This window comes from Paenibacillus sp. FSL L8-0435, assembly GCF_037965655.1.
Lineage (GTDB): Bacteria > Bacillota > Bacilli > Paenibacillales > Paenibacillaceae > Paenibacillus.
Genome location: NZ_CP150185.1, coordinates 6689387 through 7094360 on the forward strand (window position 1 = coordinate 6689387; position 404974 = coordinate 7094360).

At 45.9% G+C, this 404974-nt stretch carries 330 protein-coding genes, 1 tRNA gene and 4 pseudogenes (1 of these 335 only partly in view); 91 read left to right on the forward strand and 244 right to left on the reverse strand.

Annotated elements, in window-relative coordinates; all coding sequences use genetic code 11:
- From NST33_RS29565 to lspA, 17 genes are all read right to left on the reverse strand, one after another.
- A protein-coding gene (locus NST33_RS29565; RefSeq protein ID WP_339306093.1) for an Rpn family recombination-promoting nuclease/putative transposase crosses the window boundary here: on the reverse strand, positions 1–127 show its 5' end (the start). The gene continues 803 nt to the left of window position 1, outside the view; only the first 127 of its 930 coding nucleotides appear in the window; it begins with the start codon at positions 125–127; its stop codon lies off the left edge, out of view.
- A 195-nt stretch (positions 128–322) separates the two neighbouring features.
- Entirely contained in the window at positions 323–970 is a 648-nt protein-coding gene (locus NST33_RS29570) for a winged helix-turn-helix transcriptional regulator (protein ID WP_221819786.1), read from the reverse strand.
- A gap of 12 nt (positions 971–982) precedes the next feature.
- Positions 983–1870, reverse strand: coding sequence for a rhodanese-related sulfurtransferase (locus NST33_RS29575; RefSeq protein ID WP_221819787.1), 888 nt, complete (start codon positions 1868–1870; stop codon positions 983–985).
- 239 nt (positions 1871–2109) lie between these two features.
- Complete coding sequence (locus NST33_RS29580; protein WP_221819789.1) at positions 2110–3216, reverse strand: hypothetical protein; 1107 nt, start codon at positions 3214–3216, stop codon at positions 2110–2112.
- Between the two features lie 60 nt (positions 3217–3276).
- Positions 3277–4782: a HAMP domain-containing sensor histidine kinase gene (locus NST33_RS29585; protein WP_339306096.1), complete on the reverse strand. Its 1506-nt coding sequence runs from the start codon at positions 4780–4782 to the stop codon at positions 3277–3279.
- Entirely contained in the window at positions 4779–5489 is a 711-nt protein-coding gene (locus tag NST33_RS29590; protein WP_339306098.1) for a response regulator transcription factor, read from the reverse strand. Before NST33_RS29590 ends, NST33_RS29585 begins: the two co-directional genes overlap by 4 nt.
- Before the next feature lie 252 nt (positions 5490–5741).
- Entirely contained in the window at positions 5742–6638 is an 897-nt protein-coding gene (locus NST33_RS29595; RefSeq protein ID WP_260632659.1) for an AraC family transcriptional regulator, read from the reverse strand.
- 235 nt (positions 6639–6873) lie between these two features.
- Positions 6874–8283, reverse strand: coding sequence for an MATE family efflux transporter (locus tag NST33_RS29600; protein ID WP_221819799.1), 1410 nt, complete (start codon positions 8281–8283; stop codon positions 6874–6876).
- Between the two features lie 237 nt (positions 8284–8520).
- Positions 8521–9384, reverse strand: a complete 864-nt coding sequence (locus tag NST33_RS29605) for a carbohydrate ABC transporter permease (RefSeq protein ID WP_211084711.1) — start codon at positions 9382–9384, stop codon at positions 8521–8523.
- Between the two features lie 194 nt (positions 9385–9578).
- The gene (locus NST33_RS29610; RefSeq protein ID WP_036606643.1) at positions 9579–10460 is read right to left on the reverse strand and encodes a sugar ABC transporter permease; all 882 of its coding nucleotides are present in this window, start codon (positions 10458–10460) and stop codon (positions 9579–9581) included.
- A 38-nt stretch (positions 10461–10498) separates the two neighbouring features.
- A complete protein-coding gene (locus NST33_RS29615) occupies positions 10499–11818 on the reverse strand; it encodes an extracellular solute-binding protein (protein WP_036671596.1) in 1320 nt (439 codons plus the stop codon).
- Between the two features lie 114 nt (positions 11819–11932).
- Positions 11933–12727 carry a response regulator gene (locus NST33_RS29620; protein WP_221819803.1) on the reverse strand — a complete coding sequence of 265 codons (795 nt, stop codon included), beginning with the start codon at positions 12725–12727 and terminating at the stop codon, positions 11933–11935.
- Positions 12717–14480, reverse strand: coding sequence for a sensor histidine kinase (locus tag NST33_RS29625; protein ID WP_221819806.1), 1764 nt, complete (start codon positions 14478–14480; stop codon positions 12717–12719). The genes NST33_RS29620 and NST33_RS29625 overlap by 11 nt, the downstream gene beginning before the upstream one ends.
- 567 nt (positions 14481–15047) lie before the next feature.
- Positions 15048–15875 carry a carbohydrate ABC transporter permease gene (locus NST33_RS29630; RefSeq protein ID WP_036606635.1) on the reverse strand — a complete coding sequence of 276 codons (828 nt, stop codon included), beginning with the start codon at positions 15873–15875 and terminating at the stop codon, positions 15048–15050.
- The gene (locus NST33_RS29635; RefSeq protein ID WP_036606633.1) at positions 15875–16741 is read right to left on the reverse strand and encodes a sugar ABC transporter permease; all 867 of its coding nucleotides are present in this window, start codon (positions 16739–16741) and stop codon (positions 15875–15877) included. The genes NST33_RS29630 and NST33_RS29635 overlap by 1 nt, the downstream gene beginning before the upstream one ends.
- A 24-nt stretch (positions 16742–16765) precedes the next feature.
- The gene (locus NST33_RS29640; protein ID WP_339306102.1) at positions 16766–18004 is read right to left on the reverse strand and encodes an extracellular solute-binding protein; all 1239 of its coding nucleotides are present in this window, start codon (positions 18002–18004) and stop codon (positions 16766–16768) included.
- A 448-nt stretch (positions 18005–18452) separates the two neighbouring features.
- Entirely contained in the window at positions 18453–18944 is a 492-nt protein-coding gene (lspA, locus tag NST33_RS29645) for a signal peptidase II (protein WP_221819808.1), read from the reverse strand.
- Between the two features lie 237 nt (positions 18945–19181).
- On the opposite strand from lspA, the gene NST33_RS29650 reads away from it, so the two are divergent.
- The gene (locus NST33_RS29650) at positions 19182–19649 is read left to right on the forward strand and encodes a heme-degrading domain-containing protein (protein ID WP_339306104.1); all 468 of its coding nucleotides are present in this window, start codon (positions 19182–19184) and stop codon (positions 19647–19649) included.
- Positions 19650–19718: 69 nt separating this feature from the next.
- On the opposite strand, the gene NST33_RS29655 is transcribed toward NST33_RS29650, so the two are convergent.
- From NST33_RS29655 to NST33_RS29710, 12 genes are all read right to left on the reverse strand, one after another.
- Entirely contained in the window at positions 19719–20696 is a 978-nt protein-coding gene (locus NST33_RS29655; protein WP_339306106.1) for a permease prefix domain 1-containing protein, read from the reverse strand.
- 6 nt (positions 20697–20702) lie between these two features.
- Positions 20703–21032 carry a PadR family transcriptional regulator gene (locus NST33_RS29660; RefSeq protein WP_017691704.1) on the reverse strand — a complete coding sequence of 110 codons (330 nt, stop codon included), beginning with the start codon at positions 21030–21032 and terminating at the stop codon, positions 20703–20705.
- 159 nt (positions 21033–21191) lie between these two features.
- Positions 21192–22139 (reverse strand): nucleoside hydrolase, encoded by a 948-nt coding sequence (locus tag NST33_RS29665; RefSeq protein ID WP_339306108.1) that lies wholly within the window; start codon positions 22137–22139, stop codon positions 21192–21194.
- A 58-nt stretch (positions 22140–22197) separates the two neighbouring features.
- Positions 22198–22602 (reverse strand): DUF350 domain-containing protein, encoded by a 405-nt coding sequence (locus NST33_RS29670; RefSeq protein WP_017691702.1) that lies wholly within the window; start codon positions 22600–22602, stop codon positions 22198–22200.
- Positions 22584–23987 (reverse strand): glutathionylspermidine synthase family protein, encoded by a 1404-nt coding sequence (locus NST33_RS29675; RefSeq protein ID WP_339306110.1) that lies wholly within the window; start codon positions 23985–23987, stop codon positions 22584–22586. Before NST33_RS29675 ends, NST33_RS29670 begins: the two co-directional genes overlap by 19 nt.
- A 4-nt stretch (positions 23988–23991) precedes the next feature.
- Positions 23992–24276 carry a hypothetical protein gene (locus NST33_RS29680; RefSeq protein WP_036671603.1) on the reverse strand — a complete coding sequence of 95 codons (285 nt, stop codon included), beginning with the start codon at positions 24274–24276 and terminating at the stop codon, positions 23992–23994.
- Positions 24276–24743 (reverse strand): hypothetical protein, encoded by a 468-nt coding sequence (locus tag NST33_RS29685; protein WP_339306112.1) that lies wholly within the window; start codon positions 24741–24743, stop codon positions 24276–24278. Before NST33_RS29685 ends, NST33_RS29680 begins: the two co-directional genes overlap by 1 nt.
- A gap of 392 nt (positions 24744–25135) precedes the next feature.
- Positions 25136–27217, reverse strand: a complete 2082-nt coding sequence (locus NST33_RS29690; RefSeq protein WP_339306114.1) for an ABC-F family ATP-binding cassette domain-containing protein — start codon at positions 27215–27217, stop codon at positions 25136–25138.
- A gap of 98 nt (positions 27218–27315) precedes the next feature.
- Entirely contained in the window at positions 27316–27477 is a 162-nt protein-coding gene (locus tag NST33_RS29695) for a hypothetical protein (RefSeq protein WP_017691697.1), read from the reverse strand.
- Between the two features lie 111 nt (positions 27478–27588).
- The gene (locus tag NST33_RS29700) at positions 27589–27873 is read right to left on the reverse strand and encodes a hypothetical protein (protein ID WP_076216814.1); all 285 of its coding nucleotides are present in this window, start codon (positions 27871–27873) and stop codon (positions 27589–27591) included.
- Between the two features lie 53 nt (positions 27874–27926).
- Positions 27927–28925, reverse strand: coding sequence for a glycosyltransferase (locus tag NST33_RS29705; RefSeq protein WP_221819830.1), 999 nt, complete (start codon positions 28923–28925; stop codon positions 27927–27929).
- An 18-nt stretch (positions 28926–28943) separates the two neighbouring features.
- The gene (locus tag NST33_RS29710; RefSeq protein WP_221819832.1) at positions 28944–29927 is read right to left on the reverse strand and encodes an aminoglycoside phosphotransferase family protein; all 984 of its coding nucleotides are present in this window, start codon (positions 29925–29927) and stop codon (positions 28944–28946) included.
- 160 nt (positions 29928–30087) lie between these two features.
- Between NST33_RS29710 and NST33_RS29715 the strand changes: the two genes are divergently transcribed.
- Together NST33_RS29715 and NST33_RS29720 are read left to right on the forward strand one after the other, a co-directional pair.
- On the forward strand, positions 30088–30678 hold the full coding sequence (locus NST33_RS29715) for a TetR/AcrR family transcriptional regulator (protein ID WP_036671691.1): 591 nt from the start codon (positions 30088–30090) through the stop codon (positions 30676–30678).
- Positions 30679–30984: 306 nt separating this feature from the next.
- The gene (locus NST33_RS29720; RefSeq protein ID WP_221819833.1) at positions 30985–31563 is read left to right on the forward strand and encodes an NAD(P)H-dependent oxidoreductase; all 579 of its coding nucleotides are present in this window, start codon (positions 30985–30987) and stop codon (positions 31561–31563) included.
- Positions 31564–31680: 117 nt separating this feature from the next.
- On the opposite strand, the gene nikE is transcribed toward NST33_RS29720, so the two are convergent.
- From nikE to nikA (NST33_RS29745), 5 genes are all read right to left on the reverse strand, one after another.
- Entirely contained in the window at positions 31681–32481 is an 801-nt protein-coding gene (nikE, locus tag NST33_RS29725; protein WP_339306117.1) for a nickel import ATP-binding protein NikE, read from the reverse strand.
- Between the two features lie 162 nt (positions 32482–32643).
- On the reverse strand, positions 32644–33450 hold the full coding sequence (locus NST33_RS29730; RefSeq protein WP_339306119.1) for an ABC transporter ATP-binding protein: 807 nt from the start codon (positions 33448–33450) through the stop codon (positions 32644–32646).
- 39 nt (positions 33451–33489) lie between these two features.
- Positions 33490–34320: a nickel ABC transporter permease subunit NikC gene (gene nikC / locus NST33_RS29735; protein WP_339306121.1), complete on the reverse strand. Its 831-nt coding sequence runs from the start codon at positions 34318–34320 to the stop codon at positions 33490–33492.
- Complete coding sequence (gene nikB, locus NST33_RS29740; protein WP_221819845.1) at positions 34317–35261, reverse strand: nickel ABC transporter permease subunit NikB; 945 nt, start codon at positions 35259–35261, stop codon at positions 34317–34319. Before nikB (NST33_RS29740) ends, nikC (NST33_RS29735) begins: the two co-directional genes overlap by 4 nt.
- 76 nt (positions 35262–35337) lie before the next feature.
- Positions 35338–36972 (reverse strand): nickel ABC transporter substrate-binding protein, encoded by a 1635-nt coding sequence (gene nikA, locus NST33_RS29745; RefSeq protein WP_221819851.1) that lies wholly within the window; start codon positions 36970–36972, stop codon positions 35338–35340.
- A 334-nt stretch (positions 36973–37306) separates the two neighbouring features.
- Between nikA (NST33_RS29745) and NST33_RS29750 the strand changes: the two genes are divergently transcribed.
- From NST33_RS29750 to NST33_RS29765, 4 genes are all read left to right on the forward strand, one after another.
- Positions 37307–37717 (forward strand): hypothetical protein, encoded by a 411-nt coding sequence (locus NST33_RS29750; RefSeq protein WP_339306124.1) that lies wholly within the window; start codon positions 37307–37309, stop codon positions 37715–37717.
- An 82-nt stretch (positions 37718–37799) separates the two neighbouring features.
- The gene (locus NST33_RS29755) at positions 37800–38837 is read left to right on the forward strand and encodes a hypothetical protein (protein WP_339306125.1); all 1038 of its coding nucleotides are present in this window, start codon (positions 37800–37802) and stop codon (positions 38835–38837) included.
- 31 nt (positions 38838–38868) lie between these two features.
- On the forward strand, positions 38869–40161 hold the full coding sequence (locus tag NST33_RS29760) for an ABC transporter (RefSeq protein ID WP_339306127.1): 1293 nt from the start codon (positions 38869–38871) through the stop codon (positions 40159–40161).
- Entirely contained in the window at positions 40158–40826 is a 669-nt protein-coding gene (locus NST33_RS29765; RefSeq protein WP_339306129.1) for an ABC transporter ATP-binding protein, read from the forward strand. The genes NST33_RS29760 and NST33_RS29765 overlap by 4 nt, the downstream gene beginning before the upstream one ends.
- A 293-nt stretch (positions 40827–41119) precedes the next feature.
- On the opposite strand, the gene NST33_RS29770 is transcribed toward NST33_RS29765, so the two are convergent.
- The 4 genes from NST33_RS29770 to NST33_RS29785 form a co-directional block, all read right to left on the reverse strand.
- The gene (locus tag NST33_RS29770; RefSeq protein ID WP_339306131.1) at positions 41120–42157 is read right to left on the reverse strand and encodes a glycoside hydrolase family 130 protein; all 1038 of its coding nucleotides are present in this window, start codon (positions 42155–42157) and stop codon (positions 41120–41122) included.
- 21 nt (positions 42158–42178) lie between these two features.
- Positions 42179–43012, reverse strand: coding sequence for a carbohydrate ABC transporter permease (locus NST33_RS29775; protein ID WP_339306133.1), 834 nt, complete (start codon positions 43010–43012; stop codon positions 42179–42181).
- Between the two features lie 2 nt (positions 43013–43014).
- A complete protein-coding gene (locus NST33_RS29780) occupies positions 43015–43902 on the reverse strand; it encodes a sugar ABC transporter permease (protein ID WP_237177918.1) in 888 nt (295 codons plus the stop codon).
- Between the two features lie 196 nt (positions 43903–44098).
- Positions 44099–45412, reverse strand: a complete 1314-nt coding sequence (locus NST33_RS29785; protein WP_339306136.1) for an extracellular solute-binding protein — start codon at positions 45410–45412, stop codon at positions 44099–44101.
- Between the two features lie 413 nt (positions 45413–45825).
- Here NST33_RS29785 and NST33_RS29790 point away from each other — a divergent pair, with 413 nt between their 5' ends.
- From NST33_RS29790 to NST33_RS29800, 3 genes are all read left to right on the forward strand, one after another.
- Entirely contained in the window at positions 45826–47016 is a 1191-nt protein-coding gene (locus NST33_RS29790; RefSeq protein WP_339306138.1) for an AGE family epimerase/isomerase, read from the forward strand.
- A complete protein-coding gene (locus NST33_RS29795; protein WP_221819864.1) occupies positions 47013–48197 on the forward strand; it encodes a glycosidase in 1185 nt (394 codons plus the stop codon). The genes NST33_RS29790 and NST33_RS29795 overlap by 4 nt, the downstream gene beginning before the upstream one ends.
- Before the next feature lie 140 nt (positions 48198–48337).
- Positions 48338–49414 carry a substrate-binding domain-containing protein gene (locus NST33_RS29800; protein WP_076212186.1) on the forward strand — a complete coding sequence of 359 codons (1077 nt, stop codon included), beginning with the start codon at positions 48338–48340 and terminating at the stop codon, positions 49412–49414.
- Positions 49415–49489: 75 nt separating this feature from the next.
- Here NST33_RS29800 and NST33_RS29805 read toward each other — a convergent pair whose 3' ends face one another.
- From NST33_RS29805 to NST33_RS29815, 3 genes are all read right to left on the reverse strand, one after another.
- Entirely contained in the window at positions 49490–49984 is a 495-nt protein-coding gene (locus NST33_RS29805; RefSeq protein WP_339306141.1) for a hypothetical protein, read from the reverse strand.
- A 507-nt stretch (positions 49985–50491) separates the two neighbouring features.
- Positions 50492–51919 carry a hypothetical protein gene (locus NST33_RS29810; protein WP_339306143.1) on the reverse strand — a complete coding sequence of 476 codons (1428 nt, stop codon included), beginning with the start codon at positions 51917–51919 and terminating at the stop codon, positions 50492–50494.
- 289 nt (positions 51920–52208) lie between these two features.
- Positions 52209–52724 carry a DUF2179 domain-containing protein gene (locus NST33_RS29815; RefSeq protein ID WP_036606590.1) on the reverse strand — a complete coding sequence of 172 codons (516 nt, stop codon included), beginning with the start codon at positions 52722–52724 and terminating at the stop codon, positions 52209–52211.
- A 256-nt stretch (positions 52725–52980) separates the two neighbouring features.
- Between NST33_RS29815 and NST33_RS29820 the strand changes: the two genes are divergently transcribed.
- Positions 52981–54285 carry a Glu/Leu/Phe/Val dehydrogenase dimerization domain-containing protein gene (locus tag NST33_RS29820; protein WP_339306145.1) on the forward strand — a complete coding sequence of 435 codons (1305 nt, stop codon included), beginning with the start codon at positions 52981–52983 and terminating at the stop codon, positions 54283–54285.
- A 506-nt stretch (positions 54286–54791) separates the two neighbouring features.
- Here NST33_RS29820 and NST33_RS29825 read toward each other — a convergent pair.
- The 10 genes from NST33_RS29825 to NST33_RS29870 all read right to left on the reverse strand — a co-directional run bounded on the left by NST33_RS29825 (position 54792) and on the right by NST33_RS29870 (position 65895).
- Positions 54792–56459 (reverse strand): hypothetical protein, encoded by a 1668-nt coding sequence (locus NST33_RS29825; protein WP_221819885.1) that lies wholly within the window; start codon positions 56457–56459, stop codon positions 54792–54794.
- Position 56460: 1 nt separating this feature from the next.
- Positions 56461–57246: an ABC transporter ATP-binding protein gene (locus NST33_RS29830; RefSeq protein ID WP_047840868.1), complete on the reverse strand. Its 786-nt coding sequence runs from the start codon at positions 57244–57246 to the stop codon at positions 56461–56463.
- A 235-nt stretch (positions 57247–57481) separates the two neighbouring features.
- Positions 57482–58990 (reverse strand): RICIN domain-containing protein, encoded by a 1509-nt coding sequence (locus NST33_RS29835; RefSeq protein WP_339306147.1) that lies wholly within the window; start codon positions 58988–58990, stop codon positions 57482–57484.
- Positions 58991–59351: 361 nt separating this feature from the next.
- On the reverse strand, positions 59352–59981 hold the full coding sequence (locus NST33_RS29840) for a PepSY domain-containing protein (RefSeq protein WP_339306149.1): 630 nt from the start codon (positions 59979–59981) through the stop codon (positions 59352–59354).
- 236 nt (positions 59982–60217) lie between these two features.
- Positions 60218–61018, reverse strand: coding sequence for a PepSY domain-containing protein (locus tag NST33_RS29845; protein WP_339306151.1), 801 nt, complete (start codon positions 61016–61018; stop codon positions 60218–60220).
- Positions 61019–61096: 78 nt separating this feature from the next.
- Complete coding sequence (locus tag NST33_RS29850; protein WP_339306153.1) at positions 61097–62473, reverse strand: ATP-binding protein; 1377 nt, start codon at positions 62471–62473, stop codon at positions 61097–61099.
- Positions 62470–63225, reverse strand: coding sequence for a response regulator transcription factor (locus NST33_RS29855; protein ID WP_221819896.1), 756 nt, complete (start codon positions 63223–63225; stop codon positions 62470–62472). The genes NST33_RS29850 and NST33_RS29855 overlap by 4 nt, the downstream gene beginning before the upstream one ends.
- Before the next feature lie 55 nt (positions 63226–63280).
- Positions 63281–63925, reverse strand: a complete 645-nt coding sequence (locus NST33_RS29860) for an SDR family oxidoreductase (protein WP_127550365.1) — start codon at positions 63923–63925, stop codon at positions 63281–63283.
- A 317-nt stretch (positions 63926–64242) separates the two neighbouring features.
- On the reverse strand, positions 64243–65424 hold the full coding sequence (locus tag NST33_RS29865; protein WP_036606574.1) for an NAD(P)/FAD-dependent oxidoreductase: 1182 nt from the start codon (positions 65422–65424) through the stop codon (positions 64243–64245).
- 24 nt (positions 65425–65448) lie between these two features.
- The gene (locus tag NST33_RS29870) at positions 65449–65895 is read right to left on the reverse strand and encodes a DUF1641 domain-containing protein (RefSeq protein ID WP_017691658.1); all 447 of its coding nucleotides are present in this window, start codon (positions 65893–65895) and stop codon (positions 65449–65451) included.
- 685 nt (positions 65896–66580) lie between these two features.
- On the opposite strand from NST33_RS29870, the gene NST33_RS29875 reads away from it, so the two are divergent.
- Positions 66581–66754: a CsbD family protein gene (locus NST33_RS29875; protein WP_017691655.1), complete on the forward strand. Its 174-nt coding sequence runs from the start codon at positions 66581–66583 to the stop codon at positions 66752–66754.
- Between the two features lie 166 nt (positions 66755–66920).
- Here the strand turns inward: NST33_RS29875 and NST33_RS29880 are convergent, their stop codons facing one another.
- Positions 66921–67922, reverse strand: a complete 1002-nt coding sequence (locus NST33_RS29880; protein ID WP_221819898.1) for an NAD-dependent epimerase/dehydratase family protein — start codon at positions 67920–67922, stop codon at positions 66921–66923.
- Between the two features lie 152 nt (positions 67923–68074).
- Here NST33_RS29880 and NST33_RS29885 point away from each other — a divergent pair, with 152 nt between their 5' ends.
- Positions 68075–68593 carry a hypothetical protein gene (locus NST33_RS29885; RefSeq protein ID WP_221819900.1) on the forward strand — a complete coding sequence of 173 codons (519 nt, stop codon included), beginning with the start codon at positions 68075–68077 and terminating at the stop codon, positions 68591–68593.
- 276 nt (positions 68594–68869) lie between these two features.
- Here NST33_RS29885 and NST33_RS29890 read toward each other — a convergent pair whose 3' ends face one another.
- From NST33_RS29890 to NST33_RS29930, 9 genes and pseudogenes are all read right to left on the reverse strand, one after another.
- Entirely contained in the window at positions 68870–69949 is a 1080-nt protein-coding gene (locus NST33_RS29890; protein ID WP_221819905.1) for a DUF1835 domain-containing protein, read from the reverse strand.
- Between the two features lie 67 nt (positions 69950–70016).
- Positions 70017–70652, reverse strand: a complete 636-nt coding sequence (locus NST33_RS29895) for a TVP38/TMEM64 family protein (RefSeq protein WP_260632662.1) — start codon at positions 70650–70652, stop codon at positions 70017–70019.
- 291 nt (positions 70653–70943) lie between these two features.
- Positions 70944–71378: pseudogene (locus tag NST33_RS29900) on the reverse strand (HNH endonuclease); the annotation flags it as partial.
- Positions 71379–72631: 1253 nt separating this feature from the next.
- On the reverse strand, positions 72632–72781 hold the full coding sequence (locus tag NST33_RS29905) for a hypothetical protein (RefSeq protein WP_179087885.1): 150 nt from the start codon (positions 72779–72781) through the stop codon (positions 72632–72634).
- Between the two features lie 186 nt (positions 72782–72967).
- Positions 72968–74143, reverse strand: coding sequence for an acyltransferase (locus NST33_RS29910; RefSeq protein ID WP_339306157.1), 1176 nt, complete (start codon positions 74141–74143; stop codon positions 72968–72970).
- 282 nt (positions 74144–74425) lie between these two features.
- Positions 74426–75772, reverse strand: coding sequence for a deoxyribodipyrimidine photo-lyase (locus tag NST33_RS29915; protein WP_339306161.1), 1347 nt, complete (start codon positions 75770–75772; stop codon positions 74426–74428).
- Between the two features lie 27 nt (positions 75773–75799).
- Positions 75800–76963: a response regulator gene (locus tag NST33_RS29920; protein ID WP_339306164.1), complete on the reverse strand. Its 1164-nt coding sequence runs from the start codon at positions 76961–76963 to the stop codon at positions 75800–75802.
- Positions 76964–77062: 99 nt separating this feature from the next.
- Complete coding sequence (locus tag NST33_RS29925; protein WP_339306165.1) at positions 77063–80158, reverse strand: ATP-binding protein; 3096 nt, start codon at positions 80156–80158, stop codon at positions 77063–77065.
- Positions 80159–80398: 240 nt separating this feature from the next.
- A complete protein-coding gene (locus NST33_RS29930; protein WP_221819922.1) occupies positions 80399–80827 on the reverse strand; it encodes an SRPBCC domain-containing protein in 429 nt (142 codons plus the stop codon).
- 227 nt (positions 80828–81054) lie between these two features.
- Here NST33_RS29930 and NST33_RS29935 point away from each other — a divergent pair, with 227 nt between their 5' ends.
- Positions 81055–81822 (forward strand): class I SAM-dependent methyltransferase, encoded by a 768-nt coding sequence (locus NST33_RS29935; protein ID WP_221819924.1) that lies wholly within the window; start codon positions 81055–81057, stop codon positions 81820–81822.
- A gap of 261 nt (positions 81823–82083) precedes the next feature.
- Here the strand turns inward: NST33_RS29935 and NST33_RS29940 are convergent, their stop codons facing one another.
- Both NST33_RS29940 and NST33_RS29945 read right to left on the reverse strand, forming a co-directional pair.
- Positions 82084–83118, reverse strand: a complete 1035-nt coding sequence (locus NST33_RS29940; protein ID WP_339306168.1) for an NADH:flavin oxidoreductase/NADH oxidase — start codon at positions 83116–83118, stop codon at positions 82084–82086.
- 48 nt (positions 83119–83166) lie between these two features.
- Positions 83167–83358 carry a 2-hydroxymuconate tautomerase family protein gene (locus NST33_RS29945; protein ID WP_017691642.1) on the reverse strand — a complete coding sequence of 64 codons (192 nt, stop codon included), beginning with the start codon at positions 83356–83358 and terminating at the stop codon, positions 83167–83169.
- Positions 83359–83845: 487 nt separating this feature from the next.
- On the opposite strand from NST33_RS29945, the gene pepT reads away from it, so the two are divergent.
- A complete protein-coding gene (gene pepT, locus NST33_RS29950) occupies positions 83846–85084 on the forward strand; it encodes a peptidase T (protein ID WP_339306170.1) in 1239 nt (412 codons plus the stop codon).
- 136 nt (positions 85085–85220) lie between these two features.
- On the opposite strand, the gene NST33_RS29955 is transcribed toward pepT, so the two are convergent.
- A complete protein-coding gene (locus NST33_RS29955; RefSeq protein WP_339306172.1) occupies positions 85221–85913 on the reverse strand; it encodes a cyclic nucleotide-binding domain-containing protein in 693 nt (230 codons plus the stop codon).
- A 285-nt stretch (positions 85914–86198) separates the two neighbouring features.
- Here NST33_RS29955 and NST33_RS29960 point away from each other — a divergent pair, with 285 nt between their 5' ends.
- A complete protein-coding gene (locus tag NST33_RS29960; RefSeq protein ID WP_339180520.1) occupies positions 86199–87038 on the forward strand; it encodes a methyl-accepting chemotaxis protein in 840 nt (279 codons plus the stop codon).
- A gap of 147 nt (positions 87039–87185) precedes the next feature.
- Here NST33_RS29960 and NST33_RS29965 read toward each other — a convergent pair whose 3' ends face one another.
- Positions 87186–88622: an alanine/glycine:cation symporter family protein gene (locus NST33_RS29965; protein WP_339306174.1), complete on the reverse strand. Its 1437-nt coding sequence runs from the start codon at positions 88620–88622 to the stop codon at positions 87186–87188.
- A 327-nt stretch (positions 88623–88949) separates the two neighbouring features.
- On the opposite strand from NST33_RS29965, the gene NST33_RS29970 reads away from it, so the two are divergent.
- Positions 88950–89879, forward strand: a complete 930-nt coding sequence (locus NST33_RS29970; protein ID WP_339308792.1) for a response regulator — start codon at positions 88950–88952, stop codon at positions 89877–89879.
- Positions 89880–90052: 173 nt separating this feature from the next.
- Here the strand turns inward: NST33_RS29970 and NST33_RS29975 are convergent, their stop codons facing one another.
- On the reverse strand, positions 90053–90229 hold the full coding sequence (locus NST33_RS29975) for an aspartyl-phosphate phosphatase Spo0E family protein (protein ID WP_017691636.1): 177 nt from the start codon (positions 90227–90229) through the stop codon (positions 90053–90055).
- A gap of 436 nt (positions 90230–90665) precedes the next feature.
- Here NST33_RS29975 and NST33_RS29980 point away from each other — a divergent pair, with 436 nt between their 5' ends.
- Together NST33_RS29980 and NST33_RS29985 are read left to right on the forward strand one after the other, a co-directional pair.
- Complete coding sequence (locus tag NST33_RS29980) at positions 90666–91289, forward strand: acetate uptake transporter (protein WP_221819949.1); 624 nt, start codon at positions 90666–90668, stop codon at positions 91287–91289.
- A gap of 210 nt (positions 91290–91499) precedes the next feature.
- Positions 91500–92012 (forward strand): acyl-CoA thioesterase, encoded by a 513-nt coding sequence (locus NST33_RS29985; protein ID WP_221820279.1) that lies wholly within the window; start codon positions 91500–91502, stop codon positions 92010–92012.
- A 41-nt stretch (positions 92013–92053) separates the two neighbouring features.
- Here the strand turns inward: NST33_RS29985 and NST33_RS29990 are convergent, their stop codons facing one another.
- Positions 92054–93130, reverse strand: coding sequence for an anthranilate phosphoribosyltransferase (locus tag NST33_RS29990; protein ID WP_339306176.1), 1077 nt, complete (start codon positions 93128–93130; stop codon positions 92054–92056).
- A gap of 18 nt (positions 93131–93148) precedes the next feature.
- On the reverse strand, positions 93149–93742 hold the full coding sequence (locus tag NST33_RS29995; RefSeq protein WP_339306178.1) for an ANTAR domain-containing protein: 594 nt from the start codon (positions 93740–93742) through the stop codon (positions 93149–93151).
- A gap of 590 nt (positions 93743–94332) precedes the next feature.
- Between NST33_RS29995 and nirB the strand changes: the two genes are divergently transcribed.
- Genes nirB through cobA form a run of 4 tightly spaced genes read left to right on the forward strand, consistent with a single transcriptional unit; the run spans position 94333 to position 98794 of the window.
- Positions 94333–96774 carry a nitrite reductase large subunit NirB gene (nirB, locus tag NST33_RS30000; RefSeq protein ID WP_339306180.1) on the forward strand — a complete coding sequence of 814 codons (2442 nt, stop codon included), beginning with the start codon at positions 94333–94335 and terminating at the stop codon, positions 96772–96774.
- A gap of 16 nt (positions 96775–96790) precedes the next feature.
- Positions 96791–97108 carry a nitrite reductase small subunit NirD gene (nirD, locus tag NST33_RS30005; RefSeq protein WP_221819961.1) on the forward strand — a complete coding sequence of 106 codons (318 nt, stop codon included), beginning with the start codon at positions 96791–96793 and terminating at the stop codon, positions 97106–97108.
- A gap of 37 nt (positions 97109–97145) precedes the next feature.
- The gene (locus NST33_RS30010) at positions 97146–98027 is read left to right on the forward strand and encodes a formate/nitrite transporter family protein (protein ID WP_221819962.1); all 882 of its coding nucleotides are present in this window, start codon (positions 97146–97148) and stop codon (positions 98025–98027) included.
- Positions 98024–98794, forward strand: a complete 771-nt coding sequence (gene cobA, locus NST33_RS30015) for a uroporphyrinogen-III C-methyltransferase (protein ID WP_221819963.1) — start codon at positions 98024–98026, stop codon at positions 98792–98794. The genes NST33_RS30010 and cobA overlap by 4 nt, the downstream gene beginning before the upstream one ends.
- 6 nt (positions 98795–98800) lie before the next feature.
- Here cobA and NST33_RS30020 read toward each other — a convergent pair whose 3' ends face one another.
- Complete coding sequence (locus NST33_RS30020) at positions 98801–99439, reverse strand: TetR/AcrR family transcriptional regulator (RefSeq protein ID WP_336763007.1); 639 nt, start codon at positions 99437–99439, stop codon at positions 98801–98803.
- Positions 99440–99634: 195 nt separating this feature from the next.
- Here NST33_RS30020 and NST33_RS30025 point away from each other — a divergent pair, with 195 nt between their 5' ends.
- Positions 99635–100402, forward strand: coding sequence for an SDR family oxidoreductase (locus NST33_RS30025; RefSeq protein WP_017691632.1), 768 nt, complete (start codon positions 99635–99637; stop codon positions 100400–100402).
- A 459-nt stretch (positions 100403–100861) separates the two neighbouring features.
- Here the strand turns inward: NST33_RS30025 and NST33_RS30030 are convergent, their stop codons facing one another.
- The 3 genes from NST33_RS30030 to NST33_RS30040 all read right to left on the reverse strand — a co-directional run bounded on the left by NST33_RS30030 (position 100862) and on the right by NST33_RS30040 (position 103314).
- Positions 100862–101116 (reverse strand): hypothetical protein, encoded by a 255-nt coding sequence (locus NST33_RS30030; RefSeq protein ID WP_047841084.1) that lies wholly within the window; start codon positions 101114–101116, stop codon positions 100862–100864.
- Positions 101117–101287: 171 nt separating this feature from the next.
- The gene (locus tag NST33_RS30035; RefSeq protein WP_339306183.1) at positions 101288–102637 is read right to left on the reverse strand and encodes a HAMP domain-containing sensor histidine kinase; all 1350 of its coding nucleotides are present in this window, start codon (positions 102635–102637) and stop codon (positions 101288–101290) included.
- The gene (locus NST33_RS30040) at positions 102637–103314 is read right to left on the reverse strand and encodes a response regulator transcription factor (RefSeq protein ID WP_047841085.1); all 678 of its coding nucleotides are present in this window, start codon (positions 103312–103314) and stop codon (positions 102637–102639) included. Before NST33_RS30040 ends, NST33_RS30035 begins: the two co-directional genes overlap by 1 nt.
- A 441-nt stretch (positions 103315–103755) precedes the next feature.
- Between NST33_RS30040 and NST33_RS30045 the strand changes: the two genes are divergently transcribed.
- From NST33_RS30045 to NST33_RS30055, 3 genes are read left to right on the forward strand one after another with little or no spacing between them, the layout of a single operon-like run.
- A complete protein-coding gene (locus NST33_RS30045; protein ID WP_221819970.1) occupies positions 103756–104574 on the forward strand; it encodes a polyphosphate polymerase domain-containing protein in 819 nt (272 codons plus the stop codon).
- On the forward strand, positions 104567–105247 hold the full coding sequence (locus NST33_RS30050) for a DUF4956 domain-containing protein (protein WP_221819971.1): 681 nt from the start codon (positions 104567–104569) through the stop codon (positions 105245–105247). Before NST33_RS30045 ends, NST33_RS30050 begins: the two co-directional genes overlap by 8 nt.
- Before the next feature lie 27 nt (positions 105248–105274).
- The gene (locus NST33_RS30055; protein ID WP_221819972.1) at positions 105275–107581 is read left to right on the forward strand and encodes a carbohydrate-binding domain-containing protein; all 2307 of its coding nucleotides are present in this window, start codon (positions 105275–105277) and stop codon (positions 107579–107581) included.
- A gap of 229 nt (positions 107582–107810) precedes the next feature.
- Here the strand turns inward: NST33_RS30055 and NST33_RS30060 are convergent, their stop codons facing one another.
- A complete protein-coding gene (locus NST33_RS30060) occupies positions 107811–108389 on the reverse strand; it encodes a class I SAM-dependent methyltransferase (protein ID WP_221819973.1) in 579 nt (192 codons plus the stop codon).
- A 26-nt stretch (positions 108390–108415) separates the two neighbouring features.
- A complete protein-coding gene (locus NST33_RS30065) occupies positions 108416–109087 on the reverse strand; it encodes an FHA domain-containing protein (protein WP_221819982.1) in 672 nt (223 codons plus the stop codon).
- A gap of 234 nt (positions 109088–109321) precedes the next feature.
- Between NST33_RS30065 and NST33_RS30070 the strand changes: the two genes are divergently transcribed.
- Positions 109322–109477, forward strand: a complete 156-nt coding sequence (locus tag NST33_RS30070; protein ID WP_192135259.1) for a hypothetical protein — start codon at positions 109322–109324, stop codon at positions 109475–109477.
- A 371-nt stretch (positions 109478–109848) separates the two neighbouring features.
- Here the strand turns inward: NST33_RS30070 and NST33_RS30075 are convergent, their stop codons facing one another.
- Both NST33_RS30075 and NST33_RS30080 read right to left on the reverse strand, forming a co-directional pair.
- The gene (locus NST33_RS30075) at positions 109849–112437 is read right to left on the reverse strand and encodes a DUF2339 domain-containing protein (protein ID WP_339306186.1); all 2589 of its coding nucleotides are present in this window, start codon (positions 112435–112437) and stop codon (positions 109849–109851) included.
- A gap of 188 nt (positions 112438–112625) precedes the next feature.
- On the reverse strand, positions 112626–113669 hold the full coding sequence (locus NST33_RS30080; protein ID WP_339306188.1) for an LCP family protein: 1044 nt from the start codon (positions 113667–113669) through the stop codon (positions 112626–112628).
- Positions 113670–113781: 112 nt separating this feature from the next.
- Between NST33_RS30080 and NST33_RS30085 the strand changes: the two genes are divergently transcribed.
- Positions 113782–114756: an aldo/keto reductase gene (locus NST33_RS30085; protein WP_221820280.1), complete on the forward strand. Its 975-nt coding sequence runs from the start codon at positions 113782–113784 to the stop codon at positions 114754–114756.
- Between the two features lie 144 nt (positions 114757–114900).
- On the opposite strand, the gene NST33_RS30090 is transcribed toward NST33_RS30085, so the two are convergent.
- The 3 genes from NST33_RS30090 to NST33_RS30100 form a co-directional block, all read right to left on the reverse strand.
- Positions 114901–115362: a MarR family transcriptional regulator gene (locus NST33_RS30090; RefSeq protein ID WP_221819987.1), complete on the reverse strand. Its 462-nt coding sequence runs from the start codon at positions 115360–115362 to the stop codon at positions 114901–114903.
- Positions 115363–115496: 134 nt separating this feature from the next.
- Entirely contained in the window at positions 115497–116174 is a 678-nt protein-coding gene (locus tag NST33_RS30095; protein WP_017691614.1) for a TIGR00266 family protein, read from the reverse strand.
- Complete coding sequence (locus NST33_RS30100; protein ID WP_017691613.1) at positions 116171–116566, reverse strand: winged helix-turn-helix transcriptional regulator; 396 nt, start codon at positions 116564–116566, stop codon at positions 116171–116173. Before NST33_RS30100 ends, NST33_RS30095 begins: the two co-directional genes overlap by 4 nt.
- 164 nt (positions 116567–116730) lie before the next feature.
- On the opposite strand from NST33_RS30100, the gene NST33_RS30105 reads away from it, so the two are divergent.
- A complete protein-coding gene (locus NST33_RS30105) occupies positions 116731–117945 on the forward strand; it encodes an MFS transporter (RefSeq protein ID WP_339306190.1) in 1215 nt (404 codons plus the stop codon).
- 196 nt (positions 117946–118141) lie between these two features.
- On the forward strand, positions 118142–118999 hold the full coding sequence (locus NST33_RS30110) for an aldo/keto reductase (protein ID WP_338707330.1): 858 nt from the start codon (positions 118142–118144) through the stop codon (positions 118997–118999).
- Between the two features lie 105 nt (positions 119000–119104).
- Here NST33_RS30110 and NST33_RS30115 read toward each other — a convergent pair whose 3' ends face one another.
- Positions 119105–119341: a hypothetical protein gene (locus tag NST33_RS30115; protein WP_221819995.1), complete on the reverse strand. Its 237-nt coding sequence runs from the start codon at positions 119339–119341 to the stop codon at positions 119105–119107.
- 232 nt (positions 119342–119573) lie between these two features.
- Between NST33_RS30115 and NST33_RS30120 the strand changes: the two genes are divergently transcribed.
- The 5 genes from NST33_RS30120 to NST33_RS30140 all read left to right on the forward strand — a co-directional run bounded on the left by NST33_RS30120 (position 119574) and on the right by NST33_RS30140 (position 125134).
- Positions 119574–120284, forward strand: a complete 711-nt coding sequence (locus tag NST33_RS30120; RefSeq protein ID WP_221819997.1) for a response regulator transcription factor — start codon at positions 119574–119576, stop codon at positions 120282–120284.
- Entirely contained in the window at positions 120281–121282 is a 1002-nt protein-coding gene (locus tag NST33_RS30125) for a sensor histidine kinase (RefSeq protein ID WP_221819999.1), read from the forward strand. The genes NST33_RS30120 and NST33_RS30125 overlap by 4 nt, the downstream gene beginning before the upstream one ends.
- A gap of 97 nt (positions 121283–121379) precedes the next feature.
- Positions 121380–122150 carry an ABC transporter ATP-binding protein gene (locus NST33_RS30130; protein ID WP_221820000.1) on the forward strand — a complete coding sequence of 257 codons (771 nt, stop codon included), beginning with the start codon at positions 121380–121382 and terminating at the stop codon, positions 122148–122150.
- Entirely contained in the window at positions 122125–124020 is a 1896-nt protein-coding gene (locus NST33_RS30135; RefSeq protein WP_339306193.1) for an FtsX-like permease family protein, read from the forward strand. Before NST33_RS30130 ends, NST33_RS30135 begins: the two co-directional genes overlap by 26 nt.
- Positions 124021–124537: 517 nt before the next feature.
- Positions 124538–125134 carry an undecaprenyl-diphosphatase gene (locus NST33_RS30140; RefSeq protein ID WP_221820281.1) on the forward strand — a complete coding sequence of 199 codons (597 nt, stop codon included), beginning with the start codon at positions 124538–124540 and terminating at the stop codon, positions 125132–125134.
- A gap of 448 nt (positions 125135–125582) precedes the next feature.
- On the opposite strand, the gene NST33_RS30145 is transcribed toward NST33_RS30140, so the two are convergent.
- From NST33_RS30145 to NST33_RS30165, 5 genes are all read right to left on the reverse strand, one after another.
- Positions 125583–126323, reverse strand: coding sequence for an ABC transporter permease (locus tag NST33_RS30145; RefSeq protein WP_221820002.1), 741 nt, complete (start codon positions 126321–126323; stop codon positions 125583–125585).
- Complete coding sequence (locus tag NST33_RS30150; RefSeq protein WP_221820003.1) at positions 126320–127276, reverse strand: ABC transporter ATP-binding protein; 957 nt, start codon at positions 127274–127276, stop codon at positions 126320–126322. The genes NST33_RS30145 and NST33_RS30150 overlap by 4 nt, the downstream gene beginning before the upstream one ends.
- Before the next feature lie 228 nt (positions 127277–127504).
- Positions 127505–129646: a peptidase domain-containing ABC transporter gene (locus tag NST33_RS30155; RefSeq protein WP_221820004.1), complete on the reverse strand. Its 2142-nt coding sequence runs from the start codon at positions 129644–129646 to the stop codon at positions 127505–127507.
- Between the two features lie 31 nt (positions 129647–129677).
- On the reverse strand, positions 129678–132761 hold the full coding sequence (locus NST33_RS30160) for a type 2 lanthipeptide synthetase LanM family protein (RefSeq protein WP_221820005.1): 3084 nt from the start codon (positions 132759–132761) through the stop codon (positions 129678–129680).
- 233 nt (positions 132762–132994) lie between these two features.
- Positions 132995–133186, reverse strand: a complete 192-nt coding sequence (locus NST33_RS30165) for a hypothetical protein (RefSeq protein ID WP_221820006.1) — start codon at positions 133184–133186, stop codon at positions 132995–132997.
- Positions 133187–133509: 323 nt separating this feature from the next.
- On the opposite strand from NST33_RS30165, the gene NST33_RS30170 reads away from it, so the two are divergent.
- The gene (locus NST33_RS30170) at positions 133510–133791 is read left to right on the forward strand and encodes an HTH domain-containing protein (protein ID WP_221820007.1); all 282 of its coding nucleotides are present in this window, start codon (positions 133510–133512) and stop codon (positions 133789–133791) included.
- A pseudogene (locus NST33_RS30175) lies at positions 133752–133886 on the forward strand (IS3 family transposase); the annotation flags it as partial. The gene NST33_RS30170 and the pseudogene NST33_RS30175, both read left to right, overlap by 40 nt.
- A gap of 240 nt (positions 133887–134126) precedes the next feature.
- Here NST33_RS30175 and NST33_RS30180 read toward each other — a convergent pair.
- The 9 genes from NST33_RS30180 to NST33_RS30220 all read right to left on the reverse strand — a co-directional run bounded on the left by NST33_RS30180 (position 134127) and on the right by NST33_RS30220 (position 146096).
- Positions 134127–136226, reverse strand: coding sequence for a glycosyl hydrolase family 18 protein (locus NST33_RS30180; RefSeq protein WP_221820008.1), 2100 nt, complete (start codon positions 136224–136226; stop codon positions 134127–134129).
- Complete coding sequence (locus tag NST33_RS30185) at positions 136227–137798, reverse strand: glycosyl hydrolase family 18 protein (RefSeq protein WP_260632664.1); 1572 nt, start codon at positions 137796–137798, stop codon at positions 136227–136229.
- Positions 137799–138173: 375 nt separating this feature from the next.
- The gene (locus NST33_RS30190) at positions 138174–139238 is read right to left on the reverse strand and encodes a pectinesterase family protein (protein ID WP_221820009.1); all 1065 of its coding nucleotides are present in this window, start codon (positions 139236–139238) and stop codon (positions 138174–138176) included.
- Positions 139235–140347 carry a glycoside hydrolase family 88 protein gene (locus tag NST33_RS30195; RefSeq protein WP_221820010.1) on the reverse strand — a complete coding sequence of 371 codons (1113 nt, stop codon included), beginning with the start codon at positions 140345–140347 and terminating at the stop codon, positions 139235–139237. Before NST33_RS30195 ends, NST33_RS30190 begins: the two co-directional genes overlap by 4 nt.
- Positions 140348–140433: 86 nt before the next feature.
- On the reverse strand, positions 140434–141402 hold the full coding sequence (locus NST33_RS30200) for a LacI family DNA-binding transcriptional regulator (RefSeq protein ID WP_221820013.1): 969 nt from the start codon (positions 141400–141402) through the stop codon (positions 140434–140436).
- Between the two features lie 39 nt (positions 141403–141441).
- Positions 141442–143037 (reverse strand): extracellular solute-binding protein, encoded by a 1596-nt coding sequence (locus NST33_RS30205; RefSeq protein ID WP_221820015.1) that lies wholly within the window; start codon positions 143035–143037, stop codon positions 141442–141444.
- Between the two features lie 68 nt (positions 143038–143105).
- Positions 143106–143987 (reverse strand): carbohydrate ABC transporter permease, encoded by an 882-nt coding sequence (locus NST33_RS30210; RefSeq protein WP_339180568.1) that lies wholly within the window; start codon positions 143985–143987, stop codon positions 143106–143108.
- 30 nt (positions 143988–144017) lie between these two features.
- A complete protein-coding gene (locus NST33_RS30215) occupies positions 144018–144923 on the reverse strand; it encodes an ABC transporter permease subunit (protein WP_047841090.1) in 906 nt (301 codons plus the stop codon).
- Positions 144924–145292: 369 nt separating this feature from the next.
- A complete protein-coding gene (locus NST33_RS30220; protein ID WP_221820018.1) occupies positions 145293–146096 on the reverse strand; it encodes a helix-turn-helix domain-containing protein in 804 nt (267 codons plus the stop codon).
- A gap of 117 nt (positions 146097–146213) precedes the next feature.
- Between NST33_RS30220 and NST33_RS30225 the strand changes: the two genes are divergently transcribed.
- Both NST33_RS30225 and NST33_RS30230 read left to right on the forward strand, forming a co-directional pair.
- Positions 146214–147437: an MFS transporter gene (locus NST33_RS30225; RefSeq protein WP_221820020.1), complete on the forward strand. Its 1224-nt coding sequence runs from the start codon at positions 146214–146216 to the stop codon at positions 147435–147437.
- Between the two features lie 78 nt (positions 147438–147515).
- Positions 147516–148298 (forward strand): ABC transporter ATP-binding protein, encoded by a 783-nt coding sequence (locus NST33_RS30230; protein ID WP_339306198.1) that lies wholly within the window; start codon positions 147516–147518, stop codon positions 148296–148298.
- Positions 148299–148497: 199 nt separating this feature from the next.
- On the opposite strand, the gene NST33_RS30235 is transcribed toward NST33_RS30230, so the two are convergent.
- From NST33_RS30235 to NST33_RS30255, 5 genes are all read right to left on the reverse strand, one after another.
- Positions 148498–149226 carry a class I SAM-dependent methyltransferase gene (locus NST33_RS30235; protein ID WP_221820024.1) on the reverse strand — a complete coding sequence of 243 codons (729 nt, stop codon included), beginning with the start codon at positions 149224–149226 and terminating at the stop codon, positions 148498–148500.
- Positions 149227–149381: 155 nt separating this feature from the next.
- Positions 149382–150677 (reverse strand): glycosyltransferase, encoded by a 1296-nt coding sequence (locus tag NST33_RS30240; protein ID WP_221820027.1) that lies wholly within the window; start codon positions 150675–150677, stop codon positions 149382–149384.
- 155 nt (positions 150678–150832) lie between these two features.
- A complete protein-coding gene (locus NST33_RS30245; protein WP_221820032.1) occupies positions 150833–151708 on the reverse strand; it encodes a diguanylate cyclase in 876 nt (291 codons plus the stop codon).
- 129 nt (positions 151709–151837) lie between these two features.
- Complete coding sequence (locus NST33_RS30250; RefSeq protein WP_221820034.1) at positions 151838–152947, reverse strand: glycosyl hydrolase family 8; 1110 nt, start codon at positions 152945–152947, stop codon at positions 151838–151840.
- 101 nt (positions 152948–153048) lie between these two features.
- The gene (locus NST33_RS30255; RefSeq protein WP_260632681.1) at positions 153049–153489 is read right to left on the reverse strand and encodes a MarR family transcriptional regulator; all 441 of its coding nucleotides are present in this window, start codon (positions 153487–153489) and stop codon (positions 153049–153051) included.
- A gap of 185 nt (positions 153490–153674) precedes the next feature.
- Here NST33_RS30255 and NST33_RS30260 point away from each other — a divergent pair, with 185 nt between their 5' ends.
- Positions 153675–154115, forward strand: a complete 441-nt coding sequence (locus NST33_RS30260; RefSeq protein ID WP_221820041.1) for a GNAT family N-acetyltransferase — start codon at positions 153675–153677, stop codon at positions 154113–154115.
- 171 nt (positions 154116–154286) lie between these two features.
- Here the strand turns inward: NST33_RS30260 and rlmN are convergent, their stop codons facing one another.
- From rlmN to greA, 3 genes are all read right to left on the reverse strand, one after another.
- Complete coding sequence (rlmN, locus tag NST33_RS30265; RefSeq protein WP_221820042.1) at positions 154287–155381, reverse strand: 23S rRNA (adenine(2503)-C(2))-methyltransferase RlmN; 1095 nt, start codon at positions 155379–155381, stop codon at positions 154287–154289.
- Positions 155382–155558: 177 nt separating this feature from the next.
- Positions 155559–156914 (reverse strand): sodium-dependent transporter, encoded by a 1356-nt coding sequence (locus NST33_RS30270; RefSeq protein WP_221820043.1) that lies wholly within the window; start codon positions 156912–156914, stop codon positions 155559–155561.
- Between the two features lie 283 nt (positions 156915–157197).
- Positions 157198–157674, reverse strand: coding sequence for a transcription elongation factor GreA (gene greA / locus NST33_RS30275; RefSeq protein WP_221820044.1), 477 nt, complete (start codon positions 157672–157674; stop codon positions 157198–157200).
- A gap of 289 nt (positions 157675–157963) precedes the next feature.
- Here greA and NST33_RS30280 point away from each other — a divergent pair, with 289 nt between their 5' ends.
- Positions 157964–158836, forward strand: coding sequence for an arylamine N-acetyltransferase (locus NST33_RS30280; protein WP_221820045.1), 873 nt, complete (start codon positions 157964–157966; stop codon positions 158834–158836).
- Positions 158837–158916: 80 nt separating this feature from the next.
- Positions 158917–159603: a 4'-phosphopantetheinyl transferase superfamily protein gene (locus NST33_RS30285; RefSeq protein WP_221820046.1), complete on the forward strand. Its 687-nt coding sequence runs from the start codon at positions 158917–158919 to the stop codon at positions 159601–159603.
- Between the two features lie 175 nt (positions 159604–159778).
- Here the strand turns inward: NST33_RS30285 and NST33_RS30290 are convergent, their stop codons facing one another.
- Together NST33_RS30290 and NST33_RS30295 are read right to left on the reverse strand one after the other, a co-directional pair.
- Positions 159779–160525 carry a Bax inhibitor-1/YccA family protein gene (locus NST33_RS30290; protein WP_221820284.1) on the reverse strand — a complete coding sequence of 249 codons (747 nt, stop codon included), beginning with the start codon at positions 160523–160525 and terminating at the stop codon, positions 159779–159781.
- A gap of 208 nt (positions 160526–160733) precedes the next feature.
- Positions 160734–161090, reverse strand: a complete 357-nt coding sequence (locus NST33_RS30295) for a nucleotide excision repair endonuclease (protein WP_076213814.1) — start codon at positions 161088–161090, stop codon at positions 160734–160736.
- Between the two features lie 673 nt (positions 161091–161763).
- Between NST33_RS30295 and NST33_RS30300 the strand changes: the two genes are divergently transcribed.
- Genes NST33_RS30300 through NST33_RS30310 form a run of 3 tightly spaced genes read left to right on the forward strand, consistent with a single transcriptional unit; the run spans position 161764 to position 164603 of the window.
- A complete protein-coding gene (locus tag NST33_RS30300) occupies positions 161764–163215 on the forward strand; it encodes a PLP-dependent aminotransferase family protein (RefSeq protein WP_221820047.1) in 1452 nt (483 codons plus the stop codon).
- Positions 163216–163227: 12 nt separating this feature from the next.
- Complete coding sequence (locus NST33_RS30305) at positions 163228–164148, forward strand: D-alanine--D-alanine ligase (protein ID WP_221820048.1); 921 nt, start codon at positions 163228–163230, stop codon at positions 164146–164148.
- On the forward strand, positions 164145–164603 hold the full coding sequence (locus NST33_RS30310) for a GNAT family N-acetyltransferase (RefSeq protein ID WP_260632665.1): 459 nt from the start codon (positions 164145–164147) through the stop codon (positions 164601–164603). The genes NST33_RS30305 and NST33_RS30310 overlap by 4 nt, the downstream gene beginning before the upstream one ends.
- Before the next feature lie 122 nt (positions 164604–164725).
- Here NST33_RS30310 and NST33_RS30315 read toward each other — a convergent pair whose 3' ends face one another.
- From NST33_RS30315 to NST33_RS30325, 3 genes are all read right to left on the reverse strand, one after another.
- Positions 164726–166234 (reverse strand): copper amine oxidase N-terminal domain-containing protein, encoded by a 1509-nt coding sequence (locus NST33_RS30315; RefSeq protein WP_339306202.1) that lies wholly within the window; start codon positions 166232–166234, stop codon positions 164726–164728.
- Positions 166235–166442: 208 nt separating this feature from the next.
- Positions 166443–166571: a hypothetical protein gene (locus NST33_RS30320; protein ID WP_017691584.1), complete on the reverse strand. Its 129-nt coding sequence runs from the start codon at positions 166569–166571 to the stop codon at positions 166443–166445.
- Between the two features lie 136 nt (positions 166572–166707).
- Complete coding sequence (locus NST33_RS30325; protein ID WP_339306204.1) at positions 166708–167175, reverse strand: YfbM family protein; 468 nt, start codon at positions 167173–167175, stop codon at positions 166708–166710.
- A gap of 96 nt (positions 167176–167271) precedes the next feature.
- On the opposite strand from NST33_RS30325, the gene NST33_RS30330 reads away from it, so the two are divergent.
- Positions 167272–167736, forward strand: coding sequence for a DUF4385 domain-containing protein (locus NST33_RS30330; protein WP_221820051.1), 465 nt, complete (start codon positions 167272–167274; stop codon positions 167734–167736).
- Between the two features lie 102 nt (positions 167737–167838).
- Positions 167839–169146 (forward strand): VWA domain-containing protein, encoded by a 1308-nt coding sequence (locus tag NST33_RS30335; protein WP_339306206.1) that lies wholly within the window; start codon positions 167839–167841, stop codon positions 169144–169146.
- Positions 169147–169168: 22 nt separating this feature from the next.
- Here NST33_RS30335 and NST33_RS30340 read toward each other — a convergent pair whose 3' ends face one another.
- Positions 169169–169984 (reverse strand): SDR family oxidoreductase, encoded by an 816-nt coding sequence (locus tag NST33_RS30340; protein ID WP_339306208.1) that lies wholly within the window; start codon positions 169982–169984, stop codon positions 169169–169171.
- Between the two features lie 249 nt (positions 169985–170233).
- Between NST33_RS30340 and NST33_RS30345 the strand changes: the two genes are divergently transcribed.
- Positions 170234–170893 carry a TetR/AcrR family transcriptional regulator gene (locus NST33_RS30345; protein WP_339306210.1) on the forward strand — a complete coding sequence of 220 codons (660 nt, stop codon included), beginning with the start codon at positions 170234–170236 and terminating at the stop codon, positions 170891–170893.
- Positions 170894–171025: 132 nt separating this feature from the next.
- On the opposite strand, the gene NST33_RS30350 is transcribed toward NST33_RS30345, so the two are convergent.
- The 3 genes from NST33_RS30350 to NST33_RS30360 all read right to left on the reverse strand — a co-directional run bounded on the left by NST33_RS30350 (position 171026) and on the right by NST33_RS30360 (position 173528).
- Positions 171026–172087 (reverse strand): LLM class flavin-dependent oxidoreductase, encoded by a 1062-nt coding sequence (locus NST33_RS30350; protein WP_036612299.1) that lies wholly within the window; start codon positions 172085–172087, stop codon positions 171026–171028.
- Between the two features lie 141 nt (positions 172088–172228).
- On the reverse strand, positions 172229–173041 hold the full coding sequence (locus tag NST33_RS30355; protein WP_339306213.1) for a class I SAM-dependent methyltransferase: 813 nt from the start codon (positions 173039–173041) through the stop codon (positions 172229–172231).
- 145 nt (positions 173042–173186) lie between these two features.
- Complete coding sequence (locus tag NST33_RS30360; protein ID WP_169482263.1) at positions 173187–173528, reverse strand: zinc ribbon domain-containing protein YjdM; 342 nt, start codon at positions 173526–173528, stop codon at positions 173187–173189.
- Between the two features lie 236 nt (positions 173529–173764).
- On the opposite strand from NST33_RS30360, the gene NST33_RS30365 reads away from it, so the two are divergent.
- Positions 173765–174916, forward strand: a complete 1152-nt coding sequence (locus NST33_RS30365; protein ID WP_221820056.1) for a VanZ family protein — start codon at positions 173765–173767, stop codon at positions 174914–174916.
- Between the two features lie 176 nt (positions 174917–175092).
- On the opposite strand, the gene NST33_RS30370 is transcribed toward NST33_RS30365, so the two are convergent.
- The 7 genes from NST33_RS30370 to NST33_RS30400 form a co-directional block, all read right to left on the reverse strand.
- The gene (locus NST33_RS30370) at positions 175093–176550 is read right to left on the reverse strand and encodes a carboxylesterase/lipase family protein (RefSeq protein ID WP_339306215.1); all 1458 of its coding nucleotides are present in this window, start codon (positions 176548–176550) and stop codon (positions 175093–175095) included.
- Between the two features lie 280 nt (positions 176551–176830).
- Positions 176831–177925 (reverse strand): metallophosphoesterase family protein, encoded by a 1095-nt coding sequence (locus NST33_RS30375; protein ID WP_339306217.1) that lies wholly within the window; start codon positions 177923–177925, stop codon positions 176831–176833.
- Positions 177925–178263, reverse strand: coding sequence for a multidrug efflux SMR transporter (locus NST33_RS30380; RefSeq protein WP_051447260.1), 339 nt, complete (start codon positions 178261–178263; stop codon positions 177925–177927). Before NST33_RS30380 ends, NST33_RS30375 begins: the two co-directional genes overlap by 1 nt.
- A complete protein-coding gene (locus NST33_RS30385; protein ID WP_339306219.1) occupies positions 178260–179030 on the reverse strand; it encodes an HAD family hydrolase in 771 nt (256 codons plus the stop codon). Before NST33_RS30385 ends, NST33_RS30380 begins: the two co-directional genes overlap by 4 nt.
- Positions 179031–179125: 95 nt before the next feature.
- On the reverse strand, positions 179126–180499 hold the full coding sequence (locus NST33_RS30390) for an ABC transporter substrate-binding protein (protein ID WP_339306221.1): 1374 nt from the start codon (positions 180497–180499) through the stop codon (positions 179126–179128).
- A 241-nt stretch (positions 180500–180740) separates the two neighbouring features.
- Positions 180741–181586: a carbohydrate ABC transporter permease gene (locus NST33_RS30395; protein ID WP_223199815.1), complete on the reverse strand. Its 846-nt coding sequence runs from the start codon at positions 181584–181586 to the stop codon at positions 180741–180743.
- 59 nt (positions 181587–181645) lie between these two features.
- Entirely contained in the window at positions 181646–182521 is an 876-nt protein-coding gene (locus NST33_RS30400) for a sugar ABC transporter permease (RefSeq protein WP_339306223.1), read from the reverse strand.
- 198 nt (positions 182522–182719) lie between these two features.
- Between NST33_RS30400 and NST33_RS30405 the strand changes: the two genes are divergently transcribed.
- Positions 182720–183292, forward strand: coding sequence for a transcriptional regulator (locus NST33_RS30405; RefSeq protein WP_076213761.1), 573 nt, complete (start codon positions 182720–182722; stop codon positions 183290–183292).
- 237 nt (positions 183293–183529) lie between these two features.
- Here the strand turns inward: NST33_RS30405 and NST33_RS30410 are convergent, their stop codons facing one another.
- Positions 183530–187906: a DUF4073 domain-containing protein gene (locus tag NST33_RS30410; RefSeq protein ID WP_339306225.1), complete on the reverse strand. Its 4377-nt coding sequence runs from the start codon at positions 187904–187906 to the stop codon at positions 183530–183532.
- 207 nt (positions 187907–188113) lie between these two features.
- Between NST33_RS30410 and NST33_RS30415 the strand changes: the two genes are divergently transcribed.
- Complete coding sequence (locus NST33_RS30415) at positions 188114–188443, forward strand: hypothetical protein (protein WP_339306227.1); 330 nt, start codon at positions 188114–188116, stop codon at positions 188441–188443.
- A gap of 91 nt (positions 188444–188534) precedes the next feature.
- Here the strand turns inward: NST33_RS30415 and NST33_RS30420 are convergent, their stop codons facing one another.
- Entirely contained in the window at positions 188535–189089 is a 555-nt protein-coding gene (locus NST33_RS30420; protein WP_169482236.1) for a hypothetical protein, read from the reverse strand.
- A gap of 96 nt (positions 189090–189185) precedes the next feature.
- Between NST33_RS30420 and NST33_RS30425 the strand changes: the two genes are divergently transcribed.
- Positions 189186–190103 carry a phosphatidate cytidylyltransferase gene (locus NST33_RS30425; RefSeq protein ID WP_221820064.1) on the forward strand — a complete coding sequence of 306 codons (918 nt, stop codon included), beginning with the start codon at positions 189186–189188 and terminating at the stop codon, positions 190101–190103.
- Between the two features lie 112 nt (positions 190104–190215).
- Here the strand turns inward: NST33_RS30425 and NST33_RS30430 are convergent, their stop codons facing one another.
- Both NST33_RS30430 and NST33_RS30435 read right to left on the reverse strand, forming a co-directional pair.
- Positions 190216–190788: a hypothetical protein gene (locus tag NST33_RS30430; RefSeq protein ID WP_339306229.1), complete on the reverse strand. Its 573-nt coding sequence runs from the start codon at positions 190786–190788 to the stop codon at positions 190216–190218.
- 177 nt (positions 190789–190965) lie between these two features.
- The gene (locus NST33_RS30435) at positions 190966–191343 is read right to left on the reverse strand and encodes a LysM peptidoglycan-binding domain-containing protein (protein ID WP_221820068.1); all 378 of its coding nucleotides are present in this window, start codon (positions 191341–191343) and stop codon (positions 190966–190968) included.
- A 304-nt stretch (positions 191344–191647) separates the two neighbouring features.
- On the opposite strand from NST33_RS30435, the gene NST33_RS30440 reads away from it, so the two are divergent.
- The 3 genes from NST33_RS30440 to NST33_RS30450 all read left to right on the forward strand — a co-directional run bounded on the left by NST33_RS30440 (position 191648) and on the right by NST33_RS30450 (position 194128).
- Positions 191648–192712 carry a trifunctional transcriptional activator/DNA repair protein Ada/methylated-DNA--[protein]-cysteine S-methyltransferase gene (locus NST33_RS30440; RefSeq protein WP_221820069.1) on the forward strand — a complete coding sequence of 355 codons (1065 nt, stop codon included), beginning with the start codon at positions 191648–191650 and terminating at the stop codon, positions 192710–192712.
- A gap of 73 nt (positions 192713–192785) precedes the next feature.
- Entirely contained in the window at positions 192786–193559 is a 774-nt protein-coding gene (locus NST33_RS30445; protein ID WP_221820070.1) for an isocitrate lyase/phosphoenolpyruvate mutase family protein, read from the forward strand.
- A gap of 50 nt (positions 193560–193609) precedes the next feature.
- Positions 193610–194128: a hypothetical protein gene (locus NST33_RS30450; RefSeq protein ID WP_221820071.1), complete on the forward strand. Its 519-nt coding sequence runs from the start codon at positions 193610–193612 to the stop codon at positions 194126–194128.
- A 166-nt stretch (positions 194129–194294) separates the two neighbouring features.
- Here the strand turns inward: NST33_RS30450 and NST33_RS30455 are convergent, their stop codons facing one another.
- From NST33_RS30455 to NST33_RS30485, 7 genes are all read right to left on the reverse strand, one after another.
- Positions 194295–194993 (reverse strand): hypothetical protein, encoded by a 699-nt coding sequence (locus tag NST33_RS30455; RefSeq protein ID WP_221820072.1) that lies wholly within the window; start codon positions 194991–194993, stop codon positions 194295–194297.
- Positions 194990–195865: an ABC transporter ATP-binding protein gene (locus NST33_RS30460; RefSeq protein ID WP_221820074.1), complete on the reverse strand. Its 876-nt coding sequence runs from the start codon at positions 195863–195865 to the stop codon at positions 194990–194992. Before NST33_RS30460 ends, NST33_RS30455 begins: the two co-directional genes overlap by 4 nt.
- A complete protein-coding gene (locus NST33_RS30465; protein WP_036611682.1) occupies positions 195862–196242 on the reverse strand; it encodes a GntR family transcriptional regulator in 381 nt (126 codons plus the stop codon). Before NST33_RS30465 ends, NST33_RS30460 begins: the two co-directional genes overlap by 4 nt.
- Positions 196243–196341: 99 nt before the next feature.
- Positions 196342–196512: an aspartyl-phosphate phosphatase Spo0E family protein gene (locus tag NST33_RS30470; protein WP_017691550.1), complete on the reverse strand. Its 171-nt coding sequence runs from the start codon at positions 196510–196512 to the stop codon at positions 196342–196344.
- Between the two features lie 240 nt (positions 196513–196752).
- On the reverse strand, positions 196753–198135 hold the full coding sequence (locus tag NST33_RS30475; protein ID WP_221820075.1) for a transcriptional regulator: 1383 nt from the start codon (positions 198133–198135) through the stop codon (positions 196753–196755).
- 272 nt (positions 198136–198407) lie between these two features.
- Complete coding sequence (locus tag NST33_RS30480; RefSeq protein WP_076213731.1) at positions 198408–199325, reverse strand: aldo/keto reductase family oxidoreductase; 918 nt, start codon at positions 199323–199325, stop codon at positions 198408–198410.
- A 147-nt stretch (positions 199326–199472) separates the two neighbouring features.
- Complete coding sequence (locus NST33_RS30485) at positions 199473–200363, reverse strand: diacylglycerol kinase family protein (protein ID WP_221820287.1); 891 nt, start codon at positions 200361–200363, stop codon at positions 199473–199475.
- 381 nt (positions 200364–200744) lie between these two features.
- Between NST33_RS30485 and NST33_RS30490 the strand changes: the two genes are divergently transcribed.
- The 3 genes from NST33_RS30490 to NST33_RS30500 all read left to right on the forward strand — a co-directional run bounded on the left by NST33_RS30490 (position 200745) and on the right by NST33_RS30500 (position 205346).
- Entirely contained in the window at positions 200745–202262 is a 1518-nt protein-coding gene (locus NST33_RS30490; RefSeq protein ID WP_221820076.1) for a leucine-rich repeat domain-containing protein, read from the forward strand.
- 272 nt (positions 202263–202534) lie between these two features.
- Positions 202535–203875, forward strand: coding sequence for a glycoside hydrolase family 30 protein (locus tag NST33_RS30495; protein ID WP_221820077.1), 1341 nt, complete (start codon positions 202535–202537; stop codon positions 203873–203875).
- Between the two features lie 310 nt (positions 203876–204185).
- Entirely contained in the window at positions 204186–205346 is a 1161-nt protein-coding gene (locus NST33_RS30500) for an MFS transporter (protein WP_221820078.1), read from the forward strand.
- Between the two features lie 136 nt (positions 205347–205482).
- Here the strand turns inward: NST33_RS30500 and NST33_RS30505 are convergent, their stop codons facing one another.
- Entirely contained in the window at positions 205483–206445 is a 963-nt protein-coding gene (locus tag NST33_RS30505; protein WP_221820079.1) for an endo-1,4-beta-xylanase, read from the reverse strand.
- Positions 206446–206707: 262 nt separating this feature from the next.
- Here NST33_RS30505 and NST33_RS30510 point away from each other — a divergent pair, with 262 nt between their 5' ends.
- Positions 206708–209002: a 5'-nucleotidase C-terminal domain-containing protein gene (locus NST33_RS30510; protein WP_221820080.1), complete on the forward strand. Its 2295-nt coding sequence runs from the start codon at positions 206708–206710 to the stop codon at positions 209000–209002.
- A 171-nt stretch (positions 209003–209173) separates the two neighbouring features.
- Here the strand turns inward: NST33_RS30510 and NST33_RS30515 are convergent, their stop codons facing one another.
- Positions 209174–210112 carry a macrolide 2'-phosphotransferase gene (locus tag NST33_RS30515; RefSeq protein ID WP_221820081.1) on the reverse strand — a complete coding sequence of 313 codons (939 nt, stop codon included), beginning with the start codon at positions 210110–210112 and terminating at the stop codon, positions 209174–209176.
- A gap of 432 nt (positions 210113–210544) precedes the next feature.
- On the opposite strand from NST33_RS30515, the gene NST33_RS30520 reads away from it, so the two are divergent.
- A complete protein-coding gene (locus NST33_RS30520; protein WP_221820087.1) occupies positions 210545–210901 on the forward strand; it encodes a YobA family protein in 357 nt (118 codons plus the stop codon).
- A gap of 233 nt (positions 210902–211134) precedes the next feature.
- Complete coding sequence (locus NST33_RS30525) at positions 211135–212580, forward strand: DEAD/DEAH box helicase (protein WP_076320241.1); 1446 nt, start codon at positions 211135–211137, stop codon at positions 212578–212580.
- A 79-nt stretch (positions 212581–212659) separates the two neighbouring features.
- Here NST33_RS30525 and NST33_RS30530 read toward each other — a convergent pair whose 3' ends face one another.
- Positions 212660–214072 (reverse strand): DKNYY domain-containing protein, encoded by a 1413-nt coding sequence (locus NST33_RS30530; protein WP_221820089.1) that lies wholly within the window; start codon positions 214070–214072, stop codon positions 212660–212662.
- A 245-nt stretch (positions 214073–214317) separates the two neighbouring features.
- Between NST33_RS30530 and NST33_RS30535 the strand changes: the two genes are divergently transcribed.
- Positions 214318–216186 carry an AbfB domain-containing protein gene (locus NST33_RS30535; RefSeq protein WP_221820090.1) on the forward strand — a complete coding sequence of 623 codons (1869 nt, stop codon included), beginning with the start codon at positions 214318–214320 and terminating at the stop codon, positions 216184–216186.
- Positions 216187–216349: 163 nt separating this feature from the next.
- Here NST33_RS30535 and NST33_RS30540 read toward each other — a convergent pair whose 3' ends face one another.
- From NST33_RS30540 to NST33_RS30565, 6 genes are all read right to left on the reverse strand, one after another.
- Positions 216350–216499: a hypothetical protein gene (locus NST33_RS30540; protein WP_221820092.1), complete on the reverse strand. Its 150-nt coding sequence runs from the start codon at positions 216497–216499 to the stop codon at positions 216350–216352.
- Positions 216500–216720: 221 nt separating this feature from the next.
- Positions 216721–223767 (reverse strand): InlB B-repeat-containing protein, encoded by a 7047-nt coding sequence (locus NST33_RS30545; RefSeq protein WP_339306233.1) that lies wholly within the window; start codon positions 223765–223767, stop codon positions 216721–216723.
- A 452-nt stretch (positions 223768–224219) separates the two neighbouring features.
- A complete protein-coding gene (gene minD, locus NST33_RS30550; RefSeq protein WP_221820105.1) occupies positions 224220–225029 on the reverse strand; it encodes a septum site-determining protein MinD in 810 nt (269 codons plus the stop codon).
- A 314-nt stretch (positions 225030–225343) separates the two neighbouring features.
- Entirely contained in the window at positions 225344–226042 is a 699-nt protein-coding gene (locus tag NST33_RS30555; protein WP_221820107.1) for a response regulator transcription factor, read from the reverse strand.
- A gap of 4 nt (positions 226043–226046) precedes the next feature.
- On the reverse strand, positions 226047–228197 hold the full coding sequence (locus NST33_RS30560; protein WP_221820109.1) for an ATP-binding protein: 2151 nt from the start codon (positions 228195–228197) through the stop codon (positions 226047–226049).
- A gap of 266 nt (positions 228198–228463) precedes the next feature.
- Complete coding sequence (locus NST33_RS30565; protein ID WP_221820111.1) at positions 228464–229057, reverse strand: hypothetical protein; 594 nt, start codon at positions 229055–229057, stop codon at positions 228464–228466.
- A 268-nt stretch (positions 229058–229325) separates the two neighbouring features.
- On the opposite strand from NST33_RS30565, the gene NST33_RS30570 reads away from it, so the two are divergent.
- Positions 229326–230186: a GNAT family N-acetyltransferase gene (locus NST33_RS30570; RefSeq protein ID WP_221820113.1), complete on the forward strand. Its 861-nt coding sequence runs from the start codon at positions 229326–229328 to the stop codon at positions 230184–230186.
- 51 nt (positions 230187–230237) lie between these two features.
- On the opposite strand, the gene NST33_RS30575 is transcribed toward NST33_RS30570, so the two are convergent.
- From NST33_RS30575 to NST33_RS30590, 4 genes are all read right to left on the reverse strand, one after another.
- A complete protein-coding gene (locus NST33_RS30575; protein WP_221820115.1) occupies positions 230238–230783 on the reverse strand; it encodes a hypothetical protein in 546 nt (181 codons plus the stop codon).
- A 194-nt stretch (positions 230784–230977) separates the two neighbouring features.
- Positions 230978–231247 (reverse strand): CD3324 family protein, encoded by a 270-nt coding sequence (locus tag NST33_RS30580; protein ID WP_221820118.1) that lies wholly within the window; start codon positions 231245–231247, stop codon positions 230978–230980.
- A gap of 271 nt (positions 231248–231518) precedes the next feature.
- A complete protein-coding gene (locus tag NST33_RS30585) occupies positions 231519–232445 on the reverse strand; it encodes an oxidoreductase (protein ID WP_221820119.1) in 927 nt (308 codons plus the stop codon).
- 60 nt (positions 232446–232505) lie between these two features.
- Positions 232506–233414, reverse strand: a complete 909-nt coding sequence (locus NST33_RS30590; protein ID WP_221820121.1) for a YafY family protein — start codon at positions 233412–233414, stop codon at positions 232506–232508.
- A 69-nt stretch (positions 233415–233483) separates the two neighbouring features.
- Here NST33_RS30590 and NST33_RS30595 point away from each other — a divergent pair, with 69 nt between their 5' ends.
- Positions 233484–234050 carry a dihydrofolate reductase family protein gene (locus tag NST33_RS30595; RefSeq protein WP_221820122.1) on the forward strand — a complete coding sequence of 189 codons (567 nt, stop codon included), beginning with the start codon at positions 233484–233486 and terminating at the stop codon, positions 234048–234050.
- A 117-nt stretch (positions 234051–234167) separates the two neighbouring features.
- Here the strand turns inward: NST33_RS30595 and NST33_RS30600 are convergent, their stop codons facing one another.
- Both NST33_RS30600 and NST33_RS30605 read right to left on the reverse strand, forming a co-directional pair.
- Positions 234168–235292: an SGNH/GDSL hydrolase family protein gene (locus NST33_RS30600; protein ID WP_339306237.1), complete on the reverse strand. Its 1125-nt coding sequence runs from the start codon at positions 235290–235292 to the stop codon at positions 234168–234170.
- Positions 235293–235356: 64 nt separating this feature from the next.
- Positions 235357–235725: a DUF4180 domain-containing protein gene (locus tag NST33_RS30605; RefSeq protein ID WP_339306239.1), complete on the reverse strand. Its 369-nt coding sequence runs from the start codon at positions 235723–235725 to the stop codon at positions 235357–235359.
- Positions 235726–235937: 212 nt separating this feature from the next.
- Between NST33_RS30605 and NST33_RS30610 the strand changes: the two genes are divergently transcribed.
- The gene (locus NST33_RS30610; RefSeq protein WP_339180703.1) at positions 235938–236555 is read left to right on the forward strand and encodes an NUDIX hydrolase; all 618 of its coding nucleotides are present in this window, start codon (positions 235938–235940) and stop codon (positions 236553–236555) included.
- A gap of 108 nt (positions 236556–236663) precedes the next feature.
- On the opposite strand, the gene NST33_RS30615 is transcribed toward NST33_RS30610, so the two are convergent.
- The 4 genes from NST33_RS30615 to NST33_RS30630 form a co-directional block, all read right to left on the reverse strand.
- Positions 236664–237557, reverse strand: a complete 894-nt coding sequence (locus NST33_RS30615) for a response regulator (protein ID WP_339306241.1) — start codon at positions 237555–237557, stop codon at positions 236664–236666.
- Positions 237529–238848, reverse strand: a complete 1320-nt coding sequence (locus NST33_RS30620; RefSeq protein WP_339306243.1) for an ATP-binding protein — start codon at positions 238846–238848, stop codon at positions 237529–237531. Before NST33_RS30620 ends, NST33_RS30615 begins: the two co-directional genes overlap by 29 nt.
- Positions 238849–239016: 168 nt before the next feature.
- Positions 239017–242154, reverse strand: a complete 3138-nt coding sequence (locus NST33_RS30625) for an ATP-binding protein (protein ID WP_339306245.1) — start codon at positions 242152–242154, stop codon at positions 239017–239019.
- A gap of 3 nt (positions 242155–242157) precedes the next feature.
- Positions 242158–243315 carry a response regulator gene (locus NST33_RS30630; protein WP_339306247.1) on the reverse strand — a complete coding sequence of 386 codons (1158 nt, stop codon included), beginning with the start codon at positions 243313–243315 and terminating at the stop codon, positions 242158–242160.
- A gap of 175 nt (positions 243316–243490) precedes the next feature.
- Between NST33_RS30630 and NST33_RS30635 the strand changes: the two genes are divergently transcribed.
- Together NST33_RS30635 and NST33_RS30640 are read left to right on the forward strand one after the other, a co-directional pair.
- On the forward strand, positions 243491–243988 hold the full coding sequence (locus NST33_RS30635) for a DinB family protein (protein WP_339306249.1): 498 nt from the start codon (positions 243491–243493) through the stop codon (positions 243986–243988).
- A gap of 248 nt (positions 243989–244236) precedes the next feature.
- The gene (locus tag NST33_RS30640; protein WP_339306251.1) at positions 244237–245307 is read left to right on the forward strand and encodes an SDR family oxidoreductase; all 1071 of its coding nucleotides are present in this window, start codon (positions 244237–244239) and stop codon (positions 245305–245307) included.
- A 61-nt stretch (positions 245308–245368) separates the two neighbouring features.
- On the opposite strand, the gene NST33_RS30645 is transcribed toward NST33_RS30640, so the two are convergent.
- The 11 genes from NST33_RS30645 to NST33_RS30695 all read right to left on the reverse strand — a co-directional run bounded on the left by NST33_RS30645 (position 245369) and on the right by NST33_RS30695 (position 265023).
- Complete coding sequence (locus NST33_RS30645) at positions 245369–245740, reverse strand: helix-turn-helix domain-containing protein (RefSeq protein ID WP_221820131.1); 372 nt, start codon at positions 245738–245740, stop codon at positions 245369–245371.
- A 31-nt stretch (positions 245741–245771) separates the two neighbouring features.
- Positions 245772–246191, reverse strand: a complete 420-nt coding sequence (locus tag NST33_RS30650) for a MarR family transcriptional regulator (protein WP_076320261.1) — start codon at positions 246189–246191, stop codon at positions 245772–245774.
- Positions 246192–246257: 66 nt separating this feature from the next.
- Positions 246258–246992, reverse strand: a complete 735-nt coding sequence (locus NST33_RS30655) for an SDR family oxidoreductase (RefSeq protein WP_221820132.1) — start codon at positions 246990–246992, stop codon at positions 246258–246260.
- A gap of 326 nt (positions 246993–247318) precedes the next feature.
- Positions 247319–248652, reverse strand: a protein-coding gene (locus NST33_RS30660; RefSeq protein ID WP_339183318.1) for an IS3 family transposase whose coding sequence is annotated in 2 segments (ribosomal slippage) — positions 247319–248250 and positions 248250–248652 — 1335 coding nt in all. Because the reading frame shifts where the segments join, the coding sequence is not laid out codon by codon here.
- A gap of 155 nt (positions 248653–248807) precedes the next feature.
- Complete coding sequence (locus tag NST33_RS30665) at positions 248808–249767, reverse strand: SMI1/KNR4 family protein (RefSeq protein ID WP_221820133.1); 960 nt, start codon at positions 249765–249767, stop codon at positions 248808–248810.
- A 214-nt stretch (positions 249768–249981) separates the two neighbouring features.
- Positions 249982–251607 carry a rhamnogalacturonan lyase B N-terminal domain-containing protein gene (locus tag NST33_RS30670; protein ID WP_221820134.1) on the reverse strand — a complete coding sequence of 542 codons (1626 nt, stop codon included), beginning with the start codon at positions 251605–251607 and terminating at the stop codon, positions 249982–249984.
- A 353-nt stretch (positions 251608–251960) separates the two neighbouring features.
- Positions 251961–252833 (reverse strand): AraC family transcriptional regulator, encoded by an 873-nt coding sequence (locus NST33_RS30675; RefSeq protein ID WP_221820135.1) that lies wholly within the window; start codon positions 252831–252833, stop codon positions 251961–251963.
- Positions 252834–253000: 167 nt separating this feature from the next.
- Entirely contained in the window at positions 253001–255109 is a 2109-nt protein-coding gene (locus NST33_RS30680; protein WP_221820136.1) for a TerD family protein, read from the reverse strand.
- Between the two features lie 339 nt (positions 255110–255448).
- Positions 255449–259630 (reverse strand): S-layer homology domain-containing protein, encoded by a 4182-nt coding sequence (locus tag NST33_RS30685; RefSeq protein WP_339306254.1) that lies wholly within the window; start codon positions 259628–259630, stop codon positions 255449–255451.
- A 277-nt stretch (positions 259631–259907) separates the two neighbouring features.
- Entirely contained in the window at positions 259908–263708 is a 3801-nt protein-coding gene (locus NST33_RS30690) for an S-layer homology domain-containing protein (RefSeq protein WP_339306256.1), read from the reverse strand.
- A gap of 178 nt (positions 263709–263886) precedes the next feature.
- Positions 263887–265023: a response regulator gene (locus NST33_RS30695; protein WP_221820139.1), complete on the reverse strand. Its 1137-nt coding sequence runs from the start codon at positions 265021–265023 to the stop codon at positions 263887–263889.
- A gap of 270 nt (positions 265024–265293) precedes the next feature.
- Here NST33_RS30695 and NST33_RS30700 point away from each other — a divergent pair, with 270 nt between their 5' ends.
- Positions 265294–268290, forward strand: coding sequence for an ATP-binding protein (locus tag NST33_RS30700; RefSeq protein WP_339306258.1), 2997 nt, complete (start codon positions 265294–265296; stop codon positions 268288–268290).
- 246 nt (positions 268291–268536) lie between these two features.
- Here NST33_RS30700 and NST33_RS30705 read toward each other — a convergent pair whose 3' ends face one another.
- From NST33_RS30705 to NST33_RS30740, 8 genes are all read right to left on the reverse strand, one after another.
- A complete protein-coding gene (locus tag NST33_RS30705; RefSeq protein ID WP_036611787.1) occupies positions 268537–270042 on the reverse strand; it encodes a malate:quinone oxidoreductase in 1506 nt (501 codons plus the stop codon).
- Between the two features lie 378 nt (positions 270043–270420).
- Positions 270421–271389: a dipeptide/oligopeptide/nickel ABC transporter ATP-binding protein gene (locus NST33_RS30710; RefSeq protein ID WP_313771428.1), complete on the reverse strand. Its 969-nt coding sequence runs from the start codon at positions 271387–271389 to the stop codon at positions 270421–270423.
- Complete coding sequence (locus NST33_RS30715) at positions 271386–272186, reverse strand: ABC transporter ATP-binding protein (RefSeq protein WP_221820141.1); 801 nt, start codon at positions 272184–272186, stop codon at positions 271386–271388. The genes NST33_RS30710 and NST33_RS30715 overlap by 4 nt, the downstream gene beginning before the upstream one ends.
- Positions 272183–273037: a nickel transporter permease gene (gene nikC, locus NST33_RS30720; RefSeq protein WP_339306261.1), complete on the reverse strand. Its 855-nt coding sequence runs from the start codon at positions 273035–273037 to the stop codon at positions 272183–272185. Before nikC (NST33_RS30720) ends, NST33_RS30715 begins: the two co-directional genes overlap by 4 nt.
- Positions 273034–273981, reverse strand: coding sequence for a nickel ABC transporter permease (nikB, locus tag NST33_RS30725; RefSeq protein ID WP_339306263.1), 948 nt, complete (start codon positions 273979–273981; stop codon positions 273034–273036). Before nikB (NST33_RS30725) ends, nikC (NST33_RS30720) begins: the two co-directional genes overlap by 4 nt.
- Positions 273981–275531: a nickel ABC transporter substrate-binding protein gene (gene nikA / locus NST33_RS30730; RefSeq protein ID WP_221820144.1), complete on the reverse strand. Its 1551-nt coding sequence runs from the start codon at positions 275529–275531 to the stop codon at positions 273981–273983. Before nikA (NST33_RS30730) ends, nikB (NST33_RS30725) begins: the two co-directional genes overlap by 1 nt.
- A gap of 498 nt (positions 275532–276029) precedes the next feature.
- Positions 276030–277187 (reverse strand): WXG100 family type VII secretion target, encoded by a 1158-nt coding sequence (locus NST33_RS30735; RefSeq protein ID WP_221820146.1) that lies wholly within the window; start codon positions 277185–277187, stop codon positions 276030–276032.
- Positions 277188–277372: 185 nt separating this feature from the next.
- The gene (locus NST33_RS30740; protein ID WP_221820148.1) at positions 277373–278176 is read right to left on the reverse strand and encodes a DNA-binding protein; all 804 of its coding nucleotides are present in this window, start codon (positions 278174–278176) and stop codon (positions 277373–277375) included.
- A 164-nt stretch (positions 278177–278340) separates the two neighbouring features.
- Between NST33_RS30740 and NST33_RS30745 the strand changes: the two genes are divergently transcribed.
- Positions 278341–278688 (forward strand): helix-turn-helix transcriptional regulator, encoded by a 348-nt coding sequence (locus NST33_RS30745; RefSeq protein ID WP_221820149.1) that lies wholly within the window; start codon positions 278341–278343, stop codon positions 278686–278688.
- A gap of 77 nt (positions 278689–278765) precedes the next feature.
- Here NST33_RS30745 and NST33_RS30750 read toward each other — a convergent pair whose 3' ends face one another.
- From NST33_RS30750 to NST33_RS30770, 5 genes and pseudogenes are all read right to left on the reverse strand, one after another.
- Positions 278766–280460 (reverse strand): diguanylate cyclase, encoded by a 1695-nt coding sequence (locus tag NST33_RS30750; RefSeq protein ID WP_221820152.1) that lies wholly within the window; start codon positions 280458–280460, stop codon positions 278766–278768.
- Positions 280461–280996: 536 nt separating this feature from the next.
- Positions 280997–281746: pseudogene (locus tag NST33_RS30755) on the reverse strand (AAC(3) family N-acetyltransferase); the annotation flags it as partial.
- 165 nt (positions 281747–281911) lie between these two features.
- Positions 281912–283330, reverse strand: coding sequence for an L-arabinose isomerase (gene araA / locus NST33_RS30760; RefSeq protein WP_221820162.1), 1419 nt, complete (start codon positions 283328–283330; stop codon positions 281912–281914).
- 272 nt (positions 283331–283602) lie between these two features.
- Positions 283603–284298, reverse strand: coding sequence for an L-ribulose-5-phosphate 4-epimerase (locus NST33_RS30765; RefSeq protein ID WP_047840995.1), 696 nt, complete (start codon positions 284296–284298; stop codon positions 283603–283605).
- 1 nt (position 284299) lies between these two features.
- Positions 284300–285916: an FGGY-family carbohydrate kinase gene (locus NST33_RS30770; RefSeq protein ID WP_221820164.1), complete on the reverse strand. Its 1617-nt coding sequence runs from the start codon at positions 285914–285916 to the stop codon at positions 284300–284302.
- A gap of 434 nt (positions 285917–286350) precedes the next feature.
- Here NST33_RS30770 and NST33_RS30775 point away from each other — a divergent pair, with 434 nt between their 5' ends.
- Positions 286351–287442: a GntR family transcriptional regulator gene (locus NST33_RS30775; protein WP_339308797.1), complete on the forward strand. Its 1092-nt coding sequence runs from the start codon at positions 286351–286353 to the stop codon at positions 287440–287442.
- 158 nt (positions 287443–287600) lie between these two features.
- Here NST33_RS30775 and NST33_RS30780 read toward each other — a convergent pair whose 3' ends face one another.
- Both NST33_RS30780 and NST33_RS30785 read right to left on the reverse strand, forming a co-directional pair.
- Positions 287601–288362 (reverse strand): leucine-rich repeat domain-containing protein, encoded by a 762-nt coding sequence (locus tag NST33_RS30780; RefSeq protein ID WP_221820165.1) that lies wholly within the window; start codon positions 288360–288362, stop codon positions 287601–287603.
- Positions 288363–288388: 26 nt separating this feature from the next.
- The gene (locus NST33_RS30785; protein WP_221820167.1) at positions 288389–290332 is read right to left on the reverse strand and encodes a hypothetical protein; all 1944 of its coding nucleotides are present in this window, start codon (positions 290330–290332) and stop codon (positions 288389–288391) included.
- Positions 290333–290623: 291 nt separating this feature from the next.
- Here NST33_RS30785 and NST33_RS30790 point away from each other — a divergent pair, with 291 nt between their 5' ends.
- The 4 genes from NST33_RS30790 to NST33_RS30805 are packed head-to-tail and all read left to right on the forward strand — an operon-like array spanning position 290624 to position 294567.
- The gene (locus NST33_RS30790) at positions 290624–291706 is read left to right on the forward strand and encodes an iron-siderophore ABC transporter substrate-binding protein (protein ID WP_221820169.1); all 1083 of its coding nucleotides are present in this window, start codon (positions 290624–290626) and stop codon (positions 291704–291706) included.
- A complete protein-coding gene (locus tag NST33_RS30795) occupies positions 291699–292739 on the forward strand; it encodes an iron chelate uptake ABC transporter family permease subunit (RefSeq protein ID WP_221820174.1) in 1041 nt (346 codons plus the stop codon). Before NST33_RS30790 ends, NST33_RS30795 begins: the two co-directional genes overlap by 8 nt.
- A complete protein-coding gene (locus tag NST33_RS30800) occupies positions 292736–293767 on the forward strand; it encodes an iron chelate uptake ABC transporter family permease subunit (RefSeq protein WP_221820175.1) in 1032 nt (343 codons plus the stop codon). The genes NST33_RS30795 and NST33_RS30800 overlap by 4 nt, the downstream gene beginning before the upstream one ends.
- Positions 293767–294567, forward strand: coding sequence for an ABC transporter ATP-binding protein (locus NST33_RS30805; protein WP_221820176.1), 801 nt, complete (start codon positions 293767–293769; stop codon positions 294565–294567). Before NST33_RS30800 ends, NST33_RS30805 begins: the two co-directional genes overlap by 1 nt.
- Positions 294568–294627: 60 nt before the next feature.
- Here the strand turns inward: NST33_RS30805 and NST33_RS30810 are convergent, their stop codons facing one another.
- The 5 genes from NST33_RS30810 to NST33_RS30830 form a co-directional block, all read right to left on the reverse strand.
- Positions 294628–295842 (reverse strand): HAMP domain-containing sensor histidine kinase, encoded by a 1215-nt coding sequence (locus NST33_RS30810; protein WP_221820177.1) that lies wholly within the window; start codon positions 295840–295842, stop codon positions 294628–294630.
- 249 nt (positions 295843–296091) lie between these two features.
- On the reverse strand, positions 296092–297231 hold the full coding sequence (locus NST33_RS30815; protein WP_221820178.1) for a 5-methyltetrahydropteroyltriglutamate--homocysteine S-methyltransferase: 1140 nt from the start codon (positions 297229–297231) through the stop codon (positions 296092–296094).
- Positions 297232–297423: 192 nt separating this feature from the next.
- Positions 297424–299277 (reverse strand): hypothetical protein, encoded by a 1854-nt coding sequence (locus NST33_RS30820; protein WP_221820179.1) that lies wholly within the window; start codon positions 299275–299277, stop codon positions 297424–297426.
- 11 nt (positions 299278–299288) lie between these two features.
- Positions 299289–301580: a glycosyltransferase family 2 protein gene (locus NST33_RS30825; RefSeq protein WP_339306271.1), complete on the reverse strand. Its 2292-nt coding sequence runs from the start codon at positions 301578–301580 to the stop codon at positions 299289–299291.
- A complete protein-coding gene (locus tag NST33_RS30830; protein ID WP_221820181.1) occupies positions 301580–302674 on the reverse strand; it encodes a bifunctional glycosyltransferase family 2/GtrA family protein in 1095 nt (364 codons plus the stop codon). Before NST33_RS30830 ends, NST33_RS30825 begins: the two co-directional genes overlap by 1 nt.
- A gap of 377 nt (positions 302675–303051) precedes the next feature.
- Between NST33_RS30830 and NST33_RS30835 the strand changes: the two genes are divergently transcribed.
- Positions 303052–303795 (forward strand): YheC/YheD family protein, encoded by a 744-nt coding sequence (locus tag NST33_RS30835; RefSeq protein WP_339306273.1) that lies wholly within the window; start codon positions 303052–303054, stop codon positions 303793–303795.
- A gap of 84 nt (positions 303796–303879) precedes the next feature.
- Here NST33_RS30835 and NST33_RS30840 read toward each other — a convergent pair whose 3' ends face one another.
- From NST33_RS30840 to NST33_RS30885, 10 genes are all read right to left on the reverse strand, one after another.
- Positions 303880–304221, reverse strand: coding sequence for a hypothetical protein (locus NST33_RS30840; RefSeq protein WP_221820183.1), 342 nt, complete (start codon positions 304219–304221; stop codon positions 303880–303882).
- A gap of 170 nt (positions 304222–304391) precedes the next feature.
- A protein-coding gene (locus tag NST33_RS30845; RefSeq protein WP_339306276.1) for an IS3 family transposase occupies positions 304392–305749 on the reverse strand; the annotation gives its coding sequence in 2 pieces (ribosomal slippage) (positions 304392–305296 and positions 305296–305749; 1359 coding nt in all).
- A 165-nt stretch (positions 305750–305914) separates the two neighbouring features.
- Positions 305915–306475 (reverse strand): DUF4303 domain-containing protein, encoded by a 561-nt coding sequence (locus NST33_RS30850; protein ID WP_339306279.1) that lies wholly within the window; start codon positions 306473–306475, stop codon positions 305915–305917.
- A gap of 28 nt (positions 306476–306503) precedes the next feature.
- Positions 306504–306782, reverse strand: a complete 279-nt coding sequence (locus NST33_RS30855; RefSeq protein WP_221820185.1) for a hypothetical protein — start codon at positions 306780–306782, stop codon at positions 306504–306506.
- A 12-nt stretch (positions 306783–306794) separates the two neighbouring features.
- A complete protein-coding gene (locus NST33_RS30860; protein ID WP_339306281.1) occupies positions 306795–307412 on the reverse strand; it encodes a hypothetical protein in 618 nt (205 codons plus the stop codon).
- A 336-nt stretch (positions 307413–307748) separates the two neighbouring features.
- Positions 307749–308294 carry a 50S ribosomal protein L25 gene (locus NST33_RS30865; protein WP_339306283.1) on the reverse strand — a complete coding sequence of 182 codons (546 nt, stop codon included), beginning with the start codon at positions 308292–308294 and terminating at the stop codon, positions 307749–307751.
- Between the two features lie 375 nt (positions 308295–308669).
- Complete coding sequence (srtB, locus tag NST33_RS30870; protein ID WP_339306285.1) at positions 308670–309446, reverse strand: class B sortase; 777 nt, start codon at positions 309444–309446, stop codon at positions 308670–308672.
- A gap of 22 nt (positions 309447–309468) precedes the next feature.
- The gene (locus NST33_RS30875) at positions 309469–315504 is read right to left on the reverse strand and encodes a carboxypeptidase regulatory-like domain-containing protein (RefSeq protein WP_339306287.1); all 6036 of its coding nucleotides are present in this window, start codon (positions 315502–315504) and stop codon (positions 309469–309471) included.
- Between the two features lie 386 nt (positions 315505–315890).
- Complete coding sequence (locus NST33_RS30880; protein WP_221820190.1) at positions 315891–318014, reverse strand: 5'-nucleotidase C-terminal domain-containing protein; 2124 nt, start codon at positions 318012–318014, stop codon at positions 315891–315893.
- A gap of 364 nt (positions 318015–318378) precedes the next feature.
- A complete protein-coding gene (locus NST33_RS30885) occupies positions 318379–321060 on the reverse strand; it encodes an Ig-like domain-containing protein (RefSeq protein WP_221820191.1) in 2682 nt (893 codons plus the stop codon).
- Positions 321061–321627: 567 nt separating this feature from the next.
- On the opposite strand from NST33_RS30885, the gene NST33_RS30890 reads away from it, so the two are divergent.
- On the forward strand, positions 321628–322254 hold the full coding sequence (locus NST33_RS30890) for a hypothetical protein (RefSeq protein WP_221820192.1): 627 nt from the start codon (positions 321628–321630) through the stop codon (positions 322252–322254).
- 54 nt (positions 322255–322308) lie between these two features.
- Here the strand turns inward: NST33_RS30890 and NST33_RS30895 are convergent, their stop codons facing one another.
- The 4 genes from NST33_RS30895 to NST33_RS30910 all read right to left on the reverse strand — a co-directional run bounded on the left by NST33_RS30895 (position 322309) and on the right by NST33_RS30910 (position 330255).
- On the reverse strand, positions 322309–323424 hold the full coding sequence (locus NST33_RS30895; protein WP_221820193.1) for a response regulator: 1116 nt from the start codon (positions 323422–323424) through the stop codon (positions 322309–322311).
- Positions 323421–325151, reverse strand: coding sequence for an ATP-binding protein (locus tag NST33_RS30900; RefSeq protein WP_221820194.1), 1731 nt, complete (start codon positions 325149–325151; stop codon positions 323421–323423). Before NST33_RS30900 ends, NST33_RS30895 begins: the two co-directional genes overlap by 4 nt.
- A gap of 164 nt (positions 325152–325315) precedes the next feature.
- Positions 325316–328489: an S-layer homology domain-containing protein gene (locus tag NST33_RS30905; RefSeq protein ID WP_339308799.1), complete on the reverse strand. Its 3174-nt coding sequence runs from the start codon at positions 328487–328489 to the stop codon at positions 325316–325318.
- A gap of 401 nt (positions 328490–328890) precedes the next feature.
- Positions 328891–330255, reverse strand: a complete 1365-nt coding sequence (locus NST33_RS30910; protein ID WP_221820196.1) for an extracellular solute-binding protein — start codon at positions 330253–330255, stop codon at positions 328891–328893.
- Between the two features lie 202 nt (positions 330256–330457).
- Between NST33_RS30910 and NST33_RS30915 the strand changes: the two genes are divergently transcribed.
- Entirely contained in the window at positions 330458–331171 is a 714-nt protein-coding gene (locus NST33_RS30915; protein ID WP_221820197.1) for a response regulator transcription factor, read from the forward strand.
- 40 nt (positions 331172–331211) lie between these two features.
- Positions 331212–333098 carry an ATP-binding protein gene (locus NST33_RS30920; RefSeq protein WP_339306291.1) on the forward strand — a complete coding sequence of 629 codons (1887 nt, stop codon included), beginning with the start codon at positions 331212–331214 and terminating at the stop codon, positions 333096–333098.
- A 176-nt stretch (positions 333099–333274) separates the two neighbouring features.
- On the opposite strand, the gene NST33_RS30925 is transcribed toward NST33_RS30920, so the two are convergent.
- Entirely contained in the window at positions 333275–333943 is a 669-nt protein-coding gene (locus NST33_RS30925; RefSeq protein WP_221820199.1) for a DNA alkylation repair protein, read from the reverse strand.
- 217 nt (positions 333944–334160) lie between these two features.
- Here NST33_RS30925 and NST33_RS30930 point away from each other — a divergent pair, with 217 nt between their 5' ends.
- Positions 334161–335135 carry a YndJ family transporter gene (locus NST33_RS30930; RefSeq protein ID WP_339306293.1) on the forward strand — a complete coding sequence of 325 codons (975 nt, stop codon included), beginning with the start codon at positions 334161–334163 and terminating at the stop codon, positions 335133–335135.
- A 91-nt stretch (positions 335136–335226) separates the two neighbouring features.
- Positions 335227–335679, forward strand: a complete 453-nt coding sequence (locus tag NST33_RS30935) for a HEAT repeat domain-containing protein (protein ID WP_339306295.1) — start codon at positions 335227–335229, stop codon at positions 335677–335679.
- 253 nt (positions 335680–335932) lie between these two features.
- Here the strand turns inward: NST33_RS30935 and NST33_RS30940 are convergent, their stop codons facing one another.
- Both NST33_RS30940 and NST33_RS30945 read right to left on the reverse strand, forming a co-directional pair.
- Entirely contained in the window at positions 335933–337423 is a 1491-nt protein-coding gene (locus NST33_RS30940) for an aldehyde dehydrogenase family protein (protein ID WP_339306297.1), read from the reverse strand.
- A 28-nt stretch (positions 337424–337451) separates the two neighbouring features.
- The gene (locus NST33_RS30945) at positions 337452–338537 is read right to left on the reverse strand and encodes a 5-methyltetrahydropteroyltriglutamate--homocysteine S-methyltransferase (RefSeq protein WP_339306299.1); all 1086 of its coding nucleotides are present in this window, start codon (positions 338535–338537) and stop codon (positions 337452–337454) included.
- Between the two features lie 276 nt (positions 338538–338813).
- Here NST33_RS30945 and NST33_RS30950 point away from each other — a divergent pair, with 276 nt between their 5' ends.
- The gene (locus NST33_RS30950) at positions 338814–340838 is read left to right on the forward strand and encodes a right-handed parallel beta-helix repeat-containing protein (RefSeq protein ID WP_339306301.1); all 2025 of its coding nucleotides are present in this window, start codon (positions 338814–338816) and stop codon (positions 340836–340838) included.
- A gap of 323 nt (positions 340839–341161) precedes the next feature.
- Here the strand turns inward: NST33_RS30950 and NST33_RS30955 are convergent, their stop codons facing one another.
- Positions 341162–344410: a hypothetical protein gene (locus tag NST33_RS30955; RefSeq protein ID WP_221820206.1), complete on the reverse strand. Its 3249-nt coding sequence runs from the start codon at positions 344408–344410 to the stop codon at positions 341162–341164.
- Between the two features lie 419 nt (positions 344411–344829).
- On the opposite strand from NST33_RS30955, the gene NST33_RS30960 reads away from it, so the two are divergent.
- From NST33_RS30960 to NST33_RS30970, 3 genes and pseudogenes are all read left to right on the forward strand, one after another.
- Positions 344830–347595 carry a pentapeptide repeat-containing protein gene (locus NST33_RS30960; RefSeq protein WP_221820207.1) on the forward strand — a complete coding sequence of 922 codons (2766 nt, stop codon included), beginning with the start codon at positions 344830–344832 and terminating at the stop codon, positions 347593–347595.
- 383 nt (positions 347596–347978) lie between these two features.
- Positions 347979–349151, forward strand: a complete 1173-nt coding sequence (locus NST33_RS30965) for a PIN-like domain-containing protein (protein WP_221820209.1) — start codon at positions 347979–347981, stop codon at positions 349149–349151.
- Positions 349152–349285: 134 nt separating this feature from the next.
- Positions 349286–349414, forward strand: a pseudogene (locus NST33_RS30970) (transposase); the annotation flags it as partial.
- Positions 349415–349704: 290 nt separating this feature from the next.
- Here NST33_RS30970 and rlmH read toward each other — a convergent pair.
- The 4 genes from rlmH to NST33_RS30990 all read right to left on the reverse strand — a co-directional run bounded on the left by rlmH (position 349705) and on the right by NST33_RS30990 (position 353028).
- Positions 349705–350184, reverse strand: coding sequence for a 23S rRNA (pseudouridine(1915)-N(3))-methyltransferase RlmH (gene rlmH, locus NST33_RS30975; protein WP_017691463.1), 480 nt, complete (start codon positions 350182–350184; stop codon positions 349705–349707).
- Positions 350185–350434: 250 nt separating this feature from the next.
- Positions 350435–350602: a CxxH/CxxC protein gene (locus NST33_RS30980; RefSeq protein WP_017691462.1), complete on the reverse strand. Its 168-nt coding sequence runs from the start codon at positions 350600–350602 to the stop codon at positions 350435–350437.
- A 235-nt stretch (positions 350603–350837) separates the two neighbouring features.
- Positions 350838–351362: a hypothetical protein gene (locus NST33_RS30985; RefSeq protein ID WP_260632668.1), complete on the reverse strand. Its 525-nt coding sequence runs from the start codon at positions 351360–351362 to the stop codon at positions 350838–350840.
- A gap of 388 nt (positions 351363–351750) precedes the next feature.
- Positions 351751–353028: a trypsin-like peptidase domain-containing protein gene (locus tag NST33_RS30990; protein ID WP_221820213.1), complete on the reverse strand. Its 1278-nt coding sequence runs from the start codon at positions 353026–353028 to the stop codon at positions 351751–351753.
- A gap of 724 nt (positions 353029–353752) precedes the next feature.
- On the opposite strand from NST33_RS30990, the gene NST33_RS30995 reads away from it, so the two are divergent.
- The gene (locus NST33_RS30995; RefSeq protein ID WP_036611899.1) at positions 353753–353965 is read left to right on the forward strand and encodes a hypothetical protein; all 213 of its coding nucleotides are present in this window, start codon (positions 353753–353755) and stop codon (positions 353963–353965) included.
- Here NST33_RS30995 and NST33_RS31000 read toward each other — a convergent pair.
- The 27 genes from NST33_RS31000 to rpsF all read right to left on the reverse strand — a co-directional run bounded on the left by NST33_RS31000 (position 353934) and on the right by rpsF (position 384477).
- Entirely contained in the window at positions 353934–354740 is an 807-nt protein-coding gene (locus NST33_RS31000; protein WP_036671861.1) for an MBL fold metallo-hydrolase, read from the reverse strand. The two genes, NST33_RS30995 and NST33_RS31000, sit on opposite strands and share 32 nt — an antisense overlap.
- A gap of 6 nt (positions 354741–354746) precedes the next feature.
- Positions 354747–355490, reverse strand: a complete 744-nt coding sequence (yycI, locus tag NST33_RS31005; protein ID WP_339306305.1) for a two-component system regulatory protein YycI — start codon at positions 355488–355490, stop codon at positions 354747–354749.
- A 272-nt stretch (positions 355491–355762) separates the two neighbouring features.
- A complete protein-coding gene (yycH, locus tag NST33_RS31010; RefSeq protein WP_339306307.1) occupies positions 355763–357043 on the reverse strand; it encodes a two-component system activity regulator YycH in 1281 nt (426 codons plus the stop codon).
- Positions 357027–358877 (reverse strand): cell wall metabolism sensor histidine kinase WalK, encoded by a 1851-nt coding sequence (walK, locus tag NST33_RS31015; RefSeq protein WP_339306309.1) that lies wholly within the window; start codon positions 358875–358877, stop codon positions 357027–357029. Before walK ends, yycH begins: the two co-directional genes overlap by 17 nt.
- Positions 358877–359599 (reverse strand): response regulator YycF, encoded by a 723-nt coding sequence (yycF, locus tag NST33_RS31020; protein ID WP_017691453.1) that lies wholly within the window; start codon positions 359597–359599, stop codon positions 358877–358879. Before yycF ends, walK begins: the two co-directional genes overlap by 1 nt.
- A gap of 476 nt (positions 359600–360075) precedes the next feature.
- The gene (locus NST33_RS31025; protein ID WP_339306311.1) at positions 360076–361608 is read right to left on the reverse strand and encodes a peptidoglycan DD-metalloendopeptidase family protein; all 1533 of its coding nucleotides are present in this window, start codon (positions 361606–361608) and stop codon (positions 360076–360078) included.
- A gap of 470 nt (positions 361609–362078) precedes the next feature.
- Positions 362079–362903, reverse strand: coding sequence for a class I SAM-dependent methyltransferase (locus NST33_RS31030; RefSeq protein WP_339180884.1), 825 nt, complete (start codon positions 362901–362903; stop codon positions 362079–362081).
- 285 nt (positions 362904–363188) lie between these two features.
- Positions 363189–363956: a hypothetical protein gene (locus NST33_RS31035; protein WP_339306313.1), complete on the reverse strand. Its 768-nt coding sequence runs from the start codon at positions 363954–363956 to the stop codon at positions 363189–363191.
- Positions 363957–364177: 221 nt separating this feature from the next.
- Positions 364178–365464 (reverse strand): adenylosuccinate synthase, encoded by a 1287-nt coding sequence (locus NST33_RS31040; RefSeq protein WP_091012210.1) that lies wholly within the window; start codon positions 365462–365464, stop codon positions 364178–364180.
- A 445-nt stretch (positions 365465–365909) separates the two neighbouring features.
- Positions 365910–367271: a replicative DNA helicase gene (gene dnaB, locus NST33_RS31045; RefSeq protein ID WP_036611922.1), complete on the reverse strand. Its 1362-nt coding sequence runs from the start codon at positions 367269–367271 to the stop codon at positions 365910–365912.
- A 1-nt stretch (position 367272) separates the two neighbouring features.
- Positions 367273–367716 carry a 50S ribosomal protein L9 gene (gene rplI, locus NST33_RS31050; protein ID WP_036611925.1) on the reverse strand — a complete coding sequence of 148 codons (444 nt, stop codon included), beginning with the start codon at positions 367714–367716 and terminating at the stop codon, positions 367273–367275.
- Complete coding sequence (locus NST33_RS31055; RefSeq protein ID WP_076216655.1) at positions 367713–369704, reverse strand: DHH family phosphoesterase; 1992 nt, start codon at positions 369702–369704, stop codon at positions 367713–367715. Before NST33_RS31055 ends, rplI begins: the two co-directional genes overlap by 4 nt.
- 11 nt (positions 369705–369715) lie before the next feature.
- Complete coding sequence (locus NST33_RS31060; protein ID WP_036612044.1) at positions 369716–370627, reverse strand: DUF2232 domain-containing protein; 912 nt, start codon at positions 370625–370627, stop codon at positions 369716–369718.
- Positions 370628–370632: 5 nt separating this feature from the next.
- The gene (locus NST33_RS31065; protein ID WP_017691445.1) at positions 370633–370935 is read right to left on the reverse strand and encodes a MazG-like family protein; all 303 of its coding nucleotides are present in this window, start codon (positions 370933–370935) and stop codon (positions 370633–370635) included.
- 264 nt (positions 370936–371199) lie between these two features.
- Entirely contained in the window at positions 371200–371625 is a 426-nt protein-coding gene (locus NST33_RS31070) for a CBS domain-containing protein (protein WP_091035263.1), read from the reverse strand.
- Between the two features lie 184 nt (positions 371626–371809).
- A complete protein-coding gene (locus tag NST33_RS31075; RefSeq protein ID WP_036671869.1) occupies positions 371810–372844 on the reverse strand; it encodes an LCP family protein in 1035 nt (344 codons plus the stop codon).
- 242 nt (positions 372845–373086) lie between these two features.
- On the reverse strand, positions 373087–374673 hold the full coding sequence (locus tag NST33_RS31080; protein WP_221820223.1) for an MFS transporter: 1587 nt from the start codon (positions 374671–374673) through the stop codon (positions 373087–373089).
- Positions 374674–374924: 251 nt separating this feature from the next.
- Positions 374925–375830, reverse strand: coding sequence for a D-alanyl-D-alanine carboxypeptidase family protein (locus tag NST33_RS31085; protein WP_339306316.1), 906 nt, complete (start codon positions 375828–375830; stop codon positions 374925–374927).
- 254 nt (positions 375831–376084) lie between these two features.
- Entirely contained in the window at positions 376085–377911 is a 1827-nt protein-coding gene (locus tag NST33_RS31090) for an oligopeptide ABC transporter substrate-binding protein (RefSeq protein ID WP_221820227.1), read from the reverse strand.
- Between the two features lie 19 nt (positions 377912–377930).
- The gene (locus tag NST33_RS31095) at positions 377931–378836 is read right to left on the reverse strand and encodes an ABC transporter permease (RefSeq protein WP_036611941.1); all 906 of its coding nucleotides are present in this window, start codon (positions 378834–378836) and stop codon (positions 377931–377933) included.
- A gap of 29 nt (positions 378837–378865) precedes the next feature.
- Positions 378866–379828 (reverse strand): oligopeptide ABC transporter permease, encoded by a 963-nt coding sequence (gene opp4B, locus NST33_RS31100; protein WP_221820232.1) that lies wholly within the window; start codon positions 379826–379828, stop codon positions 378866–378868.
- A gap of 7 nt (positions 379829–379835) precedes the next feature.
- Positions 379836–380768: an ATP-binding cassette domain-containing protein gene (locus NST33_RS31105; protein ID WP_260632670.1), complete on the reverse strand. Its 933-nt coding sequence runs from the start codon at positions 380766–380768 to the stop codon at positions 379836–379838.
- A 14-nt stretch (positions 380769–380782) separates the two neighbouring features.
- Positions 380783–381772 carry an ABC transporter ATP-binding protein gene (locus tag NST33_RS31110; protein ID WP_339180906.1) on the reverse strand — a complete coding sequence of 330 codons (990 nt, stop codon included), beginning with the start codon at positions 381770–381772 and terminating at the stop codon, positions 380783–380785.
- A 728-nt stretch (positions 381773–382500) separates the two neighbouring features.
- Positions 382501–383094, reverse strand: coding sequence for a M15 family metallopeptidase (locus NST33_RS31115; RefSeq protein ID WP_339180908.1), 594 nt, complete (start codon positions 383092–383094; stop codon positions 382501–382503).
- A 226-nt stretch (positions 383095–383320) separates the two neighbouring features.
- Positions 383321–383593: a 30S ribosomal protein S18 gene (gene rpsR, locus NST33_RS31120; protein ID WP_017691433.1), complete on the reverse strand. Its 273-nt coding sequence runs from the start codon at positions 383591–383593 to the stop codon at positions 383321–383323.
- A 56-nt stretch (positions 383594–383649) separates the two neighbouring features.
- Entirely contained in the window at positions 383650–384135 is a 486-nt protein-coding gene (gene ssb, locus NST33_RS31125; protein ID WP_017691432.1) for a single-stranded DNA-binding protein, read from the reverse strand.
- A gap of 48 nt (positions 384136–384183) precedes the next feature.
- Positions 384184–384477, reverse strand: coding sequence for a 30S ribosomal protein S6 (gene rpsF, locus NST33_RS31130; RefSeq protein ID WP_036611944.1), 294 nt, complete (start codon positions 384475–384477; stop codon positions 384184–384186).
- A 202-nt stretch (positions 384478–384679) separates the two neighbouring features.
- On the opposite strand from rpsF, the gene NST33_RS31135 reads away from it, so the two are divergent.
- Positions 384680–384874: a YjzC family protein gene (locus NST33_RS31135; RefSeq protein ID WP_221820238.1), complete on the forward strand. Its 195-nt coding sequence runs from the start codon at positions 384680–384682 to the stop codon at positions 384872–384874.
- 440 nt (positions 384875–385314) lie between these two features.
- Here NST33_RS31135 and NST33_RS31140 read toward each other — a convergent pair.
- The 4 genes from NST33_RS31140 to NST33_RS31155 form a co-directional block, all read right to left on the reverse strand.
- Positions 385315–385405 (reverse strand) — tRNA-Ser (locus tag NST33_RS31140).
- Between the two features lie 103 nt (positions 385406–385508).
- Positions 385509–385718 (reverse strand): DUF951 domain-containing protein, encoded by a 210-nt coding sequence (locus NST33_RS31145; RefSeq protein WP_036611950.1) that lies wholly within the window; start codon positions 385716–385718, stop codon positions 385509–385511.
- Entirely contained in the window at positions 385708–386538 is an 831-nt protein-coding gene (locus tag NST33_RS31150) for a mechanosensitive ion channel family protein (protein ID WP_260632692.1), read from the reverse strand. Before NST33_RS31150 ends, NST33_RS31145 begins: the two co-directional genes overlap by 11 nt.
- A gap of 125 nt (positions 386539–386663) precedes the next feature.
- Complete coding sequence (locus NST33_RS31155; protein WP_017691427.1) at positions 386664–386927, reverse strand: DUF3343 domain-containing protein; 264 nt, start codon at positions 386925–386927, stop codon at positions 386664–386666.
- 117 nt (positions 386928–387044) lie between these two features.
- Here NST33_RS31155 and yyaC point away from each other — a divergent pair, with 117 nt between their 5' ends.
- The gene (gene yyaC / locus NST33_RS31160; RefSeq protein WP_036611957.1) at positions 387045–387650 is read left to right on the forward strand and encodes a spore protease YyaC; all 606 of its coding nucleotides are present in this window, start codon (positions 387045–387047) and stop codon (positions 387648–387650) included.
- On the opposite strand, the gene NST33_RS31165 is transcribed toward yyaC, so the two are convergent.
- From NST33_RS31165 to rpmH, 12 genes are all read right to left on the reverse strand, one after another.
- Complete coding sequence (locus NST33_RS31165) at positions 387625–388125, reverse strand: DUF4446 family protein (protein WP_047841029.1); 501 nt, start codon at positions 388123–388125, stop codon at positions 387625–387627. The genes yyaC and NST33_RS31165 overlap by 26 nt on opposite strands.
- 140 nt (positions 388126–388265) lie before the next feature.
- Positions 388266–389420: an aminotransferase class V-fold PLP-dependent enzyme gene (locus tag NST33_RS31170; protein WP_339306319.1), complete on the reverse strand. Its 1155-nt coding sequence runs from the start codon at positions 389418–389420 to the stop codon at positions 388266–388268.
- 161 nt (positions 389421–389581) lie between these two features.
- The gene (locus NST33_RS31175) at positions 389582–390427 is read right to left on the reverse strand and encodes a ParB/RepB/Spo0J family partition protein (protein WP_062836525.1); all 846 of its coding nucleotides are present in this window, start codon (positions 390425–390427) and stop codon (positions 389582–389584) included.
- Positions 390420–391181 (reverse strand): AAA family ATPase, encoded by a 762-nt coding sequence (locus NST33_RS31180; protein ID WP_024629525.1) that lies wholly within the window; start codon positions 391179–391181, stop codon positions 390420–390422. The genes NST33_RS31175 and NST33_RS31180 overlap by 8 nt, the downstream gene beginning before the upstream one ends.
- Before the next feature lie 189 nt (positions 391182–391370).
- Entirely contained in the window at positions 391371–392189 is an 819-nt protein-coding gene (gene noc / locus NST33_RS31185; protein WP_091012196.1) for a nucleoid occlusion protein, read from the reverse strand.
- A 515-nt stretch (positions 392190–392704) separates the two neighbouring features.
- The gene (rsmG, locus tag NST33_RS31190; protein WP_339306321.1) at positions 392705–393427 is read right to left on the reverse strand and encodes a 16S rRNA (guanine(527)-N(7))-methyltransferase RsmG; all 723 of its coding nucleotides are present in this window, start codon (positions 393425–393427) and stop codon (positions 392705–392707) included.
- The gene (gene mnmG, locus NST33_RS31195; RefSeq protein ID WP_339306323.1) at positions 393427–395316 is read right to left on the reverse strand and encodes a tRNA uridine-5-carboxymethylaminomethyl(34) synthesis enzyme MnmG; all 1890 of its coding nucleotides are present in this window, start codon (positions 395314–395316) and stop codon (positions 393427–393429) included. Before mnmG ends, rsmG begins: the two co-directional genes overlap by 1 nt.
- Positions 395317–395538: 222 nt before the next feature.
- Positions 395539–396915, reverse strand: a complete 1377-nt coding sequence (mnmE, locus tag NST33_RS31200; RefSeq protein WP_339306325.1) for a tRNA uridine-5-carboxymethylaminomethyl(34) synthesis GTPase MnmE — start codon at positions 396913–396915, stop codon at positions 395539–395541.
- A gap of 211 nt (positions 396916–397126) precedes the next feature.
- Positions 397127–397828: an RNA-binding cell elongation regulator Jag/EloR gene (jag, locus tag NST33_RS31205; protein WP_339306327.1), complete on the reverse strand. Its 702-nt coding sequence runs from the start codon at positions 397826–397828 to the stop codon at positions 397127–397129.
- Positions 397825–398703, reverse strand: a complete 879-nt coding sequence (locus tag NST33_RS31210) for a YidC/Oxa1 family membrane protein insertase (RefSeq protein WP_036671883.1) — start codon at positions 398701–398703, stop codon at positions 397825–397827. The genes jag and NST33_RS31210 overlap by 4 nt, the downstream gene beginning before the upstream one ends.
- A gap of 75 nt (positions 398704–398778) precedes the next feature.
- Positions 398779–399129, reverse strand: a complete 351-nt coding sequence (gene rnpA / locus NST33_RS31215) for a ribonuclease P protein component (protein ID WP_036611981.1) — start codon at positions 399127–399129, stop codon at positions 398779–398781.
- A gap of 355 nt (positions 399130–399484) precedes the next feature.
- Entirely contained in the window at positions 399485–399619 is a 135-nt protein-coding gene (rpmH, locus tag NST33_RS31220; protein ID WP_017691413.1) for a 50S ribosomal protein L34, read from the reverse strand.
- Between the two features lie 610 nt (positions 399620–400229).
- Here rpmH and NST33_RS31225 point away from each other — a divergent pair.
- The 3 genes from NST33_RS31225 to gntK all read left to right on the forward strand — a co-directional run bounded on the left by NST33_RS31225 (position 400230) and on the right by gntK (position 404090).
- Positions 400230–400904 (forward strand): GntR family transcriptional regulator, encoded by a 675-nt coding sequence (locus tag NST33_RS31225; RefSeq protein WP_339306329.1) that lies wholly within the window; start codon positions 400230–400232, stop codon positions 400902–400904.
- 210 nt (positions 400905–401114) lie between these two features.
- A complete protein-coding gene (locus NST33_RS31230; RefSeq protein WP_339306331.1) occupies positions 401115–402476 on the forward strand; it encodes a gluconate:H+ symporter in 1362 nt (453 codons plus the stop codon).
- 66 nt (positions 402477–402542) lie between these two features.
- Positions 402543–404090, forward strand: a complete 1548-nt coding sequence (gene gntK / locus NST33_RS31235) for a gluconokinase (protein ID WP_221820256.1) — start codon at positions 402543–402545, stop codon at positions 404088–404090.
- Positions 404091–404974: the final 884 nt, after the last annotated feature.

The following is a 404974-nucleotide window of genomic DNA, read 5'->3' on the forward strand; positions in this document are numbered from 1 at the left end:
TCAGTAAAGATTCACCTGCATTTTTGAAGGTATGATTCAGAAAAGACAAAAGAACATCCTTATTCTCTTCACTTCCAAAGATTCGTTTGAACACATAATCGTTCTTGGGATCAAGCAACTCTGTCATTATTATTCACTCCTACGCGCAAAATGGACAGGATATATCTGCTGAAGTATCAGCAGATATAAGGATGCGAACATGCACTGGATGTTAGCTCCATTATAACACGCATCGCCATACGTAAATAGCGTTTATACGTAATTCATTACCAGAAAAAGAGACTATTTCGACGAATCGAAACAATCTCTTTGTATAAACCAGTTAATTCCCCGACGCTTCGCGAATCTCATACTTGCACCTTTTGCCGCCATCGGCGTAACATTCGGTACGCTCTACCTCAGCTTGAAGTAGCGAGCGAAACAGTTCCAACTCACAGCGGCAAGCCTGCTTGTAGACACTCGCGACTTGCACAATCGGGCAGTTCATTTCCGTAATGACGTAGGTTCCATCGTCTTCTCTGGACGCATCCGCCATATATCCGTTGGTATTCTGGATTCGCGCGAGTTCCTCCACCCGTCCGGCCAGATCCTGGCCCTCCATCTGTGGCAATCCGCTGCGAAGCAGTTTGTCCCGGCGACTCTCGAACAATGCATCTACCACACCGCTCCCGGCTGAATCAGACAATTCTTCAAGCAGTTCCAGCGTAAGGGAGGAATATGATTTTGGAAAAAAGCTGTCCCCGCGTACCGTCAATTGGTACACCGAGGACGGGCGTCCGGCCGTAGCCCGGGCCTCCCTAACCTCAATCCATCCGTCCTGCTCCAGTGCCGTCAGATGACGGCGAATGGCCATGCCGGTCAGGCCCAGATCAGCTGTCATTTCCCTCGCGGTCAATGTGCCTTGCTGCTTCAGCATGAACAAAATCCGTTCACGCGTCGTTCGTTCCTCTTCGCGCTTCACGATCAGCACCTGCTCTCCTGCTTATGCGTGTACCGGTGCTGCCTCCCGGCAGGCATCCGAGCAAAAGCGGTTATGCGTCTCTTCGCAATCCTCACAGCTTACATGCTGCAGGTTGCAGGTTGGACAATTAATATATCGGTCATGTGTCGTTCCACAGTGATAACAGCTGGCAATGACAATATCCTCGTCTGTCCGGTTAATCGGTACAGAGATTCGCTCGTCAAATACGTAACACTTGCCATCGAACAGATGGCCTTGTACTTCCGGATCTTTACCGTACGTGACAATACCGCCGTCCAATTGAGCCACGTCCTGGAATCCTTCATTGATCATGAACCCAGTCAGCTTCTCGCAGCGAATGCCGCCAGTGCAATAAGTAATAATTGTTTTGTCCTTCATGTCACCCAGGTTCTCCCGAATCCACTCCGGAAACTCACGGAACGACTCGACATCTGGACGAATGGCCCCGCGGAAGTGACCAATTTCGTATTCATAATCATTGCGACCATCGATAACGATGACATCATCACGTTGCAGATGTTCATGGAACTCTTTCGGTGAGAGGCGTTTGCCGCTAATCACATTTGGATCAAGGTCATCGTCCACGCGGAACGTAACCAACTCTGCTTTGTGACGAACAAAGATCTTTTTGAACGCATGCTCTTCCACATCATCAATCTTGAACACCATGTCGCTGAACAGCGGATTAGCCAGCATATCTTTCATGTACTGTTCCGTCTGTTCTGGCGTTCCGGATACCGTACCGTTAATGCCTTCGGATGCGATCAGAATACGGCCTTTCACACCAAGGTCCTTACAGTATTGCAGATGCTCTTGTGTAAATGTCTCAGGGTCTTCAATCTTCACGAACTTATAATATAAAAGCACGCGGTACGCGCTGTTACACATGTATATCACCTGTTCCTATTCCATGTTGTTATTAGCCGGATCATCCGGCAAGACGACTACGTTGCACCCTTACTGTTAAAAAGAAAATAAACAGCCGCCCGAAACATCGTCTCGAACTGCTGCCTGACATTCGACTTTTATTCCTGCATTCTAGTTTATCGGAAGCGGAATAGCTTAGTCAATATAAATGTATAGAAAGGGATGAAAGATATGGAACATATCTTTCTGCACCATTCACCCTATTCCGAGATCGTAATGACCGAGGTTACAAAGTGATACGATTCATTCTCCAATACCGCCTGCGATAACAGGATTTTATTTCCTTTCGGGCTCCAGGCGAGTGGGTCAGAAGCGCTGTCCATATCCGCCGAGATCTGGAACTGTTCTGCCGACTCCGTGTTGGAGACAAACAGCCCTTTCTCATTATCATTCTCGGAATTGATGGTGTATGCAATCTTGGTATCATCACCCGACCAGCTTGTGCCAAAGATTTGCGTGCCTCTGGCGAGTGTGGCCTTCTCATTGCCTTCCAGATCGGTGAGCACCAGCGCCCGTTTGGTATCCGCTGTTCTTTTCACAATCGCAAGCCTTGTTCCATCATTAGAAGGGATGACCCACTCCACACTTTTCAGCACCTGTTTCACGTCACCCGTCTTCGCATCGTATGCATTCAACTGGCCATCTTCGCCCGTAATATAATAGAGCATATTGCCTGACACCTCGATACTCCGCACATTGAAATTACCCGTCTCCACCAGTACCTTTGTTGTACCGTCCACACTTGCCGAGATCAGATCACCCTTCATATTGGGGAAAACGACATGTTCATTATCCAGCCATGCGCCCTCTTGGATAAATCCATCCTCCTTGCCAGCAGAGGTTGTCTCCCCATTATGCAGGTTCAGGAAGTAGCCTTTGCCCGTATTTTCCTCCGGCTCCCGATAGAATAAGTACTGACCATCCGGTGAAACTAGCGGTGCACCCAGGCTGGCTTCACTTTCCTTGAGCGGCGTGTCTGTGCCTTTCGTCAGATCATACATATATAAGTTATGCGGGTATCTTTCCTGACCTTCAACCGTGACGGGTTTCAAGGACTTGTTCTCTTTGTCGGATACAATCCAATCATCACTAAGCCATGCGATCCCGCGCATATTTGGAAGTTTATCGATTTTCTCCAGCTTAAAGCTCTGGTACACGGACGTGTTGGTATTATCTTTTACTGTAATGTCGGTGCCCGTTTTCCCACCTTGTGCGTTGCCCCCCGGCTCCGTTGTTCCCCCGCATGCCGCTGTCGTTAACAGGGCAATGGCTCCAAACGTGCCCAAAGCTGCTTGTTTCCAATTCATGATGGTCCCCCCTGGTTTCTCTTGCATTAGACCAAGCATACACATCGCATACTTCCAAAGTTATTCAGACTTGTTTCGAACTTGTAAACTTGAATCTGCCAAAGGGAACATGAGCTGGAATGTCACACCTTCCCCATCTTCTGGATCGCCCGGCAGCAGGGTGATTGTACCGCCCTGTTTTTCAACAAACTGCTTCACGAGAGATAGCCCCAGTCCGGTTCCGCCGGTTTTTCTGGCTCTGTCTTTGTTCACGGTGTAAAAGGGTTCAAAAATCTTCTCCTGCGCCTCTGCAGGAATCGGCGTACCCGAGTTATAGATGCGAATGATCGCTTGACGCTCCTGCATCCGCAGTTCACTCTTCACCCGGATCACACCATCCGGAACGTTATATTTGATGGCATTATCCAGCATGTTGATGAAAATATGCATAAGACTCTCCCGGTCGCTGCGGATCACCGCCGGTTCAAGATCCAGTTCCATGTTCAGCGCAAACTTCTCCGCTTTCCCACGCATCCGGCCACAGGCATCCTCCAGCAGAGCGCTGACCTCTACATCTTCGGCCTGGTTCTCGAAGTCATACTTCTCCAGGGCAGATAAATGTAAGACTTTCTCGACCATCTCGTACAACCGCTCCGTTTCTTTGCCAATGTTACTCGTGGCATCATCAAGCAGTTGCGGATCATCCTTATACATGTCGAGCAGCTCCACATAAGCTTTGATCGATGTCAGCGGTGTCTTGAACTCATGGCTGATGTTACCGATGTATTGTTTCTGCTGCTGTTCCAGCGCCTGAAGTTTCTCAATCGCCAGTTGCAGCTTCTGCTGCTCCGCATGCATGGCTGTGATATTTTGCTGAATGGATGTACTCATATAATAGATGCCCTGCCCCAGCTCGCCCAACTCATCCTTGCGCTTTAAAGGAGACTCCGTAATGTAGTTCCCTTCGCGAATGGAATCTGCAGACTTTTTCAGCCGGGTAATCGCGACAGCAAACCGATTGTAGAATAGATACCCCAGAATGAAGCTCAGCGCCACAACCGCAATCCCTGCCCACATGAATAGTTGAAGGATACGGGCATAAAAATCTTGGTAACTCTGGACCGGATACTGTATCCACACCGCACCCATCTGCCCATCCGGACCATCCAATGGTGCAGCGTAGAGCAGGGTGTCCCCTTGTTCATGATAGGCAATTTTATTTTGCAGCGCATAGTCTAACGTTTCCTGAACGAGTTCACTCTCACCGGAGGCGAAGGATGCTCCCACCTGCTGACCTTTCATGTTATAAAGTGCTATTGGCAATCCGGTAGAGTTGGCCAGTTCCTGTGCCAGCCTGCGGCCATTTCGCTGTAAAAAAACGTCCTGATCGAGATGAACGGACTCGGTGTAGTAGGACTGTCGCACATTCAGATTCACCAGCCGTGTCTGCTGTGATAGAATACCTTCAATCTGTGACTGCTGATTGCGTTCAATACCGCGCAGGACCAGTGAACTAAGCACAACCACGGTTAGGATAAGCAAGGCTGCCAGAAAAACACTGAATTTCAGCTTGATGCTGACTCTCATATGGGCCCGCCTGTATCAGGTGCAGATGCTTTGTAGCCAATCCCGTATACGGTCTGCAATTTTTGCTGATCCGTATCTCCAATTTTTTTACGCAAACGTTGGATGTGAATGTCCACGGTCCGTGTCCCACCTGCATATTCCATGCCCCAGACCCGGTCCAGCAGATCGTCTCGTGTGTACACACGCTCGGGATTGGACATGAGAATGGTCAGCAGATCGAACTCTTTTGGTGTCAGATCCAGCTTCTCCTCATTCACGGTCACCGTGCGGTGAGCAACATGAATACGCAGTGTACCATTCACAATGGCCTGATTCTTCGAATCGTCAGGTGGTGGACTGCTTTTCTCGACACGGCGCATGAGTGCTTTCACCCTTGCGAGCAGTTCGCGGATCTCGAATGGTTTGGTCATGTAATCATCGGCACCCATTTCCAGGCCAACGATTTTGTCCACGATATCATTTTTGACCGTCAGCAAAATAATGCCGATATCCTCGCGGTCCTCCAGCCTCCGGCATACCCCGTATCCATCAAGCCTGGGCATCATCACGTCCAGAATCATGACCTGTGGGTGAAACGATGCGACCTTGACCAAGGCCTCTTCGCCGTCACTCGCAGTATCTACTTCATATCCTTCGCGCCGCAGCGCGTAAGCGATGGCACTGACGATACTTGATTCGTCATCTACCACGAGCACTTTTTTATTCATGGGATTCATCCTCTTTATCTATGTCATGAGTTAGTTTATGGGTCTATGTTAGCAAGGTCCTTGCTAATTAGCTATGGATGAGTTTGCAATTTGTATGAAAAGCTTGCATTCTCTCAGCTTGGACTTGGGTCTACTTTCTTTATACCCTAAAGGTAACAAAAAGAGCCAACCCGTGATTGGATCAGCCCTTGATCTATAGATTCCTAATTCATGTTACTGTTTAAGTCAGCCGTTTGGGGCCCCCCTCTAGATTTACTCCTCAAATGACAGATTGAGCGGCTCGTCCGACATCTCGTACTCTGTCTCCATATGTGTCAGCGGTGTGTTCAGATCAACCTCCTCGAAGCGGAAGCTGTCGACCCACACTTTTCCTTTACCGTTCAAAATAACCCCGAATGAAATGACCGCGCTGCCCTCCGGAACATCAAGCACAATACTATACTGATTCCATGGCTGCGTACCCGTAATTGGCCGATCATGCATGTTATCAAATTGAAGTACATCATGGACGTTATTATCCACACGCATCCATAATCCGCAGAACGCATCCACATGCTCGGTCTTCACGAATCCCGATAACTTCATCCGCTTGCCCACATACTTGTCCGCTCTGAACTGTTGCATCATTGTTGCGAACTCGTTAGGCTCCATCGGCGTAACGGCCTTCAAATATCCTGAAGCTTTCCCCTGATGCACTTCGGCTGGATCAATGCCCATCTCATAATTTTGCGGGTGACTTCCCGTTAACATCCAACCTGTAATTGTTGACGTCTGATTCATCTGTAATTCTCCTCCTCTGGTTCTTCCTTCGAATAATTTCAGATCAAACAATTTGCGAAAACGTCCTGGTGGCATGCCATATAATTTGCGGAATGCGCGGGTGAAGGCTTCCTGACTCTCAAAACCACATGCCAGAGCGATGTCCAAAATGCCCGCATCCGTCGATCGGAGGGTCGTGGACGCCAGACTCATCCGGCGATTGCGGATATAATCCACCACGGTCATGCCCACCTCATTACGGAAAATTCGATGGTAGTGATATGGCGACAACAACGCCACGGATGCCACTTCTTCCAGTCCAATCTGCTCATGCAGATGAGTCTCAATATAGAACAAACTTTGCTGAATCATTGCACGATAACGGCTCAACTGAGGTAAAGCCCCCTTCCATATCCTTACTATACGTGAATGATGTAACCGCCGTTTTGATCATTTTTGCTATCTTTATTTCTGCTTACCTCTGCCGGAGATGCAAAAAGAGCCAATCACGGATGGAATCCTTTCCGTAATTGACTCTTCTGGGAAACTGCTGCCCTGTGGCTACTCTAGAGCCACTTCATTGATCTACAACAGGTTCATTTATATCTTTGCACAACATTCTTCGTCAGACAGCCGGTACCGGCTGTGTACCAACCTCTTCGTCATCATGCTCCACCAGTTCATGTTTCTCCCAAGCTCTACTCTTCCAGCGGAAGTACATAATGACCGCGCGGGTCCACTCATCCGCCGCAATGGCAAGCCACACACCCGCGAGCCCCAGATGAAGCTTGAATATGAGCAGGTATCCCAGTGGCAGACTCATGCAAACCATGGAAATCAGACCCATGTATACCGGGAACTTTGCATCCCCTGCCGCACGCAGTGAACCAATGATCACAATATTGCAAGTACGCCCCGTTTCGAGCAAAAGACTGAGTAGAATCACTTGAGCACCCAGCTTGATAATTTCCGGATTATCCGTAAATATGCTCATCAACGGCACACGGAACAGAATAATGATTACATCAATGATAACCGTGGCCAGAAGGGCCCATTTTACACTGTCAAAAACACGTTTGTACGCATCGTCTTTGCGCCGCGCACCCACAAGCCGGCCTACAATGATCGATGTCCCCATACCAATCGCCATGCTGAACAAGTAGATATAGCTGGAGATATTACCTGCATACTGTTTGGTTGCCATAGCTTCTGCGCCCAGATAGGTCACATACAGCGTGAACACGAGCTGGCAGGAATGATATACCATGGATTCCATCGCAGACGGAATGCCAATCCGCAGAATTTTGCCAATAAAATGTTTGGACAACTTGATGTAGTATTCGAAATCCACCCGTACCTCGCTCACACGATACAACAACCAGAAGAAGATCAGCAGGCAGATAAACCGGCTTCCCACCGTGGAGATCGCTGCCCCTTCCACCCCAAGCTTCGGCAGGCCGAAGTGTCCAAAGATCAATGCATAGTTACCAACAACGTGAATCACGTTCATGAATACAGCAACATACATCGTTTCTTTGGTGTAACCATGTGTACGAATCGTCGCAGCCAGCGCATTAATGAGCGCCTGGAGGAAGATCCCGCCACCAACGATATTTATATACGAACGGGCAAAATCATAAATTTCGCCTTGAATGTTCAGGAGTGATAACAAATGTCCTCCGAACAGAAGGAAGATTCCGCTCAGGACCAGACCTACGATAAGATTCAGTGTGATCGCATTACCCGTAACTTGTGCTGCTTCACTTAACTTTTTGGATCCGATATATTGTGCGACTACAATCGCAGCACCATGTCCAATGACTTCCAATACAAGGATAGCGATAGAAATAATCTGATTGGCTGCTCCAACGCCGGAGACCGCATTATCGGACACCGAGCTGAGCATGAGCGTATCCACGCTCCCCATCAACATAAATAAGAAGAGTTCCAGGAAAATAGGCCATGTCAGTCGAATCAGATTCAGATCCTTGGCATCAGAACGAAGAGACTCTTTGGTTGAGGATATTGCTGTCATTTTCTCACCTTTCCCATGTGGGCTTTAATTCTTAGGGTATGTTAGCACAGGTGGTTTGAAAATGCAGCAGTTTTGCGAAAATAGTTGAAAGTTTTTTGCAATTCCATAAATAGGTATTTTCACCGCTTTCATAAAGCCCCGCTTGCGTACGCCTGCCAGAGGTTGTAGAAGACAAAAAAGGTCCTTCCATTACTCGCTTTTAAGCAAGTAATGGAAGGACCTTAGGCCCTCAGCCTTTTAACCTTTAACAGAACCCGCAGCAATGCCCTCCACGATTCGGTTACTCAGGATGAGAAAAGCAATCAGGATCGGCATAATGCTAATCATCAGCGTTGCACCAATGGCTCCCCAATCCGTTGTATATTGACCGATAAAGTTCTGTACCCCAACAGTCAGAGTCTTGTACGAATCTGTACTGATGAACGTATTAACAAAGATGAATTCATTCCAGTTATAGATCATGTTGATGATCGCCGTTGTTGAAATGACCGAAGACGTCATCGGCAGCACAATCCGAAAGAAAATCCGATGCACGGAGCAGCCATCCATCACTGCGGCTTCTTCCACTTCCCGGGGAAGCGCGTAGTAGAATCCAAGTAGAATCATAATGGTAATTGGCATATTAAAAGCAATATAAGACAAGATGACTGACAAAGGATGATCTGTGAGATGAAGCTTCAGGAACAAGCTGAACAGCGGGATCAACGTGGAGTGTACAGGGATCATCAGACCCACCATGAATAGTCCCAGCACCAGCGAACGACCCTTCCAGCGCATACGTGTAATGGCAAAGGTCACCAGACTGGCAAACAGCACGGTAACCACCACCGAGACCACCGTAATCCATACACTGTTGAAGAAGTACAAGCTGATATTTCCCTCTGTCCATACCTTGACATAGTTTTCCCAACGCGGAGTCGCAGGAAGGGAAAAAGGCGCCATGTCGAATACTTCCTGATTATTTTTAAGCGAGAACAACAGCAGCCATACCAAGGGTAAAATTTGCAGCAAAGCTACCAGGGACAAGAGGAAATACAGCAGAACATATCCGAATCTCCTTAACCATGCTGAACCTCGACTTGTCCCCGGGTAAGTTGGCAATCTAACAGCCGTATCCGTCTTCACCGGGATGGACCTCCTTTCATTTCACTAGGGCGTGTCTGGAAACTCCGAAGGTGGCAGATTTTACCGAATTTTCGTTCCAAGCAAGGAACACGTCAAGGGAAAGTGACGCAGCAGGGGGCGAAAAGGCGGTAAAAGATGCACTTCAGCGAGTTTTCAGACACGAACTAGCGTCAGGAATACTGGATCGTATCTTTGGATGCTGTCGCTTTACGAAGCAGCCAGGTAACAAGCAGACAGATCAAGAGCAGGAAGAATCCTACAGCACTGCCGTAACCAAAGTCGAAGCTACGGAACGCCTGACGATACATATAGGAGGCCATCACTTCGCTGGAGCCATTCGGTCCGCCATCGGTCATGACGTAGATGAGGTCAAAATACTTGAGCGAGCCCACCACAGCTAGTACAACGGTCACCTTGATGACTTCAGTAATTAGCGGCAGCTTGATTCGAAAAGCGATCTGCCACGGGCTTGCCCCGTCAATCCGGGCCGCTTCCACCAGAGATTCCGGAATATTTTTGAGGGCCGCATAATAGATCAAAATATAGAAGCCTGCATACTGCCATAGAATCGGTACGAACAGTGCATACAGCACCAGGGATGGCTCCGCCAGCCAGGCTGGCGGATTGCTGAAGCCGATCGCTTCCAGAAAGGTGTTCAGTACACCATTGCTGGGATGATAGATCTTCAGCCATAACTGGGCGATCGCGACCGAAGACAGCAGCATCGGGATCAAATATATTTTGCGGAACAGATTGGCCCCCTTGATCTTGCCTGACAGCACCAAAGCGATCATCAGATAACCGATCAGACTCAGCGCAGAGAACAAAGCAAGCAAAAAAGTATGGTTCGCACTCTGCCAGAATGTCCCGTCTTGAAGCAGTCTGGCGTAATTATCTAATCCAATAAAGGTCATTGCACCGATCCCGTCCCATTGCATCAACCCATAATACCCGGTGAGCACGATCGGGATATAGACCAAGACCAGCAGCAGAAGCAGTGCAGGAAGCACGTACAACGCAGCAACGAGACGGTTGGACATGACTTTGTCCATCACATTATCCTCCCTTCAAGCGTTCAAGCACGTGTACGTCAATTGCCTTTATCAATCGCAGCCTGATGATTCTTCACAAAGTCCTCCGGTGTTACCGCTTTGCCAAACAACGCCTGAATCATGTCCAGATGTGCCTGAGCGGCTGCCGGTTTCATCTGTACGTCTGCAAAGAGCGTGAGACTGCTGGCCTGATTCAATTCGTTCAGCAGGTCGATGTAAAGCTGTGGCAGCTGTACTGCAGCCGTATCCACTTTGGTTGCCGGGATGACGCCTGCTTCAGTTACCGAACTTTCACCCCATTTTTCTACAAAGTATTGCACGAACTTCTGCGCTTCTTCCTTCACTTTGGAGTTCTGGGCCACGAACAGTCCTACGCCTGGACCACCTACCCAGCTGTTAATATCACTCTTGCCATCTTCCATCGTTGGGAATTTGAAAAATCCGATCTTGTCCTTGAATTCCTGCGGGATGTCCGGGTTAGTCGTGAAGTTTGGCAGTTCCCAGGTGCCCATCAGATACATGGCAGCTTTTTCGTTCATGAATTCGGATTTGCCCTCATCGTTAGACAACCCGTTGAAGCCTTTGTTGAAAGCATTCATATCCACCAGTTTTTGTACCTCGGCGGCAGCTTGAGTCAGCGCAGGATCGTCAAACTTGCCAGAGCCATTGATGGCCTTTTCCAGTGCATCTCCACCTAACCGATTCGCCAGATACATATACCAGAGTGAGCCGGTCCAACGGTCTTTATTGCCCAGTGCGATCGGCACCTCACCGTTCTCTGTCAGTGTCTTCAGCACACTCAGGAATTCATCGTACGTTGCTGGCGGCTGCAAGTTATATTTTGCAAAAATGGCTTTGTTATAATAAATGGGAGAGATATTCAACTCAATTGGTAATGCATATGTTTTGCCGTCTATGGCATAAGCTTCTGTTGTTCCGGCTATGAATTTCTCGCCCAGCGAGTCGCTCAGCAGATCATCGACCGGTGCGAACAGGTTCCCCTTTACATAAGGCTCCAGAAATCCGGCAGCCCAAGTTACACCCACATCGGGAAGTTCATTGGATGCCGACAGGATTTTCAATTTGTTCTTATATTGTTCATTCTCCAGCACTTCCTGCTTAATGGTTACATTCGGATGATCCGTTTGATACTGCTTGATGATATCGTTGACTAGTTTGTTTTGCTGTGCGGAGCTGCCTGCTGGCCAGAGGTGCATGAATTTGAGGGTTACTTTCCCATCTGTGCCGTTACTGCCTGTTTCACCCTCTTCATCCGAACTTGAACTGTTACATCCGGATAAAATTACGGCGAGAACCAGCGTCCATGACAGAAGAATGGCCATCGTCTTTTTGCTCATTATTCCAACCCCCTTGGTTTTTTCGGTTAATGTAACCGCTTTAACCAAATTGTAGCACGGGCCTATTGCCTCTATAAGACCAGAACAATTTGGAAAAACTCCACTTTTTTGAGGTTATTTGTTATCTCGTTCAGATAGGGAATGCCGATATTTGCTTGGACTTAGCCCCTCAAGGCTTTTAAATACCGTGATAAAATACTTATCCGTCTGATAACCCACCTGTTCCGCAATCTCTGAGATTGGCATCGTTGTCTGCACAAGCAACTCCTTCGCGCGCTGAATGCGTTTGCGAGTAAGGTATTCACTAAAATTGATGCCGATCTGTTCCTTGAACAATACGCTGAAGTAACTGGAGTTGAGATGGAGTAAATCAGCGATTTCTCGCATGGTCACATGTTCACCCAGATGAGCATCCACATAGGTCAAAGCTTCACTGATCTGGCTATTGAGCCTCTGTTCCCCGCGCTCCTTGGCATCCAGAAGCTTGGGGTCAACCATTTCCTGCATTGTTTGAATGCGTCGCTGTTGTTCGCTGAACTTTAGGGCTTTCTCGACGGTCTGAAGCAACTGTTCCTTATCAATGGGTTTCAACATATACTCCACGACCCCCAGCTTAATAGCCTGCTGGGCGTACTGAAAATCGGCATGCCCCGACATAATCAGGACAACAGGCTTGTTCGAAAAATGTTGAATGGCTTCAATCAGAGACAAGCCAGAGAATTCCGGCATGCGAACATCCGTTATTAACAGATCTGCCGACTTTTTCTTGAGCCATTCCACTGCCTCGACGCCACTTTCTGCAGTCTGAATGTGATTTCGTCCTGCCGACCATCCTTCCAGTGTTTTGCGAATACCCTCTCTTGTACGCGGCTCATCATCCACGATAAGAATCGTTTTGTCATGAATCATATGCACCCTCCGTTCCCATGGGAATCTCAAAGCAAATGACAGTTCCTTGCCCAACCTTACTTGTTATGGAGAGCTTACAACGTTCGCCAAGTTGGCTGCCAAAGTAAAGCTTCAGTCGTCGATGTACGTTGATTAGACCTACACCTGTCCCCTTCTTGGACACAGCCGGTCCGCCATGTAAAGCATGAATGACAGATTGTAACTGTAATTCATCCATACCGGGACCATCATCCCGAACCTCAATGCGAACCAGATTCTTCTCGGTCGAAGCATCCACATGGACGCTTATCTTTCCCGGTCCCAGTTTACTTTCAATCCCATGAAGAATCGCATTTTCGACCAAAGGCTGTATAAGAAGTTTCGGTATTGCGACCTTACGCACCGTATCACTCAGCTGAATCTCCCATTGCATTCTCTCTCCCAACCGCATCTGCATAATTTGAAGATAACGCTCGGCGTGTTCCAGCTCGTCGGCAATCGTAACCCATTCATCCTGTTGCGAACTGGAGATGATGTAGCGAAATAATCGGGACATCGCCACAACCATACGTGCCATCTCCTCGTCTCCCTTCTCCTCAAGGGACCAATAGAACGCCTCCAGGGTGTTGAATAGAAAATGGGGATTAATCTGAGACTGCAACGCCTTCAACTCGGCCCGGGACTGCATGACCTCCTTCTCATGAACCACACGGGTCAATTCATTCTGCCTGTAAACCATCTGGTTATATACGTTGTTAAGTTCATTGATCTCCATCGTAGAGCTAACCATTAGATTAGGTCTCATTGCTCCCGGCTGTGCACTGCGCATGGCCCGCATCAGACGTATGAGCGGACGTGTGATCATTGTGGACAGAAAGAAAGACATGATAAGGAACAGAACAACACCAATCATTCCCGAGACGAGCAGCGCCGTTCTCAGGATGGATACACCTTCCGTTGTCTCCCGCATCGGGGTCAGGACAGCAAGTGTCCATCCCGTTAACTCCGATTTTTGCCGGACGACGATATAGGATTCCTCCCCGTTCTGCACGACTGATCCGCTGTCCAATAAGGCTTTGGGATCGAGATTAATCTCCAGATCGGAAGTCACCACTTCGCCTGCCCCATCCAAGAGCATGATAGAGTCCTGCGAACCATCTGTCCCATTCGAATCATTGAGTTGAAAAAAACTGCGTTGCATCCGCACCACCACATAACCTCCATGTTCGAAAGAATGATCCAGCAGGTTAATCCGCCGAATAGCCAGGAGCACACCCGGATCTTCTGGGTCAGCGCCTGCCCATACCAGTCTGCCTTTTCCTTCATCGGCCAGGCTGATCCAGTTGCGCTCCACTCTGAGATCGAGGGATCGGTCATCCATTGGAAAGATGCGGTTATAACCCGTAGTGTATATCTCCATACTTTGCGCTCCGTTGATGAAAGACTGATAACTGCCTGCAATCTGCAAGAGGGCTTGACGCTGATTAAAGGTCGCCGGGTTGCCTTGCTTCTCATCGCTGAGCAGACGCTGCACGTATGAATCATCCGCCACCTGGGCAGTCAGCGAATTCACTTGTGCAATGATTGCATCCAATCTGCCACTGGCCTGGACGGCGGTTTGGTGAATATGTTTCTCCGCATTGCTTTTCAGCAGAGCAGCTACCCGATCATAGGCCGATATGCCTGCGAGCAATAGAACAACAAGCATCACCATAACAAAACCAATGAAAATCTGATTGCGAAGTGAGTTAAAATGTCCTTTTTTCCCGTGCAACTTCCCCATTCTCCTCTCTTTTTGGCATGTAAAAGAACCCACCATCTTACGCCTGTGTTCTCTTGAAGACTGGGTACAAACGATGCCGGATTTATCTACGTATTCAGTTCTTCTATATAAAATGAACAAAAGAATATTTACACTAGCCACTACGATGACAGAATAACCTTCCAATCGCTGTTATCCCCAGATTTTTTGATTCCCTTTTTAAAGGGGAAAATCCGGTGATAAAGGCGAAGCATATGCTTCCGATGCAGCTTTCTTTCAGAAAGCTATTAGCTCCGCTTTTTCAGGTTATTTCTGCCCTCTCCGTTCTCGTGTAAATGTTTAGTTCATTTATATAGTTAAAGCGCTTGCATAATTGAACCTTAATCTTTTTTCTTCTAGTCTTTGTTTACCGATTAAACTAACGACTAAAAAATAGCATAGTTTTACAGGTTAATCAATCCTCTGAAGCGTTCCCAAACGTTAAATAACAAGGATCAAAAAAAGAGAGGGAACCTTTAAAGTCCGCCTCTCTTTGTTCATATCTCTTCACACATATTCTTTTCTTTGGCCAATCTTCAGTTATTTCACAGACCCTTGGGTAACCCCGTTGATGATCCACTTCTGCGCAAACAGGTAGATGATAATCATCGGCAGCAACGCGAGCAGGTAGGATGCAAACGCAAGGTTAAACTCGGTATTGAACTGTCCTTGGAATACATACTGTACCAGCGGCAGCGTGTATTGTCCCGGATCACTGATAATAATGAGTGGCAGCAGGAAGTCGTTGTACGTGGACAGACAAGTCAGAATACCGACCGTGGCACTGATGGGTGCCATGAGCGGGAAAATGATTTTCCAGAACGTGCCCCAGGTTGTCGCCCCATCCACAAACGCCGCTTCCTCCAGCGCTACCGGAATGGACCGGATGTATCCCACGTACACAAATACGTTAAATGCCAGCCCATATACCGTGTGCAGCAGGATCAGACCTACCAGATTTGTCATCTCCAGCGATGCGGTCAGCTTAACAATCGGCAGCATGATGATCGGAAATGGAATGAACATCGCGCTGACGAAGTAATAGTAGAGCCCTTTGAAAAACTTGCGTTTCTCCATATTCCGCGCAATCGCATAGGCCACCATCGAGTTACTGAGCAACGTCAAGAGCACAGTTGATGCGGTAACAATCGCACTGTTACGGAACGATTGGAAGAAGTTCGTCATGTCGATGGCCCTCGCGAAATTCTCCCAGTGAAGTGTGGTCGGAATGGCAAAGACCGATTGGGCCATCTGTTCCGGATTTTTCAAAGCAATCGTAACGGTCATATACAATGGGAACAGGATAAACAGGGTACCCAGCACAACGAGCAACATAACGAGCCAATTGATTCGTGTACGGCTTCTCATTACAGATCCATCTCCCTTCTTTGCAGGAACCGGATTTGCAGAATTGAAATCACCGCAATAACGATGAAGTAAATAACCGAGTTCGCAGATTGATATGCATATTCGCCGCCTTCAAATCCGCCGGTGTAGATCAGATGGGAGATGGACTGCGTCGCCCGTCCGGGACCACCGTTGGTCAAGGCTACGATTTGGTCGAAGACCATAAGCGAGTTTTTCATTGCCAGCACCATATTAATGGTGAAGAACGGGGCAATAAGCGGGAAGGTAATACTCCAGAATTCACGCCATTTGCCTGCGCCGTCGAGGTTGGATGCCTCGTACAGTGTCGTTGGTATCGTTTGCAGACCAGCCAAATATAGAATCGTATTCAGGGCAACGGATTGCCATACTGCGACAATGACGATACCGATCCAAGCCAGACTCTCGCTACCGAGAATGTTGGTGGATAGCGCATTGATGCCCAGATTTTGTCCCCAGATCGGGAATACGTTGGAGAACAGGTAGTTAAATATGTAACCTACGATCAGTACACTCAGAATATTGGGCAGGAAGTAGATGCCGCGGAAAAAGTTACGGAACTTGATCTTGGCATTCAGCCCAAGTGCAATGAGCAGGCTCAGGATATTGGTCAGGATCGTCACTACGATCGCGAACTTGAACGTAAACCAGTAGGCGTTACCTACATTGTCGTCCTGGAACAAGTTGAAATAGTTTTTGAAGCCAACAAAATCATACTCTTTCCCGAATCCGTTATAATTCGTAAATGAATAATAGATGCCCTGGAGGGCCGGCAGCGTCATAAACACAAAGAACAACACGACTGCCGGAACCGTCATCCAGTAATAAGGTGCGATACGCTTGTTCATATTCCATCCTCCTTCAGACAAGGCTTAACGCCGGTTCGCGACCTTGTCCCATTCTTTGTCGAGTGTATCTAGATAGTTGTCGATGTTTTGATTCTGCAAAAAGGACTGTACGATGGAATTCAGCTGCACGGCAGCCGGGATATAGTGATCGGGAAAGTCAATAACCTTGCCCTGCTCGATATATGGCATCAATTCCTGTACGGCAGGATCATCCTGCTTCACGTCTTCTACCGCAGAGAACAGCGTCTGTTCGTCAATGTATCTTCCGATATTTTCAGGCTCTAACAGAAACGCAATAAACGTCTCCGCCTGCTCGCGATTAGGCGTGTCCGCCGCAATGGTAAACAGGGAGTCGATCCCGTTCACCAGCTTGATCTCGCTTGCATCGTTGCCCGTAGGGAATGGGAAGAAACCAATGTCGACATTTGGGTTCGCTTTGCGGATCTCCGAGATGGCCCAGGTCCCCTGGATGTACATGAAAGCTTCACCGTTAGCAAAGGCACGGTTACCGTCCGAATAGGCTTTACCAAAGTTATCGCCGTGACCATACTTCATGATTTCCAGTTGCTTTTCAGCTACCTCGCGGTATTTCTCTTTGAACGTCCCTTTGTTATCGCGCCGCTCTTGGTAGAAATCAATACCGACCAGATTGGAGGCCAGTGCATTGAAGGGCAGGCTTGTCTGCCAGTCATCCTTGTATGTGAAGTAAAATGGAATCTCACCTGCATCCTTAATCTTTTGGGCGGTCGCAATGAGTTCATCCCACGTCTTTGGCACGTCCAATCCCATGTCCTTAAACAACGTTTTGTTGTACATAATGCCGTTTGCATTAGTCGCGTAAGGAATACCTGTCACTTCGTCCATGCCTGTGAGATCATTCAGCATCTGTATGTAGTTCGGATCAATCGTCTGGAGTAATGAACTATCCGTCAGATCGGTGAAAATATCACTCTGAGCCAGGATCGAATACGTATCCGTTGCCCCCATGGCCATGATATCCGGGATATCATTTTTGACAACACGCGTCTTCAATACCGTCTCCGCATCGGGTGGATTCACCTGTGTCACCTGAATATCGTCATGCTCCGCGTTGAACGTTTTAATTAGTTCATCAAAGGTTGTTTTGGCTTCAGGCTTGTTCTGGAAAAATTCAATCTGCACTTTGCCATTCGCGCTATCTCCACTGGTACAGGAAGATAAAAGTACAGCCATCATTCCACACAGCAACATTGTCCCGAGAGCCTTGGTAAGCGTTGTTCTCATGTTGTACCTCCCTCAGCTTAATAAATTGAACTAATGTGATTTACACAGTGTCACTCCGATTGCAGCACCATCTTCCGATCGTTGTTATCCCCAGATTTTTTTGATTCCCTTCCTCAAAGGGAAAATCCGGTGATAAACACGCACGCTGCGCTTCTTCAGATTGGTTCTGCACTCTCCGTGTCCGTGTATATCTTAGTTTCACTTTATATACGTAAAGATTTACCCATTCAGATGGTGAAATAACCATTTGGTTAATCCTTCCAAACCGACTTCAATCTGAATGAATGATATACGTCTTTATTATTTCTAAAACGGTTTCGATAAAAATGAATCAAGGCAGTTCTTCCCATGACCTGAATCAGGCATAACAAAAAGGACACTGGATGATATCCAATGTCCCTCATTTTTTCAGCTTACGTGTATAACCACCGAAAGCCTTTATTGCATGTTACGAACGCTCAACCTTCGGCAAAGCATTACGTAAACGCTTGGCCCGATAACTCTGAAATGCTCGAATCAACATGCCGATGATGATCATGACCACACCGATGTTAATTGCGACATCAGCGAGATTCAAAATCCCGCGTCCTGACGGAAACACGAGGAAATCCGTTACCCGGGCATAGATAAATCGATCGATCGCATTTCCTAAAGCCCCACCGACCATAAAACCCGCGCCAGCTTGCATCCAGAAACCGCGAATCTCACCTTTACTCCGGTAATACAGCATGCCGGCTATGAACAGAACAGCAATTACACCGAACAGACGCGCATTTCCCTGAAACATGCTGCCCGCCATTCCACTGTTCTCGTAATGCTGTAACTGCATGCCGGAGTTACCCAGTCTCATGACGTCGCCAACTTCCATATACATCCTCACTGCAATCTTGGTTCCCTGATCAACCAAAGTTACCAGCAGTGCTACAAAATAAAACAGCATCGTGCCTCTCCTCCTGCCTACTGAACGACAAATTATTTTAACTTTAAGAGTTTTGTATATTAGGTTCCCTTCACTTTAACACAGCCGATGTAAGGTCTCCAAATGAGCGGTCTTTAACTTGCATAAAAAATCTACTACCCTCGTTCAGACTGCATCGAGAAGGGACTACACCAATCCATGTCGAATGTAGACATCAATCATATATGTAAAGGGGCTGCCTGCAATTTGAACCTAACCATGACAGAGAAATTAAAGGAAATGCAACGGGAAGAAAAGGACTTGGTATTCAGCACATTTGATTCTGAAATGGCGCTTGGACTTGGCCTGCATCTGGTCGAGGAAGCGAAGCGTCGTTCCCAAGCCGTGACCATCGACATTACCCTGAAGGGACATCGTCTCTTTTTGCATGCGATGGAAGGCACTCATCCCGACAACGAGGACTGGATTCGCCGTAAGAACAACGTGGTGAATCATTTCTCCTCCAGCTCTTGGCATACTGCCCTGCGGTTAAGAAGCGAAAACCAGACACTTGAGCAAGACTTCAATCTGCCTTCATCGGACTATGTTCTGGCTGGTGGTGCTTTCCCGCTGATTCTGGAAAATGAGGGACAGGTCGGCACCATTACAGTATCGGGTTTGCCTGATGAGGAAGACCATGATCTGGTCGCGACAGGAATCCGCTCTTTTTTGTTGCAGCAAGGTTAGATTAAATGGAGCAAAAAAAGCCCACCTGATCAATATAGATCTAGTGGGCTTTACTAGCTAAAGCAGTGCTCAGGACGGATTTTTGCTTTTCATAATATGGTACACATTGCTAAAGCTGCCGGAGAGAATGCCTGTAATCGGAAATATGGCCCAATTGATATCCCACCGTTGATATACAAAGCCTGTGAACAAGAAGATGGCTGTCGCCAGCGGCCATACAATCGCTTCCACGGCTCTCACAACCTTTACTTCTTGCTTCTTCTCTACCGTCAACTGGTGCTTCTCCAGCAAGTTCGTGTAAGCCCCCTGAATATTACCGTAATATATAAACAGGAATGCTCCTACCCCAGCCATAACCATAAAGGCAGATACACCATAAGAGGCGTAGTTATCATTGATAGAGGAAGCTGCAAAAATAAACACAGGAGACAGGATGCACAGGCAGACCCCCGTAATGATGGCTATACGATAAGTCAGAGCGAAGCTCTCCCGACTATGCTGAATACTCATTTTAAGTGTATAAGGAAGCTGGAAACCCTTCTCCATATGACTGAAGCGTTCAAGCTTCATGCCACTGTGAATGAACATGCCTACCGCAATGGCAATCAGCACGAACATGCCGATCAGGCCCAGTACAGCCCCCGTTTCCACCGAACGGTTTGCAGCTGAAGTGGCATAGTTTTCAAATAAAGTATCCATGAAAATCAGAAACGCCACACCCGACGCGCACAATAAAACACCCAGCCCGATCCAAAATCCGGCATTTCTTTTTGCAGTGGTATATGCGTAGGCTTCTTCTTCCGTCAGCACAGGTACTGCCTCTTCCGCACTGACTGGTTGAATACCGAGTTCTGCAGTTAGCTCCTCGATATTACCGAATTCTGAGATCACAATACCGATGGCTTCATTCTCCGACTTGCCTTCCCGCTTCAACTCCAGGTACTTATCTTCCATCCCCGAAAGGAGCTCCTGCTTCAGATGCTCCACCTCGGGTGTCTTCGGTAGACCAGCAAACATGTTCTCCAGATACACCATAATTGTCTCCATGTTCCGTCACAACTCCCTGATAAATAGATTAACAACCTCCTGCGTAACCTTCCATTCCTCACACTTTTCTCTGTAATAGTCGAGGCCGGGCGGCGTAATCCGGTAATAGGTACGACGCTTTCCCAAACTATTCTCATCCAGGTAAAACGATTCAATATAACCGTTCTTCTCCAATCGGGTGAAGGCCGAGTATAATGTCGTCTCCTTCATGACGTACTTTTCCTCTGTCAGCTGCCTGATGTTCTTGGAAATCTCGTAGCCGTACGACTCCCCTTCGAGCAGCATGTAGAGGATCAGTGTATCATTGTAGCCACGTATAACGTCACTGCTGATCACAAAAGATACTCCTCCTCATTACTTCATCTGTCGTAGTAGTTGAAGTATAGCACAATTTACTACGACAGGTGAAGTAGTTATTCCAAAAATGGGCAATAAAAAATCCGTACCTGGGATAGGCACGGATTTTCATTTTTTCTGTAGTTAAATTCTTGCGTTTTATTGGATCGCTGAGAGAACGTCCAGCAGCATGGATTTGAACTTGGGCCGATTAATGGCTTCACAGACACGTACATTCGGCTCTTTGCCAAACCGTCCGTTGATATCGACCACGCTATATCCACGTGTCAGTTCTCCCGCCGCTTCCACGTCCACATAATATTGACCCGACTTGGTCATGATGGATTCATCTGCCGCAACAGCCATTAGCAACGTATCGGGATGAGTGGTGCCATTGAGTTTATGTACCGACTTGTTGAACTGCATAACCACTTTGTTGATTGCGGTGAAGAAGTCAGCACCGGATGTACCGAGAGCTGCAATCTCTGCATGATCGTAATCGTCCATCACTGAATATTGCGTGCACATCTCCCAGCCAACCATCGTAATCGGAATGCCTGCATGCAGTACAATTTTCGCTGCTTCCGGGTCTACGTAGAAGTTATACTCCGCCGCCGGTGTGATATTACCCAGTGCATTATTCGTTCCACCCATGATGTACAGATGAGCAATCTCCGGAATAATCGTTGGGTCCTTCTGGATCGCCATCGCAATATTAGTCAAAGGGGCAATCGCCAGAAGTTCAATTTCACCTGGATGTGCATGCACCTTCTCAATGATAAAATCAACCGCATGCCCGCTCTCGGGACGCTGATCTGCCTTCGGGAAATGCGCGCCGCCCATACCATCATCGCCATGCACATCTTCCACTGTGCGGTGCTGAGCTTTACCGTAGGCCATTAGCGGACGCTCGCAACCTTTATACACAGGCACCTTGCCGCCATGTCCAGCAACCTGTACCGTGTACAGGGCATTTTCAACCTCCTGGTCGAATTGTACGTTACCGCCCGTAATGGTGATGCCTTCCACCTGAAAGTGATGCAATGCCGTCAAGATCGCAATCGTATCGTCTCCTGCTGTATCTGTATCGATGATGACTCTTCTCATGATGCCGCGCTCCTTCTTCCGTTCATATAGTACATTCTATAAAACACTATGTCTTATTTTACATCAAAAACGTACCAATGACGATGGAAACGCCGATGATAATCGAACGCAGCAGTTGTGCTACCGCCATATTGCCTCGTGCGATTTCGTCACACACCCGCATTTTTGGAATCAGGAAATCAAATATAATATAGACCAGGCACAGCACAATAATTCCAAACGCCGACCACAGCAGCATATCCAACCACGAATGCGTCGAGAAAGATACCATGCCCACAATAATACACAGTCCCAGCAATTTGCTGCCCATGTACATGCCTGCCGCCTCGTTACCTTTGGCGATTTCCTCACTATCGTTATACCGGGTCAATTTGCTAAAAGCAAAATATCCACATACCAATACCACCAGCAGAATGCCTACACCCACCGCCACATTCACGAGGTTTAATCCCAAGTTTTCCATTCCTTCTTCTCCTCCTCATCATTCATCCGTTCACGAACCGTAGCCGCGCAATAATAGGCCATATCTCCGGTTACTTTCTCCCCGACCCGTGGTAGTATCCCAGCCAAACGCCCACCGATAACAAACACCCCTGTAAGCAGATAGCCGCTGTATGCTCCAGCTTCCGTCTCGATCACAACCTGTTCCATCGGAACCAGCTGCTGATAGATTTTGGGCTGATTTTCGTAATAAGCTGTAATCTCTTCATCCTCGTCCGTTGCCCCAGATGCAAGATTGGATTCCAGCGCCTCGTTAAGAGGATGCTCCATATCCTGCTTTCCAAAGGCATTGTCCGTTCCTTCATCCAGCAAAAGAGTTCCTCTGCCTTCGCGCCCCCAGTAGCTTTTGGCTACATATGATATGGCGTTCAGCTCGAAGGGCTCAGATGAAAAATAGGTGGGTAGCAGATATCGGGAAATCACGTCCATTTCTGCTTCATCAAAGAGGGTAAACCCGCAATATTCCGGGGTTTGCTCGTTACGCTCGTAGAGCGACCAGATTGCCGCCATGAAACCTTTGCTCTGCATCAGCACATGCTGAACGGGATTCATCAGGCCCAGTCGTCCCTCACGTACAAGTTCAAGCAGCGCTGCCCCAATGTCCACCCCTGTCGTCTCATCCCGATCATCGATCAGATACTCCAGCGGATAAAGGCGATACAACAAGTTAATCTCCCGCCCCCGATGGTAAAGCGCCTCTCCCGGAACAATCTCCAGTTCCTCAAGTGGAGCATAGAAAACTTCGTATCCCGCTTCCTGACAACGTCTCATCAGGTATTCCGTATTTGTTCGATCTTCGACATGTTCGCCAAAAGAAGTGAATGTCACCGGACCCTTTAATCCCTGCTCTGTATAGAATTCCAGCCACATCTTGAAACATTCCCGAATACGTGTATCCATCTCAGCAGATGGCGCAGTTAACGCGGCATCCTCAGCAAGACCGACCAGGATATTTTCCAATACAGCAGCCTCCGGTATGCCCGTAGGCGTGTCCGTATTATTTTCAATACACTTCGGCCCAGCTTCTCCAATAATCCAGTCCTGACGAGTAATGCCTCCAGTTACCAACTCCATACGTGCCGCCGGGATAAGCCCCGGATGGATACCGAGCTGATGTTCCAAAAAGGAATCCGGCATATATTGCTGGATAAATCGCATTACTTTACAGTAAATGCCGTCTACCGCCTCGGCTGCAATACGCAGCTCCTGTACCTCCGAGGGAGAATAGACCGTCAATGCAGGCACACAATATTGTTTCCCATACATTCGATGATATGGAATCTGTTGTTCCGTTTCACCCTGAAATACCTCTTCGTGACTTAACGGCAGTTGAACCACTTGCCTCATCCGGTTATCCTCCCGAGCTGCGGAAGAAGCTACCGAAGCCGCTTGATTTGGACTTGGATTTGCTATAGGAGCTGTTACTGTCCTTATTGCTTCGATACGACGACCCACCGTAGTAATAGTGCCCACTGCTGGAATCATATTCACATCCGGTATCATACTCCGGGTCACATTCATCATTGTTGCTACCACAACCGGATAACACGGCAGGAACCGCCAGCATCAGGGAGAAAGCAACCAGCTTTGCTTTTGATCCGGGTTTGGATGCTTGCCCCCGCTCTTGGTCACTCATTACAGATCCACCTCTTTCATATAAAACAACACTTTCTTGCGATCCGCATCCAGCACGGAATACAGGAACTCATACGTCTTGCCACCGCGAACCATGTAATGGTCCAGCAGTTGCTCGGCAAGCTCCATTGTATAGGTGGATGAAGCTGTGAGCTCCAACTCCTGAAACGAACTTCCATTCCAGAGCATATACTCTGCGCTGTACATGGAAGACATTTTGCACATCGCCAGCGCAGCATCCGCAATGGATGCACCGTACTCGTCCGGCATCTGTTGGTCATATGGCGTTACATATACTGCATGTTCCCGCCCATCCTGGCATTCATTGGACAGATGCGCCCAGAGTTTGTTTTTCACCAAGGTGGCATCCACCAGTTTGCGCATGAACAGTTCATCTCGTGTGACTGAAGCCTGTTCCAGCACTCCCGTCTCCGCCTGTCGATCATCCGACCAACTCCGATACGTCAATGAATAATAGATACCGATAACCTCCCTTTTTGCGAGCTCTTAGGTGAGCCGTTTCAATTCATACAAACGTATTTAACGCATCAGAAGGAAAAAAGTTACACTAGTGAATCAATTTCATAGTACCTTTAGCTGCTTCAAATCAAGGCTAGACATAGATCAAAATGGTTTAATTTGTCTATGTCATGTTACAAAACTCCATTTTTAGTGATTTATGAAATTGATTCTATTCACCATGACATGTAATAAAGAACATGTTGGCTACCTTCGTTCTCCGATTAACGAAGCAGGAAATAACATACTGTTTTCTACTTTTGGTACGCAATCCAGTTTAAAAAGGCCGGAGAAGACTCTCCGACCTCGTTTGTTCCATCTTATGCTCATGCCATTCGGACTTATAACTCAGCCCACTGTGCCAATACATCATTATATTCAGCGGACAATTGCTCCCGGTCATTCCAGATTTGTTCCAGTTCAAGCGGATTGTTCTGCACCGTTTCCAGCTGTTGATCCAGCACCTGAATCTGTGCCTCAAGACGAGCCAGGGTCTTCTCCAGCTTCTCCGCAGACAGTATATTGCCGTTGTTACTTCTATGATTCGATGCAGTTGTTGCCGAAGGAACCAACGCCTTACCTGATTCAGTAGAAGCTTTATGATCATGACTTCCACCGGTAGCTACAACAGTGGATCCGTTCATTGTCGAGGTTGCTCCTGGCTTCTTCCCTGATCTGGCAGTCCCGCCGGGCGCGGACGTTAAACCTGACTTCATCTCTGACTTGATGTTCCCACGAGAAGAAACGCCCACGCCTGCTGTAGCCTGAGTTGTCGCCGCCGCACGAGCTTGCATATCAAGCTTCTTCTCACGATACGCCTCATAGTCTCCCAGATAAGCGGTCATCTGACCGTCCTCCAGTTCCCAGACACGGGAAGCGAGGCGATTGACGAAGTACCGATCATGCGAGATGGCAAGTACAGTTCCTTCAAAATCAACCAAGGACTCTTCCAGCGCTTCTCTGGATGCGATATCCAGATGGTTGGTTGGCTCATCGAGCAGCAGTACATTGGGTTTACGTTGCACCAGAAGAGCTAGCCGCAGACGCGTCCATTCCCCGCCAGATAATTGCCCGACAGAGCGGAATACATCCGCTCCATAGAACAAATATCGTGCCAGAATTCCGCGAGCCTCTCCCTCTTCCACGCCTGCTTCTAGACGGAAGTATTCGAGTACATTCAGCTTTGGATTCGTAGGTTCCTCCTGTTGAGCCAGATACCCGACATCCACACGCGCCCCCCACTCCAGCTTGCCCGCATTGGGCTGCTCGTCACCAAGCAACAGCTTGAACAGTGTCGTCTTGCCGGAGCCATTGCGGCCAATGAGTGCAATTTTATCTCCATATTCCAGCAGACCCGAGACCCCGTGCAGGATTTCACGCTCACCATAGCTTTTCTCGACCTGTTCCAATACCGCTACCCGTTTACCCGTTCGATCCGTAGGACGCACATCGAACTCGGCATTTCGGCGCTCCAGTACAGGACGCTTCACCTGTTCCATCCGCTCGATGGCTTTACGCATAGAAGCCGCCCGTCTGAAGAACTTTTCATTCCCACCAACTCGGCCCCACTCCTCTAACTGGCGGATCGTTTCTTTCATTTTTTTGATAACCTTCTGCTGCTCCTTGAACTCCTCGAATTGCTGCAGCAGCCGTTGTTCCTTCACTTTCATATATTCCGTATAACCGCCAGCAGATGTTTCCGCTTCTCCATCCTCCAGCTCCAGTGTTCGATTCACGACCCGATCCAGAAAATAGCGATCATGCGAGATCAGGACAATGGTGCCGGGATATTCTCGTAAAAATCCTTCCAGCCACTCAACCCGCTCCAGATCAAGATGGTTTGTCGGCTCATCCAGCAATAACAGGTCGGGTCTTACGATTAGCTGTGAAGCCAGCACCACCCGAGTCTGCTCCCCACCAGACAGGGAACCAAAGCGCCAACCATAGTGTGCCTTGGCGATATCCAAACCGTCCGCCACCTGATCGATCCGGGCATCCATTTCATATCCACCCTCACGCTCGAACTGGTCTTGCAGTGCCGCGTAGCGTTTCAGCAGGCGCTCCAATTGATTAGGGTCTGCTGCACATGCCGGATCGGACATCTGCTGCTCCATTTCCTTCATTTGCGTGCGACATATCATAAGCTCCTTGAATCCAAGACTCAGTACATCCAGTACGGTATGGTCATCCAATCCTTCTGGAACCTGAGCCACATATCCCATTCGTGTATCTTTCTTGATCATCAATTGCCCTTCATCCGGCTTGTTCAGTCTTGCCATCAGGCGCATAAGTGTGGTCTTGCCGCTTCCGTTGCGGCCAATCAGGGCGACCTTGTCACCTTCCATAATTTCAAACGTAATGCCGTCCAGCACCAGATGTGCTCCGTGGTATTGAGTCAGTTGTTGCGCGCTAATAATCATCATAATAAGGTTCCTCCTATGGTATGGAAGATCCTGACCGCAACACAAAAAGAGCCGCAGGAGGTTAGCTCCGCGGCCCTTCAGAATTCAAGCAATATCGCTTATCGTCCGAATGAGGTCAAGGCAGGCATCTTCTCGCAAATGTTAACTTCCGTATATTCAAAATTGGACAGACTTCTCCCGTTGGTCAGAAAAGTATGAACAATGCCAGCCATAGCAATCGGCAGCTGGCTAATACGGTTGTTAAGCATCTCGTGATTCACCTGTCTTCACCTCCCCTGTCATAATTAATGTCAATATATCACAGACGAATGCATTCCTGCAACCATCCCATCGCCCAATTCATCCTTACTCCACAGTAGCTACTGCTCTGATTAATCCCTGCCCCGTCGCCGAAGCATTACATCCCTGATCGCCACCGTAATAAGTGTTAACATTCCCGAGGTACCCAGTGATGCGCCAAGCAGGGCATATCCGATGCCGTTCCACCCGCCAATATCGATGCTGATCATGATTACAACGGCACCGCCGAGCAAGGCCACACATGGCAATATATATTGTACCCACGTCATTCGGCGTCCTTGCAACCGGTAGATAAGCCATTCAATCAGCAGCTGCACCGCCCACATTCCCAATGTCCACAAGATCAGTACTTCCATAAGGTTCCCCTCCTGTTGCTGGATGGATCAAGCCCTTTGTTACAGACCTTACGTTACTTCAACCAATTTGAGAAAAAGTTCCGGTACCCTTCTTTCATCTTCGTGCGCGAAAAAGCACCAAAAGCATACTCCCGGTTGTCTTCTGACACACTGCGCGGCGCAGCCGCAGCCATGTTCACCAGTTCAAACCAGTTATCCTCGTTGCCTGCAAAGGCATGCGTGGATCGAATGTGACCGTAGCAGGCATGCTCCGGCTTCACGACCATTTTGCCCATCGCCATCGCTTCCGTCAACGGCATCGCAAATGTATCAAAGGCTGAACAGTTCCAATACACCTTGGATGAGTTCATCAACGTAAATATCTCATCCTGCGTGAGCGCAAACTTCAGCTTCACGTTGGAAGGAATGTCGTACTTCTTCATGGTTTCCTTATAGCGTACACCACCAAACACCATATATACTTCCTTGTCCGGGTTCTGCCGAGCATATTCCAGAACTAGATCCGGGCGACGGTTCGCCTCATCCCGACCGATCCAGAGCACCCGATTATGCACAACCTGACTCGGATCATAGTGCCGGTTCGCCAACTCTTCGCTAAAGCCAATCGGGATGACGTTCACGTCATGTACACCGAAATTGCGGCCCAGTTCTGTTTTCAAAAACTCGGTCTGCACAATCGCTTTATCCACCATCGTATAAAATGGCTTCATCATCTCATATCCCGTCAGCGCAGGATCGGGGAAACTGTGCGGGAACAATACACTCTTTGGTAAGAACATCTTCAAAAATGTAAACCCGGATACGGTGTAGATGACATGCTCTATATTTTGGCTATGAATCTGGTCCAGCACGATATCGTAGTTCACCAGGTCACCCTTCTCATGCTCATAACCCGGCAACCAGTCGTATCCGCTGACATGACGCTCCGGCGAGATGAACACAATATCCACGCCCAGCTCCAGACCAATCTGCTTCAGCCGATCCGCAAATACGCGTGGCCCCTGTGCTTCCGTGAATTGAATTTTACGCATAACAAGTCCGACTTTACGCAAGCTTCTCACCCCTCATTTCTATTCCTCACGCATGTGCTTCATGCACTGTTCCAGCGTCGCTGCTGTCTCATACCACTGGTTACGCAACTGTTCCTTCGGCCACACACATTCCTCACTCCTCAGATCACCATCAATCAAACGCAGCATCCAGAGTGAGAATACAATAGCATAGGCATCGTACCATTCTGCTAAAGAAACCCGTTCAATCTGCATGCCCAGGCTCCCCAGTTTGTCCAAATAAACATCCATGACCCGCTCTCGCAATACAGGCGTAACTGTTCTGGGAAACAGCGGATGCGAGAGATCAACTAGGTGATATATATCCCACAGTGGCGTATTCAGATGGGCATGCTCCCAGTCCAAGATGACCAGTCTTCCGTCCACCTCCGCCATGTTACCTGGATGCAGGTCTCCGTGACACAAAACAGTAGGAAGTTCTTCCTCCGCCGTGAGGATCAACCTAGTGATCTTATCCCAATCGGATGCGGATAGCTGCATATCCAATCTGGATAACAGTTCATCGGTAGATTGCCTATGCATTTGCAACTCATCCAACATTGTGCGAATCGACGGTTTCTGCCCCACGCGAGGCAGTTCACTCCAATCCGTAACAGGTAGCGCATGCCACGCCGCCATCTGTACCGCTACACCGAGCATCGTCGCTTCTTGCGAATCATGCACCAGTTGCCCCAGATCCTCGTAGATCATCCAGCTCATTGCTGGAGCAATGGTAAGATCCGACGCTGCAATGAGTTGCGGATAGATTGGAGGTAGACCAGACATCACACGCTTGTACATCCATCGTTCCCGTCCATGCTGCGCAGGATTCGTCAGTGGTTTGAAAATATAACTTTCACCGGTAGGAACAGTGAATCGCTCCACATATCTTCCATTCATTCCTTGATACAACTGTTCGCGGCTTGTTATATATTGATCATTCAGCATTCCTTCGGGCGTCACCCAGCTGTATGCATCCAACTCTTCGTTCACGCTACCCACCATCCATTTCGTTCTTCCTGCTGCTCCGATTATGATTTCTATTCATCATACGTTGCCACTCACAAGCCTGCAAGCTTTGGTCGTAAGCGCTTATTCAGTGTCTCAATTCAGAGTTTCAAAATTGCTTATTGCATTTTGGTTAGTAATCACTTACTATACAATCATGAAGAACAAATCTCATGTGGATAGCAAAAAGAAAGATATCCTACAAGCGGCGATGCGCTTGTTCGCAACCAAAGGCGTTGACGGCATATCCGTCAAAGAGATCGGTGACGCCGCCGGAGTAACCGATGCGGCGATCTACAAACATTTTAAAAACAAAGATGCCGTTGCCCTGGAAGCCTTCACCCAATACTGTGTCGACTATACTGCATTGATTGACGGGTATGTTCGACAGGAAGGTCCCGTGTTGGAACGCTTCAAGCAACTGGTTACCGAGGTTCTCCATCTGCATGATGAAGATCCCTACGGACTGCTGCTGATTTCACAGAATCATGAAATATTCATTGAAGCCGGAAGCAGCGAGGATTACCGTCAGCCATTGGATGCGTTAATGGATCTGATCGATCAGGGAATGATGAGGGGTGAACTGCCTCAGCAGGATTCACGGCTTACAGCCGTGCTGGTGATCGGTGCAATTACACGCATGGCGGTCTCCAGTATGCAAGGTGAACTGCCGGAGTTGCTGGTACCTTATACGGGGGAAACGGTTCACCGACTTGCATCGATGTTGGGGCAGGTACCTCAGGAGTAACGATGGAAATGGGATGAAGCTAGAAATGGAGTAGCGGAGCGTAGGGAAAACGACGTGAGCAACTACGTTGTTTCCGAAGGAAACAACCTTCGTAAGTTCCCGCTTATTTCGGCTGAATCCCATCTTCGATGCTGATGATACCGCTAGGCATGATTTGTAATGCGGACTCTTTGAACAACTTCTAAAAGAGAATCGTCAGCATACCATCAGGATATACGAATGGATTACCGGGTCATACGTGACCTTTTCTTTTTGCACATGAGGTTAGTGTTCATTAACTAAAATAGTCAGGATGTGTCATCTTCCATGAAAAAAATATTAATTATTCAAGGCAATCCCGTCTCACCCAGTTACAACGGCGCAATCGCCGAGGCTTACCGCAAAGGCGCGGTGCAGGCGGGTGCCGACGTCCGCATGATCACCCTGAACGAGTTGGCGTTTAACATGAATCTGGAGGGAGGATATCGTAATAAACTTCCACTTGAACCAGATTTGCTGGAGGCCCAAGAAGCAATCAAGTGGGCCGAGCATCTTGTATGGATATTCCCAATATGGTGGGGAGGACCGCCTGCCCTGCTGAAAGGTTTTGTTGACCGAATCTTCATGCCAGGTTACGCCTTCAAGTATCAAAAAGGAAAACCTTTCCCCGATCAGTTGCTCAAAGGCCGCACTGCTCGCATGATCACCACAATGGATGGTCCGAGCTGGTACTTCAAATGGTTCCAAGGTGAGCCTGCACATAAAATGATGAAAATTTCCACATTTGGACTCACCGGCATCAAACCTGTGCGTATAACAACTGTAGATCAAGTTGGGAAAAAGTCAGATGAACAGAGAAAGAATTGGCTCGATAAGATTGAGCAGCTTGGGCGGAAGATGGGGTAAGACAGAAGATAAAATTGCCTAATTCTAAACAAAAAAGGGATGTCCCCTACGTCATGTTCAAGACGGGACACCCCTTTGTTGCGTTTATTATAATCTAACGAACCTTGCGCACATTATTTACCCAAAAGAAATACGACCCGACGGATGCTCAGGCAAAATAGCTGTAACCAGCTGCTGGACTGCCGGATGATCCGACTGCATTACCGAATCCCCAGCATCACCGCTATAGACAATCCTGCCCTGATCCATCACGGCAATGCGGTCGCAGATCGTCATGGCCGCCCGAATGTCGTGCGTAATAAAGAGATACGACAACCCGTAGGACGCTCTGAGCTCTGCCAATAAGGATAGGATTTGCGTCTGGTGCACCATATCCAGGCTGCTGATCGACTCGTCCAGTACGATTAACTTTGGCTTGAGCGCAATGGCTCGTGCGATGTTGACTCGCTGTAATTGGCCACCGCTGAACTGGTGCGGAAGCTTGTTCCCATCCTCAGGTGTAAGTCCAACCTGCTCAAGCAGTTGTCCGATCACACGAAGTTGTTCCTTTGCCGACAAACGCTCGTAATTAGCCAGCGGCTCCCCAATGATCTGCGCGGCAGTCATGAGTGGATTCACAGCCGAATAACAGTCCTGGAAAACGACCTGCAGATCACGTCGTAATCCCTTAAGCACGGGTTTGCTGGATCGGTAGATATCCTGGCCTTGAAATAAAACCTGACCCTGGCTGGGCTTCTCCAGACCAAGAATGATTTTGCCCAAGGTACTTTTACCTGCCCCACTCGTACCCAGCAGTCCCAGACAAACACCCTTTTCAATCGTAAGCGAGATATCTGCCAGCACAGGAGGACGCGCTCCTGAACGATCCAGCCAATTACGTTTGCCATAGCTATGGCTTACTTCACGTACCTGAAGCATCAGGTCATCCTCCTCTCTTGTACTTGGCAGAAGCAATCTCAGAAGAAGCCGAAATTACACATTACCATGTCCATTCCACCTCTACGACTACCCACTCAAAATACAGTTCATATCCGCTCTACACATACACTCACTGAACGATTCGACTCGTCTGTCATTCGTTTATCGTCCCAAAGACACACTGGGTCTGGCATTTAACAACATCCGTGTATACTCATGCTGCGGATGATCGAACAGTTGGTAGACATCCGCCTGCTCCACAATCCGCCCTTTCTGCATAACCGCGACTTCATCCGCCATTTGCGAGATCACGCCCAGATCGTGGGAGATGAGCAAGATGGATGTGCCATACTCCGTACGTAGCCGCTCCAATTCCTGAAGCACCTTGAACTGATTCACGACATCCAGTGCCGTCGTTGGTTCATCAGCAATGACCAGGGCTGGTCGCAAGCACATCGATATGGCGATCATCACTCGCTGCAACATACCGCCACTCAGTTGGAAGGGATATCGCTTCATCAGTTTAGCTGGTTCGGGCAGGTTCATATCTGCCAACGCAGCAATAGCCCGCTCTCGGGCCGCTACTTTGGACATTCCCGAATGCGTACGCAAAGTTTCAATGAACTGAGATCCAATCGTGTACACGGGGGTAAAAGCATTCATCGGATTCTGCATAATAAATCCGATTTCCTTGCCCCGGATGCGCCGCATCTCCTCACCTGACAACGAGCCAAGCTCCCGTCCATTCAGGCGGATGCTGCCCGACACTTCCATCCTGCGCGGATCAAGCAGATGGAGCAACGCGTTACACGTAACGGTCTTGCCGCTGCCACTCTCACCGACGAGACCAAAGACACGACCTTTTTTTAATTCGAAATCAATGGGCTCCAGTAACGGGACTGAACCCTCCGCTGTTCTTAGATTCACTTGCAGACCACGAACTTCGAGCACCTTCGCTGCATCATCCATCGTTACGTTCACCCCTCATATGCCTTCGATTCCGAACCACTACCTTTTTGCAATGCCATAACGCTCGGATAACGCTTCTCCCATGATGTTGAACGTAATGACTACCAACAGAATCAATGCCCCCGGGTAGATCATCAACTCCGGATGACTGCGAATATAACCCGTTCCTTCATGAATCATGGCGCCCCATTCTGCATTCGGTGGTTGAATACCGAGTCCCAGGAAGGACAACGCAGATATATCCATAATCGCCCAGCCCATCTCCAGCGTGCCCATCACAACGATGGGACGCTGTACGTTGGGAATGATATGTCTGCGGATAATCGTCCACGAAGAGGAGCCGCTAATCCGCGCCGCTGCGATGAAGTTCCGTTCTTTCAGACTAACGACCATGTTCCGGCAGATACGTGCATAGTACACCCACTGTACCATCATGAGTGCCAGAAGCACCTGCATCAGACCTGGACCAAAAATCCCCACAATACCGAGCACCAGCACCAGATTCGGAAACGCCATAATGCCTTCACACAAGCGCATCAACAGACTGTCCACCCAGCCACCAAGGTAACCGGAGATTGATCCTACAATGACACCAATGAGCAAAGAAGACAGAAAGATCAGGGTAGCAAATCCGAGCGACACCCGAGCGCCATACATCAGCCTGGTGAGATTGTCGCGTCCCAGATGATCCGTTCCCAGCCAATGCTCAAGCGATGGACTCGCCAGCTTCTGCAACAGGTTTACCTTCACCGGATCATGAGGAGCAATCCATGGGGCTAATAACGCGATCACGAAGAAAAGCAAGATGATCACCGAGCAGATCTGGATGGCTCTCTGTCCTTTAAATACCGCACGCCATTTGTTTATCAATGTTCTGCCCGTCCTTTCGCTGAAATCCGTGGGTCCATAACGAGCTGCACCAGATCAACGAGCAGATTGCATACGATGAACAGGCATGCCGCCAGGAAGACATAACATTGAATCACGGGAATATCCCGGTTAAATATCGCATCGACGAAATAACGCCCGAACCCAGGCCAGGAAAACACCTGCTCTACAATAATGGTGCCTGTGAGCAGCTTGCCCATACTCATCCCCATCCCCGTAATGAGGGGCGATATGGCGATTTTCAGCACATGCTTGAGCATAATCACTCGTTCGCGAATCCCGCGTGTTCTTGCATACTGTACATATGTCTCCTGCAATTGCTCCAGTACACTGGAACGTAACAATCGGGTGTAGACCGCAATAAGAATCAAGGAAAGTGTAACCGTAGGCAGAACCAGATTCTCCCACGATCCACGTCCCTCCACAGGCAGCCAGTCCAGCTTCACTGAGAAAAAGAAGATCAGCAGGTAACCGAGCCAGAATTGCGGAATAGATGCTCCAAAATAGGAAATCGCCCGGCTGACCATGTCAATCCAGCTATTCTTATACACCGCCGCCAGTACTCCCAAAGGAATACTTACCAAAACCGATAACAACATACTCCAGAAGGCTAGTTCAGCCGTAGCGGGAATCCTTAGTTTCACTTCATCCCATACGGGTTTGTTGGTGAGATACGAAGTGCCAAAGTCGAGCTTGGCAATCTTCTGAATCGTATGCGCATATTGGGTTAATAAAGGCTGATCCAGACCGAACTCATGCCGCTTTTGCGCAAGCAGCTCCGGTGTTGGATAGATATGAGCGGCTGTCAGATAAGCCTCGGCCGGATCAACCGGCGATATATGAATAAGCCCAAAGGTAACGAGTGTAGCGATAAAAACAATAGGAATGATCGCGATCATTCGTTTACCGATATAACTGATCACCAAACGTTCCTCCCTTTTATCAAGCTACATGACCTTTCCAAGGCCTTACCATTTCCAAAATCAAAGTATTTACTACTTATTGATTGCCCAACTCAATGCCTACAAACGGATTTTCATCACGGTTCGCCGGGAAAATAAAGTTGGAGATTTCCTTCTGATATACCGCCGTTTTCTTAACATACGAGATGGGGACAATCGCCGATTGTTCCTGAAGTGTTGTCAGGATGGAGCCATACAGCTCCTGACGTTTCGTCTCATCTGTTGATGATAGTGCGGCATGTACCTGCTCGTCCAGTTCCTTTTTCATCGGCAAGGCACTGAGCGTCTCAGAGATACCAAATCCTGGGCTCGCTACAACGTTAATGAAGGAATGTGGATCATACGGAGCACCATAGTTATACCAGAAATACAGGTCGAAATCATTGGCTTTCAACCGTTTGATCTGTACCGTCAGTTCCAGCCCAGTGAGGTTTACCTTAACCCCAAGCTCGCTCCATTCCGCCTGAATGGTCTCAGCCATCGCTTTCTGAATCGGGTCCGTCTTGTCAAAAATCATTTCGAATTCAAGCTGTTGGCCGTCTTTCTCACGAACGCTACCATTCGCAGGCATCTTCCAACCCGCTTCATCCAATAAAGCTTTGGATTGTTCAACGTTATATTCGATCGGTTTCAGGTCAACATTGGTGTATGGGTAGTTTTTGGATAGTGCCGTATCTGCCGGTTCTTCCAGACCCAGAGTGATGCCTTCCACCATCGCTTTTTTGTTAAATCCTTGCTGGAGCGCCATCCGTACTCTGAGATCAGACAGCTTCGGATTGGAGGAATTCAGCAGCAGATCTCGCGTACCTACCGGATCAGACAGCTGACTCACATATTTATCGTTGTCACGAAGCTGTTGGAACGCATCCAGACTGATCATACCTTCACCATAGATCAGGTCGAGATCACCTTTTTCAAAAGCAAGCACGCGGGTTTCTGCATCAGGGATGATCTTAACCGTAATCTGATCCACCTTCGGTGCGGTTCCCCAATAATTCGGGTTGCGTTTGAAAACAGCATATTCGTCCTGCTTGTAATCAGCCAGCATCCACGGGCCAGTACCCACCGGCTCTTTGATGCCTTGGGAAGTATCTCCGTCATCCGGGAATCCGGCTTCACCCAGGAAGCGGAAAGGACGAACCACCGACAAGTCCTGAAGAACAGGATAATACGGCTCTGTGAGTGTCATGCGGAAAGTCTGATCGTTTACAACCTCCGTCTTGTCGAGCACACCTACAATGCCCAGCCAGCTATGTGTGTCTTTATTTTTCATTACAGCGTCAAAATTCTTTTTCACAATCTCAGCATTAAATGGCGTACCATCTGAGAATTTCACACCTTGGCGAAGCTTGAATGTATATACTTTGCCGTCATCGGAGATCGTCCATGATTCTGCCAGCGCAGGTTCCAGTTTTCCGTCCTTCTGGTAACTGATCAGCGGCTCATAGAGCATGGATTGGGCAAATAATTGCGAAGGATTGTACGTGTGCGGATTCATTGTACCGATATCACGTGGCCATGACATCGTAATCGACTTCGTAGATGTTTGATCCGAAGCAGCAGATGAGGATTCATCTCCACTTCCTGTATTGCTGCAACCCACAATAACGAATAACAACAAGAGCATCGTTGCCAGCGTGAGGGCCGAAGATTTGCGATGTTGTACAGACATGGATGTTGAACCCCTTTTCTCTATTTTATGATAATGATTCTCATATTCATTCATTAAGAATAGGCAGGAGCCCTCCTTTTGTCAACAAAATTCGACATAGTATGTGTTGTTATAAGGGAGGGCTAGTCAAAGAAATCTAGTTCAATATGAAACAGTTTTCTCATTTCGCCAAAAAAAGTGTTAAGCATATATTATAGTACAAAATAATGTAAATTAAGATATTTTACGACATTATTCGCTATTAACATTCCAAATATTTCATTATATAATAATAAATGAGTTTGATTAGCTGGCCAGCTTTCAAATTAATTAATACAGAATAGGGGAAAAGTTCATGAAAATAACAAAAAAAGTAATTAAAGCTCTGGCAGTTACAGCAATATTGGGTTCCATTGCTTCATCTGCTTATGCAGCTAATCCTTTTGGTGTTGGAGGAGGATGGGTAGAAGGTGAAGGTTATTTCACCAACGCCAGTCCAGATAGAGGAATTACAGCACGGACAGTAAAATTATATCCTGATTCCCATGAAGGGTATTCTGAGTATAGTACAACAGATAGTAAATTAAAGCGTGCTGTTGCAAAAACGGTTTGGCCAGGTACTAAACATTACTCTAGAGCTCAGATGGAGTGGATATGGGTTAGAGAAGATAGTGGCAGAGAGTGGGGGACCGGTACAACAAGAGCCAAAACAAATTATGCTAGTATTGACCTCATTTCTAAAACATATTGGGGAACCGAAGAATAGCTTGTATTGAGAGTTTCTTTAGTATTTAATACTTAAACAATAAAGCGGCAAGATTTCTTGAAAAAGAGACTTGCCGCTATTTATGAAAGGTAATGGAATGATGAGTAATCTTTTAAAGAAAATAAATAGAGGTGGGATTTTTCATATTTGTTTGCTTTACTTCTTTCTGAGTATCATGATTGTTTCCATAAGTTATTATGAAGTTAAAAAGAGTGAAATGGATATATTAGGAAGAAGTCTCTATGATGAAAATAGTATCTTTTTTATACCTGATGAATCTATGTTATGGGATTGGCGCGATATAAACATTGAACAGCAGTTTACGTTGTTTAAGGAACTTCAAACAGGCTCAAGAAACATTCGAGCCATATACTTTGATAATCAGACGTATGTACCACCGATGGTAGAAGGCAGATTTTTTCGAAAAGAGGACTTTTACGATAAAGAGAAATTTGCAGTGGTCGGAAAAGAAATTCAGAGATCAGAGCTAAAATATAAAAACGGGAAGTTATATTATATTTATAAAAACGATGAGTTTGAAGTTATCGGAACAATGGGCGCCTCTCATCTAACTGAAATAGATAAAACAATACTACTGTCTATGAACGGATTAAGTAGCGATGAAAATAGAGAAACAGGTATTTTTGTATTGAATGCCTCGGATTTAAGTTCTGTTACCAAAACTAAGATACTGGATGTAAAAGGCGTTAAAGTGCCTATTCACTTGTTTGAACGAGGAGAATATGGAGCACAAAGCTATGCAAATTCAGATATTTATAATGTTATTTTGAAAATTATAGTATTTGTACTAGTTTCGTTTTCTAGCGTTATTTTTACAGTGAGTTGGATCAAGAAGCAGTGGTCCGAGATTCGTGTACTTTGGATTCTAGGGTATCAACCAAGGTACCCATTATTCAGATATGTGATTAAGTATTTTATGATTACGTCATTTACTTATTTTTTAGTAGCCGGCGGTAGTTGTGCTATTCTAAATATTAATCAAGAGTTTTACAATGAATATTTTCTTCATATTTGCTTTGGTTTTCTAGTTATAGTCCTCACCTCTTTTTTTTCCTTGAGAATAACTATGAAAAACTTGAGCAAGAGGCTGATAATGTAGAATCATTTTTATCTTAAGAAAGGATTTTTCTATGTACGAACGAATATACACGGAAGTGTTTGAAAGTATCCGTAAAAATAAAATGGTTACGATTCTAATCATAGTTGAGATCCTCTTCCTGTTTTTTTTAGCTATGGTTGTATTCCTAGGTTTGGATAGCCTTGAAAAAAAATCAAATCAAATCAATCTTCTTGAAGATATGAAAAGCTACAAGCTTTCTGATACATTGCTTGATGGGGATCAATTATCAAGTTTAATGAAACAAGTACATTTTCTTGAAACACTCAAAAAGTTTTATAGTTATCTGGAAAAGGATATAAACGAAAAGTATCTTTATATATTCACTCAACCCATTGAGTTACTCGACTTCACTAAGGCAGAAAAAGAAAAATTCACCCGAGATTATGAAATGGGTTTCGTAAGTGAGCCTTTTGATATTGACGGTGAGGGCCCATATAATGCTATCAAAGCAATACAATTAAATGAGCAGGCGGTAGATATGTTTTCGGTTAGTGCAGTCGATGGTGAGAGTTTCGTAGAAAATGATTATATGGGAAATACGGATGATCGGATACCCGTACTATTAGGTCATGAGTATACAAATTTCTATCATCTAGGAGATACAATACAAGGGCAGTATTTATTTAAGCGATTTAATCTGGTTGTAAAAGGCTTTCTCAATCCCAAATCTCTGATCTTTGACTCTAATGGAACAGAGTTATATTTGGATCGTTATATTGTAATGCCCGCACAACAATTTATATCTGCCCCACAAAGCGAGGAGGATTTCAGTTTTCAACAAAAGCATTATCTCCAACTAATTAACGGCTCAGTATATAGTGCTTCTGGAGATTTTATTGTAAATAAAAAACTAGAGGAAGCTAAAGAAAGGACGGGCTTCGTTGATACTAGATTTTTAGGAGCTAGCGCAATACCTTTTGGTTTTGTTCTATCAGCCCTGAAGGAAAATAAAGTTCTCCTCAGCTTAATAGGAATTATGATAATGTTAATCGTTGTGTTGACAATGTGGATTTTTTTCAAAAATAAATTTGAAGACAACCTCAAAGCGTGGTCAATTCATTTGATATCAGGAGCTGTGCCTAATCAAATATTTCTCTATTATGTAGTTGAGATTGGAATTGTAGTGTTATCACCCGCGTTTATCAGTTTGATACTGTATGCAATGTTTATAGGCCATAATGTGGTTGCCTATCTATTCATTTTGCTGACTCTTTCAGCCATAATCATACTGTCCGTACTTATTCCCTTATATATACGCATCCAAAATGAACAAATGGGTTCTTTGCTAAAAAGAATGGAGTGATCTTATTGATTGAGATTAATGACTTGCATAAATGCTATGGAACTGGAGCCAAAAAGAATGAAGTATTGAGAGGTCTAAGTCTCACTTTAGAAGAGGGCTCAATGACAGCAATTATGGGAAGAAGTGGCTCAGGTAAATCTACGTTACTAAATATAATGGCTGGGTTGGAGAAGGCTGATTCTGGGATATACAAGTATTTGGATCAAGATGTACTATCCAAAACATCCGCTCAGTTTGCTATCTTCCGCAGGAAAGTAATAGGTTTTATTGTACAAAACTATGCGTTAATCGAAGCTAAAAATGTATTTGAAAACGTGGCTTTACCTTTAAGGTACAGTAAAGCACCAAAATCAGTTATAAACAAAAAAGTTAAAGAGACACTGTCATCTTTAGAAATAGAGCATTTATCCGAGGAACCTGTGAATAATCTCTCAGGCGGAGAAATGCAGCGAGTCGCTATTGCGAGAGCACTAGTGCAAGATCCGTCTATTATTTTGGCTGATGAACCGACAGGTTCTCTTGACGAGAAGACAGAGCAATCCATATTAAGCATTTTCAAAGAATTGCACCGAAGAGGCAAGACCATTGTCATTGTCACACATGATTATCAGGTAGCCGATGTCTGCGACAGAATTATCTATATTAAAGAGGGGACTGTTGTGTAGGTTGTTTATTAGTCATATTGTTGTATATAAATAGATCGCGGCTGAATTGGGTTCCAGACGCTTTTTTTATTTTTCCTAAGCGTCAGTAAGAAGGTGGCATCGAAATCATACGGACTAGTGATGCTTTGGTGGTATTCTTTTAACTGTTTCAATAGCATGCTGCCCATCGTCCCCATTCCTATCTGCACATACCTAAACCAAAGAAACGCATATGAGACTAACCCTGAAATTCATCTTCATATACGTCTCCTGGCTTGTTTACTCTTCTCTATACCTTAACTTCATTTATATAACTACAGCTTGCCTTCCTCGTGGTCACCGGCGATGACTTCATCCGTCTCGATCACATAGTTCACGATCTCTTCGATGGTCGTATACGCCACACCCACATACGTGTCGGCAGCGCCGTAATAGATGGCGATACGTCCGGTATCAGCATCATGCAACGTTGCACATGGGAAGATGACGTTATCAACGAAACCTTGTTCTTCATACCATTTTTCCGGTGTCAGCACAAAGTTGGAGGAACGATATTTCACTTTGGAAGGCTCATCCAGATCCAGAATGACCGCACCCATGCTATATACCAATCCGTTACAGGTTCCCGTGACGCCGTGGTAGAACATCAGCCAGCCTTCGGACGTTTCAATCGGAGCAGGACCGCCGCCAATTTTAACCGATTGCCACCAGCCTTGGCCGCCTTTGCTCATCACATGACGGTGCTTGCCCCAATACACAAGATCCGGGCTTTCGCTCAGGAAAATGTCTCCGAATGGCGTATGTCCACTGTCACTTGGTCTGGACAACATTACATAGTTGTCGTTGATTTTGCGTGGAAACAACACGCCATTACGGTTGAACGGCAGCATTGGATTTTCGAGGCGGACAAATGTTTTGAAGTCATCTGTTTTGGCCAGGCCCAGTGCTGCGCCGTAGAAGTCTGTACACCAGATGATGTAATACGTATCCTCGACTTTGACCAAACGTGGGTCGTACGCATAGTTCGGCATAAACGGTTCGCCATTCTCATCTACAAATGCAATACGCTCTTCTTCAATCGTCCACTCCAAACCGTCCTCACTTGCACCCATGTGCAGGTGCGGACGGCCATTAACGGTTTCGGCGCGGAATACCCCAATGAATTTTCCTTCATACGGTACAACGGCACTGTTGAAAATGCGGGCAACGCCTTTGACCGGGTTACGCGGAACCACCGGGTTAGCCGAATGTCTCCATACCGGGCCTTCGATTCCCTCCGGTTTGGCTTCCCACGGCATATTCGGCAAAGCATCCCCAACAATGTGTACGTTTTTTGTTTCAGCAACTGACATTTTCATTTCTCCCTTCGGATTTTATTTAACTGAGCCTTGCGCGAAGCCATTATAGATGTACTTCTGTAACAACAGGAAGATGATCATGGTTGGAATAATGGCGATCATGATGCCGGCACTGATGACTTCCCACTGCGATCCGAACGGCCCCTTGAATTTGAACAAGGCGGTGGATATGACCTGTAGATCGGTCTTTGGCATGTAGAGGAACGGTGTGTAAAAGTCGTTATAGATGTTCACACCCTTCACGATAATGACCGTTACAATGGCCGGTTTCAGCAGAGGCAGAATGATTTTCCAGTAGATCGTAAAGTACGACGCGCCGTCCAGCATGGCGGATTCATCCAGTGCACTTGAGATGGAACCCAGGAATTGCAGGAAAATATAAACCGCGATGATATCTGTACCCAGGTACATCACGATGGCTGCCCAGCGCGTGTTGAACAGGTCGAGCGCATTGATGATTTGGAATGTGGCTACCTGTGTCGTAACACTTGGAATCAGGGTAGCGAGCAGAAATGCCGCGACCATGATCTTCTTACCTTTGAATTTGAAACGATCCAGTACATACGCGATCATGGAACCCGTTAATGTTGCACCTATAATAGAGATTACCAAGATAATAATTGTATTTTTGAAACCAACCAGCATGTTGCCATCCACAAAAGCCTTCGTATAATTCGCAAAGTTCAGCCAGTTGGCTGGCGGGGCAAGCGGACTGCTGGTAGCGTATTCCGCATTGGTTTTGAGAGATGCAAACAGGATAACCACGATGGGTAACAGCGCGATAAACGCCGCAAGCACCAGGGAAGCATATTTAACCACGCTCGCAAGGGTGTATTTGAATTGGTTCACGTTCATTCCTCCCCTTTCATGGTGACGCGCTGAACGAGCGTAACGAGAATAACGATTAAGAGCAGCACCACAGCCATGGCGGATGCCAGTCCCAGCTTGCCATACTTAAACGCCAAATGAACCGTCTGGATTACAAATGTCATACTGCCGTTGGAACCATCAGTCATGATATATGGAATATCGAACGCACTAATTGCGCCGCTAATCGCCAAGATCAGGTTGAGTTGCAGGATGCGTGTAATACTCGGCAGGATGATATGGCGGAATTGCTGCCAGCGATTGGCGCCATCAATATCGGATGCTTCATACACATCCTTCGGAATGGAGGAGATTGCACCCAGGAAAATGATAAAGTTGAAGCCCATGTATCTCCATACCGATGCACCTGCGAGTGACACGTTAATAATATTGGGATTACCGAGCCAGAGCTGCGTGTATTGTCCCAGGCCTACAGCATGCATGAGCATATCGAGTGTACCGTCCGGTTTGAAGAAAAAGAGGAAGATAAAACCGATGGCTACCCCATTCAGCAAATAAGGGAAAAACAATATGCCTTTGAAGAAGTTTTTGCCTCGAACTTTGAAACTCAGAATCGTGGCAAAGTAAAGCGCCAAGCCCATCTGTAAGAACGTAGCCACGAAGTAATACAGGCTAACAATAAATACTTTGAAGTATTCGGGATCTTTGAATATGCGCGTGTAGTTCTCAAAGCCAACATAATCGAACCTTTTGCTGTATCCGTTCCAATCGGTGAAACTGTATTTGAACATGTTGATGACTGGTAAGTATGCAAACGTGAACAGCAACGCCAGCGGAATAATTGAGAAGGCACAGATAATAAATATGCGTTGCGCTGAGTAGCCCCAATTCGAAAGTTTTAAGTACTTCATGCTCTCCACACCTCCAAGCGGTTCTCCCGCCTATATATCGAAAGACTCCCGTCCAATGGAATTCCGGAGGAATAACTGCCGGGGAAAGAGCATGGGTATCATGCTTTCAAATACCACATACTCCATGCTCCATTCAGATATGGATTCCTATATCCCCGCAGTCCATTCATCACCTGATCCACTTACGTTAATCCAATTATTTCGTGAGTTCTGCTCTTGCTTTTACCCACTTGTCGTTCAGATCTTTCATGATGTCGTCATATGATTCCTTGCGGTTCCCAATACCTGCTTCGATAATGCGTTTCTTGAAGTCAGGCTGCCAGAGACCGATTTCGCCTTCGTTATCAATCTTGTCAACCAGCCCTTCTTGACCACCTTTGGCAGGTGTAAGCGTGGAGAATTTCACATCTTTATATTGATCCAAAATCGGTGGCAATTCAGCATTCTTGTCTGCATCCATACCGCCGCCCTGTTCAACTGCGTAGTTCGATTTCGCCAGGAACCAGTCAATCCAGGCTTTGGCAGCAGGTTTGTTCTCACTGTTCACGTTCATGCCGATGTTATAGTCAGCGGAGAGCGGAACCACAACCTCACTTGCATTAGTTGGGAAAGGTAAGAATCCAATATTGTCCGGTGTATCCGTCATCCCTTGGATCTGTGTAATCGCCCAAGAGCCCAGTGCCATCGTAGCAATTTTGCCTTTGGCAAGATCAGCCTTGGAGCTTTCCCAGTCGGTTGTTGTTGGGTCTTTCTCGATTAGACCGTTCTTGGCTGCATCATAGAGCACTTTATATAGTTCATAGTGCGGCTGACCAGGCACAAAGTTCTCATCTGTATTCGGTTGGTCCACGTTAACGTAATCCACACTGCCTGCCACGGTTGGCAGATCCGATTCCCATTGGGTGAGAGCCCAGCCGGATGCATAGTTGGTGTAGAGTGGAACCGCATCTGTATTGTCTTTGACCAGTTGAAGCGCAGCCTGGAATTGCTCCGGTGTTTTGGGAATTTCCATAATGCCAGCGTCTTTGAAGACCTGTTTGTTATAAATGATTCCGGAGAACGTGATCACGGTAGGGATACCGTACACCTGACCATCCACCATGCGTTCTTCAATAGCGGTGTATTTGTCTTTCAATTCATCGTACGTGCCGAGCGGCTCGAAAAAGTCCGGGATATCTGCGATCGGAACACTGGTCGGGATCATCAGTACATCACCATAATCCTTGGTGCTCATACGGATCTTCACTTGTCCTTCGTAGTCGGCCAGAGCCTGAAAGTTAACTTTGACATCGGGATATTCCTTGTTGAATTCTGCTGCGTAGTCTTTGAACACGGTATCCACAATATCTGTCCGTTGCGTCAGAACGGTTATTTCACCTTTGATATCTGCCGGATCTGTACTGATCTCCTCCCCTGCCTGCGAAGATCCACCTCCGGATGAACATGCAGCAAGTAGCGAAGTGATGAGCAGCATCGTCAGCAACATCATCCAACCTTTGTTTTTTCTCAATTGTTTCGACCCCTCTCTTAAGTGAATTAGGTTATCGTTAAGGTTACAAAATAAATTCTATTATGGTAACGCTTACCTGTCAATTCATTTATTTATAACTTAACAAGAGAAATTACGAAGTAATTCGTTGACATCTGTTTTTCAGGGCACTAATATTATTTAATAAAGTTACCGTTAACTTAACTATATATATTGATTAAACATTTACACGAAACGTAGAGGACAGAAAGAACCTGAAGAAGCGGAGCGTTCGCCTTTATCACCGGAATTTCACCTTTGAAAAAGGGAATCAAAAAAAATCTGGGGATAACAGCGATCGGAAGGTTATTCTGTCATCGGAGTGGCCAGTGTAAATATTCTTTAGTCAATTTATATATTAAGATTTATGTAACACGTTGAAGGAGCGCTCACTTATGAATACAAAAACAACCGAACTTCAATCAGAAATTAAGGCGCATTGGGAAAAGCAAATTTTACCCTTCTGGTCCACCCTTAAAGATACAACCCACGGTGGATTCTACGGCTGGGTTGGCAATGATCTTCAGGTGAATCAACAGGCACCCAAAGGCGGAATCGCCACGGCACGACAACTCTGGTCTTTTGCAGCAGCGTATCGGGTTACCGGAAACGAAAGATGGCGCGAGTACGCTGAACATGCATACCGTTTTCTCGCTGACCATGTGATGGATACCGAATATAGCGGTATGTACTGGATGGTAGATTACACAGGGGAAGCACTGGATACGAGCAAACATGTGTATACGCAATCATTCGGCGTGTATTCACTCAGTGAGTACTATCGTGCTACCGGGGATGCCTCTGCATTGGAACTTGCGAAAACGCTTTTCGCTCTAATCGAGGACAAAGGTCTGGATGCCGAACTACCTGCGTACAAGGAACAATTTGATCGCACATGGAAGGAACAGCCCAATGAAATGCTGAGCGAAAATGGGGTTATTGCGGATTACACAATGAATACGCATATCCATGTGCTGGAGGCCTACACCACACTCTATCGCGTGTGGCCGGATCAACAAGTGAAGGCAGCGCTGGAACGCCTGCTCGGGATTCTATATGAGAGGGTGTATGACCAAGACACCAAGTTTCTCGGGGTATTTTTCAATAAACAGTGGGAATCCCTCATCGATCTGCGCTCGTTCGGACATGACATTGAAGCCAGCTGGCTGATCGACGAAGCACTGAAAGTTCTAGGGATGGAACAACATCCGGAGTATGCGGCAATGGTAACGGATATCGCCTATAACATCTCCAATGTAGCCGTGAATGTCGATGGTTCCTTGTTAAATGAACAAGAAGGTGAACATATCGATGAGAAGCGAATTTGGTGGGTTCAAGCCGAGGCGATGGTCGGTTTCTATAACGCGTATCAGCGTACAGGTGATCCAATGTTTCTGGAGAGAGTGGAGCGCTTGTGGACCTATACAAAAGAAAACATCATTGATCAGCGCGCTGGTGGGGAATGGTACTGGTCGGTTGATGGGAACGGCACACCGGATCAGAGCGAAATTGCCGGACCGTGGAAATGCCCGTATCACAATAGCAGATTCTGTATTGAACTAATCGAGAGGATGGGATCAGAATGATACACCCGAAATACAAGGAGTTACTGGAGAAACAGGAGCAGCTGCTTACTCGCCCTAATGAAATCAATTCTTCCTTCTACAACGGCATATATGATCGGTACCAATATCCAGTAATCACTCGCCATCATGTACCGCTGCATTGGAGATTCGATCTGGATGAGACAACGAACCCGCATTTCATGGAACGCCTGGGCATTAACGCAACGCTTAATCCAGGAGCCATCTATTTCAATGGCAAATACGTCATGGTTATTCGTACCGAAGGATTGGATCGCAAATCAATCTTTGCGCTCGCCGAGAGTGACAATGGAATCGACGGGTTCCGTTTCACGGGTAAACCATTGGTCTGGGAAGATATTGATGCGGATGAAACCAATCAATATGATATGCGCCTTGTTCAGCATGAGGATGGTTGGATCTATGGCATCTATTGCTCGGAACGCAAAGACCCGGAGGCTCCTGCATTTGATACATCCAGCGCAGTGGCACAGGCAGGACTGGTTCGTACACGGGATCTTACAAGCTGGGAACGGTTGCCCAACATCACAACGAATTCCCCTCAACAGCGTAATGTCGTATTGCACCCGGAATTCGTGGATGGAAAGTATGCCTTCTACACCCGCCCACAGGACGGATTCATCTCAACAGGCAGCGGCGGCGGAATCGCCTTTGGTCTGTGTGAGGATATCTTGAACCCTGTCATTCATGAAGAGACAATTATCGACGAACGGCAATATCATACGGTATATGAGGTCAAAAACGGACAGGGCCCTGCTCCGCTCAAGACGGATCGTGGCTGGATTCACATTGCTCACGGGGTTCGGAACACTGCAGCAGGCCTGCGTTACGTGTTATACACCTTCGCGACGGATCTGAATGATCCGGCACGTATTATTGCCAAGCCGGGCGGCCACTTCATTGCTCCTTATGACGATGAGCGGGTAGGCGATGTGTCCAATGTTATTTTCTGCAACGGTGCTGTGGTCAATGAGAAGGAAGAAGTCTTTATCTATTACGCTTCCAGTGATACCCGCTGTCATGTGGCAACAACCACGCTGGAAAAATTAGTTGATTATACGTTCAATACACCGGCTGATCCGTATCGTTCCCTGGACTGTGCCAGCCAGCGGGGTCAGCTGATTGAACAGAATGAGAAGCTTTTACAGAAACAATTAACGTAACATCGGTAGAGCGTCCTCTCAGGGAAACCTGCAATGTGCTGAAAATTAGCGAAACAACAGCCAGAATGGCTTTATTCCAAGTGGGTAACGATGTATACTGATATGGATTGTTATTATGTTGGAAGAAAGTGTTCATCATAATGACAGCACATTGTGCCTATACCGGCTTGAAGGAGGCGACCATACTGAAGAACAATATCACCATGCGGGATATCGCCGACAGGCTCGGGGTCAGCAGTGTGACCGTCTCGAAAGCATTGAATGATAAAGATGGCGTGAGTGGCGAATTAAAGGAAAAAATTAAAGTGCTTGCTGTTGAAATGGGCTATCGGTATAATGCCGCTGCCCGTTCGATGAAGGAAGGCTTAACCCATAATATTGGCGTAATTATCCCGGAGCGTTTTACCGGGCCTACGCAGTCGTTCTATGTACGTGTGTTCCAGCGCATCACCAAACATCTGGAGGAACAGGGCTACTACGGCATTCTGCACATTCTGAATGTGGAGGATGAGGAGGAATTAACACTGCCCAAGCTGTACAGCGATAACAAAGTCGATGGTTTCATCGTGCTCGGACAGATCAGCAAAGAGTATATTGAACTGGTGCGATCGATGGAAGTTCCCAAAATGTTTCTCGACTTCTACGATGAACATTCGGACATCGATTCCGTTGTTACCGATAACTTTTACGCTGCCTATGAGCTGACGAACTATCTGGTTCAGCAGGGCCACCGTAACATTGCTTATGTAGGGAACCTGTATTCCACGAGCAGCATCCAGGACCGATTCCTCGGATATTACAAATCCTTGCTGGAACATCGGTTGCCAATGAATCCGGATCTGGTTCTGAATGATCGGGATGAACGGGGGACGTTTATTGAGATTGATCTGCCGGAACAGTTGCCAACCGCTTTTGTATGCAACTGTGATCAGGTCGCTCATCTGCTCGTTCAAAAACTGACTTCCATGGATATTCAGGTGCCTGGCCAATGCTCTGTTGTTGGTTTTGATAATGATATCTATGCGATGCTCTCCGATCCCAAGCTGACAACTGTTGAAGTGGATGTGGAACAGATGGCACGCACGGCAGTTCAGTCCATGCTCAAAAAGGTCGACAACCCGAACCGCAGTTTCGGCCGTGTACACGTGAAAGGCAACATCATCTATCGTGACTCGGTGAGTGCTGTGCCTGCCTCATCAGATACCATGAATATGTGAATTAAAAAATGAAATATAGGAACACAGATGACTGGCCTTTATCTTACGGGCCAGTCTTTTCTGATACAGCGGAGCTTAACGACGGCGATGATCTGTTGAATTCTTCAAAAATGTAGTCGTTCTCCAAATCGAGAGGATGAGGATCAGCTCATACACATTGGTTAAAGCTCCACTTTCCACTGGCAGGGAGATTAACTGCCCTGCAAACAATAATGCAGTCCCAACAAACAGCCATACCCATTTATGTTTGAAAAGAACGATCAGGCTAACAAACAAGAGTACAAGCCCCACGATGATCACCATCATTGGCGGACCTCCATGACCTTCTGCCATATATCTCAGTACTCCATACTCTTCTGTAACTTTGAGATTTTTAACCTCGGACACAGTAAAGCCTACAATCTGGTAGACAACCAGACCTAAAGTTATCAGCCATGCTACCACACTCGTTATACTTCTATTGGCAAACCTGGCACCTGAGCTGCGCAAGATATGGTAACCAACAAGAATAAGGGTAGGGGTAGCAAAGGCATGTAACCAAAATCGAAGGCTACTGAGAACCATTAACATATCCCCTCCCCCTATCAACTTACCTACAGCAATAATTCCATTATCATATGCCAAGCTAAACGCTACAACTAGCTGAAAACTGGAATACGCAAGCCATTGCTTCCTCCGGGTTAAATCGACGCCCATCCGAGCAACAAGTATCAAATAAACAAGCGTAAGTGCGGAGTATATCCATACATCCAAACTGCTTCACCATCCTTATTGGTCAATTCTAATAATTATATTTACCGGTAAGTAAAATTACAAGTCGTACTTGTATAAATGGTTAATTTGTCATAAATTACTCACTGGGGTAATGAAGATGGATATTGATATACAACGATCACCGGAGAGACCAACACATGCTGTAGCTGGAGATGATCCACTTTTACAAGAAATCATTCTTCTATAGGCCACCAAACTGTTTATGTAGCTAAATTATATAAAAAGAGCACTCCCGGCTATCGTAGCTGCAGGAGCACTCTTTTCCTTATTTGAAGAACGTAAAAGCAACAGGTTACTCTGATATCAATAACTTGTCTTCAACCAATTGTCCTTGGACCAGGTCAATTTACCCGAACCCGCGCCATTGGAAGCCGTGAGGCGTGCATTCAAAGTGGACGGATCATCCGTGGTATAGCTGTACGGCAATGACGAGAAGCCATTCCAGAAGAACGATTTTATCACCGCCGGGATTGGCGCCAGTGGACTGCCAGACGTATCACTGCTGCCACGGAATGAGCTTCCATCCAAAGAATACATGGTATCGGTCACTCTGATTTTGCCGGTATAGGTTGAATCTGCCGGATCGGTCTGATTGTTGCGAACAGGATACAGCACGTCCTTGATGACTGATTTCTCAACCAATACGGCTCCGCTCTCTGTGGAGATTGCCCCATTGCCAATGATATCGAACTTATAACCTTTGGACGCAATCGCTGTTGCCATCGCCGTTGTAATTTTGGCTTTAGCGGCACGTGCCCCTGTCGAATCCATCACGATGTTGTATGCATGTGCGTTGCCTCCACGCAGGCGTGGCATCCGATCCTGAATATCTTTGTACAGATTATGGTGCAGTGTCATGGACAGGTTGGCGTTAGCTGATTCCAAGCTGGTCGAACCGACCAGATGTCCTTTCTTCTGTGGTCCCGAGATGGCAATAATATCGGCTTTGCTGAGACCTACAGCACTGCTGCGAAGGTAGTTGTACATGGGATAGGAAGCCTTATTCGCTTCCAATTCGTTAATCTGCTGGGTAACCCAGCTGTTCGAGCTGCCGTCATCCCCTTTGAAGAGGGACCAGGAGATGGTCACGCCGTTGGTTCCTTTTTTCGAATCGACAAGTCCGTCATAGGCTTTATTAAATGTGCAGTGATCAATCCATACGTTGCTGTTCTCCTCCAAGGTGATGTAATCCCAATCGTTCTTGTCGTAATCACCTTTGGTGGATTCATCCCATTCCCATAACTCATCGAATTCCAGGTTACGGATGATGACATTTGAGCTTCGTTTCACGCTGATTGCAGCGTGTTTGATTTTGGAGCCGTTAGCGGAGAAAATCGTGAGTCCATTGAAACCGTCAATCGTGAGCTTGCTGACACCTGTCTGTTTTAATACAGGATGCGTCAGCGCATCATTATGCTTGGCAAAAGGAGAAGTCTGCGCTGCACTCGGAATTTCATTCCATCCCAGATTCAGATCGTTCATGATCTCAACAACTTTGACACCGGAGTTCTTTTTCAGCGCCAATGCCAGATCGGTCGCATTATACACTTTCTTATACGTGGCTGTGTTGGATTCGTTAATAATGCCGCCGCCCGTATTCCCTTGGGAGAAGCCTGTGAGATTGTAGTCTGCGTTGCCTGCTGCCTGCACACTTGCCGGGCCGGACAATAAAGTTAACCCCAACGTTAGAGCCAAGGCTGTGCTGCATAAGCTTCGAAATTTGATTTTCATCGATTCCATTCCTCCCGAAATATAATGATTACATTCGCCCATCGCTGCCATGCCATGTTACGAAGGACATGTTCTCAATGTACATTTTGTAAACGATTACAACAATAATCCCTATCTCACATATGGTTGGAAAAGGCTGGTATGGTAAGGGTTTGTACTGTAAGCAACCTTGAATCGTACAGAGTTAACTTGGGGAGTAAGGTTTCATGGATATATCGTGGTACAAGAACATTCCAGATGGGATGAAATTAAAAAAGCAGGACTGCATCTGCTGCAGACCTGCTCGATTTTACTTTTTGATGGAACGTGTCCAGAAGCCGCCATGGAACTGTTTGGGCTCCACGGTAATAACAAATGCTTTGGGGTCCAGATCGAGAATCGTCTGGTAGAGCAATTTCTGGTTTTTACGTTTTGCCAGAATCTCCATCACAAGCCGATCTCCATCACGTCCACTGCCCACCCATGCAGTAACACCATATCCTTTATCTCGCAGGGCATTCGCGACGTTGTTGCCCATCTGGTTACAGATGACTTTAACGGTAACGTAACCGAGCGCGATCTTCTCTTCAATCCACGCACCGAGCAACACCCCAAGTCCATAACCCACCGCGTACACAATCAGGGCCGAAGGCTGAGTCAGGTATTGGAGCACCAGATTCAGACCGAGTACATAGATCACAATCTCACCCATGCTGATCAGTGCGGCGATGTATTTCTGTCCTTTGAGTGTCAGAATCATCCGGAGTGTATAAGCGGATACGTACACAATCTGGATCAAAAAGATAAATACCAATATTTTAAACAATCACAATCCCTCTTTCCTGGCCTTCACAATGGAATTGGCCCTTTGCTGCATATCCTCGACGATTTCGTATCATCTATGCTTCCTGTATGTTCGCTCTATCTCCATCATTGGACGTTATACCCTCATTCTAAACGGTTGGATGTAAATCCGTAGGCATTTTCTGCTCTCTGGCATGCCGGAACTGCCATTATAGAACCGTTTGTACCGATTATCAACCCGGCGGAGTTCCCAGGGTCGAAAACGGGGGTCTTTGAATATGCTGTATCATCATAAAGCCAAGCACGCTGGCACAGGATATCAGGTCAAAACCAGGATGGATGGGTCAAAACAAAAAGGGGGTACCGTCATGCAGCTATGGCAGGAGATGGAGCGGGAAGGCATGGAGGAACTCATTTTTTGCCATGATGCAGATAGTGGATTGAGGGCGGTCATTGCCATTCATAACACGGTCCTTGGGCCTGCGCTGGGCGGATGCCGTTACTGGACATATGCCTCCGAGGAAGAAGCTGTTCGGGATGCCGTGAAACTTGCCAAAGGCATGACGTACAAAAATGCAATCTCCGGACTGCCGTATGGTGGCGGGAAAGTGGTCATATGGAATGTGCCTATTGCGAAGAATGCAAAACCGGTTGAGGATGGTTGCGGATCTCAAAGTGGTGAGCATGTTGCTGGGGACTTAGGGGTAGAGCAACAGAAGGGCGCTGCCGTTGAACGGAAAGTCGTCGCCGATGAGATGACACATCCACAAGATAAAAGTCTGGATACGGACGCATCCAAGCGGGCGCAGCGCTTTCGTGCACTGGGTCGTTGTCTGGAGCGGCTGAACGGGCGATACGTGACTGGTCTTGATCTGGGTACCACGGCGACAGACATGGACCAGATCCGACTGGAGACCGCACATGTGACGGACACCACCGGTTCGCTGGGGGCGCAGGATGACTTCACTGCCGAGATGACCGCCTACGGCGTGCACATCGGCATTGTGACCTCGCTGCGCCAACAAGGCATTGCATCTTTGCAGGGCATTCCCGTTGCCGTCCAGGGACTGGGCAAGGTGGGGTATGCCCTGTGCCGTTACCTGCATGCAGCCGGGGCACGGCTCATTGTGGCAGACGTTGTACCGGAGCGTGTACAACGTGCCCTTGTGCAGTTCAGCGGCGCCATCTCGGCCGATCCGGCCCATATCCACGCCGCTGACTGCAAGATCTTCGCCCCCTGTGCCCTAGGGGGCGTACTGACCCCGGCAACGGTGGAGGAGCTGCGCTGCTCCATCGTTGCCGGGGCGGCCAACAACCAGCTGAGTGAACGACAGCTGGTTGCAGGCCGCATGCAGGCGCGCGGTATCCTGTACGCGCCTGATTATGTGCTCAACGCAGGCGGAATCATCTCCACCGCCTACGAGCTGGAAGGCGCCGGGCCTGACCTGATCCGCCAAAAGGTGGCGGGGATTGCAGGCACGCTGAGCAAGGTATACGCAGAAGCTACGCAATCTGCGATCTCCACAGCCGATGCAGCCGATCGGCTGGCGGAATCCATCCTCCGCTCAGACCATAAGAAATAGGGCATCCAACCCTGCTACCTATGTATATTCACACCGCCCACACATTCTTCGTCACTCTAATGTTCAAAGCTATAGCATATCTGGAACTCATTATAGCTTCACTGGATTTCGACATTTCGACGTACTGAAAGAGAGCCTCCACTGCTTTACTCCATTCTAACGAATCTGTTACACCCTATTTGCCCCTTTTAGCGCGAACCTAATATCTAACGAATCTCAGACATGTTATTGTGCATAGTTTGGTCCTTTTTCAAGCTAAATAACTACTTTTCCGAAGAATAGTGTTCCTGAGGTTCGTTAGAATTTATATTTCAGATTTTGACCCTGAATAGGTTGTCTCAGGTTCGTTAGCGCTGCGGCGAAGGTTTCTTTGGGATAGTATCTATGGGGAAGTATCACCTATCAAAAAGAGCTAACCCCGACATCCGTGTCCAGGTTAGCTCTTTTACCCTCTCTTATCGTTTAGCGCTCTTACTCTCTCTTACTCTCTCTTACTCTACTACTCCTTAAACTGCAACCGACCTCTTCTTCACTGTCTTCTTCTCTCGAAACAGCAGCGTCCACAGCAATACATTCGCTACGATCAGTATTGCGCCATAGATCCAGATGCCCCCCGATACCGAGCGGAAAAAGACATGGACTCCCCATAACATGGCAAGTACAGGAAGGGCGGCGAATACATACCAACCATCACTTTGCTGCGCCATACTGAAGGATTGGGAGAACGGTGGCTTACGCAGCAACAATTTGCCTGCCAGTGGGACAAGCGCCGTAGCTGTAAGCATAATAATTGCAATATCCGGCAGTATCCGTAATCCAAATGTCCAGGTGAACAGAATGGCATTTGCCAGAAATATAGGCAGGAACATGTTGCACAAGAACGCCTTCAGAGCGCCTTTATATAACGCGCTATCATTTGCCATCGGTGCAGCGCGAAAGGTCCAGAATGCCTTGTATTGTCCTGAAAATTTCAGCATGACCACCACCGTTACAACCAGCATCAGCACGATGTAAAAGGTGTATACAAACGAGCTTTGTCTAAACTCCGCCCAGGTAGAAGATTGCAATTCGGTAAACCAAAATACATAAGGTAAAACAAATGATAAACCAAGCGATGGATACACCTTAAGCTTGAATTCCCGTTCATTACGCATCATGCTGGCTGACAGACGGAAGCAAGCCTGCTCTTCTCTGGAACGACTGACCACCTTGGAGATCAACCGATCCCATCGTCCACGTCTGCGTCCGGAGGACTCACCCGAATGTGCCATTTTTTCCAAATACAATTCAAAGGAAGGCATAAGCTTCACATATACGATCATACTCACCACAGGAACCAAAACTGCCAGTGCTGTGAACGTATAGATCCACACATTCCCGCCCCCTGCAAATAACCATTCATATGCGGCCGCATACCATAACGGAGGCAACAGCAACTGCCACCATGCCGGGGTAAATACCATACCAAAGTCAATAATACTGAACGAACGGATGACCAGCTGATAACCGATTGCAATCCCCACGGACAGCAGAATCTGCACCATATTGATCATATCCTTCAGCTTCTCACCATCCAGAAACTTCATCATGAACAGATAGATCAGAGACGTTGTCACCAGAATCAGCATATTGATCAGAATCAGTTCTACAAGGAAAATCAGAAAGAATCCGATCCCATGCGTCACCAACGCGGCAATTAGCGGTATACCGGTTAATGAACCCGTCAGCAATAGTAGATAAACGCCTGCGTGGATGGCTCGGGCCATACCTACCGTTCGCCCATTAACGGGCTTCGTCATGATGATATTGCGATCCCGAATGTCCAGCAGTACGAAGGAAAAATCCGAGATCATGGACGTCATGATCATAAACATTAAAATGCCAAATACAAGACCCATCTGAAGCATAAAATGCCCCGTATCCCAGACGACGAAGGGAACCATCATCAGTCCCATTAATCCATACAACCACAGGGATCGAAGAAACTGATTACCTTCCTTGCGCTCCTTTTTCCCTGAATTGTTGGATAAAATGGTAGGCACTCTACGTTGATCCATCTGGAACTTCACTCGCAAAATCAGGCGCAGCACATCATAATCCGCCCCTGTTTTGGCGATGAGCGGACGAAAGCGATCCAGAATCTTGAGCGTGCGGAAGTCAGAGGATTCCTCCATATCAGTACACCTCCTGCACAATCGATACAAAACGCTCCGCAATGGCTTTATGCTCATTGAAGCCTGTCAATTGATTGAATACTTCCTCCAGCGTACCTTCCATGGATTGCTGTTGAAGCTGCTTGAACGTACCGTCTGCCACTACGCGTCCTTCAGCGATCAGTACAATTCGACTGCTGATCTTCTCCACCACATCCATGATGTGTGACGAATAGAAGATGGTTGTGCCTTTGGCTGACAATTGTGACAAAATCTCTTTGACCACCATCACACTATTGGCATCCAATCCGCTAAGCGGTTCATCCAGGAACAACAGATCCGGGTCGTGCAGCAGTGCAGAGATTAACAGCACTTTCTGACGCATACCTTTGGAAAAGGAGGCAATGCGGGAATGATATGATTTTTCCAGTCCAAAACAATCCATCAATAGCTTGGCCTTGTAATCCGCATCTTCATAGGACATACCGTATAACTCTCCCGTAAAAGTCAGATACTCCGCAGGTGTTAATTGTTCGTACAATTCCGCCACCTCCGGAACATAGCCGATTCTGCGTTTATACTCTACATCGCCATCCGCAATATCTTTACCAAAGATTCGCACCGTGCCTACATATCCTTCAACCAGCCCGAGTAAAATCTTAACCGTTGTACTTTTGCCAGCCCCGTTTGGACCAATATATCCAATCATCTCACCGCGATTTACTTCCAGATCGATGCCGTTCAGCACATAACGTCCGTTGTATCTCATACGCAAGCTTTCAATTGATAGCACTTGTTGTTCACTCACTTCGTTATCCAGCTCCTGTCTCTATCTTTTTTCTACAATTCTACTAGTTTACCACAGATTGGGATGGTAATGATCGGAAATAGGTCACGATATCAGCCATCATCTGGATATTCCTTTCGAGTAAAAGCATCACGTAACATACGTGAATACATCACAAAGCCCCTGTCTCACCTTATGGTAAGAGACAAGGGCTTCCACTTTATGTTGAACCTTATTTTATAATATTTAAAACGTCTTACTGCACCTTAACAATCTGAAAATGTTGATTCGTACCGCCATTATCCGTCCACTGGATGGCCGCAGCCCCATCTGCCAGGGATTGACTAGAGATATCCAAGACCTTGCCTGTACTGCGGTTCTTCAGTTTATAATAACCACCACCTGCATGGACGAGCTGCCATTGTTGGCTGGCCCAACCACCATCGTTCCACTGTTCAATGACAGCCCCATCGGTTGTGGCACCATTCTCCACCCCAATCAGTTTACCACTAGAACGGTTGATGATTTTGGCATAGCCGCCACCCGCATCGGTAATCTGCCATTGCTGACTTGTAGTCCCCCCATCTGATCGCTGCTCCAGATCCGCACCATTAGCGGCAGAACCACCAATGACATTTAGCAATTTGTTACTCTTACGGCTAATCAGCTGATATGAAGCATTCGGGTCCCATACATCCGTTGTACTCGCTCCAGTCACAGTCCCTGTTGCTGTATCTATCGTAATACTGCTGGCCCAGTTCATCGCCAGACTGGTTGCGCTCGGGAACGAGAGGGGCAGCCAGACATACTTGGAATCCTGCACGGGCCCGCTCCAGGCACCCGCCCAGCGATCACCCATGTAGAGATAGGATGTGGTCTGTGATCCCTCTACAGGAACGACATAGGTGGATTGAGAACCATACGTTGTGCTGTCTCCAAAATTGCTAAGACCGCTCCATGTACCTGTAATGCTGGAGGCTGTGGCATATTTGGCCTGATTCGGATTCCAGCCAGTCGCACCCGAGGTGATCAGGAAGTAAACACCGTCCTTTTTGAACATAGCAGGCGCTTCACGATATTGTCCGGGCCACAGTGTTGTGACAAGGGATTCCACTCCCAGGAAATCCGGGGTCAGCTTATATATATTCAGATCGGCATTCACTCGGGTCGCAGAGATTAGATAAGCAGTTCCATTATCGTTGTATACCGTCATATCTCTGGAGTCATAGCCAAGCGGACGGTAACTGCCCACATATGTGTAATTGCCATCAACCGTATTAGAAGTAGCTACGGCCACTCGGGCCTCGCCATAATCGAGACCATTCTCCTTGTGCATCCAAAGCACGTATTTGCCAGTAGCACTGTTGTAGATGACCTTCGGGCGTTCGATGTTGGAGATATTTAGCTCGGCTGCCGAGCTGCTGGTGAGCACATCATTGCGATACTCCCAGTTCTTCAGATCCGATGAACGATACACGGACACCGCCTTGAACGTTCCATTCGTATTGCGGTTCTCCCCAAACCAGTAATAATACCCGTTTGCCTTGATCATCCCGCCCCCATGGGCATGAACAACATTGCCATTGGTATCCTTGAACTGTACCCCGTTCGTAATACTGACCGGAGCAGCTGACGCATTCGGTCCGGGTGCGACCAGCATGCCTATGGATTGAAGCGCCAACAGTAAAGCAAGCAGATAACTCAAGCGGCGGGTAAAGCGACGTGAATGTGTATTCTTTTTCAACCATCCATCGTTCATAGCCATATCGTAATGCACCTCCATGTTTTTGGTGAAGCGCTTACATAAAATTAAATCGATATGTCTCATCTGCCTCCGATCGATGATGCATTATAGCATTAGAATTCTTGGCAAGACTGGCTAGGCATTCACCTCCCTGACTCTGATTGTATGCGCCACGTCCCTGCTCGCATAGTGAACAATCCGGCTGAACATGTACAATTTCATACTCCGCTCTCTCCATAGACAGCAAAAAGACGCTTCCCCCGAAGCGTCCTCTGCTATACCTGCCCTGCCCTCCATGATGTAACTGTCTCTGGCTGTGTGTGGCTGTTCGTGGGCAGGTACATGATATGATGTTTTATCGGCGTGTACTCGCCCTTATTACTTAATCTTCGTCGTCAAAATCCTGGTCGAACGACAACACTTTGCCTGTGTTGGCATCGATATCTACATCCGCTTCACCTTGAGCGGTTCTCAGCTCGATCTCATACACATAACGACCATCATCATGATCCAGTTCGACTTTGGTTACTTTACCACCTGTCACCTGTTTCAATGCAATGTTTGAAGCTTGGGATGCCGTCAATTTGACCTGCTTGGAAGCAGAGGTGTTCGATGTGTTGCCTGTTACAGTACCTTGATAATCATCATCGTAGTCTTCATCATCCACGATTGCAAGGATTTTACCTGTGTAGGCATCCAGACGAACGACAACATCATTGTTTCCTTTTCTGTCGATCTCAATTTCATAGAACGTTTGGCCGTTTCTGCGCTCCAGATCCACGTCATCCACTTTACCATCGGCTGCTTTCAACGCTAGCGCTTTCGCTTGTGATGCATTCAGCATTTTGCCTGTGCTGTTCTGGTTCTGTGTAACGGATTGTGTCGTTGACGTTGGTGTAGTTTGCACCGATTGTCCGTTCACATTCCCGCTAGCCGCTACGGCTGATCCACCAAGCAATACAGCTGCTGACAAGCTACCAATCCAAAGTTTATGTTTGTTCATCATCATCATTCATCTCCTCGTTTGTTGTTTTCGTTCTCGTCTACATTTATAGAATAACCTGCAGGAATGAGAGATCAGCGAGAGTTAGATTAGAATTTGATGAGAAAATGAGGAGAGTACTCATTTAACAGGTGTTCATTCTGCATGTAATCTAAACTAAATGAAAAAGATGACCCCTAAACTAGGAATCATCTCTCTAAGCAGTTTAACACTATAACTATATTTAATGTGTTCCTTGCAACATGTTAATCCTCGTCCTCATCCCAAGTCACCGAACGAATCGCTCCCGAGATGGCATTCACCTGCACAATGGCTTCCCTGCCATCCGCCAGATCAATTTCAACCAGATAATACGGATTCCCGCTGTTGGTTCCACGCAGTTCGATGTCGTCCACTTCCCCCGGAACCTCCGCAAGTGCCTTCTGCTTGGCTTGTTTCTCGCTCAGAAACTGAGGTTTGGGATCATCCTTGGTTGGTTCAGTTGTCGGGGCTGCTATTGTTTTGGAAGATATCGTCTCTCCCGTGTATGGATCAATCGTGAGTTCTTCACGACTGTTATCCTTTGCCTTCACTACCGCGGTGTATACCGGACTGCCTTGTTGCTCCACAAGTTCAAGCGAGACCAATTGGTTATCTGTTTGTTGTTTTAACAATGCCGTCTTGATCTGCTCGCGGCTCCATAACGTCTTCTCTTCCGCTTGCGGATTCGACTCCAGCCGTTTAATGGAATTCACAGCAGCTGTAACGGCATCCACTTGCACATCATATAGGCCAGTCTCCGAACGGAGCTGCATGATATACGTCCCGTCCTTCAACGTGGAATTCACAATCTCACCCGGATATTGATCCAGTACGGATTGGGCCGCCGCATCTGCCGTAAGTACCGCACCCGTCGATTGCCACGGCTTCCACCACACAACAGCTGCCACAATCAGCACAACGAGAAGCCCTGCACCCCACCAGAGTGACCTTCGCGATTTCGCCCATCCGCTGATCCCTTGTTCATGCCGTTTCATTTCCGGTGGTCGCTGCTCACGCTCTGTCATCACGTTTCCCCCTATGCACTCTCTTATCATCCCCAGTTGATCTGATGCTTATCAGTATATAAGAGAAGAATGAGAATTTCATGAGAGCGGCCCGTTCTGAACCGATAAAGGCAAAATAATCGAAGCCTCGGTGCCTTCACCCTCGGTGCTGGTCAGTTCGATCCGTGCTCCAACTGCTCCTGCAAGCTCTTTGGCAAGTGACAATCCCAGACCTGAACCGCTTGCGCCTAAGCTGCGTGTTCTGGCCGGATCAATCCGGTAGAATCGGTCAAATACCTTCTCCAGCTCATCCTCCCGCATACCAATCCCGGTATCCACAATCCGAATACGGCACTCTTGCCCCTTGGCTTCCAGCCTGACTTCAATTGCATCTTCACTATACTTCCGGGCATTATCCAGCAAAATAAACAAAAGCTGCTTCAGCTTGCTCTCATCGCTGATCGCCCAGATTGGACCTGGATCTTCACACCGGACTTCACGGTGATAGGCTTCGCGGAACGCACGTGTGGAGTCTGTAGCCAGTCTTGTGATATCCACACGTTCCAGCTGCACATTCCACTGCTCTGGCTGCTTCGCAAGCAGTAACAGTTGCTCGGTCATCTCCCGCATACGAACCGATTCGGCCAGAATCGCTTCTACCGCTTCATCAAATACCTCGGGCCGCTCTTTTCCTCGCCGCTGTAGCAGGCTGGCATAGCTCTCAATAATGGTCAGTGGAGTTTTGAGCTCATGAGATGCATCAGATACAAATCGTTCCTGTCGTTCAAAGTTGGATTCGAGCAGATCCATCATCCGGTTAAACGTCTGTCCCATCGTTTTCAGTTCATCCTTAGACCCTTCCTCCAGTGGAAGACGCTTGAATTGGCCGCTGGACTGAATGTCACTCATTGTACGTGTCATCTGCTGAATCGGTCTGGTCATCCGATTCGCCAGAATCCGGCTGGAGATAATGGCTGGAATGAGAGCAATAATCGTGACCGCCACAAGCACGGTTCGCAGTACAGATAGGCGATTCTCTGTCTCTGCTACACTCTCGGTGACCTGCACATTCACCACCTCGCCATCAGGCCAGATGACCGGGACTGATACCCACACATAACCAATCTGTTCAACTTGGGTATACTCCGATTTCTTCTCACTTTCATACTTATAGGGCAGCTTGCTCAGCTGCTCGGAAGCTGCTGTTGTTGTCACCGGGGAACTGGTGCCGTCTTCAATAACAATCCGAAGCATGCCGTTCACAGGCGCGTACGCCCGTAACAAGTCATCCGGCGGAATGGAGCCGGCAGACTGACGCACTCCTTTGACAATAGACTCCGCTTCCGCTTCCACCCGATTAACTTCGTTATCAATCGACATCCGTTCAAACACGATGTAGACGGATAGGTTCACCGCGATTAACAGCACAGCAAATAATACAGACGAATATCCGTAGATTTTACTGCGCAGGCTCATAACTGTTCCTTCAGGACGTATCCAACGCCCCGTACGGTATGTATTAAGGGCGGTGTGAATCCGTTATCCACCTTTTTGCGCACATAACGGATGTACACATCCACCACATTGGTATCTCCATAATAATCGTATCCCCACACGGCCTGTACAATCTGGTCACGACTGAGCACCTGACGTTGATTCTGAAGCAGATACACGAGCAGGTCGAACTCACGTGGAGTAAGCTCAATGGCCACACCATCTCGGGATACCTCTCGCGTTCCTTCATTTAGTTTCAACCCGGCAGCCGTCAACCAGCCCGCCTCAGCTTCATCCTGATGCCCAGAAGAGCCATTCCCCGGATCAGCAGGTGTAGACGAAATAGCGGAAGAAGCCACAGACGCTACTGCACTAAGCCGCAATGCAGCCCGAACTCGGGCAAGCAGCTCTTCAATCTGGAACGGCTTGGTGATGTAGTCATTGGCTCCTAGATCCAGGCCGGATACTTTGTCTTCCACAGAATCTTTGGCAGTGAGCATAATGATCGGAACCGTAGCATCTTTGGCACGAACTCGCCGCAACACTTCAATTCCACTCAGACCAGGCAACATCACATCCAGCAGAATCAGATCCCACTGTCCTTCAGCATACTTCTCCAGTCCTTCTGTTCCACTACCAGCCTTGCCCACCTGATACCCCTCATACTGTAGTTCCAGTTCCAGCAGACGTGCTATTTTGGGCTCATCCTCTATGACCAGCACGGCTTCGTTCATGCAGCGCTCCCCCTCATCCCCATCATTTCATTCTCCCGTTATCTTACAATAACATCTACAATTTGCCCAAGGCATCTTCAACCGGATGCTCCCCGGCAATTAGATCAAAGGCCATTCGGTACGTCTTCTCTTCCTGCAAAGAAGCCACGATTACGCGGGCTACATCTTCACGCGGGATGCTTCCTGGCTCCAGATCGGTTCCAACTGCGATCTTACCTGTGCCCGGTTCATTCTTCAGACCACCTGGACGTATAATCGTGTAATTGAGATCACTTGCAAACAACACACGATCCGCATAATGTTTCGCCACGTAATAAGGCTTAATGGACTCTGACCATTTCTCCCGTTGATCTGCGCCATACGCGCTGACCAGAATATATCTGGAGATTCCTTGCTGCTCTGCGGCTTCCATCGTTTTCACCGCACCGTCGAGATCAATAAGCAGTGTTTTGTCCTGACCGGTAGATCCGCCAGAACCCGCCGTAAACACAATGGCATTATGATCCTTCATTGCCTCAGCCAAATCCTCTACACTACCCTCCAGGTCACCAATCACCACATCTGCACCGAGTTCCTTCAGTGCATCCGCCTGCTCCGGTTTGCGGATCATAGCCGTTACTTTATGTTTGCCTTCCTGTGCCAGCTGCTCCACCACAAACTTACCGATTTGCCCATTTGCTCCTATAACTAAAACGTTCATACGTCATTCTCCTCTCAGTTGAACGGATGGCTTGTTGTTGCTCCCCGTTCCTTTTATTTAAAGATGCTCATCCTATAATTTAAACGAAAGCCGGCGCTTCTAAGCGCCGGCTTCATGTCCATGCCTGTTCAGTACCTCTAAGAAATGTGAAGTCTTCCGTTGTCCCATTAATATGCCATATCCCCTAGGTACTTTATACGCGACCTCACATTTGACCACTTCTGCCGCACCTTTTTTCATTCTGAATATCTGTTATCCTTTGTAATCGTGACAACCAAAAAGGACGCCCAAAAGGGCGCCCTTGAATGGCATTAAGATTAGTAAGCCAGTGCGAACAAACCGTGAATATGAGCCAGGTAACGGATGTTACTTGCTTCTTTCATCATGGTTGCAGGCAGACCTTTCAGACGAGTCTGGTTGCCACCGATCATGCCGACAGCATCTTTACGACCCAGACTTCCCAGCGTACCGGAGAATACTGGTGTGAAGGATTCCATTGCGCCACCTTTGAACATAACGCCCAAGTTGTGACCAATAGTCTCACCCATTTGCCAAGCCAATTGTGCTGTTGGAGGGTAAGGGCGAGCGCCTTCGCTAGGGAAGACTACTGCGCTGTCACCAGCAACAAACACGTCTTTGTGAGAAGTCGATTGCAGAACTTCCGTAACTTTCGCACGGCCACGATCCACTTCAATTCCGCTGTTAGCAACAACAGCGTTGCCTTGTACGCCACCTGTCCATACGAGTGTGTTCGTAGGGATGGAGCTGCCGTCTTTCAGCAGAACTTCGTTTTCTTTCATCTCGGTAATCGCTACGCCAACGATGAAGTTAACGCCACGTTTCTCAAGACTTGATTTAGCACGCTCAACCAGCTCTGGCGGGAATCCTGCCAGGATGGAAGGACCTGCTTCAACTGTGTACAGGGATACTTCTTTGAAGTCGATGCCTTTTTCTTGACATACAGCAGGAAGCAGGTCAGCGAATTCGCCAACAAGCTCAATACCTGTCAAGCCGCCGCCACCAATAACAAACGTAGCGTCTGCTTTGTTGCCGGACTGTTTGTAAGCATCAAGACGTGCTTCAACGTGTGCACGAATACGGTTTGCATCGCTAACCGATTTGAGCGTGAAGCTGTACTCTTGCAATCCCGGAATTCCGAAGAATGCCGTTTCGCTGCCCAAGGCAACGACAAGTGCATCGTAAGAGTATGTGGAGCCGCTGGTCATCAGAACTTTTTTCTCGTCCGGCTTGATTGTATCCACCGTATCGATTTTCAAGTTCACGTTTTTGCCACGCAGCAATTTTTCAAGTGGAAGAGCAACTGCTTGTTCAGCAATGCTTCCCGCTGCAAGACGGTGCAGTTCCGTGATAATTTGGTGTGTAGGGTAACGGTTCACGACAGTAATTGTCGCTTCTTCCGGAGACAAGTATTGACGCGCAGTCAATGCAGTCAACAGACCGCCGTATCCTCCACCCAAGATCAAAATTTGCTTCGACATATCCATCCTCCGTTCTTCTAAGTCTTAACGCTTCGGTTGTTGACGCTCGTTCAAGATGCTCAAGAAAGATTGAGCAAAACGAAGCGATTGTTGTACGTTTGGATCTTTAAGCATTTTCAGCATAGCGAACAAGCCAACTGAAGTTTGCTCTGTTTGCGCACGGTCATTGGCTTCGATGGCAGCAGAAGCTACACCTTTAGCTTTGTCTACAACAGGCTTAGCGAACTCGCCCATTGCGCTCATTGTGTCGCTGATCAGAACTTTGTCTGTTGCTACACTTTGTGCAAAGTCATAAGCTTTTGTCATAGCAGTAACCATTTCAGCCAATTTAGGCAGGTTCTCCACCAGAACGGTTAAAGACTCCTGTACCTCAGGCTTCATCAGTTGATCCAGAACGTCCAAGGACTGGCGCTCGGAAACGTTGGCACCTTCTGTAACTGGCACCTCTTGTTGAGTAGGCGATTGTGACATAAGAGAAAGTCCTCCTTTACTTTGGGATAGAAGTCCGCGACTTTCATGATGCCTGTCAAGCAGAGCCGAACCACAAAATACATCGAATACATTTAAATGTACCAAATTTCACACAATAGGATGAGCGTAGCTCAGGGCCACTCCCATATCATGCATTGTATCTTGGATCTATTGCGGACAACATGTGTTGACGCACAAAACGACAAGCAGGCCGAAACCGAACTCTATACCCTTATATTACACCTCTTACACATGAACATGAAAAAGAAATTTTTTACACTTGTGAAGATATTGTGAACATTGTAACAAAATCGATTTTTTTGTCAACCCATGAAGGCAAGCTAACGCCGCCGATCCTCCTGTCCAAGATCCGTATTCCTACCACATGTGGTATTAAGACAAGATCACATATGACCAGATGTGCGATATGTACACAAGGAAGGATTCGTTTATCCAAATGTTCAGGAATTGTTTTCCAATATCACAATTTTCATGCAACGAAATTGGTCACTGTCGTTATTATGCAGCGTTGGGCTCAGCCTTATTCCATCATTGAGACATCTTTTCTATTTCAAGTATGAACCTCTTGCGTCACGAATGCAAAACTCGGCACAAACCCATTGCGTTTAGAATACGGACATCCCGGTTAATAAGGACTACACCAGAAACGAAGGAGATGTTCGATATGAGTAATTCAACTAGCGATAAAATCAAAGCAGGCGTTAACAAGGCCAAAGGCGAAGTGAAGGATCAGATCGGTAATGCAACCAATAACAGATCCCTTCAGGCTGAGGGTAAAAAAGACAAAGCCAAAGGTGCCGTACAGGATAAAATTGCCGACGTTAAAAGAGATCACTAGATCCTTTTGATGCAAACCTCAGAAAGCACGAAGATTTCGTGCAATAGATCGTTTTAAAATAGCCTGACCGTCCGTGTTCGGAAGTTATCCGAATGTGAGACGGAGGCGCAAAAAAGCCAAGGAAGGTGTTACTCAATACACCCTTCCCTGGCTTTTTTTGTGCTTTTTATACTGCTGGAACTGCGTATCTTGCCATATCGATAATGAAACTGCGCGTTTCCCTTGTTGTATGGTATTCACGGCTGAACTGTCTGACCCATTCGGGATGTTCCCGATACCAGCGGAAGGTTTTTTCCAATCCCTTTTCCAACGTGGTTTGCGGTAACCATCCCAATTCCGCTCGCAACCTGCCTGAATGTACGACCAGACTGGACCCTCTGGATTGGGTTGGTTCCTGCTCCCGAATCTCTATTGCAGCTACCGATCGATCCATCGGTTTCAATATCTCCCCGATCTCCTGCATGGTTGTTCCAAGCCCTGTTGATATGTTGTAGACCTGTCCGTCTTTGCCTTTCAGCATGATCTGTTCAATGGCCCGGAGGGCATCATCTACATACAAGAAATCACGCACTGCCGATCCCTGAATATCCAGAGGCAGTCCGTCCAACATCCGACCAAAGTTTCGGGGAATAATACGGTCTGGTAATTGCCATGGACCATAGAGGTTGGTCAAACGAAAGAGTTTGACTGGAAGCTGGTAACATTGAGCATAGGAGTGAGCCAGCATTTCACATGCAACTTTGGACGCGGAATAAGGAGAGACGGGTGCATACGGATCTGATTCGTGATAGACTCTGCCCCAATCACCGCCATACACTTCCACGGATGAAGCCAGCAAGACTGGAATGTGATGTTCCGTAGCATATTGCAGGATAGCCTGTGTGCTAAGTGTATTATTGCGGAAAACTTCCCCTGGCTGATGATAAGAATAATCCACGTGTGGCATGGCCGCCAGATGGATAATGTAATCTGTTCCTGAAGGTAGATGAATCCGGTCATATGCAAGGTTACAACAGATGAACGGCATCTCATGCAGAGGAGAGATATGAACAAGTCTCTGACAGTAATCATCCCGATCCAGAAGGGTAATTCGATGCCCCTTTTGCGCCAAATACTGTGAAAGATTAAATCCCACAAATCCAGAAGCCCCTGTAATCACAATGTTCACACACGATTCCCCCTTGCGATTTATACAACGAGTGCATTGAAGAGAGTTTATGTACTGAGTATAACCTTAAAATGATACATTTTGTATCGTTTTACAATTGTTTTTTGTTCGTCCTTGACGTTATCGGGTAATTTATAGGGAGGTGATGTGAGATGAATGAACGGAAAAAGGACATAGAGACGTTATTCCTTCAGGATGACGGTGTAATTCCCAATCATCCGACCCTGCCTGTGCTTTTGTATAAGAACGTATGGGCTGAAGAGGCTCTTCATGCAGAATCGTTGCTGAACCGTAATGGATGGGGAAATAGCTGGTTGAATGGTGTGTTCAATTATCATCATTATCATAGTAATGCTCATGAGGCACTTGCTATGGTGAGTGGATTCGTGCAACTGATTTTAGGCGGAGAACATGGTCAGAAAGTTTACCTTCAAACAGGCGACGTTGTCGTGCTTCCCGCTGGGACAGGGCATAAACGTCTGGAGTCCAGCAGTGATTTTCGTATTGCCGGTGCTTATCCGGGCGGCATGAGTTACAACACACGCACAGGTGAAGAAGACGATCGTGCCAAGGCTCTTCAGGAAATCCGAGAGGTTCCGATCCCGGATACCGATCCGGTCTATGGGCAGCAGGGGCCGTTACTAGAAATCTGGCATGGGAAGAAATCTTAATACAATGATGATCATAAAGAAGAATGTTATTGGATATTGCACAAGCGAAGCTGGTTCAGTACTTAATGAGAAACAAATAGACTGTTCCCCGGACATGTAGGAGTTACTCACCGGTGGAACAGTCTATTTAAGTATTCTGTCTGAACAGTAGTATCGGAGACACTTCGTGATCATCTTCCTGTATGCGGAAGGAAGTGCTCAAATCTTCCGTCTTATTTCAAACTTTGTGATCTCATCGCTTGTTTTTCTATCCGTGCGTTTCAGCCTTAGTCCCTTTCAGCGCTCGGGAAGCCGAATACTGTAATACCTCATTGCAAGTGGCTTTCCATCCATTTCAAGTTGGCCTTGGAGCACCAGTTGCCGTAGACGGTACTCCACGAACGCATCACTTATATGCTGGCTACTTGTACCAATCACTTCACCCACAATACGAGCTGCTCGGATATACTTGCCTGGCTCCCAGTTCGGTGTCAGTTCCCTCACCTTCTGCATAATGTACTCGTCCAACGCATCTTCAGTTAAGCTCCGAATCACGCCATTCTCCATCATACGTAATAGCCCAGCCTGTACCGAAAGTTCCAGCCAATCCCGCTCCAGTTGGCCGCGCTCTTGCTTGGACAATGGCTCTTGCTCAGAGCAAACGTGCCACATCGCCAGAAGCTTTTCCGGAAGAATCTCGCCTGTGTGGAGCACATCATATTGAACGTCAGGTCTATCAAATAATTGCTTATATAAGCCACTCGTTTCGATAAGATATATGGGGCTCTCGCTGTTCCGCAATAGATACATGGCGTAGAGCAGTCCCGTCTTCTCCCGTGCATTATTCGCATACCAGATAATGATCGACGTCTTGGAATCAAAGGACTGTATTGTGGCTTCGAGATCAAATAATGATTCCAGTTCATGCATGCCATATGCCTCACGGTCATTGAGACACATTCGTTCGGTCAGCCAGAGATGCCTACGTTGCAAGTCTGCACGCCGGGTCAGATCACCCAACGGCCCTACCGCATAATTATCATCTATAGAGAAAAAACTCCGTTTTTCCTGATCAGGTAATGTACTCATTCCCATTTTCAGACTACTTAGAGGTGATTCTCCAAACATAATATGAATTTCATTTGGCTTGTCGACCTCGGCGAGAGCTTGTTGTTCCAGACGACCCAGATCAAATGGGGTATCCATATTCCGAAACAGTGACTGTACCGCTTCCGCAAAATCCACCTTTTCGCCTTGCTCTTCCTGCCGCTTGACCACATGTCCTGACTTCATATAGAGCACACGCAGTACTGAACGAAGTTCATCTTCACTCATACGATTTATCGTTCGGCTGAATGCATAGATATTATCATTCATGCTAGGTCCTCCTTCGAGCTAACGAGATAACTGACATCCCATATCTGCATACTGATCATTCTTTTATTTATGAAGAAATCGATTTTCCAGAGGGTTGATTCAGATTATTCAGCTCTTCACCATCTGACGATGACCGGGTAAAGTGTCGCTCCAGTTTGCGGCTTGCCCACAGGGATACCACAATAAACAGCAATACGCCTACCCAGCGTATAGGGTGCTCCAGAAATTGTTCCACATTGGAACCGATATACGTAACTGAGAAGATCATGATCGCTTTACCACAACCCACCGCAAGCAGGAAGGATAACAATCGCATTCGCGCGATACCTGCCGCCACGTTAATAATGACAAACGGACCTACCGGGAAGATACTCAGCAAAAAAACATAACTGAATGCATTCCTTCGAATCCATACCATGCTGCGTTGCACACGAGGTTTGCGTGCCCATCGCTCTACAAAAGCGGATTTCCCAATCTCCCGTACGATCAGGAATGTAACGGTACAACCGAGCACCATGCCGATCCATGAATATATAAATCCTGCCCACAGACCATATACTGCACCATTTACGCCCACAATCAACAGCGTTGGAAGCGGTGGTACAAATGATTTCATAAACGTAAGCAAAATTCCCGGTAACGGGCCCAGGGAGCGAAACTTCTCCAGCCAGAAACGAATATTTTCTTCCGTAATATATGACATAATGTCCAATGCTGCCGGGGTCATCTGCATCCATCCAATCTATACAGTCTAAGTTCTCAGGCTTGATGTTCACTATACATTTCATCATTCTTATGGATGATGAAGCTTCGTTAGCAACTCCCTCCCAGTATAACGTACATCTTCAATGAACACCGATGTCAATTTGAAGAAATTATTGCACGGCAAACTCACTTCCCACCCAATCAAAATTAAATCAAAAAAAGCACACCTCGACCTCTGTGGTCTTGGTGTGCTTTTCATATCGAAACCCCGATCCTTCTTCGGGGGTATTTATCCTTCTTCCAGCTGCGCTTCCTGCATGGCCAGTTCAATCAACTCTGCCTGATGGGCAGCATTCCATTCGGGAATACCGGAACGCATGAACTCTTCGGCATCCATCGCTGCTTTGGACTGGTTGCACAGATTACAGGCGCAGACACAGTTGAGCGGGGTGGTATGTCCACCTTTGGCACGCGGCAGCAGATGGTCAATCGTATCTCCATACGATCCACAGAAGTAACAGGTGTAGTGATCCCGGGTTAAAATATACCGCTTGAAATCCTTGTTGCTGAACAATCGGCGAATCGTGTACCGATTGACCACCACAGCGGCTTTTTCCTTGACCAGCGTGACCGCAAGCTCCATGTCCACTTCCTGATGCCAACGTCTGCCCTTGTCCGTCTTACCCCTCATCCGTACCATGCCTTGCCGATTGGTCCGGAGCGAAGCCGGATCTTCCGGGTCGATGGCTACCGGGGCCGACGGGGTCTGGCGGCGGGGACGGCCATCCGTGCCAGCACCGTGGCTGCGGCTGGCATGCGCGGGTCGCTGCCCAGATACACCGCGGGCAGCGTCTTCGCCGTTCGCCTTGGGCGCACGCTCCTTGCGCGCCTGGCGCGGCTTGGACCCTGGCGAGCCAGGCTGGCGCACGGGCGCAGGAGGCCCTGCCTCCGCAGCAGCCCCCGGCGCTTGCCCGGGCTCGCGCCCGGTGGCGGCAGGCTGTGCCTCCGCCGCCGTAGGTGAAGCGACCGTGTTGGCATCGCCACGGTCGCTCAGAGCCGGCGCATGGGCCTCAGCAGCTACGCTGCGGGCCTGCCCTGCGCCGGGCGCAAGCGCGGCAGCACGCTTGCGGCGCCGCTTGCGCTTGCGTTTGGCTGCGGTCGGTTGATCCGCAGCCATGGGCTCTGCTGCCGGGCCTTGCGGCTCAGCCGGCAGCAGAGCCTGGTGGGCCGCCGCAGCTTGCTCGGCGGCCTGCACTGCAGCGGCAGCTCGCGCGCTTGCCCGCTGTGCAGTGCCTTTCTCATTCGCAGCAGCATGCCCCTGCGAATGCCCTTCTTCCCCACGCCAGTGCTCGCCTGGCTGCGGCTCAACCAAGACCTCACCTGCCAAACCATCCTGCTCCAGACTTGTCTCTCTCAGCTCATTGCCCGTTATGCTCTCTGATCGCTTGCTCTTCCTCCGTCTTCTCCTCTTCTTCCGAATACCCGAAGAAGAGGGGGAGGAAGTCACCAAGTCAGCATGTTCATCGTCATTCGAAGATGAAGATTCTACTGAAGGTTGAGACACCAGAATTCTGTCAGACTCAGACACCGTAGCAGATCCCTGCTCCATACCATGGGAGGTACGACCTGCCTCATTTCTCACTGAGGCAGACGGACTGTCAGTAACCTCACGGGTCTCCAAGCCATCACGTTGATGCTCGATCCGTTCATTCGTTCGTCCGCTCACGCTTGAACCTGACTCGTGGTCAGCCTGTCCACCGAGCTGGCGACAGCTGCGGCAGGCTCCCCGCCTGGCTCCGGGACCTGCCCGCTTTCCGGTTCTGCGCCGGAATTCGGACATTGGCCGCTGTTGTCCGCAATACATACACGTTTTGCTCAGTCGCGCTTCTTGTTCCGTCTTTCCTTGCCGGAAAGGGGCTGGACCCGTCTCCATGTTGTCACCTCGGTTCCGTATGAATCCGGTTTCTTTCTATTGTATCACATCTGCTCGTGAACACCCTCATGGCCATAGGCCTGATAATCTTTCGAGTTGTACTCCTGTGTCTGTTCACTGCATTCGTGAAGAATGTGTTCCACATATTCCAATATATCCTGCATCGGTCTCCCGCATTTTTCGCATGTTGTCATTATATTCACCTTAATCCTGTTATCCATAATGTATTATCGTTCCGCCTTATGATTACCCCTTATACATGAAAAAGAAACACTCGTTCCCCACATCCAGCATATCTATATAGACGAAAAAACCGCTCCCCGCTCTCCCCTAAGGTCGACCAAGAAACGGTTTATTATTCCTCTAATTGGAAATGTATCTTAACGTACGTCCAATTGTCCCGAGTTCTGTTGTGGCGCGAGACGTGGTTTCGGTTTTGGCAGATTGCCAAAGATCACCCATGCATATGGAACAAACCTTGCCGTCAATCCAACGACAATCCACGAAGCGATCAGAGCTACACCGAATCCTCCGGCATACCACAGATGCACTAACCAGGAAACACCTGTTTGCGGTGGAAATTCACGATACACCAGCAGGAAGAAGGGATGGATCAGGTAGATCCCGAACGACAGAGCTCCAAGCCGGTTTAGCGGCTTCACGATCAGTGATGGTCCTTTGCGATAGAGCAGATAAGCGACCTGGATAAGTACCAGCGCACAAGCAAAGGTATGCACATTCCAGAAGAATTCATACCACAGTGTGTTATACGTTGCGATCTTCAGACGCAGCAGGTAATAGATATACACATGGCCAAGTCCGGCAATGATCCATACCGCCCAGAGCAGAATCCATGAAGCTACGCGTCCTTTGGTGGCATTGGCCCGACTGATGACAAACCATTGCTTGATTTTAGGGAAATACACCCCGATAAAAGCACCCAGCATGAAATAGGAGAAGTACGAGAACGCCCAGCTTCCCTTGTTGGGTACCTGGAATCCATATTTATTACTTACGATGAATGCCCATTGAATCAATAGTCCAATCGGAACAGACCATTTCACCACAGAAGGATATTTCTTAAGCAACCATAACACCAATGGGAATAATAGATAAAATTGCATGTTAATAAACACAAAGTACAGATGTGTATAGGCCTTGCCCGTAAACAATTTCGTGATAAAACTTACTGCCGATTCGCCGAAAGGTCGGCCCTGATAATGCGTGAAATGCAGCAACACAAAATACATTAATGAGAACAGGAAATACGGAAGCAAAATATACACAAATCTTTTCTTGTAGAAGTTACTCACGAGTTTCTTATCCAACGGACGAGAATAATAGTTATAGAACAGTACAAAACTGCTCATAAAAATAAAGGTTGGCGTACCATATTTCATAAAGATATTAATAAAGTTGTACAGCCAGTAGTAGCCTGAACCCGTCATGTCCACCGTCGCATAGGACGTGGAATGCACGCACAGTACGCCGATAATTGCCATGGCACGCACCAGATTCAGTTCTGGAATTCGCTCTCTTTTCAGTGTTTCACTCATGTTTACGTTTCTCCTTAATGTGTTCGTCAATATGTCAGATATGACTTAATACAATAAAGCTCTCTATCTATTAAAAGCCATAATGCTTAAGATGGATAGTCCATTTTCTTAACAATTCCTAAATTTTCAACACATTTCACACTATTTTCATGTCTATATATGTAAAAAAGACCGCGAGTACGCGGTCTGTGGAACATCCTGCTCTCAACCAAATGAATATTGGATCAAACGGATGAGAATGGTAAATTTGGGTTTGGGCATGCATCCCGCCCCTGACTCAGTCTACTTCGAACGACTCGCCAGAATCTGTTTATACACGTCAATAGCTACCTGTCTCGATACCTTCAGATCAACGATGGCATCCTTGCGCGGCTGATGGATGTCCTTGCTATGCAGATCCTTCAATTCAGGCAACCACTTGCGAATATAATCACCTTGCGGATCATACTTCTCGGATTGCGTTACTGGATTGTTCACCCGAAAATACGGAGCCGCATTCTCACCAAGCGAAGCACACCATAACCAGTTACCACGGTTTTGAATGTTATCATAATCACTCAGCTTGCGCCTGAAATAGGCTTCACCCAAGGTGAACGGGCATTGCAGGTTTTTGGTGAGAAACATCGCCGTGAGAATTCGCAGCCGATTGGGCATATGTCCGGTTTCATTCAGTTCCGTCATCGCTGCATCAATAATCGGAATGCCTGTCTCCGCCTTGCACCACCGTTCAAAGTGATTATCATGGAGAGTCGAGAGATCGTACACCTTTTCATATGTAAAATAGTGACTCTCATAGACCGCTCGATACAGATAGAAGTCGCGGAAGCACAACTGCCTGATCCATTCCCCCGCTTCTGCGGTGCGACTCGCCGCATCATACATCTTGCGAATGGATACGGCCCCCACAGCCACGTAAGAACTGAGATGACTCGGCTCGTAAGCCTCATATTCATCCCGATGATCACCGTATTCAGCAATTCGATCCGATAAAAATTGATCCAACAGCAGATGAGGGTCCTCGTCATTCGAACCACTGCCCTCCAGCAACTCTGGAGGTACCTGCATTACATCCGGCCATTCAATCTGACGATCACTCACCTTCAACGCTGCAACCGTTGTTGCCGAAGGAGGGTTGGGATGTTCATTCATGAATTCCACCCACCGCCGATGGAAAGCCGCAAATACCTTATATGGCTCCGACTTGCCTGTAAAGTTGGCAAATCCATTCAGATCCATCAGCAGATGATCCGTCAGTTGTGTGAACGAAACCTCGTGCGCCTCACTGACTATGCGTATGGCCCTATCCCGCTCGATTGCATATGGCGTCATGTCCCGATGGACCACAATCTCGTCAATCTCACCTTTGAATTCGTTCAGAATGAAATCTACCACTTCAGCCGGTTTGCCGTAAGCAACATGCAGTTTTCGTTTGGCTTCAAGATACTGTCTGCCTAATTCCGCCGCATGCCGCCTGAAATTCACACCGCTGTGTTCCTTCTCTCGGCCTCGCCGCAGGAGGAAAGGATCATAGATGAGAACATGCACACTCTCTTCTTGGTGTTCCCGCAAATAATCGAATGCGGCCAGATCATCCGTACGCAAGTCTTTGCGGTGTATGAATAGCTTCATGTCTCACCCTCCTGTCTGAACTTACGTTTATTGCTCCGTCAGGTCCTGATACAACCTGCTTGTTTCGGGCTCGGGCTGATACCCCAGATCCTCATTTAATGTCAATGTAAATGAATGATATAAACGAAGTATGCCTTGCTGATCATCCATGGACGCATACACTTCCATCATGAGTCGACAGATCTCTTCCGAATAAGGCTCCCGTTCCTGCAATATCGTTAATTGCTCAATCGCTACCTTGCCACGACCATGCTCCATGTCCCATCTCGCGATATCCATAACCAGCGCTGTATACTTGCGTCTGAGTTCCCTTGCTTTGGCCTGTGCCCAATGATAATCATGCTCTTCCAGATAATCGCCACGATAAAGCGGAATCATATGCCTCAAGTCTTCAACACTGTCTGATGTGATGACGTTGTAGACCATGGCTTTTTCAAATTGATCCACATCACTTACCAGATTGCCAGATAACAGACGATAACGGTTCATATTGTACTCCAGCTTACCTGTCATGTTCCATTCCTTAAGCAGCTTTCGAATCTGGTACACGGAAGTATGTAGATGGGTTAATCCCTTTTCCTGGGAAACATCACCCCATAGCTTATCCAGCAGAATCTCCTTGCTTACCCATTCTTCCCTGTGATGAAACAAAAAAGCAAACAATTCCTGTGATTTGGTTGTGCGCCACTTATGTTTCTTGGCACCCTGATCCAAGCTTCTGTAGATATCCAGATGTTTGAACGTAAGCAGCCCCGGAACTTCAGTATCCAACTCCACAGATACAGGTTCCGATTGCTGTACCTCGGTGGTGGCTGCAACTTGGGAAGTATGCAACATTATGCCCGCAATTCGATCAATGGTTTTGGCCAATCGGGCGGAGCTTACCGGTTTCAGTACATAATCCAGAGCATGCAGCTCAAATGCTTCCACTGCATGGTCCGCATAAGCCGTAACAAAGATGATACGAATACTCTGATCCAATTGCTGTATATATTCAGCCGCTTCCAGGCCATTCATCTCCGGCATTCCAATGTCCAAAAATACAACATCTACACGTTCCTTTGCCAGAAAATGCAGACCATCACGAGCTGTTGAAAAACATTGCACGGGTGTAATTCGTCCGTCCGTTCGTAGTAGTCGCTCCAGATGAAGCTGCGCTGGCTTCTCATCATCGATCACAATGGCTCTCACCGTTCTTTCAGCCTCCTGCCATGAAAGATTCAATAGGAATACCGATTTTATCAGCACCCGCTTATTAATCTGTTAACCATAATTGCTTCACTCTGCACATTAATTGGAATAATCCACCTTTTGCACAGGGATACGGAATCGGATCTGCGTGCCTTTACCCACATGGCTATGAATCTCCAGTCCCTGACCATATAGAGACATCAGGCGACGGTTTATATTTTGCAGCCCGACACCTCCCGGACCTTCGGTGCGCCCAGACTTGACCTGAGCCATACGCTCAGGAGGGATACCAACACCATCATCCTGGACCTGTACAACTACATGCTCACTCTCTTGGAAAATCCTAAGATGAACTGTCCCACCAGCTGCCCGCTCCATCACGCCGTGGCGAATGGCATTCTCCACAAGTGGCTGAATACTGAGAGGTGGCAGATAGAGCTGTATGTCTGGTTCCACCTCATACTCGACCACGAGTCTTTCCTCAAATCTGGCCTGTTCCAGATGCACGTAAGACTCCACCAATTCCAACTCTTTGGTCAAAGGAACAAGCTGCTCCCTGTTCTGGAAGTCAAAACTTCCGCGCAGGTAATGACTCAATTCAATCAGCAGATCGGTTGCTTTGTCCGGATTCACTGCACAGGTCGCGATAATAACATTGAGTGCATTATATAGAAAGTGCGGCTTGATCTGGGCCTGCAAAAAGGCCATTTCGGTCCGAATAGCCTCCTGCACAGAACTCCGCATCTCAATTAACGTCCGAACCCGGGCACGCAATTCACCAGCATCCACCGGTTTGCTCAGGAAGTCATTGGCTCCCGCCTGGAATCCGTGTTTGATATCCTCAGGCAACCCGCGGGCGGTCAGCATCAGAATCGGTAACTCAGACAAGGAACTGTGCTCGCGCAGTTTGCGACATAACTCAAGCCCGGACATCTTAGGCATCATCCAGTCCGTAATAACAAGATCAATGGACGGGAACTCCTCGCGGAGTTTCAATGCAGTGGACCCGCTGTCCGCTGCAATCACGCGATATCGTTCTGTCGACAATAGGTTAAGCAATACCTGTCGATTGACGGGATCATCGTCTACAATCAGAATCGTATGCTCCGCTTCCGGAAGATCATCCGACTCATCTGACTCTCTTGTCACAATCTCCTTCGCCCCTGCCCCCTGTGCAGCAACATATCGGGCGGCAGCTGGTTTCGAATGAGTTTTCAAAAGTGGCATCTTCATAACAGGCAGGGTGAAATGAAAGGTCGAACCTTGCCCCGGCTCCGATTCAACCCAGATCTCACCACCGCCAAGCTCAACGAGTTTTCGTGTAATACTCAGACCCAGTCCGGTTCCATTGCTCAATCGCTCAATCGTGCCGTTACTCTGCTCATACGCCTGGAAGATATCCTCCTGTTTGTCCAAGGCAATGCCTACCCCTGTATCCGCGACCGATACCTTCACCCAATCCCCCTCAACACTGGCGTACAATCGAATCTCACCCTGCTCAGTGTACTTATAGGCGTTACCCAGCAAGTTATACAGAACTTGCCTTAGGCGATCTTCGTCTGCCTCAACAAGTGGCAACGACTGGGGCCATTGTTGAATCAATATAACCGGCTTGTCCTCAAACGTGAAACCCGAGACTTCAACCACAGTACGAGCAACGGATTCCAGATCGACAGCTACCCGTTTTAACTCGATCTCACTATTTTTCAATTTGGAAAAATCCAAAATATCGTTAACCAGCAGTGAAAGACGCTTGCCGGTTGAAGTAATCATGGAGAGATTTTTGGCTTGCTTGGGCGTGACTGCTCCGGCCGCCCCTTCCAGCATGGATTGCGCAATATTAATGATGCCATGGAGGGGCGTTCGCAGCTCATGAGACGTATTCGCCATGAACTCGTCCTTCAGGCTGTCGATGGCAAGCAAACGCTCTGACAGGGCTTCCACGTCTCGGAATGATTGTGCAAAGCGGATTGCGGTCACTATCATCTGGGCAAATACAAATAATAAAAGTTCAATCAGCGCAAAAAACGCTGTGTCTAGGGTAGTGAACGCACCAAGCGTATACAACACAACAACCATGAGTATGCTCATCATACTCACCAGTGCAAAGTGGCTGTCATTCGGCCGGCCTTTCAACCAATAGAACATGGCTCGCAGCGTATACAACATGACAACAAGCGAGATCAGCAACATGGGAAGCTCAAGAGACGAGAAAAGCGTTGGAGGAAGCGTAAGGCCCACAATAGTCTGGGTAACGATTAGCACTACAGCCAGACGAACAAACCACTGATGAACTGCTCCTGGCACACGGGCATCCATATACCGAAGCAAAAAGTAATAGGCAGCGGCTGAACTAAGGAGCTGAATCCGAAGTATCTCATTATTGGTCAGGAACGGTACAAACGTACCCAGTAACTTCTCCCCATGTGTCAGGGCGTATAGCGCACCAGAAAGGCTGAATAATCCGAGAAAACGAAGCTCCTTCTCCGTACGTCGTAATCTGAACAGAAGTAGAAAAAAGGCGGCTGGCAAGATAAAACCGAATAAGGCCATCAGATCCTTGAGCCAACCTTGTTGCTGGCTTTTCAGAATACTATGCTCGTCTCCAAACAAAATAGGCGCTACAATGCCCCCAGACGAGTAACTATAATTTGATACCTGAATGATAATGTCAGCCGTATTGCCCTCAATGGACGTGAATCCTGTAAAGGGCAGATTTAATTGTATATCTGTCGCCTTGGTCTTTCCTGGCAGACCTTTGCCGCCAATCTCTTTACCATCGATAAATACCCGGTGGGCCATGCGTATATTCTGCGTACGTATACCATAATCATTTTTCATCGTCCGGGGTGTAAGCTGAACTTGCAAATGATAGGTTCCATACCCATGGGCCTGCCCCAAAGATTTGTTCCATCGGGCAGGAACTTGAGTGCCAGACGAAGCCGGCAAAGGCTTGCGACCGGATACATTTGCTTCAATATCTGCCGGACTCAGCAACTGCCCAGGGTAGAAATCCCAGACACCCTTTAGAGACGCTGCACCCTTGCGATCAAAGTCCCAATGGGTCAGGTCAATTCTTCCATCTGCAGCCTGGGGGTTACTCCGCTCACTAATTAACGTCTGGGCGATCCAACCCAGCGGAACAATGACAATGCATATGAAACTTATGGTCAGCATAATCCAGTGTTTTCTCATCTATGTATTCCTTCCATTCACAATGGCGAGAGACGTCTAATTTTGTCGATTTATCACTATAATTCATGTTACACGTTTCTGCTGCTCACGGAAATAGTTTCCGTATCAAAATCGGTCAAATTCCTTATAATTTTAAGGATCTCTATCTGTTTTCGCCAGCTCTTGGTACACCAAGAAACCCCAGGCCGAATTTCACCGGAATGAACGGGCGAAATGACCTGGGGGTGATTGAATGAAGATTTATTTAACAACTTGGGCAAGCTTCTGAACGATTCCGGCCCATCCCTGTTCCATACGTTCGCGTACGATAGCGTGGGCCTGTCCAAACTCGGTCAGTTTATCCGCATCCCAACCGCTGTGAATCAGCGTGAAATCCGTACCTTCGGGCTGTTCATTCAGTTGGAACGTCAACGTCCAGTCCTTACCCCAGCGGAAGGACAGCTTGTGCAGCGGATGAACTTCCGTCACCTGACATGGTGATTGGCCGAAGGGGCCTGCTTCCAATATAAACTCGTGACCTTCCACGGGTTCCAGATTGCCTGGCATGAACCAGGTTTTCAGTCCCTGCTCGGTCGAGACCTTTTCCCACACCTTATCTACAGGTGCATGGAGTACCAGTTCCTGCCGGATATCTGGCAGTGCACTTGATGAACTTGATGATGAATCCATTCGAATCACCTCCTTATACATTTCATTTCGTATGACTACCCGAATAGAAGTTGACCTCCGCTTTATCCCCACCCTATAATTGGAACATATTCCATAAAAGGTGCGTGAATCCTATGATAGTCTGCTCTGAAAAATCCATTTCCAACCGTTGCCGGAAGGGATAATCTTAACGAGTTCCCTTTCACGTTTGCAATTCATTATATCAAAATGTGGGGGACACCTATACTATGTCATTCAGTTATTACGGTCCATTATGCACCACCGTTTATGATCTAACAAAACCTGTGGGACACTCCTTGGGAGGAGACATTGAATTCTATCGCCATTATCTTCAGCGCTGCAAAGGACGTATCCTTGAAGCCATGTCGGGATCAGGCCGAGTGCTCATTCCTTTGCTTGAAGCAGGCTTGAAGGTGGATGGAATTGATTATTCAATGGATATGATTGACTCCTGCCGTTCTCGTTGTATGGAGCGGGCATTACCCATGCCTGAGCTGTTCGTTGCCGATCTGGAGAAGCTTGACCTTCCATATCGATACGAGGCAATTATCATTCCCGGAGGTTCTCTGCTCCTCATCCCAGACAGACAGGCGTCGATTAACGTATTACGTAATCTATTTCAGCATTTGGAACCTGGCGGCAAGCTCGTGTTTGATCTGTTTCTGCCCGATGTGACACAACCCTCTTCTGTAGAAACATCAACCGTTTCATTACCCGATGGTGATACGATCACTGTAGAAGTGAAAACCATTGAAGTGAACCTTCTACACCAATATAAGGTAAGTCTCATTCGCTATGAGCAATGGCATCAGGGTGCTCTTGTTGCTACGGAGCTGCAACAACTCACCCTACGTTGGTACGGCATAGAAGAGTTACGCCTAATTCTCGAACACATTGGTTTCTCTGACATTAAAGTGTACGCCGACTTTAACCCGGATCAACCACCCACGCAGTCGAATCAAAAATTCGTCTATGAAGCGACTCGAAGAGCGTAGCCATCCGTAATTGGATGGATATGCTTCTCAATATCCAAAATCAGGCCACAGCATGAGGTTTAACCCATGCTGTGGCCTTTTTTTACTATATAAAATTTGCAATAACATTTACACGAAAACGAAGAGGACAGAAATAACTTGAAGAAGCTAAGCTACAAGCTTTCTGCAAGAAAGCTACATCGAAAGCATACACTTCGCCTTTATCCTCAGATCGGAAAGTTATTCTGTCATCGGAGTGGCAAGTGTAAAGGTTAGAGCAAATTAGTATCCACGAGAATATTGCTCTGCAATCGCAGCTTGATCCTTGCTGACGCCCAGTTCCAGAGCAGCATGGTTCGCCCAGTAAGGGTCACGCAGCATACCTCTGCCAACAGCAACCAGATCCGCATCGCCGTTGCCAATCACCGCCTGAGCCAATGCTGCATCCTCCAGCATACCCACTGCGATTACAGGAACGTTCAGCTCCTCACGGAAGCGACGGGCAAATGGTACCTGATACCCTGGATAGTTCCCTGGTTTCCGCTGACCGGAAGGTCCTTCGCCGCCTGAACTGATATGGAACATGTCCACGCCTGCATCTTGGTAGGCACGAGCGATATTGATGGTGTGGTCGATGTCGTATCCACCATCCGCGTATTCTACAGCTGAAATCCGCAAAATCAGCGGCATATCTGCTGGCATTTCTTTTTTCACTGCACGAATGACTTCTACGCCAAAACGGGACAGATCCTGCCCATATACATCCTCACGTTGGTTCATCAGCGGGGAATGGAACTGGTGGATCAGATATCCATGTGCACCGTGCAGTTCAATGGTATCTACGCCAGCCTGTACTGCGCGGCGAACACCGTCTGCAAACTTCTGCACCATGGCTTCTACCTCTTCGGTACTTAACGCGCGTGGTTCCTTGTACTTTTCTCCCGGGAATGTAACTACCGATGGGGCAACCGGCTGCGGAGCATCCTCTGCTTTTCGTCCTGCATGTGCGATCTGAATAGCTACTTTGGAGCCGTAGGCATGGATTCCGTCTACAAGTTTGGTGAAGGCAGGCACATGCTCATCTGACCATATACCCAAGTCATTATCGGTAATACGTCCATCCGGATCTACATCGGTCATCTCGATTACAATCAGTCCTGTTCCTCCAACCGCACGGCTCACATAGTGAACCTGATGCCAATCGTTCGGAATGCCGTCCTTCGCCGTCACGGAATATTGGCACATGGGTGCCATGACGACACGGTTATTTAATTGCAGACTCTTGAATTGGTAAGGGGAAAATAATTGTTCAGTCATTAATGTTACATCTCCTGTTCCATGATCATGATATATATGAAGCCTTACTTATTTGTCTAAGTCCGAAAACAGTTTTCCGTTCTTGCCGTAATTGTCCTTCTCCAAATCCTCAATGAAGATAAAGACTTTGCTCGGATCAACATCCAGTGTCTCACAAGCCACCTGAGTCATACGTTCAATCAACTGACGTTTCTGCTCAACCGACTTGCCTTCCAGTACCTTAACAGTGATAAATGGCATGTCTAGAACTCATCCTTTCTTCATCATTTATTATGAACCTCAGTTACAGAAATACAAGTACGTACATTTTTGTGACCTAGTACCCTTTTTGATACCTAGAATCCTCACATTTCGGTTCTGCCCCATTCTGGAAATGACTGCAAAACATGATATGATAACCATAGAGAACCACAATAATTACTATACCCAATTTACATAAGTTGTGACTAACGGTTACACGATAACGGAGAGGGCAGAAATAACCTGTAGAAGCGGAGCTAAAAGCTTTCTGCAAGAAAGTTACTTCGAAAGCATACACTTCGCCTAAAAGTTTTCTGAAAGAAAGCTGCATCGAAAGCATACGCTATCCCATATTTTCACCTTTGTAAAAGTGGATCAAAAAAATCTGGGGATAACAGCGATCAGAAGGTTATTCTGGCCTCGTAGTGGATCAGTGTAAAACAAGTAGTTCAACTTATATACTACTCAAGCTAGGGAGAGGTTATATATGAAAGATATATTAATTCAAAGACTGAGTACTTATGTTCAGATGGATACCCAATCCGATGAAAATAGCGAGACATGCCCTTCCACATCCGGCCAACTGGCCTTGGGCAAACTGCTCGTTGAAGAATGTACCTCCATTGGTCTGCAAGATGTAACGATGGATGAGAACGGTTATGTCATGGCTACACTGCCATCCAATACCGACAAGGATGTTCCCGTAATTGGTTTCCTGGCTCACCTCGATACAGCGACCGACTTTACTGGCAAAAATGTCAAACCACAGGTCATCGATAACTATGACGGTGCTGACATTGTGCTGAACTCGGAACTGGATGTAGTACTGTCCAACAAGGATTTCCCGGAACTGCACGAGTATAAAGGCCACACCCTGATCACAACCGATGGTACAACATTGCTTGGTGCAGATAATAAGGCAGGCATTGCCGAGATCATGACGGCGATGGCCTATCTGATTGAACACCCGGAAATGAAACACGGTAAGATTCGGGTTGCTTTTACCCCCGATGAAGAGATTGGCCGTGGACCGCACAAGTTCGATGTAGCTGCTTTTGGAGCCAAATATGCGTACACGGTCGACGGTGGACCACTTGGCGAGCTAGAATACGAGAGCTTTAACGCAGCTGCCGCCAAAATTACCGTACGAGGCACCAATGTACATCCTGGAACTGCGAAGGATAAGATGGTGAACTCCCTGAAAATTGCGATGGAATTGAATCGACGCCTGCCTGTGGAGGAAGCTCCTGAATTCACGGACGGTTATGATGGGTTCTACCATCTGTTGTCTCTGGAGGGTGATGTTGAGCTGACAAAGATGAGCTACATCATCCGTGATTTCGACCGAGAGAAGTTTGAAGAGCGCAAAACAAATCTATTGAATATCGCAAACGAACTGAAGACCAAGTATGGAGAGAAAAGCATCACGGTTGAATTGAATGACCAGTACTATAACATGCGTGAGAAAATTGAACCCGTACGCCAGATCGTCGATATTGCCCATGAAGCCATGACCCGACTGGACATCGAACCTGTTATTCGCCCCATCCGGGGAGGAACAGATGGTTCCCAGCTATCCTATATGGGCATGCCAACACCAAATATTTTCACTGGTGGTGAGAACTACCACGGCAAATTCGAGTATGTATCGGTAGACAATATGGTGAAGGCCACCCGTGTCATTGTAGAGATCGCTCAATTGTTCGAACAACGCGGAGATATCTAATCCACTTGAAGTGTATAGCAAAAAGAGCACCCCTCGGTATATTCGGGAGGGTGCTCTTTGTTATACCGTATTGTAATTTAATGTGTCGCGTCATGTCGCATAGATATACAGGCTTGGTCTTTATTTTAAAATGCCATCACTCATATATATTGCCTCCCGCGATGACACGCAACTGTTCCAGATCACAGATCACTAGCTTTCGCTGCACTTTGAGAATAATATCTCGATTACACAGATCTTGAACGACTCTATTAAGATGTCTATAGCTGGTGCCCAGCATATCTGCCAGTTCGGTGAGCTTGGAGGTCTGGATCTCTTCTGAAGAGGACTCCTCCTGGCCCATGGTGGACAACAGATAGCTGGCAAATCGGCTTTCGACCGGATATAACATATTCAGACTTGACAGGTTGGAAAAGGTGTACAATTTATGCGTAACTTGACTCAGCATAAAGTGGAGAAACCTAGGGTTCTCTGCATACGTATTCTGGAGCGCGCGATAGCTGATACCCAGCAGCAGGCTTCTGCTCACAGACTCTACCGTATTCATAGCCTCCTTGCCATTTATCAGTTCCAAATCTCCCACGAGCGCAAGTGGTGTACTGAAACGAAGCAACAGAGACTTCCCGTTAGGCAGGGTGGTATAGATCTTGAGCTTGCCCTGCACGAGAAAATACAATCGCTCCGGTCGCTCACCTTTGGCACATATCATCTCGCCCTTCGCAGCTTCAAGTAGTCGCAACTCAGCAAGTGCAGGCTTGTCCAGCACCTGATCCAACCCATTCTCTCGGGCGAGTTGCCGCACAAGTCCAAAGTCCATAATTTCTTTCATTCCGACTTCCCCTCCGTTGTCGTATATAACGCATGCAAAAGGACATATGTCCCATAATTGATATACATTCGTACAAATATCTTGATATAAAAATAGTTACAGCTAACACTTATATCCAGTAAATCATTTCAAATGGGAAATATTTTAAAATTTAATCATAAAATGTTCATTCTTTCATGCAAAATGCCGTTCACGAAAGGCCATTACCGTCCGATGAAAGATAGAGCATTCCATAGAGATCGTTAAAAATAATACATTCAAATATTGAAAGGATGGTCCTCTTCCATGAACGTTGTAGATGCCCTGCTTAAAGTAATGCCTTATATCAGCCTGATCCTTAGAGAACCAGCTAGTTTAACTGTATATGATCACGAAAAGGTATTGGAGGTTATTACCACCGACAAGTTTGACCTTGGTTTTGAAAAAGGAATGCCACTCTTGGAATCGTATCAAAACTTTTCCATCTTAAAAAATGGAAGAGAAGCTACTCTCGCTACTCTCTCCAAGGACGTTTATGGTATCGAACTGGATATTTTGAACATTCCGATCTTTGATGATCACCAGAAAGTTGTTGCTGTTTTCTGTGTATCTTACGACCAATCTAACCAGAACCAACTTGAGGATATTATACAAGAAAATCAAACCATCAATGGTAACCTCGTTGATATGGTGCAACATGTCGCTGCTCATGCTGAAGAATTGCAAGCAACCAGTGAGCAGATCTTGCAGAACACAAGACTTGCTGTTCAGAACTCTTCCCAAATCAACAAAGTAGCCGGGTTCATTCGTGAAATCTCTGAGCAAACCAACTTGCTTGGCCTGAATGCCGCTATTGAAGCCGCTCGCGTTGGTGAAGCTGGTGCTGGTTTCGGTGTGGTTGCTTCCGAAGTACGCAAACTCTCTGTGGATGCCAAACAAGCTACAAGTGATATCGATACCAGTCTGAGAGATGTACAACAGGTCATCAAACAGATGGAAGTTGAAGTCTCCCAGATTGCAGCCTCTTCACAGGAACAAGCAACGCTTGTATCCTCCTTTACGGATGTGATTGAGCAGCTTAATGAAACAGGGGAGCGAATGAAAGTTCTGTCCGAACAACTGATCAGCTATTCCGTTAAAAATTAACCAAAACATATCTTTTGATGAACTTTGGCTAGTGCAAAGATATATTTTATATGCAACAAACAGGACTCGGGTTGCCCATGATGGATAATCCAAGTCCTGTTGTTTGTTGTGCCCATTTTATATAACCAACTACGTTCAGATAAAATCTTAATTGGTTACATGTTTTGATTTATCTCCTATAACTTCTTCTTCCGACTGCCAGCATTCCACTTCACCCGGAATATGAATGCGGTCCCGCGTAAAGACGGGATCACGTCCTTCAGCCTTTTGTTTCTTGTAGTCCTTCAACGCTTCAAAAGTCACCTTGGACAGCATCAGAATAGCAATCAAATTCACAACAACCATGAGCCCCATGAACAAGTCTGCTAAATCCCATACCAGCTGCACTTTGGCTACCGCACCAAACACCACCATCGCGATAACGCAAATGCGGTATACCCACAGCCAAACTTTGTTGGATTTGATAAACTCAATGTTGGTTTCTCCGTAGTAATAATTTCCGATTAGTGTACTGAAAGCAAACAGGAACACCATAACCGCCAGGAATCCTGATGCCCATGGACCAATATGTACACTTAATGCAGCCTGAGTTAACTCAATGCCACCTAGATTGGAACCTTTGTATACCCCGGATAGCAAAATAATCATGGCTGTGCTTGTACATATCACTAACGTATCTGTCAGCACGCCAAACGCCTGAATAAGTCCCTGTTTCACCGGATGTGTTGCATCCGCCGTTGCAGCAGCATTCGGGGCGCTACCCATGCCCGCCTCATTGGAGAACAATCCGCGTTTCACACCGTTCATCAGTGCAGCACCTAACGTTCCTCCAGCCACTTGTTCGATGCCGAAGGCATTTTTGACGATCAAGGCAATCATGGCCGGAAGCTGGGTAATGTTCGCCAGCACCACAAAAGCCGCTACCCCAATGTACAATACGGCCAGTACAACAACGATGTATTCCGATGCTTTTGCAATCCGCTTGACACCGCCCATGATAATTCCTGCAAATATCACAGCCATAATGATACCCACCGTTAACCGATCCGTGCCAAATGAGTTCTCAAATGCAACGGTAATCGTGTTAGACTGCACCGCATTGAAAACCAAACCGAATGAAAGCGTGATGAGAATGGCAAATAAAATCCCCATCCAGCGTTTGCCCAACCCACGTTCCATATAATATGCCGGACCCCCGCGGAATCCGCCCTTATCTTTCACTTTATAGATCTGAGCCAACGTACTCTCCACAAAACTGGAGGCTGACCCGATAATTGCAATGATCCACATCCAGAATATAGCCCCAGGTCCACCCAGTGCGATAGCCAGTGCAATACCGGTAATATTCCCCGTACCTACACGGGCCGCCATACTAATACAGAACGCCTGAAAAGGTGAAATTTTTCCTGGTACCTTGCTTTTCGGCTCTAGAAGCACCTTCACCATGTCTCCAATCATGCGGAATTGCATGAATCGGGTCTTGGTGGTGAAGTATATACCACATATTACCAATAGTATAATTAACACTTTGGACCATAGAAAATCATTGAAAATGACGACAATATCTTGTATTGTTTGCTCCATCGGTATGCCCCTTTTATGGTGTATTTCAAACACAGAGATGGTCACGTGAAAAGTTTGTACCATTCTGCACAACACTAGCCCCAGACTTCAGGATGTTACTTATATTACAAGGACATCTACGGAAATCGACAAATACCTACATGCAATTCCTACATTTATTTTAAAAATGGGCTTTATCGCCCAATCATTGTCATTTAACCTGACATATCAGGTTCTATGCAAGAAGGAAAGGAACGATTACACTGGAACGAGAGTTCATGGCGGAGTTAACCCCCTTTACCATAGATTTATCAATCACACCATTCGCAGAGAAAGGGAATGACTGACATGCGTTATTTTATCGTGGATGATGATCCCGGCGTTCGTTCCATGTTGATGGATATTATTGAGGATGAAGGCCTTGGCGATATTGCCGGGGAAGCTGAGGACGGAGCACATATTCACGCGGAAGTGTTGGAACTGCATAAGGTGGATATCCTGCTGATTGATCTGCTGATGCCACAACGAGACGGGGTCCAGACTGTGCGGGCGCTTGAAGGAAGGTTCGAGGGCAAGATCGTCATGATCTCCCAGATCGAGTCGAAAAATATGATCGGAGAAGCCTATTCACTAGGCATTGAATATTATATTACGAAGCCGATTAACCGGTTAGAGATTCTATCTGTTCTGCGGCTGGTGAACGAAAGGCTTCGGATGCAGCAATCCATCGCTGATATTCAGCGGACATTGCAGGGATTGTCCGGTTTGAATTCTAGCGAACGTGCTGCGGCTCCTGTTCCGGACAAAACAATTACGACTGCAGGACATTTCCTGCTGTCCGAGATGGGCATGATCGGCGAAGCAGGCAGCAGGGATCTGCTGGACATGCTGGAATATCTGGAGCAGGTAGAGACAGATGAGCATAAGCTGTCCCCCTATACGTTCCCATCCCTCAAAGACATCTTCCAGAATGTAGCGATACGTAAACTGGGAGAAGACGCCTCTCTCGCAGAGGTGAACAAGGAGATCAAGGCATCGGAACAACGTGTTCGCAGAGCCATCTTCCAGACTCTGAGCCATGTGGTTTCTCTGGGATTAACAGATTATACACATCCCAAATTCGAGAACTATGCATCCAAATTTTTCGATTTCACCGAAATTCGCAAGAAAATGCTGGAGCTGCAAAACAATGTGGAGCCTTCCTTGTCCCAGACACGCATTAATACAAAAAAGTTCGTGCAGGTCCTATATTTGGAAGCCAAACGATTGCTGCATTAAACAGATGCATGATGGATACAATGCCAAAACAAACGGGCATGAATATTACGCCGGTAGGATACCGCCTCATCAACTGAGGCTGTCCATACCGGCTATATTCATGCCCGTCTGTACGATCAAGCGTTACAATCTATATGATTTGTTTCGTGTATAAAATCAAAATCGCTTTGGGTTCAGGCCCGTGAATGGTTTCGGCTAATTCGGTTATACTCATTAATCAATTCGTCCAATGCCATAGACTGCCGAATCACATCGGGATGCCCAAGACCACCCTTGTTATGCTCTACCAGCATATGAAGGTTATGTCTGGCCTTCTCTATTTTATTTTTCAAATCCAAACTCATAACCATGACCCCTGATACCTCCTTATTCTGTGAACCATTTTAGTTTTTCCTGTCAATCTATAGTTGGATTAACATATGGCATAGGAGACAAGGATGTTTTGTATTCTTCTCCAAATTTTGATAAAGATTATTTTATCACACAAGAGCTGATCCGAAAATGGCTGATATGACGCAATTTTAGTGGTATTATCGTGGGTTGGATTCTAGCGTCTGGCCTCATCGTTCACCGCCAGAACGGATTGTGTCGTAAATGTGTATATTGAAAAAACAGAAAGTACATTGGTTCAAAAGGTAATAAAATCCCTTTCCATAATGGGGTCATTCAGGTACAATAGGGCGATGTGTGTGTCCGGACCCGGCGGATACAAATGATGTAATGTAGAGGACGGCCAACGACGGCCATTGATCCTGATTTGATATTATTGGAGGCTTAATCATCACCATGCAGACCGATTCACAGACTAAAGTCAAAATTGTTAACGCCGATCCCAGCGCAATGGGATTATTTGGGTTGGCTATCGTAACCCTGGTCGCTTCTTCCCAAAAGCTTGGCATTACGGATGGACTTAGCTACGCTATTCCTTGGGCGATCTTCCTGGGTGCCTTTGCCCAGCTATTCGCATGTATTCAAGATTCCAAACGCAACAATACCTTTGGCACAACGGCTTTTGGCGCGTACGCATTCTTCTGGTTTGCCATGGCGGCCAACTGGATGATCAAAATGGGCGTATTTGGCTCCACGCTTGCTGAACAGGCCGATGGCAAACAGCTCGGATTTGCTTTTGCCGGATACCTCGTATTCACCCTGTTCATGACAATCGGTGCGATTGAAGCGAATAAAGTATTGCTTATCATCTTCATTCTGATCGACTTCCTGTTCCTTGGCTTGACCTTTGACGCTTTCGGCGTAGCTCCTCACATTTTCCACACCATTGCAGCATACGCTGAACTGGCGATCGGAATTGTGTCCCTGTATGGTACAGGTGCTTCGGTACTGAACGCTCACTTCGGTTATGCGTTCTTGCCGATCGGCAAACCGTCCGGCATTTTCAAGCCTAAGGCTTAATATACAGCAGTTAACCGCCAGCGCGCCGGTCCGCGCCTGGCGGTTTTTTTGCAGTCTGACTTCATTTGAATATGTATCTAACCGACACCTATACTAGGGATAACAGATCAAAAATAGACCCTGCAACACCCGAAATGAAATGTCACAGCAGCCATACTGTAAGGAGGAAAAAGCATGAGAGAGATACCGAAACCCACGGAGATGGATCAGGTGGAGAAAAAATATGTACGCGAAACACGTTGTTTCAAGACGGCACGGGTGTTCCCAACCGATGTCAACAATCATAATACGTTATTCGGCGGCAAGCTGATGTCCTACATCGATGATATTGCATCTATCGCCGCTTCCAAGCTATGCCGGGTCAATACCGTAACGGCCTCAACTGACTCGGTGGATTTCCTGTACCCGATTAACCCAACGGATTCGGTTACGCTTGAATCGTTCGCGTCCTGGACAGGACGCAGTTCCATGGAGATTTTTGTGAAAGTGATTCGAGAGGATCTGAAAACCGGAGAGAAGAAAATTGCAGCAACTGCATTTCTGACCTTTGTGGCCTTGGACGAAAATAATCGCAAACTGATCGTGCCTCGCATTATCCCAGAGACCGAAGAAGAGAAGAAATTATACGAGACCGCTCCGGATCGGGCGGCCATGCGGAAACAACGGCGGCAAGAGAGCAAGAAATTCGCTGACTTCCTGACCGTTACTTATCCTTGGGAATAAAAACACGCTAAACAATAACAAGATTGAACACCAGCATTACATTATCTGGACGATGCCGGATAGATGGACACCGCTCTGTTATCCGGCAGTTCGCCACCCATGGAGACACACCACTGCTGATAGATGCGATACGCTGCACCACTCTCCAGCAATCCCTGACAAGTGTATATGCCCTCTTCGATGGAATTGACACGCCCCGCCACGTACAAGCGAAAACCTCCATTTAACAAGACCTGATTCACAAAAGCAATATGACCATCACCGCTTAACACACTTTCCGCCACTTCAAGCTGCTTTGCAGCCGTCCAGACCAGTTCCGGCACGGGCATATCCAGTTCATAGGCTGCTGGATCAACCAATTCCAGCTTCATATCGCCGTCTTCCACGGCGTATACGCGGGTTGGGCGATCAATATACAGATCCTCAGAACCTTCCATCCCCTGTACAACATAAGCACGACGATAGTTAAACCGGGTGAGCAACTTCGCAATCCGATCCAGAAAGGTATTATGAAATACACCAAACACCAAATACGGTGAATGGTTATAATCAATCAGTTTCTCTGCTGTGTTAAACACCGTTCGAAAACCCAACTCTTCCCGTAACGGACGAAGCTTGCGAAGAGGTGCGCACCAATCCTCGGAGGACACGTACATGACACCCGAACGCAATGCAGCGCTCCGGGCATCTTCCCGATCCATCTTGTGTGTATCAATGCCCATTTCCTTCAAAAGTACCGACAACGTGACGCCCCACTTGGGTGGTAAAGGATCACTCCCATGTAAAGTCACCGGCAACCCGGCTGCCGCGAGTACAAATGCAACCGGAAACGTGGCCATGAACGACTTTGTCCGTCCATCATAAGGACCTGCGCAGTCCAATCCATCCTGAAATATGGAGAAACGTTCCGCACTGTTACGACATGCATGAACAAAAGCTTCCAGTTCCTCGACGTTTTCCATTTTCATACGTTCAGCCATTAGAAACGCAGCCGTCTGGGCAGGGGAAACCTCCTGTTTCAGGATTTTCTCTGCTACAGTCAGTGCCTCTGTATAATTCAGATCACGCGAGCCTCGTTTCCCACGTCCGACCTCTCGGAGTATCTGAGACATATCCATGGAGAATCCTCCTTCCAATTAAGACTGGAGCAGTTGATGGGCCTTCACAATCGCTGTGGCTACATCGACCATCCGTTTGCGTTCATCCATCGCTTTCTTGCGTAACAGGTCATAGGCTTCGGCCTCCGAGATCTGCTTCAGATCACTAAGGATAGCCTTCGCCATATCAATCCACTTCCGATCCTCCAGCCTGGATTGCAGCTGCTTCCGTTCCTGCTCCCACTGTTTGCGTTCCATGTAGCGCCGGGCTGCAAAGTGAAGAGTCCAGTGAATCTCGGGCCCAGTCATGGATGGTGTAAGTATTCCATCAAATGAGGTTTCGACCTCGCAGGACTCTGCGGAGGAAGAGGCTGTATCTGGCGCGCACCACCAAAGCAGCGGTGAATCCGACTTACCCTTTCCCAGGCAGCTCCCCCAGTATTCCACATCAGTCAGGGATAGGTGTAAAATGGATGCTTCCGCCTCACGAGCCAGCTTCAGCACTTCCGTTTCACTGCCTGCCACCTGTACATGGTACCCGTTTGCTCCCAGCAGCCTCTCCGGTGTCAGAGGGATTGCATCGGTTGAGGCAGCTATCGTTGGTTGTACACGGATGACCAATAAAGATCGCATGATGGATCAATCCCTCCCTATTACGTATAGTCAGAGTCCATAACATTTAAGGCGTTAATACATGAAAGCAATAAATGTGTCATGTTACCTGACAAAAACCAAATAGTCACAATTATACGTTCCGAATTCAATATGTTGATAAGCATTTCATGCCTCGCCATCCTGCACTAATAAAGGGTGAAACAGCGACCATGGCACCTTTTCTACAGTTTTATTCATAACCGGTATACTAATTTTATCTAAATTCTTCATTCTTATGAAGGTATGTCTGTAAAACGTCGTCGTCCCATTGATATTCCAATAAACTCATGTAAACATAATTAACTTTAAATTTCAAATACTTTTTTATGTTAACTATATTGACATGGATAGATCGATCTTTTATAGTTAAGCCATAACAACTCCATATTTGAATCGATCACAGTTACAACGGCGTAGCTGGTTGAAACGGCAATGAAGCCTGTTTTGCAATCTCGGAGCAAGGGATGCGTATGTATATGCGCAGTCCTCCGAGGCATAACAGGCTTTTTCGATTTTAGAGACAAGGTTTCAAGGCAGTTAGCAGAATGGACCTAAGGGGGCTAATCATAATGAGTACAACGAAAAAACTGGTGCTGGTCGGTAATGGCATGGCGGGAATCCGCACAATTGAACATATCCTTAAGCTTGCTCCGCATGCTTATGAAATTACAGTCTTCGGCGCAGAGCCGCATCCCAACTACAACCGTATCATGCTATCTTCTGTACTGGCAGGCGGAACAACGATCGAAGATATCGTAATCAACGAGTGGAGCTGGTACGAAGATAACGGCATTCGGGTATACCCCGGTGACCCAGTCGTTCAGATCAATGCCGAGCGCAAAGAAGTTGTATCTCAAAATGGTGTACGCGCAGCCTACGATGAGCTGATTATGGCAACCGGTTCACAGGCGTTCATCCTCCCGCTTCCCGGCGCTAACAAGGAAGGCGTGATCGGATTCCGAGATATTAAAGACTGCGAGACCATGATGGCAGCATCACAAAAGTATCGTAAAGCTGCCGTCATTGGAGGCGGATTGCTTGGACTGGAAGCAGCGCGGGGACTGCTTAATCTGGGCATGGACGTCACGGTCATCCATATTAACGGTCATCTGATGGACCGGAACCTGGATTTGCCGGCAGGCCTGATGCTCCAGCGTGAGCTTGAAGATCAGGGCATGAAGTTCCTTTTGAACAAACATACCGAAGAAATCACAGGCAAACATCGAGTGAAAGCCATTCGTTTCACCGATCAATCGGTGCTTGAAGCGGATCTGGTTGTCATGGCTGTCGGGATTCGTCCGCAGATTGAACTGGCTCGCAATACCGGCCTCGATGTGAATCGCGGAGTCATTGTAGATGATTATATGCATACCAGCATCCCTGGCATCTCTGCCGTTGGCGAATGTGCAGAACATCGCGGTATTGCCTACGGACTGGTAGCTCCATTATATGAACAAGGTATGGTGCTCGCAAAACGCCTGGCTGGCGCGGCAACCGAAGGATACGAAGGTTCAGTCACTTCTACCAAGCTGAAAGTATCAGGTGTTGACGTATTCTCTGCCGGACAATTCAAAGACGCTGCAGACACTCGCAGCATTCGTATTCAGGATGACGTCGATGGTGTGTACAAAAAGATGGTGATCAAAGAAGGACAGCTGATCGGAGCTGTATTGTTCGGGGATACCACAGATGGCGCTTCTCTATTTTCCCTCATTAAGAGTGGTGAGAACATCAGTGGTCGGGAGAAAGAAATTTTGCTCGGTGTACCTTCCGGTAGTTCGGCCTCGGGCCCATCTGTCGCAGAACGCATGGCGAGTATGCCGGATGACGAGATCGTCTGTGGTTGTAACGGTGTTACCAAAGCTTCCATCGGGGACGCGGTTCTGAATAAAGGCTGTAATACACTGGGTGCAATCAAGTCCTGTACCAAAGCTTCCGCTTCTTGCGGTGGCTGCAAACCTATTATCGAAAATCTGCTCACGTATTATGCCGGTGATAATGTAGGCGAACAGACCAAAGAAGGCATCTGTGGCTGTACATCCTATGATCGGGATGAGATTGTTGCTCAGATCAAGGAGATGGGACTCAAAAGCGTCAAGGAAGTTATGAACGTTCTCGGTTGGAATGAACCGGAAGGTTGCTCCAAGTGCCGTCCTTCCCTCAACTATTATCTCGGGATGATCTGGCCGGCTGAATACACGGATGAGCGTGTATCCAAATTCACCAATGAACGTTATCACGCCAACATCCAGAAGGACGGTACCTACTCCGTTATTCCACGGATCTATGGTGGTGTCACTTCCCCGGCGGAATTGATCAAGATTGCAACTGTCGCAGAGAAATACGATGTGCCTTTGGTGAAATTCACGGGTGGACAACGACTCGATCTGCTCGGTGTACAGAAGGAGAACCTGCCGAAGATCTGGGAGGAACTCGATATGCCTTCCGGTTTTGGTTATGGCAAAGCGCTGCGTACGGTGAAGACTTGTGTAGGTAATACGTTCTGCCGATTCGGCACACAGGATTCCATTGAGATGGGTATTCGTCTGGAGAAAAAACTCGACAAGATGGTGGCTCCAGCCAAAGTAAAACTCGCTGTCTCTGGATGTCCGCGGAACTGTGCTGAAGCGACCATCAAAGATCTGGGTGTTGTCGCCATTGATGGCGCTTGGGAGATTCATGTTGGTGGTAACGCGGGAGTTAAGGTTCGTGCAGCCGAGTTGCTCTGTACGGTGAAGACCGATGCGGAAGTGGAAGAGTGGACTTACTCTTACCTGCAGTACTATAGAGAGAACGCAAAATGGAATGAGAGAACAGCGGCATGGATTGAACGGGTTGGTCTGGATCATGTGAAGGAAGCATTGGCGGATCAGGATGTACGTCTCGCTCTGGTTGAACGTCTGGAAGTTACACTGGGTCACACGGTTGATCCTTGGAAGGAAATCATTGAAGATGAGAAATTGCGTAAAAACTTCACCCCACTGTCCGGTGCCGAGCCGGTAACCCACTAGAAGAGGAGGAACAGCGATGAACAAATTCCGGATTGGACACCTTGCGGATATTGATGAAAAGGGAGCACGGACATTCCTGATACAGGACACCGAAATTGCCGTCTTCAAACTGAGCGACGGAAGTCTGCACGCCGTCGAGAATCGCTGCCCTCACAAGGGCGGCAAGCTGTCGGAAGGCATGGTGTGCGGGACAACCGTTCATTGTCCTTTGCATGATTGGAAGATTGATCTGCGTAACGGTAAGGTACATGAGCCGGATGAAGGCTGCTTGAATACCTACAAAACAGAAGTGGATAGCAACAGCGGAGAAATTTACATCACGATTGCGGGCTAAATGCTAGAGATACCCTGACATCAAGGAGGCGTGCGCTATGGATTTTGTTAAACCTGCAGAAGTGCTGCAATCGATGGTCGAAGCTGGTGAGAGCAAGGCCAGAATGAATCGGGTACAGATGCTGATCCGCGGTTTTCTCGCGGGGGCTATCCTTGCCTTTGCAACGACACTGGCATATACCGCTGTATCTCAAACTTCCGTTGGTTTGGCAGGTGCACTGATATTCCCGGCTGGATTCGCCATTATTATTCTGCTGGGTCTTGAATTGGTGACAGGAAACTTTGCGGTGCTTCCACTCGCAGTGATGAAACGTAAAATTACATGGATGGATATGCTCCGAAATTATTTTTGGGTGATCACAGGACATCTGCTCGGATGTGCATTCTATGCTCTGTTATACGGCTTGACCATTACGAAGATGGGTACGGATATGAGCAACCCTCTAATTCAAACGCTGATCCAGACCAGTGAAGCCAAGACACTGGGGTATCAGCACTTGGGTGGAGCTGGCATTGTTCTGGTCACCATCAAAGCCATTCTATGTAACTGGATGGTTACACTCGGGGCAGTGATGGCAATGACGTCCACTTCTACACTGGGTAAAATCGTAGCGATGTGGCTGCCCATTACGATATTTTTCGCTCAGGGATTTGAGCATGCTGTGGTAAATATGTTCGTCATTCCGGCAGGTATGATGCTTGGTGCACAGGTCAGTCTCGCTGACTGGTGGCTGTGGAATCAGATCCCGGTATTGGTGGGTAACCTCATTGGCGGAGTTGTATTTACAGGCCTCGGTTTATATGCTGCACACCACTGGGGAAATCCGGTGAAGATATCGACCAGACTGGCGACCATTCAGGGTGGTCGTTCAGGATTGGCAAGTTCCGATGCTGGACCGAAACTGGGGACACGATCATGAGTCGGGGCCTGGTTAGTATTATTGGCGCTGGTCCTGGAGATCCGGATCTGATTACGGTAAAAGCCCTGAAACGTATTCAGTCTGCAGATGTCATTATGTATGATCGGCTAGTGAATGATCAATTGCTCGCTGTGGCTCGTGAAGGAGCACTCCGCATCTACTGCGGCAAGGCGCCAGGCCTTCATTCCATGAGTCAGGAGATGATTGGACGGATGCTGGCTGCACATGCGGCGGAAGGCAAACAAGTTGTAAGACTCAAGGGTGGCGATCCGTTTATCTTTGGCCGTGGTGGTGAAGAAGCGCTTGTGCTGGCGGAAGCAGGGATTGCATTTGAGATCATTCCTGGCATCACTTCGGCTGTAGGTACATCCGCTTCATCCCTTATTCCGTTAACCCATCGCGGGGTTGCTTCATCCTTCGCATGTGTCACGGGAACCGGCAGTGATGGAAGTGTATCTTCGGTCCGCTGGGACCTGCTGGCCCATAGTGTAGATACGTTGGTCATCTACATGGGTATTAGCCAACTGCCCCAGATCCAACATGAATTGCTTCACCATGGCAAAAGCGGACACACCCCTGCGGCTTTAATCGAACGGGGAACCACTTCGGAGGAACGCATCATTACCGGCACACTTGCCGAACTCCACTCCCTCGCCAAGTCGCATAAAGTGATTAATCCGGCATTAATTATGATCGGCGAGTCTGTCCTGATCCGCGAACAGCTGCTTCAGATGCAACAGGCGGCGAACGCATCCATGACCGGATAATCTGACTTAATCCAACAGCATACGCTCATGAATAGTCCGACCCTTCTGCCCTGGTTCAATCAGCAGACGGGTCGGTTTGATGTTAATCAGCGCCGTAAGCTGCTCTCCCATATAATGCGCAGAATATTTGAATCCAATCTCTGCCCAATGCATGATCACGCCTACCGTAGCAGATACCAGATAACTTAACATGATGTCGTAATTAATCGTCCACTCACTATCCTCGGTCACCAATACAAAATCTTCGGTTAGATACGTTCTAAACATATTGCACAGCCGGGAACCCATATCCGAATGCATCGTTATTAATGCACGAAAGATATCCTGATGGGCTTCAATATATTCGAATACAGGCATCGTGGATGGCAGCAATGCAGTCATGTCCACTTCTTTGAGCTGTGCGTATGGTTCTGCATAAGCTCGCCCCACTCCCTGCATGAAATCATCCAGTATGAACTGCAACAACTCCGGTTTGCCGGGAAAATGTAAATAGAAGGTTCCCCGGTTGTAATCCGCCCGTTCCGTAATATCCCGGATTGTGAGGGCATCCGCTCCCTTTTCTAATATCAAAGAAACCGCCGCAGCGATGATCGCATCCTGCGTTCTTCGTGCTCTCCGGTCCTGAGGATGTTCAATGATCAACATTTTCGCCTCCTTTGTTCATTATTGTAATATAAATGAACACCGCTTACACCTCTGTCCGATAGCTGACATATGCGCTGTCAATGATTATTGTCACATTGCTATGTATATCTTAACATTGAGACAGGAAAGATAGACGACAGGTTGAAACTTTTTTTGAGAAATACCTGCCAATAATGAATAAGGAGCGGATAGTTCATGAGTACATCTTATACACATACAGCCGTTATTACAGGAGCAGCCGGGGGCATTGGTAAAGAATTGGCACGCCGCCTGGCTGAGCGCAAAATTAATTTGGTTCTGGTGGACCTGAATGAAGAAGCCATCCAACAGACGATTACTGATCTGAACCTCGACAAAGAGCACGTCATCGCCGTAAAAGCGAACGTATCCCAAGAAGCAGACGTTAAAAACTATGTGCAAAAAGCATTGGATGCTTTTGGCCGAATCGATTATTTTGCCAACAATGCCGGTATTGAAGGTCCAACAGGGCTGATCGAAGACCTGAGCGTTGAAGCACTCGACACCGTATATAACGTCAACATTCGTGGAGTATTCCTGGGTCTGCAAAATGTCATTCCAGTGATGAAAAAACAAAAATCCGGTGCGATTCTCAATACCTCTTCCCTCGCGGGTCTGATGGGTGCACCTGCTGTATCTCCATATATTATGTCCAAACATGCCGTAGTTGGTCTCACGCGTACCGCTGCGAATGAACTCGCACCTTATAATATCCGGGTTAACGCTGTATTGCCAGGCACAATCAACACACGTATGATGCGCCAGATCGAAGCAAATTCCGGTAACGTGGAAGACTATCAATCAGCAACGGTGTCCAGCATTCCAATGGGTCGTTACGGTGAACCGGAAGAAGTCGCTGCCGTAATGAACTTCCTGTTGTCCGAAGAAGCATCCTATGTAACAGCTTCCCTCTACACTGTAGATGGCGGCATGATGGGTCAATAAGAAGCTGCAAACGGTAGGATTGATAGAGATTGGGTCGATAGAACTTCAAGTCCATCCTTAGAAAAGTTATACCGACAGGTATTCCCGAAGGGATGCCTGGTTGCTACAATCTAAAAAGGCCTCAACACCACTGTATTGTGGAGTTGAGGTCTTTTTGATAGTACAACACTTGCCATGCAGAAGGCTGCATCTGTGAAAATGTCTTTTGAAACAGCCAGTTAACGCCTCGTTGCACCATGTGATCACTCTAACAAACCTAGGACACCTTATATCGGCTAAAAGCGCTTATTTCCCGAACTAACGAATCTCAGACACGCTAATTCCGCGGAAATGCTTTAACTGCATGGAAAAGTCCTAAAATCCAGAGAATAACACGTCTCAGATTCGTTACATTCCCAAGCGAGCGAGAAATACCCGAATAAGGCATGTCAGGTTCGTTAAATTTTGCGTACACTTAACTTAATCGACGTATCCCGCGTGACCCTTGTCCATCAAGTAGTCCATCTCAGCATCCAGGATGCTTTCCACGGTCAACTCATCCAGCTTCACATCTTTGCGACTAAGGATGTAGTCAGCCAGATCATCGCCGTCAATATCAACATCATTGCCTTTGGAATTTTCATGCGCCTTGTTGATGTACGCTTGCTCATGCTTCAGCACAAGAGCGATGTTCGCCTGGCTTGCCTTCGTTTTATCTGCAATATATTGCATCATTTCTTGCTCATTAATTGCGTTTGCTTCTGCCACGTCAGTTCATCTCCTTGATTCATACATACTGTTGCCATTGTAGCATAGGTTAACCCAATACAGGCAGAACTTATGCCTGACCAACGATTATAGAGCGGGAGCAAAGGATAAGTGTAGAGACAGCTCATCACTATGCCCCTACGACAACCGCACGTAAAATGTAGCGCCTTCTCCGACCACGCTTCGAGCGTACAGCTCTCCTTTGTGCTGATCCACAATGGAACGAGCAATCGCCAGCCCCAGACCATGCCCACCATGTTTGCGTGCTCTTGACGAATCGGTGCGATAGAATCGATCGAAGATCCGATCCAGATGTTCCGGCGCAATGCCTTCCCCTGTATTGGACACGGCTAGCACTACATCATTATTCTGTTTCTGGAGGGTGACGTTTACGGCGCCTTTTGGACCGGAATACTTCACCGCATTATCGAGCAGGATCAGAATGACCTGTTTGATCTGCTCACTGTTCCCATAAACCGTAAGATTCGGCTCAATGTTGTAATCGAGGGAGATGTTTTTCTCAAAAATAACGGCCTCCATCGGCAAAATAATACTCTCTACCGCATCACTCATATTAAACTTCGCATGAATCATCGTGGAGCGTGAGTCGTCCATCTGTGTCAGATAGAGCAGATCGTTCGTAAGTCCGGTCATGCGCTCGGTTTCCGACTTGATATAGTGCAGCCACTTCGCCTGGTTCGCTATGGTATCCTCCTGATTCGCGAGCAGTACGTCGGCATTGGTATTGATGATCGCCAGAGGTGTCTTCAGCTCATGAGAAGCATCACCGATGAATTGTTTTTGTTTCTCAAACGCTTCCCTAACCGGTGCAATGGAACGATTCGCAAAATAACGGCTCAAGAAGTAGATCACAATCAGCATAACCAGTCCGACAACTGCAAATGTATAGATCAGATTCGTAAGAATACCTTGTTGTGCCGTCACATCAATGAAGACAATCATATGCCCATCACCGCTCGGATCAACCACATAGGCCCAGTCCGTTCCATCCAGCGCAAATTGTCCAGTCTGCCGTCCCGAATCACCAACTTTATCTTGGTCAACCTTTTGCAACGCCGCGGTGTAGAACGTATCTTCCATATCAAAGCGGGAATGCGTATCCGTAATCTTCCACTGGTCATCCGTCTTGATCATGAACGAAACGGAACGTGCCGGAGGTGAGTTGGGATCACCTCCCGGGCCTCCATTATCACCACCCATGGCATCGGAGGGGAACGAATCTGAACCGGAACTTGAACCTGAGCCTGTACTACCCCCTGAACCGGAACCCTGTCCTTCCCCGCGCGGCATCTTGGATGAATTATAAGGACTGTGATAGAAATCGGACACCTTGTACAACTCCATATTGGTCTCACGTTGCACATTCTGATAAGTAATCGTATAGATCGTCGCAAATGCCACCAGCATCATAATGGAGATGGACACCAGATTCACGATCAGGAATCGATTTCGAAGTTTCTTAAACATCAGGACGTCACCTCAAGTACATACCCCACACCCCGAATTGTATTAATGCGGACAGCAGAGTTCAGGAAGGTTAATTTTTTGCGTAAAAAAGATATATATACCTCCACATTGTTATACTCCACTTCCGAATCAAATCCCCATAACTTCTCAATAATCTGCTCTTTGGAGGTAATCGCCTGTTTGCGGGCAATCAACAGCTCCAGCAGTTCATTCTCCTTCAGATTCAACTTGATCTCTTTACCCTGTACGCTTAGCTTCAACTGGGTTGTATTCAGCTCAATGTCGCCAAACTTCAGCCCATCCTCGGGAACCACTTCGCCCTTCCGCCGTAAAGCTGCACGAATCCGGGCCAGCAGTTCCTCTGTGGCAAAAGGCTTGGCGATATAATCATCGGCACCATAATCGAGGCCTGTGACTTTGTCCGATAGTTCACCCTTGGCAGTAAGCAGAATGACAGGCGTATGAATGCCTTCACTGCGAAGTTTCTTCAGGACGGTGATCCCGTCCATCTCCGGCATCATGATGTCGAGTAGTAACAGGTCGTAGATACCGCTCTGCGCATAATCGAGTCCTGATCTGCCGTCGTGGACCATGTCCACGGAGTAGTTATTTTTTTTCAAAATCTGCGATACAGCCTCTGCCAAATGAACCTCATCTTCCGCAATTAATATTCTCATCATCTATTCATCCCTCTGCTTGAATTATTCGTCTTCATGAACTCTGTATGGTATCACCTATTCTATCAATTAAACCTTGAATCAATCTTAATATTTTTTTGTGCAGCAACTATATAAATTGAACAAAAGAATATTTACACTTGCCACTACGATGACAGAATAACCTTCCAATCGCTGTTATCCCCAGATTTTTTGATTCCCTTTTGAGAGGTGAAAATCCAGGGATAAAGGCGAACGCTCCGCTTTTTCAGGTTATTTCTGTCCTCTCCGTTCTCGTGTAAATGTTTAGTTCAATTTTTATATTATAGGAAGGTAAAAAATGTTAACGCAATGTAAAACCATTTAAGATTCATTCAAGGTTGGGGCTCTAAGATACAGACATGGAAGCAATACACGATGCAACAAAACATACAACCCACCGACGAAAGGACTGAGTCCCACATGGCTATTGAAGTATTCAACCGATATGAGAGCAAGTATCTTCTGACGGATGAGCAGTACGCACATTTCTACAATGACCTGCTGAAATACATGGAGCTGGATGCCTACAACAAGAAACATGAGTACTACTCCATCAGTAACCTGTACTTCGACACTCCGCAGGATTCGCTGATCCGCGCCAGTCTCTCCAAACCAAAATACAAGGAGAAGCTGAGACTGCGGGCTTATGGAATACCTGAAGAGAATGCCAAAGTGTATCTGGAGATCAAAAAGAAAGTATTTGGCCTGGTGAACAAACGCAGAACAGCCTTGAAGTTGGATGAAGCTTACGAATTCGTTCGTTCGGGACAGGCACCGGAGCTCGCGGATTACATGAACAAACAGGTTGTCGAAGAGATCAAATATTTCCTCCGGGTATACGATCTGGAACCGAAAGTGTATCTGGCGTATGAGCGCAAAGCACTCTTTGACAAGAACAGCCGGGATCTCCGCATTACCTTTGATACCAACATCCGCAGTCGTAGATACGATCTGAAGCTGGAACAGGGAGATTACGGCGAACCGCTGGTGAAGGACGGTCGATGGCTGATGGAAGTAAAAGCCGAGAAAACCGTTCCGCTGTGGCTGTCGCAACTGCTCTGTGAGCATGGTCTATACCGCACCGGATTCTCCAAATACGGTAACGAGTACAGACACCTGGTGAGAACAACCAACCTGAATTACCAGACAGAGCGCATTCTTGTACCAGGTACCGATTTCAACCCATCCATAGAACAAGATAAAACGATTATAGAAAGAGAGCGTGTCCTATATGCTTGATTCACTGTTCAGTTCAGCCCTAACCGATACCAACCTGACGTTTAACAACGCAGTCATTACTATTGGTCTTGCCATCATTCTGGGATTGGTCATCAGCCTCACCTACATGAAGACTAACCAAAACACATACTCCCAGAGCTTCACCTTAACGATGGTTGTCCTGCCCGTCATTGTCGCTATTATCATCCTACTCATCGGCAGCAACATCGCACGAGCTTTCAGCCTGGCAGGTGCCTTCTCGATCATCCGATTCCGAAGTGCCCCTGGTGATCCAAAGGACATTGCTTACGTATTGTTCACGATGGCTTCCGGTCTTGCTTGCGGTGTAGGCGCTTTTGGATACGCGGTTCTGTTCACCATTATCCTGTGTGTACTGATGTTTGTCCTGAGTCGCTTCAACTTCGGCGGCAAGAAAAGTCAGCTGAAAACGCTGAAAGTCACCATCCCCGAAAACTTGAGTTATGAAGAAGCACTTAATGAAGTGTTCCATACATTCAATGTACCTTTTGATCTGAAAAAAATCAGAACCACTGAACTCGGCAGTCTGTATGAGCTGGTCTACAGTGTAACCATTCACGAAAGTGTTAGCCAAAAGGAATTCCTCGATGCGATCCGCACACGGAACGGCAACCTGGATATCTCGTTAACCATGAGTCCAACAACAGAATATTAATTTTTAATTCGAAGGGAACGATCTAATATGAAGAAAAACATGATAACAGGCAGCAAACTTTGGTCCATCGCCATGATTACCAGTCTACTCGCAGCATGCAGTTCACCAGCAACGACAAGCACAACGGCCAATGCCGCAACGTCAACGACAGGAACAACCAAAACGGTATCTGTCAGCGAGCAAACTTCAGTAAAATATGCAGATCTGGTCTCTCTGGATGCTGACGATACCAATATTATCTGGAGTGAGGCGGATTCCACAGCGATTAAACTGAATGGCACAACTGCAACGGTGACTGGTTCGGGTGCCAAAGCAGCGAATGGTTCGGTAACCATCTCCGAAGCAGGTACTTATGTACTTAGCGGTGAGCTAACGGATGGCCAGATCATGGTTAACGTTGCCGATAAGGGCACTGTACATCTCGTATTAAACGGAGCAACCATTCATGATAACGACAGTGCAGCGATCTACATTCAGAAGGCTGGTAAAGCGGTGATTACGCTCGAAAAAGGAACCAAGAATACCATTTCCGATGGTAAAACGTATGTGTACGCCGATGCTACGATAGATGAGCCGGATGCTGCGATCTTCAGCAAAGCGGATCTTACGTTCAACGGTGCAGGTCAATTGACCGTCACAGGTAACTATAATGAAGGTATTACGAGCAAGGATGATCTGAAAGTCATTAGCGGTAACATCAGTGTCAAAGCAGCCGATGACGGCATCAAAGGTAAGGATATGGTCGCTATTCAAGCGGGTACGATTACCATTCAAGCCGAAGGCGACGGTATCAAATCGACCAATGACACGGATACCACCAAAGGTTACGTTGCTATCGCAGGAGGTACCTTCGATATTCAAAGTGGCAACGATGGTATTCAAGCCGAAACCGCACTTGTTGCGGATGGAGGCACATACAACATTGTAACGGGCGGCGGTAGTGCCAATGCACCAGCCAAAGTTGAAGAAGGTCCATTTGGCGGCGGTGGCGGTGGATGGGGCGGCGGCACACCACCAACAGATATGGGCACACCACCAGATGGCGAACCACCTGCGGATATGCCAGAGATGCCTAATAACAGCGGTACAAATGCAGGTGCTAATACGAATGACGCAGCAGCATCCAACTCTGCCAATGCAACAGCAACAACGGATAACAATGCTGATGCGGACACTGCTACAACAGCAACGGAGTCCACAAGTGCCAAAGCACTCAAAGCAGGAACAGACCTTACAATTAATGGCGGTGCGTATACCATTGATTCCATGGATGATTCCCTGCACAGCAACAATAACGTAACCATCAACGATGGAACATTCAGCATTGAATCCGGTGATGACGGCATCCATGCCGATCAGGCCCTTACGATTAACGGTGGAACCATCACCATTGCGAAGAGCTACGAAGGACTTGAGGGGGCAGTCATCACCCTGAACGATGGGGATGTGGATGTAACAGCATCCGATGATGGCGTAAATGCTGCAGGTGGCGAGACGGAAACAGCTGCGAATACAGCGGCAAGTACAGATAGCGCTACTACAGCAACCGATGCCGCAACGACTTCCAACATCTCTGTAACCGAAACGACGGGCACAACATCAACTACCGATCAGGCATCCCAAGGTACAGCTACTACTCAGCAAGGACGTGGACCGGGCGGTATGGGCGGTGCGGCAGCGAGCAATAACGAGTTCCACATTAACGGCGGTACACTCACGGTGAACGCAGGTGGTGACGGACTGGATTCCAATGGTTCCATTAACATGACTGGTGGAACGGTTATTGTGAACGGACCGACGGATAGCGGCAACGGAGCACTGGATTATGACGGCACCTTTGAAATCAGTGGTGGATACCTCGTGGCTGCCGGAAGCTCTGGTATGGCACAAGGAACATCCGATGCGTCTACGCAAAACACCATTGTGATGACATTCCCTGCAACGCAAAAAGCTGGAACACTTGTACATGTACAAGACAACGAAGGCAACAACATTCTGACATTCGCTCCGGCAAAAGATTATCAAACCGTGGTTGTCAGCTCACCGGATCTTGCAAAAGATGGTTCCTACGTGGTCTACTCCGGTGGTACATCAACAGGTAAAGCGGTAGATGGACTCTACACAGACGGTACGTATAGCGGTGGAACTCAAGTGGTTGCCTTCCAATCGACAAGCAATGTAACTTGGGTCAATGAATCTGGTGTAACTACAGCCAATTCAGGTATGGGTGGTCCAGGAGGAGGCCGTGGTCAAGGTGGCTTCGGAGGCGGCAGAAACAGATCCCAATCCGGTACAACATCCGACAGCACAGGCACTACCGATTCTGCAAAATAATACGTGCGGTAAACAATAATCAAGCAATCTCTTGCCCCAACTCAAAGGCGAGACAAAAAGGCCCCGAATCACTTCATAGTGAGTTCGGGGCCTTTTTCGTATCCTCATTCTTACGTGGTATCTGCATTACTATGATATGAAGCGCACTCTTTCATCCATTAACGTTATGGCAGAAGGTTTACAGCACTCCAGCTGAGTAAACCTGGTGATCACTTTCCTGTTCTTTTCTTTAAAAGGAATACACGTATACCTTGGTACGCAGGGCATCCCGGCATGTAATAGTACGTAGTGGTTCTTTTCCTGGCAGGGCAAAACAGACGCTAATCACCTTGGCACCCGGCGGAAGCTCTCGACTGAACTTGTCCAGAAGCTTAGTCATGGCACCCGGAAACAGATAACAGATCACACAATCCGCATGTTCATAGGAACTGGTGTAGATATCCCCGCGCATGAAGCGCAGCCTGCCCTTGAGAGAGTACTTTTTTCCCTTGGCTCGACGTAAGCGAACACTGAAATAGGCAATCAGTTGGGAAGACCATAAGGGAATTCTCGAATTCTCAATCCCGGTAAGCCTTTTACCAGGGCAGTGTCTTACAACATCCAATCCCAATGTGCCCCATCCGGAGCCTGCTTCAAGCACATCCCCGTACCCGGGAATACGGTTTACCTCTTGAATGACCACCTGTCTGACACGACTGGATGTGGGCATCGGGGAAATCCCGTTTTTCCAACTCACGAGTACGATCGATATGACACCGATCAATGTCACCACGGCAATCAGCCATGGAATCAGGTAAATGATGAACATGAACTCATCCCTTTGTTATCACTCATTCATTCCGGCACATGAGACTTCATATATACACCTTTTTTATATACAGACTTGATGGTAAAATGTACACCCAGCTTGCGATTCGTCCGATAGATTAGCGAGTTAATCTCGTCGATCCCCACCGCTTCACTCTCCAGCATGCTCCGCTCCGGCCACACCTGAGCCACAATCTGCTCTCGGGTCACAAAATGGTCCAGTTCACTATACAGCAGCTTGAACAGTTGATACTCCTTCTTGGACAGCGGAATCTCCACTTCACCGATCTGCACGGTTTGCAGGTGATCCTGCAAGCGTACACCCTCACCCAGCAGATCCGACACCCGATATTCCCTCGTCTCTCCAAGATCCCCTTCAGCGCGAAGCTGGATCAGTCCGTTGACCAACGTCAGGCTATCGCCCTCGCTAAACGGATATTTCTCATAGGGAACGAGGCGCTGCCCATTCAGTTCGGTACCATTTTTGCTATCCAGATCCTCAATCCATAGCTGTTGCTGTACATCATAATGAATGCGGCAATGCCGCTTCGATATCATCTGATTATAGATAGACAAGTCCAATTCACTTCCGCCTGTGTAACGTCCCACCGTAATGGAGCGACCTTGGCTTACATAAGCAAATGAGCCGTCACTTTCCTGTCCTGGCGTACGAATGACGATTTTTGCCGTCTCCCGCATGTTATTCTCCCACCTTCAATGATCACTCACTCGATCTCTATAAACATTTCATAACAATAATGATAAAATCATCAGATTTGTTCCATTGTTTGCACCGCTATAGTTCAATATAGTGGTATACAGGAACGATTTATGTTCGGTTCTACTCACTCTACTATACCAGACGTTGTGCTTTTTTTCTCATGACGGCCGGATGTCTACTTTTAGCTCATTCAACAAGAGAGGTACCTTCCTATGAACAAAAAAAATATTTTCATATACGTGTTACTCGCCTTTGCCCTATCCATGACATTAACTGTGCTCTCCCGTATGAATGATGATGGCGGAGAACCACTGAAAGGCACCTCAGCTGCCGAAACCTCATGGTTACAAATGAAGATCCAACCCTAAGTCTACTCTATTATAACGTGATCTCTGCGCAAAACGTTTCACGAATGTCATATTAGGCTAAGCCATAGACTCATATCAATAAGGCCCCAGATTGCTGGTAACAGCAACCCGGAGCCTCATTTTAATCCAGAAAATCTATATTACACGACTTATTTCACAGAGCGAAGTGAAGTGGACAGCGGACATTCCCACCATCCGCACTCACGTCATTGCCGCTTCTTTCTCACGCCGAATTTCCTCCACGCATACACGATAAGAGCTACAGGGCCACCAAGCCATAACAGTTGCCAAAGCATGATTTTCAGGTCAAATCCCACTTCGAATCCCTCCCCATATAATCGCAAATGCTACTTCTATCGTTCGTATCCAAGTTAGTCTTGGTCTTCCTCAGGCACATTCGGCTCGTCGTCAGGCTTCGCTACCACTCTGGACTGTACTTCCTCCATCCGGCTGGACACCTTCTGATACAGGTAAGAGATCCCAAGCAGTAGTACGCCAAAGCTAAAATAGGCAAAGATTTTGCTGCCCGAGGTGAGCATCCCCACATCATAGAACACCATCTTCCCCGTAGCGAACAACGTTAGTCCTAGGCCCAGACGCCGAATCATGACATATTTTCTACGGAATCCATAGGCAATATAGAGAATCGCCAGCAGCAGATAGATCAGGCTGAACATCAGCCCCACATCGCCCCATTGGAACTGAATCGTCAGGAAGACGGTGATGACACCCAGCAGATACACCCCTGCGATAACCGGGTACCATTCAATGCTCTTGAACTGCCCGCGGATGCCTGCAATCAGCAGATCCCTTCCTGCAAAGAATACCCCTACGTTAAAGATAATTAGCACCAGCAAACCAATAATCTCCGCCGCCGTATGCTGCTGAACTTCCGGCTGAAGCGCTGGCATGGTTAAGGTTACGGCCAGTGCAATACAGCAGCCAATAGCATGCAAGAAGGTGGTATACACCTGCACGTATCGATCACGCAGCAGCTTCACCTTGTTCAGTCCATAGGCCAATGCAATGGTGAGCGCTGCGAACATGAGCAACTTGTAGAACATGTATAACAGGAACGTCCCATCGACAGCTCTGGTATACAATTCATTCGACTCATACAGCACGTATAACCACAGATTCGCAAGTGTTACATACTTGAACCCGTTCAGGAAACCCAGCTCCAGCGCGCTGTAATTGAATCTCTCCCTGGAAGATGAGTTGCCGTGGACTGCCCAGGCATAATAAAGTGTAATAAGTAAGGTTCCCAGCGTGATGCTGGAGTATTTTAACATAAAGTAAGAACGTTCCCCGATGAAGAATAGCGCCAGCAGATCATAGTACACAAAAGTGATTAGACATAGAAGCACAATGCCCCATCCAGCACGTTCCACCGATTTGAGCCGTTTTAGATGTCCTAGCGTGACCAGCAGAACGCCTTCAATTAACCAACCCATCGATAACCACTTGGCCCCGAATTGGAACGGAATAATTAGAATGGCAAAGGTCAGGGAAGTGACATAAAAGAGCAGAATCGTCTGTTTCTCCTGAACCATATGGCGCTGGACGAATCGTGCGAGGCCCAGATACACCACGCAGAAGATCAACGCCAGTAAACCCTGAGCATCATTCCAACCCGCCACATCAAATAATACGTATAACATCAGACAACTAATGCTCGTATTCATGGCGAGTAGAGCGAAATCCCACCAGGTTAACTTCATCCGGTGTTTGAACGGATATGCCAGCGTAATGCCTAGATATAATGCAAACGTCACAATGGAATACAACATGCCAATCTTCTCACTTGGCGACAGCCATAATAGGATGAGCATGGATGGTGTGTTGAACAGGAAACTGATATAGTGCACCACTGGCCACCGTTTGCCAAACGAAATGAACACAATAATGCCGTTTAAGAGCAGCAGATAGATCATGGCTACATAGACAGCCGGACCTTCGAGTCCGAACGAGAACATGTAGGAGAATAGCGGAAGATATCCACCCACCAAACCTAGTGAACAGATGGTCTTCGACTGGTATCTCAAGGACAATAATACGGAGATTGCCGATACCAATACAGACAGGGCAAGTCCCGTATATAACCCGATAATATGCAGTAAAAAGTAACTATAGAAGACAGAGCCGAACAACACGGATATCCCACCGCCGAGCAGCCCCATCGCAAACGTCTGTCTTTTGCGGCGGAACAGCCACTCTCCTCCAGCGAGCATCAGTGCACCGAGCAGGAAAAAGGCTCCGCTCTTCATCTCGTCATTAAACCAGGTCGAGTACGAATATTGGAACGCTGCTCCAACCCCCAGAATGAGGAGCAAGATGGCTACTTTGTTGATCCAGCTGAGTCCAATCTTCATCTCCATGCGATTCTGCTTGATCCGGCGTTGAATAGTCTCTTCGCTCAACCCTTCCTCCGCCATATGCTCATATCCACGTTCCATGTGCCCACGCAGAGCCTCTTCTCTATCCCGTACGGCTCGTCTGTGCGATTCAATACGCTCATTCACCTCTGCCGCAAGGTAAGCAATCCTCTCCTTTACCTCATCGGAATCCTCTTGCAACTCCTGTGCCGCCTGGTTGTACAGCGCGTTTAGATTGGATTTGGTTCGATGTTCATGGAATGCAATTCGATCATTATGTACTGCTGTTTTCCCTTGAAAATAGGTCTCCATCTTCTCCCAGGATACCCGGATCAGATTCAGCTTCTCATCCAGCATCTGTTCAGATAACGCCATGCGAAGACGTGCATTCTCTTCTTCCATCTTGCGCGAGCGAAGTTCAAGCTGGTGCAGCTTGAGCTTATGGGCTTCATACTGTTCCTGTAACTGTTCATTCTGAACGATCAGGTCATCGGACTGGTATTCCTGGAGCAAGGCATGATACTCCTTCGCCAGCTGTTTCTGCTGCTCCTGAACCTGTTGAAGCCGATCCTTAAACTCCTTCATGAGCTTCCTCCGTTGGTTGATGTTTAATCTTTTCCCTATATTTTACTATATGTATGCCATAAAAAGAGGTTTAAACATTAGATATATCTGTTCAATATTTCATCCGTAGGATCTCAAACGCAAAAAAGCCGGGAAGCAACTGCTTCTCCCGACTTATATTCATATGAGCTTTGCACAAGAATGGATGCTTATGCCGCATCACTCGTCTCTGATTGGTCCGCTGACTCGGGTTCAATAATCTCAGTCGCATCCGGGTCCAGCCAACTGGCGATCATGCCACGCACATATTGCAGATCGTCCTCCGACAGATCGTAGTACCATGTGCCACTGCGCGTTGCACCCTCACCCTTCAGCATATAATTGCTGATCGTTGGTATGCTATCTTTCATATATAAGGACTCGGCAAATTTCACGATAAAGTCCGAGGTCATGTTAGTTGTAAAATTCGATCCGGCAATCTGGATTACGTCCGGGATCTTGGTCAGATTTTTGACTTCCAGCGCACGATTCATGAAGGCGCTTAAGAAAATCCGGTGACGCATCGTCCGATTGAAATCGGAATCTTCCCGGTAACGCACATATCCAAGCGCTTCTTCGCCGTTATAGATCGGTTTATTCGCTTCAACAAACAGCTTCTCATGAATTTTGAGCTTGTTCTCAATGTTCTTTTTGATCGGCAGTTCCACACCACCCACCGCATCAACAATATCCTTGAGCCCGTTAAAATTAATCGCGGCATAGAAATCCACTTTGTTCCCCAGCAAATTCTCCACCGTATCCATCGCCATCTTGGCTTCACCATGGGCATACGCTGAGTTGATCTTCGACTTCACATCCCGGCCGACAATCTCGGTATAGGAATCGCGTGGAATGGACAGCAGCAGCACTTTATTGTCTTCTGGACGCACGACGGAATAGATGATGGTATCCGAACGGCTTGGTTCGTTATCCCGTTGGTCAATACCCAGCAGCAACAGCGAGAATGGGTCGGTATGTTCCACGACAGGGGCATCCTTATCGCCAGCTGGTACAAAGGAGTCATCCAAGGCTTCCTTCACCGTAGCTGAAGCGAACATGTTAAAGGCAAACACGACGAGTTGCTTTTGATAGATAAATCCGAGTCCTCCCAACACAAGCAGCACACTTAGGGTGATGATCAATGGTTTCTTCCATTTCTTCTTCGGGTTCTTCGGCTTCCGTCTTGTTAAATGTGCAGCACTGTTTTCCATCATATCTCCTTTAATAACGGGTTCTTAGAATCATTTAACTATATTAATAACACGTTTTCAATAGATTACGTTATAATCTGCATTACATAAATGTACATAAAGGGAGCGATGAATGATGGAGTATCGACGTTTGGGCAATAGTGGTTTGCGTGTATCGGCACTGGGGCTTGGCACCAATGCATTTGGCAAACGCGCGGATGAAGCAGCTTCTACCCGCATTATTCATGCAGCGATGGATCAGGGCATCAACTTTATCGATACTGCCAATATCTACGCAGGCACGGAATCGGAACGCATTATTGGACAGGCTCTCACAGGTCGACGGGAAAACGCGGTGCTTGCTACCAAGGCCGGATTACCCCGGCATGATGGTCCTCATGGGCGGGGTTCCTCCCGCTACCATCTGCAACAAGAGCTGGAACATAGCCTGCGGCGTCTGCAAACGGATTATGTCGATCTGTACCAGATCCATACTTTTGATCCGCATACACCGCTGGATGAGACACTGCGCACACTGGATGATATGGTCACTTCCGGCAAAGTCCGTTACATCGGAGCCTCCAACTACGCAGCTTGGGAGCTGATGAAAGCTCTGGGCATCAGTGAACAGAAAGGTTATGTGCGCTACATCTCCACCCAAACCAGCTACTCCCTGGCAGACCGTACGCCCGAGTTGGAACTGGTACCGATGTGTCTGGATCAGGGTGTAGGTATTATTCCGTACTTCCCGTTGGCAGGTGGTATTCTGACAGGTAAATATAACGGACAGACCCGTGTGCCTTCTGGTTCCAGAGCAGACACCGATCCGTCTTTCAACCGTTTCTTGCTGGAACATAATATTCAACTGAGCGAACAAGTAAGCGCAAAAGCGGCTGCATATGGATGCTCCCCGAGTGTGCTGTCGCTTGCATGGCTGCTGACACGTCCGGCTGTATCCACAGTGATTGTTGGCGCTACACACACCGATCAGTTGGAACATAATCTGGCTAGTCTGGACATGTCACTGCCCGATGAGCTGTTGGCCGATCTGGACCAGATCAGTGACTCTTTCCGTCGCCGCGAGCCGTTTGCGTCCTATCGAATCGATTGAGCAACCGAAACAGACCTCCCGACAAGATGAAGTCAGGAGGTCTGTTTGTATTTTGCAGAGGTGCTATAATTATTAATAATTAGAAAATTTCCCAGTTCCACTACATTCTGTAGTTTAATACATTAAAAAAAGATATATTACGGATCAACTCTCTGTTTTTTGGCGAAGAAACTCCTGCATGATCTCCAAATACTCTCCCTTACGTTCATCCAAAGTTTCGAAAAATGCCTTGTCCGATTCCTCGACCAGATGGATTCCCTCCACAGCCAATCGGGTTCCTTCTTCCGTTGTTGTGATAATGTTGGCACGCGTATCTGTCTGATGACGGGCGCGGGTAATTAATCCCCTTTTTTCAAGCGCACGTAGAACCTGAGAAGTTACGTTAACATCCACCTTGGCAAAATGAGCAATTTGGACCTGAGTAACTCCTTTGCCTTCCTCATCGTGTTCATTGAGCCACAAACAGGCGTGCAATAATACAAATTGAGGTTGTGTCAGTTCGAGGGGCTCCAGCACCCTGCGTACTTCCTTTTGCCACATGGCTGTAACCTGCCATAACAGATATCCCGGACTTTCTTGTGCGTTTTTATACCGTGAGCTTGTCATCTCATACCTCCATGATGTGCGACCTTATGCAACAGAATATATACCCGTCAGTCAATGAAGTAAATCCATTATTCATATAACGATGATGGAAACATATCCGTTGCAATTCTGTGTGTTCTTTCTCAAAAAAATAATTAGCGGGCAGGAATAAACTGCTTCACCCATTGTCCGAATCCTTGCGGATTGCGGCTCTGTATAAGAATGGTTCCTTCTCCCCGGAACCGACATACCAGTCCTTCTCCACTTGTAACACTGGATAACCAGCCCTGTGAAGCTTTCTCAATACGGTAATCTACATAATGAGGCCATGCCACCAAATGGGCGTTATCCACGATCATTTCTTCACCTGCTGCCAGATTAATCGCATGGATGGCACCATAGGAAGACAGAAATACGGTTCCACGTCCGCTGATCTCAATAATGAAGAAACCTTCTCCCGAAAAGAGACCTTTCTTCAGGTTTTGCATTTTGGTATTCACCTGAATGCCCTCGGTTCCCGCCAGAAATCCGTCTTTCTGCACATAGAGTGAATAGGAACCGTCCAATTCAACAGCTTCTACATCGCCCATGCTTGAAGGTGAGAGCAGAATCTCTGCCGACCCGCCCGCAGCCGTCAGTTCCTGAAAGAAAAACTTCTCCCCGCTCAGCATCCGACCGAACCCGGCAAACATTCCACCTTCTGCTGAACCCTTCAGTTCAACCGTAGGCGTCATGGATACCATCGCACCACTCTCAGCCTTGAACCGCTCTCCCCGCTGCAAATGTACCTTGAGCATCGCAAAAGCACCATCATATAAAATCTCATAGTTCACGGTTGCACCAGCTCCCTATTGTCAGAGTTAAAATCATTGAGTCCATTATCTTCCAGAACTGCTGATTTGTCTCCGTATTCCTTCACAATATGTTGATCTCCCCAATTACAGAGTGCATTGAGAATCGGTTCAAGACTTCTCCCGTAATCACTCAATTCGTATTCTACTTTGGGAGGGACCTGATTATATACGATTCGGTTTACGATTCCGTCGTTTTCAAGTTCTCTCAGCTGCTGTGTTAACATTTTCTGTGTGATTGCGGGCATAATACGTTTGAGATCACTGGTTCGTCTCTTCCCATGTGTCAGATGACAGAGAATGACGCATTTCCACTTGCCACCGATCACTTCTAAGGTCGCTTCAACCGAGATGTTATATTTTTTTCTTACCATAACTTGCTTCCTCCCTGATGAATTGGATTACATCCGTCGCATGCTGTATAGGCACCAAAAAGTACGTAGGGTACTAAAAAGTACGTACTATTCAATCTATACCGAATAACTCATAATAGCATTTGCCGGTACGTAAATCTACATTCTGGGGAGTTGAGCAAGAAATGTTACAGGATTCAAAACGCAGCACGTGGGCACTGCTAGCACTGGCCATTAGTGCATTCGCGATCGGTACCACAGAGTTTATCAGCGTTGGGCTACTGCCCCTTATTGCAGATGACCTGGGCATTTCCGTAACTACAGCGGGACTGACCGTTACTTTATATGCATTAGGCGTTACCTTTGGGGCTCCTGTTCTGACCTCACTGACGTCTACCATATCACGCAAAACGTTATTGCTTGCCATCATGATTGTCTTCATTGCGGGTAACACGATGGCTGCATTATCGACGGGCATCACCATGTTACTCATTGCACGAGTAGTGTCCGCTCTGGCACACGGGGTGTTCATGTCCATAGGCTCCACGATTGCAGCCGATCTGGTGCCTGCCAACCGTAGGGCGAGTGCTATTGCCATCATGTTCTCCGGTCTAACCATTGCCACAGTAACCGGTGTACCTCTCGGTACACTCATTGGCCAACATTGGGGCTGGCGCGCTGCCTTTATCCTGATTGTTGTGGTTGGCATCATTGCGATGATCGGGAACCTGATACTCGTGCCATCCACGTTGAAGCGAGGAACACGGACGGCATTTCGGGATCAGCTGAAGCTCGTTACAGGTGGACGCTTGCTGCTTGCTTTTGCCATCACTGCTGTTGGGTACGGAGGAACATTTGTTGTCTTTACGTATCTGTCCCCGTTGTTGCATGATATTAGCGGATATTCCGAGAAAACAGTAGCGTTCATCCTATTGTTGTACGGAATCGCCATCGCTATTGGCAACATCATCGGCGGCAGAGCAGCCAATCGCAACCCGCTCAAGGCGCTCTTCTACATGTTCATCATTCAGACCATCATTCTCGGCGTGATGTACTTCACCGTCCCGTTTAAGTTGGCAGCACTGCTCACCATTATGGGTATGGGCCTGCTCGCCTTCATGAATGTGCCTGGTCTTCAGATGTACGTTGTAACCTTGGCTGAACGATATGCACCACAGGCCAAGGATGTAGCCTCAGCCTTTAACATCGCCGCATTTAATGCAGGGATCGCTATAGGTGCCTATTTGGGTGGAGTGATCAATGATTCCATCGGTTTGATTCACACGACATGGGTCGGTGCCTTGATGGTTCTCGTAGCTGTAATCCTGACCGCATGGGCTAAAATGCTGGAAAGCAAAGATCAACATGCATCAGTCGAAATGGAGAAAGCTTCGTTCTAATTTCCATTCCGACTATGGGTCTCACTCTTATATATATCAGTTCCAGCCTTCGAGGGGAACCGGTTTCATATGGTATTTTATTATACTATAATACGTTGAACCCAATTTGATCTACTATGATTTAATTTTGTATGATAAAACAACAAATATTCAGCTTAATATGACTGATTTTTACACACTTTAAGGAGGAAATCTCATGACAACAGCTCAAACCGCACAACATTTACAATCCACAGTAACTCTGCATAACGGTGTTTCTATGCCTTGGTTCGGACTTGGTGTATTTAAGGTAGAAGAAGGATCTGAACTGATTGAAGCCGTGAAAAATGCGATTAAACATGGATACCGCAGCATTGATACTGCTGCAATATACGGCAATGAAGCTGGTGTTGGCCAAGCGATTGCAGAAGCTTTGCAAGAAAATAACCTGAAACGCGAAGAACTGTTTGTTACATCTAAAGTATGGAATGCAGACCTCGGATATGAAGAGACACTTGCCGCTTTTGATACCACATTGAACAAACTGGGACTGGAATACCTTGACCTGTATCTGATTCACTGGCCTAAGGCAGGCAAATACAAAGCAGCCTGGAAAGCAATCGAGGAACTGTACGCGGCTGGTCGCATTAAAGCTATTGGTGTAAGCAACTTCCAGATTCATCATCTCGAAGACCTGATGCAGGATGCCAAAGTGAAACCGATGGTCAATCAGGTGGAATACCACCCTCGCCTGACTCAGGTTGAGCTTAAAGCTTTCTGTGAGAAGCATGGTATCCAGCTTGAAGCTTGGTCTCCTCTAATGCAAGGTCAACTGTTGGACAACCCAGTGCTTACGGCGATTGCTTCAGACAAAGGCAAATCGGTTGCACAAGTCATCCTGCGTTGGGATCTGCAAAATGGAGTCATTACTATTCCGAAGTCCACCAAGGAAAACCGGATTATTGAGAATTCCTCCATCTTCGACTTTGAACTTTCAAATGAAGAGATGGATCAGATCAGTGCTCTGAACGAAGATGTACGTGTTGGACCTGACCCGGACAACTTCGATTTCTAAATTGAAGTTGTCCACATGATTCAGGGTTGATTTACAGCAAAAATAAGTAGGGCAAAACCTCCAACTCTCATTATGTACGAGAGTTGGAGGTTTTTTGACGTGGATTCACATCAAAGCCGATATTTCTATAAAGTCTGTTCTAAGCATACGCACTTTCGAATCATGTACTCCACTCCCTGTGCCTTGGATCAGAACAATGACAACTTCATCTTCCCCATCTGCATCTAAATCAACGACCGATATTTGAGGATAAAAGGAGGGATTTGCTACATTGCCCCATTTGAAGGTTTTCGTTTCACCATTTATTACGATCTGCTGAATTTTAGCTGCCTCGCCTTCCAAATCCTTAAGGTTAACGTCAGTAAATTATATCCATTATAGCGAATGTTGTTCGTTCTCCTATCCTTAGATTTGATGGGCTTGTAACGATTATCAGCAATTATGTTTATGTTAATATAGAGACAGTCGCCCCATTCACTACCTCGGCTGCGAGCGGGTATGCCGCGCTAGGGGCAAGTGGAGCAAACAAACTGTGCTTCTTATGGACACGATGACGCAGAGGAGGAGAGTTGCAATGTATCGCATATGGATTGTGGAGGACGATCCGAATTTGGCTTCGCTTTTACAGGCTTGTCTGGAAAAGTACAACTTAACAGCGCAGTACGCGGACGATTTTGAAGATATAATGGCGCAGTTTCAGCATTACGAGCCCCATCTTGTACTGCTGGATGTCAATCTGCCGAGTTACGACGGGTATTACTGGTGCCGGCAGATCCGCAAAGTGTCTACCTGTCCGATCATCTTCATCAGCGCCCGCTCAGGCGATATGGATCAGGTAATGGCGCTGGAGTACGGAGCCGATGACTATATGACCAAGCCGTTTCACCATGAGTTGGTCATTGCCAAGGTGCGCAGCCAGTTGCGGCGGGTGTACGGTGAATATGCGGGGGATGCGCGGGAGAAAATGGTCGAGCAAGGCGGGCTCGCCCTCTATCCGGAGCGGCTGGAGCTGAAGTGGCGGGGCGCGACTGTCGCATTGGCGCGCAAGGAGGCGGATCTGCTGGACCTGCTGCTTCTACGCTACCCGCTGGTCGTTACCCGCGAAGCACTGCTGGATAGGCTGTGGGACGACCAGCAGTTCGTGGACGAGAACACACTGAACGTGAACATCGCGCGTGCCCGCAAGAAACTTCAGGAGATCGCGGTTGCGGGCAGTATCGAGACGGTGCGCGGGTCCGGATACAAGCTAGTGCTGGAAACGGACGAATTGGGTGAACCCAAATGAAGCTACTAATCCGTGAGCATTGGCCCATGTTTGTTATGCATCTTGTTCAGTTGACGCTGGTTGTGGCGATCTACTGGCTTGACGGCTATCGCAACGTGTACACCGCCCTCTATTCGATATTTCTTGGCATGGTCACCTTGCTAGTTTATACTGGTTGGCGCTATATCAGCCATCGCAAGATGTACGATCGGCTTGCGGAGCCGCTAAATGAGCTGGATAAGTCTGCGGCTGGTTCCGGCAACAGTGCCCCCATCGCGCAGGCAGTCGACCAACTGCTGCAGGCGCAGTATGCACTGTACATGACTCGTATCACAGAGATGGAGCGGCGCCGCCGTGAGCATTCGACATTCATTACCCAATGGGTCCACCAGATGAAAACGCCGCTTTCGGTTATCCACCTGCTGACCGAAAACGAGAGCGACCGGCGGCAGGTCGACATCCGCGACGAAGCAGACCGAATCCAGTGGGGGCTAGAGACAGTACTGCACGCGACCCGGTTGGAGACGTTTGAGGAGGATTTCCAAGCGGCGCATGTGCCACTTAAACGTGTTGTGCGAAAAACGGTCAATGAACACAAGCGGCTGTTCATTGTCAATAATCTATACCCTCAAGTTCAGATGGACGATGAACTGACGGTGCCGACCGACGAGAAGTGGATCGGGTTCGTATTGACCCAATTGCTGTCGAACGCGATCAAATACTCTGCTGGCTGCGGCCGGACCGTCGCCATTCGCGCCTGGCGGCAAGGCGCGAAGACGGTGCTGGAGGTGGCAGACGAAGGCATCGGTATTCCGCTAGCCGACTTAAAGCGGGTGACTCGGCCGTTCTACACTGGTGAGAGCGGCCGCAAGTTCAGGGAGTCGACGGGAATGGGGCTGCATCTGGCACAAGAAGTTTGCAACCGACTGGGCCACGAGCTGGAGATCGATTCTACCGTTGACGTTGGCACCCGGGTGCGGGTTTATTTCTTGACTGCGGTCAAGCTTACATCGATGTAAGCTAAATGTAATCTTCGTCGATTGGTTTGCTCGGCGAGCCCGCCGTATACTTGAGGTGGAGAACAAGAAATCACCAGCTACATGAAGGAGCGAGGATATGGAACTTCTGCGAACAACTCATCTGGGCAAGATTTACAGCGGCCAGGTCATGCACCGGGCACTCGGCGATATATCGTTCAGCGTCGAGAAGGGCGAGTTTGTCGGCATTATGGGGCCATCGGGCAGCGGCAAGACGACGCTACTACAGTTGATCGCGACGATCGACAATCCGACTTCCGGTGAAGTGCTCATCGACGGCCAGAACCCACACCAATTGGGCCACAACGCGCTCGCCCGGTTCCGCCGACAACAGCTTGGATTTATTTTTCAAGACTACAATCTGCTTAACACACTGACAATTTTAGAAAATATCGTGCTGCCACTGACGCTGGAAGGTGAGAAGGTGCGCACGATGGAGGAGAAGGCGCAGAGAATCGCTGACAGGCTTGGGATCGCCTCCATTCTGGACAAGTGGCCCTATGAAGTATCTGGCGGACAGGCGCAGAGAACGGCCATCGCCCGGGCGATCATTCACGAGCCGAAGCTGCTGCTGGCTGATGAACCGACAGGTAACCTCGACTCCAAATCATCTCGGGACGTTATGGAGACGCTGACGGCGATCAACCGGGCGGACGGGGCGACAATGCTGCTTGTCACGCATGACGCGCTAGCGGCCAGCTACTGTCACCGTGTGCTGTTCATCAAGGACGGTGAACTCTACAACGAGATTCACCGCGGGGACAGCCAGCAGGCGTTCTTCCAAAAAATCATCGATGTACTGTCACTGCTTGGAGGGAATGCGCATGACCTTTCAACAATTCGCGTTTAATAACGTCATGCGCAACAAACGCCTGTACATAGCGTATTTTCTCAGCAGCGCATTTGCGGTGATGGTGTTTTTCGTCTATGGCGTTTTCGCCTTTCATCCGGGGCTGGCAACGAGAGAAATCGGCAGTCCGGTAACGATCGGATTACTAGTGGCGCAGATGCTCATCTACCTATTCTCATTCTTCTTTGTCCTTTATTCAATGAGCGCTTTTATCAAGTCGCGCAGCCGAGAGTTCGGATTGCTGGTCATGTTCGGCATCACCAATATGCAGCTCCGGAGGCTCGTATTTATCGAAAATATTGTGATTGGTTTCGGCGCCACGCTGACTGGCGTCGCGTCCGGGCTGGTACTATCCAAGATATTGTTGCTTGCGGCGGAGTCGCTGATTGGGATGGAGGAAGAGCTCCCCTTCTACATGCCGTACCGAGCGCTCGTTCTGACCTTTGCCGCGTTCATGCTGCTTTTTCTGGGCATCTCGCTATTCACGGTGCTGTTCTTTCGTGGCAACAAGCTGATTGACCTACTCAAAGGATCCACCAAGCCCCGGCCTGAGCCCCGCGCTTCGATCTGGCTGTCACTCGCGTCGCTCGCACTGATCGGTTGTGGATATGGTGTGTCGCTGGTCGTCGAAGGCTTGATGGTCGTGTATGCATTGCTGCCAGTGACAGTGGCGGTCGTCGTCGGGACGTACTTTTTGTTCACTCAATTGAGCGTATATACGATCCGCGGCTTGAAGCACAACCGGAGGCTATACTGGCGACGAACGAACTTGTTGTTTTTCAACGATCTTGCATATCGGATGAAGGACAATGCCCGCACTTTTTTCCTTGTGACGATCCTGTCGACTGTCGCTTTCTCAGCAATCGGTGCCCTAGTCGGGTTCAAGACGATCCTTACTGAGTCGATTGAAAAACCGTTCGCCTTTGAATATATCTCGTATGCGGGGAACTCTCCGGAACAGGCCGCCTCGGCGGTGGATGTGATCGAACATAAACTTTTCGTGGAGGGAATTCCCTTCACGAAGCTACAGGCCGAGCTGCGCTCTTACAAACGAGCCGAGAGCAACGAAACGGTGATGATCGTCAGCGAGTCAATGTACAACACATTTGCCGTTGTCGCCGGGGATCAGAAGTTGAAACTAGGAGCGAACGAAGCGGCTATCGTCCAGTACAACTCAATAGACGGAAGAGGCGAATCCTTCGACGAGCAGGAGCTGGCCGTGGAAGGCGGCGGAAAACCACTGTTGATCACACAGAGTGCCTCCTTCTTAATGTCGGAGTACATGTCGAAGTACAACAAGTACTATGTCATGAATGATGACCGCTACGAGCAGCTGCCAGAGCCGCAATCGTCCGAGGGCTACTATGTGTTCGCAGTCAGTGACTGGAAGGCGACAGAAGCAGTCGGCCAGCAGCTGAACAATGAGATTGGCCACTCCAAGAATGATAGCTTCTTCTCACTCGCGTTCCACATCAAGCAGTTGCTTCAGAGCTATAGCGCAGTGATGTTCGTTGGGTTGTTCGTTGGCGTGGTATTCTTTGTGGCGTCCGGCAGCTTCCTCTATTTCCGACTGTACACGGATCTGGATGATGACAAGGCGAAGTACGCTTCAATCATAAAGCTCGGGCTGACCAGCCGTGAGCTGTCGAAGATCGTCACTCGCCAGATGGCTATTCTGTTCTTCCTGCCGATTGCCATCGCGCTCATTCACGGTGCAGTGGCACTGACGGCACTGCAGGGCATGTTCAATTTTTCGCTCATCAAAGAGTCGATAATCGTGTTGAGTGCATTCGCGATCATTCAAATCGTGTACTTCCTAGTTATCCGCAGCGGCTATTTGCGGCAGCTTCGGTCCGGTGGAACCGGATAATCTCGTATTAAAGAACGGTTACAAGGGGACGATTTGTACGACCTGTTCATGCAAAGAGACAGAAGAGTATAGCAGATTGCCGATAGAGGACGTCCTGTAAACGTATTATCGTAATGTTGATATTCCTGTTTTTCGGGATTACGTCATGTGGCGTCATCTAACAGCTAAGAATCGGTATTATGTTGGGTGAAGTTAGCTGTTTCTATTGTCGGCCCCGACGATGTTTATTACAACATGCGCAAAAAAACTAACTGCGTGTAAACCATTATTTTTACAGTTGTGTTTGAGATGGCGAATATAGTATCGCAAACTATGACTATAAAGCGATTTTTCCATAGTCAGTCGTGCATTTGATTGCGGAGTTCCTGCATACCCTTCGTTCTACTCCTATGTGTCTCTTTATGCTGCTGCCGTTAGGACTAGTGGCAACAATTGCCTACTTCAAAAAAATGGATAATCACTGAGGTAGGCTGGTTGGAGTTCTCCATTGTAAGTTGGAAATTCAGGTGGAGGTGGGATTTTGTTTCAATGGGATATTGATATGTTCCGGACGATTAATGATCTGGGCAAACAGTTTACTTTTCTGAATCCAGCTGCTGTATTTGTGGCGGAATATATGCTGTATGTACTAGCGTTAACAATGCTTGTTTATTGGTTCACCCGCAGCAGCCGGAATCGGATGATGGTTATCCAGGCAGGGCTTGCTTTTGTTCTGGCAGAGATCATCGGTAAATTGGTAGGCAAGTTTTATGAGCATTATCAGCCGTTCGCGGTATTGCCAAATGTCAACAAACTCCTAAACCATGATATAGATAATTCTTTTCCGAGCGATCATACGATTTTGTTTTTTTCCATCTCTGTCTCCTTCTGGCTTGTCCGGAGAAAGGGTGGGTGGCTCTGGCTGGCGCTTGCTTGTTGTGGTGCTGTCTCCCGCGTTTGGGTTGGAGTTCATTATCCAATAGATATCGCAGTGGGAGCGTTGATTGGCATCATTTCAGCTTTGTTCATCTATTGGTTGGCACCAAAGCTTGGGATTATCAGGCGGTTTCTGGCTTTATATGAAAAAATGGAACAGCGCGTATTACCTGTCCAACGTAAGTCTGGTAGTATGTAAATTCCCGCCAGTACCAGGTTTGTTACGATATGTCGAAACAATTGCTATGTATCTGGTCTTAAACAAAAATGCGCAAAACGTACACTGTGTAATTAAATCCAGTAAACTCACCGATTTCCGTACACTAAGGAACGCAGCACAAAGCCAATTATATGGTATTTCTTCTTGTTATTCAGGCCAAACCAACCAAGGAGAAATAAGCAGGTATTATCTTTAGTGGTTTGTAGCGCACAATAAAAAGCGGTAGCAGGTCTAGAACTTCTTGGTTCCTAGATTGGCTACTGCTTTTTTTACGAGTCTTTAATAAGTGGATTTATGATTTTGATCCCTTTATTTTGCCGAATGATTGTTCCTTTCAGCGTAAAGTACAAAAAAAAGCCTAGTTATGTTGGCTATCATAGCCACAAGGCTTCAAGTCATCCTACAGCCCTTAAGCTCCGAATGATATTTATTCTGCCCCTCTCTCCTTAACGAAGAACCATAATCCAATTGCAAAGAAAAATATAATATAGATGATGTCTATCATTAACGATATAGGTAAGCCAACTAATTCTGATTTATGTTGTGATGTGCTCCAGTAGACACTTAAATCATCGTGATGAATGAATAGAATGTGCGTCCATGATATGGATAAAAGGCTATTTTCAAATATTAACTGAAAAAAGTATAACACTAAGCTTCCGCCTACCCCGAAAGCAGCTGATCTCGTCCATACGCCTATAAATGACGCTAAGCTTGCATATAGGCAGCATTGCAATACGAGAGCTCCGATAATGTATATAACAACTGTCATGTCCCCCCATTGAATGTTTTGTGGAACTGCTAAGAGATTTAATACCAAAGAAATCAGGAATATACTAAAAACACCCGAACTGATGAGCAAGATCATCGCAACAATTTTGGCAAAATACAACCGTAAGCGCGAAGAAGTATGCAGAAATAGCTGTTTCAGAGTACCATAATGATACTCATCCGTCCAAATAAGAGGGGACATAACTATCGCCCAAGGTAAAATAACAAGCATTCCCGATAAACTAAGCAAAGAACCTACCATTTGAGCCACTGTAACATCAGCCTCAAGACCACTGATGTACGACGAAGACAACAGTAACGTCATCACAATAAAACCAAGGTGTGAAAAAATAAAGACTTTTTTATTCACTATCTTCAAACATTCATTCCATATCAACTTAACTCACCCCCATCTTGCACAGTTGTCCATTCTAAAAACTTATCCTCTAAACTGGTATGTGCCTGGAACACCCGATGAACGTTCACATTAGCATCACATAATGTTCGGATGAGCTTTGGAACTTGACCTTCATCAATAGCTATTGTAATAGTATACAGGTGGTTGGATAATTTATCCAATTGCTTATATTCCAATGCATTTTGATCATGCCTATACAAGTTGGCCATAACTTCTCTTGTTCGCTCAATGTTATCAATATGAAGAGTAATACAGAAGATGTCATCATTTATACCCTTACCAATTTGCTGTTCTGTCACTAAACGACCATGCTGTATAATGATCACTCTGCGCGCCATCTGCTCGATCTCTGATAGTTGATGGCTAGAGATTACAATTGCTACTCCCAAGTCGGCAGCTATTCGATTTAAGTAGTTTCGTGTTTCCCGCACACCAGCAGGATCGAGTGCATTCATTGGCTCATCCAAAACTAGCAACTTTGGCTTACGTAGTAGTGCTTGTGCTATACCCAGTCTTTGCTTCATTCCCATGGAGTATGTGCCTACTCGCTGCTTAAGCGCATATTCTATCCCGACCAGGCTAGCCACCTCTGACAGCCACTCTTTACTTGCATTTCTGTGCAACCGCTGATATTGGCGTAGATTTTCATATCCGCTTAAATATGGATAGAATGCAGGGGCTTCAATCACGGCCCCCACATTAGGGAGGGCTTTAGAGAAATTAGTCTTAATGCTATAACCTGCGATATGAATGTCCCCGGCACTTACTTTGCTTAGACCAACCATCATCTTCATCGTGGTTGTCTTGCCCGCTCCATTGGCACCAAGTAGTCCGATAATCTCCCCTGCTGCCACATCAAACGATATGTCTTGTACAATCAACTTGCCCTTAATTTCTTTCGTTAGGTGTTTTACCGATAATATCGTTTTCAAATGTCTCCCTCCTCAATGTATCTGTGCAACTCAATTTTGTTTAATTCAACAAGAAAATCCTTTATATTACAGATTGTAATATACTTTACAGCATCTTATCTAGAAAATAAAAAGAGCCCATGGTCTAATCCGTGTAGAATAAAGTCACAAACAACTACATTCACACAGGAGAATAAGTCCATGAGATCCTCACATCTACTTGATTGAAAACCCGCCATATAAAAACAGTTATGAACTCATTTCTTGATAGTAATATTGATAATAGCTTGAAGTATGTAACAACTGATTGTGATTTCCTACATCACAAACCCTTCCATTCTCCAAGACAATAATCATGTCACTGTTCATAACGGTCGATAACCGATGGGCAATCACAATTCGTGTGCATTTAATACTTGATAAATATGCATCTACTCGAGCCTCAGTTATATGATCCAATGCACTCGTTGCTTCATCTAATACAAGTATTGATGGGTTATTTAAAATTGCCTTGGCTAAGGCGATTCTTTGTCGTTGTCCTCCTGAAATATTTCTACCCATTTCAGCTAAAACTGTCTGATATTGCATCGGCATCGACATAATTTCATCGTGAATATTTGCTGCTTTTGCTGCCCGCACTACTTCATTCATAGTTACACCATCCTGGTGCATGACAATATTATCAAAAACACTACGATTGAATAATGATATATCCTGCGGCACTATCCCCATCTGTTTACGTACGTATTGCATGTCCAAATCCGATGTTCCATAACCATCATAGTATACCTCACCGGATATCGGGGCAAATAACCCAATTATCAAATGAGCTAAAGTTGATTTTCCAGAGCCAGATTGTCCAATAATGGCTATCTTCTGTCCTAATTTGATGTGTAATGAAATGTCATTTATAACGATCGGACTATACTTTGAATAGGAATAGCTAACATGTGATAGTCTGATGTCACCTAGTACTTTTAATTGCAGTTTACCTTCATTCTGCTCAGGTGGAGCTTCCAACACGTCATGAATTCGTTTCAAAATAGTAGTCGTAAGAATATATGAATTTATCGTATTCATGAGGCTTGATGATGTAGTAAAAAGAAGAGTCGCAATCGCTTGAAATGAGACAACCATACCAACAGTCATAGAACTGTATTCCCCTGTAATTAACATAACGCCGATACTTAGCACAACGAGTGGTGACATAAATTGCAATCCATTGCTAATTGTTGTAATGTAGCTATTCAGATTTTCCTTACGGCGGTATACTTGCAATAAATGTTTGAATTTATTAAGCCATTGGGAATATACTTGTTGTTCTGTCCCTGATATTTTCACACCCATAATACCGTACAGCATCTCTGTCTGCACTGCTTGTACTTCTGTCGTAGCCACCACTTGTTGCTGATTAATCTCGGCTACATATTGTTTAGTGAAAATTACTAACAAAATATTTATACTCACAAGCAAAAATACAATCATCGCAAGCAATGGAGATATGAACAACATATAACCAGACAATACAAATAACATGAAGCTATCCAATATACCTGTAATCAGAGCGCCTGACAGCTGATTTCGAATTGTGACCAAGCTATTCATTCGAAAAAGCATGTCCCCATACGAGCGCAGTAAGAAGAACGGAAAAGGTAACTTCAATAAATGTGAAAAAAAGCGTGTCTGCATCTCATAGTCCAAAGCATTGTGTAATCGAACCAAAACACGACTGCGCACGAATGTAATTATCATGTAAGCAAGTAGAAAACTGACTACAGATATAAAAATCATTATAGATAAACTGGATTTTTTAGGGATCATAACTTCATCAATAACATGCTTCATGAATAAAGGCATACCTATAACTATGAATTGCAAAGCTAGTGTAATAAGAAAAACATATACAAACAGATTTTTATGCGCTTTTACATGGACTAAAACATCTAACCAAATATTTGGGCTTTTCTCAATGTCGATTTGTTCGGTTAACCCCACTGTCATTAAAAATCCAGAAAATTGCTCGCTGAAATTCTTTAATGACAGCTTAATTCTCCCAAAACGTGGGTCAACAATACGGGCATAATTATTATCTATCTTTTCCAAAACTACAAAATGACCTTGGTTCCAATGCAGAATGGCTGGTAAAGAAACTTGCTGTAATTGAAATTGATCAATATGTTCAATGCGATAAGCTTTTACATCATAGCCTAAGCTCACAGCAATTTTCTTTAGTTGCAACAGCGTTGTACCATCTCGTCCAACGTCTGCCCGTTCACGTAGGCGAGATAATGAAATCTCTTTCTTATGGTATGCAGATATCATTGCAAGGCAACAAAGTCCACACTCTGACTGATGCATCTGCTCGACATAGGGTACACGCCGACGAGCCATTACATTCTCTCCCTTCTACTTTGATTTAAGATCACACAGTTAGCCTTGAGATGGAAGGGAAGAATTTATCATTTTCCAGGTTTAAAATATTAGGAACTCTTTCCGGAAATGCCTGTTTTAATAGCCCAAATCCAATACCCGAAAGACCACCCATTAATCCTTTAATATCAAATGCACGATGGACACCTGTGTTATTCCATGGTTGATCATTTAGAAGTCTGAGCAGATACGCTCTGACTATATTGATAGTATCCTCATTACGCTCCAAAACTGAATTAGCATAAAGTAATATTTCCAATTGTCCAAAATCACCATGACAATAGACAGGTTCTGTCCCAAAGCCTAATTTAAGAGTTGTTTCAAGCGCAATATTAATCTCTTGATCAATATGTGCATCCCAATATCCATTTTCCAACAATCGTAGTCGAGATAATAATATACCCGGTGCACCATGACACCATGTTACCCTTGCGGTATCATTAGGAGTAATCCAATTTTTCAATTCAGCACTATAGTTTGCACGCTCATACTGTAAACCTTTTTCAATATATTCAATGTACTTTTTATGTTGAGTGACCCTATATAACGATGATAATGAAGCAATAATTCCAGATACGCCATGGGAATACCCTACATAAGGCTTACTATTTGGTGTTGTCAACCAAATCATACTACCATCTGGCAAGGTTTGAGCATTCTGAAGCAAATGTTCAGCGCATTTCTCTGCACCTTGTAGCGCCTGTTTCCATCCGGTTCCATGATATACATGTAAAAGCACATCAATAGCTCCAGCTGCACCACCGATATAATCGAATGAGGTATCTTTATCAATGAGGTTACAGTAATAAGGAAGAAATTCTTTAACAGTTTGTAGTAAATCTTCATCATTCCATAAGCGTGATAATTGATAGGTAGTAAATACGCCACCACCAATGCTACCAACTTCAAATACCCCAACGTTTAACGATACATCATTTGATTGATACGTATTTCTCATAATTTCAATCAACGGCTGCAAAGCTTTTCGGGCCATATCTTTATAATTGTTATTTGTAGTTAGTTCAGATAAATAACCCAAAAATAAAGCAATTCCGCCATTCCCATTATAAAGATCATTTCCTACAGGAACGAGTCTCAGTTTTCTTTCATCCTCACTATTGGCTACTAAGCCAATCCATGTTATATCATCAGCTGCTGGACTTGAAGATATAACTGCTGATTGAACTAAACTTTCTCCAATTGAAATAGCTAATTGGACATACTCGTCTTTCCAATTAGACCCTAACACGTCGTTTGATTTTATAAATTGAATTTCAGGAAAACAATAAGTATAAAGATCAGGCTTAGATGACAAAACAGACATATTTAATAACTGTAACTGTTCTTTTAGGTCCTTCTCGCCCATTTTATCGATTTTGTTTATTACAACCTCTATACCTGATTGTTCAAATAACTGAGGGATTCGTTCATTATTAGATGACCAAGCATCTCTTTCGGACGGAGAAGTGTAAAAGATAGGGATATCCCCGTCTTCAATATCACGCATCTCGTGGGAAACAAATTTTAAATGTTTAGGATCGGCTAAGCATTGTAACCATAATCGATGCAAAACAACTTTACGATCTAATTCATCTCGTAATAAGTCAGGATGGTATAGGGTACGCATTAATTCACCATACGCTCTAGTATCTCGCACGATTACTCTAACTCTAACATCATCAAACTCTCGGATCATTTCTTTCAGTCTGTGCTTGTTTTCCATCATAATCCTGTAAGCTTGAGCAAAACCTTGTTCAATGTCGTCAATATAACGATAACTATCTACAACTTCATTATTATAATATGGAAGATTATAGGTCTTACTAGATTCTCCCTCCCCTTTTTCTAACCTCATTCGGTCTGTCCCTCTGTGAGTGAGATTCAGTACATTTGGTACTTTTTTTCCACCGTGTCCGAAAATACCACTGATGTCTATACCGGAGTACGTATCTGACTTAAAAATGTACTGTGGTAACATGCCAGAAGACATCACAGAATGAGATATAATTTCATATGCATGGCCACTGGCGTTATGTTCAAATTTCTTCGTACTTATATGTCTATGAAATAAGGATTCTAGATCAATTACAACAGGGCTAGATCCATGCGCAATAATATTCTCATAATGGAAGTCTGTGGCGTTAAACATATACATTATAGCCAAATTTACGCCCATGTTTTTGTAAAATCCACTAATTTCCTCAGTGGAATTGCACTCAGAATGCTCTACAAACTCTGTCCAGCCATAACTTCCACAATCTAAATTTTTTATCATTTTTGTGTGAGGAACGCCAAAATGCTGCATCCAAGACAAAATTTTGTAATATTCTTTATCAACTCTTAATGAACGAGGTTTATATACTAATTTGCCTCCTGTTGTAAACTCTAGAATCGTTACACTTCGTCCATCATGAGTATCACCTGCCCCAATATGTAACTGGACAAGCTTACCGAACTGGTTGACATCAGGCATATGTGAAACAATTTTTGGATAGTCAGCCTTGAACCTATCTAACACTTCACTAACATGGGCTGTCCATTTTTCAGTTATACGAAGCAATGAACGTATTAACACTGGGTATTCATTGGCCAATTGTCTTAAATACTCTTTATCATGTAGCAAATTTTCAAAGTACTGGTACCTCTGTTCTGGAGTTTCTCCTCTCAAAAGTCCCTGATTACTTAATACATTCAATTCCAATATTAAAGTTTTGTAACTGCAATCCATGATTCTTTCGAATAAAGAAGAAAGTAGCCTTTTAAAAAAAGAACTACTTGTATGTAAAATACGAGAATCTGAATCACTGATGTTTTCTTCCAATTTATTGATAGCAAGTAAGAGGAAACGTTCAGTAAATCCCCAAAATTCAGGCGGAGTAGCGGGAATATATTCATCCATTGAGTCAATTAGCAACAAATTTTCCCATTTCAATTCCCATGATGAGTCAATTTTTTTTATATTTGAAATAGTATCGACTTCTAAATTTGACACTTCTTTGAGACTTTTTTCCAAATATTCTTCTTTATCATAGAAAAATTTTGCCCAATATTTTATCTTTTCACTAGTATTTATCAATGTATAATAACAACCTTTCGATAATTTAGAAGAAACAGATAATTGATATACCTACATGGATAAGAGGGCATTTCTAGCTGTATCCTCGGCAGCATCATTTATAATGCTCCGATAATATCAGCAGAATGCCCTCCTTATAAAATCCATGTCAAACCTAACTGCATTATCATTCTGTTACTACCGTGTATCAACTAGCCCAATGATTGCAATAACATTTAAATTTCAGCTGTTTATTAACATACCCATGTCCATCCTGGGGTACAATCAGCCGTAATGCTCTTAACACAATTACCATCTGTAAAGCCTTGTGCCTGAGCACCACCAGCCACTGTATCCATCTCAGTGTCTGTCAATTCAGATAGCACACTTCCTACTGGATTATATGTAGCTGCATTAGTATTTTCCATTTGATTTTTCAATTTCATAGTTTTCACCTCCTTTCATAACTCATCCTGCTCAGCAGGGTATTCATTGTTCAATATGATAATAGTGTTCCAATTGGTTCTTAAGTACCAATTACTTATATGGGCAATATTACCATATGTATTTATGGAAGTAAATAGATTTAATAGATATATTTAAAAATATTTAGATATAATAAGTTTATTTGGAGATTCATATACATTTATATCGAAATTTAGTAGTTATACATTTCAAATTTTTTAACCTCATGAAGCTAATTAAAGGACTGATCCTAAAGAAACTAAAATCAATCACATAAAATTCTTTGAATACGAGATTGCTCAGAATGAGCAAAGGATTTAGCGAAGTAGAGCAACTTTCTGTAAACCTCTATGTGAAATCTGTATCGACCAAGGGAATAGCGTATACGGACGAATTCAAACAAATCTTTATTGCATCGAATCAACAAGGACAGCTGCCCAGAGAAACTTTTGAGTCTTGTGGATTCGATGTTCAGATCATCGACATGACCCGGATTAACGCCGCAGCCGACCAACGGAGAGCAAGTTACCAGGAACAAGGAGAACAGGAACTCACTACACTCATCCAGATTTTCAGAAGACAGTGAAACGTATGGGGCTTGGTCAATCGATGTCCAGACGAGGGAACTGCTGGGATACCGCACCGCAGGAGTCGTTCTTTGATCATTTTAAGGATGAAATCTCGTTAAAGAACTGCGCCAAACGGGATGAAGCCAAACAAGAAGTTAAAGCCTATATGTCTACTACAACCACTGGACTAAAGATCCCTAGTGTTGGCTTGTTGGCCTCAGCCTACCTTTTGCCGGATGCTAACTACGGCGAGTGTTTCATTCACATGAGAGAAAAACCACCGGATCAAAGATCGGCGGTTTTTCGTGTCTACTGCACGTTTCAATTCAAAATGTGGTAATCCATTTTTTAACTATTGAACCTGCCACAATGCAGGGACATTGGATGGCTCCCACCCAGACAAGGATGTGTGGGATTGCAAACATTTATACGTCTTACCGCTATAGGTGACCAGCTGTCCTACAGTATAGGCTGTATTCGCCTGCCAGGCGGAAACACCCGGATTTGTCGTTCCTGTTGTTGTTTTCACGGTCACCGCATTGCTCGCAGCAGAACCATTCCCCGCCGCATCCTTTGCTTTTACCGTAAATGTATACGAGGTATCCGCTGCAAGCCCGCTGATGGTTGCTGTCGTTCCGGTCACGGATGTCGCCAGTGCCGTTCCGTTGTACACATCATAACCCGTTACACCCACGTTATCCGTGGATGCCGCCCAGCTCAGCGTTATGCTGGATGTTGTTTGCGCCGTTGATGCCAGGTTCGTCGGTGCAGTTGGCGCTTGCGTATCACCTCCCGGCTGAGTCGTAGTGCTCACGGTTACAACATTACTGGCTGCAGACAGATTGCCTGCCGCATCTTTTGCTTTGATCGTGAAAGTATAGGAAGTACCTGCAGTAAGTCCATTGATCGTTGCTGTCGTTCCGGTGACGGATGTTGCAAGATTATTGCCGTTATAGACGTTATAACCGGTAACCCCTACATTGTCCGTTGAAGCATTCCAGACCAGCGTTACCGAGTTTGCCGTCACGCCTGTCGAACGGGCATTACCGGGTACGCTTGGCGCCGTCGTATCTGCTGGAGGCACTGTACCTCCGGTAGGCAGATCGGCTTTCAGTTTATTTTGAAGTGTTTTGTTCCGGTCACCGCTAAGTTCCCAGAACATCGCTCCGCCGAGTCCTTTGCTTTTGATATAAGCGGTTTTATATCCAATAGACTCCGCATCATCATAGCTAATAAAACGCTTGTTGGTCGCATTATAGAGATATGGCACCTTGGCAATGTCATTCCAGTAACGCGTGTACCCGTTTTTGTTAATGTAGTTGGTCTCCAGATCATAGAAATCAAAGGAGCCTGCTTCCCATGTTCCAACGGAAGAACCTCCCGTGCAGGTCTGATACTGGCCATTACTCGCCTGTGCGCATCCATCCCAGCCACGGCCATAGAACGGAACACCAAGCACAAGTTTAGCGGCTGGTACGCCTGCATTCAAATGTCCTTGTGCTCCGGCAGCCACATTAAATGTATTGGCATCCGGCACCCCAGCAGCCGAAGCCGCTGGGTCATAGTTCAACGGCGCGTTATGCGCGCTGATTTTTTGCCAGGCCCCGTTAAAATCGTATGTCATAATATTAATCCAGTCGACGATGGCAGCTATATTGGCAAGCTCAGTATTCGCAGCATAGGTCGTCGATGCACCGCTTGCAATCGTAAGCAGATACTTCTTGCCGTCCACAGCTCCGGCAGCATCCAGCTTCTCACGGATTTTGCTCAGAAGCAGTGTGTAATTTTGCTTATCCTCAGGACGTTTGCTGTTCCCATCAAGCCCACCTGATACCGGGTACTCCCAGTCCAGATCTACCCCGTCAAAATTGTATTTCCGCAGGAAGTCGACGGCAGAGTTTGCAAATACCTCTCGCGTTGCAGCAGTCGCAGCTACATCGGAGAAGCGGTTGGACCATGTCCATCCTCCCACGGAGATGATTGTCTTCAGATTAGGATTGATCTGTTTCAGCTTGTTAAGCTGATTGATATTGCCTGCAATGGGCTGATCCCACGTATCCCCTGCAAATGTCTTGCCGGTATCAATCCATGGATCGCCGAGCACGATCGTGCCATTGGGTACATTGATTGTCTGGCTCTTCTCATTCTGACACGTCCAGGTCACCGGGTTAGGGCCTGAAGGGTCCGGGTTTCCATGAACGCCGTTCCAGCAAATATCGGCAAAAGCATAGTTGATATGCGTGACTTTGGTTGGGTCGATATCCGTTACATTATAGTTTCTCCCATACGCAGCCCAGGACGGGTAATAACCAACAATTTTATAAGAATCTGCAGCTGCTGCCGTAGCGGGTTGGAGCACAAAAGAAGGAATAACGACGGATAAGAGCAGGGATAGACCCAGGAGAAACTTTGCGGTTTTCTTGAAAGCAGTGTGTTTATTTAAATGTATCATCTAATACACAACCTCCTTTGTCGTTTGCGTACTCAGCCCGTTCAGGAACGGACGATGTGCGCTCGAAAACTGGTTATTCGTATATGCGTCCCAGTTGATTGACCAGGTCATAATCCCTTTTATCCCCGCATAGCCCGTAGACTGGTGCAAAGTATAGGAACCACCGTATGACACACCTTTGATTAGATAATTCAATGCCTTCTGCAGATCGGCCGGGGTTGTATAACCACCTCCAGCAGCCTGCTGGGAAGCCGGTACACCGATTGCAATCTGATCCGGTCGCAAGGGACTAAAGAAAGGGCCTGTACCGCCGCCTACATGAAAGCCTTGAAGCAGCATCTCCGCCATAGCCACATGGAAATCAGCTGTTCCTTGGGCGTAAGAACGTCCATCCAGCCCCACCATGGAGCCCGTGTTATAGTGCTGCACATGAAGCAGGGTCAGGTCATTACGCAAGGCATGGATGACTGGCAAGTAAGCTCCCCAAGGGCCGCCGTAGCTCAGATATCCACCCTGCACATAGGCCGTCTCCGGCGCAGCCGTCAGGATGAAATTGGCGCCGAAGTGTGACTTAACCGCTTTCACGCCTTGGATGAGGTTGACAATTTTCGGTGTAGTTGGACTACGGAAATCGATATCCCCTGCATTCAGAGACAGGGAACTTCCTTCCAGATCAATGTCTAGACCATTGAAACCATACGTCGAAATGATTGATTTTAACGAATCTTCGAACTGCTGTCTCTTGGTCGCATCGGTGAGCTCAATGGTACCGTTGGCTCCCCCCATGGAAAGAAGTACTTTTTTTCCCTGGCTCTGCAGATAGGCAATATCGGATTTGAATTCGGCTACCGTTGCATTGTATGGAGTAAAAGCAAGCGTTCCGCTGCCATGTGAAATCGGTTCAGCAAAGGAGACATTAATGACGTCATAGGCTGTTGATACGTTACGAAGTCTGATATTGGTTGAACCATTGTCGAAGTTATGCCAGTAGCCGATCAGCCATTTGCCGCCGGTTGGCCCAGGATTGGAAGATCCATTGGAAGTTGTCACACTGAGGGAGGTGCTCGCAGCGGATATATTGCCTGCGGCATCTTTGGCTTTTACCGAAAAAGCATAAGTCGTGCTAGCTGTCAGTCCAGTGACTACAGCTGTTGTAGTTGAAGTACTTGTCACAAGAACGCCGTTCCGGTACACCTCATACCCCGCCACGCCCACATTATCCGTGGATGCATTCCAGGAAAGACTCACAGAGGTGTTCGTGATGGAGGATGAAGTCAGACCCGCAGGAACAGAAGGTGGTGCCGTATCTGGCGTTGGCGTTTCCCCTCCCGAACCTTCCCCGACGTATTTCCACAACGCGGGCACCACAGAGGGCTCCCATCCGGTCAACGCCGTGTGGGCCTGAATACACTCATAATCTTTATTTTGATATGTTACGAGGTCTCCTTTCTTGTATGCGGTGCCTGCCTGCCACTGGGCGGCGGCATCGGCTCTCGGTGCAAACCACGAAATAAGTAGAAGAAATGTCAAAGCAAATGTAATGACCGGGCGGAATCGAACAGCTTGATTCAAGCAAAATCCCTCCTGTACTAAGGATACGTTCACCTTGCAAACAAAACTTCAATTGTCCACCTGCATCTGATCTGTGATCGATTAGAGTCAGCCTCATTCAGCCATCTGATGTTGCGTGTCACTTCACTCCCTTCCCTTACCAAAATGGACCTTCCCTCTCGTGTTCTTTTTTTGCAGGCACCATCCAAATTTTACAGGGAATTTACAGATCCTCACCCTGTATTTAATCAGTAAAATGCAAAAGAGATAAGGGATAAAATAGTTCTATTGGGGGCGAAAAATGTAATATAGCGCACAAAAAAGGTTTTCGTTCAAGTCCTTAGGAGACTTGAACGAAAACCTATGTTAGATATTACGCAGAGAAGAGGGCATATCTTACCGCCGCAGCCCCCCTCTCCCTTCCAAAGGCTGCCATCCATCTACGCCGGACAGAATCAGAGGTACAGTGTACTCGGCCGCTTCCTGTTCGGTCAGTATTTTGGCCCAAGGCACACGATCAGCAGCACATCCGGCACCAGGCCCGGCGCTGTTGTATTCCGCATACTGAACGGTCTGCTCTGCATCTGTTTTGTTCCAGTTGTGCCATCCCTCCCGCTTCACATGAGCGCCGATCCAGCAGTTCAGAAAACAGACTTTGGCATGATGACGCCACGGTCTGCCCAGATACACCGACTGCGGCGGAGCATTGCTGGTCAGATCACAGTCCAGAAACACATAGCCGTAACGCACATCCTCTGGCGTAGAGGCTGCGGTAATCCAACCGTTCACTTGTCCATCCGCTGCCTCCGCTTCAGTCAGGCGATTCTTCGTAAAGATCTCGCAGCCCTTAAACACCACGGTAGCCGAGCCAAAAATAAAATCGATATCACCTTCGATGTAACAGTCCTCGAAATACTGCCGCAGTTTGCGCCGCTCGGCACCATCGCGTGGCCCGCCAAAATAACTGCGATCCATGGGCTGCTCCGGCAGCGGGCCGGTGAAGATTGTATCCTGGTGACCGATCAAACGACAGCGGCGAAAGACCGCCCGGTCTCCATCCACATAAACGGCCAGCGCCTGACCAACCTGCTTGCCCGGCCCGGCAGCATTTACGAAGGAAATTCCCTCTGCCGTGAAATCATCAGCACCAATGAAAGCCGTATAGGAATGAAACGTATGATATGGCGACCCGTCCGGGAACTTCTTGAGTGCATGATCATCATACGTAATGATCGTCTGCTCCGCCCCCTCACCAATCAGGTGGATGCCCGGCTTCTCCATATGCAGCTTCTCATGATAGACACCAGCCTTCACTCGAATTGGAACGGTTCCGATGCCATTCTCCGGCAGCGCATCAACTGCGGCCTGAATCGTCACATAATCCCCTGTCCCATCTGAAGCAACAGTCAGACAGGGAGCCGATGATTCCAATGCTGTATTTGGCAATCTCTGCTGCGTCATGGCAATCGCTCCATTTCCAGCACTGCCAGCAGAAGCGGAGCCACCCCCATAAAAGAATCGCTTACAACCGCTTCGGTTACATAGTAGTTGTACGAGCCATCCCGATCCAGGCTTAGTCCTGCGCCATGACAGATCCCGTTTAACCGAATGCCATCAGCCGTCTCCTCCACCAATCTGGAGGAAAGTCCCTGCCATCCCTTCTCCGCCGCAGCTCTGAAATGCGGCTCCAGATACCTTAGCCGCACACCCTTAGCAAGTGCATATACAAACATGCTTGATCCGGATGCTTCCAGATAGTTGCCTTTGCGGAAACCCTGATCCAGTACCTGGAACCATAACCCGCTCTCCTGCTCCTGCATGCGCACCAAAGCATGGCACATCCGTTCGAAGATACCGATGATGGTTCCGCGCTTTGGATGATTCACGGGGAAATGCTCCACGCTGTCTACAATCGCCATGGCATACCAGCCCATCGCCCGGCTCCAGAAATGTGGGGAGCAACCTGTCGATGAATCTGCCCAGACCTGCTCCTTCGATTCATCCCAGCCATGATAGAGCAGTCCGGTCCGCGGATCACGGGTCTGGCGTTCGACCAGCAAAATCTGATGCGCCACTTCATCCCATAACTCGGGATGATGAAATGTCTTCGCATACTCGGACAGAAAGGGAGATGACATATACAGGCCGTCCAGCCACATCTGGAATGGATAGATTTTTTTGTGCCAGAAACCGCCTTCTGATGTTCGGGGTTGCCCTGCGAGTTGTGCTGCCAAGAGATGCGCCGCTTCTGCGTAACGCTTATCTTCAGCACCATCCAGTAATGCAAACAGGTTTTTCCCCTGATTAATCTGATCCAGATTATATTCTTCCAAAGTATAGGTGCCAATAGAGCCGTCCGGCTGGATATACAGATCCATATGTTTTTTCATAAAATCAACATACTCTTGCTTGCCATAATACTGCCCGGTTCGTGCCATCGCCATCAAGGTCATGCCTTCCACGTATGCCCATCGTCCCGAAGGGAACGCATGATAACCGTCCCCGTCACATTGCTGGATAATTGTTGCTGCAATTCGCTCAGACCAGGATAACTGTGTCTGTACCTGCATAAGCAATTCCTCCTTGAATGTTGTACTCACCTAATACATACATGTATGACTAGGATAACCGCTTCACTCTTCATAGGTTGCTGTCCTTATTGCCGGCACATTGCCGTTGAATTGCGAAGGTTCAGCTTGGGCTGAATAACTACCGGAACGTCGACCTGTTCATCACGGATTAACGATACAATCAGCTCTGCTGCCTGCACAGCCAGTTCATCCAGAGACGGGCCAATCGTCGTCAAAGCCACTTCCGCATATTGCATATCCGGTAGATCATCATACCCGATTAACGAGATATCGCGTGGAACGCTGTAATCTGCCTCAAGCAAAGCCCGGAGCGCACCTCGGGTGACCAGGTTGTTCAGTCCAATAAAAGCTGTCGGCGAATCCGGCCCAAACGCATGATTACGTATGGCAAAATACCCGTCTTCCCAGGAGGAATACGCTGGCAGCACATGGTCTTCGTTAAAAGCCAGACCCGTACGCTGCAACGCTTCCCGGTATCCCTCCAGCTTGACATGCTGGGAGTTTCCGATGAATCCGATTCGGCGGTGGCCCAGCGATTTCAGATGCTCCACTGCTTTGAACAGCCCTTCTTTGCGGTCAATCTTGATGTAAGGAGAGTTCGGCGCTTCATCTGTACCCAGCACAAAACACGGCATGTTGAGTGTTGCGAACTTTTTCCAGAACATCTCCCGATTGTCCAGTGCATAGTCCCACAGAATACATCCGTCCACGCGCAGCTGGCTGAAGACATCCACGCCATCATCCGCCACAACCAGGATCATCTGATATCCTCGCTTCTTCAGCTCGGTGTGCAGACGGCCGGAGATGTTCGAGAATAACGGATTGCTCAGCTCATCCAGTACAAAACCGATAATGTTGCTTCTGCCTGTGGAGAGCTGCCGGGCCAGCATGTTTTTCCGATATTGATGTTTCTCCGCGACCGCAAGCACCTTCTGCTTTGTTGCCGGTTTGATCGCGGGATCATCATTCAGCGCCTTCGATACCGTGCTATAGCTCACCCCCGCCAGTTTGGCAATATCTTTAATGGTTATCAAAATCAATCAACACCTCTCATACGCCTAAAACCCTATTTCTTATTTCTGTGCAGACTTATAACGATCATATTGTGCCTGTCTGCCCGCAATAACCTGCTCTATATTCATCTTTTTCAACGTCTCAATATAACTGTCAAACTGATCCAGACTGGCGTCCCCGCTAATAAACTTAAAGTTCATCTCTTCCACATACGTGGTGATGTCAGGCATCGCCATGCTCTCCACGCTCGCTTCATCCGGCAGGGCATAGACAAACGGGAACGGTTCGCGCACATACGGCTCCAGTTCCTTATCCATTTTTGCATGCCAAGGGGCTACGACGGAATCGGCAGAATCGGTGGATTGGATGTTCGGCAGATTCACCGGACCAATGCCGAGCTTCTGAATGTATTCATTGTCCTTGCCTTTGTCCGTAAATGTCTTCACGCCATTCTCTTCCGTATACGTGTCATCCTTGATGCCCCACGTATAATACGTCTGTGCTTCCTCACTTACGGCATAGTCCAGGAAGCGGAAAGCAAGTTCCGGATTTTTACTATCACGTGTAATGCCAAAGATGCCACTCACTGGTGTACGTCCTACATAGAACTGATCCCCATGCGGTCCTTTCAGTGGTAAAATGCCTTTGATGATTGGCTCTTCCGGATTGTAATCCTTGAACAACGGACTGTAGACCATCGACATATACCAGCTAAAATTAAACGTTGCGCCCGTCACATCCTGAGAGATGCGCGACGTGACCTGATCACTCGTGGTACTCGCATAATCCACCCCAAGCAGACCTTCCTTGTAGAGTCCGTTCAGATAGGTCAAGTACTCCTTGTAGGCAGGCTCATAATAGCTGAAATGTACCTTGCCCTGATCGTCTGCATAGAACTGGTTGGACAGATCGAGACCAAACGCGGGGCCAAAGGCCATGGATACAAATTTTGCTTCCATGGACAGTGGAATCTCATCGGCTTTTCCGTTGCCGTTCGGATCCTCTGTCTTGAATTTGCGCAGCATCGCCGTGAATTCATCCAGCGTGGTCGGCTCGCTTAATCCCAACTTATCGAGCCAGCGCACATTAACCATAAATACCGGCATGTAGTTGCGGGTTAACGTCTGCTGCGGGATATAATACATTTTACCATCTGGCGTTGTTAAACTGGCTTTGACTGAAGGCGACTTTTCATATATTTTTTTGAGATTCACGCCGTACTTCTCTACCAGTTCATTAATCGGAATGAACAGACCGCTGTTAATGTACTTCATCAGCTGATCCTGATCCGGCAGGTACACGATATCGGGCAAGCCGGTACCAGCAGCCAGCCTCGGATTGACGGCATCCGCATAGTTCTGCGGCGGAATCAGATCCCAATCCACCGTCACACCAGCGTTGCTCTCAATTTTCTTCACGATGGCTGCGGTGGACAGATCCACATTAGTCGTCCAGGCGTTGGTGCCTAGAATAGACAGCTTGGCATCCGGCTGATCCGTCACCGGCCCTGCTCCGGTATAATTGAAGGCTGGTTCCGAACTGGACGGGGTTCTCCCCGCATCGGTTCCCGCCCCTGTTCCGCCGCTACATCCCGCCAGGCTGATTGCCAGTATCGCTGCGATTACACTTTTTCTTCCTGCCCCTTTAAATCTCATCCATCATTCCTCCTTGGTATGAACCATTCTGAACTCCCTTGAATGACATGACACTTAAGTAAGTAAAGCTATCCTTTCACGGCTCCGAGGGTAATTCCCTTAACGAAGTACCGTTGGATAAACGGGTAGATCGTAACAATAGGCAGAATGCTGACCACAATGGATACATAACGAACCTGAAGGGAGGAGACCGCCAGCGCACCAGATGTCATCGTACCGCCCATCTTCTGCATCACTTCCGGCGAAGCCATGATCAGCACTCTTCGCAGGAACATCTGTAAGGGTTGCATATCCTGTTTGCCCAGATATAATAGGGCCGTGAAAAAGTTGTTCCAGTGGAATACCGCATAGTACAGCGTGAGCACAGCCAGTGTTGGCTTGATGATGGGAACCGCCAGACGATACAGCATCGTCATCTCGTTGGCTCCGTCTATACTGGCACTTTCGAATATTTCATTCGGAATACCTTCGAACGCTGAGCGGCAGATCATGACGTTAAACGTAATCACCAGCACAGGCAGCACCATAACCCAGCGGGTGTTGTACAGCCCAAGCGAGGTAATCAGCATGTAGACCGGAATGAGTCCACCCGAGAAATACATGGTAAAGGCGATGAAGAAATTCAGCTTGCGGCGTAAGAAAAACTGCTGTCTGGATAATGGGAACGCGGCAAGACATGTTGCCACAATGTTCAATAGTGTGCCTACCACGGTGTACCAGAGGGTGTTATAGAACGAAACCCACAACTCCTTGTATTGCAGTACCATTTGGTAACCTGACAGGGTAAATCCAACGGGCCACAATACAACTTTTTGTTTGTCGATGGCATCCACCGAGCTGAATGAAATACTAATGACGTACAGGAAGGGATACAACGTAATCACGACCGCCAGTATGGTCAGCAGGTAAACGCATCCGTAGAACAACCGATCACTACTCGATTTTTGCATACAGGATCTCCTTTGGGTTCGGTTATGGTGTTACCAGAGTGACATCTTGGTCAGACGGCGGGTCATGGAATTGGCTGCAAAAACAAGGATAAAGGTGATGATGGAGTTGAACAGGCCGACCGCTGTGGCGAAGCCGTAATTCTGGCCCTCAATCCCCATCCGGTATACATAGGTAGACAAGACATCAGCTGTTTCGTAGGTGGCTCCGTTGTAGAGCAGATATACTTTCTCGAAACCTACACTCATAATGCCGCCAAGCGACAGAAGCAGAAGAATGACAATGGTTGGTTTGATACTGGGAAGGGTCAGGTGCCATAGCTCCTGGAATTTGTTGACGCCGTCGATTTTGCCGGAATCATACATCTCGGGGTCGATCCCCATAATGGCTGCAATGTAGATGATGGAGCTGAAGCCAAAGCTCTGCCAGATGTCGGAACTTGTGAAGATGGTACGGAACCAGCTCGCATCCATCATGAAGTTCACTTTTTCCATGCCAAGACTCGCGATGAGGGTGTTCACAATACCGTCTGTTGGTGACAGGAAGTTAATAATCATGCCAGCTACAACAACAGTGGAGATGAAGTGAGGAAGGTACGTAACCGTCTGGGCAAATCGCTTGAATGTCCGGTTCTTGATCTCCACGATGCAGACAGCGAATAAAATCGGAATGGAGAAGCCAAACAGGAGTGGCAGGAAGGCGAGCAAAAATGTGTTACGAAGCAGTCGCCAGAAGTAAATGGAATTCACGAATTGTTCGAACCAGCGCAGTCCCACCCACTCCCCGCTGAGCATGCCCTGCCCCGGCAAGAAATTACGAAATGCCAATAACACGCCAGGCATCGGAAGGTACATGAAGATGAGGTAATACAGAAAGATAGGCGAAAACATCAGTAGCAAATACTTATCCCGTCTGATCAGGCTGAACAGCGTGGACATGCGTTTTTTCAACGTGAAACACTCCCCTTCGCTACATAATTACAACGTTTGAATTTTTGAATAAAAAGGAACTGTCATTCCACTGACGCATTTGTTATTCATCTCATTCACAATTTGTAACAACCTATATCATTCTGCGTAATAGCGAGATAACTAATTTGAAATAGTCCTCCTTACACCGTATTTATTTCTTTTTAACATTTGCCATAATTGTAATTACAACGTTGTAATTTTAATCTAAATGTATACGCTTACATAAACTTTTTCCCATCTTAGCAAAGTCTTCAATGTTTGGCAACAACAAAAATCAGTGACATGCTGTAACGTACTAAAATACAGTCTCGCATACGCGAGACTGCCCGTTAAAATCTAAATGTGATTCCGATATTCCATCGGTGTCATCACATACACTCGCTGAAAGGCTCTGTAAAACTGACTGACGCTGGAAAATCCCAGTTCATAACTGATTGTGGTCACTGAATCCGTTGTATGGCGGAGCCTCCTGGACGCTTCTTCTACGCGCAAATTCAGCAGATATTGATACGGTGTTGTTCCCGTAATAGCCTTGAAAGAACGCATAAAATGATACCGGCTCTGATGCGCGACCATCGCCATCGAATCAATATCCATTGGACCTGTGTAGGCACTGTGAATGTAATCCAGCACTCGTTGGAGATGAGGATCAATGAATGTACCGGGATTTACAGTCCTTTTTCCATTTTCCTGCCCCGTCAACATACGCCTTAGATACGTTTCAACCGCCAGTTCTGTTTCCTGCACTTGCAGCATTTCGGGCACATCATCTAACAAAATGGAATTCCAGCCTCGAAACAGACTGCTGATCTCAGCAGGATCAAATGTCTGGGTAGGTCGAAACTCAGCTCGTCCCCCACTTAATTCCGCACCTTCTAAACTACCTAATGGCGGTTTACGGAACTTGATCACAATGACAGCCGAATCCGACCCTATCTCAAAATAATGCTCAGTCTGGGGATGAGCAATAATCCCTATGCCTGCTCTTAGCGGGTATGCATGCCGTTCCTGTACCAGATGACATTGACCTCTGACCGGCAGCGTTAGCTGATACCAGTCGTCATGTACATGCGGCTCATTCGCAAACCCTCCGGTAGCTTTCCATAATTCCAACCCATTTAGCGTCATGTTTAATTCCATCGTTTGCTCACCTGCTGACATTATAGCAAATCGTGCTCACTTTCCAAGCACTTTTCACAAAGACATGATCTTCCCCCATCTTTTATCATAGAAAAAAATAATTCGAGGTGATCTCCCATGGCTCAGGCCACTTTAAGCAAAATGCAAATCAACTCCTCCGCCAATTGGGCACTTGCCGGAGTCAGCTTCGCCCATCTGCTGAATGATGCGATGCAGACAGTGGTTCCGTCTGCTTTCCCACTATTCCAGCAGACCATGCAGCTCAGTTTCGCCCAGATGGGCTGGATTGCCTTCACCCTGAATATTACCGCATCAGTCCTTCAGCCACTGGTCGGTTATATGTCAGACCGCAAGCCCATGCCGATCCTGCTTCCCGGAGGCATGTTATTCTCCCTGATCGGTGTTCTCGGCTTAGCCTTGTCATCCGAGTTATGGATGCTGCTTGTTGCGGCAGCATTGATTGGTATAGGCTCATCCATCCTCCATCCCGAATCCTCACGTGTGGCCCATATGGCAGCCGGACGAGGACGCGGAATGGCGCAGTCGATCTTCCAGGTGGGAGGCAACACAGGACAGGCTATTGCTCCATTACTGGTCGCCTTCATCCTGCTGCCACATGGACAGCGAAGTTTTCTATGGCTGATGGGCTTTGCCCTGATCGGCATCTTTATTCAGTCTTTTGTCAGTCGTTGGTACAGAGACAAGCTTGCCGAGACTCGCATTCGTCAGCAACGCCCTCTAAAATCAAGCGGCGCAGAGCCAGTGACACAGCCTGTGAGCAGGGGATTCATCGCTTTTACAATGGGAATTCTCATCCTGCTGTTATTCTCCAAATTCGTATATATTGCTGGCATGACCGGGTATTACGCCTTCTATTACGCCGATGCATATGACTTACCTCTCTCCCAGGCACAGATCTGTCTGTTTATTTTGCAATTTGCAGGTATGGTCGGAACCTTGCTCGGCGGCCCACTCGCTGACCGCTACGGACGCAAACCGATGATCTGGTTCTCCATTGCAGGCACTGCACCGTTTTCCCTGCTGTTACCTTATGCAGGACCCGTCTTGTCCATGGTATTATGCGGAATGATTGGACTAATCCTGATGTCCGGCTTCAGCGTCATCATTGTCTATGCACAGGAATTGCTTCCTCGTCATATTGGAACGGTATCCGGATTGTTTTTTGGCCTGTCGTTTGGCATGGCTGGACTTGGTTCGGTTGTGTTAGGTTCCTTAATTGACGTGACCAGCATTGCGTTTGTTATCAAGTTATGTTCGTTTTTGCCACTGCTTGGTGTGTGTGCTGTATTTCTGCGCAAGGACCAACCAAGAACAGCGTGATAACCGTTGAAACCTCACTGATTTTGTGACCACAATACACCTAAGACACTCGAGGATAACAGAAGGAAGGAATAACGCATGATTATTGATGTACAGCATGTTACTTGGAAAAGGGGACCCCTTACCCTGCTGAACGATGTGAACTGGCAGGTTAATGACGGTGAACACTGGGCGTTGCTTGGCCTGAATGGCTCCGGCAAAACAACACTCCTGAACATGATCACCGGGTATCTCTGGCCGACCGAAGGCAAGATATCCGTGTTAGGCCATGAATATGGGGATGTGGATCTGAGACAGCTTCGCAAATCCATTGGCTGGGTCAGTTCATCTCTGCAAGAGAAATTGCATGGCACAGACCGCACACAGTATGTCGTGATCAGCGGCAAACATGCCACCATTGGCTTGTATGACAAGCTGTCGAATGATGATCTGGAACAGGCACAGGAATTGATGCAAACGCTGGGCTGTCAGCACCTGTGGGATCGCGAATATCGTACCTGTTCTCAAGGGGAGAAACAGAAACTTCTCATTGCCCGAGCACTTATGGCCAATCCACGCGTACTTATTCTGGACGAGCCTTGCAATGGACTGGATCTGTTCTCAAGAGAACGACTGCTGGAGAGTATTCGTGAATTGTCCCAGCGACCCGATACCCCTTCGCTCATCTATGTCACCCATCACACGGAGGAAATATTGTCCGTCTTTAGTCACAGCCTTTTGCTGCGCCGAGGTGAAGTTGTCAGTAGCGGATTAACTGGCGATTTGATGAACACAGAAGTGCTGAGCAACTTCTTCGAGGCACCTGTGGAAGTGGATCGACATGGTGAACGTGTCTATGTCAGAGCTGCGGCGGATTCATAATTACGGGGTTATACACAGCAAACGTAACATAGGTGTAGAAACATAACAGTAAAAAGCCCAATATCTTATCCACATGTGGATAGATTTTGGGCCTTTTACTGCTATATCTAGTGTTATCCACCGTTTTCTGTGTAGAACTTTCTAATTTATGAGTATAACTTTACGGTTCATCTATTTATCTATACGTTTTACCACTATCCTATTTCCGGGCACCTAGAAACAGAAACAATGGAATACGCTGCCTGCGTAGATAGGTTTCCTCGTTTACAAAATAGGCACGCTGTGGTGCTGACTCTCGTAAATGTTCTACATGAAATCCTGCCCGCTGCAACGCCATATAGTATGATTCAATGGAACGATGCATCTTTTTCACAGAACCGCCCAGCCACTGCTGCTCCCGATATCCTTCCACAAAATACTGATCAACCACCCAATCCGTTCGAGTCCCGGAGGGTTGCAGTGTAGACGTGATCACAGGATGTTCTACCGAGAATACAAATGCCCCGTTCTCTTTCAACGTATTGTATATGTTGCGGAACAGGCTCTCCAGATCTTCAATATAGTGAACAGCCAGTCTTGATATAACCAGATCGTACGCTCCCGCCGGATAGGTCCAGTCTTCCATGAACGCTTGCTCAATCCGGGCATTCAATCCATTTACTGACTCGTTAGCTGCCTGAATCATATTCACAGAACCTTCAATTCCCGTATACGTCGCACCTTCACTCTCCATACTGAGCAATTCTGCCGCGAACCTTGCATCTCCACAACCAAGGTCCAGAATATTCTTGCCAGCAACGTCTCCGATCAACTCCAGCATCACCGGCTTCTCCAATGTATCATTGGCGTTCTCCTGCCACTTGCGACGTTCCATGTACTTTTCGAAATTCGCCTCATTATCGTAAAAATCCGATCCTCTGCCCTTCATTCTGTGACCCTCCATTTCGGATAAGCATGCTTTCTATTTACAGCCTGTAAGAGTATACAGAATATGGATGTCTCTGACTATAACAAAAAAAGGCTGTTGTCTGGAGTTATCCAGCAAACAGCCTTTCTGCCTTACACTTATAACATTTACGCCGCTTAGCCAAAACGTTCTGTTTTGTACCATTTGCTTTCGCGTTTCCGAATCTTGTCCATGATCAAGGAGTAGAAAGCCTTGATCGAGATCAGGATGAACAGCTGTGCATACGTGAAATAGGATACGCAGGCATAGATGAAATTACGAGTATTGCTCTGTCCAATATCTGCGGCAAGTGCCAGATTGATCTGTAACACGTAAATAAAGTACATAAGTGCCCAACCAATGACCAGGAACACATACGCATCGCCGGCAAACTGGAACGGTGAACTTACCTCTGGTTTAAATATGGCAATGACCCGATAAACCAGATTCACGAGAAATATAATATCCGATACAATGATCGCAAGCATAAACCAGAAATAACTGACGGCATAATAGATGACAAGCAACTTATTACGCCAACTGGAACGGTTAAACAGGTTATGAATATTATCCAGTACCACTTGGTAGTTCCCCTTGGCCCAGCGTTCGCGCTGCTTCATGTATACACTAAGCTGTTCCGGCTCCTGCTGATAAGCTTCCGCTTGCGGCGCAAGCGCCACAAACTGTCCGCGATTCAAAATCTCGAATGATAGCGCCGTATCTTCTGTAATGGCTGTCACATCCCAGCCGCCAATCTCCCGGATCAAGTCGGTTTTGATAATGTAATTCGTTCCCGGGATGGAACCCAGCTGAAACAATTCCCACAGACCCGTGTGATACACACGTTGCGAAGTGATGATCTCCAGATTAATGCATTTGGAGAGGAAATTCTGTCCTCTGTTGCGTGCTTTGTTTCTGCCAAAAACCACGCCATATTGTTCAGGGTTCTCAAGCGATTTTTGCGTCAAAAACATTAATGAATTCCGTTCAGGTGCGGCATCTGCATCGAAGATACAGATCCAGTCGCCCGTGGCAATGTCCAGTCCGTCATTTAATGCCCCGGACTTGCCACCGGTTCCTTTTCGCTCCATTACCGTCACATTACGATGCATATAACTGGTCTGACTGAGGAATGATCTCAGCTTCTCTGCGGTATCATCTGTACAGTTATCCGCGATCACGATGACCTGAACTTTATCCTCCGGATAATTCAGGCGCAGAATATGCTCTACCGTCGCAACAATGACCAGACCCTCGTTATGCGCAGGTACCATGACCGTGACTGTTGGATAATGATCCATATTTTCAGGGATCTGAATCCCTTTTTTGTCCTGTTTATTAATAAAGCGAATCGCACCTGCCATAATAACAATTGACTCGAATACGGCAATCCAGATACTAAATATGGATAATATTAAAATAAAATCAGCCACTTACTTTCCTCCGATCATACTTGCGAATAACTTTCGACCGAAAGCGAAGGGTTGCAATTGTTAACCAAATCGTGAATACCGCAAATAAAGAACTGACGGCGATACAGATCGGGATGAACCAGGACATATAGTCCACAGCGCCTCTCTCCTTCCCGTTATATATATTCTCCGATGAGATCGGTCTCTGTGTTTCGTTCAAGGGCAGCAATAACCGCGTCAATGTCCTCGTATTTGCTGAATTGCTCCTTTTGGAATACCAGAGCACCAGAGCGTATCACCGTCTGTAGTTCATTTCCCTTTTTATCAATAATATGAAGATCCATGATGGCTTTTTTGATCCGCTGTGTAAGAAGTGGTAGGTATTCCACATTCACCATTGGACATATGATGACAAAACGCCCACGATCCACGAAAAATTTATAATCCTCATATCGAATCTGCTTCTGGATCGTACCCGAGATTTCAAGCAGGAATTGTGCATACCGGACAGAACCAAGGGATTCCATCACCAGTGGCAAGAATTCAATCTTGAACATGGCAATGCTGAATCCATACTTTTCGGAGTACCGACGAGCAAGGTTACTGTGTTTGATTAACGTATCTGCCAGAGCTCCCTTATTACCAAGCGTGGTATCCAGATCGATTTCCGGGTTACGATCCTGCATATCCTGAAGACGTTCCACTACACGCGCACTGCGCAGCAGACTTACCTTGATGAACGCAGCCACGGCAACGTTGGCAGGGATGAGCAACCACCAGGAGAATACAAGCACATTTGCATCAGCATAAGTAACAAGCCACACAAAATAAGAAACCAGATATACAAACCCCGCCACGACGGATACACCAACAGGCAGAAAAAGACCGAAAACCAAAGCACCCAGCGACATGATACTAAAAATCATATCCCCTGTAGTGTAGCTCTGATCCATGTACACTTTAAGATAAATCATCAGTTGCTGCATGAGGGCGAGTCCAATTAAAAGGGCATATCCCCACGCAATACGGCGGGTAGGTGCTTTATTCCTCATAGTTCCTTCTCTCCGTTGAATTTATAGAACTCTTGTTCAAACTCATTTCTTTATATATTGCAACAATTTATGACATGTTTAGACAAAGATATGCTAACACATTGCAGAATTCATTAAATGACAAAATCCTTACTTTTTAATATTTTTCTGTAAATTGACTTCTCCCAATAAAGGAAAAAGATTATCAAACAGATGTGTGTTACCGTCAAATACATATCCACCTGGATAACGAGTGTCCTTACCACGCAACGTAGTCATATGGTTATACAACTGTTTGGCCCATTTTGGATCACCTGAACGAACAGCGAGTAAGATGGCGAGGCCATATACCGAGGAAGATTCATAAGAGACGGCAGGTGTACGTGATTCTCGCTTATACTGTCCGGGCAGCTGATGCCGGGTGTTGAACTCCTTTTTCAAAAAAGAAATGAGCTTGTCCGGTTTGCGGTCGGTCACGGTTAGATGATTCGCCACAATCAACTGGTCGATCAGATTCACCGTATCATCATACGTATATTTTTTATGGACCACATCGAAGGTCTTCGGATAGAACAATCCATCGTCAGGCATCTTCTTCAGCAAAGCTTCGTACTTAGCATAGGTTCCCGGTTCCACCATCTGATGTTTTTCCATCAATTGAAGAGACGGGAGATCAACATAAACCAGGCTTAATGTATCTGTGGAGTGACCACTCGCAAAATCGTGAAAATCCACATAATATCCTTTATTCCGAACCGATTGCGAAAGTGTACGGGATATTTCCGAAGCCGTTTCCAGCTTGGCTTCTCTTCCTTGTTTCCATTGATCTGCTGCCTTTAATAAAGCACCGACAATTCGAAAATCATCGCCAAGCGCGTTGGTAGTCACTTGAGATTCACCTTCGGCATCCAGCTTCCAAGCTATATATTTTTGCGGCATGAGGAAATAGGTGGTCAGCAGGTCATAGCTTTCCTCGAATAACACCTGATCATTCTTGGCTACAGCATATTGCATCCAAAGACCAAGTGATTCAGATAAAGCCTCTCTGCCTGCTACGATGTCCGCTCTCTCTGAGGTAGCATCTTGCAAATAAGTCGCAATTGTACCATTGGGATTAGTCATATGATCTTGAACAAAGGATACCGTAGGGGATGATTCATTCATCACGAACCGCTCCTTCTCAAAAATAATTAATGCTGCCGTGATACTGACTGCCAATATGATCCACCACGTTAGCCTTTTCCGGTATAGCCGTTTCATGACTCCCTCCTGTACTGATGCTGCTCTGTCATAATGGCTCTTCTCCTTTGGATAGGTTCGGCTAGAGTCTGGGATGGAGGGGTCAAGGATCGTTCCTCTGTTCATTCCGAAATATCCATGTAGGATCGTCGTCCACCCTTTTTGACAAATTTCCAGTCCACCTCGATATTATGGCGCATTCGACGGAGAAGCATGACCGCTGTCTCGATCTCTTCCTCCGTCAGACCATCCAGAGTCACCTGATCCGAATGCAAGCCCTCTTTACGAATGAATTCCCATGCTTCAAGCCCAGCTTCAGTGGGATATAACACTTTATTCTTCTTATTACCCATTGCTGGCTGTTTAATAATGAATCCATCGGATTCGAGTTTGCTAATAGCTCTGGCCGCCGTCGTGCGATCCACTTTGATCAGTTCAGCAAGCTGATTCGGAATAATGCCCGGATTCTCACAGATTCGATACAGATATAGATATTGTCCACGGGACAGGTTCAGATGCTGAAACTCGACGTTACTGATTGAATCCAGACAGCGGGCAATCATACCAATTTCACGCAGCACTTCTTTTTTCTCAGTCAACACACTCACGCCCCTATAAAATTGTTGCAATCGCAACATAATTGATGGTATAACTACTGTTGAAAAGAACGAGATTCGTTCCACATTCCTGTTATGTACCAGTTTATCACGTCAGGATAACATTACGATCACCCAAAGGAGAAACATTCATGAATACAACGATTGTTGAAGTTAATAATCAGGAATTGCTCGATGCCTGCTTCGCCATTCGCACCGCTATTTTTGTTGAAGAACAAGGCGTACCCGCAGCGGATGAATTCGATGCTTATGATACATTAGACGCGGAGGCGCGCCACATTCTGCTCTACGTAGACGGAGTACCTGCTGCTTCCTCCAGACTGCGCATTGTGGAACAGGTCGCCAAATTGGAACGGATCTGTGTCATGCTCGATTACCGTAAACACGGCCTGGGCCGTGTGCTGATCGACAAGCTGGAGCAGATGGCTGTTGCTGAAGGTCTTGAGAAAGCCAAGCTGCACGCACAGGTACAAGCTTCCGGGTTCTACGAACGTCTTGGATATGCACCCGCGTCGGAAGTATTTATGGAAGACGGCATTCCCCATCTGCTCATGACCAAAAAACTGAAATAATGACATTCCAAAAAACGCCTCCGTTATCACTTCTCAGTGATATTCAGAGGCGTTTTGCATTCAAGCAACGCATTCATGAGTGACTCAACAACGGTAAATGGCACGTACAAAGTATAGGCACTGATTATAATAACCATGCATTCTACTTACTTGCCAGCTCCGTGCTGTGCCTTACCCCATTGCCAGACGGTCTGGCTCGGATTCGGCAGCGTTGTTCTTCATTTGTTTACTACGCAACTGTCCGCAGGCGGCATCGATATCGGTACCGTGTTCCATACGTACAGTCGAGTTGATGTTGTTCTTTTTGAGTGTATCATAGAAGCCCAGAATCGATTCTTCTGTACTCCGTTGATACTGACTGTGCTCATCCACCGGGTTGTATGGGATCAGATTCACACTGACCATACTTCTGCGACTGGACAACAGTTCAGCCAACTCCGCGGCATGCTCACGTTGATCGTTAACATCACGCAGCAGGATGTACTCAAACATGATACGTTTGTTCGTTGTAGCCAAATAATAATCCACCGCATCCATCAATTGCTCAATCGGGAAAGCCCGGTTGATCTTCATGATGTGTGTGCGCAGTTCATTATTCGGTGCATGCAGAGAGATCGCCAGATTAACCTGCAGACTGCTGTCCGCAAATTCCTTGATTTTGTCCGGAAGGCCACTCGTGGATACAGTAATCCGTTTGGCGGCAAGTGCCAGTCCTTTGCGATCTTTAATGACCTCGATGAAATCACTCATGTGCTGGAAGTTATCAAATGGTTCACCAATACCCATCACAACCACGTTGGTTACCCGTTCGTCTTGACCCGCTGCATCCAGATGTCGCTGCACATGCATAATCTGTTCCACAATCTCTCCAGCGGTCAGGTCTCGGCTCTTCTTGATCAGACCGCTCGCACAGAAGCTACAACCAATATTACAGCCCACTTGTGTGGTCACACAAACGGTAAGCCCGTATTTTTGCCGCATCAATACCGTCTCAATCAGGTTGCCATCCTGCATCCGAAGCAGAAATTTCACGGTACCATCTGCTGATTCCTGCTTCACATGTTCGCTCAGAGAGTTCATTGTGAAATGCTCGGAGAGTACATCCAGACATTCCTGACGGACATCAGACATCGCAGGAAAATCATGTACACGCTCTTGATATAACCATTCCCAGATCCGGGATGCACGGGATTTCTTCTGCCCATGCTCCGGCAGCCAGGAACGTAATTGCTCTAATGTTAATCCATATATGGATGACTTGTTCATTGTATAATCCTCTTTTCGCTAAAAAGCTATGGCTTATCGGTCCTACCCAAAAAACCTCTACTCCGTATTGTCCCAAAATTGAAGCGGGAAAACAAGGGCTTTAGCATTTCTTCCAAGAGGTTTTATCTATGGCAAATCTGCACAACAGACAACATTTATACCTATCTGGTCTTCAGTTTAGAAGTGAATGATACCGGAAGTGTGCAGTAGAACCAGCAGAACCAGGATCGGTGCCACGTAACGAAGCATGAACAACCATACCCGGAACCATCCGGAACGCAGTCCTGAAGCTTCCGCAGCCGTTTTCCAGAAGTATCCGGCAAAAATCGTCACAAGCAATCCACCCACAGGCAGCAGGATGTTGGATGCTACAAAGTCCATCCAGTCGAACACACTCTTCGATCCAATGGTCCATTCAGGCAGCAAGCCGAGCGACAATACTGAAGGAAGTCCCACGATGAAGACTGCGAGTGATATCACCCATACTGCACGACTGCGGCTCCAGGACAGACGTTCCATGAAATATTTCACCGGAACTTCCAGCAAGGATACTCCCGAAGTTAATGCGGCAATAGCGAGCAGGATGAAGAAGAGTCCGCCAAACAGGAAGCCAAGCGGCATCGCCGAGAAGGCTGCCGGAAGTGCTATAAAGATGAGTGACGGTCCTTGGTCCGGTGCAATACCAAACGAGAATGTCGTTGGGAAGATGATCAGGCCGGCAATGAATGCATAGAGCAGGTCCCCCGCCCCAACAGCGATGGTGGCCGCTCCGAGTGATTGATTTTTGTCCACATACGAACCATAGGTTATTAGAATACCCATACCGAGTGACAGCGAGAAGAAGGCATGTCCGAGCGCCACCAATGCTGACTCCGTTGTAAGTTGTGAGAAATCAGGATTCAGGAAAAAGGAAACCCCTGCTCCTGCACCAGGTAACGTTACGGCCCGGATCATCAAAACAATGAGCAACACCAGCATGGCGGGAATTAACACTTTGTTAAACTTCTCAATCCCGTTGGATACCCCTTTGGCTACAATCCAGCCTACGATAAGTACCGAGACCAGTTGCCACACGATTGGCATATAACCGCCTACAAAGGAATTGAATTGTCCCGCATAATCCGGATTGTTAAACAATGTTCCACTGAAGGACGTAATCGCATATTGCAAGGTCCAGCCTGCAATAATGACATAAAAAGAAAGGATGATAAAAGGTGTCAGTACTTGCAGCAAACCGGCTGCGAGCCAGCCTTTATGTCCGCCTGCTTTGATAAAAGCAGTTGCAGCACTTCCTCTGCCGCTACGACCAATCGCAAGTTCTGCGAGCAGTACCGGCAGACCAATCAGCAGCAAACAAACGATGAAGAGCAGGAAAAACGCAGCTCCTCCGTTCTCCCCCGTAATGTACGGGAATTTCCACATGTTACCCAGACCAACCGAACTACCAATGGCTGCCAGAATGAATCCGGCGCGAGAGAAGCGCTCACCTTTGCCAGTGTTGTCTTGATCGAGATTAGGCTTACTAAAATTCATCGTATCTACTCCATCACTTTAAAGTTTTCCCGTAATTATATACTACTCACCTTGTCAGGTCATTCGAAATTCGAAATTTGTCGAAATGTTATTTTTTTACATATAAAACACACGGAAATCTTCAGCTCATAAGTTCCTTAAACACAGTATGTGATAAAGTCCGTAAGTCCAACCGTATGAAATTTCAACAAATCCGTATTCCCAACCGTTCAAAGCCCAATAGAATCAAAAAGAGATGTCCCTTCAGCCAATTGGATGACTGCGGAACACCTCTCTTTTTGAATTACACTTTAATTTGAAGTAACTCGTACTTGATAACGCCCATCGGAGCATTGACATGAATGACGCTGCCCACTTCTTTGCCCATCAATTCCTTGCCCAGTGGGCTCTCGTACGAAATTTTATTATCCGCAACATCGGCCTCGGCAGGACCAACCACTTTATATTCAATCTTCTCGGCGAACTCAATGTCATTAAGTAACACCGTTGATCCAATGCTCACTTTGTTGGAGTCTATATTGTCTGAAGAGATGACTCTTGCTTTTGTCAACATCTTCTCCAGAATCAAAATCCGTGTCTCCATAAAGGCCTGATCATCTTTGGCTGAATGATACTCACTATTTTCCTTCAGGTCACCGTAACTGATCGCGAGTTTAAGACGAGCTGCCAGTTCCTTACGCTTCACCGTCTTCAAATCCTTCAGTTCGTCCTCCAGCTTTTCCAAGCCTTCCTGTGTCAAAATCACTTCATCATTAGCCATTTTTCCATCTCCTAATCCTGCTATCTATCTATATTCTAACCTATATCCACTCCAAAGGGTTAGCATACCCCGGAAAAAGAAATAGCCCATCCATATATTTTATTTCAATGACATCAGAACCATGTCCATCTCTTGAGATGAATTTCAAGGCTTTGTTCAATAATTGTACCGTTACAATCTGCTCAACTGATTATGTTGTTTTCACCCGTTGACTTTTACAATGAACTCAGGGCAGCAGACGTTTTATAATCATCGCCTGCAGCCCACTATATGACGTGAGGTGATCTGGATGATTGAACTATTGAATACAGCTGAAATACAAGCCTATCTGAAACGGATTGGCATGGATGATATAAAGGAACCTACACTGGAGTTCTTATTTGAACTCCAGCGAGCACATGTACAATATTTATCCTGGCAAACGGTCGATATTTTTGCAGGTCGTCCTACGGGAATCAGTCTTCAAGAATCGATTCAACTTATATTACAGGGACGCAGCGGCTACTGCTTTCATCTAAATGGTGCATTTAGTGTTCTTCTCCGCTCGCTGGGTTATACGGTTAATTGGCATCGCGGGGGAGTACAGCCTCATGAGCAACAACCCCGTGTGAACTCATTCCATCTCGGTCTGTCTGTGCTTCTGCCGGATGCTGACCCGACAGTTGAGCGCTGGATTGTAGATGTAGGTCTGGGCGGAATGCCCTTTGAACCTCTACCACTTCGTTATGGAACCTATGGTTCAGCTCCGTTTACGTATCAGTTAATGCCATCATCTGTTGCTGCTGAGGGATGGCGGCTTGAGTACGAGCCGAATGGTCCGAGTGAAGGAGTTGACTATGCTCCCGAGGTAGTCCACGATCTGGGGGAGTTCATTCCCAAACATGAATTCTACAGTCAGGCGGCAGAATCACCTTGGCATAACGTATTTTTACTTCGTCAGCGGGATGAGAACCGCAGTCATGAACTACGTGGATGTATGCTCCGAACACATGATATGAAAGGAATTCAGAAAACGGAGATCCGGAATTATACCGAGTGGCGTAACGTATTAACTGAAATATTCCATGAACCCTTGGTGAATTACAGCGAACTGGAATGCCAGGATATGTGGGAGCGAGTGCAGGCTGCACATATGGAATGGAAACAAGCGCAAGAAGCATGATGATTAGGAGGAAGAGTTGAGGGTCCATTCCATATAAAGGAAAGTTATTGATCCACGCCGAATACGTATTCAGGTGATAAATGATGATAACTATTCGTGTGCTCCAAGTTCCAGAAGTATTGCCCGAGGCGTGCTGGAACCACTTTTTGTCGCAAGTTTCTGCCGAGCGACGTGCTCAGGCTTCGCGTTTTGTGCGTCAGGCTGACGCGTATCGCTCCGTGCTGGGAGAGATATTGACTCGTGTGACTTTGAGCAAGTTAACTGGACTGAGACCTGCTGATCTTTCTTTTACCCGTAATTCCTACGGCAAACCTTCGCTCAGTCACCATTCGGATGTACCATTCAACGTCTCCCATTCTGGTGATTGGATTGCTCTGATCTCCGGCGGTACAGATGAACTGGGCGTGGATGTGGAAAAAATAGCTCCAATTGACATGCAGATTGCAGAGCGTTTCTTCTCTCCTAAGGAGAGCCAGTTCTTGGCTGCCAAGCCTGACGATCGTCGGCTGGAAACCTTCTACCGTCTATGGACGCTGAAGGAAAGTTATATCAAGGCAGTGGGTATGGGGTTGTCCATACCACTGGACTCCTTCGCCATCCTACCTGATGAGCGGGAAGATTGGCATTGCAAACAGGCCGGGACATATCTCTTTCTCAGTCAGCGACTCGATAATCAGCATATGCTCGCAGCCTGTTCAGCCGGGGAAGAGCTGCCGAGCAAGCCGGAAATCGTAACCTTGGAGGATCTATATACGGATTTGGTTTAGTGTGTGGCTGGTTGGGCCTTCAACGAGTTGGAATCAGTTGAGTTATGTAAGAGGCCGCCATTAATAATATCCTGTTAAGGTTAATCAAAAAAGCTAACGACGTGAGTATCACGCGTTAGCTTTTTAGCTTTAAATCCACACTCAGTTTAACTTCTATCTGACGTATTGAATAGGACTAGTCCCGGCTCCGCAATTTGCCAAGCAATCGGATGATCTCAATGTACAGCCATACCAGTGTAACCATCAATCCAAATGCACCGTACCACTCCATGTACTTGGGTGCACCACGTTCAGCACCACCTTCAATGAAGTCGAAATCAAGGACCAGATTGAGGGCAGCCACAATGACGATAACGACCGAAATACCGATGCCGATCAAGCTGTTATCATGCAGATAAGGGATTGTAATTCCGAAGAAACCCAGTACAAAGCTCAGCAGATACATGATCATGATACCGCCAGTTGCAGCCACGACCCCAAGCTTGAAGTTCTCCGTAGCTTTGATCAATCTGGTTTTGTATGCCACCAGCAGAGCGATGAATACAGCCATGGTCAACAGAGCCGCCTGCAAGGTAATTCCGTTATACAGGGACTCATAGGTTGCGGAGAGTGCTCCAAGGAACAGGCCTTCTGCCACGGCATAGACAGGTACGAGATAAGGTGCCGCTACAGGTTTGAACGAAATCACAAGCGCCAGGATAAAACCAACGATTAATCCGCCATAAGCAAGCGGCATCACTTGTTGTCCGTTAAAGAACATCATCCAGGTTGCAAATGCACTGCCCAGCAGGATCACCAGCGTAATAAACGCTTTGTTCACCGTGCCGTTGATCGTCATGTAATTCTGATACCGATCTTCTCCATATCCTCTGTTTTCAAACGTGCTGTCTTTAAGTGTAGGGTTACCGCTACGACCGATCAACACAATCACCTCTTCATATGTATTTGGTATATCTGTGATACTAGGCTTGGGCTTACTACGTTTCAAATTCTACAAGCTACTCCCTCGAAAAGATCGGAATGGCACCAGAAGGAATCGGATGCAATCCTTCGATTACATCCTTACCCCCTGGCGCAACACTTAGGACATATGTCCCAGACATTGCATGTTCATGTGCTTTTTAAGCGTCTTATTTGTACAACACTTTATCTACATTGTATTTCGCACGCATCGTGTTGATGATATACGTCTCGTAAATTTCACGATCTACCGGATCTTCAACCAGGCATACTTCAATCTTCGTTACTTCCTCGCGGTGATTCTTGATTGGTGATACGGTGTCTTCAAAATGCTTTTTGATGCGGGGTCTTAATTTTCGTGCTTTACCGACAAATAACAACTCTCCAGCGGCATTGTAAAACATGAAAATCCCGCCTAGTTCCCGGGTAATCAGGTGAAAATCAGTAAATCCATAAATGTGACTAAGCTGTGGATCAACCTGCTTTGTGATGGTTACATCCGGTGTTGGCACAGTAATATTAATCAATAGGCTCACTTCCTCATTATCTATAGGTTTAGATCTTATCACATATTATAAAGGGACACCATTTCATTCTATATGAAGTACAATTCACGCAATTTTCGCTATTACGACAAATATTTCAAAAAAAAGGTTAACTTCCCTGATTCAAAGTGGTACTATAGGGGTATGAGGAAGAAATTGGGCACTGAGACATACGTCTTTATATCTACCTCCGTCTATTGTACCCTATGATTGAATATCTTTTTCATGCTGAATTCTGTTATGTGATCACGACAAGAGTACAGTTAGCAAGAACCCTAGTTTATAGATTGTAGATTCATCATCTAATCGACCCCTTGCAGCAAGCAAACCTAGGAAGACCTAGATTCATGATTCACTGTAGATTTTTAGTATCACCTAGAAAGCCTGCAATTATAGTCGTACTGAAGTTAATAGACACACGTAGAAGGTCAGATAGCTATCGATCCTAGAGAGACTAGTCATGCAATACAACTGTAGAAATTATAGCAGCAGTACTATAGAAAATGGATCAAGTTTCACCACCAGGCCCGGCATACTGCCAGGGCTTTTTTGCGTTTGTGCGAACAACCAACCACACGCTCAGGGAAACAGAGGTATCGTGGTTCTTTCTGCTGGGTTTATAATATGGCAAGATACCAGTAGAGGGAGTGATGGGATGTATTCCGATCTGCAACTGACGGAGGACCGCCCTGTATATATACAAGTCAAAGATTATATGAAGCGATTGATGCTCAAAGGCGGCCTGCAAGCCAAACAAAAACTGCCCTCGACCCGTGAACTCAGTACACTCATGAAGGTTAGCCGCAGCACAGTCCTGCTCGCTTATGCCGAGCTTGAAGATGAAGGCTTGATCTACGCAGTCAAAGGCAAGGGCAATTACGTCAGTGCCTCCATCGAAACACCTGAGGCAGCAGCGAGCTGGGAACTGGACTGGAAGACAGAGGTAAGTGAATATGCAATTCAGGCAGAGCAGTACGATCTGATGAAGCATGGCTCCGGAGCAGAGCGCGGCGAGATATCGTTTACCAGCATAGCACCGGATGAAAAGCTGTTTGATCTGCACAACGTGAAACGGGCTTTTCTGGATCGCATGTCACTTGAAGGCGAAGTACTGCTGAATTACGGATATGCGCAGGGATACAGACCGCTGATGAACTATTTACTACGATATATGGAGAACAAAGGTGTTGACCTCCGTGGCAAGGACATTCTGATCACCAACGGATTCACGGAAGGTTTCGATCTGGTGCTTGGAGCGTTGCGCAAAAAAAGCGGAAAAGCGCTCTGCGAGAATCCAACGCACCACACGGCGATCAAAAATCTGAAGCTGCACCAGTTTCACCTGACCGGTGTGAACATGGAGCCAGATGGCTTGGACTTGAAGCAACTGGAACATGAACTTGAGGCAAGTCCATATGATCTGGCGTATCTCGTGCCATCCTATCACAATCCAACCGGGATTGTGACGTCCCCTGCAAAACGGGTAGAGATCATCCGGTTGATGAACAAGTATCAAGTACCCATCATTGAGGATGGATTCAACGAAGAGTTGCGCTATTCCGGTTCCCACGTATCTCCCCTGATCGCCAGCATGGGCAAAGGCAATGGACTGGTGTATCTGGGCAGCTTCTCCAAAGTCCTGTTCCCAGGCCTGCGGGTAGGTTGGATTATTGCGGATGCGGCGCTGATTGATTATCTGGAGAGTATGAAACGGGCACGCAGCATCCATACCTCCACGCTGGACCAATCGTTATTGTATCAATATCTGAGCAACGGTAATTTCGAGAAATATTTGAAGAGAGCTCGGACGGAGTATAAGCGAAAATATGAATTGGTTGTGCGTTGCCTGAAGCAGCATCTGCCAATGTGCCGGATCTCCGGTGCGGGTGGTCTGCATCTGTTCGTGCAGTTCCCGTCCGAATACAGAACCCGTGAACTGCTGGCGGCCTGTAAAGTGAAAGGTGTGACGTTCACACCAGGGGATACCTTTTATCTGGAACCCGGTCAGGGTGTAAACACGATGCGCCTGGGTTTCTCCAGAGTCAGCGATGAAAATATACGTAAAGGCATTCGCATCATTGGCGAGACAGCAGCTCAAATGAGATAAGGAGGATTTCACATGAAAGTTGGAGTGATTATGGGCGGTACATCTTCAGAGCGGGATATTTCCCTGCTGACCGGACAGGAGATGATTGCAAACCTGAATAGAGACAAATACGAGGTTGTACCCATTGAGCTGAATACCAAGCGCGATCTAATCGACAAGTCAGCGGGGATCGATGTGGCACTGCTTGCCCTGCATGGCAAATACGGCGAAGACGGTACGGTCCAAGGCACATTGGAATCTCTGGGTATTCCCTACACAGGTTGTGGTGTGCTGGCGAGCAGTGTATGCATGGATAAAGACATGTCCAAACAACTTATGCAGCATGCAGGTGTGCTTACCGGAGAGTGGCTACGAGTGAGTCATATCGAGGAACTGTCCTCAACTGCTGTTCAACAATTAACGTACCCCGTGGTGGTCAAACCCAATTCAGGCGGTTCCAGCATCGGTACCCAAGTAGTGAAAGAGGCTGCCGCCCTGCCCGCTGCTGTGGAGGCTGCCCTCGCCTGGGATGATACAGTCATGATTGAACAGTATATCGAAGGTGAGGAGATTACCTGTGCCATTCTGGATGGTAAGATGCTGCCGGTGATCTCCATTCGTTCGAACGCCGAGTTTTTCGATTATTCTTCCAAATACGATGACCACGGAGCAGATGAGCAGGTTGTGCAATTGCCTGCGGATCTTCACCATCGTGTGGAAGCCGCGGCACTTGCCTGTTATCAGGTGCTGAAATGCAGCGTCTACGCGCGCGTGGATATGATGATTCGCGAAGGTTTGCCTTATGTGCTTGAAGTAAACACGCTGCCGGGTCTTACCCGTAACAGTCTGCTGCCCAAAAGTGCAGCCGCTGCAGGCATTTCTTTTGCAGAGTTGCTGGATACCATTATTGAACTTTCATTGAAGGAAAGACCCAAGGAGGATATAACATTATGAGCCTGGATGTGACGATTAGACATAGCTCCACTACAGATCTGCAAGATATGGTCATTCTGATGGACCAACTTGGTTATCCCACCACGTACGCCGAGATGGAGGAGCGCTATACCCACATTGCTGCAGATGCTAACTTCACCACACTGGTTGCTGAAGCACGCGGACGTGTAGTTGGACTGATCGGATTACAGACGTCTTATCTGTATGAAAAGAACGGAAGACACTGCCGTATCATGGCATTGGTTGTTCACGACCAGTTCAGGGGCTCAGGCATCGGCCGTCAGCTCATTCTGGAAGCCGAACAATGGGCCGCCACGCATGACGTGGACTCCCTGTCTCTGAACAGTGGTAATCGCCCTGAACGTGAAGCTGCACATGAATTCTATCGTCAGATGGGCTTTACAGCCGGGAGTACCGGATTCAGCAAAAAGCCGCAGATTCTACAGCACACCTAAACTGCGGATGATATGTTATCTCGATTACATGAAAAAGAACGCCCCCGGCAAAATGGCCAGAAAAGGGCGTTCTTTGATATATCTATGTCGGGTCTTTGTACTTTACTTGTTACTTCAAGCAATTAAGGACGGTCAATGTAAATCCAGCCTGTTTCTTGTTCCTTATCTACAGTAGCTCCAAGGGATTCAGCCACAAAGCGCAGCGGCACATACGTCTTGCCGTCCTTGCCTACATAGGCGGATTCCACCATGGTTACTTCTTTACCAGCAACGGTTGCCTTCTTGGAACCTACGGTCAGGACAATCTCATCACCAGTGATGTCATCAATGACAACGATTTGGTTTGAGCCTTTGGTCCATTTCACTTCCGCATCCAATTCCTCAGACACGTAGCGAAGCGGAACAAATGTTGTATTCTTAACGGTGATCGCTCCAGCGTATTCATCATCCGGGAAGAGCACTACACTTTTACTCGTGATTCCAGCTTCATCTTTCAGCAATTGGTATGCCAGTGAATTGGAATCAAAATTGCGCAGCATCTGTCCAGGCGTAATATCATCCTTCATCAGATCCATAACGCCGCCCGATACATCCACTTCATCAACTGCAACTGTGCCACCGATATTCCACTGTTCACTGTCTCCACTTACGGTTACAGAGTTCACCGGCAGATCCTCAGAAGCAGGCAGCGCTACTTTCAGTTCAAAGTTTTGCTTGCGAACATCAAGCTTGCTGTCGAGATAAAAATCCAATTTCAGTTTGGTATCTGTGCCAAAGACCGTTTTAAATTCAGGGGTCTCATTCAACAGGTTGTTCAGCTCCTGATCGTAATTGACCAGCATACTGTCCAGTCCTACTTTGATGATGGCATATAGTGACGCAACAGCTTCATCTTTCGATTCAGGAACGATCGAATTCAGCGTTTCATCTCCCCCGCCTTCAACCTCATTCACAGCTTCAAGTACAGGGTAGAACACATCATACAGATCGCCAATCAGGTCTTTCAGTCCTTGCTCATCTTTAGAAATACTCGTCAGGAACGGTTTAACCATGGCAAGCATCTCTTCACCACTAACTTCCAGATGCAGCTTGGAGAGGCTAAGCGCTTCGCCATTCACGGATTCCTGTACCGGTGTTACGGAGATGTTCTTCGGATTGGACAGATGTTTCAGAACAAAAGAGAACAGTTTCGGGGAAAGTTCCTCGAGTTGTTTCTCCAGAGCCTTCGTATCCACCATTGGAAGCGCTTGTGCATCCTGGAACGTATCCAGAGATATGTACAGCGGTTTCTGGGCTCCGTCCAGATCAATCACCAATTGGGACTCATTCATGGACAGGTGGAAAGGTAACTTCGCTCCCTCCATGCTCAGTGTACCTTTGATCGATGCTGTCTTCGCATCTTTCATTTTGGCTTGATCAATATCCAGGGATATGGAGTTAATAAGTTCGATCATTTCAAGGTCTTTCTCTGTAGCAAATTCCTTAGCCGGTTCTATGTTTATATTCATGGATTGTCTGGATTCACCGGACTTGATACTCGCGCCATTGGCCATTGCTTTGCCAACGTCTACTCCACCCACAGCCTGACATCCTGTAAGAACAACCATTAATAATACAAGTGGCACTGCCATCCATTGGACTAACTTCCGATTCTTAATATGAACTCCTCCTTAGAAAAATATGGTTCATTTCCATTATGAAGGTATAGGTAATTCTTGTAAACGGATACGCAAAAAAATAAACCAAAAGGCCGGAACATGTCCGACCTCTGGTCTATCTATATTTCAGCATATCGTAAGATTCGATAAAACATCCTGCTTCATTATGCAATACTGGGAGTTATTCTTGCTCCTGATCTTCTGCGAGCTTCTCATCCGTTTCTTCATCTTCCGCAGTTGCGGGAGTCTCGAATTGATCCGGCTCGTCCTCTTGAATCGCTTTGTTCTCTTCGTTCTGATCCTGTGTCATATCGCATTCCCTCTCTTCTACCGGATTGTCATGTCATCAAGGCCTGAGCCTTGTGTCTATCAATAACCCGAATAGGCGTAGTTCAAACCTGCCTCAATATCGGCATGACATTTTCCATCATAATTTCAATGCTCACTTAGAAAACATAAAAGATGATCACATTCCCACTTGCAGCCGTGGCCTGAAACAAGGCCTGGACATCATCCACAGTCTGAACGATCTCCTGAAATGTCTCTTCCGCGTCCCAATCTTCCATGACAGGATAGACGCCTTCAGCGATCATTTGGTCCAGACTATACCGCTCCTTTAATTCTTCCGGTGTGAGCTGCTCCAATGCCATGTAGGCTTCCAGCACCTGTTCGTTACTAAGCAAAAACAGATCCATGTCCGAATAGTTTCCCACGTATTGCTCACCTGCGAGAGGCACCACATATCCCAGGGGCGGCTCCCCTTCTACCAAGTTACCGTTCAGCGTGAATTGAAGCATCTGCCACGTTTTATCAATATCCAGATCAACTGCACAATCATGCACACTGATCTCACCTGACTTAATGGATTCAACTATCTCCTTTGTTACCACAAGATATCTGCCGGACATTCCCATACCGCTACCCCTCCTGTGTAATTCCTTCTATTGTTCCCCATTAACCGTGCTTGTTGGTTCAGAATCGGGGTAATCCCTATCAAGGAGGGTGTATACATGAAAAAATTTGATTACAGTCTCAATTATGATGAGTTGGATCTGCGCAAACATCCTGAGCTGTACACCGTAGGCCGGGGTGAGCAGGGTGTTCTCATGGTTGAGCCATACAAGGGCGAGATTCTGCCACACTGGCGATTCAAAACACCAGAGATTGCGACAGAGTCATCGGAGAAAATCTATGAGCTATTTTTGAAGTATAAGAAAAAGGGGGATTTCGTGGGTATGGATATGGCTCGCAAATTTCTCCAGATGGGTTATACACGGGCCAGACGGTATACAAATCACAAAGGAGGACGCAAATACTCGAAGGAGGATGGCTCTATCTTGCCCTATCAGAATGATAAGGTGAAGGCAGAAGCCGCAGCTATATTCAAAGCACAATGGGAGATTGCGAAGACGGATCCAGACTATGTGAAGATGAAGAAGGAGCATCGGGAAAAGTACGAGTCTGAGCAGACGTAAGAACATCGGGTAAACGATTGACTTATGGAAACATTTGTCTCAGAATCGATCTTGTTACTGTACATTTTCAACCATTATATTGGAGAAGAGAGGCATCCGATTATGACAGATTCGTTCATTCACTTAAACACAGGCCAGAATATCAGTATCAACGAATCCATCCAACTTCAGGTAACCATTCAATGTACATCATCTCCTTCTCCCTTGGATGTTAGCTGCTTTATGGTGAACGAAGAGGGAAAGGTCCCATCTGACGACTATTTTGTATTTTATAATCAGAATGCCGATCCCCATCAAAGTGTGCTTTTGCAACAGGCAGAGGAACTGAAATCCTCTTTTGTACTGGATACAAATCAATTACGGCAGGCCCCTGTGGAAAAATGTGTGTTTACGGCTACTCTGGATGCGGGAGGCACATTCGCCGATGTTCAGGCATGTCAGGCGATTGTACAAGCGGGTTCCCAGCAGATCACCTATGAGATCAGGCAGGTCACTGCGGAAACAGCTCTTATTCTCATTGAAATCTATAAGTATCGTGACGGGTTCAAAGTTCGTGCGATTGGACGAGGTTTCTTTGGTGGATTGCAGCCGCTGGCAGAGTCATTCGGTGTTGAAATTGAGAGTAACGACACCTCGGAAGCCGAACAGATTCTTCTCACGGCACGTGCTGAAGTGGCAGCCGCCTCTCCAGAAGTCTTGGTACCTGATGCTGCACCAAACACGAATCATGCACCGCTTAACCTGACCAAGATCGATCTCCTCAAGCGTAAAGTAACCCTGTCTCTGCAAAAGAAAAAGATCGAACCCATACAGGCACGTGTTGCTGTCGTATTTGATGCATCAGGCTCCATGTACCATCTGTATCGCAAAGGCATCGTGCAAGAAGCCTTCGAGCGTATTCTGGCGATTGCATCAGCGTTTGATGATAACGGAGAGTTGGACGTCTGGTTCTTCGCCAAAGACTTCTTGCGTGCACCTAGCGTCACCGCCAGGGATTTCGAGAATTATATTGAACGCACATATACGCTGGGTAGCAAAGGGGGTACCAATAACGAACCTCCTGTGATGCAGGATGTCATTCGCAAATATACGATCGAGGAACCCGATGTGAAGATTCCAACGTATATTATCTTTTTTAGCGATGGTGGAGTTAGTCAAAAAGGGAAGATCATGCGGCTTATTACCGAAAGCTCAACCAAAAACCTATTCTGGCAATTTGTTGGCCTGGGACAAGCCAATTACGGTATTCTGGAGAAACTCGATGACATGACTGGACGTTTCATCGATAATGCTGACTTTTTTGCTCTCGACGACATCTCCAAGATCAGCGATGAAGAATTGTACGATCGTCTCCTCACTGAATTTCCAGGTTGGATAAAGGAAGCTCGGGCCAAAGGCATTTTGGCCTAAAGCTTTTACCCTATATCACTAATCAGGCTTGTACTTTTTCTGCTTTACCATCCTTGGAACGTGGACGGAGCATACTTCCTACGATTCGCAACATCAACTTGCGTGGCACGAGGCGGGTGAACTGCGCTGTCCAGTAATTGCCGGCCCCCGGTACAGCATAAGGTTTGCCTGATTCGAGTGCACTCATGGCCACCGCCACGACATGCTCAGGGGTATCACGTTTACCCACCGAGGCTTCATCAGCACCCACTACATCAAAGAACGAAGTCTCGGTTGAACCTGGGCATAGTGCCAAAAACTGAACGCCACGCTTCCTGTTTTCTTCGTATAATGCCTCTGTAAAAGAAAGTACAAATGCCTTCGTTGCTCCATACACAGCCATATACGGATCAGGTTGAAAGGCAGCCGTCGAAGACACATTAATGACAGCACCATTTTTCTTCTGTAACATGCCTGGCAAGAAAAGATGTGTCATGTTTGTCAAGGCGAGCACGTTCAACATAACTTCCTCCTGCTGCCGGGAACCATCCACCTGTTCAAAACATCCATGGGTAGCAAATCCCGCATTGTTGATCAGCATATCGATGTGTATTCCCCGATTCTGACATTCCTCATATACCCTCTGAGGTGCATCGACTTGAGACAAATCCGATACGATCACCTCAGCCCTTACTCGATATGCACGTTCTATACGTTCTGCCAATTGATTCAGTTTGGATTCTGTTCTGGCCACCAGCACAATATTTTTACCCTTGGAAGCCATTTCGAGTGCAAAAACTTCCCCAATACCTGAAGAAGCACCTGTAATAAGTACCCATTGATGCTGTTCCTTTATCATCTCTCATCCATCCTCTATGCATAATTTAAACACTAGTTTTCACTAGGAAACATTGTTTCCTTATAGAATCATCGTAACCAAATTCCATGATGCTGTCAATTACATTTGATAAATTTGAATCTAGACCGTGGTGCTTACTTACTAAATTCGGATTAAATTGACGTCATCCGGCGTAAAACAGTAGAATGACCTTAAGAAAAGGAAACGTAGTTTCTGTTCAACAACAATACGGTTACGAGGATGAAATCAATGAAGAATCTTAATTCGGGTTCCACAGAATCTGCACATACGGTAACAACCTTTCAGGAAGCCAGACTCCAGCACTCGGATAATCTGCGGCAAAATATTGTGCATGCTGCTGCTGCTTTACTGCAAGAGCATGGACCAGAGGCCGTCACGGTACGCCGTGTAGCTGAACGCATGGAGTGCTCCACCAAGATCATATATAATCTTTTTGGCAAAAAAGAAGGGTTGGCCAAGCATTTATATTTAGAGGGATGTTCCCTTATGGCCCAGCGATTTGAAACTATACCCCGTCAGGAATCGTTCGAACAATATTTCCGTGATCTGGCCTATGTCTACTGGGACTTCGGCATTTCTCAATCCAGCTTCTATCAGCTGATGTTTGGAGGATCTTTTTCCGAATTCAAACCAGATGGAGAGACCTTGCAGGGAACAGCAACTGCACTGAAGCAAGTATCTGCTTTGGTGGAGATAGCGATTGAACAAGGAATGCTTCAGGTGCAAGATCCCCTGCTTGCGGTACGAATGATCTGGGCTCCCTTACACGGTGTTATTCATCTGTATTTGGGAGGCCATATTGAGAGCGAAGAAGCTGCCAAAACCCTCTATGGTCATACGTTGTCCATGGTTATACACTCCCTTGTGAGTACATCTGCAAATGGATAAGCATTAGATCTGCGCTGTTTTAGATGCTTTTAGACGATAAACGAAAAAGGAGCAGACCCATTGGCGTAATACGCCTAGGGCATGCTCCTTTATTGGGTTGACTTTATCTAGTTCCGTAACGGTTTCAGTCGATTAACGTGCCTCTTCGTTCTCAGCTTCCCAACGTGCAATTTCTTTGCGCACAATTGGAGCAACTTCTTTACCCAGCAGTTCGATCGCTCTCATGACCTCGTTGTGCGGCATGGTGCCGAGGGGGGTGTGCAACATGAAGCGTGTAATCCCAACTTCTTTGCGCAGGTAAATAATTTTCTGAGCTACCGTCTCCACATCACCCACGTACAAAGCACCCTCTAGGCTACGCGCTGCATCAAATGTTGCACGGCTGTAATGTCCCCATCCACGTTCACGGCCCAGTATGTTCATGACCGCTTGCGCTGGCGGGAAGAATTTCTCCACAGCTTCGTCTGTTGTATCGGCAATGAAGCCGTGAGAGTGAGAAGCAACGGTCAGCTTGGAAGCATCATGTCCTGCATGTGCTGCTGCTTTCTTGTACAGTTCCACCAGTGGTGCGAATTGCACCGGACGGCCACCGATAATGGCAAGCACCAGTGGCAAACCGAGCAGTCCTGCACGAACAACGGATTCCTGATTACCGCCACTGCCAATCCATACCGGAAGTTTTTCCTGTACCGGGCGCGGGTAGATGCCCAGATTGTTAAAGGAAGGGCGGTGTTTGCCTTCCCAGGTTACTTTTTCCGAATCACGCAGCTTGAGCAGCAAATCCAGTTTCTCGTCGAATAACTCATCGTAGTCGTTCAGATCATAGCCGAACAGTGGGAACGATTCGATAAATGATCCCCGCCCAGCCATAATCTCTGCACGTCCGTTCGAAATGCCATCTAATGTCGCGAAATCTTGATATACCCGTACCGGATCATGCGATGACAGCACCGTAACCGCACTCGTCAAGCGAATATTCTTGGTCTGTGAAGCTGCGGCCGCCAGAATGACAGCTGGTGATGAAGCGGCGTAGTCGGCACGATGATGTTCTCCCACGCCATATACATCAAGACCCACCTGATCTGCCAAAACAATCTCTTCAACAACATCGCGAATACGCTGCGCATGACTGATAAGTTCTCCTGTTTTTACATCCGGGTTCGTCTCCACGAATGTACTAATTCCGATTTCCATTGTCTGTTCCTCCCTGGTATGAAGCGATCCGTTGTTCATCTAACCTATTGTAAGTAGATCACCTTTTGTTATATATCTTAATATTGAACTATTTTGGTGAAAAACACAAGTACCCTCTGTTTCCAGAGGGCACATTTATGTTTATTTCTTCCTCCCGATGTACAGCAGATGAGACGAGATTCCCAATATGGAAGGGTCTTTGGCGGCTTCAATCATATAGTGCATGAGTTCATCATACTCGCCACGCTCTTTCCAGTATTGCTGCTGCTCGTCCGTAAGCATCGCTCTAAGGCTGGATGAACCAATTAAATCAATGGTTTCAAATCCATGTTGCTCCATGAAGGGTGTAACGTCCTGAATATTAAAATAGTATGCTCCCGTAAATCGTCCTTGATCCTGATGATCGAATATACCCTCTTCCACAAAAGAATGGATTGCTGCCATGTTATCATTCGGTTTCCAGTGCTGCGGGGATTGCAGCGAATTGATACTCATGCGCATACGGCTCTGCATGGCTACAAACACCACGCCTCCTCGCTTGGTCACACGGTACAACTCCTGTACAGCAGCCGTGCGCTCTTCGTCTGTCTGCAGATGATATAACGGCCCCAGCATGAGGGACGCATCGTACGTCTCGTCAGCCATACCGGAGAGCGAAGTCGCATCGAGAACATGGAATCCATCGAATTGCTGTGTCAAACTAAACTCCTCAGCCTTTTGCCTCGCAGTATCCACCGAGGAAGGTGTCAGATCCGATAAAGTGACCTGGTACCCCAATTTCGCAAGCTCCATGGCATACTTTCCTGGTCCTGCGCCATTATCCAGAATACAACCAGCAGTGGGGAGATGTCCCCTGATGTAATGCATGTTAATGATGAATTCAATCGGTTCCCGCTCCAGTCTCCCCCACTCATCAAACCCGGAATAATATTTAATAATGTGATCTCTCTTCATCGCTCTGACACCTGCCTTTTCTAATATGTAGACCACCTAACCATGTTCAAAATTAAATTCCAACCAGTATATATCTACTAAATATTTCCTGTCAAACAAAAAACGTTCAATTCCCATTGAATGCGGAACTGAACGTTTCTCGAACTTATATCTTTTTCACAAACTCAGACTTCAACTTCATTGCACCCAAGCTGTCGATCTTGCAATCAATATCATGATCCCCATCAATCAGGCGAATATTCTTCACCTTCGTGCCCTGTTTAACCACGAGTGAGCTACCTTTTACCTTCAGATCTTTAATGACGGTAACGGTATCGCCATCACTTAGCACATTTCCGTTGGCATCACGGATTACTTTTGCATCCTCTGCATTCTCATTGTCTGCTTCCAAAGACCATTCATGCGCACACTCCGGGCAAACCAACAGGTTACCATCCTCGTACGTGTACTCAGAATTACATTTCGGGCAGTTAGGCAAATTAGACATATGTATTAAACTCTCCATTCTACGATTGGCTTTCCCGCAAGTATACGGGATATCGAAGGTATATTCCATACGCTTGGTCACTGCATGGATGGATTTAAACCAAATTTAAGGTTCATGCCTCCCTCACTTTAAGGGTAACTGCTTATGATGTAACTAATAGATACGCACTACATTTACATGAATTTTAATATCTCTATGAATTGTTATTATATTTAATACCAAAGGAGTTCCTGCTCATGTCCTCATATGTTTTCCCTGTGCAAACGGCTTTTTTTATCTTTGTCGTTGCCGCCATGTTCTTGCTGGTGCCATGGTTGATCTACGGATATCGTAAAGACGGTTTCTTCAGCTGGTCACGGTTTGGCATCAGCTTTTCGTTTATCTTTTATATTCTGGCCGCCTATTGCCTCGTCATTCTCCCGTTTCCGACTACGCGAGATACCTGTGCGCAGCAAGCTGCTGACACGATCTACTACAATCTGGTTGCATTCACTTTTGTCAAAGACATCATGAAGGAAACACCCATTGTATGGTCTCAGCCTTCCAGCTATCTCAGTATGATTCAGGGCAGAGCTTTTCTGCAAGTTCTATTTAACGTCCTGCTTCTCATGCCGCTGGGTGTATATATCCGTTATTTTTTTCAAAAGAGATCATTCTGGAAGTACGCCCTGGTTGGTGGATTCGGGCTTTCCTTATTCTTCGAGATCACTCAAATCACCGGATTTTACGGGTATTATAATTGTCCTTACCGCCTGTTCGATGTGGATGATCTGTTATTGAATACTTCGGGAGCAGTCATTGGATTCTTCACAGCGCCCATCCTGCTTGCTTTATTCCCATCACGTGCAAGCATTCAGGCGAAGAGCGAACAGATCGTGGAGGAAAACCAGGTGTATGTTATGCCTCAATTGCTCGCGTTAATTATTGATGGAGTCGTTGTTGTCTTCCTTTCGAATCTAATCTCCATCTTTACAGCGTCTGATGTGATCAGTGATGCGCTAAGTACATCCATTGCTATGGTCATTGTGCTGTTCTTCATACCTTGGGTGCGAAATGGGGTAACTCCAGGCTCGGCTATCTTGCGATTCCGCTATGTGGATCGTCAGACCGGCACACCTACCAGTGAATCATTATTCAAAAGATTTGCCGCACTCTATGTTCCATGGCTGCTAGTTACGATCATTCGCTTGGTCAACGAATATGCCTTTTCAGGTCATCAGGATGTTATGCTTCAGCCTTATCAAATGTGGATCTCCTTGGGGACATTCGGTATCTATATGTTAGTCTACGCCGTGCTTTGTGTTCATGTCTTGACCGTACTCTTCTCCCGTGGAAAACGTTCCTTCTACTTCGATGAGGTGTCCCGCACACGTGCTTCTCGTAAATAATGTTTGGAGTTAACAAGGCATAATGAAGGCATAATATCCCTCTAATTAGCGCTTACGTTCTGCTTACTATTCAGCCGGATCACCTAAAGAGGACGTTCATTCTCAGAATGAACGTCCTCTTTTTAATTTGCTCATTGCAACTATTTAGAGTATCCATACACAATAACCAGCCTGGATTATAACCCTAACAGCTCTCGCTTGGCTGAATCCGGATCATGTACAACCTCAATCTCATGGTTGAAGATTAGTGTCGCACGATCCTGCTCATATTCAGGCCAGTTCACACCTGCAACCTCAGGTTTGCCATTCTTGGCAAAGGAAATCCATGCATCCTGTACCTTGAGAGCAAGTACCGACGCAGCTTCGTCGGGCTCCGCATTCATGAATTTAAGGACATGCAGTGTATTGAACACAAAGAACATTTCGATGCTGTGAATTGCTCTTTTCAACAGGGGATGTTCCGGCATGACCCAATCAAATCGATACATCCACACGGGGGCATACTTCTGCTGTGCCGCAGCATATTGCAGCGATGACCGCCAGAAGAACATATCGGTCATAACTTGAGCTTGTCCATCAGCCGTTTTCGGATAACTGTCCGCGATGGATACCCGGTTCTGCAGATCTGGTGTCATAAAGTCTACGCCCTGAACCATATCGATTTCTTTTGAATACGGTACATGCGGCTGGATGAACAGTGCACCCTCGTGCAATGTTGTACCAATCAGCACCGGGATGTCCTGTGCTGATCCTTCGCTCACCGCCTGCAGTGGAACCTGTGGAAGTATCTCCCCATCCAATACAGGTTGGAAGAATAATGCCATGCCCGCTCCGCTCTGCTGTTTGGCCGTTTCAGCAGCTACAATAATCTGTTCTACAGGGATTGTACTTAGCTTCTGCAGATTATCCCGGTCCACGCCAAGAATATTCAGTATCCCTTCCCGCATAGCTGAAGCTTGCTCTGCCGGCATGAATTGTGAAGCACCGCTCTCCATAATGGCACGATGGAAGTGTCCTTTGGCCGCTGGCATCGCCATCAACGCCGCAATACTCATGCTGCCTGCTGATTCGCCGAACACCGTAACCTGGTCCGGGTTACCACCAAAAGCAGAGATATTGTCCTTCACCCATTGTAACGCCGCAACCTGATCCAGCAGACCTGCATTGGATACAAATGAATCATCCAATGGGGCCATGTGAAGGAAACCCAAAGGTCCGAGTCGGTAGTTGATTGTCACAACGATGACCTCACCCCGAACCGCTAACTGCGTACCATCATACATAGGCTGGCTACCTGAACCTGATACGAAAGAGCCGCCGTGAATCCATACCATGACCGGCAGTGGTTCCGCGCTTTTTTCCTTAGGCGCCCAGATGTTCAGATATAGACTATCTTCTGACTCATTCGGAAGTTCTGTCAGGCCTTCTGGTTGATGATTTCGAGGTTGTATATTCTCAGGTCCAAATTGAGTGGCCTGTCTGATTCCATCCCATGACTCGGGTTGTATCGGAGCCTGGAAACGTAATTCACCTACTGGGGGTTTCGCGTAGGGAATGCCCTTCCATACGCTTGCACCATGCAAAAGCTCGCCTTGAACTGTACCGTACTTCGTTGCAACTTGAAGTTCTTTCATATGCCGCCTCTACTTCCTCTCCATGAATAGGTTAGACTAACGATTAATAAGTTAATGTGTACTTATTTGAGTATAATTTGTACGAACACCCATTTACAACTTTACCCAGTATTATATGCCCCTACTACGTTTCACGTGGAACTTTATGGGGTGGATGATCTGATACATACCTTTAAGATGGACACCAAAAAGGCCACCCTTTGAGCAGTATCATCAAATCTAACTTATCTTAATGATATTGACCCTTAGAATGACCCCTTCCCGTTGACTATCCTAATAACTAACCTTCTACAGGATAATGCACCGTAAACGCAGCACCCTCGATCCATTCACCCGTAACAAAGTTCCGTCCCTTCACAACCACTCGATCCTTATAAACCTCCACATGAAGTCCTTCACTGCCCTCCAGATGTTCATCCTGATCCGTCCAGAGATAACCTACAGACGACGCATTGAACATGGTTGGCATCTGGCCTGCACCATCGTACATCGTATGCTGTGCCTCCAGCTGCCAATGGGTGTGACCCGAGAACAGGATCGCTTGCGGGTATTTGGCTAGAACGGCCTTGAGTTCTGCATCCTGATTCACACCATACCAGCCTTGTTCCTTCATCGATCCTGCCACCGTATCCATAAGCGGCTGGTGTAAGAAGAGAAAGATCGGTTGATTCGGTGTTGCATGCTCAGACAATTTGGCATCCAGCCACGCCAATTGTTCAGCCGACATATCGCAATCCTTCGGATGAGGTTGCTCGGTGCCCAGGAAAATATAATGATACCCATCAATCCAATGGTCGTGGTAAGAGCCCCTCATGCCGGTTGTCCCTTCAAAATTACTTAATCGACGCTGCCATAACCCGGCAACTGTAATGGGGTCGACTCCTGAAGAGATCGGTCCCCCATCTTGACCCTCCTGCTCCGAAGGCGCAGCAGACAACGTATAAGTTCCACCTGATAACTGCTCAATCAGTGCAGCTGATTCAGCAGCGGTTTGTTTTTGAACCAGCTCCATATCGGCCTCTTGCTCTAACAACTCGGCTACTTCATCCTCTTTCATCTCAAGCAAAACGATCGGTGGATCTTGCCATACCACGGCTCCAATATCATGGTTACCTACCGTGTACCGGATATCCGGCAAGTGCTCCGCATGTTGCTTCCATATACGTTGCAACTCACGGTACTCGCTCGGCAGACCTCGATCCGTCACATCGCCCACATGCATAATCCCACTGCTACCCTGACTATACGTGGCCATATCAGCAAGTGCCAGATCCAAATGTCGGTTATGAATGTGGTCTGCCTCATCCCGTACATGCGTATCTGTAATGACTTGGAAGGTAGCAAGAGGTTGCTCCGGTGTATGTTCATTTCCCATCAGGAATCACTCCATTTCAGTCCAATAATGCCAATCAGAATAAAACCGATCCAGACCATCGACGTGAGCCGCAGACGTTCACCAAAATAGTAATGCCCCACGACGCCAATAAGCGTAATGCCCACGCCAGACCAGATCGCATAAGCTACAGCCAGCGGCATATACTTCACTGCAAAGTTGAGAAAGGTAAAGCTTGCGCCATAACAGACAAACATCAACACCGAAGGCCATAACCGCGAGAATCCATCCGATACTTTCAGCAAAATGGTAGCGCTCAGTTCCAGCCCGATGGCCAGTGCCAACAGGACCCAGCCCAAGTAGGCGTGACTGTTCGTCATCGATTCAGCCCACCATTCAGCAATTCATGGAAGGATTGAATCGTTCTATCCGCCAAGCGGATTTTTCCCGGTTCTCCAATGCCAATCCTGTACCCCGCACCAGCGGTTCGTGCCATCTCCATGTCTCCGTCCGTATCTCCAATGACCACCGTATGCTGCACAGATACACCCAACCGTTCACAGGCAAGCAGAAGCATATCGGGAAAAGGTTTGCCCCGCTCCACCAGATCCGTACCAATCACCACGTCAAAAAAGGATTCTAGTCCCATCCACTGCAAATGTTTAATTGCACTTGGTGTATCATCTGCCGTCACTACACCCATAACCACGCATTCGCTACGGCACTGTTCAAGGAATTCACGAACGCCCGGTAACGGACGTGCTGGACGATGCTGCTCCATCTCTTCCTCCGCTCGCGCCAAGCATCCCCGAACCATAATCTTGGCTTCCGCCCAGCTGAGACCCGCACGATATCCATGCCACGTCAGCACGGCATACACTTCATCCATGGTTCCCATCGCAAGCGGCCCTCGCACGTCATACCCATTCATTCGGCCTTGTTCATCGTGGAATGTACCCCAGATCTGCGGAAGTTCCTCTGTGTTGATACGCAGTCCTCGGATTGCCAACTGATCTCTGAAGTCGTTCAACACACAATCGGTCCAGAATCCCCACATACCTGTAAAATCAAGCAATGTCCCGTCCTTGTCAAACAAAACGGCTTCAATCGGATTTGGTAATCCGTCCACATACGTCTCATCTTGCATTGGTTAAACTCCTTGTCTGCGATCTTGTATGAACGAAAAGGACGGTACAGCATGTACCGCCCTTTTCGCTTAATTCACATGCCTGTATACGATTATTATTTTGCTACACGATCCAGTTCCTTCTGCGCTTTCTCTTTCGCTTCCTTCAGCGCTTGTTCTGCTGGCATATTATTGATCTGAACCTGATCAGCTGCATCTTTCAATGCATCATTGATCTTGCCACCCGTTGGATCCTGGAATGGAGCCGAAGCGTGAGCTGCCTGTTGCAGTGGTACAGTGACCTGTGGATTTTCCTCACTGAATTTCATGAACTCTGGATCTTGTTGAGCCGATTGACGAACTGCGATATATCCGGTGTTCATGGACCATGAAGCTGTGTTCGAAGTCTCAGAGAAATACGTAAGCCACTTGTAAGCTGCCTGTTGTTGTTCAGGAGTTGCAGCTGACGGAATACCTGCCGAAATGGCACTGGCTACCGGTTTTCCTTCACCAACACCTTCCCAGCCTGGTTGTTGCATGGCAGCGACTACGCTAAAGTCCAAGTCCCCTTGGTCACCGCTAGATCCGGTATAACCTGCTGCTTTATTTTTCATCACATCATCAATCGTTTTGTACCAGTACTCCCAGCCCTGACCTCCATAGTGAATACCCATAATTTTGTCTTCGTTGATCCATTTACGGAACAAGTCCCATGTCTCGATCCATTCCGGAGAGTCGATCATGACGGTTTTGCCATCGTCGCTAAGAATCTGTCCGCCCTTACCCAGCACGGCATCGATCATATTGTCTCTACCCCACATCGGTTCCCAACCATAGAAGGTGATCTTGCCATTTTCTTGTTTGCTTATCTTCGCAGCCGCCTCAGCCAGCTTCTCCCATGTCGTCAGACTCGCTGGGTCGATTCCGTTCTCCTTGAACGTATCCATGCGGTAATACATGATCTGGGTTGTACCGTACATTGGCAAAAAGTATTGCTTTCCATCCACCTGTCCCTGGTTCAGGAATGTCTGAATGAAATCGTCTTTCTTAAAATTCGGATCAGCGGCAATCATCTCATCCATGGGTGCATAATATCCTTTGCGTGCCCAGTCTATATTGGAGCTGAGTACAGCGGCTGGAACCTTCTTGGAAGCAATTGCTGCTTGCAGCTTCTGTTCCGTTTCCGTGTAATCTGCTTGTACAATCCCTTTTACAACGACTTCGTTCTGGGAGGTGTTGAACGCATCAATCGTCTTTTTCATGTTATCGCCCAGATTACCACCCAGACCATACCAGAACTCAATCTCCACCGGATCTTTCGCCTGAGCTTCGGTTCCACTGGCAGCAGCCGTTGTGCCTGATTCTGCGGGTGCTTGTGTTCCACAAGCCGTCAGTAGCGCAAAGCTGGTCGCGAGTACCAGCGACATGCCACCCTTCCAGTTCAACCTCAATCTCTTTTTCCATGTCATGCTTGCCTGACTCCAATTCATTGTTGTTCCTCCCGTTTTAGGTGAAATGGTAGTTTGCATAAATTGAACTAAACAATATTTACACTAGCCACTCCAATGACAGAACAACCTTCCGATCGCTGTTATCCCCAGATTTTTTTGATTCCTTTTTATAAAGGTAAAATCCGGGGATAAAGGCGAGCGCTTCGCTTCTTCAGATTATTTCTGTCCTCTTCGTTTTGTGTAAATGTTTATTTCAATTTATATAGTAAGGTAGTTAATCTCAGTTCTTGTTCACACCAGCCGTAATATTCACGCTCTGCATGATCGTCTTCTGGGTGAACAGGAAGAGAATAAGTAGGGGTGCGATGGTGAAGGCACTCGCAGCCATAATCTGTGGCCAGGCCAGACCATATGCCCCACCTTCTACAAAGAAGCTGCGCAGACCCGCTGATACCAGCTGTAAATCAGGGTCTTTGGTGATGAGCATAGGCCAGAAATAGTTGTTGTACTGTTCAATGAACGTAATTAGCACCATCACAGCGAAACTTGAGCGTACAAGCGGCGTGATAATCGTCCAGAGAATCCGAAAATGAGAAGCACCGTCCAGCTGTCCGGCTTCCACCAATTCATGAGATACCTGCATGAACGCCTGCCGGATCAGAAAGATCGAGAACACGCTGACACAGTTGGATACAATTAAGCCTGTGTAGGAATCCAGCAAGTTAAGCTCACTAAGCACCAGGTAACTAGGCAGATACACGGCCGTACTCGGTATCATATAACCCACCAGAATCAGGGATGTCAGTACACCTTTGAGACGGAATTTCATATGTGTCAGGGCGTACGCCATCATACTGGAGTTGACGATCTGAAATAGACAGATGGCTAAGGCCACCCCGGTACTGTTCAGGATGTAACGGGCAAATGGTGCCGCATTCCAGGCATCCACGTAGTTGCTCCACAGGAACGTCTCTGGCCAGAAGGTCGGCGGGAACTGCCAGATCTCATCATTGGTTTTGAACCCGCTAATGACCATCCAATAGAAGGGAAAGGCTGTACCCAGCGCGATAATGGCTAACAGAAGGTAGCGGATCAATTTACTTATTTTAAAATTCGGTTGTGACACATTCTGCAACTCCTTGCGCTTCATCCGTTTAGACTTTTTGGTAGGCAATGTCATTGTCATTAGTAGTGCACCAGACGTCTGCCAAGCAGGAAGGATACTCCCGACAGCAACACGCAGATCAGAATAATCACAACGGCGATAGACGAAGCTTCACCTACGTTAAAGGATTCGAAGGCAGACTGGTAATACATGTACAGTAACGTTCTCGTTGATCCCGCTGGTCCACCCTGCGTCATGACATTAATCTGGTCATAGGCTTGCAAGGACTGGATGGTAAGAATAATCGAGAGAAAAAATGTCGTTGGTGAGATCAGCGGCAATGTGATACTTCTGAACTTGTCCCAACCGTTGGCTCCATCGATTGAAGCTGCTTCGAGCAGATCGGACGGTAGACTTCGTAGCGCAACGAGATAAAATACCATCGCCCACCCGATCGACTTCCAGAGTGTGACGATCAGAACGGCAACCAGTGCCCAGTCCGCGTCACGCAACCATCCGATCGGAGATACGCCAACCCAGCCCAGCATCAGATTAGCGAGTCCCACTTCGGGTTCAAAGATCCAGGACCACGCAATGGACACCGCAACTGTCGGGGTGACCCAAGGTGAGAAGAGTAATGTCCGGAAGATGCCGGATGATTTGATCTTGCTATTCATGAGCATCGCAAGTGCCAATCCGCCCACAATAGTTGGGATTACACTTCCAAGTCCGAATAACAAGGTTACTTTCAGTGATCGATAGAATTCAGAGTTTGTCAGCAGATAACTGTAATTGTCCAATCCAACGAACAGCTTGTCCGGGCTCATGAAATCCCAATCGGTGAAACTGAGATAAACGATATATCCCAGAGGTCCCAGCCAGAAGATCAGCAATGGGATTAGAGCTGGCAGCGTGAATAGGACCGCCTCAGACTCCCTCCATAGTTTTAAACGCAAATCCCCCACTCCTTACTGTTCAATTTTTCTTTAATGATTGGGAATTTTTGAGTATAATCAGCTTTATATTTATTCTGTACAAAATTGATTGTACACTCGTATTGAAAATTCTAATTCCGGCTTATGTTAAAATTGGAGCAAGTCATGTAAAATATGAGGCAGCTAGTGGGAACGCTATCATAAACCAGAGGTGACATTGTGGGAAAAGAAACCGCCGGGAACCCGAATCATTCTTCGTTACCTGATCGGCATGCGCTGAGGGAGAGAGTCATTGAGGCTATCGCCAATACGATGGATCTATATGGGGTTAATCATACGTTTGGCAAATTATACGGCATCATGTATTTTGAGGATCGACCGATGACACTTGAAGAGATGAAAAACTCGATGAATATGAGCAAGAGCAACATGAGCTACGCGGTTCGTTCGCTTACAGAATCACAGATGATCTATAAACTGGAGGAAAAGAAGGAGCGCCAGGATCAATATCTGGCTGAGACCGACTTCTATCGTACGTTCCAGAATTTCTTCGGGGCCAAGCTACAACGGGAAGTAGATGTCATGTTAGAAGGCATTCGTGAGGTCATTCCTGACCTATCGGCCATGATCCTTTCGGAACATACCTCTTCCAAAGATCGAGATGATGCACTGCGTGATCTGCACAAACTCCAACATGCGGAGCAATACTACGTCTGGCTACAAGGATTCGTGGATCAGTTGCGGGATGGTAAGTTTTATGAGAATGCTGCACACACGCCCGATAAAGAGTAGTACAACTGCGTAAACAGAATAACTAATGGGTGACCAAGCGCTAACAAACCTAGACGATCTGACGTACCCTTGTTGAGTCACACTAAACCGCAAAAAGGAGCTGTTCCTAGCCCATGTATGGCTTTTGGAACAGCTCTCTTTTTATTCTATCTATTGTATTGTCATATCCTATCCGTCATTAGAGGTTCTCTTTTCCATATGCTACTGCATTAAGACCCCTTTTTTCTTTTAAAAATATTACTTTTGCGCTGCAGCTTCGATATCTGCATATGCCCAGTGTGTGGCTGGTACATCACTGAACGTTGGCGTAACTGCGCCAGTTAGGGGTGTGCGGTTGAACAATACATTCAGCACTTTCACCGCTTCCGCACGTGTCAGCTTGCTATCCGGTTTGAATGTACCATCGTTATAACCAACCATCAGGCCAGCGGATTGCACGTATGCAATCGCATCTGCTGCCCACAGATCTGCGGATACATCTGTGAAGGACACTGCTGTACCATTCACTGTTGTATTACTCGCTTGTTGCTGCATCCAGCGATACGCAATCGTTGCCATCTGTGCACGGGTGATCGAACCTTCCGGTGCAAATTGGGTGTTGCTCATGCCGTTCATGATACCTGCAGATTGTGCTTTTTGAATTTCATTTGTTGCCCAGTGTGTCGCAGATACATCCTTGTAACTCATGCTATTGGTGGAACCTACTGCCGCTTCAGTTGAAAGATTGCGAGCCAGCATGGCTGCCATCTGTGCACGCGTTACGAATGCATCTGGGCGGAAATCTGTACCAAATCCTTGGATGTACGGTTGGTGTGTACCTTGTGAAGCTTTCAGTCCATCCACAACAACGAGGGTGAACGTACTGAATTTTGTTACGGTAAATTCGATGCCTTCGCTGTTATCCGCGAGTTTCACCAATTTGCCTTGAATCAATTCTTTTGTGCCGTCACTGTGTTCGATGTAGATCGCCAGGTTGTCCAATGCTTGCTGACGAGCAGCCGGATCGGTTGGCAGACTGTCACGCAGTGGCAACGTGAGTGTCACTTCGCGGCTCTGCATATTTGTGTCGATCTCTACCGGACGAGCCAATACACGAACATTCGTATTCGGAGCAACTTGTTGAATCAATTGCTCTTTCTTCGCACGCTCTTCGACTTCTTTGCGCTCTGATTCCTTTTTCAAAGGTACAACGCGGAAGTATAAGTCTTGATCGAATCCGGCGATGGAATTCGTAGGAACGGAAATCACTACATTCTCAGTGGAAATCTCCAACTTGAGCGAGCCATCATTTAGTTCTTTTACCGCTGCTTTAGGCAGTTCAATCCGTGTCTCGGACACGGAATCTTTGGTGTCTGGAATAACAATGCGTGCGGTGTTCATGTTCAATTGCTTCGCTTTTTCAACGGATTCCTTGGCAATCGCTTCGGTCATCTTCACCAGATCTTTGATCGTGCCGTTGATTTCCGTTGTACGTGTGATTGGTGTTTTGGTCAGGTTGGTGCCGTTTGTTCCATTAACGTCAACCACGATCTGTTCTTGTTTCGTTGTTGGTGCAGGTGTAGGGGTTACAGGTGAAGATCCTCCTCCACTTCCACCGCCAGTTGATGGTGTTGGTGTTGGTGTTGGTGTTGGTGTTGGATTAATAATTATGACCTGATCGAAGAAACGATCAAATGCTGTCTGCACTTCGCTAATACTGCTGTATCCGTTAGCAGGCTTGCGGTCCAGCATCCATTGGGCGAGTTTCCCCATTCGATTCTCATCTTCTACTAGATCCTTCATAGCGTTCAACTTAAGTAGGAATGGTTCGTAAGGTTCCATCGCCTCAGTCGATTGTTGGAAGCTGTATAGCATCAGCATGGCATTCTGCATCTCGCTAACGCCTCTAGCATCATTAATGTAGGAATAATTCATGACTAACATTAAAGAAGCACCGTAAACCTGTTCAATTGAAAGATCCGAACCCTGAAACAGACGTTTTGCGGTATAAGCAAGCAACTCTTTATCCACATTGGATGCATTTAAATATTTTTGACCTAACTCTTTAAACATTTCCATCCCTGGATATTCAAAGTACTCTGTTGACTCAACAAAAAGGGAATAGAACTCATTCAAATGCTGTTGGAAAAGGATCCTGTCTGTTTGTTTGATCGTTTGGATGCCTTTATATCCAATTTTCACAGCATATTCTACTTGTTTCTTAAGATTATAGGCATAGTCACTCGGTAAAAAGGTCATTACCACATTAGCTATGGCTTTCTTCTCCTCAGGTTGGAGAGTGTCAAAGCCAGCCGGAAGATCCAACCATTCCGGTTGAGTAATTACTCCCAGGATAGCATCAGTATTCTTCGTAGCTCTCGCTTCGTTGATTACCTTCAAAGGATCTGCTGGATTAAAGAACTGATCAAAAGTTTTTTGGATGTTTTTATAGTTTTCATAACCACCAACTGGACGCTTATCAATCATCCACTGGGCAAGTTTTTTATATGTCGCATAATCTATGCTATCCACTTTGTCCATGTTAAGCGGAAACTCTACCATATATTTGATAGTACTAGGGAGATTGTTATACTGTGTTGATTCCTTCTGTACCAAACGAAGACGTACCAAAGCATTATACATCTTGGTTTGAGTAGTTACATCATTGATTGCATTATAAGTAGATAACGACGTAGAAAGTTGATCTCTGTTCTGATATGAAGGAATCTCATCACGCATTGAGTAAAATTTCATGCGGTATGCAAAAATTTGTTTATCTACAACAGACAAATTTTCATACATTTTCCCTACTTTATATAGTGATTGAATACTTGGGTCGAGGTTTATGCTAAAAACTTCAGGTAAATTTAATAATTTGGAAAAATAAGCATTGATATTCTCCTCAACATCAGTCAGTGCAGGTTTATTAAAGAGGTTTCGTGGTTCTACAGCCATATCAAGTACATATTGTACTTGTTCTTTACTCACATATTCCTTTGCCCCATTCATTAAAGTGACAAATACAGCTACAGATTCTTTCTCATCGTTGCTCCAATCACTGAAATCTACAGGCAGTCCGAGTCCCAACGTGGAACCTTGGATTGCGGCAAGCACACCTTTTACATCTTCATTACTCTTAGCTAGATTCAATAACTCAAGTGAGTCTGTTTCTATATTCTGAGTAAAAACCAAGATCTTATAGAGGCTTGCAGTATTACTTCCGTTTGCCTTAACACGAACCCATACCGTTGTATTCCCTTCAAATTGGGGTGGGTTCGTGGAGCTGTAAACAAACCAATTTTCGCCATTGTTCTGAGTGTATTCCATAGTCTCATCGGCATCAACAATGACATTTACATTGTCATCTACGCTTACTGCTGGTGCTACCGGTATTGGCTGAATTGGTGGGAATGGTGGGAATGTCGGTAGTGGTGGAATCATCGGGAAGAAGAAGTTATTGAAAGCTATTTGTATCTCACTGTAATTGGTGTAACCCCCATTTGGCTTTCTATCCAACATCCACTTTGACAACCGTTCCATTTCCGCAACATTAGAAGAAATAATCTGCATTTTATGGAAATCAAGCGGGAATATCCCTATGAAGCTCTCCTTAGGAGTTCCCTTATATTGCTCCGCTTTTTGTTGAATTTTATATAGCCCTGTTAAAGCTTCATTCATTTCGTTAGTCGTTGATGCTTTGGTGAAATAGAAACTTTGACTAAGCATCATATTGAGATTCATCACAGACTGTTCTAGTGATAGATCATTTCCAATTCTATCTAGATTAACTGAATATGATAATATGTTTTTATCTAGATCGGCCCCCAATAGATACTGATACAGTTGTGGCTGAATCGCACTTAAATACGCTGGGCTGAATACATTGTTCGCACTAGCTAGTTTCTCAAAATAAGAGGTTAGCTTAGCTTGCATAACAGGCAATTGATGTTCACGCATAACTAATAGACCTTGGAATGCCAGATCAACCGTAAATTGAATTTGATCCGTGTTCAGATATTTACCATCTGGTAGATGGGAATGTCCCACTAACGATATGATTGCATTCTGTTCATCAGGAGGAAGTGATTCAAATGCTGGAACCATGGTGATGAAGCTCGTATTTTGAAGTAGCTCACTTATTCTTGAGGCATCAAAATTTGCCCCAATAACATTGTTGAATTCGCTTAGCAAGGTATTCGATGTAAATGTTATGGATTGCATCTGGTATGCAATTTCCATATTATTTCTATCCTGAACGATTACATTAAAATAATACGTTTCCCCTTCGACTAAATCGGTAATCACTTTGGTGAATATACCTGTTTCGGAATCGCTACCACCAACCCAATTACCATAGGCGTATTGTGGAAATCCGCTGATTTCCTCCATATCTTTGATATTAGGTGCCTGGGAGACGAATACTTGATAATTCAGATCAGGTGAAGACGTTGTAACTGACTCGGCATACTCCCAACTTAGTTCAACCGAGTCATCACCAATGTTCTTTACTGTAATTAGACCATTTTTCCCCGGTACCGGATACGATACTTCTGCGCTAACCTTTCCTACTGGTGCCAACCATGGTGCTACCAATAGCAAAATGAGCAATATGTTCACTATTTTTCTGTACTGCATATTTCTTATCCCCCTAATCTCGCTTTCAAAAGATAGGCCTATTGTAGTACACAACTCTGAACGGATTCTGAACATTGGAGCAAAAAAAAGGGGTGATTTCCATAATATATATGAAAGATGGGGGTTTATTTCATTTTTTTCGTCATAATTCAACATTTTTTTGTTAAACATGTTATCTATGACCTACTATCAGACTATCGCGCATGTATGCTGATCTCTCCGGATTATCGCACCTGTATTGAGGTATTTGACCCAAAAGCTGTCATTCCAGCGGAGGGTGAACCTGCCACCTCTCCTGAAGCGGTCCGGCACGGCGCACTGTTACATTTCGCCTTTTACGTGCATGATGTAGAAGATATCTATGAGCGAGCGCTCGCCCATGGAGCCAAGGCCTATGTTGAACCGGATTGGATATCGCTTGGTGAACCTGCACTTCTGGTTAGAAATGCGCTCGTCCACAGTCCGAATGGTGAAGTGATCGAATTCCTTGAAGAGGTTAATTTCGACCGATCCTCATCCTCACCATCATCTACATGAAGTACACAAATAGCCTGCTGCCTCGTTATCCGTGGCAGCAGGCTATTTCATGATTGGATTTGCTTGGCAAGCACCAGCACACGCACCTACCCTACTCTTGCTCTGCATTCCCCAGCGTATACTCGCTTAACTTTCCTTCATAGACCAATTGCAATCGTTCACTCTGGCGAAAATCATCCGGTGTCACCAGCGCAGGCAGCTTATTCCACAATTTGATTCCCGAACGCTGTAGAATCTCAGCTACAAATTGGGAGCAGAAGTAGGAGTTGCTGAACTCCACCGGTTCCTTGAGTGTAATGCCAATCACGCCGAGCAGATTGTACATATATTTCTGGCGGCTGCGGATGAAGATGTGCAGCACACGTTTCATCTTTTCCACTTCACGATCCGTCACCTGAAGCTTGTATATGACACATGTGGTATTGGGATATTTGCTGTATGTACCTGTCTGAATATCTTCCTTCACAAACCCGCCATTTAGCGGATTGCTCGGATGTTTACGTCCGAAGCTGTACAGCTCGGTTAACTCCCGGTCAAACGAGATCGATGCGTGATTATATGGCGCTCGGGTATAACTCTGAATAACCTTGGTAAACAGCGTTCCTGTATTCGTAAGCAAGATATAGATGGAGCGTTCATCTGTCATAGCAAAATTTCCCCTTATCAAGTCGGTACTATTCCTTCATAATAACATAGGTACCCTATAATGGAATCTTACTTTGAATAAGCAGGTGATCAGTACGTGAGCAGTTCACTCTTTACACTAACGTTAATCTTCACAGCTTTACTTGTGATACATATCGTGTACAAAATTATTGCAAAGCTCCAGCCAAGCAAAGACTATTCAGGCATCGGCCAAAAAATCAAAACCTGGTGGGGTATGTTTGTGATCTTCTGCCTCGCCACCCTTTTTAACCCCATCGTGTCCCTCATCTCCCTCATGGTGCTTGCATTCTTCTCACTCAAAGAATACTTCTCCATGATTCGCAGTACACGCAAAGCCGACCGCAGGCTGTTCCTATGGGCGTATCTGGCAATTCCGGTTCAGTTCTACTGGATCTACATTGGATGGTATGGCATGTTTATCGTGTTTATTCCACTATATGTGTTCCTGGTGCTGCCCCTGCCTCGTCTGATCAACAAAGGTACGGTCGGGTTCCTACGCAGTGTCAGCTCCACACAATGGGGACTGATGCTGATGGTGTTTGGACTGAGCCACCTGGCCTATTTTCCTTTTGCCACACCGGAGTACGGGTCCAAGCTGGTGTTGTTCCTAGTCGTGTTAACACAGCTTAATGATGTGGTGCACTATCTGGTCTCTATCTATCTGGGCAAACGAAAAGTGGTGCCTACCGCCAATCCTTTTGTCACCTGGGAAGGGTTCGCGTGTGCGTTTATTGTAACGACAGCAACGTCTTATTTTATCCATCCCTACCTGACGCCATTTGATTGGAAATTCTCGCTATTCATCGGGGTCTTGATCAGTTTGGCTGGATTCTTCGGCAGTCTGACGGTGTCTGTACTGAAGCGCGATCTGTTAATCGGAGATGACAATAAGTTCGATTCGCTCAAAAAAAGCTACCTGAGCCGGGTCGACAGCCTGACCTATACCTCGCCGGTTATGTTCCACGTGGTCCGTTATTTCTTTGACTTTATGTAGCAACAGAACGGATAGATCGGCGAGCTTGTAATTATGTATGTCAAAAAAAGCAGCCCAAGTGGCTGCTTTTCCTGTTCAACAGGCTCCAGTCGGAGCCTTCATGATGTGCCTGCTACTTCAACGTAATTTCTTTTTCGGACATGATTTCGTTCCCCTCATCATTTGTGAAGACAAATGTGGCTTTGCCCCGCTCACCCTTCATCTCATCCGAATAGATAAAGCCGGAGAATTGTCCATTGCCGCTAAAGTAGAACCCCTCTTCACCATTTCCACCATGTTCAATGGCTTCCTGTAGTGAATTCACAATCGTAACCGTGTTAGACGTCCATCGCATCTCCGTTAGTGTATAGCCCTTCGGAACCTGCTTGAATCCAAAATCAAAGCTGTTACCCTCACTCGGTTTCTCCGACTGGTCAATGACGATATCAATCTGCTCAGACGGTTCAGTGGATTCCGATTGAGCCGTAGGCTTGCCCTCATCACCACTGGCACTACCTTGATCATTGTTATTCTTCGCATCCGCATTCGGAACAGAGTTTTCCCCAGCTTCCTCTACGGGTTGCTTCGATTGCGGATAGGCGTGCTCCTGAACTGATTCTCCACTAGTGCCACAGGCAGTGACTAATAACGAAATACATAGCACAGACATGCAAAGTGCAGATTTCTTTATATTTATTTTCATCATCTAATTCTCCCTTCATCCATTTACAGTACATATATCCAACATACTACTTACTAATCACTACACCATATCGTCCCACATGAAGCTCCATTATATGTAAATGATTAATAAATTCAGTATGTAACTGCACCTCGATGAGTAAAAAAAGAACTCTGTTCATGACGTCATGCACTGTTTAATTTATCGATCAAACCCAGGCAAGACCAACACTTGTCCAATCTGGATGGCATTATGCTCGATTTTGTTCACTTTCTTGATTGCTTCTACATACACACGAGTGTCCATCTGCTGAGGTTTATATGCCAATGAAATGCCCCACAGTGTATCTCCCTGAGATACAACGATCTGGTCACCCGATAATAATTGCTCATCCCCGGCAAATGCAGTGAATACAGCACTACACCCTATGATTATAATTAGAGTTATAGTGACGATCTTCATTAGCCAAGATGGCGCCTTCACACGCTGCATGAATTGATCTTTAACATACACGGTGCGAGACTCGGACGTTTTGGTATAAACGGACTCATAAATACTTTTGTACGTAGAATATCTCATTCTAGTCGACCTCCAGACTTTCATTCCGCTAATCTTTAATTTCATGTTTACCTATGTATTTTTCCTATAACAATGAATGATCAATAATTCACTTTTTCACTGTATAGGTATCTTTGCCTAAGTATCCCTACCCTGATAGGTCTATACTACCAGTTCACTCTAAACAAATTCTGAACAACCGAATTTCAATGTTATATCCGATTTAATCTATCCAATATTCATGCCTGATTTTCGGCGATGCTTGCTGTAACGTTTTTCTATAATAGGTTATAGATAAAGATTCTAATGAGTAAGGACGTGCCCCATGATTTCTGCTGATCTAAAGGAACAATATTACGAGGCGCTTGTGGCCAAGGATTCGGAATACGAGGGTTTATTCTATGTTGGGGTCCGAACCACGGGTGTGTTCTGTCGTCCCACATGCCCGGCGCGAAAGCCAAAATTCGAAAACTGCGAATTCTATGAGACGGCTCAGCAGGCACTTCTGGCCTCATATCGCCCTTGCCAGCGCTGTCGCCCGCTCTCTCACCCCAACCAAGTATCCGATGTCGTTCGCATATTAGTGGAAGCTGTGGAGAAACAACCGGAGAAACGCTGGAAAGAACAGGATTTCAAGGCCCTCTCCATCGACGAATCCACTGCTCGCCGACAATTCAAGAAGCGGTTCGGCATGACCTTTGTAGAATATGCTCGCGCTCGCCGCATGGGACTTGCCCTGAAAAATATTCGCTCCGGTCGCACCGTGATTGATAGTCAATTATCTACTGGATATGAATCAAGCAGCGGCTTCCGCGATGCCTTTTCACGGATCATGGGTGCTGCCCCTACACAAGTCGATGAAGGACATATCCTAAAAGCGTCCTGGATTGACACCCGCCTCGGCCCGATGATGGCTATTGCTGATGAGGAGTCGCTATATTTACTGGAATTTGTGGACCGCAGAGGTCTGGAACGCGAAGTTGAGCGTCTGCGCAAACGAACCAAATCAGCGATTGTGCCCGGTACTACAGCTCCCATCCAGTCCATTGAGCGTGAACTAAACGAGTACTTTCAAGGTATTCGGACAGCATTCGACACACCGTTGTTCTGTTTAGGAACACCATTCCAAAAGCGTGTGTGGGACGAGTTGCTGGCCATTCCGGCTGGTGAAACGAGGTCATATCAGGAGATTGCAAATGCACTGGGAAAACCGACTGCTTGCCGAGCTGTGGCACAGGCGAATGGTGCCAATCAGCTTGCGATTGTGATTCCATGCCACCGTGTAATCAATGCCAGTGGCGAACTGGGTGGATATGGCGGGGGATTAACTCGCAAAAACTGGCTTTTGACTCACGAGAAACAGGGGCAGGAACAGGATAGCTGCGAATAACGGAATGAAGTAATGAAGTACGCATCAAATGTCCAAAGGAATGCATGATATAACAAAGGAGAGTCAACATAATATGAGTACCTTAGAAGAAAAAGCAGCGTTGTTCCAACAATACCATGTGAAAGGAAAACCACTTGTTCTGGTCAATGTATGGGATGCCGGAAGCGCACAAGCCATCCAATCCGCTGGAGCAACGGCCATTGCTACCGGAAGCTGGTCCGTTGCAGCGGCCCACGGTGAACGCGATGGTGAAGCCATGCAATTCCATCTGGTGCTTGCCAATCTCGCACGGATTACAGCAAGCGTGGATCTGCCTGTAACGATCGATATAGAGGGAGGGTATGGGAGGTTTGTGTCAGAAGTGAAGCGAAATATCCTGCAAGTCATCGATCATGGTGCTGTAGGAATCAACATTGAAGATCAACTTCCCGCTGGCTTGGGATTGTACACTGTGGAGGAGCAATGCCCGAGATTGTCCGCCGCCCGGGAAGCTACGCAGCAGGCAGGCATCCCGTTGTTCATTAACGCCCGCACAGATATTTTTCTGCAACATGCACCTGAACACCATAACCACTCTCTCCTGGAGGAAGCACTTATACGTTCGAGCCATTATGCAGATGCAGGAGCCAGTGGTCTGTTTGTACCCGGTTTGCAGGATCACCAACTGATTCAGGAATTGTGTGAGCGTTCACCGCTGCCAATTAACGTTATGGTTACGTCTCCTGAGCCTTCACCAAAACAGCTTGCCACACTGGGTGTAGCACGTGTAAGCTACGGGCCATATCCCTATCTGCAAGTTATGGAACACCTGAAAGAACTGGGGAGAAACATTTTATCGGGAAATTAACAGGAGGGCATGTTATAATCACCTCTATTGAACATTTACAGGAGGCAATTATGCTTAACGTGGAACAAAAGCTAGAAGTGTTACAATCGTATCCCCAACTGCAACGCAAAGATGTTTCTCTCGGTCGAGTTAATTTCCACTACGAGGATAGTGCGTATGATAAAAAAATTGTTGCTCTCCATATTCACCCTAACGGAAACGGTTATATCTATGCAGGACTACTGTCTAACTATGAGACCAATGCTAAAGGATTCGTCAATATTCGTGATTACTCCGAAACAGATCTGCGCACATTGTTAGATCAAACGATCCAAGCGATGTCTCACAATCCCAACGCAGCTGAATTCCAAGAGCCAGAACAAGTAAAAGCTGCTGCTCCTGCATTGTCTACAACCTCTACGGGTGGCGGAACGTGGATCGATGAAGATGGACATACGCTGACTTTAAAATACGAAGATGACATGTGGTATGTGTATTCCGGTGATAACCTGGATATGGCTTTTGAAACGCGTAGCGAAGCCGGCGAGTACCTCAAAGACGAAGGATTCAAACCGCAGGCTCAGGCTTAACTCATACACATTTCAGTTTGGAATTCCGCACAAAGATTGTTGAATAGGTATATTCTGTGATTTAATATGCTACAAAAAACACGAGGCGTGTTCGCACTCGTGTTTTTCATATTTACAGGAAGTTTCGCTTAGATTCCTTGCCCAGTTCCTTTATAACTGTTTCCTGTCAGTCTTTTTTGGATTTCATGGTAAGCGGTGCATTCTTCATCATCGGGTACGTAGACAGAAGTAGCGCACCACCAATACACCCTAGAACGGTAAACAATGTCATCATATTCACACTCGCAAACCACTTCATCCACTCCCCAAAATCTGCGAAGACAACGATCAGTGTGATAATTAGACCTACCCCAAAGAACATAATGAAGAAGTTACGCATCCCCAATCGCATCCAACAAACCGTTGGGAAGACAGAGATTCCCAGTACGAGAAAGCCGCACATCAGATCGATCCACAGGTAGGATAAGAAATGATATTCGCTTGAATACAACATGCCCGGTTGATAAAGGGTTACGTCAACAATTCCTTTTCCCTGAAGCAGGTGTATGAGGAAATACGCCACATGCAGAATAACCATGGTGCCTGCAACCATCCATACCGAGTTCATATAGAAGGATTTCATAAATTGAATTCGTGTACTGCCCATACCAATCGCAACCGGAAACAGTGTAATCATTCCCCCGATTGCAAACGCACATATCCCTCCGTACATGGGACCAAACAGTTGCGTAGCATACGAGACATCAAATATGAAGCCAATGGCCAAATATACAACGGTGAGCATTAGAGCGATGGATGAAAATATGGTCAGAAACAAACGCATATCATCGCGAATCAGTCGGTTTGTACCTTTTACTGCGTTCATGGTTTAACCCCCTCTTGATTACGGGTTCTGTTAACCAAATAATCTTGTAATGTCGCTTTCTCAATAGAAAGCCCCTGTGAATGAGCGATATCCTTCCACATTTTCGAGTAGGGCTCATCAATCATCACTTTCACAGTTGATCCCATCTGGGAAGACTCTATAACTTTAACACCTGCTGTGACTCGGTTGATATCATTAATTCCCCCTGTTAGAAGAATCCCTTTTTCACGCATCTCTTCCATCGGTTGATTTAACAACACCTCTCCGGCTTGCAAAACGATAAGAGACTCACATAAAGGCTGAATCTCCTCAATGTGATGGCTGGATATCAGAATCATACGCGGGTTATCTTCATAACTTTCCAGTAGCGCATTATAGAAGAATTTACGCTTCTCAGCATCGAGCCCATTGGTGGGTTCATCCAGAATGGTTATCTTTGCATTACTGGCAAGACCCAATATAATCTGGGCAGCAGTCTTCATGCCTTTCGAAAATTTAATGATTTTCTTCTTCGCCGGTAGTTCGAACACATCGATTAAACGTTCCGCCAAATCCTGATTCCACTGCGGATGAAAATATTGTCCCATTTGAACCATATCACTAACTGTCCAGTTTTTCCCCAGGGGATGATTCTCCTGGATGTAACACAGATGCTCTTGGGAAGCCAGATTATTATAGGGGTCTTGACCCATGATCTGAACGGTTCCACTGTCCGGGCGGTTATGCCCTGCCAGTAAACTCATCATGGTTGTTTTCCCCGCTCCATTTCTTCCCCAGATTGCACTAATGATTGGCTCACTCTCATGTAGCGTAATCTGGTTCAGAACGGGCGTCTTCTGGTAGCTGTAGTTGACCTGCTCCATATGAATCATAACTCACTCTCCTTATCCTTCTTGCCGCGAATCAGATCAATGATCATGTCTTCATTCATGTGAATCCGTCTGGCTTCTTCAAGTAAAGGCTTGATGTATTCTTCATAAAAATCTTGTTTCCGTTCAACGAGCAATGCTTCTCTTGCTCCCTTTGCAACAAACATTCCAACACCTCGCTGTTTGTATATAATCCCCTTGTCCACGAGTTCCTGCAGTCCTTTGCGGGCTGTAGCCGGATTGATATTGTAGAAACGTGACAGTTCATTGGTTGAGGGAACCTGTTCTTCCACTTTCAATCTGCCCTCTACAATATCGTCCATAATCATCGTGGCAATCTGATGAAAAATAGGCTGAGATTCATCCAAAGTCGATTTCATGTGCTTCCAACTTTCATACGTATTCATTAGTCAGTTAGTCGGTTAGTTACTCATGTAACTAACTATAGTATACAAAAACTCAAATGTAAATAGGCGAACTTAATTCATCGCTTTTCCTACCTTGGCTCTGTTGTATTGATTAATAAGCCCGTCCAGGACTACGGATTGCTGGATCACTTCCGGATGAAGCAGACTGCCGTATTCCATATGCATGCGATATAACAACTGTCTGGCATCTTCGATCCGTGATATCAAATCCAGGCGATCCATAGTATCCCTCCTTTTTGTCATATTTTAGTGTATTATGCCAATCAAAAGCGCATGTGAGATACGACATACTTATTCTTCCACTTTGATACACAAAAAAAGAACGCTTCTGAATAAATCAGAAGCGCTCTTTACTTTTGTTAAGTTCCAAATCCATGATCAGCCGGTCTCATAATTTCGGGGTTCGGGATTTCCTTGCCTGGGACAGGTTCCGTAGCAGGGGCTACGATGAATACAACGATACTACAGGTAGCTATCAGCAAAGCCAACTTTCTCTTCATTGAGTTTCTGCACCTCACTAATTATCATTTTGTATTGCTTTTTCGCCGTCTCAGATGCAAATTCCCGGTATTGCTCAAACAGTCCGACACCTCTAAGCATACCTCGTCCACTGCTAATTTCAATAGAAAATTTCAAACTATCCAGAACAAATTCTATCCCTAAATGGAACTCGTCTTTCTTTAAATAATATGCACCTAAATCTGCTAAAAGTCGTAAATATCGATCATCCGTAACCTGTCTGCTCACTTTGCCAATTCGGTTGCTCTGTTCCTGATAAGTGAAGTACGATTCATACTGTTTGAGAACATGATCAATATCCTTATCATAACGATTAGCCGCTGTTACAATATCACACAGCGCTGGGAATATCTCATTTTCCTTCGTCGAGATATACGCCAGATAATCAGGTAACACCTCAAAATGACCACCCATTAAATGATATATATATCGATTCGCTTCAGCCCATTCCTGAAACTGATTCATAACAACGATTTCATCTTTATCCGGGTTCTTCACCCAGTGATTATCCGAATATAAAGAAACATATTTAAGTGCCCCAGTGTAGTCTTTCAAATGATAACAGGCACTTCCTGCAGCTAGATCGGAGTACAGAATATAGAAGACAATTGGTCTTTTGGTCTCTTCTTGTTTCCTTCGGCCATTCATCTCATAATGGATGGACGCTTTTATTTTCAATTTTTCAGATAACTCCTGAACCTTGTTCCATCTATGCAACGCTCCAAATGCATTAATTAGTTCGTTAAGCGCATCCAATTGATAGCGCTCATCCAGCCGATCCACATAATATTCGAACCGTGCTGCAATAATCAGATTCCGCTGCTGATCATTGGTCAGTCCCAACCGGAATAGTCGATACTGACAGAGTGCAAGCCGCTCGGAATGTTGCATTTTCTCGCTTTCAGCAATGTTCTCATATAGAAGAATGGCCGGTTTGAATTTACCCGCTTGGTAGAATTCTTCAGCCACATCAAATAACAAAGGAATATAAGATAGATTATCCATCATTAGACGAATAACCTCTTCAATACAGTCCAATTTGTCCAACTCGGCACAGCGATGAAGGAAGGGTCCCAGTCTTCGCCAGTCCGGGGTCGCGTGCACAAAACACTCATCTATGTATAACTCATAGAAGTAACCTTCTTCCAGTCTCATGGCGGAAGTAATGCGATCCAACTGCTGCATGGCAATTGGCCGATTTTTATTCAAAATATTGCTGAGCGTACCCGAATTAATCCCTGACGTTTCCGAAAAATGACTAATGGACATCTGTTCACGCTTCAGATAACTTTCCAAGTGATCGCGTATCGTGGTTGTCGACTCCAAACGAACACCACCCTCCAAAATAAAAAACATAAACGGGATTATCGGTATGCAAAAGTAATTATATGTAATTAGAAAGTATCGGTCAATATGATAATTTCAACTAATTTGTATTAAAACCATTTTAATCCTTTTATAAAACAGACAATCATATCCTTATTTTATATCGGAAACCCGTCTGGCATCAAACCTGAAAATAGACAAAAAACACGAGCCATCCACGGGCTCGTGTCCTCAACTGACTCAGCAGTCAGTATGCTCACTATAACTTGGATTTAAGGCAGTATATTACCTGCCGCACGGTAAATTTCATACCACTCTGGACGAGTGAGATGAACATCTCCTGCTTTTACACAGTCTTGCAGACGTTCAATATTCATCGTGCCTGTCACAGGTTGCATCTGTGCAGGGTGACGAAGCAACCATGCGATTGCAATCGTTGTATTGCTCACGTCATACTTCGCAGCAATCTCGTCAATCTTTGCATTCAATTCCGGGAACTTGTCGCTACCCAGGAATACACCTTCGAAGAATCCGTACTGGAACGGGGACCACGGCTGAATGGTGATATCATGCAGACGACAATAATCCAGGATACTGCCGTCACGGTTAACCGCAGCGTCGTTCTCCATGTTCACGTTGATGCCACTGTCAATCATCGTCGTATTGGTAATACTCATCTGCAACTGATTGGCTACCAGTGGCTGTTTCACGTATTTTTTCAACAATTCGATCTGGTTCGGATTCTGGTTGGATACCCCGAAGTGACGCACTTTACCTTCGCGCTCCAGTTGATCAAAGGCTTCAGCCACTTCCTCCGGCTCAACCAATGCATCTGGACGGTGCAGCAGCAGAACGTCAAGATATTCCGTTTTCAGACGTTGCAGGATGCCATCGACTGAATTCAGGATGTGCTCTTTGGAGAAATCAAACATGCCTTTGCGGATACCACATTTGGATTGAAGAATCATATTTTCACGAACTTGGGGATTCATCTGTACCGCTTCGGCGAAGATCTCCTCACATGTTCCTGTGCCATAAATGTCGGCATGGTCAAAGAAATTCGCGCCAACCTCCATTGCAGAACGAACAAAATGTTCGGCTTCCTTACCGTCTAGTGAATTAATCCGCATGCAGCCCACCGCGACTACAGGTACTTCTAGTGCACTGCTGCCCAATTTAATCGTTCTCAAGATGTTTTCCCTCCATATTCGAATATTATCGTGTATCTTACTTTTGATTGTGACATATATCTGCAATCGGTTTCAATAGATTTATCCTACTTTCATATGGAGAAATGATAGGTTCTTCATTCCAGCCTATAGATCCAAAAGAACAAGTTATACTTCTTCCGGTATGATAACCTCAATATGCCTTGGCAGGACACGGATATGAATCGGCAGGGCAGGACCTTCTTCCCCATCTACATTGGTGCGAATGGCTTCGTCTGAGCGAACATGAACTTCTTTGGCTGTAAAATAGTCCACGTCCTTATGGTCTTTCAGACTGCCAAATAAAAGGGAAGTGCCAAGGGTCAGACTGTTGAACACACTGATATTACGAACAACAAAACAATGTATCAAACCATCGTCCACCTCTGCATCCGGAGACAACTTCTCGAATCCTCCAACCGAGTTGGTCAGCGCCGCCAGGAAAAGTGGCGATTCCCCCTCCCAGATCTGTCCGTCATATTCGATGGTTAGATGATTGGCTGGTGTATTCACCAGATCTTTCAAGCCTTCTTTGAGATATGCGAATGATCCCAACTTCGACTTCTCTTCTGAAGATACGGAGAACAAAGCTTCTGCCAAAGAACCCGCAGCCACAACGTTAGCAAACAGGCGATCATTGATTTTCCCCATATCCACGATATGGGTCTGATTCGAACATAACTGCCTAATGGCTTCTTCCGGGTCAAGCGAGATATTCAGCGCTCGCGCAAAATCATTCACCGTACCTAGCGGTATAATGCCCAGTCGGGGACGATGATCCTGATCCATCATGCCGTTAATCGTCTCATGCAGTGTACCGTCGCCTCCGATGGAGATGACCAGATCACAGCCGTCTTTGCAGGCGCTCAGACAGTAGTTGGTGGCATCACCTTCCCCGGCCGTCTCATTAACAACCACCTCATACTGCTGTGACTCCAGAATTTCTCTGACTTGGGACACATACTGCTCGGCCTCTTCCTTACCTGACGATGGATTACTAATGATCATGGCTTGGCGCATACTCACATCTTCCCCTCCAAAATGGCATCTTTACTTCATCATTACCCGTTTCAAGGGTGGGTTGAATAGGGTCTGTGGTGGATGTTCTATTTTTTTTGATAAACATGTCTCTGAAGAGTGCAGAGCAGGGATTGTTTCATATAGAATAGAAGTAGAGAAATACCTATTACGAAATTTCTTGTTCCTTTTCCCTGTTGACGGGTTAATAACTATAGATGTGCTTTGAGCCGAACCTGCATATGTTAAACTATTCAATTCACACTGAGCACTCCCGTGGGCAGAACAACCTTCCGGTTGCTGTTATCGTGTAAATACTATACTTAATTAACTCAATCTGTTCGGATTATTTTATAATTCTAAAAATCGGAGGGAATGCATGCAATGAGAAGAATGACGCTATTACTTCTAGTATTCATCCTGAGTCTCGGGGCATCGGGGCAAGCCATGGCTTACACAACCACGGACTTGGGCGAGGGAATCATTGAAGATCCTGCTTTGGAGGACGGACTGAAACTAATCCTGAACAAACCTCTGGATGTGCCCTTAACTTCAACGGATCTGGAGCAGCTTGAAGTGGTGGATCTGAGCAATGCAGGTATTCACAGCCTGTCCGGTCTCGAATATGCAACCAACCTGACACACCTCCGATTATATGGGAATGAGATTGAGGATCTCACACCGCTGGAGCACCTAACCCAGCTTCGCGAGATCGATGTTCGCAATAATTACATTACATCCATAGACGCACTTACTGAATTGAAAGACTTGGGACGGCTGTATATCAGCAATAATTCCATTTCTTCTATAGAGGTTGTACGTGGGTTCAACCGATTACATACGTTCCACGCCAGCGGTAACCAGATTGCCAGTCTTGCGGCCCTCTCGGATGCGGATGCACTGAAGTGGCTTGAGATTTCGAACAATACCATTAGCGATCTGACACCGCTCATGGGTAAAACCCGGCTCCAACAACTCAACATAGCTAACAACCAGGTTCAGACGCTGGACGTACTGGCTGAATTGCCAAATACACTGCGGAATCTGAATGTGGCAGGCAACCAAATCACGGATCTGACACCACTGGCGCACATGACACGCCTTCGGACACTTGATATCTCTGGTAACCAAGTACAGCACCTCAAAGGGCTTGAGGGACTGACTGGGCTGACGGAGTTGAATGCAGAATCCAATCAGATTTATGATCTGGAACCTTTACGGCAGCTTTCCAGCCTGGACGTATTAAAATTATCCAACAACCGGGTGTGGGATCTCACACCGATTGCAGGTTTTACGTTTACCCGTGATCAGTCAGCGACAAATGTTATACAGGATATCTCGGCGTCTACCTCGTTATCCTCGGGTATTCAAACGTCTGTCTCAGAGGTTGTGCCTGCCGGACTCACAGTGCAGAATAATTATCTGGATGTTGTGAGTGGTAGTCATACGATGCAGCTTCTGAACCAGATGAATGTGCGGGAGCAGAAACGAACGCCGCAGGGCAGCTTCCAACGTCTGATTGAAGGGTCCACCACTGCCTATGTCGGGGATCGTGCTTATGCACTGGATGCTGCACCTTTTATCGATGAAGGGCGCACCTATGTGCCTCTGCGTTTTGTCTCGGAGCAGTTAAACGCCCGTGTGAACTGGAACAACGGTACGCGCGAAGCCGTGATCACACAGCATGATAAGACCATCCGCTGGAGCGTGGGTAACAAACAAGTTGCCGTGAATGATACGCTTGCGATCAATGATGCTCCTCTTCTGATGAAAAATGGTAAAGCTTTTGTACCTGTACGCTTCATTTCAGAGCAATTCAATACCTCTGTTGGTTACATCGGAAGCAGCAAAACGATTCTGATTTTTGAAAATAAACAGCTTGGTGAAAGTGTACAGCCTTAAGAGAATTTGAGAAACATAGCGCAAGTCCCCGTCTGAACAATCAGTGGGGATTTTCGCTGTGTTGTGTTATGACATTGGATAATGGTATATGGACATCGCCGATCACAAGCAAACACACTATACCATCTGTCTGTGCGGATACGAACTCATGATGCTTCATCTTGGATTAGGGTAAATTTCACACGGTTTAGCATATCTTCTTTTGCCGTGGGAGTTGTTATACTGAACGTAATATATATGACAACTGAGGTTCAAGCGAGGAGGAAATTCACATGACATTCACGCTCACTGGTTATTCCACAACCCAAGACAGCCCGTGGAGAGAGCTATCTTTTGTGCCGACTAATGAAAGCGCTAACTTAAAACTGACGGGTGAACAGCACCAACTTGTGGAAGGGTTTGGCGGATGTTTCAACGAGCTTGGTTATATGGCTCTGTCCCACTTAAATGAGGAGCAGCGCCATGAGGTATTTCACTCTCTCTTCCATCCGGAGGGTGAGCACAAGTTTAACATCTGTCGCCTGCCCATCGGCGCAAGTGATTATGCAGAACAGTGGTACAGCCACAATGAGGTGGACGGCGACGTGGCCATGGAACATTTTTCGATCAATCGTGATTTCAAATATCTGATTCCTTACATCAAGGAAGCTCTGACTTATAACCCGAACCTGCAATTCTTCGCTTCGCCATGGAGTCCGCCAACGTGGATGAAGTCGCCGAAAGCCTATAACTATGGGACACTGCGCTGGGAGAAAGATATTCTGGAGGCCTACGCTCTGTATTTTGTAAAATTTGTACAGGCCTACCGTGAAGCAGGCATTACGATCCATCAGGTGCATGTGCAGAACGAAGTGATTGCAGATCAGAAATTCCCTTCTTGCATGTGGACAGGCGAGCAGCTTCGTGAGTTTATCGCCGATTATCTGGGCCCGGCTTTTGACCAACACGGTCTGGATACGGAAATCTGGCTCGGAACGATCAATGCCCCTGATCCATGGGAAGAATTGATCAAGAAAAAAACAAACGACTTCGATGAGTATGCCGGGCTTGTCCTGAGTGATCCAAAGGCCTATTCCTATATCAAAGGTGTTGGGTATCAATGGGCAGGCAAAAATGCCATTCAACGTACCTCGGCCAGTTATCCGGAGCTGCGTTATATGCAGACCGAGAACGAATGCGGTGATGGCAACAACTCATGGAACTATGCCAAATATGTATATAACCTCTACCAGCACTACTTCAGCAATGGAGTGAACGCGTACATCTACTGGAACATGGTTCTGGAACCCAAAGGCCGCAGCACATGGGGCTGGGAGCAGAACTCCATGATTACGATAGATCCCGACAATAAGGAGGTTACTCGGAACCCTGAGTATTATGTGATGAAACACTTCGCTCATCATATTGTTCCTGGTGCTCGAAGAGTCGGCTTGTCTGGCGCCTGGAGCGGTAAATCCGTTGCTTTCCGCAACCCGGATAACAGTCTCATCATTGTCATTAATAATCCATTCCAAGACCGTCGAAATCTGTATCTGACCATCGAGGAAGGACAGACCCTACACATGGAGCTGGAAGCCGATTCATTCAACAGCATGGTTATTCATCCGAAATAACTAATCCAACACATCGTTAAAAACGCGGACATCAATAGCGTTGAGCTCAGGAATTCCTTGAGCCGGCGCTATTTTTCATGGACCAGACCATGCTTATTGTCACCATGATTACTCCTGTAGAACACAAGCCGAAGACGACTTAAAGATATGACGTTTCACCTTTTATATTTACAAATCTATAAATCTAGATATAATGTAATCCAGAGAACTTACTCTCATGTCCATCATATTATAGGAGGCAAGGCAGGCTCATTACGACATGATATATCTACTTTTCTGTATATTTAAATTTATTGGAGGTACGCTTTGCATGAAATCACAACAGGTCAATCCACTCCTTATCTTGATGCTGGCACTCGGGGTATTCGGAATTATTACAACAGAAATGGGAATCGTGGGGGTACTTCCTCAGGTTGCGCATAAATTCGGCATCTCGGCTGCACAGGCAGGTTGGCTGGTCAGTATATTTGCGCTAGTCGTAGCCATTGCGGGCCCTTTTCTCACCTTGCTGGCGTCCGGAATTAATCGCAAAATCATCCTTTTAACCGCTGTGCTGATGTTTGCCATTTCAAACGTCGTATATGCCTACGCCACAACCTTTGATACCATGCTTATCTTCCGTATCATTCCCGCGTTATTCCATCCCGTCTTTTTTTCCGTAGCCCTGGTCACCAGTGCCCAACTCGTAACAGCAGAGAAAAGCAGTCAGGCCGTCGCCAAAGTATTCACTGGAGTTACAGCGGGCTTTGCCTTTGGCGTGCCACTCACATCGTATCTTGCTGAACGCCTATCCCTCGAAATCGCCTTCCTGTTTGGAGCGATGGTCAGTGTGGTCGCTTTGATCGGCATATGGATCTGGTTACCCTCGATGCCCGTGAAGGAAAAGATGTCCTATGGCAAGCAGCTCGGTATTCTGCGCAAACCTGGATTATGGCTGAATGTTGCCGCAGTCATTTTTATATTCGCCGCCATGTTCTCCGTGTACAGTTATTTCGCCGAGTATCTTGGACAGGTCACCCACATGAGCGGATCATGGATCAGCGTCATGCTGACCGTCTTTGGTGTCGTCATGATTATCGGAAATTTGGGGTTTGGACAGTTTCTGCGTAAGAGTGTGGTCCGAACTGTCCTCATCTTCCCCCTGCTGTATGTAGCAGCTTACGCACTCGTCTATTGGGCCGGTCCTCACTTCATGTGGATGGTTATTGTAGTCATCCTCTGGGCATCCGTGCATTCAGGAGGATTAATTGTAAGCCAAACCTGGTTAACCGCTGAAGCGCAGGACGCGCCTGAATTCGGCAACAGCTTGTATGTATCCTTTTCCAACCTAGGTATTACCCTGGGTACTGCTATCGGCGGCTGGTTCATCGCGAACCTAGGAATACATCAACTGATCTGGAGCGGAATGATCTTTGCACTGATCGCTTTTGTATTGGTTTGGATTAAAATCAAATGTTTCCCTGCACCATGAATTGCCGAACACTGTTGAGACAAAGCATTAACACAAATAGCGCCATGTTCCCATGCTTAACATGTGGAACAGGCGCTATATGGTGTTATATAATCAACCAATCTACATAGAAGATCAGACTCGTCAAAACGCAAGCTTAAGGATTATTCGCCAGGTAATTTCTCAGCCATTGCATAGCCGGACGTTCTGTACCGTTGCTATTGACCAAGTGAGAGCCAGCCTGCCAGGTTTGATTCTGGTTGTAACCCCACAGCGTCACACCTTTAACAGCAGAGTGTTTCCACAGCACAGGGAATTTCTGCTGATAACGTTGCAATTGTGTATTGTCGTCACCTGTCATATCCAGCTCGGATACATAGATTGGCAACCCTGTCGCTGCGAGCTTGTTCAATACCGTGTTCATCGTGCTCACAGAAACGTTGTCCATATTGAAGTAATGCGCCTGGATTCCAATACCATCAACTAGACCTCTGTTTTTCAAAAGGTTGATAATCTGGATATATTGGTCCGCTTTAGCGGGATCACCGATAATACCATACTCATTAATTAACAATTTGGAGTTAGGGAAGGCTTGTCTCGCCTGTTGAAATGACCAGATAACCCAGTCCCAACCCGTTGCCCCATCTCCACCAATGGCATTGCGATAGGATGGTTTCGCATGCAGAGGTTCATTCACCACATCAACGAAGGCAGACTTCGAATACCGCTGTCCTGCGGCTTTAATCCATTGTGTCACTTCAGCCTTCTGATCTGCGGCTGAGAGACTGTTAATCCAATTTGGCTGTTGATTTCCCCATACGAGCGTATGGAATTTGAACGGAAATCCGTTATTGTTAGCATAGTTGTAGGCCATGTCCGCCTGGCCCCAATTCATTACGTTGCGTGTGCCTTCAATAGCATCCCACTTGGTAGAGTTCTCCGGAGTTACCTGATTCCAATATGGGTTAAAATTCGAAGGAACCTGGTTGGCAATAATATTGCCCAGAAATTTGCTACCTTTCGCCAAACCAGCACTCACACTGCCAACCGCAACAGAAGCAGCGAGAATCCCTACCAATGCCAATGAGCCGACTGTTTTGAACCACTTAGACTTAATCAATGATTTTCCTCCTTAGTATTCATTTTTTGTTAAGCGCTTACAAACATCATTTTACTGGATAATTTTGGTTTTTAACACCTGTCAAATTATAGTATTTTATTGTAAAGAAAATAGAATTAAATGCTTTTTCTGAAGCTATTTATAGATTCACTCTCTTAAATCCAACATAACTCTTACATTGGAGTTTACATTCACCACATGTTTATCTAGTATGAAATGATACATATCTTTACACACACTAGATAACAAGGGAGATTACAACATGCGCAAAATTTCAACAAAACGTTTCGCCGGATGGCCTTTATCGTTCCTCTTATGTGCCTCCATTTTGTTTGCCCCTTTTGCTTCCACTCCGGTTCAGGCTGCTGAGGCAGACAAGGAGACTAAGATCACGTTGCTGGGAACATCCGATATTCATGGTCGATTTATGCCGTGGGACTATGCTCTGGACGGTCCAAACCCAACCGGTAGCATGACACAGCTCTACACGATTGTGAAAAAAGTGCGTGCGGAGAATCCCAATACGATTCTGCTCGATGCAGGCGACATGATTCAGGATAACTCGGCTGAGTTGTTCAATGATCAGCCCCAATCTCCCATGATGGTGGCAATGAACGAAATGAAATATGACGCATGGGTTATGGGTAACCATGAGTTTAACTTTGGGCTGGACGTACTGGAGAAGATCTCTTCCCAATTCAATGGACAACCTCTCGTGGGTAATATTTTCAAAGAAAACGGCGACCGCTACATGCCTGCCTATACGATTATCGAGAAAGACGGAATCAAAGTGGGTGTTATCGGAATGAACACACCAATGATTACCGAGTTCGAGAAAGGTACGGATCACCTGGACGGCATCATCGTCAAAGATCCTGTGGAAGAGACCAAGAAGGCCATTGCTGAGCTGAAAGGCAAAGTTGATGTCATGGTTGGACTCATGCATATGGGACTGGACAACGAGAACGGAAATCCGGGAACCGGAGTGACGGATATCGCCAATGCCAACCCGGAGCTGGCTGCCATATTTGCCGGACACATGCATACCTTGATTGAATCCCAAACGGTTAACGGCGTATTGATCTCCGAACCGAATAAATATGGCTCACACATCTCTCGAATTGATCTGACATTTGAAAAAGACGGCGACAAAGTTGTGCTGAAAAGCAAGGAAGCTCAAGCTCTCGCTGTGAAAGCAGCAGACGGAACATATGAAGTCTCCGATCCTGCGCTGGAAGAAACACTTCACCCATTCCACGAGTTCGCTCGTGCCGATGCCAATATTGAAGTGGCTGAACTGAAAGGAACAAACCTGGTCCCTGCTGATGAGATTAAGGGTATCCCTGCGGTGCAGATCCAGGAAACACCTTTGTCTGACTTTTTCACCGAAGTGATGTTGCATTACAGTGATGCCGATGTGGTCGCGCACCAGATTGATAACGACAAGGCCAAGCTGGATGTAGGCCCGATCAAGAAAAAGGATATTGCATTCAACTACCAATACACCTTTGGTGAAGTGACCGTATATGAAGTGACCGGACGCGATCTGATGGACTATATGGAGTGGTCTGCGGGATACTTCAACTCCACACGCCCGGGTGATGTGACCATCAGCTTTGATCCGAAACGACGTGCTTCCAAATACAGCACAGATGATTTCTTTGGCGGCGTAACGTATGAGATTGACCTGACCAAACCATACGGCAGTCGGATTACAAATCTCAAGTACAGCAACGGTACAACAGTAAAAGAAGACGATACGTTGAAACTTGGCATGAACGCCTATCGAATGGAAGCCCTGATTGCCAAAGGCGGCGCCATGGAAGGGCGCAAGTTCAAGCAGCTCTGGTCCTCCAAGGATGCCTCGGCATTTGGTGAGATTCAAGGTACAATTCGCAACCTGTCCATCGCCTATCTGAAAGATGTCATGAAAGGTGTCTACGAACCGAAGATTCAACACAACTGGAAAATCACTGGCGTAGACCTGACTGCACCGGAGCGTGCAGATGTAGTGGAGTTAATTAACGATGGCATTATGTCTGTGCCAACAACAGAAGATGGCAAGTACACCAACATTGCCTCCATTAACATTTTGGATACGGTGACTCAGGAAGAGATTGATACGCTATCTGCCAAAGCAGATGTGAGTGCGGCACAATTCGCAGGCGCGAAAACCAAGGGAGCGTTCTATCAACAGCTGAATAAAGCTCGCAAAGCGGCAGGCAATGGCGAGGGAGCAACTACTCCTACACCTGAGAAGCCGACAACGCCAACGAAACCAAAACCAACACCGACTCCAGGCACGTCGAAACCTGGCAAGCCATCAACACCGAACACAGGTAAACCAGGAACTGTCACCAAAGGCAAACAAGCCAAGGTTACTGCGGTTTACCTGAACGTACGCGCCGGCGCTTCATCCAAAGCCAAGGTCATTGCTGCTGTACCGAAAGGCACCCTGCTTGAAGTGATCAGTACAGACAAGTATGGTTGGGTAAAAGTGAAGCTGGATGGACGTGTAGCATTTGTATACGGGAAATACGTGAGTATAATGAAATAAACACATTCGTGACGCACCACGCTTAATGAAAAAGAAAAAGGGCGATTCTCCCATGGAACTCATGGTCGGGATCGCCCTTTGTTATGTTAACGAACCGTTAGAGTAACGCTGTAACTGCTTTGCGAGAGTACGTGCCATAACGGGTGAACCAATTATATATGCCTTCGATGCTCAACCTCTCTTTACATCCCAATTCGCAAGCATGCCTCTCGCCATCTCCATGTCGGACTCCTTTCCTGTAATTAGTGCAAACTTGGCAACAATTGCAGGATAAGCTGCCCACTGCTCCCGAATATGCTCCAGCATCTGGGGCCATGTTCTTCCCCCTGCCTTCTCATAACGACTCAAAAGCTCACGCAGCCCCTCCTCCTGAAAGAGTGCGTAGTAGATGACAAAGTCCTTACCCGGATCTGCAATCTCCGCTTCCGTCCAATCAATAAGCCCAGTTACTCGCTGGGCATCATCGACAATAATATGCGGCGGATGCAGATCACCATGGATGAACGCCGAGTGCTGAGGCCAATAACTACCTACAGAAAGCCATACCGTCCAACGTTCAACTAACTCGGTTGGCACCGAAAAATTCTGCTTAACCTCCTCTATATTGGCTGCAAATTCTTTGCGAGCTTCCATAGGTGTCTTGATCCGCACTCCACCTTTCTTCGCCTTGTCGGGATCGATGTTATGCAGCATGGCGAGAGTCGTAGCCAGTGAATCCAGGAATGTATCCGATAAGCTCTCCTGAGGGAATCGCCATACATACCCTCCCCCTGCGGGGTCCACAACTGCGATCGGATCACCATCAAGTAAAGGATAAGCTATCAACTCTGGCGTGAAGATCCTCCAATCCGGTACTTGTGCGGGTATATTTCCTCGGACCACATCCAGCACCTTGCGCTCATTCTCGGCTCGCTCCCACACGTCTTCGCGTCGCGGCTGGCGCAGAACCCATCTGCGGCCTTCTTCATCCGTGGCAAATGCTACTCGAAAATCCATACCCGACTCGTTGATCTCCAAGGATTTCTCAACAATAAGTAGTCCGTTCTGTTTTGCTAAAGTTAATAGTTCCTTATGAATTGCCAAATTTTCATTTAAGTTCGGTTTTGTCATATCAGGTACTCCCCTTTTCCTGGATAAAATAAAAAACACAGACATGTTCGCCTGTGCAGTTCATTTCGGAAGTTGGCATACCTGGATGCTCACAAAAAAATAGTAGTACATCAAAGAACCACTTCAAAAAGTGATCCTTTCATGACGACTAGCGGCATACGTGTAAACAGGCAAACTTCTCCCGATGATCTGCACACAGGCAGTGAAACAGCAAGCGCAAGCAAACGTTCCGCTACTATCTCAATCGAAAAAAATTTACCACACGTATCCCTCCGTTCAGTAAGTTAACTATATGCTAACATATTCCAATTTTCAGTACCAGACTGAATCGAATGATTTTGGTTCTTTTTTATTGATATACAGGAACTTCGTCACCTCAGGTAACGTCCATAGTTATAGATGCATTAAAAAGGATGAGAGGTGAGTAACCCGATGTCCATTGTACGAAGATTATTCGTATTCCCGTTTATCTTGCTTCTGCTAACGCTCGGATGCGCAGATAAATCCGAGGAACAAGGGAAAGAGAAGCCACATGTGCGAGGAATTATTACGGATTTTGAGGAAGAAAGAGGTCAGGTACTCATCGAGAATAAAGAAGATGGCGGTGTTGATTCTGGACCGATTTGGGTCTCGCTCAGCAAGGACGCCGAACTCATCATCGAAGAAGAGATTGTCACCGTCTCTTTGGATGAGACACTCGTTGGTCGAAGTGCAGAAGTATGGATCAATGGAGTTATTGATCAATCTTACCCTCCCCAAACCAAAGCTGTAAAAATGGTCATTCATTAACACCAAGCAAAATACGCCGATACATTTCGTTTCACGTGGAACGTTATGATACACATACGAACAGCAACGGGTGGTTGCTACTAAAATCGGAAATGATGAAAACAATTTACACACTTGAAGCATTTACTCCGTTAGCCTGCCTGCATATAGAGTATAATGAAGAGGTATACGATAAATGTACGGTGCAATGCTTGTATGTAGAGTATTCAAAACTAACGCAAAAGAGGTAAACGATGAGCGAGCAACAATTTAAAGATTATGGACTTGGTGAAGAGATCGTAAAAGCACTGGACAGTCTGGGCTATGAGACACCAACCGAGGTTCAAACCAAAGTTATTCCGGTAGCACTAGAGAATCAGGATCTTGTGGTCAAATCACAGACAGGCAGTGGTAAAACAGCCGCCTACGGCATTCCGCTCTGCGAGCTGGTGGATTGGAATGAGAATAAGCCACAGGCTTTGATTCTTACACCAACCCGGGAACTGGCTTTGCAGGTTAACGAAGATATTACGAATATCGGCCGCTTTAAGCGTATTAAAGCAACCGCACTATACGGACAGTCCCCTTTTCATATCCAAAAAGCAGAGTTAAAACAAAGAACCCACGTGGCTGTTGGTACACCAGGTCGGGTACTGGATCATATCGAACGCGGCACGCTGCCACTCGAACGGATCGCCTATCTCGTTATTGACGAAGCGGATGAGATGTTGAATATGGGCTTTATTGAGACAGTACAGTCCATCATTCAGAAACTGCCGCAGGAGCGAGTAACGATGTTGTTCTCCGCTACGTTCCCTGAAGATGTAGCCAAGCTGTCACGCAAATACATGAACAAACCGGTGGAGATCGAAATCAAGGCAAGTGGACTGACAACAGCCACGATTGAACATGCTGTGATTAACGTACCCGAGGTGAACAAAACCGCACTGCTTCAAGACTTGTTCATTGTGGAAAATCCGGATAGCTGCATCGTGTTCTGCCGTACGCAGGAGAATGTGGATAAACTGTTCCGGGTTATGGCTGATCTTGACTACCCAGCAGATCGTATCCATGGTGGTATGGAGCAGGATGAGCGGATCGAAGTGATGAACGCATTCAGACGGGGACAATTCCGTTATCTGATCGCAACGGATGTAGCCGCACGTGGTATTGATATCACAAATATTACCCATGTCATCAACTACGATATTCCTTTGGAAAAAGAGGGATATGTTCACCGTACAGGCCGTACGGGTCGCGCAGGCAAAACAGGTAAAGCCATTACGTTGATCACACCGAAAGATGGCAGACGTCTGGCTGAGATTGAATCCTATATTGGATTCGAAATCCCTGTCGTGAAAGCACCTTCTGAAGAAGCTGTGGATCGCCGCAGAGAAGATTTTGAGAAACGATTGAAGATCGTTCCTGAACGTAAAAAGGACAAGCGTGAACAGCTTAACCAACAGATCATGAAGCTGAACTTCAACGGAGGCAAGAAGAAGAAACTTCGCGCCGTAGACTTTGTAGGTACCATAGCCAAGCTCGAAGGGGTAACCGCAGACGACATCGGGATCATTACGATTCTGGATAATGTGACGGATGTAGAGATTCTGAATGGCAAAGGCCCCCTCGTACTGGAGCTCATGCAAAACACAACGATCAAAAAGATGCAGCTCAAGGTTCGCAAAGGTCATAAATAGTTTGGTAAATACGGTCAAATAAATAGAAATTCAAACAGGGATAGTGGACTCTTTTCTAAGTCTGCTATCCCTGTTTTCATTACCTCTTCTTTTTCCGCACTGTACCGCCTTCCACCGTATACCGAAAGAGCGCATCTTCGGCGCCCCCGATATCATCCGTAACCTGAAACGTTGCTACATCTCCCGACTTATAAACCCCACCCGTCACAAAACTGAACACCACACGCTCATCTTTACCCCAATATTGATTCAGCATGACAAATGTACTACCGCTCACACCCTTTACCGTGCGGTTGCCATTGGCATTATATAGACCATTCTGATCCATTGCCCAACTCTGGGGATCAGCATCGAATAGATGTGTAAAGCTGGCTCGATCGATATGTTTATTTGGTTTACCCCATAGATACACACGATTGGCATCCACCGCCCAACTGCCGGAAGGTGTTATTAACTCAAACGTTGCAGCATCAGCTCCCTTGATGATCTGAAGCACATCGTCTGGATGACCGAAAGGCTGACTTGTCCGAACAACCTCGGCACGATACACATGTTGCTGATCCATGGAAAGTCCAAGATGCTCCGTCCCGGCAAACGCTACAAATTGCCGAGCATCTGCCTCGTCGACACGGTAACCGTTGTAATACACGTGTTTGCCATCACGTCCAAAAGGTCCACCTAGTGACTGGAACGTATCCGGGTCTGCTCCTTGTACAGTACGCCACTGAAAATAAACACGTTTTCGGTCCCGTGCAAACTGCTCATCCAGCGGTTCACAGGTAGACCTGTCTGCTCCACGAACAAGGTTGAATACCTCTTTTGCTTCTCGATGAGCCGTACCGCCCCATTCGGTTTTATAAAAAATAGACGACTCTGTCTCATACCAATTCCCTGTGATCTGCGTAGCGCCCTCTGCACTGTGGGCATAATGCGCATGCCACCAGCCATGTACGTCGGGATGATGTTCTTGCAACCATGCCCTCACCTCATCCTTTTCCCCATTCGCGTAACGAAGAGAGCTGGACAGATGGAACAGATGGTCCTGGTCGGTGCAATAGTCGTGATGAGCAATCACAGAGTTCGTATCGATATCCTCAAATAGATGAAAATGCGTGCTGCTCTTTACATATAAATAACGTTGGTCCTGAGCAAAGTAGGGCGTATCCGGCAATAGCCGAAAGTTGCTCGGATCAGAGTCAGGCATGGCCCGATCTTCCAGATAGACGTACTGAGAGTCGCAGCAGTAATCTTCATCGATCACACGAAAAGCTTCCGTATCCCAACTGAACAAACTCGCCTTGTTCTTACGGGCATTGAACCACCATATTCCCTGACGATCACGTAGATAGGCGAAGGTCAACCATCCCTTTTGATAAGTAGAGATGACTTCAAAATCCTGAGTAGTAATGCCTCCCTTAATCGGAGTGCTCGTTCTATCCTCGTCATTATGCAATATCACCTGAAGGTCTTCATCTACAATAAACTTGTTCATGACGGTTCACCCTCCAACCATGATGTGAATTCAGTCTAGCTTTATTTTAACGTGTGTACCTGATCCTCTCTACATCATCGTACTTGATATTTAGGAACATTTCCTCCGCTCTCACCGCTCAGCCACGATGAAATGAAGGTTTGTTCAGCAATGGATGGATTGTTCACTTGAAAAAGAGTCTGACCCAACTACAATATAAATGAAAGCGCTACATTTAATCTGATATCTTTCGGGAGGTGTATGTAATGGGTAACAGGAAAGCCGTCTGGTTTCTGGTCTTTGCACTCACGTTCACCCTGTTTGGACTTCATCCTGAACGGACAAGCGCAGCAAGTGTCACAATAACCAACGGTACCGATTGGCTCGATACCGCAGGCAACCCCATCCATGCGAATAGTGGCAACATTCTGCAGGTAGGCTCGACGTATTATCTGTACGGTGAACATGCGGTGGGCGGCAGGTTTGACAGCGTGAACGTCTACACCTCCACTGATCTGAAGAACTGGACTTTCAGCAATGCCATCCTGACGAAAGATTCCGCAACCGAGCTGGCCTCCAGTAAGATCGAACGCCCCAAAGTCATCTATAACGCCTCCACCAATCAGTATGTGCTCTGGGCACACTATGAGAACGGTACAGACTACAACCTCGGGCGTGTAGCGGTCGCAACAAGCAATACCCCGAATGGCAAATTCACCTATGAGGGCAGCTTCCGCCCGCTGAATTATGAATCCCGTGACATGACCGTCTTTGTTGATACAGATGGCACAGGTTATCTGGTTACTGCTTCCCGCAAAAATGGCGGTGCCAATGATACGATGGCTATTTTTAAAATGAATGCAAGTTACACCGGAATACAGTCCTTCGAGGGCTGGCTGTTCGAGAACGCCTACCGTGAAGCACCTGCTGTTGTGAAAAAAGGAAACCGTTACTACCTCTTCACCTCTCAAGCCGCTGGCTGGTATCCGAATCAGGGCGCTTATGCTACAGCAACTTCCATGACGGGTCCATGGGCTGCGCTTACGCCATATGGCAATCCATCTGCCTTCGGTTCGCAGATTCACGATATTGCCACGATTACAGGCAGCAACACCACATCCTTCATCTACATGGCGGATCGCTGGAATCCGATGAACCTCGGAGAGCACAAACATATCTGGCTGCCACTAACCTTGAATGATTCGAACGGAACCGCATCACTGGAGTGGTATACAACGTGGAATATCGACGCAGTAACGGGTGCGGTAACACCGCCTGCTCTCGTCAATCATGCACAAGGCAAAACAGCTACCGCCAGCTCCACAGCCTCCGGCTCGTCTGCATCCAACGTCAATGATGGCAACTACCAGACTTCATGGGTGGCTTCCTCCAATAGCTGGCCTGCCTGGTGGCAGGTGGACTTCGGCGCACCGAAGACGATCAACGAGATCGACACGTCCTGGTTTATGTATAAAGGTTCCGAAGGATACTACAAATACAAAATTGAAATTAGCAACGATGGTGTCAATTACTCCACCTTGGATCGCACCAACAATCTGACCTATGGCTTTACAACAGATGCTGTGCATTTCACAGCCCGTTATGTACGGATTAATATGGTGAACGCGGTCTTGTGGAATAATCCGGGTAACTGGTACACCCCAACCCTGCACGAGGTCAAAATGTTGGGTCCTGCAACACCGGAAGCCACAGGTTACAGTCGGTTCAGTTCACACAACATTCCGGATCGATACATCCGTCATGCCAATTACACTGCTCGCGTGGATGCCAACGTCTCCCCTGTTCTGGATTCCCAGTTCCGCGTCGTACCGGGTCTTGCCAGCTCCACGGGAATTTCACTGGAGTCCATCAACTTCCCGGGTTACTTTTTGAAGCGCAACACCAGCAATAAAATTGTACTTGAAGCTTATGCCGACACCTCCGCCTATAAGGGAGATGCTACGTTCCTAAGCAGTCCAGGTTGGGCTGACAGCACCAAAGTATCCCTTCAATCGTATAGTCAGCCTGGACATTACATCCGGCATTATGATTACGTATTACAACTCGATGCCATCAATGCATCCAGCAGTTCAACGGTGAAGAGTGATGCCACGTTTGGGCGAACCAATTTCTAAACAAATGAATTACAGATGAGGATTTAGCCACCTACATCTACAATTTAAATTTCAGAGAAAGGCCGCTTTTTCAGGAGTCACAACTGAAGAAGCGGTTCTTTCTGCTGCACTATTTTAGATATAGATTACGTAACCCTATCTCAGACTGAAAATATAGATTTAATTAGCGCGTAATCGCCAGCCAGCTCTCCATGGATATTTTATAACGACCGGCATATGCCTCTGCATTCACCCGTATATGCTCTACTTTTCCAAGAACCAGATGATCGCTGCATCGACTCCACCAACGAAGCCGGAACCATATTGATGACAAATTCCCCCGTCTCTCGAATATTGAGGAGCGTGTCCTTCAAGATACCTTGGATGGAACATAATAAGCGTCAAAAGTTTGGTTCGAACCGCAGACTTGCCAGCTTGCACATTTCAGTTACATTGTGCTTTCCGACGCTTTTCCCTCGCCTTGCTAACGCAAAAAAAAGAGCCTGCTCCCTTCGGAAGTAGACTCTTCTTATACTTTTTGATTAACATCTTACACTATTGCAACTTATGTTTCCTCACAACTATTTTTCCTGAAACTTCCTCTCTATAAATCATATACAGGTTGCCGTCTTTACCCCTAGCGAAACTCAAAGTGAGCGGACTAGCTATGGAAAAACCTTCTTCGCCAACTTTGATCCACGCACTTTCGTACTTCACTACGGTTGCCAGTTTCTCATTTGATCGATCATCATAAGAAACATAAGGAACACCGTAGTCGTCAACAGCGAGTCTTAACCTTCTATAATCGGACGTCGGTACCCTGCCCTCACCGACCTTTTCCCAATCCGTCCCGTTGTAGCTCGTCAGAACCCAAGAGCCAGGCGTTGAGTAAAGGACATAGGGCACGCCATCAGGAGCAACCGCAAACTCTGCTGGTTCCACAAGAGCTCTTACTTCTACGAGACCCAAGTTGCCGATATGCTCCCAAGCTTCATTCTCATATTTCGAAACTGTGATACGTGAACCTCGTCCGTTTATAGCAGGATTCCCTCTATCGATAAATTCGGACACATCGTTCATTACATATGGGATATTGTTTCTATCAAATTGGATAACTGGATTAAGCGCCTTCCCGCCAAGACTATCGCCGCCAGTTACGGAAACCCAACTATTCCCTTCGTATTTAACCACTCTCATTTCATACTTATTGCTGCTAATTAAATGATTATAAACCAGATAAAGCACGTTATTTTGGTCAAACGCAATATTTGAACCTTCCCCCGGAAGAGATCCGTTGCGGGCTATATCTTCCCACTCCGTGCCGTTATACTTCTGCACATATACGCCTTCGCCGCTGGACGAAGTCTGGTAAAGATTGTCCTCATTGTCAAAGACAAACCGCGTATAGCTCAACTTGTCACCCGTGCCTTGGTAGATGTTCTTCCACACGCCTCCTTCATATTTGTCCAGGCGCAGGTCATTCGATCGATAAGAAGCATACACCGTACCCTCACTGTCGGTTAACACTTGATAAGTTGTACTGCCTTCTAACAAACCACCTACGTTGAACCACGGTGTCACTGACCATTTTGCGTACAAGGTAAGGGATGCCGTCACTTCCGTGTCGAAATCATAAGCTTGCGTTCCGGCAATGTCGCTGTACCAACCATCGAACTTATAACCCTCCCATGTTGGCGTAGTCGGTACTATCGCTTTGCCGCCGGGGCTTACCATTTGGTTCTCTACATCCGACCCGCCGTTGCTGTCGAAGCTCACCGTGAGCTTGTTGGATGTCCACTTCGCGTATAATGTTAAGTTATTCGTCACTGGTGTCGTGAAGCTGTAAGCCTCGATCAGACCTGCATCACTGTACCAGCCGTTAAAAATATACCCTTCCTTTGTTGGAGCGGCTGGCTCTGTAGCTGTTCCGTTGTATTCCACCGTCTGGTCATCAACCACCGAACCTTCATTGCTGTCAAAGGTCACTGTATAGATCGCTGTCCATTTTGCGTACAACGTGATGTTTGTCGTCACCGATGTTGTGAAGCTGTAAGCTTGCGTACCGGCAAGGTCGCTGTACCAACCGCTGAACACATAGCCTTCGCGTATCGGTGCGGTAGGTTCTATAACCGTATCGCCCTCGTTCACGGACTGGCTGCTCACCAATGATCCGCCATTACTGCTGAAGTTCACAGTATAGCTGTTCTTCGTCCACTTCGCGTAGAGCGTTATATCTTCCATAACTCCTGCTGTAAAACCATAAGCAATCGTCAAGTCTATATCGCTGTACCAACCGTTAAACGTATAGCCTCCCCGTAAAGGAACGCCAGGAGCGGAAGCCACAGCGCCTTCGTTCACCGTTTTGGCATCTACGATCGACCCACCATTACTCTCAAAAGTCACCGTATAGGTATTCGGCACATAAACCGTCCACTTTGCGTACAACGTAAGATCCGTCGTCACTACTGCTGTTGTGAAGTCGTAAGGGGTGATCAGATCAATGTCGCTGTACCAACCACTGAATACGTAACCTTCGCGCTCCGGAGCGACTGGAGCTTCAGCCCTAGACCCTTCGTTCACCATCTGGCTCGTTACTATTGAGCCTTCGTTACTCTCGAAGCTCACCGTATAACGGAGCAGCCACTTCGCGTACAATGTAAGATCACCCGTCACCGGTGCCGCGAAGTCGTAGAGAGTCGTCAGGTCGCTGCCGCTGTACCAACCGCCGAAGACATAACCTTCATTTGTCGGTTCAACCGGTGTGCTGACCAAACTGCCATACCCTACCGTCTGGTTCTCCACTTCTTCCGCTCCGCCATTGCTGTTGAAGCTCACCGTATAAGCGTTCGTCGTCCACTGCGCGGTGAACATAATGCTTTCCCCAGGCATGGTTGTCGGAGGAGTTGGTGACCATCCTGTGAAGACATGCCCCTGCCAGATCGGTGTGCCCAGATAGAGCTGCGTCGTCGCTCCAAATGGAACTTCTACAACTTTGGTCTCTTGGCCGGAACCATTGTAATCGACCGTCAATGTATGAGCATCACGCTTATAATACAGCTTCAGAACCGTTTTTCCATTGCCGGTTATCTGACTTGTTAACACCGTTCCGGGAATATTTTCATCCAGTTTAAACCCAGCATAGGACCTTGGAGTTATATTCGTCAGATTGGCTTCTGTATCGGTAGCTCCGCGATACGTTTCCGTATCTGCCACCGTATAGGTGTCACTCGCCATATTCTGCTTCAAATACACGACTTGGTAAGGCGTATCTTCTTTGGCTGTCCATATTGCGGTATACTCCGTATTCGAAGTCGGCATCACGCTTGGCGCCTCCGGCGACCAACCGGCAAACGCATAACCCGGTCTTGTCGGCACCGGTATACGCCCCTCGATATTTCGGCCGGACGGTTCGGTTAAGGTGCTGCGCGGAGAGCCCGGATAGCTCAAATTAAAAGTGATAGTCGGACTCGTCGGATAATACTCAACCCTTACGACCGTCGAACCATCCCCCTTGATCAGGCGTCCGTATATTTCTCCGTTCGCATAACCTCGATCCTTGTATCGGTCAGAGTTGATGCGAATCTCCGTATCGGTCGTTCCTGTCAACAGTTCCTTATAATCCGGCGTAGTCGAAATCGACTTTCTTGTATTCGGGTCTATCAAATAATGCTCCACTGTATATGGCGTATTCTGGTTCGCTGTCCAGTGCGCATACAGTTGGTAATCATCCTTAGGCATGCGGCTCGGAATCGTTACCTTTGTTCCCCCTGTAGCTGCCGTATACCATCCGTCAAATGTATAGCCCGGATAGACCGGAGTAGGCACATTAACCGTTGCATTATAAACAAATGGAAGAACCTGAGTCGCGTTGCCGTTTCGTGGATCCAACTGGAGGATATATTCACCCTCCGTAACGCGCCACGTCAACGGTATCGTGCGCTTGAGCGTACGAGACGTGAATGAAAGCGGCGATCCTTTCCAAGTGATGACCAGATTACCCTTACTTACCGGAAGGCTGGTATTCACTACTTCGACCTTATTCGTACCCAAGTTATACCTGAAATTCGCATTGTCTACGTATATATCGAACCTTGAAGCACCAAACGCTTGAGTATCGGTATCGCCTGTTTTCAAATCGAACATACTCATCGAGAGCATCGACTGCGGTACATCAAGGGATGCCGCAACACCTGCCAGACCAAGCAAAAGATTCTTATCCTGCGGATAAGCGAAGTCGGAGACGTTGTATTGTTCACCAATCGTATATAGTGGCCACTCTTCATCAACCAGCCCCACGCTGCCCGAGAGCGCTCCATCACCCAACTGGGCACCGAGTTCGACCTCCAAATAGATACCGATCTCAACAAACAGAGCACCTAAAGACTTTGTAGATCTTACCCCGTTTGTATTTGTCAACTGATAGTAGAAGTAACCCCATAGATTGATATACACACCAGGTTCTACGGCAAGTCCAATACTATTTAATTTGACACTGCCAATCCCCGCTTTGACCTCCATATGAATGCCGGCTCGCAACCCGAGCGTCCCCATCACATAGAAGGTGAACTGGTAATCGCCGTCTCCCGGCAAGCTGACCGTATTGCTCGTACCACTAAAACTTAACACACGCAAGGTCACCGAGTAGCGCTTCGCCATCTTGTAGTAGAAATCTGCACCCATCGTTAAGTTAACCTGAGCACTGACTACAAACTCTGCTTCAAATTTGACTTCTACAATCCCGTAAGCCACGCGCACACTTTTTTCAAAGAGCTCTTTCTTGACCAAAGGAACCCATTCCGTATCTTGCTCCAACATCTCTTGGTACTGTTCTTTCAATTCCTCCGTATCCACAGAGGTACCTTGTACACCATCCATAGATGCTTTGATCTGTGTGGCGATGTCCTGTATCTGACCTAACCTGCCAGCTTTTTTCTCTCCGGCCCAGTTATTCAGTGCAGCCTGCAACTTATCGTGTTCAATGAGGGCCATCTCTGCTGTAATATTAAGCCCGGTATAGCTATAGGCATCCAGATTGGCAGTGATCACATAATCGTCGATGCTATACCAGTAAGGGATTCCCCACTTTTTCAGCCAATGCCCTTGCATATCACCATTAATGCCGAGATCCAGGCTCATTTCTTGAACGAATGTACTAGTCATATGGATAACCAGATCGCTGTCTTCATTAATATTCACGACGATATCGGCGCCAACTTGCAGTGTGGCGCTGACGCCGGAACTTCGGCCGTTAATATTCTTCAGTTTCGTCCCGAGTGAGGCAACGACCGTCAGGTTCTCTACGCTCACCCGGCTACTTTTGCCCGAAGCCAGGGAAGACTGAGCCTTGATCTGCTGAATTTCTTTCAAATCCTTGATATCCTTCGTTTCCATAGCTAGATCGGATAGATAATCTGCGGCTTGATCGACGAATCCGCTGTCTCTCGCTTGCTGCTCGATCTGCTCTTCAAGCTCCGCGATCTGCTCTTCCGATAACAGATCTTCGCCGTCAATTGCTTGCTTCTGATAGATGTTGAAGACATTCTCAATATCTTCAATCGTGGCGTCAGTATATTCGATGACGTCCATCTCAGCTTCAGGCGTAATCGAAGTGATACGTCCGTACCCAACGGTCTCAAAACCTGTTTCGGCGCCGAATTCACCTTTATAGAACCCGATAAAATCACCCACATCCACCGTGGTTAACTCATCCAAGCCGAAAGGCTCATACATGCTGTCGCTGTAGTTCATCTTGGTATGCTCAACTGTGATGGAGTTGTTGTTCGGATTTCCATCTGTGTCCGCTTGCTCACTCACCGGCAGAACATCCGCCTTGAGCAACACTTGCTTGATATCCGCATGATCGTAGGTATAGGTGCTTCCGTCTACCGCCGTAATCTGGACATAGGCCACATCGCCGTCGTCAGCGTCGGTGGTTTCTAACGTGCGTTGATCGGGACGAACCCCTTGATAGATGGCGACTGTATTGCCGACTTGAATCACGGTGCTGCCGGAATACACGAACGTTCCACTGCTCGCATTCGCCTCGGCAAGCGCATTTTCGCTACCGCCCACCGTCGTGGCAACTACCGAAATCGCTGGTGAACCCACCTCTGTGCCATTCAGCATCATATCCGTGACATCCGTGTACGGAAGGTAGATCATGTTCGGGTTCAGCGGAATGTCTAAAACCTCTTGCTTAGCGACACTAAACACGTAGATGCTTGTCGTCTCGTCTTGTCCTTGGAAGGACAACTTGTCATCCGTCAATGTAAGTTGATACGTATTACCTTCGACGAATTTTCCGTTTTCGGCTGCAGACGCTACCGTGAAGGCCCCGTTCCCGCCAGTGACGGTAATACCTGCGAAGTCGGGATTCGCCGTGTCTGTGAACGTCATACCCGCTTGGACCTCAGGTACTGTCAGATTGCCTGATGCATCGTGTACTGCAATCGTGAAGTCCGGTGCCACATCCAGCACCGAATAGCTTGGTGTGCTCTGTACGGCATTATCTATGCTATCTGTATACTTCGCATACAACTTCGTATCCGCACTTATCGCACTATCCTCTGCAAAGATGAGCGAGAAATCGCTATCTGTAAACCATCCTTGGAATATATATCCTTCTTTTGTTGGAGCCGGCAGGTTATTTAGCACCTGGCCTTTTCGTACCGTCTGCGCAGCAATCGCCGTGCCTCCGTTGCTCTCAAACGTGAGCGTATACGTAGTGGAACCCGTGCCGGGGTTACCCCCGTTATCTCCAGGCGTTCCTCCACCACTATTACCGCCGGGTGACGGCGTTGGCGTTGATGTCACCGGCGATGTCGGTGTTGGTGTCACCGGTTGTGCCGGTGTTGGTGTAGGCGTAACCGGCGTTTGATTCTGATTTTTCCACGCCTCTACAACCGCGTTGTTGCGCATGAAGAGAACCGCTGCTTCCGCGCGAGTCGCTTGCACAAGCGGGTTGAAGTTACCCTTTTCATCCCCGGTGAACACCCCGGCTTGCCACAGCTTGATGACCGCGCCAGCCGCCCAAGGCGATACATCCGCGAGATCGCCCGGCTCTGTCGTGACCGGATTTTCGGTCTGATAAGGAATCTGTTCGCTTTCGAAATATCGCAACGTCATCGTTGCCATCTGCTCCCGGGATACAGTGGCATTCGGCGAGTATTTTCCTCCGCCCGTACCGTCGGTAATTCCTTCCTTAACTGCCCATTCGACATATGGGGCATACCAACTGCCCGCTTGTACATCAGCAAAGCTAGAAGTAGAATAAGCTCCTGTATCTACCCCAGCCATTCGTCCGAGCGCTGTCACATACATGGCACGCGTCATCGTCCCTTTTGGCGAGAAGGTGCTGGCAGTCGTGCCACTAAATATCCCCTTCTCCTGCACCTGGATGACCGCATCGTGGAACCAGTCCGTCGGACTCACATCCTGGAACCCACTGGATTTGGTTACTGCTGTCTGCTGCATCGGCAGTTCAGCCGCTGCCGCCGACTGCGCCGGAAATACGGGCACAGCAGACACTATTAAGCTGATAACCAGCATCCACAATAGAATCTGTGAGCTCAACTTCCACAACCGTTTTGTTGCTTTCTTCACAATCATTCATCCCTTCTATGTATAAAACTAAAGAACCGACTTTCTAGAACCTGACAAAGAGCAGATTCATCATGGTTAAAGACACTTTCGTTAGGCAAAACTCAATACTCTTCTTGCTAACAACCGCAATGTAATGGATGCAGATTGGCTAATTCTATCGATTTTTCTCCTCGAATTCTATCATGCTAAATGAGCCGCTTGTGAATTATAAAGAAAACTTTAAGTAAGCAACAACTTGCAAGCGAGAACATCATCAACCAGCATCCTCGTAAATGTCTAAACTGGGAATCTGCTCAAGAAACCTTCATGGAAGCACTGTCTCACTCGGCTGGACAATCCGTCATATTAAAAAGGATGGGCAATAGGAGACTCCCCCTTGCCCAACCTCGGTATGCTAGTCTGTAATTCATTTTAGATGATTCGCGTCTAAACAATTCATATACCAAATTCGACTATATCGAACTACTCTCCCCCCAGCGCAGTCTTTGAGAAAGCGAAAAAATACTTCTATGCTTCTTGGATTTTAATGAGATAAAAGGCTCCTGCTGATTCTTCGCCACATTGTGGGCGATGTGCCGGAAGCGCAGTCCGTTTTCAAGCTCGGGATCAAGCGCAATCGGGATTCCTTTATGTACGGAACGTATAACTTCTACATCGCTATAGATCACGCCAATCACACCAATATTGAGAATATCAATGATATCCTCCATCTTTACCGTTGTCGAAGGGGTTTCCTGTCCGTCGGCCATATTAATGATGAGCTGTGGAGGAGCCGGAATCCTATCTTCTAATAATCCGATTACACGATCCGCGTCCTGAAGCGACGTACGATGAGGCGTAGTAACGACAATAGCCTCATCTGCCGCTAAAGATGTATTCCAGAATCCATTTTCAATGCCTGCCGGCGAATCGATCAGCACATAATCATAACCCTGGGCTATTTGCTGCACAACCTTGCGAAACACTTGCGGATCATCGTGATGCATCACGTCGTTACTACAGGAGATAAAGAACAAAGTGCTGATTCGCTTGTCTTTGACGATTACTTGATGCAAAGCACAACGACCGGTCAGGAAATCGGAAATATGATAGTTTACCCTATTGCTCAAACCAAGCGGGATATCCAGATTTCTCAATCCAAAATCAGCGTCAATCAGGCAAACCCTGTTCCCCGATAAGGCAAGGGCAGTCCCCAGATTAGCCGTCACCGTCGTCTTGCCAACTCCACCTTTCCCTGATGTGATACATATAACTCGTGCCATTGGAGCCACTTCCTTCTTTAAGTACTAATGCGGGACAGCATGACAACTATTTCTTCACGTGTAATCGTTATATTGGACACTGTGATTTTATCATGGTGGATTAGCCTATTTGAGAAACCTAAAGAAAACTTTAAAATCGTGCTCACAATGCAAATCATTTTGAAGAGGATGGAAAAGCGCAGACTGGTGTTGAGGAATTCAATATCTTGAGTCGATTACGAAGCTAGTGGAAAGAACAAAAAATGGGCCAATAGCGTCAGTTACTGCTCCAACGCCATTTACCCATTTATAATAGACTACCCTTACTGCTATATTCATGCTTGTGATGTACTGTTAGAAACCAGCATATATCCGCTCCCCCGAACCGTAATGATTCGCTCGGGGTCGGCAGGGTCAGACTCAATTTTTTTGCGTAAATTACTGATATGTACAGCAACCGTTCTTGTATCCTCCAGACTTTCCATTCCCCAGATGATTTGAAACAACGTATCGACACTGACGACACGATTTACGTTTTGTGCCATATAGGACAGCAGACTGAATTCTTTTTTCGATAAAGAGATAGGCATACTCCCCATGTTGACGGACTGCGTGTAGAAATCCAGTGTCAAACCCGGTAACTCCAGCAGTTGTTCCCTTCTGCCCGTTGCTACTCTGCGAAGGTGCGCCTTGATCTTGGCCATGAGCACTCCCGGACTGAACGGCTTGGTCACATAATCGTCGCCACCATAGGATAATGCGCTAATTTTTATTTCGTCTTCCTCTTGACTGCTCAGAAACACAATCGGCGCACTGGTGAGATTACGCGCATTCCTGCACCAGTCAATGCCGTTTTCATTAGCCAGCAATATATCCAGTACAATCAAATCGGGCTCGAACGATGCAAGCAGTTCCATCGCTTCTGTCCCGCTATGACTGCAGGTGGAGATAAACCCCTCCCGTTCGCAATACACCTGAACAATCTCGCATATATGAGGATCATCATCGACGATCATTATTTTGTGAGTGTCCATCCCATCATCCCCTTCCTTCATTGCCGATACAAGGAAGCGTTACATAGAAAGTCGCCCCCATCTTACCGTCGCTCTCCGCTCGAACTGTCCCTCCTTGTGCGAGTACGATTTCTCTGCAAATCGCTAGCCCTAGCCCACTGCCTTCTATTCCATTCCCCAAGCCCGGCCGATCGTATCTGTAATTACGTTCGAAGATTTGCTCAAGCTGATCCGGAGGAATACCCATGCCAGAATCCTGTATGCTAATGATCGCATGGCGAGTATGATTTATCTCTTCCACAGCTAGTGCAATACGCACCAGCCCTCCCCTGGAGGTGAACTTCATAGCGTTCGACACTAGGTTAAATAAGGCCTGCTCTATTCTTTTCGCATCCATCTCGACAACTGGCAAAATAGTTCGTCTATCCTCGGTATCTCCGATATCCAGTATGAAGTCTAATCCTGCGTCGCGCACTACCAACTCATATTGTTCAAAAAAACCATGCAAGAAAGGAATCATCTGAACCGGCTCCATTCGGTACGAGACCTGTCCGGTCTCCAAATGAGACAAGAAGGTCAGCTCCTCGATCATACGGTTAATCCTTATCGTGTTCTCCCGGATGTACTTCAGATATTGCTCATTACGTTCCGGCTTGACCCTGTCCTGTATAGCTTCTACATATCCAAGCATGCTGGACAGCGGCATACGCAGATCATGCGTAATGTAGGCAAGAAGCTTCTTCCTCCCTTGCTCGGAGTGAAGCAACCGGTCATACGAAGTGCGGAGATCATCATGAGCTGTAGATAAGGCCTGAGTTCGCTCCTGCACGGTCCGTTCCAGATTCATATTCATTTCGATCAGCTTGTCGTTAACGTCCTGCAACTCACGTGATATTTTCTCCTCATTGGATGCTGTCCTCGTAAATCTCGAAGAAAGCAGAACCATCTGTGCCATCGTAAATATCAATAAGCCAAGCGGGGATGTATTTCCGATCAGCGACCAACCGTTGTAATATAAAAAATCGTTGACAACCGTGACCAAAGTAACCACCGACACCAGCAGGAAGATCAGCGCTCCCTCCATACGTCGCACAGCCGCCTGAACCAGCCCGATCATCAGATAAATCATATGTAGAACTACCATCACACCGATTACCAGCAAAAATTTTGTATATATAATTGCAGGGGTTACCACTACAAGGATACAGAATGCACCAGTTACGATCCGGGTGCCAAGACGAAACCATCGCGACACATAATTCGGAAAAATACAATCAAAATACATGGTGATGATATAACCGCTGAGGCAAAGAATCAGATATTCGATCTTGAACTGCGATTCCCAAGGAAAATGAGGCAACCATTGTGTAAAGATAAGTTCGCCGTTGAACAAGGATCGAATACCAAGCAGTACAGTAAACAGGCCAAAATATAATGGAGCTTTATCCTTACGTCGCAGCATGAACAACAGCAGATTATACAAACCGATCACTAGCAAACTTGCCGTGATGAACATATCCCTGGCAAGATTCAGATTGGTCTTGGTCGTTAGTACGTCACTGCCACCCAGCTCGATATCCTTGGTAATGCCGCCCCGATGATGTTGGAAGTTGGATACTTGCATGACCAGCTCTAACGTGTCGCTTTCAGGCTGAAAATACACCAGCTTTGTTTCCAGATGCGGGGTCACGTGGTTCTTGTCCTGACCTACCTCACCAACTTCCGCCAGCAGCTCGCCATTCACCCATAATTTGTACGCATGAAAAATGCTGGGCAGCCGCAGAGTAAGCCGCTCGTTTCGATCCTGCTCGCTTAGTTTAATCATCAGTCGATAGGTTGTATAGCCTGTACCACTCAGCCGCTGACCTTCTAACGGATAGCCTAGCCAGGAGCTCGGGATGCTGATCCAGTGGTCCTGATTTCCTTCCCTTGCCGAACGAACCCGTATGTCCTCAGGCGACAGTAGCTCTTGCCAGTAGAACGACCACTCCCCTGTTAACTTTTGCGGATTCGTACTGAGCTGAACCTGCCTTAAATCCAGAATACCTTTTTCACTTTGGAACTTAGGAGAGTCCGGCTCAGAGAGGACGACATAGCCTGCAACCAAGCCAACAATAACGGCAACAACGATATAAAACCACACCTTACGAGAACCGACTCGGAGAATTCCCCTCATGATGAATCCAACCCCAATCTCTAAAAGCGCAATAAGTAAGTTTATTTATCCAAATGATATCATCATTACAGGAGAATGTACCCTGCAAATTTCTAGGAAGAGACAAGAACAATCATCACGATGAAGCCCTTTTGACGACGCACGCTTAGCTGGACACACCCACAAAAAAGTACGCACTTTGAAGTGCGTACTTTTTTGAAGGAGCTTATTCGTAATGGACAATTCAAGTACAACCCCATGTGCCAGAATCACAGACACTTCATGAACTATAAAGAACTATTAATGATGTCTGCGAATGCATCCCTGTTGTACGTATCATCCTGAATGCGCCATTCGCCCTGATCCTGCAAAAAGGTGATATCGCCCGATAGCGGAATGGACTTGAACTCTTTGCCATCCTTATCCGTAAATTTCAGATCAAGCGTGTATTCCACCAGAATCCAGTCGCTCTTGCTATCTTTGATCTTGGTTTGTATATTTTCAGGATGCAGCTTCGCTTGTTCGATGTGTGCAACCTGAAGAGGCAAGACAATATATCGATTAGCCATGTAAGCCTCATAATTCCTGGAGGTCAGGAATGGCTTCATCGTCTCTCCTTTGGCCAATAACCCTTCCATCTCTAACGTATCCTCATAGTCCTTGCCATCCACAGTGAGTTCTGTTGTCTTATACTCCAGTGACATTTCGAGCGCTTGTTGCTGCTCCTCCGCAGTCGCCTTCTGGTCCCCCGTATCACTTGGCTGTTCCGTTGCTGGTGGAGTGACGGGTTCCGTGCTTTCCGCTGGTTCAGATGATGTACATCCCATTAACATGGCGGCGGAAAGAAATAATATACCCATCACATATGCCAACTTGCGCATGGTTAATCCCTCCCTTTCTCGTCAGTATTACTCTCAATTATCCCTTCAATAGGATATAATGTCCAGTTATTGGGCGCATCTGAACAGACACCCAGTGAATTACATCCATTGGGTGTCATCTTCATCATAGATTGTGTTATAGTCATCGGGAAGTGATTTGGAGGAGATAATAATGATGATCAAAATTACAAATGGACCAACTCTCGAAGGACAGCGCCTGCGGGTCCAATAACTGCGTGTTTCCTTCAACAATGAAGGTGTGAAAGCTATGTCAACTTATCAAGTCGTTCCTATGATCTATAATTCCAAGGAACAGATTGATGCTATTATTTTGCTCGAACAACAATGTAAACAGCTTGATTCGATTTATCTCAAGGCGGACCTTGACCATATCAGCAAAAAAGACGGGGACCATGCACTCCTCTGTTATCGTGATGGTGAATTGGTCGGACTTCTCAGTTGGTACCCTTCGGATGACGTAACCGGAAATATTAATGCCATCGTACATCCGCATTTTCGTCGCCAAGGTGTGTTTCTCCACTTACTGAAACGAGCCCTCCTAGACATGCAACCACAGGGAATCAACCAACTCAGTTATCGCGTTCCTCAGGGATTATCTCCGGGTGTTCATACTGCCCAATCCCTCGGAGCCATTTATGATCGTGCGGAGTACTCGATGCAACTTGTGAATGAGGTCCTTTCGGTTGTGGAGCCTCCTGAACTAACGTTGTCCTTGGCAGAAGCCGAGGATATGGAGTTTATGGTCACTTGCTCCTCCCAAGCCTTTGGAGATTCGGAGGACTGGACACGCGAGTACTTTATGCAAACAAATGAACCCAGCCGAGTCACCTATATTGCATGGCAGAATCAACTGCCTGTTGGGCTGGTACGGGTCAACTCCATTAATGCAACAACCGCATTTATTCATAACTTCTGTATCTTGCCTGCTTATCAGGGACAGAAACTGGGGCGCACTGCGCTTAGCATCCTGGTTGATCTCCTAAGGAAACAAAATTACACAGATATCCGCCTGTCTGTGGTTACCGAGAACAAACGCGCTTTGAATCTGTACCGCAGTGTTGGTTTTGAAGTAAATTCTGAGTATCACTATTTCAACGGTAGTTTATAAAAGGCAGTGGAGAGAGATATCGTTTTCCGCAAAGGGAGACGGTCTCTCTTTTTATATATTGGAGAATTGAAAAATCAATTTATAACCATCGAACGTTTGCCCGTACATCTCCCGATAGTTACCTTTGGTATAATTATTCACTGTTTTCCGCCAGAAAGATTGGCCAATCTTATTTTTCTCCGATGGATTGGTGAACAACTCCCAGTTTCCTATAAACATTCCGAAGATCGTCGATGCCGCGTGTTCAGCAACGCCTACACCTCGAAACGGCTGCATCAGAAAGAAGTCATGTACAAAGAAATTCGTGCCTTGTGAACAATATGGCGGAGTAGCTATGAACGCAAAACCTGCCGGTATGCCATCCACAATCATGAGGAACGGATAAAGACACTCCGGTTTTTCCCACCATATGTTCTGGACGTTATACTGATCCTGCAAAGTTATATAATCAGGACTTGGCTCAAAAATGCCATGTTCGTTCGGAGTATGCTCTCCACCCAGACCATAATGTCCGGATAGATCATGAAGGTATAGCGGGTACATATTTTTAATCACATACGCCTCGTCTTTATTCGTTAATTTCACTTCTATATTCATATTATTCATATTCACCAACCTTACCAGATGATTTAAGGAGTTATTTTCAAGAACTCTCAACGCATATCCTTGTACCGTCAAATGAATTGTACGCGTAATTAACAACCTCGAATATGTAAAAAAGCTTTAATAACTATTCTTTATTCTTACAGGAAAAAGCCACATTCGATTGCTCGAACATGGCTTTTATAGTTTCATCCCTTTTTGCAATACACAATTTTCTTGATGCTATCGATGGATAAACAGTATTGGTCCGCAAGCTTATCGATGGTTGTTCCGGCAGCAAAAAGCTGGCGGATCTCGTCGTTCCGCTCCCTGACAATCCTTCTGCCACCCGAATTCTCGCCCCACTTCTTGTGGGCATCCTTGGGCCTCGGAATATAGATCAAGCCACCAGAGATATGACGCTGTATTTCTTTGAGTAATTCTTCCGGGAAGATTGTATCCGCATTAATATATTTCACGTTGCTCCACTCCTTAAAAGTTAAAATCTTTAAGGCAGCAGAGTCGTACAATGAACACATTGGATATGCACTACAATGATATGGCGGAAAAGAATTTCAAGCTCTATGCAAACAACCGCCGTTGTTCATCACATGGACTCTGCATAGAGCGGGTCGTTAAATTTATTATGAATCGAATCATGGTAGCCCCCCATTCAGTTAATCTTATTCGTGCTGAAGAACTTTTAACTGTCTATACCATAATAAGGTTTACTTTCCCTAATGGCAAAATCTACACGTCGAATCTGTAATATACCCCTGTTAATTCTTCTGATACGCTCCATAGCTTGTTTGAAATGTTAGCGTCATATAATTTTTCGATGATCTTAGCGCTCTTGGGATAGCCCTTAGTGCCGCCCATACCGCTGGGAGCAATATACTCCCCTCCCGTGATCGTCGGATCTGCTGCAGCATATAAGGTAGGTAATGCCCCCATATGTGCCGGTTGACTAATGATTTTCAAAAGACTGCGCATGAATATATTGGTCTGTTTCCCCGAACCAAAGGAAAATAGATTGGTATGCGAAATCCCTGGATGAGCGGCGATACTCATGGAATCAATATGGGCGGAATTAAATTTATTCTGCAGCTCTCTCGCAAACATCAGATTGGCTAGCTTGCTTTGACTGTAGAACTTCATGGGATTATATCCTTTGGAGCCATCTAAATTATTAAAATCAATCGCACCATTATGAGCTGCCATACTACTTACAGTGACAACTCTCGATTTCGGAGTAGAGATCAATCGAGGCAATAGTAGACCCGTAAGCGCAAAATGGCCTAGATGATTACTACCAAACTGTAATTCAAAGCCATCTTTCGTCAACTGGAAAGGAGGGTTCATAATTCCTGCATTATTAACGAGAATGGACAAAGAATCGTATTGCTCAAGAAAAGCGGCTGCGAACTTACGGATACTAGCTAAATCGCTAAGGTCGAGCTGCATAACGATTACCTCTCCAGCTACATGCACAGACGACTTTATTTTATTAGTTGCCTTTTCACCTTTTTCCATATTACGAACTGCAAGGATAACTTTTGCGCCTTTTTCAGCTAACGCTAATGCCGTTTCATACCCTAACCCGCCGTTCGAACCTGTCACAATCACTACTTTATCGGATACAGTCGGGATGATGTCTTTAGTCCAAACTTCGCTCATTTGTCTACACACCTTTCTTATCTCTTCCTTGATACCCTAATATCCAGCGTTTGAAAGCTCTTATCCCCCACCATACTGGCTTAAACTCCGTTCCAGCATCCCTCTAACCTGCTGCTGCAGTTCGAGCGGAGACACCACCTTCACTTCCGGCCCATAGGAGAGTAACTTTCGTGCTGTAAAAGAAAACTCTTCAGGCGGAATCAGTCCGCGCCACTCATGGCCTTCAACTGACTTGAACAACACATCTGACGCAGCAATCCTTGCTCCAAATTCCGTGAATTGCAGCACCACTTCTACGCTTGCTCTATCTTCTTTGGCAGCTAGCCATGCCTTTAGACTTGGAACAGATTTATCCACTGATTCCATAACAACCAACTGCTGCATGCGATCCACCCGATACAACAATACACGATCCTTATTCCGGGCTGGCATGTACCAATGTCCCTGCTCATAGTAGATGCCATAGGGAAAGACCTGTACTTTTTTAGGACCACTGCGGGCATGATACATAAATTCCATTTCTCTCTTTTCTACCGCTGCACCCAATATCGCTGTTGTTAAAGGCTCGGAATGCCCACCGGGGTGCTGGACAAAGGTGATATGCTCTCTCATTCGCATAATGAGATCCTGTACATCTTTGGGTAAAGTAGAGAAGTATTGCTCAGCCAGATGCTCACGCATTGATCCATATGGAAAATCCGGTACTTGCTGTAGATATTCCAGCATCATAAACAGCCCTAATGCCTCCTGCTGTGTCAGTTGAAGGGGTGGCAAAATCCGATTGGGCAACACCTGGTATCCTCCGTTCACGCCAACTTCTGTGTACAAGGGAAAACCCAGCGCCTGCAATGCATCCAGATCGCGCTGGATCGTACGAACCGAAACGTCGAACCGTTCTGCCAGTTCCCGTGCAGTGAACTTCTGTCTGGAATCCATCAGGCGCATGATAGCCAGTTTCCGATGATTCATTTATTCAACATCCTAACTACGTCAACTTTTGTCATAGTTAAAGTGTATCATACATTGTAGAAGGGAGCGATGAACATGTCTGATAACAAAACAATTTTGTACATTGCTATGAGTTTGGATGGATATATCGCAAGACTGGATGGTTCGGTCGATTGGTTATTTGATGTGGAGGGTGATGGTGGAGACAACGGGTATGCTGCCTTTTATGAAACGATCGGTAGCGTTGTTATGGGACGTTATACGTATGAAGAGGTGCTCACACTTTCCGAAGAATTTCCCTATGCGGATCGGCTAACATATGTGCTTTCTCGCTCGGAACAGCCGCCCGCTCCGCATGTACAGTTTACAACCGAGACGGTAGATACGCTCATTCCCCGGTTAAAACAAACTTCCGATGGAGATGTGTGGATTGTGGGTGGCGGCATATTGGTTCAAGCTGTGTTAGCAAAAAAATTACTGGACGAGATTGAAGTCGCCATCATTCCCAAGATTCTTGGCGAAGGCATCCCCTTATTCCCGACAGGCACTGTGCTCAGCCAATTCAAAATGGTCCGGACCCAGACGCTCGGACAGATCATTTCGATTCGTTATGAGGTACAGAACAGCGGCCCAGCGGACACAATTTCGAATGTCTAGATAAGTAGAAAGGGAAAAGACCATTCTTATGATGAAGGGACCTCATCAAGTTAGACACAATCTAACCATTGGGGTAAATTTCATGAAAGAGTGGTCTTTCCATTACCCTGTTTCAAGTTATCCTATCAGTCCTCGTACATATTCCGCTAACACCTCTGCCGTCCTACGGTGAGATAACTCGCCTGGATGGGTGCGCCCCCCTACCGTCTCTTCGGTTGTATCGGGAAGCTGGATAATCGTAACCTTACGATCCCCTGTCCCCTTTGTATACGCATCAACCGCGCGGTAGATGGCAGGCATCATGGGAAAACCAAGCATGCCATAAGCCCATACGAGTTGTGCATCCGGATTGTTTTTCCGAAGTTTGAACAGGAACTGTTCCACCGCTTTCTCAAAAGCAGCCAGATCTTCTTCATGATACGTACCATCTTCGTTCAAACGCTGCTTGTACACCTTGCCCGTGTCGGGGTCTTTCCACTCAGGTGACTGAAAGGCGCCCCCATCATTGCTACCCAGATTCACGACTACCACATCCGGCTGCCAGGAACTAAAATCATGCTGATCTCCTGCGCCTAGCGCATCGTTACGTTCACCAGTAAGCAAGCCACAGACCTTTTCGTAATACTCGGGGATGTTCCCTTTTGGATTGTTATCCCAACTTGTCAGCACACCCCAGCCACTTTGCGAGATGACCCGATACTCCGCATTCAATGCCTCTGCTGTCATAAACGTATAATTATGTATGGCGCTGAACCACATCGGAATCCAATCTTCCTCCGCTTTCGCTCCAATCGCACCTTCGCCAGATGTAATACTGTCACCAATGAACTCGATCTTGTACGGTTGTTCCTGCACAGGCAGGAACGCTCCATCCGATTTCAACGCATGAATCTGCAAGGCACAACCCGGGTCACCACTCATCGCTTGAACATCTTTGACGATCCGTACATTCTTCACCACATCTGCGTTCATACCTCGGAATACACAGACCCAGTACCTTCCCGCCGTTAACATCTGTCTGCTCACCGGAACACCGTTGATCAGAATGCTGATCCATGACTCATACATGTCATACTGCGACTCTACCTCAACCCATAGTTCGGAGCCCCGTACATTAAGTTCAACTGCACTCCCCGTCCAAAATAACGTCAACGGCGATCGCTCTCCAGTTGTTCTGCCATGCACTTTAAGATTTCCGATCTCAGGCAGAGCATATACCTTTAAATTCTCATTAGATATCACGGTGCAAACCTCCTACGTTTGGCTCAGATTATAAGCAGGCTCTCTACATGCCTCGGATGTACGCTTAACTGATATTATGCAACTTTTGAAGCGCTTCCTCTTTGTTTTTCAAAAAGAAAACATGCTTGCCATTGTTGCACTCATAGATAAAATCTCTCAAGCTCTTGCTGTTATGCCCATCGAAATCTCCCACAATAGCAAGCTTAACATGATAGTTTACGTATTTCTGCAAAATCTCACCTGCAAGCTTGGTTTTCAGTTCGAAGAACTCTTCCGTGATGTTGGATTTGTTGATAATGAGTTTATCGGCATCATCGCTATACCTTACCGAAGCCATCAAATCCAGTGCATCTTGAGCATTGTTGATGACGATGCCATCACTTTCAATAATGGCGACCTTGGAATTGCCTTGCTGATCAATGGTTATGTTCATTTCACTTTCTCCTCCTCTGAACATCGTTTCTTTATAATATCTCGTAGTTTTATAATAAAAAGCAATAATCGTAGAGTGCGTTCAATCATTAGCGTGATTAATTAACTTCGAGTTGTCCTTTCTTAGTAGTTATAGACTGTAATTCATATGATATAATGGGGTTATTTCCTAACTAAACTAAATCTCGTGACTTGCGAAGAAAAGAGGTGTCCATGGACACAAAGTGGCTAGAATGGGCAAAACAGATTCAAGCTATCTCACAAACAGGTTTAACCTATGCCAAGGATGTTTATGATATCGAGCGATATGAGGAATTGAGGCGCATTAGTATTGATATCTTAAGTAACTATACTTCTGTTAACAAAGAGAAAATATCACTTACATTTGCAAGTGATTCAGGTTACGCAACGCCTAAAGTCGATATTCGCGGTGTTGTTTTCAGGGAAAACAAAGTGCTTTTGGTTCGAGAGAAAATAGATGGCGCATGGGCATTACCAGGGGGATGGAGTGACATCGGCCTATCACCATCAGAAGTAGCTGTGAAAGAAATTAAAGAAGAATCCGGTTTTGATGTTGTGCCGATGCGGTTGTTAGCAGTATTGGACAAAAAATTCCATGGACACCCACCTGAGCCTTATCACGTATATAAGATGTTTATCCGCTGTGACATTGTGGGAGGGCATGCGGAAACAGGTGTAGAAACCAGCGCAGTTGATTTTTTTGCTATCGACGCTTTACCTGAATTATCATTGGAAAGAAATACGCTGGAACAAATTAAAATCATGTTCGAATTTCTTGAACAACCAGATAAAGAAGTCATTCTGGATTAAAATAATAACCCCTTCGGCTTGCCCGTCTTTGGTAAAGTGACCTCGACACCGCCGATGGTCACCTTCCCGGGTTTTCATATCCTCCAACAGACAGAGGCATATGATGCCTCAATTATTCATCTTTTCAAGCGTCTCCATATAGAACACATGCAGGAACTTTTTGATATTAACCTTGCCTTTGTCGCCTGCCTGATCTTCTTCCATGGCTCTCATCTTCATTCGAACATCCTGGAAGTCGAAGTACAGGGGAGCATAGTGCTCAAACTTGTGGTTGCTATAATCGTTGAGTCCAATCGAGGCCATGTTTGTTAACGCGGCAATTACCGTTCTGCGAATGCGCTGTTCCATCGCCTTGCTCTCTTTCTCGACGTCTTTGGGCGTGGACTTATACGTCTGGGCCACCGCTTCATAGGACTCCTTCAGTGGCGGCCACTCTGCGACCTGCTTCTGATCAATCGCATACTCCATGAGCGCAATGATGTCCTTGCTACCACTTTCTCCGATGATCCCCAGATCCATTAGAATGCTTCTTGCCGCATCTCGCACCGTACGACCTTGGGCAGGGGCCGGCGCTTCCACCAGATTCAATCGAGCCATCGACTGCTTGATCTCCAGCACGTATCGTTCATACTTCCACTGGTCATTCACTTTGCTGAGCACATGCTCCACTTCCACCCGATTAATCGGTTTATGAATGAAGAATTCAATGCCGTTCTGGTAGGCCTCCCCTACCATCTCCTTGTTCTCCACCTGAGAGATCATGATGAATTTACCGGTATAACCGCATTGCTTCAGCTTCGCTACCGTCTCAATTCCATCCTGATCCGGCATCAGCAGATCAATCAACACCACATCAGGACGCAGATCCATGATCATCCGTGCGCCTTCTATGCCACCCTCAGCCATGCCCGCAAGCTCGCCGATACCACAGGATTCAATGATATCATGCATCATGCTCCGACTTACCACATCATCATCCACGATCATGATAGAAAGTGTCATCGACATCGGCCCCCTTTATTAAATTCATCTTGGGAATAGCTATACGAAATGTAGTCCCTCTCACTCCCAGAGGCGCCGATTCCACTGTGATCTGTCCCGTCAACGACTGAACGATATCACGTACATGGGACAGGCCAATGCCTGTCGCGGCAATACCAACTTCATTGAACTTCGTTGTGTAGCCCGGTTCAAAGATGATATCCCGTTTGGCTTCGGGTACGCCTTTTCCAGAATCCATCACAACGAAATGCACGTTTTCTTCCTGCTCATATATACGAATTCGAATCGTCCCATCATGCTCAATCGCTTCTACCGCATTGGCAATCAGGTTATTCATCACCGTGAGAAGAGGAATGTAATACGGAGACTCACAATCATACTGTTGCTCAATATCGATCTCGACCTGCTTATGCAGCATTTCGCTATATTTTCGGTTTGCTTTACTGGCAAAGTTCAGCACTTCAGACAGGCTCATGTTGACTGCTTTTTCATTATCATACAGCTTCAGCAGACCTGCCAGAATGCGTTGTGAATCCTTCTTCACTTCATGAATCTGCTGAGCGATGCCCAGGGTGCGCTGACTGTATTGATTCATGTCCTGCTCCCGGAGATCGCGATATAGATCATAGCTGTCAGCTGTAATGCCTTCGATCGTATTCATCGCTTTCTTCAGGTAAAAGACCTCGCCATACAGACCTGAGTTCACACTCAGCATCTGCTCCATCCGCTTCTCCTGCTCTGCATGTAAGAGCCTCATCTGCCTCACCGCAATGCTGTTATATAGCCCAATCACAAAGTAACTTCGCAGACCACCTACCACAAGAAGATACAACCATTCCTTCATATAAAAGATATTGGTCCCGCTTAACATTCCGCGAAAAAGCAGCTCAACAAGATTAGAGGAGAAATCGATACATGTGATTAACCCGCCGAGCAGAAGAGGCTGCATCTCATGGAATCGATGCTTGAACTTGCTAAGCCCATAGGCAAAGACCACATAATACACACCTGCCCCCAGATTGTCCCGCATGCTTTCCAGTATGGACACGCTCTGTACATGATTGATGAGATCTGCTGACTGAAACAGCAAATTCGCGATGCCTGTCAGGATTCCTGTCTTCACATAAGACAAGTGTGGCATGATCATCAGCAGAAATAAAAGGATGCTAACCCCCAGCCCGATTCGGAAGTAATCTTCCCGGAACGGATTTATCTTGAATTGTGCCCCTACCGCAGTGGTAAAGGCAATGGCCGTCATCTGCACATTCTCATTTTTGACCCAATTGCGCATCGATCTCTTCACCCACTATAACAACGTTTAGCGCCCAATGCCGGAACCCGCGCTTCTAATGTTAAATATACTAACATATGAAAGAAGCATTAGAAATAATTAAAATTAGGGAATGAACACGCAATTAAAACAAAAAGGCCGGAAGTTTTCACTTCTGCGGCCTTTTCCTTATATCTCATCCGGAATATCAAATGATACCATCGTGCCCTCACCCGGATCACTTACGATCGATAATCCCTGACCATACCGTTGCAGCAATCTGCGGTTTGTATTCACAATGCCTATTCCACCTTTTCCACCTGGCGTAGCATGTAGCAGTTCTGCAACCTTCTCCGGTTCGATGCCTTTGCCATTATCCTTCACCTCAATACGGGTATAACCCTCATGACGAGTAATGGATAGGCATAACGTACCGCCTACATTGCGGCTTAATAGTCCGTGTCTGACGGCATTTTCAATCAAAGGCTGAATGGATAGCGGCGGGAGAAGCAACGGAAGGTCCGGCTCTACGTTTAATACCACCGACAATCGATCTTCAAATCGTGTTTTTTCAATAAAAAGATAGGCTTCAACGAGTTCCAGCTCATATGATAATTTCACCAGTTCCCCTGTGTTGAGATAGTTGAAGCTGATCCGTAAATAGGATGAAAAAGCATCGCCAAGCTTCCGCATATGCTCTGTATCAATATCACTTAAAACCATAAGTGAATTCAACGTATTAAACAGGAAGTGAGGCTGAATCTGAGCCTGTAAATAAGCGGCCTCCATGCGCAGGCGCTCTTGGATAGACTGATTTAGCATGGTCAATGCACGTATCCGATATTTCAGTTCCACCGCATCTACAGGCTTTGTGACATAATCATTGGCCCCCGATGCAAACCCTGTGTAGATATCTGGCGGCTGACTTCGTGCAGTCAACAGCAACACAGGAAGCTCAGACATCGAGAATTGTTCCCTCACCTTCTGGGTTAACTCATATCCGGACATATTGGGCATCATCACATCTGTAATGAGCAGATCCCACTGACGTGTGCCGAGCAATTCCATCGCTTCCTGACCCGAACCTGCTGTAGTTATATCATATGGTTCCGTCGAAAGAATGCTGACCAACACATCCAGATTCACCGGATCATCATCCACAGCCAGAATGGTAGCTCTCCCCTCTTTTAACAACGGGGCCATCTCTGCTGTCGCCAAGGCTTCCACGTCCCCCATACCTTGGCGGGGTAACAGGAATCCGCTAGGTGCATCTTCCATCATCTCGGCGGCCTGTTCCCATATCAGGGGAAGTTGTGACTGACCCTGATCGGCGGCTTCATCCGCGAGTGGCAGATCGAAGCTGAATACCGAGCCCTTTCCAAGTTCCGAGCGAACCGTAAGTGCCCCGCCGTGCAGTTCTACAAGCTCTTTGCAGATGTTCAGTCCAAGCCCGATGCCTTGTCCATCACTGATTCCATACGACCCTTGTTCATACGGGAGGAAAATGCGCATCCGTGTATCCTCATCCATGCCAATGCCTGTATCCGTCACATGAATCAGAGCATGTCCTTCACGAATTTCGGCACTTACGGATATCGTTCCTTCCTCTGTATGTTTAAGCGCGTTATGCAGTAGATTATACAAAATCTGAACAAGCCTTTCTTCATCAGCCATGACCTGAGGGAACGATTCCGGAATCTCCATATGAAGGCGGACTGGTTTTCGTTCTGCCATGAACTGCAGCATGGCGATTACGCCGGGCACAACCGACTGTATGGAAAGAGGCCCCTGACGTAACTCAATGCGGTGCTCCTTCAGCCGGACTACATCCAGTAGATCACCAAGGAGATGTGACATCCGTCGACCGATCGTAATCAGCAATTCCATATCCTCCAGGCTCCGTTCATCCAACCGGTTTTTCTCTCGGGTGATCACGTTGTGAGCGATGTTAATAATCCCGTGCAGCGGGGTCCGCAGTTCATGTGATGTATTCGCCAAGAATTGATCTTTAATTTTGTCGCCCTTCTGCAGTTCTGTGTTCAGCTTCATATTCTCCCTGACATTCCTGAAGTATTTCTTGAACCAATAGGCGGAGAAGCCGGTAATCGCAAAGATAATGTCAATGGGATAATAGACTGTTGTCACATCTTTGGCTGTCTCGACCACACTCCATATCAGGTTGGATATAATGCCTCCTGCAGTAAGCAGCAGAAAAACAATATCCCGGTCCGCCTGTTTCCTGAAGATCATCGTTCCGACGATGTATAGAAACCAGATCATGGATACAAGAAAGAATAGGTTAATGACGTTGTAATGGATCATGGCATAGGTAATATGAATGGGCACCACCACAATCACGGCCGTATAGATCAAGGTCATGACAACATGCCACTGTAGCCATGCCTTTCGTACATGAACCACCGTTAATCTCTGGAATAACAGAAGGATACAAGCATTTTGCAGCAACAATGAGATCAATCGAATTTTAATGCCCCAGGTATAATTAATTGGAAGCCATAACATCAATATATTGTCATGACCCATCGTAACCGTGATGCCCACAGATAAAGTTAATACGGCTCCAACCAGCAAGGAACGTTCCTGTCGATTAAATGCGTAAAGAATACAGGCATACATGCCGTGGAGGAGCAGAACCAGAAAGGTGAGCATCTGAAAACCAATAGAATACCAACGCGAAAAATCAACGGCTGCCTGTGAACCAAAGCGAACAGGTTTGCTAATTCCGCCCATATACGGGCTGTCGTAATTGGCTACACGGACCAATAGTTCAATAGAGGTTGTTCCTTCCTGATCATAGGTCGCTGTATATGAAGTGCTTCGGGGTATATATGTACTGCTATCCGCGGAGACCTCACCCATGCCCCCGTCCGCGTCTCCATTCAGCTCGATCTCGGAGGAACTTCGAATTCCCTTGAACCAGAAGGTAACAGGCGTCTGAAGCGGATCTGTCAAAATACGCAAGCGATATGTTCCGTAACCGTACGAACTCTCTTGTTCCTGATTCTGAGCACTCCCCCAGTCTCCTGGGACCTGAACACTCTTCGCACCGCCATTCTTCTTCGCAATATCTTGTTGGGTCAGCAACTCATCCGGGTAAAGTTCCCATTCCCCATTCAAGTACATGACAGGGGACTGATCCAGATCCACATTTCTCAAATCAAGCACCCCGTTAACGGCGCGATGCTCATCTACTGTGTGGAATAGCTCAGTCCATACCGAGCGCATGCCAATTAACACTCCAAAAATGATTAGCATGATGAACAAATATTTGTAATGGTCCATACGTTTCGTTTGAGATAATTTCATTAATTATTTTTTCATGACTTTGGTTAAACCGAGCTTCCAGTCCTGATACCATTCGGTAATGTCCTCACTGATCGGTATCTCCAAATCTTGCTCCATTCTGGTGGTTAAGAGACGATACTGCTCCTCCACACCGAGATCGTTGTGCATTTCATCATATAACTTCATTAGCATAAAATAACTTTCTTCTTCATCCGGAAGCATATGCTGGATACGTTGTGTACTCTCGACCACTTTCTCCGCCAGCCCATGCTGCTGGTAATACAGACTTAGTTGTCTCATATGATATAGCCACAGATAGCGTAATCTTTCCCGCTCAGGTTCAGCCCACATGTATTCATAATTGCCAAGATAGGTACCCTTATATAGATGAAGCGCTTGCTCATAGGCATGAACGGTACTTGCGTCTATGACTTTCCATTGCCTGATTTCCCGTTCCCACTGCTCACTATCCAACTGAGCCTCACCCAATTCGAGTCGATAGCCTGCCTCCAGGTGCCCGCTCTGAATCGTGATCATATCCATATTGCAAGTTTTCAGGGTTTGGCGGACATGATACATTGCAGTGTAGAGTTGATGTGTCGTCTTCTCCTCTTCCATTCCCGGCCACAGAAGCTCCAGCAGAACACTGCGATGGATGACCTGGTTCCGGTGGTGAAGCAAGTATGCAAACAGCTCCTGCGCCTTGCTTGTACGCCATTTGGCCACCTGAACATCCCTGCCTGGAAGCTTAAACTGAATCTGATTAAAACAGCAAATTAAAGGTACGTTTGTATCCTTTGACCGCTGCTCGCGTTTCACGCTCAATTTCTCTCTTACGCGGCTCACCGTCTGCTTCAATCGATCCTTTTGGATGGGCTTCATCACATAGTCCAAAGCCTGTAATTCGAAAGCATGCACCGCATATTGATCGTAACTGGTCACAAATATAATTTCGGTGCCCGGTGTTGCCGCCTGAATCTGTCTTCCCAGATCCATACCATCCATCTCCGGCATATGAATATCCAGAAATACAACATCAGGACGGTGCTCCACAATACCCGCCACAGCCTCTGTTGGATTCATATATGTAGCGATAATTTCAATGCCGCTTACTTCTTTTTCTAGTGATTTTTGAAGGCCTATCAACGCTAGACGTTCGTCGTCAACCAATATCACTTTCACAGGAGCTTCCTCCTCGACCCTGAGGCCTTGAGATTTATTTCCACTATTATATCATAGGCATTTTAAGTATTTAGCGTTCTTGGTTATCCATTTTTAATTTTCAGCAATTTAATTGTATAATACTAAATAGAAGACAGGTTATCAGATCCGGTCTTGGAAGAGAGGAAGGTACCATATGTCAGATGCTAATCAAAGCTTTGGGCAAGCCCTTGTCAAATCATTAGTGGGGGAACGCGGTCATATCCGCATCGCCCGTGCTCTACCCGATATCGATGTCACACTTGCTGCTCGTACACACGATGCTATGCCATATACGATCTATCAGTTGGTGAAGCATATGCATTATTGGCAGCAATTCATGCTCGAACACTTGGAAGAACGCAAGCCACAGCTCCCTGCTAACGTGAGTGAGAGCTGGCCTGAAGAGAAGGGTCCACAAGACGAAGCCACGTGGAAGGCAGATATTCAGGCATTCCTGGATGGGGTTGATCAAGCCGCAGCCATTGCAGAGTCTGCACAATTAGATGATCCACTGCTCTATTTCCCGGGTGAAACCAAGGCAGGACTTCTGCGCAATATCGCATCCCATAACTCGTACCATTTGGGTGAGATTGTTCTGCTGCGTCGCTTCTACGGCGCATGGCCGCCTCCAGGTGGCGGGTTCCCGGCATAAACGATATTTACAACAGATCTATTGCACGAATATACAGACACATCTAAGCTGTGAAAGGACGATTGTTCCTTTTACAGCTTCTTGTGGTTATAGGCAACTAACATCCATTAAAGTGCCAATTATAACGCTCATATCCTGTACCAGGCTCATATATTACTTTAAAGTACGTATATGACTTTGAGGTGCGTACTTCTCATCCCTCTTTTTCTGACCCACAATAGGAACAGAAGAAGAGAGGAGCATGTCCATTGAAACCCGAACAATCCGTTACCCGTTACACCGCGCTTGTCATTGGTGCTGGAGGCGTCATTGGAAGAAACCTTATTGATTATCTGATGACACTTCCACAATGGAATGTCATTGGTGCATCTCGCCGCGGAGGGGAAGATGCCCCTGGGTTACGTTATATATCAGCTGATTTACTGAACGAAACAGACACACAAGACAAACTGAGTCATTTAACGACCGTTACGCATATTTTCTACGCCGCGTATCAGGATCGCCCAACTTGGGCCGAATTGGTACAGCCCAACCTGGCCATGCTCGTCAATGTCGTGAATACCATCGAACCGATCGCTCCAAACCTCCAACATATTAGCCTAATGCAAGGTTATAAAGTGTACGGTGCACATCTGGGGCCATTCAAAACACCTGCCAAAGAAACGGACGCATATCATATGCCCCCTGAATTCAATGTCGATCAGCAACAGTTTCTCGAGGATCGGCAACCCGGAAGCAGCTGGACCTGGTCAGCCCTGCGCCCGTCTGTTGTATGTGGATTTGCCCTGGGTAATCCAATGAACCTTGCCATGGTTATTGGCGTTTATGCTGCTATCTCCAAGGAACTTGGCTTGCCCCTTCGATTCCCTGGGAAACCAGGAGCATATCATTCGCTTCTTGAAATGACTGATGCGACATTGCTGGCTCATGCAACCGTATGGGCAGCAACCAATCCGCAATGTGCCAATCAGGCATTTAATATCACCAATGGTGATCTGTTTCGCTGGAACGAACTATGGCCCAAAATCGCTGCGTTTTTCGAATTGGAAACAGCACCTCCACTGCCCTTTTCACTTGCAACAGTGATGGCAGATAAAGAAAATCTTTGGAATTCAATGATTGAAAAGTATGATTTGATAAACACCCCTTATGATGATGTCTCTTCCTGGGCATTTGGTGATTTTGTCTTCTCGTGGGATTACGATTTCTTCGCAGATGGTTCCAAAGCTCGCCGCTTCGGATTCCATGATTTCATTGACACTGAGACTATGTTTATGGATATTTTCAGAAATCTACGTGATCGCAAGATCCTTCCGTAAAGTAAATAAAATGCATAATAAGCCGATTCCTGAATTGCAGAATCGGCTTATTTTAAGTCATTCAACGGTCAGTAGTTGGTGGCTTAAACAGAATTTTTCCTCGATCACCATATACATTCTCCACGTGTATATCGCCCCACCTACACATCAGATGAAGAATCTCTTTAAGACTCCATCCATACGCTGTTAACTCATATTCCACTTTAGGTGGGACCTGGTGATGGGAAATACGGGCAATAACTCCCGCCTCCGTTAATTCACCAAGTTGCTGGGTCAGCACTTTCTGGGTGATCGCAGGGATCAGTTTCATCAGCTCACCATTACGTTTCTTGCCAAAGGTAAGATGGAATAGAATAACAGGCTTCCACTTTCCCCCGATTACTTCAAGAAAAGCTTCTACTGCGGTGTTATATACTTTGAGCGGTTCCTCCATATCACCTTCTGTCTCCCTTCCAGGCTATTGATCAATCTTCCCGATTCATCTTCTCAAAAATATGGACTAATTGCGCTCGATCCGCTTCGTTTAATTTCTCGAACAAATTCTTACGCAGCTTCTGGCCCTCCAATATTGCTCTTCCGAGGACTTCGGCACCTTTATCTGTAATGTTCAAATAAATAATGCGACGGTCCGCCTCATCTACCATTCTAACAACTAGTTCCTTGGCTACCATCTTGTCAGATAAATAACTGAGTGTAGGCGGAGTGAACCCTAAGATTTTTGCAATATCCGAAGGTCGGCTTTTTCCATTTTGATGGAGATGGCTGAGTACAAGCACATGAGAGACACCCAGGTCCTCATTGAATGATTTATTCCATTGTATGATCAATTTATTGGTGAAATTATCCATGTTGTGTATAAGCTCAAAAATGTTCTGTTCTTCCATTAGATCCTCCTCGAAAAAATAAACAACAGCCCTAATTCAACTTAAGGGCTGTCATCATTTTACACGCTATTGGGCTGAGTAGCCACCATCGATCACCAGTTCAGATCCTGTAATGTACGAAGAATCATCCGACGCCAAGAACAACGCGGCTTTGGCTATATCGATAGCCTGACCCAGACGCTGCAAAGGCGTTGCCTGAATTAATCGTTCAAGCAGTTCTTTTGAGGTGTTCAAGGATTGGGTCATTGGTGTTTCGATGATCCCAGGAAAAAGAGCATTCACCCGAATACCTTGACGTCCGAAGGTGGTTGCAGCGGCTTTGGATAATGCACGTACTGCGCCTTTGGATGCCGAGTAATGGTTAAAGCCTTGTCCAATCAAAGCGGTGTATGATGAGATATTGACGATGGAACCTTTCTTCTGGGCTGCCATATAAGGAGTGACATGTTTCATGCCAGCGAATGGGCCGAAGCCATTAATGGAGAGCATTTTCTCCCAATCCTGTGCATTGATTTCCTCAAATGGCTTCTCCGAAGAAATGCCTGCATTGTTGACCAGAATGTCAATTTTACCAAAACGTTCATTCACTACTTTCGCCAGTGCCTGCCAATCCTCATCCGAAGATACATTCAACTTCATTCCGTACACATTCTCTTTTTGGCTTGCTTTCTCCAGTGCTTCCTCATTAATGTCTGCTGCAATGACGATGGCGCCTTCCTGCGCAAAAAGATCAACCATGCCCTCCCCGATTCCCGAGGCTCCGCCAGTAATAATGGCTACTTTATTATCTAATTTTCCCATGTGAATTGCTCCTAACGTATTGATTTATTTGGATGAATCTAATTCAGCTGTCAATTTTGCCTTGAAGAGAATATATTATTTAGACATCTAAAATCTACACAATTAAATATTAGATGTCTAAATAATATCAGAGGAACTGCCTTTATGCAATATGCACACCTCTATATGCCTATTTTGGATTTTTATAACAAATATAATTCATCCATTTTCATTCCTTGACAAAAATATCGTTCGGCAACATGGCGTTTATCCCAATAACTGGGCAGTAAAAAAGGCTACTCCCTTCGTTAAACTGTACCCTATGTAAAGGACATTTCTAAAAAAAACTATATGGCTTCAAGAAGATGATCTCTGTATTGTACAGGGGTCATCCTTTTTAGGTTCCACTGGTATCTATAGTGATTATAGTAGGTCATATAGGCTTTAACTTCACGTTTGACTTCGTCTAACGTGGCATAGCTCTTTAAGGAAGTTTCATCCTTAAAATGACCAAAAAACGACTCCTGCGGTGCGTTATCCCAACAATTTCCTCGTCTTGACATGGATTGTCCAAGCCCCATCCGTTTCACTTTCTTCTGAAAATCCGGATGAGTGTAATGCGTACCTTGATCGGAATGAATGAAGGCATTACGACTCTTCTTGAATTTGCGATTTTTCTGTAAGTGAAGCAACGTGTTTGTCGCCAGATCCATCGTCATTCGCTCCGACACATGATAAGCCAAAATTTCATTGGTGGAACTATCCTTAATGGTGGACAGATAGGCGCGTTTCCCTTGGCCGTAACTTAAGTATGTAATATCTGTTAGAAGTACTTTGCCCGGGATGCCTTGTTTGAAGTTGCGTTGTAACAGGTTAGGCATGGTTCGATGTTCATGGGTTGCCTTCATCATTCGTTTGTAGGGATTAGCTCGTCGATGAGGGCATACAATATCGTATTTTTTCATGATTCTTCGGATGCGCTTGAGATTCCAAATGATCTGAAATTGTCCTTGCAGCGTCATCTTAATGGAACGAGCGCCCTTGTTACGTTTCTTAAACTGGAAGGCTTGACGAATGTACACACCTATTTCCTCATCAACCTGTTCCTTCTTCGTGCGTCTGTGAATGGCTGAAGTGCTCCAGTATCGGTAATATCCGCTTTTGGAGACCCCAGCAGTCTCACACAGAACACTTACCATTCGCTGAAGATGGTATTTCTCAATCACGGTTCGGATTAACCTGTATCGAAGGCTAGGCGTTAGTTTTACTCGTGGTTCCACCCCCGTTCGGCCAGGCGAATCTTTTTTAAGAGTTCATTCTCTGCTTGGAGCAGGTGAATCTGCGCTTCGAGTTTCGCGTTCTTTTCTGCCAAGGTTAACTCTCGTTTTAGAGACTCTCCTGAATGTTTGCCTCGTGTATCTTGTAAGCCTATAGCCCCTTGCTCGTTGTAACTGGCTCTCCATCGGTCGGCTGCGGCTTTGACCCGAGTCATTCCAATGATCTGAACGTCAAATCCACAAGTCTCAAAGATCTCTCTAGGCAGCCTTTCTTGCTGATTTAATGTAATAAAGAGTTGTTTGAACTCGTCCGTATAAGTGATTCCCTTGGTCGAAACAGACTTCACATAGGGATTTGTAGCAAGTTGCTCTAGTTCGCTTGTTGTAAATGTTTTCTTACTCATTAATCGTTCTCCGTCCTTGTCTCGTACATGGTATATAACAAAAATACCCCATAGAGAGACTTTTTTAAAGTATCTACTCTATAGGGTACAGTTTACGTTAGGGCGCAGCCTTTTCATTTTCAACGGTTTGTATAAAAAGAAGCTCATACCTTTACTTACAGTGCACCTTGAAGGTTTGCAGGTTGATTTTCCTCATTCACCAGACCTTGGATAAAGGTTTCAAAATTGGGCGCAAGCCAAGTGATCTTGTAGCCTTCTTTTTTATCCACATGAACAACCTCGGGCTCACCCGCATTGCCGGATTCACGATAATCCAGCATCACGATCTCTGAATCGGAAGGGCACTCACATAGTACAACACCAATCTCGGGGTACCCCCCCTGCTCGATGATATATCGGCTACCCGCTTGACCACCCAACGAATGTGCTTTCTCACGTCCAATACCCAGTATTCCCTTGATCTCCACGCGGACCTTCTTGGCAGCCTCTACTTGGCCGACAGGATAATGCCGATAGTGGGGAACACCACCATTATGTAATTTCATCATGTTAATATAGGAAGTTGGCAGCTTGAACACCAACTGCTCCTCCATTGACTCGATCTGTCCATCGGTAGGCGGGGCCAATACATATTGATCCGCAGCTTCAGCACTGTCATTCCAAAAACCCATTGGTTCCAGATGGCTAACACGAACAGGTGCAATTGAGATTTCAGAGACTGATGGGACGGTATCCACGGGCTTCTCTGCAGATTCGGACAGCTCCTCCATTTTGCTTCGAATCCACTCCAGAAATTCCAGCGTATCTTCATCTTCAGGATCCAATTCATCCGCTCTTTCGAACGCCTGCAACGCATGCGCATATTGCTCTAGATAGTAATAAGCCAGTCCAATCCGATAATGCCAGAGTGGGTCACCTGTTCCCTCTTTAGCAACCGTCAGGAATTGTTCGACTGCCTCTTCATATCGTTCCAGGTTATTCAGCGCTCGTCCCAGATGGTTAACCAGCTCATAATCCCTTTCTTCCACAGGAATCGCTTGAATTGCATCTACAATTTCCTGAAATTCATCTTCTTCATGCCACTCTTGCAGTTGAACCAACAGATCGTCTCTCATTCTCTTTTCCTCCCGTTCATTCACTCATGACTACGTATTGAAAATTATACCACTATCCGGATCACCATCTCCAGCAAAGCAAGATCCTTAGGGATATCATGAATCGATATCTTTTCATTTCGGATGACAAGACTAAAAGAGGTAACCTGAACCCGGTTAAGAAAACCAGGCAGGCTACCTCCTTATATTCCTTCCACTACATTGCATTCTTCATTCAATTCAGCAACTCAACACAATCGTACACCCAACCTGCACTTAACCAGTTACCCAAGTCACTTGAACCGCTGATTGGCGTAATCGTGATGGTATTGGAACCATTCACGAAGTAGGATGCTGGAACATTCCAGCTAAAGGTTGTGTTGTTCCCACGATACGTACCAATGGTGAAGCTGCGAGAATTGGGCTGTGAAGATGCAGCAGGATTGGTTAAAGCATGTCCATTAACCGTTACACTAGGTCTGCCATTATTGTAAGCTGCGGTAATACCGATGTTGAGCGTATGAGAAGACGCCGCTTGAGATGCATTCAAATTAAACGTTATTGTGGTTGGAGAATTCTGACCACGGAACTGGATTGCCGGGAATCGATTGGTCGCGCTACCGGTAGCATAGGTGACAGGCCCCCAGCTTGGGTTGCGACTATCGGATGGGTGACGAATCGGAATCGTCTGTCCATTCAGGAGCTCCCGTGGTGTACCATCCCAATTGCCAATTCGCCAGATGTTAGAGGCTTTACTTGGGTCATTGTTGATCGTACGTGTATTCAATGTCATCGTTTGTCCTGCCGTGACATTAACCGTTTCCGTATATACAGCCAGTTCTCCCTTATAGGCTGTCATGGTGTACGTGCCCGGAATCATGCTGTATTTGGCTGCCGCCCCACTTGAAGAAGTTCCTACCCAATACTGGGCATTGCTATTGGCGAATCCCATTGTGTAAGCATACCCTGTATCCATCCCGGAGAGACCATTAAGTACCACGTTCCCCCGACTGGATACCCAACCCTGCAGATTCAGACCAGACATCCAGCTGAAGTCGGGTACACTTGGCGTACCTCCGGTTGTAAAGATCAAAGCGTACGGCCCATGCAGACCCAGGCGCCAATTCTCCGTCTGTGCATGTCCCGAGTTCATATAATTATACACTTCCGTCTCTGTTCCACTTTGGAACTGGATGTCGCGGAAGAATGGACCACCAGAGCTTTTTTCCCGATTGCCGTAGGCCATAAATACACCGACGCCATTCCCCGTAACTCCACGAACGGATAAATCTTTGGCCTGATCATTACCATAATATTTCGAGGCACTCTGACCGTTTGCAAAACCAAATACATCCTGACTTTCAATCGCTCCAGTATTACCTCGGTTGTTTGAATTCGCCGGAACACCTGTCAACACACTACCATTACCACGGAAAATGTACCGCAGCTCCCCGATCGAAGGTTGAGCCGTGATATGCGTTGCCATGTATATGATGTTCTCCCCACCACGCGAAGCATAATAGTGGGTCAGTGTGCTTGTGGATACCGTGATTAACACAGTTGATCCTGAAGGAGAAGTATTCCAAGTCACATTGGCAGAGGAGCCCAAACCTGAGCCGATATGTGATCCTCTGTTGCTGTTCAGCTCCGTACCGTTCATTTTGGCTGAGATAATATCCCCATTGGTTTTGTTCACCACGTAGACTAAGCCTGAACCGGTGTTTACTTCAATTCTGGAGCCGTTATCCGTAACATTAATGGTAGCCGCGTGTCCAGTAGATGCAGGGTATACAGCTGCTGTTGCGATCATAACGACAATTAAAAACAAACCAAGCGCCTTTCTCACTATACTTTTGGTCATGAGTAAATCCCTCCCTGGATTCCATTTAATAAAGCGCTTACATTATAATGTATAATAACTGACACTTTCGTCTCATATCGATATGTCTGCTATGCGGGCATGTCCATAATCAACTGAAATGTTATGTCTGCGTGCGTATAGAATAAAATCATCACTTCATGTAAACCAGATCTCTTCACCCCCTTTTTAAATCACTCTTCAAACTAAAAGTATTCTTACAATTCCAATAAAATAATACCATTATATTACATATACTTGCAATGAAAACGGCTCGTATATCCGATAGCAAATTCTGAAAACAAAAAACGCAGCTTCAAAAAGCTGCGCTAGCAGATACCAAGCTCGAGACAGTATCATCTCTTCCGAATAGGTATCCATATCTCACTTCTATATTGCTCTACAGTAACATCCTTGTGCTCATTCCATAACATTTCCGGACCCTCACTCAGCTCATAGTCCGATGAAGGAAACCACTCCGCGTAGATCCGGCCCCACACCTCCTGTAGCGTGCCTGGAAACGGGCCAACGACAGTAAATACAGCCCACGTCGAAGCAGGAACCTCGAGCTGTTCCAGTCCTTCAGGCACTTCTTTTGTCGTAGCAGCGCCAATGTAATGATCCAGTTCTCCTTGTTCTGCCATCCGCCCCTCACTGAAATGGGCCGAAGCACTAATTAAGCCCAGAGGCTGGACGTTCGATGCCCCCTTAATTGTATCAATCAATTCTGGTGTAAGACTCTGGTACATCGCAGCGATCTCCGGATTAACCCCGTTGAATACGATTGGCACCCTTTTACGAATACCCACGATTCGAAACGCCTCTTTATCTTCAATGCGGTAGTTCATTTCGCTTCCTCCTTGAATGGTCAGTTGAAATGTCATCCGTGGGAAGGCTTTAAGAAATGGACCATGGTTTCGCGCTTCGGAGGGCGTAGTGCCATGCATGCTTTGAAAAGCACGCGAGAAAGAATCCGGCGATGTATACCCGTATTTTAGTGCAATATCAATGATTTTGCTGTCACTGTAGCTTAACTCCATGGCTGCAAGTGTCAAGCGGCGACGTCGAATATATTCCGAGAGCGTTACACCACTAAGAAAAGAGAACATGCGTGTAAAATGATACTCCGAGCAGCAGGCAATCCGGGAAATCTCCTTCATGTCCACGACATCCATCAGATGCTCCTCAATATAATTCAAGGCTTCATTTAACCGCCTCAGCGTATCCATATCATCCCTCCCACGTTAATTTAAGCTTAGCAAAGTCATTCTCTTTGCATCCGACATTACCTGCACCATTCTGTAGGCTCTTTGCATCTAAACAGAAAAAAGAGCAGCATCAGCTACTCTTTTATAACCTTGATATTCACATATCTCCAGTAGTCAAGTCAAACAGGTCAAACCAGATACTCTGCCATAATCTGCTCGATATCGTACGGCGTAATGCCTTGATTCACCGAATAGATTGTATCCGCCTGATCCATTGTATCCACCAATTCTCCTCTAGCTTTGGCATGGAGCATGAACAAGTCATGCAGATCGGGTTTGCGTAGAGTCGTTAGTGCTTTCCCCATCAGGACCATGCCTTTTTGATTGCCTTCCACATTATTGTAGTAATCCGGGTGGCTTGTCAGCGCCAGGTCTGTCCAGATGACGGTACGTTCGACCAGGTCCATAATGACAGGGATTGCAATCTGGGTATCTGCTGTAATATCGATTTTGTTCGCTACGGTAGACGGTTCGAAAATCTCGCCAGACCCCGGCTTCTTCCGCATCATCCACCCTACAAAACATTCCGGCAGATCACAATACGGATGACTGGTGAACGAAAGCAGGGTTGCCACCACATATCGTCCACCATAAGCCACGATGGATGGAATATGCAGATCAATGAACTCACTTGCTCCGTTAGGTGCGGTCACAATGTCTCCGCTATGGACAGCCTTATAGTTAGAGGAGCGCAGATTCGTATAGGAAATGTGCTCCACATAGTTCCAGTCCTTATCGTACATCACCGCAGACAAGTCAATGTCCACACGCCCTGTAGACTTTCCATCCACGTCCCCCTCTTTCCACCAGTTGAAGAAACGAATCGTATCTCCCTCGGCCATCGGCACACGGCTTCCACGAACGATGGTACGTAGAGCCTTGCTTGCCGATCTCTGGGAAAAGGGTACCAGATAATCATGAAGCTGTGGATCGACATAGGTCTTTCCAAGCGTGGGAAGGACAGCGAAGCGCTCTATCAGCGCCTGTTCGCATAATTGCACGACCTCCTGACACGTGGCTTCATCGATGTCTGGCAACTCATTCGGAACAGCAAAGGCTTTGGCTACATTGCCTTTTGGGAAGAAGACACGCAGATCCTGCGGTTCATTACGCTGTGTAAAATGCTGTCTCACTTGCAACAAGACCGGGGTAGATACCTGCTCCAAAACCTCACCAAATGTCAGCAGTACATACGCTTCATCTTCGGTCATCCGCAACAAGTGATCCAGTCTTCTCGCGAATTCACCTGGACGCTGTGATAACAGATCGATCAGACTCCAGACATTTCGATATTGGAAGGCAAGTTCCACACTTCCGTTGAAAGTCGAATAAGGTTTATTATTACGCAAAATAGCAAAGGCTTCTTCACATCGTGGATACCGAAGCTTATATTCCGAAGGATGCAGAATTTCGCCGAGGCGAATCCAGCGATCTTTATATCGCAGCATATCCTCCGTGATGGAGCCACATTGCTCCAGCAATCCGAGCAAAAGGCGTCTCTCGCGGCGTTTGAATTTTCGAAAGGGAGAAGCCGTTGCGAGGCTGACATCACCATCGGACCAAGCAACAGCCAGACGCAGGACATCACTTGCCGTTTTGAAATATGGTCCGATTCGGTCGATGTTCGCCTTTTCATGTTTCAACAGCGAGGCAACCACAGAGCCCACATTTTCTTTGAACGGAATCTCAGCGGGTAATAGCGCATCCACGTCTTCCGGGTCTGCATGCTCCAATACCATATCGATATCCGCCTTGTCCGTTTCCGAGATGGAACCTTTTGCTTCAATGATCTGACGGATGATTGTCTGGAATGCTTGCTGGTTTCCCAAACCAATGACTTTCAAGTCCGTCTTCTCCAGCAAAGGCATTCTTTCCACACATTGTTGATCGGGATAGACCACAGTCAGGTTGGTCAGATAATGAATAATTGCATTAAGGTATAACTCCGCTTCATCCGCTTGCATCACCTGCATCGGGAATCCTGCATACATTGGTTGATACTTCACATATGCGCCGACCATGACTCTCAGATCAGCCACCAGTTGATGATATACTGTTTCAAACTGTTCCTTGGACAGCTGCCGCATCGCCTGCATTAGCTCATCCGAGAAGGTGTATCCGAGTGCTTCAATATTTTTGAGGGCAGTCGCCAGATGTGTCTTCGGCAACTGTTGTTTCCCTTCGTTTGATTCGATAATAAGTTTGTTCGCTCTGCGCAAATAGATTGTATTGTTCATGATAAAAGAGTCCAGGAAAGCCACATCCCTATATAACGTGAAAGGTTAGGGTTAGAAGGAAGGAATGTGATAGCCTGGACGCCTCCTCTCTGAAATAAAATCTTCAGGAGAGCTGCGACCCTATGATCTCCAATGATTGTAGAAGGAAGGATCGCAATAGCCTGAAGGCCAGCAGTTCAAAGTTTGTCGCCCGAACCTCTGGTGAACCCATCATCTCAGATTCCACGATCTGCCAACAGGGCGAAAGTATTACGACATGAATTTAAGAATTTAATAAAAATAGAAAAAAGCCTTTGCCGACCCCCAATGTCAGCAAAGGCTTTTCATTTTAGATTGTGTTTATTGATCAATCAAGTTTGTTACTTTCAACATTCTTGCAATCAATGCAGTAACCTCGGCACGAGTCATCGTGGTCTTTGGACTCAGAACCTCTGGCCCATTACCTTGAATGATTCCGGCTGCAATCAACTGGGCTACATCTTCTTTCGCCCAATTCGATACATCCGCTGCATCACTGTAACGTTCCAGTTCAGAGTTCATCTGATCCGGGCTAATTGCCGCTTCCGGTTCAATCAGACGGTAGGCACGAGCAACCATAGCAAATCCTTGCTCACGTGTGATCTCCTGATTACCGTAGAAGTTCCCATTATCGTAACCGCGAACGATACCGAATTCATTTGCAAGGGCTACCGCAGAGCGGAACCATGCGGAATCGTTAACGTCAGGGAATAGATTCTGTGGTGCATCCTGACGCATTAAGCCCATTCCAAGTACAACAATCTCGGCAAACTCAGAACGAGTAACCTGACGGTTCGGTGAGAATGTGTTATCTCCGTTACCTTGCAGATCTAATCTCGCAGCGATGTTGTTCACATCCGTTTTACCCCAATGGGATCTGGCATCTTCAAAATCCTGCGGATTCCAGATGACCGAATAACTTCCGCTGCTACGCAAGTCATTAATGAGCGCGTAGTAACGACTATTGATCTTCGTGACAACCGTTGGTACATGGAAGATGCTACCGTCCGGGTTGATAATCACGCCTGTTGTAATCCGGTTCGGGTCGATACCTTCCGGAAGTGCAATATACTTCGGTGCATAGCCGTTCAGCTGGCCGGATCGCACGGTCTGTCCATCTTTCGTAAACGTCAGATCCAGATCAACCGGCGTCACAAGTAGCTCGTATCCTTGGGATGCTGCTCTTGTCTCGGCACTGTCAATCAAAGCATCCGAGGAACGTGCGATATCAACATGGACATCAATATCATTCAACGCTGCATTACCAAGCTGTCTGGACACACCATTCACGTCCATTTTACCGCCAGGTACCGGATAGATCGCCAGCGGATTGCTAATGTTTAGTTTGGAACCTTGATCCACTAATTGTTTCAGAGTTTCGAGGGTCAACCCGTCCACCTTCATATGCCCATCATTTGGTGAATGAATGGCGAACTGCTGTCCTGTGCCTTGTGACATGGCAACATTCAGCTTGGCTGGATCAACTTGAACCAATGTTTCTTTGTTGTCAGATGGTTTGGATGTAGCAAATGGTTGATGGCTACCATCCTGAGTTGTTTCCAAATTATCCTTCACGGGTGCTGGCGTTGGTACTGGCACAGGTGTAGGTGCTGGTGTGCTTCCACCGTTACCTCCCGTATTTCCGCCGCCATTGTTGCCTCCACCATTGTTACCATTGTCATTGGATGCTCTGGTGATGACCGTAGTGTACTCCGTCTGCAAACCATTCGTATCTGTAACTCTAATGACAATTGTGTTTGAACCTACCTTAAGTGCAAGATCATCACTACTATTGCCACTCTCCATTTCCTTCCAGATTCCATCATGCAAAATCTCAATTTTGTCTGCAGCATAAGGAGCAGTCGGGTAAATACGTAGATTGTACACATCATTGGTTACCGTTGCTGCGTAGTTGAATTGGTTTGGATCAAATGCTTGGTTCAACGCAATATTTTTCCCAAATGAATCGGTCAGACTGAGCTGTGTCAGTGCTTCTTTTACAATAGTAAATGTTTTCGTTTTCGTAACGGAACGTCCTCCGTCCACTGCTGTTACCTCAACGGTATAAGTGCCGGGTGCAAGATCTTCATCCAGATGATAGGACCAGTTTGGGTCCCCAGCATTCCAGATCAAACTTCCTGCAACATCAATTACACGACCTTCTGCATCTTTCAACACTGCACTCAGCGTATCTGTATCCGTATGGACCGTACCCGAGACTGCTGGCTTCTTATCTGAAGTACTCCCTGCTGGTTCAATAATCTTCAGCGCGCTCGCGAATGGGTCTTCCAAATCGAATTGGAAATCATGAACCAATGTTCCTTCTGCTCCCTCGCCTTTTAGATAGCCAGATGTTCCATTGTAAGCAACGTTAACCTTCTCATCACTTGATAATTTAACCGATTCGGGCAAGGTCAAAATCAATTTTGTAGGATCAGATCCATCGATGACAGCTCCGACAACTTCTACGGCTTGCCCACCTACCGTAACTGTAAATGAACTACTTAGATCCACTTCAGAAACTACTTCGATACTTTTATTAAAATGAATGGATATCGTGCTTTCGCCCTCGATGAAGCTGCCGCTGTCCGCTTTGGGTTGATTCTTGACCAATCCATCGATTGCGTTATCCAATACACTTAACAGGTCATTTACTTGAGTCTGTGTTACCAAAGGATTGCTCAAAAGTGTCTGTGCCTCTTGGACTTTGGTTTGCAATGCATTCCATGAATCAGTCGTGTAATCATCATTCGATAAAGCTAAGGCTTCTTTCACTTTTTTCGCTAATGGCATTGTATTGACTGCATGAATAGCCTGCTCGAATTCATCAACCTTGAGTCCGGTTAACGCGTCTCTCAACGTGCCACTACCGTCATAGTTAATTGTAATTTCTTCTCCCGATTCAAGCTGAGCTTCCGTCAGAGGGATGGAAATCGTAGATCCATTAGCTATAAATTGACTCAGATCATCATACACGGTACCTCCAATTGTGACGGTGAAGCCCTTCAAATCATCCGATTTCACGTCACGATTGAAGGTTAGATTCAAAGTTCCATCGTCATTGACTTGCGATATTAGCAAGTGAGCATCTTTAGGATCTGGATAAGCAGCTGCAAACGTGAAGTAAGAACCGTCGGCAAAGTTGGAACTGTTTAATGTAACCTTTCCATCCGTTACTGGATAAAAGGTATCATTATTGTCAAAAGAGTCATCTTGGCTAAGAATGATGTAGCTTGGTTTTAAGCCTTCAGCATCATCCACTTGAAGTGTGATATCTTGATCACTCCAGTTTGTTTTGTCCACCTGATACGAACGATCCATGATCTTTACACGAAAGCCATCTTTCACGATGGGTGCACTTACATAAGATACGGTATCGTTCGCGCTCTTGTCTGCAAACATAAAGAAGGAGTTGTTATCCATCGTATTCTCATTGTCGACATTATCTGAATGAATCGTATCTCCAAGAGCAATGGCTACATTTGAGCCGACTCCTTGTGACTTGGATTGTTTCTGGTTCTGGGCACCTAAGTCATCACGGCCAATCCCGGTAATGCGATTCTTGTAATCTGCCTGGTTCGACAAATTCCAGAAAACAGTACCTTCTTCTCCATTCCAATCACTGGAAACATAGTTGTCTGCCAGAGTGATTCCGTATTTTAACCCCAAGTAACTGTACACTTTAGTTCTTTCAACGTCCTGTAACTCGCGATTATATAATATCGTTTCCGATATTAGTCCATTAAACCTTCGATTATGCCCTGCTCCGAAGTAGTAACCCGTAGCACTTGTGGCACTATTAAAGCTCGCTGTTCCTGCAGTTGTTTTATCGATTAACTTCGTATGATTTAAATACATCCCAAAGTAATCCTCAGTGCGAAGTACATTGAAAATATCTGCTTGCCCTAACTGATACGGATTACCTGCATTATTTCGAATCAATTCGTCGTTCCCTGCATTGCCAAATGAAGATCTGATTACACTTGTACTGTACGTGTCGGTGCTTCCTTGGCCGCCAAAATGCCATGGGAAACCATTCGCAGCAGCTCCTTGAATGGAAAATGCCTCACGAGCGACATCCGTTGTATGGAAAGGCGCCCTGATATAGTATCCTTTGTTACCATCAATTAATATACCGCTGTTAAAGTTAATGGCACCTGTAACTAAGGTGTTAGGATTTACGATACTCCATACATTATCATGTTCTACATTGGGGTCTAGATCTACCAGATCGGTCAAAGAAGTGATTTTACTGCCGTCAGCTGCCAGATTCATACTTCGCTCAACATCAATCCATGATATGAGTCCGTCGCTTACACCACCCGGATATCCCCCTGCGGTAATCGCGGTACTGTTGGATGCAGGATTTTCAGTATCTGCATGAGCTTCTATGGCTGGAAACAAAATTGGTGTAGGCAATATACTCGCAACCATCACCAAAGAAAGCACCCTTGACCATACTCTTGTCATTTTGCTGTTGCGCAATTTCTTATTGTTCTTCAAACACTTGTCACACCTTTCGACTATATCTAATTTAGCTAAATCATTCTTCTCATAATCCCTTCAGGATGTCTGATTTACTAGATTGTGTTAATTTTGAAAAGCTTCACCGCTTATTTTACACTGAACCTCTTACCAAACTCTTACCAAGCTATACGATAATGAATACTGATCGGTAGAAGGAAACAAATAGAGTTCAGTAACTCCAACGTCAGTCCAAAAAGTAAAAAGCCTTTGCCGACCCCCAATGTCAGCAAAGGCTTTTCATTTTAGATTGTGTTTATTGATCAATCAAGTTCGTTACTTTCAACATTCTTGCAATCAATGCAGTGACCTCAGCACGAGTCATCGTGGTCTTCGGACTCAGAACCTCTGGCCCATTACCTTGGATGATACCCGCTGCAATCAACTGGGCTACATCTTCTTTCGCCCAATTCGATACATCCGCTGCATCACTGTAACGTTCCAGTTCAGAGTTCATCTGATCCGGGTTGATTGCCGCTTCCGGTTCAATCAGACGATACGCACGAGCAACCATCGCAAATCCTTGCTCACGTGTGATTTCCTGATTACCGTAGAAGTTCCCATTATCATAACCGCGAACGATACCGAATTCATTCGCAAGGGCTACCGCGGAGCGGAACCATGCGGAATCGTTAACGTCAGGGAATAGATTCTGTGGTGCATCCTGACGCATTAAGCCCATTCCAAGTACAACAATCTCGGCAAACTCAGAACGAGTAACCTGACGGTTCGGTGAGAATGTGTTATCTCCGTTACCTTGCAGATCTAATCTCGCAGCGATGTTGTTCACATCCGTTTTACCCCAATGGGATCTGGCATCTTCAAAATCCTGCGGATTCCAGATGACCGAATAACTTCCGCTGCTACGCAAGTCATTAATGAGCGCGTAGTAACGACTATTGATCTTCGTGACAACCGTTGGTACATGGAAGATGCTACCGTCCGGGTTGATAATCACGCCTGTTGTAATCCGGTTCGGGTCGATACCTTCCGGAAGTGCAATATACTTCGGTGCATAGCCGTTCAGCTGGCCGGATCGCACGGTCTGTCCATCTTTCGTAAACGTCAGATCCAGATCAACCGGCGTCACAAGTAGCTCGTATCCTTGGGATGCTGCTCTTGTCTCGGCACTGTCAATCAAAGCATCCGAGGAACGTGCGATATCAACATGGACATCAATATCATTCAACGCTGCATTACCAAGCTGTCTGGACACACCATTCACGTCCATTTTACCGCCAGGTACCGGATAGATCGCCAGCGGATTGCTAATGTTTAGTTTGGAACCTTGATCCACTAATTGTTTCAGTGTTTCCAGGGTTAACCCGTCCACCTTCATATCCCCATCATTAGGTGAATGAATGGCGAACTGCTGGCCTGTGCCTTGTGACATGGCAACATTCAGCTTGGCTGGATCAACTTGAACCAATGTTTCTTTGTTATTAGATGGTTTGGATGTAGCAAATGGTTGATGGCTACCATCCTGAGTTGTTTCCAAATTATCCTTCACGGGTGCCGGAGTTGGCGTTGGTACAGGCGCAGGTGTAGGTGCTGGTGTGCTTCCACTGTTACCGCCCGTATTTCCACCGCTGCCATTGTTGCCTCCACCATTGTTACCATTGTCACTGGATGCTCTAGTCACGTTGATTTTATACGCCGTAACATTTCCAAGTGAATCGGTTACTCTAACAACGATCTTATTCCCACCGACTTGGAGCGGTAGATTCTCACTAACAGTGCCACTTGAAACCTCGTTCCATTCTCCATCTCCAACAGCTATTTCAATCTTCGCAAGTGGATCAAGTGCCGTTGGCGTTAACTGAAATTGATATACGCTATTCGGAACAGAGATGGTGTACGTGTCTTTAGCCGGATCAAAGGCCGGGGACAAGCTTCCCACGGAAGGGACCAGCGTCTGCAACGTAGATTCATCTGTACCAATTACTTTGGTAAGTCCCGTTCTAGCGTTAGTCAGATCCTGAAGTGCCTTGTCTACCTGCGCTTGATTCGCTGTCAAATCATTCAACACTCGCTCTGCTTCATTCATCGCAACTTTGAGTGCTTCCCAGCTCGCTGGCGTATAGGCTGACTCTTCCAGGCTTTCACCTGTAATTTCAGTTACTTTCGCTTGTAAAACTGATTTATCTACAACGGGTACAGATGTTGTAGGGATTAGGCCAGTTCTTGCGTTAGTCAGATCCTGAAGTGCCTTATCTACCTGCGCTTGAGTCGCTGTCGGTTCATTCAACACTCGCTCTGCTTCATTCATCGCATTATCCAGTGCTGTCCAGCTCGCTGGTGTGTACTCCTCTTCGTCCAGTTCGCCTGTTTCGATCTTATCCTTAATCTCATCGGCTTTGGCTTTCAACTTCGCCTTATCAATAACAACATAACTTTTCGTATTTGATGCTTCTGAATCTGCATAGGCTGGACTGTCCGTCTTCGCTGTTACTGTCACTTTGTACGTGCCAACTTCTAGCGATGGTACCAATTGCGACAGGTTAAGCGCCGTTCCGGGTACTTCCTCCGTCCGCTTCGTGCCGTCTTCCAGTTCAATCGTTACTTCATATTTATCTGCATGCGCAACTACTTCCCATGTCAACTCATCGTCGGTCAGTGTGACGTCCGGTACCGTCAAAGGAGTAGCAGCAGTTGCAATGGTAAAGTAAGAGTTCGGACCAAAATTTGAGGTATTAAGAGTTACTTGGCCGTTCTCAATTAAATGGAATGAGTCTTGTCCATCAAATTGAGCATCATTGCTGATCACAACATATTGAGGCAAAGCCGGGTTAGCTCCCGCTTCGTCTACCTGAAGTGTAATCTGTGATTCAGTCCAGTTTGCTTTCTGTACCTTGTAGACACGCTCCATCCCAAGTAGTTTTTTCCCATCTTTCGTAATTGGTGTTTTGAATTCAGTACTTGCTCCATTGTCACCAAACGTAAAGAAAGAAGAATCCTTTGAGAATTCATTTTTATTTGCAGAATTGGCATCCTCAACACTGTTGCCCAAAGCAATCGTCAACGTAGATCCCTGTTCCTGCGCTTTGGCTTGTTTCTGCATCAAGCCGCTCTGATCATCTCGACCGATGCTTGTAATACGATGGGTATAGACTGCGTTCTCCTGGGCATCCCAGATCGTAGCCATGTTTGAATCGACATATGAATTGGCTGTCGTCTGATCAAGCGTATAGCCGTATTTGATCGCCAGATATGTGCTGACTTTTTGGCGTTCTACGTCCGTAAGATCATGGTCAAATACGATGATTTCTTCAATCGAACCCTGCCAATATCCACTATTGGCCGCAGTTGCCGGAATTAGCTTACCAACTACGGCTCCGTCCGAGTTACCAGTATTCCACGCCTTATTAAGTTCTTTTCCCCAACCACCCAGTTCCTGTACCTGCTTCATTTTACTGTACAATCTAGCTATATTCGTTCCAGTGTCCCCACCTGTCCAAGTAACAAATAGCTCGGTCGGGAACGTCATTCCCATAAACTTGTCGGGAGTGTATAAAGTCTGGTTAGGGTCACTGTTAAATGTCGTCAAGCCGCCTCTTGCGTCAACTTGAAGCATCCCCATGCCCGTATAACCGCCCGTTTGTACTCCCCATGAAATAATATAATTGAGGCCTCCTGTTTTATTGGTTTTGCTAACGGTAATGATCGATCTGGGGCTCTTCCCTTGAGGGAGCTTACTTACATCCAGATTCATAAAACTACTCGTGCCGTTATATTCCAATACCGGATTGAAATTGATATTATGATTTTTATCATCCCAATAGGTCGGTTGATTAGCTTCCGTACTTTGGGTTGCATTGTTTATTTTACTGCCTTGATCTTCCCAGATACTCACCTTTTCGCCGCTGGCAACTCCGTTTACCCGCTCTGGTCGTAGCCATAGTGCAGGGGCACCAACTCCACCCGGACCAACAGGAGTCTCGTTAGTCGCCTCCGCTTGAGCCAAACTCATGGGTAACGTTCCAATCGCCAGAATAAAGGAAAGAACTAACATGGACATTCTTTGCCATGGTTTCTTCCGAATTTTTGCTGTGTACATAGGTTCCTCCTACTTAATATGTTATTTTTGGACTGCTTACTGACTCAAAACATAATGTTGACCCTCATCTTGCTTATTCTACACATAGCCTCTTACCAAACTCTTACCAAACCTTTCGCTAGCAAATACGACAAAAAAACAGCCTTGCAAACGAAGCTGCAAGGCTGTATATTTCCAATTAACTATTTGATTGTTTCCATTGCTGGTACCACAACTCAACTTCCAAGCCAGGACGTATGCCCGCCTCTTGTTCTAACGTAGTGACCAACTGATTATATTGTGCGATTACAGGATCTTTATTGCCTAATCGATCATAGGTCTTCATTAAAGCCAATCCGACTTGCTCCAATGATGGCTCGAATTGCTGTACCCGGTGATATAACGTGAGTGCTTCCGTATTCTGTCCCATTTCAATATAGTATTGTGCAAGTTGCATGGCATGATTACGCCATAGTGCATGCAATCGCTGGCGCTCCAACTCAGCCCATACATAATCGTCCTCATCATAATATTTGCCTTCATATTGATCTGAGGTCTGTCGATGTTCAGCTATTGTAGACGAAGATAATAGAGGCAATCGGTTAAGACGGCTCTCCCATTCTTCCGCGTCAATCCTGAATTCACCCGTTTCCAATAGATAACCAAACTGTTGATAGCGAATGGACATCTTATCCTCACCCATGAGTTCGTTCATCATGCTGCGTAAGCGATGGATCCCACTGTGCAGATTGGATATACCTCTCCGCTCATCCAACTCTGGCCACAACAGTTCAAGTAACGTATCCCGCTTAATCGGTTTGTTCCGATGGTGGAGCAGATAAGCGAATAACTCTCTAATCTTGGTTGTTCTGAATTTCATATGTTTTGGCGGCTCATTGGGGTGCACTTGGACTTGGAGCATCCCCAGACAACGGATCAACATGGATGGCCCTTCTGCTACATTCAGACTTGCTGACACCGTTCGGCGTTGATACATCTTCATCGTTTTTTCCAAACGGTCACGCGTTACAGGCTTCATAATATAATCCAGCACTTCAAGCCCATAGGCCGTGAGTGCATGTTCGTTATATGCGGTTGTGAAAATAACTTCTGTTCCAGGAGAAACCTCATGGATACGTTCGGTCGCCTCAATCCCATTCATCCCCGGCATCTGAACGTCCATAAAGACGATTTCCGGCAGATGAATTTCGATCTGATCTATGGCTTCCTGTGCCGTCAGAAAAGAGCCGATAACTTCGCAATCCTCTCTCTCTTGCAACAGTTTGTTCAACCTGCTCAGAGCGAGATATTCATCATCTACCAAAATCACTCTCATATGCACAACTCCTCTGGCTCACTGATCACCCTTTAATCTATAATTTTACCATAAATCCTGACGTGGGACCGCTATCATTTAAATATAGAATCTATGTTCCGGTATTCAAAAAAATGTTCTTCTTTGGCGGAGGGCATGCAGGAATTTGAAGTAAACTGTCGAAAACTAAAGTCTGCCATGAAACTAATAACCTATAAAAAAATACCCCGATATGTAATGTTGTCAATTCTATTTCTGACTATTTTACTTGGCTTTCGCTGGATATGGTCCGTGTCTTTCACTATACCCGCACATCCTGAACCCGCTAAAGGCGTGTTGGACCTCCGAGGCTGGGACCTCGCCAACGCTTCACCCATATCCCTGGATGGAGAATGGGAATTTTACCCCCAGGCGTTAATCTCTAATCGTGACGCGAAGATAGCGGACAACCCATCCACACGGATTCAAGTTCCCGGTGACTGGCGGAATGCATTACCACAATCCTCATCATCATTCGGATATGGAACGTATCATCTTCGCATACTTTTAGATCCATCTGTGAAGGAAATCGCTCTCTGGGGTCAGAAAATCCAGACATCATCGATCATCGAGATGAACGGGACCATTGTGGCCGAATTCGGCCAACCTGCTACCCATGCTGAAGCCTATCGACCGGAGAGGACTGCATTTACGACTTCCTATGCGCTTGATGGTTCCACCGAAATCAATCTTCTGGTGCAGACAGCTAACTTTGATGACCCTTATAGCGGCGGGATCACACGCTCCCTCTATTTTGGTTCTCCAGAAGCCATTGGAAGTGAACGAGGATTGTCTATCGATCTGCAAAAGATCACGTTCGCCATACTGGTTTTGCACAGTTTATATGCTTTTGTCATGTTTCTGTTTATCCGGAAGGAACGAGCTCTGCTGACGTTCTCAATGCTAACATTGGTAGCTGCCCTAACGGTCGCCTCCGACCATGACAATCTGTTATTGAGTTGGATGCCACTCAACTTCACTTGGATCGTTAAGGCCAAAGCGTTGTCCTATCCGTTGTTCGCATTCTTCCTTATACAGATGGCTAGAAGCTTCTCCCATAATCTACAAGGGCGTACACTGTTCCGTATCTATGCCAGCGTGCTTGGCGCTTACTGTTTATTTCTGCTAGTCGCACCAGTGACCCTGATCTACCATGTACTTGAGATTGGACTATCTGACATCCTTTATCTGTTTGCCATTGGCTGGTCTGTGTACCTGTTCTTCCGAATGGCAGCCGAGAAACGAAGTGACGCCAGCTTTTTGCTCTTTGCGGCAACTAGCAGCCTATCAAGCGTGTTATGGGGAATTGTGAACTCGCGTAGCGAGATCACCAACGTGTATTATCCGATCGATGTGATCGCGGCCATATTCGGCTTCTCCGCCTATTGGTTCAGGAAATACTTCCGCAATTCAAGTGAGATTGAGCAGTTGTACGAACAGCTCAAAGAGGAGGATCGGCAGAAGGATCAATTTCTTGTGAATACGGCTCATGAGCTGCGTACACCGCTGCATGGCATCATCAATATCGCCGAGAGTATCGCGGTTCGTGAACGGCGTAAATCAGGTGGGCAGCAGGCAGAAGACATGAAGCTGTTAGTTACCATCGGCCGACGCATGTCCCAACTCGTTGATGACCTCCTGGATGTCATTCGTTTGAAGGAAAAACGCATTACGCTTCAGAAGAAACCTTTATCTCTTGCATCTGTCATTCCAGGCGTGATCGGTATGTTCCGATTCATGGCTGAGGGAAGGCCTGTCCACATGAAGGTAGATATTCCTGAATCACTGCCTTTAATTCAAGCCGATGAGAGAAGACTCGTTCAGGTGCTCTACAACCTGTTGCATAATGCACTGAAATTTACCGATGAGGGTACGATTACCGTATCTGTCCGGGAAAATGGAGAAAGCATTGTAATTCAAGTCTCAGATACAGGTGTTGGTATAAGTGAGGAGATACATCAGCGAATATTCGAGGCGTATGAACAGGGGACCCCAGAGGCTCGTTTAAGCGGAGGAATCGGTCTCGGTCTTAATATCAGCAGGCAGCTCACCGAGCTCCATGGCGGTCAGCTCACCGTGCAATCTGTACCTGGACAAGGATCAACCTTCCAGATCTCGCTTCCACGGGAAGGTACCGCATCGCTATCGGACCGGACTGAGCAGCAATGGGACGCTCACAGCTTCGATGAAATTGCGATTGCAGAGCCGCAGCAGCAGACCGTCTCTCAAGATAAGACTGCCGCAAGAATTCTTGCCGTCGATGATGATCCTGTAAACCTGCGAGTACTAGTCTCCATGCTTGCGAATGAACCATACCACATTCAACCAGCAGCTTCCGCACTTGAAGCACTAGAGTTGCTGGATAAAGAGCCGTGGGACTTACTGATTGCCGATGTCATGATGCCTCATATGTCCGGTTATGAATTGACCGAGAATGTACGCAAGCGTTATTCGGTATCCGAGCTTCCCATCCTGTTGCTGACGGCCCGTAACGAACCAGCGGATGTATACGCCGGATTCATGGCCGGTGCTACAGACTATGTCACCAAGCCCGTGGATGCCGTTGAATTAAGGCATCGCATCGGGTCTCTGATCGTACTGAAACAATCCATTGATGAGCGACTGCGCATGGAGGCTGCTTACTTACAAGCACAGATTCAGCCACACTTCCTTTTTAATACGCTCAATTCAATCATGGTTCTTAGTGAGATGGACACGGAGCGAATGCAGAAGCTGGGCGACGCTTTTATCGAGTACCTTCAGACCAGCTTTCATTTTGTCAATTCGGAGAAAATGGTGGAGGTCACTCATGAGCTGGATCTTTCCCGCGCCTATCTCTACATTGAGAAAGAACGTTTCATGGACCGGCTAAATGTTCTCTGGGATATTCCCGATGATCTTGATCTGTCCCTGCCGCCACTCACCATTCAACCGCTCATTGAGAATGCTGTTCGACATGGTATTCTCAGCAAAGTGGAGGGTGGAACCGTGCATATCCGAATCATCAACCAAGCAGCGTCCACCTTGATTGAAATCGAGGATGATGGTGTGGGGATGCAGCCCGAGCAGATCGAGCGGGCCCTGGCTTGGCCCAAGAAAGGTCCCGGCGGAACCGGAGGCATTGGATTAACCAATACACATCGCCGGTTGACCCAGATGTACGGACAAGGTTTGACCATCGTCAGCTCGCCGGGCCAAGGTACGAAAGTTTCCTTTGTCATCCCTTTGGACCGCAACATAGGAGTCTAAGCGATACGATCTTTCTATGACTCTACAACTGTATGCTGTACTGTACGATCGGTATCCGTATGCTTTGTGTAAAAGGTCTACGGGGAACGCGATGATAGCGGACATGTTCAAGTTCAATTCCAAGCTCAAGTTCAGGTTCAGGTTCTGACATACCAAATAAACCAAAAGAGAGCTAAGCACGGGTTTCGTCCCGGCTTAGCTCTCTTTTCTATGGCTTCATTATGATCTAACACGATAAGGTAATGGTTATACGTGCATGACATGTTTTTCATCCGATAACCCCAGCGCCTTGGCTGTTGAAGAATGAACCTCTTTGAGAAGATCCAAGTTCTCCACAAGTGATATGCCATAGGAAGGAATCATTTCCTTAATCTTTGGCTCCCATGCCTCCATATGCTGCGGGAAGCAACGCTGAAGAATCTCAAGCATGACCTGAACCGCGGTGGATGCACCCGGTGATGCACCTAGCAGAGCCGCAATCGTTCCATCTGCAGACGTGACCACTTCCGTACCAAATTGGAGCGTACCCTTGCCGCCCTGGACGGTATCCTTGATCACCTGCACACGCTGCCCCGCCAGAACCATATCCCAATCCTCGCTCTTCGCACCCGGAACAAAGTCACGCAATTCAGCCATACGTTGTTCTTTGGATAACATCAGTTGTTGAATCAGATATTTGGTCAAAGAAATTTCTTTGACACCTGCTGCGAGCATCGTAAGCAGATTATGCATCTTAACAGACGTAATTAAGTCGGCATTGGAACCCGTCTTCAGGAACTTCGGTGAGAACCCGGCAAACGGTCCAAATAACAGCGACTTTTTATTGTCGATAAATCGAGTATCCAGATGCGGAACCGACATCGGCGGAGCGCCTACAGAAGCCTTGCCATATACTTTGGCATGATGCTGTTCCACGACTTTTTGATTTTTGCACACCATAAAGATCCCACTGACCGGGAATCCGCCGATATGTTTACCTTCCGGAATGCCCGTCTTCTGGAGCAAATGTAGACTTCCACCGCCCGCGCCAATGAAGACGAATTTTGCCTTATGGCGTTCGACTGCACCGCTCTTCAGGTTTTTCACGGATAGTTCCCATTGTCCATCGCTGGTGCGTTTCATATTCTTCACGCTATGTTGGTAGTGGATGCCCACGTGTTGTTCCTTCAAATGTTTGATCAGCATACGCGTTAAAGCACCAAAGTTAACGTCCGTACCGGAGTCAATTTTGGTCGCTGCAACAGGTTCATTACTGGTACGATCTTTCATCATCAGCGGCATCCATTTCGCCAGCTCTTTCTTGTCATCCGAGAATTCCATGCCTGCGAACAACGGGTGATTCGACAAGGAGTCATACCGTCTTTTCAAAAACTGGACATTGCTCTCTCCATGTACATAACTCAAATGAGGAATCGGCATAATGAAGTCCCGCGGATTACGAATCAGACGGCTATTGACGAGATAGGACCAAAATTGCTTTGAGATCTGAAATTGTTCATTCACTTTAATCGCTTTGCTAATATCTACGGTTCCGTCTGGTCGTTCAACGGTATAGTTAAGTTCGCACAATGCAGCATGCCCGGTTCCGGCATTATTCCATTCGTTGGAGCTTTCCTCTCCTGCAGTGGCTAGCTTTTCGAAAACCTTAATATTCCAGTCTGGTGCCAATTCTTTTAGCAAAGTTCCCAAAGTTGCACTCATAATTCCGGCACCAATCAAGATAACATCTGTACTCGTTTGTCCCTGGCTCATGTCTACCGTCCTTATATCCTATATTTGCCAAAAGGATGTAAGCGTTATCGATTTGGCATTTGCAGCAAGCCCATTCTTGAACGGGATCGCACCTTCTCTGAATGATTATAACCTTGATCTAGTGTATCAATAATATAGAGCAATTTAAATATGCAATTTCAAGATATTTGCTATTCCATCAGTATACGCTAGTTTACATCGGAACGTTAGCCCGGTTATAGGCCTGAAAGATATATTTGTTCAAAACAAAGAAAGGAACCCGGATTTAGGGGGACTTGGGTGATCAAATGGATGCACTAAAAGCCGCTCTCGAATCTCTTCGTAAGGCGGCTTCATATATAAATCAACGATTACCACGCCCGGCGTCTCCGGGAGTACTCAGAAAATTGAAATCAGTTCCTTTGTATACGGATGGCGTTCTTCAGCGAACAACGCATCTGCACCAAAACGGTCAACGATCTGACCTTCCCGCATAACGATGATCCGCTGGCTCATGCGATGTACCGCAGCCAGATCATGGGAGATGAACACGTATGACAGACCAAGCGATGTCCGTAAATCGGTGAGCAATTGCAAAACTGCTCCTTGCGAGATCACGTCCAGGCTGGCCGTCGGTTCATCCAGAACAACAACGTCCGGTTCAATGCCAATAGCACGTGCGATCGTGACCCGCTGACGCTGTCCACCACTGAGCTCATGCGGGTATCGTCCAGCCAAATCGCTCGGAAGCTCGACCGCTTCAAGCAGCTTTTGGACGTAAGCATCCTTCGACGTATAGGTAAAGTGGGACAGCTCGGCGTTCCGTCCAAGTTGTTCGTATGGATCAATCAGCGAATCAGCAATCTTGAGCTTCGGGTTTAGTGCAGCCATTGGATTCTGGAAAACAATCTGAATCTTCCGGCGATGTGGCCGCAACCGTCGGCCGCTCAGCCGTGCAATATCCTGTCCACCCAGTGTAATCGAGCCTGCATCTGCATCTTCGATCCTCAACAGACAGCGTGCGAGTGTACTCTTGCCGCAGCCGCTCTCCCCAACCAGGCCAAGGCATTCACCGTGGTTCAGAGTGAAGGAAATATCATTCACAGCCGGTCGGTCTGCACCTGCATACGTTCGGCTGAGATGTCCCACGTGAAGCACAGGGCCGCCGGAAATGCTGAGCGATGAAACGTTGCCTGTACCCGTGGTATCTATATCAGCATCTGTGTCTGCATGATCTGTATCTGTAATATCTATGACTGTACTGTCTGTGTCTGTATGGTTTAAGTCTCTAGCAAAATCATGGCTTCGCACACCGGAATCTTCGGACTGCACGAGTCCACGGCGTTTTTCATTTTCGTTCATCTTCATTCCGTTCCTGCCTCCTTCAAGCCTGACTTCAGCGAACGACTCAGGACGGGAGCCGCATCAATCAGCTGGCACGTATATTCATGCTGGGGATGGTCAAGAATGCGATGTTTTCCGCCAGATTCGACAATCTGCCCTTCCTTCATCACAGCCAAACGGCTGGCATAGCGGCGTACATGGCGCCAATCATGTGTGATAAACAGAATGGCACATCCCGTCTCCGCTTGTTTGCGTGCCAGCAACTCCAATACGCGATGCCCAGACACACTGTCCAGTGCCGTTGTTGCTTCATCTGCAATCAGCAGACGAGGAGACAGCATCAGTGACGTAGCAATTGAAGCCCGCTGAAGCTGTCCACCGCTCAACTGGAACGGATAGCGGCGCAGCAATTCAGCGCTAAGGCCAACCGATTCCAGCGCTTCCTCAGCCCTTTTCTTACGGAGGGCAGAAGACTTTTCCCCATGTACCTTCTGGTATTCATCAAAGTGCCCACCAATACTGCGAAATGGCGTAAACGCTCCCTGATAGTCTTGAAAAATATATGAGATGCGGCTTCCCCGCAGGGCACGCATCTCCTTTGGCTTCCGTTCGAGCAGGTTGCTGCCTTCGAACATCACTCTTCCTGACGCATGCAGGTTGGGCGGCAGCAGACGACCAATCGCTTGCGAGAGCAAGCTTTTGCCGCTACCGCTCTGTCCAACCAATGCCATGAACTCACCTTCGCGAACAGCCAGAGAGACTTGGTCTACAATAGTACGATCCCGACTGGAGATGCTTAGTTCTTCAATGGAGAGAATCATGGCTGCACCTCCTTCTTCACGTCAAACCGGTCTCGCAGATAGTCACCCAGCATGTTGGCTAGCAAGACTACCGAGACAATGGCAAGACCCGGATAGATCATCAACTCCGGCCGAGACTGGAAGTAAGGCCGCGAGTCGTTCAGCATCGCACCCCATTCAGGTGTTGGTGGCTGTGCGCCAAGGCCGATGTAGGACAAGGAAGAGATGAGCAGGATAATTTTGCCCAGATCAAGACTGGCCAGCACGAGCACATGGCCTGCGATATGTGGAAGCAGATGTTTTCTCATGATTCGACCGTCCGAAAGTCCGTTGGTGCGGGCGATGCGAATATAATCCTTTTGTGACTCCGATAAAACTGTACTCCGAACGAGCCGCGCATAGCTGACCCACTTTACAATCACAATCGCCAATACCAGATTGCCGATTCCCGCGCCGAGCAGACCACTGAGCACAATCGCCACGATGGTATCAGGGAAAGCAAGAAAGGCATCAGCGATCCGCATGAACAGCTTATCGACCCAGCCACGTTTGTATCCTGCGATCAGTCCAAACGGAATACCGATCAGCAGTGCAGCACCGAGTGCCAGCAGACTATAACCCAGTGTTTGGCCGCCGCCAAGCAGCAGACGTGTCAGTACATCGCGGCCCAAATGATCGGTGCCGAACGGATGGAGAGCACTTGCGCCCTGCAATCGTCCGCGCAGATCAGTTAAGGTATGATCATGTTTTAGAACGAAAAAGGCATATACGGAGGCCGCGATGACCAGAAGTGCAAATAGCAAACCAACGATCGCCTGCCAGCTATGTTTTTTAGATTTTGTCGTTGGAATGGGCAGGGGTATGGTTTTCATCGGTGGGCCTCCTTTTCCTTCAGTTTCATTTCAGGATTCAAATAACGGTACGACAGATCAACCGCCGTATTCACGAGAAATACCACGATAGCCATGATCAGAATGTAACCCTGAATCAGTGGATAATCACGCTGGCGGATGGCGTCAACGACAAGCTTGCCGATGCCCGGATAAGCGAACAACACTTCAATCACAACAACTCCGCCAATCAGGCTGCCGAGACTGACGCCGAATACCGTAATGACAGGCGGCAGACTGTGCCGAAACGCGTGAAGCATGAAGATCCGGCCTTCGGATAACCCTCTTGCCCGGGCGGATCGAACGAACTCCTGACTTAGTGAATCCAGCAAGCTGGAACGCAAAAGACGCACATAAACGCTGGAGATGGCAAGTCCCAGCGTCAGAGATGGCAGAATAAGCGATGTGAATCCATCCCGGCCCATGGTTGGCAGATTACCGAAGCGTACGCCGAACATGTCGATCAGGATCAGACCCAGCCAGAAACTTGGCACCGCCGCACCCACAATGGAGAGCATCCGGCTGCCACGGTCAATCCAACTGCCACGATGGAGCGCTGATAGCGAGCCAAGAGGAATTGCTATGACGAGCATGACCAGCAGTGCGCCAATCGTCAGTTCAGCTGTGGCTGGCAGCGCACGCATCAAGGTCTGCATGACAGGCTGGCCTGTCGAATACGATACACCGAAGTCGAGCCGAACGAAATCGAGCAACCAGTTGCCAAACTGGACAGGTAGGGAATCGTTGAAGCCCATCTCCTCGCGTACAGCTTCGACCTGCTCCTGACTGACGGACAGTTCGTCTACGTTCATTATCGTCAGCACGGGATCACCCGGAGCCAGACGAATGAAGAGGAAGCTCACAAACATAATGAACAACAGAAAGATAAATACCTCAAGGAACTTCCGAAGCAAAATGCGAAACATTACATCACATCCAGCTTATTGGTAATCATGTAATATTCACTGCGGGTGGTAACCCAGTTCTTGATCTTCTTGCCGTTGTAGGCAACGATCGTACCAGGATGCAGCACGAATGAATTCAGCACGTTGTCATGCACGTAGTTGGCTGCCTTCTCGGCAAGCTCTGCACGCTTCTCCGGTGCAACTGTGAGATTCAATTCGTCGATGATCTTGGTCAGTTCTGGATCTTCCGATCCACTGAAGTTAAGAGCACCTTTCGGATGGTACGTCGCATTCAGATAATATCCAGCATCCCCACGAGGAGCTGTCAAATTACTGTAGGTCGCAATATCCCAGTCACGGTTGGATGCCATATAATCTTCCGGTGTGTCGATCTGGCGGATCTGCACGTCGATACCGATCTTCTTCGCATCAGACTGGAACACTTGAGCAATCAGTGGCAGATCGGCACGAGCTGAATACGTCAGCAGCGTCAATTGCAGCGGCTTGCCATCTTTCGTCATCACGCCATTTTGCAGCTCGTATCCAGCTTCCTTAAGATAGTTCACTGCGGCGTCAGGCCCGGATTGCTTAGCAGTCTCTGCATAAGTTGGCGCAAACGGCAGCGATGGCAGGAACGGTCCGATAGCAGCTTCACCGTAGCCGAGCAGGATCGTGTCGACGATACCCTGACGGTCAATCAGCGCGTCCAGTGCACGACGAACATTGAGGTCCTTCATACTCTCCCGCTGCATGTTCATCGTTAGCTGATGCACGCGGAATGTCGATGTCGACTCTACCGTCATGCCGTCCATCGCTTTCAGCGATTCAAGACTCTCTACCTCTGGACGGTATACAATATCTACCTGCCCAGATTTGAGCGCTAGTGTGCGGGCATTGGCATCTTCATTGAATGAGAACGTGATGGAATCTAGAGGCGATGCTCCGTCCCAGTATTCATCATAGCGATCCAGTTGCAGCTTGCTGCCCGGGGTAAAAGAGGTCAGTTTAAACGGGCCCGTACCAATGGGCTTGTTCACAACGTCCGGCTCACTCACGTCGATAATCGCCGTGTTCGGATTCACCAGCTCTGAAGCGAACTCCGGGAACGGCTGAGTTGTAGTGATCTCCAGCTTGTCGCCCTCGGCTTCAATCGTATCAATCTTCAGTGCGTTCTGAATCGCTACATTCTCTTCCAGCGCCCGCTCAAGGGATGCCTTAACGGATTCACCCGTCATCGGCTTGCCGTTCTGGAAGGTCACATCATCTCGCAGGTCAATCGTCCAATGCTGCCCGTCTTCGCTCTCCCAGCTCTCGGCGAGCCATGGAGCAACCGTCAGGTTATCTTCATCGAGACGAACCAGCGTTTCCGTAATGCCCGCGCGCAGCGGCACATAGCTGGAATCCACATGTGGATCTAGCGAACTGGTGGAGAAGTTATATAGGAAGTGAACATTTTTATTATCGGTGGATGGTTGCGCAGCGGGACTGGACTCAGATGATCCGCAGGCGCTCAACAGTCCAGCGCTCAAGGCCAAGGAGACCAGCGCTAGCAGTGGCGTCTTTTTATTCAAGGTAATGCCCCTCTCTCTTAATCGTAATCATTATGATCTAAACAATGAGTATTATCATATCGTAATGATTACGTTTTGACAAGAGTTATATTGGTGTTAGAACGAGAAAAAATCCGACTCTCGAATGAGAGCGGATTCTTCATGTTTTTTGTTACATATGAGGGCTTATCTTGTTAACGATTTGCTTTCTAGCTCAATATTGTTAGAAAGGCTCTACTGCAGTATACTTCGGCACTCTTCTTTTATATTCATCTACCTCTTCAAATGAAATCATACTTAAGCGTTCAGGTACTTTCGTTCGAGAAATGTGGACTCCTTGAAGACAAGAATTACACCATATGTCTAAAAAACCTACTCTTGAACGTGTGTCTCCCACATACTGATAATTAACTTTAGTCTCTTGGCAGTTAGGACATTTAATAGTAGATATATTTTGATAGTTCTCAATGATCTCTGTATTTACCTTGATCCAATCTTTAAATTTAGAGTTCGTCATAGTTATCTTTCCCTTCGTTGATAATACTCCCACCAAGAGCTCTCTGAACCATAGGCTCCTTTCTCATACTCAAGCAATGTTTCCGGATCTTGAGGCTTACCAAAGACCTTAGTCTGATATATGTGAATTCTCTCATGCCCTAGGGTCTTAACTAGATTCTCTTTACTACTAAATGCATCCGGATAGAGAACTATCCTGTTACCTTTCGGATCAGCCCATCCATATAAATCCTTCCCTACTAGCTCAGCATCCCGGACTATTTCTATCTTTACCCCTTTGAGTCCTATTCCTGCATCTCCTGCTACCTTATCAACATGTCTTAATTGCATAGGCTCAGATAAGTCCTTGAAGGCTCCCGTATTGGAAGTTCTACGATATAAGTCATTGCCATTGTTATTGCTTATACCTGCCTTTTGTTCAGCTTTGTTTATATTATTCTGAATCTTAGATGCCAAACCAGATGACGACGTTTTAAATGGTCCTGAACGTCCCGGCATATTCCCACGAACCATCTGAATCGCCATGAATATCTGACTAAACTTCAGAGAGGTCACCATCATCTGAGCATACTTATCGGATACAGCCTCTCCTGTCGTAGGATGAATGCCCATCTCAAATGCCTTGATCTGTAACGCAAAAATATCTTCTCCAGGCGGTTCAACGTTCACAGCTTGCATGCGATTAAAGTCCAGATTTCCCTGATCCCTCTGATAAGCCTGAAGAGCAGCCTGATCCGCAACACCATTCTCGTTGACAGGCATCCACACCCACTTACCAAACATATTGACTTGCGCCATCCGATAGCCCTTGTCACCCGAACCTGAATCACCTGATGATTTGGTCATCATAGCTGCAGCACCGACTGCTCCAAACGCACCACCCAGACTTCCCTTCTGAGCATCTGCATCTTGGAAACGCGTGGCGATATCCTTCAATTCCTTCGATGTGTTCACCATACTCTCCAGCGCTTTATCCAGTATAGGTCGTGACTGCTCGAACTCATAGTAAAATCGCTCCTGCGTCGCGCCCATCCACATCATCTGAACGAACATGATCTGTCTCGTCAGTTCACTTCGTATACTCTCCAACTGTTGTCTGGCTTGATCCACCTGATTCGATACGTGATGTAGTTGTTCAGGGGTAACTTTGATTGTACTCATACGTTTCTCCGCTCATTCGAAATAGGATTATCCTATGTTAGCAGAAGTGTAATATGTAAACTATCCGGCTAACATCCTGATTTCACCATGCTAAAAACACAATCTGTGCTACTTATCGGTGCTATGGTCCTATATGCATATACCCACTTCAAGGCATATCCTACCAGTTTCAGTAAATACCTCTCCTACTTCATTTCCTCCAGCATCACCCGATACCGCCCAATCTGCTCCGCTGTCGCCTCTTCCCGCAATGATTCCAACAATGCCGTGCACTTTATAAAATACCGATCCATCCCAAGCTTATCCGCTAACCTGATCGCCTGTAAAATGAACTCCACGGCCTCCTGTGGTCTTCCCATCCACTGTTCATACAATGCTCGCTGATAACAGAAATGGTACATATCATCGTTGTTTGAAGAATTCATTTCTGTGCCATCGCCCAGCATCTGATCCTCAAACACATGTAAAACCCGATCAATCTGCCACCTATGCCGCACTGCTGCTTCCGTAATCACTTTCAGACCCATCAACCATTCCTCCCGATGCTCAAGCAAAAAGTTCACAAACTCCTCCAGCAGTTCCACCTGCCCAGCTTCAATCTCAAGAGCATACCGATTCACCTGTGCCTTATGCTTGAACTCCTGAACCACCTGCATACCTACCTCATCCAGATCCTCCATCCACCCCAGTTCTGCATATTGATCGATACATGCCCTCGCCTGATCTACCTGTCCCATCTTCTGGTGAGCCCTACCCCGCATTAAGTGACTGAACCCGTAATAGTAAACCAAGGGACGCTCGATGTGTATATGTAGTGCATGCATTCCCTTTGACTGATACTCCTGCCGCTCTTCATGGATCGACTGAACACATTGATATAACATGTTCGCCCTCTCCATCACCTTGTTCCAATTTTCAAAAGCCACAGCCATCTCCAACATTTCAACAATGATGTCAGGTTTGAGTGATTTTAGGATAGATTTCCGCAAAGATAATCCTCCTTAATTATCGATTTTCTTATAATTGTATAGATAAACCAAAAGAAGATCAATATAAATTGTACTCATAAGTACTGTTTAATAATTATTTCCTTTGCGTATATTAGTCTGTAAGGATTGTATAACCTCTTCTAACCTTAAGTGGAGGTGATCAAATGAGTTTACCAGAGGACGTAGGAAATCGAATACGTGAGTTAAGGAAGGCAAAAGGCTGGACTCAGGAACAACTGGCGGAAGCAGCAGGTCTTCATTACAGCTATATTGGTGGAGTTGAACGGGGAGATCGTAACATTTCTTTGGAGACTCTTGAGAAAATAATCAATGGATTGCAGGTCACTGCTGAAGAAATCTTTAAATTCAAAGAAGACTCTGAGTACAAAAGAGCCTTGGACGAACATATAACTTTAATAAGCAGCAAAAGTACAGATGAAATCCTATCATTGACTAAAATCAGCAAAGAAGTTTTAATTGCTATCGAAAAATCACATAAAAATTCCGAATAAATATATCTGTATCAACATCATTACTTTAATACCAAAAAAGAGTGGAGTACGTCTCCACTCTTCTCTTATTTCTCTTTTCAAATAACTTCCCGCTCAAACTCCGCAAACTCCACTCTGTTCCGCCCATTCTGCTTCGCCTGATACAAGGCCTTATCCACCGCAGCGAACAGTTGCGTCAAATACCCCTCCGGATTGTCCGGTACATGCACAACTTCAAAATCCTCAAAGGCCAGAATTCCAATACTAATCGTAATCGACACCTGCAAACTCTCGTGATCCACCATAATGAAGTTGGACTCCACAGCTGTTCTCACGCGCTCTGCGATTTGGTTCGCCAAGTCATGCTCGGTATGCGGAAGGTAGATCATGAACTCTTCCCCGCCATAACGCGTCAGGATATCGGTACTGCGAATCGATTGTTTGACGGCCTCCGCCGTGCGAACGAGCACCTCATCCCCGATGACATGTCCGTAGCGATCATTGATGGCTTTGAAGTAGTCGATATCGAGCAACAGGAGTGAAAATGGTGTTTTGTATTGAATATTGGTAATGACCTCGTGATTCAGATGTTGGGTCAGATAACGACGGTTGTAACAGTTGGTTAAACTGTCCGTCAGCGCCAGTTCCTCCAGTTTGCGATTGGCCTCGGATAACTCCTGACGGATCAGGTCTAGCGCCTGATTTCGCTCCTGAAGCGTTACGTTCTGGCGATTCATCTCTTTCACGTAGAAACGCTCCTGCGAGACATCCTGGAACGTAAGGATATGACCGATCGGCACAAGAGCCGAATCCACAATCGGAGAAGATTGCAGGATATAGTGCCGGATATTGTTGTCCCGCTCCACGATCACTTCAATGTGAGAGAGGGTATTTTCTTTTTTCTTATAATGATTCACGAACTCTCGACAGCTGCCCACAACATGAACAGACTCCAGAAAGGCTTCCATATCAAAAGAATCCCCCACATGCAGATCCATAAAGGATCGTGAGGCTTTGTTCGCTTCAACAATGACTTCATTCTCATCCAGTACCAGGATGCCATATGGAATGGTATTGATAACATCCTCATGAGCGATGGAGACCAGATCGAACACATTGTATCTTTTGATCACATAGACGAAGAAGAGGTCCGACAGAAAGATCCCCAGCGAAGTCATGCCAGGAATGATCGGCAACCAGCGGGCTAGAACGACATTCAGAATCGCATCAATTGTTGCAAAAATAGCCAACACCAAGATGCCCCACAGGGTGATTCTCACCTGTTTTTTGATCATGGCAGACGTATGCGAAGAATACACCGCCCGGAATAGAACCACGAGAGAAGTCAAGAAATAGCTCACCAGAATAGTCATCACAACCCAGAACCAAAGACCGTAATCCCGCTCGATGTACCCGCCCTCCAGTGGAATGACGAACTCGTTCCATGGATTAACGACCACACATATAGCCCCGATCACCGCAGGGACAAATAGCAAGAAGGTTCCTTTTGCACTCAAACGCTCTGAATAACCGGTAATAAAGATCGTCAGTAGAAGCCACCCACTCCCAAGCAGAGAGACCGCGACGAAAGATAAGGTAATGTAGAATAACTGCAGACCGGAATCATCCGTGAGCGTACTCGCAAATTGACAGAAAGGCCAGAGCATCATCAACCCGTGAAATAAAAAGTATACCTTATGTAAGTTCGTAATTCTAACCGTAGCAAACACATATACACCTACACCAAACAATAGGACAAATAAAAAGAGATCATACCATACTAATGGGTTCACGAATCTTCTCCTTCTTAGATGCTACAATGACAACGTGGTTGTTCATGATTCTAAGTGATACGTATATAAAACTTCAATAAACACCTATACAATTCTGCTACGCCAAACTTATTGGTTAATTTAACCATATCTTATCACACCACTATGAGGGTGAGTAGCCCATACACTGGAAGTCCGACCAACCTCTGATCGAAATGTTGATCTATTTTGCGCTTTTGTGAAGGAATCTGATTGTTCCACAAAAAAAACCGCCCATGTCCAACTGAGCGGCCAGCCAGCAACCTGTTTTATTCAAAAAATCCAAACTATTCGCGGAGTTAACCTCTCCGGCAGTAATACTTCACCTGCTGATCAAGCTGCATCTACTCTTCTAGTATTTTGGTTATAACTTGCTCATGATTAAGTAACCGTTCGCCTTCAGCGACCTGTTTCTCTGCGACCAACAGCTCCGATTGCAGCTTATAACGCGCCTCGTTTCTGAGATATGCTTCATGACTCATCCCAACTAGATCTACTTCATAATTAGGTGAATGGAATGGTTCGTTGTCCGAGAACAAGTCTGGGTTATGCTTGAGCATCTCCGTAATTACCTCTGCTGTCTTAGCCGCATCACACACTCTTACGACCGCATCGCCGAGCTTTCCTGTACGCATCGCACCTTCGCGAACCAGTACCTCATCTACTTTCCAGAAATGCTCCGACCATGGCAACCCACAATGTCTGCGGGATGGTACTGAAATCTGACTTCCATCTGGTAAAACCGTATATAGCATCTCATGCTCGTCCGTCATTCTGCCAGGGATGTCCACCCACTCTTCGACCCCATGAATGAATGTATTCCGCTTCAAATCAACGCCTACCAGAAGAATGGTCGCCTTACGGTCAAGCAGTTTCCCCCATGCTGAACCTCTCGCACATGGTGTGTCGAAGAGATGATCATCCTTCGTAAATGCCTCTGCATCCCTTCCAAGTGCTGCTACCGAGTGCGTTGGGTGCCACGAACGAACCACGCCCGGACGTTTACGAAACAGTTCAGGAAGAATACCGACACAACAGGTAGAATTTTCCACGTGGAACATTGGGTTATCGGCATTAATGGTAGACCACGTATGAGTGGGAAGCACCAACAATCCGTCTTTCATATAGTCGCTACAGGCATCCAGCACCGTATCTGCTCCACCTTCAACCTCGCCTATACTTTTCATGGAAGAGTGAATGAGCAACGTGCCTTGCCTATCCACACCAAGCTGTTCTAGATGCTGCATCAAGCTTTCTTTTGTGTACATATCCTTTCCTTACCTCCTACATTTCTTATCTCTTCTCGATGAAAAAGTAAACCCATGCTCAGTTTCACATCATGCTTCTCAGCATAACAAACAAAGGGCCGAGGGTTAACCCCCGGCCACAGAGAAAGATTTGTATAAGTTCAGGCAGTAGCTGCCACTCAACTTTTACTTAATAATAACGTACTCCAGATTCACCAGCTTCGCATACGTCACGATCTGATCTGTCGTCAGGTTCAAGGATACAACCGTATGGTGACCGCCACCATTTTCGATCCATGCTTTTACCCCGTCCTGGAAGTTCGGCTTCACGCTCCACAATACACGCGCTACAGGCAGGTTAGGCGCTGGAACGGTTGGCTCAAATGCAGATACTTCGTTGATCAGCAGTTTGTAATGTGTACCGAAGTCTGCCATGGATACCACGACACCTTCGCCTGCTTTACCATCGAATACGAGACGAGCCGGATCTTCACGATCGCCAATGCCCAGTGGAGACACGATGATTCTCGGTTTCGTGCTGGCGAGTGTAGGATCTACTTCAAGCATGTGAGATTGCAGGATCGCTTCCTGTCCAGCGGCCATCTCGTATGTGTAATCTTCCATGAAGCCTGTGTTCTCGTTATGGGCCATGATTTTCAGCAAGCGATCCAGCGCAGCTGTTTTCCAGTCACCCTCACCGGCAAATCCGTACCCTTGAGCCATTAGGCGTTGTACAGCCAGACCCGGAAGTTGTTTCATGCCATGCAGATCTTCGAAGTTTGTAGTGAAGGCACTGTAACCACCTTCGTCCAGAAAACGTTTAATGGCAATCTCATAGCTCGCTTGCACACGTACACTGGCTTCCCAAGCTTCCTTGCTGTTCGTGCCATAATCGAATTCGTAGAGGTCTCCGTACTGAGCGATCAGATTATCGATTTCCTGCTCTGTTACAGCGTTCACGTATTGCACGAGGTCGCCAATGCCGAAGTAATCAACGGTCCATCCGAATTGGATCTGTGCTTCCACTTTATCACCTTCGGTTACGCCCACGTTACGCATGTTATCACCGAAGCGCGCTACTTTGATGTTAAAGCTTTCATTATAAGCTACCGCTACGTCCATCCAGTCAGCAACCTGCTGTTGCACTTCTGGGCGCTCCCAGTAGCCAACAACGATTTTATTTTGTTTTCTCAGACGGGCATTAATGAAGCCGTATTCGCGGTCACCATGTGCCGCTTGGTTCAAGTTCATGAAGTCCATATCGATGGTTGCCCACGGAATGCTTTCGTTGAATTGGGTTGCCAAGTGCAGCAAAGGTTTTTGCAGCAATTTCGTACCACGAATCCACATTTTCGCCGGGGAGAACGTATGCATCCATGTGATCACACCTGCTACTTCGTCGCGGTAGTTGACTTCCTTCATCGTGCTCGTGATTTTATCTGCGCTTACCGCCAGATCCTGCAATACGAGCGGGTACGGTAGTACGCCGCTTGCATTAAGGGCATCCGTGATTTTCTGTGCGTTAGCTTTTACTTCACCCAGTGCTTCTTCTCCGTACAAGTGCTGTGAACCGACCACAAACCAGAACTCTTTTGCTGCTGACATATAATCATCCTCATTTCATTATTTTATAGTTGAACATTTGGGTTTACACTAGAACACTGCGATTGCAGTACCATCTTCCGATCGCTGGTTATCCCCGGATTTTTTGATTCTCTTTTTGCAAAGGGAAAATCCTGTGATAAACGCGAGCGCTTCGCTTCTTCAGATTGGTTCTGCACTCTCCGTTATCGTGTAAAAAGTATAGTTGAACAAGTCATTCCCACACTAAACCACTTGGAAGCCAGAACATGCTTCCAGTCACTGTTATAACCTAATTACTTCTGTCCGTAATACGCGTCTTTTCCGTGTTTTCGCAGATAGTGTTTATCCAAAATGCCTTGCGGCAGTTCTTTCGCGAAGTTATTTAACTGCCGCGCGTACAGGTTCATTTTGCACACTTCCTCCAGCACGACACTGTTCACCACCGCAGACTTGGCATCTTTCCCCCATGTAAACGGTGCGTGACCATGGAGCAACACTGCCGGAACAGCCATAACATCAATCCCACGCTGTTCAAACGTTTCAATAATGACGCGTCCCGTCTCTGCTTCGTATCCGCGATCAACCTCGTCCTGGTTCAGGAAACGTGCGCAAGGCACCGCCCCATAGAACGTGTCCGCATGTGTTGTTCCCATCACAGGTACGTCCAGTCCGGCTTGCGCCCAGATGGTCGCCCATGTGGAGTGTGTGTGCACGATGCCACCAATCTCCGAGTAATGCTTATATAGTACGGCATGAGTTGCAGTATCCGAGGAAGGTCTCATCTCACCCTCCACCACGTTACCGTCCAGGTCAACCACAACCATGTCGCTTGCTTTCATCACATCGTAGCTAACGCCACTTGGTTTAATTACGAACAGACCGCTTTCCCGATCGATTGCGCTGACGTTACCCCAGGTGAATTTTACAAGTCCGTGCTTGGGCAGTTCCAGATTCGCCTGGAATACCTCTTCCTTCAGTTGTTCTAACATGTTATTCCCTCCCGTTCTCTACCAGATGATCTACGGCTGATTGCTCAATCGCAAGTCCACTCCGGTAGCGTTCGATAAATGCTTCAAACCCTTTCACATCCGATGCATCCGGCGCCACTTCGACTCCCTCAACATCGTTAAAGACTTTCTGCTCCAGGAACACATCCAGGCTCTCCTCTTGATCCTTGTTAATCATGTACGAAGCCAGAAGCGCCATGCCCCATGCGCCGCCTTCACCAGCGGTAGACATTACCGACACGGGTACGTTCATCGCAGCAGCTACAATACGTTGTCCGACAACAGGGGTCTTGAACAGGCCACCGTGAGCCAAAATGCTGTCAATGGCTACATTCTCTTCTTCCGTCAAAATGTCCATACCCAGCTTGAGTGCACCGAAGGCACTGAACAGATGTGTCCGCATGAAGTTTGCCAGATTGAAGTTGCTTTCCGGGGAGCGGGCGAACAATGGACGGCCTTTCTCAAGTCCCGTAATGTTCTCACCCGAGTAGTAACCGTAGCTGAGCAAGCCACCACCATCAGGGTCTGCCTCCAAAGCCTTCTTAAACAACACGTTAAACAACTTGGCGTTATCCACTTCATATCCCATTGCTTGAGAGAATTCACGGAACAGTCCAACCCATGCGTTGATATCACTTGAACAGTTGTTGGCATGCACCATCCCTACTGGACTGCCATCCGGCGTGGTGACCATATCGATCTCGGGATACACTTTGGACAATTCCTTCTCTAGTACGATCATCGCAAATACGGATGTGCCGACGGAGATGTTCCCCGTACGTTTTCTCACGCTATTTGTTGCCACCATACCCGTTCCGGCATCGCCTTCTGGCGGGCAGAGCGGAATGCCTGCTTGCAGATCATGCGAAGGGTCGAGCAACTTGGCTCCCGCTTCCGTTAGCTCACCTGCATTCTCACCCGCGAGATATACCTTGGGCAGAAGGTCCTCAACTTTCCACGGATAACCTTTGCCTGCGATCTGTTCGTCGAACTGTTGGATCATGGATGGATGATAGTTATGTGTAGACTCGTCAATTGGGAAAATGCCTGAAGCATCGCCGATCCCAATCGCCTTATTGCCCGTCAGCAACCAGTGGATGTATCCAGCCAAAGTTGTCAGGTGATCGATCTGTGGCACATGCACCTCTTCGTTCAAAATCGCTTGGTACAAGTGGGCGATGCTCCAGCGTTCCGGAATATTGAATTGCAGAAGCTCTGTCAGCTCTCTTGCAGCTGCTCCCGTCGTAGCATTACGCCAGGTGCGGAAAGGTACCAGCAGTTCGCCCGCCCTATCCAAAGCGATATATCCGTGCATCATGGCCGAGAATCCGATAGAACCAACCGTTCGCAGCGTAATTCCATATTTCTGTTCCACATCTTGCTTCATCTCACGATAAGCCGTTTGCAGACCTGTGATGATATCCTCCTGGTTGTACGTCCAATATCCATCTTTCAGGAGGTTCTCCCATTCATAACTGCCTGACGCGATGGTCTCAAAACGTTCGTCAATCAACACCGCCTTAATCCGCGTTGATCCAAATTCAATTCCAAGTGAAGTAGCGCCCTTGGTAATGGCTTCTTTCAAATCCAATTGACTCATAATCACGTGTATCCCCTCTCCGGTCGCGATTTCCATCCCAAAGGATGCATATATAAGGTGAAGCTTCTACTTATGGCAGTAGCTAATAATGAAATTTTGTATAAATGCTTCCTGTTGTGTTTTCAAAGAATGCGCTTTCCTTTTCTAACAGCCTTAGTATATTTTTTGTACGTACATTTGTCAATAATATATAATAGTTATACTTACAAAGGGTACATAATGCACTTTATTTGATGATTGAAAGGTCTTATAAGGTCATAAAACGGGTATGTTGTAAGGTACACCTCTATTTAAAAAGGCCGGATATGTACGGTTTATTTCAAAAATTGTGCTGTTTTATATGCATCTTATCTGAATCATGCTAAAATATGTACGTACAACTATTTGAACAATAACGTTTATATAGATGAGTAACGATGAAAGAAGTGGACTACGTGAAGCCAAAATACCAGGTCATCATTGATGATATAAAGAGTCATATCCTCTCGGGGACATATAGCATAGGCGAACAGATCCCCACCGAGTTGGCATTACAGGAAAGCTACACCGTAAGTCGCCAGACGGTGCGGAAGGCTATTTTAGAGTTGTCAAACGAAGGATTTTTACGAAGCGAAAAGGGGTCAGGGACCTACGTTAGCAATCAGTATCGATCACGATCAGGCGTAAACACGTCGAAGAAAACGATTGGTGTGATCACGACATACATCTCGGATTACATCTTTCCATCCATTATCCGTGGCATCGAGAGTCGTCTGAATGAGGACAACTACTCGTTACTGCTGGCCAGCACCAATAATGATGTGGCACAGGAGAAAAAAGCCCTCGAAATGATGCTCTCCTACGGCGTGGATGGCCTGATTGTCGAACCGACCAAAAGTAATCTGTACAATCCCAACATTGCGTACTACCTGTCCTTCAAGGAGCAGGATGTGCCGTTTACGATGATTAATGCATTTTATGAGGAGCTGGAGGTTCCGTTCTTCTGCCTGGATGACGTGCAATCCAGTTATCTTGCCACTCGGGAATTGATCTCTAAAGGCCATACCCAGATCGGCATTATTGCCAAAATGGATGATCTACAAGGCAAGTACCGGATGAAGGGGTACATCAAGGCGCTGGGTGAAGCGAAGTTACGGTTCCATCCTGAGCAAGTGCTTTCCTTTGATACCGCATCGAAACCGGATTTATCTTATAATGTAGCCACGTATCTGGACGAAAACAGGGATGCGCTCACCGCGATTGTCTGTTACAACGATGAGGTGGGACTGGAGGTCGTGAACGCCTGTAGGCAACTCGGCATCTCGATCCCGGATGAGTTATCCATCATTGGGCAGGACAATTCGTATATTGCCAAGAACGCCAACATCCGGCTAACAACGCTAACCCATCCCCAAGAGCAAATGGGCCGCGATGCTGCCGACTGGGTGATCAAGAATCTGCAAGGCAAAAAGGATCTGCCAACGAACACCTACTATCAGCCGATGCTGGTTGAGGGGGAGACGGTGAAGGAGATCGTAGTGGAATAATATTGTTGTGGGACGAGCGTTAAGTTGTTACCGAGCGTTTCTGTCCAACATACTTAAAGAAGGCCGTCAGAATATCTGCGGCCTTCTTTGTTTTTGTTCAATATAATGAGGGATTAACTTCTTTCTTACATATACATATACATTTTCTCTAATCAAAACTACTTCGCCTGACCCTCTTCATCGCTTATCAGACTTACAACGACGCCTTTCTTCTCCAAGTTTTTCACAACCTGCTCTGCACGCTCATTCAACGGATTGTTAGCCAAATATACCTCTGTTAGATGTGGGATGGTTTCGAGCACTGTAATATCCTCGATGAGGTTATCTTCTACATATAGATACTCCAAGGTCGGATGATTTTTTAAAGGAGTCAGATCCTGAATTTTATTATCGTTCATAATGACCCATTCCAGCTTTAACTTCTGAAGAGGACTTAGATCAGTCACCTGATTACCACTGGCGAGTAGACTGGTCAGCTTACGCATATTTTTTAATGGAGCCAGGCTTTTGATTTTGTTATCGTCCATAACCAGATTTTGCAGATTAGTTAGACCTAAAAGTGGTGAGATATCTGCAATCTGATTGCCTTCAACAGCTAAGAACGTCAATTTTTTCAACTTGTGGAGTGGCTTAATATTTTTTATATTTTGATCAGGCAAGAATATATCCGTCATATTAACGGCATGTTCAAGACCTTGCAGGTTAGAAATCTTACTTTTTAATTCCATAGCATATAGAGATTTTAATTTTTTCAAATCGGCAGCCTTTATTTCCTTCTTAGCCGACATCTTCAGATCTGCTCGAATAACTTTGGCCAGGACCGGGTCTTTGATAAGCGATGCAGCCGAGATAATAGTGGTCGGTAATAGTACAAAAACCAAACATAAAACGATCATACTTTTGATGAATTGATTACGCATATAGATTCTCCCTTTAAGCATCTTAATTAGTGGCTCCGTTTCAAGGAGTTGAGGTCAGCCGTAACGATTTTACCTGTATTTCCAAAGACGTACACTTTCCCTTTAAACTCCACCGCATCGTACCAATCGTCTACCGTCAAGACATCCTGCTTGGTCCATTTCTCAGCGTCATCGGAAAGGAAGATGGAACCTTCACTGCCGACAGCAATGAAGAGATTGCCCACGTATGAGATGCCAAAGAATCCAGTGTTCATTCCACGAGCATATAATTCATCACGGAACTCTGTCCTCGCCCATTTCTTACCGTCCTCTGAAGTCAAAATAACCGCACTCTGTGCATTCCCATAGTAACTGGCAGTGGTCACGACAAATTTTCCGTCACCCCATACCACATCGAAATTATGTCCAGGAAATCGTGCCGGGATTTCGTTCCACTTCAGACCATCCTCGGAGACGAGCAAAAGTCCTTTTTCTCCAACGGCTACCAGTGTTGTGCCGTTTGATGCCATCGCATTGATTTTTTTCTTTACATTAGTGTTTAGGATCCTCCACGTCTTCCTATCCTTGGAAGAAAGAATCGTGCCGGCCTCACCTGCCACGTAATACGTATTATTGGCATACAGCACGCTCGTAAGTGATTGAGTTGTCGGGGATTTAATGTCCTTCCACTTTCCCCCATCAACAGAGGACATCATCTTCCCGTTATCTCCTACCGCAAAAAAGTCCTTCCCTGACCATACAACTCCCCGAAGTGGATACGCTTGATCCACATAAGAAGATTGCCATTTGCCAGCCGTGTTCATCTTTGCAGAACCCTGCGAGCTGACGGAAAGGAAGTTAAGCTGGCTAAGATACCCACCCACCAGCACCAGCCTATCCTTGCTCACTGCTGCTTCATATACGTTACTCGGAAGCACAAAAGGATATCGCTTTGTCAGCTTCCATTTGCGCCCATCCGCAGATGTTTGAATACCAGCATCCGTAATCGTTATATACTGTTTGCCGTTGTGAATGGTAAAAAACGGGTTCTGCTTAGGGCTAGTTGCAAACCCAGCATCGCTCCAGCTCTTACCATCCTTGGATGTCCAGTTGACCTCCTTCAGGACATGATTGGCTTTATTCACATATTCAAAACCAAAAATATAAAACCTGTCCTTTGCCCAGTACACCTTGGACCAAAAGGCTTTAGAAGATATGTATGTCCATTTCAGTCCATCCTTCGAGGTCATGATCGTTGCATCCCCTACAGCAACAAAAACTCCACCGCCATAGGTCATATCCCAAACTTGCTCATAATTAGGCTGATTGGTCTTCACCTTTTTCCAGGTGATTCCGTCTTTGGATACCGCTACGACTCCGCCTTCATAACCTTGAGCCACGAAGGTATTATTGCCCCATGCTACGGCTGTAAAATTGGTGGAGATACCTGTTTTTCGCTCGGTCCACGTTAATCCATCCTCTGAAGAGAAAATCTTTCCTTCATATGTTGTTCCACCAACTGCAATATATCGTTTCCCGTTCCATACGGCGTCTTTTAAAAATCTTATATGTATTGAATTATTTAACTTCTCCCATGACAGACCATCAGTGGATGTCCATACGGTTATGATATCTGCTTCCTCACGAAAACCCATGAATTCTGACTTTCCATGAATAATCAAACTAAAATCTACTGGATTCCCGGTATAGATTGTCTTCCATGTAACTCCGTCCTTAGAGGTTTTCACATAACCTCCGGCAGCTGGCATCATATAAATCCCTCCACCATAGGCAATGGAATGGGAAACTCCACTATTTAACTCATCCAATGAAGACCAATTAAGGCTCAACTGACTTTTTACTACAGCATCCTCAATGTTCGCAACTTCACCCTCTGCCTGGGCAGGATGTACAGAAATTAGGGAAAACAGCAGAATCGTAGTTAACAGCAGAGGTATTACTTTTAGTGAAAAAACTAGTGTGCGACTCATAGTTATCTCCTTACATTATTTAATACTAGAAATATACCATGATCTGGAATGCAATACATCGATAATATGTTCATCCCTTTCTAATAGAAACCCCTAATATGATATGAGCCTTTACAATTTTTTCATTGACACTCCCTTTGATAAAAAGATATATTTATTGATGTTGATAATCATTATCAGGTATATAAAACGTTTTATATATCTACTTGTTCACATCCCCATGGATGTAATGGATCAATCAGGATGTTAAGCACTACCAAATACATTTTAAGATTCAGGAAGGGGAAACACATGAACACAAAGAGAAAGTTTCCATTAACGGCGTTACTGGTTTCACTAGTCTTTATCCTGGCATTGGTAGGTTGTGGCAACCAAACAGCTGAGCCAGCAGCAACTCCTGCTGCAAGTGACTCGGCAGCTCCAGCTACAGAAACACCAGCCGCTACAGATGAGAATGCCGGATATCCAATTACGATCAAGCATGCACTGGGCGAAACGGTTATTGAGAAAAAGCCTGAGCGTGTAGCTACTGTACAATGGGCGAACCAAGATGTCGTTCTCGCGCTTGGACAAGTTCCTGTAGGCTTCTCTGCAGCTAACTTTGGTGTTCAGGACGACAGCGGACTGTTGCCTTGGACAGCTAAGAAACTCGATGAACTCGGTGTAACCGACCCGAACGTTTTCCAAGATACAGACGGACTTGATTTTGAAGCGATTTCCGATTCCAATCCGGATGTTATTCTTGCAGCATACTCCGGTATTACGCAGGAAGACTACGATCTTCTTAGTGAAATTGCTCCAGTTGTAGCCTATCCAACGGCTCCATGGGCAACAACATGGCGTGAGCAGGTTACTTTCAATGCGCAGGGTATGGGGATGGAAGCAGAAGGTGAGCAATTGATCAAAGATACTGAGGCTATGGTCAACGAAAAATTAGCAGCATATCCTCAGATCAAAGACAAAAAAGTGGTTTGGGTTAACTTCTCCGCTGAAGACATGTCCAAACTTCATATCTATACACCTGTAGATTCACGCGTGGCCTTCCTTGGTGAGCTAGGGTTGGTTGTTCCAGAGAGTGTCACTAGCCAAATTACAGACCCTAACAGCTACTCCCTGAGCTTAAGCGCAGAGAATGCTGAAGCCCTTAATGATGCAGATATCCTTGTTGGATACGGAGATGCTGAGTTGCTAAAAGCTATTCAAGCTGATCCTTTGCTGGGTAAAATCCCTGCGGTTAAACGTGGTTCTGTAGCGTTCATTGAAGCAGATACACCTTTGGTTGCTGCTGGAACGCCAAACCCACTGTCCATTTCCTACACGATCGATGATTACCTGAAACTAATTAGCGGAGCTATCGACAAGATCAATGAATAGTACATCGCTTTCGAACGATAATCACATACGAGCACATGTCCCCAAGAACTTCATCCTGGTGTTAGTCATTTGTTTCATTCTGCTCGCTGCAACTATGATTGCCTCACTGGTCTTTGGCTCTAGACCCGTGAGGTTTCATGAGTTAATCGACGGATTATTTCACCCGGAAGTAGACTCTTATGGGGCAAACATCGTGCGCAAACGGATCTCCCGAACAGTCTTCAGCTTGTTATGCGGGGTAGCACTCGGCGTATCAGGAGCACTGATGCAAGCCGTTACTCGGAACCCACTTGCCGACCCAAGTATATTGGGTGTCAACACAGGGGCATCCCTGTTTGTGGTTATCGGTATTGCATTTCTGAACATCAGCAGCGCCAATCAATATATCTGGCTGGCACTGGCCGGAGCTGCAATAACAGCTGTGTTTGTATTCGGGATCGGCTCAATGGGGCGTGGCGGAGCCACGCCCATTAAGCTTGTTTTGGCCGGAGCGGCCATAAGTGCCGCGCTCTCCTCACTCGTCACCGCCATTATGATCCCTCGTTCTTATGTCATGGATCAGTTCAGGTTCTGGCAAGTAGGCAGCGTAGGATCGGCAACCTGGAGTGGAATCAGTACGTTCATCCCGTTCCTAATCATCGGCGTACTCATTGCGTTTCTTACGGCTCCGGCACTAAATGCGCTGGCGCTGGGTGACGATGTTGCAACAGGACTCGGTGTTCGCACAGGAACACTTCGATTCATTGCGGCTCTTGCAGGGGTTCTATTGTGCGGAGCAGCTACTGCACTGGCTGGACCTATTGGTTTCATAGGATTGTTATCCACCCACGTTATACGCCTAATACTGGGACCTGACTTACGTTTTGTCATACCGGTGTCAGCGGTAGCTGGAGCGATCATTCTAACGATATCCGATGTCGGTGGCAGACTCATCAGCAACCCTGGGGAGCTTGAAGTCGGAGTTGTTACCGCATTTATAGGTGCTCCAATATTAATCATCCTCGCGATGCGATCGAAAGTGCGTTCATTATGAGAGATCAATCGATTGAATTTATTATGGCGGGCAGACGTCATCGACGTCGGCGCTGGATACTTGTCACCAGTCTCCTTGCCATACTTGCATGTGCTCTTTGCTGCGCCATGCTTCTGCTCGGCAACACAATCTATCCGGTTAGAGATGTCATCAGCTCCCTTGCGGGAGAGAAGATCAAAGGTGTGTCTTTTGCCGTAAATACGATACGTCTACCAAGAATGCTTACAGGTCTCTTTGCCGGATTTGCCTTCGGCATTGCAGGTTATACCTTCCAGACCATGTTGCGGAACCCATTGGCGAATCCTAATGTTATCGGGATCACGTCAGGTTCAAGCGCTGCTGCTGTGTTTTGTATCGTCGTACTTCATGCAAGCGGAGCCATTGTTTCCTTGGCTTCAGTGATTGCAGGTCTCGCTACGGTATTGTTCATATATGTACTCTCCAGAGGAAAAGTGTTCTCCATCGGACGGTTAATACTTATCGGGATTGGTATTCAAGCCATGCTTGATGCGGTCATCTCCTATCTCCTACTGGTTAGTTCTGAAAAGGATATTCCTGCTGCAATCCGATGGCTCACAGGCAGTCTGAACGGTTCTCAGATGAGTGAACTGCCACCTCTCGTGATTACCGTACTGATCTGCTCACCCATCATCATGATGTTGGGCAAACATCTCAGTATATTGGAACTCGGAGAACAATCGGCATTCTCACTAGGTGTGGATACGGACAAAACCAGAATTGCACTTATTGTGAGTTCCGTCTGCATGGTTGCCATTGCTACCGCGACTACAGGTCCGATCGCCTTTGTCTCCTTCCTTGCGGGACCTATCGCGAAGAGGCTCGTAGGTGTTGGCTCCTCGAACATCATCCCGGCTGGTTTGGTTGGCGTTAATCTGGTTCTAGCCTCAGATCTCATCGGACAGTTTGCTTTTGAGTACAGATTCCCCGTAGGCGTCATTACCGGATTGCTCGGAGCACCGTATCTGATCTTCCTGTTAATCCGAATGAATCGTAAGGGGGAGTTATAATGAAACCAACACATGTATTTGAAGCGAAACAACTCGTTGCGGGATATGAAAATAAAACCATTATCCACGGTGTGGACATTGTTATACCGAGTAATAAAATAAGCGTCATTATTGGCTCTAACGGCTGTGGTAAGTCTACCCTTTTGAAAACGATGGCCAGGCTCATTAAGCCTACATCCGGCAGCATTACGCTGGACGGCAAAGCCATCAGCAAGATCCCGCCCAAGCAATTGGCTCGTGTGATCGGATTACTCCCACAGTCTCCCATTGTTCCAGACGGTATTTCAGTAGCGGATCTGGTTGGCCGCGGAAGGTTTCCACACCAATCCTTGTTCAGTGGCTGGACCAAGAAGGATTATGAGGCTGTCGTAGAAGCCATGACCATCATGAACATTACCGAGTTTGCCAATCACAATATTGATGAACTCTCGGGCGGTCAACGTCAGCGTGTGTGGATTGCGATGGCGCTAGCGCAACAGACGGATATCCTTTTTCTCGATGAGCCTACAACCTTCTTGGATATCACGTATCAAGTCGAGATTCTGGATCTGCTTACCGAGCTGAATCGCAAACACGGAACGACCATTGTAATGGTACTACACGATATCAACTTATCAGCACGGTATGCAGATCATATCTTTGCACTTCATACCGGAAAACTTGTTGCTGAGGGTAAACCTGCAGAGGTGATAACCGCAACACAAGTGAAAGACATTTTTGGATTGGAATGTACGGTCATAGAAGACCCCGTCTCGGGATCACCGATGGTGGTGCCGAAAGGGCGATATCATGCTAGATAGACGAATAGCGGCAGTTGCGACAAAGATCCCTTTGTCCTACTGTCGCTATTTTATTTTGGTCTAATCCATTTTAGCTATAAAGCGAATCGTCACCGAGGTCCCCTGAGCTTTTGCGCTGTGATATTCGATCGTTCCCTCATACTTTTCCACGATATTATAGCAGATCATCAATCCAAGCCCCGTTCCATTTGTTTTCAATGAATAAAACGGAGTCCCCAGTGACTTCACCTCTTCCTCCGTCATGCCGCTTCCCTGATCCGAGATCCTTATCTCTACCCATTGCTTCACTCGCTTCGCTGTTACGTGGACGGTTGTACCCGCATCCGAAGCTTCTAATGCATTTTTGATAAGATTGATCAGCAACTGCTTGAACTCAATTGTATTAATGAGAATTATGCAATCCTCATCCACCTTCACATCCATATGTTTGTCCGATAACATCGCATAGGAGCTGAGCAGACCCGTCACACCTTCAAGGACCTCCCTTACATCGACCTTCTCTGGTCTCAGTTCTCTATTGGGTTTGGCAAGGGTCAGAAATTGAGAGGTCACCTGTTCGACAGTATTCAGTTCATCAATCATTAAGGCAAACTTATTCCTCACCGGCTGCTCAAAAGAGTGATCCTCTCGATATAGCTGCAAAAAACCTCGCACCACCGTCACTGGATTACGAATCTCATGAGCGACAGCAGCTGTTAGATGAGCGATCATCTTCAAACGCTCTGTTTGTTGTAGCTGCTCAAAATAAAGTTCCTGCTTTTTCATTCGAGAAACGCTCAGATGAAAAATAAGAAATAAAATGACCTGACTTCCCATAATATTGATAAAATTGCCTACCACATCTGTATGTATATATGCATACTCATTCCCTTGGTTATACAGAAGATTATAACCAAACGTAATGAGGAGCAATATTCCATTGAGAATTAACGAGAAATAAAATAATTTCAGATCATAGAACAGGATGGCGAGGGCTGGAAGTAGACTTATGAGAATGTAGGTTGTCCAAGACTGGGGATATAAAAGAGCAAGCGTATAGAAGTATGCAAATCCGATCAGAATGATGCTCAATCTGAAGGGAAACGTCTCAAACTTGGGATATATCAATAAACATACAGTGAGAACGGTTACGCATAAGCAATGGATCATATAACCCACGGTAATCCCATTCAATTCTGTCGTGGACAGGATTAATCCCGATAACATCAGAGCAATAATCGCTAGCATTGAAATATAATACGTTTTCCGATTCATCTGACTGTGCAATTCTTTCATGAATTCACCACTTTTGAATGGATTTCTACAGTATTTCTACAGTATCATTGTATCTTATTTGGTGACCTGCATACTATGGATTCTGATCAAATTATTGAAGCGGATGAGCACATTTAATATTAACATTCACTTCGAAAAAGATTACACTAAAAAGCCATACGGATGTTGTCCGTACAGCTATTTCGCAGTTGTTTTTGTTCATACACAACATGTGATTAGTGACGAATGAAGATAAGAAATTTTACTTCCTTACTTCCAAAGCTCTTCGGCAATTTCCTTAATGAAGGCAAGCTTGCGCCATTGCTGTTCCTCGGTCAGATGGTTGCCTTCTTCCGTGGAAGCGAAGCCGCATTGTGGACTCAGGCAGATTCGATCCAGATCAACATATTGTGTAGCTTCCTCAATCCGTTTCAGGATATCTTCCTTGTTCTCCAACTCTCCGAATTTGGAAGAGAAGAGCCCAAGTACAACCTGCTGATTGTCCTTCAGGAAACGAAGTGGTTTGAAGTCACCAGCCCGTTCCGTATCAAACTCCAGATAGAAACCAGAGTAGTTATCGATGCTCAGAAGTGTCTGCGCAATCGGCTCGTAACCGCCACCGACTCCTGCAAATGTCGAAACATAATTACCGCGGCAGACATGAGTGGTTACCACGAGGTCTTCCGGCAGGCCAGATACCACATCTTCGTTCAGTTTTGCGAGTTCGTTTGCGTACTCTTCCACATTGACACCAATCTGCTCCATCACTGTGATGAACTGTTGGTCACACAATGCACCCCACGTACAATCATCAATCTGGATGCTGCGGCAGCCGGCTTCATAAAAAGCCAGAATGGATGCTTTGTACGCCCCAGCAATGTCCGAGAGAAGCTCTTGGCGGTTCGGATAGATGGCCTGTGTGCTTTCCTTATTATCTGCCCGGTCCAATTCGAATAGGAACTGTGCAGCTGCTGGGATGGACTGACGGGCAACAACGTCTTCCCCAGCCGCTTCTTTCAAGAAGGCATAATGAGCTACAAATGGATGACTGCTGTAGCTGATTTTGCCGCTCAGACGAGCTGTTTCCGGTCTGGATGTCGCACCGTTGAATCGGTAGCCTTCCTCAATGATTGTCCGCTCTACACCATCCAGTCCCCAGAAGAAGTCCAGATGCCACCAAGAGCGGCGGAATTCGCCGTCCGTTACAGCCTGAAGGCCAACCTCTTTTTGTTTCTGTACAAGTTTCACAATCTCGGCGTTCTCCACTTCATTCAACTGTTCCGTGGTAATTTCGCCGTTTTGGTATTTTAATCGGGCATCCTTCAACGCACTCGGGCGCAGGAAACTGCCCACAATATCATATCGAAATGGAGTGACTGTTCGTTGTTTAGGTCCTGTTTGTACGCTCATAGTTTAATCTCCCCGTTTATCATTATAGAATTAAATATAACATATCCGATCGGAATAGCTGTTCTACGAAAGAGTTATAGCCCGCTATAGGTATTAGCTATAGCGGGCTATATTTAAGGAGAATCTATATACAATCATGTATTCAATCTTACCTGACCAGATGTCCGGAACAGGATCTCAACATCGATGATCTCAAGTCAACGTAAGAACGATCTGATCCCCGGAACGGGTGATTCTGTAGATACCCTCCTGCATGTCGATGCCATAATGCTTTTTCAGCAACCACTTGGCGTTGAGATCGGTCTCGACAACCACCAGATAATCGTAGCCGCTCAGAAGGTTATCCATATTATCCTCATAGAACAACACAATCCCGTCCACATGAGGAGCATACAAGAAATACTTCCCTACATATTGCATGTAATAGTTCGTGACCTGTTGGTCCCTGTCTGAGGCGTAGAAGAGATATCTGTTGTTATCCTCCTGCCCACCTGAGTACCACCGATCACCAGTAACCGCATGAATCTTGTAAGGAAGCGTTGTATCATAGCTTTGGGCGATAGACACGATACCATTGTATTCGGACAAAAGGATGGTGGCTGCAACCGCCATACAGCCGATAATGCCTTTTTGATAATGACCTTTTGTCTCAACTGTCTTAAAGGACTGATAATCTGGTACTTCACCGATCCGATAGTGGAATGATCGCTCCAGGTCGATCGCAGCGCACAACACCAGCCCACCGGCGAATAGCACCACGATACTTGATGCATAACGCTCAAATCCAGCCAGGACAATTGCTTCATCCAATGGCATGGAGAAGAGATACAACGCCAGAATACCCGCATAGTACAGTAACAGCACAACGTCCAAAGCAATTAATGCTTTCCACAAGTTCCACTTCTTCTTGAGCACAACGATGGCAAATACAGATGCTGCAATCGCGATAAGCTGGAAAATAACAATGCCGATCACTGGCCGTGTCGTCAGATCCGTACTGGCCTTCAGGAAAGTCCACAGAATCTCACGCATCTGCTCTGGCGTTTTGCCGGCTTGAATCCCCGAGGTAGCCACATCGAACTTGTTATCAATCCCTTGGAACACCGTCGCCATTCGCCAGCTCCAGCCAAAGTAGGGAATCAGCGCACCGCAGATCGTACCCACTACAGCGAGCGCTGTTTTCCAATCGAACTTTTGTTTATGTTTTAGCCATGTATACACTAGGAAAATCAGACCGATCGCAGCGAAAATAATACCCGTGCTTTTGATGATGGTCAGTAATCCCGCAAGCGGAAGAACAACAATACATGCCTTTTTGATCTCATTACGATATTGGTAGATCACCGCCAGGATTGCGAGCGCGTAGATCGGAAGCAAGAAATCCACGAGCAGGTTGGTGATCCGAATCGTAAGATTGAAAAACGAAAGTGTAGATAACCCGAGCCCGAGAAAAGCGTACAGAAGAAAGCGTTTCTTCTCCGAAACAATGCCAAACATGGCATAAAAACAGGAGAAGATAAGTAATCCCTGTGCCAAGAGCATTACGGACTGGGAGTGCCCCATGAAGCGACAGACATAATAAATGAAAGACGAAGTCCCAAGCGGATAGTTTTTAAAATCAATCAGGTTGGAGTCTGGCGTTGGAAAGGCATCTGTACTCAGCATCTGCTTCAGTACGATAGCCCAGTGTGAGAAATTATCGTAATGTGTTAATTGGTTCTGAAAGAGCACCAGCAAGAAAACAAAAGTCCCTGCCAGGAATGAAAATTGGAATATAGAAAAGGACATCCTTAATGATGCCCCTCGGCGCAACCTGAGAAACAACATTCCCCCATATAAAAGCAAACCTGCAATCAGGATGACAAGGCTGCCCGTAAAGAGCTGCCCTGCCAAACCACTCAGAAAAACAAAGCAAGCAATCGAGGAAAACACAAATACAGGGATGAACTCCCAACGTAGTGAAAGAGCCTTCCGTACAAACTGCATATAACCAAGAAAGGAGAATATCAATAAAACTCCCATCACAAAATGAAGCACAATGAGCATCTCTATCTCTCCTAACCCTCTCTGGTGGAACGATCGGAATGTGGCTGAATCAAATCAGTCAGCAATTGGTCGATCAGGCCCTTCTCCACAATATCATCGATATTCTCCACCGAGAGAAGCACTTCACGCTCACGGGCTGTCGTTTTTCCCGTATGTTGCAAAATGACTTCAATATTACTCTTCGTATAAAAGGTAACGACCGCTCCTGCCGCAATATCACCATGGAAACCCGTCGCGGAGAAGAAACGATAATTGAAGCTGCGCAGTGTACAGCTAGCATCATTGGTGAAATGAACTGGAAGCTGAAGGGATAGCCGCGGCATTTTTCGCTGATCCGATCTGGGTTGAACAATCCGTTTTTTCACATTACGTAACATATCGTCATAAGCCGTATCCCACAGATTCATCTGCTCTGGCAATGAGTGTTTACGGTCGTAGATGATTTGCATGTATTGGCGGTTATCATTCTCATCAATCGGCTGAACCGTTGCGGAGTAACGCCAGCCCTCCCCATCCTGTTTCACATAAACGATGACTGCATCGAGATTGGCCTCATACCGGTCGGTTTTGACAACCAGAGAGATGATCTTCTGCTCAGCCAAATAAATGGGATAAGGAACATAGAAGGCAATACCTTGCTCAGATACATCCACCGTTTTGGCCTGATATCGCAGATTGTTGGCTTGGTCGTGAATCGTGACATCTTCCTGCGCCCGAATCCGTTCTGTCTCCCGATACGCACGGCGGCCAACCATGAAGAACAGGGCGTAACATAGCGCAATCATGTTATGAATTAGCCAGAAAATAATGATACTGCTGAAGAACAGCGCAATGCCGTACTTGCCATTCACATACCGAATCACGGCTGCAATGGAAAGCAACAGCAAGAAGATATGCGGAAGTGCATATAACAGAGCAGACATCCATTGTCGACCGCTTGCTCTGCTTTTGTTGGTGACCTTGAATTTTTTCTCACGAATACCCAGCGTCTCCAGGAGAACCGGCCAGATCAAGTAAGGCATGAATATGGTATCGATAACCTGACTCCATCGCTGATTCCGAATATTGCTGGACAGATATCGCATGGATACACTATAGAAGAAATAAGATGGAAGCCAGAATATTAGGATTTGCCAGAAGGTTGTATTCACAATCTGGAAGTCGAATAACGCAAACAAAATAGGTGCCAAAATGAAAATCAACCGGTTAAAGAAGGACCACCAGTATAAGAAACTGCTTAAGTAGGTCACCCTCGTCCAGAAAGGAAGCTTGCCAGATAAGGGTGCACGCGTATTCTGCAGGCTCTGAATGATACCCCTTGCCCAGCGAATCCGTTGCTTAATCATACTCTTCACTGTTGTTGTCGTCTGCCCGGCAGCTTGAACCTCTTGAGTTGCGTAGGTAATATAACCTTCCTGCTGCAAGCGGATGCTTGTCTCAAAGTCCTCAGTGATTGTATTGAGTGGAAAACCTCCGATGTCTTCCATGCCCTGCCGGGAAATGATCGTATTACTTCCTGTATAGGCTACCGCATTGGAGGCATTACGCAGGATGTTCACTTCTCTGGAGAAGAAATCCTGTTCATTCGGAATACCTTGCTCTGCATACAGGTTGAACTGGAATAGATCCGGATTGTAGAAACTTTGCGGGGTCTGTACCAGACCAAGCTTGAACTTAGGGTCCATCTCGTCCTCTCGGCGAGGACGCCATACCTTATTCTCCTTAATAAACGTGGAGAGCATGAAATAGGGTACCGTTTTCATCAAAAAGGTGTGCTGTGGAATCATATCCGCATCAAACGTTGCAATGAGCGGCGAAGAGCTTTTGCTCAGTGCATTGTTCAGATTACCAGACTTGGCATCCTTGTTTCCGGGGAACCCCAGATATCCCACACCAAACTGTTTGGCAAGCTCCTCCACCTCAGGTCTTGCTCCATCATCACAGAGATAGATATGAACCTTCTGTTTGTCCGGGTAATCCATGAACGTACAGGCATTAACGGTTTTATATAACAGATCAACAGGCTCATTATGCGTAGCAATAAATACATCCACATCCGGATAATACTCCGGCGGAACGATTGGAAAATCGAGCTGTGTACGTTCTTTTTGCATTTTTTGAAAGAATAATTCAAAGGTTGTCAGTACGGTGACCGTCTCAGCCACAATCAGCAGCATACCAAAAATGACGTTCAGAACGCCCTCACCCCATGGCAACGTAAAGAACGTACGCCATACCAAATAAATCGACATCAGGATCATCGTGATGACAAAAAAGATATTCTGCCTTTTTTCGTTTTGCACTACAACTGCTTCCTCCTTGCTGCAAATACCCATCTTCGCTGCAATTGGAAACTGAGCAGGAACAGCAAGGCATCACAGACGAATTTCGCCAATTTCTCATCTACGAAGAGAACGGTATGGAATATATAAACACCGGTACTGGACAGCAAGATCACTACTCCGCATAACGTTAGATAGCGCCATAGACTGCCCTGGCTATCCTCCTTGCGGAATACAAAGTGTCTGTTCAGTACATAGTTGACTACAATGGAAATAATTCTCGCAATCACGGTTGCCAGCAGAATTCTTAAATAGTGCTGCTCACCCAACATGGGCCGCAATGCGTCGATCAAAAACCAGGCGATGCCCAAATCCACGACCGAACTCGCCACCGACGATGAGATGAACCGCAGGAAATTGGAGAACAACACCCCCATGACCCGAGCACTATCCTGGATCGCTTTAAAATGAGTGCCCGCATTGCCATTTTCATAAATGACTTGAATTGGCATGGTATGAATCGGAATGCCCGATTGGATGCACGAGATGAGCATCTGCAGCTCATATTCAAATCGAGTGCCGCGAACATCCTGCATAAACGCAAGTAACCCTGGACCGAAGGCACGAAGCCCAGTCTGGGTATCTGACAGCTTTTTACCATACAGCATGGCAAAAATAAAGGAGGTCATCCGATTGCCTAACAGGGACTTTGGGGGTATATTCCCCTCGCTGAAGTTCCTTACCCCGAGCACCAACGAATCCGGATGAAGCCTTGCTTCTTGGGCTATGCGGTATACATCCTCAGCTGCGTGTTGTCCGTCTGAATCAGCGGTTACGACGAAGGAAGATGCGTCGAATTGCTGACCAATATACTCAAATCCGGTCTTGAGTGCCGCACCCTTCCCCTGATTTTCCGCATGTGTCATCAGAGCACAACCGTTCTCGCGAAGCTCCTCGAAAATCGACTGGTAGGCCTCACCAGATCCGTCGTCCACAATAACAATATTAGTAAATCCATACTCTCGCAATTGCCTTACATAGGCTGGAAGTCTCTCATCCGGTTCAAGCGATGGAATGAGGATGATCGTTTCGCCGTTTTGTCTACCTATAATCATCCTGATAAGCCTCAATTCGACATATTTTCACAGATTCTTTTTTGAATATTGTGAGTATAACACCGAAAAGGCATACAGTAAACGAATAACTTGTATATATATTGGTAAAAAAGTTGCACTCTTTTATAAGCTAATTCATAGGCGAAAAATACTAGTAGAGGGTTAGTCTAGCACTACTCAAACAATTGCACATTTGGCTCTCGTTTCAGCACATGTACCAGCATGGCGTGAATGAACGCCTCCCCAGAATGCAGTCGTTCCTCGTATTAGTTCATCTTCTGTCTCCATCGACCGATTGGACATGCTTCCCACTTACAAATCTAGACGAATGGCCACTTATGCGGATCACGAATTTGAATTAGAATGACCGTAGACGATTGAAAAAGGCTGTGATTCCAATGTTATTCGAAAGAGACAAATGGTTGCAGTATGGCATTCTGCGCGATGAGCCCTCTCTTGCAGAACTGTTGCCAGAGACACAGTTGCTTGAGAAGGATACGCTAACGAAGATGCTTCTTCAGTATTCCAGCGTTGTACTGAAACCTCGTAATGGCAGTTACGGAAGGGGTATCCTGTTCATTAAACGAAGCGGTGCAAATGCTTATCGTATTCAAAATGAAAATAACTCAGTCACCATGAGAGACAACGTGCAGTTAGTCGAATGGTTCGAACAAACAATCAAAAGTGATGAATATATTATCCAAAAGCGTCTGCAGCTTGCTCAAATTAAACACAGGCCGTTCGACATTCGGATTATGGTTCAGCGCAAAAAGGGTTCCTCGTCCACTTGGAACGTGACAGGTTCCTATGCTAAAGTCGCAGCACAAGGATACCAAGTCACCAATGTGAATAACCGCCCCATTCCCGTTATTAAAGCACTGAGACTAGCTCGAATTGGAGATCGGCGCTTACTTGTCAAAGCGGAACAAGTTGCACGATTAGCTGCCAAACGATTGGGAGAGCATTACCCCATGCTTAGACAAGTTGGGTTCGATATAGCCATCGACAAGAAACGGCGAATTTGGATTATCGAAGGCAATTATCAACCGGATTTGCGCCCTTTCCGACTTATGAAAGACTCCTCGATGCACCGCAGAATATTATGGTACAAGAAACACTAAAACGAAAAAAGACGACCTGCCTGCTAGCCCGGGCAAGTCGTCTCTTCATGTTTCGTACCTAATCTCGATATTAATCCTCTTCGGTTATTTCCGGCATTTTCTAATCGTACTTGTAACACGTGTCACTCGGAACTGATTTACCCCTACCTGTATAATGGCGAACTGGCTGTACGAAGTACCAGAAGAGGTATACGGTTCAGCCTCAATATTTCCACTCGGTGTTCTAACCGTCGCGGTGATTCTAGTTACCAGGCACACACCACGGTCGGAAGATCTCCAAGTCTCGTCACGCTGAACACTATATCTGTCGTTGCTACAAAAGATGGATGCATACTCCACTACTCCACTCGCATTAAACGAAGTCGAGTTATAGATCTGAACAGGGTCATAACCACCTCTAGGTGCTCCAGGTCTTCTATTTCCCATTCTCAAAACCTCCTTTTTTATTGATAGTCTATTAAATGCAATTAAATAGTTTTGGTGAGGTATAAATGTGGACAAGGTAGAAAAAGTGTGTTTGTACACTGTTGACAAACACGAAAAAAACCACCCTTTAATGTATGAAGTGACCCCGTAAAGTTAGACAGATTATATCTTTAGGCAACTTGTTGGGCATGAATCCGGTATCGTACCGGACTCATGCCTTTTAGTTTTGCCTTAATGCGTTTGTTGTTGTAATAATCGATGTATTTGGATAGCTCTTGTTTAAAATGTGAGACACTTTCAAATTCCTTTAAATATAATAATTCGGATTTCATGATGCCAAAGAAATTCTCCATGACGGCGTTATCGTAGCAGTTACCTTTACGGGACATACTTTGCGTGATGCCACGTTCTTCAAGGGCATGACGATACGGTCTCATCTGGTAGTGCCAACCTTGATCCGAATGAATGAGGAGTTTATCTTTATTTGTTAAACTGCAAAATGCTTGATCTAACATCGTGGAAACAAGCGAGTAGACCGGTCTTGAACCAATCGTATATGTAATGATTTCTCCGTTATACAGATCAAGTATGGGAGATAAATATAGTTTTTCTCCGAATAATTTAAATTCTGTAATGTCCGTAACCCACTTCTCGTTTGGCCTTTCAGCGTGGAAATTGCGTTCTAATAGGTTCGGTGCAATCTTGCCAATTGTCCCTTTATACGAACGATATTTCTTCATACGTACCAAACACTTTAATCCCAATACTTTCATCAAACGCTGTACCTTTTTATGATTTACATGGTGTCCACGATTGATTAACTCGTCGCGAATACGACGATAACCATAGCGTCCCTCATGCTCCTTATAAATCGCTTGTATCATGTCTTTTAGCTCTAAATCCTTGTCTACCGTACCAAACGCTTTTACCACGTAATAATACGTGCTACGAGGGATATCTGCTAGCTTTAGAAGTGCTTTCACCGAAAATTCGTTCCTTAGTTCATAGACTACTTGAGCTTTGTCTTGTTTGGTGATTTTTCCTTGTTTCGAACTAAGGCATTCAACTTTTTTAAATAAGCATTCTCCATTTTCAAACGCTCTACCTCTGCTTGTAAAGCCTCTACAGATCCTTCTACTAGCGTTTGATTCTTCTGTGCTTTAGATCCTTTTTTCATGGATGAGCGCCCCTTTTTCTTTGGTTGAAGGGCGTCTATCCCTTGTAATTCCAAGCTTTTTTGCCAACTTAAAAGGGTACTATGGCTAGGAATATTAAATATAGCAGCCGTTTCTCTAACAGACGTCCCAAATTCGTTCATATAATGAAGTACGTCTAGTTTAATCTGCGCAGGATATGATGTATAGCCCTTTTTAAAAGCTTTTTCACCATGATGCTCATATTGTCTAATCCAGTTTAAAAAGCCAGAATGGTGAAGCCCGATTGATTTTGCAATGCTTTTCAAGCTTTCTGATCCCTTTTTATAACGCATAACGGCTTGTATTTTTTCATCTGAACTGAATTTAGTCATGAAAAAACTGCACCTCCAATTGGTAGTTGTGTCTAACAATTGGGGTGCAGTTCATGTACAAAGGTGGTTTGCGAATTATAGACCTACTGTCACTACCATCTTATTGAGCCAATTAGTCGAAACGGTACATCATAGACGGTCAAAACTCCCCAAATGCAGATGCTTCTATTCTGCCGCCTCCACCAACCATGCTTGCATAGCCGGAGATTCCGCCCGATTCAAACGTAAGGCGATTTCAGTGTTAATCTTATCCGGCGGCATGACTTCAACAAGGACACATACGGACTCTCGCGGTTGATTTAAGGCAAATATGCCTTCATCATCGAGCATTTTCATCGCCAGCTCCATGGCTTTCAGCCTCACATCCAACTCGCGATTCCAATCATCATTCTCCAGTTCCGCAATGAAAGGACGCTCGTTATATCGTTGTTTGACACCGTCAAAGTGATCATCCCCAAAACAACAATAGGGCGAATCCGCATACGACCATTTGATGAGATCCGCAATCGTGGATACCGGCGTATCACTTTCCTCTGCTTGTCTAGCCGATTCCAACGCCAAAGCTTCCCACGACCATGCAGAAATGCTTGGCATATGTCCTTCGCCAGTAGTGTATAACGTACAATAATAGTAACGTTCACCATTTTCAAAAAGGGTGCAAAAAGATTTTCTGGCGGCAGCAGCGATCTCTATGGCCAGTGTCTCTATTTCTTGCATTGGCTTCATGAATAGAGTTCCCCTTTCCATTCGTTGATCATTTGCCCCTTCGATATGAATTGGCTATTTGGACTAGATACCAGACACCCGCACCCACAAGGGCAGCAGACACCAGATTGATGCAGCCAAACACGATGAGTGACTTTGCTTGGCCTGGACCAATCCGGAAAGCCGTAACAAGCTGGAAGACAGCCGGTAGCAAAAATGCCAGCCAGGAGATGGTTATAAGCTTTTCTGTTCTGAAGCTCCACCACACTGCGGAACATGAGGCAACTAGCAGTACCCAGGTACAGATAATATTTAGGGCGAACGTCATTTCGTCCCCCTCCTATTTGCCATGAATCACAAGTCTATATTTACTGAAGATCCACGATTGGCTCAATTCGTGCATTGCATCATGGCTTATACGCACAGAGGGCTTTTGCTCCTTCATCGCATCTGCATCAAGGGCTGAGAAGCGAAGGGGTTTGGTCATTTTTTTGATAGTTTCTCTTATTTCATCGAAAAATGCATAGGTCAGCGGCTTATGGTCCCGGATATCCTCATAAATATAGTACTTTCCTTTTTCATCTTCCAAATTAACTTGAAAACCTTTCGGAAATGAAAGCAAGATACACGGCAGTTCATCCTCTGCCCATTGTCCGTGATATGGAAAAGAAACCCCTTCATTTCTTACAAAAAATCCTGAACTTTCTTGATCTGATGCAATAGAAATAGAGTAAACAAAGAAGGGATGGATGTCATATCTCTTTTCTCCTGCCACAAAATACTGATAGAACGTCTGATACTCCTCGTACACCTGATTATAATCATGCTCTGTTCGGGCAGCATTGGTACGATAGAATTGCGCTTGCCGATGCTCCAAAAGCTGCAAAAGGCTTTTAAACTCTTCAGGAGTGATGAAGAATCTCAGTTTATAGAATCCGCTATTCTTTAATTTGTCCATTTCTTTTCGCTCACCGCCCTGTTTAGAAATGTTATGCCAATGACCTTAGCGGTTCAGGTTCAACTATATATGTATCTTATTTCCATTATAGTGATTACCTTTCCTGAGTCTACCTACTTTACACCTGAATTTTGCGAATGAACTTTGAAAAGGTAGCGAAATATAAGGATCATTGCGCTTGTACGCGAGCAAAAAACATACGTGAGGTGAATTCCAGACTACCCGCCTTGTGAGGTTGGGAGCACGCCAACATCTCGTAATCAGCACAAATTAGCCGTACGGATGATCACCCGTACGGCTAATTTTGAATTATTCAGCTTTGCGAATTTGGAATTGTTAAGGTTTAACTACAGAGAGAAGAGACTCATTCCCCTCAGAGATCACCGTCACATCTGGTGCAAACGTTGCATCACTTACATGTAACGTTTCTCCAAGTTCCATAGTACTAATGTCAAATTCAATCGACGTTGGCAAGTGTCTCGGCAATGCCTCCACTTCAATAGAAGATAATTGAACCTGCACGACTCCGCCCTGTTTTGTACCGATCGGTGTGCCGTTGAACTTCACAGGAATTTTAGTACGCAGGATCTCATTGGTCTGCACCTGTTGAAAATCCACATGAAGTAAATCCCGTGTAACTGGATCACGCTGGAGATCTTCCAACAATACAGTCAATGAGTCTTTCTCTTCAAACTGCAGTTCGATAAAACCAGACGTACCCTGCTTCAACCATTTTTGAAATTGTATTGTTGGAATATGAATCATTTCATTCTCCGTATTTTTGCCAAAAACAATACCTGGCAAACGCCCGGATTTACGTAAATCCCTAAGTCGGGATGTATTTAATGGAATGCGGTTCTCCGCTTGAAAACTAGTAGTCATGCTATGTTCGCTCCTCTTTATTAAATGATATTTTCACATTTTTTATACTCATCCAACCATCCCCTGTTGGGGCTAAAGAGAGAAACATAGCATCACCACCTCCATATACGATCCAATTGATTTTAAAATACATTTAATGTAAGCACCCATAATATACATGAAGGCACTCTACTCCGAAGAGTAGAATGCCTATGGGATGCTTCAACCCTATCATAGAAACATAGATTTGTCGATTTAACACGCCATTTCCCATTTTGACGACTGGAACAGGCCTTCATGTCCATGAGCACCTTATTTCGAGAAAAAGAAAAATCGCGTCCTCTAAGGAGAGAACGCAAAATAAAGCAGATTGATTTTGTGTTTCAGCATCGTCAATTAACGCTTTCGGGCCACCACCGCTAGCCTACCGTTTTCGGTCGAATACTCGCATGTGGACAGTACAATAAGCTTGTCACCATACTGTGCTGTTACGCCTGTGTCATAAAGAGAGAGTTGTTGGATATTCTGAACATATGAATCGAACTCGGCGGGCGTACTTACATTCTCAATCTGGTAGTATTTAAACACGTCGTCCGATTTGCGATAAACTTTTGACAGAATAACGGCAACAATCTCATACTCTTCCTTCTCGTAAAGCGTGCTGAACTGGAACGTCGCATGTTCTTGATAGAAGCTTTTGTTCTTGTACTTCATTAAATCTTTAAACATCCAACCACTTTTCATGTGATGACCATGAATCAGCAAAATGTCCGAATTGTTGGTCGTACTAGACTCGTCCAAAAAAGGAAGCCCGCCTTGGTTTTCATTTTTATCAAAATCATGATTGAGATAGTACTCCGAATCCTGTGGGCTCTGCATGACCGGGTACTCAATTCGGGTACCGTCAATCTTCAGCCAGCCGACGATGTCTGAGTTCCTCTCGTAAAGATCTCGAAATTCGGGAAGCATAACCGGCTCATTGCCTTTATTGAACAAAAGGGAGGGGAATACATCCCCTCCACCTTGTTCTGATCCTTCTTTCCAAACCTTTGTTAACTCTTCGATTTTCTGCTTCTCGGCATAATCTCGCAAGAAAGTCCTCGCAAGACTGACAAGTGAAAATACCAACACAAGCAAGGAAACAGCGATAAGAATTTTTTTAGTTTTGCTCATTTTCTTACCGCCTTCCCTTCCATTACTGGATGTGCTTTTTCTTCTTGTACCCAAGCAGACAGAACCCGATCGTCATTAAGGACATCAGCGCCAAAATCATATACAAGAATGGCGATACGCTGTTATCTCCAGTTTTCGGAGCATCGTCCAACTCGTTGCTATCGTTCTTAAGCTGACCGTTACCATTGCCCGGATCTGGTGTTACGGTGCCTGGGTCAGGCGTTACCGTGCCTGGGTCAGGCGTTACCGTGCCTGGATCTGGCGTTACCGTGCCTGGATCTGGCGTTATGGTGCCCGGATCTGGCGTTACCGTGCCTGGATCTGGCGTTATGGTGCCCGGATCTGGCGTTACCGTGCCTGGATCTGGCGTTACGGTGCCTGGATCTGGCGTTATGGTGCCCGGATCTGGCGTTACCGTGCCTGGATCTGGCGTTACGGTGCCCGGATCTGGCGTTACGGTCCCTGGACCTGGCGTTACGGTGCCCGGACCAGGTGTTACGGTGCCGCCTCCGTTGTTACCATTGCCGCCGGTGCCGCCACCAGAACTAATCGGCTTCATTGGCACATCGTACCTGACAATGTCAAAATCGACTGAAATCGTACCACTTGTATGCGTTTCGTATCCGTCCTTCGTTACGATCAGATAGTAATCGGCTTCAGGAAACACCATGTACGCATAGAAGCCATCTGCATCACTACTCTGCTCCGGGCTCTCGTTGTCGTACGGTGGGAAATTTGGAACCTTTGGAAGCGTTACTTTCGTACCCGGAATGCGTCCGTTATCTCTATTCCGCTGCGTATCCGCATAATACAGTGTAACTTTGGCTCCATCAATTTTCTTGCCAGTGACGGCATCTCCTGTCGTTTCATCATAGACCGTACCATAAGGGTCGACTAATTCCTCTGAAATATTCAGCTCTCCGTTAGCTTTAACGTCAAGTTGCGCCACTTTGAGGAGCAATTCCTCGCCGGTCTCAGCTTGATAGCGAACTTCCATTGTGTACTTCTGCTCGCTTAGCCCTTCCACAGAGAAAGTTCCATTCGTAGCCATAGGAAATGCTTTAGGTTGGCCGTTTTCCTTAATATAAATGCCATCCTTGTCTTTCAAATAGATATGCATCTGGCTAGTCAACAAATCGTTGAATAGCACTGTTGTTCCATCCAGTTGTTTGAACAGAATGATCCCCACGGCCGTAATGTCCGCTGGAACAGTCTCGTCCGTTACACTGCTTTTCACATTTGCTTTCTGCGTAAACTCAACAGGTACATCCTTACCGCCTACCCGATACATCTTTGTATATCTGATCGTATAGTCGGTATCCGCTACGGCTGGGATTGAATATTCACCCTTCTCATTCGTCTGCGTCTGAATCTCTTCGCCTGTCTTCAGATCGGTTACCGTAATCGGTGCATTCGGAATGACTTCTCCTGTGTTATTGTTACGCAACACGCCTTCCAGATACGGTCGGGTATTGGCAAAATGTGCTTCAGACCATTTTTTCTCTGGAATAGTGCCAATGTGAATGAGACTCTCTGGATCAGTCACATAGCCATCTTCCGTATAGTCATCTTGGGTCACTTTATACTGAAGATTGGTTGGAAGCCCTTGGACAATGAGCGTCTGGCCATCTGTAAGCTCGAAGCTCTCACCGCTCTTGATCATGCCCTTGCTGCCGTCTGACTTCTCATAGACGTAGGATTCGTCCGATCCCTCGCCAGTGAAGGCAACCGTGTACTTAAACAGCTTCTTCTTGTCTTCATCTTTGCCTTTAACTGTGTTGCTGATTAATAGGCCGCCCTTCAAAACTCGCACGTTCGTGAATGGGGCATCTTCATCAATGCCTTTCATGACTCCGGTATAATACCGTTCCTCAGGAGTAGTCATATATTCATCGGTTGTGTAGTCTTGTTGGGTAACGGTGTATTTCAGATTCTTAGGCAGGCCCAGAATATCCAGTTTCTCTCCATCCTTGAGGCGGAAAGTATCGCCGGACTTGATCGTACCTGTGCTACCGTCCGTCTTCACGTAAGTGTAGCTTTCCTCTTTGCCTGCATCCTCAAAGTTGACGGTGTACTCGAACTCCTTCGTCTTATCGCCGCCGTTGCCCATGACCGTATTGCTGATGGTCAGCTTGTTAACGGTCCGTTCGTTGATGAAGTCCGCCTTGTGATCACCTTTATTCACGATTGAGCCAGACAGTTCTCTCGTACCCGGTATCGTCGTATAACCGTCAACGGATGTATAATCGTCCTCGGTTACGGTATAGACCAGATCCGCAGGCAATGCTGGAAACGTCACAGATTCCCCGTGCTTGAGGGCAATCTTGTCTCCGCTCTTGATCGTGCCAATCGTATCATCTGACCTCTTATAGGTATACTCTCTGTCCTTACCTTCGCCAGTGATGGTCACGGTATACTCGAACTCTTTGTCCGGATTACTGCCGTTGCCCTCCACCTTATTGGTAATGGTCAGCTTGCCTTGGGCCGGTGTAGGCACGATCAGTGGATTATCAGAGGTTAATTTCACCCCGTCTACCCAGATGGGCTTCCCTGGCGTATTCCCTACATATACTTGGTATACTCTTGTTGTTGGCAGCCAAGTGTTGGTGTCAATATAAGTTTCTTTCAGCTCATAATACCCTGGATCAGGGAATAGCAGATTAAGTTTCCCTCCGCTATCGGTTTTTCCTTTGGTAATTATAGTTCCGCCGTCTTTCTTATAGAGTGTAAACTCTACGTCTTTTAGCGGATTGCCATTGGGATCTACCTTTTTCAGGGGCAACAGTGCATTGGAACTTGAACTGCCGGCCACGTCCGAACTGTCCAGTGTGCTTTCACTTCTGGCACTGACAGATTTCAGATTGTCATCGCCCTCCAGTTTTACCTCGTTGCCCATTGTGTCTCCAGCTTTCGCTTTAGATGGATCAACTTCTGTTTGGTACACAAACTGGTACAACTGATTAGGGTCGTCCATTTTAAATGTTAGAACCGTAGTGCCACCCGCGCCTGGTGCAGCTTCTACTTGAACTTCAGCATTCGGGTCGCTGAGGTCCAGTGCTGCGCCCTCTCGTTCCAGAGTGCCGCTTGCGGTCAATTTAGCAGGATAGACTGCCATACTAGGTGATGTCAGCACAAGCTTCCCGTTTTCTTCATAACGCAAATTCATGCCTGTACCCAGGGTATCCTGCAAATAAACACCCTGCTTCATGTTAAATGGCGGGGTATAATTCACCGTCCATTCCAGCACTCCTGGAACTGGCTTAGTTACCGACTTTCCAAGGGTCTGAATAGGTACAATAACTTTGCGCTGTTCGGTGACAACCTTCTCCACTCCACCCCATGACATATGAAGGTCGGCTTTGTTATACAGCACCTGTTTGTCCGTGCCGTTGGTGGTGTATTCCTCTAAATACTTCTGCAGAGCATCATTGGAAGGTCTTGCCTTCACCAGAATGACATAAGGACTTTCCAACTTGGAGAAGGTGAAAGTACCCTCGTTTCCAATGTGTGAAAACTGGACTACATGAGAACTAGTACCTGGTTCAATTAGAGTTCTAGCATCGTTTCTAACACCATATTCTGTGCCTGAACCATTGTCCGAAATTCCTTTCCACAGCTCAAAGTCCTTAGTTTCAGAGAAAGGAACGAATTCCCAGCCTTCGGGAAGTGTATCTACTAGCTTAATATCACTAATGACTCGATTACCGCCATCCTTAGCCATTTCTTCTGTGTTATATCCTGGCATATTAACCCCTAAACGGAATGTGACCGTTTTGGTTGTCCTGTCATAGCCAGAAATTGTCCATGCTTCACTGTTATCATTTCTAATGTAACTGCTAACGTTATTCGGCGTCACATTTTCAAAAGTACCATCTACTTTTAATGGCTTCGAAGCAAAGAGCATATCCTTGTTCAACATACGCAGGTGTAGGTTGGCACTGTTATTTGCTTGTTTTACGCTTTCGCCATCAATCAGCAAAGCCCGATTCGAGCTTGCTTTCCCTGCGTTAATTTCCTGTCTGAAGAGAATGTTCGGGTTGGTCTCAAGTGTACGGAAGCTGAAGGATGCAGCTTCTTCGGTGTATCCGGTCACCTTGATCAAATCCGCCACCACTTTACCGTCCACGGTTAATGGAATAGCTTTCATCGTCAAACCGGTTGCATTCGACTTCAGAGTTCCCGCTTTGTACTGCTTCCAAAGCTGCGCAGAAGTGATATTTGCTTTAATTTTCGCAATTGTCTCCGCACTCACCTCGCTGGTTCCATCTACAGCGTTGTCCAAGACGTTCAAGTCACCGCCATGCACAAGGACATCGTATATTGCCGCGTTAGGTAAGGCATACTGTGGTGCTAGATTAACGGTCCAAGTGATACTACCCAGGTTATAATCCTCGGGTGATACTGCGCCTGTTTTTGTAAACGTGTGTGCGCCAATGCTGACGATTGCCTCATCCGTCACGGCAATAGGTCTTTTACCCGTCATTACATCGTTGTTCTGTATACCACCTGGTGTATCCAAATTCCAGTTGGCACGAGGGTCAATTTGGAAGCTGGAACCACTTATCGCCTTGCTTTTAATCAACAATTCGACTTTTCCATTAATATCCCCGAAGGAATAAACGCCGTTCGAATCTGGTGTAATTGGCGTTTCTTCAGATACAGCGCCATCTACCCATGTCTGCCATGCAGCTGATTCAAATTCTAGCCCAGCCGGTAATACATTTGTGATGGTAAAGTCCTTTAACCCTTTTTTGTTATATTGGTTAACCGTGACCTTCCATGTAATGGTTTCATTCGCATGGTCATACGAAGCGCTGGCTTGAATCCAGTCGGGAGCAAAGGAAATCTCCAAACCTGACTGTACCAACATGTCATTGTCTTTTCTCAGTTCCACCTTGCCATTCATATCCCGATGGCCGCGACCAAGATTGGCTGGCGGATTCCGATACTCATAATAATAAGCTTCCTTAGAAATCCATGTTTTATATTCAACCTTTGGATCTAGACCGGTTCCCTGTGGAAAAGTGTAAGTCAGTGATCCGTCTGGACCAACGACTGGAGTTACATTTTGATCATTTACTTTAAATGAATTCTCCATATAGGTGCCGCGGGAATTTCCAGGGCTGGTATTGTACGTTGAGGGATTCGTATAAAAGGTCTTTCCGTCTAGTGGCAATTTGATTGTTTTATCAAACTGATCAAACGTAGATACGGTTGACTGCCAGGTAACAGCTCCCTCAACAAATTGTGCTGGTTGAATTCCGCGATAGCTATACTGATCCCACCTGATCATTCCAGGCGAGCTTAAAGTAATGTTATACTCTGCTGTAACATCTGGGTTCTCTAGCTGATATGCACCACCAAAGATGTTGATTGGCTTTTTATCGCCATACGCCAATCCCGTTATATCTGCATTGGCAGTAGATTCAAAGCTGAAGGCAATGCCTCGTCCAACACCATTGAAAAAATAATCATCACCGTTAAATACAATCCTGATGCTATTTGGAGTGAAATAGGCGGTACCCAGCTGTTTTGTACCTGATTCCGTCTGTGCATTCAAGGTTTTAGTAGCTGTTGGCAGCATCACTTCCTTGAAGTAATCTTCTCTTTTCAGCTCGATCCAGTCACCCTTTTGGATGTATTTCTCAGGATCTGCATTAGTTGGATTTGGGTCATCACCATTCACTGGTACCTTGAGACCTTCCGATTTGAGAGTAAAGGGCTGTCTACCCTGAATAATACCGTTCGGATTAATAACAACATTCCCCTGTGTCACTTCCAGCGGAAAGGTTGAATTAGATTCCATAAATACCGCTGTTTTGTCCGTTGGGACTGCCGCCATCGCTACGAAATTGTTCGGTGCTTCGTACACTGCCTCAGGTACCGAAAGTGGTTCATCGGCACTCGGCGAGTCAGATTCACTGACCGCTTCCATTCCGGAATCGGTTGGCACACTCTCCGCATATGCGGCGGTGGAGTATATCACTGTCTGCAAGACGAGCAACATTGCCAGAAATAAAGACAATAACGGTTTACCTATATTGCGTTTTTGTTTCAAACGAAAATCTCCTCCACTTCTAAAATTTTTGCAGCAACCAGAAACTTTTTCCCTTTCCTTTGGCCATTCCATCCTTACAACAGAAACTGATAAAATTCATCAAGTTCATATGGCTTGCCTTACCATTTTACTTTAGAGCCCTTACCAAATTCTGAACACTACGCGGTAACCAGAGCATAGAGCCAATTCAGACATGGATTTCTCCATAGAATCGTGGATTATAAGCATAAAAAAACATCCTAAATTGGGATATGGCATTCTCCTGGATAAACCCTTTTCACCAATTAAAGAACTACTTGATGAGAGGGTTTATCCGTAGAGGAATGCTCATTCGCCCGATAGGATGTGTTTCTCTGTTTTAATATAAAGTTTGAATAAGTTCTACATTATGAAGCTTTTGCTGCAACAGCTTTTTCAATTAATGCTTTTGCATCGTTAGTAGTCAGACCTTGTTTAGGTTGAAGTGATTTTTTATCTGTTCCAGCAAAAATACCTTTGTCAATCAGTTTTGCCATAGGTTTAATTGCATAGGCAGACACGGATTTACCATCTTCGAAACTAGCAATAATCGTAGCAGCGTCTTTATCAGTCGCTTGATCTTTTACCAATTTAGCAAGAATGGTAGCTGCTTCTTCACGTGTAATATCCCGATCAGGATAGAAGTTTCCACCATAACCTTGAATGAATCCAGCATGCGTAGCTTCAGCAATCGCATCTGCATATGCAGCATTAGCCGCAACATCCTTGAATGCAGGTGCTGTAGCTACTTCGTTAAGTTTCAACATGTCGACCAGAGCACTTACAAATTCAGCACGAGAAATGACTTCTGTTGTTACAGGTGTTTCTGTTGGCTCGGTAGATGCAGCCAGGTTTGTGATACGTCCTTCATTTTTAGCTACGATGCTACCACCTTTATACGTGTCTACGATGTATTGGTAGAATACATCCAGATCGATAGGACCTGCCAGGGATGATTTAGCATCCAGCAGCACTTTATAGTTATCTCCACCTGCAGCCATAAAGTTGTTAACTACAGCCGTATATGTTTTTGCAGGATCAATCGTTGTTCCATCTTCAAGACTGAGACCAGTAACACGCTCTGCGACAGGCTTATTGAAATCTGCAGTGTATTTCAAACCAGAGATTTGGAGTGTTTTGGTATTAGGTGTCCCGTCAGCATTGGTACCCCATTGCTGCTGCAACAAGGTTTTAACCTGTTCGCCAGTCAGCTCAAGTTTTACTAGAGTATTACCAAACGGTTGGATTTTGGCAAGATCAGCAAAGGTCACATCGCCTTGTGGCAGATCCGCACGAATACCACCTGGATTCATAAATGCAAAGTCAGCAGCACTGGCCTTATCCCCAAAGTCTGCTTCACGCATTGAATCTGCAATGAGGTTGCCTAGAGGGGCCTCGTTATTATAAGCATCTGTACGGGTAACAGAACCATCCGTTGTACCTACTGGCTTCGTCAGCTCAGGATGCTTGTCCAATGATTTTTTAATAATAGCCAACGTCTCAGGGTCTTCTTTTACACCCTCTTGGAAAGTCGTTGTAACAGTCGCTGATTTTTCAGTTACATCCCCGGTGGCAGGGTCAATCATCAGCTTGATATCTTCAAACGCCGTACCATAGGAATAAGCTTGAACGATCAACTTTCCATTCACTTCACCGTTAGCCAAAGCATGATTGTCACCTGCAACGATAACGTCAACAGGGGAGTCCGCCGGTAAAGCTTTTGCCAGATCAGCTGCTTCTCCAGTGGTTACGCCTTCTTTGGTTGTTGCTGGATCATGTGCCAAAACAATGATCGTTTCTACGCCTTGGTCTTGCAATTCTTTGGCATATTTATTAACAGCTTCCACTTCTTCTTCTGCGCTTAAGAAACGTACGCCAGCTGTCCCAGATGGAGATACTTTGGCAGGTGTGGATTTCGTCACTAGTCCAATAAATCCAATTTTGACTCCGCCCACTTCTTTAATCACATACGGCTTAATCAATGTTTTTCCTGTGGTAGTTTCAATCACGTTTGCATTGACGTAATCAAATTTTGCACCGGCATGCGTTACTTTACCTTCTTTTGGATCGAGGCCACCAAAGATTTGTGCTTTTAATGCTGCAATTCCTTGATCGAACTCATGGTTACCCAGAGATGCTACATCAAAGCCCATCATATTCATCCATTCCATGGTAGGCTCATCACGATCCAAAGATGAGGCTGGAGCAGATGCACCAACAGAGTCCCCATTATGGAAGAGTAGGGAGTGTTCATATTTGGCTTGAGCTTCTTTGAGATAGGTTGCTAGAATTGGAGCCGTTCCTGCCTTCTTATCACCCACGATTGATGTCGTATCTAACTGACCGTGGAAATCATTGATTCCAATCAAGTGTACTTCTACATCGTTACCTGCGGCAGAGACAGAACCTGCTGCCCCCAATAGTTGCGTGAGTAATAGTGCAGCAGTAGCTACACGCAGTGTGCTTTTGCCCAAAACTTTTTTCCAAAACATGAATGAAAAAACCCCTCTCCAATTTTAGATCCTGAGATATTTTACCATAGTTCAATTCATAAAAATCATTAAATATATAAAATGGATGTAAAAAGTTGAGAGATTGATAGAACAACAACATGACATGTTACATTTCAGCCAAAACTTCACTATGGGTGCTCTGACACGCAGCTCAATTCTTCTTACGCTATCACCTACTGGGTACGTTCAACATAGTACAATGGCACTAGCTAAAAAAAGGCACCCTGCAGGGTGCCTTAGTTTCTTCATATAATATCTCAAAACACTCAGACGACGAGGTATCTATCTCTTACTCCAACTTGCTTTCCTCTTTATAGAGGTAGAGATGTTTCTCGGTTAACTACTATTCTGCTTTGGTTTTATCTATCATGTTCATTAATATAACTACAGCCTCTGCTCTGGTGGTTTGTGCTTTAGGTTTGAAATCGTTGTTACCCATGCCTTCTACAAGACCAAGTTCCTTCAGAGCTTCCACAGAGGTTTTCGCCCAAAGAGGAATAGATTTGTCATCTGCAAAAGACGTTGTAGCATTGCCTGTAATAGATACCTTTAGCGCATTCGCAACCATCACTACCATCTCGGCACGTGTTATGTTGGTGTTCGGACGGAACGTGTCATCCGGATAACCGCTAATAATGCCTTCTTGCACGGCTTGCGAGACTGCCATTTTGGCCCAAGTTCCGATCTCGGTTTTATCTGAGAATACCAGTTCCACTTCTGCTTTTTGTGAATTCAACGCACCCATCAGCATGACTGAGAACTCGGCACGTGTGATGTTCTTCCCTGGATTGAACGTTCCATCCGGATAACCGTTGATGATGCCGTTGCTTGAAGCTTGGTTAATTCTTGCTTCAGCCCAGTGTCCCGAGATATCGCCAAAACCAGGTTCCGTGGTGGGTTCAACTGGATTATTCAAGACCGGCTTTCCACTGGTTTTGTCTACAACAAGGACGGCGAACTTCGTAAAGTGATTGACCTCGACTATGATTTGGTTCCCTTTTATAATGCCTCCGTCCACTTTCTCCCATGCCTTGTTCACTTCATCATAATAATATACAGCTGTCGAATGATGATTCTCAAGACCTGATGAATCAAATGTAAAGGTCATTTTTACCGGCTTGAGGAAGTTCTCCGGAAAATTCTTCAGAAGCTCAAATATTGGGCTGGCCAGAATCTCTTTATTTGTTAGCAAAGTTTCGGTATTCGACACTTTATCAATCGATAAAGTCAGTTCTTGAGGTGATCCCCCTGCTGGAATTGAAATTTGAATCTCTTTGCCCAAGCTAACCAACCCTGATTTGCCCACCGGAACGGTTATTTTACCCGTTGTTGAAGTGACTGTATTGTCTATTGTAGCCATTGGTGCTGAAGGAGTACTCGGACTTGTTGTTTGTACGGGCTGTACAGTGGAAACTGAATACGGATTGGACTCCGTTATACCCTGTCCTGCATTACCGGCACCATTGGACACTCCATTATTCTGAAGGGTGATGACATTGACCGATTTGTTCACGTTAGCTTGAGGTGTTAACGTTGCGGTCCACGTCACACCCCCATCGGATGAATGAACAGCACTCAGTGTACCACTTGCAACCGTCAGATCTGCATTATCAAAACCCGACACAGCCTCAGAGAATGTGATTGTTACCACTGATGTTTTGCCACGGGTCAGCGTTGTATCGGCTACAACAATCGTTGCCGTTGGTTGGGCGGTATAAACCGTATAATTATTCGAATCCGTCGTACCCGTTCCGGCATTGCCGGCAATATCATTGATGCCTGTATTATCAAGCGTAATGATATTCGTGCCATCCGTGGTGCCAACAGCCGGCGTCAATATCGCGGTCCATGTAATGCCTCCATCGGAAGAGCTAACGGCACTCAGCGTACCGTTTGCAACGGTCAGGTCGTCATTGGTAAATCCTGTAACTCCTTCGGAAAACGTGAAGGTGACCTCCGATGTCTTCCCGGCAGTCAGTTTCGTTTCGGTGACGTCGATCGTTGCTGTAGGTCTAACCGTATCAATGGCGTAGTTATTGGAATCCGTTGTACCCGTACCTGTTATGCCGCCTTGATTCATCACACCCGTATTGTCGAGTGTAATCTTATTGGTTCCAGCAGTCATGCCGACAGTCGGGGTTAGTTCTGCTGTATAGATAATATTATCGTTAGTAGCCAGATTGTTAATGGTTCCATTCATCGCTGCAAGGTCTGCAACAGTAAATCCTGTAACTGGTTCAGAGAATGTGATGGTGACCTGTGATGTTTTACCAATGATCAGTGTTGTATCGGCTACTACAATCGTTGCCGTTGGCCGGGCGGTATAGACCTCATAATTATTCGAGATCGTTGTCCCTATGCCAGCATTGCCTACATCATTGCTAATGCCTCTATTATCAAGCGTGATGATGTTGGTTTCATCAGTGATACCATAAGCTGGCATCAATGTCGCAGTCCATGTAATACCTCCATCGGAGGAACTAAGGTCGCTCACCGTACCGTTCTCAACTAAAAGGTCAGCGACGTCAAAACCTGTCACTGCTTCGGAAAACGTAATAGTAACCAGTGATGTCTCCCCGGCAGTAAGGACCGTACCAGCTATGATAATATTTGCTGTGGGTCTTATTGTATCAATCGCATAATTACTCGAGGTGGTTATACCTACACCTACAGTACGGTCTTGATTCATCACACCCGCGTTGTCGAGAGTAATGACGTTGGTTGCATCTGTAGTGTCGGGTTTAGGTGTAAGAGTGGCGGTCCACGTAGTGCCTCCATCTGAAGATGAAGGTGCAGTCACTGTAGCGTTTGGAACCGTTAAGTCTCCCGTATCCAACCCTTGTACCGCTTCCGAGAACGTAAAGGTTACCTGTGATGTGCTGCCAATTCTCAGCAGCGTGTTATCCATTGTGATTGTTGACGTTGGAGCCGCAGCATACACCTTATCCGATGGTTTTAAGTACAACAACCCTGTAATGAGAGATAATACCAGAACCAAGCTCCCTATCTTTTTGACAAAATACATATGACCCTCCTCGTATCTTTCCTCTGGATGAAAAACTTATCTGAAACCCTTCTGAAATACTTCAAATCAATCTAATCATTCATTCGACACATTCGTTCAAATTCCTATATCCACAAATAAAAATAAATCGTCTGCCACAGCTGAACTACTAACTGTAAATCGAGAGTAAGACTAGTTAAAAGTATTCATTTATGCCTTCCACTATCGCCCGGAAAGATTTTAATAGAAAATTATGTATTTTATCTTTTAAGTTGATATAATGGGATAAAAAGTCATATTCGTTTTTGTGATCACATGTACGGCAGTTATGATAGTAAGCTTCCTCGGACCTCAAACCCCTCAACTTTAGTTAACACATATCATTTTCATACTATGTATTGTCTATTAAAGGAGGTGACCCCGAAGAGCATTGTAAATCGATTTTCCCTATAACTACCACTGGGGGATGTGCTGATTGCTCTTTCACCACTCCTAACCGAACGCTGTGCAGAAATACGCGATAACTGTAAGGGTTTGTTGTTCTATGCATTTAGCTTTAACCATTATAAAAACATAGGAGCGTGTCCAATGAACAGACAACTTTTCCCCAGATCATTTCGCATTCTGATGGCTTGCTTGTTGATTCTTGCATTTGCCGTACCAGCAACAGCTTCTGCTGGCTATCTTGGGGATAAGCTCACGATCGGCCAAAGCATGGCGAAGGGTGACTATCTCACCTCCCAAGATGGTAGATTTTCAGCCATTTGGCAGAATGATGGGAACTTCGTTATCTATCAAAACGGTTCTTCTCTCTGGAGTAGCGGAACTAGTAACAGTGGGGCTCTTTCGTTCAATTTTGAATCACAGTACGGGAAGCCTGTCATCTATAAATATGGCATGAAATATCAAAACGTTTACCAATATGGTTATCGTTATGGTTTCAACCCGGCTACAGGTAAATTCGAATATTACACCGGTTGGGGATGGGATAAAGTTTTGATGATTGATACTTCCGTACAGGTAGCTGCTTGGTCTCCCAATACCACCTCATGGATTCCAGGTCATCACGGGAGCAACTTACCGGCTAACACAACAGGTGATACACTGGTCATGCAAAGTGATGGGAATTTAGTTCTCTATAACACAACCCTGACCAATAGCAATTATCCGAATAGTTGGATTCCTGTCTGGGCTTCAAATACGGGTGGGCGTTAAAAGTAGATGGAGAGCCGCATGGTGTGCGGCTCTTTTTTGTTTATCAGGAGGATATCATTGATATTGTTCATATTGCTGTTGAATAGACAGCGAAGGCTGTAATCCAAGTTCATGAAGCAGTAATTGCGTATATTGCTCATAGTGGTTATGTAGTGATTTTCGATCTCCCATGGCTCCCAATATACTTAATAACAGTAATGTTGACTCTTCCTCAAACTCATTGCGGGATACAATTCTTCTGGCAATGCGTGCTGCTTCATTATATTGATTCCCTTCCAGCAACCAGCTTGCAAGACGCTTGGCATAGGAAACGTACACAGTTAACAATCTCTCACGTTCCCCTGTCGCCCAATCAAAAGATTTACCCTCAAACAACTCGCCTACGAACTGTTTCTCTAACGCTATGGCCGCTTCTTCATTAGTTATATTGAATTCGAATAACTCCAATATGGTCTGTTCGAATCGAATAAAGTCAACATCGGCTTGATCTAAATCTACCCGATATTGCTCTTGCGCTGATAGGATCATCTCCTTGAACCCATGCTCGGATAACACCTTTCTAAGCTGATAGACAATTGTATTCAAGTACACTTCCGCCTGCTTGAGAGGCCTCCCTGGGAAGAGATCCTCCAGGATTCGGGATTTGGCCACACTTCGACCCTGATGAACAAGCAGATAGGCAAATAGCTCCATGCTTTTCTTGGATTTCCATTTCACTGTACCCGCTTGTTTGCTGCTAGCCTCGAAGCAACTCAGTCCATGAACCGTCAGCCGATTAGGCACAAGGTCGTCAGCAAGATTAGAAGAAGATCTGCGTCTGCTGGCCGCCCTAGTGAGCGTCTGAGCCAGTCGCATTCTGGAAATCGGCTTAACCATGTAGTCCAACGGATAAACATCGTAAGCGTGAATCGCATATTCTGCATGCGAAGTGGTAAACACAATGTCAAGATCATTACAAACTGAGATCAAGCTACGTGCAAGCTCTAATCCATTGTCCTCAGCGATCTGGATGTCCAGGAATGCGAGATCCACTTCCCTGTTCTTAGCGAAATCGAGTGCCTCTGCCGCATTCTGAAAGCTTCCGACAATCTCCACATCTTGCATATTCGACAGCATCCGCTTCATTGCCAACAGCATGGCAGGCTCATCATCAACGATGAGAACTTTCATCTCTCTGTTCCGCCTCTCAAAGTGAAGTGAAATACGCTTCCTTGTCGCACCGTGCTTTCTGCCCACATATCTCCACCACTTAGTTGTACGAACTGCCGACTTACGAGCAATCCAAGCCCTGCCCCTTTTTCCCCTAATGTACCCGCCATGGAGTTGAGTTGCTTCTCGTTAAATAGCTGACGAATTCGCTCCTCTTCCATACCTACTCCGTTATCACGAACGGACACGATCACCATGTCTCCCGACAACTGAGCGTACACTTCGATTAAACCACCCAATTCGGAAAATTTGATGGCGTTGGTTAATAAGTTACGAATAATTAAACCAACTGTTTCCCGGTCTGCATATACATGGGTGCCTATGGCAATCTTATTCATCACACTGATATGTTTACTCTCACTTTTGATGTGTAACATATGACAACAGTCCTCAACAACCTCCGAAAGCTCCAGTAACTCTGGACGAAGTGTCATGTCTTCAACCTGACTGCGAAACCACTCTAACAAGTTATTAGCCATTCCAAGTGTATTACGAATCTGGTCACCCAGCTGCTCAATGATCTCTTGATGATCCGCAGCGAAGGATTGCCTGTCCGCCTCCAGTAACTCCACGAGTTGAAACTGCAGCGCTAGCGGACTGCGAATATCATGCGATATAATTGTAAACAATTGATCCTTCAGCTGGTTCAACTGTGCCATCTGCTCCAGATGCCGTTGTTTCTCTGTAATATCAAAAATAAGAGAAATATTACCCTGTGCCTTACCCAGTGTATATAACGGATATACGTTTATACTATATATTTTTCTTTCTCCATCCAGCCACTGATCAATCTCTACACTACCCGGTTGCATAGACTTGCTCAGCTTATACCATTCTGGCCAGGACGCTAGGATTTCCGATATATTCCGACCCGAAATATTGGTGTAGCCTAACTCTGAGAACCATTGTGAAGCTCGATTATTGCTATCAATAACCTTTCCCGAACCATTCACAATCACAATACTCTCCTGCAACGTATCAAGTACAATATTCCTGGCAATCGGAACGGTAGAGAAGAACTTAATCCTCAAAATAATCACCAGCATAATTGTCCCTGTAGATCCGCAGTAAACTGTTAATGGAAGTAACCATGATGACCACTCAGGATTCACAAATTTGATAATCTCCAGGACAAACGGTAATGTAGCCAGAAGGAGAACCCACATTCCCGGCTTACGATAATCACTCCTAATATTCCTTACATACTGAAATAAATAGTAGAGGCATATAACCACTGCACTATAACAAATGAGGCTGAATACTCTGGAATAGAGGGTTTTTGTTGTGACTAGGTGGCCATTATAAAGCTCAATCGTCAGATATATAATATGAAGGTTTGGGTCAAGCCACATAAGCAACGACCACGATGCGAATACAGCAAACAATAGGATCTTCCATCGGATCTTCAGCAGCTTGTCTCGACCGACTAAGTGATAAACAAATAAGATCAAGAAAGGGACCATTACATTTTGGGTCGTATTCTGAATATTGCGAAAAATGAATTTAGTCATTAATACATCGCTATGTCTCTCCAGAATGATACTGCTTGAGTACATCATCCGGCATACGATCAACCCTACGAGGTAGATTACTCCGCGCTCTCGTCTAAACCCGTACACAGTGAGTAAGATGATACCCGTCATGATCAATGAAACAATCATGAGGATAAGTTCTAGAGTGGAATTCATACATCAGGTCCCTTTATATTTAAATTAAGAAAATAGACACCTTATGCCTTTTCTATCCATAATAGTAGAGGGAATTATGGATTACAAGCCTATCTGCTATCAGGCTTCAACAAAAACTGACCCCTGATGTCATCTAATGACATCAGGGGTCAGTCCTTTATTGCTTAATGTATAGATTTCCAAAGTCGCAAGAGTACAACCGCTGCTTCGGCTCTTGATGTTCGTCCCTCCGGAACAAATCGATTACCCGCTTGCCCTTTCAGAAGTCCGTGCTCCTGAGCAGCTTCGACATATGCCTTGGCCCATGTTGGAATGCTTGTATTATCAGAGAAATAAGAGCTAGCTGTACGATCAGCATTCCACTTCATCGCCTTGGAGAGCATCGTAGCCATCTCTGCACGGCTTACCGTTTGCCTCGGCCGTAATGTTCCATCGGGATATCCTTGCAGAATTCCCTCAGCTACGGCTGTCTGAATCGCCAGGTGTGCCCATGCCGGGATGCTCTCTGCATCGCTGAAAGACACCTCACTTGATTCGTTACGTATCGGGATCTGAAGTGTCCGCATCAGCATAACAGTGAACTCTGTTCGTGTTACGTTGCCTCTTGGTACAAAGGTGTAGGCATCTATCCCCTCCACAATACCCAATTCTGCTGCCTCGCAAATTTCGGATGTTGCCCAGTGATTCTCGATATCCGTGAACCGACATACCGGAGCTGATGGCACATTATTCTCATCATCGGTAATACGGGTAACCGTTACGATATACGTGTTGATCGTTCCATCCTCGGCTTGAACCGTAAGTGTTAGCACATTGGCACCCATCGCCAAAGGGACGGTCGTCACCTCACCTATGCGTTCTCCCCTTAGCTTAACAACCGCCTTGGAATGGACTGAAGTTACTTCCAACTCCACCTGCTCAGCATCTGTCTCTACTGTATAATCCATAGTCCCGGATGTGAAATTAGGCGATAATTCCAATGCCTTTCCGGAATTATAAACATTTATTTTAGCTAAAGCTGCCTGGTTAGATGGGGATGGGGTTACTGCAGGCGGAGCAGCTGAACTACCGCCTTGATCTATTGGGCTCGTTGGTGCCGGTGCTGCATTCACAGTTACCGTCGTAGATTGACCCGCAACCTCACCCCCATTTAGATCACTGGTTAGCCTATAGCTTCGATCGGTTCGAGCTGAATTATGCGGAAACGTTACGGTCGCTGTTGCGCTCTTGTCACTGATGACAGTCGCTGCGGCGCCTTCAGGAGCGCCATCGACGTATATCCGCACCGTCTGTCCGGTCAGGTTGGTTCCTGTAAGGATGACGGCTGCATCGCCTCCGGTGTGGGGCAAGCTATTGGGGCTAGCCGCCAGATTCGTAACTGTAGGCACAGCTACGATAAAGCTCACATTCGCAGCTTCGAGTATATTATGATTCTCATTTTCCACTACGTTTCCAGCTACAAGAACCCTGTATTCTCCATCCTCCAGCGCTTTGTTAAATGTCAACGTAAAGGTTCGTGAAAATTCATCATAGCTTGGTGTATAAGCTGAGAATACGTTACCATCCATCTCCATGCTGATCAGCGGCAACGCATTGGCAGTAATGAGCGGAGCATCGTCCGCGATCCAATACACCAATTCACTGACGGAAACGGAGATTTCTGTTGGCGGTGAAGCGAATTGCTGATGATCCATGAATCCGTCAAAGGTAACCACCGGCTTCGTCGTATCATACAGCAAGCTAAGTGTGTTGGATACTGTATTTTCAAGCCCTGCTTTATCCGTTGCTGCCGCTGCATCAACCGCTACCGTCACAGCCTGACCACTCGTTATGGGCGTAATGGTTGCTGTGTAAGTAGTTGCGTTCTCAGCAACGAAATCGGAAACTATTCCATTTACGACCACAAGTTCATCCTCAGTGAAATCTGTTACGCCTTCGTTAAAAGAAATTCTCACCGGAAATGCATTGTTTACCGTACCGCTTGCCGAGCTGGATACGGTTACTGTCGGCGCGGTATTGTCCAGTAGAAAAGGATTGGAAATCGCATCCGTAACATTCCCTACGTTGTCTGTTGCGCGAATGTGTAAGTACCAGTTGCCATCCCCGCTAGTCTGACTCAACGTATCACCGTCACTAAATGGCGACCAGCCACTTATTGGAACGGTGGTACTTTGCGTCCACAGATATTCCAGTAAAGTCTCATCTACGCCGCTTTGTAGATCGCTGACCGTTACGATACTTGCTGCAGTTTTCGCTGCCACTGCACGACCATTCGTACCAAACTGCACTTCTGGAGCCGTGGAATCAATCGCTAAAGTAATATTATACGTTTGACCGGGTAACAAGTAGGGCTCCACGCGAACTAGGATAACCGTATCCGTGGTTGCTCCCGCAAAGTTTATCGTCTTCGTGCTGCCAGACGGCAGCAGCTCATCGTTAACATACATAACTGTCTGGTTAGTACTTGCAAGTGTAGGCGTTACATCTACACTCGACAGCGATTGCCCATCGTAATAATACGTGTAAGCCGTGACTGAAGGATCGAATGATTCGATGAAGTCCCCTTCCTGTAACTTAAGATCACTCAGACGGGCATTCCCAGGTACATTAGTTTGTCCATTCTGATTGTATCCCCAAGCGACTACGGTGCCATCTGACTTCAGTGCAAGGGAATGTTGGGCACCTGCAGCGATCGCTACTACCCCGTCTAAGCCTGCTGGCACATTTGTTTGACCATAGTTATTAACGTTATTGTACCCCCAGGCTGCCACGGTGCCATCTGACTTTAGCGCTAGTGAATAATCAGTTCCAGCAGCAATCCCCACTACTCCGTCTAAGCCCGCTGGCACATTTGTTTGACCATGGGTATTGTTCCCCCAGGCAACTACGGTGCCGTCTGATTTCAATGCAAGCGAGTGGATGTCTCCAGCAGCAATCCCCACTACTCCGTCTAAGTCCGCTGGTACATTTGTTTGACCATGGGCATTGTTCCCCCAGGCAACTACGGTGCCGTCTGATTTCAGTGCAAGCGAATAAACTCCTCCTGTGGCAATTGACACCACACCATTCAAGCCAACCGGCACGTTGACTTGGCCGTTATAATTATGCCCCCAGGCCACCACAGTTCCGTCCGGTTTTAATGCTAGTGTATGTAGACTCCCAACATCAATTGCTACAACTTCGCTTACGCCTACGGGCAAGTGTAGCTGACCATAACCATTGTTTCCCCAGCCAACCACGGTACCATCTGACATTAATACCATAGAAGAATGACCCCCACCGTCTATTTTCTCCGCATTAACAGGAGAAGCAGGACCTGCAGCATAAACTGATCGCACCTCGAATGGAGCGATTGTGCTGAACAACAAAATGAAGCATATAACAAGATAAACCGTCTTTCTCCAATTAAACGATAACAATATCTAATCTCTCCTTCATCCCTTTGATTCAGGCAACGCCAGAGCATACCTTTTAACCAGATCCGAAAGTCATCACCTTCTATGGATATTAACAGAGCGCTATGAAAGAATAATGAAAGAAAGTAGGATGATGGAACCAACTCGCTATATTTGTGATAAGGTTCAGCTTTAATTTTACATACTGCAAGGCGTGCTGATAGACTCACCACTTAACAAAAAGAGGTCAACCAGTAAAAATGGCTGACCTCTATACATAAATATCGTATGGGACTATCCCACTCTCTATATCTCGGGGAAATATAATAACTCTAGAGCGTCTATTACTTTGCTGTCTGAGCTTTCTTCAATTTATCAGCAACAGCTTGAGTGTTGGATTGGATAGCAGCAGTTGCTTTGTCTAATGTTTTCTTCCCGTTTACTACCTGTGTCAATTCTTTCAATACAATTGAGCGAAACCTCAATTCGAAATTTGGTGACTTGTTCATGAGAACATAACTTGTTATCGATGAATCCAGGTTAGGTTTTAATTTATAGAATGCATCCATCTTGTAACCAGAGTACTCCTTAATCATGCGAGATAGAGGAGCACCGATACTATTGTTCGAGTTCTTGGGTTTATAGTATTCATTAGCGTAGTCATCTCCATTGAAATATTTGATGAAATCCCAAGCTGCATCAACATGAGATGCGCCTGCTGGAATTGCAAATATCTCATTAACATACACGTTCCCTGTTGACTTTCGGTCCTTAGCGGCTGGACCGGCAGCAATACCAAGCGTGAAAGGTTTATAATTCTTCACACCTTTTTTGGCTGCTTGCAGGGATTGCAACTGACTAATAGAGGCTACTTTCATAGCTGATCGTCCCATAATGAACGAGCTGCTTTCCAAGTAACTTTTGCCGGACAGACTGATCATCTCGTCAAGTACCCCGGACTTCGTTGCCTCGCTCGACAGACGATAAGCATTTTTCCACGCAGCTGTATTTGCAGTAGCCTTAAGGGTATTTGGATCCATGTACGTTAATCCTTCTGTTCTGGCGATTTCCATTACCAAATTGCTTGATCCAGTGGAGCTTAAGCCCCAAATTCGGGAGTTCTTATCTCCCTTGGTTGGGAATTTCTTAGCAAGATTCAATATCTCTTCCCATGTCATCCCATCCGTTGGAGTTTTAACATTGTACTTTTTAAATAAATCAGCATTATACAGAAGAGCGTAGGAATCCGCTTTTGGGCTTAACCCATAAAGTTTGCCACCGCCTTGTTTCTTCAATTCATCAAGCAAGCCGGGGTATAACGTTGTCGTGTCATACGTATCTCGCTTAATTAAAGGTTCTAAATCAACCAGCTTTTTCTCTTTAGACATTTGTTGGTATTGGTAAGGGGGGAGCATCACAAGATCGGGTGAATACTTATTGATAGCCCCGTTGTAATCCCTAATCGCTTCCATACCTCCAGGTGTAACTACTTCGATATTTACATTCGGGTACTTCTGACTAAACAGATCTCCATATGTCATGTTGAAATCATTTTCGTTCCAGTACAATACTTTTAAAGTACGTGTAGAATCTGCCCCGTTGTCCGAATTTGCAGAGACTTGCTTGCCTGTGCTAAAAACTGTTGAAATACCGATTAACATAACACTTAGGCTAACAAGCATGGCCTTCTGTAATACCTTATGCTTCAAAAATAAAACCTCCACTCATGTATTGTTCAAACGATTATTCGCTTGTGTTGTACTCAGTATAGAAGTGAAAGCTTATCATCTAACTACCGAACTTCTTATCATTTCCTTAAATCATGCTGACGTTATTCAATGCATAAGGAATATCGCTTATAATTATTGTGATGCTCTTCAATTAAGGAAGATGCTGGAATAGGGAGGGTTTATGGCGGAAAGCACAATTTTAATGGTGGATGATGAAGCGGAAATTATCCAATTAATGAGTATTTATTTCAATAACGAAGGTTACAAGCTGCTGCAAGCATCAAATGGGATGGAGGCGCTGAAGATTCTGCAGACCAAGCAAGTCGATCTAATTGTACTGGATCTAATGATGCCCAAGATGGACGGTTTGCAAGCGTGTATGAAAATACGAGAGACGAATCCGATTCCTATCATTATGCTGTCCGCTAAAAGCCAAGATATCGATAAAATATCAGGCCTCAGTATCGGCGCTGACGACTACGTAACCAAACCGTTCAACCCACTCGAGTTGATCGCACGGATCAAGTCGCAGCTTCGGAGAATGAACCAGTTCAACTCCGTTTTGGGCAATACGAACGAAATACATATCGAAAACGTCGTGATTAATAATGCATCCCACACGGTAACGGTCGATCAGCAGGAAATCAAGTTGACTCCCCGCGAGTTCGCGCTCCTTCACATGCTGGCTGTCAATAGAGGGATGGTGCTGAGTATGGACCGCATCTACGAAGAAGTCTGGAACGAACCTTTTATGGAGTCGAAGAATAGCGTCATGGTTCATATCCGTAAGCTCCGTGAGAAGATAGAATCCAATCCACGTGAACCACGGATCATTAAAACCGTGTGGGGGATCGGATACAAAATCGAAAGCGATTTAAAAGCAAGGGGTGATTAGGATCCAACCACAGTGGCTGTATACGATTCGGTGGAGATTAATGCTGATCATGGTTGCAAGCCTGGTTTTGACAGGCATAGCTATTTTCTTGGGGTATGTCATGGCGGGAGCGCTGCAGAACATTGAATACGTAGCTGTTCCGATCAATTGGCTCATTGAGTATGCCGGGTCCGTTCGCGTGATGATCATAACCGGTATCGTTCTATTCCCCATTAATTTCTTCCTTGCCAGCCTCCGTTTGGTTCGGGATTTACGTGAAATTAACACCGGATTGCAGGAAATATCGGCAGGGCGGTTTGGGCAAGTTGTAAGGGTTAAGGGTAAGGATGAGTTAAGCGTAATCGCGGAGAGTATGAATCAATTGAGCAGCGAATGGGATCATTATCTTGCGGAAATCACTCGCGGCCTGGGGGAGATTGCGAGCGGACAGTTCGACCATCAAATCCCCGAAATTGCCGATCATCAACTGGGAGAGGTAGCACGCAACATTAACCGGATGAGCATGCAGTTGAAGCAATCAATTGCGGAGGAACGCAAGGCGGAAAAGACCAAAAATGATCTGATCACCGGTGTATCTCATGACCTGCGAACTCCACTGACCTCGATACTCGGTTTTCTCGAAGTCATCGAGAAGGATCGGTATCAGGATGAGGTGGAGATGCGCTATTACGTCAATATTGCATATGAGAAATCCTTGGCACTTCGGCGATTGATCGACGAACTATTTGAATACACACGGGTCAACAATGGCATGCCTCTGGAACTCAGTGAGCTTAATATGACCGGGTTAATTGGCCAGCTTGCCGAAGAATTCGTGCCGATTACCGAGAGTGCAGGCATGCAAATCAGGCTGAATGTTCAAGAAGGAGACTTCAACATTCAAGCGGACGGAGCATTATTGGTACGGGCATACGAGAATATACTCGCCAATGCCATCCAGTACGGGCGTACAGGCAAATATATCGATATCGATATTGCACAAGATGGAGATATGTTAGTTGTACGGATTCAAAACTATGGAGTCCCTATTCCCGAGCGGGATTTACCTTTTATTTTCGACCGTTTCTACCGGGTAGACAGCTCCAGGTCGAAGCAGACCGGAGGTACAGGTCTCGGTCTCGCCATAACAAAAAGTATTGTCGAGGTACACGGAGGAGGCATCACTGCGCACAGCAGCAAAAGGGCAACCTGGTTTGAAACACGGTTATCGATGTTCGGACCCAATCAGACGCAAGTGGCTGTTACGGAAGAAGTTCAAAACGAAATCAATCGGATACCGACCGTGCTTCCGGAACAACACCTTGTACCAAAACAAAGAATATTTCCTTGGCTTCGACACCTGTCTCTCTCCAGGATAGCTGCTGTACCCATGATCTTGTTGCTCGTCTGCGCGGTGGTACTATTCAGTATGAAGAATTCATTTACCTCTAATCTCGTGGTGAAGTTACCTTCCATCTTCTCTGAAAAAGAAGATTCAACGCTGATGCCAACAACCGGGAAGGACGAATTGGTTCTAATCACCGGTAAAACAGACAAAGACTATACACTGCTTATTCATAACTACCTTTTCGACGGGCATGACCTAATTATCCAATACTCCATGAAACATTCTGACCAGATATCGGAGACGCAGTGGGCGAAACAATCGGTCAAACCGACTTTTATGTTGGACCCTTCAACGATAAAGATAGTTCCCGGCATCGCCACAGATTCAGGAGTAGTGTTCGCCAAAAATGGCACCCTCCATTTTTATTTTATCGAGAATTCGCCACCTCCAGACCAGTTCCTGTTGAAAGTCAACGTAAATCAGTTAGTTCTGTCCAATGGACCGGATCAGCAGGATCTGCTCACTGGAGACTGGAGCTTCGAAATTCCTGTGAAGAAAAATTATGAGCAAAAAAACAATGGTCAAAGCGCGCCCTTGTAGAATTCAACCTAATTGAGATTCTTGAAATAAGTATTATACCTCAGAACCAATGAATTACGGTTATAATTGCCCTCCAAGCAAAAAGGATCTGGAAGCTTAGTTCCAGATCCTTTTTCTATATTGAGGCTTCGAATTTTTATTGTCACATCAGGTACTAATGAATATTTCAGGGGCAACTAATTCTTATTTCGTTTGTTAACTTCAATTGCAATGAACTCTGGCAAATAATTAGGAGTACAACCCTTTGATACCATTTCACCCTTATAAAGACCTGTATTCTCACCAAGTTTAATACAACGCGAACGATACTTTTGATCATAAATGCCTATCCAGCCTGCAATGAAATTCATAGCCCACTGAACTTCCGGCTCTTCCTGCGTAATATTAGCTTCAATTGCAGATAGTAAGTCTTCGGTGTTATCAGGAGGCGTTTGTCCAGTCCATCTCAATCGCGCTTGATAATACCAAAAAGCTCGCCTTTGAAGAGCAGAAGGGCTGTTTTCCCATAACTCCATCAATGCAATGGTCTTCTTGTCTTTGGTAAGCTGATTAGCCATTAACCAATCCATTAAGTTATTTCGCTCATCAAAAGTGTGAGTCTGCATATCCTTATCAAACCTATTAAGCAATTCTTGTGAGAGAAGTTTTTTATCCATAATTAAAATAGCTAATAGTCTGGGCAAAAACGCTTCGGTCGACCAAAGTTCCATAGCAAGTTCGTGATCTTTTTTTATGTCCTTCGCGATTTTTCGTAAGTCACCTAGCTTAGTTTTACTATTGATCTGCTGTAGAATGTCCCCTGCTTTTGAAGAGTATTTCATTTCTGTACTTTTATCCTTATTCATTTGATACCACAGCTCCTTTATGGTGAAAGTCTTTGAAGAGCGGTAGGGCTATTTCCCATGACTCCATCAACCGCAGTAAGATAAGCTTATTTTCATATATTGACAAATAAATATGTTAGACTACTTAAAGAAAGAATTGCCAATCTATACTAAAGAACGCTACACAACTGGATGCAGGCAGTTATTACACGATAAACGTAGTTAGAAAGGAAACCCCATGAATAGTTCCTTGAAGCAACGAATGAAATCATTATTAGCACCAGTGTTTCCCGGTGGAATCATAACCATTCTGATATTTTCCCTTGATTACTTCCAATTCGAACTTGTTGAAAAATTTCTGCTTTTTGCGGCTTTTGTCATTGTACCTCTTGTGATTTTACTTTTGAACCCTGACGAAAAGAATAAACATCAACGAATGATTTATGCTGCTATGAAATGGCTTCAATTTCCCGCTGCGCTTCTTACCCTGGCCTCGGTAATGAGTAGTAAGATGTGGGGGTTAGAAAGCACGGTAATACCGGGGATTCTGTCCCTTGGGTGGCTACTGTTCACACTGCTGCTCGGCATCTATGGCTTGACCACTATTGTGATCTCTAAAGGAAAAGCAGCGGAAATAGCGATTGGTGCGGGGCTCGTTTATTTTTTTATCGGGGGCATTTGGTTTACCTTATATCAATATCAATTAACCCTCTTTCAAGCTAATCCTGCAACGCACGCGTTAAGCTCGCTCCACTTTCATTTCTCATCTGCGATCGTTCCGATTTTTATTGGTGCACTGGGACGCATCATGACGAAGAAAAGCTGGTATCCCTGGGTTGTTGCCATCGATATCATCGGACCAATCTTGATTGCTATTGGTATGATTTTCTCCAAGCCGATTGAATACGTCGGTGTCAGTTTGTTCGCCTGCAATATTGTGGTTTACACCGCTTATCTCCTTGCTTACTTGAGGAAAAATGCTTTGGATGTTAAGGCAGCCTTCTTCTTAGGCCTTTCTTGTCTAGCCTTTTACACGGTTATTGTCATTTCCATCTTCTATCCGTTACTGAAAAATATGTACTCCTTAACCATACTCGATTTTATTCCCATTTACGGATCTCTGCATGCGTTTGGTTTTGTTTTATGCGGACTGATTGGTTGGGTGTATATGGTGGACTTCATTAAGGAAAAGGCTAACCAATCGGCTTCATAGGAGTAGTTTAGTCAGGTTCGTGCTATAATAGTGATCACATAAATAACATTCATCATTCTGCCGAGATGGCGATGATTAAGGAGATTGAATTTTGACGAACAACCATGATATTGGAGCAGTTAACGAACTACCGGAGAACTTTGAAGAGCTCAAACGAGCGGCTAACCGGACGTCGAGCTGGAGAGAAAGACTGAATGCAGTGAACGAATTGGGGAACTGGAATACAGCTCCTACCATTAAATTGCTTCAGCATGTTTTGAAAAATGATCAAGTGTTTCAAGTGCGCGAAGCCGCATATCACAAGCTCAAGCAGTTGGATGAAGATGTACAAATGCCTGCCAAAAACAAAGGTGAGCTGTTTAAAGGTACTAACAAAATTTTGCTACGGATTAAAAAAAGCCTTCCTGAAGGTCACACATTCGAGCAATTTAAGGAAAAACTGCAAAAGACACGTCTGGATATTTATGATACTTACGAGGGCGACAAAGATGCTGAATTCGACTCCTGGCTCCATGGCATTTGGGAGACACTAGGTAGAAGATAGCCGCCGTTCACCGTATAATAGCTGAGTACAAAGCCACTTCAAAATAATGGAGTGGCTTCTTTATTTCTTCAGGCTCATCTCCAGCAGATATGAGTTAATTTTTTCTAAAAAGTTGCTGCGGTCAAACTGATCTGACAAAAAAACGCCCTGTCTACTGATTCTTAAAAATCAGTAAACAAAGCGCAAAGTTAGAGCCTACATTCAACTTTACATGTACATTCCTCGTACGATGTGGAAGTTTGTGGTATACCATTTACTCTGGGATATAAGGAAGATCCAGTGTCTTCGGAACGTTGATGACATGCTTTTCTGTATAAGTGCGGATACCTTCCGCGCCGTATTCACGGCCAATACCGGATTGCTTAACCCCACCGAAAGGGAACCGAACGTCGAGCCCCTGCACAGCAGCTGTATTGATCATGGTCGTTCCAGCTTCGAGTTGACGTGCGACGGAGATGGCATCCTCTTCTTTCCCCCATACAGAACTCGTCAATCCATATATGCTTTCATTGTGTAGATGAATAACCTGCTCTTCATCGTCAAATGGCAGAATCGGAACCGTAGGACCAAACTGTTCCTCCACTACAATCGGATCATGAACATCGCAACCTAAGACAAGCGTAGGTTGTAGGTAGTAACCTTGTTCAAACAGCTTCTGATCAAGAATTTGACCGAGAGGGATGACCTTAGCCCCACGCTTTTGCGCATCTTCAACCAAACCAAGCACATAATTTTTCTGCTTCAGGTTATTAAGTGGACCTACTGTCGTATTTGAATCAAATGGGTCACCAATTCGAATCCAGCGACTAGCGGCCTCTATATATTTTTCCACAAACTCATCATAAATAGAACGGTGCACATACACACGTTTGGCGATCATACAGATCTGGCCTGCAGTCAAGAAATTAGAAATGACAATCCGGCGCATTGCTCGCTCATCATGAACATCAAAGCTTTCCAAGAAGATAGCCGCATCATTACCACCAAGCTCAAGCGTCATATCCTTAATCGTTTCCGACGCAGCTTTAATGATATGCTTAGCTGTTGCGGTTCCACCTGTAAAAGCGATTTTAGTAACAAGAGGATTACTAGTTAGTTCAACACCCACATCCGCATCACCATGAACGACATTGATTACCCCAGCCGGGAACTCACTCGCAATAATCTCTGCCACCTTCGCTGCCGCCAGTGGCGCATATGGGCTTGGTTTAAGCACAATCGTGTTGCCCGCAAGTAAGGCAGGAGCGATCTTAATCGTAGATAAAGCAATGGGATAGTTCCATGGACTAATCGCTGCCACCACACCAATTGGATCATAGGAAAGAATCGTTTTACCATTCTCATGCTCTTTGATCTCTTCCTGTAGAGCCGATTTGGCTTCATTACAAGCAAACTCCATCCACATTAACGAAACATAAATTTCACCGTGTGCATCATACAGGGGCTTGCCATGCTCTCTAGACAGCAAATTCACAATTTCATTCTCAGCTGCTCTAATCTTCTCGATCGCCTTGCGCATCATCATAATGCGTTCATCAATGGTGGTCTGCTTCCATGTTTTAAAAGCTCCTGCCGCTGCTTCAATCGCTTCAACCGCTTGTTCTTTCGTAGTGACAGGGAAATAACCTACGATCTCAGTTGGGTTTGTCGGATTCTCTTTTGCTAACTGCGAAAGGGATTTTACATTTTGACCATTAATGAACGCTTCAACTATAATTGTCTCTTGGTCTGCTTGAATTGTCATTTTACATCCCCTCCGTTATTTAAATGGATTAATTCCAAACTTCTTCTGCAATTTTCTTAACATAACGAAGTTTACGCCATTGTTGTTCTTCCGTTAAAATATTGCCTTCTTCTGTAGATGAAAAGCCACATTGTGGACTCAAACAAAGTTGCTCAAGTGGTACATAGGTTGCCGCCTCTGCAATCCGAGCTTTAATGTGTTCTTTATCCTCTAACTCGCCTGTTTTTGATGTGAGTAAACCAAGCACGATTTTCAAATCTTTTCGATTCACATATTTTAATGGCTCGAAACCACCTGAGCGCTCATCATCAAATTCTAAAAATAAACCATCTACGTTTAAGCCTCCAAAGATAACTTCAGAAGCGTAATCATAACCACCCGTTGAGAAATAGTTCGATTTATAGTTACCACGACAAATATGCATCGTCACCACTAAATCTGCCGGTTTATGAGACAAGGATTCATTAATCATGCGCTGCATCGTTTTCAACTCTTCCGCCGGTTCCAGACCTTTAGCACGTAGCTTATCGTGACCAGCTTCTGAGAACAGGTCTGCCCAAGCTGTATCATCTAATTGCAGGTATCGACATCCTGCATCATAGAAGGCTTGAATGGCTTTTTGATACGCCGCAATCGTATCCTGAAGAAATTGCTCTCGGTCCGTATAGATATTGGCGTCATTCTCCAATCGATATAGAAGCATGTTTGGACTTGGAATGGTCTGTTTCGCTACTGCGTCACCTGCATGCTTTTTCAAAAACTCAAAATCCTGAACAAAGGGATGACTCGAGAAATCAACTTTACCAACAACACGAATCCCACCCTTGCGCGTTTGCATATTGTGGAATTTTGGTCCATCTATTTGCTCATACAGCTCTACGCCATCCAGGCCGCCCAGGAAATCAAAATGCCACCAGCTTCTGCGGAATTCACCATCCGTAACTGCCAATACGCCATTTTCCTTTTGCTTTTCAATAATTCGAATAATCTCTTTATCTTCCACAGCTCTTAATTGCTCATATGTGATGTTGCCTAATTTATATTGTTCACGTGCCTGACTTAAATCTGCAGGACGTAGAAAGCTACCTACATGATCATTACGAAATGGTATCATAACTATTTCTCCTTCTAACTTTTTAGTCTAATGAGTATAGCATGATGGAAAGGAATGCTTGTTATATGAAAAAAGCATGGCTAGTCATAGCTTTTAACAATAGCTAGAAGACTTTAATACGCAAAAATCCACAACTTCATAGGGTAGTGGATGTGGTTTTACCTTTTATCAATATCAATTCAGGCTAACATACACCTTCCTATCTCTGCCATTATAATTATTTTCTAGTATAATAACGGGATACAACAAACATTTTAAAATAGAAGGAGAGTTGTTATGGAATATCATGTATCCAACCATGGGAATGATCAAGGAAAAGGAACAGCGGATCAACCCCTTCGTACCATATCACGCGCTGCGGCTCATGCCATGGCCGGTGATACAGTTACTGTTCATGCGGGAGTATACAGGGAATGGGTTAACCCGGCTAATGGAGGAACAGCGGAGCATAGAATCGTATATCGATCCGCAGGAGACGGGGAAGTCGTGATTACAGGAGCTGAACGGATTACCAACTGGAATTCTGAAGGAAACAATGTCTGGAGCACAGAAGTGCCCAATTCCCTCTTTTCCGTTCGCAATCCCTATGAGGTAGAGCTCAGTGGAGACTGGTTGTTTGACGGGCCCTTCCCAATTCATCTCGGCGATGTCTATTTGGATGGCAAATCATTGTATGAATGCGATAGTATTGAAAGCGTTCACAATCCTGGAGTTTGGTCCGAAGCCAAGTATCCCAAGGATTCATTGTTAAAATGGTATGCCGAGGTTGGTTCTACAACAACAAAAATCTGGGCCACCTTTGGTGGAAAAGACCCTCGTACGGAAAATGTAGAAATTAATGTACGTCCTTATTGCTTTTGGCCTGATAAACCGGGACTGAACTATATCACCGTAAGTGGTTTCACACTTCGTCAAGCCTCCCCCCAATGGGCACCACCTACGGACTACCAGGAAGGTTTGATTGGACCTCACTGGAGCAAGGGCTGGATTATTGAAAACAATATAATCAGTGAATCCAATTGCGTTGGTATTAGCCTGGGTACCGAAATCGGCACAGGCCACACCAAGTCTTTGGAGAAGCATAGTAAAGGTGGTACTCAACGCGAGCAGGAGGTTATTTTACGAGCATTACGCTCCGGCTGGCATAAAGATAACATCGGCAGTCACACAGTTCGAGGTAATGTAATTCACGATTGTGAACAGGCAGGTATTGTGGGTCATATGGGAGCAGCCTTCAGCCACATATATCAGAACCGTATTTATAATATTCACCACAAACGACTCAGACACGGTGCCGAAGTAGCGGGAATTAAACTGCATGCTTCCCTGGATACTCAAATTAGCGAAAATATAATGTATAGCTGTTACCGTGCGCTTTGGCTGGACTGGCAGGCACAGGGCACTCGCATCAGTCGTAATGTATTTTTTGACAATCTTTCGGAAGACCTCTTCGTTGAGGTGTGCCATGGTCCGTATATGGTCGATCACAATCTATTTCTCTCTCCGATGAATTTCAGAAATATGGCTCAGGGCGGGGCATTTGCTCATAATTTATTTGCAGGCCGATTTGTCGTTCGTTCCGAAATTACTCGTATTACGCCATATCATTTCCCTCACGAGACGGCCATGGCGGGATACTCCAATATCACTGGAGGCGATGACAGGTACTACAACAATATCTTTATAGGTGACAATGATCCTAATAAGGAGCCTGTGCCCATCACCTTTTTTGAGCATCTTCCACTTAAATCAAGGGATGAAGTTGGAGAGGACGGGAAGACGGTCATGGATGGTGTTCCGGACAATTCCATATGTTATCTGCATGCTGTGGGACTTGGAGGCTACGATCAACATCCGGATGTGAAAGATAAGAAATGGTGGGAATACACCAAAGAGGAGCTTATGGAGCTTGGCGATGCGGCAAAGGATTTCTTTATAGGCAATGCCGTTCTTCCGGTAGCTATGGGTGGCAATGTATTTCTTAACGATGCGGTTCCAAGTCGTCACGAATCCCAAGCGAAGATAGTTGCACAGAAGGGCGTAACAATTGAGACGAATCTTGCACTAGGCAAAGTGCACATTCAGATCCATGATCCAAGATTGCTTCGGGGAACCTCATCAATGCTAGTTACCACGGATCTACTTGGAAAGACTTATCACGCCGATATGAAGTATGAGGAACCAGACAGCACGCCCTATCATTTTGACTCCGACTTTTTCGGAACAAAGAGACCCAATGCAGATGTCACACCAGGTCCCTTTGAATTAACCGAAAAGGGTACGATTGATTTTGAAATTTAAGTTTATGATTGAGGGTCCAGTCATTTCAGGTGATTGGATCTTTTTTGTGTGTAGAGCTCTATTCCGCTAATTGGGATAGAGGCTTCACTTGGTAAAAAATGCTCTTTTTTTCTTTAGGGTGAGCTTTGTTTTCATCAAAAAATCCCACACTGTTACTTGTGGTACGGTTCCCCATATCATCTGTAGAGCGAAATTAAAAGATTTTCCTATGAGTATCTTTCTTCTAGTGCATGTTTCCTAATTTCATACCGTCCCCACTTCCCCTATAGAGGGGGAGGTCTATGAGACTAACGGCTGGCTAATTTTAGTTGGACCTCATTGAATCACTTCAGTTGCTCATTATGATCAGCATCGTAAATTAATGATTCTCTTAAAAACCATTTTAAAGTTTCATACATTTTGTGCCAGTCGATATCAATCTTGTATTGATCAAGAAATTGTGGAATATTACCAATCAACAAATGCCAATCACCAATGTATTCTCTACCTGATACTCTAGCAAACATTGCATTATGCAGTATCTTTAAGTGGTACATTCTGATTTCAACCAAATCAAAAAGAGAATAGATATCCACAAAAGGTAAACAGGAATACCATCCATCTGAGTATCTTGATACTTCAAGAAATCCGATCTGATTATCTCGAATATACGCGATGTCTTCTTCATGAATACATCCATGTTTAAATGGAATAAACTCCCCCTCTTCTTCTTCTTTTAAATACTTTAAAGTCTCTATTCCTTTTTCAGTGATCATTTCCTCGATTTTTTCATCATCAATTAGTCCTGATATTTTGTAACCATAGTCATATATAGCATCAAGAACTCGTATACAGTACTTGCTTTGCAACGGATTTTTTATATCTGTGTATTCAATCTTCCTTCCAAAACTATGATATGAAAGCATTTCATGTATTCTATAATCAATGTGCTTAACATCAAGGCAATTTATTTTCTCAGGTATTAAATCGAATACATCTACCGGAAAATCCCTATCATCGAATGCACCCATTTGAACTAATTTATTTATTAGTGAATCATCTTTCATATCTAAATAACTTCTAAGTAAATGTCTAATCCCTTTTTCACTTTGATTCATAACTTTTCTTAGTATATCAATCGACTTTAGTTCTTCTATAAAACCGAATTTCTCAAACACACTTAATGCTCTATCAAGTGTATATACACTATAATCTTTTCGATTGTAATACATTGCCCACAGTCGGTTAACTGAATAAATATCAATTTTTCTCTTTTCATGATTTGCTAACCTTATAAAGGATTTCGCATAATCTACTGCTTCAAAAGATCCATTCGCAGCACTTTCCTTAATAATGTCGTCCAAAGATTTATCATAAAATATATTATTCTCTCCTAATAAACCTAACTCATTGAGTTGGTGTTTAACAGATGACAACATTCTGGCTGACCATCTAGCATCAATACCATAGTCTTCGCTAATTTTACTAAGTTGGTAAGTTGCTATGCTTCTATCGTTGTTCAAGTATTCATCAAGTATTTTAAAATAGATATCCTCTTGGTCTTGATTAACCCAGACATTAACCATATGTCTAATTAAGATATCTTGCTTATCAAAATGAGATATATCATTGTTTTGTAATTTTTTTAATGTTTTTTTATAGTTCGGCTTGTTTTTCCGTTTCTCAAAGTAACATTGTTCATCATTGAATATCTCATATAGTTCATATATTTGATTTTGATCATACATACAATCTGTCAAATATCTTTTATATGATGCTTCATCCTGCAATTTTAAAAGAATGAAAGTATTCCATAAAACGCCTGTACTAAATATCTCTTCCTCTATAGTTAAATGAGTATTCATATATACAATAATTTGATACATCAAACCATCATACCCAATTAAGTCATTACGATTAGCCATCTGATAAATCAAAGCGAATGAATAATACTGATATACATCTAGTACTCCTTCTCGTTGCTCTAATAACTTCTGTAGTTGTCCGTAAAATGAGGATATTGAATTAAAATCTAAGGTTTTTTTAAGTAAGGCTGAAAAAATATCAACTTCGCTATACATCCGTAATAGTTCTTTATAGAAATCTTCACTAAGTTTAAATGAAGACAATCTTGACATGAAATTAACATCTCCACTCAACAAACTACTCTGTACAATCTGATTCACTCTGCCTTCTAATCCTGAATAACTTTCAAGTTGAAGTCTCAAGTATGTGTTAAAACTATCGTGAATTAAAGATATCCTATTTATCGTCCTTTTAAACAAGTATGGATGTCCTTCAATAAATTCCATGATTACGTCTACCAGGAAAGATTCTTTAAGAATAGTTCTAAGCTCAGATTCTGTGAAGAAACTATTGTTTGTTGCAAAAATAGATAATAATGATTTTGGATTAACTTTTTCAAGCAACATCCCATAATATTGATTTAAGTTTTCAATCTCCAGCGTAATGTTAATCTCTTCATGAGTTTTATAATGTTCCGCAATAAAGTAAGTGATTATCGGATAACCATCAGTAACTTCATAGATTTTACTAACAAATCTGTAATCAGAAATGTCGTAAGCCAATGCCAGATATAATGCAGTTTCTTCAAAACTCCAATTTATCAATTCCTTTGGTCTCCAACTAACTTTTGCCAAAAGTGGTCTTGACAAAACAATGAGGCGGGTATCCTCTAATGAATTAATAAAATCGATGTATAATTGAAGTTCTGTCGGATTATAATTTTCAACATGATCAAGACCATCAATAATCAATATTTTATCTTGTCTGATAATTTCTTGAATCAATTCTTCAATAGTGTAACTTTTTGGAGATTTGAATATTCCTAGCGCCACATCATCTAAAAACACATCAAATTGCAAACGTTTCATTAGTCGTTCGTCTTGAGATCCAATCCAAAATCTATATACTATTGCATCACTATACTTTTGAATCAACTCTTTAACATAATGGCTCTTTCCTACACCAGGCTTTCCGTATATCCATAAAACACCCTTTTCCACGCTATCTAATGGTTCTCGTATTAAGATTGTTCTGTCACCTAAATCTAGAGACATCCTAATCACTTTTGGTAGCTCCTCTTCGTTCACCATAAATTTTGAAGAAGTTATCATAGAAAATGCAAACTGAATAATTTGAATTTCTCTACTTTCAGTACTAAACATCTCATCAAGTAGATTTTGCACATCAATGGGAGTTAGTGGTATTATGACAATTCCGTCTAATTCTATTGCTGGAAATCCCATAAATTCTGAATCTGTTTCAATCTGATCAGTATTAATAATTACAATATTATTCTCTTCTTGATTGTAGTCATTAGAGTTTCCTTTGATTTTAACAACATCTCTTGTTATAACAATGTCATCCAATGTAGTACTTGGGTAATTTTTTACTTGAATTCTATAGTTCTCATTTGCCTCTATATATAAATCGTCAAAGTTCCCACTTATAATTGTTTCCGATTCAATCTTTTTGATTTTTCTTTCAACGTCCATCTTTGCTAAAAACAGCGTAAATATGTAGTGCTGAAATGTGTAACCTTTAAGTGCATTTCGTGCAACCTGTCCCATAACATCACTCCTATATCATTAAAATTTATAATCTCTCTATTTATATCTTTACTATAGCGAAAATAACAAAATTCTCCATATACTAAAAATTTCATTTATTTGTGGTACAGTTCACCGTATCACTCTATTGGCTAAATAAACAGATCAAAAAACTAAAACTTTAACATTCGTGTATGTGTTGATTTTATGATTTTGTCGTAAATAATCCTTTTGAAGGATATAGACGGACTTTGTCGAAAAGATTACTAGTGCATAAAAACTGATATCTATAAGAGGGACTCTATAAATATCTCTAAGAAAACAGGTAATTTACTCTAATTAAATTACATGATTTTTGCTTTACTTAGTCTAATATTTAGCGCAATGTAATAAATGAGATATATTTGTATTTAATGCAGAATAATTCAAAGGAGATCAACATGACTTTTATTGCATGGCTATCCCAAACATTAGGAAACACCACTGTTAATTCATTACTTACAATTATTAACACTGCTCTTTCTAGTAAAACCTTAGCAGAAAATTTTAAAAGTAAAACTAATCTAAATGACCAATTAACTATTTCTCTCTTTAATTCACTAGATAAACAAATAAAACTAGTTAAATCAGATAAAATTAAATGCCAATTAATGAATGTAAAAGATATTTTAAAAAAAGAACCGCAGCTAGTAATTGATGAATTATTAAAAATAAATTATGATTTTAATCAATTATTCAAAGATAACGATTCTTTATATAATATTGCATATAGTATTTCTCAAAAAATGGACTACTCAGATAATCCAGAAATTATAGGTAGACATATAGGACATGCTTTAATTAATTTTTATATTTTTGATTATCTTGAAAAAATAGAACCCAGACAATTAGATTACATAAATATTAAGAATTCCATTAACACATTAAATTCTATTCAATCGCTTGAAGAGTCTATTAAAAATTTTAAAGAAGAAAACTTTGAATACCACAACTTCACACATAGAAAGTTAGAGGAAATAGAAAAACATCTCATTCCGCCAGAGCAAACTAATACTTCAATAGATATTCTAAATATGGAGTTAAAAAATTGGTGTCAGCAACAGGCTAATTATCAATTAACAGAGATACTTTATGATGAAAAATTCACTGTTTTGGATATTTATATACCTCTATACGCTTTTAGTTATAAGCTAAAAGATAGATTTTTGGATTTACAAACTTTAAAATTACAACTTAGAGATAAAGAAGAAGTATATTCCACTATACGCAATGTAAAAACTACTGGAAAACCAACAATAATTTTAGGTAGTCCTGGAATGGGAAAAAGCACTTTTACTAAATGGTTATTAGTCGAAGAATCTACTAAGAATACTACAATTATCAGAATAGAATTAAAAAAATTCAATTTTTCCGGAGAGTTCTCAAAGGATTTAATTAAACATTTAAATGAGTATATATCAAGTAATATTCATCAAAGTTATTTTGCTAGTTTAGACATTACAATAATATTAGATGGATTAGACGAAATTAAACTAAACTCTTTTGAAGAACATGAGAATTTTATTGATTCTGTAGTTAGTTTCAATGATATTTACAGAAACATTAAAGTTTTATTAACAAGTAGAGTTTCTATTTTGAACAATCGTATATGTGATTTTTTATTAGGTTGTCAAATAATTTATATAACTCCCTTCTCTTCTAAACAAACTAATGAATGGATAACAAAATGGAATGCATTAAACGGGATAAGCAACCAAACAAATACCATCAATCTTGAACAAGAGATTTTTAATCAACCTTTGATGTTATATCTTTTCTTTAAGATGCTAAGATCAAATCCTCAATTAATTGAGAAAAAACTTAATAGACTGGAAATATATAGACAACTATTTGAGTGGACTAACGGTAATGAAAAATACATTACTGAAGACCAATTGAATTTATTACAAGTTTTTTCGATTGGTAATATAGAATTAAAAACTTTATTAAAAGAGTTTAACGAGAATTTAAGCCTAACTATGCTTACTAATGGTATAGATACTATTACAATCTCCGAAGTTTTAGAGAAAGAATTATTACCTACTTCAATAAATGACAAAATGCTATTTAAATTAACCCCACATTTAGAAATTAGCAAACAGAAACTTAGCTCAATTTTATTAATAAACACAAACACAACATTTGTACAAAGTTTTGAGGTTGTAGATTTCTTTGAGTTTGATTTTGTGCATAAATCATTTAAAGAGTACCTAGGATCAAGTGCTATAGTCAGAAAATTAATTGAACTGTTAAAAATGGAACAAGAGATATTCTATGTGGAACTTTATAAAACTTTTTCGACATTAAAAATTATAGACAATGTAGAAATTTTTCTTACTGAATTACTAAAAGACGTTCAAAAAAATATTCTAAGAGAAATATACTCAAAATTAATGTCTTTTTTTCTAAGCGAACTTGTTCCTCATACAGTGATTGACTCTATAGGTACAAATCAATTATCCGCAATAAGGTTATACTACCAAAATTATAAAGATATTACCTTAAGAAAGATGCAATGTAATTTAGCTGAATGTTTAATATCACTTTTATCATTCTTAGATGAATTTTTAATGATAAATGAGTTTGATTTAAAAGAAGATAAACTTGCAAGACTGGTTACAATCGCTAATTCAATTAATTATGAGTTCAAATTTAACCCACTTGGGATAATCAATTTGGAGAATTTAAACTTAAATTCAATAATATTAAATTACGCTACCTTTGATAACATGAATCTAAGTAATTCCAAAATAACTAACTGTGATTTAAGTAAATCCTACTTTGAGAATGTAGGATTTCAAAACACAACTATCTCACATTCTAATCTCAATCATTGTCATTTTAAAAATGCTAATCTATATAGAACAGAATTAAGTTTTACAAATTTAAAAGACACTGATCTAAGTTACGCTATATTAAATAGTGCTACTATAACTTATTCTGATCTAGAAGATTCGAATTTGGAATTCAGCGATTTAAGAAATGCTAATTTGAGTTATACAAATTTAAATAGAGTAAACCTAGGTAACACTAGACTAGAGAACGCAAAATTTACTGGGAGCAACTTGAAAGGACTTATTATAGATTCAAAAACATTAGACAAATATAGTGATATCTTGGAAGCCGGACATAATTTTGAATTTATTGATATTGTATTAGAAGTATGAAGTACTTAATTGCAAAAGCAGAAATAACTACTCTTCTTTGCTTTTACTTCTTTCTTACTTTTGGTATGGTTCATCATGTCATTCCACTGATAGCGGCTCATTTTTCGCCTATTTCTTACTAGTTTAGTTCCCCTTGGTGTTTAAATCATCACCGTAACATTTGTAAGGCAAAATTCTAGTATGCCAAAACTACTCTCTCCTATTAAAATTTTTAATTTGCTGTCTAACGTAACCACTCAATCTTTTAGTGCTAATCCTAACAAAATCATTTAATATTGAAATACAAAAACTTCCAATTATAAAATCTATAAATTAGAAAATGAGGTGAGGAACTCCCATGCAAAGAAGAAATCAATCGTCTTTATCTAAATTTGGAGGACACAATGATATCTAATCTTCGTTGGCATCTCGAATATGCCGAAGCAGACTACGATCTCTTATGGGAAAATTGCTTGTTTGTAATGGATACTAATATATTATTAAATTTTAATAGATATACAAATTCAACAAATAAAGACTTTTTAACTGTATTGGAGAAGATTAGTGAAAGGTTATGGGTCCCACATCAGGTTTTATTAGAATATCAGTATAATGTAACTAATGTTCAAAATGATTTAAAAAATTCCTACGGAAAGATAAGTGGTATTGTCAAAAAGTTGTTTAATCCAGCTTTAGAAGAAACAAAAAAGGAATTCAAGCAATATAGAAATCATCCTTTCATTAAAGTTTCAGCTTTTCTTGAGAATGCTCAAAAGTTAATTGAAGATTTCAAACAAGATCTGGAAGAGACCGAAAAGTCGCATGAATCTGAAATAATTCAAAGAAAAGAAACTGTTGAAAATATTCATAAATTATTTAAAAATGTTGGCGAGGGCTTTACTGAACAAGAGCTAAAGGCTATTCTTCAATCTGGGCAAGAGAGATACAAAATATTACGTCCACCTGGTTTTGAAGATCGATTAAAGAAAGATAATGAGTGGAAACAATATAGTAATCTTATAGTTCCCGATAGATTTGGAGATTTTGTAATTTGGAAACAGATTTTAAAGTATGCAAAGACGAATAAAAAGCCTATTATCTTTGTTACTGATGATGAAAAAGAGGATTGGTGGCGTGTGCTAAAAGGAAAAAAAATGGGACCAAGACTAGAATTAATTGATGAATTTTCAACAGAAGTATCACTAGACGAAACAAATAAACTTCCATTTCATATGTATACTGGGGATACTTTCTTACATTATGCTGCAAAGAAGTACCTAAACGAAGAACTAACTAGTTCAGTCGAAGAAGCAAAAGATGTTCGATTATCAATCGATGAATTTACGGCTGAACAACTTAGTCTTGCGGGACTCACAAATGATCAGGAGGAATATATAGGTGAAATGATAAAAACAGCAATGGCATTAAATTCAGAATTAGGCAGAGCTGCTCAAGATCAATTTGATGTACTCCAGAACAAATCGGATAATGATATTTCATATCGTCTTAAAAACTATTCTTTAGATATGAATGTACTTATTGACTGGCTAGAAGTGAAAATTAATAATGAACAATGATAATTACTAAGCTGCTACCGGAGCCATCCCGATCACAGGATGGCTTTTAATTATGGCTTTAGCCAGTTGAGTGCGTGAAACGCGCGAAACAAAAAACCACCCGCTATGCGGGTGGAGGGAACTCAAGTGAGAAAAGATCTAATATAATCGAAATTTTCAGACGTCTGTGTAAGTATAAGAGAGTCGAAATTATAAAAGGTCACAAGATGCCCGATCATGTTCACATGTTGGTAGCGATCCTAACAAAAATTGCGATCTCAACAGTTCGTTAATGGGTAAGTGAAGATGACATATAGCACTGAGTCTGAACAGAATTGCTGTCAGGCTAGCGTCTTTAGGCGCAATTTGGCAAGAAGGGGTTATGCTCCTAGAGCAATCCACCGGTTGGACGGATGGGCCTGATTAAACATACCTTTATTACATGTATGATACAAGTAACTGATAAGAACGTTAAAGACACTCGAATCAAGTTCACTGAGCAGTATTTTGTTGCCTGCATAATTCTAGTTGCCTTTCCTCAATTAAACTAGGCGGTTTTAGCATAAATTTCGCCCTACTTGTGGTACGGTTCACCCCGATTTATCTTCACCGCGCGATAAATCTGCTCCACCAACACCAGCCGCATAAGCTGATGCGGCAGGGTCATGCGCCCGAAGCTCAAGCGCTGCTTCGCGCGGCGCAACACCTCATCGGAGAGCCCGTGGCTCCCTCCGATGACAAACACGACATGGCTCGTCCCATACGTGCCGAGCTTGTCGATCTCCAATGCCAGCTCCTCAGAACTCCAGAGCTGGCCATCCAATGCGAGCGCGACCACGTGCGCCTCGCTCTTCACATGCGCGAGGATGCGTTCGCCCTCGCGCTCTTTTACCGCCCGAACCTCAGCTTCGCTCAGGGTATCGGGCGCCTTTTCGTCTGCGACCTCGATCATCTGAAACTTGATGTACGGGGCGAGCCGCTTGGCATATTCCTGAATGCCCAGCGTCAAATATTTTTCCTTTAATTTGCCTACACCAATAATCTGAATAAACATGAAAATTCATTCCTCCTAAATTGTCTTGCGAGATATTCTATAAGTAAGATGCTTCACAGCATCGTTCGTTCCAACTATATAACCTAAACTACGCATTTCTCCAAATTCTAACGAGATTCCCCCCACAAACACAAAAAGAGCGCTCTTCACGCTCTCCTTGGCTTCTTGCTGTGATGTTCATACCGGATGGAAAGTCAGCCTGAAGCGCCACCTTAAGTCACGCCTCCAGCCGTCTAAGTCCTACAGTACGCTAAACGACGAGAAATTCCGCATGCTGTTCGCACTCGGCGCATTTCGCAGGCGGGTCCCAGTCGGCAAATTCCGTCTCCTTCAGATCAACGATATCTGGAGCGTCCTCATACTCATCGACAAACATGTCGATGGCAATGTCCACGTGTTCTTTGCATACAACGTACATCCGTTAAGCATCCTTTCTGTAACCAGCTATGTTCCCGATTCACAACCGCGTATCCCATTACAGGATAGCCACTTCTCAGTTCTATCACACCTGCCACCGAAAAGAAACCCCTAGCCCTAATTTATCGTGCCCAACCTCCACCAAACCTCTCCATTCGTCGTAAAAGAACACAAAAAGCATCCCTTCCAGATACCTCCACGGTACCCTGAAAAGAATGCTCCTTAATCCATGCTCTTTAATTCAATCCCGACTGCGCCTTCGTCAACAGCTTCCCGCCTTGAAAAGCAATAACCGCATTGGCACCATTGCCGGCTGTGCCTTTATAGTTGTAAACCACCATATTCTCCGCTTCACTCAGTGCTTCACCTTCGCCGCCAAGGATCTCGATGACATCTTCCACCGACATGCCAACCTCAAGCTTCTCATACTGGGCAAAGGTAATCAGCACCCCGTCGCCTTTCCCTGCCGATCCGTTGTTTCCCGATGTTACAGGCGTTTGACCACCAGCCTCACCTACGGCAATCACATTTGTACTCAGCTCATTCAACTTGGCCTCAAGCTCTGCGATCTTTTGTTCCTGCTCAACGCTCTTGGCTCCCTGCTCCACCAGTTTCTTCTCAAGCCCTGCAATCTTCTCCTGCAGAGCACTTGTATCTACAGATGCTCCTGTCGTAGCTACCTCAGATCCACAGGCCGACAGCACAAACAGCGACAGCGCCAAGCTCGTTCCCCCAAGCATCTTTTTCTTCAAATGTTTCATCAAAATTACCCCTTCCATTCTGAAATAAAATCAGATCGACAAACAAATGTTATTGCATCAGCGACCGTCTCCAACATATTGACAACAGTTTACCACAGCCCTAGTCTTATGTATTTGCTCCTTTGGCTCCGGGTCTAACTGATCATGAGAACATAAAAATGGTTGATCTACTCATTTACTGTCGAACGAGCACATCCAATCCCTATTACAGCCAGTGTTATTTCGATTTCCTGACTTATGTAATTACGACCTAACTCACCCCTTACAACCAAGCATTGCGTAATGCTCATCCAACAACTAAAAAAGAGTGGTCAGTTGATCTGATCACTCTTCTAGCATTCCCTATTTCAATCCACGCAACAGTATGGGCTCGCTCGTTGATCTTCCCTTACTCCGGTTTATCCGTCAGCTTCACCGATACTTTCTCCGCTTTGCCATCCCGGTAGAAGGTTACTTCAATCGTATCCCCAATCTTCTTCTCATCGTACAGATACTTCCGTAGATCCAGCGTGGAGGTAATTTTTTGCCCGTCAAATTCCGTAATGACGTCATTCAGCTTCATACCTGCTTCGGATGCCGGACCGGATGCTTCCAGCACAACCACACCGCTGTCCACGTGAGATGGCAACTTCAGATCCTTACGCTGCTCGTCATCCAGTGGTGCATAAGGGTTGCTCAGATCCACCGTGTACACGCCGAGGTAAGGACGAGATACTTTGCCGTTCAAAAGCAGAGAATCGACCGTTCTCATCACTTCGTTCATCGGAATAGCGAAGCCGAGACCTTCAACGCCCGTATCCGAGATCTTCATCGTGTTGATGCCGACCACTTTGCCGTTCAAGTCCACCAAAGCACCGCCGCTATTACCTTCATTAATCGCCGCATCCGTCTGGATCACGTTTTGCTCCCAGTCGTACACCCCGTCCTGATTAATCGATACTGGTAGAATACGATCCGTGTAACTGACAATACCAGATGTAAGCGTACCGCCTAGACCGAGCGGGTTTCCAATTGCCAACACCGTTTGACCGCGCTGAAGTTTGCTGGAATCACCGATCTCCGCGACTGCACCCAGCCCTTTATCTTCTGCGGATAATACAGCAATGTCACTCACACGGTCCTTGCCAACCAGCTTCGCTTTGTGTGTCTCCCCATCTACGGTCACAATCTCCAGATCACTCGCACCCTCCACAACGTGGTGGTTGGTCATAATGTAGGCCTTGCCATCTTCCTTCTTGAAAATGACCCCTGAGCCCAGCGCCGAATCTTCCATCGATAGACTGCTACCCGTTTTATGGTTCACAATGCTCACCACGGAAGGACGGACGTGGGCTGCTGCCTGGATAATCCGGTCGTATGGATCAGCTGCCTGTGTTGCCTGTGCACTACCTCCACCACCGTTGCCTGTAGCATTCGCCAGCGGTAACGATGTGGGCTGTGTGATGAAGCTAAACAGCGTGACGGTCACGATGGAGCTGATCACCGAGCTGATCACAGCAACTTTCACTGTGGAACTGATTCCCGTACGCGATCTGCGCGGATTGCTCCAGCGGTCACGTCCACGTGCTCTGCCTCCAGGGCGGATGATCTGAAGTTTGCCTTTCTGTTCAGGTTCGGCGCGTCTTGATACTTTGGTTGAATAAAAATCGTCTCCAAACAATCCCATCGTGATCCTCTCCCCTTCGTTGTCACGCATCAAGACCCTGACTGCCGCCTAAGTTGTCGCATGGTTCAACGATGGTGTTCTTACGTTACCCCACTCCAGCCACAGCCGAGCTTCCGATCGCTGTTACTCACAAATTTTTTTTATTTCTTTTTCCTAGGTAAAATTTGTTCATAAAGGCGAACGCTACGCTTCTCCAGCCTCGTTCTGTGTCTTTCGTTACGTGCGTACCGTAAATAACCTCTCGTTTTCCCATGCTTTTTTGCAATTTTATAAAATGGTCTTGCATATCGCCGCATCCCGGCATCAAATCAAGATACAGCGTCTATGTACAACAGAACGGACACACCATTCTGTCAGTGACTCTATCAATCATGCTCTCGCATTCTATGACATGCCATTTCACACGCAAAACAGCCAAAATCACAATGCTCCTCATATACTAAACACGTCAAATCAAAAAAAGTTGCATATTCACGAAAATTAAAGCAAATTTCCGCTATAACGCGCTTAACAATAAAGGTCCATAGTATCTATCACCACAAAATCCGGTCCGCTAAGCGCCATTTTGGCAAATTTGAATAACTTTTTCACCCCTGCATAGTCACAGGTTCAGCATACACGTCTCATCACACAAATGTTAGCGGCAAAAAGAGGAATGTTTTCCACCAAGCCTGACTACAATAATAGTAAAAGACAATTCGAAGCTTCATAGAGGAGGATATATATGGATCGCACACGTACACTCACAGCCATGGATGAAGTTCATATGGCGGCCAAGCTGGCCGATCTCAAGGAAGAACACTATCGCAATACCCTTGCACTCAGCACCATCATTGAACTACTTATCGATAAAGGCATCCTGACCCGCGAGGAAGTCGAGCGCAAAGCCGCCGAACTCGACAGCTTTATGGCTCACCCACCCTATCCCATGGCGTAGGACGGTCGTAATACGTATCACAGAGTTTGAACTCATGATCCCGATAAAAGCATCCACGGCTCTCCATTGCGTCGCGCACCGACATTTTCGCCAAGTCCATCATATTATGATCTCGGCTAAGATGTGCCAGATACGTGCGCTTGATGCGTCCGTTCATCAGTTCACTAAGCGCTGCGCCTGCTGCTTCGTTCGACAAATGCCCAATGTCGCTCAAAATCCGGCGCTTGGTGTTCCATGGATAACGCCCCATACGCAGCAATTCGACATCATGATTCGCCTCCAGCACCAGCACGTCAGAATCAGAGATGGCATCGCGAACCTTGTCGCTCATGTACCCAAGATCGGTTGCAACAGACAGCTTCTCCGTACCATCATCGAAAGTGTAGCCTACGGGCTCAGCTGCATCATGCGAGATCCCGAAAGATTCCACGCGCAGTGACCCAAAATCATGCTTTTCACCCGTCTCAAATACCCTCCGGTTTTCCTCTGGAATCGCCCCAACCGACTTCTCCAGTGCCGCCCACGTATTCAGATTTGCGTAGATTGGTAAATTATATTTCCGAGACATCGCGCCTAGTCCTTTAATGTGATCGGAATGTTCATGTGTAACCAGAATCCCGTCCAATTCTGCCCCAGAAATCTCCCTTTCCTGAAACAGTGCATCCAATCGCTTCGCACTAAGACCCGCGTCAATCATGAGTGAGGTACCCCCATGCTGTATGACTGTGGCATTACCTGTCGAACCGCTGGATAACACGGTAAAATATATCCCCATAACGCATTACTCCCCTGGTTTGTCTGTCTTGGGACTGAATACATCCCCACTGATGCCCTGCACGTACAACACTTCGCCACTTTCCAGCACGAACCGCCATGCCGGCATCGCTACCTGTATATCTGAATTGAACAACTGGCCGTAATAGCCCAGCTGAATATCTTTGACAATTGCATCATTTGGCAAAAAGTTCTCGATCAGCGTTCCCAGCGCCTTCGACGCCGGAAGCACCTGCTGATCACTCTCCTCTGCGGTTGTAATCCGCACTGGAGTTTGACGGTAACCCGTTATTTTCTGGTCGCTGTAGAATAGCTCCAGACTCACATTGAAGAGCGGCCATTTGCCATCCACCAGTGGGTGAAGCACAAAAGCTCCATCCTCGGCCATCAGCTGATCCAGCCGGTATGTCCCGATCTGTGGAATCTCACGCTCTAATGCATCTTCCAGTTCACTCTGCGAGAAGATCAGCTTGCTATCTACAGGCTGTTCCAGTTCCATATCCACACCAGCCTTGCCCTCTTCAATGAACTCATAGGACAACTTTGGCAGCTTTGGCGTTTCATTCGGAATCGGAGCCAGTACCTGGATCCCCTTCTCTTCCATCGCCTGCTGTGTATTATCTGCCAGTGAGGTGAAGTCCAGATTGGCTCCGGCCGTCTCTCGCGCATCCATCCAGATCTGGTATCCCAGCACCAGATTGAGCAGCAGAAAGGCATAGATCAACACATTTTTCGCCCGTCCCCAATCCAAAACGTTCCCCCCTAACTTAGCTGCTTGCAATACTTTCTCAAGTTGCCTACACCTTCCACCGTAACTGGCCGTTTATAGCCTTTGAACTTAAAGCTATACGATAACGGAGAGGGCAGAAATAACCTGAAGAAGCGGAGCGTTCGCCTTTACCACCAGATTTCTCCCGTGTTAAAAGGGAATTCAAGAAATCTGGGGGTAACAGCGATCGGAAGGTTATTCTGCACGCGTAGTGATAAAGTACAGCTACTCTTTGGTTCAAAGACTATAACCTATCAAGATACGGTAGTTTCCTCACCATTTCCGAATCGAATAACCCATACCGGGATCAGCTTGAGTCCGTCCTCAATCGAAGAAGGACGATATGCCGGGTACACGTCCACGACCTGGCGATTCTCACCTGCCACCTTTTTAATAAGAGCCTTCAGCTTGTCTCCACCAGGCAACTTTACCGATTTCTTCGTCTCTGCACCTTCGTTCAGGTATTCCAGCGATCGTTCATAACTAGATACCGTCTCCTGCTGCATCTCCATGCTGATCGTGCCAAAGCGGAACTGCATGGAATCCATAATCGGATAGCTGCCATAATACTGCTGGAATTCAAGCTGTGTCTTGCTATCGGCGGTCTCCAGCATCATGCGCGAACGGCCTTTCCAGCCACCATGCTGATTCACAAAATCAACCGCAGACAGTGCATCCTTCGCAGGATCAATCTGTCCCGCAGGCGGTGCCGCCGGATCGGTGTAACTGATCCAGCGCTGTTCCTGTTTTACCTGCAGACTACGTTTACTGTCGGTGTAGATCTCCGATCCATCTTTTTCCCGGATATTCCGGGTCATGCTTGGATCGAAAAACAGACTACGCTGCATCTGCTCAACCGTGAACTGACCTGTTGGCACATCCGCCTCAATCGTCTCCAGAGCTTCCGCCGGGATATAATACCCGCCATCCATCAAGGTATATGGCGTCCAGTTCGTACCGAAGTCAACATGCTGCTGCACGTCTTGTACTGTCAGGTCTGCCTGCGTTGCCTCGTATACCACGTCTCCCTTGGCGCTGAAGAACAGCGCATGGGCCTTCGTTTCATTTTTGGACGTATAGATCGAGATTCGGTTAATGGTCTCCCCTTGGAACAAGGAATCCGTCCCAAGCCTCATCACCCGCTGTAACAATGCTACGGGAATACCTTCTTTGAACGATAGCTCAAACCCAGGGCTCTCCTTGCGAATCTGATCCCAGTTCACCGATTGCACACTGCGGCGCTGAAAATCATCGAACGCACGCCCCTGTAACCTTGAATAGATCAACTGATAGAACGTATTGCCAGGGTAAAACACCGTATGTTTATCCTCACCCAGATGAATAACCATCTGATCGGGGAAGATCAATTCTTCAATATTGCGTTCCTGACCCATATTTTCCGTCTTCACATAGTTCGTCTCTGACGTCACAATGGAATCTCCGCCTCCGGGCAAACGGTAGATCAGAAAATAACTTTGAACGAGACTGGCTACAACAAGGGCAGCAAGCACCAAGGATTTAATCCGTTCCTTCACGGTGCTCACCCCCTTTCTCACGCATCGGCAACGTGAACGTTACTGTCGTTCCCACGTCTACCTCAGACTCCAGAGAGATGCGGCCATCATGTGCCTTCACAATTTCCCGGGCAATGGACAGTCCTAGCCCTGTGCCTCCCATACTGCGGGAACGAGCCTTGTCCACCCGATAAAACCGCTCAAAAATGCGATCCAGATCGCGCTGTGGGATACCCATTCCGGTATCGGATACCGAGATGGCAAGTGTGTGTTCATCACTGCGTCTAGCCGCAATTGTAATGGTGCCGCCTTCCAATGTATATTTCAGCGCATTGGACACGACATTATCGAGCACCTGATCAATCTGGTCGCGATCCAGTGGAACAGCCGGAATATCATTCTCCACAGATAACACAGGCTGAATATCCTTCTGATGCATCTGGAATGAGAATCGATCCGTCACTTCCTCCAGCATTTCCAGAATGTCGGTTGGCTGTTTCCGCAGCAAAGCCTCTTTGGAATCAAGCCGCGACAGGTGTAGCAGATCCGTAACCAGTCGTATCATTCGCTCCGTCTCGTTCTGAATAACACCAACAAAACGACCAGCAAGCTGAGGATCTTCCAGTGCACCGTCATCCAGTGCTTCCGCGTAACTCTTGATCGTAGTCAGTGGTGTACGCAGTTCATGGGATACATTCGCCACGAATTCACGCCGGGATGCCTCAAGTTCTTCCTGCTCGGTAACGTCCTGAAGTACGGCAATCGTTCCCGTGATCCCCCGTTCACGCCGATGAACAGGTGTGAACGTCATCCGAATGACAACAGGCTCTTCTTGTCCTGCGGGTGCAATCTGCAGCAACGTTGAACCTGTGAAACCACTCGCAAGGGCTTCCGCATCTTCAGGATCAATGCCGAGTAATATGGCAAAGTGTCTTCCTTCAATATCCGCAGGATGCATACCCAGAATACTGCTGGCACGACGGTTTACGAGAATGACTTTACCATACTCATCCGTAGCCACCACACCATCACTCATATTGGTCAGAATGGAAGTCAACTTCTCCTTCTCCTCTTCATTCAGTGAAAGTGCATCCCGAAGCCTGCTGGTCATATAGTTAAAAGCCCGACTGAGCTGACCAATCTCATCCGTGCCAAATACAGGTGTCTGCTGATCAAAGTTACCTTCTGCGACCGCTGTCGCTCTCCGAGTCACTTCCTTAATCGGCTGCGTTATCGTATGGGACAGGATCACGCCAAGCACCGCCGTTAACACCAAGGCAATCAGAATGCCGGAGATAAAGATTTTGTTGATTCCTTCCATCGTGGAATACAGCTCGTTCATGGACGCCGCGATGTAGACCGCGCCAATGATCTTGCCGCCGGACAGCACCGGCTTGGCGACGACCTTTTTGCGAACATTATCCTCGTCCACGATATATTCCTCATTGTCCCGAATGCCTTGCAGCGCACGGCTGACTACGGTCTGGGTGTTTTTGCGACCCACATAGTCCGAATGTGAACTTAGCGAGGTCGTGAGTACCTTGCCGCTGGCATCCAGCACCTGAATCTCGGCACCGTTAATGTTGAACAGATTGTTCACCAGCACACGCAGATTTTCCGTTTTGTCCTCGCCAGCCTCTGCTTCTCCACCCGCCATCGTCTCCCCTACGAGAACCGACAGCATTTCCGCACGCGCCTGCAAGTCTTCCGTAAAGTTGCTCGTCAGCGAGTTCTTCATCGCGCTCACAAAATAAACGCCGATCAATTGCATCGCAATCAGAATCAGCAGTACATAGATAATTATCAATTTCGCCTGAATCGTTCGGAAGAACGAGAATCGCGCGAATCGGCCCATTATATCCCCACGCTTTTGGCACTGCGCACGAGATAACCGAGCCCGCGGCGTGTCAGAATCGTTTCCGGTTTGCTCGGATTCTCCTCAATCTTCTCACGCAGACGACGGATCGTGACATCCACGGTACGTACATCGCCGAAATATTCATATCCCCATACCGCCTGCAGTAGATGTTCCCGTGTCATAACCTTGCCGGAATGCTTCGCCATATAATAGAGAAGTTCGTATTCACGGTGGGTCAGATCAAGCGGTTCTCCGCCTTTATAAGCCGTATACATGTCCATATCAAACGCCAGATCAAACAGCCGCATGACCTGCTTCTCTTCGTCTTCGTGCGCTTCTGCCGTAATCGCAAGCTTTTGCCGTCTGCGCATCTGTGCCTTCACCCGTGCAAGCAGCTCACGCGTACTGAATGGCTTCGTCACGTAATCATCCGCACCCAATTCCAGACCAAGCACCTTGTCGATCTCGCCATCCTTGGCGGTAAGCATAATGATCGGCATCTCCAGATGAGCGCGCACCTCACGACAGACATCCATACCGTCCTTGCCCGGGAGCATCAGATCCAGCAGCATCAGATCCGGTTTCTCGGATAACGCCAGTTCAACCGCACGAATGCCATCAAATGCACAGATGACCTCGTACCCCTCTTTTTCCAAATTAAACTTCAGAATGTCCGCGATGGGCTGTTCATCGTCCACCACCAAAATCTTCCCCTGCATCGGCTAAGTTCACCCCTATATCCTGCTTAATCCGCGTTAGCGTTTATATCTCTTTTCTATGTTTAGCTTGTACCAAGCCTGCTTGATTGGTTTCTCTAATATAAGTTGAACTAAAGAATATTTACTCTCATACTACGATGACAGAACAACCTTCCAATCGCTGTTATCCCCAGATTTTTTCGATTCCCTTTTCTCAAGGGAAAATCCGGGGATAGCGTATGCTTCCGATGCAGCTTTCTTTCAGAAAGCTTTTAGGCGAACGCTTCGCTTTTTCAGGTTTTTTCTGTCCTCTCCGTTATCGTAAAAATAATTAGTTCAACTTATATAGCTTGTTGTTTATATTCTCTAGTTTAACATACCTGAAGCACCGTCACATCCCGATCAGGGGCTTGGAAGGTCTTTCATCTGAAAATTTTTTACAGCAGCAAAAAACAAGGCCAGCATTATAGCCAACCTTGCTCTACTTAAGCTCTATATTAGTTCAGATACGTTAACGGATTTTCTACCGTTCCATTCTTAATAATCTCAAAATGCAGATGTGTTCCAGTCGAACGACCCGTGTTGCCCATAACGCCGATACTCTCGCCTTTTTCAACCACTTGTCCAACCTTAACGCCAATGCTGTTCAAATGTCCATACAGTGTTTCGTATCCGTTACGGTGGTTAATAATGATGACATTACCATAGCCGCTTTTCTGTCCTGCAAAAGTAATTACACCCTCATCAGACGCTTTCACATCGCGGTTACCTACCAGATCGACACCTTTGTGCTGGCGACCCCAACGTTGTCCAAAGCTGCTGCTCATCGTTGCATTTGATACCGGCCAAGCAAATTCACCTGAGCCCTCACCAACAACTTTTGTTCCGCTAAGGACTACTTCAGTTACTGCTGTTTTAATCACTTCCTGACCAAGCCACTCTTCCTGAACCACTTCACCATTTTCTTTGGTTATACGGTACTGCATGCTTTTCAAGCCACTTTGTCCTGGGCGCACGACTTTTGTTGTACCTGCTTTCAACGCGTCACTTTTGCGCACTTCCACTTGCGGTTTGATCTCAATCTGTTCAACAACCTGCTCAACCGATTTAACGGTTACCGCCGGTTTCGGAACGGTCAAGGTCAGTTCGTCTCCGATTTGAAGCGACGTTTCCTTGATGCCCGGATTATGCTTACGAATCTCGCTTTGTGTAATTTCATACTTGGCAGCGATCGAAGAGATTGTATCTCCTTCACGAACCACATAAGTTACAGGCGCGTCTTTACCAACGGTTAATGCTTTAACCGCCTCGGACACATCCCATATTTTGTTTGGATCAGCCTTCACCACATCTGTCGCTACATCTTCCTTGATGCCTACCGATTTCAGGGTTGTGCTAGGTCCCTCCTCTTTCTTCGAGGAGTTAGCCGATACCGACTTCGTCTTCAGCGAACTTCGCACAGCCGATGCCGATATGTATTTGCTCTGCACTTGTTCCAGGATTGCATCCGCTGTTGCCTGATCCTTCACGATACCAATGACTTCACCGTCTACCTTGAGCTCCACACCTTTGGCGTAGGCTGTCAGCATGTCACCCAGTTTGTCCAGCGTCTCGTCACTGTTCACTTCAGGTTTGTACGCTCTTACCGTTTCGGTTGTGATGCCATCCGTGTTCAGCACCATCTCTGCATCCGGATATTTATGTTGATATTCCTCAGTTTTGTCTGTAAATAGTTGTTGTAATTGTGCCTCATCTGCAATGGTACCAATCTCGCTACCTTTAACCATTACTTTATAGTACGGTACGGTGTTTGCAGTAACATATTGTTTGCCTGCGAACCCAAGCGATGCTGCGATGAATACACCACATGCTGCTGTAATGATCCATTTGCGCGAGGCCAGAACGCGCTTCTTATTCACACTGAAGGTGGACATGCTCATGTTGTTTTTGTCTTCGGCCGTCCGGTGTTCCCCGGATTGTTCGTGTACCCGGTCTTTGCCCGGTTGGCGTATGCCTCTGAAACCTTTCATGATTCTCTCCTTTTCAGCACTTCTCAGTTCGCATTTCTGTCAAGACATCACCCATCGTGTCTGTCCCATGCTCGTTGATACTTGTATTGGTTGTCCGCAAAATCGGACTTTAGCTACGCTCTCAAAAGTGTCAAAATTTTAACCTTTTATCACACCCGTATACTTTAACACAGGTTTTACACTCATTTCAACTCTACACGTCACACCGCAAAGCCACGCCCCGCTTGGTTTCCCTTAATTACCCATAAGATAGTATGGCTGTTCCATCACCCATTATGCCTCAACATCCGCTGTACTATGTACTTTTGTTCGCAAATTAAGACTAGGTTCTAAGACCCAGTGAAATATGCTTTATTTTTCATAAAAATACAAATAAAATCCCTCACCAGATCAACTCTGATAAGGGATTACGTAAACAACCTGTTTGTGGTTTATCTTAAACTGGATTTCATCTCATGTCACAATAGAAATTAACCTTCATGTCTCGATTCTTTGGCTGCAAGAATTACAAATCGCTTCTGCTGTACTTCCCAGAATCCATTTTGCTCCATCTCCATATGAATATCCATTAACGGCTGACGGAACTGTTTTACCTTGAAATCAGGTACTTGCCACGGGATGGTCTTTAGATAATATACCAGTGCCCCTATATCATAGAAACGCTGCGCGGGAGTTGCTTCCCGTTGCTCCAGAATACGGAATCCACACTGTTCCAGCTGAAGAACAGCACGATCCAGCTCCCATCCAGCGTAATCCGCTGGCATAGGAATGCCGAGCCGATCATTGATCTCCCTGCAATCTGACCAACCTACCTGTTGAGTCAGAAACAGTCCACCTACCGATAGAATCCGCCTAACTTCCTGCTCATCATACGACTCATGCCGATTAAGAATCAGATCAAATTCCCCATCTGCGAAAGGAAGTTGTGAATCATCAGTCACTGGAAGCACCTTCACACCGAGCGGCTGTAAACGTTCCTCTGCAATCGGTATATTGGGGAGATAGCCTTCGGTCGCACATGTGTATGGAGGAAGGGGACAGAGCCTGGACAGCATTTCTCCTCCACCAGTCCCCATGTCGAGCATTCGTTCTGTTTGATTCAATAATCGGCGCGCCATCGTTCCATAGGACCAGGGCAACATTCCACTCTGAAGTCGCTCACTCCCTGTTACATAGCTAAAATCCCAGCCACTAAACGGCTGATCTGCTTCTTGCAGACCTTGCTCGTATCGCTCTTTAGCAGTCTCGGCAAACTTGTTTACTGACGGTTCTGACTTCGAATGATATAAGTTCATGTTCAATAAAACCTCCAATTAGTGAATTCATAAACACAGATACATCGTATCTCTTGAATGCACCCTATGAACGGAGGCCCCCGAATTGAACTAGAGGTTTCTGCAATTTTGCCTAAACGTTTTTATATGTCGTGTTCTTTCCCTTTATATTTCATACACTGTACCCTCCTATAGGCATTTCCAGTATTTATTTAAATAGATTATATTCAATAGTCATCGACAAGTCCAATACAGTATGAATCAGGCGTTACTCGTCTATGAGCACGCCTGTCTTCCCTGCCTATCTTATTCTGTCTGCAGTACTTCCATCAGATTGTCATACTCTTCACTGGTCAGGTACTTCGAGATCACCTGTTCAATCTCACGTAGTTCCTGTTCCGTTAGGCCACCTTCCATGGCACCTGAGATCTGTTGCATTTCTTTCTGCGGCAGCTTGTTCATGAGCAGGCTGAAGATTTTTTCTTTCTCCTCTGCTGGCAGCTTGTCCTTCGCTCCTGTAATGTCATCCGGTGATACAACAATGGCATCATTGCCTGTAGAAGCACCTCCGCTGGCCGCTCCGGTTCCATTACCTGAAGCTGAACCACTACCCTGATCTGTTCCTGAGTCATTACCCGTGCCCGTATTCGTCCCATTGCCTGCACTTGTGCCTGAATTTGATCCTACGGTCGTATCTGTACCTGAACCTTCCCCAGTGCCCTCGTTTGAGCCACTTCCTTGGGACGCATCGCTACCTGTATCTACGCCAGATTGACCGCTCTCCGTCCCATTCCCCATAACTGAAACAGCATCTTCCGGAACCTGCTCTTCGTCCGCTCCTGTCGGCTGATCTGTCGTCCCATTTCCTGATTTGTTCCCTTCACTGGTTTTACCGCCCAAGGCACCTTGGAACATGGTAGTTAACCCCGTGGGTTGACCTTCCCACTGAATATTGAAACTCGCGAGTAGCGACTTCGCATATGACTGTACAATTAATCCGGTCGTGAGCAGTGTCAGTGAACTGACCAGCAACACGGTTAGCACGATTTTGACAAACCACACAAGCAACTTCATTCCGTTCTCTCCCTCCGATATCCCACCCGTCTAACATGCGCATGTCGGGGTCTGTGACTCTACTGTTAACCAGTATTGACGGAAATCTTGGGATTATATCCGAAAAACATACAAAAAACCTCCAGTCATCGCTATAAAAGCAACAACTGGAGGCTTAACATGCCTAAGTCGGCAGAGGATTCTATTTTATAATTCAAGAAACAATCTCTCTATTTCTTCGATTACTCGTAGATTGGAAGAACTTGATTTGTTTGCTCACGGTTACGACCAACGGAGAAGATGGCAATTGGAATGCCTGTCAGTTCGGAAACACGTTTTACATAATTCTGTGTGTTCACTGGCAGGTCTTCAAGTTTCTTAGCTCCAGTGATATCTTCGCTCCAACCTGGCATCTCTTCGTATACTGCTTCACATTCTGCCAGCATTTTGAGGCTTGCCGGATAGTGTGTGATGACCTCGCCGCGGAATTTGTATCCTGTGCAGATTTTTACAGTTTCCAGACCTGTCATTACGTCCAGAGAGTTCAGGGACAGACCTGTGATTCCACTGACACGACGCGCGTGGCGAACAACAACACTATCGAACCAACCTACACGACGTGGACGTCCAGTTACCGTACCATACTCATGTCCAGTCTCACGGATTTGGTCGCCGATTGCATCATGCAATTCCGTAGGGAATGGGCCATCTCCTACACGGGTTGTGTAAGCTTTCGCTACCCCAATGACTTGCTGAATACGAGCCGGTCCTACGCCAGAACCGATACATACGCCACCCGCGGACGGATTGGATGATGTAACAAATGGATAAGTTCCTTGATCAAGGTCCAACATAACGCCTTGTGCACCTTCAAACAATACTTTTTTGTCCTCATCAATATATTCGTTCAGAACAACGGATGTATCACGTACGTAAGGACGCAGAATTTCAGCATATCCGAGGTAATCTTGTAGAATCTCTTCCACATCAACAGGCTGGCCACCGTAGACTTGCTCGATGACACGGTTCTTTTCTTTGACCAGATGACGCAGTTTCAGTTCGAAATCTTCAGCATCCATCAGGTCAACCATCCGAATACCAATACGAGCTGATTTGTCCATGTAACATGGGCCAATTCCTTTGCCAGTCGTACCAATTTTGTTCGGACCTTTGCTCTCTTCTTCCAGTGCATCCAATACCATGTGATATGGCAGGATGATATGTGCGCGCTCACTGATGGACAGGTTCTTCGTTGTAAAATCATTGTCATGAATATAGTTAATTTCTTCGATGAGTGCCTTCGGGTTGATAACCATTCCGTTACCAATAACACACGCTTTATCCGTGTAGAAAATCCCTGATGGAATCATCGTCAGTTTATATTTTTTGTTATCAATCAGAATTGTATGACCCGCATTGTTACCACCTTGATAACGAGCCACCACATCAGCGCTCTCCGCCAAATAATCCGTGATTTTACCTTTTCCTTCGTCTCCCCATTGCGTTCCCACTACAACTACCGTTGACATAGTTAACATTCCTCCGTGGGTGCCTTGCGCACCTTTGTATTGGTCTGTCCGTCCTCTATCCCGGCAGGCGTGTTACGCAAAAAACCGACTGAGAAGCGTGCTAACGGACAGTAAAAATGTCCTTCCGTTACATTCAAGGGAAGGTTTGCGCTGCTTTAACGCAGCAGTATTAGTGTACCAGTACCCTTTTTCAAAGTCAAATCAAATGGCGAACAATTAGATATAGTACAACTGTAATGTTCGGGATTTACCCATTATTTCGACACAAAAAACCGGAGACTTCAGTCTAAGCTTGCTTGACTGCTATCACCGGTTCAAGGATACCCATTTCAATGTGAATCTATATCTGGTATTTATAAGACCTGTTTGAGTTCAGTTGCTCTAATGGTTGATCTTCGGGACAAACGATTCTGGCTTCTTGATCGAAGCCGTCAGCACCTGCCCGTTACATCGCGAAGGCGTCATTGTGCGCCCTCTCGTAATTGACGAATTTATTAAAGTTTTTCAGGAAGACCAGTTCTACCGTACCTACCGGACCGTTACGCTGTTTAGCGATAATGATCTCGATAATATTTTTCTTCTCGGTCTCCTGGTTATAGTAGTCATCCCGGTACAGGAACGCTACGATGTCGGCATCTTGCTCGATCGAACCCGATTCCCGCAAGTCACTCATCATCGGACGTTTGTCCTGACGTTGCTCTACACCCCGGCTCAGCTGGGACAAGGCAATAACCGGAACTTCCAGTTCCCGGCCAATCTGTTTTAGTGTACGTGAAATCTCGGATACCTCTTGTTGACGGTTCTCCCCTGCTTTACCACGTCCACTAATCAGTTGAAGATAGTCAATCAGGATCATGCCAAGGCCTTTCTCTTTCTTCAGGCGACGGCATTTGGCACGAATATCCGCTACGGTAATCCCTGGCGTATCATCTATGAAGATGTTCGCTTCTGACAAAGCGGCAATACCCATCGTCAGCTTCTGCCAGTCCTCATCACCCTTGAAGTCACCCATACGCATTACGCTGGCATCCAGGTTGGCTTCCGCACAAATCATACGTTGTACCAGCTGGGCAGCTGACATCTCCAGACTGAAGATGGCTACCGTCTCCTGTGCACGAATGGCCACGTTCTGAGCGATATTCAGGGCGAAGGCCGTCTTACCTACGGAAGGACGGGCCGCTACAATGATCAAGTCACTGCGCTGGAATCCGGCAGTCATCTTGTCCAGATCGATAAACCCGGACGGAATACCTGTCGTTGTACCCTTATTCTGATGAAGTGTTTCCACACGATCGAATACTTCCATCAGTACATCCTGAATGGCTATAAAACCACTACTGGAGCGACGGTTGGAGATCTCCAGAATGCGACGTTCAGCTTCTCCGAGCATCGCTGCAACATCTTCGCCGCCTGTGTATCCTTCGCTCACGATCTGGGTTGCCGTACGAATCAGGCGACGCAGCATCGATTTCTCTTCGATAATCTGAGCGTAATAGTCTACGTTCGCGGCTGTAGGTACACCATGGGCTAGTTTAGCCAGATAACTAACGCCCCCGATGTCCTCCAGCTCACCTTTATCCTTCAGAAGCGAAGTCAGTGTCACGAGGTCAATTGGTTGATTTCCCTCACCAAGCTGGATCATCGCTTCAAAGATTAATTGATGGGGCTTATCATAGAAATCCTCGGTTTGCACCCGTTCCATCGCTGTAATCAGGGCCTCGCCCTGCAACAGGATTGCACCCAGCACGGCCTGTTCGGCTTCCAGGTTCTGCGGGGGAATCCGGTCGAATAACATTTCTCCGCCCATCTTACTCTTCCGTTACCTGTACCTTCAAGGTTGCCTTCACTTCAGGGTGAACCTTGACAGTTACTTGTGTTACGCCGAGTGTACGAATAGGCTCGTCCAGCTCAATTTTGCGTTTGTCTACTTTCAGACCCTTTTTAGACAAAGCTTCTGCGATCTGTTTGCTGGTAATGGCGCCGAACAGACGACCACCTTCGCCGGACTTGGCTTTCAGTTCAGTCACTTCTGCTTCCAGCTTTTTCGCAAGTGCTTCCGCTTCTGCTTTCTCTTCCTGTTTGAGTCTTTCTTCAGCCGCCTTCTGGTTATCCAGTGTCTTCATGTTGCCGTCTGTTGCCAGACGTGCGATTCCCCGTGGCAATAGGAAGTTCTGTGCGTAACCCTCAGATACTTCTTTCACTTGCCCTTTCTTGCCTTGACCCTTCATATCTTTTATAAAAATGACTTTCATTCGAACAGCCCCTCTTCCTTTTCGATTTCAGCCAGTACGTTCGTCAGCCGTTTTTCTGCCTCTCCAAGCGTTCCTTCAAGCTGCACGGCAGCATTCGTCAAATGTCCGCCACCGCCCAGTCGTTCCATGACAACCTGAACATTCATGCGCCCCAGCGATCTCGCGCTGATGCCAATGAGTCCATCCGGACGCTCGCTTATAACAAATGAAGCGACCACGTCAGTCATGTTCAGCAATGTGTCCGCCACCTGGGCGATCATCATCTGTGAAATCTTGCTGCCAGGGTCTGTGACCGCCAGCGCAATGTTTCCATATACCATTTTAGCATGCTTTATGATTTCTGCCTTAGCAATATATTCTGACAGATCCTCTTTCATCAACCGCTGGATCATAATGGTGTCCGCACCGCTACGGCGCAGGAAGCCTGCCGCTTCGAACGTTCTGGACCCCGTGTGCAGTGCAAAATGCTTCGTATCTACCGTAATTCCGGCAAGTAGAGCCGTAGCTTCCAGCGGAGTGAATTGTACCTTATCATGAATGTATTGCAAGAGTTCGGTTACCAATTCGGCAGCAGAGGACGCATAAGGTTCCAGATAGATCAACACTGCGTCATTGATGAACTCTTCACCCCGGCGATGGTGATCCACAACGACGACACGGGTAGCAGACTGTACCAGTTTTGGCTCCATGGTCATGGAGGCCTTATGAGTATCCACTACCACCAGCAACGTGTGCTCGGTCATCATCTGGGTTGCTTGTTCCGGTGATACAAATGCTTTGGACAACTTCTCGTCCTTATTCACTTGCTCCATCATGCGTTCAATCGATGGATTAATTCCATCCAGAACAATCCGTGCTTCCACATTATACAGACTGGCCGCTTTCCACACTCCGATGGATGCGCCGATCGCGTCCATATCCGGAATTTTGTGCCCCATGATGAGCACCCGATCGCTCTCCTGCATAAGATCACGCAGCGCGTGCGCAATAACGCGGGCTCTTACCCGTGTGCGTTTCTCCACTGCGTTAGACTTACCGCCATAGAAAGACAGGCGTTGTCCGGACTTCACGGCAGCCTGATCACCACCACGTCCAAGCGCCATGTCCAGACTGGACTGTGCCAGTTCTCCCATCTCGCTGATGCTATCCGATCCAAACGCCAGTCCAACACTGAGTGTCATTGGCACTTTGAGATCAGCAGTCATCTCACGAACTTCATCCAAAATGACAAATCGGCTCTGCTCCAGTTCCTGCAAAGACTTATGATTCAGCATCAACAGATAACGATCAGAAGACAGACGGCGCAGGTACACTTCGTACCGCTTGGCCCAAGACGTAATTTCGCTGGTCACTCGGGCAATCAGTGCTGTACGCTGTTGATCGTCCATGCCTTGGGCAGCCTCGTCCAGATTATCCAGAACGAGAATTCCCAATGCAAGGCGTTCATTTTCATATTTATCACGAAGAATGGCTAGCTCCGTAATCTCGTATACATATACATACCGCTCCTGCGGGTTATGAATAACTCCATAATGTCGATCATCCAACTGGAATTCGTCATGCAACTCCTTGGATGAATGTTCCTTCGTCCCATCCTTCTTCTCTTTAGGCTGAGGAAGTTTAGGAAACATATTAAGTAGCGGATTACCCACCATTGTCTTCTCCTGGAACATCTCCGCGACAAAGCGGTTATGCCACTCTACCGTACGATCTTCGCTGTACAGCACAATTCCGAATGGAAGCATGCTGACCGCTTCCCCCTCCATCCGTTTGATCCGAATAGATAGGCCATTAATGTAGTCGTTAAGCTCACGGCGGAACGCGAGCTCCGCCTTAATCATGACGATTCCCAGCGCCGAAGCCAGTATCAGACTAATCAAACCAAGCGTCCAGTTATAAATGGTAACGAACATAACGAGCAACAGCAGCAGTATGAACGCCCATACGGTATAGTAGCCGTGCCAGCGTTTCTTCAGAAATTTAGGCATGACTCATCACCCTATCGTTTTGATTTCGATATTGCCTCACGAAGCGGGAACGCCAGATCGATAATTCCGATAATCCGAAGCGGGCCAATGAAGAAGACCGCAGCCGCCAGGAAATATGGTATAACCGGATTCCATTTCTTTGTATGTGAGAGAAAGAAGAAGAAACCGATCGCTTGAATCATGAAGCCCAGATTAATTAACGGGGACAGATTCATGGCAATCATGGTCCAGTATGTTCCATCACTTTGTCTGGAGATCACTTCGATCAAGAGAGCAAGGAAATAATACCAGATCAATGCACGCGGCATACGCCATTCTCTCGCTGGTGGAAGCTTCGATACCACCACACCCATCACGTTCAGAATTGGACGAGCTATGGCGTGTGTAATAAAGGCCATTACCATCGATGTGACAACGAGAGCAAACGGAATCATAAGCTGTGTTTGTTTGGCAACATCCTCGGTCATCTCAGGTGTCCATGCAAACCCGTTGATCATCTGATTCGATGTATTGGTTAACGGTTCAATGGTCAATTTGACGACATCTTCAATATAACTGGACAGGTCGAATTGAAAAATGACACTGCCCACTAAGAGCAACAACAAGTATTCTGCCAACATCATGCCACTTCCCGCCATCAGAGCGAACAGGGCTGATTTGCGTGTTTTATACGCGTGACCCATCACGATCGCAGGCAGGGTGAAGATGAGCAATAGTAACAGATAGATGGGGTGGAATACGACCAAAATAACGGCTACGGGCACGAGATGCCATATAAATGATTTTAAAGATAATGAAGCATACAAAATAACTCCCGGAATCATCATAAAAAATATGGCAAGTACCGATAAAGGAGTTAACAGCGAAAGTAGCAAGAGCAGATAGACTGCGCTCCAAACAGCTGATTTAAAGCTAAATTTCAACAAATTCACCTCTTACGCATATGATCTTCTAGCGCGGAAATATCCTGGTACCAGTCTTCAAGCTGGTGACCTTCCTGTTTATGCTTTTTCAACTTCTCAACTAGCAGTGCATCCAGATCCTTGAAAGGAATACCGAGCCTGCGGCCCAATATGTAACTACTCATAATCAAACTGGCAAGACTGTCCCCGATTCGAGTTGTACTGCCTTCCCATAACGCCTTGAATAATCGGGATACCTGATCAAGTACTTCGGTTTTCAGCCATTCAATCACTTTAGCGCGTTTGGCTACATCCAGTTCTTTAGGCATTTGGCGAAAGTCACTCTCCCCCGAAAAAGCTTTATTCTCGATTATAGCATAAAAAGAGGGCCCGCAAAATTACCCCAAAAAGCGGAGAAGTTCTCCGAAACTGATGTCAGGTACTTATGCGGAGTCCTCCGTACATCCTAGCGACCTATATATTTGTAAAAAACTTCGAATGCGTCCCTAGTTCAGGACTTCTTAAGTTTAACATGATACCGGACGGCTGTGATTATCCCTAATGACACAATAATGTTTAAATTCGTAACCACCTTACTTAGCCTTGATCGATTCTTTGGCTACAATGCCCTCACAGTACTCAATAATCTGACTCCGTCTGACAATACCAATGAACCGATCCATATCATCGACCACAGGAACAAAGTTCTGAACTTTAGCCAGATTAATCAGGTCCTCCATGTTGGCGTCAATGGATACGGGTTTAATATCCAAGCGAAGTGGAACGTCCTTGAGCAAGAACTTTGAAGCGTTTTCAAATGAAATCTTTCCCTCGGCATTCTTCATATACCATAGTAAGTCGCCTTCGGTAACCGTACCAATATATTTGCCCTCTTTATTCAAAATGGGTACCGCCGTAAAACGATGATATTCCATCCGTTCCAACGTTTGCCGCAGCGTAGAATCCGACGTCACGCACGTAACCTCTTGTTTGGGTAGCAAAAAAAATGCGATGTTCATACCCTTGTATATCCTCCTTGTGAATTTCTTCGTTCAACTTATCTCGCTCAACTTATATTATACGGATCAGAACGCAGGATGTTCCAAAAGGATAATAGTTCTCACTACAAAGAAAAAAAACAGCAGCCCGCGAATAAACGTACTGCTGATTGTGGTCTACAACACATCATTGGTATGGAATTGGTTATTCAATCTTTTGCCGGTCAGGGATCATTACTTCACCGGCTGGGGTCGATTGATCCATCCAGTTGTTAATCAGCTCTTTGGCATATTGGACATCTTTCTCGTCAGCCTGACCATAATAGATACCGTCTTTTTTCATCCCCTCACCCAAAATGGTGAAGCTTGAGATCTGCGGTTTCTCCTGAGTAAGCACTTGTTTAGCCAGATCAATAATGAAAGAAGCTCGCATATCTGTCTGGAAGCTGTCTCCCATGATCTGAATCAATTCCGGGATTTTGGCGATTTGATTCAAATTCAGCATTTCATTCGCCATCGCGTTGAGGAATATCTGCTGCCGCTTGGTACGATTAAAATCGCTATCCTCACGGTATCTTACATAGTACAGTGCTTCCTGCCCGTCATAGATCGGCTTACCGCCTTCAATCGTGAATTGCACATGATCCGGGTTTTTGTTCACAATGTCCTCATCAATTGGCAGTTTTACACCACCAAGCGCATCAACCACTTTTTTGATTCCGTCGAAGTTGATCGTTGCATAATAACCCACATCAGCATCAAGAAATTTCTCCACCGTATTGATGGACATATTCTCCCCACCAAAAGCATAGGCATGCGCCAGCTTATCATAATCATCTTCGCCGTCCTTGTTCGCGTCCCGTCCTACAATCTGCACATACGTATCACGTGGAATGGATACCAGAAGCACACGGGATTCCTTGGGACGTACTACAGCATAGATAACGGTATCCGAACGTCCACGCGTTTTTTCATAGGCGCGTTTGTCCGAACCGAGCAGTAATACGGAAAATGGTTCCTTACGGTATACCGTTGGATCAGGCGTGTTATTACCTTCTTGCGGTACATAAGAGCGGGATAGCTGATCTTCTACCGAACCGGCGAGAAACAGATCAAATGCCGCTACAGCCAGTTGCTGACGGAACAAATAACCTCCGATTAACAAAACAACAAGTGAAACGAGCGTTATATATAGGCCTTTTCTTCTTTTCTTCTTCTTATCTTTAGTTCTGCTTTTCATCCATTGATTCCTTCTTCACTATCAAAATGATAATCCATAATACCAATTAAACGTCTGGGATGACTTGTGACTCGGTGTTCTCTGAAGTTTTCTCTCTCTGGAATCAAGACACCGCTTACGCTCGTTCTATTGTAATCATTGCAGGAGCAAGAAAAGTTACAATCCGGTTAAATTGAAAAGAACAGCGACTCCTTTTTAGCTACAAAAGGTACACTGTTCTCTTCATTTCCAACATTATTAAATCAGTTTGTGGATACACCTTCCACATGATGACTCTTCTCTTTTTGACGCAGACGTCCCGTTATAAGCGCAGCTACCAGCGTAAGCACGCTGAATACCACCGCAGACCAGAAAAGGCCATTATAACCCTGCCCTGTCGTTTGATGCACTGCCTGGAGCAACACCTCACGGATGCCTTCATCAGGAATCTGGGACAGGCCCTCTGTCAGACTGGAGACATCACTCCCTGCTGCCCCTCCCGAGGCATATTGTTGCAGCATCTCGGGCGGCACCTGAATTCCTTTGTCAGCTAATCCTGCCTGAATGTTGGATCCCAGATTAATGAAAGAACGTGCCAGGAATCCGGCAAAAATGGTAGGTGCAATAGCCATAGCCATCTGGCGGAATAACGAGCTGGTCGCTACTGCGATGCCTTTATTGTTCTCACCGGCCTGTTCCGTGACAAGTACATTAACTGGCGCACCAAGCATCATACCGAAGCCAATACCTACGAGTGTACTCGCAATGACAAATTGCCAGATATGCTCCACCCATAGCGGGAACAGCAGGAATCCAATCGCAGATAGCAGCCCCGCAACCGATAACGTCCAGATTGGCCCTTTGCGGTCTACGAGGTATCCACCTCCACCTGCCCCGATGCCGGATGCCAGCGCGAGCGGAGTAAACCAGTACCCGGAAGCTGTATTGGATACGCCAAGATATTGTTCAACAAATCCGGGAATAAAGATCACCGAGGCCAGAATGGCTCCGGAGAAAAAGGCAATCAACAGCGTCCAGCGAAAGGACGCAATGCCCAGAAGTTGTGTCGATACAACAGGTTCACGTTCAGATCCTTCCAGCCTTTTTTCCATGAAGTAAAAGAGTACCAGAATAATCACACCTGCCAAGAAGAAACCGTAGAACATCGGTGATCCCAGGCTTTGAAGCATGTTCACACCGTCCAGATTGCTGAAGCTATACATTAAACTGAGTACACCCAACGTTAGGACAGCAATACCGCTCCAGTCCACTGCTGCACGATTCAGTTCCTGTTCTTCCTGAATAAATCGAATACCTGCAATGAATAGCAGAATGGCGATAGGTACATTGATCAGGAATAACCAATGCCAGTTGCCCGTAAGATCCAGTATAAAAGCACCGACATTAGGTCCCAAAATAGCGGCAACACCATTCATACCTCCGAGCAGACCCAAAGCTGTACCCTGACGCTCCGCCGGGAACTTGCTTAATACGTATGAGCTGGCGATGATAAATATCCCTCCACCGCCCAGAGCTTGAATGACACGAGCGATCAGGAAAAAGGTAAACGATGTGCTCAACGCAACGAGCAGGGACCCGATCCCAAACAACGCCACTTCAATCAAAAATAGTTTCTTGCGACCATAACGGTCCGACAGTTTGCCTGCAATAGGTACACTCACCGCAAGCCCAAGCGTGTAAAGCGTAATCGTCCATGCTCCCCATGTTGGCGACACACCAAATGATGCATTTAAGGTGGTCAGTGAAGAGGTGATGATCCCGTTATCCAGCGCAGCCATAAATACCCCTATGGCAAACAGGATTAGCGGCCATTTCATTTGTTTTTGCATCACATATTACCTCCCGATCAGATCGTAAATTCAGTATCGTACAGTTGGTTTGGTACATATATATTAAACTGAATTGAATAATAATGACTCACTGGTCATTTTAAAACAAAAGAAAACCATATGTCAATTTAATAATATGATTATATGGATCAATTTACCTCTGATTCGATAAAATAGAGCTACCACATGTTCAGTTGAACCTGCGGACAGCCCTCATATCTTATCTAACGTACTAACGCTTGCGTAATGCTTCAATAATCTGGTCTGACTTGGTTTCCCGAAAATCCATAGTTGAATAACTTCCGAGTCTCCACAAAACGCCCTTCACGAGTATCTGTTCCAAATACAACTGATATCAGTCTTTTGCCATCACGTTCAGCTGTCCCCACAAAATGATATCCGGAATCTTCATCATACCCGGTCTTTAATCCGTCATTCCCATCGTAAGCATACGGCCCACCAATAGAGGACAACATCCAGTTCGTGTTACTCATGTACATCCCTTTTTGATGCATTGATACTTGCATTTGACTGGAAATTCTTAAAATCTCGGGATGGTTATTCAGCAGATATCGCGCGAGCTTGCATGCATCTATAGCCGTCATTAAGGTCTGCCCTTGTATTTCCATCGGACGGTTAGGACCAAGCAGCTTTTCACTGAGGCCCGTTGAATTCGTGAATTGTGTATCCTCAGACAGCCCAATCTGAGTTGCTTTCTGATTCATCTGTTGCACGAACTTCTGCTCTGTACCACTGATATGTTCAGCCAGAGCAACCGCTGCATCATTGGCTGAATAGACAGCTACGATCTCGAACAACTCCTGAACGGTGAATTGCTCTCCCTGTTTCAGGGTCAGTTGACTGCCCCCCACGGAGCTGGCATACAGGCTCACATTAACAAGATCATTCCAGCCTATCTCACCATTGATCACGGCCTCCATTACTAACAGTTCTGTCATCAACTTACTGACGCCTGCCGGAGCAATCTCTTCGGAGCCGTTAAAATCCATTAAGATCTGTTCAGAGTTCATATCCATTAATACCGCAGATTCAGCTTTAATTCCCGGTTTGCCTACCAGCATGTCCGGTTTCACACCCAAATATATAATAAGCAAGAGAGCTAGCAGCATACCTGCCCGTTTCCACCATTTTCTCATAAGATGATCACCTCTTACCTATATAGACGAAGTAAAGAGGCATTTTGTCTGCACTTTTTTGAAAAAAAGTTAAATTTTTTTTATTTTTTGGTTACAAAAAAAACATGAACCCCATACACCCATGCCAGAGTGTACAGAATCCATGTTTTTAAAGACACTTTTTATTCATTTTCCCAGGAGAATTCTTCTTTGATAATTTAGCAACCGACTTCTTAAAGGACCCCAATCCTAACAGCTGCTAATTTAAGAATGTGTTACTCAGCTACAACTGCTTTGTCTGCATTAACTTGCAGGTCGCTCAGGTAAACGCCTGTTCCATCACCAATCGCATAGTTCATTACACGTTTGTTAACGGGTGCTACAACTGCACGATACAGTGTAGGGAATACAGGAACTTCATCTACCATGTATTGCTGCCATTGATTGTAGATCTCTTTACGCTTGTCTACATCAAATGCTTCAGCAGAGATACCTTGTGCCAGCAATTTGTCATTCTCTTCGCTGGAGAATCTGGAGAAGTTGTAGAGTGCATCGCGGCCATATAGACCAGATGGATCTACGTCAATACCAACGCCCCATGCGGCTTGATACACATCAATGTTCGGATCATCTTTACCTGTGTTACCTACACGGTCATAGAAGCTGTTGAACTCAACCATTTCCAGGTTTACTTTCAAACCAATAGCTGCCCATGATTGAACATAATAACGAGCCAATGGTTCAGCTGTGTCGCCACCAGTCATGGATACAAAGTTGATTTCGAGTGGTGTTCCATCCGGATTCGTACGGAATTCACCATCCAGTTTGTAACCAGCTTCGTCGAGCAATGCTTTCGCTGCTTCTGGATCATATGCTACACCCGGATTGTTGGAATCATGGAATTCTGGGTGAGACGGTGGAATCAAGGTTGTTGCATTCCAACGCAGGCCATTATAGAAACGTTTACCTACTTGATCGTTATCTACAGCCATCCACATTGCTTTACGCAAGTTTTTGTCGCCCATTTTTGCTTCGGCATTGCTTACAACTTTTCCGTTCTCTTCATCCCACGTACCCAGTTTGAAACCGATGTACGTATAAGCACGATCGATTGCGCCCAGGAATTCTACGTTGGACAGGTTTGCATTGTCTTTATATTGATCTGTCGGGAATGCATCCACGAGGTCTACCCCGCCAGATTTCAGTTCTTGAACAACCGTTGTCGGGTTGATAACTTTCAGAGTCACTTTGTCCAGTTTTGGAGCTCCACGCCAGTAGTCTTCGTTTTTAACATAAGTTACAGACTCACCCGGAGTGATGACATCCACTTTAAATGGACCAAAACCAATTGGTTTTTCACGTACTTCTTTGGAAGAAGACATTTTGGCTACATCCATATCTCCGAAGATATGTTTAGCCAGTGGATACGTCCATACGCCACCTGTCAGCAGGGACGGAGTAGATTCTTTATACGTAATGCTGATTTGTTTGTCGCTCAGCACTTTAATACCAGAGATTGTTTTTGCTTTTCCAGCATGATACTCGTCCATACCTACGACACTAGTGAAGTTGGAGTCGTAGCGTGGACCATCATACGCTTTGTTACCGATCACTTCATAAGCAAACTGCAGATCTTCAGCCGTTACCGGCTTGCCATCATGCCAGTTCACATTGTCACGAATGGTCAGTGTGAACGTTTTGCCATCTTCAGATGTCTCATATGTTGCTGCACCATCGTTGGTGTACACATAGTCTTTGTCCCATGTAAGCAATGCCTCATCAAACCATTGCAGTACCTGAACATCTGGGTTACCGGAATAGAAGTTGTAGTTCAGTGTACCTTCAAAAGCAGTATCCGATACAAGTCCGAATGTAATCGATCCACCCTCGATCGCAGTACCCTCATTCGTTTTGACATTGTTGAAGTCTTCAATGGAGTAAACGCCCTCTTCATTAGCAGGTTTTTCCTCCGTTTTTCCCTCTTCTGTGTTGGAAGCTGGAGCTGGAGTAGCTGCTTCTTTCTCAGAGCACGCTGCGAGCACCAATACAAAGACCAACATCATCGTGAAAAATAGTCCCCGTGAAAATAATCCCTTTTTCATGAACCTTTCCTCCCTTTTTTTAACCTCTTCTTTGTCTTGCATCAGTCGCACGCTTTAGGGCTTGACCGACATTATTTATACTCAACATCAATACCAGAATCAGTACCGATGCGGGTAGCCATATCCACCATCTGGATTCCAGGGTTTGCGGATTACGTGCATAACTTACGAGTGTTCCAAGACTAGGCGTACTTTCGGGAAAACCAAACCCTAGGAAAGACAGCCCGGATTCGAGGCCAATGTTGGCAGCGAGATTCAATGTCATCGTTACGATGATAATGGAGCTCAGATTCGGAAGAACCTGTGAGAGCATAATCTTCAGATGAGAAGAGCCCAATGTTTTTGAAGCTTTTACATAATCCAGTTCCCGTTCCTGTAATGCTTTGGAGCGAATCAATCTGGCGATACCCATCCAGAGAAATGCCGTCATGATAAGAGAGAACGAGATGATATTGTATTTCGGTACTGCCGTAACAAACGCGATAACAATCATCAACATCGGAAGGATCATGAAGAAATCAACAACACGCATAAACAGGTTGTCTATCATTCCACCGAAATAACCGGATAAAAGGCCAATTAAGATACCTATGAAGCCAGTCATTAACGTTACGATAATTCCAATGGTCAGGGAGTTACGTGTACCGATCACTAGTTGGCCAAATACATCACGACCTCCATAGTCCGTTCCAAGCCAATATTTCGCGGATGGTGGTTCATATAAGGCAAACAGATCCACGCGCACGATATCATCCTGATTCAGAATGAGAGACGTGCCATATACCAGCAACATGACCAAGCCCAAGAAAATGAGCGAGATTAGTGCCACCTTATCTCTGACAAGCTCCCTCCATAAAATACTCAAGCTGGAGGGGCTTTTATCAACCTTTTGTGAAGTTACAACTACCTCGTTGGCCTTGCTCATCTTGTTTTCACCCCGAAATCTTCAAGTTCTTACTTGATCCGTATACGTGGATCTACAATTCCCAGAATTATGTCAGACAGCAATGCCCCGAGAATGGAAGCTACGCCATACAACAATACGAGTGCAGTCACAACGCTGAAATCACGCAATGAGATGGAACTCAGGAACAACTGCCCCATACCTGGATAACTGAATATACTTTCGATAAAAACCGTACCTCCGATAAGCCCTGTAATCTCATATCCGAAGAACGCGGCGATAGGTAATAGTGAGTTCCTCAAGATATGCCTGTTGTAGATCCGGGATTCCGAGGCGCCTTTGGCTCTGGCAGTAATAACGAATTCCTTATGCTTGATATCAATGATTTCACTACGCAAATATTGAACAGTAGATACCGTTGTAATCAGTGCCATGGATAGTGCCGGCAATAATAGATGATAGAACTTACTCATTATGTAGCTGAATGTGCCTGGTGTAAGTCCCGGCGCAACGCTACCTCCTGTCGGGAACCAGCCGAAGTGGAATCCGAAGATCCATACCATCACTAGTGCGAAGATGAACAATGGTGCGGCAAACCCCAGATAGGTGTATCCCGTGATCAACCGATCAGACCAGGTATCGTTGTAACGACCACTGATGATACCCAGTGGAATAGCGATCAGGTATGTCAGTACAAGTGTCGCCAGTGCGAGCCAGAATGTGTTTGCTACACGCTGACCGATCAAGTCGGTAACCGGCATTTTGAAACGGAAGGATTGCCCAAAATCACCTTGGACGGCGTTTTTGATCCAGTCCCAATATTGCACGTACCAGGGATTATTCAATCCCAGTCTCTCTCGCTGGGCTTCCAATGCTTTGGGATCAACGCTTGGATCAAGCAATCCGGTTAGCGCGTCGCCCGGCATGGCCTTGGCCATCAGAAAGACCAAAAGACTAAGTAAAAAGATCTGAGGAATCATTATGATAATTCTGCGTACTATCGTTTTCCACATATGGCCTTCAACCTTTCTGAGGTAGAGCTACTCGGTGAGTATCGGAAATGGATTTGAGCGAGTATGCAAGCCCTTCCTCATCAAAGAAATTTCGGTATGAATGTTCATACTCGGATTTGACCTGTTGACGGAAGGCTACCATTTCCTCTCGTTTGGTTGGGTCCATATCCGGAATGGCTGCAATAAGACGTTTGGTATAGATGTGTTGCGGATTCTCAAAAATATCATTTGTTGTGCCCTGTTCCACATATCGACCTTTATACATAATTCCAATCTGATCACACATATGACGAATGATGCCCAGATCGTGACTGATGAACAGATAGGTCAGATTCAGTTCTTTTTGAATTTCCTGCATGAAGTTGAGTACCTGAGCCTGTACCGATACATCGAGTGCAGATACAGGTTCATCCGCGATAATTAGCTTCGGCTTCAGTGCAATAGCCCGTGCAATGCCGATCCGTTGGCGCTGCCCCCCTGAGAATTCATGCGGATATTTGTAGATTGATTCCGGACTTAGACCAACCCTTTCAAGTAATTCTCTTACTTGTCTTTTTTCCTCGGTAGCGGTCAGACGCTCATAGTTACGGAAAGGCTCAGCAATAATATCGATAACCCGCTTTTTTGGATTCAATGATGAATATGGGTCTTGAAAAATCATTTGTACATCCCGCTGGAGCTGCCTGTTCTTACGTCGCTCCGTAGCCAAATTTTTTCCATTAAACAGAATCTTTCCGTCAGTGACATGGTTTAGCCCAATAATGGCTCTGCCTGTTGTTGTCTTACCTGAACCTGATTCGCCAACCAGACCATAGGTCTGTCCTTCTTCAATGGAGAAGCTAACATCATCAACAGCCTTTACACTGCCAATTTCCCGTTTAAGCAATCCACCGCGAATCGGAAAGTGTATCTTGAGCCCTTCTACTTCGAGTAATGCCATTATGTTATTCCTCCTCAGCTTTGGTCAGGGAAATGAAAGTGCTGGTAACAGGTACACCGTACAAAGTGACCTGGTGCAATTTCATGCATCTGTGGGTTCTCTTCATGAGCCGAATCACTAATCCATGGAATTCGGGCTTTGAATCTGCACCCTTTGCGAGGAAGGTTTTTGAGTGATGGTACGATGCCTTGGATGACATGTAATTTGGATCTTTCTTCAGACAGGGTGGGAATAGAGTTCAACAGTGAGCGGGTATATGGATGCTTCGCATCGTTCATCAATGTGAAGATATCTGCGATTTCAACAATTTCGCCTGCATACATTACTGCAACGCGATCAGCCATCTCAGCTACGACACCCAGATCATGTGTAATCAGAATAATGCCTGCGTTAATTTCATTCTTCAGATCACGGATCAGCTCCAGGATCTGTAGTTGAATCGTAACGTCAAGCGCCGTCGTTGGTTCATCGGCTATGAGTAGTTCCGGTTTGTTGGCAATCGCAATGGCGATAACAATTCTCTGTCTCATACCACCAGATAGTTCGTGGGGATACTGCTTGTATATTTGTTCGGGACGTGGAATCCCTACCTGATTCAATAAGTGAATGACCTTTTCTCTCTTCTCTCTGGAAGACAGCTTGGACTGATGAAGTGTGAGAATCTCTTCAATCTGTTCACCAATAATCATTAGAGGATTTAGTGCGGACAATGGGTCCTGAAAAATCATGCCCATTTCTTTGCCTCGTAGCTTGTTTAACTTGCTTGGGGAGATATTGGCAATATCTTGTCCTTTATAGAGAATCTGGCCTTCAATTTTTGCTTTGTTATGCAAACCCATAAGAGAGAATGCAAAAGCACTTTTACCTGACCCGGATTCACCTACTATCGCCAACACTTCATTTTTCTTCACCGTAAGGTTAACGTGATCCACTGCTGCATAATAGTCATCTTCAATTCTGAATGATGTTGTTAGATTTCTGACTTCCAATAGCTCTGTATTCAAATCAATCACCCTAACCCCATAATTTCCGTAGATTGTATTCGTGTGTAGAGAAATGCATCCACTGTATATTTCCAAGTTCTTGAAGATAACGAACAATAGCTTATACAAAATACCAAATTGTTAGGAGAAACAAGTTTAAGAGACTCATATTTAGACCATTGGTCAATTAATGTTGATAATTCCTAGCGGAATTATATATCAAAATAATTAATGTAATCATACGTGTAATTTTAGCTAACGTCAATGCTTATTTTGAGATTTTTGGTATAAATGTTTTTTATAATACAGATTTGGATATTAGTAATACTATAAAGGTATATATCAGAGAATTTGAATGGTATTATTTTGTTTTTTGGCTGTGAGGTGCACATAGGCAATTAGTCAAAATAACATATACATAACATAGTAGTTACATCTAGTGTATGTGTATGCTTTGACTTTAGTAGACATTCTTAATTTGGCGTGAGGTAAATGTTACATATATAAGTGATGATTATAACTCGATCTATAGCTGAATTTTATTTAATCGGAGCCGATATACTACAATCGAAATAATATATGCGATCAAAGTAAGAAATCTAGTTAATCTAGTATAGTTTTATTTATTTGCTAATGTAAAGACCAAATTGTCATCTTTTATCATTTATTTTACAAAAGAAAGAAAAAAGCCCTGCAAAATGCAGAGCTTATCTAATATTTATTCATTTAATTGTATATAAAACAACCTTTTACGGAGAATCAGGAGGTCTTTTACCACGTTTTAACTCATTAATACTCAAGCCAAAATCCATCTGCAAGTGAGGATAGTCTGGAAAGTTTGCCCAATCTCCACCCCAAGTGAAACCTAACTCTTTGGCAAGCTCCACAACTTCCATCCAGTCTGACTTGCCATTGCCGTTATCATCACGTTCCATATCCCACACCACATCACCGTCAGGCGTACTCAGTGCAAAATCAATTGCTAATCCGTAGTTATGATATGACTCACCACCACGCGCATTAGTAACGATATTACCTGCACTTGAGCGTCCTTGGTTGAATAGTGCATCTTGCTCCTCGGAACTTCGGTAGCCGTGGGTGATAACAATCACTATTCCACGTCTCGCTGCCTTACGTACCAATAATTCCTCATTCTCTGCTACCACAGGATGTAGGCCGGTGATTGGCATAGCTTCTTGAATTGTTGTCCCGGGCCACCTGTTATCTATATCACCTTTTTGCTGTAACCATACATATATAATGGAAAGTAAAAGAGTAGCTATAATCCAGGTTTTTAGACTGCTCTTTTTTCTCTGTTTGCCTTTACGTTTTGATGTATTCATATCCACTCCTGGTGTTTATTCTGAAATAAACAGCTATTCCTGCTGCCTGAACCTTTTCAGTAGATTAGACTCTATTATAATTCATTTGAGCCTTGAATGCTTCTATCACCACAGTTGAATTCTTCCATTTGTTAGAGTGGATCTGTTATTTCTATTACTTCTATTCATATATACAAAAAAGCAGCCGGCTATAAGCCGACTGCTTCGTATGCAAGCTGAGTAAAGACTACTCAGTTGTGTATGGCAATAATGCGATTTGACGGGAGCGTTTGATTGCAATCGTCAGCATGCGTTGATATTTAGCGCTAGTACCTGTTACACGGCGTGGCAAAATTTTTCCACGTTCGCTGATAAATTTACGAAGCAAGTCCGTATCTTTATAATCGATGTGAGTAATTTTGTTAGCTGTGAAGAAGCACACTTTACGACGTTTATTACGGCCGCCACGACGTGCCGGTCTTTTATCGTTGTCTCCGCCTTCTCTTTGCTTGAAGCCCATGCTTTTCAGTCCTTTCCTATCATGTAACCCATATCTCCTAAGAGTATCAGTTCATGTTAAAATGGCAAATCATCATCCGATATATCAATCGGTTTTCCGTCATCGGAAAAAGGATCCTGATTGTTGCTACGCGAATTATTGTTATTGTTCGCGCGTCCGCCGCCTCCATAAGAAGGCTCTTCACGCATTGGTTGCCCACCGCCGCCACCGCTATTATCACGGTTAGCTGACTCCAAGAAACGGACATTATCGGCAATGACTTCGGTCACGTATACACGTTTTCCTTCGTTATTCTCGTAGTTCCGTACTTGAATGCGTCCTTCGACTGCAGCCAGGCGTCCTTTGCGCAAGTAGTTCGCACAGGTCTCGGCAAGCTGTCTCCAGGTTACGACCGGAATGAAATCGGCTTCCTTTTCTCCCCCTTGGCTTGTAAACGGTCTGTCCACTGCCAAAGTAAATTGCGTAACTGCTACTCCTGCTGGAGTGTAACGCAACTCAGGATCCCGGGTTAACCGTCCGATCAGAATGACACGGTTCAACAATGTAATCCCCTCCTTCAGAGCGTATTGGTGCGTTAATCACGAGTAGTCTTAAGCAGACTTAACGTCGTTGGTAATGAGATAACGAATTACTTCGTCAGAAATCTTCATGAGACGCTCAAGTTCAGTTACAACTGCTGGTTCAGCAGTGAAATGTACCAGAACATAAAAACCATCACGGAATTTCTTGATCTCATACGCAAGACGGCGTTTACCCATAACGTCGTGAGCTGTAACTTCACCACCGCCGTTGGAGATGATGCCTTGGAATTTATCGACTGTAGCTTGAACAACTTCTTGCTCAATGTCAGGACGAATAATGTACATCACTTCATATTTGCGCATAATTTTCACCTCCTTATGGACTCTGGCCCTCAATCTAGGTTGAGAGCAAGGAACGAGCACAAACTCGAACTATATTAATATAACAAATACCGGGCCAAAGTGCAAGCAAACGTTCCCTGTACATATTGGCACATGATCAGCCTGGCTATGGAGCACACTACAGAAGCAACAAAGTAACATAATCTGCAGAGGAGGTTTTATCATGGGTGAAAAAACCGAGTTTGAACCAGGAGACAAAGCACCAAACGATGGAGAGTACACGGAAGTTGGGGAGAAAAGCTTTGTCACGGAAATTCAGAATCCAAAGCGGGTAACACTGAAAAAAGGTGAAGATTTTCCCGAAACAAGCAATCATAATCGCAAGTGGAAGAAGCTGACCAAGGCCCGCGTCCATTAATCGCAATACTTTTTTGACGATCCATGTATATAAAACGGAATAAAGCACATAATACAATCAGGCGGTGCACGAGAGAGGTGTGGTTCCGTTGGACAACGAAGCCGATCATTCGCTGTTGGAGATTCATCACGTAATTTAAGAAGCAAGTGGTTATGTGTAGTAAGGCCCTTCGTCTGAAGCACGCGTATTGCTACGTGCAGTACACCAAGTTTCTGATTGTTACGACCGATTGTTTCCTAACAAACAAATGCACCGCCGGATAAAGAGCCCTTCGGGGCTCTTTGTTTTTCGTTCGAGTCATTAATGATGCATCTGATATGGATACACGTTTCAATACATATTCAATAAAACGTTATACAAAAAAAGACTTTCCTAATGGAAAGTCTTCTTATCGATCTTTTTATTAAACTCAATGTGTATTGAGTAAGTTACAATTGAAGTGGCGGAAAGGGTGGGATTCGAACCCACGCACGCTGTGACACGCCTAACTGATTTCGAGTCAGCCCCCTTGGGCCTCTTGGGTACCTTTCCGCAGCAATATTGATTATAGCATGATCATTTACAGAACGCAACACTCATACGGAGCCTGCATGTAAACGTTATTACGCATACTGCATACCGAATTATTGCAAGCTCAGGATTCAGTGGAGTCTTCGGCTGAACGCAGTACCTTCTTCATGTTTTTCTCGAATTTCGCTCTTGGAATCAACACGCTGTGTTTACATCCGACACACTTGATCCGAATATCCATACCCATACGAATGATCTCCATCTCATTGCTGCCACAGGGATGCTGCTTCTTCATCTGCACGATATCCCCAAGCTGGAAACTTTTACGCTCCACCTGTGCCATCCCCCTCATCTTTCTCCAAAGCTATTGCCTGTTCCAATATGGCTTGATTGCTCATCTCATGATACTCCAGCGTTTTCTTCACATCGCCCTGAATCTGACGTTCCACCGAAGCACGAGAGTTAGGCATACATTCAGCCACAATTCGCACCACATACTCAGATGTAGACATCGACTGTATACCGAGCACATCCGGCACCTTCACAATATTTAGGTCACGCTCTTCAATCCCAACCAAAGACTTTTTCACCAGATGTACTGACTCATCGAGACTTAAGTCCGCCTTCATCGGAATATCCACTACAGCCAGCGAATTCGACATGGAGTAGTTCGTTACACTTGCAATCGCCCCGTTTGGGATAATGTGCACCTCACCTTGCCAGCTGACCAGTTTGGTAGTTCTAAGTCCAATCACTTCAACCGTTCCCTTGTAGGTTCCCGTCTGAATAACATCCCCCACAGCAAACTGGTCCTCCAATATGATGAAGAAACCGGTAATCACATCCTTGACCAGACCCTGTGCACCAAAACCAATGGCAAGCCCGAGCACACCAGCACTCGCGAGTAGCGGTCCAACTTGGATATTGATCTCAGATAACAGTAGCAGAATCATAATAAAATTACATGTTATGGAGGTCGCATTTTTCAACAGTTCCCCTACGGTTACGAACCTGCGCGGATTCACGCGAATCTTGCCTTCCTGCTTGCGTTCCATGGAACGATCTATAATTCGATATACCACCTTAATGACAATACGGGTGATGATAAAAATAATGATGATCCGGATTGAGCTGAACATAATGTTAAGCCACATATCAGGATCTGCAATTTTGTTCCATACTTTATCCGTCCATCGAAGGGCTTCACCGACGGCCGCTACCGCACCGCCGCCATCATTCCCTTGAGCAAACTGAAATGACAACATTCATCATCCCTCCTCTACATCGGTATGTTATCATAGCTGTCTTCTGTTTTGAAATAGAGGCCTCGGATCTCTACAAACTCATTACGAATGATCTTCTGCACTCGCTCCAGATCCTCTTTTGGAAACTGAATACATAGCGCACACCCTGCTGTAATTTCTTTTGGTGTAGGGAACAAATCAATCTCTATCTCAGCAAACTCCAGCAGCATTTCAGCACGCAGTGCCTGCTGGGTTGAATCAAATGCAATCAGCATCCAATCGTTAATCCATTCGTCCATATCCGGCTCCTTTCGCCATACGTCCAGCTCTAGAGAAAAAGCTTGTCCTCGTGAAGTATAAAACGCTCTACCTTTCCATATACTGTTACTACTATTCCAAGGGAAAGGATAGATCCTATGAATCCTACTTCGCGTTCCTTTTCATCACAAGACATGACCAGTTTGAAAATCCCCCATACCGATCCAGGTATTCACTCGGCCATTACCCATCGTTTAATGTTCCATCTCTATAAAGCCCATTCTCTGCAAAATGTAGTGATTGTCTGTATCGGCACAGATCGCTCAACAGGCGACTGCCTTGGTCCTCTGGTCGGATCAGCCCTTTCCAAGTGGGACAGCCCTTTATTCCATCTATATGGTACCTTGGATGAACCAGTCCATGCGATGAACCTGCAAGATACACTCCACAACATACAGAAAACACACCATAACCCTTATGTGATTGGCATTGACGCCTGTCTCGGACAATCATCCAGTGTGGGATGCATTCAAGTTGTGAATGGTCCACTCAAGCCGGGTGCGGGGGTAAATAAAGAATTACCGCCGGTCGGCGATATCCATCTGACAGGTATCGTTAACGTCGGCGGCTTTATGGAATACTTTGTTCTACAGAACACACGGCTCAGTCTCGTTATGCGCATGTCCGAGATTATATCCAGCAGTCTGTACTCGGCCATTCGGGAATGGCATACACGTTCTACTCTGCTTGCTGTGCCAGAGTAATAGCTTCCTTTTCCTCTGGGGACAGAGTATACGTGGACTCTCCCCCTTTAAGAGGTTTGGCATATACGTAAGAACCGTCACGGTTATATATCCCCGTAAGGATCATGCCATCCTGGCTATCATTAATCATGGCCATTGAGAAACTCAGATCACTGCCACGCTCTCCATATGCATTGTACCTTTTCACGCCAACTTTACCTTGAATGCGGGTCAGCTTTTGCATGACAACTTGCAGCTGATTCGTTTGCAGTTTGTGTTCATCCTCAATGCTGTCCATCTGAAGTTTCAGATTAATCAGCAATGATTCCAGGTCCTCTACTCCACTGCCAGCCATCATGGCTTCATATTTACGTTTAAACTTTCGTAACTTTGCCCCTTGAACAATACTCACAATCAGCAAGATCACCGTAAGTAATGCCATTCCGCCAATAATCCATAACAGCTGTTCCAGAATCAGCTCGTTTAATTCAGCCATGTAATTGCAACTACCCCTCTATATTTTTGATCAGATTAACGTCTGTCCTGTAATACTATCATTTATTATAAATCAACCCGGTATCCATAAGCTTAATCAAGCAACCCTGTATCAAATGAGTTCATCATTTCAACTCTAATCTAGTCTGCTCCAGTCAATTCCAACACTGCCTTAACGAGTGCTTCCACATGTTCTCTAGTTGAATTGTATCCCACACTGGCCCTTACTGCTCCGGTAGCGGTTGTACCAGCAGATTCGTGTGCAAGGGGTGTGCAATGAAAACCGGAGCGAACCGCAATCCCATAATTCCGATCTAAACGGAAGGCGAGTTGTGCTGAATCATACCCATCTACAGTAAAAGATACTAATCCAGTGCGCGGCTGTCCAATCTCTGGACCAAGCATTCGTATACCCTTAACGGATGACAGCCCATCCATTATATGTTGGGTCAGTTCCCACTCATGTTGGTAGATGAAAGCGGGTGTCATCTCAAGTACATGTTTCACACCCGCATTCAGCCCTGCGATCCCGACTGTATTCGGCGTCCCCGCTTCATACCGATCAGGACGCACCTTTGGCTGCTCCAGAGCTTCTGACTGACTTCCTGTTCCTCCATGAAGTAAAGGCTCTATATCGAGCTCTGGAGCAATGTACAAGCCCCCTGTACCCTGAGGACCAAGCAGTCCCTTATGCCCTGGAAAAGCCAACATATCAATGCCCAATTGTTGTACATTCACAGGCATAACCCCAGCACTCTGAGCTGCATCTACCAATAAGATCGCCTGATGTTTACGACATAGGAGCGAAATTTCTCCAATAGGAAGAATACTGCCAAGCAGATTCGAACTATGTGTACATACCACCAATCTGGTATTGGAACGAAACATACGTTCCATTTGCATCAGATCAATGGCTCCCGAAGCATCAACAGGTACATAATCAATCTCCACATTTCGGAGTCTGCGCATATACTCTAGTGGTCGTCTGACTGAGTTATGTTCAGCCATGGTGGCAATCACATGGTCGCCCTCTCTGAGCGAGCCTTGAATAGCTAGATTTAGCGCTTCAGTCGTATTTGATCCGAATGCAATATCATTCGCATTTTTGATTCCAAAGATATTGGATATGGATTTCCTCGCCTCGAACAACACACGACTTGCCTGAACAGCCATACGGTGACTTCCTCTGCCAGGATTAGCTCCGGCAATCTCCAATGCACTCAACATCGCATCACCGACAGCAGGTGGTTTGGGCCAAGATGTTGCTGCATGATCTAGATAGATAACTCCCTCCACCTCACAACCACCTCTGTCCCATAAATTAATAATTCCCCTGCACATATTGCACGTATAACCCTATAAACAAAGAATGACATATCGTATCTCCATGGTACAGAGGCGATATGTCATGACATGAGTAAGCCCCGCATGTTGTTAATGAATCATAGACCCGACTGTTATTGTAACAATTCCAATAGCCGTTCCAGATCCTGTTGACTGTAGTAGTTGAGCTCAATTTTACCTTTATCTTTATTGTGCTTGATTTTCACTGTTGTTTTGAAACGTTCACGCAGAGATTCTTCTAACGTATCAATGAATGGATCTTTCTTTTTCAACTTCGATTTGGCTTTAGCCTCACCTGTTTTGGAGCGATCCAGTTGTTGAACAGCTTCCTCCAACTCACGTACACTCCATTGCTGATCAATGGTTTGTTTGGCAAGTTGCTTCACCATAACCTCGTCTTTCACACCCACGATCGCACGTGCATGTCCCATAGATAATGTTCCACGTGAAACATGGTCTTTTACTTCTTCCGGCAACGATAACAGACGCAAGAAGTTAGCAATGTGAGAACGTGATTTACCTACTTTTACAGACAACTCTTCCTGAGTCAATGCGAATTGATCCATTAACCCCTGATAAGCAACTGCAACTTCCATGGCGTTCAGATTCTCCCGTTGCAGGTTTTCGATCAACGCAATCTCCATTACCTGCTGATCACTAAAGTTGCGGACTACAGCCGGTACCGTGGCATTACCACAATATTGCGAAGCTCTGAACCGTCGTTCTCCGGCAATAATCTCATAACCTCGTAATACAGGACGAACAATAATGGGTTGTATGACACCATGCTGACGAATGGACTCAGCCAGTTCATGTATTGCGCCCTCATCAAATACCTTACGTGGTTGATAGGGGTTAGCCCGCAGTTGACTAATCGGGATTTCTACGACTTTATCATCGTCATTAATTGAAAGCGAAGGAATGAGGGCATCAAGACCTTTTCCAAGCCGCTTACTCATAAGAAATCACTTCCTTTGCGAGCTCTAAATACACTTCCGCCCCTCTTGAACGAGGGTCATACGTGATAATGGATTGACCATGAGATGGTGCTTCACTAAGCCGTACATTACGCGGAATAATTGTTTGATATACTTTTTGTTGAAAATACTTTTTCACTTCTTCAATAACCTGAATCCCCAGATTGGTCCGTGCATCAAACATCGTCAACAATACCCCTTCAATCTGCAGGGATGTATTCAGATGTTTCTGTACCAGACGAACCGTATTGAGCAACTGACTTAATCCTTCAAGTGCATAATACTCACACTGAATCGGAATGATCACCGAATCGGAAGCAGTCAACGAATTAATCGTTAACATACCAAGGGATGGTGGACAATCGATCAGTATGTAATCATAGTTTTTCTTCACCATGGCGAGTGATTTTTTCAGGCGAACTTCCCGTGATATCGTGGACACCAATTCGATCTCGGCTCCGGCAAGCTGAATCGTTGCAGGTATGATATGAAGGCCTTCAATCTGAGTCTCCACAATCGCTTCTTGAGGAGGAACCTCATTAATAATGACATCATATATACAATTAGCCACATCTGCTTTATTGATTCCGACTCCGCTGGTTGTATTCCCCTGAGGGTCAATATCGACAAGCAATACTCTTTTCCCGAGTGAAGCCAGTCCTGCACCCAAGTTAACAGATGTCGTCGTTTTCCCCACACCGCCCTTTTGATTTGCTACGGCCATAATCTTAGACAATTACTTCACCTCAAATAAAATAGGAGTCTTTTCTGTAGGTTGTGAGATATTGTTAACAAAAAGCAGGCGGCTATCGTCCACACAAACAACAACTACCGTTCCATCAATATACCGACCGTTCTTTATAAATGTCAGACCTAACTTGCTTTATAGACATAAAAAGCGGCCCATTGCCGCCATAAGCTTCAATTATTTGCGTTTTGGAATATGGATAACGATCTCATAATGATCCTCATGGTCTGCTTCTTTTGTTTTGATGTCCAGACCTGAACCAGTTACCATATCAATGGATTGGCGAATTGTATTAAGTGCAAGTCTTACGTCCTTGGTAAAGGAAACACGTCTAGATTTCTTAATCTTGGAAGATTCCTTGTAAAAGGCAACACGTGCCTCTGTCTGTTTCACATTTAATTCTTTTTCGATAATCTCACCGAGCAACTTCATCTGCAGTTCTTCCGTATCCAGAGAAAGTAATGCCCTTGCATGCCGTTCAGAAATTTTGCGTTCCATCAATGCGGCCTTAATGCCTTCCGGGAGCTGTAACAACCGAATTTTGTTCGCGATGGTTGACTGGCTTTTGCCGAGTCGTTGTGCCAGACTTTCCTGTGTCAATTGATGCAAGTCGATCAGCTTCTGATAAGCGACAGCTTCCTCAATGGAAGTCAATCCTTCACGCTGCAAGTTCTCAATCAGTGCAATGGATGCGGCCTGAGAGTCGTTGAATTCACGCACAATAGCCGGAATCGTATCCAAACCCAATTTTCGAACTGCACGCCAGCGACGTTCCCCGGCAATAATCTCATATGATCCATTTCGCACGCGAACGACAATAGGCTGAATTACACCATGTGTTTTGATCGTCTGCAACAACTCATCAATTTTATCATCATCAAAAATAGTACGGGGTTGATATGGGCTGCTCACAATTTCATTAACCGGAATCTGTTTGATCTCATCTCCGTTATTGCGCTCCGCCAAACCAAACAACTTCGAAAATTGTTCTTTCATTCCGCAGATTACCACCTAGTTTCGTAATAGCTCCCACAGTCTTTGCAGGTGCTTCTTATTCAATAAGCGACCTTTAACATGCATCGTTCTTGGAATAAGTTTTGCCTTTCATAACGCTTCCTGTCATGCAACATTGAACGCATATCCATCTATCTATACATATAATCTATGATCGCTGTGACCCAGGATCGGATACTTCTATTCTATCATCTTTTCTATCATAATCCTATGCTTACCTATTCTTTAAACTCTGCTAATTTTCCTGCTTTTTCTTTGTGAATATTGGAAATATGACGACTTACACACATTCAAATAATGAAATTGTTCATGAGATAATATGCGTGAGATTCATCATTACAGGTTCTTGAAGAGATATGTAATACGGAGTATCTGTAATGTTGATCCAGTCCTCCATTTCAGAAAACAAAAAAAGAGGAATGTTTCACGTGAAACATCCTCTTTATCTATGTCTAAAATTCTATTCTGTTTTGACTGACTTCGTAAACATCACGCAACTATATCAGCGGAGTCTTCATTGGAGTACCTGGTTTGCGCGGATACTTATATGGTGTCTTATCAAATTTCTGAATCAGAATGATGTGACGCTCTGATTCTTCAACCGGCAGCTGGAAAGGATGAACGGCCTTAACCCGTCCTTTCAGCTGATTGAAGCTGAACTCAGCTTCCTTCATTTCCTCACGGGGGTCTCCGCCCTTCATCGCAGCAAAGATTCCACTTTTACGAACAAACGGAAGGCAGAATTCATTCAGCACAGCCAGCTTGGCTACTGCACGCGCCGTAACGAGATCGTAGCTATCACGATACCCTTCTTTGCGTCCAATCTCTTCAGCACGTCCATGGACCATTTCCACATCGGTCAGACCAAGGATATCTACCACATGCTGTAGAAAGCCAATACGTTTATTTAATGAATCAATGATCGTAAGCTTAATATGCGGGAAACAGATTTTCAGTGGCAATCCCGGAAAACCCGCTCCTGATCCAATGTCAGCAAGCTTATTCACTTTGGTCATGTCAGTATAAAAAGCCAGCGATACCGAATCATAGAAATGCTTTGTATATACTTGCTCCCGATCCGTAATGCCGGTCAGATTCATCTTTTCATTCCAGGATACCAGTTCCTGATAATACAGTTCGAATTGCTCCAACTGGAGTTCGCCCAGCTCTAATCCATGTTTCTTTAAGCGCCGCTGCAGTTGCTGTTGAATATCGTCCATTATTGTCCCCTTGCTGCGGTTACACGGTTATAATGCTCCAAGTAGACCAGCAGAATGGAGATGTCGGCAGGAGTAACTCCAGCAATACGAGAAGCCTGACCAATCGAGATTGGACGAATCGTAGCGAGCTTCTGTTTGGCTTCCATGGCAAGACCATGAATCTCATCATATACGATAGTGTCCGGAATTTTCTTTTTCTCCATCTTTTGCAAACGTTCCACGTGGATCAATTGTTTCTCAATATAACCCGCATATTTAATTTGTATTTCCACTTGTTCTTTCATATCTGCTGTCAGTTCTACCTCAGATGGAGAGAGCTGTTCAATCAGTTCATACCCCAGCTCCGGGCGACGCAGCAAGGTAAGCAACGTACTGCCATCCTGAATAGGTGTAGATCCGTACTCTTCCAGCTTGGCATTCACTTCAACCGGGCGAGCTTTAGCCACTTTCAGACGTGCAACTTCCTGCTCGACTTTCACCTTTTTATCCAGGAATTTTGCATAACGCTCTTCAGGGATCAGGCCAATATCATGTCCGATTTCCGTCAAACGCATATCTGCATTATCATGGCGAAGCAACAGACGATACTCAGCGCGTGAAGTCAACAGACGATATGGTTCATTTGTACCCTTTGTCACCAGATCATCAATCAGCACGCCAATATAACCTTGGGAACGATCCAGTATTACCGGCTCTTTCCCCTGTACTTTGAGTGCAGCGTTGATTCCAGCCATAACACCTTGTCCTGCTGCTTCTTCATAACCGGAGGTACCATTAATCTGGCCCGCCGTAAACAGACCTGGTAGACGTTTAGTTTCCAGTGAAGGCCACAATTGTGTAGGCACCATCGCATCGTATTCAATCGCATAACCATTACGCATCATTTCCACTTTTTCCATACCTGGAATTGAACGCAACATAGCCAGTTGTACATCTTCAGGCATACTCGTAGACAATCCCTGTACGTAATACTCGGATGTGTTCTTGCCTTCCGGCTCAAGGAATATCTGATGTTTCGGCTTGTCGCTGAAACGAACAATTTTATCTTCAATGGAAGGGCAATAACGTGGTCCGGTTCCTTCAATAAGCCCCGAGAACATCGGAGCACGATGCAGATTATCATTAATAATCTGATGTGTATCCACAGATGTATACGTCAACCAGCAAGGCAACTGCTCATTATCGGAAGATTCTGTTTCATAGGAAAAGAACTTCGGCTTGTCATCGCCAGGCTGAATTTCGGTTTTGCTAAAATCAATCGTATCCTTATGGACACGTGGTGGTGTACCCGTTTTGAAACGAACCAGATCAAAGCCCAGTTCACGCAGATTCTCTGACAATTTAAGAGAGGGTTGTTGATTGTTCGGTCCACTCTCATACATCAACTCGCCCATAATCACTTTGCCGCGCAAGTATGTGCCTGTCGTTAGAACGACTGCTTTAGCCCGATACTCTGTTCCGGTCTGAGTCACAACGCCTACACATTTTCCGTCTTCAACGATCAGTCGATCAACCATACCCTGACGCATTGTCAGATTACGTTCATTCTCCATCGTTTCCTTCATTTTATGCTGGTAGGAGAATTTATCTGCCTGAGCGCGAAGCGCGTGAACAGCAGGCCCTTTACCCGTGTTAAGCATCCGCATCTGAATAAAGGTTTTATCGATATTTCGTCCCATTTCTCCACCAAGTGCATCAATCTCGCGCACAACATGTCCTTTGGCCGGTCCCCCAATAGATGGGTTACAAGGCATAAAGGCCACCATGTCCAGATTGATCGTAATCATTAGTGTTTTGGACCCCATACGAGCTGCGGCCAGCGCGGATTCCACACCAGCATGCCCTGCACCAACGACGATTACATCATAACTGCCGCCATCAAAAGCCATTCCCGTTTACCTCCTTATTCCGCTGCATTTGGTGTAACTCACGCAGACGGATCATGTTCTAAAATAATGAAACTACTTCTAACCGTTCATCGGAACTTGCATTCCTATCTATATGAAACCAACACGTAATGGCTACAATATCATTCTATCCTTTGACAACAGGCAGAAATTGTACCTCTCCATCATACACTACGATTTAACTCAATCGGCAGTATATTATTTTTACTTTCCTAGACAGAACTGGGAGAAAATCTGATCAATTAATGCATCATGTGCTGTATCTCCAACAATCTCGCCCAAATGCTCCCACGCCAAACGGACATCAATCTGAATCATATCGATCGGAATGAACTGCTCTGCTGCTTCATAGGCATCCACCAGGGACTGCTTCGCTTTTTTGAGCAAAGCAATATGACGCACATTACTGACATAGGTCAGATCTGCGGACTCCAGTTTACCACTGAAGAATAGCGTAGAGATGGCATCTTCCAGTCGATCCACACCCAGATCATCTTTCACCGACATCGGTACAAGCCGTTCTTCCGGAATGTAACGAAGCAGCACGTCACGTTCTACCTGTGGCGTTAAGTCCATTTTATTCATAATGATTATCGATTGTCTACCGCGGATTTGTTCCAATAATTCAATCTCATCGGGATGAAGTCTCTCCGCAGCATTCACAACCATTAAGATCAGATCGGCATCACTTACCGCAGAGCGAGAGCGTTCTACCCCGATCTTCTCTACAACGTCCATTGTTTCCCGGATTCCTGCCGTATCCAGCAACTTCAGTGGGATATTATTGATCGTAATGAACTCCTCGATCACATCACGAGTTGTTCCTGGAATGTCCGTGACGATAGCCCGATTATCTTGAGCGAGTGTGTTCATCAATGAGGATTTACCTACGTTAGGTCGTCCAACGATAGCCGTCGTGATACCTTCTCGAAGGATCTTTCCTTGCTCTGCTGTAGTGAGCAATTTATCAATTTCAGTCATAACCTGACTGGACTTTTCTTTAATAAAATCAGACGTTAACGACTCCACATCATGCTCGGGATAATCGATATTCACTTCAATATGAGCCAGTGTTTCCACCAATGTATATCGCAGATCACGCAGTTTGGAAGACAGTTTGCCTTCAACCTGTTTCAGTGCAACCGAGAAAGCTCGGTCCGACTTGGAACGAATAAGATCCATGACACCTTCCGCCTGAGACAGGTCAATTCGCCCATTGAGAAACGCACGCTTCGTGAACTCACCAGGCTCAGCCAGACGAATATCAAGCTGCAATAACAGGTCCATGACCCGTTTAACAGACACTACACCGCCATGCGCACTGATCTCCACCACATCTTCTGTTGTGAACGAGCGTGGTGCTCGCATGACCGTAACCAATACTTCCTCAATCTTTTCCCCATTAACGGGATCTATGATATGACCATAATGAACCGTGTGAGATGCTGCTTGAGTTAAAGGGGTTTTACTGCGAAAAATCTTTTCCGTCTCCGACACTGCATCCGGGCCGCTGACCCGGATCACGGCAATACCCGCCTCTCCGACAGCCGTTGATATCGCTGTGATCGTATCACTGATCATGGTTATCTCTCCTTGCTCTATTTTAAAATTGCCATCCCTCTGGGGACGCCATATCCATTTTCAAATCTATTAATGATATATCATATGACATGTTGCTTATCGTATTAAGTCCACTCTTTACTTGTTCTACGCACCTTATCAAATTGCTTCTGTACGAAAAAAGCAATGGCTTCTGCACCGGGCAGGAAGCCATTGCGTCTTCAATTTCGTGTTATTTCGTCGTAATAACCACACGCCGATTAGGCTCCTCGCCCTTACTTAATGTCTTAATCTGCGGGTGATTTTGCAGTTTTGCATGGATGACTTTTCGTTCGAGCGGAGGCATTGGTTCCAGTACAACTTCCTTACCGGTACGGATTGCTTGTCCAGCCAATCGTTCAGCCAGATCCTCCAGCGTCTTCCGCCGACGTTGACGGAAATTCTCCGCGTCGAGCACAATTCGAACGAAGCTTTCCGAATATCGGTTCGCTACAATGTTCGTTAGATACTGAAGCGCATCCAGCGTCTGTCCACGTCTGCCAATAATCATGCCCAGATCTTCGCCGGCAATATTGAAGATATGTCCATCCCGCTGTTTTTTGATATGCACTTCAACATCCAGTCCCATACCTGCTGCGACCTCTTTCAAGAAAGCAGCCGCTTCTTCATAGGGATTTTTAGCCGCAACATCCTCAAGTAATGCATCTAATTCAGGTTTGTATGCAGCTGGCTTGATCGGCTGTGGAACAACTTCAGGTACAGGCAATAATTTCACTTCAACTTTGGCCGCCCTCACCCCGAACAAACCCAGGAATCCTTTTGACGGCTGCTCTAACACTTGTATCTCGACCTTGTCCCGACTTACGCCAAGCTCGGTCAATCCTTGGTTTACAGCATCTTCAACGGTTTTTCCTGACGTAATGACTTTGGTCATTTCGATTTTTTGGCCCCTTTCGACCCTTTTCCAGAGACGGTCGCTTTGCCACCGTTTTTGCGTTTAGCTCCATTTTTGGAAGAGCTATTCTGCTTCACGTTGACCTCAGCCACGATTTTATCATTATTCCGGTAAAGGAAATAGTTTTGCACGATCGTGTAGATGTTACTGTAGAACCAGTACAGCGGAAGTGCTGACGGGAACTGATACGACATCACGAAGATCAAAATCGGGTACACCCACAGCATAAACTGCATCGGACCCACTTGCTGTGCAGGGTTCATACGCATCATCATCCATGTTTGAATGAATGTTGTGATGGCAGCCAGCACTGGCAAAATAAACAGGTGATCGGGTGATCCGAGCTGGAGCCACAAGAAATCATGCGTTCTCAGACTGGAGTTTCCGTAAATTGAGTTATAAAGTGCGATGTAAATCGGCATCTGAATGATAAGTGGCAGACAACCGGCCATCGGATTAACTTTGTTCTCCTGGAACAACTTCATCGTTTCTTGCTGAACTTTCTCAGGTGTATCTTTAAACTTGGCTTGAATCTCCTTCAGCTGCGGCTGAATAGCCTGCATAGCTTTGGAGCTACGGACTTGTTTCATTGTTAGTGGTAAAATCAATGTCCGTACAATAAGCACCATCACGAGGACGGCCAGTCCATATTCACCGTTAAACCAGTTGGCGAATGTATCCAGCGCCAGTGAGAACCAGTACACAACATTGCTTTGCCAGAATGAGCCACTATTCTTCAGATCTTCCGTAGTAACCCCGGCTCCTTGTGGAGTACATCCGGCGAGTACAGTGACCATTGCAATGACTGCAATGAGGAGAATCCACTTCCCCTTTGATGTCTTCAATCGCGACACTTCATAACCCCTCTCTTAACCATTCCATTCCATCGTAAAATCATACCATAATTAGGAGGACAAATAAACCGAAGCTTACCGCTTGCTCGACTTCAAAAGAGAGCCCTTTCGCATCGCATGTAGCAGGCTTTTTTCCATTTCCTTATAGGGCATGTCCAGTGCACCTTTTCTGACGATAAAAATCAGATCCATCTGCGTGACGATCTCATGCTCATGATGACGAACAATTTCCTTGATCATGCGTCTCATCCGGTTGCGTACGACAGCGTTTCCGATTTTCTTGCTGCATGATACGCCGACCCGAAATTGTTCCGTATCTTTACGGCGACAGCCATACACCACGAATTGATGATTGGCAAACGATTTCCCATACCGGTATACGCGACTAAAGTCCGCCCGGTTTCGTAGACGCAGTCTTTTATACACGGCGCTTCTCCTTGCTCTTCTCCACTAATGTTATTGACGGAGGCCTCATTACTGATTTAGTATAGGCTTTCTTGAATGACGGTAAACCGCCTTGGCGACAACTTCATTTGGGATGATTGTTAATCAGCTACTTGAACTGATCAGCATTCATCCGGATGAATGTTGATTGGCCATTTAAACCTATCAACGATTCATCATTATATAAGGTAAGTTTTCGAAAAATGGAAAACTCACTCAACATACATCATGTGTATTCAGCACTTTTTCGCAGACCATTCAGACCTGATCTGTAGCAGCATCCAGTCTGATTTGAGCTAATTAAGAAAAAAAAGACCACCTCGGTGGTCTTCAATGCTTAAGCACTCAGGTTTTTACGGCCTTTAAGGCGACGTGCGGCCAAAATTTTACGGCCGTTGCTCGTGCTCATTCTTTTCCGGAAACCATGAACTTTTTTACGTTTGCTAACGTTCGGTTTGAATGTAGGTCTCAATGTATTGCACCTCCTCACAAGGAAATACTTATGTGATGAATCACTTTCATCTTCACAGAAAACACCTTTATATATTTAACCATGATCACCTGGAAAAGTCAACTGCATGGCGCAAGGCTTCTCCCTCTTTTATATACACTCTTCATCCCACCCAAAGTAATGACCACAGTTCGTCCACTTCAATACCAGCACCAAGCCCCGAAGATAGACCTGAAAGTTATCCCCAGGCCCTGATCAGATCAGCCTATTTCAGCATTTATAGTTATCCACAACCTCCAATACCTGTTATCTCCTTCATTATATCCTGTTTGAAGTTATTCACATGTGGATAATGATTATAGGCTATAAATATCGTGGAATTCTAATTCGGTTGTATCCGCTTTAATTAAGGTTTACAAGCTTTTGAGAAAGGTGTAGGATAAAAATCACATCTTGTATACAAGTATATGGATGAAGCTGATTTACTTGCCTGCCTTTAGTAGTCCTTTGAAAAAATATTAGCCGTTAGCTTGTAGCTACAGACTATGGATTGAACGGAATGTCCAGTCCGCAAAATAGTTATGCTATGATCAGTAATGAACTGATTACTTATTAATAGGAGCGTTAGCATATGTTATTTCCTTCTTCCTGGCTTCAAGGGGCTTCCCGTGGTGAAGCCATTGCCTGCGAATTAAGGCTGCGGATCATCAGCGGTACCCTTCGACCTGGAGAGATTTTGTCGGAAAATCGAATTGCGGCTGATTTTGACAGCAGTCGTTCACCTGTCCGTGATGCGTTGCGGACATTGTCCAATGAAGGACTTATTCGGCTTGAACGTATGGGTGTCGTTGTCATTGGACTACGAATCAAGGATGTCGAAGAATTGTATGATGTCCGTTTCTTGATTGAAAGTTTTGTGCAGCAGCGACTCGCGGGTGATGTCCCGGAATCATTAATCACCCAGCTTCGTAACGTGATCGACAAAATGCAGCTCGCTGGAAGGCATCAGGACGCCGTTGAATTCGCCTATCAGGATCTCGTTTTCCACGAGACCATCATTGAAGCTGCTCAGCATTCCCGTATTTCACATCTATGGAAGAGTATTCGATATGTTGTGATGACCGTTATGCTGCTCACGACGCGCAGAGTATTTGTTCAAGGCGAGCAGAAAGTAAGCGCTGTAATTGAGAAACACCGTTTGCTCGTTGAAGCACTAGAATCAGGTGACAAGATGCTCATTCAGGCTGGAGTCCGCACGTATTTCCAAGATTCTGGCAAAACCCTGCACGAAAGCTTTGATTCCTAATGGGTGCAAGGCGTTTGCAATCATATCCGTCGTGATTGATTGCGGCTTAACTTGTCGACAAGTATACAGAATGCGATTTTCTTTCAATTTAGGGCATGATAAAACTACATTTTTCTCCAACACCTTCTGCGATACTGGTACACATTTAATTGTTGACGATAATTTCACTTGTAAGCGTTCTATATCAGAAATAAAGGAGCACACAACATCATGAGCACTCTTTTTGGACTATCCCACAACGCAACATTATTGGTTTGGACGTTAATTGCGATCGTTTTTCTGATCGTTTTGATCTCCAAGTATAAATGGAATCCCTTTATCACCCTGCTGTTGTCCGCATTAATGCTCGGTTTGCTTACAGGCATGAAACCTGCTGATGTGATCTCTTCCATTACCGGGGGACTTGGCGGCACACTTGGAACCATCGCAATTGTTATTGCTCTTGGTACAATGCTTGGTAAGATGATGGCTGAATCTGGCGGTGCCGAGCGCATTGCAACTACATTAGTTGATCGGTTTGGTGTGAAACGTGTGCACTGGGCGATGATGATTGTTGGATTTATCGTTGGTATTCCTGTTTTCTTCGAAGTCGGTGTAATTTTGATGATCCCTATCATTTTCACCGTTGCACGTAAAACCAACATGTCTTTGCTGCAGATTGGTATTCCCATTTTGGCGGGTCTGTCGACTGTACACGGTTTGGTCCCACCCCATCCAGCGCCAATGATTGCGATTGAAGCCTTCAGCGCGGATCTGGGTAAAACCATTTTGTACTCCCTTATTGTTGGTATTCCTACAGCGATTATTGCAGGTCCCTTATTTGGTAAATTTATTGGTAAAAGAATACACACCGAACCGCCAGCAGAACTGGCTGAACAATTCGCAACCAAAACAAACAGCAAGATGCCTGGGTTTGGTATTACCCTGTTTACCATATTGCTGCCGGTTATTTTGATGTTGATTGGTTCCATTGCAAGCATCATTGACCCAAATGCCACGAGTGGCTTCACCGTGTTCAGTGAATTTATCGGTCATGAGATCATTGCTCTGCTCATTTCAGTTGTATTTGCCCTCTTTTCACTCGGCTTTGCGCGTGGATTCACCAAACACGATATTTCTCGCTTCACCAGTGAATGTCTGGCGCCTACGGCGACCATCATTCTCATCATTGGCGGAGGCGGTGCCTTCAAACAGGTATTGATCAATAGTGGTGTAGGTAACGCCATTGCTGATGTTGCTACCCATGCCAACATCAACGTGATCCTGTTTGCATGGCTTGTCGCTGCGCTCATTCGTGTAGCTACCGGTTCAGCCACCGTAGCCATGACAACAGCTGCCGGCATTGTCGCTCCAGTGCTTGCACTCACACCAGGGGCCAATATTGAGCTGGTTGTACTCGCCACAGGTGCAGGGTCACTTATTTTGTCCCATGTGAACGATGCGGGATTCTGGATGATCAAAGAATTCTTTAATATGAGCGTCGCCCAAACATTGAAAACGTGGACCGTTATGGAAACACTATTATCCGTGGTGGGACTGATCTTTATTTTGCTCCTGAGTACAGTGGTATGAATGGTCTCTCTATAGTAGACAGAAATTAAAATCTCATCGCTTTCTGGAGAAAGAAGGATTAAATATATGAACAACTACATGATTGGGATCGATATTGGTACCACCAGTACCAAATCCGTGTTATTTACCGAGCAAGGCTCCGTCGTCAGTACCTCAACGCAGGAATATCCTTTATACACCCCTGCACCCGATGTTGCCGAGCAGGATCCTGAAGAGATTGTGCAAGCAGCCCTCCGCTCTGTGCGAGGAGTCATGGATCAGAGTGGTGTTGATGCCGAGCAGATCCTGTTTGTATCCTGCAGCTCGGCTATGCATAGTGTCATTGCCATAGGGCAGGATAACAAACCCTTAACCCGTTGCATCACCTGGGCGGATAATCGAAGTGCTGCATGGTCTGCCCAGCTGCAAGAGAATGGATTGGGACATCGCATCTATCTGCGCACAGGTACACCGATCCATCCCATGTCACCGCTGACCAAATTAATGTGGTTGCGCCATGATGAACCTGAACTTTTTGAGCGCACAGCCAAATTTATTTCGATTAAAGAATATCTATTCTTCCGTCTATTTGGACAATATGTCGTCGACCATTCCATCGCTTCCTGCACAGGTTTGCTCAATCTGGAACAACTGGACTGGGACACAGAGGCCCTTGAGATTGCAGGCATTACACCCGACCATCTCTCGAAGCTTGTTCCTACAACACATATATTAGAAGGAATGAATGACGAATCGGCTGAAAAAATGGCTCTCTCCCCCTCCACGCCCTTTGTTATTGGCGCAAGTGACGGGGTTTTATCCAATCTCGGCGTAAACGCCATTGAACCTGGTGTTGTCGCAGCAACCATCGGAACCAGCGGGGCCATTCGCACTGTCGTGGACCGGCCGGTTACCGATCCCAAAGGTCGAACCTTCTGTTATGCCCTCACAGAGAACCTTTGGGTCGTTGGTGGACCTGTGAATAATGGTGGCATGCTGTTTCGTTGGGTACGAGATGAATTCGCCGCGTCTGAAGTGGAGACAGCGAAGCGACTTGGCATCAATTCCTATGATGTGCTGACCAAAATTGCCGAACGTGTCCGGCCGGGATCGGAAGGACTTCTGTTTCATCCGTACCTTTCGGGCGAACGTGCCCCTTTATGGAATCCGGATGCCCGTGGTTCCTTTTTTGGCTTAACACTCCATCACCAGAAAGAGCATATGATCCGTGCTGTCCTGGAAGGGGTTATTTTCAACCTATATACGGTACTGCTCGCCATGGAAGAACAGATTGGGCAACCTACCTCCATTCAAGCCACAGGTGGGTTTGCGCGTTCTCCTCTCTGGCGCCAGATGATGTCTGATATCTTCAATCAGGAAGTGGTTGTGCCCGAGAGCTTCGAAAGTTCCTGTCTGGGTGCCGTCGTGCTTGGTTTGTACGCTACAGGGCGGATCCAATCGCTCCATGCCGTTTCTTCCATGGTAGGTACAACGCATCGGCATACCCCTGTCAAAGAGAATGCTGCACTCTACCAAGAGCTGCTGCCCATCTTTATTCGGATCTCTCGCAAACTGGAAGAGGAATACGCAGATATCGCTGAATTCCAGCGTAAGATGTCCCTTCCCCGCCTCTAAATCATCAATCCATACTTCGTCGCTGCACCAAAAAAAGAGGGTGTCCTCTAAAACCGATTTTTGGTTTTAGAAGACACCCTCTTTTGCTATACACGCATAATCTATCCTTTGAATTCATACTATACATTCATACACTTCAACCTCCATATCAGAGCATCAGCTTACCTCTTGATCCTGATAATTCACATTACATATGTCTTGAAATGAAGTTCTCATGATCCATTATTATGGTTCACTATTCTTATAATTCACCGATGGCAGAATTAACATCTGCTCAGAAAATACACCACTGATCTTGTTCATTTGAGGAATGAGTTTACTCCCCTCTCCGTCTCCCACCAAGACACTTAAATTCATGGGTTTTACCCTAGCCACATTGGAAAGAAAACACGAGGGTGAGAGGTCACTCTTTTTCCTATCTCAATCATGCTTCATTTTCACTTCACGGTTATCCACAGAAAGGTTATTCACAAACGAAGAATACTTTTACACACAATTTGGCATCTTTTGACGGATAACCTGTGTATAAAACATTTTTGGTTTTTGGGTCATTCTGTCGAAAATTAAACAGTTTATAAACAATATATTGTGTTGTGACTAAAAATTATACACAAGTTATTGAATTTGTGGATAAAATCACGCGATACGTTGAAATGCGGGGTTTCTTTTGCTATGATTGTATTACTTTTGGATGTGAATATGTGATCTGACCCATAATATTATCAACAGCCTGTGGATAAAGTTGTGAACAATTTTCCGTTGTTCATACTTTTTTTGTTTTCGACCTGCGGGGGTTTGGGGATAAATTCAACAATATATCTCGTATTTCGACACTGCATCATGGCTTAAGCCACACTTGGAACATGTAAAAGGAGTGACAGTCT

What these genes read in the sequence shown, in the direction of transcription:
- NST33_RS29575 (WP_221819787.1), bottom strand. Translation starts at nt 1,870, where the DNA reads ATGTGTAACAGCGCGTACCGCGTGCTTTTATATTATAAGTTCGTGAAG.
- NST33_RS29580 (WP_221819789.1), bottom strand. Translation starts at nt 3,216, where the DNA reads ATGAATTGGAAACAAGCAGCTTTGGGCACGTTTGGAGCCATTGCCCTG.
- NST33_RS29585 (WP_339306096.1), bottom strand. Translation starts at nt 4,782, where the DNA reads ATGAGAGTCAGCATCAAGCTGAAATTCAGTGTTTTTCTGGCAGCCTTG.
- NST33_RS29590 (WP_339306098.1), bottom strand. Translation starts at nt 5,489, where the DNA reads ATGAATAAAAAAGTGCTCGTGGTAGATGACGAATCAAGTATCGTCAGT.
- NST33_RS29600 (WP_221819799.1), bottom strand. Translation starts at nt 8,283, where the DNA reads ATGACAGCAATATCCTCAACCAAAGAGTCTCTTCGTTCTGATGCCAAG.
- NST33_RS29610 (WP_036606643.1), bottom strand. Translation starts at nt 10,460, where the DNA reads ATGGACAAAGTCATGTCCAACCGTCTCGTTGCTGCGTTGTACGTGCTT.
- NST33_RS29615 (WP_036671596.1), bottom strand. Translation starts at nt 11,818, where the DNA reads ATGAGCAAAAAGACGATGGCCATTCTTCTGTCATGGACGCTGGTTCTC.
- NST33_RS29620 (WP_221819803.1), bottom strand. Translation starts at nt 12,727, where the DNA reads ATGATTCATGACAAAACGATTCTTATCGTGGATGATGAGCCGCGTACA.
- NST33_RS29630 (WP_036606635.1), bottom strand. Translation starts at nt 15,875, where the DNA reads ATGAGAAGCCGTACACGAATCAATTGGCTCGTTATGTTGCTCGTTGTG.
- NST33_RS29635 (WP_036606633.1), bottom strand. Translation starts at nt 16,741, where the DNA reads ATGAACAAGCGTATCGCACCTTATTACTGGATGACGGTTCCGGCAGTC.
- NST33_RS29640 (WP_339306102.1), bottom strand. Translation starts at nt 18,004, where the DNA reads ATGAGAACAACGCTTACCAAGGCTCTCGGGACAATGTTGCTGTGTGGA.
- lspA (WP_221819808.1), bottom strand. Translation starts at nt 18,944, where the DNA reads ATGCTGTTTTATTTTGTAGCACTGCTGGTAACTTTGGTTGATCAGGGA.
- NST33_RS29650 (WP_339306104.1), top strand. Translation starts at nt 19,182, where the DNA reads ATGACAGAGAAATTAAAGGAAATGCAACGGGAAGAAAAGGACTTGGTA.
- NST33_RS29655 (WP_339306106.1), bottom strand. Translation starts at nt 20,696, where the DNA reads ATGGAGACAATTATGGTGTATCTGGAGAACATGTTTGCTGGTCTACCG.
- NST33_RS29665 (WP_339306108.1), bottom strand. Translation starts at nt 22,139, where the DNA reads ATGAGAAGAGTCATCATCGATACAGATACAGCAGGAGACGATACGATT.
- NST33_RS29670 (WP_017691702.1), bottom strand. Translation starts at nt 22,602, where the DNA reads ATGGAAAACTTGGGATTAAACCTCGTGAATGTGGCGGTGGGTGTAGGC.
- NST33_RS29675 (WP_339306110.1), bottom strand. Translation starts at nt 23,987, where the DNA reads ATGAGGCAAGTGGTTCAACTGCCGTTAAGTCACGAAGAGGTATTTCAG.
- NST33_RS29680 (WP_036671603.1), bottom strand. Translation starts at nt 24,276, where the DNA reads ATGAGTGACCAAGAGCGGGGGCAAGCATCCAAACCCGGATCAAAAGCA.
- NST33_RS29690 (WP_339306114.1), bottom strand. Translation starts at nt 27,217, where the DNA reads ATGATGATTATTAGCGCGCAACAACTGACTCAATACCACGGAGCACAT.
- NST33_RS29700 (WP_076216814.1), bottom strand. Translation starts at nt 27,873, where the DNA reads ATGGAAGTACTGATCTTGTGGACATTGGGAATGTGGGCGGTGCAGCTG.
- NST33_RS29710 (WP_221819832.1), bottom strand. Translation starts at nt 29,927, where the DNA reads ATGGTGGGTAGCGTGAACGAAGAGTTGGATGCATACAGCTGGGTGACG.
- NST33_RS29715 (WP_036671691.1), top strand. Translation starts at nt 30,088, where the DNA reads ATGAAGAACAAATCTCATGTGGATAGCAAAAAGAAAGATATCCTACAA.
- NST33_RS29720 (WP_221819833.1), top strand. Translation starts at nt 30,985, where the DNA reads ATGAAAAAAATATTAATTATTCAAGGCAATCCCGTCTCACCCAGTTAC.
- nikE (WP_339306117.1), bottom strand. Translation starts at nt 32,481, where the DNA reads ATGCTTCAGGTACGTGAAGTAAGCCATAGCTATGGCAAACGTAATTGG.
- NST33_RS29730 (WP_339306119.1), bottom strand. Translation starts at nt 33,450, where the DNA reads ATGGATGATGCAGCGAAGGTGCTCGAAGTTCGTGGTCTGCAAGTGAAT.
- nikA (WP_221819851.1), bottom strand. Translation starts at nt 36,972, where the DNA reads ATGTCTGTACAACATCGCAAATCTTCGGCCCTCACGCTGGCAACGATG.
- NST33_RS29750 (WP_339306124.1), top strand. Translation starts at nt 37,307, where the DNA reads ATGAAAATAACAAAAAAAGTAATTAAAGCTCTGGCAGTTACAGCAATA.
- NST33_RS29755 (WP_339306125.1), top strand. Translation starts at nt 37,800, where the DNA reads ATGAAAGGTAATGGAATGATGAGTAATCTTTTAAAGAAAATAAATAGA.
- NST33_RS29760 (WP_339306127.1), top strand. Translation starts at nt 38,869, where the DNA reads ATGTACGAACGAATATACACGGAAGTGTTTGAAAGTATCCGTAAAAAT.
- NST33_RS29770 (WP_339306131.1), bottom strand. Translation starts at nt 42,157, where the DNA reads ATGTCAGTTGCTGAAACAAAAAACGTACACATTGTTGGGGATGCTTTG.
- NST33_RS29780 (WP_237177918.1), bottom strand. Translation starts at nt 43,902, where the DNA reads ATGAAGTACTTAAAACTTTCGAATTGGGGCTACTCAGCGCAACGCATA.
- NST33_RS29790 (WP_339306138.1), top strand. Translation starts at nt 45,826, where the DNA reads ATGAATACAAAAACAACCGAACTTCAATCAGAAATTAAGGCGCATTGG.
- NST33_RS29795 (WP_221819864.1), top strand. Translation starts at nt 47,013, where the DNA reads ATGATACACCCGAAATACAAGGAGTTACTGGAGAAACAGGAGCAGCTG.
- NST33_RS29800 (WP_076212186.1), top strand. Translation starts at nt 48,338, where the DNA reads ATGACAGCACATTGTGCCTATACCGGCTTGAAGGAGGCGACCATACTG.
- NST33_RS29805 (WP_339306141.1), bottom strand. Translation starts at nt 49,984, where the DNA reads ATGTTAATGGTTCTCAGTAGCCTTCGATTTTGGTTACATGCCTTTGCT.
- NST33_RS29810 (WP_339306143.1), bottom strand. Translation starts at nt 51,919, where the DNA reads ATGAAAATCAAATTTCGAAGCTTATGCAGCACAGCCTTGGCTCTAACG.
- NST33_RS29820 (WP_339306145.1), top strand. Translation starts at nt 52,981, where the DNA reads ATGCTGTATCATCATAAAGCCAAGCACGCTGGCACAGGATATCAGGTC.
- NST33_RS29825 (WP_221819885.1), bottom strand. Translation starts at nt 56,459, where the DNA reads ATGGAGGAATCCTCTGACTTCCGCACGCTCAAGATTCTGGATCGCTTT.
- NST33_RS29835 (WP_339306147.1), bottom strand. Translation starts at nt 58,990, where the DNA reads ATGGCTATGAACGATGGATGGTTGAAAAAGAATACACATTCACGTCGC.
- NST33_RS29840 (WP_339306149.1), bottom strand. Translation starts at nt 59,981, where the DNA reads ATGATGATGATGAACAAACATAAACTTTGGATTGGTAGCTTGTCAGCA.
- NST33_RS29845 (WP_339306151.1), bottom strand. Translation starts at nt 61,018, where the DNA reads ATGACAGAGCGTGAGCAGCGACCACCGGAAATGAAACGGCATGAACAA.
- NST33_RS29850 (WP_339306153.1), bottom strand. Translation starts at nt 62,473, where the DNA reads ATGAGCCTGCGCAGTAAAATCTACGGATATTCGTCTGTATTATTTGCT.
- NST33_RS29855 (WP_221819896.1), bottom strand. Translation starts at nt 63,225, where the DNA reads ATGAACGAAGCCGTGCTGGTCATAGAGGATGAGCCCAAAATAGCACGT.
- NST33_RS29860 (WP_127550365.1), bottom strand. Translation starts at nt 63,925, where the DNA reads ATGAACGTTTTAGTTATAGGAGCAAATGGGCAAATCGGTAAGTTTGTG.
- NST33_RS29865 (WP_036606574.1), bottom strand. Translation starts at nt 65,424, where the DNA reads ATGTCGAAGCAAATTTTGATCTTGGGTGGAGGATACGGCGGTCTGTTG.
- NST33_RS29870 (WP_017691658.1), bottom strand. Translation starts at nt 65,895, where the DNA reads ATGTCACAATCGCCTACTCAACAAGAGGTGCCAGTTACAGAAGGTGCC.
- NST33_RS29875 (WP_017691655.1), top strand. Translation starts at nt 66,581, where the DNA reads ATGAGTAATTCAACTAGCGATAAAATCAAAGCAGGCGTTAACAAGGCC.
- NST33_RS29885 (WP_221819900.1), top strand. Translation starts at nt 68,075, where the DNA reads ATGAATGAACGGAAAAAGGACATAGAGACGTTATTCCTTCAGGATGAC.
- NST33_RS29890 (WP_221819905.1), bottom strand. Translation starts at nt 69,949, where the DNA reads ATGAATGATAATATCTATGCATTCAGCCGAACGATAAATCGTATGAGT.
- NST33_RS29895 (WP_260632662.1), bottom strand. Translation starts at nt 70,652, where the DNA reads ATGTCATATATTACGGAAGAAAATATTCGTTTCTGGCTGGAGAAGTTT.
- NST33_RS29905 (WP_179087885.1), bottom strand. Translation starts at nt 72,781, where the DNA reads ATGACAACATGCGAAAAATGCGGGAGACCGATGCAGGATATATTGGAA.
- NST33_RS29910 (WP_339306157.1), bottom strand. Translation starts at nt 74,143, where the DNA reads ATGAGTGAAACACTGAAAAGAGAGCGAATTCCAGAACTGAATCTGGTG.
- NST33_RS29915 (WP_339306161.1), bottom strand. Translation starts at nt 75,772, where the DNA reads ATGAAGCTATTCATACACCGCAAAGACTTGCGTACGGATGATCTGGCC.
- NST33_RS29925 (WP_339306165.1), bottom strand. Translation starts at nt 80,158, where the DNA reads ATGAGAAAACACTGGATTATGCTGACCATAAGTTTCATATGCATTGTC.
- NST33_RS29930 (WP_221819922.1), bottom strand. Translation starts at nt 80,827, where the DNA reads ATGGATTCATCATCAAGTTCATCAAGTGCACTGCCAGATATCCGGCAG.
- NST33_RS29935 (WP_221819924.1), top strand. Translation starts at nt 81,055, where the DNA reads ATGTCATTCAGTTATTACGGTCCATTATGCACCACCGTTTATGATCTA.
- NST33_RS29940 (WP_339306168.1), bottom strand. Translation starts at nt 83,118, where the DNA reads ATGACTGAACAATTATTTTCCCCTTACCAATTCAAGAGTCTGCAATTA.
- NST33_RS29945 (WP_017691642.1), bottom strand. Translation starts at nt 83,358, where the DNA reads ATGCCATTTATCACTGTTAAGGTACTGGAAGGCAAGTCGGTTGAGCAG.
- pepT (WP_339306170.1), top strand. Translation starts at nt 83,846, where the DNA reads ATGAAAGATATATTAATTCAAAGACTGAGTACTTATGTTCAGATGGAT.
- NST33_RS29955 (WP_339306172.1), bottom strand. Translation starts at nt 85,913, where the DNA reads ATGAAAGAAATTATGGACTTTGGACTTGTGCGGCAACTCGCCCGAGAG.
- NST33_RS29960 (WP_339180520.1), top strand. Translation starts at nt 86,199, where the DNA reads ATGAACGTTGTAGATGCCCTGCTTAAAGTAATGCCTTATATCAGCCTG.
- NST33_RS29965 (WP_339306174.1), bottom strand. Translation starts at nt 88,622, where the DNA reads ATGGAGCAAACAATACAAGATATTGTCGTCATTTTCAATGATTTTCTA.
- NST33_RS29970 (WP_339308792.1), top strand. Translation starts at nt 88,950, where the DNA reads ATGCGTTATTTTATCGTGGATGATGATCCCGGCGTTCGTTCCATGTTG.
- NST33_RS29975 (WP_017691636.1), bottom strand. Translation starts at nt 90,229, where the DNA reads ATGGTTATGAGTTTGGATTTGAAAAATAAAATAGAGAAGGCCAGACAT.
- NST33_RS29980 (WP_221819949.1), top strand. Translation starts at nt 90,666, where the DNA reads ATGCAGACCGATTCACAGACTAAAGTCAAAATTGTTAACGCCGATCCC.
- NST33_RS29990 (WP_339306176.1), bottom strand. Translation starts at nt 93,130, where the DNA reads ATGGATATGTCTCAGATACTCCGAGAGGTCGGACGTGGGAAACGAGGC.
- NST33_RS29995 (WP_339306178.1), bottom strand. Translation starts at nt 93,742, where the DNA reads ATGCGATCTTTATTGGTCATCCGTGTACAACCAACGATAGCTGCCTCA.
- nirB (WP_339306180.1), top strand. Translation starts at nt 94,333, where the DNA reads ATGAGTACAACGAAAAAACTGGTGCTGGTCGGTAATGGCATGGCGGGA.
- nirD (WP_221819961.1), top strand. Translation starts at nt 96,791, where the DNA reads ATGAACAAATTCCGGATTGGACACCTTGCGGATATTGATGAAAAGGGA.
- NST33_RS30010 (WP_221819962.1), top strand. Translation starts at nt 97,146, where the DNA reads ATGGATTTTGTTAAACCTGCAGAAGTGCTGCAATCGATGGTCGAAGCT.
- cobA (WP_221819963.1), top strand. Translation starts at nt 98,024, where the DNA reads ATGAGTCGGGGCCTGGTTAGTATTATTGGCGCTGGTCCTGGAGATCCG.
- NST33_RS30020 (WP_336763007.1), bottom strand. Translation starts at nt 99,439, where the DNA reads ATGTTGATCATTGAACATCCTCAGGACCGGAGAGCACGAAGAACGCAG.
- NST33_RS30025 (WP_017691632.1), top strand. Translation starts at nt 99,635, where the DNA reads ATGAGTACATCTTATACACATACAGCCGTTATTACAGGAGCAGCCGGG.
- NST33_RS30030 (WP_047841084.1), bottom strand. Translation starts at nt 101,116, where the DNA reads ATGATGCAATATATTGCAGATAAAACGAAGGCAAGCCAGGCGAACATC.
- NST33_RS30035 (WP_339306183.1), bottom strand. Translation starts at nt 102,637, where the DNA reads ATGTTTAAGAAACTTCGAAATCGATTCCTGATCGTGAATCTGGTGTCC.
- NST33_RS30040 (WP_047841085.1), bottom strand. Translation starts at nt 103,314, where the DNA reads ATGAGAATATTAATTGCGGAAGATGAGGTTCATTTGGCAGAGGCTGTA.
- NST33_RS30045 (WP_221819970.1), top strand. Translation starts at nt 103,756, where the DNA reads ATGGCTATTGAAGTATTCAACCGATATGAGAGCAAGTATCTTCTGACG.
- NST33_RS30050 (WP_221819971.1), top strand. Translation starts at nt 104,567, where the DNA reads ATGCTTGATTCACTGTTCAGTTCAGCCCTAACCGATACCAACCTGACG.
- NST33_RS30055 (WP_221819972.1), top strand. Translation starts at nt 105,275, where the DNA reads ATGAAGAAAAACATGATAACAGGCAGCAAACTTTGGTCCATCGCCATG.
- NST33_RS30060 (WP_221819973.1), bottom strand. Translation starts at nt 108,389, where the DNA reads ATGTTCATCATTTACCTGATTCCATGGCTGATTGCCGTGGTGACATTG.
- NST33_RS30065 (WP_221819982.1), bottom strand. Translation starts at nt 109,087, where the DNA reads ATGCGGGAGACGGCAAAAATCGTCATTCGTACGCCAGGACAGGAAAGT.
- NST33_RS30070 (WP_192135259.1), top strand. Translation starts at nt 109,322, where the DNA reads ATGAACAAAAAAAATATTTTCATATACGTGTTACTCGCCTTTGCCCTA.
- NST33_RS30075 (WP_339306186.1), bottom strand. Translation starts at nt 112,437, where the DNA reads ATGAAGGAGTTTAAGGATCGGCTTCAACAGGTTCAGGAGCAGCAGAAA.
- NST33_RS30080 (WP_339306188.1), bottom strand. Translation starts at nt 113,669, where the DNA reads ATGATGGAAAACAGTGCTGCACATTTAACAAGACGGAAGCCGAAGAAC.
- NST33_RS30085 (WP_221820280.1), top strand. Translation starts at nt 113,782, where the DNA reads ATGGAGTATCGACGTTTGGGCAATAGTGGTTTGCGTGTATCGGCACTG.
- NST33_RS30090 (WP_221819987.1), bottom strand. Translation starts at nt 115,362, where the DNA reads ATGACAAGCTCACGGTATAAAAACGCACAAGAAAGTCCGGGATATCTG.
- NST33_RS30100 (WP_017691613.1), bottom strand. Translation starts at nt 116,566, where the DNA reads ATGGTAAGAAAAAAATATAACATCTCGGTTGAAGCGACCTTAGAAGTG.
- NST33_RS30105 (WP_339306190.1), top strand. Translation starts at nt 116,731, where the DNA reads ATGTTACAGGATTCAAAACGCAGCACGTGGGCACTGCTAGCACTGGCC.
- NST33_RS30110 (WP_338707330.1), top strand. Translation starts at nt 118,142, where the DNA reads ATGACAACAGCTCAAACCGCACAACATTTACAATCCACAGTAACTCTG.
- NST33_RS30120 (WP_221819997.1), top strand. Translation starts at nt 119,574, where the DNA reads ATGTATCGCATATGGATTGTGGAGGACGATCCGAATTTGGCTTCGCTT.
- NST33_RS30125 (WP_221819999.1), top strand. Translation starts at nt 120,281, where the DNA reads ATGAAGCTACTAATCCGTGAGCATTGGCCCATGTTTGTTATGCATCTT.
- NST33_RS30130 (WP_221820000.1), top strand. Translation starts at nt 121,380, where the DNA reads ATGGAACTTCTGCGAACAACTCATCTGGGCAAGATTTACAGCGGCCAG.
- NST33_RS30135 (WP_339306193.1), top strand. Translation starts at nt 122,125, where the DNA reads ATGACCTTTCAACAATTCGCGTTTAATAACGTCATGCGCAACAAACGC.
- NST33_RS30155 (WP_221820004.1), bottom strand. Translation starts at nt 129,646, where the DNA reads ATGGCTCGTCGGCGTGTACCCTATGTCGAGCAGATGCATCAGTCAGAG.
- NST33_RS30165 (WP_221820006.1), bottom strand. Translation starts at nt 133,186, where the DNA reads ATGAAATTGAAAAATCAAATGGAAAATACTAATGCAGCTACATATAAT.
- NST33_RS30170 (WP_221820007.1), top strand. Translation starts at nt 133,510, where the DNA reads ATGAGCAAAGGATTTAGCGAAGTAGAGCAACTTTCTGTAAACCTCTAT.
- NST33_RS30180 (WP_221820008.1), bottom strand. Translation starts at nt 136,226, where the DNA reads ATGATACATTTAAATAAACACACTGCTTTCAAGAAAACCGCAAAGTTT.
- NST33_RS30190 (WP_221820009.1), bottom strand. Translation starts at nt 139,238, where the DNA reads ATGACGCAGCAGAGATTGCCAAATACAGCATTGGAATCATCGGCTCCC.
- NST33_RS30195 (WP_221820010.1), bottom strand. Translation starts at nt 140,347, where the DNA reads ATGCAGGTACAGACACAGTTATCCTGGTCTGAGCGAATTGCAGCAACA.
- NST33_RS30205 (WP_221820015.1), bottom strand. Translation starts at nt 143,037, where the DNA reads ATGAGATTTAAAGGGGCAGGAAGAAAAAGTGTAATCGCAGCGATACTG.
- NST33_RS30210 (WP_339180568.1), bottom strand. Translation starts at nt 143,987, where the DNA reads ATGCAAAAATCGAGTAGTGATCGGTTGTTCTACGGATGCGTTTACCTG.
- NST33_RS30215 (WP_047841090.1), bottom strand. Translation starts at nt 144,923, where the DNA reads ATGTCCACGCTGTTCAGCCTGATCAGACGGGATAAGTATTTGCTACTG.
- NST33_RS30220 (WP_221820018.1), bottom strand. Translation starts at nt 146,096, where the DNA reads ATGGAATTAAACATGACGCTAAATGGGTTGGAATTATGGAAAGCTACC.
- NST33_RS30225 (WP_221820020.1), top strand. Translation starts at nt 146,214, where the DNA reads ATGGCTCAGGCCACTTTAAGCAAAATGCAAATCAACTCCTCCGCCAAT.
- NST33_RS30230 (WP_339306198.1), top strand. Translation starts at nt 147,516, where the DNA reads ATGATTATTGATGTACAGCATGTTACTTGGAAAAGGGGACCCCTTACC.
- NST33_RS30235 (WP_221820024.1), bottom strand. Translation starts at nt 149,226, where the DNA reads ATGAAGGGCAGAGGATCGGATTTTTACGATAATGAGGCGAATTTCGAA.
- NST33_RS30245 (WP_221820032.1), bottom strand. Translation starts at nt 151,708, where the DNA reads ATGAGGAATAAAGCACCTACCCGCCGTATTGCGTGGGGATATGCCCTT.
- NST33_RS30250 (WP_221820034.1), bottom strand. Translation starts at nt 152,947, where the DNA reads ATGAAACGGCTATACCGGAAAAGGCTAACGTGGTGGATCATATTGGCA.
- NST33_RS30255 (WP_260632681.1), bottom strand. Translation starts at nt 153,489, where the DNA reads ATGATTGCCCGCTGTCTGGATTCAATCAGTAACGTCGAGTTTCAGCAT.
- NST33_RS30260 (WP_221820041.1), top strand. Translation starts at nt 153,675, where the DNA reads ATGAATACAACGATTGTTGAAGTTAATAATCAGGAATTGCTCGATGCC.
- rlmN (WP_221820042.1), bottom strand. Translation starts at nt 155,381, where the DNA reads ATGAACAAGTCATCCATATATGGATTAACATTAGAGCAATTACGTTCC.
- NST33_RS30270 (WP_221820043.1), bottom strand. Translation starts at nt 156,914, where the DNA reads ATGAATTTTAGTAAGCCTAATCTCGATCAAGACAACACTGGCAAAGGT.
- greA (WP_221820044.1), bottom strand. Translation starts at nt 157,674, where the DNA reads ATGGCTAATGATGAAGTGATTTTGACACAGGAAGGCTTGGAAAAGCTG.
- NST33_RS30280 (WP_221820045.1), top strand. Translation starts at nt 157,964, where the DNA reads ATGATTGAACTATTGAATACAGCTGAAATACAAGCCTATCTGAAACGG.
- NST33_RS30285 (WP_221820046.1), top strand. Translation starts at nt 158,917, where the DNA reads ATGATGATAACTATTCGTGTGCTCCAAGTTCCAGAAGTATTGCCCGAG.
- NST33_RS30300 (WP_221820047.1), top strand. Translation starts at nt 161,764, where the DNA reads ATGTATTCCGATCTGCAACTGACGGAGGACCGCCCTGTATATATACAA.
- NST33_RS30305 (WP_221820048.1), top strand. Translation starts at nt 163,228, where the DNA reads ATGAAAGTTGGAGTGATTATGGGCGGTACATCTTCAGAGCGGGATATT.
- NST33_RS30310 (WP_260632665.1), top strand. Translation starts at nt 164,145, where the DNA reads ATGAGCCTGGATGTGACGATTAGACATAGCTCCACTACAGATCTGCAA.
- NST33_RS30315 (WP_339306202.1), bottom strand. Translation starts at nt 166,234, where the DNA reads ATGGCAGTGCCACTTGTATTATTAATGGTTGTTCTTACAGGATGTCAG.
- NST33_RS30320 (WP_017691584.1), bottom strand. Translation starts at nt 166,571, where the DNA reads ATGACACAGGATCAGAACGAAGAGAACAAAGCGATTCAAGAGGACGAG.
- NST33_RS30325 (WP_339306204.1), bottom strand. Translation starts at nt 167,175, where the DNA reads ATGGGAATGTCCGGCAGATATCTTGTGGTAACAAAGGAGATAGTTGAA.
- NST33_RS30330 (WP_221820051.1), top strand. Translation starts at nt 167,272, where the DNA reads ATGAAAAAATTTGATTACAGTCTCAATTATGATGAGTTGGATCTGCGC.
- NST33_RS30335 (WP_339306206.1), top strand. Translation starts at nt 167,839, where the DNA reads ATGACAGATTCGTTCATTCACTTAAACACAGGCCAGAATATCAGTATC.
- NST33_RS30340 (WP_339306208.1), bottom strand. Translation starts at nt 169,984, where the DNA reads ATGATAAAGGAACAGCATCAATGGGTACTTATTACAGGTGCTTCTTCA.
- NST33_RS30345 (WP_339306210.1), top strand. Translation starts at nt 170,234, where the DNA reads ATGAAGAATCTTAATTCGGGTTCCACAGAATCTGCACATACGGTAACA.
- NST33_RS30350 (WP_036612299.1), bottom strand. Translation starts at nt 172,087, where the DNA reads ATGGAAATCGGAATTAGTACATTCGTGGAGACGAACCCGGATGTAAAA.
- NST33_RS30355 (WP_339306213.1), bottom strand. Translation starts at nt 173,041, where the DNA reads ATGAAGAGAGATCACATTATTAAATATTATTCCGGGTTTGATGAGTGG.
- NST33_RS30360 (WP_169482263.1), bottom strand. Translation starts at nt 173,528, where the DNA reads ATGTCTAATTTGCCTAACTGCCCGAAATGTAATTCTGAGTACACGTAC.
- NST33_RS30365 (WP_221820056.1), top strand. Translation starts at nt 173,765, where the DNA reads ATGTCCTCATATGTTTTCCCTGTGCAAACGGCTTTTTTTATCTTTGTC.
- NST33_RS30370 (WP_339306215.1), bottom strand. Translation starts at nt 176,550, where the DNA reads ATGAAAGAACTTCAAGTTGCAACGAAGTACGGTACAGTTCAAGGCGAG.
- NST33_RS30375 (WP_339306217.1), bottom strand. Translation starts at nt 177,925, where the DNA reads ATGGGAAATGAACATACACCGGAGCAACCTCTTGCTACCTTCCAAGTC.
- NST33_RS30380 (WP_051447260.1), bottom strand. Translation starts at nt 178,263, where the DNA reads ATGACGAACAGTCACGCCTACTTGGGCTGGGTCCTGTTGGCACTGGCC.
- NST33_RS30385 (WP_339306219.1), bottom strand. Translation starts at nt 179,030, where the DNA reads ATGCAAGATGAGACGTATGTGGACGGATTACCAAATCCGATTGAAGCC.
- NST33_RS30390 (WP_339306221.1), bottom strand. Translation starts at nt 180,499, where the DNA reads ATGAATTGGAGTCAGGCAAGCATGACATGGAAAAAGAGATTGAGGTTG.
- NST33_RS30410 (WP_339306225.1), bottom strand. Translation starts at nt 187,906, where the DNA reads ATGCAGTACAGAAAAATAGTGAACATATTGCTCATTTTGCTATTGGTA.
- NST33_RS30415 (WP_339306227.1), top strand. Translation starts at nt 188,114, where the DNA reads ATGCTGATCTCTCCGGATTATCGCACCTGTATTGAGGTATTTGACCCA.
- NST33_RS30420 (WP_169482236.1), bottom strand. Translation starts at nt 189,089, where the DNA reads ATGACAGATGAACGCTCCATCTATATCTTGCTTACGAATACAGGAACG.
- NST33_RS30430 (WP_339306229.1), bottom strand. Translation starts at nt 190,788, where the DNA reads ATGATGAAAATAAATATAAAGAAATCTGCACTTTGCATGTCTGTGCTA.
- NST33_RS30435 (WP_221820068.1), bottom strand. Translation starts at nt 191,343, where the DNA reads ATGAGATATTCTACGTACAAAAGTATTTATGAGTCCGTTTATACCAAA.
- NST33_RS30440 (WP_221820069.1), top strand. Translation starts at nt 191,648, where the DNA reads ATGATTTCTGCTGATCTAAAGGAACAATATTACGAGGCGCTTGTGGCC.
- NST33_RS30445 (WP_221820070.1), top strand. Translation starts at nt 192,786, where the DNA reads ATGAGTACCTTAGAAGAAAAAGCAGCGTTGTTCCAACAATACCATGTG.
- NST33_RS30450 (WP_221820071.1), top strand. Translation starts at nt 193,610, where the DNA reads ATGCTTAACGTGGAACAAAAGCTAGAAGTGTTACAATCGTATCCCCAA.
- NST33_RS30455 (WP_221820072.1), bottom strand. Translation starts at nt 194,993, where the DNA reads ATGAACGCAGTAAAAGGTACAAACCGACTGATTCGCGATGATATGCGT.
- NST33_RS30460 (WP_221820074.1), bottom strand. Translation starts at nt 195,865, where the DNA reads ATGATTCATATGGAGCAGGTCAACTACAGCTACCAGAAGACGCCCGTT.
- NST33_RS30465 (WP_036611682.1), bottom strand. Translation starts at nt 196,242, where the DNA reads ATGAAATCGACTTTGGATGAATCTCAGCCTATTTTTCATCAGATTGCC.
- NST33_RS30470 (WP_017691550.1), bottom strand. Translation starts at nt 196,512, where the DNA reads ATGGATCGCCTGGATTTGATATCACGGATCGAAGATGCCAGACAGTTG.
- NST33_RS30485 (WP_221820287.1), bottom strand. Translation starts at nt 200,363, where the DNA reads ATGCGCCAAGCCATGATCATTAGTAATCCATCGTCAGGTAAGGAAGAG.
- NST33_RS30490 (WP_221820076.1), top strand. Translation starts at nt 200,745, where the DNA reads ATGAGAAGAATGACGCTATTACTTCTAGTATTCATCCTGAGTCTCGGG.
- NST33_RS30495 (WP_221820077.1), top strand. Translation starts at nt 202,535, where the DNA reads ATGACATTCACGCTCACTGGTTATTCCACAACCCAAGACAGCCCGTGG.
- NST33_RS30500 (WP_221820078.1), top strand. Translation starts at nt 204,186, where the DNA reads ATGAAATCACAACAGGTCAATCCACTCCTTATCTTGATGCTGGCACTC.
- NST33_RS30510 (WP_221820080.1), top strand. Translation starts at nt 206,708, where the DNA reads ATGCGCAAAATTTCAACAAAACGTTTCGCCGGATGGCCTTTATCGTTC.
- NST33_RS30515 (WP_221820081.1), bottom strand. Translation starts at nt 210,112, where the DNA reads ATGACAAAACCGAACTTAAATGAAAATTTGGCAATTCATAAGGAACTA.
- NST33_RS30520 (WP_221820087.1), top strand. Translation starts at nt 210,545, where the DNA reads ATGTCCATTGTACGAAGATTATTCGTATTCCCGTTTATCTTGCTTCTG.
- NST33_RS30525 (WP_076320241.1), top strand. Translation starts at nt 211,135, where the DNA reads ATGAGCGAGCAACAATTTAAAGATTATGGACTTGGTGAAGAGATCGTA.
- NST33_RS30530 (WP_221820089.1), bottom strand. Translation starts at nt 214,072, where the DNA reads ATGAACAAGTTTATTGTAGATGAAGACCTTCAGGTGATATTGCATAAT.
- NST33_RS30535 (WP_221820090.1), top strand. Translation starts at nt 214,318, where the DNA reads ATGGGTAACAGGAAAGCCGTCTGGTTTCTGGTCTTTGCACTCACGTTC.
- minD (WP_221820105.1), bottom strand. Translation starts at nt 225,029, where the DNA reads ATGGCACGAGTTATATGTATCACATCAGGGAAAGGTGGAGTTGGCAAG.
- NST33_RS30555 (WP_221820107.1), bottom strand. Translation starts at nt 226,042, where the DNA reads ATGGACACTCACAAAATAATGATCGTCGATGATGATCCTCATATATGC.
- NST33_RS30560 (WP_221820109.1), bottom strand. Translation starts at nt 228,197, where the DNA reads ATGAGGGGAATTCTCCGAGTCGGTTCTCGTAAGGTGTGGTTTTATATC.
- NST33_RS30565 (WP_221820111.1), bottom strand. Translation starts at nt 229,057, where the DNA reads ATGCGCAAGTTGGCATATGTGATGGGTATATTATTTCTTTCCGCCGCC.
- NST33_RS30570 (WP_221820113.1), top strand. Translation starts at nt 229,326, where the DNA reads ATGTCAACTTATCAAGTCGTTCCTATGATCTATAATTCCAAGGAACAG.
- NST33_RS30575 (WP_221820115.1), bottom strand. Translation starts at nt 230,783, where the DNA reads ATGAATATAGAAGTGAAATTAACGAATAAAGACGAGGCGTATGTGATT.
- NST33_RS30585 (WP_221820119.1), bottom strand. Translation starts at nt 232,445, where the DNA reads ATGAGCGAAGTTTGGACTAAAGACATCATCCCGACTGTATCCGATAAA.
- NST33_RS30590 (WP_221820121.1), bottom strand. Translation starts at nt 233,414, where the DNA reads ATGAATCATCGGAAACTGGCTATCATGCGCCTGATGGATTCCAGACAG.
- NST33_RS30595 (WP_221820122.1), top strand. Translation starts at nt 233,484, where the DNA reads ATGAACATGTCTGATAACAAAACAATTTTGTACATTGCTATGAGTTTG.
- NST33_RS30605 (WP_339306239.1), bottom strand. Translation starts at nt 235,725, where the DNA reads ATGAACATAACCATTGATCAGCAAGGCAATTCCAAGGTCGCCATTATT.
- NST33_RS30610 (WP_339180703.1), top strand. Translation starts at nt 235,938, where the DNA reads ATGGACACAAAGTGGCTAGAATGGGCAAAACAGATTCAAGCTATCTCA.
- NST33_RS30615 (WP_339306241.1), bottom strand. Translation starts at nt 237,557, where the DNA reads ATGACACTTTCTATCATGATCGTGGATGATGATGTGGTAAGTCGGAGC.
- NST33_RS30620 (WP_339306243.1), bottom strand. Translation starts at nt 238,848, where the DNA reads ATGCGCAATTGGGTCAAAAATGAGAATGTGCAGATGACGGCCATTGCC.
- NST33_RS30625 (WP_339306245.1), bottom strand. Translation starts at nt 242,154, where the DNA reads ATGAAATTATCTCAAACGAAACGTATGGACCATTACAAATATTTGTTC.
- NST33_RS30635 (WP_339306249.1), top strand. Translation starts at nt 243,491, where the DNA reads ATGTCAGATGCTAATCAAAGCTTTGGGCAAGCCCTTGTCAAATCATTA.
- NST33_RS30645 (WP_221820131.1), bottom strand. Translation starts at nt 245,740, where the DNA reads ATGGAGGAACCGCTCAAAGTATATAACACCGCAGTAGAAGCTTTTCTT.
- NST33_RS30650 (WP_076320261.1), bottom strand. Translation starts at nt 246,191, where the DNA reads ATGGAAGAACAGAACATTTTTGAGCTTATACACAACATGGATAATTTC.
- NST33_RS30655 (WP_221820132.1), bottom strand. Translation starts at nt 246,992, where the DNA reads ATGGGAAAATTAGATAATAAAGTAGCCATTATTACTGGCGGAGCCTCG.
- NST33_RS30665 (WP_221820133.1), bottom strand. Translation starts at nt 249,767, where the DNA reads ATGAGAGACGATCTGTTGGTTCAACTGCAAGAGTGGCATGAAGAAGAT.
- NST33_RS30670 (WP_221820134.1), bottom strand. Translation starts at nt 251,607, where the DNA reads ATGACCAAAAGTATAGTGAGAAAGGCGCTTGGTTTGTTTTTAATTGTC.
- NST33_RS30675 (WP_221820135.1), bottom strand. Translation starts at nt 252,833, where the DNA reads ATGGATACGCTGAGGCGGTTAAATGAAGCCTTGAATTATATTGAGGAG.
- NST33_RS30680 (WP_221820136.1), bottom strand. Translation starts at nt 255,109, where the DNA reads ATGAACAATACAATCTATTTGCGCAGAGCGAACAAACTTATTATCGAA.
- NST33_RS30690 (WP_339306256.1), bottom strand. Translation starts at nt 263,708, where the DNA reads ATGTACACAGCAAAAATTCGGAAGAAACCATGGCAAAGAATGTCCATG.
- NST33_RS30695 (WP_221820139.1), bottom strand. Translation starts at nt 265,023, where the DNA reads ATGAGAGTGATTTTGGTAGATGATGAATATCTCGCTCTGAGCAGGTTG.
- NST33_RS30705 (WP_036611787.1), bottom strand. Translation starts at nt 270,042, where the DNA reads ATGAGCCAGGGACAAACGAGTACAGATGTTATCTTGATTGGTGCCGGA.
- NST33_RS30710 (WP_313771428.1), bottom strand. Translation starts at nt 271,389, where the DNA reads ATGAAGATGAACGAAAATGAAAAACGCCGTGGACTCGTGCAGTCCGAA.
- NST33_RS30715 (WP_221820141.1), bottom strand. Translation starts at nt 272,186, where the DNA reads ATGATTCTCTCCATTGAAGAACTAAGCATCTCCAGTCGGGATCGTACT.
- nikC (WP_339306261.1), bottom strand. Translation starts at nt 273,037, where the DNA reads ATGAAAACCATACCCCTGCCCATTCCAACGACAAAATCTAAAAAACAT.
- nikB (WP_339306263.1), bottom strand. Translation starts at nt 273,981, where the DNA reads ATGTTTCGCATTTTGCTTCGGAAGTTCCTTGAGGTATTTATCTTTCTG.
- NST33_RS30735 (WP_221820146.1), bottom strand. Translation starts at nt 277,187, where the DNA reads ATGAGTACAATCAAAGTTACCCCTGAACAACTACATCACGTATCGAAT.
- NST33_RS30745 (WP_221820149.1), top strand. Translation starts at nt 278,341, where the DNA reads ATGAGTTTACCAGAGGACGTAGGAAATCGAATACGTGAGTTAAGGAAG.
- araA (WP_221820162.1), bottom strand. Translation starts at nt 283,330, where the DNA reads ATGTCAGCAGCAAAAGAGTTCTGGTTTGTGGTCGGTTCACAGCACTTG.
- NST33_RS30765 (WP_047840995.1), bottom strand. Translation starts at nt 284,298, where the DNA reads ATGTTAGAACAACTGAAGGAAGAGGTATTCCAGGCGAATCTGGAACTG.
- NST33_RS30770 (WP_221820164.1), bottom strand. Translation starts at nt 285,916, where the DNA reads ATGAGTCAATTGGATTTGAAAGAAGCCATTACCAAGGGCGCTACTTCA.
- NST33_RS30780 (WP_221820165.1), bottom strand. Translation starts at nt 288,362, where the DNA reads ATGCGTAATCAATTCATCAAAAGTATGATCGTTTTATGTTTGGTTTTT.
- NST33_RS30785 (WP_221820167.1), bottom strand. Translation starts at nt 290,332, where the DNA reads ATGAGTCGCACACTAGTTTTTTCACTAAAAGTAATACCTCTGCTGTTA.
- NST33_RS30790 (WP_221820169.1), top strand. Translation starts at nt 290,624, where the DNA reads ATGAACACAAAGAGAAAGTTTCCATTAACGGCGTTACTGGTTTCACTA.
- NST33_RS30795 (WP_221820174.1), top strand. Translation starts at nt 291,699, where the DNA reads ATGAATAGTACATCGCTTTCGAACGATAATCACATACGAGCACATGTC.
- NST33_RS30800 (WP_221820175.1), top strand. Translation starts at nt 292,736, where the DNA reads ATGAGAGATCAATCGATTGAATTTATTATGGCGGGCAGACGTCATCGA.
- NST33_RS30805 (WP_221820176.1), top strand. Translation starts at nt 293,767, where the DNA reads ATGAAACCAACACATGTATTTGAAGCGAAACAACTCGTTGCGGGATAT.
- NST33_RS30810 (WP_221820177.1), bottom strand. Translation starts at nt 295,842, where the DNA reads ATGAAAGAATTGCACAGTCAGATGAATCGGAAAACGTATTATATTTCA.
- NST33_RS30815 (WP_221820178.1), bottom strand. Translation starts at nt 297,231, where the DNA reads ATGAGCGTACAAACAGGACCTAAACAACGAACAGTCACTCCATTTCGA.
- NST33_RS30820 (WP_221820179.1), bottom strand. Translation starts at nt 299,277, where the DNA reads ATGCTCATTGTGCTTCATTTTGTGATGGGAGTTTTATTGATATTCTCC.
- NST33_RS30830 (WP_221820181.1), bottom strand. Translation starts at nt 302,674, where the DNA reads ATGATTATAGGTAGACAAAACGGCGAAACGATCATCCTCATTCCATCG.
- NST33_RS30840 (WP_221820183.1), bottom strand. Translation starts at nt 304,221, where the DNA reads ATGGGAAATAGAAGACCTGGAGCACCTAGAGGTGGTTATGACCCTGTT.
- NST33_RS30850 (WP_339306279.1), bottom strand. Translation starts at nt 306,475, where the DNA reads ATGAAGCCAATGCAAGAAATAGAGACACTGGCCATAGAGATCGCTGCT.
- NST33_RS30855 (WP_221820185.1), bottom strand. Translation starts at nt 306,782, where the DNA reads ATGACGTTCGCCCTAAATATTATCTGTACCTGGGTACTGCTAGTTGCC.
- NST33_RS30860 (WP_339306281.1), bottom strand. Translation starts at nt 307,412, where the DNA reads ATGGACAAATTAAAGAATAGCGGATTCTATAAACTGAGATTCTTCATC.
- NST33_RS30865 (WP_339306283.1), bottom strand. Translation starts at nt 308,294, where the DNA reads ATGACTACTAGTTTTCAAGCGGAGAACCGCATTCCATTAAATACATCC.
- srtB (WP_339306285.1), bottom strand. Translation starts at nt 309,446, where the DNA reads ATGAGCAAAACTAAAAAAATTCTTATCGCTGTTTCCTTGCTTGTGTTG.
- NST33_RS30880 (WP_221820190.1), bottom strand. Translation starts at nt 318,014, where the DNA reads ATGTTTTGGAAAAAAGTTTTGGGCAAAAGCACACTGCGTGTAGCTACT.
- NST33_RS30885 (WP_221820191.1), bottom strand. Translation starts at nt 321,060, where the DNA reads ATGTATTTTGTCAAAAAGATAGGGAGCTTGGTTCTGGTATTATCTCTC.
- NST33_RS30890 (WP_221820192.1), top strand. Translation starts at nt 321,628, where the DNA reads ATGAACAGACAACTTTTCCCCAGATCATTTCGCATTCTGATGGCTTGC.
- NST33_RS30895 (WP_221820193.1), bottom strand. Translation starts at nt 323,424, where the DNA reads ATGAAAGTTCTCATCGTTGATGATGAGCCTGCCATGCTGTTGGCAATG.
- NST33_RS30900 (WP_221820194.1), bottom strand. Translation starts at nt 325,151, where the DNA reads ATGAATTCCACTCTAGAACTTATCCTCATGATTGTTTCATTGATCATG.
- NST33_RS30915 (WP_221820197.1), top strand. Translation starts at nt 330,458, where the DNA reads ATGGCGGAAAGCACAATTTTAATGGTGGATGATGAAGCGGAAATTATC.
- NST33_RS30920 (WP_339306291.1), top strand. Translation starts at nt 331,212, where the DNA reads ATGCTGATCATGGTTGCAAGCCTGGTTTTGACAGGCATAGCTATTTTC.
- NST33_RS30925 (WP_221820199.1), bottom strand. Translation starts at nt 333,943, where the DNA reads ATGAATAAGGATAAAAGTACAGAAATGAAATACTCTTCAAAAGCAGGG.
- NST33_RS30930 (WP_339306293.1), top strand. Translation starts at nt 334,161, where the DNA reads ATGAATAGTTCCTTGAAGCAACGAATGAAATCATTATTAGCACCAGTG.
- NST33_RS30940 (WP_339306297.1), bottom strand. Translation starts at nt 337,423, where the DNA reads ATGACAATTCAAGCAGACCAAGAGACAATTATAGTTGAAGCGTTCATT.
- NST33_RS30945 (WP_339306299.1), bottom strand. Translation starts at nt 338,537, where the DNA reads ATGATACCATTTCGTAATGATCATGTAGGTAGCTTTCTACGTCCTGCA.
- NST33_RS30950 (WP_339306301.1), top strand. Translation starts at nt 338,814, where the DNA reads ATGGAATATCATGTATCCAACCATGGGAATGATCAAGGAAAAGGAACA.
- NST33_RS30955 (WP_221820206.1), bottom strand. Translation starts at nt 344,410, where the DNA reads ATGGGACAGGTTGCACGAAATGCACTTAAAGGTTACACATTTCAGCAC.
- NST33_RS30960 (WP_221820207.1), top strand. Translation starts at nt 344,830, where the DNA reads ATGACTTTTATTGCATGGCTATCCCAAACATTAGGAAACACCACTGTT.
- NST33_RS30965 (WP_221820209.1), top strand. Translation starts at nt 347,979, where the DNA reads ATGATATCTAATCTTCGTTGGCATCTCGAATATGCCGAAGCAGACTAC.
- rlmH (WP_017691463.1), bottom strand. Translation starts at nt 350,184, where the DNA reads ATGTTTATTCAGATTATTGGTGTAGGCAAATTAAAGGAAAAATATTTG.
- NST33_RS30980 (WP_017691462.1), bottom strand. Translation starts at nt 350,602, where the DNA reads ATGTACGTTGTATGCAAAGAACACGTGGACATTGCCATCGACATGTTT.
- NST33_RS30985 (WP_260632668.1), bottom strand. Translation starts at nt 351,362, where the DNA reads ATGAAACATTTGAAGAAAAAGATGCTTGGGGGAACGAGCTTGGCGCTG.
- NST33_RS30990 (WP_221820213.1), bottom strand. Translation starts at nt 353,028, where the DNA reads ATGGGATTGTTTGGAGACGATTTTTATTCAACCAAAGTATCAAGACGC.
- NST33_RS30995 (WP_036611899.1), top strand. Translation starts at nt 353,753, where the DNA reads ATGGATCGCACACGTACACTCACAGCCATGGATGAAGTTCATATGGCG.
- NST33_RS31000 (WP_036671861.1), bottom strand. Translation starts at nt 354,740, where the DNA reads ATGGGGATATATTTTACCGTGTTATCCAGCGGTTCGACAGGTAATGCC.
- walK (WP_339306309.1), bottom strand. Translation starts at nt 358,877, where the DNA reads ATGGGCCGATTCGCGCGATTCTCGTTCTTCCGAACGATTCAGGCGAAA.
- yycF (WP_017691453.1), bottom strand. Translation starts at nt 359,599, where the DNA reads ATGCAGGGGAAGATTTTGGTGGTGGACGATGAACAGCCCATCGCGGAC.
- NST33_RS31025 (WP_339306311.1), bottom strand. Translation starts at nt 361,608, where the DNA reads ATGAAAGGTTTCAGAGGCATACGCCAACCGGGCAAAGACCGGGTACAC.
- NST33_RS31030 (WP_339180884.1), bottom strand. Translation starts at nt 362,903, where the DNA reads ATGAACTTATATCATTCGAAGTCAGAACCGTCAGTAAACAAGTTTGCC.
- NST33_RS31035 (WP_339306313.1), bottom strand. Translation starts at nt 363,956, where the DNA reads ATGAAGTTGCTTGTGTGGTTTGTCAAAATCGTGCTAACCGTGTTGCTG.
- NST33_RS31040 (WP_091012210.1), bottom strand. Translation starts at nt 365,464, where the DNA reads ATGTCAACGGTAGTTGTAGTGGGAACGCAATGGGGAGACGAAGGAAAA.
- dnaB (WP_036611922.1), bottom strand. Translation starts at nt 367,271, where the DNA reads ATGGGCGGAGAAATGTTATTCGACCGGATTCCCCCGCAGAACCTGGAA.
- rplI (WP_036611925.1), bottom strand. Translation starts at nt 367,716, where the DNA reads ATGAAAGTCATTTTTATAAAAGATATGAAGGGTCAAGGCAAGAAAGGG.
- NST33_RS31055 (WP_076216655.1), bottom strand. Translation starts at nt 369,704, where the DNA reads ATGCCTAAATTTCTGAAGAAACGCTGGCACGGCTACTATACCGTATGG.
- NST33_RS31065 (WP_017691445.1), bottom strand. Translation starts at nt 370,935, where the DNA reads ATGCCTAAAGAACTGGATGTAGCCAAACGCGCTAAAGTGATTGAATGG.
- NST33_RS31070 (WP_091035263.1), bottom strand. Translation starts at nt 371,625, where the DNA reads ATGAACATCGCATTTTTTTTGCTACCCAAACAAGAGGTTACGTGCGTG.
- NST33_RS31075 (WP_036671869.1), bottom strand. Translation starts at nt 372,844, where the DNA reads ATGAAAAGCAGAACTAAAGATAAGAAGAAGAAAAGAAGAAAAGGCCTA.
- NST33_RS31080 (WP_221820223.1), bottom strand. Translation starts at nt 374,673, where the DNA reads ATGCAAAAACAAATGAAATGGCCGCTAATCCTGTTTGCCATAGGGGTA.
- NST33_RS31085 (WP_339306316.1), bottom strand. Translation starts at nt 375,830, where the DNA reads ATGAGAAAATGGTGGAAACGGGCAGGTATGCTGCTAGCTCTCTTGCTT.
- NST33_RS31090 (WP_221820227.1), bottom strand. Translation starts at nt 377,911, where the DNA reads ATGAAAAAGGGATTATTTTCACGGGGACTATTTTTCACGATGATGTTG.
- NST33_RS31095 (WP_036611941.1), bottom strand. Translation starts at nt 378,836, where the DNA reads ATGAGCAAGGCCAACGAGGTAGTTGTAACTTCACAAAAGGTTGATAAA.
- opp4B (WP_221820232.1), bottom strand. Translation starts at nt 379,828, where the DNA reads ATGTGGAAAACGATAGTACGCAGAATTATCATAATGATTCCTCAGATC.
- NST33_RS31105 (WP_260632670.1), bottom strand. Translation starts at nt 380,768, where the DNA reads ATGGCATTACTCGAAGTAGAAGGGCTCAAGATACACTTTCCGATTCGC.
- NST33_RS31115 (WP_339180908.1), bottom strand. Translation starts at nt 383,094, where the DNA reads ATGAATACATCAAAACGTAAAGGCAAACAGAGAAAAAAGAGCAGTCTA.
- rpsR (WP_017691433.1), bottom strand. Translation starts at nt 383,593, where the DNA reads ATGGGCTTCAAGCAAAGAGAAGGCGGAGACAACGATAAAAGACCGGCA.
- rpsF (WP_036611944.1), bottom strand. Translation starts at nt 384,477, where the DNA reads ATGCGCAAATATGAAGTGATGTACATTATTCGTCCTGACATTGAGCAA.
- NST33_RS31135 (WP_221820238.1), top strand. Translation starts at nt 384,680, where the DNA reads ATGGGTGAAAAAACCGAGTTTGAACCAGGAGACAAAGCACCAAACGAT.
- NST33_RS31150 (WP_260632692.1), bottom strand. Translation starts at nt 386,538, where the DNA reads ATGTGGCTTAACATTATGTTCAGCTCAATCCGGATCATCATTATTTTT.
- NST33_RS31155 (WP_017691427.1), bottom strand. Translation starts at nt 386,927, where the DNA reads ATGGACGAATGGATTAACGATTGGATGCTGATTGCATTTGATTCAACC.
- yyaC (WP_036611957.1), top strand. Translation starts at nt 387,045, where the DNA reads ATGAATCCTACTTCGCGTTCCTTTTCATCACAAGACATGACCAGTTTG.
- NST33_RS31165 (WP_047841029.1), bottom strand. Translation starts at nt 388,125, where the DNA reads ATGGCTGAATTAAACGAGCTGATTCTGGAACAGCTGTTATGGATTATT.
- NST33_RS31175 (WP_062836525.1), bottom strand. Translation starts at nt 390,427, where the DNA reads ATGAGTAAGCGGCTTGGAAAAGGTCTTGATGCCCTCATTCCTTCGCTT.
- noc (WP_091012196.1), bottom strand. Translation starts at nt 392,189, where the DNA reads ATGAAAGAACAATTTTCGAAGTTGTTTGGTTTGGCGGAGCGCAATAAC.
- rsmG (WP_339306321.1), bottom strand. Translation starts at nt 393,427, where the DNA reads ATGGACGATATTCAACAGCAACTGCAGCGGCGCTTAAAGAAACATGGA.
- mnmG (WP_339306323.1), bottom strand. Translation starts at nt 395,316, where the DNA reads ATGGCTTTTGATGGCGGCAGTTATGATGTAATCGTCGTTGGTGCAGGG.
- mnmE (WP_339306325.1), bottom strand. Translation starts at nt 396,915, where the DNA reads ATGATCAGTGATACGATCACAGCGATATCAACGGCTGTCGGAGAGGCG.
- jag (WP_339306327.1), bottom strand. Translation starts at nt 397,828, where the DNA reads ATGACCAAAGTCATTACGTCAGGAAAAACCGTTGAAGATGCTGTAAAC.
- NST33_RS31225 (WP_339306329.1), top strand. Translation starts at nt 400,230, where the DNA reads ATGTTATTTCCTTCTTCCTGGCTTCAAGGGGCTTCCCGTGGTGAAGCC.
- NST33_RS31230 (WP_339306331.1), top strand. Translation starts at nt 401,115, where the DNA reads ATGAGCACTCTTTTTGGACTATCCCACAACGCAACATTATTGGTTTGG.
- gntK (WP_221820256.1), top strand. Translation starts at nt 402,543, where the DNA reads ATGAACAACTACATGATTGGGATCGATATTGGTACCACCAGTACCAAA.